General features: G+C 34.0%; 421 protein-coding genes and 11 tRNA genes (1 of these 432 only partly in view). 203 read left to right on the forward strand and 229 right to left on the reverse strand.

All coding sequences use genetic code 11. The annotated features are described in order from the left end of the window. Window positions 1-1,041 precede the first annotated feature (1,041 nt). On the reverse strand, window positions 1,042-2,043 hold the full coding sequence (locus tag ACFFLS_RS09290) for an LLM class flavin-dependent oxidoreductase (protein WP_379685364.1): 1,002 nt from the start codon (window positions 2,041-2,043) through the stop codon (window positions 1,042-1,044). Between the two features lie 272 nt (window positions 2,044-2,315). Here ACFFLS_RS09290 and ACFFLS_RS09295 point away from each other — a divergent pair, with 272 nt between their 5' ends. Continuing rightward, window positions 2,316-3,098, forward strand: coding sequence for an alpha/beta hydrolase (locus tag ACFFLS_RS09295; protein WP_379685362.1), 783 nt, complete (start codon window positions 2,316-2,318; stop codon window positions 3,096-3,098). Here the strand turns inward: ACFFLS_RS09295 and ACFFLS_RS09300 are convergent. Next, window positions 3,095-5,077 (reverse strand): sigma 54-interacting transcriptional regulator, encoded by a 1,983-nt coding sequence (locus ACFFLS_RS09300; RefSeq protein WP_379685360.1) that lies wholly within the window; start codon window positions 5,075-5,077, stop codon window positions 3,095-3,097. The two genes, ACFFLS_RS09295 and ACFFLS_RS09300, sit on opposite strands and share 4 nt — an antisense overlap. 198 nt (window positions 5,078-5,275) lie before the next feature. On the opposite strand from ACFFLS_RS09300, the gene ACFFLS_RS09305 reads away from it, so the two are divergent. The 11 genes from ACFFLS_RS09305 to ACFFLS_RS09355 all read left to right on the forward strand — a co-directional run bounded on the left by ACFFLS_RS09305 (window position 5,276) and on the right by ACFFLS_RS09355 (window position 20,565). Continuing rightward, window positions 5,276-7,714: a tetratricopeptide repeat-containing sensor histidine kinase gene (locus tag ACFFLS_RS09305; protein WP_379685359.1), complete on the forward strand. Its 2,439-nt coding sequence runs from the start codon at window positions 5,276-5,278 to the stop codon at window positions 7,712-7,714. A gap of 49 nt (window positions 7,715-7,763) precedes the next feature. After that, complete coding sequence (locus tag ACFFLS_RS09310; protein WP_379685357.1) at window positions 7,764-9,110, forward strand: sigma-54-dependent transcriptional regulator; 1,347 nt, start codon at window positions 7,764-7,766, stop codon at window positions 9,108-9,110. Window positions 9,111-9,320: 210 nt separating this feature from the next. Further along, entirely contained in the window at window positions 9,321-9,602 is a 282-nt protein-coding gene (locus tag ACFFLS_RS09315; protein ID WP_379685354.1) for a DUF7674 family protein, read from the forward strand. Window positions 9,603-9,719: 117 nt separating this feature from the next. Further along, a complete protein-coding gene (gene kdpF / locus ACFFLS_RS09320; RefSeq protein ID WP_073099479.1) occupies window positions 9,720-9,797 on the forward strand; it encodes a K(+)-transporting ATPase subunit F in 78 nt (25 codons plus the stop codon). Window positions 9,798-9,896: 99 nt separating this feature from the next. Next, complete coding sequence (gene kdpA, locus ACFFLS_RS09325) at window positions 9,897-11,618, forward strand: potassium-transporting ATPase subunit KdpA (protein ID WP_379685352.1); 1,722 nt, start codon at window positions 9,897-9,899, stop codon at window positions 11,616-11,618. 290 nt (window positions 11,619-11,908) lie between these two features. Continuing rightward, window positions 11,909-13,966, forward strand: a complete 2,058-nt coding sequence (gene kdpB, locus ACFFLS_RS09330) for a potassium-transporting ATPase subunit KdpB (RefSeq protein WP_379685350.1) — start codon at window positions 11,909-11,911, stop codon at window positions 13,964-13,966. Window positions 13,967-14,061: 95 nt separating this feature from the next. Next, complete coding sequence (locus tag ACFFLS_RS09335; RefSeq protein ID WP_379685348.1) at window positions 14,062-14,613, forward strand: K(+)-transporting ATPase subunit C; 552 nt, start codon at window positions 14,062-14,064, stop codon at window positions 14,611-14,613. A 366-nt stretch (window positions 14,614-14,979) separates the two neighbouring features. Beyond that, window positions 14,980-16,071, forward strand: a complete 1,092-nt coding sequence (locus ACFFLS_RS09340; protein ID WP_379685346.1) for a porin — start codon at window positions 14,980-14,982, stop codon at window positions 16,069-16,071. Window positions 16,072-16,289: 218 nt separating this feature from the next. Further along, the gene (locus tag ACFFLS_RS09345; protein ID WP_379685344.1) at window positions 16,290-17,414 is read left to right on the forward strand and encodes a sensor protein KdpD; all 1,125 of its coding nucleotides are present in this window, start codon (window positions 16,290-16,292) and stop codon (window positions 17,412-17,414) included. Between the two features lie 221 nt (window positions 17,415-17,635). Then, complete coding sequence (locus ACFFLS_RS09350) at window positions 17,636-19,351, forward strand: sensor histidine kinase (RefSeq protein WP_379685342.1); 1,716 nt, start codon at window positions 17,636-17,638, stop codon at window positions 19,349-19,351. Between the two features lie 452 nt (window positions 19,352-19,803). After that, window positions 19,804-20,565: a phosphatase PAP2 family protein gene (locus ACFFLS_RS09355; protein WP_379685341.1), complete on the forward strand. Its 762-nt coding sequence runs from the start codon at window positions 19,804-19,806 to the stop codon at window positions 20,563-20,565. A 163-nt stretch (window positions 20,566-20,728) separates the two neighbouring features. Here the strand turns inward: ACFFLS_RS09355 and ACFFLS_RS09360 are convergent, their stop codons facing one another. The 3 genes from ACFFLS_RS09360 to ACFFLS_RS09370 form a co-directional block, all read right to left on the reverse strand. Then, window positions 20,729-21,178, reverse strand: a complete 450-nt coding sequence (locus ACFFLS_RS09360; RefSeq protein ID WP_379685339.1) for a GNAT family N-acetyltransferase — start codon at window positions 21,176-21,178, stop codon at window positions 20,729-20,731. Beyond that, the gene (locus ACFFLS_RS09365; RefSeq protein WP_379685338.1) at window positions 21,175-21,669 is read right to left on the reverse strand and encodes a hypothetical protein; all 495 of its coding nucleotides are present in this window, start codon (window positions 21,667-21,669) and stop codon (window positions 21,175-21,177) included. The genes ACFFLS_RS09360 and ACFFLS_RS09365 overlap by 4 nt, the downstream gene beginning before the upstream one ends. A gap of 183 nt (window positions 21,670-21,852) precedes the next feature. Next, window positions 21,853-22,626: an XRE family transcriptional regulator gene (locus ACFFLS_RS09370; protein WP_379685336.1), complete on the reverse strand. Its 774-nt coding sequence runs from the start codon at window positions 22,624-22,626 to the stop codon at window positions 21,853-21,855. A gap of 95 nt (window positions 22,627-22,721) precedes the next feature. Here ACFFLS_RS09370 and ACFFLS_RS09375 point away from each other — a divergent pair, with 95 nt between their 5' ends. The 7 genes from ACFFLS_RS09375 (at window position 22,722) to ACFFLS_RS09405 (ending at window position 28,561) form a co-directional block, all read left to right on the forward strand. Beyond that, window positions 22,722-23,171 (forward strand): LexA family protein, encoded by a 450-nt coding sequence (locus ACFFLS_RS09375; protein WP_379685334.1) that lies wholly within the window; start codon window positions 22,722-22,724, stop codon window positions 23,169-23,171. Window positions 23,172-23,269: 98 nt separating this feature from the next. Then, complete coding sequence (locus ACFFLS_RS09380; RefSeq protein ID WP_379685333.1) at window positions 23,270-24,529, forward strand: Y-family DNA polymerase; 1,260 nt, start codon at window positions 23,270-23,272, stop codon at window positions 24,527-24,529. 162 nt (window positions 24,530-24,691) lie between these two features. Then, window positions 24,692-25,318: an alpha-ketoglutarate-dependent dioxygenase AlkB family protein gene (locus tag ACFFLS_RS09385; RefSeq protein WP_379689332.1), complete on the forward strand. Its 627-nt coding sequence runs from the start codon at window positions 24,692-24,694 to the stop codon at window positions 25,316-25,318. A gap of 157 nt (window positions 25,319-25,475) precedes the next feature. Further along, window positions 25,476-25,937 carry a DUF1810 domain-containing protein gene (locus ACFFLS_RS09390; protein WP_379685326.1) on the forward strand — a complete coding sequence of 154 codons (462 nt, stop codon included), beginning with the start codon at window positions 25,476-25,478 and terminating at the stop codon, window positions 25,935-25,937. 162 nt (window positions 25,938-26,099) lie between these two features. Next, entirely contained in the window at window positions 26,100-26,507 is a 408-nt protein-coding gene (locus ACFFLS_RS09395; protein ID WP_379685324.1) for an MFS transporter, read from the forward strand. 256 nt (window positions 26,508-26,763) lie between these two features. Then, complete coding sequence (locus tag ACFFLS_RS09400; RefSeq protein ID WP_379685320.1) at window positions 26,764-27,507, forward strand: hypothetical protein; 744 nt, start codon at window positions 26,764-26,766, stop codon at window positions 27,505-27,507. Window positions 27,508-27,523: 16 nt separating this feature from the next. Then, a complete protein-coding gene (locus ACFFLS_RS09405; RefSeq protein ID WP_379685318.1) occupies window positions 27,524-28,561 on the forward strand; it encodes an alpha/beta hydrolase in 1,038 nt (345 codons plus the stop codon). Window positions 28,562-28,733: 172 nt separating this feature from the next. Here ACFFLS_RS09405 and ACFFLS_RS09410 read toward each other — a convergent pair whose 3' ends face one another. Beyond that, window positions 28,734-30,140, reverse strand: coding sequence for an APC family permease (locus ACFFLS_RS09410; protein WP_379685316.1), 1,407 nt, complete (start codon window positions 30,138-30,140; stop codon window positions 28,734-28,736). Window positions 30,141-30,323: 183 nt separating this feature from the next. Here ACFFLS_RS09410 and ACFFLS_RS09415 point away from each other — a divergent pair, with 183 nt between their 5' ends. The 3 genes from ACFFLS_RS09415 (at window position 30,324) to ACFFLS_RS09425 (ending at window position 33,008) form a co-directional block, all read left to right on the forward strand. After that, a complete protein-coding gene (locus tag ACFFLS_RS09415; protein WP_379685314.1) occupies window positions 30,324-30,725 on the forward strand; it encodes a hypothetical protein in 402 nt (133 codons plus the stop codon). 479 nt (window positions 30,726-31,204) lie between these two features. Next, window positions 31,205-32,629: a sensor histidine kinase gene (locus tag ACFFLS_RS09420; RefSeq protein WP_379685312.1), complete on the forward strand. Its 1,425-nt coding sequence runs from the start codon at window positions 31,205-31,207 to the stop codon at window positions 32,627-32,629. Further along, a complete protein-coding gene (locus ACFFLS_RS09425) occupies window positions 32,619-33,008 on the forward strand; it encodes a response regulator (protein WP_379685310.1) in 390 nt (129 codons plus the stop codon). The genes ACFFLS_RS09420 and ACFFLS_RS09425 overlap by 11 nt, the downstream gene beginning before the upstream one ends. Here the strand turns inward: ACFFLS_RS09425 and ACFFLS_RS09430 are convergent. Further along, window positions 33,005-34,150: a C40 family peptidase gene (locus tag ACFFLS_RS09430; protein WP_379685308.1), complete on the reverse strand. Its 1,146-nt coding sequence runs from the start codon at window positions 34,148-34,150 to the stop codon at window positions 33,005-33,007. The two genes, ACFFLS_RS09425 and ACFFLS_RS09430, sit on opposite strands and share 4 nt — an antisense overlap. Window positions 34,151-34,401: 251 nt before the next feature. Here ACFFLS_RS09430 and ACFFLS_RS09435 point away from each other — a divergent pair, with 251 nt between their 5' ends. After that, complete coding sequence (locus tag ACFFLS_RS09435; protein WP_379685306.1) at window positions 34,402-35,763, forward strand: Kelch repeat-containing protein; 1,362 nt, start codon at window positions 34,402-34,404, stop codon at window positions 35,761-35,763. Between the two features lie 233 nt (window positions 35,764-35,996). On the opposite strand, the gene ACFFLS_RS09445 is transcribed toward ACFFLS_RS09435, so the two are convergent. Continuing rightward, the gene (locus ACFFLS_RS09445; RefSeq protein ID WP_379685304.1) at window positions 35,997-38,261 is read right to left on the reverse strand and encodes an aconitate hydratase; all 2,265 of its coding nucleotides are present in this window, start codon (window positions 38,259-38,261) and stop codon (window positions 35,997-35,999) included. A 120-nt stretch (window positions 38,262-38,381) separates the two neighbouring features. Continuing rightward, a complete protein-coding gene (locus ACFFLS_RS09450) occupies window positions 38,382-41,153 on the reverse strand; it encodes a bifunctional aconitate hydratase 2/2-methylisocitrate dehydratase (protein ID WP_379685302.1) in 2,772 nt (923 codons plus the stop codon). Between the two features lie 427 nt (window positions 41,154-41,580). On the opposite strand from ACFFLS_RS09450, the gene ACFFLS_RS09455 reads away from it, so the two are divergent. Then, a complete protein-coding gene (locus tag ACFFLS_RS09455) occupies window positions 41,581-44,070 on the forward strand; it encodes an XrtN-dependent VIT domain-containing protein (RefSeq protein WP_379689335.1) in 2,490 nt (829 codons plus the stop codon). Next, window positions 44,070-45,308 (forward strand): exosortase N, encoded by a 1,239-nt coding sequence (xrtN, locus tag ACFFLS_RS09460; protein ID WP_379685298.1) that lies wholly within the window; start codon window positions 44,070-44,072, stop codon window positions 45,306-45,308. The genes ACFFLS_RS09455 and xrtN overlap by 1 nt, the downstream gene beginning before the upstream one ends. Window positions 45,309-45,421: 113 nt before the next feature. On the opposite strand, the gene ACFFLS_RS09465 is transcribed toward xrtN, so the two are convergent. After that, a complete protein-coding gene (locus ACFFLS_RS09465) occupies window positions 45,422-45,685 on the reverse strand; it encodes a hypothetical protein (protein ID WP_379685296.1) in 264 nt (87 codons plus the stop codon). 172 nt (window positions 45,686-45,857) lie between these two features. On the opposite strand from ACFFLS_RS09465, the gene ACFFLS_RS09470 reads away from it, so the two are divergent. The 3 genes from ACFFLS_RS09470 to ACFFLS_RS09480 are packed head-to-tail and all read left to right on the forward strand — an operon-like array spanning window position 45,858 to window position 50,247. After that, the gene (locus tag ACFFLS_RS09470) at window positions 45,858-47,096 is read left to right on the forward strand and encodes a lanthionine synthetase C family protein (protein ID WP_379685294.1); all 1,239 of its coding nucleotides are present in this window, start codon (window positions 45,858-45,860) and stop codon (window positions 47,094-47,096) included. 9 nt (window positions 47,097-47,105) lie between these two features. Further along, complete coding sequence (locus ACFFLS_RS09475) at window positions 47,106-49,358, forward strand: lantibiotic dehydratase family protein (protein ID WP_379685293.1); 2,253 nt, start codon at window positions 47,106-47,108, stop codon at window positions 49,356-49,358. Next, window positions 49,351-50,247, forward strand: a complete 897-nt coding sequence (locus ACFFLS_RS09480) for a thiopeptide-type bacteriocin biosynthesis protein (RefSeq protein ID WP_379685291.1) — start codon at window positions 49,351-49,353, stop codon at window positions 50,245-50,247. Before ACFFLS_RS09475 ends, ACFFLS_RS09480 begins: the two co-directional genes overlap by 8 nt. On the opposite strand, the gene ACFFLS_RS09485 is transcribed toward ACFFLS_RS09480, so the two are convergent. Both ACFFLS_RS09485 and ACFFLS_RS09490 read right to left on the reverse strand, forming a co-directional pair. Further along, the gene (locus ACFFLS_RS09485; RefSeq protein ID WP_379685289.1) at window positions 50,228-51,181 is read right to left on the reverse strand and encodes an AAA family ATPase; all 954 of its coding nucleotides are present in this window, start codon (window positions 51,179-51,181) and stop codon (window positions 50,228-50,230) included. The two genes, ACFFLS_RS09480 and ACFFLS_RS09485, sit on opposite strands and share 20 nt — an antisense overlap. A 78-nt stretch (window positions 51,182-51,259) precedes the next feature. After that, window positions 51,260-52,690, reverse strand: coding sequence for a peptidylprolyl isomerase (locus ACFFLS_RS09490; RefSeq protein WP_379685288.1), 1,431 nt, complete (start codon window positions 52,688-52,690; stop codon window positions 51,260-51,262). 355 nt (window positions 52,691-53,045) lie between these two features. On the opposite strand from ACFFLS_RS09490, the gene ACFFLS_RS09495 reads away from it, so the two are divergent. Then, a complete protein-coding gene (locus ACFFLS_RS09495) occupies window positions 53,046-54,638 on the forward strand; it encodes a peptide chain release factor 3 (RefSeq protein ID WP_379685286.1) in 1,593 nt (530 codons plus the stop codon). Window positions 54,639-54,732: 94 nt separating this feature from the next. Here the strand turns inward: ACFFLS_RS09495 and ACFFLS_RS09500 are convergent, their stop codons facing one another. The 20 genes from ACFFLS_RS09500 to ACFFLS_RS09595 all read right to left on the reverse strand — a co-directional run bounded on the left by ACFFLS_RS09500 (window position 54,733) and on the right by ACFFLS_RS09595 (window position 73,405). Then, window positions 54,733-55,461 (reverse strand): hypothetical protein, encoded by a 729-nt coding sequence (locus ACFFLS_RS09500; protein WP_379685284.1) that lies wholly within the window; start codon window positions 55,459-55,461, stop codon window positions 54,733-54,735. Window positions 55,462-55,776: 315 nt separating this feature from the next. After that, complete coding sequence (locus tag ACFFLS_RS09505; protein ID WP_012024017.1) at window positions 55,777-56,088, reverse strand: DUF3467 domain-containing protein; 312 nt, start codon at window positions 56,086-56,088, stop codon at window positions 55,777-55,779. 11 nt (window positions 56,089-56,099) lie between these two features. Then, window positions 56,100-60,407 carry a DNA-directed RNA polymerase subunit beta' gene (gene rpoC, locus ACFFLS_RS09510; RefSeq protein WP_379685282.1) on the reverse strand — a complete coding sequence of 1,436 codons (4,308 nt, stop codon included), beginning with the start codon at window positions 60,405-60,407 and terminating at the stop codon, window positions 56,100-56,102. A gap of 262 nt (window positions 60,408-60,669) precedes the next feature. Further along, window positions 60,670-64,482, reverse strand: a complete 3,813-nt coding sequence (gene rpoB, locus ACFFLS_RS09515; protein ID WP_341689983.1) for a DNA-directed RNA polymerase subunit beta — start codon at window positions 64,480-64,482, stop codon at window positions 60,670-60,672. A gap of 267 nt (window positions 64,483-64,749) precedes the next feature. Further along, window positions 64,750-65,121 (reverse strand): 50S ribosomal protein L7/L12, encoded by a 372-nt coding sequence (gene rplL / locus ACFFLS_RS09520; RefSeq protein ID WP_007807437.1) that lies wholly within the window; start codon window positions 65,119-65,121, stop codon window positions 64,750-64,752. A 94-nt stretch (window positions 65,122-65,215) separates the two neighbouring features. Continuing rightward, window positions 65,216-65,716 carry a 50S ribosomal protein L10 gene (gene rplJ, locus ACFFLS_RS09525; RefSeq protein ID WP_379685279.1) on the reverse strand — a complete coding sequence of 167 codons (501 nt, stop codon included), beginning with the start codon at window positions 65,714-65,716 and terminating at the stop codon, window positions 65,216-65,218. A 22-nt stretch (window positions 65,717-65,738) separates the two neighbouring features. After that, the gene (rplA, locus tag ACFFLS_RS09530) at window positions 65,739-66,428 is read right to left on the reverse strand and encodes a 50S ribosomal protein L1 (protein WP_012024013.1); all 690 of its coding nucleotides are present in this window, start codon (window positions 66,426-66,428) and stop codon (window positions 65,739-65,741) included. Between the two features lie 13 nt (window positions 66,429-66,441). Continuing rightward, a complete protein-coding gene (gene rplK, locus ACFFLS_RS09535; protein ID WP_008466923.1) occupies window positions 66,442-66,879 on the reverse strand; it encodes a 50S ribosomal protein L11 in 438 nt (145 codons plus the stop codon). A gap of 66 nt (window positions 66,880-66,945) precedes the next feature. Beyond that, entirely contained in the window at window positions 66,946-67,497 is a 552-nt protein-coding gene (gene nusG / locus ACFFLS_RS09540; protein ID WP_135222010.1) for a transcription termination/antitermination protein NusG, read from the reverse strand. Between the two features lie 9 nt (window positions 67,498-67,506). After that, entirely contained in the window at window positions 67,507-67,704 is a 198-nt protein-coding gene (gene secE, locus ACFFLS_RS09545) for a preprotein translocase subunit SecE (protein ID WP_135221835.1), read from the reverse strand. 18 nt (window positions 67,705-67,722) lie between these two features. Continuing rightward, window positions 67,723-67,793 (reverse strand) — tRNA-Trp (locus tag ACFFLS_RS09550). Window positions 67,794-67,854: 61 nt separating this feature from the next. After that, entirely contained in the window at window positions 67,855-69,042 is a 1,188-nt protein-coding gene (tuf, locus tag ACFFLS_RS09555; RefSeq protein ID WP_089059268.1) for an elongation factor Tu, read from the reverse strand. Between the two features lie 55 nt (window positions 69,043-69,097). Continuing rightward, window positions 69,098-69,169 (reverse strand) — tRNA-Thr (locus ACFFLS_RS09560). 85 nt (window positions 69,170-69,254) lie between these two features. Further along, a tRNA-Tyr gene (locus ACFFLS_RS09565) sits at window positions 69,255-69,335 on the reverse strand. 127 nt (window positions 69,336-69,462) lie between these two features. Next, a tRNA-Thr gene (locus tag ACFFLS_RS09570) sits at window positions 69,463-69,536 on the reverse strand. 90 nt (window positions 69,537-69,626) lie between these two features. Continuing rightward, window positions 69,627-69,929 carry a ribosome hibernation-promoting factor, HPF/YfiA family gene (hpf, locus tag ACFFLS_RS09575; RefSeq protein ID WP_379685276.1) on the reverse strand — a complete coding sequence of 101 codons (303 nt, stop codon included), beginning with the start codon at window positions 69,927-69,929 and terminating at the stop codon, window positions 69,627-69,629. A 30-nt stretch (window positions 69,930-69,959) separates the two neighbouring features. Then, complete coding sequence (locus ACFFLS_RS09580; protein ID WP_379685274.1) at window positions 69,960-70,856, reverse strand: tyrosine-type recombinase/integrase; 897 nt, start codon at window positions 70,854-70,856, stop codon at window positions 69,960-69,962. A 99-nt stretch (window positions 70,857-70,955) separates the two neighbouring features. Next, window positions 70,956-71,150 carry a 30S ribosomal protein S21 gene (gene rpsU, locus ACFFLS_RS09585; RefSeq protein WP_115889621.1) on the reverse strand — a complete coding sequence of 65 codons (195 nt, stop codon included), beginning with the start codon at window positions 71,148-71,150 and terminating at the stop codon, window positions 70,956-70,958. Between the two features lie 209 nt (window positions 71,151-71,359). Next, the gene (locus ACFFLS_RS09590; RefSeq protein WP_379685272.1) at window positions 71,360-72,502 is read right to left on the reverse strand and encodes an acyl-CoA dehydrogenase family protein; all 1,143 of its coding nucleotides are present in this window, start codon (window positions 72,500-72,502) and stop codon (window positions 71,360-71,362) included. A gap of 15 nt (window positions 72,503-72,517) precedes the next feature. Further along, window positions 72,518-73,405 carry a ComEA family DNA-binding protein gene (locus tag ACFFLS_RS09595; protein WP_379685270.1) on the reverse strand — a complete coding sequence of 296 codons (888 nt, stop codon included), beginning with the start codon at window positions 73,403-73,405 and terminating at the stop codon, window positions 72,518-72,520. A gap of 272 nt (window positions 73,406-73,677) precedes the next feature. Here ACFFLS_RS09595 and ACFFLS_RS09600 point away from each other — a divergent pair, with 272 nt between their 5' ends. From ACFFLS_RS09600 to ACFFLS_RS09610, 3 genes are all read left to right on the forward strand, one after another. Beyond that, complete coding sequence (locus ACFFLS_RS09600; protein WP_379685268.1) at window positions 73,678-75,192, forward strand: APC family permease; 1,515 nt, start codon at window positions 73,678-73,680, stop codon at window positions 75,190-75,192. A gap of 622 nt (window positions 75,193-75,814) precedes the next feature. Next, window positions 75,815-76,963: a S1 family peptidase gene (locus ACFFLS_RS09605; RefSeq protein ID WP_379685266.1), complete on the forward strand. Its 1,149-nt coding sequence runs from the start codon at window positions 75,815-75,817 to the stop codon at window positions 76,961-76,963. Between the two features lie 81 nt (window positions 76,964-77,044). Further along, on the forward strand, window positions 77,045-79,855 hold the full coding sequence (locus tag ACFFLS_RS09610) for a DUF2135 domain-containing protein (protein ID WP_379685264.1): 2,811 nt from the start codon (window positions 77,045-77,047) through the stop codon (window positions 79,853-79,855). A 71-nt stretch (window positions 79,856-79,926) separates the two neighbouring features. Here the strand turns inward: ACFFLS_RS09610 and ACFFLS_RS09615 are convergent, their stop codons facing one another. Continuing rightward, the gene (locus ACFFLS_RS09615; RefSeq protein ID WP_379685262.1) at window positions 79,927-80,523 is read right to left on the reverse strand and encodes a hypothetical protein; all 597 of its coding nucleotides are present in this window, start codon (window positions 80,521-80,523) and stop codon (window positions 79,927-79,929) included. Window positions 80,524-80,588: 65 nt separating this feature from the next. Continuing rightward, window positions 80,589-81,590: a 2-hydroxyacid dehydrogenase gene (locus ACFFLS_RS09620; protein WP_379685260.1), complete on the reverse strand. Its 1,002-nt coding sequence runs from the start codon at window positions 81,588-81,590 to the stop codon at window positions 80,589-80,591. Between the two features lie 197 nt (window positions 81,591-81,787). On the opposite strand from ACFFLS_RS09620, the gene ACFFLS_RS09625 reads away from it, so the two are divergent. Continuing rightward, entirely contained in the window at window positions 81,788-82,201 is a 414-nt protein-coding gene (locus ACFFLS_RS09625) for a DUF4890 domain-containing protein (protein ID WP_379685258.1), read from the forward strand. Window positions 82,202-82,249: 48 nt separating this feature from the next. On the opposite strand, the gene ACFFLS_RS09630 is transcribed toward ACFFLS_RS09625, so the two are convergent. From ACFFLS_RS09630 to ACFFLS_RS09650, 5 genes are all read right to left on the reverse strand, one after another. Next, a complete protein-coding gene (locus ACFFLS_RS09630) occupies window positions 82,250-84,727 on the reverse strand; it encodes a zinc-dependent metalloprotease (protein WP_379685256.1) in 2,478 nt (825 codons plus the stop codon). A 173-nt stretch (window positions 84,728-84,900) separates the two neighbouring features. Then, window positions 84,901-86,187, reverse strand: coding sequence for a glutamate-1-semialdehyde 2,1-aminomutase (gene hemL / locus ACFFLS_RS09635; protein ID WP_379685254.1), 1,287 nt, complete (start codon window positions 86,185-86,187; stop codon window positions 84,901-84,903). A 75-nt stretch (window positions 86,188-86,262) separates the two neighbouring features. Beyond that, on the reverse strand, window positions 86,263-87,129 hold the full coding sequence (locus ACFFLS_RS09640; RefSeq protein WP_379685252.1) for a glucosaminidase domain-containing protein: 867 nt from the start codon (window positions 87,127-87,129) through the stop codon (window positions 86,263-86,265). Continuing rightward, entirely contained in the window at window positions 87,122-88,030 is a 909-nt protein-coding gene (locus ACFFLS_RS09645; RefSeq protein ID WP_379685250.1) for a 1-aminocyclopropane-1-carboxylate deaminase/D-cysteine desulfhydrase, read from the reverse strand. Before ACFFLS_RS09645 ends, ACFFLS_RS09640 begins: the two co-directional genes overlap by 8 nt. Further along, window positions 88,027-88,362 carry a hypothetical protein gene (locus ACFFLS_RS09650; RefSeq protein WP_379685248.1) on the reverse strand — a complete coding sequence of 112 codons (336 nt, stop codon included), beginning with the start codon at window positions 88,360-88,362 and terminating at the stop codon, window positions 88,027-88,029. Before ACFFLS_RS09650 ends, ACFFLS_RS09645 begins: the two co-directional genes overlap by 4 nt. 115 nt (window positions 88,363-88,477) lie before the next feature. On the opposite strand from ACFFLS_RS09650, the gene ACFFLS_RS09655 reads away from it, so the two are divergent. The 6 genes from ACFFLS_RS09655 to ACFFLS_RS09680 all read left to right on the forward strand — a co-directional run bounded on the left by ACFFLS_RS09655 (window position 88,478) and on the right by ACFFLS_RS09680 (window position 94,479). Then, window positions 88,478-88,660: a C1orf53 family protein gene (locus ACFFLS_RS09655; RefSeq protein ID WP_012023986.1), complete on the forward strand. Its 183-nt coding sequence runs from the start codon at window positions 88,478-88,480 to the stop codon at window positions 88,658-88,660. 15 nt (window positions 88,661-88,675) lie between these two features. Beyond that, complete coding sequence (locus ACFFLS_RS09660; RefSeq protein WP_379685245.1) at window positions 88,676-89,650, forward strand: 2-hydroxyacid dehydrogenase; 975 nt, start codon at window positions 88,676-88,678, stop codon at window positions 89,648-89,650. A gap of 314 nt (window positions 89,651-89,964) precedes the next feature. After that, the gene (hutU, locus tag ACFFLS_RS09665; protein ID WP_379685244.1) at window positions 89,965-91,941 is read left to right on the forward strand and encodes a urocanate hydratase; all 1,977 of its coding nucleotides are present in this window, start codon (window positions 89,965-89,967) and stop codon (window positions 91,939-91,941) included. Window positions 91,942-91,971: 30 nt separating this feature from the next. After that, a complete protein-coding gene (locus ACFFLS_RS09670) occupies window positions 91,972-92,511 on the forward strand; it encodes a DUF4136 domain-containing protein (RefSeq protein WP_379685242.1) in 540 nt (179 codons plus the stop codon). Between the two features lie 259 nt (window positions 92,512-92,770). Beyond that, window positions 92,771-94,015: a threonine ammonia-lyase IlvA gene (gene ilvA, locus ACFFLS_RS09675; protein ID WP_379685240.1), complete on the forward strand. Its 1,245-nt coding sequence runs from the start codon at window positions 92,771-92,773 to the stop codon at window positions 94,013-94,015. Window positions 94,016-94,095: 80 nt separating this feature from the next. Next, entirely contained in the window at window positions 94,096-94,479 is a 384-nt protein-coding gene (locus tag ACFFLS_RS09680; protein WP_379685238.1) for a group III truncated hemoglobin, read from the forward strand. 5 nt (window positions 94,480-94,484) lie between these two features. On the opposite strand, the gene ACFFLS_RS09685 is transcribed toward ACFFLS_RS09680, so the two are convergent. Next, window positions 94,485-95,567 (reverse strand): DKNYY domain-containing protein, encoded by a 1,083-nt coding sequence (locus ACFFLS_RS09685; protein WP_379685235.1) that lies wholly within the window; start codon window positions 95,565-95,567, stop codon window positions 94,485-94,487. Between the two features lie 226 nt (window positions 95,568-95,793). Here ACFFLS_RS09685 and ACFFLS_RS09690 point away from each other — a divergent pair, with 226 nt between their 5' ends. Beyond that, window positions 95,794-97,563 carry an aromatic amino acid hydroxylase gene (locus tag ACFFLS_RS09690; RefSeq protein WP_379685233.1) on the forward strand — a complete coding sequence of 590 codons (1,770 nt, stop codon included), beginning with the start codon at window positions 95,794-95,796 and terminating at the stop codon, window positions 97,561-97,563. A 137-nt stretch (window positions 97,564-97,700) separates the two neighbouring features. Here ACFFLS_RS09690 and ACFFLS_RS09695 read toward each other — a convergent pair whose 3' ends face one another. From ACFFLS_RS09695 to ACFFLS_RS09715, 5 genes are all read right to left on the reverse strand, one after another. Further along, the gene (locus ACFFLS_RS09695) at window positions 97,701-98,336 is read right to left on the reverse strand and encodes a DUF4230 domain-containing protein (RefSeq protein ID WP_379685231.1); all 636 of its coding nucleotides are present in this window, start codon (window positions 98,334-98,336) and stop codon (window positions 97,701-97,703) included. Between the two features lie 204 nt (window positions 98,337-98,540). Further along, window positions 98,541-100,862: a translocation and assembly module lipoprotein TamL gene (tamL, locus tag ACFFLS_RS09700; protein WP_379685229.1), complete on the reverse strand. Its 2,322-nt coding sequence runs from the start codon at window positions 100,860-100,862 to the stop codon at window positions 98,541-98,543. Continuing rightward, on the reverse strand, window positions 100,846-105,945 hold the full coding sequence (locus ACFFLS_RS09705; RefSeq protein ID WP_379685227.1) for a translocation/assembly module TamB domain-containing protein: 5,100 nt from the start codon (window positions 105,943-105,945) through the stop codon (window positions 100,846-100,848). Before ACFFLS_RS09705 ends, tamL begins: the two co-directional genes overlap by 17 nt. Window positions 105,946-106,297: 352 nt before the next feature. Next, window positions 106,298-107,254, reverse strand: coding sequence for a GSCFA domain-containing protein (locus ACFFLS_RS09710; protein WP_379685225.1), 957 nt, complete (start codon window positions 107,252-107,254; stop codon window positions 106,298-106,300). 99 nt (window positions 107,255-107,353) lie between these two features. Continuing rightward, window positions 107,354-108,151: a hypothetical protein gene (locus ACFFLS_RS09715; protein WP_379685224.1), complete on the reverse strand. Its 798-nt coding sequence runs from the start codon at window positions 108,149-108,151 to the stop codon at window positions 107,354-107,356. Between the two features lie 260 nt (window positions 108,152-108,411). Between ACFFLS_RS09715 and ACFFLS_RS09720 the strand changes: the two genes are divergently transcribed. Continuing rightward, a complete protein-coding gene (locus ACFFLS_RS09720) occupies window positions 108,412-110,157 on the forward strand; it encodes an ABC transporter ATP-binding protein (protein ID WP_379685222.1) in 1,746 nt (581 codons plus the stop codon). Window positions 110,158-110,241: 84 nt separating this feature from the next. Here ACFFLS_RS09720 and ACFFLS_RS09725 read toward each other — a convergent pair whose 3' ends face one another. Together ACFFLS_RS09725 and alaS are read right to left on the reverse strand one after the other, a co-directional pair. After that, entirely contained in the window at window positions 110,242-110,619 is a 378-nt protein-coding gene (locus ACFFLS_RS09725) for a GxxExxY protein (RefSeq protein WP_379685219.1), read from the reverse strand. A 103-nt stretch (window positions 110,620-110,722) separates the two neighbouring features. Next, entirely contained in the window at window positions 110,723-113,359 is a 2,637-nt protein-coding gene (gene alaS / locus ACFFLS_RS09730) for an alanine--tRNA ligase (protein WP_379685217.1), read from the reverse strand. Window positions 113,360-113,634: 275 nt separating this feature from the next. Here alaS and ACFFLS_RS09735 point away from each other — a divergent pair, with 275 nt between their 5' ends. The 8 genes from ACFFLS_RS09735 (at window position 113,635) to ACFFLS_RS09770 (ending at window position 121,109) form a co-directional block, all read left to right on the forward strand. After that, window positions 113,635-114,612, forward strand: a complete 978-nt coding sequence (locus tag ACFFLS_RS09735; protein ID WP_379685215.1) for a M23 family metallopeptidase — start codon at window positions 113,635-113,637, stop codon at window positions 114,610-114,612. Window positions 114,613-114,661: 49 nt separating this feature from the next. After that, a complete protein-coding gene (locus tag ACFFLS_RS09740) occupies window positions 114,662-114,994 on the forward strand; it encodes a MerR family transcriptional regulator (protein ID WP_091492704.1) in 333 nt (110 codons plus the stop codon). A 33-nt stretch (window positions 114,995-115,027) separates the two neighbouring features. Then, window positions 115,028-115,627, forward strand: coding sequence for a LemA family protein (locus ACFFLS_RS09745; protein ID WP_379685213.1), 600 nt, complete (start codon window positions 115,028-115,030; stop codon window positions 115,625-115,627). Window positions 115,628-115,635: 8 nt separating this feature from the next. Then, window positions 115,636-116,073: a TPM domain-containing protein gene (locus tag ACFFLS_RS09750; protein ID WP_379685211.1), complete on the forward strand. Its 438-nt coding sequence runs from the start codon at window positions 115,636-115,638 to the stop codon at window positions 116,071-116,073. 4 nt (window positions 116,074-116,077) lie between these two features. Next, window positions 116,078-116,908, forward strand: a complete 831-nt coding sequence (locus tag ACFFLS_RS09755) for a TPM domain-containing protein (RefSeq protein WP_379685209.1) — start codon at window positions 116,078-116,080, stop codon at window positions 116,906-116,908. Between the two features lie 95 nt (window positions 116,909-117,003). Further along, a complete protein-coding gene (locus tag ACFFLS_RS09760; protein WP_135221884.1) occupies window positions 117,004-117,417 on the forward strand; it encodes an RrF2 family transcriptional regulator in 414 nt (137 codons plus the stop codon). A 247-nt stretch (window positions 117,418-117,664) separates the two neighbouring features. Further along, entirely contained in the window at window positions 117,665-120,211 is a 2,547-nt protein-coding gene (locus tag ACFFLS_RS09765; RefSeq protein WP_379685207.1) for a TonB-dependent receptor, read from the forward strand. Window positions 120,212-120,365: 154 nt separating this feature from the next. Then, window positions 120,366-121,109, forward strand: coding sequence for a DUF2490 domain-containing protein (locus ACFFLS_RS09770; RefSeq protein ID WP_379685205.1), 744 nt, complete (start codon window positions 120,366-120,368; stop codon window positions 121,107-121,109). Window positions 121,110-121,225: 116 nt separating this feature from the next. On the opposite strand, the gene ACFFLS_RS09775 is transcribed toward ACFFLS_RS09770, so the two are convergent. The 6 genes from ACFFLS_RS09775 to era form a co-directional block, all read right to left on the reverse strand. Next, window positions 121,226-123,985 carry an outer membrane beta-barrel protein gene (locus ACFFLS_RS09775; protein WP_379685204.1) on the reverse strand — a complete coding sequence of 920 codons (2,760 nt, stop codon included), beginning with the start codon at window positions 123,983-123,985 and terminating at the stop codon, window positions 121,226-121,228. A gap of 448 nt (window positions 123,986-124,433) precedes the next feature. Then, window positions 124,434-126,344: an RNA/DNA-binding domain-containing protein gene (locus tag ACFFLS_RS09780; protein WP_379685202.1), complete on the reverse strand. Its 1,911-nt coding sequence runs from the start codon at window positions 126,342-126,344 to the stop codon at window positions 124,434-124,436. A 310-nt stretch (window positions 126,345-126,654) separates the two neighbouring features. Then, a complete protein-coding gene (gene der / locus ACFFLS_RS09785) occupies window positions 126,655-127,965 on the reverse strand; it encodes a ribosome biogenesis GTPase Der (RefSeq protein WP_379685200.1) in 1,311 nt (436 codons plus the stop codon). Window positions 127,966-128,238: 273 nt separating this feature from the next. Further along, on the reverse strand, window positions 128,239-128,832 hold the full coding sequence (locus tag ACFFLS_RS09790) for a CHAP domain-containing protein (RefSeq protein WP_379685199.1): 594 nt from the start codon (window positions 128,830-128,832) through the stop codon (window positions 128,239-128,241). A 15-nt stretch (window positions 128,833-128,847) separates the two neighbouring features. After that, the gene (locus ACFFLS_RS09795; RefSeq protein ID WP_379685197.1) at window positions 128,848-129,849 is read right to left on the reverse strand and encodes a hypothetical protein; all 1,002 of its coding nucleotides are present in this window, start codon (window positions 129,847-129,849) and stop codon (window positions 128,848-128,850) included. A gap of 24 nt (window positions 129,850-129,873) precedes the next feature. Next, a complete protein-coding gene (era, locus tag ACFFLS_RS09800; RefSeq protein ID WP_379685195.1) occupies window positions 129,874-130,755 on the reverse strand; it encodes a GTPase Era in 882 nt (293 codons plus the stop codon). Between the two features lie 117 nt (window positions 130,756-130,872). Here era and ACFFLS_RS09805 point away from each other — a divergent pair. Next, window positions 130,873-130,945: transfer RNA gene (locus ACFFLS_RS09805), tRNA-Met, on the forward strand. Between the two features lie 275 nt (window positions 130,946-131,220). Here the strand turns inward: ACFFLS_RS09805 and ACFFLS_RS09810 are convergent. The 3 genes from ACFFLS_RS09810 to ACFFLS_RS09820 all read right to left on the reverse strand — a co-directional run bounded on the left by ACFFLS_RS09810 (window position 131,221) and on the right by ACFFLS_RS09820 (window position 133,650). Continuing rightward, on the reverse strand, window positions 131,221-132,003 hold the full coding sequence (locus ACFFLS_RS09810) for a hypothetical protein (protein ID WP_379685193.1): 783 nt from the start codon (window positions 132,001-132,003) through the stop codon (window positions 131,221-131,223). Between the two features lie 195 nt (window positions 132,004-132,198). Continuing rightward, the gene (locus tag ACFFLS_RS09815; protein ID WP_379685191.1) at window positions 132,199-132,735 is read right to left on the reverse strand and encodes a hypothetical protein; all 537 of its coding nucleotides are present in this window, start codon (window positions 132,733-132,735) and stop codon (window positions 132,199-132,201) included. 411 nt (window positions 132,736-133,146) lie between these two features. Then, window positions 133,147-133,650, reverse strand: a complete 504-nt coding sequence (locus ACFFLS_RS09820) for a hypothetical protein (RefSeq protein ID WP_379685189.1) — start codon at window positions 133,648-133,650, stop codon at window positions 133,147-133,149. A 633-nt stretch (window positions 133,651-134,283) separates the two neighbouring features. Here ACFFLS_RS09820 and ACFFLS_RS09825 point away from each other — a divergent pair. After that, window positions 134,284-134,820: a DUF3575 domain-containing protein gene (locus tag ACFFLS_RS09825; RefSeq protein ID WP_379685187.1), complete on the forward strand. Its 537-nt coding sequence runs from the start codon at window positions 134,284-134,286 to the stop codon at window positions 134,818-134,820. A gap of 175 nt (window positions 134,821-134,995) precedes the next feature. Here ACFFLS_RS09825 and ACFFLS_RS09830 read toward each other — a convergent pair whose 3' ends face one another. The 6 genes from ACFFLS_RS09830 to ACFFLS_RS09855 all read right to left on the reverse strand — a co-directional run bounded on the left by ACFFLS_RS09830 (window position 134,996) and on the right by ACFFLS_RS09855 (window position 141,903). Beyond that, window positions 134,996-135,697, reverse strand: coding sequence for a M23 family metallopeptidase (locus tag ACFFLS_RS09830; protein WP_379685186.1), 702 nt, complete (start codon window positions 135,695-135,697; stop codon window positions 134,996-134,998). 2 nt (window positions 135,698-135,699) lie between these two features. Then, window positions 135,700-136,425: a hypothetical protein gene (locus ACFFLS_RS09835; RefSeq protein WP_379685185.1), complete on the reverse strand. Its 726-nt coding sequence runs from the start codon at window positions 136,423-136,425 to the stop codon at window positions 135,700-135,702. 90 nt (window positions 136,426-136,515) lie between these two features. Continuing rightward, window positions 136,516-137,661, reverse strand: a complete 1,146-nt coding sequence (locus ACFFLS_RS09840; RefSeq protein WP_379685183.1) for a helix-turn-helix domain-containing protein — start codon at window positions 137,659-137,661, stop codon at window positions 136,516-136,518. A gap of 280 nt (window positions 137,662-137,941) precedes the next feature. Further along, the gene (locus ACFFLS_RS09845; RefSeq protein WP_379685181.1) at window positions 137,942-139,954 is read right to left on the reverse strand and encodes a M13 family metallopeptidase; all 2,013 of its coding nucleotides are present in this window, start codon (window positions 139,952-139,954) and stop codon (window positions 137,942-137,944) included. 186 nt (window positions 139,955-140,140) lie between these two features. Continuing rightward, on the reverse strand, window positions 140,141-140,938 hold the full coding sequence (locus ACFFLS_RS09850; RefSeq protein ID WP_379685180.1) for a hypothetical protein: 798 nt from the start codon (window positions 140,936-140,938) through the stop codon (window positions 140,141-140,143). 188 nt (window positions 140,939-141,126) lie between these two features. Continuing rightward, on the reverse strand, window positions 141,127-141,903 hold the full coding sequence (locus ACFFLS_RS09855) for a hypothetical protein (RefSeq protein ID WP_379689337.1): 777 nt from the start codon (window positions 141,901-141,903) through the stop codon (window positions 141,127-141,129). Window positions 141,904-142,466: 563 nt separating this feature from the next. On the opposite strand from ACFFLS_RS09855, the gene ACFFLS_RS09860 reads away from it, so the two are divergent. Further along, window positions 142,467-142,538 (forward strand) — tRNA-Glu (locus ACFFLS_RS09860). Between the two features lie 42 nt (window positions 142,539-142,580). Here the strand turns inward: ACFFLS_RS09860 and ACFFLS_RS09865 are convergent. Beyond that, window positions 142,581-142,898 (reverse strand): hypothetical protein, encoded by a 318-nt coding sequence (locus ACFFLS_RS09865; RefSeq protein ID WP_379685176.1) that lies wholly within the window; start codon window positions 142,896-142,898, stop codon window positions 142,581-142,583. Between the two features lie 72 nt (window positions 142,899-142,970). Beyond that, on the reverse strand, window positions 142,971-143,438 hold the full coding sequence (gene yiaA, locus ACFFLS_RS09870; protein WP_379685174.1) for an inner membrane protein YiaA: 468 nt from the start codon (window positions 143,436-143,438) through the stop codon (window positions 142,971-142,973). 130 nt (window positions 143,439-143,568) lie between these two features. On the opposite strand from yiaA, the gene ACFFLS_RS09875 reads away from it, so the two are divergent. Beyond that, on the forward strand, window positions 143,569-145,092 hold the full coding sequence (locus tag ACFFLS_RS09875; protein WP_379685172.1) for a hypothetical protein: 1,524 nt from the start codon (window positions 143,569-143,571) through the stop codon (window positions 145,090-145,092). A 1-nt stretch (window position 145,093) separates the two neighbouring features. Here ACFFLS_RS09875 and ACFFLS_RS09880 read toward each other — a convergent pair whose 3' ends face one another. Then, window positions 145,094-145,705 (reverse strand): hypothetical protein, encoded by a 612-nt coding sequence (locus tag ACFFLS_RS09880; RefSeq protein ID WP_379685170.1) that lies wholly within the window; start codon window positions 145,703-145,705, stop codon window positions 145,094-145,096. A 247-nt stretch (window positions 145,706-145,952) separates the two neighbouring features. Here ACFFLS_RS09880 and ACFFLS_RS09885 point away from each other — a divergent pair, with 247 nt between their 5' ends. Continuing rightward, window positions 145,953-147,044: a Ppx/GppA phosphatase family protein gene (locus tag ACFFLS_RS09885; protein WP_379685168.1), complete on the forward strand. Its 1,092-nt coding sequence runs from the start codon at window positions 145,953-145,955 to the stop codon at window positions 147,042-147,044. A 67-nt stretch (window positions 147,045-147,111) separates the two neighbouring features. On the opposite strand, the gene ACFFLS_RS09890 is transcribed toward ACFFLS_RS09885, so the two are convergent. The 11 genes from ACFFLS_RS09890 to ACFFLS_RS09940 all read right to left on the reverse strand — a co-directional run bounded on the left by ACFFLS_RS09890 (window position 147,112) and on the right by ACFFLS_RS09940 (window position 159,881). Beyond that, a complete protein-coding gene (locus ACFFLS_RS09890) occupies window positions 147,112-147,855 on the reverse strand; it encodes a hypothetical protein (protein ID WP_379685167.1) in 744 nt (247 codons plus the stop codon). Window positions 147,856-148,142: 287 nt separating this feature from the next. Continuing rightward, complete coding sequence (locus ACFFLS_RS09895) at window positions 148,143-148,883, reverse strand: DUF3667 domain-containing protein (RefSeq protein ID WP_379685165.1); 741 nt, start codon at window positions 148,881-148,883, stop codon at window positions 148,143-148,145. Between the two features lie 13 nt (window positions 148,884-148,896). Beyond that, window positions 148,897-149,148: a hypothetical protein gene (locus tag ACFFLS_RS09900; RefSeq protein ID WP_379685163.1), complete on the reverse strand. Its 252-nt coding sequence runs from the start codon at window positions 149,146-149,148 to the stop codon at window positions 148,897-148,899. A 164-nt stretch (window positions 149,149-149,312) separates the two neighbouring features. Further along, a complete protein-coding gene (locus ACFFLS_RS09905; protein ID WP_379685161.1) occupies window positions 149,313-149,936 on the reverse strand; it encodes a hypothetical protein in 624 nt (207 codons plus the stop codon). After that, window positions 149,937-150,632, reverse strand: a complete 696-nt coding sequence (locus tag ACFFLS_RS09910; RefSeq protein ID WP_379685160.1) for a hypothetical protein — start codon at window positions 150,630-150,632, stop codon at window positions 149,937-149,939. Between the two features lie 46 nt (window positions 150,633-150,678). Then, complete coding sequence (locus tag ACFFLS_RS09915; protein ID WP_379685158.1) at window positions 150,679-151,674, reverse strand: hypothetical protein; 996 nt, start codon at window positions 151,672-151,674, stop codon at window positions 150,679-150,681. A gap of 139 nt (window positions 151,675-151,813) precedes the next feature. Further along, entirely contained in the window at window positions 151,814-152,533 is a 720-nt protein-coding gene (locus ACFFLS_RS09920) for a hypothetical protein (protein ID WP_379685156.1), read from the reverse strand. Further along, window positions 152,530-153,576, reverse strand: a complete 1,047-nt coding sequence (locus ACFFLS_RS09925) for an ankyrin repeat domain-containing protein (protein WP_379685154.1) — start codon at window positions 153,574-153,576, stop codon at window positions 152,530-152,532. Before ACFFLS_RS09925 ends, ACFFLS_RS09920 begins: the two co-directional genes overlap by 4 nt. Before the next feature lie 47 nt (window positions 153,577-153,623). Then, window positions 153,624-154,673, reverse strand: coding sequence for a hypothetical protein (locus ACFFLS_RS09930; protein WP_379685152.1), 1,050 nt, complete (start codon window positions 154,671-154,673; stop codon window positions 153,624-153,626). A 115-nt stretch (window positions 154,674-154,788) separates the two neighbouring features. Then, window positions 154,789-155,613 carry a hypothetical protein gene (locus tag ACFFLS_RS09935; RefSeq protein WP_379689338.1) on the reverse strand — a complete coding sequence of 275 codons (825 nt, stop codon included), beginning with the start codon at window positions 155,611-155,613 and terminating at the stop codon, window positions 154,789-154,791. Window positions 155,614-155,873: 260 nt separating this feature from the next. Next, on the reverse strand, window positions 155,874-159,881 hold the full coding sequence (locus ACFFLS_RS09940) for a hypothetical protein (RefSeq protein WP_379685148.1): 4,008 nt from the start codon (window positions 159,879-159,881) through the stop codon (window positions 155,874-155,876). 392 nt (window positions 159,882-160,273) lie between these two features. Here ACFFLS_RS09940 and ACFFLS_RS09945 point away from each other — a divergent pair, with 392 nt between their 5' ends. From ACFFLS_RS09945 to ACFFLS_RS10015, 15 genes are all read left to right on the forward strand, one after another. Further along, a complete protein-coding gene (locus ACFFLS_RS09945) occupies window positions 160,274-162,154 on the forward strand; it encodes an autotransporter outer membrane beta-barrel domain-containing protein (protein ID WP_379685146.1) in 1,881 nt (626 codons plus the stop codon). Window positions 162,155-162,533: 379 nt separating this feature from the next. After that, window positions 162,534-164,321, forward strand: coding sequence for a hypothetical protein (locus tag ACFFLS_RS09950; protein ID WP_379685144.1), 1,788 nt, complete (start codon window positions 162,534-162,536; stop codon window positions 164,319-164,321). 400 nt (window positions 164,322-164,721) lie between these two features. After that, window positions 164,722-166,341, forward strand: coding sequence for a hypothetical protein (locus tag ACFFLS_RS09955; protein WP_379685142.1), 1,620 nt, complete (start codon window positions 164,722-164,724; stop codon window positions 166,339-166,341). Window positions 166,342-166,410: 69 nt separating this feature from the next. Further along, a complete protein-coding gene (locus ACFFLS_RS09960) occupies window positions 166,411-166,602 on the forward strand; it encodes a hypothetical protein (protein ID WP_379685141.1) in 192 nt (63 codons plus the stop codon). A 40-nt stretch (window positions 166,603-166,642) separates the two neighbouring features. Beyond that, window positions 166,643-168,199 (forward strand): hypothetical protein, encoded by a 1,557-nt coding sequence (locus ACFFLS_RS09965; RefSeq protein WP_379685139.1) that lies wholly within the window; start codon window positions 166,643-166,645, stop codon window positions 168,197-168,199. A gap of 290 nt (window positions 168,200-168,489) precedes the next feature. Further along, a complete protein-coding gene (locus tag ACFFLS_RS09970; protein WP_379685137.1) occupies window positions 168,490-168,684 on the forward strand; it encodes a hypothetical protein in 195 nt (64 codons plus the stop codon). Between the two features lie 21 nt (window positions 168,685-168,705). Continuing rightward, window positions 168,706-169,176, forward strand: a complete 471-nt coding sequence (locus ACFFLS_RS09975) for a hypothetical protein (RefSeq protein ID WP_379685135.1) — start codon at window positions 168,706-168,708, stop codon at window positions 169,174-169,176. A 21-nt stretch (window positions 169,177-169,197) separates the two neighbouring features. Next, window positions 169,198-169,755, forward strand: a complete 558-nt coding sequence (locus ACFFLS_RS09980; RefSeq protein ID WP_379685133.1) for a DUF6046 domain-containing protein — start codon at window positions 169,198-169,200, stop codon at window positions 169,753-169,755. Further along, complete coding sequence (locus ACFFLS_RS09985; protein WP_379685132.1) at window positions 169,748-171,049, forward strand: hypothetical protein; 1,302 nt, start codon at window positions 169,748-169,750, stop codon at window positions 171,047-171,049. Before ACFFLS_RS09980 ends, ACFFLS_RS09985 begins: the two co-directional genes overlap by 8 nt. 9 nt (window positions 171,050-171,058) lie before the next feature. Next, on the forward strand, window positions 171,059-172,066 hold the full coding sequence (locus tag ACFFLS_RS09990; protein WP_379685131.1) for a hypothetical protein: 1,008 nt from the start codon (window positions 171,059-171,061) through the stop codon (window positions 172,064-172,066). Window positions 172,067-172,069: 3 nt separating this feature from the next. Then, window positions 172,070-174,259, forward strand: coding sequence for a DUF4280 domain-containing protein (locus ACFFLS_RS09995; RefSeq protein ID WP_379685130.1), 2,190 nt, complete (start codon window positions 172,070-172,072; stop codon window positions 174,257-174,259). A 35-nt stretch (window positions 174,260-174,294) separates the two neighbouring features. Continuing rightward, window positions 174,295-175,011, forward strand: a complete 717-nt coding sequence (locus ACFFLS_RS10000) for a toxin-antitoxin system YwqK family antitoxin (RefSeq protein ID WP_379685128.1) — start codon at window positions 174,295-174,297, stop codon at window positions 175,009-175,011. A 439-nt stretch (window positions 175,012-175,450) separates the two neighbouring features. Further along, window positions 175,451-176,740 carry a hypothetical protein gene (locus tag ACFFLS_RS10005; protein WP_379685126.1) on the forward strand — a complete coding sequence of 430 codons (1,290 nt, stop codon included), beginning with the start codon at window positions 175,451-175,453 and terminating at the stop codon, window positions 176,738-176,740. A 544-nt stretch (window positions 176,741-177,284) separates the two neighbouring features. After that, window positions 177,285-177,992, forward strand: a complete 708-nt coding sequence (locus ACFFLS_RS10010) for a hypothetical protein (RefSeq protein ID WP_379685124.1) — start codon at window positions 177,285-177,287, stop codon at window positions 177,990-177,992. 296 nt (window positions 177,993-178,288) lie between these two features. Beyond that, window positions 178,289-178,846: a hypothetical protein gene (locus ACFFLS_RS10015; protein WP_379689340.1), complete on the forward strand. Its 558-nt coding sequence runs from the start codon at window positions 178,289-178,291 to the stop codon at window positions 178,844-178,846. Window positions 178,847-178,923: 77 nt separating this feature from the next. On the opposite strand, the gene ACFFLS_RS10020 is transcribed toward ACFFLS_RS10015, so the two are convergent. After that, window positions 178,924-179,724 carry an XRE family transcriptional regulator gene (locus ACFFLS_RS10020; RefSeq protein WP_379685121.1) on the reverse strand — a complete coding sequence of 267 codons (801 nt, stop codon included), beginning with the start codon at window positions 179,722-179,724 and terminating at the stop codon, window positions 178,924-178,926. Between the two features lie 284 nt (window positions 179,725-180,008). On the opposite strand from ACFFLS_RS10020, the gene ACFFLS_RS10025 reads away from it, so the two are divergent. The 25 genes from ACFFLS_RS10025 (at window position 180,009) to ACFFLS_RS10145 (ending at window position 198,498) form a co-directional block, all read left to right on the forward strand. Continuing rightward, window positions 180,009-180,584 (forward strand): hypothetical protein, encoded by a 576-nt coding sequence (locus tag ACFFLS_RS10025; RefSeq protein ID WP_379685119.1) that lies wholly within the window; start codon window positions 180,009-180,011, stop codon window positions 180,582-180,584. Between the two features lie 65 nt (window positions 180,585-180,649). Further along, window positions 180,650-180,829, forward strand: coding sequence for a hypothetical protein (locus ACFFLS_RS10030; RefSeq protein WP_379685117.1), 180 nt, complete (start codon window positions 180,650-180,652; stop codon window positions 180,827-180,829). Between the two features lie 307 nt (window positions 180,830-181,136). Then, window positions 181,137-182,318, forward strand: coding sequence for a DUF2586 domain-containing protein (locus ACFFLS_RS10035; RefSeq protein WP_379685116.1), 1,182 nt, complete (start codon window positions 181,137-181,139; stop codon window positions 182,316-182,318). 96 nt (window positions 182,319-182,414) lie between these two features. Then, complete coding sequence (locus tag ACFFLS_RS10040; protein ID WP_008461938.1) at window positions 182,415-182,840, forward strand: hypothetical protein; 426 nt, start codon at window positions 182,415-182,417, stop codon at window positions 182,838-182,840. Window positions 182,841-183,085: 245 nt separating this feature from the next. Beyond that, window positions 183,086-183,430 carry a hypothetical protein gene (locus tag ACFFLS_RS10045; protein WP_379689343.1) on the forward strand — a complete coding sequence of 115 codons (345 nt, stop codon included), beginning with the start codon at window positions 183,086-183,088 and terminating at the stop codon, window positions 183,428-183,430. A 38-nt stretch (window positions 183,431-183,468) separates the two neighbouring features. Further along, window positions 183,469-185,724, forward strand: coding sequence for a hypothetical protein (locus ACFFLS_RS10050; protein WP_379689346.1), 2,256 nt, complete (start codon window positions 183,469-183,471; stop codon window positions 185,722-185,724). Window positions 185,725-185,734: 10 nt separating this feature from the next. Next, window positions 185,735-186,205, forward strand: coding sequence for a hypothetical protein (locus ACFFLS_RS10055; protein ID WP_379685107.1), 471 nt, complete (start codon window positions 185,735-185,737; stop codon window positions 186,203-186,205). 50 nt (window positions 186,206-186,255) lie between these two features. Beyond that, window positions 186,256-186,660 carry a hypothetical protein gene (locus tag ACFFLS_RS10060; protein ID WP_379685105.1) on the forward strand — a complete coding sequence of 135 codons (405 nt, stop codon included), beginning with the start codon at window positions 186,256-186,258 and terminating at the stop codon, window positions 186,658-186,660. Beyond that, complete coding sequence (locus ACFFLS_RS10065; RefSeq protein WP_379685103.1) at window positions 186,623-187,144, forward strand: hypothetical protein; 522 nt, start codon at window positions 186,623-186,625, stop codon at window positions 187,142-187,144. Before ACFFLS_RS10060 ends, ACFFLS_RS10065 begins: the two co-directional genes overlap by 38 nt. Before the next feature lie 118 nt (window positions 187,145-187,262). After that, window positions 187,263-187,712 (forward strand): hypothetical protein, encoded by a 450-nt coding sequence (locus ACFFLS_RS10070; protein WP_379685102.1) that lies wholly within the window; start codon window positions 187,263-187,265, stop codon window positions 187,710-187,712. A 15-nt stretch (window positions 187,713-187,727) separates the two neighbouring features. Next, on the forward strand, window positions 187,728-188,039 hold the full coding sequence (locus ACFFLS_RS10075; protein WP_379685099.1) for a hypothetical protein: 312 nt from the start codon (window positions 187,728-187,730) through the stop codon (window positions 188,037-188,039). A 36-nt stretch (window positions 188,040-188,075) separates the two neighbouring features. Then, window positions 188,076-188,423, forward strand: coding sequence for a hypothetical protein (locus ACFFLS_RS10080; protein WP_379685097.1), 348 nt, complete (start codon window positions 188,076-188,078; stop codon window positions 188,421-188,423). A gap of 148 nt (window positions 188,424-188,571) precedes the next feature. Beyond that, window positions 188,572-189,414 (forward strand): hypothetical protein, encoded by an 843-nt coding sequence (locus ACFFLS_RS10085; RefSeq protein WP_379685096.1) that lies wholly within the window; start codon window positions 188,572-188,574, stop codon window positions 189,412-189,414. A 397-nt stretch (window positions 189,415-189,811) separates the two neighbouring features. Further along, complete coding sequence (locus ACFFLS_RS10090) at window positions 189,812-190,336, forward strand: hypothetical protein (protein ID WP_379685094.1); 525 nt, start codon at window positions 189,812-189,814, stop codon at window positions 190,334-190,336. Window positions 190,337-190,352: 16 nt separating this feature from the next. After that, complete coding sequence (locus tag ACFFLS_RS10095) at window positions 190,353-190,871, forward strand: hypothetical protein (RefSeq protein ID WP_379689348.1); 519 nt, start codon at window positions 190,353-190,355, stop codon at window positions 190,869-190,871. Between the two features lie 462 nt (window positions 190,872-191,333). Beyond that, the gene (locus tag ACFFLS_RS10100; protein WP_379685090.1) at window positions 191,334-191,816 is read left to right on the forward strand and encodes a M15 family metallopeptidase; all 483 of its coding nucleotides are present in this window, start codon (window positions 191,334-191,336) and stop codon (window positions 191,814-191,816) included. Window positions 191,817-191,820: 4 nt separating this feature from the next. Further along, complete coding sequence (locus tag ACFFLS_RS10105; protein ID WP_379685088.1) at window positions 191,821-192,291, forward strand: hypothetical protein; 471 nt, start codon at window positions 191,821-191,823, stop codon at window positions 192,289-192,291. Window positions 192,292-192,294: 3 nt separating this feature from the next. Next, entirely contained in the window at window positions 192,295-192,627 is a 333-nt protein-coding gene (locus ACFFLS_RS10110; protein ID WP_379685087.1) for a hypothetical protein, read from the forward strand. 168 nt (window positions 192,628-192,795) lie between these two features. Further along, complete coding sequence (locus tag ACFFLS_RS10115) at window positions 192,796-193,083, forward strand: hypothetical protein (protein WP_379685085.1); 288 nt, start codon at window positions 192,796-192,798, stop codon at window positions 193,081-193,083. Continuing rightward, window positions 193,070-193,372, forward strand: a complete 303-nt coding sequence (locus ACFFLS_RS10120) for a hypothetical protein (RefSeq protein ID WP_379685083.1) — start codon at window positions 193,070-193,072, stop codon at window positions 193,370-193,372. The genes ACFFLS_RS10115 and ACFFLS_RS10120 overlap by 14 nt, the downstream gene beginning before the upstream one ends. Window positions 193,373-193,509: 137 nt before the next feature. Beyond that, window positions 193,510-194,565 carry a hypothetical protein gene (locus ACFFLS_RS10125; protein WP_379685081.1) on the forward strand — a complete coding sequence of 352 codons (1,056 nt, stop codon included), beginning with the start codon at window positions 193,510-193,512 and terminating at the stop codon, window positions 194,563-194,565. Window positions 194,566-194,580: 15 nt separating this feature from the next. Beyond that, the gene (locus ACFFLS_RS10130; RefSeq protein ID WP_379685079.1) at window positions 194,581-195,237 is read left to right on the forward strand and encodes a hypothetical protein; all 657 of its coding nucleotides are present in this window, start codon (window positions 194,581-194,583) and stop codon (window positions 195,235-195,237) included. A 39-nt stretch (window positions 195,238-195,276) separates the two neighbouring features. After that, window positions 195,277-197,454: a fibronectin type III domain-containing protein gene (locus ACFFLS_RS10135; protein ID WP_379685077.1), complete on the forward strand. Its 2,178-nt coding sequence runs from the start codon at window positions 195,277-195,279 to the stop codon at window positions 197,452-197,454. 116 nt (window positions 197,455-197,570) lie between these two features. Beyond that, the gene (locus tag ACFFLS_RS10140) at window positions 197,571-198,038 is read left to right on the forward strand and encodes a phage holin family protein (RefSeq protein WP_379685075.1); all 468 of its coding nucleotides are present in this window, start codon (window positions 197,571-197,573) and stop codon (window positions 198,036-198,038) included. A 148-nt stretch (window positions 198,039-198,186) separates the two neighbouring features. Next, a complete protein-coding gene (locus tag ACFFLS_RS10145) occupies window positions 198,187-198,498 on the forward strand; it encodes a winged helix-turn-helix transcriptional regulator (RefSeq protein WP_379685073.1) in 312 nt (103 codons plus the stop codon). Between the two features lie 54 nt (window positions 198,499-198,552). On the opposite strand, the gene ACFFLS_RS10150 is transcribed toward ACFFLS_RS10145, so the two are convergent. Together ACFFLS_RS10150 and ACFFLS_RS10155 are read right to left on the reverse strand one after the other, a co-directional pair. Next, on the reverse strand, window positions 198,553-198,858 hold the full coding sequence (locus ACFFLS_RS10150; RefSeq protein ID WP_379685071.1) for a hypothetical protein: 306 nt from the start codon (window positions 198,856-198,858) through the stop codon (window positions 198,553-198,555). A 153-nt stretch (window positions 198,859-199,011) separates the two neighbouring features. Next, window positions 199,012-199,854, reverse strand: coding sequence for a leucine-rich repeat domain-containing protein (locus ACFFLS_RS10155; protein ID WP_379685070.1), 843 nt, complete (start codon window positions 199,852-199,854; stop codon window positions 199,012-199,014). Window positions 199,855-200,023: 169 nt separating this feature from the next. Between ACFFLS_RS10155 and ACFFLS_RS10160 the strand changes: the two genes are divergently transcribed. Next, on the forward strand, window positions 200,024-200,512 hold the full coding sequence (locus tag ACFFLS_RS10160) for a DUF1761 domain-containing protein (protein WP_379685068.1): 489 nt from the start codon (window positions 200,024-200,026) through the stop codon (window positions 200,510-200,512). A 118-nt stretch (window positions 200,513-200,630) separates the two neighbouring features. After that, window positions 200,631-201,776 carry a peptidogalycan biosysnthesis protein gene (locus tag ACFFLS_RS10165; protein WP_379685066.1) on the forward strand — a complete coding sequence of 382 codons (1,146 nt, stop codon included), beginning with the start codon at window positions 200,631-200,633 and terminating at the stop codon, window positions 201,774-201,776. 16 nt (window positions 201,777-201,792) lie between these two features. On the opposite strand, the gene ACFFLS_RS10170 is transcribed toward ACFFLS_RS10165, so the two are convergent. Then, complete coding sequence (locus ACFFLS_RS10170; RefSeq protein WP_379685064.1) at window positions 201,793-202,662, reverse strand: diacylglycerol/lipid kinase family protein; 870 nt, start codon at window positions 202,660-202,662, stop codon at window positions 201,793-201,795. 56 nt (window positions 202,663-202,718) lie between these two features. On the opposite strand from ACFFLS_RS10170, the gene ACFFLS_RS10175 reads away from it, so the two are divergent. Next, on the forward strand, window positions 202,719-203,678 hold the full coding sequence (locus ACFFLS_RS10175) for an App1 family protein phosphatidate phosphatase (RefSeq protein ID WP_379685062.1): 960 nt from the start codon (window positions 202,719-202,721) through the stop codon (window positions 203,676-203,678). Between the two features lie 88 nt (window positions 203,679-203,766). Here ACFFLS_RS10175 and ACFFLS_RS10180 read toward each other — a convergent pair whose 3' ends face one another. From ACFFLS_RS10180 to ACFFLS_RS10270, 19 genes are all read right to left on the reverse strand, one after another. Next, window positions 203,767-205,680, reverse strand: a complete 1,914-nt coding sequence (locus ACFFLS_RS10180; RefSeq protein ID WP_379685061.1) for an ABC-F family ATP-binding cassette domain-containing protein — start codon at window positions 205,678-205,680, stop codon at window positions 203,767-203,769. Between the two features lie 236 nt (window positions 205,681-205,916). Next, a complete protein-coding gene (locus ACFFLS_RS10185; RefSeq protein WP_379685059.1) occupies window positions 205,917-206,915 on the reverse strand; it encodes a TerC/Alx family metal homeostasis membrane protein in 999 nt (332 codons plus the stop codon). A gap of 31 nt (window positions 206,916-206,946) precedes the next feature. Continuing rightward, window positions 206,947-208,458, reverse strand: a complete 1,512-nt coding sequence (locus tag ACFFLS_RS10190) for a helix-hairpin-helix domain-containing protein (protein ID WP_379685058.1) — start codon at window positions 208,456-208,458, stop codon at window positions 206,947-206,949. Between the two features lie 3 nt (window positions 208,459-208,461). After that, window positions 208,462-209,871, reverse strand: a complete 1,410-nt coding sequence (locus tag ACFFLS_RS10195) for a PP2C family serine/threonine-protein phosphatase (RefSeq protein WP_379685056.1) — start codon at window positions 209,869-209,871, stop codon at window positions 208,462-208,464. Window positions 209,872-209,875: 4 nt separating this feature from the next. Beyond that, window positions 209,876-210,928, reverse strand: coding sequence for a TerY-C metal binding domain-containing protein (locus ACFFLS_RS10200; RefSeq protein ID WP_379685055.1), 1,053 nt, complete (start codon window positions 210,926-210,928; stop codon window positions 209,876-209,878). A 1-nt stretch (window position 210,929) separates the two neighbouring features. Continuing rightward, window positions 210,930-211,181: a hypothetical protein gene (locus ACFFLS_RS10205; RefSeq protein WP_379685053.1), complete on the reverse strand. Its 252-nt coding sequence runs from the start codon at window positions 211,179-211,181 to the stop codon at window positions 210,930-210,932. After that, complete coding sequence (locus ACFFLS_RS10210; RefSeq protein WP_379685051.1) at window positions 211,181-211,639, reverse strand: hypothetical protein; 459 nt, start codon at window positions 211,637-211,639, stop codon at window positions 211,181-211,183. The genes ACFFLS_RS10205 and ACFFLS_RS10210 overlap by 1 nt, the downstream gene beginning before the upstream one ends. Window positions 211,640-211,650: 11 nt before the next feature. Continuing rightward, the gene (locus tag ACFFLS_RS10215; RefSeq protein WP_379685050.1) at window positions 211,651-212,286 is read right to left on the reverse strand and encodes a vWA domain-containing protein; all 636 of its coding nucleotides are present in this window, start codon (window positions 212,284-212,286) and stop codon (window positions 211,651-211,653) included. Between the two features lie 144 nt (window positions 212,287-212,430). Continuing rightward, window positions 212,431-213,069, reverse strand: coding sequence for a vWA domain-containing protein (locus ACFFLS_RS10220; RefSeq protein WP_379685048.1), 639 nt, complete (start codon window positions 213,067-213,069; stop codon window positions 212,431-212,433). A gap of 12 nt (window positions 213,070-213,081) precedes the next feature. Continuing rightward, window positions 213,082-213,498 carry a hypothetical protein gene (locus tag ACFFLS_RS10225; protein WP_379685046.1) on the reverse strand — a complete coding sequence of 139 codons (417 nt, stop codon included), beginning with the start codon at window positions 213,496-213,498 and terminating at the stop codon, window positions 213,082-213,084. Then, window positions 213,498-214,157 carry a TerD family protein gene (locus ACFFLS_RS10230; protein ID WP_379685044.1) on the reverse strand — a complete coding sequence of 220 codons (660 nt, stop codon included), beginning with the start codon at window positions 214,155-214,157 and terminating at the stop codon, window positions 213,498-213,500. Before ACFFLS_RS10230 ends, ACFFLS_RS10225 begins: the two co-directional genes overlap by 1 nt. Window positions 214,158-214,179: 22 nt before the next feature. Beyond that, window positions 214,180-214,731 carry a TerD family protein gene (locus ACFFLS_RS10235; protein WP_379685042.1) on the reverse strand — a complete coding sequence of 184 codons (552 nt, stop codon included), beginning with the start codon at window positions 214,729-214,731 and terminating at the stop codon, window positions 214,180-214,182. Window positions 214,732-214,739: 8 nt separating this feature from the next. Then, window positions 214,740-215,705, reverse strand: coding sequence for a hypothetical protein (locus ACFFLS_RS10240; protein WP_379689350.1), 966 nt, complete (start codon window positions 215,703-215,705; stop codon window positions 214,740-214,742). Window positions 215,706-215,726: 21 nt separating this feature from the next. Further along, a complete protein-coding gene (locus ACFFLS_RS10245; RefSeq protein ID WP_379685039.1) occupies window positions 215,727-216,815 on the reverse strand; it encodes a toxic anion resistance protein in 1,089 nt (362 codons plus the stop codon). A gap of 2 nt (window positions 216,816-216,817) precedes the next feature. After that, entirely contained in the window at window positions 216,818-217,426 is a 609-nt protein-coding gene (locus tag ACFFLS_RS10250) for a TerD family protein (RefSeq protein WP_379685038.1), read from the reverse strand. A 6-nt stretch (window positions 217,427-217,432) separates the two neighbouring features. Then, complete coding sequence (locus ACFFLS_RS10255) at window positions 217,433-217,987, reverse strand: TerD family protein (protein WP_379685037.1); 555 nt, start codon at window positions 217,985-217,987, stop codon at window positions 217,433-217,435. A 2-nt stretch (window positions 217,988-217,989) separates the two neighbouring features. Beyond that, entirely contained in the window at window positions 217,990-218,796 is an 807-nt protein-coding gene (locus ACFFLS_RS10260; protein WP_379685036.1) for a phosphoribosyltransferase family protein, read from the reverse strand. A gap of 2 nt (window positions 218,797-218,798) precedes the next feature. Then, the gene (locus ACFFLS_RS10265; protein WP_379685035.1) at window positions 218,799-219,464 is read right to left on the reverse strand and encodes an HAD family hydrolase; all 666 of its coding nucleotides are present in this window, start codon (window positions 219,462-219,464) and stop codon (window positions 218,799-218,801) included. Window positions 219,465-219,499: 35 nt separating this feature from the next. Continuing rightward, window positions 219,500-220,075: a TerD family protein gene (locus ACFFLS_RS10270; RefSeq protein WP_379685034.1), complete on the reverse strand. Its 576-nt coding sequence runs from the start codon at window positions 220,073-220,075 to the stop codon at window positions 219,500-219,502. 287 nt (window positions 220,076-220,362) lie between these two features. Here ACFFLS_RS10270 and ACFFLS_RS10275 point away from each other — a divergent pair, with 287 nt between their 5' ends. Beyond that, window positions 220,363-220,746, forward strand: coding sequence for a DUF983 domain-containing protein (locus tag ACFFLS_RS10275; protein WP_379685033.1), 384 nt, complete (start codon window positions 220,363-220,365; stop codon window positions 220,744-220,746). On the opposite strand, the gene ACFFLS_RS10280 is transcribed toward ACFFLS_RS10275, so the two are convergent. The 8 genes from ACFFLS_RS10280 to topA all read right to left on the reverse strand — a co-directional run bounded on the left by ACFFLS_RS10280 (window position 220,727) and on the right by topA (window position 231,737). Continuing rightward, complete coding sequence (locus ACFFLS_RS10280) at window positions 220,727-221,800, reverse strand: NAD(P)/FAD-dependent oxidoreductase (RefSeq protein ID WP_379685032.1); 1,074 nt, start codon at window positions 221,798-221,800, stop codon at window positions 220,727-220,729. The genes ACFFLS_RS10275 and ACFFLS_RS10280 overlap by 20 nt on opposite strands. Before the next feature lie 74 nt (window positions 221,801-221,874). Next, on the reverse strand, window positions 221,875-222,864 hold the full coding sequence (porN, locus tag ACFFLS_RS10285) for a type IX secretion system ring subunit PorN/GldN (RefSeq protein WP_379689376.1): 990 nt from the start codon (window positions 222,862-222,864) through the stop codon (window positions 221,875-221,877). Between the two features lie 193 nt (window positions 222,865-223,057). After that, entirely contained in the window at window positions 223,058-224,047 is a 990-nt protein-coding gene (porN, locus tag ACFFLS_RS10290) for a type IX secretion system ring subunit PorN/GldN (protein ID WP_379686363.1), read from the reverse strand. A 44-nt stretch (window positions 224,048-224,091) separates the two neighbouring features. Continuing rightward, entirely contained in the window at window positions 224,092-225,636 is a 1,545-nt protein-coding gene (porM, locus tag ACFFLS_RS10295; protein WP_379685031.1) for a type IX secretion system motor protein PorM/GldM, read from the reverse strand. Window positions 225,637-225,688: 52 nt separating this feature from the next. Further along, complete coding sequence (porL, locus tag ACFFLS_RS10300) at window positions 225,689-226,336, reverse strand: type IX secretion system motor protein PorL/GldL (protein WP_379685030.1); 648 nt, start codon at window positions 226,334-226,336, stop codon at window positions 225,689-225,691. Window positions 226,337-226,395: 59 nt separating this feature from the next. After that, on the reverse strand, window positions 226,396-227,799 hold the full coding sequence (porK, locus tag ACFFLS_RS10305; RefSeq protein ID WP_379685029.1) for a T9SS ring complex lipoprotein PorK/GldK: 1,404 nt from the start codon (window positions 227,797-227,799) through the stop codon (window positions 226,396-226,398). 263 nt (window positions 227,800-228,062) lie between these two features. Then, window positions 228,063-229,214, reverse strand: a complete 1,152-nt coding sequence (locus tag ACFFLS_RS10310) for a formimidoylglutamase (protein ID WP_379685028.1) — start codon at window positions 229,212-229,214, stop codon at window positions 228,063-228,065. A 6-nt stretch (window positions 229,215-229,220) separates the two neighbouring features. After that, window positions 229,221-231,737 carry a type I DNA topoisomerase gene (topA, locus tag ACFFLS_RS10315; RefSeq protein ID WP_379685027.1) on the reverse strand — a complete coding sequence of 839 codons (2,517 nt, stop codon included), beginning with the start codon at window positions 231,735-231,737 and terminating at the stop codon, window positions 229,221-229,223. Between the two features lie 559 nt (window positions 231,738-232,296). Between topA and miaB the strand changes: the two genes are divergently transcribed. The 9 genes from miaB to ACFFLS_RS10360 all read left to right on the forward strand — a co-directional run bounded on the left by miaB (window position 232,297) and on the right by ACFFLS_RS10360 (window position 242,345). Then, on the forward strand, window positions 232,297-233,742 hold the full coding sequence (gene miaB / locus ACFFLS_RS10320) for a tRNA (N6-isopentenyl adenosine(37)-C2)-methylthiotransferase MiaB (RefSeq protein ID WP_379685026.1): 1,446 nt from the start codon (window positions 232,297-232,299) through the stop codon (window positions 233,740-233,742). 43 nt (window positions 233,743-233,785) lie between these two features. Further along, complete coding sequence (locus ACFFLS_RS10325; protein WP_379685025.1) at window positions 233,786-234,175, forward strand: GxxExxY protein; 390 nt, start codon at window positions 233,786-233,788, stop codon at window positions 234,173-234,175. A 217-nt stretch (window positions 234,176-234,392) separates the two neighbouring features. Then, complete coding sequence (locus tag ACFFLS_RS10330) at window positions 234,393-235,649, forward strand: sigma-54 interaction domain-containing protein (protein ID WP_379685024.1); 1,257 nt, start codon at window positions 234,393-234,395, stop codon at window positions 235,647-235,649. A gap of 98 nt (window positions 235,650-235,747) precedes the next feature. Continuing rightward, window positions 235,748-236,254 carry an LptE family protein gene (locus tag ACFFLS_RS10335; protein WP_379685023.1) on the forward strand — a complete coding sequence of 169 codons (507 nt, stop codon included), beginning with the start codon at window positions 235,748-235,750 and terminating at the stop codon, window positions 236,252-236,254. A gap of 57 nt (window positions 236,255-236,311) precedes the next feature. Then, a complete protein-coding gene (locus ACFFLS_RS10340; RefSeq protein ID WP_379685022.1) occupies window positions 236,312-237,901 on the forward strand; it encodes a tetratricopeptide repeat protein in 1,590 nt (529 codons plus the stop codon). Between the two features lie 3 nt (window positions 237,902-237,904). After that, a complete protein-coding gene (gene secG / locus ACFFLS_RS10345) occupies window positions 237,905-238,240 on the forward strand; it encodes a preprotein translocase subunit SecG (RefSeq protein WP_379685021.1) in 336 nt (111 codons plus the stop codon). A 141-nt stretch (window positions 238,241-238,381) separates the two neighbouring features. Next, on the forward strand, window positions 238,382-238,657 hold the full coding sequence (locus ACFFLS_RS10350; RefSeq protein ID WP_012023920.1) for a co-chaperone GroES: 276 nt from the start codon (window positions 238,382-238,384) through the stop codon (window positions 238,655-238,657). Window positions 238,658-238,741: 84 nt separating this feature from the next. After that, window positions 238,742-240,373 (forward strand): chaperonin GroEL, encoded by a 1,632-nt coding sequence (gene groL, locus ACFFLS_RS10355; protein ID WP_379685020.1) that lies wholly within the window; start codon window positions 238,742-238,744, stop codon window positions 240,371-240,373. A gap of 775 nt (window positions 240,374-241,148) precedes the next feature. Continuing rightward, window positions 241,149-242,345, forward strand: coding sequence for an alkaline phosphatase family protein (locus ACFFLS_RS10360; RefSeq protein ID WP_379685019.1), 1,197 nt, complete (start codon window positions 241,149-241,151; stop codon window positions 242,343-242,345). A 348-nt stretch (window positions 242,346-242,693) separates the two neighbouring features. Here the strand turns inward: ACFFLS_RS10360 and ACFFLS_RS10365 are convergent, their stop codons facing one another. The 4 genes from ACFFLS_RS10365 to ACFFLS_RS10380 all read right to left on the reverse strand — a co-directional run bounded on the left by ACFFLS_RS10365 (window position 242,694) and on the right by ACFFLS_RS10380 (window position 247,157). Continuing rightward, entirely contained in the window at window positions 242,694-243,533 is an 840-nt protein-coding gene (locus ACFFLS_RS10365) for an oxidoreductase (protein WP_379689353.1), read from the reverse strand. Window positions 243,534-243,624: 91 nt separating this feature from the next. Further along, on the reverse strand, window positions 243,625-244,533 hold the full coding sequence (locus ACFFLS_RS10370; RefSeq protein ID WP_379685018.1) for a helix-turn-helix domain-containing protein: 909 nt from the start codon (window positions 244,531-244,533) through the stop codon (window positions 243,625-243,627). Between the two features lie 187 nt (window positions 244,534-244,720). Then, complete coding sequence (locus tag ACFFLS_RS10375; RefSeq protein ID WP_379685017.1) at window positions 244,721-246,250, reverse strand: SulP family inorganic anion transporter; 1,530 nt, start codon at window positions 246,248-246,250, stop codon at window positions 244,721-244,723. A gap of 187 nt (window positions 246,251-246,437) precedes the next feature. Beyond that, window positions 246,438-247,157 (reverse strand): S24 family peptidase, encoded by a 720-nt coding sequence (locus tag ACFFLS_RS10380; protein WP_379685016.1) that lies wholly within the window; start codon window positions 247,155-247,157, stop codon window positions 246,438-246,440. A 110-nt stretch (window positions 247,158-247,267) separates the two neighbouring features. Here ACFFLS_RS10380 and ACFFLS_RS10385 point away from each other — a divergent pair, with 110 nt between their 5' ends. The 10 genes from ACFFLS_RS10385 to ACFFLS_RS10430 all read left to right on the forward strand — a co-directional run bounded on the left by ACFFLS_RS10385 (window position 247,268) and on the right by ACFFLS_RS10430 (window position 255,805). Continuing rightward, the gene (locus tag ACFFLS_RS10385) at window positions 247,268-247,456 is read left to right on the forward strand and encodes a hypothetical protein (RefSeq protein WP_379685015.1); all 189 of its coding nucleotides are present in this window, start codon (window positions 247,268-247,270) and stop codon (window positions 247,454-247,456) included. A gap of 20 nt (window positions 247,457-247,476) precedes the next feature. Next, entirely contained in the window at window positions 247,477-247,671 is a 195-nt protein-coding gene (locus ACFFLS_RS10390) for a hypothetical protein (RefSeq protein WP_379685013.1), read from the forward strand. Window positions 247,672-247,958: 287 nt separating this feature from the next. Then, the gene (locus ACFFLS_RS10395) at window positions 247,959-248,672 is read left to right on the forward strand and encodes a hypothetical protein (RefSeq protein ID WP_379689354.1); all 714 of its coding nucleotides are present in this window, start codon (window positions 247,959-247,961) and stop codon (window positions 248,670-248,672) included. A gap of 62 nt (window positions 248,673-248,734) precedes the next feature. Then, window positions 248,735-249,547, forward strand: coding sequence for a hypothetical protein (locus tag ACFFLS_RS10400; protein WP_379685009.1), 813 nt, complete (start codon window positions 248,735-248,737; stop codon window positions 249,545-249,547). A 115-nt stretch (window positions 249,548-249,662) separates the two neighbouring features. Continuing rightward, window positions 249,663-250,457 (forward strand): hypothetical protein, encoded by a 795-nt coding sequence (locus ACFFLS_RS10405; RefSeq protein WP_379685007.1) that lies wholly within the window; start codon window positions 249,663-249,665, stop codon window positions 250,455-250,457. Between the two features lie 85 nt (window positions 250,458-250,542). Beyond that, on the forward strand, window positions 250,543-250,776 hold the full coding sequence (locus ACFFLS_RS10410) for a phage tail-like protein (RefSeq protein ID WP_379685005.1): 234 nt from the start codon (window positions 250,543-250,545) through the stop codon (window positions 250,774-250,776). 1,006 nt (window positions 250,777-251,782) lie between these two features. Then, on the forward strand, window positions 251,783-252,553 hold the full coding sequence (locus ACFFLS_RS10415) for a hypothetical protein (protein ID WP_379689356.1): 771 nt from the start codon (window positions 251,783-251,785) through the stop codon (window positions 252,551-252,553). 40 nt (window positions 252,554-252,593) lie between these two features. Further along, window positions 252,594-253,646 (forward strand): phage tail-like protein, encoded by a 1,053-nt coding sequence (locus tag ACFFLS_RS10420; RefSeq protein WP_379689358.1) that lies wholly within the window; start codon window positions 252,594-252,596, stop codon window positions 253,644-253,646. A 55-nt stretch (window positions 253,647-253,701) separates the two neighbouring features. Continuing rightward, on the forward strand, window positions 253,702-254,733 hold the full coding sequence (locus tag ACFFLS_RS10425) for a phage tail-like protein (RefSeq protein ID WP_379685002.1): 1,032 nt from the start codon (window positions 253,702-253,704) through the stop codon (window positions 254,731-254,733). A 28-nt stretch (window positions 254,734-254,761) separates the two neighbouring features. After that, window positions 254,762-255,805 carry a phage tail-like protein gene (locus ACFFLS_RS10430; protein WP_379685001.1) on the forward strand — a complete coding sequence of 348 codons (1,044 nt, stop codon included), beginning with the start codon at window positions 254,762-254,764 and terminating at the stop codon, window positions 255,803-255,805. A 234-nt stretch (window positions 255,806-256,039) separates the two neighbouring features. Here ACFFLS_RS10430 and ACFFLS_RS10435 read toward each other — a convergent pair whose 3' ends face one another. The 4 genes from ACFFLS_RS10435 to ACFFLS_RS10450 all read right to left on the reverse strand — a co-directional run bounded on the left by ACFFLS_RS10435 (window position 256,040) and on the right by ACFFLS_RS10450 (window position 260,261). Continuing rightward, on the reverse strand, window positions 256,040-257,959 hold the full coding sequence (locus ACFFLS_RS10435) for a hypothetical protein (protein ID WP_379685000.1): 1,920 nt from the start codon (window positions 257,957-257,959) through the stop codon (window positions 256,040-256,042). Window positions 257,960-257,970: 11 nt separating this feature from the next. Next, window positions 257,971-258,489 (reverse strand): hypothetical protein, encoded by a 519-nt coding sequence (locus tag ACFFLS_RS10440; RefSeq protein ID WP_379684999.1) that lies wholly within the window; start codon window positions 258,487-258,489, stop codon window positions 257,971-257,973. 535 nt (window positions 258,490-259,024) lie between these two features. After that, on the reverse strand, window positions 259,025-259,237 hold the full coding sequence (locus tag ACFFLS_RS10445; protein WP_379684998.1) for a hypothetical protein: 213 nt from the start codon (window positions 259,235-259,237) through the stop codon (window positions 259,025-259,027). Between the two features lie 34 nt (window positions 259,238-259,271). Then, window positions 259,272-260,261, reverse strand: a complete 990-nt coding sequence (locus ACFFLS_RS10450) for a DUF6268 family outer membrane beta-barrel protein (protein WP_379684997.1) — start codon at window positions 260,259-260,261, stop codon at window positions 259,272-259,274. Window positions 260,262-260,441: 180 nt separating this feature from the next. Here ACFFLS_RS10450 and ACFFLS_RS10455 point away from each other — a divergent pair, with 180 nt between their 5' ends. From ACFFLS_RS10455 to ACFFLS_RS10465, 3 genes are all read left to right on the forward strand, one after another. Further along, window positions 260,442-261,440, forward strand: coding sequence for a sensor histidine kinase (locus ACFFLS_RS10455; RefSeq protein ID WP_379684996.1), 999 nt, complete (start codon window positions 260,442-260,444; stop codon window positions 261,438-261,440). After that, complete coding sequence (locus ACFFLS_RS10460; protein ID WP_379684995.1) at window positions 261,413-262,126, forward strand: LytR/AlgR family response regulator transcription factor; 714 nt, start codon at window positions 261,413-261,415, stop codon at window positions 262,124-262,126. Before ACFFLS_RS10455 ends, ACFFLS_RS10460 begins: the two co-directional genes overlap by 28 nt. A gap of 103 nt (window positions 262,127-262,229) precedes the next feature. After that, the gene (locus ACFFLS_RS10465; protein WP_379684994.1) at window positions 262,230-262,793 is read left to right on the forward strand and encodes a hypothetical protein; all 564 of its coding nucleotides are present in this window, start codon (window positions 262,230-262,232) and stop codon (window positions 262,791-262,793) included. Here the strand turns inward: ACFFLS_RS10465 and ACFFLS_RS10470 are convergent. Both ACFFLS_RS10470 and ACFFLS_RS10475 read right to left on the reverse strand, forming a co-directional pair. Continuing rightward, window positions 262,790-263,206: a DoxX family protein gene (locus ACFFLS_RS10470; RefSeq protein ID WP_379684993.1), complete on the reverse strand. Its 417-nt coding sequence runs from the start codon at window positions 263,204-263,206 to the stop codon at window positions 262,790-262,792. The two genes, ACFFLS_RS10465 and ACFFLS_RS10470, sit on opposite strands and share 4 nt — an antisense overlap. 177 nt (window positions 263,207-263,383) lie before the next feature. Beyond that, the gene (locus ACFFLS_RS10475; RefSeq protein WP_379684992.1) at window positions 263,384-264,373 is read right to left on the reverse strand and encodes a hypothetical protein; all 990 of its coding nucleotides are present in this window, start codon (window positions 264,371-264,373) and stop codon (window positions 263,384-263,386) included. A 162-nt stretch (window positions 264,374-264,535) separates the two neighbouring features. Between ACFFLS_RS10475 and ACFFLS_RS10480 the strand changes: the two genes are divergently transcribed. The 9 genes from ACFFLS_RS10480 to ACFFLS_RS10520 all read left to right on the forward strand — a co-directional run bounded on the left by ACFFLS_RS10480 (window position 264,536) and on the right by ACFFLS_RS10520 (window position 272,273). Further along, a complete protein-coding gene (locus tag ACFFLS_RS10480) occupies window positions 264,536-265,051 on the forward strand; it encodes a hypothetical protein (protein WP_379684991.1) in 516 nt (171 codons plus the stop codon). Window positions 265,052-265,236: 185 nt separating this feature from the next. Beyond that, on the forward strand, window positions 265,237-265,701 hold the full coding sequence (locus tag ACFFLS_RS10485; protein WP_379684990.1) for a hypothetical protein: 465 nt from the start codon (window positions 265,237-265,239) through the stop codon (window positions 265,699-265,701). 395 nt (window positions 265,702-266,096) lie between these two features. Further along, complete coding sequence (locus ACFFLS_RS10490; RefSeq protein WP_379684989.1) at window positions 266,097-267,326, forward strand: TMEM143 family protein; 1,230 nt, start codon at window positions 266,097-266,099, stop codon at window positions 267,324-267,326. Between the two features lie 460 nt (window positions 267,327-267,786). After that, complete coding sequence (locus tag ACFFLS_RS10495) at window positions 267,787-268,251, forward strand: Mpo1 family 2-hydroxy fatty acid dioxygenase (protein ID WP_379684987.1); 465 nt, start codon at window positions 267,787-267,789, stop codon at window positions 268,249-268,251. Window positions 268,252-268,257: 6 nt separating this feature from the next. Continuing rightward, window positions 268,258-269,130, forward strand: a complete 873-nt coding sequence (locus tag ACFFLS_RS10500; protein ID WP_379684986.1) for a class I SAM-dependent methyltransferase — start codon at window positions 268,258-268,260, stop codon at window positions 269,128-269,130. Between the two features lie 40 nt (window positions 269,131-269,170). Further along, window positions 269,171-269,917: a hypothetical protein gene (locus ACFFLS_RS10505; protein WP_379684985.1), complete on the forward strand. Its 747-nt coding sequence runs from the start codon at window positions 269,171-269,173 to the stop codon at window positions 269,915-269,917. 79 nt (window positions 269,918-269,996) lie between these two features. Further along, window positions 269,997-270,677, forward strand: coding sequence for a metal-dependent hydrolase (locus ACFFLS_RS10510; RefSeq protein WP_379684984.1), 681 nt, complete (start codon window positions 269,997-269,999; stop codon window positions 270,675-270,677). Window positions 270,678-270,850: 173 nt separating this feature from the next. After that, window positions 270,851-271,702 carry an alpha/beta fold hydrolase gene (locus ACFFLS_RS10515; RefSeq protein WP_379684983.1) on the forward strand — a complete coding sequence of 284 codons (852 nt, stop codon included), beginning with the start codon at window positions 270,851-270,853 and terminating at the stop codon, window positions 271,700-271,702. A 205-nt stretch (window positions 271,703-271,907) separates the two neighbouring features. Continuing rightward, window positions 271,908-272,273, forward strand: coding sequence for a hypothetical protein (locus ACFFLS_RS10520; RefSeq protein ID WP_379684982.1), 366 nt, complete (start codon window positions 271,908-271,910; stop codon window positions 272,271-272,273). Between the two features lie 35 nt (window positions 272,274-272,308). On the opposite strand, the gene ACFFLS_RS10525 is transcribed toward ACFFLS_RS10520, so the two are convergent. After that, complete coding sequence (locus tag ACFFLS_RS10525) at window positions 272,309-273,313, reverse strand: hypothetical protein (RefSeq protein WP_379684981.1); 1,005 nt, start codon at window positions 273,311-273,313, stop codon at window positions 272,309-272,311. Between the two features lie 328 nt (window positions 273,314-273,641). Between ACFFLS_RS10525 and ACFFLS_RS10530 the strand changes: the two genes are divergently transcribed. The 4 genes from ACFFLS_RS10530 to ACFFLS_RS10545 all read left to right on the forward strand — a co-directional run bounded on the left by ACFFLS_RS10530 (window position 273,642) and on the right by ACFFLS_RS10545 (window position 276,276). Beyond that, entirely contained in the window at window positions 273,642-274,271 is a 630-nt protein-coding gene (locus ACFFLS_RS10530) for a hypothetical protein (RefSeq protein WP_379684980.1), read from the forward strand. A gap of 26 nt (window positions 274,272-274,297) precedes the next feature. Further along, entirely contained in the window at window positions 274,298-274,789 is a 492-nt protein-coding gene (locus tag ACFFLS_RS10535; RefSeq protein WP_379684979.1) for a hypothetical protein, read from the forward strand. Window positions 274,790-274,820: 31 nt separating this feature from the next. Then, complete coding sequence (locus ACFFLS_RS10540) at window positions 274,821-275,012, forward strand: hypothetical protein (protein ID WP_379684978.1); 192 nt, start codon at window positions 274,821-274,823, stop codon at window positions 275,010-275,012. Window positions 275,013-275,076: 64 nt separating this feature from the next. Beyond that, window positions 275,077-276,276 carry an outer membrane protein assembly factor BamB family protein gene (locus ACFFLS_RS10545; protein ID WP_379684977.1) on the forward strand — a complete coding sequence of 400 codons (1,200 nt, stop codon included), beginning with the start codon at window positions 275,077-275,079 and terminating at the stop codon, window positions 276,274-276,276. Between the two features lie 98 nt (window positions 276,277-276,374). Here ACFFLS_RS10545 and imm9 read toward each other — a convergent pair whose 3' ends face one another. The 5 genes from imm9 to ACFFLS_RS10570 all read right to left on the reverse strand — a co-directional run bounded on the left by imm9 (window position 276,375) and on the right by ACFFLS_RS10570 (window position 279,074). Next, window positions 276,375-276,842, reverse strand: coding sequence for an Imm9 family immunity protein (gene imm9, locus ACFFLS_RS10550; RefSeq protein ID WP_379684976.1), 468 nt, complete (start codon window positions 276,840-276,842; stop codon window positions 276,375-276,377). Between the two features lie 66 nt (window positions 276,843-276,908). Continuing rightward, window positions 276,909-277,190: an FtsW/RodA/SpoVE family cell cycle protein gene (locus ACFFLS_RS10555; RefSeq protein WP_379684975.1), complete on the reverse strand. Its 282-nt coding sequence runs from the start codon at window positions 277,188-277,190 to the stop codon at window positions 276,909-276,911. 123 nt (window positions 277,191-277,313) lie between these two features. Then, entirely contained in the window at window positions 277,314-277,871 is a 558-nt protein-coding gene (locus ACFFLS_RS10560) for a suppressor of fused domain protein (protein ID WP_379684974.1), read from the reverse strand. Between the two features lie 194 nt (window positions 277,872-278,065). Continuing rightward, window positions 278,066-278,776, reverse strand: coding sequence for a TauD/TfdA family dioxygenase (locus tag ACFFLS_RS10565; protein ID WP_379684973.1), 711 nt, complete (start codon window positions 278,774-278,776; stop codon window positions 278,066-278,068). Then, window positions 278,751-279,074, reverse strand: a complete 324-nt coding sequence (locus ACFFLS_RS10570) for a hypothetical protein (protein ID WP_379684971.1) — start codon at window positions 279,072-279,074, stop codon at window positions 278,751-278,753. Before ACFFLS_RS10570 ends, ACFFLS_RS10565 begins: the two co-directional genes overlap by 26 nt. Before the next feature lie 517 nt (window positions 279,075-279,591). Between ACFFLS_RS10570 and ACFFLS_RS10575 the strand changes: the two genes are divergently transcribed. The 3 genes from ACFFLS_RS10575 to ACFFLS_RS10585 all read left to right on the forward strand — a co-directional run bounded on the left by ACFFLS_RS10575 (window position 279,592) and on the right by ACFFLS_RS10585 (window position 282,144). Further along, window positions 279,592-280,509, forward strand: coding sequence for a tetratricopeptide repeat protein (locus ACFFLS_RS10575; RefSeq protein ID WP_379684970.1), 918 nt, complete (start codon window positions 279,592-279,594; stop codon window positions 280,507-280,509). A 152-nt stretch (window positions 280,510-280,661) separates the two neighbouring features. After that, a complete protein-coding gene (locus ACFFLS_RS10580) occupies window positions 280,662-281,243 on the forward strand; it encodes a hypothetical protein (protein WP_379684969.1) in 582 nt (193 codons plus the stop codon). Window positions 281,244-281,415: 172 nt separating this feature from the next. Continuing rightward, on the forward strand, window positions 281,416-282,144 hold the full coding sequence (locus tag ACFFLS_RS10585; RefSeq protein ID WP_379684968.1) for a hypothetical protein: 729 nt from the start codon (window positions 281,416-281,418) through the stop codon (window positions 282,142-282,144). Between the two features lie 165 nt (window positions 282,145-282,309). Here ACFFLS_RS10585 and ACFFLS_RS10590 read toward each other — a convergent pair whose 3' ends face one another. Beyond that, complete coding sequence (locus ACFFLS_RS10590) at window positions 282,310-282,813, reverse strand: winged helix-turn-helix transcriptional regulator (protein ID WP_379684967.1); 504 nt, start codon at window positions 282,811-282,813, stop codon at window positions 282,310-282,312. Between ACFFLS_RS10590 and ACFFLS_RS10595 the strand changes: the two genes are divergently transcribed. The 3 genes from ACFFLS_RS10595 (at window position 282,812) to ACFFLS_RS10605 (ending at window position 284,441) form a co-directional block, all read left to right on the forward strand. Further along, window positions 282,812-283,252 (forward strand): nuclear transport factor 2 family protein, encoded by a 441-nt coding sequence (locus ACFFLS_RS10595; RefSeq protein WP_379684966.1) that lies wholly within the window; start codon window positions 282,812-282,814, stop codon window positions 283,250-283,252. The two genes, ACFFLS_RS10590 and ACFFLS_RS10595, sit on opposite strands and share 2 nt — an antisense overlap. 10 nt (window positions 283,253-283,262) lie before the next feature. Then, on the forward strand, window positions 283,263-283,625 hold the full coding sequence (locus tag ACFFLS_RS10600; RefSeq protein ID WP_379684965.1) for a DoxX family protein: 363 nt from the start codon (window positions 283,263-283,265) through the stop codon (window positions 283,623-283,625). A gap of 354 nt (window positions 283,626-283,979) precedes the next feature. After that, a complete protein-coding gene (locus ACFFLS_RS10605; protein ID WP_379684964.1) occupies window positions 283,980-284,441 on the forward strand; it encodes a DUF6438 domain-containing protein in 462 nt (153 codons plus the stop codon). Window positions 284,442-284,562: 121 nt separating this feature from the next. Here the strand turns inward: ACFFLS_RS10605 and ACFFLS_RS10610 are convergent. The 16 genes from ACFFLS_RS10610 to mraZ all read right to left on the reverse strand — a co-directional run bounded on the left by ACFFLS_RS10610 (window position 284,563) and on the right by mraZ (window position 301,901). Continuing rightward, window positions 284,563-284,636, reverse strand: a tRNA-Arg gene (locus tag ACFFLS_RS10610). A 119-nt stretch (window positions 284,637-284,755) separates the two neighbouring features. Beyond that, window positions 284,756-285,205 (reverse strand): GatB/YqeY domain-containing protein, encoded by a 450-nt coding sequence (locus ACFFLS_RS10615; protein WP_379684963.1) that lies wholly within the window; start codon window positions 285,203-285,205, stop codon window positions 284,756-284,758. Between the two features lie 248 nt (window positions 285,206-285,453). Next, a complete protein-coding gene (gene ftsZ / locus ACFFLS_RS10620) occupies window positions 285,454-287,454 on the reverse strand; it encodes a cell division protein FtsZ (RefSeq protein ID WP_379684962.1) in 2,001 nt (666 codons plus the stop codon). Window positions 287,455-287,532: 78 nt separating this feature from the next. Beyond that, window positions 287,533-288,939: a cell division protein FtsA gene (ftsA, locus tag ACFFLS_RS10625; protein WP_379684960.1), complete on the reverse strand. Its 1,407-nt coding sequence runs from the start codon at window positions 288,937-288,939 to the stop codon at window positions 287,533-287,535. A 6-nt stretch (window positions 288,940-288,945) separates the two neighbouring features. Continuing rightward, window positions 288,946-289,668, reverse strand: coding sequence for a cell division protein FtsQ/DivIB (locus ACFFLS_RS10630; RefSeq protein WP_379689361.1), 723 nt, complete (start codon window positions 289,666-289,668; stop codon window positions 288,946-288,948). Further along, window positions 289,655-291,004 (reverse strand): UDP-N-acetylmuramate--L-alanine ligase, encoded by a 1,350-nt coding sequence (murC, locus tag ACFFLS_RS10635; protein WP_379684957.1) that lies wholly within the window; start codon window positions 291,002-291,004, stop codon window positions 289,655-289,657. Before murC ends, ACFFLS_RS10630 begins: the two co-directional genes overlap by 14 nt. Before the next feature lie 155 nt (window positions 291,005-291,159). Continuing rightward, window positions 291,160-292,245 carry an undecaprenyldiphospho-muramoylpentapeptide beta-N-acetylglucosaminyltransferase gene (gene murG, locus ACFFLS_RS10640; protein ID WP_379689363.1) on the reverse strand — a complete coding sequence of 362 codons (1,086 nt, stop codon included), beginning with the start codon at window positions 292,243-292,245 and terminating at the stop codon, window positions 291,160-291,162. 27 nt (window positions 292,246-292,272) lie between these two features. Further along, entirely contained in the window at window positions 292,273-293,586 is a 1,314-nt protein-coding gene (locus ACFFLS_RS10645) for an FtsW/RodA/SpoVE family cell cycle protein (RefSeq protein ID WP_379684955.1), read from the reverse strand. A 57-nt stretch (window positions 293,587-293,643) separates the two neighbouring features. Continuing rightward, window positions 293,644-293,982, reverse strand: coding sequence for a four helix bundle protein (locus ACFFLS_RS10650; protein WP_379684954.1), 339 nt, complete (start codon window positions 293,980-293,982; stop codon window positions 293,644-293,646). Between the two features lie 89 nt (window positions 293,983-294,071). After that, a complete protein-coding gene (murD, locus tag ACFFLS_RS10655; RefSeq protein WP_379684953.1) occupies window positions 294,072-295,403 on the reverse strand; it encodes a UDP-N-acetylmuramoyl-L-alanine--D-glutamate ligase in 1,332 nt (443 codons plus the stop codon). Beyond that, window positions 295,404-296,636 carry a phospho-N-acetylmuramoyl-pentapeptide-transferase gene (mraY, locus tag ACFFLS_RS10660; RefSeq protein WP_379684952.1) on the reverse strand — a complete coding sequence of 411 codons (1,233 nt, stop codon included), beginning with the start codon at window positions 296,634-296,636 and terminating at the stop codon, window positions 295,404-295,406. Window positions 296,637-296,715: 79 nt separating this feature from the next. Further along, window positions 296,716-298,179: a UDP-N-acetylmuramoyl-L-alanyl-D-glutamate--2,6-diaminopimelate ligase gene (locus ACFFLS_RS10665; RefSeq protein ID WP_379684951.1), complete on the reverse strand. Its 1,464-nt coding sequence runs from the start codon at window positions 298,177-298,179 to the stop codon at window positions 296,716-296,718. Continuing rightward, on the reverse strand, window positions 298,176-300,185 hold the full coding sequence (locus ACFFLS_RS10670) for a PASTA domain-containing penicillin-binding protein (RefSeq protein ID WP_379684950.1): 2,010 nt from the start codon (window positions 300,183-300,185) through the stop codon (window positions 298,176-298,178). Before ACFFLS_RS10670 ends, ACFFLS_RS10665 begins: the two co-directional genes overlap by 4 nt. Then, window positions 300,176-300,523: an FtsL-like putative cell division protein gene (locus ACFFLS_RS10675; protein WP_379684949.1), complete on the reverse strand. Its 348-nt coding sequence runs from the start codon at window positions 300,521-300,523 to the stop codon at window positions 300,176-300,178. Before ACFFLS_RS10675 ends, ACFFLS_RS10670 begins: the two co-directional genes overlap by 10 nt. 21 nt (window positions 300,524-300,544) lie before the next feature. After that, on the reverse strand, window positions 300,545-301,453 hold the full coding sequence (rsmH, locus tag ACFFLS_RS10680) for a 16S rRNA (cytosine(1402)-N(4))-methyltransferase RsmH (RefSeq protein ID WP_379684948.1): 909 nt from the start codon (window positions 301,451-301,453) through the stop codon (window positions 300,545-300,547). Beyond that, window positions 301,428-301,901, reverse strand: a complete 474-nt coding sequence (gene mraZ / locus ACFFLS_RS10685) for a division/cell wall cluster transcriptional repressor MraZ (protein ID WP_379684947.1) — start codon at window positions 301,899-301,901, stop codon at window positions 301,428-301,430. The genes rsmH and mraZ overlap by 26 nt, the downstream gene beginning before the upstream one ends. Window positions 301,902-302,278: 377 nt before the next feature. Here mraZ and ACFFLS_RS10690 point away from each other — a divergent pair, with 377 nt between their 5' ends. Beyond that, complete coding sequence (locus ACFFLS_RS10690; protein ID WP_379684946.1) at window positions 302,279-303,043, forward strand: alpha/beta fold hydrolase; 765 nt, start codon at window positions 302,279-302,281, stop codon at window positions 303,041-303,043. A gap of 43 nt (window positions 303,044-303,086) precedes the next feature. Continuing rightward, window positions 303,087-303,707 (forward strand): ribosome biogenesis GTP-binding protein YihA/YsxC, encoded by a 621-nt coding sequence (yihA, locus tag ACFFLS_RS10695; RefSeq protein WP_379684945.1) that lies wholly within the window; start codon window positions 303,087-303,089, stop codon window positions 303,705-303,707. A 118-nt stretch (window positions 303,708-303,825) separates the two neighbouring features. Here the strand turns inward: yihA and gldC are convergent, their stop codons facing one another. After that, entirely contained in the window at window positions 303,826-304,161 is a 336-nt protein-coding gene (gene gldC / locus ACFFLS_RS10700) for a gliding motility protein GldC (protein ID WP_379684944.1), read from the reverse strand. Next, window positions 304,161-305,120 (reverse strand): gliding motility lipoprotein GldB, encoded by a 960-nt coding sequence (gene gldB / locus ACFFLS_RS10705; RefSeq protein ID WP_379684943.1) that lies wholly within the window; start codon window positions 305,118-305,120, stop codon window positions 304,161-304,163. The genes gldC and gldB overlap by 1 nt, the downstream gene beginning before the upstream one ends. A 98-nt stretch (window positions 305,121-305,218) precedes the next feature. Here gldB and nadE point away from each other — a divergent pair, with 98 nt between their 5' ends. Together nadE and ACFFLS_RS10715 are read left to right on the forward strand one after the other, a co-directional pair. Next, window positions 305,219-306,025, forward strand: a complete 807-nt coding sequence (gene nadE, locus ACFFLS_RS10710; protein WP_379684942.1) for an NAD(+) synthase — start codon at window positions 305,219-305,221, stop codon at window positions 306,023-306,025. Window positions 306,026-306,117: 92 nt separating this feature from the next. Continuing rightward, window positions 306,118-306,747, forward strand: a complete 630-nt coding sequence (locus ACFFLS_RS10715) for a LuxR C-terminal-related transcriptional regulator (RefSeq protein WP_379684941.1) — start codon at window positions 306,118-306,120, stop codon at window positions 306,745-306,747. A gap of 91 nt (window positions 306,748-306,838) precedes the next feature. On the opposite strand, the gene dnaG is transcribed toward ACFFLS_RS10715, so the two are convergent. The 5 genes from dnaG to ACFFLS_RS10740 form a co-directional block, all read right to left on the reverse strand. After that, a complete protein-coding gene (gene dnaG, locus ACFFLS_RS10720; protein WP_379684940.1) occupies window positions 306,839-308,908 on the reverse strand; it encodes a DNA primase in 2,070 nt (689 codons plus the stop codon). Window positions 308,909-309,036: 128 nt separating this feature from the next. Next, window positions 309,037-310,083, reverse strand: a complete 1,047-nt coding sequence (locus ACFFLS_RS10725) for a porin family protein (RefSeq protein ID WP_379684939.1) — start codon at window positions 310,081-310,083, stop codon at window positions 309,037-309,039. A gap of 30 nt (window positions 310,084-310,113) precedes the next feature. Next, a complete protein-coding gene (locus ACFFLS_RS10730) occupies window positions 310,114-310,830 on the reverse strand; it encodes a hypothetical protein (RefSeq protein ID WP_379684938.1) in 717 nt (238 codons plus the stop codon). Beyond that, entirely contained in the window at window positions 310,817-311,377 is a 561-nt protein-coding gene (locus tag ACFFLS_RS10735; RefSeq protein ID WP_379684937.1) for an RNA polymerase sigma factor, read from the reverse strand. Before ACFFLS_RS10735 ends, ACFFLS_RS10730 begins: the two co-directional genes overlap by 14 nt. Window positions 311,378-311,572: 195 nt before the next feature. Next, window positions 311,573-312,550 (reverse strand): polyprenyl synthetase family protein, encoded by a 978-nt coding sequence (locus ACFFLS_RS10740; protein ID WP_379684936.1) that lies wholly within the window; start codon window positions 312,548-312,550, stop codon window positions 311,573-311,575. A gap of 159 nt (window positions 312,551-312,709) precedes the next feature. Between ACFFLS_RS10740 and ACFFLS_RS10745 the strand changes: the two genes are divergently transcribed. Beyond that, on the forward strand, window positions 312,710-313,570 hold the full coding sequence (locus tag ACFFLS_RS10745) for a hypothetical protein (protein ID WP_379684935.1): 861 nt from the start codon (window positions 312,710-312,712) through the stop codon (window positions 313,568-313,570). An 80-nt stretch (window positions 313,571-313,650) separates the two neighbouring features. On the opposite strand, the gene rlmN is transcribed toward ACFFLS_RS10745, so the two are convergent. Beyond that, window positions 313,651-314,694 (reverse strand): dual-specificity RNA methyltransferase RlmN, encoded by a 1,044-nt coding sequence (gene rlmN, locus ACFFLS_RS10750; RefSeq protein ID WP_379684934.1) that lies wholly within the window; start codon window positions 314,692-314,694, stop codon window positions 313,651-313,653. A 436-nt stretch (window positions 314,695-315,130) separates the two neighbouring features. Between rlmN and ACFFLS_RS10755 the strand changes: the two genes are divergently transcribed. From ACFFLS_RS10755 to ACFFLS_RS10770, 4 genes are all read left to right on the forward strand, one after another. Beyond that, a complete protein-coding gene (locus ACFFLS_RS10755; protein WP_379684933.1) occupies window positions 315,131-315,724 on the forward strand; it encodes a YceI family protein in 594 nt (197 codons plus the stop codon). Between the two features lie 204 nt (window positions 315,725-315,928). After that, entirely contained in the window at window positions 315,929-316,294 is a 366-nt protein-coding gene (locus ACFFLS_RS10760; RefSeq protein ID WP_379684932.1) for a hypothetical protein, read from the forward strand. Window positions 316,295-316,405: 111 nt separating this feature from the next. Continuing rightward, entirely contained in the window at window positions 316,406-317,047 is a 642-nt protein-coding gene (locus ACFFLS_RS10765; RefSeq protein ID WP_379684931.1) for an O-methyltransferase, read from the forward strand. Between the two features lie 62 nt (window positions 317,048-317,109). After that, the gene (locus ACFFLS_RS10770) at window positions 317,110-317,823 is read left to right on the forward strand and encodes a phytanoyl-CoA dioxygenase family protein (protein WP_379684930.1); all 714 of its coding nucleotides are present in this window, start codon (window positions 317,110-317,112) and stop codon (window positions 317,821-317,823) included. Window positions 317,824-317,999: 176 nt separating this feature from the next. Here ACFFLS_RS10770 and ACFFLS_RS10775 read toward each other — a convergent pair whose 3' ends face one another. The 7 genes from ACFFLS_RS10775 to ACFFLS_RS10805 all read right to left on the reverse strand — a co-directional run bounded on the left by ACFFLS_RS10775 (window position 318,000) and on the right by ACFFLS_RS10805 (window position 324,104). After that, a complete protein-coding gene (locus ACFFLS_RS10775) occupies window positions 318,000-318,563 on the reverse strand; it encodes a phosphatase PAP2 family protein (RefSeq protein ID WP_379689366.1) in 564 nt (187 codons plus the stop codon). Continuing rightward, window positions 318,563-318,910 carry a Sec-independent protein translocase subunit TatA/TatB gene (locus tag ACFFLS_RS10780; protein ID WP_135222003.1) on the reverse strand — a complete coding sequence of 116 codons (348 nt, stop codon included), beginning with the start codon at window positions 318,908-318,910 and terminating at the stop codon, window positions 318,563-318,565. Before ACFFLS_RS10780 ends, ACFFLS_RS10775 begins: the two co-directional genes overlap by 1 nt. Window positions 318,911-319,063: 153 nt before the next feature. Further along, window positions 319,064-321,301, reverse strand: coding sequence for a M1 family metallopeptidase (locus tag ACFFLS_RS10785; protein WP_379684929.1), 2,238 nt, complete (start codon window positions 321,299-321,301; stop codon window positions 319,064-319,066). A 66-nt stretch (window positions 321,302-321,367) separates the two neighbouring features. Next, complete coding sequence (locus tag ACFFLS_RS10790) at window positions 321,368-321,874, reverse strand: DUF6702 family protein (RefSeq protein ID WP_379684928.1); 507 nt, start codon at window positions 321,872-321,874, stop codon at window positions 321,368-321,370. Next, a complete protein-coding gene (gene bamP / locus ACFFLS_RS10795) occupies window positions 321,871-322,623 on the reverse strand; it encodes a BamP family beta-barrel-assembly machinery protein (RefSeq protein WP_379684927.1) in 753 nt (250 codons plus the stop codon). Before bamP ends, ACFFLS_RS10790 begins: the two co-directional genes overlap by 4 nt. Continuing rightward, the gene (locus tag ACFFLS_RS10800; RefSeq protein ID WP_379684926.1) at window positions 322,613-323,341 is read right to left on the reverse strand and encodes a carboxypeptidase-like regulatory domain-containing protein; all 729 of its coding nucleotides are present in this window, start codon (window positions 323,339-323,341) and stop codon (window positions 322,613-322,615) included. The genes bamP and ACFFLS_RS10800 overlap by 11 nt, the downstream gene beginning before the upstream one ends. Further along, a complete protein-coding gene (locus tag ACFFLS_RS10805) occupies window positions 323,328-324,104 on the reverse strand; it encodes a carboxypeptidase-like regulatory domain-containing protein (protein WP_379684925.1) in 777 nt (258 codons plus the stop codon). The genes ACFFLS_RS10800 and ACFFLS_RS10805 overlap by 14 nt, the downstream gene beginning before the upstream one ends. 163 nt (window positions 324,105-324,267) lie before the next feature. Here ACFFLS_RS10805 and pepE point away from each other — a divergent pair, with 163 nt between their 5' ends. Then, window positions 324,268-324,975 (forward strand): dipeptidase PepE, encoded by a 708-nt coding sequence (gene pepE / locus ACFFLS_RS10810; protein ID WP_379684924.1) that lies wholly within the window; start codon window positions 324,268-324,270, stop codon window positions 324,973-324,975. A gap of 131 nt (window positions 324,976-325,106) precedes the next feature. Here pepE and ACFFLS_RS10815 read toward each other — a convergent pair. Both ACFFLS_RS10815 and ACFFLS_RS10820 read right to left on the reverse strand, forming a co-directional pair. Further along, window positions 325,107-325,179: transfer RNA gene (locus tag ACFFLS_RS10815), tRNA-Gly, on the reverse strand. 97 nt (window positions 325,180-325,276) lie between these two features. After that, a tRNA-Gly gene (locus tag ACFFLS_RS10820) sits at window positions 325,277-325,349 on the reverse strand. A gap of 134 nt (window positions 325,350-325,483) precedes the next feature. On the opposite strand from ACFFLS_RS10820, the gene ACFFLS_RS10825 reads away from it, so the two are divergent. Beyond that, on the forward strand, window positions 325,484-325,921 hold the full coding sequence (locus tag ACFFLS_RS10825; protein ID WP_379684923.1) for a GNAT family N-acetyltransferase: 438 nt from the start codon (window positions 325,484-325,486) through the stop codon (window positions 325,919-325,921). Window position 325,922: 1 nt separating this feature from the next. Beyond that, window positions 325,923-327,506: a L,D-transpeptidase family protein gene (locus tag ACFFLS_RS10830; protein WP_379684922.1), complete on the forward strand. Its 1,584-nt coding sequence runs from the start codon at window positions 325,923-325,925 to the stop codon at window positions 327,504-327,506. On the opposite strand, the gene ACFFLS_RS10835 is transcribed toward ACFFLS_RS10830, so the two are convergent. Next, complete coding sequence (locus ACFFLS_RS10835; RefSeq protein ID WP_379684921.1) at window positions 327,495-328,220, reverse strand: murein L,D-transpeptidase catalytic domain family protein; 726 nt, start codon at window positions 328,218-328,220, stop codon at window positions 327,495-327,497. The two genes, ACFFLS_RS10830 and ACFFLS_RS10835, sit on opposite strands and share 12 nt — an antisense overlap. 275 nt (window positions 328,221-328,495) lie before the next feature. Between ACFFLS_RS10835 and ACFFLS_RS10840 the strand changes: the two genes are divergently transcribed. Beyond that, on the forward strand, window positions 328,496-330,925 hold the full coding sequence (locus ACFFLS_RS10840; protein WP_379684920.1) for a DUF5916 domain-containing protein: 2,430 nt from the start codon (window positions 328,496-328,498) through the stop codon (window positions 330,923-330,925). 141 nt (window positions 330,926-331,066) lie between these two features. Beyond that, a complete protein-coding gene (gpmI, locus tag ACFFLS_RS10845; RefSeq protein ID WP_379684919.1) occupies window positions 331,067-332,584 on the forward strand; it encodes a 2,3-bisphosphoglycerate-independent phosphoglycerate mutase in 1,518 nt (505 codons plus the stop codon). Between the two features lie 131 nt (window positions 332,585-332,715). Here gpmI and ACFFLS_RS10850 read toward each other — a convergent pair whose 3' ends face one another. After that, complete coding sequence (locus tag ACFFLS_RS10850) at window positions 332,716-333,969, reverse strand: DUF445 domain-containing protein (RefSeq protein WP_379684918.1); 1,254 nt, start codon at window positions 333,967-333,969, stop codon at window positions 332,716-332,718. A gap of 199 nt (window positions 333,970-334,168) precedes the next feature. Here ACFFLS_RS10850 and map point away from each other — a divergent pair, with 199 nt between their 5' ends. The 5 genes from map (at window position 334,169) to apaG (ending at window position 340,730) form a co-directional block, all read left to right on the forward strand. Next, on the forward strand, window positions 334,169-334,987 hold the full coding sequence (gene map, locus ACFFLS_RS10855) for a type I methionyl aminopeptidase (RefSeq protein WP_379684917.1): 819 nt from the start codon (window positions 334,169-334,171) through the stop codon (window positions 334,985-334,987). 143 nt (window positions 334,988-335,130) lie between these two features. Further along, window positions 335,131-335,904, forward strand: coding sequence for a methyltransferase domain-containing protein (locus tag ACFFLS_RS10860; protein ID WP_379684916.1), 774 nt, complete (start codon window positions 335,131-335,133; stop codon window positions 335,902-335,904). Between the two features lie 119 nt (window positions 335,905-336,023). Continuing rightward, window positions 336,024-338,924, forward strand: a complete 2,901-nt coding sequence (locus ACFFLS_RS10865; RefSeq protein WP_379684915.1) for a DEAD/DEAH box helicase — start codon at window positions 336,024-336,026, stop codon at window positions 338,922-338,924. A gap of 86 nt (window positions 338,925-339,010) precedes the next feature. After that, window positions 339,011-340,264, forward strand: coding sequence for a type IX secretion system plug protein (locus ACFFLS_RS10870; protein ID WP_379684913.1), 1,254 nt, complete (start codon window positions 339,011-339,013; stop codon window positions 340,262-340,264). Window positions 340,265-340,343: 79 nt separating this feature from the next. Next, window positions 340,344-340,730 carry a Co2+/Mg2+ efflux facilitator ApaG/CorD gene (gene apaG, locus ACFFLS_RS10875; RefSeq protein ID WP_008467225.1) on the forward strand — a complete coding sequence of 129 codons (387 nt, stop codon included), beginning with the start codon at window positions 340,344-340,346 and terminating at the stop codon, window positions 340,728-340,730. Here the strand turns inward: apaG and pdeM are convergent. The 4 genes from pdeM to ACFFLS_RS10895 form a co-directional block, all read right to left on the reverse strand. Continuing rightward, the gene (gene pdeM / locus ACFFLS_RS10880; protein ID WP_379684912.1) at window positions 340,722-341,363 is read right to left on the reverse strand and encodes a ligase-associated DNA damage response endonuclease PdeM; all 642 of its coding nucleotides are present in this window, start codon (window positions 341,361-341,363) and stop codon (window positions 340,722-340,724) included. The two genes, apaG and pdeM, sit on opposite strands and share 9 nt — an antisense overlap. Before the next feature lie 7 nt (window positions 341,364-341,370). Continuing rightward, the gene (locus ACFFLS_RS10885; RefSeq protein WP_379684910.1) at window positions 341,371-343,830 is read right to left on the reverse strand and encodes a ligase-associated DNA damage response DEXH box helicase; all 2,460 of its coding nucleotides are present in this window, start codon (window positions 343,828-343,830) and stop codon (window positions 341,371-341,373) included. Between the two features lie 92 nt (window positions 343,831-343,922). Then, entirely contained in the window at window positions 343,923-345,524 is a 1,602-nt protein-coding gene (locus ACFFLS_RS10890; protein WP_379684909.1) for an ATP-dependent DNA ligase, read from the reverse strand. Between the two features lie 9 nt (window positions 345,525-345,533). Beyond that, the gene (locus ACFFLS_RS10895) at window positions 345,534-346,571 is read right to left on the reverse strand and encodes a ligase-associated DNA damage response exonuclease (RefSeq protein WP_379684907.1); all 1,038 of its coding nucleotides are present in this window, start codon (window positions 346,569-346,571) and stop codon (window positions 345,534-345,536) included. Between the two features lie 191 nt (window positions 346,572-346,762). On the opposite strand from ACFFLS_RS10895, the gene pruA reads away from it, so the two are divergent. After that, complete coding sequence (pruA, locus tag ACFFLS_RS10900) at window positions 346,763-348,388, forward strand: L-glutamate gamma-semialdehyde dehydrogenase (RefSeq protein WP_379684906.1); 1,626 nt, start codon at window positions 346,763-346,765, stop codon at window positions 348,386-348,388. Window positions 348,389-348,735: 347 nt separating this feature from the next. Next, window positions 348,736-349,467 (forward strand): hypothetical protein, encoded by a 732-nt coding sequence (locus tag ACFFLS_RS10905; RefSeq protein ID WP_379684905.1) that lies wholly within the window; start codon window positions 348,736-348,738, stop codon window positions 349,465-349,467. 68 nt (window positions 349,468-349,535) lie between these two features. On the opposite strand, the gene rsmG is transcribed toward ACFFLS_RS10905, so the two are convergent. Further along, complete coding sequence (rsmG, locus tag ACFFLS_RS10910; RefSeq protein WP_379684904.1) at window positions 349,536-350,165, reverse strand: 16S rRNA (guanine(527)-N(7))-methyltransferase RsmG; 630 nt, start codon at window positions 350,163-350,165, stop codon at window positions 349,536-349,538. A gap of 107 nt (window positions 350,166-350,272) precedes the next feature. On the opposite strand from rsmG, the gene ACFFLS_RS10915 reads away from it, so the two are divergent. From ACFFLS_RS10915 to ACFFLS_RS10960, 10 genes are all read left to right on the forward strand, one after another. Then, window positions 350,273-351,370, forward strand: a complete 1,098-nt coding sequence (locus ACFFLS_RS10915; protein WP_379684903.1) for a fatty acid desaturase family protein — start codon at window positions 350,273-350,275, stop codon at window positions 351,368-351,370. Window positions 351,371-351,443: 73 nt separating this feature from the next. Next, window positions 351,444-352,634 (forward strand): pyridoxal phosphate-dependent aminotransferase, encoded by a 1,191-nt coding sequence (locus tag ACFFLS_RS10920; protein WP_379684902.1) that lies wholly within the window; start codon window positions 351,444-351,446, stop codon window positions 352,632-352,634. 409 nt (window positions 352,635-353,043) lie between these two features. Beyond that, entirely contained in the window at window positions 353,044-353,499 is a 456-nt protein-coding gene (locus tag ACFFLS_RS10925; protein ID WP_379684901.1) for a ferritin-like domain-containing protein, read from the forward strand. Window positions 353,500-353,795: 296 nt separating this feature from the next. Further along, the gene (locus tag ACFFLS_RS10930) at window positions 353,796-355,664 is read left to right on the forward strand and encodes a peptidase U32 family protein (RefSeq protein ID WP_379684900.1); all 1,869 of its coding nucleotides are present in this window, start codon (window positions 353,796-353,798) and stop codon (window positions 355,662-355,664) included. 427 nt (window positions 355,665-356,091) lie between these two features. After that, window positions 356,092-356,580 (forward strand): hypothetical protein, encoded by a 489-nt coding sequence (locus ACFFLS_RS10935; protein ID WP_379684899.1) that lies wholly within the window; start codon window positions 356,092-356,094, stop codon window positions 356,578-356,580. Continuing rightward, complete coding sequence (purT, locus tag ACFFLS_RS10940; protein ID WP_379684898.1) at window positions 356,577-357,737, forward strand: formate-dependent phosphoribosylglycinamide formyltransferase; 1,161 nt, start codon at window positions 356,577-356,579, stop codon at window positions 357,735-357,737. The genes ACFFLS_RS10935 and purT overlap by 4 nt, the downstream gene beginning before the upstream one ends. Before the next feature lie 3 nt (window positions 357,738-357,740). Beyond that, window positions 357,741-358,061: a DUF6370 family protein gene (locus tag ACFFLS_RS10945; protein WP_379684897.1), complete on the forward strand. Its 321-nt coding sequence runs from the start codon at window positions 357,741-357,743 to the stop codon at window positions 358,059-358,061. Further along, the gene (locus tag ACFFLS_RS10950) at window positions 358,061-358,636 is read left to right on the forward strand and encodes a Crp/Fnr family transcriptional regulator (protein ID WP_379684896.1); all 576 of its coding nucleotides are present in this window, start codon (window positions 358,061-358,063) and stop codon (window positions 358,634-358,636) included. Before ACFFLS_RS10945 ends, ACFFLS_RS10950 begins: the two co-directional genes overlap by 1 nt. A gap of 227 nt (window positions 358,637-358,863) precedes the next feature. Next, window positions 358,864-359,580, forward strand: coding sequence for a pirin family protein (locus tag ACFFLS_RS10955; RefSeq protein WP_379684894.1), 717 nt, complete (start codon window positions 358,864-358,866; stop codon window positions 359,578-359,580). Window positions 359,581-359,915: 335 nt separating this feature from the next. Then, window positions 359,916-360,449 (forward strand): YceI family protein, encoded by a 534-nt coding sequence (locus ACFFLS_RS10960; RefSeq protein WP_379684892.1) that lies wholly within the window; start codon window positions 359,916-359,918, stop codon window positions 360,447-360,449. Window positions 360,450-360,761: 312 nt separating this feature from the next. Here ACFFLS_RS10960 and ACFFLS_RS10965 read toward each other — a convergent pair whose 3' ends face one another. Continuing rightward, window positions 360,762-361,625, reverse strand: a complete 864-nt coding sequence (locus ACFFLS_RS10965) for a helix-turn-helix domain-containing protein (protein WP_379684891.1) — start codon at window positions 361,623-361,625, stop codon at window positions 360,762-360,764. 130 nt (window positions 361,626-361,755) lie between these two features. On the opposite strand from ACFFLS_RS10965, the gene ACFFLS_RS10970 reads away from it, so the two are divergent. Both ACFFLS_RS10970 and fabD read left to right on the forward strand, forming a co-directional pair. Beyond that, on the forward strand, window positions 361,756-362,118 hold the full coding sequence (locus ACFFLS_RS10970; protein ID WP_379684890.1) for a DUF983 domain-containing protein: 363 nt from the start codon (window positions 361,756-361,758) through the stop codon (window positions 362,116-362,118). Window positions 362,119-362,192: 74 nt separating this feature from the next. Then, window positions 362,193-363,068: an ACP S-malonyltransferase gene (gene fabD / locus ACFFLS_RS10975; protein ID WP_155102558.1), complete on the forward strand. Its 876-nt coding sequence runs from the start codon at window positions 362,193-362,195 to the stop codon at window positions 363,066-363,068. 226 nt (window positions 363,069-363,294) lie between these two features. On the opposite strand, the gene ACFFLS_RS10980 is transcribed toward fabD, so the two are convergent. The 5 genes from ACFFLS_RS10980 to ACFFLS_RS11000 form a co-directional block, all read right to left on the reverse strand. Then, complete coding sequence (locus ACFFLS_RS10980; protein WP_379684889.1) at window positions 363,295-363,492, reverse strand: hypothetical protein; 198 nt, start codon at window positions 363,490-363,492, stop codon at window positions 363,295-363,297. Further along, window positions 363,477-363,668 (reverse strand): hypothetical protein, encoded by a 192-nt coding sequence (locus ACFFLS_RS10985; RefSeq protein ID WP_379684888.1) that lies wholly within the window; start codon window positions 363,666-363,668, stop codon window positions 363,477-363,479. The genes ACFFLS_RS10980 and ACFFLS_RS10985 overlap by 16 nt, the downstream gene beginning before the upstream one ends. A 53-nt stretch (window positions 363,669-363,721) precedes the next feature. Further along, complete coding sequence (locus tag ACFFLS_RS10990) at window positions 363,722-364,627, reverse strand: DMT family transporter (RefSeq protein ID WP_379684887.1); 906 nt, start codon at window positions 364,625-364,627, stop codon at window positions 363,722-363,724. A gap of 81 nt (window positions 364,628-364,708) precedes the next feature. After that, entirely contained in the window at window positions 364,709-365,725 is a 1,017-nt protein-coding gene (galE, locus tag ACFFLS_RS10995) for a UDP-glucose 4-epimerase GalE (RefSeq protein ID WP_379684886.1), read from the reverse strand. A gap of 37 nt (window positions 365,726-365,762) precedes the next feature. Next, window positions 365,763-366,893, reverse strand: a complete 1,131-nt coding sequence (locus ACFFLS_RS11000) for a DegT/DnrJ/EryC1/StrS family aminotransferase (protein WP_379684885.1) — start codon at window positions 366,891-366,893, stop codon at window positions 365,763-365,765. A 134-nt stretch (window positions 366,894-367,027) separates the two neighbouring features. Between ACFFLS_RS11000 and ACFFLS_RS11005 the strand changes: the two genes are divergently transcribed. Further along, complete coding sequence (locus ACFFLS_RS11005) at window positions 367,028-368,257, forward strand: 3-deoxy-D-manno-octulosonic acid transferase (RefSeq protein ID WP_379684883.1); 1,230 nt, start codon at window positions 367,028-367,030, stop codon at window positions 368,255-368,257. Window positions 368,258-368,608: 351 nt separating this feature from the next. Next, window positions 368,609-368,824: a PG1828 family lipoprotein gene (locus ACFFLS_RS11010; RefSeq protein WP_379684882.1), complete on the forward strand. Its 216-nt coding sequence runs from the start codon at window positions 368,609-368,611 to the stop codon at window positions 368,822-368,824. 103 nt (window positions 368,825-368,927) lie between these two features. On the opposite strand, the gene ACFFLS_RS11015 is transcribed toward ACFFLS_RS11010, so the two are convergent. The 4 genes from ACFFLS_RS11015 to mutS all read right to left on the reverse strand — a co-directional run bounded on the left by ACFFLS_RS11015 (window position 368,928) and on the right by mutS (window position 372,396). Continuing rightward, complete coding sequence (locus tag ACFFLS_RS11015; RefSeq protein ID WP_379684881.1) at window positions 368,928-369,311, reverse strand: YegP family protein; 384 nt, start codon at window positions 369,309-369,311, stop codon at window positions 368,928-368,930. A 145-nt stretch (window positions 369,312-369,456) separates the two neighbouring features. Beyond that, window positions 369,457-369,542: transfer RNA gene (locus ACFFLS_RS11020), tRNA-Leu, on the reverse strand. Between the two features lie 14 nt (window positions 369,543-369,556). Then, window positions 369,557-369,629, reverse strand: a tRNA-Gly gene (locus ACFFLS_RS11025). A gap of 160 nt (window positions 369,630-369,789) precedes the next feature. Continuing rightward, window positions 369,790-372,396, reverse strand: a complete 2,607-nt coding sequence (gene mutS / locus ACFFLS_RS11030) for a DNA mismatch repair protein MutS (protein WP_379684880.1) — start codon at window positions 372,394-372,396, stop codon at window positions 369,790-369,792. Window positions 372,397-372,555: 159 nt separating this feature from the next. Here mutS and ACFFLS_RS11035 point away from each other — a divergent pair, with 159 nt between their 5' ends. The 3 genes from ACFFLS_RS11035 to ACFFLS_RS11045 all read left to right on the forward strand — a co-directional run bounded on the left by ACFFLS_RS11035 (window position 372,556) and on the right by ACFFLS_RS11045 (window position 375,813). Then, a complete protein-coding gene (locus ACFFLS_RS11035; protein WP_379684879.1) occupies window positions 372,556-372,978 on the forward strand; it encodes a DUF1573 domain-containing protein in 423 nt (140 codons plus the stop codon). A 75-nt stretch (window positions 372,979-373,053) separates the two neighbouring features. Beyond that, window positions 373,054-373,590 (forward strand): RNA methyltransferase, encoded by a 537-nt coding sequence (locus ACFFLS_RS11040; protein WP_379684878.1) that lies wholly within the window; start codon window positions 373,054-373,056, stop codon window positions 373,588-373,590. 42 nt (window positions 373,591-373,632) lie between these two features. Continuing rightward, complete coding sequence (locus ACFFLS_RS11045; RefSeq protein WP_379684877.1) at window positions 373,633-375,813, forward strand: Ig-like domain-containing protein; 2,181 nt, start codon at window positions 373,633-373,635, stop codon at window positions 375,811-375,813. Between the two features lie 90 nt (window positions 375,814-375,903). Here ACFFLS_RS11045 and folK read toward each other — a convergent pair whose 3' ends face one another. Continuing rightward, window positions 375,904-377,037: a 2-amino-4-hydroxy-6-hydroxymethyldihydropteridine diphosphokinase gene (gene folK / locus ACFFLS_RS11050; protein ID WP_379684876.1), complete on the reverse strand. Its 1,134-nt coding sequence runs from the start codon at window positions 377,035-377,037 to the stop codon at window positions 375,904-375,906. A gap of 249 nt (window positions 377,038-377,286) precedes the next feature. On the opposite strand from folK, the gene sppA reads away from it, so the two are divergent. The 3 genes from sppA to ACFFLS_RS11065 all read left to right on the forward strand — a co-directional run bounded on the left by sppA (window position 377,287) and on the right by ACFFLS_RS11065 (window position 382,782). Continuing rightward, window positions 377,287-379,044, forward strand: a complete 1,758-nt coding sequence (sppA, locus tag ACFFLS_RS11055; protein WP_379684875.1) for a signal peptide peptidase SppA — start codon at window positions 377,287-377,289, stop codon at window positions 379,042-379,044. Between the two features lie 12 nt (window positions 379,045-379,056). Further along, entirely contained in the window at window positions 379,057-380,004 is a 948-nt protein-coding gene (locus ACFFLS_RS11060; protein ID WP_379684874.1) for an alpha/beta hydrolase family protein, read from the forward strand. Between the two features lie 174 nt (window positions 380,005-380,178). Beyond that, a complete protein-coding gene (locus ACFFLS_RS11065; protein ID WP_379684873.1) occupies window positions 380,179-382,782 on the forward strand; it encodes an AsmA-like C-terminal region-containing protein in 2,604 nt (867 codons plus the stop codon). A gap of 90 nt (window positions 382,783-382,872) precedes the next feature. Here the strand turns inward: ACFFLS_RS11065 and ACFFLS_RS11070 are convergent, their stop codons facing one another. Further along, the gene (locus ACFFLS_RS11070) at window positions 382,873-383,925 is read right to left on the reverse strand and encodes a glycosyltransferase family 9 protein (protein WP_379684871.1); all 1,053 of its coding nucleotides are present in this window, start codon (window positions 383,923-383,925) and stop codon (window positions 382,873-382,875) included. 240 nt (window positions 383,926-384,165) lie between these two features. After that, the gene (locus tag ACFFLS_RS11075; protein WP_379684870.1) at window positions 384,166-384,960 is read right to left on the reverse strand and encodes a DUF2797 domain-containing protein; all 795 of its coding nucleotides are present in this window, start codon (window positions 384,958-384,960) and stop codon (window positions 384,166-384,168) included. A 251-nt stretch (window positions 384,961-385,211) separates the two neighbouring features. Here ACFFLS_RS11075 and ACFFLS_RS11080 point away from each other — a divergent pair, with 251 nt between their 5' ends. From ACFFLS_RS11080 to ACFFLS_RS11090, 3 genes are all read left to right on the forward strand, one after another. Beyond that, the gene (locus ACFFLS_RS11080; RefSeq protein WP_379684869.1) at window positions 385,212-386,723 is read left to right on the forward strand and encodes a GH3 auxin-responsive promoter family protein; all 1,512 of its coding nucleotides are present in this window, start codon (window positions 385,212-385,214) and stop codon (window positions 386,721-386,723) included. Window positions 386,724-386,808: 85 nt separating this feature from the next. Next, on the forward strand, window positions 386,809-387,153 hold the full coding sequence (locus ACFFLS_RS11085) for a YbbC/YhhH family protein (protein WP_379684867.1): 345 nt from the start codon (window positions 386,809-386,811) through the stop codon (window positions 387,151-387,153). Window positions 387,154-387,182: 29 nt separating this feature from the next. Next, on the forward strand, window positions 387,183-387,431 hold the full coding sequence (locus ACFFLS_RS11090; RefSeq protein WP_379684866.1) for a redox-active disulfide protein 2: 249 nt from the start codon (window positions 387,183-387,185) through the stop codon (window positions 387,429-387,431). Window positions 387,432-387,833: 402 nt separating this feature from the next. Here ACFFLS_RS11090 and serB read toward each other — a convergent pair whose 3' ends face one another. The 7 genes from serB to ACFFLS_RS11125 form a co-directional block, all read right to left on the reverse strand. Further along, the gene (gene serB / locus ACFFLS_RS11095) at window positions 387,834-389,063 is read right to left on the reverse strand and encodes a phosphoserine phosphatase SerB (protein ID WP_379684864.1); all 1,230 of its coding nucleotides are present in this window, start codon (window positions 389,061-389,063) and stop codon (window positions 387,834-387,836) included. A 156-nt stretch (window positions 389,064-389,219) separates the two neighbouring features. Next, entirely contained in the window at window positions 389,220-389,657 is a 438-nt protein-coding gene (locus ACFFLS_RS11100; RefSeq protein WP_379684863.1) for a VOC family protein, read from the reverse strand. Window positions 389,658-389,689: 32 nt separating this feature from the next. Then, complete coding sequence (locus ACFFLS_RS11105; protein WP_379684862.1) at window positions 389,690-390,127, reverse strand: SRPBCC family protein; 438 nt, start codon at window positions 390,125-390,127, stop codon at window positions 389,690-389,692. Between the two features lies 1 nt (window position 390,128). Then, window positions 390,129-390,539: a VOC family protein gene (locus tag ACFFLS_RS11110; protein ID WP_379684861.1), complete on the reverse strand. Its 411-nt coding sequence runs from the start codon at window positions 390,537-390,539 to the stop codon at window positions 390,129-390,131. A 126-nt stretch (window positions 390,540-390,665) separates the two neighbouring features. After that, window positions 390,666-391,070: an SRPBCC family protein gene (locus ACFFLS_RS11115; RefSeq protein ID WP_379684860.1), complete on the reverse strand. Its 405-nt coding sequence runs from the start codon at window positions 391,068-391,070 to the stop codon at window positions 390,666-390,668. 25 nt (window positions 391,071-391,095) lie between these two features. Then, the gene (locus ACFFLS_RS11120; RefSeq protein WP_379684859.1) at window positions 391,096-391,512 is read right to left on the reverse strand and encodes an SRPBCC domain-containing protein; all 417 of its coding nucleotides are present in this window, start codon (window positions 391,510-391,512) and stop codon (window positions 391,096-391,098) included. After that, entirely contained in the window at window positions 391,512-391,919 is a 408-nt protein-coding gene (locus ACFFLS_RS11125) for a VOC family protein (protein ID WP_379684858.1), read from the reverse strand. Before ACFFLS_RS11125 ends, ACFFLS_RS11120 begins: the two co-directional genes overlap by 1 nt. Window positions 391,920-392,060: 141 nt before the next feature. Here ACFFLS_RS11125 and ACFFLS_RS11130 point away from each other — a divergent pair, with 141 nt between their 5' ends. Further along, entirely contained in the window at window positions 392,061-393,023 is a 963-nt protein-coding gene (locus ACFFLS_RS11130) for a GlxA family transcriptional regulator (protein ID WP_379684857.1), read from the forward strand. 142 nt (window positions 393,024-393,165) lie between these two features. Here ACFFLS_RS11130 and ACFFLS_RS11135 read toward each other — a convergent pair whose 3' ends face one another. The 10 genes from ACFFLS_RS11135 to ACFFLS_RS11180 all read right to left on the reverse strand — a co-directional run bounded on the left by ACFFLS_RS11135 (window position 393,166) and on the right by ACFFLS_RS11180 (window position 402,331). Then, a complete protein-coding gene (locus tag ACFFLS_RS11135; protein ID WP_379684856.1) occupies window positions 393,166-393,822 on the reverse strand; it encodes a murein L,D-transpeptidase catalytic domain-containing protein in 657 nt (218 codons plus the stop codon). A 25-nt stretch (window positions 393,823-393,847) separates the two neighbouring features. Next, on the reverse strand, window positions 393,848-394,291 hold the full coding sequence (locus ACFFLS_RS11140) for a hypothetical protein (protein WP_379684855.1): 444 nt from the start codon (window positions 394,289-394,291) through the stop codon (window positions 393,848-393,850). A gap of 421 nt (window positions 394,292-394,712) precedes the next feature. Further along, complete coding sequence (locus ACFFLS_RS11145; protein WP_379684854.1) at window positions 394,713-395,201, reverse strand: hypothetical protein; 489 nt, start codon at window positions 395,199-395,201, stop codon at window positions 394,713-394,715. After that, a complete protein-coding gene (locus ACFFLS_RS11150; protein WP_379689369.1) occupies window positions 395,189-396,673 on the reverse strand; it encodes a hypothetical protein in 1,485 nt (494 codons plus the stop codon). Before ACFFLS_RS11150 ends, ACFFLS_RS11145 begins: the two co-directional genes overlap by 13 nt. A gap of 180 nt (window positions 396,674-396,853) precedes the next feature. After that, entirely contained in the window at window positions 396,854-398,086 is a 1,233-nt protein-coding gene (clpX, locus tag ACFFLS_RS11155) for an ATP-dependent Clp protease ATP-binding subunit ClpX (RefSeq protein WP_379684852.1), read from the reverse strand. Between the two features lie 164 nt (window positions 398,087-398,250). Next, complete coding sequence (clpP, locus tag ACFFLS_RS11160) at window positions 398,251-398,925, reverse strand: ATP-dependent Clp endopeptidase proteolytic subunit ClpP (protein WP_379684851.1); 675 nt, start codon at window positions 398,923-398,925, stop codon at window positions 398,251-398,253. Window positions 398,926-399,150: 225 nt separating this feature from the next. Further along, window positions 399,151-400,473, reverse strand: a complete 1,323-nt coding sequence (locus ACFFLS_RS11165) for a trigger factor (protein WP_379684850.1) — start codon at window positions 400,471-400,473, stop codon at window positions 399,151-399,153. A 115-nt stretch (window positions 400,474-400,588) separates the two neighbouring features. Beyond that, entirely contained in the window at window positions 400,589-400,933 is a 345-nt protein-coding gene (locus ACFFLS_RS11170; protein ID WP_379684849.1) for a phage holin family protein, read from the reverse strand. 63 nt (window positions 400,934-400,996) lie between these two features. Next, on the reverse strand, window positions 400,997-401,539 hold the full coding sequence (locus ACFFLS_RS11175) for a hypothetical protein (protein ID WP_379684848.1): 543 nt from the start codon (window positions 401,537-401,539) through the stop codon (window positions 400,997-400,999). Window positions 401,540-401,566: 27 nt separating this feature from the next. Then, window positions 401,567-402,331, reverse strand: coding sequence for an alpha/beta fold hydrolase (locus tag ACFFLS_RS11180; protein ID WP_379684847.1), 765 nt, complete (start codon window positions 402,329-402,331; stop codon window positions 401,567-401,569). Window positions 402,332-402,541: 210 nt separating this feature from the next. On the opposite strand from ACFFLS_RS11180, the gene ACFFLS_RS11185 reads away from it, so the two are divergent. Beyond that, window positions 402,542-403,888 carry a hypothetical protein gene (locus ACFFLS_RS11185; RefSeq protein ID WP_379684845.1) on the forward strand — a complete coding sequence of 449 codons (1,347 nt, stop codon included), beginning with the start codon at window positions 402,542-402,544 and terminating at the stop codon, window positions 403,886-403,888. A 51-nt stretch (window positions 403,889-403,939) separates the two neighbouring features. Here the strand turns inward: ACFFLS_RS11185 and ACFFLS_RS11190 are convergent, their stop codons facing one another. The 4 genes from ACFFLS_RS11190 to ACFFLS_RS11205 form a co-directional block, all read right to left on the reverse strand. After that, window positions 403,940-404,791: a DUF4249 domain-containing protein gene (locus ACFFLS_RS11190; RefSeq protein ID WP_379684844.1), complete on the reverse strand. Its 852-nt coding sequence runs from the start codon at window positions 404,789-404,791 to the stop codon at window positions 403,940-403,942. A 3-nt stretch (window positions 404,792-404,794) separates the two neighbouring features. Beyond that, window positions 404,795-407,071: a TonB-dependent receptor gene (locus tag ACFFLS_RS11195; protein ID WP_379684843.1), complete on the reverse strand. Its 2,277-nt coding sequence runs from the start codon at window positions 407,069-407,071 to the stop codon at window positions 404,795-404,797. 67 nt (window positions 407,072-407,138) lie between these two features. After that, a complete protein-coding gene (locus ACFFLS_RS11200; RefSeq protein WP_379684842.1) occupies window positions 407,139-408,125 on the reverse strand; it encodes a PDDEXK nuclease domain-containing protein in 987 nt (328 codons plus the stop codon). A 30-nt stretch (window positions 408,126-408,155) separates the two neighbouring features. After that, window positions 408,156-408,869: a pyridoxine 5'-phosphate synthase gene (locus ACFFLS_RS11205; RefSeq protein ID WP_379684841.1), complete on the reverse strand. Its 714-nt coding sequence runs from the start codon at window positions 408,867-408,869 to the stop codon at window positions 408,156-408,158. A 115-nt stretch (window positions 408,870-408,984) separates the two neighbouring features. Between ACFFLS_RS11205 and ACFFLS_RS11210 the strand changes: the two genes are divergently transcribed. The 8 genes from ACFFLS_RS11210 to murI all read left to right on the forward strand — a co-directional run bounded on the left by ACFFLS_RS11210 (window position 408,985) and on the right by murI (window position 417,397). Beyond that, entirely contained in the window at window positions 408,985-409,644 is a 660-nt protein-coding gene (locus ACFFLS_RS11210) for a CBS domain-containing protein (protein ID WP_379684840.1), read from the forward strand. Between the two features lie 96 nt (window positions 409,645-409,740). Next, the gene (locus ACFFLS_RS11215) at window positions 409,741-410,625 is read left to right on the forward strand and encodes an NAD kinase (RefSeq protein ID WP_379684839.1); all 885 of its coding nucleotides are present in this window, start codon (window positions 409,741-409,743) and stop codon (window positions 410,623-410,625) included. Window positions 410,626-410,798: 173 nt separating this feature from the next. Next, window positions 410,799-411,488, forward strand: a complete 690-nt coding sequence (porG, locus tag ACFFLS_RS11220; RefSeq protein WP_379684838.1) for a type IX secretion system protein PorG — start codon at window positions 410,799-410,801, stop codon at window positions 411,486-411,488. Window position 411,489: 1 nt separating this feature from the next. Beyond that, entirely contained in the window at window positions 411,490-412,230 is a 741-nt protein-coding gene (uppS, locus tag ACFFLS_RS11225; protein WP_379684837.1) for an undecaprenyl pyrophosphate synthase, read from the forward strand. Beyond that, window positions 412,163-414,883, forward strand: a complete 2,721-nt coding sequence (locus tag ACFFLS_RS11230; protein WP_379684836.1) for a BamA/OMP85 family outer membrane protein — start codon at window positions 412,163-412,165, stop codon at window positions 414,881-414,883. Before uppS ends, ACFFLS_RS11230 begins: the two co-directional genes overlap by 68 nt. 42 nt (window positions 414,884-414,925) lie before the next feature. Further along, window positions 414,926-415,960, forward strand: a complete 1,035-nt coding sequence (locus ACFFLS_RS11235; protein ID WP_379684835.1) for an OmpH family outer membrane protein — start codon at window positions 414,926-414,928, stop codon at window positions 415,958-415,960. A 14-nt stretch (window positions 415,961-415,974) separates the two neighbouring features. Next, on the forward strand, window positions 415,975-416,478 hold the full coding sequence (locus tag ACFFLS_RS11240) for an OmpH/Skp family outer membrane protein (RefSeq protein ID WP_379684834.1): 504 nt from the start codon (window positions 415,975-415,977) through the stop codon (window positions 416,476-416,478). 142 nt (window positions 416,479-416,620) lie between these two features. Further along, entirely contained in the window at window positions 416,621-417,397 is a 777-nt protein-coding gene (gene murI / locus ACFFLS_RS11245) for a glutamate racemase (protein WP_379684833.1), read from the forward strand. A gap of 2 nt (window positions 417,398-417,399) precedes the next feature. Here murI and bamG read toward each other — a convergent pair whose 3' ends face one another. Next, window positions 417,400-418,632, reverse strand: coding sequence for a BamG family beta-barrel-assembly machinery protein (gene bamG / locus ACFFLS_RS11250; RefSeq protein ID WP_379684832.1), 1,233 nt, complete (start codon window positions 418,630-418,632; stop codon window positions 417,400-417,402). Continuing rightward, window positions 418,633-419,961 carry a DUF4270 family protein gene (locus ACFFLS_RS11255; protein ID WP_379684831.1) on the reverse strand — a complete coding sequence of 443 codons (1,329 nt, stop codon included), beginning with the start codon at window positions 419,959-419,961 and terminating at the stop codon, window positions 418,633-418,635. Between the two features lie 232 nt (window positions 419,962-420,193). Between ACFFLS_RS11255 and ACFFLS_RS11260 the strand changes: the two genes are divergently transcribed. The 6 genes from ACFFLS_RS11260 (at window position 420,194) to ACFFLS_RS11285 (ending at window position 425,035) form a co-directional block, all read left to right on the forward strand. Then, window positions 420,194-421,036 carry a DUF6268 family outer membrane beta-barrel protein gene (locus ACFFLS_RS11260; RefSeq protein WP_379684830.1) on the forward strand — a complete coding sequence of 281 codons (843 nt, stop codon included), beginning with the start codon at window positions 420,194-420,196 and terminating at the stop codon, window positions 421,034-421,036. Between the two features lie 13 nt (window positions 421,037-421,049). Next, window positions 421,050-422,057 carry a Kelch repeat-containing protein gene (locus ACFFLS_RS11265; RefSeq protein ID WP_379684828.1) on the forward strand — a complete coding sequence of 336 codons (1,008 nt, stop codon included), beginning with the start codon at window positions 421,050-421,052 and terminating at the stop codon, window positions 422,055-422,057. Then, entirely contained in the window at window positions 422,041-422,376 is a 336-nt protein-coding gene (locus ACFFLS_RS11270) for a DUF4907 domain-containing protein (RefSeq protein ID WP_379684827.1), read from the forward strand. Before ACFFLS_RS11265 ends, ACFFLS_RS11270 begins: the two co-directional genes overlap by 17 nt. After that, complete coding sequence (locus ACFFLS_RS11275; protein ID WP_379684826.1) at window positions 422,376-423,491, forward strand: sensor histidine kinase; 1,116 nt, start codon at window positions 422,376-422,378, stop codon at window positions 423,489-423,491. The genes ACFFLS_RS11270 and ACFFLS_RS11275 overlap by 1 nt, the downstream gene beginning before the upstream one ends. A 12-nt stretch (window positions 423,492-423,503) precedes the next feature. Beyond that, a complete protein-coding gene (locus ACFFLS_RS11280; RefSeq protein ID WP_379684825.1) occupies window positions 423,504-424,211 on the forward strand; it encodes a dioxygenase family protein in 708 nt (235 codons plus the stop codon). A 104-nt stretch (window positions 424,212-424,315) separates the two neighbouring features. After that, entirely contained in the window at window positions 424,316-425,035 is a 720-nt protein-coding gene (locus tag ACFFLS_RS11285; protein ID WP_379684824.1) for a LytR/AlgR family response regulator transcription factor, read from the forward strand. Between the two features lie 137 nt (window positions 425,036-425,172). Here ACFFLS_RS11285 and ACFFLS_RS11290 read toward each other — a convergent pair whose 3' ends face one another. Together ACFFLS_RS11290 and ACFFLS_RS11295 are read right to left on the reverse strand one after the other, a co-directional pair. After that, the gene (locus ACFFLS_RS11290) at window positions 425,173-425,691 is read right to left on the reverse strand and encodes a gamma carbonic anhydrase family protein (RefSeq protein ID WP_379684823.1); all 519 of its coding nucleotides are present in this window, start codon (window positions 425,689-425,691) and stop codon (window positions 425,173-425,175) included. Window positions 425,692-425,697: 6 nt separating this feature from the next. Beyond that, on the reverse strand, window positions 425,698-426,687 hold the full coding sequence (locus tag ACFFLS_RS11295) for a PorP/SprF family type IX secretion system membrane protein (RefSeq protein WP_379684822.1): 990 nt from the start codon (window positions 426,685-426,687) through the stop codon (window positions 425,698-425,700). A 143-nt stretch (window positions 426,688-426,830) separates the two neighbouring features. On the opposite strand from ACFFLS_RS11295, the gene ACFFLS_RS11300 reads away from it, so the two are divergent. Then, on the forward strand, window positions 426,831-427,730 hold the full coding sequence (locus ACFFLS_RS11300; protein WP_379684821.1) for a NifU family protein: 900 nt from the start codon (window positions 426,831-426,833) through the stop codon (window positions 427,728-427,730). Between the two features lie 582 nt (window positions 427,731-428,312). Here the strand turns inward: ACFFLS_RS11300 and ACFFLS_RS11305 are convergent. The 6 genes from ACFFLS_RS11305 to ACFFLS_RS11330 form a co-directional block, all read right to left on the reverse strand. Next, window positions 428,313-428,978, reverse strand: coding sequence for a toxin-antitoxin system YwqK family antitoxin (locus ACFFLS_RS11305; protein WP_379684820.1), 666 nt, complete (start codon window positions 428,976-428,978; stop codon window positions 428,313-428,315). Continuing rightward, complete coding sequence (locus ACFFLS_RS11310; RefSeq protein ID WP_379684819.1) at window positions 428,975-429,373, reverse strand: hypothetical protein; 399 nt, start codon at window positions 429,371-429,373, stop codon at window positions 428,975-428,977. The genes ACFFLS_RS11305 and ACFFLS_RS11310 overlap by 4 nt, the downstream gene beginning before the upstream one ends. A 410-nt stretch (window positions 429,374-429,783) precedes the next feature. Further along, on the reverse strand, window positions 429,784-430,554 hold the full coding sequence (locus ACFFLS_RS11315) for a toxin-antitoxin system YwqK family antitoxin (protein ID WP_379684818.1): 771 nt from the start codon (window positions 430,552-430,554) through the stop codon (window positions 429,784-429,786). Further along, complete coding sequence (locus ACFFLS_RS11320; protein ID WP_379684817.1) at window positions 430,551-432,656, reverse strand: hypothetical protein; 2,106 nt, start codon at window positions 432,654-432,656, stop codon at window positions 430,551-430,553. Before ACFFLS_RS11320 ends, ACFFLS_RS11315 begins: the two co-directional genes overlap by 4 nt. Continuing rightward, entirely contained in the window at window positions 432,653-433,006 is a 354-nt protein-coding gene (locus tag ACFFLS_RS11325; RefSeq protein ID WP_379684816.1) for a hypothetical protein, read from the reverse strand. The genes ACFFLS_RS11320 and ACFFLS_RS11325 overlap by 4 nt, the downstream gene beginning before the upstream one ends. 4 nt (window positions 433,007-433,010) lie before the next feature. Then, window positions 433,011-434,591: a type VI secretion system Vgr family protein gene (locus ACFFLS_RS11330; protein ID WP_379686360.1), complete on the reverse strand. Its 1,581-nt coding sequence runs from the start codon at window positions 434,589-434,591 to the stop codon at window positions 433,011-433,013. A gap of 459 nt (window positions 434,592-435,050) precedes the next feature. Here ACFFLS_RS11330 and ACFFLS_RS11335 point away from each other — a divergent pair, with 459 nt between their 5' ends. Together ACFFLS_RS11335 and ACFFLS_RS11340 are read left to right on the forward strand one after the other, a co-directional pair. After that, window positions 435,051-435,431 carry a YtxH domain-containing protein gene (locus tag ACFFLS_RS11335; RefSeq protein WP_379684815.1) on the forward strand — a complete coding sequence of 127 codons (381 nt, stop codon included), beginning with the start codon at window positions 435,051-435,053 and terminating at the stop codon, window positions 435,429-435,431. A gap of 103 nt (window positions 435,432-435,534) precedes the next feature. After that, window positions 435,535-436,347: a mechanosensitive ion channel family protein gene (locus ACFFLS_RS11340; RefSeq protein WP_379684814.1), complete on the forward strand. Its 813-nt coding sequence runs from the start codon at window positions 435,535-435,537 to the stop codon at window positions 436,345-436,347. Between the two features lie 6 nt (window positions 436,348-436,353). Here ACFFLS_RS11340 and tsaB read toward each other — a convergent pair whose 3' ends face one another. From tsaB to ACFFLS_RS11380, 8 genes are all read right to left on the reverse strand, one after another. After that, window positions 436,354-437,028 (reverse strand): tRNA (adenosine(37)-N6)-threonylcarbamoyltransferase complex dimerization subunit type 1 TsaB, encoded by a 675-nt coding sequence (tsaB, locus tag ACFFLS_RS11345; protein WP_379684813.1) that lies wholly within the window; start codon window positions 437,026-437,028, stop codon window positions 436,354-436,356. Window positions 437,029-437,055: 27 nt separating this feature from the next. Next, complete coding sequence (locus ACFFLS_RS11350) at window positions 437,056-437,313, reverse strand: hypothetical protein (protein WP_379684812.1); 258 nt, start codon at window positions 437,311-437,313, stop codon at window positions 437,056-437,058. A 10-nt stretch (window positions 437,314-437,323) separates the two neighbouring features. After that, a complete protein-coding gene (locus ACFFLS_RS11355) occupies window positions 437,324-438,610 on the reverse strand; it encodes an efflux RND transporter periplasmic adaptor subunit (RefSeq protein WP_379689372.1) in 1,287 nt (428 codons plus the stop codon). A gap of 6 nt (window positions 438,611-438,616) precedes the next feature. Then, window positions 438,617-440,068, reverse strand: a complete 1,452-nt coding sequence (locus ACFFLS_RS11360; RefSeq protein WP_379684811.1) for a TolC family protein — start codon at window positions 440,066-440,068, stop codon at window positions 438,617-438,619. 78 nt (window positions 440,069-440,146) lie between these two features. Further along, window positions 440,147-441,262, reverse strand: coding sequence for an efflux RND transporter periplasmic adaptor subunit (locus ACFFLS_RS11365; RefSeq protein ID WP_379684810.1), 1,116 nt, complete (start codon window positions 441,260-441,262; stop codon window positions 440,147-440,149). Window positions 441,263-441,301: 39 nt separating this feature from the next. Next, window positions 441,302-442,567, reverse strand: a complete 1,266-nt coding sequence (locus tag ACFFLS_RS11370) for an ABC transporter permease (RefSeq protein ID WP_379684809.1) — start codon at window positions 442,565-442,567, stop codon at window positions 441,302-441,304. Window position 442,568: 1 nt separating this feature from the next. Continuing rightward, on the reverse strand, window positions 442,569-443,813 hold the full coding sequence (locus ACFFLS_RS11375; RefSeq protein ID WP_379684808.1) for an ABC transporter permease: 1,245 nt from the start codon (window positions 443,811-443,813) through the stop codon (window positions 442,569-442,571). Continuing rightward, window positions 443,806-444,507: an ABC transporter ATP-binding protein gene (locus tag ACFFLS_RS11380; RefSeq protein ID WP_135223155.1), complete on the reverse strand. Its 702-nt coding sequence runs from the start codon at window positions 444,505-444,507 to the stop codon at window positions 443,806-443,808. The genes ACFFLS_RS11375 and ACFFLS_RS11380 overlap by 8 nt, the downstream gene beginning before the upstream one ends. A 177-nt stretch (window positions 444,508-444,684) precedes the next feature. Here ACFFLS_RS11380 and ACFFLS_RS11385 point away from each other — a divergent pair, with 177 nt between their 5' ends. Then, on the forward strand, window positions 444,685-446,091 hold the full coding sequence (locus tag ACFFLS_RS11385; protein WP_379684807.1) for a DUF4403 family protein: 1,407 nt from the start codon (window positions 444,685-444,687) through the stop codon (window positions 446,089-446,091). Window positions 446,092-446,111: 20 nt separating this feature from the next. Here the strand turns inward: ACFFLS_RS11385 and ACFFLS_RS11390 are convergent, their stop codons facing one another. From ACFFLS_RS11390 to sov, 13 genes are all read right to left on the reverse strand, one after another. Continuing rightward, entirely contained in the window at window positions 446,112-446,384 is a 273-nt protein-coding gene (locus tag ACFFLS_RS11390) for a CAMCR motif-containing small membrane protein (protein ID WP_379684806.1), read from the reverse strand. A 7-nt stretch (window positions 446,385-446,391) separates the two neighbouring features. Then, window positions 446,392-446,976 carry a DUF420 domain-containing protein gene (locus ACFFLS_RS11395; RefSeq protein ID WP_379684805.1) on the reverse strand — a complete coding sequence of 195 codons (585 nt, stop codon included), beginning with the start codon at window positions 446,974-446,976 and terminating at the stop codon, window positions 446,392-446,394. 1 nt (window position 446,977) lies between these two features. Continuing rightward, on the reverse strand, window positions 446,978-447,664 hold the full coding sequence (locus ACFFLS_RS11400) for an SCO family protein (RefSeq protein WP_379684804.1): 687 nt from the start codon (window positions 447,662-447,664) through the stop codon (window positions 446,978-446,980). A 12-nt stretch (window positions 447,665-447,676) separates the two neighbouring features. Continuing rightward, on the reverse strand, window positions 447,677-448,318 hold the full coding sequence (locus ACFFLS_RS11405) for a hypothetical protein (RefSeq protein ID WP_379684803.1): 642 nt from the start codon (window positions 448,316-448,318) through the stop codon (window positions 447,677-447,679). Between the two features lie 77 nt (window positions 448,319-448,395). Next, window positions 448,396-448,746, reverse strand: a complete 351-nt coding sequence (locus ACFFLS_RS11410; protein WP_135223161.1) for a cytochrome C oxidase subunit IV family protein — start codon at window positions 448,744-448,746, stop codon at window positions 448,396-448,398. 19 nt (window positions 448,747-448,765) lie between these two features. Next, window positions 448,766-449,752, reverse strand: a complete 987-nt coding sequence (locus ACFFLS_RS11415; protein WP_379684802.1) for a cytochrome c oxidase subunit 3 — start codon at window positions 449,750-449,752, stop codon at window positions 448,766-448,768. Between the two features lie 42 nt (window positions 449,753-449,794). Then, entirely contained in the window at window positions 449,795-450,382 is a 588-nt protein-coding gene (locus ACFFLS_RS11420) for a cytochrome c oxidase subunit 3 (protein WP_379684801.1), read from the reverse strand. A gap of 2 nt (window positions 450,383-450,384) precedes the next feature. Beyond that, on the reverse strand, window positions 450,385-451,287 hold the full coding sequence (gene cyoE, locus ACFFLS_RS11425; RefSeq protein ID WP_379684800.1) for a heme o synthase: 903 nt from the start codon (window positions 451,285-451,287) through the stop codon (window positions 450,385-450,387). Window positions 451,288-451,443: 156 nt separating this feature from the next. Next, the gene (remB, locus tag ACFFLS_RS11430; RefSeq protein ID WP_379684799.1) at window positions 451,444-453,567 is read right to left on the reverse strand and encodes a gliding motility outer membrane protein RemB; all 2,124 of its coding nucleotides are present in this window, start codon (window positions 453,565-453,567) and stop codon (window positions 451,444-451,446) included. 18 nt (window positions 453,568-453,585) lie between these two features. Further along, the gene (gene deoC, locus ACFFLS_RS11435) at window positions 453,586-454,329 is read right to left on the reverse strand and encodes a deoxyribose-phosphate aldolase (protein ID WP_379684798.1); all 744 of its coding nucleotides are present in this window, start codon (window positions 454,327-454,329) and stop codon (window positions 453,586-453,588) included. A 112-nt stretch (window positions 454,330-454,441) separates the two neighbouring features. After that, window positions 454,442-454,825 (reverse strand): VanZ family protein, encoded by a 384-nt coding sequence (locus ACFFLS_RS11440; protein WP_379684797.1) that lies wholly within the window; start codon window positions 454,823-454,825, stop codon window positions 454,442-454,444. Continuing rightward, entirely contained in the window at window positions 454,818-455,198 is a 381-nt protein-coding gene (gcvH, locus tag ACFFLS_RS11445) for a glycine cleavage system protein GcvH (RefSeq protein WP_379684796.1), read from the reverse strand. The genes ACFFLS_RS11440 and gcvH overlap by 8 nt, the downstream gene beginning before the upstream one ends. An 88-nt stretch (window positions 455,199-455,286) precedes the next feature. Next, window positions 455,287-461,373, reverse strand: partial view of a T9SS outer membrane translocon Sov/SprA gene (gene sov, locus ACFFLS_RS11450; protein WP_379684795.1) — the 3' portion only. It continues 1,140 nt past the right edge of the window; the window shows 6,087 of its 7,227 coding nt (coding positions 1,141-7,227); the start codon falls outside the window, past its right edge; the stop codon is at window positions 455,287-455,289.

Consider the following 461,373-nt stretch of genomic DNA (forward strand, 5'->3'; position numbering starts at 1 on the left):
CGCTTCCTCTAGTGGTTATTCTCGAATCTTACGACCCTATTACTCTTATTCTTTTTGTTCCGATTTGCATCGGAACGGCTGTCAATTCAATATGTCTACGAACGTGTTTCTTTTTGTTTCGCTTGTCTCTCAAAGCGGGTGCAAAAGTAGAAAACTTATTTCTAACCGGCAAATGTTTTTTGAAGTTTTTTTTCAGAAAATTTCTTTTCGTTTTTTCTTCTCAAACCTGCCAATCTATCAATGAACTTTCCGTGTTTTGCGGGGTGCAAATGTAAAAGCTTCTTTCGAATCCCGCAAGCTTTTCACAATCTTTTTTTGAAAATATTTTCTCAGTTTAAATCGCCTCGCTTGCCAGTATTTCAGTGAACGTCTTTCGTTGTTGCGGGTGCAAAAGTAGCACCTTTATTCAGTTATGCAAGACTTTTGCACCTCTTTTTTTGCCCTTTTTTTCATTTATTCCTTAACTCGCTGATAACGGATTCTTTACAGCTTGTCTTTTTTTTTCATGTCTGTCGCTTTTTTCTGAATTATGATGCAGTTTTCATGATTTCAAGAGGTTTTCATATCCAACTTTTATCGGGTTTTCAGTCTTTCCACCTCTTTTTCGAAGAGAAAGCAAGATTTAAGGCTTCTTTAGAATGCCTTTTTTAATCTCGCAGAGTCGCCAAGGCGCAAAGCTTTTCCTTTTTTTGTTCTGATTTCATTATCGAATCATCTTCTCGCTCAATAGGCTTCTCCCGAAAACGCCCCCCCACTAGCCCCGATAGAAGCGGAAATCCTTTTGTGCCGGGGTTCGGCACAAAAGATTGAAGCGCATAGCGGGATGAAGCTCCTCAAAAAAATAAAGATAATCATGTTCAAGCTACAAAGCGCGCTATACTTATTATATATGCAACAAAAAAACAAACCCGACAGGTTTTAAAAACCTGTCGGGCTTGACAATCTTATATATTTATAGCAACAGTTTACTTTTGTACTATTAGATTTGCATACTTTGACACTCTTACATATTATAGTACACATTTATACTTATATATATGTCTAGTTCAAATCATCTATTGCTTCTTTTGTTATTTGGATACTTTTTAGTTTTGCCTTATGATCGAAGATTGGGCTTGTCACCATTAGTTCATCAATTTTGGCGTAGTCAACAAACTTTTTCAAATCGGTTTTTAATTGTTCTTTATTTCCTGTAAAAGTTCCTGCTGTCATTTGATTTACATGAAAGCGTTCTGCTTCATTCATAATGTCATCTAATGACGAAACCGGCGGTTGTAATCCTTTGCGGTCATTTCTAATTAGATTTAGAAACATTTGATACAAACTTGTAGACAATAATTCTGCTTCTTCGTTTGTGTCGGCCGCGATGATATTCACACATGCCATCGTCTTCGGTTTATCTAAATATCCTGAAGGCTGGAAATTTTCTCTGTAAAATTCAAATGCCTGAATCATCAATTTTGGAGCAAAGTGCCCTGCAAAAGCATAAGGCAATCCATATGCTGCGGCTAGAGCTGCGCTTTCCATGCTCGAACCTAAAATCCAAATAGGTACATTTAAACCTTCTGCGGGAAATGCTCTGACTTTTCCATTTTCGTTTTGTGCCGAAAAATATTCCTGTAATTTTGATACGTTTTGCGGAAATCGCTGTGCTTGCTCAAAAAAATCTTTTCGAATTGCTTCGGCAGTAGGCTGATCGGTTCCAGGAGCACGGCCCAGACCAAGATCAATTCGGTTTGGGTAAAGCGTCTCTAAAGTTCCGAACTGCTCGGCTACTACCAGAGGAGAATGGTTTGGCAGCATGATTCCGCCAGAACCTACTCTTATGTTTTTTGTGTTTTCTGCAACATAACCAATCAAAACCACAGTTGCTGTACTGGCAACATGAGCCATATTGTGATGTTCTGCGAGCCAAATACGTTTGTATTCTAATTGGTCTGCTAATTGAGCGATGTCTTTTGTTTTTTGAAATGTTTCGGCGGCGTTACTATCCTGTGTGATAATTGCCAGCTCTAATATGGAAACTGAAATTGGTTTTTTCATATAAAATTAAGCTAAAGTGCAAAATTAGCTCATTTATATGAATGCCTTTTCTTTTCGAATGTTAATTGAATTATAATATTTGTAGCTACAAATGTTGTATCTGATTTCTTCCTTATGAATATTACTTGAAATGATATTTCACGAAATTTTTTTTTCGTTTAACGAAATATAATAACTCTAGAAAACCGAAACCGTGTAAAGTCCCGTTTTTAGGCATTACCTACTAAAGGCATGTCATTTGTTTATCAAAAAACCTAAACAATTAAAAGACTATGTATTTATCAAATGCCAAAACAATTGTATTTATAACGGGAGCATTTGTGAGTCATTACTGCTGGGAAGAATGGGTTCTCTTTTTTGAAACCAAAGGCTATAAAACCACTGCCCCACCCTGGCCTTACAGAAATGAAACTTCGGCTGTTCTTCAAAATGAAAACCAAACAAAAACGGCAGCACTTCGTTTAAAAGATTTAGTGGATTATTATACCGAAATAATTGAAACGCTTTCTGAAAAACCCATTTTAATAGGCCATTCTTATGGCGGACTTCTAACGCAACTGCTTGTTCAGAAAGATTTGGCAATCTGCGGCGTCTGCATTCATTCTTTTGCACCAAAAAATATCTGGAACGGAAAATTTGATTTTTACCGAAAAATCTGGAATACCTTTAGTTACTTAAAACCTTCTGAGAAAAAATACTTGATCACTTTTAAGAAATGGCAGGAGCTTTTTACCAACTGCCTCTTAATTGAGCATCAAAAAAATGCTTATGAAAAATTTGCAGTTCCTGAATCTAAACTATTAATACGTGATTTATATTCGGCTCAAACCAAAATCAATTTTAAGAAACAACATGTACCGCTTTTGTTTTTGACTGGATCTGATGATAAATTGATTCCTCAAAAACTAGCATATTCTAATTTTAAAAAATACCGAAACCTTTATTCCATCACTTGTTATAAAGAATGCAAAAACACCAATCATTTTATTCTGATCCAGTCTAACTGGAAAGATACTGCAGATTGTATTGCGGCTTGGCTAAGTAAGGTAGTTTAGTTAATTTCTCGTTTTATTTCGAGCTTTTTGATTTTTGAATTTAAAGTCGAAGGATGAATATCTAAAATCTCGGCCGCTCCGCCTGCGCCAGATATTTTTCCGTTGCATTTCTTTAAGATGTACAGAATATAATCGCGTTCGTTTTCGAGAATCGTTTTGATTGAAAATGATTCGCCTGTTTGTTCTGGATGTATTCTGGCAGACATTGAAAGCTCGATGTTTTTTATTGTATTGCCATCAGTCAATAAGAGAGCACGCTGTATCACATGCTCTAATTCTCTAATATTGCCCGGCCAATGATAATCTAAAATAGTCTGAAGTGCGTTTTCTGAAAGTACGGGAGCTTTTCTGCTCATTTTTTCGCTATACAAATTCATAAAATGTTCTGCTAAAAGCGGAATATCCTCTTTTCTCTTTCTTAATGGCGGTACAATAATCGGAAAAACATGGAGACGGTAATACAAATCCATTCTAAATCTGCCTGCCGCAACCTCCTCTTCTAAGTTTTTGTTGGTTGCCGCAATAATCCTCACATCTATTTTTATGGGAGAACGTCCGCCAATTCTCTCAATTTCTCTTTCTTGAAGCACTCTAAGCAGCTTTACCTGAAGCTCCATTGGCATTTCTCCTATTTCATCCAAAAAAATAGTACCACCATCAGCTAATTCAAATTTACCAATACGTTTATCTAATGCTCCTGTAAAAGCGCCTTTTTCGTGACCAAACAATAAAGACTCTGCAAGGTTTTCTGGAATCGCGCCACAATTGATAATGACTAACGGCTGTTCTTTTCGAGGTGATAAGGCATGAATGTTCTGCGCTATTTTTTCTTTTCCTGTTCCGCTTTCGCCTAAAACCAAAACCGAAGTATCTGAAGGAGCTACTTTTCGGATGTAATTAAAAACCGTCATCATATGCGTACTGTTCCCAATAATTCCTTCGCAGTTTAAAACTGCTTTTTCTGGCTTTGCATTTTTAGTAATGGCGGGCATAGTATTTGTTTCGCTTGATTTCAATATTTCTCCCGAGTATAATCTGGTAATAAACTGCACCAGACTATGTTCGAGGCCTGATAAAAGCTTCAGGCTTTCATCAGAATACATATTAAAGTTACGGCTGTAAAACGTAAAATAAAATCTTTGGATTGATGCAATTGCAATCGGAAAAACAAGATAGGACTTGATTCCGAAATTATGAGCAATAATGCTTTTGATTGGTGCGGTTTGGAAATTGTTAATCAGGTTTTCTTCGCTATATATAATAGGTATAAAATCTATTTCTGATTTCTTATAAATTTCATCGAGCTCTCTTTTAGAAACATCTGCAATTTTTGAAAGCTTGTCTGTGCTGATAATTTGATAATCGTCTCGGTTTTTACGCATAATTCCGAGATTATCATAATGCGTTGTATTCGAGAAACCAACTTCTAAGTAATCAAAAGGTATAAAAGTCTGTATTTTTTTGGCGAATAATAAAAGAGCTTCTTCCCATTTTACACCAGCATTTATTATTTCCGTAATCTCATTCTGCAACAGTTGCTGTTGCCTTAACTGAGATTCTAAACTATACTGTTGGCGATAAAATGCAATTTCGAGTGTAGTTAACACATCTTGCTCGCGAAAAGGTTTTACAATAAATCCGTATGGTTCTGTTGTTTTTGCTTGATCCAAGATTCTTTTACTCGAATTGGCCGACACAAAAATAAAGGCTATATGTTTTTCGCGTAAAATGTATGCCAGATCAATTCCGTTTCCTTCTCCACGAAGCATAATATCTAAAAAGACCAAATCAGGTTTTTCTGTTTCGAGTTGCTCTAAAGCTTGATCTACAGAACGTGCAATTCCAGTAACTTCATAATTTGCTTTTTCGAGAATCAGTTGCAAATCATGTGCTTCTATAAATTGATCCTCAACAATCAAAATTCGTTTTTTGGATTTAGATTCGGGTGCATTTTCACCATAAGCAGAAGCCGTTTTCATCTTTGTGGTATTTTTAGTGTTATATCAACTGTAAAATATTGATATAAAATTACTTAATAAAATATACGAAATTAACTTTTTCTCCAAATATAAATCATAAAAAACAGATTTAATGTGAATTTTCTTGATATTTTTTCAAGCAATCAGTTGCGTTTATTTTTATATTTGTTCATCCAAAAAACTAATTTTTAACCTGTTATGAAACAAATAATCCCCTATTTGATTTTGCTTGTAAGTTATGCTTCATTTGGCCAATTATCGCCAACTGTCACCAAATATGACCTTTCTAAAAAAAGATTACTTATTCAAGCTTGTTCTATGTATTTGTTTAATGCTAATCAAGGCGCTATCGACGTTGACAGTTCTGTTGTTGTAGCTTGCAAAGCTTATAAACTTCCCGTTGCTCTTGCCTACGACGAAAGCTTTAATGACGGATCATATCTTGTAGGAAAAGAGTTAATAGATAAAGGAAATGTCAATTCAGCCAAAAAGCTTCTGATAAAAACCAAAGGAGAAGAAAAAATCAAGTTATTGCTTCAATTAGGGAATTTCTATCTCTTTAAGCCTGGCACAAAACCAGAAGACCTTCAAAACGCCAAGACCAATATTGACGATGTTGTGCATACTAGTCATCAGCTTAAAAACAAAAAATGGCAGCAACAGGGTTTATTGCTTTTAGGAAAATATTATTTTCAGGCTAATAATCAGTCGGAAGGCAAAAAAATATTTTTGAAAGTTATAGCCGAATGTCGAAAACAAAATAACAAAAAAGCTCTTGCCGAAGCTTTGGATGCTTACGGAACACTTTTATTCAATTTAGATCCCGAAAAAGAAAAAATTTTACAAGAAGCGGTTTCGCTCTATGCTTCTTTAGGAATGGAAGAGAAAAGGATTGAGAATTACATGAAAATTACAACCATTTATTTTTGGGGCGGAAAAATAAATGAAGCCAAAAAAAGGCTGTATCAAAATCTGATTGATTTACGAAAAATCAATTTTAAGCATCAGCAGTTTGCCGAAACCACAATCACTTTTATTGAATTGGCGCAGCACAATTTAGAAACAGCATTGTACTATGCGCTAAAAAGCGTAAAGCGAATGGAAGCCGAAAAAGACTTTACCTTTGGTGATATTTTTTACATGCGTTTAGGGGATGTTTACAATAATGTTGGTCACCATCAGGAAGCGCTTGAAATGTATCAAAAGAGTATCGAAATAGGGCGAACAACTATTGATTCTGGGACTTGGTATAAAAGCTTTTTTAGTGCTGTTGCTGCATTGTCATTAAAAGGTAAAAATCAGGAAGCTGTTGATTATATTAATTCAGTAACTACAAAATATCCGCCCAAGAGCAATTTCGACAAAATGTCGGTTGCTTACATCAGAGCCAATTGCTATGAAGCTCTCAAAAATTATACTTTGGCAGAAAAGTATTTTAAAGAAATGGATTTTTATGCGCAAAAAATAATCAGTCCTGAAACTTTTAGAGAAATTGTTCACGAATATACTTTGATGGCCTTGTTTTATGCTAATAGAAAACAACCCGAAAAAGCAAAGTTTTACGCAGACAAGGTTACGGCGCTCTGCGATATGTATGGAAAAAAATACAATTCAGAAGCTCTTCAGATTTTACTTTTTAGAATGGATTCTATAAAAGGGAATTATAAAGGTGCGTTGAGACATTTTCAAAACTATAAAATAATAAGCGATTCTACTATTAGAAATACAAAAAGGAAAGAAATTGAAGAACTTAAAATTGATTACGAAACAAAAAACAAAGAACAGAAAATCAAGCTTTTAAATCAGGAATCTAATTTAAAAGAAGTTGCTTTGAAGAAGTCCAAAATGCTGAACAGTGTTTCGATCTGGAGTTTGGTCTTACTTTCGATCACCATTGGATTATTGTACAACCGATACCGCTTAAAACAGCGAAATCATGCTAAACTTGAAATCAAGGAAAAGGAAATCAATCAGAAAAACATCAATCTTAAACATCTTTTAGATGAAAAAGAATGGCTGCTGAAAGAAATTCATCATCGCGTAAAAAACAATCTGCAAACCGTGATTAGTCTGCTGAATTCGCAATCCGCTTATTTGGACAATGATATGGCTCTTTCTGCAATTAAAAACAGCCAACACAGAATTCACTCCATGTCTCTCATTCATCAAAAATTATATAATTCAGAAAATATTTCGACCATTAATATGCCGAATTATATTAGAGAATTGGTTGAATATTTAAGAGAATCTTTTTCGCTTGGACAAAGAATTCGTTTTGAAATAAAAGTCGACCCAATAGAATTGGATGTGGCGCACGCTGTTCCGCTTGGATTGATTTTGAATGAAGCGATCACGAACTCAATCAAATATGCTTTTCCTGAAAATCAAATTGGAATGATTTTTATCACGCTTGAAACAAAAACCGAGCATCAATATATATTGACAATTGCCGATAACGGAATTGGTTTTGATGCTACAATCAATGATAAAAAAGGAAATTCTTTTGGAATGATGCTGATAAAAGGTCTAAGCGATGATCTTGATGCAAAATTAACCATCGAAAACAATAACGGCACAATCCTGAAAATTGAATTTTCGCAAGAATTTCCACTAATTCAAAAAAGAGAACTGATTTAAAACCTAAATTTGTACATCAAATACCAAATTTGTTTTAGCATTTCTGCAAATGACACATAAAATTTTAATTATAGACGACGAAGAGAAACTGAGAAGTCTGCTGGCACGAATTATAAAATCGGAAGGATTTGAAGTTTTTGAAGCGAAAGATTTGAAATCGGGTTTCAAAAAACTGGAACAAACCGAAATTGATGTTGTTTTGTGTGATGTAAAACTTCCTGATGGAAATGGTGTTGATTTTCTTCAAAACATAAAAAACAGTTTTCCTTTAACAGAAGTGATTCTGCTGACGGCTTTCGGAAATATTCCTGATGGCGTTCAGTCCATGAAAAACGGCGCTTTCGATTATATTGTAAAGGGCGATGATAATGATAAAATTATTCCGCTTCTTTATAAAGCTGTAGAAAAAGTACAATTGCAGAAAAAAGTACAACAGTTAGAAAAACGAATTAATGATAAATATTCTTTTTCTACTATTATAGGAAAATCGAAAGGAATCGAACAGGTTATTGATCTCGCACAAAAAGTGGCCAAAACCGATTCGACTGTTTTGCTTACAGGTGAAACTGGGACTGGAAAAGAAGTTTTTGCGCAGGCAATTCATGAAAATAGTAATCGTGCAGGAAAATCTTTTGTAGCTTTAAACTGCAGCACTTTTAGCAAAGAAATTTTGGAAAGCGAACTTTTTGGTCATAAACAAGGAGCTTTTACGGGAGCTTTAAAAGATAAAAAAGGTTTTATTGAAGAGGCAAACGGCGGAACTTTATTCTTAGATGAAATTGGTGAAATGCCAATTGACCTTCAAGCTAAATTATTACGTGTTTTAGAAACCAGCGAATATATTCCTGTTGGTGATACGACTCCAAAAAAATCAAATTTCAGATTAATTGCGGCTACAAACCGTGATTTAAAAGAAGAAAGCGAAGCGCATCGTTTCCGTTCTGATTTATATTTCCGTTTGAATATCTTCGAAATCAAATTACCTTCTTTGCGAGAAAGAGTTAAGGATATTCCGCTTTTGGCGAATTATTACGTTAGACAATTCTCAGAAAAAACAAATAAAAAAGCATTGCAGATTGGTGATGATTTTCTTCAAAAATTAGAAAATTATTCCTGGCCTGGAAATATTCGTGAACTTAAGAATGTCATCGAAAGATCGGTTATTTTGAGCAGTGGTGATATTTTAACTGCTGATGTTCTGCCATACGAAATGCAACATCAGAATGAAAATAATTCGAAACCAATGTCGGCTTTCTCCATGCAGAGTGTTGAGAAACTGCATATTCAAAAGGTTCTAAATTATACGAAAGGAAATAAGGCGGAAACGGCTAGATTGCTGGAAATTGGGATTGCTACATTATATAGAAAACTGGAAGAGTACAATATACAGTCGTAGTCTTGCAAGGTTTTGAAAACCTTGCAGGAAATATCGATTGTCAAGATATACCTTATCATTTCAATAAAAGCTTATCATTTTGATAGGCTTTTTTTATGCCTAATTTTTGGCATAAAAACTCATTCCTTTTATTTACAACACTTTACACACAACTTCATTTTTTCGGAACATCTTTTGGCATAAAAAGGAAAACATTAAAAAATCCTTCTCATGAAAAATCAAGTTACCTCAATCTATAAACAAGCTGAACGGTTTGCTGAGATTACTAAAAAAAATATTATCTGTGGCAATATCGTTCGGGCTAAAAAATGTTTAGCTCTTGCTGAACGATTATTTATCACCGGAAGCATTGAAACTAAAAATGCTATTTCAAATGTATACGTTTTTTCTGTTTCGTCTTTTATGGAAATGCGTCACTGCAATATCTCGCATCTTTTTCCGCAAACGCTTAAAGCAGAATACATCAAACAGGTTAATACATCTGGTGTTTAAACTAAAATCTACATTCTAAAATCTAAAATTATGATTACCATTCTTCTTCTCGCTTTGGCAGTTTTACTGTTTGCGATTTGTTATTTGTCAGTTGAATTCTTTGAAAAAATCTAAATCATGACAGCACTATTTATTATTTCAATCGCCGTTTTCGTGTATTTGATTTATGTACTAATCAAACCCGAAAAATTCTAATGTGAAAAGTTAGGAGTTATAAGTTAAGGGGTAAAAGTTTATTCCTTGCTTGTTCCATTTTACAAATCACATCAAAATCTAAAAAATAATCTAAAAATTATGAATACAGAATTAATAGGCGTCATAGGTATTTTTATTTTCACTGTTATTTTAGCCATTCCTTTCGGAAAATATATTGCTAAAGTTTTCTTGGGAAATAAAACACTTCTTGACCCGATTTTCAATCCAATTGAAAAATTTATTTTTAAAATCAGTAGTATCAATCCTGCTGAAGAAATGAACTGGAAACAACACCTAAAAGCACTTTTGAGCATCAACATGGTTTGGTTCTTTCTCTGTTTTTTTGTGCTACTTTTTCAGGGTTCTTTACCCCTAAATCCAGATAATAATCCATCCATGACACCCGATTTGGCTTTTAATACTGCCATTTCGTTTTTAGTCAATTGTGATTTACAGCATTATTCAGGCGAAAGCGGTGTTTCTTATTTGTCACAAATGGTTTTAATGTTCTTGCAGTTCGTTTCGGCTGGTGTCGGAATCGCTGCGGCGGTAATGGTTTTTACTGCAATGAGAGAAAGAACTACAGACAAACTGGGGAATTTCTATAATTATTTTGTAAAAAGCTGTACCCGTATATTATTACCACTTTCAGCGATTGTAGCAATTGCTTTAGTCTTCAGCGGTACTCCAATGACTTTTGAAGGGAAAGATGCCATTACCACTTTACAAGGCGATAATGTTGAAGTTTCTCGTGGGCCAGCCGCTGCCTTTATTGCGATTAAACATATCGGTACAAACGGAGGCGGGTTTTTCGGAGCGAACTCAGCGCATCCGTTAGAAAATCCAACTTATTTTACTAATGCCGTTGAGCTTTGGGCACAAATGATTGTTCCGTTTGCGATGATATTTGCACTTGGATTTTTCCTCAACAAAAGAAAATTATCAAACATCATTTTTGGTGTAATGACGATTGGATTTTTACTCTTAGTTGTTCCAACAGTTATGAGTGAAATCAACGGAAATCCGGCTATCGAAAAAATGGGAATTGTTCAGACAACCGGAGCGATGGAAGGAAAAGAAGTTCGGTTTGGCCCCGCAATGTCAGGTTTCTGGAGTATAGCCACAACGGTAATTTCTACAGGTTCTGTAAACAGTATGCATGATAGTTCAATGCCAGTTTCTGGTGCTATGCAATTATTGTCTATGATGGTGAATGCTTTTTATGGCGGATGTGGTGTGGGTTACCTCAACTTTTACATTTTCATTATTCTGGCAGTATTTATTTCCGGATTAATGGTCGGTCGAACTCCTGAATTTTTAGGGAAGAAAATCGAAGCGCGGGAAGTTAAAATTGCTGCTTTTATTGCCATTCTTCATCCTTTATTGATTTTAGCGGGAACAGCGTTGGCTTCTTACTTTGCTGCACATGATACTGCAATGGGTTACTGGTTCAGTGGAAACGCAACAGGCTGGTTGAACAATCCTGGAAATCATGGTTTTTCAGAAATGTTATATGAATATACTTCGAGCGCTGCCAACAACGGTTCTGGTTTTGAAGGTCTGGGAGATAATAATCCGTTTTGGAATATCACAACTGGAATTGTTTTGTTATTAAGTCGTTTCATTCCAATCATTGGGCCTCTTGCAATTGCAGGTTTACTAGCCAATAAAAAATACATTCCTGAAAGTGCCGGAACTCTTAAAACAGATACGACTATTTTCGGAATTATGACTTTTGCTGTGATTGCTATTATTGCGGCTTTATCATTCTTTCCTGCGCTGGCGCTTGGACCTTTGGCAGAATTCTTTACTTTAAAATAGCAATTCATTTTTCAATGCTGAAAATATTTTAAACACATAGAAACATAGTTTTTTCTTTCCTTAAAAAGATGAATTAAAAGAAACTGGTTTCTCACACATAGTTGAATAACAAATTGTTCATTCTTATTTTAAATATAGCCCGTGGTTTCAACCACGGGAAACGAATTGCGAGGATATCAAATGTGGTATACGTTGCGTTCCAGTGGTTGAAACCACTGGCTATGTTCTATAATCTGTGTGTTTTTAGCGCATAACATTTAACAAATAACATTTAACTTTTTACAAGAAAAATGACAACTAATAAATCTACATCATTGTTTGAAAGTAAACAAGTAAAAGAAGCCTTAGTGCAGTCTTTTGTCAAGCTGAACCCAAAAATGATGATCAAAAATCCGGTAATGTTTACCGTAGAAATTGGAACAGCCATTATGTTTGCTGTCTGTATTTCAATATTAATGGGTGCAAATGATCAAGGAAGTTTTACTTATAACCTAATTGTATTTTTAATTTTACTGGCAACGCTTTTATTTGCCAATTTCGCCGAAGCAATTGCCGAAGCAAGAGGAAAAGCACAAGCCGACAGTTTACGTAAAACTCGTGAAGAAACTCCTGCCAGACAAATTTTACCAAACGGAGAAATCAAAAACGTAAGTTCTTCAACATTAAAAAAAGATGATATTTTCATTTGCGAATCAGGCGATTTAATTGCTGCCGATGGTGAAATTATCGAAGGTCTGGCAACAATTGACGAAAGTGCCATTACTGGAGAAAGTGCTCCAGTAATTCGGGAAGCTGGCGGAGATAAATCTTCAGTAACCGGAGGAACAAAAGTTTTATCTGATAAAATTAAAGTAAAAGTAACTTCTGAACCAGGCGAAAGCTTTTTGGATAAAATGATTGCTTTGGTTGAAGGTGCGAGCCGTCAGAAAACACCAAACGAAATTGCTTTGACAATTCTGTTAGCCACTTTCACTCTAATTTTCATCATTGTCTGCGTAACCTTAAAACCTTTCGCAGATTATGCTAATGCTCCTATTACTATTGCAGCATTTATTTCTCTTTTTGTGTGTTTAATTCCAACCACAATAGGAGGTTTATTATCTGCTATTGGAATTGCGGGAATGGACAGAGCTTTGCGTGCCAACGTAATCACTAAATCGGGGAAAGCGGTTGAAACTGCAGGAGATATTGACGTATTGCTTTTGGATAAAACCGGAACCATTACCATTGGAAACCGAAAAGCAACCAACTTTTATCCAACAAAAGGAATTTCTTTTGATGATTTTGTGAAATCGGCTGTTTTGAGTTCGCTTGCAGATGATACCCCGGAAGGGAAAAGTATCCTTGAGCTTGGTAAAATGTTAGATGAAAACAGTAAGATGCAATCAGACATTTCACTTCTCACAGAAAACATTTCACATTCTATAAAATTTACTGCCGAAACCAGAACTTCTGGAGTAGTATTAAAAGACGGAACAAACATTCGTAAAGGTGCACAAGATGCTGCAAAAAACATTGCACAACAAGCCGGAAATTCTTTCCCTGAAGATACTGTGCAACAAGTAATCACAATTTCGTCTAACGGAGGAACTCCATTAGTAGTAATAAAAAACAATGAAGTTCAAGGTGTAATTGAATTACAAGATATTATAAAAACCGGAATGAAAGAACGTTTTGAACGCTTACGCAGAATGGGAATCAAAACGGTTATGGTTACGGGAGATAATCCGCTTACAGCTAAGTTTATTGCCGAAAAAGCCGGTGTTGATGATTTTATTGCTGAAGCTAAACCGGAAGATAAAATGAACTATATCCGCAAAGAACAAGCCGAAGGTCGCTTAGTTGCCATGATGGGTGACGGAACAAACGATGCTCCTGCCCTTGCTCAAGCCAATGTTGGAGTTGCCATGAACAGCGGAACTCAAGCGGCAAAAGAAGCAGGAAATATGGTCGATCTTGACAATGATCCAACCAAATTAATCGAGATTGTTGAAATTGGAAAACAGCTTTTAATGACTCGCGGAACTTTGACTACGTTCTCAATTGCGAATGACGTTGCTAAATATTTCGCTATTGTTCCTGCTCTTTTTATTACTGCGATTCCTGCGCTTCAAGGTTTAAATATCATGCATTTGCATAGTCCTGAAAGTGCGATTTTATCGGCTGTAATTTTCAATGCGATTATCATTCCGATTTTGATTCCGCTTGCGCTGAAAGGTGTTGAATACCGTCCGATTGGTGCGAGTGCGATTCTTAAAAGAAACCTTTTAATTTATGGTTTGGGCGGAATTATTATTCCTTTTATAGGAATTAAAGTAATTGATTTACTCGTAACACTTTTTATTTAGTGAAATGTGATTTGTAAAATGTGAAATGATAAAATCAAAAACACAGATAACAATTTACAAATCACTTTTTACATCTAACATTTTACACTAAAAACATGAAAACTATATTTTCACTATTAAAACTTACTGTGGCTACTTTAATCTTGTTCTCAGTTATTTATCCTTTAGCGATTTACGGAATCGCACAAATTGCTCCAAATCAAGGAAAAGGAGAAAAGATTTCGGTTAACGGAAAAGTTGTTGGTTATCAAAAAATTGGACAAAAATTCGATAAATCAAATTATTTCTGGGGAAGACCTTCATCTGTAGATTATAATGCTGCCGGAAGTGCCGGAAGCAACAAAGGCCCAAGCAATCCTGATTATTTGGCTTTGGTTCAAAAAAGAATTGATACGCTTTTATTGGTTCATCCATACTTGAAAAAATCGGATATTCCGTCTGATATGGTTACGGCTTCTGGAAGTGGTCTAGATCCGAATATTTCTCCGCAAGGCGCTTTGATTCAGGTGAAAAGAATTGCTAAAGAAAGAAAATTAGACGAAGCGAAAGTAAAATCTTTAGTGGAATCTAAAATTAATTCGGCTGTTGTTGGTCCTGAAACGGTTAGTGTTTTGGAATTGAATGTGGCTCTGGATGCGCTTCGATAAAAAAGATTCTGAGGTTCTGAGATACTGAGATTCTAAGGTTTTCTATGCGCATTCTTGTCATTTCGACGAAGGAGAAATCACACTCGTAATTCGACAAAGATTGGCGATTAACTGTGCGGAGTTTCTAGTGTGATTTCTCCTTCGTCGAAATGACAAACTAAACGATAAAAACTAATCTTTAAAAATAAATACCTACAAGGTTTTGAAAACCTTGCAGGAAAGAAAACACCTTTTTACCCCAAATGTCCTAGCCCCGATAGTAGTGGAAATCCTTTTGCTTTTTTCTTTAAAAAGCAAAAGATTGAAACGGATAGCGGGAAATAGCTCCTAAAAAATCTACTAAACAAATAATTGAATACCACAAAAATGAAAAAAATAATACTTACTGCTTTAATCGCTTTTGGTTTCAGCAATTTACACGCACAGTCAGCATCTAAAAGTCCGTTGACATTTTCGGGATATGTAGACGTTTATTACAGTTATGATTTCGGGAAACCGGAGAATCATACTCGTCCAAACTTTTTTTACAGTTATAATAAAAGCAACGAGGTAAACTTGAATTTGGGAATGGCAAAAGTGAATTATTCAAAAGAAAATATTCGGGGGAATTTCGCTTTAATGGCAGGAACTTATGCCGAATATAATATGGCTGCCGAACAAGGTTTATTGAAAAATGTTTATGAGGCGAATGTTGGTGTAAAGATTTCGAAAAGCCATAATTTATGGATTGATGCCGGAATTATGCCTTCGCATATTGGTTTTGAAAGTGCCATTGGAAAAGACTGTCAAAACTTAACCAGAAGCATTCTGGCGGAGAATTCTCCTTATTATGAAGCGGGAGTAAAAATTGGCTATACGTCTGAATCTGGAAAATGGTATTTGGCCGGAATGTATTTAAATGGCTGGCAGAGAATTGAAAAGATAGAAGGAAATCAGACGCCTGCTTTTGGAACTCAGGTTACTTTTAAACCATTGGATAATGTTACTTTAAATTGGAGCACTTATATTGGAAATGAACAGCCAGATATTGACAAAAAATGGCGTTATTTCAACAACTTTTACGGACAGTTTAAGGTAACGGAAAAGACAAATATTACTGCTGGTTTTGATACTGGATCTCAGCAATCGGCTAAAGGAAGTGATAAATATGACACTTGGTTTTCACCAGTTTTGATTCTGCAATACAAACCGATTGATAAAATTCAGTTATCGGCAAGAGGTGAATATTATAGCGATGAAAAAGGTGTAATTATCCCGATAGCTATCGGGACTGAAACACCAAACGGTTTTAAAACTTACGGATTTTCGGCTAACTTTGATTACTTAGTTACTGATAATGTTATGTTTAGAATTGAAGCAAGAAATCTTTCAAGTAAAGACGAAATCTTCACCAATAAAGATAATCTTCCAACGGATACGAATACGTTTGTAACGACTTCCTTGGCGATTAGTTTTTAGGGGAATATTTCTTGCCACAGATTACACAGATTAAAAGGATTTTTTTTCGCCACGAATTACACAAATTTTTGCTAATTTTTATTAAATATAATTCGTGAAAATTCGTGTAATTCGTGGCAGATAAATCAACGCAGAGACATTTAAATAATCCTTCTAATCTGTGTAATCTGTGGCTTTTAAAAAAAACTTTGTGACTTAGCGCCTTTGTGGCAAAAATTATGGAAAACGAAAATAATAATGCACAGCACTTTCTCGATTTAATTCAGAAATCACGAAAGGGAAAGTTTAAAATCTACATTGGAATGAGCGCCGGTGTGGGCAAAACTTTTCGTATGCTTCAGGAAGCGCATTCGTTATTGAAAAACGGAATCGATGTGAAAATTGGCTACATCGAGACACACATGCGAAAAGAAACGCATGAACTGCTGGCTGGTCTTCCGATTATTCCAAGACGGACTATTTTTTATAAAGGGAAACAACTCGAAGAACTCGATGTACAAGCTATTATTAATCTAAGACCCGAAGTGGTTATTGTTGATGAACTAGCGCATACGAATGTTGAAGGAAGCAAAAATGAAAAACGCTGGCAGGATGTTTTAGAGATTTTGGAAGCTGGAATTAATGTGATTTCGGCGGTTAATATTCAGCATATTGAGAGTTTAAATTCAGCTGTAAAACGCATCACGAATATTGATGTTCAGGAACGAATTCCGGATAATGTTTTACGATTGGCAGATGAAGTCGTGAATATAGATTTGACTTCGGAAGATTTGATTGCGCGTTTGAAAGAAGGGAAAATTTATACACCGGATAAAATTCAGACTGCTTTAGCGAACTTTTTTAAATCGGAACAGATTCTGCAATTGCGTGAACTGGCTTTGAAAGAAGTGGCGAGTCAGGTGGTTCGGAAAGTAGAAAATGAAGTTCCGAATCTGCATGCTTTACGACATGAAAAATTGCTGGCTTGTATTAGCAGTAATGAAAAAACAGCCAAAATTATAATTCGGAAATCGGCACGATTGGCGAGTTATTACAACGGATTATGGTACGTTTTGTATGTCGAAACGCCAAAAGAAAGCAGTAATAAAATTGCTTTGGACAAACAAAGACATTTAATTAATAACTTTAAACTCGCTGTGCAATTAGGTGCGGAAGTTATTAAACTAGAAAATTCAAATATTACGGATGCTATTTTGAAAACGGTAGAAGAAAAACAAATTACAACGGTGTGTATCGGGAAACCACATTTTAATTTGTTTAAAGTAATTTTGTCTACAACAATTTTTAGACGTTTGCTAAACAAACTGTCTTTATCAAATGTTGATCTTGTTATCCTGTCTTAAAATTTTTTTAAACCATATAAGTTATATAAGTTCATTTTATTAGGGACGTTGATTTTTTTTTAACCGCAAAGACGCAAAGCACGCAAAGATTAAAAAAAAACTTTGCGCCCTGCTCTAGCGAACTTTGCGTAAAACTTTGAGTCTTTGCGGTTAAAAAAAAGAAAACCTAATATTTTCTTATATCACTTATATGGTTCAAAAAAAATTAAATGTTTTATAAAATGAGAATTAAAACCAAATTGAATCTGGGAGTTGGATTATTATTTTTAATGATCATTATACTTTCTCTAGTTAGCGGATATTCTGTTTTTTTGATCAAAGCAGATACAGAGAATATTCTGAAAGCGAATTATAATACGCTTGAATATTCCCGAAATATGATTTTGTCTTTGGATGAAATTAAAGCCAGTCCGGATAGCAATATTCATGTTTTCAAGGAATATCTTGAAAAACAAACACAAAATGTTACCGAACCTGGAGAAAAAGAAGCTACGGCAAATCTAGAAAAAAGCTTCGCTCTTTTAGAGCAAAATGGCGCCAATGAAGCCATAAAAGCACAAATCCGAAAAGATATTTTTGCGATTATGAAATTGAATCTTGATGCTATAAAACAGAAAAGCGATATTGCCAAACAATCGGCTGAAACGGCTAATTTGTCGATTGCTATTGTGGGAACTTTATGTTTTTTGATTGCTTTCAATTTATTAGTTAATCTACCGAATAATATTGCGAATCCAATTAAGGAATTAACGCTGAGTATTAAGGAAATTGCCAATAAAAACTACTCAGAACGTGTTCATTTTACAAGCCACAGCGAATTTGGAGATCTTGCCAAGTCCTTTAACACGATGGCGCAAAAGCTAGAAGAATATCACGACAGCAACGTTTATAAACTTCTTTTTGAGAAAAAACGACTGGAAACCCTGATTAATAATATGAACGACCCTATTATTGGGTTGGATAACGAAAATATGATTCTGTTTGCAAATGACGAAGCTTTGAAAATTATTGGTCTGAAACTGGAAGATGTTATTGGGAAGTCGGCTTCGGAACTGGCTTTGTCAAATGATTTGATTCATTCCTTAATTCTGAAAGAAACCGAAAATCCTAAAAAACAACCTCTCAAAATTTTTGCGCACGGAAAAGAAAGTTATTTCGAAAAGGAAATTCACAATATCACGATAACACCAACGGGAGAAGAAAAAGAAATTAATATTGGCGATGTCATCATTCTGCGAAATATTACGCTTTTTAAAGAACTTGATTTTGCCAAAACCAATTTTATTGCGACAGTTTCGCACGAATTAAAAACACCTATTGCTTCTATAAAATTAAGCCTTCAATTGCTTGAAAATGCAAAAACTGGTGATATGAACGACGATCAGAAACAATTGGTCGAAAGCATTAAAGATGACAGTCAGCGATTGTTGAAAATTACAGGCGAATTGCTTAATTTATCACAATTGGAAACGGGAAATATTCAACTGAATATTGGAAAAAGCAATCCGCACGAAATCGTAAAATATGCCGTAGAAGCCGTAAAAGTACAGGCAGATCAAAAACAGATTCAGTTAATTGTTGAGGCTGATGAAAAGCTGACCGAAGTAAAAGCCGACAGCGAAAAAACAGGTTGGGTTTTGATTAATTATTTATCGAATGCGATTCGATATTCATCTGAAAAAAGCAGCATTCTTATTAAACTGAAAAAAGAAAATAATCAAATAGTTTTTCAGGTTATCGATACCGGAAAAGGAATTGACACCAGATATAAAGACCGAGTTTTCGATAAATATTTTCAAGTTCCGGGAAGTCAGAAATCCGGAACGGGATTAGGTTTGGCAATAAGCAAAGAATTTATTGAAGCTCAGAATGGAAGTGTTGGCGTTGAAAGTAATTTGGGATTAGGAAGTACGTTTTGGTTATCGTTGAAGGTTTAATTTTTTGCTTTTCCACAAAGGCACTAAGACGCTAATTTTTTTAGCCACAGATTAAAAAGATTTTTAACGGCTTTGCGTGGTTTTGTTTGCCGCGAATTACACAAATTTTCACAAATTATTGAAAAAGAGCCATCGGCTCGAACCATTTTGTAGGGCCGGATTTCAATCCGGTTGACAAAGAAATTCCGTAATTATTTTAGATTGGATTGAAATCTAGCCCTACAATATAAATCGTCCCTATGGGACTTTAAGACATGGTCTGATCAAACTTCAACGGATTAAAATCCGTTGCTACAATATCCATCATTCCTACGGAATTTAAAAAATAAGCCAATCTTAATTCAACTACCTCATTTAAAACCAACAGATTAAAGTTCGCTTAAGGTTCAATTAAGACCAAAATACCTACATTGAACATTCGTTACTATTGCAAAATATAAACGACAAAAACAATGTTCTACAAAACAGTTCCCTTCCTATTCCTGTTCGGATTATTTTCTGCAAATGCACAGCAAAATGATTCGATTACAAAAATTGACAGTACTTCTCATTCATTAAAATTCAATTACAAACAACTAATTATTCCATCAGTTTTAATTGGTTATGGCGTAGTTGGGTTAGAAAGTCATCAGATTTTGAATTTTAATCACCAGATTAAAGATGAAGTTACTGAAGATATTGACGAGAAAATCACCATTGATGATTTCTCTCAGTACGCACCCGCCGCATCGGTTTATGCACTAAATGCTTTTGGCGTAAAAGGCAAAAATAATATGCGCGACCGTTCTGTAATATTTGTGACTTCGTATGCAATTATGGCGACAACGGTTTTAGGTTTAAAATCGATTTCACATGTAGAAAGACCTGATGGAAGTTCGAACAATTCCTTTCCTTCTGGACATACGGCAACCGCATTTATGGGTGCTGAGTTTTTATATCAAGAATACAAAGACAAATCGATTTGGTACGGAATTGCCGGTTATGCTGTTGCAACTGGAACTGGACTTTTCAGAATTTACAACAATCGTCATTGGCTGACTGACGTCGCTGCCGGAGCCGGAATCGGAATTTTGAGTACCAAAATAGCCTATTGGATTAATCCGTATATCACAAAAAAACTGTTCAAATCTTCTTCTGAAAACAAATCAACTTCTATGATAATGCCTTTTTATAATGGACAGCAATATGGTTTGGGATTTGCAAAGGTTTTTTAGTTTTTTTCGCCACAAAGGCGCTAAGGCACAAAGTTTATTTTAAAGGTCACAGATTCCACAGATAAAGGATTTTTGAATTCATTTGTGGAAATTTATTAGCCACGGATTTTTATTTGAAATAATTCGTGAATTCGTCGCGGAAAAAATAAATTATTTTTAAGTATTATAGATTCATTTCCATAATCGGCATAAATCTATTTTTGATTGAAGTTTCAAATTCGCCAATTTTTATAAATCCGATTTTTTTATAAAATGGTTCGGCATTGGGTTCTGAATCCAAAATGATTTTTGATGTTTTTTCGTTTCGCATTTTTTTCAAAAAATCATTCATTAAAAAAGAGCCAAACCCTTTTCCTATATATTCAGGTAAAATAAATAAGTTGTCCAATTTTACCTGATTTTTTTCTAATGTGAGATAAGAATAATAACCAATAATCTGATTTTCATCAATTAAATTAAAAACAGGGTTTTGTTTTATATACTCTTCCGTAATCGTTAGACTATTAGTCCATTTTTCGATTTGTTCTTCCGAATATCCCCAATACGCTTTTGACTTTTTGGTGATTTCCGTTAAACAGATATGGTCTTCAATTTTGGCTTTTTGAATGTTCATCTTTGCTTTTTATACTTAAAAAACACAATTTCTTTTTCGGTACAGGTGTCGTTTTTATTTTTTTTCAGAATTAGAGAATCATTTCTTAAATAAAATTTTTTGTCTTTAAAATTTTCAAAACTATCATCGTTTTTAGGTTCACAATCTGCTATAGTTTTTGTAAATCTTATTTTTTCAATTTCTTCTTTAGAATAACAGATTTTTCCAAATTCATGAATCTGAAAGCATTCTTTAGGAAGCACACTATTTAAAATTAATGTGTCGTTTTTTTCTATCCAATTTCCATTAGAATGAAACCTAGCTGTACAAGCTCCTCCAATAAACTCAAAAGTATGGTCTTTATTTATTTCTAATTTTGCCATGTATGGAATATCCATTTCTGTATCGTACCATGTTTTTACAAAAACCGATTCGTATTTCTCATTTTCTTTTTTACAACTTAAAAGAAAAATAGATAGTAAAAGGCAAAATATAAATCGAGTTGCTTCCATAATTATATTTTTATTTCCAATTTTCACCAGCAAACACCAAAATCAATCCTGCAAGCAAAACGTGAAAAATTAAAATTAAGAGCCCATTTTGGTTTTTATTATTTGATTTGTCCATACCAACTACAAATAGAAAAAATAATAGATGTTTTTTCATGATTTTTCTTTAAAGCTAATATAAACTTTTTAAGCATTCGAAGTATTATTCTTAATTTCCCTAACTTCTCTTTTCAATTCTAAAAGCAAATCTTTCATGGCTCCGGTTTCCGTCATTTCTTGTTTTTTATCCGAACGTCCAATATTACATTCGTATTCCCAAATCTCCAAAATATCAGAAGCTTTTACTTCATAATTCGGATAAAAACTATTATCGGATTCTAAAACCAAAGCGTTCTTTTTGTTTTTATTAAGACGCTTATATACCATTCCTTCATTCTTGGTAATCAGAATATAGGTTTTGCCGTCCATCACCTCACCCAGCTTTTCTACATAACGACCAATAATAATAGAACCATCTTCATGTGGAGGCATTGAATCGCCTTCAACTGGAAAACCACGATGTTTTCCTGGGCCTAAAAAAGGAAGTGTAATCTGCTGTAAACTTTCAATATATTCTGGATCAGCATATCCGTTTAGATAACCTGCTTTTGCTTTTTGAGATACGATTTCGATATAATTTTCTCCAAAACTATCTACCTGAATTGGTAAAATAAGTCGGTTGCCTTCTAATTTTATCAAATTTTGCACATCAATTTTGCGTATATCGACAGATAATATCAAGTCGATACTCATATGAAAATATAACGCAATCTTCTTTAAAATGTCATACGGTGCTTCTGAAGTTCCATCTTCGTATTTCACGTATCTTCCTCGGGTAATCATCAGGTTTTCTGCTAATTTTTCCTGTGATATTTTATACTTAACCCTTAATGCTCTGATGTTGTCTGAAAATAAGGACATAATTAATTTGTTATAATTTGGAACAGCAAATATATGGAAAAATGTTATTATCTGTACTAATTTTGTTTTTATAAAAAACGCTTTTGGGAGGGGCTATGAAATTGAGAAATATCAACAACAGTAAATTAATAGAATTGTACGTTCCAGACCTAAGTTCAAACGTACAGGTTCCTTTTTTTGATGTTGGTATAAGTGCTGGTTTTCCTTCTCCCGCTGATGACTTTATAGAATTATCGATTGATCTCAACAAAGAATTCATCAAACATAAATACACTACTTATTTTGCTAGAGTAAAAGGACATTCTATGAAAAATGCTGGTATTAATGACGGAGATTTATTAATTATTGACAAGAGTCTGGAGCCACAAAACAATAAAATTGCTGTCTGTCAGATTGACGGCGAATTTACTGTAAAACGTATTAAAATAGAAAAAGACATTGTCTGGCTTATTGCTGAAAATGAGGATTATCAACCTATAAAAGTAACTCCAGAAAATAATTTCGTGATTTGGGGAATTGTAACTCACTGTATTAAAACTTTTTGAATTTAACGTCACACTGAGCGAAGTCGAAGACCTTTTGTACTATAAAGCGATTCGACTTCGCTCAGACTGAAAAAATAGAAATAAAAACACATTTAGGAATGTTTGCTTTAGTTGATTGCAATAATTTTTATGCTTCTTGCCAAAGAGTATTTGAACCACATTTAAGAGGAAAACCTATTGTTATTCTCTCTAATAATGACGGTTGTGTTATTTCACGTTCTGATGAAGCTAAAGCTTTGGGTATACCAATGGCTATTCCCGCTTTTAAATATGAATCCATTTTTAAAGAAAAGAACATCTTTGTTTATTCTTCTAATTACCCTTTGTATGGCGATATGAGTAATCGAGTAATGAATTTACTTCGAAATTATACCCCAGAAATCGAAATTTATAGTATTGATGAAGCTTTTCTGAAATTTTCGGGTTACGATTTATTTGATTTGAATACGCTTGGACTAAAAATGCGAAAAGAAGTCACACAAGGAACAGGCATACCTGTAAGCATAGGTTTTGCACCTACAAAAGCTTTGGCAAAAATGGCGAATAAAATTGCCCGAAAATTTGCAGAACGTACAGAAAACGTTTATTGTATTGACTCTGAAGAGAAAAGAATTAAAGCTTTAAAATGGGCAAAAATTGAAGACGTTTGGGGAATTGGAAGAAAACATGCCAAACGACTTAAAGCAAAAAAAATTAATACAGCTTATGAATTTACCCAGCTTCCAGATGCCTGGGTAAGAAAAGAAATGTCTGTCGTCGGTCTTCGGCTAAAACATGAATTAGAAGGAAAACCAACTTTAGGATTAGAAGAGGCAACAGAACGTAAGATGATTGCTACGACAAGGTCGTTCGAAAAAAGATATACCACTTATGAAGAAATATCAGAACGAATCAGCACGTTTACCGCTTCTTGTGCCGAAAAACTAAGACGTCAAAATTGTCATTGCAATATGGTAACGGTTTTTATCCAAACTAGTTTCATAAAAAACGAAGAATCTCACTATTCGAGAAGCATTACCATTACAACAGATTTTCCAACCAATTCTACGATAGAACTTAATGCCGCGGCTCAAAAAGGATTTAAAGCTATTTTTAAAAAGGGTTATCGTTATAAAAAAGCTGGCGTAATTGTAATGGGGCTAACACCAAACAGTGAAACACAGCTCAATTTATTCAACACTTCAAACCCTAAACATCAGCCTTTGATGAGTGTGATTGATGAAATGAACCGGAATTATGGCAACAACAAAATCAAATTTGGCGTACAGTCTTTGGGGCGGCAATGGAAAATGAAACAGAATAGATTGTCTCCCAAGTTTTCGACTTTACTTAAAGATGTTATTACAGTCAAAGCTTAAATTAACAACAGAAATAGAACATTTTACGTCATACAAAAATGAAAAACACAGAATATGCTATAGCCGATATTGAAACCACAGGCGGAAGCGCCAATCTTTAAAAAGCATTTCTTAGTCTAAAATCAAATTAGAGAAAAAATAGAGCTGTAAAAAATCAAAATTATGACACTATTTAGCGATACCGAATTATTTACGACCGGACACAGAGGTAAAAAAGTATTCAATCTTCCAGATTGTGAACTGATTTTAATTGATAATTTTTTTAGCAAAGAAGAATCGGATTCTTTTTACGAAAGAATACTTCGTAAGACTAAATGGAGAGAATACGAAATGGAAATTTACGATAAAACCTATACCGTTCCGAGAATGATTGCCTGGTATGAAGATAAAGACAATACAGGAGCAGATCCAAATGGACCTGACTGGACCTATGAATTATTAAAAATAAGAAGCCGCGTGGAGAAAGAAACCCAACACGATTTTAACAGTCTACTGTTAAATTTATACCGAAACGGAAAAGACGGCGTAAGCTGGCATAGTGACCGCGAAGACAATTCTGGCAAGGATCCAATTATAGCCTCTGTCACTTTTGGAGAGACTCGAATGTTTAAACTTCGTCATAAATTTAGAAAAGATATTCCGCCAGTAGAAATTCCGCTTCATCATGGTTCTTTCTTACTAATGGCGGGAACTACGAATAGTTTTTGGCAGCATCATGTTCCGAAAACCGCACGTAAAGTTTTACCTAGAATTAATTTAACTTTCAGACAAACGCAACGTAATGCGTAAGTCATTAGGAACTAAAAACTAGCTGATTTATTAGCTCAATCCCGACGAGGAAAATTCTGTCGAAAAAAGTTAAAATACTGATTGTATGAACGTTTTATTAGGCTGAACCTTCCTTTTTTACTATTTTTGCAAACTTTTAAAAAAATACAATACCGTAATGGCTTATTCAAACAACGATTTAGCGCGCTTCTTAGATGCGCAGAACAAACTCTATCTTACGGCTCTTTCTGAAATTGGAAAAGGGAAGAAAGAAACACATTGGATGTGGTTTATTTTTCCGCAGATAAAAGGATTAGGAAAAAGCGATACAGCAAATCTGTATGCCATTAACGATTTAAGAGAAGCTGCCGATTTTTTAGAACATCCAATCCTAGGAAAACATCTTGTTGAAATCTCAGAGCTTTTATTAACCTTTAGAATGAAATCTGCCGACGGAATTTTTGGTGATTTAGACGCCCGAAAACTTCGTTCAAGCATGACTTTATTTACTATGGTCGAAAATGCAAATCCGGTATTTCAGGAAGTATTAAATGCATTTTTCTCTGGAGAAACCGATCCGCTTACTTTGTCTATTATTAATTCAACAATAAAATCTTCTGTTGAGTCTGAGGTAATTTAAGCTTCATTTTCAATTGAAAACATAAAGGCACTTTTGAGTGCCTTTTTTTGTCTTTATCCTTAATGTAATGACAAATTTTTGCTCTCAATAAATTAATCTTTTGTAAGCATAATAGTTGTTATATTAGTATTCACAAAAAACCTCAAATTAAAACCAAACAAAATGACCGAAAAAATCAAGACTCTTAGAATTATTCATCTTGCCGTCTGTGCCGGTGTATTACTAATTTATTTTATGGTGGGAAATATTTCAATCGAACATTTGAAAAAAATTCCAGCCATTGATTCTTCATCAGTTGTATATGTGTTTATTCCTATTTTAGCCGTAGTTCTTGGTAACTTTTTATTTAAATCACAACTGAAGCAAATTGACAAAAAAAAGAGCATCGAATCACAGCTTCCTATTTATCAAAGCGCATCGATTATGCGATGGGCAGTTCTAGAAGGTGCCGCTTTTCTGATCTTGTTTTTAAAACCGGATTTTGTTTTATTCGGCTTTCTTATCATTATTTACATTATTGTTCTAAGACCTACCGAAGAGCGCATTAAAAATGACCTTCAGGATTTGTAATATTCTTTATTAATCGGTCTTCTTAAAGACGCAAAAACATACAATCTTATTTTAATCTGCCAGATTTACGGGAAAAAATCAACCCGAAAATCTGGCAGTTTGCTTTTCAAAATCTTAGCGAAATTTCACTAAACAAAATTCAATTAGCGATATATAATATTGAAAATCAGAATAAATAAGCCTAAATAATGCATTTTGGGCTGTGGCATGTATATTGGTTTCTAGGGGATGATTAACCCTTAAAAAACCATTTATTATGAAAAAATCTATAATTTTTCTGCTGATTATCTTTCTTAACCACGCTGTTTCAATTGCCTGCGACAAATGCAGCACATACAACAACAGCGATTTCAAAATAAAATCGGCATCAATCACACACAATGACGATTTAGGCATTACAGTCTGGACTATAAAAGTTGAAGGATCTGCAGGAAAAACGATGCCTAAACCTGTGGGACAACTCAATGGCGCTCCAGTTTTAGGCTATGTTTTTCCGACTACTTTAAAAGCTGCTGATATTGGTTTCGGTCAAGCCGAAGGAATTGTCGCACTGGCACTTACTTCGCATCCTGATTTTGAAGACACTCCGCTTTGGGACGAAAATCTCGATGGCAATTATCTTAATGATGGTTTAATTTGGCATGCTCACTGGGTTCTTTTGGTTGAAGATAAACGTGTAGGAGGCGGACTTTCGGTGAGGGAATTTAAAAAAGGCGACCCCAATGTTGTACTGCCTCCAACCAATCCCGGAATGGCGATGTATATGGACAGTCCCGGTTTTAATATCGTAACCAAAGGAAATTCAATAAAGGTGATTGTTCCAGATTTCAGAATCAACAATAAAATCAATTTCAAATTTGATGCTGTGAGCTGCTACATGGAAGTAAGCACCGGAGCAGGCGGATCACATGACAGCGAAGGAACAAAGCCAATGCTGGGAGTTTACAAAGTATATGACGTTGCAAGCGGAAACTTATCTCTCCCTTATTCTGTAAAATAATTTTAAAATAATCCTAATGAAAAAATCACATTACTATAAGAAGACCGCTTTTTTATTAATCCTATTACAAATTGTTGTTATGAAAAGCTACGCACAAATAGATTATGCTTCTGATCCGCACTTGACTCCAGCGGTAAAAGATTTTTTGAAACCCTTAAATTCGGGAGGAGCGCCTCTTGAATCGCTGCCTGTTAACGATGCCCGAAATGTACTGGTCGGTGCACAGAATGCTTTTAAGGTTGATTTATCTGGAATTGAAGAATCTGAAAAAGAGATTACTGTTGATGGTTATAAAATCAAATTGAATATTGTGCGTCCAAAAGGCGCTAAAGGAAATTTGCCTGTGTTTATATTCATTCATGGCGGAGGCTGGGTTTTAGGAGATTATCCTACCCACAAACGCATGGTTCGCGATTTGAGCGTACTGACTGGTTTTGCTGGCGTTTTTGTGAATTATTCGCTTTCTCCTGAACATAAATATCCACAACCAGTAAATGAAGTTTACGCTACCGCGAAATGGATAGCCGCACACGGAAACGAGATTAATGTTGACGGAAGCAAACTCGGAATTGTAGGCAATAGCGCAGGCGGAAATCTCGCTACCGCAAGCGCGCTGATGGCTAAAGAAAAAGGAACTCCATTGTATAAGGTACAAATCTTGTTCTGGCCGGTTACCAATGCCGACTTCGAAACCGAATCTTATAAATTATATGGCAAACAAAGATTTCTAACCTCATCTTTAATGCAATGGATGTGGAATCAATATGTTGAGCCTTCTAAACGAAAAGAAATATATGCATCTCCTTTACAGGCAAGTTTATCACAATTAAAAGGCCTTCCTCCTACTTTGATTCAGGTAGCAGAAAACGATATTTTAAGAGATGAAGGAGAAGCCTACGGCCGAAAATTAAGTGATGCTGGAGTTGTAGTAACTACTGTTCGTTATAACGATGTCATTCATGATTTTGGATTGTTGAACGGACTGGCTGAGATTCCGCAAACAAAAGCATTATTTCTTCAGGCAGCAGCCGAACTGAAAAAATATCTAAAATAGAGAACGTTAATTTTAGCAGGTTATTTTGTTTGTAAAGACGCTAAGACACAAAGTAGCACTCTTTGTGAATCGGCGTCTTTGCTTGTTATTTTTCACTCAAAGTCTTCGGTCAATAAAAAAGCGCTTTGTAAGTTACAAAGCGCTTCTATTTATAATTTGAAACAAAGAAATATTAACTTTCTTTTGGTTTTGTCAGGTAATAAACCGGAATACCACTCACCATTATTAAAACTCCCCAACCGCAAGTTGAGAACTTTGTAATCAGCAACGAAATACAGATCGCCGATGCAATAACGATATAAAGCAAAGGCAGAAACGGATATCCGAAAGCTTTATATGGTCGTTCTACATCTGGCATTTTTTTTCTTAAAATAAAAATTCCGTAAATCGTCAGAATATAAAAAATCAGAACGATAATCATTACAAAGTCAAGCAGAGCATTATATTTTCCGGTAAGACACAAAGCTGAAGCCCAGATACACTGCGCCCACAATGCCCAAGCTGGAACGCTGAACTTATTTAAAGCAGTTGCTTTCTTAAAAAACAAACCGTCATTTGCCATGGTATAATACACTCTTGCACCAGCCATAATCAATCCATTATTGCAAGCAAAAGTCGAAATCATAATCATAACCGCGATAATTATTGCACCATTATCTCCAAAAATGTACTGTGAAGCCACAACAGCCACACGATCCGATTTTGCGGTTGCAATTTCGTTTAACGGAATAACGGCCAAGTACATCAAATTGGTCAATACATAAATAATGGTCACAATAGAAGTTCCAAGAAACAAACTAAAGCCTACATTTCGTTTTGGATTTTTGATTTCACCAGCAATAAAAGTAACTCCGTTCCAAGCATCGCTCGAAAACAAAGACCCGACCATAGCCGCCGCGATTCCAGCAATTAAAGCCGATCCACTTATAGGAGCCCATCCTGTTTCTTTAACATAAGTAGAAGTTTCCCATGTATTGGTCCAGTTGTCATTCCATACTGAAGCTTTTGCCGCCAATGTCAATCCAAAAACAATTAAACCTAATAAAGACAAAATCTTAATAATTGTAAGGACTGTCTGGAGGATTTTTCCGTTTTTCACCCCTCGGCTATTGATGAAAGTCAGAAGGATGATGGTGAAAATAGAAACAATTTGAGCCGCATTTAACTGAAAAAAGCCTATTTCAAATAATATGTTTTCGTCGCTGAAAGGCTCATAAAGATAAGCTGCAAATTTTGAGAAGGCAACCCCGACAGCTGCAATTGTGCCAGTCTGAATAACAGCAAAAAAACTCCAGCCGTACAAAAAGGCAATCAGTTTATTATACGATTCTTTTAAATAAACATATTGACCTCCTGCTTTTGGAAACATTGCACTTAGTTCTCCGTAACTTACTGCGGCAATAATTGTAATTAATCCTGAGATAAGCCAGATTAGTGTAAGCCAGCCGGCAGAACCGACCTGTCTGGCAATATCGGCACTTACAATAAATATTCCGGATCCAATCATGGAACCAACCACAAGCATTGTTCCATCTAATAATCCTAGCTCTCTTTTAAAATTTTCTTGGTTTTCCTCCATTTTTCTGGTTTTTTGGTTTTTAGGGTTGGCTAAAGATATAGTTTTTTCGGAGATTTTAGATTTTAGACTTGTACATTTTAGATTACAATTTATCTTTGTTATCATCTACAGCTAAATCTAATCTGTTAGGACAAAACTAACTTTTAAAATTTTGAATAATAACCCAAAATCTGAATACTATTCATGCCTAAGAAACAGAAATTATTTATACTGCTTATTTTAATTTGCATTTCATTTTTAACGTATTATTTTACTCCAAAAATATTCTATATTGGCGGAGGTTCTTGTTATCAAGGCATAACAGCTGCGATTATACATTTATTCCTTATAATCTGCACTATTCTAAATGTAACTGCAATACTTCTTTTATCCATTTCAACTAAAATCCCAAAGATTATAAATGCGGTTGCAACTGTAATCTGGAGTATTGGCACTCTCGTGCATTCTATGCAGGAAACCCTAAAAGATTTCCTAATTGTTGCATCCTATTTTCTTCCATTTTTGGCTATGAGTCTTTTTATATTTTTTACAATTAAAAAACTAAGAACATCAAATTTCAATAATGCAAATGAATTTGCAGAATAGAAATCAAAACAAAGAAACAAATCCTAAAAACTTTTAAAAAACAGCAGTCTAAATACTGCTGTTTTTTTATTTCTAGTGATTTAAATAGAAATAAAAAAACACTCCAACATTAAACAAAAAACCACAAGTTCTAATTAATAACAAATCGCAATAAATAAGTGCTTCTAGAGTTTTAAAATGTGACAAAAAAAAGTTATTCGCATAAAAACAAACAAACAAACAATTAATAATCAAATACTTAATTACAAAAAACTCAAATCAAAAAATAATTTCAGACAGCATTGTAAGTTGTATTGTATTTTTAATTAATTTTGATACAAATGTCAATTAATCTTAAAATATTTATTTTTTTATTAACAATTGTTCATTGCAAAACTAAAAACAATCTTCCCCAAAGATTACAAAAAAACAAATAAAAATCGTTTCGAGTCAGTAAAGCATAAGACAGAAAACAGACCACTAACCTACAACTTTGAACTATGCGTATATTGCAAGCTTTAAAAAAATTTCGCTTCCCAAATGTTTACGTTCTTATTTTAATTGTATTTATTTCGTGCGCCTTGTTAATCTGTATCAATTTTTTTACAATCAAAATTCTATCTGCTACCCGAGCTTATGTGAATGGCGAATCGCATTATTCAAAAGGGCAAAAAGACGCTTCGCGACATCTTATCACCTATTTATACACCAAAGACCCAAAACAGTGGAAATTATATCTAGAGGAAATAGAGGTTCCACAGGGAGACGGAATTGCAAGAATCACACTTTTGAAAGCGGGCGATAATCAAATTGCACGAAGAGGATTTCTAATCGGCCGAAATCACGAAGAAGACTTAGATGATGTTATCTGGGTATTTGACAATTTCAAAAACGTTTCTTTCTTATCCAAGGCAATCGATGAATGGGGACAAGGAGACGATCTTATTTTTAAGCTATTCATAATCGGACAGCAGATTAATGCCAAAATAAAACACAATCTCCTGACAACTGCCGATCAGCACAAATACCTCAAAGAAATTAGCTCGATTAGCGATTTGCTTACGGTGAAAGAACGAAATTTTTCGAATACACTAGGCGAAGGAACCCGAAAAATAAAAGATTTACTGATTATCACAAATGTTGTTTTTACCTTAATTATCATTTGCAGTGTCTGCCTCTATTATTCAATTATGGTAAAAAGACTTCTAATTTCTAAGAAAGAAACCGAAGTTAAAAATGAAAATCTCGCTTTGGCAAATCGCGAACTAGACCGTTTTGTTTACAGTGCGTCGCATGATTTAAGATCGCCAATTACGTCACTTCAGGGACTTATCGAATTAACTGCTCTTGAAGACGATGTTAACCAAATTCGTGATTATTTAAAATTAATGCATCAAAGCCTTGCCAGACAAGATCAGTTTATAAGCGATATTATTGATTATTCTAAAAACAAAAGAAAACAGATTGTCATAGAGCCTGTAAGCCTAAAAGAGCTTTTCAATGAAGCCATTTCGCAATTGATGCATATTGAGAATGCCAATAAAATCAAATTTACGCAGGAACTTTTAGTAGACGAAATAGAAAGCGACGGATTCCGTCTTCGAATAATCATCTGCAACCTGCTTTCAAATGCAATAAAATATGCCGATAACAGCAAACAAGAGATGATTATTTCTATTAAAAGTTATAAAAACGAAGATGTAAATCAAATTGAAATATCGGATAACGGAATCGGAATTAACGATGAATATAAAGACAGTATTTTTGAAATGTATTTTGGAACCAACAAAAACAAAGGATCCGGATTAGGCCTTTATATCGTAAAAGAGGCCGTTGAAAATATCAAAGGAAATATTTCTGTAATTTCTGAAAACAAAATCGGAAGCCGGTTTATTGTAACAATACCAAATCCAAATGGAATCTAAACCTGATTTTTTATTAGTAGAAGACAACCTTGTCGACCAAATTGTAGCTCAAAGGCTTCTGAAAAAAGCGTTTGACAAAGAACCAGTTTTTGTCGCAAATAACGGAAAAGAAGCACTTGACTGGCTTTTGAATCACCTAACTTTTGACTCCTTGATTGTTCTGCTGGACATTCAGATGCCAATAATGAACGGACTAGATTTTCTGAACGAATTTGACAAAATAACCGAAGAGATAAAAAAGAAAATAAAAATTTATGTTTTGTCCTCAACACTCGATAGCGACGAAATAAAAAAGCTCAAAGAAAATAAAAACGTTACCAAATTTCTTCAAAAACCTTTTCCGTCCGAAATGCTGAAAAATGAGTTTTTACACGATTAATTTAGAACTCTATTTACTTGAGAAAAAGCCCTTGTATAATAAGGCTCTTTTGTAGAAGAAATAATAACCCCTCCGTGTGTCGAAGAATGCACAAATTTAATTTCGCCCTCTGAAACCTCCACAATCATACCAACATGATTTATATGGCGCCTTCCATTGGTTTTAAAGAAAATCAAATCTCCTTTCTGAGCTTCATCTGTAGTAACTTTTGTTCCTATTCTTGACTGCTCAATTGAGCTCCTAGGAAGTTTTATGTCAAAACTACCAAAAGTACAATACATTAGACCCGAACAATCAAAACCTGCTTTTGTCGTACCGCCCGATCGATAACGAGTCCCGATATTTCCTGTAGCGTTTAAAATCAACTGATCTACCAACTCTGTATGATTGCTAATGCGAACCGTAGCAGTATCTACTTGTTCCGATGAATTATCAGCAACTTGTATGCTTTCTTCTGTTTCAGACTTAATTTCAGTTTGAGGTGTGATATTAAGCGCGACAACCGCATCTGCCTTTTCTTTTGTTGTTTTTATTTTGAGAATATGTCCAACTGGAAGTTTTGCTTTAACCGAAGGATTCTGACGCTCCAACTCTGCAACAGTAATACCGTATTTTTTTGCTATAGCGTATTTTGTTTCTTTTGGCTGTACTTGCACATCTACCTCAACCTCATTTTCGGTTGCATTTTTATCTTTTTCAGTATTTCCTGTAGATGCATCAGCAATTTGTATCGGATTATTTGATGGTACAATAAGACTTTGCCCTATTTTCAATCCTTCTGTTTCGAGTATCGGATTGGCCTTTTTTAAATCATCTACAGTGATGCCGTATTTTTTAGAAATCCCCCAAAGTGTTTCTTTTGCAGCAACTTCATGCAAACCTGGAGTTTCATTTAATGGTTTTTCTGCAGTTTGAGGAGCACTGCTTTTTTTATTTTTATTCGGAATTAAAAGAACAGAATTAAGTTTTAAGACTTTTGGAGCATTCGGATTTGCATCTGCAATATCTTTTGCTTTAACTCCATACTTTTTTGCAATAACAGTAAGGTTTTCTCCTTTTGAAATTTTATGTTTAATGAAATTTTCTTGAGAAAAAGCACCAACACTAAAAAAAAACAATACTATTATTACCCTATAAACCATGCTTTACATCTTTATTTTACTTCAAGAGCTTAAAAATTTTTATTTCCAAACTCAAAAAAATTAATTTTATTACCTGCATGGCGAATTTAACTTTTTAAAGTAAAAAAAACACACTTTTTAACAACTATTTTTTACAATTTAAGAATTTACGGCATAAAATTTGTGTCAATATTTTGAAAAGCAGTTTCTTATGCAGAATATCTGTTTTTCAAAAATCAATACCTCCTTAAACAAATTAAACCCGATTCTCTGTGAAAAAACTATTACCTCTCTTCATTCTAATTCCTTTTTTCACAAATGCACAAACCATAAATGGAATTGTGAAATCCCAAACTACTAATTTACCACTCCAAGACGCGAATATATACACACTTCATGCTAAAACAGGAACCATAACCACCGATAATGGAAAATTCTCAGTGAAGGTAAAAACAAATGACACCCTTCAGGTGTCACACATTGGTTATATCACAGCAAAAATCGCAGTTAATGATTTTAAAAAATCGGATTTTACTATTTCGCTTCAGGAGGAAATTGAAACCCTAAAGAATGTAGAAATCAAAATCCAGCAAAAATTAAAATCTAAAATTCATTTTAACAAACTAGCCCCATTAAAAAATGCTGTTTTTTCCTTTGCATCCTTACTATATAACGGAAAAATTTATGTTGCTGGAGGCGAAACATCCTATAGCTCTAATGCCTTTGAAATAGCTAAAACAAAAACAATTTCTCACGACCCACAAGTTTTTATGTCCATTTACTTTCAAGAATTGCGTCGTCAAGAAGGCAGCACGAGTTATAGTGGAGACCTTTCCATCTATGACATCAAAACTAATACTTGGGAAACTTCAAAAACAAAATTCATCAAAAGAGCCTATCACAACTTACATTTTTATGATAACTCATTGTACATATTGGGAGGTAAAAGAATTTCTGCAAATGGAAAATTTGAATATTTAGAAAATCAAATTGAAATTCTTGATATCTTTAAAAATGAAGTTATAACAGACAAAACCAATCCACATCAAGCAATAAATTCCTTATCTTTTATATACAAGGACAACATAATTGTAATGGGAGGAGCCATTAAAACAACTACTAAAGGCAAAAAGACTTTTACAAATAAAACTCATTTTTACAATATAACTTCAGGGCTATGGTATGAACTATCAGAAATGCCGATTGCTCAAGAAGCAAACGGAATCCTAATTGAAGACAAAGTTTATCTTATTGGAGGAAATAACGGAATAGCAATGTCTAAAATTCAAAGTTTTGATTTGATTAATGACAAATGGCTAAACGAAGGCGAATTATTCTCTGAATTAGAGAGACCTGCAGTCGCCTCACAAAACAATCTTATCTACATTTTTGACAACAAAAAATTATACTCATATAATGTGACAACTAAACTCCTAAAAGAGTTTATTGTGGATATAGACATTAGATACGCAGCAATGCACTTATTCCAAAATAAATTATATATAGTTGGAGGAATATCACAAGACGAACTTAGCAGTAAGCCTACTGGTGATGTCTACAGTATTTCTGTTGACGAATTTGAGAGCACAAAACCTAGCAGAATCAAAACTTTAACCCAAAGCTCAACAAAATAACAGATTATTATTATTTTCATATTGTCTTTTTTAAAATACAATTCCACCAATCAATTGAAACAAAAGATTACCGAATAAATAAATTATCATAATAAAAAAAGAATCAAACTTAATATAAAAATAACGAGCCCGATACAATATCGAGCTCATTATTTTCAAACTTAATTATAAAATTTGCCTAAACTTTTGGAAACAGTCCAAAACAGGGCATTTTTTAAATATAAAATTAAAAATTAAACTTTTCCAGCTGCAATTAAGTTTAAGGCAGAACCTGCAATAAACCAGCCAATCTGACCTTCATTATAAGTATGATTTGCCAGAATAATATCTTTTGTTCCATTAGCATGTACAAATTCTAACGTTAATGGCTTTCCTGGGGCAAATTCCGTTAAATCCAAGAAATTAATCGTGTCATCTTCCTGAATTTTATCGTAATCAGTCTCATTAGCAAAAGTCAATCCTAACAGACCTTGTTTTTTAAGGTTTGTTTCGTGAATACGTGCAAAAGATTTCACCAATACCGCTTTAACTCCTAAGAAACGTGGTTCCATTGCTGCGTGTTCACGAGAAGAACCTTCTCCATAGTTATGATCACCAACCACAATAGAAGGAACTCCTGCCGCTTTATAGGCACGAGCAACCGCAGGAACAGCATCGTATTGTCCTGTCAATTGGTTTTTAACCGAGTTTGTTTTTTGATTGTAAGCATTTACAGCTCCAATCAGCATATTGTTTGAAATATTATCTAAATGTCCACGGAAACGCAACCATGGTCCAGCCATAGAAATATGGTCGGTTGTACATTTTCCAAATGCTTTGATTAATAATTTAGCACCTGTAATATCTTTACCGTCCCAAGGATCAAACGGAGCCAACAATTGCAAACGATCAGAAGCTGGATTTACAACAACTTGAACTCCTGAACCGTCTTGTGCCGGAGCTTGGAATCCTGGATCTTCAGCATAAAAGCCTTTAGCCGGAAGTTCGTCTCCTGTAGGTTCGTCAAGCATTACCTCTTCTCCGTCTTCGTTGATTAATTTATCCGTTAACGGATTAAATCCTAAATCACCCGCAATAGCTAATGCTGTCACCAATTCTGGCGAACCTACGAAAGCTAAAGTATTTGGATTACCGTCTGCACGTTTTGAGAAGTTACGATTGAAAGAGTGCACAATAGTGTTTCTTTCTTCTTTTTCTGCCCCTTCCCTATCCCACATACCGATACATGGTCCACAAGCATTAGCAAACACGGTAGCGTTGATTTTATTAAAAGTTTCAATAAACCCGTCTCTCTCAATTGTCGAACGCACAACTTCTGAACCCGGAGTAATCGTAAATTCGGCTTTCGTTTTTAAATTTTTATCCGCAACTTGTCTTGCCAATGAAGCAGCGCGCGAAATGTCTTCATAAGAAGAGTTGGTACATGACCCAATCAATCCTACTTGAATTTGCAACGGCCAGTTATTTTTTATGGCTTCCTCTTTCATTTTAGAAATTGGAGTAGCTAAATCTGGCGTAAAAGGACCATTTAAGTGTGGTTCTAATTCTGATAGATTAATTTCGATTACCTGATCAAAATAAGTGTGCGGATCAGCATAAACTTCAGGATCTCCTGTTAGATAAGAAGCGATTTTATCTGCTGCATCAGCAACTTCAGCACGATTTGTAGAGCGAAGATAACGACTCATAGAATCGTCGTAACCAAAAGTCGAAGTTGTAGCTCCAATTTCAGCACCCATATTACAAATAGTTCCTTTACCAGTACAAGACATCGCGGTTGCACCTTCTCCAAAATATTCAACGATTGCTCCGGTACCTCCTTTTACAGTTAGAATACCAGCCACTTTCAAAATAACATCTTTTGGAGCTGTCCAGCCTGATAATTTACCTGTTAATTTAACTCCAATTAGTTTAGGGAATTTCAACTCCCAAGCCATACCCGACATTACGTCTACAGCATCAGCTCCACCAACACCAATGGCTACCATTCCTAAACCACCAGCATTTACAGTATGAGAATCGGTACCGATCATCATTCCACCCGGAAATGCATAATTTTCAAGCACAACCTGATGAATAATTCCTGCTCCCGGTTTCCAGAAGCCAATTCCATATTTATTAGAAACAGACGACAAGAAGTCGAAAACCTCATTACTTTGTGTTTTTGCTCTTGCCAAATCGGTTGCCGCATCTATTTTTGCCTGAATCAAGTGATCACAGTGAACCGTTGTTGGAACTGCTACTTTCGATTTACCAGCATGCATAAATTGCAATAATGCCATCTGAGCCGTTGCATCCTGACAAGCTACACGATCTGGCGCAAAGTCAACATAATCAATCCCTCTTCCAAACGCCTTTGTCGGATTTCCATCCCAAAGGTGATTGTACAAAATCTTTTCCGTTAAAGTAAGTGGACGGCCAACAATTTCGCGCGCTTTATCGACACGGGCAGGCATGTTTTCGTACACTTTTTTTATCATTTCAATATCAAAAGCCATAAGTTTATAATTGTTTTTTATTATTTTATTTTCTCCACAAGATACAAAAAATAGAGCAGTAATTAAAGAAAAAAGCCCGAGTTTTACGACTCGGGCTTTGAAATATTAATAATTGTAAGATTACATAACTAACGATTTGTTTGAAGGTGCAAACTTAGTTAAGTTAATACCATCTACGGCAGCAGTATATTCTTCAATAGTAGGAGTTCTACCTAAAATTGTAGACAATACTACAACTGGAGTAGACGAAAGTAAAGATTCTCCTTTTTTACCTTCTTTATCCTCTACAACTCTTCCTTGGAAAAGACGTGTTGAAGTTGCCATTACGGTATCTCCTTTTGCAGCTTTTTCTTGGTTACCCATACAAAGGTTACATCCTGGACGCTCTAAATACAACATGTTTTCGTATTCTGTACGAGCCGCTCCTTTTGGTGCATTATCGTCAAATTCGAAACCTGAGTATCTTTGTAAAACTTCCCAGTCTCCTTCTGCTTTAAGTTCGTCTACAATATTATATGTTGGCGGCGCAACTACAAGTGGCGCATTGAATTCTACTTTTCCTTTTTGTGCCTCAACATTTTTCAACATTTGAGCAAGGATTTTCATGTCTCCTTTATGAACCATACAAGATCCGATAAATCCTAGATCTACTTTTTTCTCTCCTCCGTAGAAAGATAAAGGTCTAATAGTATCGTGAGTATATCGCTTAGAAACATCTTTATTATTTACGTCCGGATCTGCAATCATTGGCTCAGCAATCAAATCCAAATCTACTACAACTTCTGCATAATATTTAGCATTTGCATCTGGAGTCAAAGCAGGTTTTTCTGCCGATTTAATTTCAGTGATTCTCTTATCTGCTTTGTTGATTAATCCTTGAAGAACGTGTTTGTCGTTATCCATTCCTTTATCAATCATGATTTGGATTCTGCCTTTAGCAATTTCCAATGATTCGATTAAAGTATCATCTTCAGAAATACAGATAGAAGCTTTTGCTTTCATTTCTGCAGTCCAGTCAGTAAATGTAAAAGCTTGATCAGCTGTAAGTGTTCCGATGTGTACCTCGATGATTCTTCCTTGGAATACGTTTTCACCACCAAATTGGTGAAGCATTTGAGCCTGAGTAGCATGAACCACATCACGGAAATCCATATATCCTTTCATATCTCCTTTGAAAGTCACTTTTACAGACTCTGGAATTGGCATAGAAGCCTCTCCAGTAGCCAATGCAAGAGCAACAGTTCCAGAGTCAGCACCAAAAGCAACTCCTTTTGACATTCTTGTATGAGAGTCACCACCAATAATGATAGCCCACTCATCGATAGTAATATCGTTAAGTACTTTGTGGATTACGTCTGTCATTGAATGATAAACGCCTTTTGGGTCACGAGCTGTGATCAAACCAAAATCGTTCATAAATTTCATCAATTTAGGAATGTTAGCCTGCGCTTTTTTATCCCAAACTGATGCAGTATGACAACCTGATTGGTAAGCACCATCAACGATTGGCGAAATTACCGTTGCCGCCATAGATTCTAATTCCTGAGCAGTCATAAGACCTGTAGTATCTTGAGACCCTACAATGTTTACTTCTACACGAACATCAGAACCAGCGTGTAATACTTTACCTGGAGCAATACCAACAGCATTTTTATTGAAGATTTTTTCTACTGCAGTAAGTCCTTGTCCTTCAATAGAAATTTCTTTTGATGGAGCAAATACAAGCGGTGCTTCAACACATAAAACTTTTGCAGCCAATGTTTGAAGTTTTTTACCAAATACAATAGCGTATGATCCTCCAGCTTTGATAAACTCCATTTTTTGAGGCGTAAATGCCTTAGAAATGTCGATTAATTCTTGATCGCCGTTATATAATTTTTTCTCTTTAATATTGATAGTCAAAACTGTTCCTGTTGCTACAGAATAAGCTTGCTCTAAAATTGGCTCATCGTTTTCATTACGAACAACATTACCATTCTCATCAACTTTTTTAACCCAGTTTTTAAGGTCTAATCCGATACCTCCAGTAACGTCAACTGTTGTTAAGAAAATTGGAGAAATACCATTTGTTCCTCCAACAATTGGAGCAATATTTACGAATGGAATATAAGGGCTTGCTTGTTTTCCTGTCCAAAGCGCCACGTTATTTACACCTGACATTCTAGAAGAACCAACTCCCATTGTTCCTTTTTCAGCAATCAACATCACGCTCTTATCTGGATGCTGCGCCTGTAAGGCTCTAATTTCTTGCTGTGCTTGAGGCGTAATCATGCACTGCCCGTGAAGTTCACGATCTGAACGCGAGTGCGCTTGATTTCCAGGAGAAAGTAAATCTGTAGAAATATCTCCTTCACCAGCAATAAAAGTAACGACTTTAACTTCGTCAGCTACTTCTGGTAATTTTGTAAAAAATTCTGCTTGAGCATAACTCTCAAGGATTTCTTTAGCAATTTCATTATTATTTTTGAATGCCTCTACCAAACGATCTGTATCTGCCTCGTAAAGGAAAACTTGAGTTTTTAAAACTTTTGCTGCTTCTTTTGCAATAGCTGCATCATTTCCTAAAGCCAAATCAAGAAGTACTTTAATAGAAGGTCCACCTTTCATGTGTGACAATAACTCAAAAGCAAAAGCTGGAGTTATTTCTTTTACCACAGATTGACCTAAAATGATCTCTTTTAAGAAGTTTGCCTTTTCACCAGCAGCACTTGTAGTACCAGGTAAGGTGTTGTAAATAAAAAACTTAAGAGAATCTTCTCTGTATTCGTTATCTAAATCTTTAATTTGAGCAATGATTTCGCTTACTAATTCAGCGCCATCAATAGGTTTTGGATGAAGTCCTTGGGCTTTTCTTTCTTCAATTTCTTGAATGTAATCTTTGTAAGTATTCATAATTAAGTAGAAGTATTTTTTTTGTACGCAAATTTAAAAATTAAAGCTGAGAATTAAAAAAAATATAATAGAAGTCGCCTTTTCAAAAATTATTATTGTTAAAAAACGATTTTCAATGCTTGTTTTTGATAAAAAATTAATTTTAAATTAAAAAAATGATTTTTTGATATTTTAAAATCTTTTCTTTAACAAAGTCGAAATTTATTGTTACGACGGAAGTGAGATTTTACCCCTATTTTACAAAAGAACCATTCTAAATAAAGAATTACAACGTTATAGTAGTTCTTTTTTGTGCTACAATTTCACTTTTTCTTCTTCCTAAATTTTCAAAATTTTAATCTCAAAAAATAAAATCCGAAATGTTTGCTATTTCAATAATTCTTATAACTTTGTAACTCAAAGTACTTTTATTTAAAAACAACTTTATATGGAAACAAAACCTCTTTATGTCTTTTGGAATAGCAGTATCGGAGTAAGCTTGATGATTACTCTTCTCACCATACTGATATTAATTTCGTCCCTAATAGGAAGCAATTTCGATTACGATAATTTCGAAAATCTTTCTTTTCTTAACATCATCATCCAAATTCCTTATGCCCTTGTCACCGCTTACTTAGTTTTACGATACAAGGAAAAATACCAGCATTTACTGGCTTTCTTATTTCTTAACTGGTTTATTGGTTGTTTTTCGTTAAACATGGGAATGAATGTTTTCGAAAACCTCCCAATCTGGGTCTACTGCACCACTTTTTTATTTTGCCTATCTAATTTCGTTATCTACAAAGGCGTCGATAACAACTATTTGAATACTATTTCTTATTTTATAAATGGATGTTCTATTTTACTAATTCTTTACTACGCTGTTTTTCTTATTCCGATTAGTATTATATCCTTCTTCGGGATCATTGTTTTAGGTTTGGGATTTTACGGTTTGGTTCCAGCAGTTGTGCTTTTTATCCATTCTGTAATACTTTCCAAAAAACTTTTTGTTCACAAAAACAATCTTTTAGCTTTCTGCTCAGGGATAGTAGTGGTAATTATTGGAATCGCAACTTTTATTACCTTTTTAAATATTGAAAGCAAAAAAATCAATCAGAACAGTATTACCAAAACATTCGAAACCGATGAAGATCTGCCAGCTTACATTCGAATTTCGCAACATTTAAGTCCTAATTTTCTAAACGAAATTCTTCTTAAAAAAGACATTGTTTATATCGCCACTAAAGATTTTTTTAGTTTGGACGGTTTTGGAGCATTTGGAAGAAATGTGCAATACAGCGAACGAAAAACGCATAATCCGATATACAATATTGCGTATAATTTTACCTCAGACATCTATTTAAGCGATGATGATAAAATAAATATTCTAAAATCAAACTTCGACAAAAGACTTGAAGCAGAGGAATATTTGTGGAGTGGCAAAGATTTGATCACCAAAAATATTAAAGAAGATGTAAAAATTTATCCAAACGATCACTTGGCTTATACAGAACTATCTGTTGATGTGGCCTGCGAGGATAAAAGCTGGGGACAAAAAGAAGCCATTTACTCTTTTCAGCTTCCTGAAGGTGCTGTTGCAACTTCGCTATCATTGTGGGTAAACGGCATTGAACGAAAAGGCGTTTTAACTACCAAAGAGAAAGCAAAAAAAGCCTACAACAAAGTCGTTGGTGTTGAAATGCGTGATCCTTCGTTAATGCAGTGGAAAGAAGGAAACAGAGTTACGGTAAGGATTTTTCCGATTACCAACAATCTTCCACGTATTTTCAAATGTGGTTTTACGACTCCATTAAAAACGAAAAACAACAAGCTGGTTTACGAAAGTCTGAGCATAAAAGGCCCTAACATTAACAATGCCGAGACGATTTCGAGAATTCAAATCAGCGATGGGCAAAATTTCACAGCTACAAAAGATTTTGATTTTGCAAACAATTACTACACAAACAAAGCTACCGGGTTAGAAAAATGGGAGGCAGAATTAGATGCAAATCCAAAAAAAGCAAACAGTGTTTTTACTTGGAAAAACAAAAGCTACGAAACAAAACCGCTTATTAAGGAGAAAATCGTTTTTAAACCAAGCGAAATTATCTTAGATCTTACCAGTAATTGGAAATCATCTGAAATAGAAAAAATTCTAAACATCAAAAACAAAAAGTATACAGTTGTTTTAAATGGAAAAAAACAAGAAATCAATCCTGCAAATTACAGCGCTATATTTCAAAGTTTTAAAGACTTAAACTATTCGCTTCTGCCAATGTTTGATTTTAAGGAAAATACATTGATCATTACAAAATGTGGCGCTTTCTCTCCAAATTTCGAAGAATTGGAAGATTCAAATTATCTAAAAAAGATAAAAACTGAAGTCAAGTCTAAAAACATTAGAGCAATTAATATATCTGAAAACACGAATCAGTTCTGGCAGACTGTAAAAGAACAGCGTTATGTGAGCTATTTTCAAACCGATATAGACCAATGCGTAAGTCTAATTGAAACAAGTCGTTTTATAAAATTCAAAACTGACATCAACAGTATTAACTTAGAAACTGCTGGGATTTCTATTCATGAAAGTCCGGAAATAAAAAACATAGAACAAAAAGGTTCTAATCATTTGTATAGAATGTTTTGTTTTGGAAAAGTTCTGAATGACCAAGTTGAAATTCAAAATGACACACTCGCGCAAAATCAATATGTTGAACTTGCAAAAGATGCCAATATTGTTACTCCGATTTCATCTTTGATTGTTTTAGAAACGGATCGTGACTACGAAGAAAACGGAATCGAGAAAAATATCAATACACTCGGAAATGCGTCAATAAACAACGACGGATCTGTTCCTGAACCTCATGAATGGGCTATGATTATTGCCGCAGCACTGCTGCTTTTATTTTATTACAGAAAGCAAAAACTAGCCAGTTAATGAAAAATCTAATTTTGAAAAACAAACCAATCCTATTGGGAATTCTTTCGATACTACCGCTCTTAATCCTTAACAGCGAAATATTGGTTATTGCCTTAAATAATGACTTTATCGGAATTATTGTTTCGCTGTTTTTATTTTTGGTCGGAGGCAGAAAAACAAATTTCAAAATCAATTATCTTTTGTTTGTTTTAATTCTGATTTTAGAATTTGTAAGTTATCGTCTCAATACCAAGTCTGTTCATTTTCTGGCTTTGGTTTTAGTATTGTGTTTGATTTTTCATTATTTCACTCGAAGATTTTCATTTATTGCATTTATCTGTATCATCTTATTTTCAACAATCTTTAATACTTTTTTCATCCATCTGACCTCCGAAATCAAGCAGAATCTATGTTATGCAGTTTATCTGACATTAAAAAACTTTATAACCATTAATAAGATTGAAGGGGTCAGTTTTTACATCAATCACTCAAAAGTCACAATCGATACCGCCTGTATGGGATTATCAATGTTTAAAACGGGATTATTATCCTGCGCCGTTTTGATGACTTTGGAAGAGCGAAAACAAAAACATTATTACAGCATTTTTCAGATTGTATTATTTTGCATCCTCACTGTAGCACTTAACATTTTATCTAATTATTTCAGAATTATTACACTTGTCTTACTGAACTGCACGCAGGAAAACCTCTTGCATCATTCGATTGGCTTAGTTTGTTTTGTAATTTATCAGATAGTGCCTATGCTATTCATTATTAGATATATCAAACCAAAAATTCTAGACAGCGCTGTAATTGGAATCAAGCCTAAAATATATTTAACAGCATTCTCGTTCCTTATTCTCTTGATTGTCAGTTTAAAAATCAACAATCAGAAAACAGCAGAACCTTTAATTAAAATTCCATCAGAATATAAAAAGGAAAAAGGAAGCTGGGTTAATAATGAAGTCTATAAAATTGATACCAAAGAGCATCTCATTTACATTAAGACACCTAGTCACAATCCGCTAATATGTTGGACAGGCAACGGCTACAAAATAATCGAAACCAAAAAAATAAGAGTAAACAACGAAGAAATCTGGTTTAACAAAATGGAAAAAGACAATCAGATTTACTATTCATATTGGTGGTACAAATGCGGTACAAAAAAATACACTTCATTTATCGAAGTTATGTATATGAAATTAATCAGCAACGAGCCAGTATACCTTATTAACAAAACGAAGACATTATATTAATGTTGATTGTTTTTAGTAAAAAAAAACTATGCTACATAATTTTATGTTAAATATGAAATAAAATACAGTAGATGAATATACATCTACTGTATCGCTTTTTAATTGTCTTTTACTTAAAGGCCAAGCTCTGGATCAATACCTAAACAAGGAAAATCAGTTGGACTAGGTGGCGCCTCAATAGCACAAAGATCACGGCTTTCTATGCATCCAGCCGCCACAGCAGTCTTGTGAGGCCCAGGCTGGCACCCCCCATTACATGATGTCATTGGACTACCCGCACAAGTGTAAGTATTGGCTCCCCCAGTAATAACCTTAGCAGAAAATTTAGAAATAACGTTCTTGTCTAAACGCAACTCGTTAATAGATTTTTTTTTCATTTTAATGTTCTTGTAAGTTAATAATAAACCAAATCTAAATATATTTTTTCTATTTATAAATAAAAAACTACATATGTCTTAAAATAAATAATATTTTTACCCTATAAATACCATTACTATGATTTTTAATATGAGATCCTAAACTTTTATACAACCACTAATTTGTCAATGTATGACGCAAAATACAAATATTAATCAAATTTCCATTACAAAAAAGCTGAATTCCAAATTATTAGAAATTAATGAAACTCTCAAAAAACAATATGAATCCGAAGATTTGGGAGTATTAACTGGCTTAACTGGACATGCGCTGTTTCATTTTTATTATTCAAGATTTAGCAATACAGAGGAGCCATCAGAAATAGGAGTAAAAATTATAGCTGAATGCTTTGAAAAAATAAACCAGAATTACGAAATCTCAACATATTGCAGTGGAATTGCCAGTTTTGGATGGGTCCTTGAGCATCTATATTTAGAAAATTTTATTGATTTTGATAACGATAAAATATTATCAGATCTAGATCATTATCTTTTCGAAAGACAATCACTAGATTCCTCAATAGGTCTCTTTGACTTTTTACATGGAAGCATTGGTTATGGTTATTATTTTCTTGCCCGATATAAAAATACAGCTTCACAAGAACTAAAAAAGAGATACAAAATCTATCTTTTAAAACTAATCTCTTCACTTGAAGAATTCGCGATAGAATCTGAAAATAAAATAAAATGGGAATCTATTCTTAGTATGGAAACTCAAAAACGTGGTTACAATTTTAGCCTTTCACATGGAATTCCTAGCATCATAAACTTTCTTTGTAGACTGCATAGTTTTTCTGATTTTAAATCAAGCGTAGATCCGTTGATAAAAAAAAGCATTTCATATATACTTGATCATAAAAATACAGAACCCAATCATTATTCTATATTTCCCAATTTTGAATGCGAATCTACCAATAAAAACAGACACAGCAGATTAGCATGGTGTTATGGGGACTTAGGAGTTGGAATAACACTATTGCAGGCGGCTAAAACACTCCAAGATAAAAATCTAAATAAAATTGCTATAGACATTTTAAAACACTCTGCACAAAGGGTACAACAGCATGACACAATGATTAAAGATGCTGGAATATGTCATGGAGCATTTGGTGTAGCAAAAGTTTTTAATCGAGTTTACAAAGAAACTCATGAACCCATTTTTAAAGCGGCTACAGAACATTGGCTAAACGAAGGTTTAGAAATGTGTTCTCATCAAGATGGTTTTGCAGGTTACAAAAAATGGGTCGGTGGCCAAGAGATTTGGGAGAACGAATTATCCTTATTAGAAGGCATTAGTGGAATCGGATTGGTTATAATCGATTATCTAACGGATAATGAATTCAATTGGGATGAATGTCTAATGATCAGCTAATACTAAAAAATGTTAAATAAAAACCCGTACCAAGCATTTGATAAGTTCATTTTAAGAACTCCTCTTTATTCTTTAGAATTTTATAGAAATTTTACCAAGGAAACAAATATTACTGATGAAGACTTCTTAACCGTTCTTACTGATCCTGTCTTAAAAGAAGCTATATATTTAGCCTCGCCAGTTCTTTACAATGCCGTTTCAAAATGGATTAATAAAGACGAAGCTGGAAAAAATTCAGAAAATCCAGAAAAATTAAAATTATCCATTTTAAAATATATTTCACGATTATCCTCAAGATGCACTCCTTTTGGTCTGTTCGCTGGATGTACAATTGGAAGTATTAATAACGAAACAAATATTATATTAAAAGGTTCGTTGCATAATGAAAGGCATACTCGCTTTGACATGAATTATCTTGTAGCGCTTTCGCAAAATCTAACTAAAATTGATTTTGTGAAAGAACAGTTACTATTTCGTCCTAATAATAGTATTTATGAAATTGGAAATAAAATTCGATATATAGAATATTATTATATAAATGGAAAAAGAAACCATCAGATAGTATCAATCAGTAATTCAAAATACATACAAAAAATCATCAATTTTTCTAAAAGCGGAGCGCGAATTAAAGAAATTGCAGAGGAAATTGTGTCTGAAAAAATTGATTTCAATACTGCTTACAGCTTTATCAATCAATTAGTTGACAATCAAATACTAATAAGCAATCTCGAACCCTCAATAACAGGCCCTGAATTTTATGAACAGATAATCTTAATTATAGAAAAATTAAATCACAATAAAGATTTACACCAAAAATTAGTGCTCTTAAAATCTAAACTCATTGAAATTGATAAAAATATAGGAAATACGATTGAAAAGTATGAAACAATAATTACAATTTTAAGAGATTTAAACACTGAATTTGATTTAAGTCATTTGTTTCAGACAGATATGGTAATCAGTACTTCTCAAAATACATTAAGCCAAAATGTAATCAATTCTGTAAAAAAAGGAATGGCAATTCTTAACAAGTTTTCAGTATATAATGAAAACCCATTGTTGTCAGATTTTAAAAAGAAGTTTTACGAAAGATATGAAAATCAAGAAATTTCTCTATCAAAAGTACTTGATGCTGAAATTGGAATTGGTTACAGTCAAACATTTGAGCAAAATGTAAATAATCCACTTATTGATGATTTAGTTCTACCAGGTCGACAAAAGAAAAATGCTAATCAGAACATCCAGTGGAATGCTTTTAATTCTTTTTTTCACAAAAAGATATTACAAGCTAATCTAAACAATCAACAAGTGATAAGTCTTTCTTTCAATGATTTTAAACATTTAGATGAAAACTGGAACAATTTACCAGATACAATATCTTCTATAATTGAAGTAGTTTGTATTGATAATAAAGAAAAAATACGTTTTAGCGGAATTGGAGGATCAAGCGCTGCAAACTTGCTCGGAAGATTTTGTCATGGAGACGAAAAAATTCATCAATTTGTTGATGAAATAATCCAAATTGAAAATAAGATGAACGAACGCATAATTTTGGCAGAAATTGTTCATTTACCCGAATCCAGAGTAGGAAATATACTAATGCGACCTTCTTTTAGAAATTTTGAAATTCCATATTTAGGTAATTCTACGTTAAATGATGAATTTCAAATTCCGATTGATGATTTATTTTTATCACTAAAAAACGAAAGACTAGTCTTAAGATCCAAACAAAACAACTGTCAGGTAATTCCTCACTTAACAAACGCTCATAATTACTCTCAAAATTCTTTACCAATTTATCATTTTTTATGCGATCTTCAAACGGAAGGCATTAGTCCAGGAATGTCATTCAACTTAGGTAATGCCTCAAATACATTTGATTTTATACCTCGAATTGAATGCGATGATATTATATTACAGGAAGCAACCTGGAATATTAATCGTAAAGATGTAGAAAGTCTATTAAAAAATAAAAACAATGACGTTTTACTACAGCAAGAAATAGCAAAATTTAGAGCAGACAAAAACATACCACAATTTATACTACTTTCAGAAAACGATAATGAATTACTAATAAATTTTCAAAACCTCACTTCGGTAAAAATGCTTCTTGATGCTATAAGCAAAAAGAGCGTTTTTATTATTAAAGAATTCCTTTATGCTGAAAAAAGCACTGTAAAAGATCTTAAAAAAGAATATTACACGAATGAAATAATAGTTTCTTTTTACAATAGCAATAAACTAGAAAAAACACATGAGTAACGCAACACAACGCAATTATATACTTGGAGACGAATGGATTTACTACAAAATTTATACTGGCCAATCTACTTCTGACACAATCTTAACTGACATAATTCTGCCAATATCTCAATCATTACTTAAGGAAAAAATCATTGACAAGTGGTTTTTTATTAGATATTCCGATCCCGAAAATCATTTACGAGTGAGATTTCACCTCCAAAATTCAAATGATTTTCATATTGTAATACTAAAATTCAAAACCGCATTAAAGCAATATATTAAAGCAAACCTAATCTGGAATATACAACTAGACACTTATAAGCAAGAGATTGAACGCTACAATGGAAAAAAAATGCTTGAATTATCTGAAGATTTATTTTTTCATGACAGTAAAATGATAGCAAAATTCATCAGTTTAATAGAAGGAGAAGAAGGAGAGGAACTAAGATGGTTATTTGCAATAAAAGCCATTGATAAATTTCTTGACAGTTTTTATTTTTCAATAACTGAAAAATTGGATCTTCTAAATAGACTAAAAACAGGTTATGCGAATGAGTTTGATATGTCAAGACCTCTAAAAAAACAACTAGATCAAAAATATCGCCATAATCGTGAGAAAATCGAACTTTTTTTAGGAAATGATTTTAGCACCAACTCTAACTACACTGAGATACAGAAGCTGCTTAATGAAAAAGAAAAAAAATCTTTAGAAACAATAAAAAAAATCATTGCAACTAATAAAAAAACAAAAAACGATATAAATAATTTTTTAATGAGCCATATCCACATGACAATGAATAGATTTTTCAAATCTAAAGGAAGAGTTCATGAGTTGGTTATTTATGATTTCTTATATCGTCATTATCTGTCTCTGTATCACAAAAAACTTAAAGTAATTTCTGAATAATAACTTCTTCAGTTATTCCTTCAGCATCAGCTTTATAATTCTTAATAATTCTGTGGCGAAGAATTCCGGTTGCTACTGCTTTGACATCTTCAATATCTGGAGAAAATTTGCCATTAAAAGCTGCATGTGCTTTTGCTGCCAAAATTAAATTCTGAGAAGCTCTCGGTCCTGCGCCCCAATCTAGATAATTTTTCACAAAATCATTTGTCAGTTTATTGTCTGGACGTGTTTTGCTAACTAAAGTTACGGCATATTCAATAACATTATCCGCTACAGGAATTCTGCGAATCAAATGCTGAAAATCTATAATTTCCTGAGCTGTAAATAATGGTGTTATAGATGTTTTAACGTCTGAAGTAGTTCTTTTTACTACCTGAACTTCTTCTTCAAAAGTTGGATATTCTAACTTTACGGCAAACATAAATCGGTCTAATTGTGCTTCCGGAAGCGGATAAGTTCCCTCCTGCTCTATCGGATTTTGCGTTGCCAGAACAAAATACGGCAAATCTAATTTATGATGCTGTCCTGCAATTGTAACCGAACGTTCTTGCATTGCTTCAAGTAAAGCGGCCTGAGTTTTTGGTGGCGTTCTGTTGATTTCGTCGGCTAAAATAATGTTTGAAAAAATTGGTCCTTTAATGAATTTAAAATTTCGGTTTTCATCCAAAATTTCGCTTCCCAAAATATCAGAAGGCATTAAATCGGGAGTAAACTGAATTCTTTTAAAATCTAACCCCAAAGCCTGCGATAGCGTATTTATCATTAAGGTTTTTGCCAAACCCGGAACCCCAATCAACAATGCATGACCTCCGGAAAATATACAAAGTAAAATTTGATCGACAACGGCATCTTGGCCTACAATGATTTTTGCTATTTCGTTTTTTAATTCGTTTCGTTTCTGAACTAAATTGTGAATTGCTGTTACGTCAGACATTTATGAGTGTATTTAAAATTAAAAAGAGTTAGTTTTATGAATTCATAAAACTAACTCTTTTTCTTTATTTAATAAAAATTATTTTTTCAACCAGTTATTAGCAAAACTACAGTCTCTGTATTCTCCAATAATTTTGATGTGAGTATCTTTTATTTTATTATCAAACCATTTTGCAATTGCGTTGATTTGTTTTTCTTTTAATGCTAATTCCTTAATTTTTGTATAATCTTTAGCGTAATCTGCTACGTGCTCATCAATTCTGTTCGTAACCGTGATAATTTTATAGGTCTTTTTTTCTTTTTCATCTGTATTTAAAAGCGGCTGTGAAACTTCAGTATCTTTTAAATTTGAAACTTGACTATACAAAGTCGGGTCCATTTTTGTCAATTCAAAACGAGTATCTTGTGTATTTGGGTTTACCAGCGTTCCACCATTTGCTCTTGTTTCTTTTTCATCAGAATCTGACCTTGCTGCATCGGCAAAAGAAACTTCTTTATTTACAATCTTAGTTCTGATATTTGTAATTCTTTCTTTTGCTTCTTTCAAGGCATCTTCAGAAACAGTAGGCGATATCAAAATATGTCGTAATTCAATCTCTTGTCCTTTTATTTTTTCAACCATAATAATATGAAAACCATAAATAGTTTCAAACGGAGCAGAAATTTCACCTTCTTGCAAGCTAAAAGCAACATCTTTAAATTCTTTTAAAAATGGAGTTTTACGGGTTATTTTATAAAAACCTCCATTAGGCAAAGATGCTTTATCCTGAGAATACAAAACGGCCTTAGTCGCAAAGCTAGATCCAGCAAGAACATCATCTCTCATTGCGTTCAATCTGTCAATTACTTTTTGTTTGTCTTCTTTAGAAACTTTTGGCTCTACAACAATTTGCGCCACTTCCATTTCAGCACCAAAAGTCGGCAATTCGTCTTTTGGGATTTTCTTAAAGAAATTACGAACTTCTTCAGGAGTGATTTCGACATCTTTAACAATCTTATCTCTCATTTCTGAGGCAAGTTTCTGCTCTTTCAAAATATCTGCAAAATAAGTTTTAAACTCTTCTACCGAATTTTTTCTATAATACTGTACTACCTTATTTATGTCACCGACCTGCTGCACCATGTAGTTCAGCCTTTCTTCCATCATGCTTCTTACTTCGGCGTCACTTACAATAATACTATCCTGAATTGCTTGGTGAGCGTAAAGTTTATCTTCTAGTAGTTTTCCAAGCATCTGGCATCTTGTAATATCTTTTACAGAACCTCCTTGACTGGTGATTTCTAAAAATCCTTTATCAATATCAGAATCCAAAACAATATACTCTCCAACTGTTGCAATAATACCATCAATTTTAAGCTTTCCTCCTGTAGGCGCTTCAGCCGGCTTTAAGGCAACCGCATCAGGAATTATTTCCTGTGCAGAAACAATTGAAGTGAAAAAAAATGAAAAACAACATACAAACATCAATTTGTATCCGATTGTTTTTAGCTGTAATTTTTTTAATAACATTATTTTAAATTTAATTTGAATGTAAAGACCTGCTTTAAACTTTTGTCAAAATTACTTCAATTTTATTTTTCAGATAAATCTAAAAACATAAATAATTAAAGTCTAGTTCTTTTCTAACTTATAACGAACAAAAATAACAATTCAATTACATAATACAACTATCAGCTATAGTATTAACAAAAAATTATGGGAGAGCTGATTAAATTCGGCAACAGTTCTCTGCATTTTAAAAAAAATCTTCTCAAAAAAGCAACTTTTGTATGAGTTCTGTAGGCTAAAGGAAAGAAAACCAAAACAAGAAATATTTTTATTCCGCCGTAATTAATAGTACTTTTGCAACCTATTTATACGAAATATGAGTTTTTTAAAAGAAATACAACGCAGAAGAACATTCGGAATCATATCGCATCCCGATGCCGGTAAAACTACTTTAACTGAAAAACTGTTACTTTTTGGAGGGGCTATACAGGAAGCTGGAGCCGTAAAAAACAACAAAATTAAAAAAGGAGCAACGAGTGATTTCATGGAAATCGAACGCCAAAGAGGTATTTCGGTTTCGACTTCTGTACTTGCTTTTAATTATAAAGATAAAAAAATCAATATCCTTGATACTCCAGGACACAAGGATTTTGCTGAAGATACTTTTAGAACTTTAACTGCTGTTGACAGTGTAATCGTCGTGATTGACGTCGCAAAAGGGGTTGAGGAACAAACAGAAAAATTGGTTGCGGTTTGTAGAATGCGTAACATTCCGATGATTGTTTTCATCAACAAATTAGACCGTGAAGGTAAAGATGCCTTTGATTTGATGGATGAAGTTGAGCAAAAACTTGGTTTAAAAGTGACGCCTCTTAGTTTCCCAATCGGAATGGGTTATGATTTTCAGGGAATTTACAATTTATGGGAAGAAAACATTAACCTTTTCAGCGGAGACAGCCGTAAAAACATTGAGGAAACCATTGCTTTTTCTGATGTGCAGAACAATCCTGAATTAGACAAGATTGTCGGCGAAAAAGCAGCAAATAAACTTCGCGAAGAATTAGAATTGATTGATGAAGTGTATCCTAAATTTGAACGTCAGGATTATTTGGATGGAAAAATTCAGCCAGTTTTCTTTGGTTCTGCTTTAAATAATTTTGGAGTTCGTGAATTATTAGATTGTTTCATTACAATTGCTCCGTCTCCAAGAGCAAAAGATTCTGAAACCCGTAACGTTGAGCCTACAGAAGAAAAAATGTCTGGATTTGTTTTCAAAATCCACGCAAACATGGATCCTAAACACCGTGACCGTTTAGCATTTATCAAAATCGTTTCTGGAACTTTTGAAAGAAACAAACCTTATTATCATGTTCGTCAGAAGAAAAATTTAAAATTCTCTAGTCCAAATGCTTTTTTTGCAGAAAAAAAAGAGATTGTTGACATTTCTTATCCAGGCGATATTGTTGGTTTACATGACACTGGGAATTTTAAAATTGGAGATACTTTAACAGAAGGCGAAATCATGAGCTTTAAAGGTATTCCAAGTTTCTCTCCTGAGCATTTTAGATACATTAACAACGCTGATCCAATGAAAGCTAAGCAATTAGAAAAAGGAGTTGATCAGTTGATGGACGAAGGAGTTGCTCAATTATTTACGTTGGAAATGAACAACCGTAAAATAATTGGAACGGTTGGAGCACTTCAATACGAGGTTATTCAATATCGTTTGGAACACGAATACGGTGCAAAATGTACGTATGAAAACTTTCCTGTACATAAAGCGTGCTGGGTAAAACCTGATGATGCTAAAAATGAAGAATTTAAAGAATTCAAGCGTATCAAGCAAAAATTCTTGGCGCATGATAAATACGGACAATTGGTATTTTTAGCTGATTCTGATTTTACAATTCAAATGACACAAAGTAAATATCCAAGTGTAAAATTATTCTTTACATCTGAGTTTGATTAATACTTTCTTTATTGAAAAACATATAAAAGGCTGTCTAAAATAGTATAGACAGCCTTTTTTCTTTACATTCCCCAAAATGTAAATTTCTTTATAATTATCGATAATTAATTCCTAATCCGCCAGCAATATAGACTTTAGTAAATTCTTCTTTTTCTATAATTATATTTTGAGATAAAACTTTATTTCTTACCGCATTTGCAGAAAAAGATATTTCTTTTGAAAGATAATAATCATTTCCGGTGATGGTGATCATGAAGGTTTTACTGCTTTTTGAGATTTTAGTCTTTATTGAAAAATCCCCGGTCTTGGAATTTACTTCTACAGCTTGCGAACCATCAACAGCAATCATTAAATTAGGATATCCTTTTCTATCAAAAGGTTTCTTTGTTTTTGCCTCCAGTAATTTTCCTTGAATGATTATCGAAACTTCCTCTTTTGTACTATGATTGTACGCAACTTTGCCTATTTCATAAGCATTGGGTTTTGTACAATTTATTTCTGTTTTTATCGGCTCTTTTTCTTGTGCAGAAAGATTTGATGCAAGCAAAACTGATGCTGCAACTGCTGCATATTTTAAAGAATTGATTTTAGAAGTTTCATTATATTCAAACTGCTCCTCTAATTGTGTGGTTCTCAATCTCGCACAAATAGATTTATCTTTATTTTCCGCAATGAATTTAGCCACTTCTGAATTGGTCTTTTTACTTAAATCAATTACGTTTTTCATACAAGAGTTACAAAATGAACCATTTGCATTGGGAATCATTTTGTCAAAACTTTCAGAACAAGGATCTGCTATTTCTAAAGTGAATTTCGTTTTCATAATTTCTCTTTTTAATTGAGTCGTATATTTAGTATAGAGAACATTTTTACACGAAAGGTTGGGAAGAAAAAATATTTATTTTTTAGGCATAAAAAAAGTGCCGAAGACAAATCGGCACTTTCTAATATTTGAATTAATTCAACCTTACTATTTCTATTATTTTATCCAACAAAAAACAAACTCGTTTTTTTGTTTCCTAAATTAACTGATTTTAAAGAACAGACTAAATTTACTCGATTAAAGTAAGATTAATCCGTTAAAATGCATTTTTAGTGAAAGAAAAAAAAGCCCCATTCGAAAATGGGGCTTTAAAATTTATGCTTGTCCCGCAGGACCAAAATTAAGCGGAATTGGCGCTTGTTCTGTCTCTTTGATTTCGCCGTGGGCGGCTTCAAATCGATGGATGTTTTCACCTATTGCTCTTAACAATCTTTTAGCATGTTGTGGTGTCAAGACAATTCTTGACTTTACCTTGGCTTTAGGAATACCTGGCATAATGCTCACAAAATCTAAAACAAACTCTGATGATGAGTGATTAATAATTGCAAGATTAGAATAAATTCCTTCTGCAATAGTTTCGTCTAGCTCAATATTAATTTGCTCTTGTTGTTGTTTCGGATTACTCATAGTTTCCTAAATTAATAAATGTATTCTTCTTTATTAGCCATCATTTCGTTGTAATCGTCTTTAGACCCTACGATAGTGTTATCGTATTCTCTCATACCAGTTCCCGCAGGAATTCTGTGTCCAACAATTACATTTTCTTTTAATCCTTCTAAGTCATCTACTTTACCAGCTACAGCAGCTTCGTTAAGTACTTTCGTTGTCTCCTGGAATGAAGCCGCAGAAATGAATGATTTAGTTTGTAACGAAGCTCTTGTAATACCTTGAAGAACTGGCGTTGCAGTTGCAGTGATTACATCTCTTGCTACAACAAGATTTTTATCTGTACGTTTCAATAATGAATTCTCATCACGTAATTCACGAGGCGTAATAATCTGACCTGGTTTCAATACTGAAGAATCTCCAGCATCTTCAACCACTTTCATTCCGTATAATTTATCATTTTGAACGATGAAATCTTTAGTATGAATTAATTGATCTTCTAAGAATAAAGTATCTCCTGGATCCTCTACTCTTACTTTACGCATCATTTGACGAATTACAACCTCAAAGTGCTTGTCATTAATTTTTACCCCTTGTAAACGGTAAACCTCTTGAATTTCATTTACCAAGTACTGTTGAACAGCAGCAGGCCCTTGAATTCTTAAGATATCATCTGGTGTAATTGCACCATCAGACAATGGAACTCCCGCTCTTACGAAGTCATTTTCTTGTACTAAGATTTGGCTAGAAAGTTTAACTAAATACTTTTTAATCTCACCAAATTTAGATTCAATAACAATCTCACGGTTACCTCTTTTGATTTTACCGAAAGATACAACTCCATCAATTTCAGATACAACTGCTGGGTTTGAAGGGTTACGAGCCTCAAGAAGCTCAGTAATTCTTGGTAAACCTCCAGTGATATCGCCCGCTTTAGAAGAACGACGTGGGATTTTTACTAATACTTTACCTGCTTTAATTTTCTCGCCATTTTCAACCATAAGGTGTGCACCTACTGGTAAGTTGTAAGAACGAATCAATTCTCCTTCTTTACCATAAACTAATAAAGTTGGGATTAATTTTTTGTTTCTAGCTTCAGAAATTACTTTTTCTTGGAAACCAGTCTGCTCATCAATCTCCACCATGAACGATTGTCCTTGCTCTAAATCTTCGTAAGCAATCTTACCAGTAAACTCAGAAACAATTACACCGTTATATGGATCCCATTTACAGATTACAGTTCCTTTAGCTACAGTTTCTCCATCTCCAACAAAGATACTAGAACCGTAAGGAATGTTATGTGTATTTAAAACAATTCCAGTTTTCTCGTCAACTAATTTCAACTCAGTTGAACGTGAAACTACGATATCAACAGAGTTTCCTTCTCCGTCTTCTCCTTTAACTGTTTTTAAATCTTCAATTTCAAGTCTACCTGCGAATCTTGTAACAATACTAGACTCTTCAGAGATACCTCCAGCAACCCCTCCAACGTGGAACGTACGAAGTGTTAACTGTGTACCTGGCTCTCCAATAGACTGAGCTGCAATAACTCCGACAGCTTCACCTCTTTGTGTCATTTTTCCAGTAGCTAAGTTTCTACCGTAACATTTCGCACAAATACCTTTTAAAGCTTCACAAGTTAATGGAGATCTAACTTCTACTTTTTCAATTGGAGAAGCTTCGATAGTTCTCATAATTGCTTCCGTAATTTGTTGACCAGATTGAACCATTACTTCATTAGTAAGAGGATTAATAACGTCTTGCAATGCAACACGTCCTAAAATTCTCTCTCCTAAAGATTCAACGATTTCCTCATTTTTCTTCAATGCAGATACCTCAACACCTCTTAAAGTTCCACAATCTTCGATGTTAACAATAACATCTTGAGAAACGTCATGAAGTCTTCTTGTCAAGTAACCAGCATCGGCCGTTTTAAGAGCCGTATCCGCAAGACCTTTACGAGCACCGTGAGTAGAAATGAAGTACTCAAGAATCGAAAGACCTTCCTTAAAGTTAGAAAGAATCGGGTTTTCAATAATCTCACCACCACCAGCAGTAGATTTTTTAGGCTTAGCCATCAAACCACGCATACCAGTTAACTGACGAATCTGTTCCTTAGAACCCCTCGCCCCAGAGTCAAGCATCATATATACAGAGTTGAAACCTTGTTGGTCTTCTCTAATATTTTTCATTGCTAATTCTGTTAACTGAGCATTTGCTGAAGTCCATACGTCAATAACTTGGTTGTAACGCTCGTTATTTGTGATAAGACCCATGTTATAGTTAGTTGAGATACCTTCAACTTGCTCTCTAGCATCTGCAATTAACTTCGTTTTTTGTTCTGGAATTCTAATATCACCTAAAGAGAATGATAAACCTCCTCTAAATGCGAATTTATACCCCATATCTTTCATATTATCCAAGAAAGCTGCCGTTGTAGGTACATCAGTCACACTTAAAATGTGTCCAATAATATCTCTAAGGTTTTTCTTAGTCAATACGTCATTGATATATCCAGCTGCTTCAGGTACTACTTCGTTAAATAATACACGTCCTGCAGTTGTTTGAATGATTTTGTACACTAATTCTCCAGCGTCATTAAAATCTTTTGCTCTAATTTTTACACGAGCATTTAATTCTAATCTTCCTTCGTTTAATGCAATGTTTACTTCTTCAGCAGAATAGAAAGTCAAATCCTGACCTAAAATAATGTGATCTTCTGTAGAAATACGTTCTTTGGTCATATAATATAGACCCAAGACCATGTCCTGAGAAGGTACAGTAATTGGAGCACCATTTGCAGGGTTCAAGATATTGTGAGAAGCCAACATTAATAATTGTGCCTCTAAAATAGCCTCTGGTCCTAATGGTAAGTGAACCGCCATCTGGTCACCATCGAAATCGGCGTTGAAAGCCGTACATACTAATGGGTGTAACTGGATCGCTTTTCCTTCAATTAATTTTGGCTGGAAAGCCTGAATACCAAGTCTGTGCAAAGTAGGAGCACGGTTCAGTAATACTGGGTGTCCTTTAATTACGTTTTCTAAGATATCCCAAACTACCGGCTCTTTTTTGTCAATGATTTTCTTAGCAGATTTTACTGTTTTTACAATCCCTCTTTCAATCAATTTACGGATAACGAAAGGTTTGTATAATTCAGAAGCCATATCTTTTGGCAATCCGCACTCATATAATTTTAACTCTGGACCAACGACAATTACCGAACGAGCAGAATAATCCACACGTTTTCCAAGCAAGTTTTGACGGAAACGTCCTTGCTTACCTTTTAATGAGTCAGATAATGATTTTAACGGTCTGTTAGATTCTGTTTTAACAGCAGAAGCTTTACGAGTGTTATCAAATAATGAATCTACAGATTCTTGTAACATACGTTTTTCGTTTCTTAAGATAACTTCAGGAGCTTTAATCTCCATTAATCTTTTCAAACGGTTGTTACGGATGATTACACGACGGTATAAGTCGTTCAAATCTGAAGTTGCAAAACGACCTCCATCAAGCGGCACAAGCGGACGTAATTCTGGTGGAATAACTGGAACCACTTTCATGATCATCCATTCTGGACGGTTTTCGCGGTTTTCATTAGACTCACGGAAAGATTCAACAACTTGTAATCTTTTTAAAGCTTCAGTTTTTCTTTGTTTAGAAGTTTCGTTGTTAGCGCTATGTCTTAATTGGTAAGACAACTCATCTAAGTCGATACGTGCTAATAAATCCATAATACACTCTGCTCCCATTTTGGCAACAAATTTATTAGGATCTAAATCATCTAAATATTGATTTTCTTGCGGAAGAGTATCTAAAATATTTAGGTATTCTTCTTCAGTTAAGAAATCAAGTCTTTGTAAAGATTCTCCATCAGCATTTTTAGCAATACCAGCTTGGATTACTACGTATCTTTCGTAGTAAATAATCATATCTAATTTCTTAGATGGAAGACCAAGGATATAACCAATTTTGTTTGGAAGAGAACGGAAGTACCAGATATGAGCGATTGGCACAACAAGGTTGATGTGTCCTACTCTATCACGACGTACTTTTTTCTCAGTAACTTCAACACCACAACGGTCACAGATGATACCTTTGTAACGAATTCTTTTATACTTACCACAAGCACATTCGAAATCTTTTACTGGTCCGAAGATTCTTTCGCAGAAAAGTCCGTCACGCTCTGGTTTGTGCGTTCTATAGTTAATAGTTTCTGGCTTTAAAACCTCTCCTCTTGATTCTTTCAAGATAGATTCTGGTGAAGCCAATCCAATAGAAATTTTGTTAAATCTTTTTACTGGATTTTTATCTTTATTGTTTCTGTTATTCATCATAGTTTTTACTATTGATTTATTTTGCAATTAAAAAATTGAATTTAGATTTATAATCTACTCTTTAAAAAATAAAGAGTTAATCATTCAGCTACTACCTCGGGTTACTTCTCTAAACCTCAAAACTGAATTTTGAAGTGCTAGTTATAAAATGCCTCGCATTGTTATAAAAAATCGGAACGGGTTACGGGTATAAATCTTTAAAAACTTATTATAAATGAGTAATCAGTCCCGATTTTAATCGGGACTGATTCCAAAACTTTTATTATTCTTCCAAACGAAGATCTAATCCTAGACCTTTCAATTCGTGCATTAATACATTGAATGATTCTGGTAAACCTGGTTCTGGCATAGTTTCACCCTTAACGATAGCTTCGTAAGTTTTAGCTCTACCAATAACGTCATCAGACTTAACAGTTAAGATTTCACGTAGTGTACTAGAAGCTCCATAAGCCTCAAGTGCCCAAACCTCCATCTCTCCAAAACGCTGACCTCCAAATTGAGCCTTACCTCCAAGTGGTTGTTGCGTAATCAATGAGTATGGTCCGATAGAACGTGCGTGCATCTTATCATCAACCATGTGTCCTAATTTAAGCATGTAAATTACACCCACAGTTGCTTTTTGTGCAAAACGTTCTCCAGTTCCACCATCATAAAGATAAGTATGTCCGAAACGTGGTACGTTAGCTTCATCAGTCAAAGCATTGATTTCGTCTAGAGAAGCACCGTCGAAAATTGGAGTAGCAAATTTTCTACCCAAGTTCATACCAGCCCATCCAAGAACAGTCTCATAAATCTGACCAATGTTCATACGTGAAGGTACCCCAAGTGGATTCAATACGATATCTACCGGTGTTCCATCTTCTAAGAAAGGCATATCTTCATGACGAACGATTCTAGCAACAATACCTTTGTTACCGTGACGTCCCGCCATTTTATCACCCACTTTTAACTTACGTTTTTTAGCGATATAGATTTTAGCCAATTTCAAGATTCCAGATGGTAATTCATCTCCAACTGTAATAGTAAATTTCTCTCTTCTTAAAGCTCCTTGTAAGTCGTTCAGCTTAATTTTATAGTTATGAATTAAATCATTAACCATCTTATTTGTAGCATCATCAGCAACCCATTGACCTTTACTTAAGTGAGCAAAATCTTCTACTGCGTAAAGCATTTTTTGAGTATATTTTTTACCTTTTGGTAAAACTTCTTCACCCAAATCATTCATTACACCTTGAGATGTTTTTCCGTTAACGATTAAGAATAATTTCTCAACCAATCTGTCTTTTAATTCAACAAATTTAGTTTCGAATTCCATTTCTAAAGCGCCTAAAGCATCTTTATCCTGAGTACGTTTACGTTTATCTTTTACGGCTCTTGCAAATAATTTTTTGTCAAGAACTACACCATGTAAAGATGGAGAAGCTTTTAATGAAGCATCTTTTACATCACCTGCTTTATCTCCGAAGATTGCACGAAGCAATTTCTCCTCTGGAGTAGGATCTGATTCTCCTTTTGGTGTAATTTTTCCGATTAGAATGTCGCCAGGTTTAACCTCTGCTCCAATTCTAATCATACCGTTTTCATCTAAATCTTTAGTAGCTTCTTCAGAAACGTTAGGAATATCGTTTGTTAACTCTTCGTTACCTAACTTAGTATCTCTAACCTCTAATGAATAATCATCAACGTGGATAGAAGTAAAAATATCATCACGAACTACTTTCTCAGAAATTACAATCGCATCCTCGAAGTTGTACCCTTTCCATGGCATGAACGCAACTTTTAAGTTTCTACCTAAAGCTAATTCACCATTTTGAGTAGCATATCCTTCTGATAATACTTGTCCAGGAATAACCCTATCACCTTTTCTTACGATTGGTTTCAAGTTAATACTTGTACCTTGATTGGTTTTTCTAAATTTAATAAGGTTGTATGTTTTCTCATCAGCATCAAAACTAACCATTCTCTCGTCTTCTGTACGATCGTATTTAATAGTAATGATATTTGCATCTACGTATTCAACAGTACCATGCCCTTCAGCATTGATTAATACTCTTGAATCTGAAGCTACCTGACGCTCTAAACCTGTACCAACAATCGGAGCTTCAGGACGGATCAAAGGAACCGCCTGACGCATCATGTTCGATCCCATCAACGCACGGTTCGCATCATCATGCTCCAAGAAAGGAATCAATGATGCAGAAATCGAAGCGATCTGGTTAGGAGCAACGTCTGTATAATGAACTACTGATGGCTCAACAACCGGGAAGTCACCTTCCTCACGAGCAATAACATTGCTAGCTGTAATTTTACCAGAAGCATCCATTTCAATGTTTGCCTGAGCAATCATTTTACCTTCTTCTTCTTCAGCACTTAAGTAAACTGGAGTACTTTCTAAATCAACTACACCATTAGTTACTTTACGGTATGGAGTTTCTATGAATCCCATTCCGTTAACTTTTGCATAAACACCAAGAGATGAAATCAAACCAATGTTTGGTCCCTCTGGAGTTTCAATCGGACATAAACGACCATAGTGTGTATAGTGAACGTCACGAACCTCGAAACCAGCTCTCTCTCTCGAAAGTCCACCTGGTCCAAGTGCAGAAAGTCTTCTTTTGTGTGTAATCTCAGCTAATGGATTCGTTTGATCCATAAATTGAGATAACTGGTTAGTACCAAAGAAAGAGTTGATAACTGATGATAATGTTTTAGCATTAATCAAATCAATTGGTGTAAACACCTCGTTATCTCTAACGTTCATTCTCTCACGAATAGTTCTAGCCATACGTGCTAAACCAACACCGAATTGTTGAGACAATTGTTCACCAACTGTTCTAACACGACGGTTTGATAAGTGATCAATATCATCAATCTCTGCTTTAGAGTTGATCAATTCGATCAAATATTTTACAATTGTAATAATATCTTCTTTGGTAAGCACTTGCTTATCCATAGGGATATCTAAATTTAATTTTTTGTTCATTCTGTAACGACCAACTTCACCTAAGTTATAACGTTGATCAGAGAAGAACAATTTATCTATAATACCACGAGCAGTTTCCTCATCAGGCGGTTCAGCGTTACGCAACTGACGGTAAATGTGCTCTACAGCTTCTTTTTCAGAGTTTGTTGGATCTTTTTGTAACGTGTTGTGGATAATAGCATAATCTGCTTGATTGTTATCCTCTTTGTGCAACAAAATAGATTTTACGTTAGAATCGATGATCTCTTCAACATTATCTTTGTCGATAATAGTATCACGATCAAGGATGATTTCGTTACGCTCGATAGAAACTACCTCTCCAGTATCCTCATCTACGAAATCCTCGTGCCATGTGTTCAATACACGCGCAGCAAGTCTTCTTCCAATATATTTCTTAATACCTGTTTTAGATACTTTAATTTCTTCAGCTAAGTCGAAAATTTCAAGGATATCCTTATCTCTTTCAAAACCGATAGCACGGAATAAAGTTGTTACAGGTAATTTTTTCTTTCTATCAATATAAGCATACATTACGCTGTTAATATCAGTAGAGAATTCTATCCAAGATCCTTTAAAAGGAATTACTCTCGCAGAATAAAGTTTAGTTCCATTTGCGTGGAATGACTGTCCAAAGAAAACCCCTGGAGAACGGTGTAATTGAGATACTACAACACGCTCGGCACCATTAATAACAAAAGTACCACTAGGAGTCATGTAAGGAATTGTTCCAAGATAAACATCTTGTACAATTGTTTCAAAATCTTCGTGTTCTGGATCTGTACAGTATAGTTTTAACCTAGCTTTTAAAGGCACACTATAAGTAAGACCTCTCTCTATACATTCTTGAATTGTATAACGTGGTGGATCAACAAAATAATCTAGGAATTCCAATACAAAGTTGTTTCTTGTATCTGTAATTGGAAAGTTTTCCATGAAGGTGTTGTATAACCCTTCGTTGCCTCTTTCGTCAGATTTCGTTTCTAATTGGAAGAAATCTTTAAAAGATTTAACCTGAACATCCAAGAAATCTGGATAGTCAGGAATGTTTTTTGTAGAGGCAAAATTCAATCTTTCAGTCTGATTTGTTATCATCAATGGACAAAATTTTGATTAAAAAAAAGTAATTTTTTTTGTGTAAAACACATTGCGTAGTTTATACTTTCTTTTTAAAATCAATACATCTTTAAAAATAAACAGATAAATTTCGGTTCAATTTTTTTTCTTCGTATTGATCAAAAACTTTTTCGTATTTTAAACTAATTTGATAATAAAATTTAATGTATTTTATTATACGAAAAATGGTTTAGGCCTTTGAGTGTTAACTCAGGACCTAAACCTAGTTCTTAAAACCGAGTTGAATTATTTTAATTCAACTACAGCTCCAGCTTCTTCTAATGATTTTTTAAGACCTTCAGCCTCTTCTTTAGAAACACCTTCTTTAACGTTGCTTGGAGCTCCGTCAACTACATCTTTAGCTTCTTTCAAACCTAAACCTGTAAGTTCTTTTACTAATTTCACAACTGCTAATTTAGAAGCACCAGCTTCTTTTAATACAACTGTAAATTCAGTTTGTGCTTCTTCAGCAGCACCTTCTCCACCACCAGCAGCAACTACTACAGCTGCAGCAGCAGGCTCGATACCATACTCATCTTTTAATATTGTTGCTAATTCGTTAACTTCTTTAACTGTTAAGTTAACTAATTGTTCTGCGAATTGTTTCAAATCTGCCATTTCTTCTATCGTTTAAAATGATTTGTAAAAAATATAATTTATTTATTGTGCGCTTAATTAAGCAGTAAGGAAGAATACATCCTTACATTCAAAATTACTCTGCTGCTTCTTCGCTTCCTGCGAATTTGTTTTGTAAAGCAGAAATAATTCTTTGAGCTGGAGATTGTAATAATCCAATGATTTCTCCAATAAGCTCTTCTTTAGATTTAATTGTAGCTAACGCATCTAATTGGTTATCTCCAATGTATACTTCAGAATTGATATAAGCTCCTTTTAAAACTGGTTTATCAGATTTCTTACGGAAATCTTTGATAATTTTTCCAGGTGCATTAGCAACATCAGAAATAAAGATAGCGCTGTTACCAGATAAAACTGTAGGTAAATCACCATAATCATTAGAAGAAGCTTCCATTGCCTTTGCAAGCAAAGTGTTCTTTACAACTTCTAATTTGATACCTGCTTTAAAACAAGCTCTACGTAAGTTTGAAGTTGTCTCTGCGTTTAAACCAGAAATATCAGATATGTAAACGATATTTGTACCAGCTAACTGCGCAGTTAAATTTTCAATCGCGATTGATTTTTCTTCTCTAGTCATACTAAAAATTTTTAACTACCAATTATACTGCTTTCGGGTCTAATGCAATAGCAGGACTCATTGTGCTTGTAAGGTGAATACCTTTGATGTATGTACCTTTAGCAGCAGTTGGTTTAAGTTTTATTAATGTTTGAATAATTTCGTGTGCGTTGTCAACAATCTGCTCAGCTCCAAAAGAAACTTTACCGATTCCTGCATGTACGATACCAGTTTTATCAACTTTAAAGTCAATTTTACCAGCTTTAACTTCTTGAACAGCTTTAGCAACATCCATAGTTACTGTACCTGTTTTAGGGTTTGGCATTAAACCTCTAGGTCCTAAAATACGACCTAATGGACCTAATTTACCCATAACAGCTGGCATAGTGATGATAACATCAACATCAGTCCAACCGTCTTTAATTTTTTGTAAGTAATCGTCAAGACCAACGTGATCTGCTCCAGCTTCTCTTGCTTCAGCCTCTTTATCTGGAGTAACCAATGCTAATACTTTAACGTCTTTTCCTGTTCCATGAGGTAAAGTTACTACACCTCTCACCATTTGATTCGCTTTTCTAGGGTCTACACCTAAACGAACTGCGATATCAACAGACTCATCAAATTTTGCAGAAGCAACAACTTTCAATAATGCAGCAGCATCTTTTAGAGAGTATAATTTGTTCTTTTCAATTTTTGAAGCAGCCTCTTTTTGCTTTTTTGTTAATTTTGCCATGTCTTTTTCTTAATTAAAAAGGAGCATCTCCTGATACAGTTATACCCATAGATCTAGCTGTTCCAGCAACCATACTCATAGCTTTCTCAATTGTAAAAGCATTTAAGTCTGGCATTTTGTCTTCAGCAATAGTTCTAATTTGTTCCCAAGTAACGCTAGCTACTTTTTTACGATTAGGCTCACCAGAACCAGATTTTAGCTTTGCAGCTTCCATTAACTGAACTGCTGCTGGAGGAGTCTTAACAACAAAATCGAATGATTTGTCTTTGTACACAGTGATTTGCACTGGACAAATTTTGCCAGGTTTATCCTGAGTTCTAGCATTAAATTGCTTGCAAAACTCCATGATATTAACCCCAGCAGCTCCTAAAGCAGGTCCAACCGGTGGCGACGGGTTCGCAGCACCTCCCTTAACTTGTAGTTTAACTACCTTACTAATTTCTTTAGCCATTTTTAAAAAATTTAACACCGCAATCAATGGAAGCGACTACGATGGTTTATTATAGTGTAACAAAAATTATACTTTTTCTACTTGCATAAAACTCAATTCTAATGGCGTTTTTCTTCCGAAAATCTTAACCATAACCTCAAGTTTACGCTTCTCTTCATTGATTTTCTCAACAGATCCATTGAATCCGTTAAAAGGCCCATCAATTACTTTTACAGTTTCACCAACACTAAATGGTATAGAGCGAGTATCCGTATTAACAGTAAGCTCATCTACTTTACCTAGCATTCGATTAACCTCAGAAAGTCTCAAAGGAACAGGTTCACCTCCCTTTGTTTCTCCTAAAAATCCAATAACGCTTGTAATCGACTTAATAATATGAGGTATCTCACCAACTAAGTTAGCCTCGATCATAACATATCCAGGAAAATAAACTTTATCCTTAGATGATTTTTTCCCATCTTTTACAGTAACCACTTTTTCAGTAGGAACCAAAACCTGAGAAACATAATCCTCCATACCTAATCTCGCAATTTCAGTCTCGATATAAGCTTTCACTTTATTCTCTTGACCACTAACTGCTCTAACTACGTACCATTTTTTCACATTATTATCTGCCATCACAAAAAATTACCCTTTTAACCATTTAAAAAATCCAGCTAAAGCTTTTGCAAAAAATTCGTCTACTCCCCAAGTTGCCAAAGCAAATAGAACCGAAAATACAGCTACAACAATTGTCAATTTCTGAACTTCAGCCCATGCAGGCCAAGTAACATTTGACTTTAACTCTTCGAAAGCCTCTGATAAATAATTAGTAACTTTTGTCATTTGATCTGTTTTTTATTGCACGGGCGGAGGGATTCGAACCCCCATCAACGGTTTTGGAGACCGCTATTCTACCCTTGAACTACGCCCGTAATTAAAAGCCAGTGATTTCAGTTATGAAAATCAGCTGGCTTTTTATAATTGTTTATAGGATTATCCTACGATTTCAGTCACCTGACCTGCTCCTACTGTTCTACCACCTTCACGGATAGCGAAACGTAAACCAACGCTCATTGCGATTGGGCTTAATAAAGCAACATTGATAGTCAAGTTATCTCCTGGCATTACCATCTCTACTCCTTCTGGTAAAGTAATAACCCCTGTTACGTCAGTTGTACGTACGTAGAACTGTGGACGGTAGTTATTGTGGAATGGAGTATGACGTCCACCTTCTTCTTTTTTCAAGATATAAACCTCAGCTTTGAAAGTAGCGTGTGGTTTTACTGATCCTGGCTTAATGATAACCATTCCTCTTTTGATAGATTCTTTATCAATACCTCTTAACAATAAACCTACGTTATCTCCAGCTTCTCCTCTATCAAGGATTTTACGGAACATCTCAACTCCTGTAATAGTAGAAGTTAATTTATCAGCTCCCATACCAATGATTTCAACAGCATCACCTGTATTAGCAATACCAGTTTCGATACGACCTGTAGCAACAGTTCCACGACCTGTAATTGTAAATACATCCTCAACTGGCATCAAGAATGGTTTAGCAACGTCACGCACTGGCTCTTCGATCCAAGCATCAACTGCATCCATTAATTCAATGATTTTTGGCACCCAAGCAGGATCATTATTCAATCCTCCTAAAGCAGAACCTTGAACTACAGGACCATTATCTCCATCATATTCGTAGAAAGATAATAAATCTCTAATTTCCATTTCAACAAGCTCTAATAACTCAGCATCATCAACCATATCCACTTTGTTCATGAAAACAACGATTCTTGGAATACCAACCTGACGACCTAAAAGGATGTGCTCACGAGTTTGTGGCATTGGACCATCTGTAGCAGCAACTACCAAGATAGCTCCGTCCATTTGAGCAGCACCAGTAACCATGTTCTTAACGTAATCCGCGTGACCTGGACAGTCAACGTGAGCGTAGTGACGGTTAGCTGTTTCATACTCTACGTGTGATGTATTAATAGTAATACCTCTTTCTTTCTCCTCTGGAGCGTTATCGATTTGATCAAACGATTTTGCTTGACAGTAACCAGCATCTGACAATACTTTAGTGATTGCAGCAGTTAATGTAGTTTTTCCGTGATCTACGTGTCCAATTGTACCTATGTTTAAGTGCGGTTTGGAACGATTAAAATTCTCCTTTGCCATTTTACTTAATTTTTAATCTTAGTTATATATTAATTTTCAATTTCCTACTTACTTGAGCCAATGTCGGGATTTGAACCCGAGACCTCTTCCTTACCAAGGAAGCACTCTACCCCTGAGCTACACCGGCAGAGAGTTCTGATTTTAGACTTTTGAATTTAGACCCAGACCTTAATCCGAAATCTACAATCCAAAATCTTAACTTCTTTTTTTTGTGGGGAGAGCAGGATTCGAACCTGCGAAGTTCACACAGCAGATTTACAGTCTGCCCTCGTTGGCCGCTTGAGTATCTCCCCTTTTTAATAATTTTATAATTTTAGTTTTCAACCTTTAGATTTCTCTAAAACAAAACCCAATATCCTAAAACATTATTTTTCAATACTTTAAAAGAACAAATTTCAAATCGCATTTGAAATATTTTTGAGCCGATAGAGGGACTCGAACCCACGACCTGCTGATTACAAATCAGCTGCTCTAGCCAGCTGAGCTACATCGGCGAATACATTAAAAAAGTCCGCTATTTCTAACGGACTGCAAATGTAGCTATTTTATCTTTTAATCAAAACATTTTTCGAAAAAAATTTCAATTAAATATGCGCTCTTATTTTTTCTTTCCTTTTTACAAGTAAACGCTCTAAAGATTCTGCCGAAAGCTCAACTGCTTCTTCAAAAGTTTTGCACTGCTTTTTAACCAAAAACTCATCCCCAGGTACATTAATCTTTATCTCCACCACCTTATTCTCTTTATCACTGGTTCTTTCAACTTTTAAAAAAACGTCAGACGAGACTACGCGATCGTAGTATTTTTCCAATTTACCCATTCTTTCTTGGATAAAATCGACCAACTTTCTGTCAACAGTAAAGTTAACTGCATGAACATCTACCTTCATAATACTTATTTTAGGGTTAAACATTAAGAATCATCGTTTATTCCTAGGATGCGCATCACCATATACCTTTTTTAATTCTGCCAAACTATTATGAGTATAAACCTGTGTCGAAGCAAGACTAGAATGCCCCAATAATTCTTTAACTGAATTCAAATCCGCCCCATTATTCAGCAAGTGAGTCGCAAAGGTATGCCTAAGCACATGCGGACTCTTTTTCACCTTTTCCGAGACCCTACTAAAGTAAGAATTTATTAATCGATACACAAAAGATTCACTCAATTTTAACCCTTTTTTCGAAATAAAAAAATAATCAGAATCTACTATACTTTCCACCTCCCGCCTTTCGCTCAAATACAGATTCACATTTTCTGCCACAACAGGCAAAACCGGAATAAGACGCTCTTTATTGCGCTTTCCCAAAACCTTTATGACATTCGAAGACAAATCGACATTATAAATCATCAAATGTATCAACTCAGCCCTCCGCATTCCCGTACTGTAAAACAAATCCACAATCAGCCTATCCCTCACCTCTTCAAAACCAGACGCCTCACCTACCACCTTCATCAAATCGCCTAATTCTTTTTCAGAAAAAGGAACCTGAACAATCTTTGGCGTTTTCAAAGCTTTATGCTTTAGCATCGGATTAACATCAATCTGCTTCGTTTTTAAAAGAAACTTAAAAAAGGCTTTCAAAGAAGCCATTTTCCTGTTTACAGAAACATTCGAAACGCCATCATCAACCAGCGAAACAATCCAGCTTCTTATCTGACCATAATTCACCCTATCAATACAATCTTGCTCAAAACGATCTTTATTAAAAGATTCAAAAAACGAAATATCATTCAGATATGCACTTACAGTATGAGGAGAATATTTTTTCTCCAGCTCCAGATAATCCCGAAAAGCTTCTTTATTTGTTTTCACCTCTAAATTCATTTAACAAAAAGACACAAAAAAACCGTCAGCATCAAAATTAGTTCATTTTGACCACTAACGGTAATTTATTTTAAGCTAAGCTGTATATTAACTCTCTAGGCTATCTCTCAAACCTTGAATGTAAGCAGCTTTTTGAATTTGAGCTCTTTTGATAACAGAAGGCTTAATAAAAGCAGTACGTGCTCTTAATTGACGAACAGTTCCTGTTTTATCAAATTTTCTTTTATAGCGCTTTAATGCTCTATCGATATTTTCTCCGTCTTTAATTGGTATAATTAACATAATATAGACACCTCCTCTCGTTAAGGCTGCAAATGTAAAAATTAATTATGAATTACAATTATCTTTTTGCTGTTTTTTTTTCAAGAGCATAGAATACAGAAAAAAGAAAATAGACTTTATTGCTCAACTTCTTTATTCTTTATTCTTTATTCTTTATTCTTTATTCTTTATTCTTTATTCTTTATTCTTTATTCTTTATTCTTTATTCTTTATTCTTTCAGCAGATTTCTTGAAATAACAAGTTTTTGAATTTCTGTTGTTCCTTCTCCTATTGTACATAGCTTGGCATCTCTGTAAAATTTCTCTACTGGGTAATCTTTGGTAAATCCGTAACCGCCATGAATCTGCACAGCGTCATTTGCTATTTTCACACAAACCTCAGATGCATACATTTTTGCCATTGCACCGTTAACCGTTACTGGTTTGTGTTTTTCTTTCAAAAACGCCGCCTTATGCAGTAATAGCTCAGACGCTTCGATTTCTGTCGCCATATCTGCCAACTTAAAAGAAATGGCCTGAAAATTCCCAATCGCCTGACCAAACTGATGTCTTTCCTTTGAATATTTAAGTGCCGCTTTATAAGCTCCTTTTGAAATCCCTAGTGACAAAGCACCTATCGATATTCTGCCTCCATCTAAAATTTTCATAGCTTGAACAAAGCCTTCTCCAACCTCTCCTAATCGGTTCTCGTCGGGAACACGACAGTTATCAAAAACTAATTCTGCTGTTTCACTGGCACGCATTCCGAGTTTGTTTTCTTTCTTACCTGACGAAAAGCCTTTCATTCCTTTTTCAAAAACAAAAGCGGTCATTCCCTTAGAATCTCCCTTTTCTCCCGTACGCACCACTACCACAGCAACATCACCAGAAACGGCATGCGTAATGAAATTTTTCGCTCCATTTACCACCCAGTAATCTCCATCTTTAACGGCAGTAGTATTCATTCCGCCGGCATCAGAACCTGTATTGTGTTCTGTCAGACCCCAAGCGCCAATAAATTCTCCCGAAGCCAGTTTAGGGAGCCATTTCTTTTTTTGAGTCTCATTTCCAAAAGTCAAAATATGATTGGTGCATAAGGAATTGTGCGCAGCAATAGAAAGCCCGATTGAAGGATCTACTTTTGAGATTTCTTCGATAACCGTAATATATTCATGATACCCCAAACCTGCACCTCCATATTCTTCCGGCACCAAAACACCCATAAATCCCATTTCGCCAAGTTGCTTAAACAAAGGAACTGGAAAAATTTGCGCTTCATCCCACTCCATTATATTAGGCCTGATATTTTTTTCTGCAAAATCTTTTATTGACTGCTTAATCAACAGTTGCGTTTCATTATATTCAAAATTCATAATAAACTTTCTTTTTTAGAACTTCAAATATAAACTAATTATTTTTGCTTTTTCAACAGGAAAACCTTTAATTTTTGCCAAATCTTCAATATTATTAAAATTTCCGTTCATGCTGCGATATGTCACAATTTGTTTTGCCAACCCATAATTAAAATAAGGAAACTGACTTATTTCTTTAAGCGATGCTTCATTAATTTCTATTTTCTTAATATTATCTGAGGTTGTAATTTTAAAACGAGCGTTTAATTCCGTAATAACTTCCGGAGAAAGTCCCCAAACATCGTTAAGCTGTTCCATTGAGACGAAACTTCCAAAGATTTCTTTTTGTTTTAAAATTCTTTTCGAAAGCGCCTCGCCAATTCCATAAATCTTCATTAAATCATCCTGGCCTGCTTCGTTGAGATTCATCACTACAATCTTCTCTTTTTTGACACTATTATTATAGGTATAAGTTTCTTTATTCTTCTCTGAATTTTTATGCTGTGTCCATTCTGGGAATTTAAACAGAGGTGAAATCACTCGCAATAAAGAATCTGAGATTTTGGTAACCTGTTGAAACTCCTCTGCCGAATTCACAAATTTATTTTGTTTTCTAAATGCCAACAGACGATCTATTTCTGCAACCGACATTCCTAGTTTGTAAGCCTTATAATCTGAAATAAAATTGGGATTAAATAAATACACTTTGTTTTCTGTCTTATATTTTTCAGATTTCAAACTATCTATTTCAGATTGCAGCCCAAGCCATTTTTCCTGTTCTGGAAATTTTTCCTGCAGATTATCAAAATCTACATAGAAATAAGCAAATTGCAGTGCACATATAATCACAAACAAAAACAGCAAGCCTGTTTTCTGCTGATTCGTGTAATCAAAATAAGGCTTTAAAAAACGTAAATTCATCATTAATACAATTTAGCAATTAAATAAAAGTCAAAGCTTTTAAATATACACCTCAAAATTATTAAGAAAAATAGTAAATTTTATAAACTTTACGGAATTATTTATTCTGCTGTTAAATCACAATTAAATTGATGAAATTCAACTGCCAAACAAGATTAACTGCGTCTTCTGTAAAAAAAATAAACATTTTATAACTTAAAACATGATAATTGTTTTTATTTTTTATAAAAAACGATACATTTGGAGCTTAATAACAAATAAACCAATAAAATAGTATGTCAATCTGGAGAGTTAAACCAATATCTGCCTTTGAGGCTGATATGAAAAAAAGTGATTTAAAACGAGTACTTACAAGATGGGGACTAACCTCATTAGGAATTGGAGCAATAATCGGTGGAGGTATTTTCACTTTAACAGGTATTGCCGCTCATGATTATGCAGGCCCAGCCTTGGCGTTATCCTTTGTTATTGCAGGTATAGGTTGTTTATTTGCTTCTCTTTGTTATGCTGAATTTGCCTCTGTATTGCCGGTAGAAGGTTCTGCGTATGCGTATGCCTACGGAACAATCGGCGAAATTTTTGCTTGGTTCATAGGCTGGAATTTAATTCTGGAATACATGATGGGAGCTACGACCGTCGCCGTCGCCTGGAGTGGTTATTTTGTAAAACTGTTGCACTTGTTTGGAATTAATATACCCATATGGCTTTGTAATGACTTACACACAGCCACAGAAAAAATACTAGAACACAATAAAGCTTTCCCAAATGATTTAATTGACGTTCCTACATTTGCCTTTAATTTACCTGCTTTTATAATCACATGGATTGTAACTGCAATTCTTGTAAAAGGAATTAAAGAAGCCGCTAGCACAAATAATATGATTGTAATTATTAAAATTGCGGTAGTGCTTTTTGTAATTGTTTGTGGTGCTTTTTATATCAATTCAGACAACTGGTATCCATTTATTCCCACCGAAGTACCAGCTCTTGACTCTCTTGGAAATGCAACCGGAAAAATGAATTTCGGTTTTGGAGGTGTATTGACCGCCGCTACAATTGTATTCTTTGCTTATATCGGATTTGATGCTGTGTCTACTCAGGCAGGAGAAGCTATTAACCCTAAGAAAGACGTTCCTTTTGCTATTATTGCTTCTTTAGTAATTTGTACCATTCTTTATATTCTTGTTTCATTAGTATTAACAGGTATGGTTCATTACGATCAACTAGACAAAGCTGCTCCTGTGGCTTCTGCTTTTAGTGAAAACGGATTAACATGGGCTGTATTTATCATTACTATAGCCGCAACTGCAGGACTAACTTCTGTAATGCTTGTAATGATGCTTGGTCAGACACGTATTTTCTTAGGAATGTCTAAAGATGGTTTATTGCCTCCATTTTTCAGTAAACTTCATACTAATTTTAAGACTCCTTATAAAAGCACTTTTTTAGTTGGTACAATTATTTCTATTGTTGCTGCCCTTACACCAATTGAGAAAGTCAGCGAAATGTGTAGCATGGGAACATTATTAGCATTTGGAATGGTGTGTGTTGCCGTGATGATTCTTAGATACAAAAAACCAGAATTAGAAAGACACTACAAAACTCCTGCGGTATATCTTGTTGGAACACTTGGTGTTTGTTTTAATTTATTCTTAATGACTCAAGTAAGACATGAAACTTGGATTGCATTTTTATGCTGGGGAACTTTAGGTATTATTGTATATTTTGCTTACAGCAAAAAAAGAGCAAGACTTAATAATCCAGAAAACAATACTGAAGAAATAAACTAATATTTCGCCATCAAAACTAAAAAAAACCTGTTAATCGTATTAACAGGTTTTTTTATGGCTTCTCTCGTCCTAAAAACAGTTGACTATATAATTAAGTTAATTATGTAACCAACAAGCGAAGAATTTAAAAGACCGAGGGATTCAAAAAAACTTGAATTGGGCTTATTTTGTAAAGCAGATCTTCGCCCTCGTTACTAAATCAGAGTGCATTTTTCAGGACAAAACAAAACCTGATTCTTTGATAGATTTTATATTAAAAACCTCTTTTTATACTTACTTTTTTTTCAAAAAAAAATCTTTCTACTCTTAGATTAACTGGAATTATTATCGAAGACAAGCGGAAAGTTTATAGATTAAAAAATTAAGGTCGGAATCGCCTATCATTTTTAAACCACTAATAAACAATAATTTAACACCCTAAAAACTTCCTTGCAATAAAATACAAGGACTAACGTAAAAAACAAATCAAAATCGAGCCAATACTGAACATTGAATTGATTTTATTTTTACATTCTTTTGCAAACAAATTACTACATTTGAAAAAAAAAATTAGACTTGATATCAGGTCTAATTTTTTTTTAACCAAACCCATTCAATTAACATTTTTCAACCAATACTCTAAATGAAAATTAGAAAAATCGCCCCAAACGAAGACTTAGCGGCAGCAACAAACAAGAAAAAAGGAAATCGTTACAAATTTGTTGTAATCGGTATTATCTTGCTCTCAGCCGCAGGATTTTTAGGATTTAAATATTTCAAACCTAAAACCGAAACTATTTGTTTAGGCACAGACACCAAAATCTATGACACTTACAAAGATGCAGTTGTACTTATAAAACATAGATATGGCTATTTTGCCAAAATTAATGGAAAAGAAATTCAACTTAGCGCTGAGGACGCTAAACAAGAAACAATTTACGGAACTGGCTTTTTTATTGATAAAAACGGAAACATGCTAACCAATAGACATGTTTTACAGCCATGGAATTCATCAGATGAAGAAAGCGACAAAGTAAATACCACTATCCGAAATCTAAGAATGAAGGTTGCCTCTATTCTTACTACCGATGTTTCTGAAGATGAGTATGAAAGTTTTATCAGCAGAAACTGGTCGCATGCTTCAATATCATACAATGAAAGTGAAGAAGAGGGAGATTATGAGGAATCAAGCGAAGAAACTAGTGAATCAGCGGGTGAAGAATTTGTTAGTTCAGATGAAACAGAAACAACAACAGATACAGCATCAACTGATATTGCAGCATCTATTCCTGTAAAAGAATATGTTTCTATAGACAATATTGAAGTATATGTAAAAACCTTAGAACTTCAAGTAGCTCTTCACGACTCTAATGATGAGTGGATTGATTGCGAAATTAAAAAAGTGTCGGAAGACAACAATATAGATTTAGGCATTTTGAAATTGGTTGATCAAAGTACTCCAGGAACTGTTAACAATGTAATCGATCTTGATAATGCAGTTGAAAACGATTCTTCATTAGTACCAGGACAAAAGGCAATTATGGTAGGATATCCATTAGGAATGGATTTGGCACAAACAAATTCAGGTATAAAAGTGCAACTTTACAACGGTCAAATAAGTAAAGAATCAGACGGCAATAAAATTCAATACAGCATAACTTCTACACATGGTGCTAGCGGTGCGCCAGTTTTTAATGAATGTGGTCAGCTGATTGCGATTAATTTCAGTGGAGTAGATCAGGTTCAAGGCATAAATTTTGGAATTGTAGCTAAGCATATCAACTCTCTGTAATTTGAAAAATTACAAAAAAACTTTCAAAATAAAAGATTTTTCCTACATTTATAATCGAATAAAAAATCACGCTTATTAATTATGAATAAAATTCTTACTATCTGTGCACTACTATTCTTTAGTGCCGCTTTTTCACAGATTCCAACTCTGGATGTCGAAAATCAGAAAAAAAACTCAGTAACCCTACAGGATGTAGAAATTGAAACCAAAATTTTAGGAAATCTTGCAACAACAACTGCAACATATATATTCTATAACTCTAGTGACCGAATTCTAGAAGGGAATTTTACGCTTCCGCTGCCTGAAGGAGTGAGCATAAGCGGCTATGCTTTAGACATAAATGGAAGTTTAAGGGAAGCCGTTCCTGTTCCAAAAGAACGAGCTAAAGAAGTATTCGAAAGCATCGAAAAAAGAAATGTAGATCCTGGTATTATTGAAAAAGTAACTGGAAATAATTTCAGAACCAGAATTTATCCAATTACAGCGAAAGGCAGCAGAATGATTCAGATTACTTATAATCAGGAATTAAAAAACTCTGCTACCGATTATCTGTATTTTTTAAGTTTTGGCAATGCAGTCAATATTCCAAAATTTAATCTGAAAGTATTGATTAATGAAAGTCTGACAACTCCTAAAATTACGGAAAATCCAGATGGGAGTTTTGCTTTTCAAAAAAAAGGAAATCAATGGGTAGCTGAAATCAACAAAAGAAATTTTACGCCAAGCGAAAGCCTTAAAATTACGATTCCAAAGGTAAACGAATCTTCTAATGTGCTGCTTCAGAAAACTTCTGACGATAAGTTTTATTTTGCAACAAATGTTTCGATGAATATTCCAATAAAGGAAAAAACAAAATCTCAAAAAATTGCAATTATCTGGGATAATTCATTCAGCGGATCGAAGAGAAACATTCAAAAAGAATTGGACTTCCTTAATGCTTATTTTGCAGAGAATAAGGATATCGCAGTATCTTTTGTTCTTTTGAATAATATTCTCGAAAAAACAGAAGAATTTACCGTTTCTGGAGGAAATTGGAACGTATTAAAAGACAGAATTCTTAATCTGAAATATGATGGTGGAACCGACTTTAGTGCCTTAAAAGAAATTTCACAAATAGACGAATACCTTTTATTTTCTGACGGGATTTCGAATTTTGGTGATTTGACTTTAAAATTCAAAAAACCTGTCAACAGCATAACAAGCACGCCGACTTCCGATTTTAATCTGCTTAGACTTTTAGCTTTACAATCAGGAGGAAATTTTATAAATCTTAACGAATTAGATACGCAATCTGCTCTAAAAACGTATAAAAGATTGCCTATTATCTTTTTAGGATTTAAAGAAAACAATACCATTCAGGAATTGTTTCCAAACGTTGGAACGGCAGTAAACGAACCAGTCAATTTATTTGGAATTTCAGCACCAAATTTGGGCAAACTTACCGCTGTTTTTTCAGTAGGAAATAAGAAATTCGAAGTTCCTGTAGATTTTAATAACGCTACACAAGTAGATAATTGGCCTATTGCACAATTTTGGGCACAACGAAAAATTAATGATCTTGAACTTAATTCGACTCAAAACCGTGATGAAATAAAAAATCTAAGCGAACAGTTTGGGGTCGTAAGCAAGAATACAAGCCTTATAGTATTGGAAGACGTTAATGATTATGTACGTTTTGGAATCACACCTCCAGAAGAATTATTATCAGAATACAACAAAATCGTTTCGCAAAACAAAAGGCAAATTTTAGAAAAAAGAAAAAATCTTCTATCCAAAGCTTTTGATGTAACTCGTGAACTGACAACTTGGTGGAATTCTGAATTTAAGGCTACAGAAAAAAAACAGTATCCTAAAATTTCTAAACAGTCACAAAAATTGTCTTCAGAAGAAAGTGTTGTTAGCGATAACGCTGTATATTCTGCAGAAAGAGAGAGCAGATCAGGCGATAAAAAAACATCTACAGGTAAAATAACTTTAGTAGATGTAGAAAGTACTCAAGAGTATATGAAAGATTTTCAGTCTTTACAATCGCCTGAATTGATTTACCAGAAATATCTTGAAAATCGCCCTAAATATGAAAAACAGGTAACTTATTATTTTGATGTTTCAAAACTGTTATTCAGAAAAGGTGATAAAGTTCTTTCTTTAAAGGTTTTAAGTACATTAGCTGAACTGGATTTAGAAAATGAAGAATTATACAAAACAATATCTTATCTATTAAAACAGAGAGGTAATTATGATAAAGAATTGTGGATTACCCAAAAGATTCTAGAATGGAGACCATTTGACACTCAAAGTCACAGAGATTATGCATTGGCTTTGGTTGACAATAAAAAACCTCAAGAGGCTCTTAACGTATACAAATCAATGCTTTATCAGGAATATACAGATGAAATTTCTGTTAGAGATAATGGTATCGAAGAGATTTTGATTATGGAAATCAATAATATTTTGAGCCAGAACAAAAATGTCGATGCAAGCAAAGTTGATGACCGTCTAAAAGCAAATCTTCCTGTTGACATCCGTGTGGTAATCAACTGGAATAAAGACAATACCGATATCGATCTTTGGGTTACCGATCCAAGAGGAGAAGATTGTTCTTACTCGCATAAATCGACAGAAATCGGAGGGAGATTAAGCAACGATTTCACCCAAGGTTTTGGTCCTGAACAGTTTTTACTAAAAAAAGCTATCAAAGGGAAATATAAAATTAAAACCAACTTTTTTGGCGAAAGACAAAACATTTTGTCTGGTCCAACGACTATTATGGCCGAAGTGTACCTTTACTATTCTGATGGAAGACAAGAACGAAAAATTGCTGTTTTTCAGAGTCAAAAAGAAAACAAGCGTGAAAACGACAGTAAGATTCTAATTGGAGAATTTGAATTTTAGAAGTTACAAAGCTTATTAATATTCAAACCCGATAGGTTTTATAAACCTATCGGGTTTCGTTTTTTACTCTTTTAGAAAGAATATTTCGCCAATTTCTTATCATAAATATCCAGTACTTTTGTGCTTTCTCTTGGAATTTCTCCCTGCCATTTATCTTCTACAGAAGGATTTGATGGATATTTCCCATTTTTCATTTTTACGAGATGAAATAAACCGCCGCTTTTCATCAAAAGATCATAAAACTTTTCTGTTGCTGATGTTTTAACCAAAATTGGAAAATCGGTTACTGAAAACTTATTGATTTCACTTCCATCATTATTCAAAATTAAACCTGAACAGCCTCCAGTTCCACAAAAATAGGAATTTGAAAAACCTACAAAATATTCATCCTTTCCGTCATTATTCAGATCAAAAGCTTCGTAGTAAAAATAGCGATCTTCTTTTGTCATTGCAGCTAAATCTTTTTTCAGCAAAACATTCAATTGTTTTCGAATCAGTGCAACGGCTTTATCATCTTCTGGTGGCGCATCGCTTAAATCTGCTGTTCCTCCAATCGTTTTAGACAAAGTATCCCGAACAATTATTTTGACAATATTTTTCGATTCGTTTTTATTTTGACAGGAATTCAATGTCAAAATTCCGACTAGAATTATAATCTTATTTTTCATAATCGTTTTTTTAGGTTAAGCATTTAACAACCTCAACTGGTTTTAGAAACCTGTAAATTGCTATTTTAGACTAATAAAGCGGCTTTATTTTCAATATCATTTTGCGCCACTAATGATTTTATATTATTAAAAGTTACTAACGCAATCTGCGTTAAAGCTTCGTTGGTGAAAAACGCTTGATGCGCTGTTACTAAAACATTCGGAAAACTCATCAAACGCTGAATGGCATCATCCTGAATAATATCTGCAGAAAGATCTCTAAAGAATAATTTTTCTTCCTGTTCGTAAACATCAATTCCGAGATAACCGATTTTACCTTCCTTTAATCCTTCAATTACACAGGCCGTTTCTATTAATCCGCCACGGCTGGTATTGATGATCATAACATTTTCTTTCATTACAGCAATCGAGGTTTTATTGATTATGTGTTTCGTTTGATCATTTAGCGGGCAATGCAATGAAATAATATCACTTGATTTGAAAATCTCTTCCAATCCCACAAAAGAAACACCATCTTTTATCATTTCTTCACTCTCAAAAATGTCATAAGCCAAAACTTTACAGCCAAAACCTAGAGCAATTTTAGCGAATGCTTTACCAATATTTCCTGTTCCAATAATTCCGATAGTTTTTCCAAACAAATCAAAACCCAATAAACCATTTAGAGAAAAATTCTGTTCACGAACTCTATTATAAGCTTTGTGTGTTTTTCGATTTAATGTCAAAATCATTGCCATGGCGTGCTCTGCGACTGCCTGAGGAGAATAAGCTGGAACGCGGCATACTTTTAAATTGTATTTTTTTGCTGCTTCCAAATCGACATTGTTAAAACCAGCACAGCGTAAAGCAATGATTTTTACTTTCTTTTCTGCCAATTGCTTAATAACTGACTCGTTTACAATATCATTCACAAAAACACATACAATTTCGCATTCTTCGATTAAAGCAACGGTCTGCGGATTAAGCTGTGTTTCAAAAAAATCTAATTGAAAACCAAAATCAGAATTGTATTGATTAAAAAAAGTTTTATCGTAAGGCTGGGTAGAAAAAAAGGCTATTCTATTCATGGAAAGTAGGATTTAGTTCTAGTTCTAAATTTGTTAATACCTTAAAAATACGCAAATTTTTCGTGCTTTTAAACAGCAAATCCGATTTTAAGATATTCGCTATCAATTTGTTAAAAAAATTATAATTCTAAAACTTCAATTAAACCAATTATAACGATTAAAGTCTAATTCCTATAAACAATTAAAAAACTTACATCATGAAAAAACTATTAATTGCGGCTTTGTTATTTGTTGGAATAGCAGGTTTTGCACAAGACAGAAGAGAAAAATTGACTCCTGAACAGCGTAATGAAAAACAGCTTCAAAAATTGACTTCAGAATTAAATCTGGATGCTAGCCAACAATCTCAGGTAAAACAACTTTTGGCTGAAAGAAGTGCTAAAGCTGAAAAATTCAAAGAAGCGAGAAAAGACAGAAAAGACAGCAACGTAAAACCTACTGCTGAAGAAAAAGCGGCCTTCAAAAAACAAATGGAAGACGAAGCAACTGCAAATGATGCTAAAATGAAATCAATCTTAAAAGCAGACCAATATACCAAATGGAAAACGCTTCAAGAAGAGAAAAAAGACAAGATGAGGGATAAAATGAAAGAACGAAAAGAAAAAATCTAAACAAAAAAAAGAGGCTTAAAAGCCTCTTTTTTTGTTTTTGCAATTCTATTACTTAGGATCTAAAATCAAATCTATTCGTTTGATGCAGTCTTCGTAATGATATTTTGTTTCTGTGTTTACAGCTCCTGCTTTTGCTGCTGAAAGCGATCTTTTTAATGCTGTTAATTCGCCTCGAACCAAGGCTCTCAAATCAGATTGCGAAACATTGTAATAAACTGTAAATCTATCATTTGGCTTTATTTCTTCTGTCATTAAAAATGCCATTCTATCAATATATCCACGCTGGAGATTTCTTCTGTAAATGCTTACATTTGATGCAGCTGCAGTTTCTTTCCAAATTCCTCTTCGTAAATCTTTAAAGAAATCCAAAGCTTTATACGTATCAGCGCCCAGAATTTCGTTATCCATTAACCTTCCGATACGCGCTAAGCTCATTAGATTATTCAGATGTCTTACTTGTATATTTCTAAACTTCTCGGTATAACCAGCATAATCTGTATTTTTCAGATTGTTTAGATTTACAATCCAAGTCGGAGAAGCAAAGGCTTTTTCTTGAAGCCAGTTCATTGCTTCAATCTGTTTCGCTTTTGGCACCACTTCGTATACATTTCCAGTTTGGTTTGGTCGTTTTGTATTTTCGTAAACTCCGCCTACATTGGTTACTACATGGCCGACATAACGTCCCCAAACATCTAGCAATTCCTTGTATAATTCATCTAAATCTTCATATTTATTGGTTACACTGCTGGTCCATTCGCTTAAATGCGCAGCTACATATTCTAGGTTTTTAAGTCCGTATGAACTTGCTTTCATCGAATTGTTTCCAATATCTTCTGTTTGTGATGAAGGATCGAAAGTGCTGCTTTGTTTTCCGAATTTATAAACTGGATTTCCTGCTTTTTCTAAAATCCATTTGTCCAAAACAGCTGTTTCTGCTTCAGGCGATTTTGCATCAGGAATCACTCTATATCCCCAATTTAAGGCATAATAATCGTATTCGCCCATCTTTCTGATAAAACGAATGTTTTTATCGCCTGGCTGTGCAATATAATTGTAACGAGCATAATCCATAATACTCGCTGCGATTCCGTTTTCTTGCGTAAATTCTCCATTTCTGTAACTTTCGGTGTCATATGCGCAACTTGCTCCCATATTATGCGGAAATCCTAATGCATGACCTACTTCATGCGCAATTACCATTCGCATCATTTCTCCCATTTCTTCATCACTGGTCTGCAAAGTTCTCGCTTTGGGATTTGCTGCACCTGTTTCAAGCAAATATCTGTTTCTGTACGAGCGTAAATGATTGTGATACCAAATAACATCACTCTCTATAATCTCGCCTGTTCTAGGGTCAGAAACGCTTGGTCCGACCGCATTTCTTGTTGTACTGGCTACATATCGAATAACAGAATAACGTACATCTTCTGGACTAAAATCAGGATCTTCTTCTTTTGTCGGCGCATCTTTTGCTATAATCGCATTTTTAAATCCAGCCGCTTCAAAAGGTTTCTGCCATTCTTCGACACCTTGTTTGATGTATTTTTTTAGTTTTTCTGGTGTCGCAGGATCTAAATAGTAAACAATTGGTTTTACTGGTTCTACCAATTCTCCTCTTGCATACGCTTCTGGATCTTTAGGTTCCAATCTCCAACGGCGGATGTAGGTTTTAAGATCTGATTTTAATTCATTACTTCCATAATCATACTGGCTTACGGTGAACCAGCCTACGCGCGAATCAAAAATTCTTGGTTTCATCGGAACTTCAGGCAATAAAATCATAGATTGATTCATCTGAATACTTATTGTTTCTGTATCTTCCAACATTGACGGTTTTGAAGCGTTATAAGTCATATCCTGAATCACTTCAATATTCATCGGAAAACTTTTCATTGCCGTAATAAAAGTTCTCGAGTCGTCAAGCCCTTTTACTTTGTATGTTTCACGCATTTCTGCAGAAATACCGCTTATTGCTTTTACATCTGTACTGTAAAATTTGGTTACATCGATAACAGTATTTGCCGAATCTTTGCTGAAAGCCACGATATCAAAAGCATATAAAGTCGGCTCATAATTGTTGGCTTTGACCGAAATACTAATTGGCAAGCTATCATTTGCTACAGCATTAAATGATTTCGACTTGATTAAAATCTTATCCTGAAAACGCTGCCATACAATCAATTGTTCGTTGGTTTCAGAACCTGCGTTCACATAGCCTCCACCCAAATTAGAAGGAAGTTTTGCCAATCGGCTCACTAAAAGCATGTCTTTGTCCAGATATTTATTTGGAATCTCGAAGTAGTATTTTTTATCTACTTTATGAACCGTAAAAAGACCTTCGTCTGACACAGCCGATTTGGTAATTACTTTGCTGTATTCCTTAATTCCCGATTCTGGTCTCTTATCTGGAGTTGGAGCAACAGCTTCTTCATTTTTTTTAGATTTTTCTTTTTTGGATTGAGCGGTCTGAACAGCAGGTAGCAATAACAAAAATGCCGAAGCTGCACAAATGAAAAATTTATTCATTTATTGAACTTTTAATGATTATCTGCTAACAAAAATAATTTTTTATTCCAATTATATAGAAACTCTAATGATGTTTAACACTTCATCCTTTTCCGAAAAACGATAAAATCCAATCATAAAAAAAGGTCTAACAGCATCCTGTTAAACCTTTTGATTTTGTTTTTATTTCGAAATTAAAATGTTTTAGAAACCTTGTCAATTGCATTAATGGTAAAATCTAAATCTTCATAAGTCAATGCATCTGTAATAAACCAAGTTTCATACGCCGATGGTGCGATATAAATACCTTCCTGCAATAATCCGTGGAAGAATTTTTTAAATGTTTCGTTATCTCCTTTTGCTGCAGTTTGAAAATCAGTCACAGGGTTTTCATCAAAGTGAACAGAAATCATAGAACCTACTCTATTGATGGTAAACACAACATTATTTGCTTTTAAAACCTTGTCGATTCCTGCTTCTAAATAAGCTGTTTTTTCTTCTAAACGAGTAAAGATTGCTCTGTCATTATCTAAAGCTTTCAACATTGCCAATCCCGCCGCCATTGCTAACGGATTTCCAGATAATGTTCCTGCCTGATAAACTGGTCCAAGAGGCGCTAAATAGTTCATGATTTCTTCGCGTGCCGCAAAAGCTCCAACCGGAAGTCCACCACCGATAACTTTACCGAAAGTGACGATATCAGCATCAATACCATATAATTCCTGAACACCACCGCGAGCCAAACGGAAACCTGTCATTACCTCATCAAAAATCAATAAGATTCCGTTTGCTGTACACAATTCTCTCAATCCTTCAAGGAAACCTTTTGCAGGCGGAATACAACCCATATTTCCTGCAACTGCTTCGATAATAATGGCTGCGATTTCTCCTTTATTTGCTTCAACTAATGTTTTTACATTTTCTAAATCATTGTATTTTGCTAATAAAGTATCTTTTGCTGTTCCCTCCGTAACTCCAGGACTATTTGGAGAACCAAAAGTTACAGCCCCGCTTCCAGCCTGAATCAAAAATGAGTCAGAATGTCCGTGGTAACAACCAGCAAATTTTACAATTTTATCTCTTTTTGTAAATCCTCTTGCCAAACGAATGGCACTCATACAAGCTTCTGTTCCTGAATTTACAAAACGAATTTTATCTATATTCGGAACCATAGAAACGGCTAGAGCAGCAATTTCTGTTTCCAATTCTGTAGGCATTCCAAATGAAGTTCCCAGTTTTGCTTTTTCGATTACGGCGTCAACAACCGGCTGATACGCATGACCTAAAACCATTGGTCCCCAAGAGTTGATGTAATCTATTAATTTGTTTCCATCTTCATCATATAAATAAGCGCCTTTAGCACTTTTTACGAAAATTGGAGTTCCGCCAACGGCTTTAAACGCTCTAACTGGTGAATTTACTCCTCCCGGAATTACTTTTTCTGCTGCAGCAAAAAGCTGACTACTTCTTTTATATAACATTATAATATTAGATTTCTGATATTAGATTTTAGATTGTTTGAAAACTGAGACTGAACACTAAAAACTGAACACTGATTACTTAACTCTAAGCCTCTGTCCAATCGAAATAGCGTTATCAGTTAGGTTGTTCTTTTTCTTCAAATCATCGACTAACAAATTGAATTTCTTTGAAATCGAATATAAAGTATCGCCTTTCTGTACTTCATATAAATTAGGGTCGTTTGAATTTGAGTTCGATGGAGTGCTTTTTGCAGGAGCTGATGTGTTTATTGGTGTATAATTTTTTCCGGTAACCTGACAATCGTACTGATGAAGATTATAACGCTCTATATAACTGATTAATTTCTCTGGATAATTTGGATCTGTAGCATAACCACAAGCTCGTAAACCTTTTGCCCAAGCTTTGTAATCGTCTTTTTCATAAGCAAATAACGATTCATATCTTTTTTTTCCGACCAAAAACAAAGCATGATCTCTGTAAGATTCTGATGCCTGTGGGTATTTTCTAAAACATTCTTGAGCGGCATCATCATCATGGCGAACGCTCTCTCCCAGCCAGTCTTTGTGGCATTTTATTCCGAAATGATTATTGGCCTCAATTGCTAAATCTCCTTTACCTGCGCCCGATTCTAAAATTCCCTGCGCTAAAATGATACTTGCTGGAATTCCGTAAGTTTTCATATTTCCCATTGCAATTTCTTTGTATTGCAATACATAATCGGTGATTACGTTGTTGGTGACAACTGTTTTTGATGTAGATTGAATAACCTCAGTTGTATTATTGGTAGAAGGATAGTTTTTAACGGTTTTTACAGGCTTCTTGGTTGCCGTGACTCTCGCTTTCTGAGCTGCCGCTTTTTGAGTCGTCGCGATAGCTGGCTTGCTCGAAGAACAACTCGCCAAAACTAGTACTGTAAAGAGCAATACAATTTTTTTAATCATTGGTTTTGAGTATTGGTAATTTTTTCTGCTTCAACTTTATATTCATTCCTTTAATTCCTTGTAATCCACCTGTATGAATGAGTAAAATTTTTGAATGTGCGGGAAAATAATTCTTGCTGATTAAATCTATAACGCCAAAAACCATTTTTCCTGTATAAATTGGATCTAAGGGCACTTTTGTTTTTTCAAAAAAAGCATTGATAAATTCAATTAATTCTAAATTTATCTTGCCATAACCTCCAAAATGATAGTCAGAAATTAAATTCCAGTTATCTTTTTTTGCAAAAATACGAATTTCATCGTTTAAAAAGTCACCTTTTAACGCCGGAAAGCCCAAAATCTTCTGATTTGGCAATGCACTATTGATTAATCCCGAAATCGTGCCGCCTGTTCCAACCGCACAACATACGTAATTAAAAACCGAATCTTCTTCTGTCAAAATCTCTTCACAGCCTTTTACTGCAAGTTCGTTTGTACCGCCTTCGGGAACTAAATAAAAATCGCCAAACTTGTCTTTTAATTTTTCTATAAAAGAGATTTCACTCTTTAAACGATAGTCTTCTCTGGAAACAAATTCGAACTTCATTCCGTTTTCCTGAGCAAATTTCAAAGTTGGGTTTTCTTCAATTTTATCAGACAATTCGTCTCCGCGAATGATTCCAATTGTTTGAAATCCCTGCTCTTTTCCTGCATAAGCTACTGCAGCAATATGATTGGAAAAAGCGCCACCAAAAGTTAGTAAAGCGCCTTTGTTTTCGGCTTTCGCCTGAAGTAAATTGTATTTTAATTTTCTGAATTTATTTCCCGAAACAAATGGATGAATTAAATCTTCACGTTTTATCGTCAAAGAAATGTCATTCGGAAAACTGATATTTATAGGTTGATTGAAAACTGGATTCATTTTGATTTGATGTAATGTAGAAACTGAAAAAATGATCGGTTTTTCAGATAGTTTAAGTCTCTTTCTTTTTCGTAAGCTTCTCTTTCAAAACTAATATTTCGATACGCCAAAGCGCCGTTTTTATATTGAATTAAACGAATTAAATACTCCAAAAAATACCATATATAAAACGGAATTACTAAAAGTTCTAATTGCTGTCTTAAATGAATTTTTTCATGATTAACGAAAACTTCATTCGTCTTATCAAAATCATATTTTACAATTACGAACGGAAATACAGCCATTCCACGATATCCTTTCGGAATTAAATATTTGGCAACAATCAGAAACATTGGCTGTAAAATTTATAAATTTGTAGCTATAGAATTGTTCGATTTCGATAAAATCACAATCAACTATTTATATTTTTGATTTTAATTATTCGAATAAAGAACACGAAGCAGATTTATGAAAGAGCAAAGTAATGAAAATAAATTAATCGAAGGAGAAGATTTTTACTATACGCCCGAGGGTTATAAATGCTTTACTGAGAAACATCATTTAAAACGCGGTTACTGCTGTAAAAGCGGTTGTCGCCATTGTCCGTACGGATATGATAAAAAAACAGGAAGAATAAATAAACCTTCATAAAAATTACAACAACAAATGAACGTTTTTATCAATAAAAATATACCGGAAGCGGGCATTAAACTGCTCCAAGAAAAAGGCATTAATCTAACTGTAAATCCAACGGAGAGTGTATTATCCAGAGAGGAATTCATCAAAATCTGTCAGAAAAATGATGCCCTTTTGAATGTTGGAACCAATAATTTGGATGAAGATTTTTTTCAGCAATGTCGTAATTTAAAAGGAATTGCTTTGTTCTCTGTAGGATTTGATTCTGTCAATATTCCGTCAGCAAACAGTAGAAAAATTCCGGTTGGAAATACGCCTGATGTTTTAAGCAGAGCTACTTCTGATGTTGCTTTTTTATTGATGCAGAGCGTTGCCAGAAAGTCATTTTTCAATCATAAAAGAATTTTAAATGACCAATGGGGAAGTTTTGATCCGCTAGCCAATTTAGGACAGGAACTGTATGGCAAAACTTTAGGAATATTTGGTTTGGGGCGAATTGGTTTTGAAATGGCTCAAAAATGCAAAGTTGCATTTGGAATGAACATTATTTACCATAATCGCTCTCGTAAAGAAGATGCCGAAAAAGAATTGGATGCTAAATTCGTAGATTTTGAAACCTTGCTGGCTGAAAGTGATGTTTTAAGCGTTCATGCTAATTATACAGCAGAAAACAACAAACTCTTCAATAAAAATACTTTTGCCAAAATGAAACCGAATTCGATTTTCATCAATACCGCAAGAGGAAAATTTCAGAATGAAGAGGATTTATTTGAGGCGCTAACGAATAATATAATCTGGGGCGCTGGACTGGATGTTACAAATCCTGAACCAATGAAGTATGATAATCCGTTATTGTGTCTGCCAAATTGTTGCATTTTGCCACACATTGGTTCAGCAACTTATGAAGCAAGAAACGGAATGGCGGTTTGCGCTGCACAAAATATAATAGCGCTTTTTGAAAATAAAAAAATGCCGTATTGTGTTAATGAGGAAGTGTATTTTTAATTAGAAAATGAGATAATTTTTGAAAATCTAAAATCAACAATCTTAAATCTAAAATAATTAATATGGATATTCGTTCAAGAAAGTTTAAGATTACGATTTATAAATCGTATCACAGGTCGGATATCCGGTATCCTTAGTTTTTTTTATTAGAAAATGTGACAATTTGAGAATTAGATAATTTGAATAAATTCCGAATCGTGACATTTAAGCTCCAAAGGAGCGACATTATAAAAACAAAAAATTAATCTGCTGTTAATCTAACCGCAATATCTTAGCGTTTTAGAACCTTAGCAACTTAGCATCTCTAAAAGAAAATGACTTTTCAAGAACAAATACAACAAGGAATTCCAAATATATTACCTCCAAAGGCGACATACGACCCAGCAATTAATCATGCTCCGAAACGAAAAGAAATTCTTTCGGCAGAAGAGAAAAAGCTGGCGCTAAAAAATGCCCTACGTTATTTTGAACCAAAACATCACGCCGAATTAATACCTGAGTTTTCAGAAGAATTAGAGAAATATGGGCGTATTTACATGTATCGTCTTCGTCCAGAATATAAAATGTATGCTCGCCCGATTGACGAATATCCAGGGAAATCATTGCAGGCAAAAGCGATTATGCACATGATTCAGAACAACTTGGATTATGCTGTAGCGCAGCATCCGCATGAATTGATTACTTATGGTGGAAACGGAGCAGTTTTTCAGAACTGGGCGCAATATTTATTGACAATGCAATATTTGTCTGAAATGACAGATGAGCAGACTTTAACGATGTATTCGGGACATCCAATGGGATTATTTCCTTCTCATAAAGAAGCTCCAAGAGTTGTAGTAACAAACGGAATGGTAATCCCGAATTACTCTAAACCTGACGATTGGGAAAAAATGAACGCGCTTGGAGTTTCACAATACGGACAAATGACAGCGGGAAGTTATATGTATATTGGCCCACAGGGAATTGTACACGGAACAACGATTACAGTTTTAAACGGTTTTAGAAAAATCAAACAAAATCCTGAAGGAAGCTTATTTGTCACTTCTGGTCTCGGCGGAATGTCAGGCGCTCAGCCAAAAGCCGGAAATATTGCAGGTTGTATTACGGTCTGCGCCGAAGTAAATCCGAAAATCACAAAAATCCGCCATGAACAAGGATGGATTAATGAAATTGTAACTTCAACGGAAGAATTGGTTCAGAGAGTTGCTCTGGCGAAAGCCAACAAAGAAACGGTTTCTATCGCTTATTTAGGAAATGTGGTTGACGTTTGGGAATGTTTCGATAAAGAAAATATCAAAATTGATTTAGGTTCAGATCAGACTTCACTTCATAATCCGTGGGCTGGAGGTTATTATCCAGTTGGAATTTCATTTGAAGATGCCAATAAAATGATGGCTGAAAATCCAGAATTATTCAAAGAAAAAGTTCAGGAGAGTTTACGTCGTCATGCAGATGCCATAAACAAACACACTGCAAAAGGAACTTACTTTTTTGATTACGGAAATGCCTTTTTGTTAGAAGCTTCTCGCGCTGGTGCAAATGTAATGGCTAAAAACAATATCGATTTTAAATATCCAAGCTACGTTCAGGATATTATGGGACCAATGTGTTTTGACTACGGATTTGGGCCTTTCCGCTGGGTTTGTACTTCGGGAAAACCTGAAGATTTATTAAAAACGGACGCCATTGCCTGCGAAGTTTTAGAAAAAATGGCAGAAACTGCTCCAAATGAAATTCAGCAGCAAATGCAGGATAACATTAAATGGATTAAAGGAGCTCAGGAAAATAAACTGGTCGTTGGTTCTCAAGCCCGCATTCTTTATGCGGATGCCGAAGGTCGAATCAAAATTGCGGAAGCTTTTAACCAAGCAATTGCAAAAGGCGAAATTGGTGCCGTGGTTTTAGGCCGTGATCATCATGATGTTTCAGGAACTGATTCTCCATACAGAGAAACTTCAAATATCTACGACGGTTCTCGTTTTACAGCCGATATGGCGATTCATAACGTGATTGGAGACAGCTTTAGAGGAGCAACCTGGGTATCAATTCATAACGGCGGCGGTGTTGGCTGGGGAGAGGTTATAAACGGAGGATTTGGTATGGTTCTTGATGGTTCTACTGAGGCTTCAAAACGTTTAGCATCAATGCTTTTCTGGGATGTGAATAACGGAATTTCAAGACGAAGCTGGGCTCGAAATGAAGGTGCAGTTTTTGCCATAAAAAGAGCCATGGAAGTTGAGCCTTTACTAAAAGTGACTTTGCCTAATTTGGTAGATGAAAGTTTGCTTTAACTAAATTTGAGAACACTTAATTATAAAAATATGAGAGCTATAAAATTAATTCCTGTCTTTTTGCTTTTAATACTGGCTTCCTGCAGCAGTATTACTGTTTATTCTGATTACGATAAAAATGTAGATTTCGCGCCTTATAAGACTTATGCTTATTTTAAGCCAGGAATTGATAAGGTCGAAATTTCTGATCTTGACAAAAGAAGAATTCTTCATGCTATTGATAACGAAATGCAGGCTAAAGGATTTACGAAAAGTGATAATCCTGATTTATTGATTAATATTTTTACCAAATCGAGAGAACAGGTAAATGTAAACCAATTCAGCGCAGGCTGGGGTTACGGTTGGGGATGGGGATGGAATCCGTGGATGATGTACGGAGGAAACCAGACTACTGTTTCTACTTCTACTGAAGGAACGCTGTATATTGATTTGATTGATGCTAAAAAGAAAGAAATGATCTGGCAAGGCGAAGGTCAGGGAACTTTGACCAGAAACATTGATAAAAAAGATCAAAAAATTGCTGAGTTTGTAAACAAAATTTTAGCTCAATATCCGCCAGTAAAAAAATAATTTTTTACTTTTGTCATTCAATCAGCTAAAAAAATGAAGAACTTTAACAACATTATTATCGCTATTATCAGCATTATTGCAATTCAGCAGTAATGGCGAGGTGTTATATAAGTTTGTAAAATAATAATTTATAGAAACCTCCCAATTGGGAGGTTTTTTATTTTAAAATAAAATTATTTTGCCACAGATTAAAGGATTTTCACAGATTAAAAATCATTATAATCTTTTTAATCTGTGGCAAAAAACTAAAACAACTATCATGAGTTTATTTAACGAAGTACTTAATGCAAAAAAGCAACTTGAAAGTGTAGTTGCCGCTACTCCTCTTACACAAAATCTGAATCTTTCAGACGAATTCAAATCGACTATTTTATTAAAAAGAGAAGATTTGCAAATTGTGCGGTCGTATAAAATTAGAGGGGCTTACAATAAGATTTCTTCGTTAAACGAAAAAGAAAGAGCAAATGGAATTGTTTGTGCAAGTGCAGGTAATCATGCGCAAGGAGTTGCTTATTCTTGCAATCTTTTAAATATTCAAGGTAAAATCTACATGCCGAAAACAACTCCAAAACAAAAAGTAAAACAAGTACAATTGTTTGGAAAAAAGTTTGTTGAAATTGTTTTAACCGGAGATACTTTTGATGATGCTTATGCTTCTGCAACCGCAGATGCCATCAAAAACCATAAAACTTTTATTCATCCTTTTGATGATGAAAAAGTGATTGCTGGACAAGGAACTGTTGGGTTGGAAATTCTAGAAAACTGTAAAGAACCAATCGATTATGTTTTTGTTCCAATTGGTGGCGGCGGACTGGCTTCTGGATTGTCTGAAGTTTTCAGGCATTTAAGTCCGAACACTAAAATCATTGGCGTTGAACCGAAAGGCGCTCCTTCGATGAAAACTTCAATTGAAGAAAATAAAAATACGCCGCTAAAAACAATCGACAAATTTGTGGACGGCGCTGCTGTAAAACAAGTCGGCGATAAGACTTTTGAAATCTGCCGTTACAATTTGGAAGATATTATTCTGGTTCCCGAAGGAAAAGTCTGCACGACCATTTTAAGATTATATAATGAAGAAGCAATGGTTGTAGAACCTGCGGGAGCTTTGACTATTGCTGCTTTGGATTTTTATAAGGATAAAATTAAAGGCAAAAATGTAGTCTGCATTGTGAGCGGAAGCAATAATGATATTGAAAGAACTGCCGAAATAAAAGAACGTTCTTTATTGTATGAAGGATTGATGCATTATTTTATGATTCAGTTTCCGCAACGTCCGGGAGCACTAAAAGAATTCGTAAATAATATTTTAGGCCCAGATGATGACATTACTTATTTTCAGTTTGCTAAGAAAAACAGCCGCGAAAAAGGCTCTGTAGTTGTTGGTTTAGAACTGAAAAACAAAAATGATATTATGGCGATAAAAATCAACATGACCCAAAACGGATTTGAATTTCAGTATCTAAATGACAATCAGGATTTGTTTACGCAATTGATTGGATAATCATTTTCAAAATGATAATTGTCAGGAAATAAAAAAGAACTTATAGCGTATTTTTGCAGCTTAACTTTAGAATAAACAAAATGGCAGATTTAAAAGACATTTCGACAATAGAAGACATACAGCAAATGGTAAACAGCTTTTATGCGAATGTTAGAAAAGACGAGTTAATTGGTCCTATTTTCAACGATAAATTACAAGATCGCTGGGAACCGCATTTGCAAAAAATGTATAATTTCTGGCAGACCATTCTTTTTGATGTTCGTGCCTATTCTGGAACACCTTTTCCGCCACACAAACAGTTGCCTGTTGATAAAACTCATTTTGATCGCTGGATTGCCATTTTTAATACTACAATCGATGCACAGTTTGCAGGTCCAATTACAGAAGAAGCTAAAATGCGCGCTACTAACATGGCTTTTATGTTCAGCCATAAAATTGAGTATTTTAGGAATCAGGGACTTTAAAAATTTTATTTTTTCGATGTTATAATTTTCCCATTTTTATATTGGTTTTCTCCGTCTTCCCAGATTGCGTGCTGAGAAGAGAATTCAAATTTTTTAGAATTTGCTCCTTTTAAGATAACATCTTCAAAATAAACATGTTGATTATCTTTAGAATATTGATCTGAAAGAATTTCGAAACTTGAATAATCTGCGCCTTTGATTTTTTTGAAATCGTAGTAAACGCCGTTTTTGTCTTTTGAAAAATCGTATCGTAATGCTTCAAAAGATTTTGCATCAATTTCAGGATAAATCGTTCCCTTGTTTATCAGAACATCATTAACCATAATGTTCCAATAATCAATCTCCTGAGTTGTTGCAATAGAATCAAAAGTGTTGATTTCAAATTCAGATTTAGTAAAAGCAGAAACCACCGAATTACCAATTCTGGCGTACGTTTCGTTGATAGCATGAATCTCGCCTTCAATCATTTTGTGTTTTTGGATAACCTCATCAACCTCAACCATTTCATTGCCTTCTCCTCTATAGCTGAGAATTGCGTAAATAAAATCGGCATCAACAGCAATTGCGTTATTTAAAGGCCTAAAAGTTTTCGGGTCAGCATTGATTTTTTTATTTTTATAATAAACAGAATAACCATCTTTTGTCCAGTAATGACGTCGGTAATCTGTAATCGACGCATCTAATAATTGATAGGTTTTGGGGTCTGCACCGTTTATTATTTCTAATTCGTAAAACTTTCTGCCATTAAGATGATAAACATGATTTTTGTCTTTGATGATGTAAAAATCCTCAACTTTAAAAGTATCATGATCAACCAATTGCTTTCTTCCTTTCCAAAAAACATTGTTTTTATCTTTTCCGAAATCTTCGTTTATAGGCTGAAAAGTTGCAACATCTGCCTCAGATTCGAAATAACCTAATTCGAACCAATTTCCCATTGGCGAATAAACAATTAGATTTTTTCTGTAATGATGAAAGTAAGAATTGGATACTTCTAAATTTACAGGTTTTCCGATTCTAAACACAAAATATCTTATGCCTAAGACAATCAAAACGATTATGGCTAAAACTATATAAAAAACTTTCATAATTAAATATTGAATTCTAATAACAGCTGTAAAACTAACCATTTTCTCTTGAGGAACATTAAGATAAATGGATAAAGAAAAATTCTTAAAATTATTTTTTACAACTAAGCCAACAATTTAAAGATTGCGCAATAAAACAATCTTATTTTTAAAAATCTATGCCAGAAAAAATTATTTTAGCACTTGAAATTCGTAATTTTACATTTTAATCTACAACGTTTTCGAAATGAATCCAAATATTGAAACCAATCCGTTATTAGAAAGATTGCCTAAACATTTACAGCAATTTATTAAGCCACAAGATTATAGCGATTATACTCCTATCAATCAAGCGGTTTGGCGATATGTGATGCGTAAAAATGTTGATTATTTGTCTAAAGTAGCACATCATTCTTATTTGGACGGTTTGAAAAAAACCGGAATCGAAGTTGACTCCATTCCTTCTATGTACGGCATGAACCGAATTTTAAGTGAAATTGGCTGGGCTGCCGTTGCCGTTGACGGATTTATTCCGCCGAATGCTTTTATGGAATTTCAAGCTTATAATGTTCTGGTTATCGCTTCAGATATCAGGCAATTAGAACATATTGAATATACGCCTGCTCCGGATATCATTCACGAAGGTGCCGGCCACGCTCCTATTATTGCTAATCCTGAATATGCGGAATATTTAAGACGTTTTGGTGAAATTGGCTGTAAAGCGATTTCATCTCATAAAGATTATCAAATGTATGAGGCGATTCGTTTGCTTTCGATTTTAAAAGAAGCAGAAGATACACCTAAGGAAAAAATTGATGAAGCCGAAAAAGCAGTTGCCGATTTGCAAAATGATATGGGCGAATTGTCTGAAATGGCACAAATTCGAAACCTGCATTGGTGGACAGTTGAATATGGTTTGATTGGGACAGTTGAAAACCCAAAAATATATGGTGCTGGATTGCTTTCTTCTATTGGTGAAAGTGCGCACTGTATGACCGATAATGTGAAGAAAATCCCTTATGATATTTCGGCAGCGAATCAGAATTTTGATATTACGCAGTTGCAACCTCAGCTTTATGTAACACCGACTTTTTCTCATTTAAGTTTAATTCTGGAAGAATTTGCTAATAAAATGGCTTTACGAACTGGCGGTTTATCTGGAATTAAAAAACTGATTCAATCGAATGCTTTAGGAACAATTGAATTGAGCACAGGTTTACAAATTTCAGGAATTTTCACGAATGTAATTGAAGAAGAAGGAAAACCTATTTATATTCAAACTACTGGAAAAACAGCTTTAGCTTACCGCGAAAAAGAATTAGTCGGACACGGAACTTTAACACATCCGCACGGTTTTGGAAGTCCGATTGGGAAACTGAAAGGGTTCAATCTGGCGATTGAAGATATGAGTCCTAAAGATTTACAAGCTTACAGTATTGTAGAGGGCGAAACGATTAAACTGGAGTTTGAGGGCAATATTATTGTTGAAGGTGAAATTATTACCGGTTCTCGAAATCTTCACGGAGAAATCATTTTAATTAGCTTTAAAAACTGCACCGTAACTCACGATGAAACTGTTTTATTTCAACCGGATTGGGGTAATTACGATATGGCAATTGGTAAAAAAGTGATTTCTGCTTTTTCTGGTCCAGCCGATGTGAATAGTTTTGATTTAATCAACATTGTTCCTTCAAGTAAAACTATCAAAGCGAAACATACAGAAGAACGCGACGAATTGGAGCATTTATATGCAAGTGTTCGTGATGTTCGAAATAATAATGGTGATAAAAAAGAACTTCAGTTAGTATTTAATAAATTAAAAAATAATCATCCGAACGATTGGCTTTTAGCTGTAGAAATTGCCGAACTTTTAACGGAAAATTTAAGTCCGCTTTTACATGAAATAGTCGTTTACCTATCGGAAATGAAAGAAAGACGTCCTGAAATTGCACATTTAATTTCTGGAGGCTTGGCTTTGATTTTTGACAATTCTTCTCAATTGCCACAAAGACACTAAGACGCAAAGATTTTTCACGCAGATTTTGCAGATTTAAGCTGATTCTGCAGATTTTTTTAATCTCGCAAAGACGCAGAGTCGGAAAGTATTTTACTTAAAAAGTTTGCTTTGCGACTCTGCCTCTTTGCGAGATTCTTTTATAATTTTAATCCCAAATCCTGAGTCAACTCCGTTTCTGACTCAATCGTTTTTCCGTTGTATTGCAGTTTCCAGCCCATTGAATTGGTTAAAATTAAAATCTTAGACAATTCACTGATTAATCTGTTTTGAGCATTTGTTTTAAGGCTTGATTTTTCGATTTTCTTGGCTAAGTTCGCCTTTACCGATTTATTGATTTTATTATAATCTTCTCCCGTAAACGGATTCAGTTTGCTTTGTTCAACATCATAAAACTGAATATCTGGATTGATCGTAATTTCTTCTTTCGGAATGTTTAAAATCGTAATGGTTTTATTTTTCTCGTCTATATCGTATTTCATTTGATGCAGATCGTAAGCAACAGTTACGTTTGCATTGACTACAATGAGCGCTTTCTTTTCAAAAGAAATCATGTCCATCAAATACTTCTGCTGATTTTTATAGGTAACCACTTCCGAAAAATGACCTTCGGTTACGACCAGTTTTCCAACATTAAGAATCTGCTGTTGAATTAAATTGGTATTGTATTGAATATCCGAATCGTCTTCTTTTTTAAACTGGCAATATTTAAAAGCCAGAATAATGACTAAAACAATCACACTAATACCAATAATTCTTTTGATTAAGTTTTGCATTCCTCTAAAATATTTTAGACCAATTTACTTCTTTTTTTAGTTTTTTTGCCACGAATTTCACTAATTACACTAATTTTTGGAGTGTTTAAATTTTAATTTTTTCGAATTTTTAATTTGTGATATTAAAAAACATAGAAAAGAAATTTGTGCTAATTCGTTAATTACTTCGCCAGTTCGCTATCGCTCGGGTCGTGGCTAAAAAAATTAAAACGGATAGCCAATAGCGATATTCAGAATGAGGTTGTCTTTTCTCCAGGAACTGTTTCCAAAATTAATATCATCGATAATCCATCTTTGTCCATCTGGAAGAGCCGGATTTCTTAATGGAATCGCTAAATCTGTTCGGAGAATCAAGAACGATAAATCGAAACGCAACCCGACACCTGCTCCAACAGCTATTTCTTTCATAAAATCTTTTGAAATTTCTGCTCCAGGTTTGTTGGGATCGGCATGCAAAAGCCAGATATTACCGGCATCTAAAAATACTGCACCTCTCACAATGCTAAAAAGTTTCGCTCTGTATTCGGTATTAAACTCCAATTTTAAATCGGCTGATTGATCCGGTGTATAGTTAATATTGGTTGTGGTTTCGGGAATCACATAACTTCCGGGACCCAGCGTTCTGGCTCTAAAAGCTCGAATACTATTTGTTCCTCCTACTACAAATTGTTTTGAAGCCGGCATTGTATTCGAATTTCCATATGCAAATCCAGCTCCAACTATTAATCGGCTGGCGAGTTCGCTTTCTTTCCCTAGTTTTAAATAATGTCTGAAATCGGTTTTAATTTTTACATATTGGCTAAACGGAACATCAAATATCTTTATCGTATCATTCTTTTTGATATTTGCACCCGTTACCAAACCGGTTAGGTTTCCAGCCAAATCTAATTCGCCATTAAAATAGATAGTATTTTTTCGGCGTTTTTGCATCGTATTGGTGTACGTATAATTGTAAGTCGGACCAAAAATTAATTGCTTTTCGATTACTCTTCTTAGCGCTTCATCTTCTTCAATATCTGCTAAATATTCTGGCGTAACATGATTTGGACTTACATAGGTTACATCAATCACATTCAATTGATGCTCTTTTCGAATATTTTCTTTCCATAAATAACCAAAAGAGGTATTAAAAGAATTCAGCGCATATAATTGCGTTCGTTTTTGATATTCGTAACGAATTGTTGCTTTGGTTCTTGGTACATATTCACTGTTTCCTTCAATATTAAAAGGCGTAATAAATCTGGGCCAAGTCAAACTGACTTCTCCTCCAAGTCTATAAATATTCTTTCCTTTATTGGCTCCACCCAACTGAAAATCGGCTCCACCAAAAATGGATGCCGTAAACAATTCTGCGCCACCTAAAAAGTTTCTGTTGTTCCAATTCAAATTTACTTCGGTACCTGTATAACTCGCCGAATTGGTTTTCCCCAAAACCTCGACACGAATAAACTTTTTAGGCAAAAGCGTTAAGTAATAATACGAATCCAAAGCATTGTCGATACTGTCTGAAGGCTTAAATTCATTTTTAACAAAACTGAAAGTCCCCAGATTTACGAAACGATTCAAAGTCAAATTATGATCGGTTCGATTGTACAAATCTCCTTTTTTGAAATAAATTGTTCTGTCGTAAACTCTTGGTTTAAAAGTTTCTGCGGTATCAATAATCGTAAAATCTTTATACTTCGTAATATTCTTTTTTCGATAAACCATACTGTCATTTGCTAAAGAATAATTTGGATACACAAAAATGTTATTTATTGTGTAAGCTCTCAATGCTTTTGCAGGAGTTTCGTCTTTAATAACTAATCTGATTTTCACTTCGTGATCTCCTTTACTGCTGTCTACTTTTGCCAAAAGATAATCAGGATTAAAATAATAATATCCTTTTTCTTTCAGTCTGGCATCGATACGTTCTCTTTCTGCTTTTATAACATCTAAATCGTACGGATTTCCAACTTTCAATAAACTTCGTCGGCTTGATCTTGCGATTATTTTTGACATTTTTAAAGAATCATCTGGAAAAGTCACGCTTTTAATAATGTATTGCTTTTTTGGAACAACAGTATATTCTGCCGTAACTCTTTTATTTCTAACCGTAGAATCTGCGCTGACACGAGTTTTAAAATAACCTCTATTCTCTGTAAAATTTCTTAAAACTGATGAATTATAATCTAAATCGACTTTACTAAAAAGCACTGGTTCTTCTCCCACTTTGGTTCGAAGCCAATATCTAAAACCTTTTTGCTTTTTGGGTTCGCCAGCAATATTATAAAACCATAATTTTGGTCGTAATCCTAAAAACGTTTTATTTGGTTTTGGGCGAAGAAGTGCTTCTAGCTCAGTTTCAAGTGCTTTTCTGTCTTTCTTTTTCATGATAGAATCTTTCACTTGTACCGAACCTCCAGTGTAAAGCAAATCGCCTTCTGGAAGATATTTTGTATTACTGCATCCAAAAACAAAAAACAGGGATAGCAACACAAAATACTTTACTAGCTGATTTTTTATATGATTATGTTTTTTGTTCATTTCCTTCAATTTGATTTTCCTGCAATTGCTCCTTCTCTTTATCTTCCTTTTTTTTCTGCTTTTCTTTTTCTTTTCGAAGCTTTTCTTCTCTAATTAATTCTTTTTCTTTTTCACTGCGATGGAAAAGTTCTCTAAATTTATTGTAACTCATCGTGATAATAAAAGCAACACCAGTTTCTACCACCTGTCCTTCTACCGCCACCTGATATTGATTTTTTCTATAGGCACGAACAATATATCTACCATCTTTTGTCAATTGATAATCTAAAGCTACATCCCCGGCAATATTGGTACTTTCTTCGTTGGCGCGCTCTGCACCTTCTACTCCAAAACTACTTCCAACAGTTACTTTTAATCGGTCATCCAGCAGTTTTTTAGAAACTTCAACATTCAAATCTGTCCTATTCTGCATAGTTCCAGAAGTGTAATCTTCTGATGATTCTAAATCAAAATTGACTTCAAATCCTGTAATCAATTCTCCTGCAAGATTATTCAATTGCTGCGAAAGTATTTTACTCACACTTTGTCTTGCCATCGTTTCTGCACTTATTCCTCCGCTTTGACTTGCAAACGGATTTTCGCCCACGAAACGGTTTAATAATAAAAGTGCAAAAACCTGTTTGTTCAATTCGGCTGGATCTTGTTCTAATTGTTTTAATTTTGCTTGCGTTGTGGTAACAACATCTGTTGAAACATTATAATTTCCTTCCGGTAATACAATTCCAAAAGAGATTTCAGGTTTCATCAATTCTCCATTCATTTTCAATAAAGTCTGAAACGGAAGTTTTTGTTTATAGGTATTCTGAATAGACTGTTCCATTCCTGCTAACTGATTTCCGAGTAAATCAATCGGAGCTGCATCAACTTTATAAATAGCTGTAATATTTATGTTTGCCAAAGTCGGTTCGCCATTCCACGTAATATAACTTCCTTTCTGGATATCGAATTTTCTTTTGATTCCGTTAAAATTCATTTGATAAGAACCATCCGAGAATTCATATTTTCCAGTCAAAGTTGTTTTTCCAGATTGATCAATTCCTCCAACTAATTCAGCTTCTCCTTTCAAGTTCAAATAATCTCCATTTGATTTATCAATCAGCAAAGTCAATTCGGCTTCTTTGTCGATTGCAATGGCAACGTTAACATTCATTCCCTTCAGTTCCGATTGATCGAGTTTATTTTGCATTTCAACCGTTTGTTTGAGATACATATTATCTTCATCCACAAACTCTACGATCCCTTCTCGATCCGCAATCGAAGGATCTGACTGAGGCATAACGACCGTAAATTTGGTCTCTTTATTTATTTTGATTGTTCCATCTATAACGGGACTTTCTAAACTTCCTTTGATATTTAATTTTGTATCTAAAAATAAATCGCCATAAAACAAATCATTGTCGGCGGCTTTAGAATTTATGGCTCTAAAATCATTTGCCTCAACCAAAAGATTAAAATTATACTTTGTAAAATCAGGAGATTCAATGGTTCCGTTAACGAACAATTCATTATCGTTTTCGTCTAAAAGAGAAAACTTATCAAACGAAATTACTCCTTCGTTAAAAGTGATTTTTTCTTTTCCAGTTTTAAAATAAGAATTCAGTTGCGTCACTCTAAAACCAGCGTCATTAAAGTTCAATTCGCCATTCACTTTTGGGGCCGAAGTATTTCCTGTAACCTTGAAATTTCCAGACAGAAAACCTTTCCCTTCGGTAATATTTCCCATACTGAAACCTTGAATACTTTTGATGTACAACTTATTAATTGCCATATCTAAATCAAAAGTGCCTTCTTCAATTTTATATTCACCAGTCAGTTTTACATCATTTCCTTCGTCGCTTAAAACAATATTTGCAGCAAGCGTATCTTCGGTTTTATTGTCTACTTTTATTTCTAAATCGCCGACTTTTTCTCCTTTAAAAGTAAAATCATCTATTTTTAAATCGGATGTAAAAGTGGGTTTGGTCATTACATTTTCGACCAAAGCATTTCCGTTAATTAACCCCTGCATCAACAGTTCGTCTTTTTTGACCATAGTCATAATGGTTTCGATTTTGAAATTCACAAAATCAACCTGAAGCGGCGCATTATTTTCAGTTCCCTGCGATTGGATTTTTAATTCGTTTCCTGAATTACTCAAGAAAAATTTATTGATATAAAGTCGATTATCTCCAAATTCAATTGCATTTTCCGAATCAACTGTCCATTTATCATAATTTAAAACAAAACTGTCCGCATCGATTTTAAAGATGTTTTTCGAGTCTTCATGATTCAAGTTTCCAGCAATAAAATACTGCTGTTTTTCTTTGGCATCTTTTACTTCCAAAGCATACGTAAGCTCATTGTTTTCTACTTTTCCTGATAAACTCGTAAGCGGAATTTTAAGCGAACCACTTTCAATAGTGGCCACAGAAATCAAATATTCTAAAGCATTTTCTTTTGTTTGAATATTTATTTTTCCGTCCGAGATTGTATTTCCGCCATAAACAATTCTCGGAATTATTCCTTTTACTTCTAATGAATCGGTTTGACTGTTGTATTTTCCATTTATCGTAAAAGGTTCTAAAGCGGTCAATTTCGGCAATAATTTCAAAAGCACAGGATCATTATCCACTTTCAAAGTAAAGGCTACTCTTTGTTCGTCTGATTCGGCGTTAACTTTCGGATTTTGAAGATTAATATATTTCGATAATGATTTCTGAACCGAATTGGCCAAAGTCGTCAGTTTATATTTTCCAGTTACTTCCGCTTGTAGAAATTGAGACGAAATTTTAATTGAATTACTGTCTTTATCTGCAAACGCAAAAACGCGGATAGAATCTAAAACTATTGGTTCTTTGTCCTGCAAAATCTGAATGTTCGACAAGAACACTTTTCCGTTCAAGAAATCCGGATTACTGTTGGCAATATCAGCATCAACATTTCCGCGCAGTTTCATCGGGCCGGCATGAAGATTTAGTTTTTCTAAATCGGCTATATCAAGATTTAATTTCAGTTTTACCGTTGGATATTTGTCTTTTGTATCTCCGCTTGCTGTTAAATTAAAATTCAGATTTGGATCTTCCATTCCTGATTTTACAGCAAAAGTTCCGTTTTCGATGTTTCCTTTCAGCGTTAGATCTTTATAGGTATATCGGTTAAAAACGGCTTTCTGAACAATTCCGTCAATGACAGCATTTGCCGTTTTCGGATCTAAACCATATCCTTTTACTTTCGCGTTAAGCGTAATTTTCCCGATTGAATCGTTTTTTATTAATCTCCCTAAATCAAACTCATTTAAGGAAACTGTTGCATCGTATTTTTCTCTTTTTTTAATACGCTGATCAAATAAAGCATCCACTTTTGCATTTCCGAAACTGCTGTTTAAAGCTAGATTGGTTTTAAAATTCTGAACCGAACCTTTAAATTTTCCTTGTAAATTTAATTGAGAAGGCAATTGAATGTTTTTCGGGATTGTTCCAGCTGGCACAAACATATTGATGTCTTTTGCGGTGCTGGACATTTTTTTAATATTCAAATCGTAATACGCTTTTTCAGCATCCGGCAATCCGGCGATTTTCCCCGAAAGGGAAACTTTTGTCGTTCCAATTCCGCTCATTTCGAATTTAGAAATATTCAGATCTTTTACTTTTCCGCTTACACGGCTGTCCACATACAAAATAGCATTTGGATTGCTCTTAAACGGATTCGTGTTTTGAAGCGTAGGCACAAACAATAAAATGTCTTTGAAACCGATTTTGGATTGTTTCAAATTGGCATCAATCGCAAGATTTGCTAAATCTTTTTGAAGTGATTCTAATGATTTGTATTCGGCTTTAATTTTATCCTGAACAAGCGTTTGAGGCGTTTTTAAATACAAGCTTTCTAGAGAAGCATTTTTAGGGCCATAAAAGAAATTGGTTTTTAAGGACTGAATCTGCAAACCGCTTTTTTCATTAACCGTAAGCTTGTTTATATTTCCTGAAAAGGTATCATTCCCATAATACAATTTCTCTGCTTCAAAGTTGAATTTATTCAAATCCAAATGGCTGTAATCTAACCCTTTTGCAACAGGTTTTGACTGCATATCATCAAATTTGAAAGCTACATTCTGAATATCAACTTTATTCAATTTTGCTTTCCAGCCGGCTTGTTTTATGGCTGTGGTGTCGAGGTTTGGTGTCTGAATCTGCTTATCTTTTGCACCCAGACGTAAATTTCCTTTAAGATTTTTAACTTCAAAAGTATCAAAATCCAAAAGCTGTTTAGTAAGATCGATTTCATTTACTGTTAAATTTAAGTTTCCAAGACGGATTCCAGAATCTAATCTAGAATCTTTATTATCATATGCAATATCAATTTTTGACAAAGCAATTTTTCTTAGTTTTAATTTAAAATCTTTTCTTTTCGAAATGGTATCAACCGTTTCTACAGATACTGTCGCAATTTTTTCGACCACATCTTGATCCAAAACCAGTTTCAAACCATCAAGAGTGATATTCGGAATGTCAAAATCCATTTTATCCAAATCAAAGGTGTTGAATTTGGTATCAAAATGCGTAAGGTTTACGCGAATATCGTTTTTCGCATAATCATCTTTAAAATTGAAATTGATTTTATCCAGATTGACTTTTACAACCGAAATTTTAAACGGTTTCGCATCCGGGTCTTCTACTTTAGGTTCTTTCGATTCGAATGCTTTGATGATGTAATCGAAGTTGAAAACGCCGTCTTTATTTCTGGAAATATTTGCTGTGGTATTTTCTAATGAAACCGAATTGATTTCGAGTTCGCTGCTAACCAATTTAAAAAGATCCACATCAACTTCTAATCGCCTACCTGCCAGCAAAGTATCTTTCTTTTGATCTTCAAAATAGAAACCTTCCAGAACTACATCTTTCGGAAATTTTATCGAAATATAATCTAAGGAAACTTTGGTTTTTATTTTATCCTCAAGATATGTAACCGCTTTATTTTTAACAAAATTCTGAACCGACGGAACCTGAATCAGAATAATAAGAAGTAATAAAAGTGCAATTACAGAAACCACGCACCACGCAAGTACACGAAGTGTTTTCTTTAAATAATGAATGGATTTCTTATTCATACCTCAATAAAATCGATTAGATTAAAATCGCTTCTGAAAAAAGCAGGGTTACACATTTTACAAAAATGTAAAATTTAACTAGTAACAATTTACATAATTCTCAGCAATTATTCTAAAATTTTATTGTTGTTTTTTGCCACGAAGGCGCTAAGACGCGAAGTTTTTTTCTCATTTTATGTCATTTCGACGAAGGAGAAATCTTCGCGAGTAACTCCGCAACGAAAAATCCAATCATTTTAGAGTTTCTTGATTCGACTTATTTGGCCTGTCACTATTGCTCGAATCTACTTCGTCAAAATTGACAAGATTACAAAGAAAACCTTTGAACCTTTGTTTCTTTGAATCTCTGAACCTAAAATTTAATATGCGGTAATTTTTCTCCTAACCGATTTATTTTCTGCTGAAGTTTTGCTAAGAATTTTTGATGTTGGTCTGATTCGGGATTAAAACTTCTGTGACGAAGACTTTTCTGGATTTCGTCTACTTCCTGCATTGTAGAAATACTGCTTTCTGAAATATAATTTTCGCTGAAAAGCTTCCAGATATAGTCGATAGCGATTTGATTCGGATGAAGCATATCTTCATTATAAAAACGATAATCGCGAAGCTCGTCCATCATGATTTCGTAGGAAGGAAAGTATTCTGATTTTAGATTATAGATTTCAGATTTTAGAATGTTATGTAAAGCGCTAAACAAATGCGATTTACTCAATTGATTTTCTACAAATCCATCTTTGATATGACGAACGGGAGAAATGGTGAAAATGAAATTGATATTCGGATTTAAAGTCTGTATTAAACTCATTGTATTTTGCACACTTTCGCGGATTATTTCAACCGATAATAATTCTTTCGAAAATTGTTTCTGCGGCACTTTATGACAATTGGCAACTATTTCATCTTTCTCCAGAATTCTGTAAATCCACGAAGTACCAAAAGTGATGATGAGATGAGTCGCTTCTTTGAGTTGTTTGTGTGTTTCTGAAATGGCTTTGTTTAGCGTTTCCAGTAATTCTTGTCGGTCAGAATTGCTTAAATCAGAATGCACTTCAAAAGAATGCCAGCGTTCATTATGAAAAAAGACATCCTTTTCTTCAAACCATTCTTCTTTACAAACTCTGTTGAATAATTTCTCTATCGAAACCGGATTAAAGATAATTCCAAACGGGTTGGTTTCGTTCTGAAACTTAAAATAATCAAATTTTGAAGCCATATTTTCTGCAAAACAAGAACCAATAGAAAGCACTTTCGAATTATAATCGATTGGAGTATTACTTTTTGATATTGGGATTTGTGTTCTGAATTGCATAATTTTTATTTGAGTACGAATTTCATCAATTTTCACCAATAAAAAAAGTCCTCATAATCAAACAGATTATGAGGACTCTTAAAAAACGATTATTAATTATTAATAAGTAATTTGAATTTTGAAAGAATCATTTGCGTCTCCAGCAAATACTTCGCTTGCAAAATTATTAGAATTATATTTCGTTTTATAGTCTACAGATAAAGTTTGAACAGCTTTTCCGTCAGCATCATAATTTACTGTTACGCTAGTCAATGCATTATTTGCAGAATGAAAATCAAATTGATAATCATCACTGTCAACTTGAGCTAAATCTAGTAAAAGTTTTAAACCAGTAATATTAACAAAAGGGCTTTTTTTATCGTCAAATGTATTGGTGGTTTTTTCTTTTAAACCATCATTATATTCAGCAGAAACGATATTTCCATTTGCAAATGTGTAAAGAGTGGTAGTATCGTATTTAACTTCCTGTCTGTCTCTTATTTGCGATTGGTTTGCATTTACTGTTCCGTTCGCATTGTAAACAAATGTCAATTTATCTTGGTATGTAGAATTAAACGCTTGTGTAGTTATTTTTGAAACAAGTTTGTTATTCTCGTATGCGTAAACGTCGGTAGAAATTAAAACACTTGATCTAAAATATTCTACTTTAGTGATAACATCTCCAGTGTAAGTGTAAACGTATTTTGAAGCATCAGAAAGTGAAATTTGCTTCAATTTGTTTCCGTCATAAGAAAAAGTGTAATCAAGAGATCCTGACTTTCCGTCTTCAACAGTTGTCAGCGTAATTTTTGTTGGTAAAGCATTTGTTGATGACTCTCCGTCAGAGTTGCTATCATCACTTGAACAAGAGTTAAGAGACAAGGCTAACGCTCCTAAAAGACATAAAAATTTTTTCATTTTGTTTTGTTGTTAAATTTATTACTGCTGCAAACGTAACATAAGCAAAAACAAAAACCTTACGGCATTCCACATTAACAAATACTTTTCTTTTTTTTTATGCCTAAATCTTAAAAAATAAACTTTGTGGAGAAACCAAAAATTATCAACTTTTACTAGAACTTAACAGCGTTAAAAAATTACATTTTTAATAACAAAAAACACAATCACAAACTAAAACAATTCCTTACTTTTGCATCTTCCATTTTTTTTAATCACTTATGAAATTATTATATACCTACATCATCAAACATAAAATGTTATTGTTTTTTGCTTTGATAATGGCCACCATAAACATTTGTTTCAGTTTATCAGACTCAGTAATCACCGGAAAATTAATGCAGGATTGCGGTGTTGGCATCACAAAATACAAAGGCAATGAAATCGGATTTATAAAATCATTGGCCTTCTGGCTTGGACTTTCGCTGGGTGCGGCCATGATTTCCAGAATTACCAAAAACTTTCAGGATTATTTCACAAACGTTGTTATTCAACGTACAGGCGCGCAAATGTACACGGACGGAATTAAAAAGTCTCTTGATTTGCCTTATGCCGAATTTGAAGACCAGCGAAGCGGTGAAACTTTAAGTAAATTAACTAAAGTTAGAATTGATTCTGAAAAACTGATTACCCTTTCGATTTCTCTAATTTTCCAAACCATTATCGGATTTATCTTCGTTATAGTTTATGTTGCACGTATTGATTTACGTATTTCGATTATCTTTTTAATTACAGCTCCAATTATCGCTTTGGTAAGTTTGTATTTAGGAAAGAAAATCAAAATCGTTTCTCGTAAAATTGTAAATCAGACCAATGCATTGGCGGGTTCTACAACCGAAAGTTTACGAAACATCGAGCTTGTAAAAAGTCTTGGACTAACCTATCAGGAAGAAAAACGTTTAAATCTGAATACGTTTAAAATTCTTCAATTGGAATTGGAGAAAATCCGTTTTATCAGAAGTTTGAGTTTTATTCAGGGAACGACCGTACATTTTTTAAGAACTTGTGTTGTTTTCGCTTTGTATTACTTCTTATTTGGAGGAAAAATTATCGTTGGAGACTTATTGACAATGGTATTTTTTACGTTCTTTATTTTTGGACCTTTACAGGAATTAGGAAACTTTATTATTGCATTGAATGAAACAAAAGTTTCTATGGAAAACTTCAAAAACTTATTGAGCGCTCCAAAAGAGTTCCGTCCAAAAAATCCAAAACATATTGGCGCAATTCAGAAACTGCTTTTCTCAAATGTGAGTTTTCAGCATAAAACAGCTAAGTTTAAAGCGGTAGAAAACATTAATTTTGAAATCAAACAAGGACAAACCGTTGCTTTTGTCGGGCCGTCAGGTTCAGGAAAAACGACCTTAGTAAAATTATTGGTCGGTTTATATACGCCAGCCGAAGGTCATGTTACTTATAATGATATCGATTCTACAGATGTTGATTTACTCGATTTAAGAAAACAACTTGGTTTTGTAACGCAAGATGCGCAACTGTTTTCGGGAACGATTCGTGAAAATTTACTTTTCGTAAAACCAAACGCAACCGATGAAGATTTATACGATGCCTTAAAACGTGCGAGCTGTGACAAACTTTTAAGACGTGCAGAAGACGGCTTAAATACCACAATCGGAGAAGGCGGAATCAAAGTTTCTGGTGGCGAAAAACAGCGTTTGTCAATCGCAAGAGCCATTTTAAGAAATCCGAACTTATTGATTTTTGATGAAGCAACTTCTGCTTTGGATTCCATTACAGAAGAGGAAATTAATGATACTATTCGAAATATTTCAGATAAAAACAGAATCACGGTTTTAATTGCGCACCGTTTATCAACCGTAATGCACGCCGACAGAATTTTTGTTTTGGAACAAGGAAAAATCATCGAACAAGGCAAACACGAAGATTTGATTGTCGAAAAAGGATTGTATTACGCGATGTGGCGCCAGCAAATTGGGGAGCGTAAATAATCTTTTTTCACTAAGAAATAATCTCGCAAAGACGCAGAGTCGCAAAGTTTTTTTAAGCTTTGTGACTCTGCTTTTTTCTAAGATTTAAAGATTTGAAACTACTCTTTTTATTCCGTACTTAATCATTGGCACATTAAAGTTAATCAGCAAACCTAATTTCATTTTTGTGATTTTTAGGTACGTTAAGACTTGTTTGGCATGTATATCTGTAAGTTGCTCAATTGATTTGATTTCCAATATCACTTTATTTTCGACTATTAAATCAGCTCTAAAACCAATATCTAAATTTATCTGATTCCAAATTACAGGCAATACTTTCTGCCTTTCTACACTTAAACCTCTTTTAGTTAATTCATGAAATAAAATTGCTTCACAAACAGATTCCAATAATCCAGGTCCAAGTTTTACATGTATTTTATAACAAATATCAACTACAACTGTTGAAATTTCATTCTCTGTCATCTTTAAAAAATTTAAGTTTAAACTTACAAAATAAAAACTTAAAATAAAAAAGTCGCAAAGCATTAATACTTTGCGACTTTGCGTCTTTGCGAGATTAAAAAAATTACTTTACGAAATCTTCAGCTTTAGAAAGTGCCTCAGCAATCCCTGCAGCATTTTTTCCTTTTCCAGATGCGAAGAAAGGTTGTCCTCCTCCATTTCCTTCAATATATTTACCTAATTCTTTGATTACTGCATTTGCATTTAAACCTTTACTTGCAACCAATTCTTTCGAAATATAACAGTGAATATTTGGCAAACCGTCTTCAATAGAAGCCAAAAACACAAAAGCATCTTGTTTTGAACTTCCTAAAGCAGAAGCCAAATCTTTTGTTGAAGCCATGCTTAAATCTACTTGTTTTGCAAGGAAACTTACACCATTTACTTCTTGGAAATCATTTTCTAAAACAGTTTTCAAAGCATTTACTTTTTCTTTTAACAACTGCTCAACTTGTTTTTTCAATTTTGCGTTATCATCCTGAAGCGAAGCAACTGATTTTAAAACGTCCTGCGGATTTTTAAGCGTTTCTTTTATTTCTGTAAGCGTATTTTCCTGATTTAAGTAGAAATCTTTAACTGCATCTCCCGTAATCGCTTCAATACGACGAACTCCTGCAGCTACAGCACCTTCAGAAATAATTTTAAAATGCCAGATATCAGCTGTGTTTTTTACGTGAATACCTCCACACAATTCTTTACTGTCTCCAAATTCAATCATACGAACAGTATCGCCGTATTTTTCGCCAAATAAAGCCATTGCTCCTTTATCCAATGCTTCCTGAATTGGGATATTTCTGTGTTCAACCAATTGCAATTGTGCTTCGATTTGAGCATTTACAGAAGCCTCAACCTTCTTGATTTCTTCATCAGAAACTTTGCTGAAATGCGAAAAGTCAAAACGCAGGTAATTTGGATTTACCAAAGATCCTTTTTGCTCTACGTGTGTTCCTAAAATGTTTCTCAAAGCCAAGTGCATCAAGTGCGTAGCCGAGTGGTTTTTAGAAGTTGATGTTCTTAAATCTGTATTTACTTTTGCAACAAAACCTGCTTCTAGATTTTCTGGAAGCTGTTTCGCAAAATGCAGAATCAAATTGTTTTCTTTCTTCGTATCGATAATTTCGATTGTTTCGTTAGCAGAAACCAATGTTCCTTTATCGCCAACCTGACCTCCTCCTTCTGGATAAAAAGGCGTATTGTCTAAAACGATTTGGTACAAAATACCGTCTTTTTTAGAATCGACTTTTCTGATACGAGTAATTTTTACCTCATTTTCAGTTTTGTCATAACCAACAAATGTTTCAACATTACCTGGAATCAAAACTGACCAGTCTTCCGTAGAAACTTCAGAAGCGGCACGAGAACGCGCTTTTTGTTTTTGTAATTCGACTTCGAACTCTTCTTCATTATAAGAGAAACCTTTTTCTTTCAGAATCAAAGCTGTTAAATCTTTTGGAAATCCGAAAGTATCGTATAATTCGAAAACTTTAGCACCAGAAACCTCTTTTTCTGACGTTTCAGCAACCACATTTTCTAACAATTGCAATCCTTGATCAAGAGTTCTTAAAAAAGAAGCTTCTTCTTCACGAATTACATTGGTAACCAATTGTTGCTGCGATTTGATTTCAGGGAAAAATTCTCCCATTTGGTCTGCTAGAACTTCAACCAATTTATTGATGAAAGGCTCTTTTGTCCCCAAAAATGTAAACCCGTAACGAATTGCACGACGCAAGATTCTACGAATTACGTAACCTGCTCCAGTATTAGATGGTAGCTGTCCGTCTGCGATTGCAAACGCAACTGCACGTACGTGATCTACCACAACACGAATTGCAATATTGGTTTTATCCTGCTCTTCGCTAATATTTTTAATTTCGTTTGAAGTATATTTTAAACCTGTAATCTGCTCTAATTTTTCAATAAGAGGCGTAAAAACATCTGTATCGTAATTTGATGTTTTTCCTTGCAAAGCCATACACAAACGCTCAAATCCCATTCCGGTATCTACATGCTGTGCAGGAAGTTTTTCAAGGGATCCGTCCGCTTTACGGTTAAACTCCATAAATACGTTGTTCCAGATTTCGATTACCTGCGGATGATCGTTGTTTACTAAACTTTTTCCAGAAACTTGTTTTTTCTCCTCTTCAGATCGCAAATCAACATGAATTTCAGAACATGGCCCGCATGGTCCTTGATCTCCCATTTCCCAGAAATTATCTTTTTTATTTCCAAGAATAATACGATCTTCATCTACTAATTCTTTCCAGATATCCCAAGCTTCTTGATCAAAAGGAACGTTCTCTTCAGCATTTCCCTCAAAAACAGAAACATAAATATTCTCTTTCGGAATTTTAAAAACTTCTGTCAATAACTGCCAAGAAAAATTAATCGCTTCTTTTTTAAAATAATCACCAAAAGACCAGTTCCCTAGCATTTCAAACATGGTATGGTGGTAGGTATCAATACCTACTTCTTCAAGATCATTTTGTTTACCAGCAACACGAAGACATTTTTGCGTATCGGCTATTCTTTTACTTTTTGGTGTCGAATTTCCTAAAAAATATTCTTTAAACTGGGCCATACCAGAATTATTGAACATAAGGGTTGGATCGTCTTTAAGAACGATAGGAGCCGATGGAACGATTAAATGTCCATTGCTTTTAAAAAAGTCTAAAAATTGCTTACGTACGTCTTGTGATTTCATATTTAAATTAGAAAATGTGTCAATTTAATGTGTCAATTTGAAAATTAGACAATTAGATAATTGTTTCATTTGATAATAGGTTAAGTTTTAAAAATGAACTCAAAAAACTTAAATTATAAACAATAAATTGTCTATTTTGCGCATTATCTTAATGATAAAATAGCCCCAATATCTAATCATTACTTCTTGTAAAAAAAATACGGACAACTGAAACATTTATCAATTTTGTTCGTCTAATTTATTTTACAAGCTGCAAAAATAGCGTATTTTAAAATATGGCGAAAGTAAAATATTATTACGACTCAGAAAATCTGGCTTATACGAAAATAAAAACCAGAAAACGAATAAAAGCAGGCTACGCATTACTGTTTTTGCTGGCCTCTGCGTTGTTCGGATTTTTAGTTTTTATTCTTTTAATCAACACTCCTTATTTTGAAACTCCAAAAGATCGTCTGCAAGCTCGTGAAATTGAAAATTTGAAATTGCATTACGCCATTCTAAATAAAAAACTGGATGAAATTGATGAAGCTGCTGAAGCTTTAGAAGAACGCGACAATAATATTTACCGAGTATATTTTAACAAAACTGAAATTCCAGATTCGATTAGAAAAGCTGGATTTAGAAATTCAGAAAAATACAAAACCCTTGAAGGATATAATAATTCGCAATTGGTTTTAAACACTACAAAACGAGTTGACAAGCTATCTAAACAATTGGCTATTCAGTCAAAATCATTAGATGAAATTTTGAAATTGGCTGGAGCCAAAGAAAATTTACTGCTTGCCATTCCTGCCATTCAGCCAGTGCAGAATGAGAATCTAAAACGTGTTGCTTCAGGATTTGGATACAGAATTGATCCTTTCACGAAAGTGCGAAAAATGCATAACGGAATGGATTTTACCGCTAACACCGGAGCTCCAATTTACGCAACGGGAGATGGAGTTGTAGAAAGAGCAGATAATACAGCATCGGGCTACGGAAATCATGTGGTAATCAGGCATGGTTTTGGATACGAAAGCTTGTATGCGCATTTGAGTAAATACAACTGTAGGCCTGGACAGCGCGTAAAACGAGGTGATGTAATTGGTTATGTAGGAAGTACAGGTAGATCCGAAGGTCCGCACTGTCACTACGAAGTACATAAAGATGGAAAAGTGGTGAACCCATTGAATTTTTATTACGGAAATATTTCGGCTGTAGAATATGTGGCAATTTCGCAGATGGCAAACCAAGAAAATCAATCATTAGATTAGTATTGTTAAAAAAGTAGTATTTTTGAAATAAAATAGAAAAAAACAAATCATGCATATTGAACTTTCCAAAGACAAAAGATATTACAGCATTGGCGAAGTGGCCAAAGCTTTTAATGTCAATGCATCATTGATACGTTTTTGGGACAGCGAATTTGACATCCTTAAACCTAAAAAAAATGCAAAAGGAAACAGGATGTTTACACCCGAAGACATTACCAACTTGCAGCTGATTTATCATTTAGTTAAAGAAAGAGGTTTTACGCTCGAAGGTGCCAAAATACATTTAAAAGAAGGCCAGAAAAAAACGTTAGATAAATTCGAAATAATACGTAAATTAGAATCCATCAAAACGCAATTAAACGACATCAAAAACGAATTGTAATTAAAAATTGAAATAAACTTAAATTAAACTAATATGAAAAAATGGTTAATCCCTGTAGGAATTATTGTGGTACTGATTGCAATAATTGCTTTTTGGTCAATTGGAATTAAAAATAACGGATTAAAATACAATCAGGCTGTTAATAAAGAATGGGGAAATGTTCAAACGGCTTACCAAAGACGTAATGACCTTATCGGAAACTTAGTAAAAACAGTACAAGGTGCCGCAGATTTTGAAAAAGGAACGTTGACTGCTGTTATAGAAGCTCGTGCAAAAGCTACTTCGGTTACTATTGATCCAAGCAATGTGACTCCAGAACAATTGGCGCAATTTAATCAGGCTCAAAGCGGAGTAACTTCTTCTTTATCAAGATTATTAGTTTCTGTAGAGCAATATCCAACTTTGAGAACTAATGAAAACTTCTTGAAATTACAAGATGAGCTTTCTAGTACAGAAAATCAAATTTTGACTGCAAGAACTCGTTTTAACGAATCAGTTCAAGCATACAATGGTTATGTTTTGGCAATTCCTAATAATTGGTTTTTAGGACAATATAAAGAAAAACCGTACTTTGAAGCTGTAGCTGGTGCTGATAAAGTTAAAGATGTAGAATTTAATTTTGATAAAAAATAATCTAAACAATGTCAAAAGTAGAAGATTTTTTAAGCAAGGAAGAAGAACAAGAAATTGTAAATGCCATTGTTGAGGCTGAAAAAAATACTTCTGGCGAAATTAGAGTACACATAGAAAAAACGACTTCTAAAGCTCATTATGACCGAGCTTTAGAAGTTTTTCATGATTTAAAAATGGACGAAACCAGACTGCAAAATGGTGTCTTGCTTTATTTTGCCGTAGAAGACCAAAAATTTGTAATCTGTGGTGACAAAGGAATTAACGATGTCGTGGCAGACGACTTCTGGAATTGTACCAAAGACATCATGGTAAACCATTTTAAAGCAGGAAATTTTAAGCAAGGAATAGTAGACGGAATTTTGAATGCAGGAGAACAATTAAAAAAATATTTTCCTTCTACAGAAGACGATACAAACGAACTATCTAACGAAATCTCAAAAGGATAAAAGAATGAAAAATTCCAAAAATAAAATCTTAAATTCCAATAGAGTTTTTCAGTTTACTTTTTTGCTTATTACATTTTTTAGCTGCAATATTATTTTTGCACAATTTACAATTCCAGAAAAACCAAAATTTCAGACTTCTGTTTATGACTATGCGAATGTCTTAAGTGCTTCTGAAAAAGATCAGTTAGAAAAAAAACTAATTCGTTATTCTGATTCTACGTCAACTCAGATTGTTGTGATTACCATCGAAAGCCTAAAAGGCGAAGATGTTAGTCAGTTGGCTACAAAATGGGCCCACACTTGGGGATTAGGCCAAGCAAAAGAAGATAATGGTGTTATTATTTTATTAGCCAAAAACGAAAGGAAAATCGCTATTAATCCGGGTTATGGTTTAGAAGATCGATTGACTGCTGGTATTGGCGGAACCATTATTCGTAATATTATAATTCCTGAATTCAAGGCAGGAAGTTACTACAGAGGACTTGACAAAGGAGCCGATGCACTTTTTGATGTATTTAAAGGAAAATACAAAGGCGAACGCAAAAAAGAACAAGGAGGGCAAGGTTTTCCGATTTTCCCCTTTATTATAATTGTTGTAATTATAATAGTTTTGCTGGTGCGAAATAAAAAAGGTGGCGGAAATTCAGGCAACAGCGGCGGAGGCGGTCCAAGCCTTCTAGACGTAATTATTTTGAGTAATCTTGGAAGAAACAGTGGCGGATTTGGAGGTTTCGGAGGCGGATCATCTGGCGGTGGCTTTGGCGGTGGCGGAGGCTTCGGCGGTGGTTTTGGCGGAGGAGGTTTCTCAGGCGGTGGATCAAGCGGAAGCTGGTAGATTCATTTTGTTTTGAAGTTTTTCTTGTTTCGGGTTTCAAGTTTAGGTTTCAAGTTTAAAAAATCATACATTTACACTTTACAATTTATTAACAGATGTTATCGCATAAAGCAAAATACGCCCTTAAGGCCTTACTTTATTTAGCAGAACAAGACGAAAATCACATTTCCAGAACAGTGGAAATTGCTGATGGCGCCAATATACCTAAGAAGTTTTTAGAACAGATTTTATTGGATTTAAAACGTGGCCGTTTTGTAAGCAGCAAGCAGGGAAAATTTGGCGGTTATTATCTGATAAAATCAAAAAATGACATCACTTTGGCAGAAATTCACCGATTATTTGACGGTGCAATTGCGCTTTTGCCATGCGCTTCCTTAAATTTTTACGAGCCTTGTTCTGACTGTAAAACCGAGTCTGAATGCAATCTGCGTCACGGTTTAATGCTGATTAGAGACAAAACTTTAAAGGCCATGGAAGGCATTACAATAGCCTCACTTGTAAAAAAATAAAATTTTTTTCCTAATTCCTAGTAAATCGATAGAATTTATATATATATTTGCCAAAAATATTTAACTAACCATTTACAAAATTTTAACCCCATGAAACTAAAATCAAATTCATCAGGTGTCACAAATCTTTTGCAAAAACAAAATAAACAATTCACAACTGTGAAAACTGCATCATCTATGATGTGTATGTGCTGGTAAAAAAATTTAATTCTAAATTCTACTAATCACATATACTTAATATAAAAAAATGAAAACATCTATAAAAAACATCTTTACTATACTTGCAGTCTTAACATTCTCAATTTCATTTGCACAAAACATTCAAGGAGTTGTAATCAATAACGAAAGCGTTCCCTTAGAAGCAGCGAATGTTGTGATAAAAGGAACCACATTTAGTACAATCACAGATTCGGAAGGGCGTTTTACTATCGATTCTCGAGGAAAACTACCTGTAACACTATTAGTTCAATACGTAGGTTATAAAACCACTGAACTCGAAATCAGTTCTATTCCTGTTTCTCCTATCAACATTACTTTACACGAAGAAAACAAATTGGTCGAAGTAGTTGTATCTTCAAGACGAAGAATCGAAAAAGTTCAGGATGTGCCCATCGCTGTTTCAGTTGTAACGGGTAAACAGGCAGAACAACAAGGAGCTTTTAACGTAAATCGCATTAAAGAATTAGTTCCTTCAGTACAACTATATTCTTCCAATCCAAGAAATACCGGAATCAACATCAGAAGTTTGGGATCTCCTTTCGGATTAACAAATGACGGTATCGATCCTGGAGTAGGATTTTATGTAGACGGAGTTTATTATGCACGTCCAGCTGCCACGACTTTAGATTTTATCGATGTAGAACAAATTGAGGTTTTAAGAGGTCCGCAAGGTTCTTTATTTGGAAAAAACACCACTTCAGGAGCATTTAATATTACTTCTCGCAAACCAAGCTTTACATCAGGAGCCGATTTTGAGTTAAGCTATGGTAATTATGCTTTTCTTCAGGCAAAAGCTTCTGTAACGGGAGCTTTAGGAAAAAAAGTAGCGGGACGTTTGTCTTTTTCGGGAACACAACGTGACGGTTTAATTGACAATGTTTCAACTGGAAGAGCGACTAATACTTTAAACAATCAAGGTTTTAGAGGACAGTTATTATGGACACCAACTCAAAATACGAATGTTACCTTTTCTGGAGATTTAACAACACAGCGCCCTGACGGATATGCTCAGGTAATCGCAGGAGTTGCTCCAACACAAAGAGCAGCTTACAGACAATTTAACGCGATTATTGCCGATTTAAATTACCAGCTTCCAAGCCAAAATGCTTTTGATCGTAAAATAGATCAGGATACACCTTGGCGTTCTGGACAAGATTTAGGAGGTGTCTCTCTTAATATTGACACCAAAATTGGAGGTGGTACTCTTACCTCAACAACTGCATGGCGTTTTTGGAACTGGGATCCATCAAATGACCGAGACTTTACAGGATTACAGGTTTTGGCTAAATCTCAAAACCCGACAAGACAAACACAAGTTACTCAGGAGGTTCGCTATGCCGGACAATTAACTTCTAAATTAAGCGGTGTTGCAGGAGTATTTTTTATCGATCAAACTTCACAAACAGATGGTACAGAAGAATCAGGAAACGCACAATGGAGATTCTCTCAAAGCACAACAAGTAACTTATGGAAAACACCAGGATTATTTGAAGGATACGGAATCAAAACGGATGCGAGAATCCGAGCGTCAAGTGCTGCAGTATTTGGGCAATTGGACTGGGCAATTACAGAACGCTTACACGTTTTACCTGGGTTGAGATATAATTTTGACAAAAAGGACGCGCACTATGCTCGTACAACATACGGTGGTCTACAAACAACTGATCCGCAATTGTTGGCTTTGAAAAGATTGGTTTATTCTGATCAGGCATTTGATTCAAGCACAGACAACACCGATTTTTCAGGAAACATTACAGTTAACTTTAAAGCGACTAATAAAATCAATATTTATGGAACTTTTGCGAAAAGCTACAAACCAGTGGGTGTAAACGTGGCCGGTCTTCCAAATAACTCTGCAGGTCAGCCATTACTTGAACTTGCGGTTATTAAACCAGAAAAAGTGTATCATTACGAATTGGGAGTAAAAACTTCTCCATTCAAAAACTCAATCTTCAACCTGACGTTCTTTAACACAGAAATTAAAGATTTCCAGACCAACGTTCAGGCTGCAGAATTAGGTGTAAACCGCGGTTATCTTGCAAATGCTGATAAAGTTAGTGTAAAAGGAGTTGAATTGGATGCTAGCTTTTTTGTCAACGAACATTTAACCATAAATGGAGCTGCAACTTATACAGATGGAAAGTATGACAAATTTACCAATGCGCCACTTCCTTTAGAAGAAACTGGAGCTCCGGTATCTTTCAAAGATGTTTCAGGTTCTGCATTGCCAGGAGCTTCGAAATGGGCAGGATCTTTGGGAGGTGAACTTTCTGATAGAGCGAAATTTTTTGGAAATTCAGGAAAAATCTTCTTCGCTGCCGACGGATATGCACGTTCTGAGTTTTCTTCAAGCCCTTCGGCTTCAAAATATTTAGTAGTTCAAGGATATGCAATCTTTAATGCCCGTTTAGGTTTCCGTGCTTCGCAAGGTTTATCTATTCACATTTGGGGACGCAACCTTTTTGATAAAGATTACTATGAGCAGTTACTTCCTGCAGGTGGAAATGCTGGACAGTACGCTGGTGTTCTTGGTGATCAAAGAACTTACGGAATTACATTTAAGTATTCACTGTAAGCGGTTGGTTAGTTTTAGTTAGAAAACGAGATTCATTAAAAAATGAGTCTCGTTTTTCTTTTGACGCAAATCACAAAAAATATTCTAAAACAGTTTTTTACACTATCTAGAAATAATTTTGTTTGTATAAATTCGCAACCTGAATTTTACAACATTGGATAAATCTTCTAAATTATTTCTTATTGTACTTCTCTGTATCAGCGAGTTTTTAGCAGGTCAGAATCAAAAGAAAATCGACCATCAGACTCTGACTTGGATTCGATATTACAATATTTTTCCTCTGACCGAAAAGTGGTCGCTACATTCAGAATTTGACAATAGAAGCTTCGTAAATCCTATTCATGAAAACCTTTTTGTCATACGAGTTCAAGGACGATATCGCACCAGCAAAACCATTGAATTGGGAGGCGGATTTGCATACTTTAATGTAAATACTCAGAATCCAGATGTCGATCCGGATTATTCTGTTCCCGAATATCGTGCGCAACAAGACATCACTTTTATTAATGATATTGCTAAAATTACTTTTCACAACCGTTTTCAGATTGAAGAACGTTTTATTCAAAAAGCAGATAAAAACGGACTTTTAAATGACTTTTCCTTTGCATACCGTTTTAGATACCGTTTGCAGTCTACTTTTACAATTTGGGAAAAAGAACAACAGAGTTTAAAAGGCACTATTTCTGATGAAATTCTATTCAACTACGGAAAAGACAACAAACGAAACAGCTTTGACCAAAACAGATTTTATGCTGCCTTGCGTTATCATTTTACCCCAAATCTTGGTTTAGAATTAGGTTATCTCAAAAACTTCCAAAGACGTTCCAGCGGCATCGATTTTTACAACCGTGATATTATTCGCTTCACAGTTTATCATAGAATTAATAGAAAATTTTAGATTTTAGAAAAAAAGTCCGAATCAAATTAAAAATTTGATTCGGACTTTTTTTCAACTATCACTTGAAACTTTGTGCCTTTGCCTCTTTGTACCTTTGCACCTTTTTCTAAAAAAATTTAATCTCTCGGCCTTCCTTTTCCACCTTTTTTGCCTTCAGCAAAGTTTCCGATTTTGTAAGCCAAAGAAAACATTACGTAACGTCTTAAAACTGTATTTTCCTCATCACGAATCGAGGTTGCAGAAATTGTTCTTGTAGCACTTAGATTTTGGTTTAACAAATCATAAACTTTAACCTTAGCATATAATTTTTTATTCAAAAACCCATAAGACAAACTTGTATTCCAAAGGAAGAAGTCTTTTTTGAATCCATCCGAAATATTTGAATTATATGTGTATCCGAAATCATTACCAAAAATTAAATTCTCTGGCCAATATGATGTTGTCTGCAAGTTAACTCTGTGTACAACATTTGAAGTTTTTCCCAGTAAATAATTTTCATATTTAGACTGATTGTATGATAAATTATACGATGGCGCAATTGTTAATACTTCTCCATAATCATAAGACATATATACTTTTGGAGTAATTCCGACAGATTTAGAATTGTATAAAATGTCATTGGTATATCCCTTATCAAACGAATAGTTTCCGCTTAAACCTACACCATATCGAATTGTGTGTGCATCTTTTTTAATCTGCTGATTCCAGTTTGCCCCTAGGGAAAGATTATAAACACCCGAAATATTGGTATAAGTAGTTTCCTTTTGACCACTTGCATTAAAGCTGGAAATAGAAACAATATCGTTATTATAATAGTCTCCTTTTGCATTAAAGCTATATCCTGAACGTGTTCTAAAATCGTAATTTCTAAACTGGAAATTGACACTGTTTTTTTCAATCGGACTTAAATCTGGATTTCCAACAATCGTATTCAAAGGATTATTTAGATTTACAATCGGCATTAACTGATTAGCCGAAGGTAATGCATTTGAATAATCATATTTGAATGATAAATTTTTAGAACGATTAAATTTGTATCGCAATAAAGCAGTCGCAAAAGGCAATGCATATCTTTTACTTAAATCTGTTGCAACATTTTGATAAAGCGAGTAATTTTCAAAATTTACGATTGAAGTTCGGCTGTCCAGATTTACAGTAAACTTATTTTTCTGCAAAGTAACTCCAACTTTTGGCGTAACCGAATTTTGAATTGAACTTGTATAATTACTAAATCTCGAATCATAATCAGTATATTCCTGAGTATCATCATTAAAATTATACGTTTTTTGATCATTACTGGTACTTTTCCAATCTAAATCGGCACCAATTCTAATTCTCAACGAATCGGTTATTGGTTCTGTATATTCAATATCTGCAGAGTAAGCGTCACTAATCGCTCTCTTTTTTACATTCTGATTCCTTAAATCATTTGGAGTATTACCTACGTAATAAATTGTCTCAGAAACATTCAAAGCATCAGAATCACTGTCTGTATTGTTGTTTGTGAAAACAAAACTTAAATTACGGGCTTTTCTATCAAAAGCTTTATTAAAGTTAATCGTGTTTGCAAAATTTGTGTTTGTACCGTCAGAAATTGAGCTTCCTTCACTTTTATTTAATTCATTTCCATTTTCATCTTCTGTAGAACTCGAAGATGATGAAATTCCATTTGTTCTGGATTGGCTTACTTTTGGCGCTACGACAATTCGAGTTTTAGGATCTAATTTGTACTCCAATTCAAAATTGGCATTATTACCTGTATTTTCATTTCTGGTTTTAGACTCGCTTTGTGTAATATTATTTCCTGTTGGCTGAAAAACAACTTCATTTGATTTACTATCGTTTTTATTGACTGTGTTCGAAAAATTATAACTTCCCATAGCCAACAATTTTTCAGTCCAGTCATCAGAATAATTAATCCCGACTAAATTAGATTGTGTAATTCCTCTTCCGCCTCCGCCAGAACTTGTACTTCCTCCTCTTCCGCCGCTATTTCGTCCACCGCCCATATTATCAAAAACATCATCCATAGAAAAACCGGTTGAATTGATATTATTAGAAGAAGCCAGCAAACTTATTTTCTGCTTATTATTAAAATAGTTCAAGTTTATATTTGCTTCATAACGATCATCGGTACCATAACCGCCCATGATTTTACCAAAATATCCTTTATTTTTCTTTTCGTCAATTGTAATATTGATACTTGAGAAATCTGAAGTTGATTCTTGTTTTGAAAGCTCCTCTTTTTTAGTTTTAAAATCAGAAACCTGAACTTTTTTAATAATATCAGCAGGAAGATTTTTGATTGCGATGGCTCCATCTTTATCAAAAAATGTTTTTCCGTTTACCAAAACCTGATTGACTTCTCTTCCGTTTACGGTAATTTTTCCGTCATTATCGACATCAAACCCCGGAAGCTGTTTAAGCAATGTTTCGACATTAGAATCTGGACGAACTTTATAAGAAGCCGCATTAAATTCTAAAGTATCTTTTTTGATTGTAATTGGTGCTGCTTCAGTCTTAATAACAACATCATTAAGAGCATTTACATTTTCTATTAAGTAGATTTTTCCAAAATCCTTACTTTCGGTAAGTCCTTTGTATTCTTCATAATAGGTCTGATATCCCATGTAATTCACTTTTAAAAATACAGGTTTATCAAATTTTTTGATGTTCATTCTAAAAGCACCATTTTTGTCTGTAGTAGCATATTCAATTACGGTAGAATCTTTTACAGTAGTAAAATAAACGGTTGCAAGTTCCAGTGGTAATTGCGTATTGACATCGAGGATTGTTCCTTTAACAGTAATATCGTTTTGGGCATTTGCCGAATAAACAAAAACTAAAAACAATAAAAATGAATAAAATCTGGTCATAAATTTAGGTTAGTTAGATTGGTAAGACTTAGAAAAATGCAAAAGGTTTAATTGTGCTTTTTACATTTATCCAAATATGATGCCAATAAAAAAATCAATACTGCACTTATGTAGCCGCAAGGCATAAAAAAATCCCCTATTTCCTGGGGACTTTTTATTCTTATTTTTTCTCTAATATAAACAATTTACATTGATTGATTATTAGTTAGTAATAATTGCAAGGCACAAATAAGGTACATTTTGCACAGAATCTTAATTGTTCTTTAAAATCTTACATTTGAAAAGTGGTCGAATAACTAAATAGTTATGGTATTTCTCGTTCTTAAATAGTTTTTTTTAGATTAAATTAACCCATTCTTTACATTTACCAAATCATACCAAATACAAAAAACAACTTTCTATTAACCCAATCGTCTAAAACTGTTTTTGATAGCTGTTTGCTGGGGTTCTATTTTCTTGCAATGTATTTCTGATTAGGATGATTGTCTGAATACATTTTAGTTAATTTTTCGTTGGCAATCATCTTTGGTAGAATATCATTTTTTAGATACTTTTCAGTTTTATTAATTTCAGAAGCTATTTGAGCCACTGATTTATATTCCAAACTACATACTCCAATTATTTCTTTTTCAAGTTCATCATATTTAACTCTTTTTTGTTTTCTATTACTATCCATACTATTTGTTGTACTGTCCATATTATTTGTTGAACTGTCCAGATTACGTATAGAAGTATCCAGCTTACCTGTAGATGTAGGTATCTGGGGGCTTGAACTATCCAGATTACGCCACGAACTATCCAGATTAACTTCATAACTATCCATATTATTCTCATAGTTTAACCGATAGGTTGTCCATCTACTCTTGTTTTCTGAAACCAAATAATTGTTTTTACATAGTTCTTGAAGCATTTTAGTAATGTCTGTCTTGTGCTTATCAACTAAGTACTGAAGTCTAATATTTGTAATATCTCCTTCGATATGACAAACAGCAAGAGCTGTCAACTCATCTTTACCTAAAGTTTCCACATTATCACCAAACATATGTTTTAGATCACTTAAAGTTTCTTCGGGGATGATACTAAACATTGGCATCTCTAGAATAATTCTATCGGGTTCATTTTCTGTAACAACGTAAGGTCTTCTCCAATGTGAAGAACTCCATCCAGAAAGAATTTTATTAACACCGCTTCCCGCCTTTTCTGCACTTCCCATCATTAAAAACATCTTTTGCAAATTAGTGTTTCTACATTGACTAATACCACCTTTATAAAACTGAGTTAAAGTAACTAACAAAGTACCTGGATTAGTGAATGTAAAAGAATTTGGATAACTTTTTATAATAATACTTCCTGGAGCGCTATAGTCTGAATGTATTAATGCATTAACAAATGCTTCTCTGAGTGCTGTATGAGCCGGCGTATCTTCTAATCTTTGTCCTTTATTAAGTTGAAAAGGCTTTGGCAATCTTGATGAAAGCTTAGGATAAACTAACTTGTAAAATTGAAATAAATTACTTTCCCATGTTCCATCGGGATAAACCCTGTCAGTCCATCTAGTGTCTTCATTTTCAGATAAAATCTCTCTATATTCTGGGAAGAATTTTGGGCAACATTCTTCATCCACAATACTAACAGATTTTCCGAACATTAGCATTCCTGCTAATGTAAATCCTTCCTTTTGGGATTTTCTATCTTTTCTATAGCCTCCAATATATTCAAGAAATTCCATATCATTTAATGAAATCCATGGATGAGAAGGTCTAAGTGTTGCGAAAATCTGTCTATATTGCTTTAGAGAATTTGAATCTATATCATCCATTAGATAACCTTCTAGAATTCTACTATCAGGACTAAATGAGAGATCAGCATCGGCCAACATTCTACGAACCTCTTCATCTTTACATTGATAATCTCCTTCATAATTTCTTTTGTATGTATTACTAAAAGGATTGGGAGTAAGATGTATAGGTTTTTGTTTTCTTTCAGCTGGTGGAATATTAAAACAAAGAACTATATTTCCTCCGAGGTTATATTCTCGAACATCACTATTTTTTAAGATATTAGCAGATACGCTTTGTGGGTTATTAACACTATTCCAAAACTCTTTTTGATATTTGATCAGTTGATCTTTGCTTAAACCATCAAAATAGAATTTCCCATTTTTTTCCTTAACTCCGAGTACAATTATCCCTCCATTTGTGTTTGCGAAAGACGAATATGTTTTCCAAAAGTCTTTAGGAAAACCACCTGCAGCTGATTTAAATTCTACTTCGTCGGATTCTGTGTCTGGGAAAACATCAGCTTGAATCAAATATAAGGATTCATTTAAGATATCAAAAAGTTCTAACTGCTTTGCCATAATAAAATTTTAGTCTTAAAAAAGTCAAATTTACAACTTTAATTTTGGGTTAATGTTTCGAATCTGCGAAAGAATTACAGCCAACTTATTTAGAGTTTGCCAAAATCTTACAAACCATAACGATAGAATTAGATAAAATGAAACATTATTGAGATGTAATGGAGAGTCATTTGAGGCACAATTAAGGCGCATTATACAAACCAAAGGTGCATTAAACTTAAACACCCTAAAAACAAGGACATAAAAAAACCCTCTAAATTCAAATGATTTAAAGGGCTTTGTGTGTATTTAATGTACCTATTTTAACAAACTATTTTTCTCTTATATAAATGTCAATCGGAACTCCTGAAAAATCCCAATTTTCTCTGATTTTATTCTCTAAATAACGCTTATAAGGCTCTTTTACATACTGTGGCATATTGGCAAAAAATACAAACTGTGGCACCGCTGTAGGCAATTGCATACAGTATTTAATTTTTACATATTTCCCTTTTGTAGCCGGCGGCGGATAAGCCTCGATTACTTTCAGCATATATTCATTAAACTTAGAAGTCGGAATTCTTTGTTTTCTGTTTTCAAAAACCTGAACCGTCGCTTCCAATGCTTTCAACAAACGTTGTTTTGTTAGAGCCGAAACGAACAAAATTGGCACATCTGTAAAAGGCATTAATTCTTTTTTGATTTTCTCTTCGTAATCACGAGTAGACATGGTGTCTTTTTCTACCAAATCCCATTTGTTTACCAAGATCACAACCCCTTTTCTATTCTTTTCAGCCAACCAGAAAATACTCTGATCCTGACCTTCAAATCCTCGGGTTGCGTCGATAACCAAAATACAGATGTCGGCATGCTCAATCGCACGTACAGAACGCATTACTGAGTAAAATTCTAAATCTTCTTTTACTTTTGCTTTACGGCGAATACCAGCAGTATCAACCAAATTAAATTCGAAACCAAAACGGTCAAATTTAGTATCAATAGCATCACGAGTTGTTCCCGCAATATCAGTTACAATATAACGATCTTTACCAATCAAGGCGTTGATAAAACTAGATTTTCCCGCATTCGGACGACCTACAACAGCAAAACGAGGCAAATCTTCTTTTACCTCAACTTCTGGTTTCTCCGGAAACGCATCAATTAAAGCATCTAACAAATCTCCAGTACCGCTTCCAGAAATACTTGCGAAAGTAAAATAATCTCCTAATCCAAGGTTATAAAACTCAATCGCATCTTTTTCACGCATTGCATTATCTACCTTATTTACAGCCAATAAAACTGGTTTTGTTACTTTACGAAGCAATTTTGCAACGGTTTCATCCATTGGCGTGATTCCTTCTTCAACATCAACCACAAAAATAATAACATCGGCTTCGTCGATAGCAAGTTCTACTTGTTTACGGATTTCACCTTCAAATACGTCATCACTTCCGCGTACGTATCCACCGGTATCAATTACAGAAAACTCTTTTCCGTTCCACTCGCTTTTACCATAGTTTCTATCACGGGTAACCCCAGATACTGAATCTACAATAGCTTCTCTTCTTTGTATCAGCCTATTAAAAAGGGTTGATTTCCCCACATTAGGTCTTCCTACTATCGCAACAATGTTATTACTCATTTTTTTGGATTTTAGATTTCAGATTTCAGATTTTAGATTTTTAGTTTCCTAAAAAGCTAATCACTTGTAATCCAAAATGCTTTATTTAAATTTTTTGCAAAGGTATGTAAAAAAGTCGCTAAGTTGCTAAGATTCTAAGTACCTAAGTTTTTTATTGTTATTTTCAGGAGCAATTTCCAGCTATCCGCTCTATCTTTTCCTGGCTAAAGGAGCCAGAAAAAGGATGCCGCTCCTATCTGGGCTAGGGTTTTAAGGTTTAAAGAATGTTTACTTTTATTCTTTTCTCAACCATCCCAACAATCTTTCATTACCTATTTTATAATTCCCGTCTTGTTCTTTCAAATCAAAAATTTCTCTCGAACTGCCGAAAGGCCCAGGATTCTGCTGTATAATTTCGATTTCATTTTCAGAAACGTTAGAAATTATAGCCACATGCCCGAATCTATTGAGTAATGAGCCTGAAAAAATAACTAAATCTCCAACTTTTGGTTTTGATTTACTTGGATTTTTATATTGAATTAATCCTCTGCTTTTGTTCAAATTGCCATCTTCTATTTTAGAATCAAAAAAATCTTTTGCATGACCATAAGCATCTGGCATTTTATGATTATAATGTTCGTAATAATATCGTTTTACAAATTCAACACATTGATATTTCAGTCCTAAATTGTAATTGTCTTTTGTAACGTTTCTTCCTTCAATATTATCGACACCGCCATTGTAATAAACCTTTACACCGTTTAAACTGTCTAGTGCCTGACCAATTTTATAGTCTGAATTTAAGTTTATTTTTTTTACGATTTTTATTCCGGCGTAGCCCAAAACTAAAACTGAAATGATTAGCAACGTAATCTTTTTAACCTTCATTAATTCCCTAGTAGTTTAATTGCACTTTTCATAAATATATTGCGCTCTTGCCCCTATTCTGTAGGAACTAAAAGCACCTTTGTTTGATAATTTTAAGGCAAACCCATCGTTTTCATTGGAGTTGTAAAAAATGATTTCCCGAATTTTTATTTTATCTGAAATAACATTTATTGGACCAATTTTATAATTACTAAATGGAAACGGCTCATCGCCAAAATCGCAGTAAGTCAATTCTTTTTTATCAAAATCGATGTAAGCTTTGTTCTCCAAATCACAAAATCTTCTGTTATTTAGGATAAATTCGTTTACCAGTTCTTCGGTATCAAATGGTATAAATTCCTTTTCCTTATCTATATACAAAACATCATCGACAGTATCCTGTGTAATCCCAACTAAGTGTTTACTGTTTTTATAAATACTAAAATACAATGTAAGTACTGTTGTTTTGTCTAACGACATTACATCTGCCCTGTAATTGCATTTCTGCTCCAGTTGACGAAATGGCTTTTTATCTTCATTAGTACGATTACTATAAGTATCTTCAAAATCATCGAGATTAAATTTATTTTTATAATCGACATAAAAGAAGCCTGTTTTCTCAAATTCACCATCTCCAAGATATTTCGGAAATTTTTCAAAAACTATATTATCATAAATTTTAAAATCAAACCATTCAATCCAATCATCAATTCCGTCAGGAAAACTTAAAATAGGATAATATCCATCTCTAAGAAATACGGCTAATCCATCTTCTTTATTAATAAACCTATTAATATTAGCTGCTTTATTGGTCTGAAACTGTTTGATAAATTCCTTCAAAAATAATTTCACTTCTGCATCTGAACAGGCTGTGACATCAAAGGATGAGACTGAATCTACTTTTGTAGCTATTTCTTGCTTTTTCTTAACAGGAACAGATTTTACAACATCTTCCTTTGGTTTAAAGAAAAATGCTAAACCCACAATAAGTATTAGTCCACAACAAATTGGTATGGAATACTTAGATGAAATCTGCATAATTATAATGTGAGTTTTGAAAATCTATTGATTATAACCGAATCGTTTTAGCATATTGGCGTTACTTCTCCAGTTTTTATTCACTTTTACATACAGTTCGATGTGAATTTGTTTCCCGAAGAATTTTTCCAAATCGGCACGGGCATCAGTTCCTACTTTCTTTAAAGCGGCACCTTTGTGTCCAATGATAATCCCTTTCTGCGTATCGCGTTCTACCATAATCACAGAACGGATTCTGATGATTTTTTCATCTTCGTGAAATTCTTCTGTAACGATTTCTACAGCATATGGAATTTCTTTGCTGTAATTCAACAAGATTTTTTCTCGAATCGTTTCGTTTACAAAAAAACGTTCTGGTTTGTCTGTTAATTGGTCTTTGGGATAATAAGCTGGAGATTCTGGCAATAAATCGATAATTCTTCCAAAAACTTCTGGTACGTTAAAATTCTGCAAAGCCGAAATTGGAAAAATTTCTGCATTTGGCACTTTTTCTTTCCAAAAAGAAACTTGTTGTTCTAATTGTTCCTGATTTGAATTATCGATTTTGTTTAAAAGCAACAAAACAGGTATTTTAGCATGAATGATTTTATTAAAGAAAGCTTCGTCTTTAAGGTCCTGCTCACCTATTTCGACCATATAAATTAAAATATCAGCATCTTCAAAAGCCGATTTTACGAAGTTCATCATCGATTCCTGCATTTCGTAGGCCGGCTTGATGATTCCTGGAGTATCGGATAAAACTAGCTGAAAGTCTTCTCCGTTTACGATTCCAAGAATTCTATGACGAGTGGTCTGTGCTTTTGATGTAATGATTGACAATCTTTCTCCGACGAAAGCGTTCATCAGCGTTGATTTTCCAACATTTGGATTTCCGATAATATTTACGAACCCTGCTTTATGTGACATTTTGAGTATAATTTATTCTGCAAAGGTAGTCATATCAAGTTAATAGAGAAAATAAAACATTTTTTAAAATTTTCGTTGTTTTTCTCAAAAATGGGCGTATCTTTGCACCCGAAACATCGCGGGATAGAGCAGTAGGCAGCTCGTCGGGCTCATAACCCGAAGGTCACAGGTTCGAGTCCTGTTCCCGCTACACAGACAAAAAGCTTCAGATTTCTCTGAAGCTTTTTCATTTTTACCCTTTTTGTGATTCTCCTTGCTTGGGGCACAGATTACAAATCATAAGTGTTCGAAACCTAATTTTTTGATTTTAAAACAGAATTAAAGAGACAGAATTTGATTTGTTTTTTTATGCAAAAGAATCAATTCTTGTGAAAATACGTTTCAAATTTTCCGCTAATTTCATGTTTCGAACACTTATGATTACAAATCTGCGCGTTGTCTACATATCGGAGCAATCGGATTTTTTTATCTATTTCTCCCTTTAACCCATTTAAAACTATCAAATGTCTGTTGTACATAATATTCCGCTCTTTTAAAAGTATCTAAATTAATTGTTATATGATGTTGTGTTCCATCAGAAATTGTATATGTTAGATTATCATTGTATAAAGTTGATAAAACTAACATTAGACTTTCAATATTTTTTTCATTTTGCCCTTTCCCTCTCATTCTATCTTCTATATGTTGCCAAGAATGCCTTATATCTATTATGTGAGGGAATTCATTGTCAAATTCATCTTTAAGAATAATTAATTTTTCTCTAACATCATCAGGAATAAAAGGTGTTTTATTCTGTTTAGTCATTACAAAAATAGTATTGGCAATTTTGACTATTGCATCTAGAAAAGAATGAGCATATATAAATAGAAGCCTTTGAAATTGATCTAAAGGTATTTCGTCAATTGGTTTTCTATTTTTAATATCTTCTAGAGTTATTTTAGAATTAAACTCTTTTGTATTTTCGTACATACTTAAAGCAAGTGAAGCGTCTTCTAAGAATTTTTTGATTGGTTCTAAAAGTTGATCATAAACATCTCTTCCAATACTAAAATACTCATCAAGCTTTTCTTTACTAGTTTCTAGTATAATTTCATTAAAAAACTTACTTTCATCAATAATTTGAGGATTTACAGTTCCATAATATTTGTCTAGTATCTTATCAATTTCTTCGGTTTTTAGAATAATTGTTTGGGCTATTAATGTTAATTGAATATTTAGTTTTGGTGAATGATAAATATTAAAATTCATATACTTTATATTTTAATTTAATGATTTTTAGTTGATTCTGAGGTAAACTACCAAATAACGTCCTCGCGCTACACGCAAGCTGGAATTAAGAAAGTCTAAACTTTCGGTTAAAAACTATTTTTCAAATACAAGACCATCTTCAAATTAAGCCAATTGCCCAGCTTGCTTGTAGCGTGTGTTGTATACTGTTTTTTTTTAAGCTTCTGCATTAAATTGAATGTCGTAATATTCGTTGGTGTCAAAGTTTAACTTGAACGAAAACAAACAAGATCCTCCACCATGACCTTGTTTTAGTGTTTTTCTGAAATCGGAATACTTAGCAATTTCATCACAAACTAAAGCTACATAAATTTCTTTTTCACCTTTAATATTTTTGATAACAAGATAGCGTCTAATATATTCTGTCTTTTTAAGTATGAAATCTTCTTTTTTATAATTTTCTTCTGGATGTCTTTTTGAAATTTCTTTGAACTTTTCAATTTGGATGGGATTTTGTTTTTCGATAATCTTATCAATTGCAAACTCTATCTTATCTAAATCTTCTTTGTTTAGATATGAATTTGTCCCAGTTTTGAATACCATTTTGCAATCAAGATTAGCAGAATCGTATTTAATTATTGAAACTCTTGAAGTGTCTATTTTTAAATTAGATTTTAACTCTGAAGGTTTTTTGTTTTTTGAACAAGAATTCAGAATAATCAAAATAAAAAATATTACAACTTTTAACTTCATATTCTTTAGCGTTAATGTGATTTAAAATAGCATACAACTAGTTTATATGTGTGACAAAATCACACAAAGCAATTTAAATTTGGAAGATATGTGTGCTAAATTCACACATTACTTTCAAATCTATATCTTTTTTTACTACAAATTATCAAAAAGACTTTTAATTTGATTGATGATCTTTACCAATTACGTGAGGGGTTATGCAAACAAAACCAGAAGAAAAAATCAATATGCACATTTTAAAATATTATATAATCTTCAATAATCTGGTTAGGTAATTGAATGCTTCCACCAACTAAGACGAAGCTCCATAGAGATTGAAGCTTTTTTTACTTACTTACCTTTTGAACATCTCGTCTTATTCACGAACGTCACGAACGTGACAATTGCGCTAAAGGAACGGGTTCTTAAATGCTACTTTCGAATTCTTATTCCTTGTTCTTGTAAATTTAATAATGCTAGAGTTTCTGACATATCTTTTCCTTTAGAAGAACAAAACTCTATCAAATCATATTCTATTGCATGTAGAATACTTTCAGCTTTGTCTGAAATATCTTTAATTTTATTAAGCAATTCCTCTTTTATGTTTCCAGCATTGAAATCTTCTTCGTTTCCAATGATAGTTTTGTGAACCAACCAATTCCTTTGTTGTAAAAAAGCTTTTAGTTCATCTTGCAATAACAAACTATATAGTTCCTCTTTAATTCCAATTTTAATAGCCTTGCCTAGAGTATAACTTTGGTTTTGTTGTAAAAATTCATCCGCTCGCTCTTTTGTTTCTGTGGGATTCATTTTAAGAGTAATTGAATAACTCAACGCTTGTTCAACCATTTGGACTTTGAATACAGCTTCTCCAACAAAACAATATAAATTAATTTCATTGTTGTTGGCTGGTATTTTTGTAGCATTTTTTTTCATAACTGGAGCTTTGTTTTGATTAGAATCAGCAATTATCTATTTTGCTATTTATTTAATCAAAGATACCTCTTTAGTACGCAGTATTTTTGTGCACTAAAAAATTTAATTTCTCATGGATATACGTAACCAATCATGTAGATTTGTAATCCGTGCTTCTAAAACAGATCTTAATAGATTAAATTTAGTCCTATTATTCCTTTGCTAACAAAGACAAGAATTGAAAATTATCTTCAAAAGAGTTTTCAATATATTTAGGATGCAAGTGCAATAATCATAATATAATCCTCAATAAACTGGTTAGATATTTGAATGCTTCCCGCTACTAAGTAAAAGCTTCAGATTTCTCTGAAGCTTTTGTTATATAAGATTTTCAAAAACAATGTTTGATTTGGATTGCTGGTGCGAAGTCTGAGACATTAGCACAGCTATTCGCAAAATTCTTCAAGGAGCAGATTCTGCTTGTACTTCTAAAACGACTTTCTTATAAAGCCTTTAAAAAAGTCACTAGTTTTATACCAAACGAATTTAAAAACTCGCATAAATAAGTCCTATTTTATCCATTATTAAGCTTTTGGAACCTTTTCTAATTTTTCTTGACTGAATTTTGGACTAAATAATTCAAATCATTTTTTTATGAAAAAAAACCATGTACTGCTTATCATTTTACTTGCCTTTTATTCTGTCAATGCTCAAAATGAAAGCGAACCAAATCAGAAGAAAAACGAATTAAAATTAAATTTAGTAATGCCCTTAATTGGAACTTTCGAGGCTACTTATGAAAGAATTCTAACCAATAAATCATCTATAGGCGTTACAGGTTTATATGTATATGATGAAAAATCAAATGAAGATATGAATTATTCCATTTCTCCCTATTACAGAAGATATTTTGGCAAAAAAAAGGCATCAGGTTGGTTTGTGGAAGGATTTGGAATGCTAACTTCTATTGATGGCAAAAAAATATATGCTTCTGAAGATCATTCAATTTACACTGAAAACCCAGATGTTATTCTTTTTGCTCTAGGCGGAGGCGGAGGCTGGAAATGGGTCAGTAAAAGCGGATTTCTTTTTGAAGCACATCTTGCTTATGGAGGGCTATTATTCGATGTAAAGAAAACAGATCATACGAATGTGCAAACATTTGGATTGATTGCGGGATATAGGTTTTAACAAACTGGAGAGAAAGAAATATAAATATTAATAAAGTTTATCATTAAATTCAAAAGAGAATTCAAATATTGAGGCAACTTCATAAAAATCCGATATAATCTGGTTAAATATTTGAATGCTTACCACTACAGAGAAAAGCAGAAAACCTGATAAATTTAATTTATCAGGTTTTTTTTTAATTTTTCCTAATTATTTGAGACGTAATTGGCTCTCCTCTCTCTGTAAAAACATCATCGGCATAGTAGTTTATGAATTGCATAGGAAGCCCAACACCAGTTGAACGAGATGCCGTTGTCTGCAAATGATAATGCAAATGCGGTCCCGTAGAGTTACCGCTGTTTCCCGCCTGACCTACCATTTGGCCGCGTACTACATTGTCGCCAACTGCCACTATTATAGAATTCTTCTTAAAATGCACCATACAGGAATACTCTCCATTTAAATGGTCAATAACTATATAGTTTCCCCAGGCCTGTTTTTCATTGAGTATTCCAGGAACATTGTCTTCTATATTGTTTACAACGGTTACTATTTTTCCGTCTCCTGGCGCATTTAAGCGTTTACCAAAACAATAATAATCTTCATTTTTGGTTCCGTCTCCTGTATTCCCTCTTCTGTTTATTACTTGAACGATATCGAGCGCATATCTTTGATGACGATGAGGCGCAAAATGGTGATTTTCTTCTAATGATTTTCCTCCCGCGGTTATGTACCATTCGTCATCAAAAGGCAGTTCCAGTACTGTTTTTGTTTTGTAATTCAGATAAATATCTTCGTCGTACTTACCTTCATCACCAATCAACATATCTGCACATGATGTTAATGAAAAAACCGCCACAACAATAAAAGTGTAAATTGTAAATTTGATAATTTTCATAATTAAAATTTGTAGTTAATTCCTAGATTAAGTTGATGTTGTAATTCTCGATAAGCAGCTGGCGCCTGAAGTCTGGAGTAATTAAAATTATACTTTGCCTTTACGTCCATATATTTTGAAAGTTTGTAACCATATTCCAAATCCCATAACACACTTTGATAGTTATCTAAGGCATAAAATTTAGCTGCAGCACTGGTAACTCTAAACAGCGCAATAGGAATGAAAACTTTTGATGCTAAATATTGTTTTTCACTTAATTGATAACTCAGCTTACTTGCAATTCCAAACTCTTGATGAACAGTAAAATAATCTCCATCATTATAAGTTAAATTTTTATTAGTGTAAATCGATACATTGGTCTGCGATTGCAATCCTAAATTTAGAGCAAGTCTATCGTCGCGATAAATCTTTTTGAGATAGGAAAATCCCATTCCTGCTTTCGTATATTCATTATTCAATCTGGGTGATACGTCCGTTTTTAATTCTGCATTAAGATAATCTAGTTCAACTTCAAATAGATTTTTATTTTTACTCGTTCGTGTATAGTCTAGTTTATACACTGGCCCATTATACTCATACATTGCCACGGGAGCAAATTCGAGATTTTTTAAAAATCCAAAATTATGTCCGACCGAGAACTCTAATTGATTCTTTTTTTCAGTAGTTTGTGATTGAACCGATACCGCAGATAAAACTGCAGTAGTAAACAGGAGCCGATTTAATTTCATATAAAATGATTAAGTTGATTTATAACAGCAAACCTATATCAAATAAAAAACGGCAAAGTCCGAAAACCTCAAAAATGAAGAAATCCGAACTTATTTAGCGCTATTACGAAAGCTGTTCGGTGTCATTCCAGTCGATTTTTTGAAAGCGGCATGAAAGGTTGTCTTTGAGGTAAAGCCCGATTCTAAACCTATGGCGAGCAAACTGTAATTTTCATAGTCCGAATCGAGAATCATTTTTTTTACGGCTTCTACCCGATAGTTATTTATGTAATTGGCAAAGTTGTCTCCTGTAATCGCATTAATGAGTTGCGAAACATATCCAGGACTTATCCCTAACTGTTCTGCTACTTTTTCTCTGTTTAGATTACTGTCTGTATAAATCTGATGTTCTTTACAAAGAAGTTCCAACCTCTTAAAATAAGGATTGTCTTTCGTAAAGAGTTCCAAAGCATTTGTATCATTTTCTTTATTAAGAATCACTTCTTCGATAGATGCTTCATCAACTAACAAAATCTTTTTATTCAATAATTCTTCAATTCCCGCTTTATTATCAGCTAGTCTATATCTGAACACACCATAATAAGCTGTACAATGAATTAAAAAAGTAGCAAACAAAGCAAGAATCTGCATAACATAGGAAACATCATATTCAAAAAACAGCGCTATCAAAATAGCCATTATCCAGGAAAGCATCAGCAAATAAACCAAAAACCATAAAAAAGTAATCCATTTCTTTTCCTGCTTATCTTTTGAAAATTTAATGAACCTGAAAGTGTAGACAGCCATAAAGGGCATAAATATCAGAATAATGTAAAAATCAAAATTTCTTAAAGTTTCTAAAATGATTTTAAGGAAAGTCGGAATTGTAAAAATGTGCGCAACAGCATCACAATCATAAAAGACATTTGAAATGGCCGAATAGAGAAACGGAATATACAACCATAGATTTTTTTTGGAATTCCTAATGGGGTGGTTTACCTGATGTATAACAAACATAAAAACAAAAACCGGAAAAATAAATGCCCATTCTACATCATCAAGAAAATGCAGAAAAGGCATACTGCTGTAAAGATCAACTATTTCAAAAACAAGATTTGCAATAAGAAGAGACAGAGTAAATATTGCATAAGCCAAATATTTGTTTGCATTGCTTTTAAATAATGGTGATTTTAAAATAATTGCTCCAAGAACTATTCCTTGAAAAATTGCTGTGTTAAAAAATATTGTAAAGATCAATCTATATAGTAATTATTTAGTTACGTCTTTTCTTTTGTTTTCTTTAGGTTATTACCTATATTTTATTTGACGAAACTATACTTAATTCATTTTATTTACTGTTAAAGTAATTACAATTAAAACTAAATGAAAAGACAATTAATACGATCTGAATTACAAATTATCATGCTTTAATTCTGTAGAAATCTCAAGCTTTTTTTTAAAATTCTAAAAAACAAAAAAATGCGCAAAGTTCAATAAGAAATTTGCGCAGCTTTTTATAAAAACACTTTGGAGAACACTACCAAATCGTTATCCTGTCTTTCTTCGGCAAGAACATTTTATCTCCAGTTTTCACATTAAATGCATCGTAAAAAGGTGTTGTATTCATTAGAGGGCCATTCACACGCCAATTTGGTGGAGAATGCGGATTATTGTTAATCCATAAACGCAGAAACTCGTCTTTCATTTTTACTCTCCATATTTTGGCTATCGAAATAAAGAAGCGTTGGTCTGGAGTAAAACCGTCGATTTTTTCGTTTCCTTGCCCTTGTTGGGTCATTTTAAAAGCATCATAAGCAACTGCTATTCCGGCAATATCTGCCGTATTTTCGCCAACTGTCATCGCACCGTTAATATGCAGGTCGCCTAAAACGGTATAAGTGCTGTACAAATCGATAACCTGCTGTATTCTTGACTTAAATTGTGCATAATCCTCTTTTGTCCACCAGTTTTTCAAGTTTCCATTCTTATCATATTGAGCGCCCTGATCATCAAAAGTATGCGTTATTTCGTGGCCTATCACCATTCCAATACCGCCATAATTAAGGGCATCATCTGCATTATTGTCAAAATAGGGAGCTTGCAAAATACCTGCAGGAAAAACAATTTCATTTGCTGTAGGATTATTGTATGCCGTAACAGTTGGAACCGTAGTATACCAATGTGATTTATCGACTGGCTTATTCAATTTTGCTAATTCAAATTGATAGGAAGCTGCAGAGGCCGAAACTATATTCTCAAAATAGGTATTCCTAGCTATGTTTACACTGCTATAATCTCTCCATTTATCTGGATATCCAATTTTCTTAGTCATTGCAGCCAATTTTTCTTTCGCTTTTTGCTTGGTAATATTGCTCATCCATTCCAACTTATCAATTCTTTTGGCATATGCTATTTGCAGATTATTCACCAGCGTCAGCATGCGTTTTTTGGCATCTTCTGGAAAATATTTCTTTACGTACAATTCGCCCAACGCTTCGCCTAAATAAGTATCTACTACATTCGCCATTTTTTCGCCACGCGATTTTTGAACCGCTTGACCAGAAAGCACTTTCGTATAAGCAAATAAGGCATCTACAAAAGGTTTGCTTAAATCATCTGCATATCTTTCTAAAGAATTTGCTTTCAGGTAAACTTTCCAATCGTTAACAGGAATGGTCTTTAAAAGCTTATTCAGCGCATCATAATAGGCTGGCTGGCTGACATTAATAGAATCTGTTTTTGCGCCTAAATTATTCAATAAAGTATTCCATCCAATATTGGGATGTCTTTTTACAAGATTTGTCACAGCCATTTTATTATAATTTGCCTGTACATCTCTAAGGTCAACTTTTGTTTTATGCGAAGCCGCTAGTTGTTTATCTATATCGTAAACCAAATCAGCATTCTTTTTAGCTTCATTGGCATTACTTCCTGTTAGTTGAAACAATGTGGCAAGATATTTTTTGTACGATTGCTGTATACCCACAGTAGATGGATCTGATTTAAAATAATAATCTCTGTCTGGCAAACCTATACCTGTTTGAGAAATGTGAGCAATGTTCATACTGCTGTTTTTATCATCAGGCCACACTCCAAAACCTATAATAGAAGAATTCTCTACCTTCATTTCATTGCCAACGAAATTCATTAAAGAAGGTAAGTCATTAATTGCATCAATTTTAGCCAATAAAGGCTTGATAGGCTCATAACCGCGTTTGTCAATGGTTACAGTATCCATACCTGAAGCGTAAAAATCACCTACTTTTTGCGCTATGCTTCCTGCTGTATTTTTGCTTTTAGAAATACTGTCTAATATTCCTTGCAGGCGTATTCTTTGTGGGAAATTCATAAACATATAAGCACCCACTCCACTTTGAGATGCAGGTATTGATACAGAATCGTACCATTTACCATTTACATATTTAAAAAAATCATTTCCAGGCCGCAATGTGGAATCGATTCCTGTGATGACAACACTTTTTTTTTCTTGATGCTTTGAGCATGCTGTAAAAGTTAAAAATGCAATAAAGAGCATTAATGAATTTTTCATAAGCTAGACTTTTTCTATTAAAATGAACCTAAAACGTTTGAAAACAAAAGACTTAAAATTTATGTTGTGCCATAATTTTCAGCATAACAATATACGAATTCAATTTTTAATTCTAATTTCCTTGTAGGAATAATAATGGTTTCAGAGAAATCTGAAGTAATTTATGGGAACAGAAATACAGTTGCCTTACTCTCTCTTCTTTGTCCAGTATGTTCTTAGTACTAAATCAAACGGTTTCCATTCTCCAAAATAATCTTTGTCTCTATAATATAAATAAAAGTTGTCAGAAAGTGATTTATTACACGTAATTTCAAGTTCAATTGTAGTCCAGGAGCCGCCTACATTTCTCAAAATGAACTTTTCGTTTGGATATTTTTTCTTAATCTCCTTTTCAATTGATTTGAAAATTTTCCCGTCTTCGTCTAAGCAATCTTTTGTTCCTTCTTTGCATTTGTAGGTAAACCTAAAACTGCCCTCATATGCTGCCCAAATTGGTCTAGGCGCCATTATTAGTGTCGTGTCATTGAGTATACTTTCTCTGAATTGTCTTGCCTCCTGAATTGTCGTGAAAGAATGATTTTCGCCATATGGCTTTTTTAGTTTTCCATAAAATTGCCTTAATAAATTAGAGTCAAAATAAAAGTAATCTTTGTCTGTTACAATTTCTTTACATTTCAAGTTAATTAAAAATGATTCCAGAATTTCCCCCTGCCTGCAAACTAAAATATCGTAATGATATCCACAAGCATACTTTTTTCCTGGTTTTTTAAATACCCAATCCTTTTTAAACCTGTTTAATACAGCAATGTCATCTGTATAAAATTCGCCTATACTGTCTCTTAGCGAATTTTCATCGCTTTCAGAAAAAGTCCCGAGAATATAATATCCTTTCTTATTAAAATCATAGTCCTTTAAAAGTTGAGTCTGTGCAAAAGACGAAACCGTTAAGAGTAGAAATGCAATCTGTAGTAATATTGTCTTCATAAAATTGGATGTTAACGTCTAGCGACTATAGCTGACTTGTATTTTTAATAAACTTAATTTTTGCTTTTATCTTTTTGCAAAATAACAATTAAATAGTAATTCTTTTTTCTTTACAAGAGCCTTTTCAATGTCAACATCATTAAGTTCAATTTTCTGATTTGCAACACACTTCAAATACAAAGTCATTTTTATTCAAACCAATATCTCATTACCATATCAGAGTTTACGTTTTGGTTTCTTATTTTGGCTGGTTTCCATCCTGTTGTCTTGATAATTTTATTCAATTCTCTTTCAAAATACTTTTCAAATTTATGATTTGATTTATTATCAAAAACAAACCCAAAGTAAGTGATTTTGGCACTTCCATGTTTATCTACATAGAATGAAACATTAACAAAAGCAGATACATCAGAATTTAATTTTTTTACATACCCTTTAGGGTAAATAATTGCATTATCAATTTCCTTTTGCATTACTTCACTATATTCATCAGCGCTATCTTCTTTGTCATTTGGATAATTTGGTCTTGTATCACATTGAGCATAATACATGGTATCATTAATATGTTTGCTTACGTATTTTTGATCTGCAATATTCAACAATGAATCTATAAACTTCTCTCCATATTTGTGATTGATTTTTTCTTCCATTAACTCACAATAACAATGTTCTGTCTGATTTTCATAGACAATACAAGAAGAACCTTCATTTCTAAAATCAATATTATTTTCTTTAAGAATTTCAATTAATTCTTTTTCATAGCGTAAATACCTATTAATAATATTTCCCGAATAATTACAGTAAGTCAACTTTCCTTTTTCTAAATCTTTTTTTGCTTTAGCTATGTCGTTCAAACAAGTTGTATCAGATTGCGAAACAAACTCGAAAAACGACCCTTTCGGTTTACTTTCAAACCTGCATGAAGTTAAAGTTATACATAAAAATATAAAAAAAAATATCTTCATAATTTGTTGTTGTTGTTGTTGTTGTTGTTGTTGTTGTGCCTACGCCACTACGCTTAATCTTTCTATTTATTTTGAAATTGTAGTGGGAATTTACAAAATTCCCGATTACTATGCTTCTTTAATCAGTATTCTTAGGCTTATTCAGCTTTAGTTGGTTGTTATCATTATCGTGTTTCTACCTTTTTACTCTTATTTTATGATGAGACAAAAAATAAACTTCAGAGAAATTTGGAGCTTTTTTCGTTTATTAAAAAGAGTTTTTAGAAAAAACATTCCGAATGAAACTTTAAAAAACGCAATCACTTTAAAAGAATATTCTTTCAAAATAAAAAAATCTTTACTTTTTCTAAAAAATTATCACGCAATAAAAAATCACTTCAACCATTCTTTAAAGACAAAACAATCATTTATTAATCAAACAAATACAACATCAACAACTCATTTTACACTCCAACAATCATTGCCTAAAATGCTTTTTCTTAAGAAATTCTAAAAAAGTTTTTTCTAAATTCCTTTGTGTATTCCAAAAATAATTGCACTTTTGCACCCGCAATAACAAAGCAGGTCCGTTCGTCTATCGGTTAGGACGCCAGGTTTTCATCCTGGTAAGGGGGGTTCGATTCCCCCACGGACTACAAACACAAAGCTTCAGAGTAATCTGAAGCTTTTTTTTGATTCTACATTAAAGAAAAAATATTCCATCCGCAGAAAATCGACGAAATCACCATCAAAATTTGGGACGCCTTTTTTAAATAGCCAGCTTCTTTAGATTTAAAAAAGATAAATGTGGCTATTGCAAACTGAAATATTGTAATTACAGTTAACAGAAAAGCATTTTGCAGAAATTCGGGAAACAGGTTAAGATAAGCCGTCTTGGTCTCTTCAAAATTGGTGTACTTCGTACATACATAAATCCACCAACTCATATTCAAAACACCAGTTGCAAAAAACAACAAGCCAATACTATAAATAAACGATTTGTATTTAGATTTCATAATCATTCGAATTAGATGTTAGAAAACCTCAAAACTGCACAATTTTGTGACAGTAATGAGGCCCGCTAAAAATTATACTGCAGATTCAAATTGCTTAAGGTCTCGGGTGTTTTTTTGCACAGCCAAAGCAGAAAACAATCCTAAGACAAATGACATTCCGAAGAAGCCTTTTTCGCTTAAGAGCAAATCGGCATTCCATAGACCAATTATCAGCAATACTATAGAAGCAATTGTACTAAACCAACTTATGCTGTAATATAAATCGGTTACGGGTATTCCTTCTAACTTATCTCTAACGCTTTTTTGTACTGATATGACAGAGAATAAACCAAAAAGAAGAATTGTAAAATAATATCCTTTTTCGTTATAAGCCATTCCTGAATTATAAAGACCGATACAATAGGAAGTCATCCCGATGATCAACGTCATCCAAGAAGCACCAACGAAAGCGGCACTTGGCTTTAAAGGATATGCAGTATTAAATCTTGCATTTTTTGATTCTGAATTGTTGTTTGATTCATTTGATTTTAGCGGTTCCATAATTTTTTATGTTTTTAGAATTATGAGACAAATGTCAGAATGAAACAGGAGCTGTCAAAATCAATTTATTCAAAAAACTGACGATATAAATATCAATTTTACTATTTTTACTTTACTAAAAAGATCCTTTATGAATGCACTTCACGAATTATCCAACATAATGAACGAAAATGATAAAAAAGCATTTATACAGTATTTGTCTAAAAAAAACAAGCGTAAAGACGTTGGCAATATAGCATTATTCAATTCTTTAGAAACTGACGATATAAAACAGAAAAATAATAACAAAAAAGACAAAAAAAGTGCAGATGCGTATCATGCGCTTAGAAAAAGACTTTACGATAACCTGATTGGCTTCATGGCTAATCGAAGTTTTGAAAACGATACTTCTCAAGAAAATGCAATACTTCGACTTATCGTCGTGAGCCGTTTATTTTTTGAACATAAACTTGAAAAGACCGCTTTTAAATGCCTGGCAAAAGCCGAAGAGATTGCGATTGGAATCGAGCATTTTAGCCTTCTCAACGAAATATACAGGACTCAGATACAATTTGCTCATTTTAATCTGTCTCAACCCATTGAAAAAATAATTCAAAAGTTCAAGACCAATAAAAAACAGCTCGAATACGAAGAACAGCTGAATCTGGGTTATGCAGTTCTGCGCCGTGAACTTACGGCAATTTATCATGAAGGCCGAATAGTCGATTTTCAAGCGCTTATCAAAAATACTATTGAAACGCACGGAATATCATTAAAACAGGGCCTAACCTTTAAATCGCTCTATCAAATATTATTTATTGCCAATGAATATGCTTCTATAAACAACAATTATTCGGCGATACAGCCTTTTGTGGTCAAAAGCTATCGGTTTATAAGCAAGAAAGCCGATCTGACCGACAAACATTTATATTACCACATCTACATACTTTATTTTATAGCCAATTTTTACTTTCGAAATGGGGCGTTTACGGAGTCGTTAGTTTATCTAAACTCGATGGCTTCAGAAATGCAGAAACAGTCCGGAAAATACTATCAGCGTTTCTGTTTGAGGTATCTTTTACTGTTGGCTTTCAATGAAAATTATCTTGGAAATCCTCAAAAAGCAATAGAAATCACCGAAAAAACTTTAAACTCAAATAAAAAATCAGATGCAGGAGACAGCAATGACATTCGTCTTATGCTTATTGTTTTTTACATACAGCAAGATGCCGCACGCAATGCCACAAAAGAAATGGCAAAACTAAACCACACAGACAGCTGGTACGAAAAAAAAATGAGCATGGACTGGACTATAAAAAAATGTCTTGTCGAAATTTTACTAAATGTACAGCAGGAAAATACAGAACTGGCTTTGTCTCGAATAAAAAGTTTTAAAAGACGTTACAAAAAATACCTTCTAACGGTAAATGAGGAACGTGTTGTACAATACCTCTCATTTGTAGAGCAATACGCAATGAAACCTGAAATTGTACAAACGCTAAAATTCCAAATAGCAATAGAAGATTTTATAATTACAGCACAAAACGGTCCGAAGGATATTTTAATCATGAGCTTTTTGGCTTGGCTGCTTGCAGAATCAAGACAAAAGCCTCTCTACGAAACAACCTTAAATCTTTTACAGACTTATTTTCCTTTCTCAGATTCAATACAATAGATTATTCTTCAGCAAAAACTGTTTCATCATTTAAAACGGCTCCATCATTCCCATCGACTTTTATGGTTCTTATGCCTTCTACAGTGGCTATTTCTATTAAATAATGACAATTCTTTAGAACATAGAAAGTCGTGTCGGAGAATCTGTTTACAACTAATGATTTGTAATTGTCATCGTTAATTAAATCTATCTGAAGCTCTTTTTTAAACATTCCGATCAAATCTTTTACAGCAAAATCAAATCCTTCATCATTATTTTTCTCATTTACTAAATTGCCGTTTTCATCATAGGTTTTCCAAATTCCAATTGGCATTCCATAGAAATAAAAAAAATCGCTGACCAGCATATTGGTGGTTTTGCTGTAAACAAGAACACTTTTGAAAGCGTAATTGTCAAAACTTAGTTCTTTTTTGTAAAAATTGTCTTCCGCATACAGCCTAACAATGGTATCTCCAAGCAAATATTCGTACAAATTGCCTTTTTTATTGCTGTTGAAAAGTGCCAAATCGAACTTTTCTGAAGTTTTTTTACTGATTTCCTCAGGATTAATTGTTTTTTGATTATCACAACCTATGAAACAAAACATTAGAAGTATCACAACAGTTTTATTCATTTCGTTTAATATTATTTATGCGTGCTGTTAAATTTCATAATTTCTTACAAACCACAAAGAAAGCAAATATTTTTTTTAGGACGATTTAATGATTTAATAACCCGATTTTCAGGGCATCCGATTTCATATTCCTATTATGTTTTGCTAAATTTGCACACTCAAATTTAATTTTTCACTTCACATACTTTAAATTGATAATGACCGTTTTAAGGCTTATCAAATTTTATTAATACCACAATTAAAAATAATGCTTAAAAAAAACAAACCCCAAGTTCTAATTTTTATTCTTTTAAATTTAATTTTTTCCATTAATTCGTTTTCTCAAAAAAGTGTTTATGCTGGAATCGAAATCGGGCGAAGAGCCATTAAAATTTCTGTTATAGACGTAAATAATATCAAAAAAGCAGACTACAAAATTCTTTCTTTTGCTACAGACAGGATTAACTTTGCTGAGCATATAGCCGCTAAAGGTGAACTGCCTCAGGAAGACATCAACAAAATCAGCGCTGTAGTTGTAGACCAGCTAAAGAGAATTAGAGAAGAATTCAAGATTCTTGAAGAAAATATCATTATCGTTGCTGCTCCTGTTTTTGCATCTGCACGAAATATTGACGCTTTGAGAAACAGAATTACAACACTTACCAACAAAAGCTTTGAAGTTATGAATGTTGACGAAGAAGCTAAAATATTGGTAAAAGGCGCTATTCCGCCAGTTGATTACGCTAGTGCTCTTTTGCTTGATATTGGCGCACAAACTACCAAAGGGGGCTATATAGATGAGCCAGACAATAAGCTTGAATTTATTCCGCTTGAACTTGATTTTGGAACAATGACCCTTACCGATGCTGTACAGAAAACGGTTGTAAATCAGAGTCAGGTTAATGATATGTCAACTTTTCAAGAAAAGTCTTTTAATTACAATGAAATCTTGCGTAAGAAGATCAAAGAAATGCTAGACTCTAATCCGCTTTTAGCGAAAAAAGACAAAATCTATTTATCAGGAGGAGCTGTATGGGCATTTTCGACTTTGTATTACAACGAAAATGTTAAAGAGCATTATGTGACTTTAACTCTGGAAGATGTTATCAACTACGATGCGATTCTTAAAAACAATTTCAGCAAGTACAATTCGCTTGCAAAAAACAACAAAGAAGCTGCAAGAGTTTTAAGCACTTACGACCAGAAATACCTTATTTCGGCAAACAGCATCTTGCTTTCTCTTTTAGAAGGCATTCCGAACTTAGCATCAAAGAAAGTTTACTTTGTAAAAGAAGGACAGGTTACTTGGTTGATTTCGCACATTGCAGATCGTTCTAAAAAAGTAAATACTAATTTCTAATTATCGATAGAAAACAAACAAAAAAGCTTCAGAGAACATCTGAAGCTTTTTTGTTTAGAATAAATTCTTAACAACTTGTCGGAGTATAAAAAACAAGGTATTTTTCAATTACTTTATTGGTTTTGATGTTTTTTGTCTTTATTTTATAAATGTATCGATATTCAAAAAAATCAACTGGAACTTTATCAATAGTTTGAACATTCTTAATTTCATCATACCAATCAGCTCCACAATGTTTGTTTACGGCAGCTTTTAATTCGTCAAGAGTATAAGGTATCGGATTCTTGGGCATTTTTGAATGATTTTCTAATATATCTGTAATCGGAAATCTTAAATCATCCTGATCAACGTCAATTTTCACCCATTCTGAAGTGTATTTCTTCCAATCTTCCAAAACACAAAAAGGGACTTCTATTTCTCTTTCTGTATTTATTCCAATTCTCATTTCATACTTTCCATAAAATTCTATTTCTCCAACTTGAGGTTGTTCAATTTTAAACGATTTGTCATTCATCCAATCACCAGCAAAAAGGTCAAAGAAAATAGTGTCCTGTGTGGCTTCGTAGCTCTTGGCTATTTCATTGTATTCCTCACGGCAACTCATGTCAATATCTTTCAGAAAAAGAGTTAAATCGGGAAATTTTATTCTGAAATCTCTATCAGAATCTTGACTTTCGGGGTTATTATCTGCTAAATCTTGTTTCTGTTGAATCTCAGCTTTTTTTGTTGTTTTTTGATTCCGTTTTTCTGGCGTTTCTTTACAAGAGAAAAACAAAAAAGACAGTAGTACAATTTTAAAAGTAATTTTCATAAAGGCTGTTAGATTTGAGTATGGCTAATTAGGATGCTAAAATTAATCAAAAATCTATTGAATCCATTTCTGTAAGAATAAATAACCAACTCGTTAGGTATTTTTTTTTAGCTCTACTCGCAGTTGAGATTTAAATCTGTGTACATCTGCTTTCATCTGTATAAATCTGCGTGAAAAAAAAAATCGATGTACAAAAAGTATTTCACGCAGATTTTACAAGATTTTAGCAGATTAAATTAGATTTTTTTGCTAAAAACCAATCTGCTTTTATTGTTTTAGATAAGTACTTAATGCAAATACCTGATTCCGATTTCGTTAATCAAATTATTCATTCCTTGTTTTATAATGATAAACAACACCGAAATCAGCAAAACCCTCAATATCAAAACCACACGATTGGAGCTGTAAACTGAAAAATATTGGTAAAAGAAAATCGCTGTGTAAGCAAAAATCAAAAAGACGACTATCAAATTTATCGTTCTTATGACCTCAACATCATTTGTTGCAATCATCGTAAGATAGAGAAACGCACGAAAGCTTATAATTCCGGATAGCAAATAGATATTAAGCACCAAATTTTCTGTGTAATTCTGCTGGCTTTTTCTAAAAATGAAAAAACTAAGCAAAGCGTTAATAGGAATCACAAGAAAAGTCGCAAACTTAGAATATCCTTTTATCACTTTAGAAAGTCCCGAAACGCTTTCTTTATTAAACACTTCCGTCAATTCTGTTTTAGTCCATTTGGACAAAAAATAGTTTATGGTCAACAAGATAATTACGGTTGCGAAAAAATTAAAATGCTTTACTCTTTTTCCTTGAATAAACTCTCTTATGCTATGTCCTGGCCTAGTAAAAAGCTCTTTTATGGTGTAGAAAAAGCCACTATCAAAATGAAAAATTCCGTGGATAAAATCGTGAACGAAAAAATGTTGTAAAGAATAACGATGTGTATGGGTACTTTGTCCGCAGTTTGAACAGAAATTTTCAGCGATTTTTTGTTCGCAGTTTAAGCAGTATTCATTAGTCATGATGCTACTCTTTTTAATTGTTTGTTCTAGATTTGATTTCAGCGCTCAACTGACTCATATAAATAAAAAGCGGCATAAATACGACGGGAAAAGCCAAAATTGGAACAAATCCAGCAGTAATATTTTTCGATTTACTTATTAAAAGAAAAAATACTGCTCCAATCAAAAACAGCCATAAAACAATGCCGCCAATTAAAATTCCGGTAAGTAGTTTTTTTCTTCTATCTAATTCTGCTATAGCTAATTCGGGTAATGTTTTTTTCATGAGAAAAGATTTAAGTTATAAACTGGTTTGATTTACAGCAAACAAAAATCAATTAATTAATCGTGTCTCACAAGCAGTCATTTTTTTATGACTACTATATTTTTTGCAAAAAAAAGACCATTTATAAAAATGGTCTTTTCTAATTGTTTTAAAAAAGGATAAAACTATTTTATCTTTCTAAATAGTTTATCATCCTGACCCGAATCAGATTTTAACAGCAGTTCATTAGGACTCTTTATTTCTAAAATTAAATCGGTAAAGATTTTTAAATCTGTTACTTGCCAAGCTTTATTTCCTTTTTTCAACGCTTCCTGAGTTGTTTTTAAAGGAGGCCTAACTGGTTTTTCTAAAACATCTGAAGGCTCTAAACGAATACTTATTTTTAATGCGTAATCTTCAAAAGGCTCAGCTTGAACAGCTATAACAAAAAATCCCGGATAATATCCTTCTCTCGCTTCGTCAAACAAATCTGAATTGCCATACAGAAGTCCAGTTAAAGTTACCTCAACATTTTCTCCTTTTTCATTTTTCTCTTCCCACGAAAATCCTTCAAAACCTGGAATATCATTCGGATTTGTCTTTTTCAAAACCAATAGAAGATTTTCATCCGGATTATCAATGTGTTTGTACTCATATTGTCCAACGAAATCATTTAAATCGTCATGTTGGGCTGTCGGAATTTCTTTTTCTTCTTTTGAAGGTTTTGCTTTTTCAATTGGCTTTTTTTGTTCCTGACAAGCAATCAATGTTAAAGAAAGGAGCCAAATTAGAATCTTGATTTTTTTCATTTATCTTAAATTTGATTTGTCTGAAATAAGCTTCTCTTTTTTTGATTTATGAAACAGAAGCAAATCATTATAAAGTGAAAGTCCTGGATCGGTAATCGTATTAGTCAAGAGTTTTTTGATAAAAACCCACTTGTTATTTTCATAAATATAAAAGTATGTGCAGGCATTGTCTTTTAAATCAAATTCTCCCGATTCGTCGTTATAATATTTTGCAATTGCTTCTTTAGGCAAAAAATCGGCAATAATGTAATAATCATTTGGTTTATTCTTTAAAACCTGACTTACTTTATTACTTATATCTTTTAAATCATACATCGCTTGATCTATATTCTCAAATTGCCCAAAAAAACCTTCCGAATTTGAGACGCTCCAATAATCCTGAATCAACTTTGATTTTCCTATGTAACAAATAGAAAATCCTCCTAAATTTTTATCAAAAAAAGTATAACCTGGAATTGTCGGAGACGGCCCCAAACCATCGGGAAGAACAAAACCGTTCTTTTTATATTTTTCTTCTAAAAAATCAACGGGCGCTGTCGGATAATCATTAACTATTGTGTCTTCGGCAACTACCATTTTATCTTTAATTACAGCTTTAGGAGTTTCTTTAGTTGCTTTGGGCTGGTCATTATTTTTACAACTGCTAATTGAAAACACAAATAAAAAGACCAAACCTATAGTTTTTAACAACTTCATATTTATCATTTTTGAGATTTAAAAGTATCACGAAAGAAACAAATTACTAATCTTGCACAGAAGCAAATACGGCTATCTCTTTTAAATCAATATAATATTCTCCAGCTATACCCCAGTGATCGTCTCTTGAAACATTAATTTTAGCAAAATATCTTTTCTTTCCGTCTTTTTGAACAATCTTAATTTCTCTAAGATAATTGAAACTTAATGCATCTTGATGGTATGCAATCGGTTTAAAACTTTCAGGATTATATATTTTAACAAAGGTGGCTTTTTCTAAATACAAATCGCTTTGTTCGATATAAATTCTCTCGTTTTTATAATTGAAGTTTTCTAATGGTTTCACAAAATTACTGCTGTCGATTTTTGCATACAGAAGATCGGTGTTAAACAAATGTATCGCGTAATTAAATCCTTCTGGAACATAATATTTTAACAATTTGCTTGAGTTCGTTGTAACCTCATAAGTTGTTTTTTTATTATAGCATTCCAAGTAAGGTTTATTATTTTCGATAAAAGAATTACCCGTAAAAAAGTTGTTTTTATTTATTACCGAATAATAATACAAATTAGGAACCGAAACTTTAGAATCTTCTCTACTGATTTCGACATCATGCATTTTGTAGACTTCATAACTTGGATGAAATCCCGCTATTTGCTTAATCAGTCTTATTTTATTGTTTTTTGTATAAAAATGAACGGTGTCAAATTTTGTGGGAAAATTTATGGTTCTGACTTCTTCAATTCCGAGAAGGCAGTAACAATCTTTTGTAAAATAGCTTTTATCATTTTCTTCTTTCGAAAGCATTTCTATATCTTCCGCTGATGCATATAATTCTTGGTTTTTAAACCGTATTTTAGAAATGTCTGCAAGAGTGTCGATTGAAATGATTTCGATTTTTGATGCATAATTTAAATGTGCTGTTTTTCCTGAAGATAAATCTTCTGTAGAAAACAAATCCAATCCCTTAAGATTTGCTGCAACTCCTGGCATAGTAGCAATTTCCGTTGCTGAATCCTTGTTTCTACAAGAAATTATCATCACAGAAATTAAAATACATTTTAGAAAACTCTTCAACATGACTTTTTTGTACGAAAATAACATAATTCTTTGCATTTCCTACTAATAAAAAAACTGCGTAAATCTCTTTACGCAGTTTTAGTATATGCCTTTTTTGCTATTAATCTGCTGGAATGACATCTACAGCAATGTCCTTTAAATTAATGTAATATGTTACCTCATCACCTCTATCTTTGATTTTGGCAAGAATACGATTTTCTTTTCCTTCCTTAATCACTTTAATATCTCTTAGATATACGAATGGAAATTTATTGTAAATCTTGTTTTTTATGATTTTCAAGCTATTGACATCATAAAGTACAATTTCTTTATTTTGATTGATTACCAAATCTAATGAATTTCCGTTAGAAGTATTCAATACCGATTTCGGAAAATCATAATTATTGATTTTTGTCAGAGCAATGTCCAGATTTAGCAATTCGCTGTCGTAAAAATAATCTTCGAGAGTGCCTCTGTTTTGCCATACGTCGCCATGGAACTCAAATTCAGCATTTTGTTTGAAATCCCTAATAAGTTTAACATTGTTTAATTCGATTAAGACAGCGTTAAATTCATTGTTTTCATTTATAAAATAAATCGTTTTAAAATAAAACGGATCATCTTTAACGGTATCATATTCAGGTTCAACAAAATCATTGATTGTAACAGATCTTAATTTATTTTTCAAATAATAAAATTTCAATGTATCCTTATTTACTACCTGAATGTTGACGCTGTCTGTTTTCGTTATGTAGTCAATGTTGTTTATTTTGTAGCTTTCTTTTTCTTTTTTACAAGAAACCAGAGTAAAAATTACAATAATTGCTAATACTTTTTTCATAATTCTTTTTCCAGTTTCACCCATTCATGGATTATTCCTTCTCCCCCAACACCTTTTATGAAATAATTATTCTGTTCTTTTTTTATCAAATATTTTCTGCAACGATCATCTTGTCCGTCATAATACACTTCTAAAATATCATTTTTCTCAATACCGATATGAGCTCCTTCGCATACAAAATCTCCTCTGAAAGCTACATATTCTAGATTGATTTTGTCTTGAGAAATGGTAAAATTATAAGTCGTATGTCCTTGTCCATTATTGGTATACTCCCCATCAGTATCTACTGTAAACTTACCTTGAAATTTGTCTGAAATAGGTTTTATTGTTGATAGCAGCAGCTTGTGTAGTTCCTGATTATGGGTTTTGGCATATCCTAATGCCGAAACACCTTCTAAATCAATTTGATTAATATTAGCCCCTTTTTCTACTAAAAGCTTAACTGCTTCTTTGTTTTTGCTCATAACAGCCTCTAATATTGGGATTGAAGCCATGTCAGTTTCACGATTATAAGTACCATCAACATTTGCCTTATGATTAATCAATGTCTCAATTATATGAAAATTTGAATATTGACAAGCCAAAGACAGTGGTGTAATACCACTTTCTGTATAAGTACGATTTACATCAACTTTCTTTTCTAGAAGAAGATCAACTATTTTCTCATTTTGATTTTCGATTGCAATATATAAAGCGTCATACTGATAGTATTCATCTTCTTTTGCCATCGATAAATCGGCTTTTCTTTGAATTATTTTTTCTACAAAATCATACCTTCCAAACTTACAGCAATATCCTAAAATAGTGTAAGTATCAACATCTTCGAATTGATAGTATTTATTAATGTTTTTTGTGGTATCGATAAACGTAACGAAAGATTCATCATTTGATTCTATTGCTTTTTTAATGTCGTTCTCAATGCTATTTTTTGCGTTATTGGATTGTACTTGACTTTTAGTTGCAGGCTTTTTTTCATCTGCTTTTTTATTACAAGAAATAAATACAGCAAAAGAAACTAATAGTAGGGTTTTAATTTTATTCATGGTTAAGTTGGGTTGCATTTTAATGGATGTTTTAATTTCTTTAAGTATTAAATAGGCTTATTTATAGACAAATAACCGCTAAATACCATTCCTTCGAAACTTTCACCTTCTTGATCGTCATATCTAACATTTACCAAACTGCCTTTTTTACCCTTTATATAAAAATAATTGGGAGAATCTGATATCAATTGAACCCTGCCTCCTTTTGGAATCACAGATATCAAAAAGTCTTTGTTCCCAAAATTATCTTCGTTATTACTATCATACAACTCTAGTCCTTTTGGTGCTACTACAAACCGATCTTCGTCCTTATTAGGATCAGTAACCTGAATGCCTTCAATTTCTTTAAGATCGATGTATTTTATCCCTTCTGCTAGAGAAACTTTCGCAAAATATTTTAAACCGACACCTTGCTTAACCACTTTTATATCTCTCAAATATTTAAATGGAGTACCCGATGAAATTATTTTATAATTATTCGTATTACTTGGCTCGTATATTTTTAAAGAATCTTGCCCGGCATATAATTCGTAATCATTGTTTTGTATGTTATACAATGATTTAGGTATTCTTTCGATAGGAAAACTGACCTTGCTCAATAAAATATCTAAATTCAAAAGATCATAAGTATATCCTTTTGATGGATTTTCAGAACTTTTAAAGTAGTTGCTTATTTTTTTGCCATCATAAGACATATAATTGAATGTGTAATTCTTTCTATAAAAATTATAGCGTTCTTCATACCTTATTGGATAATCAGAAACGACCTTCACTTTTAAAGTGTCAGTAATATAAACATTCGCATCCAAAAAGTTTTCTTTATTAATATGATAACCAACTCTTTCATATCTTGAAGTTCCATCTCCTCCAAAACTTTCACTAAAAAAAACTTTCTCTACTCTATTTAGCTGATTTCCGTCGTAGTATAAATTCAGCGTATCTGTTTTGTATTTTAAAACAGCACTTTCTTTTTTGTTGTAAGGGCTAAAATATTCTCCTTTTTCTTCTTGTGTTTTTAGTGCCGTTTTGGGCTCTTTTGTTTCTTTGTTTTGGCAGGAAAAGAAGCAGATTATTACTATCAGGATTATTTTTTTCAACAGTTATTTATTTTTTACTAAAATACATTTATAAATCAGATTCCAACATTTTTAACTACTACAAAAAAGCGCAAAAATATTTTAATTTTTGCGCTTTTGATTATTGTTTTTTTAATCAATAAGTAATCGAAGCAAACATTGCAACTTCTTTCAAATCAATATAAAATTCTCCTTTTAGAGCGGAATCTTCATTTTCAGGAATATTGATTTTTGCAAAATATCTTTTCTTTCCGTTTTTTTCGATGATTTTAATATCTCTTAGATAATTAAAAAAAAGAAAACATTGGTTATAAGCAACAGGTTCGCTTGTATTTATATCATATAACCGTACTGGTATATTTTTATTGATTTGAGAAATTTCTTGTTCTATTATTAAATTTTGGTTTTTAAAATCAAAACTTTGTAATGGATCAATAAATTCTGGATAATCAATTTTCGCATAGCAAACATCCAAATTAAATAGGTTTTTTGCGAAATATAATTCAAAAATCACATCATCATAACTATTAGTAAATGTAGTTTTATTTTCCCTAATCTTATAATTAGTTCTTGTATTGTAACAATCTAAAAAACGCTCGTTTTTATCGGGATCAATTACTTGGCAAGTAAAATTATTGTTTTTGTCAATATATCTATAAACTGTTGAATATCCTAAATTCGTAGTGTCGATAGGTGTTATTTTTTCGTCGGAACCTTTTCTATAATATAAAATTTGCTGCACCATATTTATTTTATCATCATTAAACAAAAAATGGATAGTATCGAATTTAGTTGGAAAGTTAATTGTCTTGATTTTATTTGATTTGAGCAGGCAATAACAGTCTTTTGTAAAATAGCTTTTTTTGTTAACTTCAGGTGAAATTATTTCTATTGCCGCTTTTTCTACATAGCCATATTTGCCATTCAAATTAATACCCAGTAATTTTTTATCGTTATTCAAATTAACAATAGTGACTTTTTCAGCATAATTAAGTTTTCCAATTTTTTCTGACTCTACAGAATTTTCACTATAAATAATAGTCCCAGAAATAGCACTAACTATTCCAGTATTACCAAATTCTGAAACTTTTGCAGTTTTAGTAGATGATGAGCTATTGTTTTCCTTGCACGAAATGAATAAACAAGAAATTAAAACGAGATTAACCAAGTTCTTCAGCATAATGTTTTTTTTTACGAAAATAATATTTTTATATTTTGATTCTATTTTACTTCAACATGAAAATGATTATGATGTTGTTTTTTAACATCGTCAGTGTCGGTAATTCGATTCCAAACCAACAATGCACCATAACTTAATGCTTTTGCCCTAAACTCATTTATTAATTGATCCGTAACTTTTGGATTTGCTACAGCTTCTTCACCACTTCCTTGACCTATATCTAATCCATTTATTTCAGAAACATCAAATGCTTTTCCAAAATAATGACTACTATTTCTTGAGTGATCTGCTCCACTAATTTCGGACACTTTGAAAGTGTAATCTTTACTTAATTGATACATTATATAAAGTAGTTCCGACAACACTTCTACTTCACCTCCTAGTGCTGTCCCGTAATTACTTTGTTTTGCATTTTTACCAATACTAGTATCTGTTATATTGTCTATTGCCATAGCTTGGTCAATTACACCTGAACTATGTGCATTTGCAAAAGTCACTCTTCCACCCTTAAGAATTTTTTCGGCTAAAACCTGATTTAATTTTCTAGCTTCATTAATATCTATTGTATATCTTAATCCTTTTGCTTTCATTTCACGATATCTAGACAACAGCTCTCTGTATTGAATTATACTATCATTATTTCCTCTGTTAAACCCATTGTTTATAATATCCATTGAGGCATTCTTGGTATATTTTATATTTTCTCTATTATATATTTTATCCTCCTCTGTTAAATACTTTTTATAAATTTCTTCATCATCCTCTTTACCCGCAGCTCTTGGAGCAAAAATTATCATATAAACATCTTCTGGTCTTTTTACTTTTTTATGATTATTGAAAAGCATTAAATATGTTTTAACATAACTTAATTGTTCTTCAGGAGATAATAATGCTAATTTTTGTTTATAGTCATCAACTTCTCTGATAGTTATGGCATCGGCTGTTTGTTTATTTTCAGAAATTCCTTTTTCATTCAAGATAAGAGATTTAACGGCATCTGGTGTAAACTGAGCTAATCCAATAGGTTGATTATGCACTAAATTTGGATTATTTTTATGTTCTTCTTTAGAAACTCCATAATATTTTCCTTCTTTGGTTGATCTAATTAATGAGCTACTGAATGATTCTCCTGTTTCTACAGACATAGCAATCATTAAAGCATTTGCCATTTCATATTTTTTTTCTTCTCCCCACATATCCTTACAAATTGAAACAACTTTTTGCCTAAACGCAACACTAACTTTTGCTCCCCAAATTAATCCAAGAGTGTTTTCATCCATTGTTTCTTTCTTTTCACCCTCACCCACAATTAAAACCATTCCTTTATTCTTCAAATGTCTTGTAGGATACTCCAAAACAACTACATTATAACTAATTTTTGTTCCTATTTTGAGTTTTTCATCAAAGTTTCTCAAAAGAAAAGTTGTGGCTGCTATTCCTTCTGAATTTACTTTTACTTTACTAATAAACAGTGGCTTGTCATTTACTTTATGGGCTTTCAATGTAATTTCATCTCCAATCATATTTTGGGTTTTAGCAACTATAGTTACAACCGATCCTTTTTTGTTAAACGGAACTTCGTCTTCAGAACTTACTCTTTTTCCATCATATCTAAAGAAAACATCGATTACTTCTTTTTTAGTTGTGACAGATAAAACAGTATTAGCATCATAATCAGCTGGCGACTTAAATTTGTACGGTGTTCCATTTTGAATTCCTAACAATTTAAATCCAATTTTGGCATTATTTTGACCTTGGAATCCAATACGTTTTTGAAAATCAGAATCGAATCTTATTTCTTTAGAAATCTCACCATTTTTATTGGTATATACATCAATATAATGACTTGTCTTTTTGTTGTTTAAATAAAAATAAATCCTAACTTTTTGATTATTATAATGTGGAATGCTGGTCTTAATCCAATTGCCTTCTCCTAAAAGGCCCGAAGTTGTTTTTTGGTTTCCAGTACTCCATGCCCAATGAGCCTCTGTAATTTGCGGATGTTTTACTTCAAACCTATAAACAGATTTTGATTTAACTCCTTTTTGACGCTCACTAAAAGCTTCTACCGTGTAATTGCCCTCGTCTTGGGGAATTACAATGGTAAAAGAATTTCCTTTATGAACAAATGATTTTTTCGAATCTCTTGTGTTAGTAAATAGTGCAGTTCCCGGAGTCAAATAAGGCTTGTTTTTAGCATCATAAACAATCCACTTTACAGCTCTTTTTTCGACATCTGTCGGATCCATTTCAAAAGTTTTGGCTTGTAAGGTTAAAGTACTGTTTAAACTGCCCAACAAAAACACATTACCTGATTTTTGTCCCGTAGGAGCAATACTCGTAACTTCATTTTTAATCACAGAAGTCTTAAATTCTTTACTCAATCTGTATTGGTCCTTGCTTGACACTTTAATTTTATAAGTTCCTAAGTCAGGCATCGCCAATTTGATAATTCCGATTGAATCTAATTCTTTTTCTTCTGAAATTGATTTTTTCCCATTTAGTGTAGTTTCAATCTGATAATAAAGTTTGATCGGATTTAAAGGTTTTAGTGTAGTATTTTTTAGAGATACTAAAAATAATTTTTCTTCAGCAAAAGGTCTTATAAATTCTCCTTCACTGCTTGCAGGTGGCATAATGACAATCTCCTGAGCAATTACTTTAAATTTTACAAATGCTGACTTAATTACTCTTGTTTTTGTAATTGCGCCAGAACTTGATCCATATGCTTCTACAATATAAGTTCCAGGGCTGGTGAAATTATAAGCAAATGAAGTTCCTTTGTCTACAAAATCGACTCCCAGTTTTTTGGAGTCTTTATAAATAACCCAGTTAATGTTTTCCTTTTCAGAAAGGCTTTCGGTTATTAAAGTTTCATCAAGGAAAAATTCCAAACTTTCTCCTGTCATAAATGAAACGGCATTGGTATTTTTAATTTTTACAGCTCCACTATTTACAGCCCTTCCTTTCTCATCAATTTTATCGATTTTTCTAAGAGATGCATAAACATCTTTTTTCCCGATACGTGCATAAAGCCTTCCAGGACTTAAATTAGGATATATTTTTGTTTTTGTTGTTATGGTTATCGTATTTGGCAAATCTTCAAGACCTAGAACTTCTCTAAGCAATGCAAACAATTCATCATTTGCAAAAAGATTGGCAATATCGGCATTTTCATTAGACAATTGCATCTTAATCGTTGTCCAACGTTTTTTACTATCGCCTGAAATTTTCTCTTTAAGAATATTAGCATCAATTGCTTTAATCATTTCTTTACGAACGTTCTCCCAATTAAAGTTTCTAATTTCTACTAATGACTTTGATTGCTTTAAAGCAGTGTACATTTGTGTGAAAAGCATTTCATTTGGCTTGCCATTAAAATCTGAGGCGACCATCCCTTCCTCAAAAGCTTTACTAATACGTGTCCAATATTCGGTAGCTTCAGGATTATTTTCTTTTTTTGCCTCATTCAATTTCTTTTGAATTTCAGCCTTAACAACTTCTACAGAAGGCTCATTGTTCTGAAGTGTTGTGGGTATTGTCAGACTTTGTTTTCCATCCATACCGTTATAAATACTAATTGAATCATTCAGAATATCATCTGCTTTCGAAACCGGAAGAGTATTGCTAATCGACGTAAAAGAACTCATTGTTGTTCCTTGAGTAGTATCTGCAGCGCCTCCTCCGATTGAAGCGTTATAATTTGATTCTGACAACGATAAAGAAATACCCGAAACCGAAGAAGTAGTGTTAAACGATGTATCTGCTTTTGTTGCAGAATGGGTATCGATAGCGCCTTCTTCGGCTGGAGTTTGATGTTTTTTTAGAACAGTATTATTCTGGTTCTGTTCTTGCCAAAGTTGTACGATATCTTTTTGCTGATTGATTTCTCTTGAAACTTTGGCAAGCTCTTTTATCATGTTTTGGGTTAATTGTTCTGAGCTTTGTATGTCGGCACTATTTTCTACCGAAATATTAAAATTGTGGATTGTATTTTTATTCATCGCGTTGTTTTTTTCAGGCTGTAAAAATACTGCTCCAATTTTCATTTTTTAAATTTCAAACCGCTTGAATTCAGTAGTTTCAGCAAGTATTCTTTTTGATGAAGCTACTGAATTCCATTCTCTTTTTTTACCTCAAAAAATAATCCTATTCCTACTTTTGTTTATCCAAAAAACGAGATTCCGAATACTGCTTTTTACAAAATAAATTGTAACAAGTATCCTTCCATTCATATAAAAAATACCACTCGACTTTAATTATTAATCATTTAAAAATAGCCGTTATGGATTTTTTATTCTCAAGGGGCATTCGTAAAATGCCCAAAATTCCCGACAAGAGTACTTTTTATTTCTCTCACAATTCAATCTTTCATTTAAAGATTTACCTCAACATTTATACAATAAATAAGCTCTTAAACAACTATTAAAAAACAAAAAACATGGCAATTCAACCCTTAAATACAATAAAAAGCTGGTTCAAGACTGGATTAAAACCTTCTCAAAATCAATTTTGGGAAACTTGGGATTCTTTTCGACATAAGTTTGAAAAAGTTCCGATAAAAGATATTGAAAATCTAGAAACGACATTAAATACAAAGGCTGAAAAATCGCAGTTTGAAAATCATACAAGCGATCAACTCGCACACGGATTGTTATTTGCAAATAAAGAAGATAAATCTCAAAAAGGCATTGCTGGTGGATACGCTCCTTTAAATAATTTCACAAAATTAACTAGTCAATACTTAGACATTGTAAATGATTTGGTTTCTGGTGGTACAACTTCACTTCTTAGTGCCGAACAAGGTAAAATTTTACAGAATCAGATTAATGGAATTCAAACTTTATTGGAGTCTGATAATGTAGATCTTGATACACTTCAGGAAATCGTTGATGCGGTTGAAGAAGTTAAAATATCTTTGAGTACTATTTTGGTAAATGATTTGAACACTGGCGGAGTTACAAAAGCTCTAACTGCCGAAATGGGAAAAAAGCTTAATGAAATTAAGTTGACCGCAACAATTGCAAATGATGCAGAAACACAAATTACATCGGCAGTTTCAGAAGACAATAAAATTGTCAGCCGTTCTAAGTTATTTAATTGGTGGACTTGGATTGAAAGCACTGTATTACATAAATCTGGCAATGAATCTTTCAATGGTATCAAAAGTTCAACTAATATAGGCACTTCACAATTAAACGGTATAGATTTGACTAATAATGGTACTGCTTCAACACAAGTCTTAAATATAAAAAATACTAATAAAGGCCTAGGAATTCGTGTCACTAATTCTTCAGATGGTTTTGGTATTCACGCGTCAAATAATGGTATAGGGATTGGTATTAATTCTGTTAATGATTCAACAGGCAGTGGGATTGTCTGTTTTAATAATTCAACAGGAACAGGCAACTTTATAATTAACAACCTCAATGGAAAAGGTCAACAAATTTCTAATATCACAAATGGTATAGGTGCTATTTTTAACTCAGCTACAGCTTCAACTGGTGATTTGCTACAATTTAGAAAAAATGATGTTTTAACGACTAAGTTTGATCAAAATGGTATTGCGACTTTACCTTATCTTATTATTGCAAATAAACCTTTAACGACTGCTCCTCCAGATGGAGCAATCGAACGTGATGAGAATGGAAATCTTTTCGAAACCCATTCAGGTGCTAGATCAAGATTAATTACAACCACTGACGGACTTATCTTTTTAGCATATAAATCTTTAAATAGTATTCAAACAAATATTGATGGTGTTATTTCAACAACAATTGAAAAAGCTTCAACTAATACAGTAATTGGAAAAATTGGAAATAGTTCTGTCCTAAGATTAAATATGATAAATCAGTTATTGCAATCAAGACAAGGTGGAGGAACAGTATTGCCTACGATATCAAAAGTGGAAATTTATTTAAAAGTAAACAATGGATTATTTGCTACAAATTATACAGGCTCAAATGCCGTAGATAGAGTTAAGATTTTAGAGTATTCCGGTACAATATCAGGTGGCAATAAGTGCTATCAAAATTCTTTAATTACATCACTTCAAAATTCTGACCCTCTTAAAGCGCAGTGGTCAAAAGTTGATTTAGTTGAGGAGATTTTTTTAAATGAAATAAAAACTGAAACAAATAAATCATATTATTTACGCAATGCAGAAAATAATAGAACATTTGGAGCATCCGAGGCGCAATTCTCATTTGTTTTTGTGAATACTGTTGCCTACGCTGACAACAACAATGCAAATGGCCAAAATGCAAGCCTAGTTTTGCGAAATACAAATTATGGACTTTATTTAGAGACAATAAGATCATAGCTTTTATATAATTAAGAACAACAGGATTGCAAGATTTTTTCTCGCAATCCTGTTTGTTTTAAATCTGATTAAAAGATTTTTTTCTACTGCAACTACCGAAAAACCACATTCAAAATTTCTTTTTTTTCCATTCCTCCAAACTACTTTTACCCTCTCAAATTTTCAGAATGGTATTCTTCATTTCAAGGGAAATCACTTCTTCTATTCTATAATCATATACAAAACAACACATTATTAATCCTATCTAAATAAATACCAAGATGAATTACGTAGTAAGAGGTATTAGAAAAATACCTAAAATCCCCGACAAAAGCTGTATAAAAAAATCTTTAACTCTATTTTACAAAGAACATTTCTATTAACAATTATAAAAAATAAAATGCCAATTCAAACATTAGAAATCATAAAAAGCTGGTTTAAGACTGGTTTAAAACCAACCGAACAGCAATTCTCAGATACTTGGGATTCTTTTAGACATAAAGATGAAAAAATACCGAACCAGGATATAGAAGATATTGATGTTTTCTTAGATAATAAAGTTGATAAATCAGAGTTCCAAAATCATCTTGCAAGTTCCGATTCACATCCTAAAAAAGAAGACAAAGCCAATAAAAATCAAGCTGGTGGTTATGCTGGCTTAGATAATCTGTCTAAAATTCCCACAAGCAGTTTGCATATGGTAGACGACCTTACAACAGGAGGCAACAATCCTTTAACAGCCGAACAGGGAAAGATTTTAGGTGAACAATCGCAGATTTTCAAAGAACAAATCGATGCAATGAATACGCTTTTAAGTTCTGACAATGTTGACCTAGATTCTGTTCAGGAAATTGTTGATGCTGTTGAAAATATTAAAATGTCTCTGAATACAATTCTAGTAAACAATCTTACAACTGGGGGCGTAGCGAAAGCACTGACAGCAGAACAAGGAAAAACCTTGAAAGGTCTGCTTGATTTGTTGACAGCGAATAAAGTTGACAAGGTTTCTGGTGACCGACTAATAAATGCATCTGAAATAACCAAACTTGCTACTTTAACTCCCGTGACAACAACTACAAAAACAATAGCTTCTACAGTTTTGAATACTCAAAACGCTGCAGGTTTTGTTTCTTATATAAATGCCTTAAGCCCTGTACTTCTTGTAGGCCCTAACGAAATTGTTAAATACATTACATCAGATACAGGCAGAACTTTTGAACTTAACCTAAGAGGTCGAAGTTTTGGTGTTGGACAAACACCTATCACAATTGCAGATGTAACTGAAATTACAAGCTTTTTAAATAAGGATATTGCATTAAGTAATTATCCACAAAATCGGAATGATGGTGTAATACCCATAAATAAAGTTTTGTCTGTTAATTCGGCTGGAAAATTAGGTTTGTACACAGTCGGACTTATGCCTGCTCCTTTTTTAGAATATATTGTACCGGATAATCAGTTGCCAAATACAACTTTTAATGTTTATCTCCATGGCTCTTTTTTTACACCAACAATGACTGTGAGTATAGCTGGTCAAACAGTGAACTCGGTAATATTTAAAAGTTCTTCACTGGTATTGATAAATGTTACAACTGGGATTGAAGAAGGGCTCTTTAGCATTACTTTAAACAATGGTACATCAGCAACATTTCCAAATGCAATGTTTGTGATTCTTGGAACAGTTTATACTCCAACATCAGAAAATTTTAAAATACTAACAGGTTCTGCAACTTTAGATGCAGATGGAATTATAAGAACTACTGGACGTGGAATTAAGACAACTGCAGATTTGGATTATATTATTCCTGCTGGTCAGAATTTTAGAATAACTGGAAAAGCTACTAAATCGCCAATTTATATTAACGATATAACCAATCAAAATTTAGATTATATCAGTTTGGTGTCGGTCAATAATGCTATGAAATTTAAAACAATGATTAGTGTGTATGCAACTACGAATAATAATTTGAATTTTTATCAAGCCTCGACTGGAGATTCACGTCAAGGATTTTATAACAATATTTTGAATGGTCAATGGTATATTGAACGTATTGGGACAACAGTTACAGTGTATTGTAATAATGTTCTACGTCTTACATTTACTGACACTTCAAATGAAGATCTAAAAATAAATCTGGGTATTAATTTTTGTGATTTAGCAGTAAAATACATCGCACTTCATCAATAAGCGAAGATTTTTAAAAAACATTACGATTTAATTAAATTATTATCAAAAACCAAAAGTCAATATATCCCTGTATTGGCTTTTTTACTTCACATTAATCAGTTTTTGAACCTTATTTATTTCTACTGAAATCACAGAAAAACCTCATCTGAATTTTCTACTTTTTCTATTCTTTCAACCTACTTTTACATCCCAAAATTTTAATAGCGTACTCTTTTTAAATAAAAAAAATACTTTCTGCGCTATTCTATTCCAGAACAAATTATTAATCCAATTAAACAAATACCACAATGAACGACGCATTAAGAGGTATTAGAAAAATACCTAAAATCCCAGACAAAAGCTGTTTAAATTAAGAAACGTAAAACTACTTGTTTTCAAATCATATAATTAAAACAGAAATATGCCAATTCAAACATTAGAAATCATAAAAAGTTGGTTTAAAACAGGTTTAAAACCAACCGAACAGCAATTCTCAGATACTTGGGATTCTTTTAGACATAAAGATGAAAAAGTTTCTGTACAAGAAATCGAAGGAGTCGATGCGTTGACACCAAACATAAGCGAAGTACTCACTAAAGGAAACAATTACTACACCAACGGACAGAATGATTATATGGTATTTTCAAACCAATATGCTCCGGGCTGGCAATTTAATAGAATGCAATTTATGCCGGGTGGCGTCAGAGTAGAAAAATCGCATGGAGGGAAAACTGATGGAATCGTGTATGGAGGAGATCATCTTGGTTCGATATATTCGAGAAGTGATTACGCAAACGAGGTCGGCTTTAATTTAAGCACGGAAGGTTTATTGTTAAAAACCAACACTTCTGAAAGCGGTACAGGAATTATCAAAACTGACAATTTAACAAAAGTAACTGATTATCAACTTCCAGCAGAAACCACTGAACCTTCGGTTACGCTGGTCTCAAAAGTAAATGGTATTCCTGCTGATGTCAACGGAAATGTGATTATTGAAGCAGGAGGATCACAATCTCCTGTTTCGGCAACAGAATCTGGAATCGTTACTAATGATTCCTTGCAAGAATTGGGAGGTACAGATAAAAAAATCAACGGAATTAGAATTGGGAAAGGAAATGCCAATTTCGAGAATAATCTGGTAATAGGCCGAAATGGATTAGCATCTGTAACCACAGGACAATATAATGTAGCCATTGGAAATGGAGATGGAGAAATCGAAGGCCCTTTACAATATTTAACAACAGGTCAGAATAATACCATGGTAGGTTCTGATGCCGGAATAAGTACTACCACTGGTAATCATAATACTGGAATTGGAGCCGCTGCATTATTCACTAATACTACTGGTTCCAGCAACACTGCACTTGGAGTTTCAGCTTTAAGAGAAAATACTACGGGAACTTTTAATGATGCTTTCGGACGCCGTGCTTTAAGCAAAAATACTACTGCAACAGCAAACACTGCTGTAGGAAGCCTTGCATTAGCAGAGAACGCAACTTCACCATTTAATGTCGCTATTGGATGCAGTGCCTTATCAAAAATGGTTTCTGCTTTAGGACAATCAACCGCTATTGGCGCGTATTGTATGTCTGACGCAACTGGTACAGATAAAAACGCGGCCATCGGAACATATGCTTTGCGTTACAATACATCGGGATTTTCTAACACCGCTATCGGACATACGGCTCTTGGTCTAAATACTTCGGGACATTCTAATAATGCTGTTGGGAATTATTCTTTAGGCGCTGTTACTACTGGTATTGCAAATACTGGTATTGGAAAATTTGCTGGAAGATATATAACCACTGGAAGTTTTAATATTTATATAGGCTCTGAAGGGCTTCCAGAAGATGCCGCTGTAGACGGCATTATTAACATTGGTAACCGATTTGTTTCAAGAGGTTCTAAATTATCACTGAATGGCGCAGTAAACATAGGAACAGCTCCGGTTTATGAAAACAATGCAGCAGCATTGGCTGCTGGTTTAAAATCTGGAGATGTTTACAGAACTTCTGTAGGAGTACTAATGATTGCATTTTAATTGTTTCAAATTCAAAAAACTAACAAGCACTTTATCAATACTTTAGAACAACAACTTAAAAATATAACCATGAACAAACAAAAAATTGCCGTTATCGCAAGTCTTTTAATTGTACTGACAGGTTTTATCGACACTAAATTCGATCTTTTACAAGATGCTGGATTATCGTTGGTAACAATCAACAGAATTAAATTAATTGGTTTGGTCTTGTCTGCAGTACTGCCAGGCATTACACCGATATTTGAAGATAAAACAGAATAATAAAATTACTTTAAAGAACATTCAACTTAAAAAATTAAATATGGCCATACAACCTATAAACATCATTAAAAGCTGGTTCAAAACTGGCTCAAAGCCAACAGAACAGCAATTCTCAGACACTTGGGATTCTTTTAGACATAAGTTCGAAAAAGTTTCTTTAGACGAAATTGAAGGAGCTGAGACACTAGCACCAAACATAAGCGATGTACTTACGAAAGGTAATAATTACTATACTAACGGGCAAAATGATTACATGAGTTTTACCAATCAATATGCGCCTGGATGGGAATTAAACAGTATGCAATTCAGACCTGGCGGTTTAAGAATAGAAAAGTCGCATAATGGGAATTTTTCTGGAATTTTATATGGTGCTGATTATATTACTTCATTATACACTAGAAGTGATTACGCTAATGAATTGGGTTTCAAGCTAAACACCAATGGTTTATTACTAAAAACCAATTTGTCTCAAAATGGAACTGGTGTAATTAAATCTGATAATTTACAAAAACTTACGAATTATCAGCTTCCAGCAGAAACAACCGAACCATCAGTGACACTTGTTTCGAGAGTAAACGGAATTCCCGCGGATATAAATGGAAACGTAAATATTAGCGGTCAAGGTGGTGGCGCACCAACTTGGCAACAAACTCTGAATGCAGGTAGTACTTCTGTAGAAGTTCAGAATATGCGTGTATCTTTAGGTGAAAAAGCATTTCTAGAATTAAATGGTAGTGGCGATAAAGCATTCTTTTTCAATACAGAAAATGGAATTAATTTGCAAACAAGAGGAAAAGGAGAAATCGCTATAGGCAATAACGACGGTATTAAAATTGACGGACAATCAACGGGCAAAATAACATTAAGATCAAACTCAAATGAAGGAATTAAAATGGACGCTTCTTCGTGGGGCGAATTGGCCATGTCACAAAATCAGGGATTTTATATCGATTCGAGAGCAGGAATTCTAACGTTAGCAGGGGGAGGTTCTGAAGGAGTAAAAATTTTGGGGCGACCAGGAGTGACTATCACTGGAGAATATTTTAACATAGAATCAGGCAATACTAACTTTAGAAGTAATGTAAATTTTTTAGGTAGTGGAGGACTCGTATTCAAAGATCCTACAAATAATGCTACAAGTCCAGAAATAAGACTTAATTATTGGAGCATTGATGATTTAGGAACTCAAAAAAAGGTTGTACAGTTACTTGGAAATATGATTGTTAGAGAGTCCTTCTATTTGCAGAATGGATTAAAATTTAGAACAAATCTTTTACCAACTGGTTCTGCAACAACTGACATTGACAGTTCTAGAGTAACTGTCAACTCTAAAGCTTTTTTACCAACGGGGGTTAAAGGCAACTTTACACTACCCGTATCCGTAAACGATACAAAGGCTGATGTCAATGGAAATATTAGCCTGCCTTCGGTTATTGACAAAATAATTTATAGTTCTGTCTTAACTAAACAATGGCTTAATATGGCCTATCCTGATGCACCAATAGGAAAATCATACTTTCAGCTTGAAACCATGCAGTTAGCTATAAAAACGGGAACTGATACTTGGGCAGTATCGCCTTTGACTAACTTGGAATAATTCATAACTTACTAAATAAAAATACGTTAAAGTCAAAAATGATTTTGACGTATTTTTTATTTAAAAAGCAAAAGACACAATCCTTTTTTCTACTGAAACTACTGAAAACCAACGCTTAAATATTCTTTTTTCACCCTCTTAAGCACTACTTTTACATACTCTAATTCATCTATTAGAATCCCAAAACAAGCATAAATTTTACAATTCGTTTTCAGATTATACCTGAAAGCCAGCACTTCGATTGTGCAAATCACTTAATAAATATATCAACCGTTAACATTATATCAATCATGGATTTTAAATCAAAAGATTTAGGAGAAGCTCCTCCGACGCCCGATATGAGCAATTTTAAAAATCCCTTGACGCAATCGTCAGAAGGAAGCATTTTTATAGAAAATTTCACTATTTCGACCTTAAACAAATCTGAAAAAAGTGAAAGCCTTGCCGAAGCCATCAAAAAAGAAAGCAGAGACAGCAGTATCTAATTTTAATTCAAACCAAACAAAATGTTAGACGAAACAGCAATTCAAAACTTAAAAGAAAAATACGGAGCAGTCTTAAAATTCACATCAGATGATTTGTCGATTACAGCTTACTGCAAAAAACCGTCTTTTAGTTCATTTTTAAAGTATCAGAACAAATACAAAGACAATCCGCACGAAGCGATTTTGTTTTTATTTAAAGAATGTTTGCTTGACAAAGAAAATTACGACGAAGAATTTATGCTTTCGGCAGGAAATTCAATTGTCGCCATGATAAAAAATGACAGCGAATTTTCTATAGATGCAACTCCTAAGAAAGACGAATTCAAAAAATCGGCAGCACTTATCAGAAATGCTTTTTCGGTAGATCCGTACAAACTCCCTATGGATGAATTTTATAAACTGCTCGAAGAAGCGCTTTGGCTGCAGAAACATACCGAAATAAGAATGGAAAACACACTGATAAATGCCTTTGCCAAAACATTTTCAAACTAAAAATCAAAAAAATAAATCATTATGAAATTCAATTTTAATGTTAACGAAATTTTAGAAACCAAAGATATTGAATACAGCGGTATTAATTATAACGAATCGGAATCTAAAGATTTTATTATTGATAAAACCGGAGGCGAATTTAACTTGAGAGTCTTTGCTCCTTTGGTTTTTGAACCGCTTTCTAAAAATGACCTCAACTTGCCAAGTTTAAGAGTAGACGCTGTTACCGTAAACCTGAGCCGTTCTAAAATGATACGAAAAGAAGGCGTTGAAGGAAGAGATTCTACCATTAAAGAGCACATCACAAATGGTGATTTCAGCATTTCTATCGAAGGACTTATTGCTAATGAAACCGGAGATGAATATCCAAAAGAAAAACTTTTCCTGTTGAAGCAATTCTTAAATGCTCCATATTCTCTAAGAGTAACACACGCTATTTTGAACCGATTTGGAATCTACGAAATTGTAATAGACTCCTACTCGATTCCTTCAATTTCGGGAACAAAAAATATTCAAAAATTTACGGCCAGTGCCACATCAGATGAAACTGTCGAACTAATAATCAGAGACAATGCTTAAACTCAATGCCAAAATTAAAGTTTACGAAACGGTAAAACTGATTCCGACTCCTAAGTTTTATGAATTCAATTATGTCAAAAATGTAGACATAAACAATTCATACAAATCACTTACGGACACGGCCACTATTGTGATGCCGCAAAAAGTGTACACCAACACGAAAGGATTTGATCAGAATCTGTTTAAAAATGCGAACGGAGAAGAAAAAACAATTCACGATTTTTTTAAACTCGAAAATTACATCGAAATCTTTTTAGGATACGACGGCGATTACAAACCTGCTTTTAGAGGCTATATTACTAGTGTTCAGTCTGATATTAATGCAGTAATAACCTGTGAAGATGCTATGTATGCTTTTAAAAAAGTAAAAGCAGTAAAAGATAATGACGTTCAGGATAAAAAAGACAATTTGAATGTTGTGGCCGCTAATCCGGCTACAAATGTCGACAATTTTAATCCGAAAACTTTTTTTGAAAAGAGGATGAAAGAACTGCAGCTTCCTTTTAAAATAAATGCTCTTGATGAAAACATAGGAAACATAGTGGTGAGTCGAAACCATAGCTTGGCACAGGTTTTCGAAATGCTGAAAGACAAAGGAATCTACACTTATTTTAAAACCGAAATTACAGGTCCGGTTCTTACGATTACCAATAATCCGCAGCAACACAATGCCAAAGAATTATCTGGTTTTATCGATCGCAATTTTATCAAAAGTCCGCTGGCAGGAACATTGGTAAAAAAACTGATTAATGAAGGGCTCAATCTTTTGGCTTCTCAGTTAAACAAAGCAGTTCAATCTGTTGCTGGAGGCTTTACTGGAACCGTAAACTTCAGATTCCGTTATAATATTATCGAAGATAAATTGGTTGTGGTTAAAGAATCGACAAAAAATATCCGAATCCGTGTAGAAAAATATTTCAAGAACTCCAACTCGCCAATTTATGTAGAATTAGGCGATCCAAACGGACAATTGATAAAAACACATGTATTGCATAGCGACAGCGATGAATTGCCCAACGAAGAAACTTCTTTCGCAAAAACGACAACAGAAATCGCTTCAGAATTATACCAATATGCGGCTTTAAGAGCAATGCAATCAAAACCAAACGGATTTGAAGGTTATATCCTGACTTTTGGAGAGCCGTTTGTGCGTCCGACAGATAAGGTGGTTCTTGAAAATGCAAAAGACAAAGAAAAAAACGGAACCTTTCAGGTCGAAAAAGTGGAACGAAGTTATGGCGAAAACGGCTATAGACAAAAAATTTATTTAGGAAGAAGAGTCGAATCAATATAGAAAAAGAAAATGGAAACTATAAAAGATTTAATAAAAAATGTAGCCGCAAACAATCAGAACATTGAAACTTTTGCGGCAAAAGTCATCAAAATAAACAAAGAAGTAGAGTCGCTTCATAATCCAGAAGATGTTTATACGGTAAACATCATGAGGGCTGACGGTGCAATTATCAAAAATGTGCGTTTAAAAGCTTCTATTCAAGACGTGGAACAAGGAATTATTAGCATTCCGAAAAAAGACAGCTGGGTTTTGGCTTCAATTATTGATGGAGTTGAAACGAGAGCATTTATTTCGCAATATGCCGAAGTAGACCGAATAATGGGAAGAATCCAGGCTGTAAACGATCCGAAATTATTTTTTGATTACAGTGCAGATGGCAATAAACTTCATATTCGCTACATCAAAGCAGATAATGAAACCGAAACCAATGAAGTTAAAATTACTGATGTAGCTAAAATAGAGTTTGACAAAGATCAAAACTTTAAAATCAGTTATTTCAACGAAGATGAAAAGCCTCTGGCTGTTACGCATTTTGCGTCTGATAGCCTTAGAACGACTTTTAATTCGATTAAAAACAACGTGGTAACAGAAGGGTCTGTTTTGGCAATGACAAAAAATATAATCGATTTTAAAATAAATGATGACAATGGTAAAAAACGAACTAGTTTATTAATAAAGCCAAGCAATATTGAAGCTCATTTATTTAATGATGAAGAAAAAGAAAAGCTAACATTTGAAATTAGTGGCAGCGAAAAAGCAGAAATTAAACTTACAGAATCAAACGACACTATTCTTTTAGAGAGAGACAGAATTCAATTAAAAAAAGATGCTGACAATTTAATTGAAATTTTAGGGCAACACGGTGTTAATATTCTGACCACTGGTAATATAAACTTAAAAGGCGAAAATATTAATATCGATGCCAATGCAAATATCAACATGAAAGCCAAAATGGAAATACAAGTCGAAGCTGCTAAAAACACGACCATAAGAGGAGAAAACGTATTAATCAATTAAATCATGGCAAAATATATCTGTAACGGCGCTAAGTGTAAATGCACTTTGAGCGATTCTGAGGGGACACTTATGGTTAATTCTCAAAACAAAATTTTCATTCAGAATAAGTTAATGGCGACCGAAAATGAAAAAACATTCTTACCCCATTTTGTTAGCTGTAAAAAAACTGACCCGCCTACTCCATGCGTACCTGTTATTGATGCACCATGGAGTAGCGCAAAAAGCGACGTGTTTCAGACTCAAAATAAAGGATTGCTGGAAGATTCTGAATGTCAATGTACACAAGGCGGAACAATTTCTATTGTAGATTCAAAACAATCTGCAACAAATAACGTTATATTAGGAGATTACTCCTCTAAACCAACAGAAATTTCAAATGTTTATGTCAAAATACGAACTTTGGAAGACTATAAAGGAGAATTTGGTTTTGATTGGTTAGATTTGGATCCAGAAACAATGGAAATCCAGAAAATACAAGGTGTTCCTTTTGAAAATATCGAATATTTTTATAGAAAAGGAAATACCCCTGCGGATTTAGGTGACATAGTAGCTGTAAGAAGTGACACAGACAAACAAGATGCAAAACAAGCAATTAAGGAAAATTACGGATTTACTAATTTTTATAATCATGTTGATATTCCCTTCGTTTTATTACAACCAAATCCAGACCCAGAAGTATTCATCAAACTAAGTCTTGAAGTTTTTTTTAAAGGAACCCCTCAAGATGATTACATATCAATTACGGGGGATGACTACTACGAATTTGAAATTGTAGGAGGAGAAAAAGACAAAAAAACTACAAGAAAAAAAATAACAAGCAATGAGAAATTACTACTTAAAGTAAAATGTCTAAAAGAATCTTTAGACATAAAGTATGCTTTTGTACATACTGGAGCACTTGGCCCACGTGAAGTAGGCGGACTTAATATGATGGAAAATAAGGTTTTGGAACTAAAATTCAGGGTTATCGCCTTGGTATCAAATGAAGGAAACCCAAGTGAAAAAGCAAAGGCATTATTTAAAAAGTTTAAAGATGGTGAGATCACAAAATACCTTAATGAAAACTCATTAAATCAGGCAGGCTATAAAGTTGTAATTGAAAATCAGGAAATGTTTACTAATTTAGATAATCCTAGCGTTAATCTTGATAATTATTTATACGCTTTTGATAAAAAAGATTGGGAAAGCAAATCGTATTACAGATTAGAAAATAATATAGGAATGCTTTTTTATAAAATTGATGTGGATAGTGGCAAAAAAAATGATGAAGGAGAACCAATAATGATCACTAAATCTATTGATTACGTTACAATTGAGGAATATACTAAAAAGCTTAAAGTAAAATATTCAGGTGGTTTAATCATTTTGGGAGATGGAAAAGCTATGAACAATGAGGCAGTAGCTTTCAGCAGAACTGAACCACTAAATCATGACACAATATTTGTTTATAATAATACAAATAAGAAAGACACTTATGCACATGAAATAAGTCACATGCTTGGATTACCTCATCTATTTTATCATTTAGAAGAAATGAATGATTATAACATTATTAGAAATAATATTTTAGGAAATGGAGAACCTGAGCTAATAGATGGTAGAAAAAATCCACTATATATCGCTGGCATCTTAAAAACTATAAAGAAAACTGAAACATCAAGTCATGATAAATATAGCCAAGTTAATTTATTCGGAAAAAAGAATGATTTAATTAATTCTCTTGATTCTATTATCACTAAATATGAAAGTATAAAAGACAAAAATATAGAAGATAAAAAAGAGGTAAAAGCTAAATATAAAAACTATCCTGATTCTTATAAAATTAATTCTTCTCAAACGAAAAAGCAATATATAGATGTATGTGATACTTGGATTGATTTTGCAAATACGTTGATTGGAGAAAATACTTTAGCAAAAGAAAATCTTTCAGATAAAAAGGATTCAGGATATATACAATTAAATGTAGTTGGTAATTTTTTAAAAAAAGATTTCTTGAAATTACTCAATCAAAGTTTAAAGTATTATAACTTGGTTATTAATCAAATAAATTCTAATTATATAATGTTTAAACAATCTTCAACAGATAAGTTGATAACAAAAAACTTTATGGATTACCATAATAATGATAAAAGACTCTTTCTTATGCGCAATCAAATTATAATCATGCGAAATGACATTAATAATTATGTCTAATTTTTTATAAACCAACAATTAATAAATTAGTAAAAATGAAAATCAGTTTATATTTAATAATTACAATAATTTTTACATCTTGTATTTTTAAACGAACAACTCCTTTTAAAGCATCTCCTAAAGGCATGGCTGTTATTAATGGTGGTAGTTATCAGTACACAGACTTTCCTGGCGAGGATATTCCGGGTTACGGAGAAATTTCTTATATAGAAAACTTTGAAGAAGGTGGGACACGTTATGGTAAAATTATTAATGGTTTTAAAGAAGGTAAATGGTTAATTGGAAATGCGGATTTTGACAAAGATGAAAATGTTGTTGCAAAAGGAAAAATATACAAAGAAGAATATTTTAAACACGGCCTACGAGATAGTATTTTCAGACAATTTGATAATGATGGCAAAGTCGTCTATGAAACTACTTTTAAAATGGGCACAGGACTATGGAAAGAATTTCATAGCAATGGAACATTATATTTTGAAATGTATACCAAAGACGGCTATTTTACAGATACGCTAAGGTTGCACAACAATGAAGGCAGAGTTTTTGCAAAACGATTTTATCAGAAAGACACACTGGTTTATTACATAGGAAATAATTCGTGTGTAAAATATCGATACACCCCTAATGACAGCACTTTTGTGGAAGTAGATTCTTATGAAGCAAAAGATTTAAAGCGAGGATCTCTTAGAAATACCCTTCGATATAAAACAAAAAAAGAATTTAAGGATGTTTTCTTGGTAAAAGTGCCGTAATTCAAAAAAGGGATTTAAAAATACTCATAAATGAAATCACAAAATAAGGAAAACTAATATTTAGCTCCTTTTTATTCCAGAATCACAAGAACAGAATAAACAGCTTTAATTGGAGAAAATACTTTAGCAAAAGAAAATCTTTCAGATAAAAAAGATTCAGGATATGTAAAATTAAATGTAGTTGGCAATTTTTTAAAAAAGGTTTACTTGAAATTACTCAATCAAAGTTTAGAATATCACAACTTAGTTATTAATCAAGTAAATTCTAATTATATCATGTTCAAACAATCTTCAACAGATAACTTGACAACAAAAAACTTTATGGATTATAATAATGATAAGTTGTTTTATAGTTATAACCAAATTAAAACAATGAGAAATGATTTCAAAAATTACAGTGAAGGAAAAGCATAAAAAAATGTACCTAAAAACCAAATAAATGAAAAACAAATATTATTTTTTTCTTTTTTTTATAATTCTATCCTGTGGTATATTAAAAAAACAGGAAGCAAAAATTGGCTTTGTAGAAGTAGACTGCCTAACAATGGACAACTACAATAGCAATTACCTATTTAAGGACTTTCCAAATAGAGAGAAAGATTTTTCCGGATGCGAGATAAGAACTGAATTTGTAGATGGTTGTAGTAGAGAGGGGAAAATATCAAACGGTTATAAAGAAGGAAAATTCATAACTAAAGCCTGTTGCTGTGATAATTTAGGCAATCTTAAACGGTTCTCTAAAGAAGAATATTTCAAATGCGGTCTTAGAGACAGTATTTTTAAAATAATAGATGTAGATAACAAAGTTATCTACGAAACCACTTTCAAAATGGGAACAGGATTATGGAAAGAATTTCATGGAAACAGAAAGATTTACTTTGAAGCTTACACTAAAGATGGCTATTTTACTGACACATTGAAACTCTACAACAACAAAGGAAGACTTACAGAAAAGCTTTTGTATAAAAAAGACTCTTTGGTTTTTAATCAAAAATACGACCCTAATATTGTTGATACTCTAGAAAACGGAATCAAAGTTAGAAATACTTATAAGCAAAAATGGCTTTCTTCTTACAATCAACCCGATTGGCTTTATAAAAAAGAATACGAAAACGAATCGTTTACCTACAATGACAAAGGAGAAATGATTTTAAAAACAAAAAGAACTTTTGAAAACGGTGTCGAAAAAAATTACAGAGAAGCCATAAACGGAAATCAGGTTACTAAAACAATTCGAACAGTAAAAGCAAAAGACACTCTTTTTGAGTCTGAGAAAGAATACAAAAACGGGCAATTAATAAAAAATAAATTCATTCTGGAGCGCAGCAAAAAAAATCCTTACTTTATGTGTACAGAGGGCTATGACGAACAGGGCAATAAAACCTATATAAGTTTAAGAATGGTCAAAGACAAAATTAAAGATGGTATCTATTTTTTAACCCAGACAGATTATTTTGAAAACAAAAAAAAGGTATCTCATTCAGATGAAGTTGTTCTAAATGTAAAATTCACAGAAAACCCGTTTACACAAACAGAAACTATAGAAAAAACGTATTACAATTTGAATAATACACTTTTCAAAAAAGAGTACATAATACACAAATCAGGAACTTATAATTATGGCTGCTCACAAGGAAGTTACAGTGAAAAATTTGATGAAACCACAATTACAAAAACAGAATATTATGAAAATGGTCATCTTGTAAAAACTGAGGAAAACAAAAATTAGCTGTATTAGCAAAAAACAATACACTCGATATAGATAATACACAAGGTGGATATGTAGGTAAAGCTGAAATCTATTTAAATAATCATTATTTTGAATGTAGTTCTTGCAGTAATTATATCCCAGTAATTCAATCATTATTTCTTTACAAAACATATAATCATGGTGATTATATAAGCGGATTTTATGAACATATTGGAGACAGAAAAAGCCAATTGATAGATGGAAAACAGTCAGGTCAATGGATAAGTAGCAGAAGTTTTGATTACGATTCTTTAGATTCTCTTAAAAAAAAGAATTATATATAGAGAAGAATATTTTAAAAATGGTACAGGACTAGAAAAAGACTTTCACGAAAATGGAAAACTCTATTATGAAATTGAAACTAAAAATGGTTATTTTACAGACACTTTAAAACTATATAGTGACAAAGGAAATCTAGTCGAAGAGTTACTGTAGAAAAAAGACTCACTTATCTATCATAACGTTTATAAATAGTAACCAACTCTAAGATTCTAATAAAAGAAAGTCATTAAAGTAATCTAAAATGAAATCACAAAAAACATTTAACATACTAATCTTATTTCTTGTATTTATAAGCAATGCCCAAACAAAAAAACTTATCGAGCTTCGAAATATGTATTGTGAGGAACAATGTGATTTTTACCACAATCATTTAGACTATCTTTCCAAACTTCCGAGTTGGCCTCCATCTCCTTTAGAAATAAGCCATGAAAAAGACACTCTGATGCCGTTTTTCAAAATTCCGTTAGAAGAAAGAAAAAAACTGTTTCCCTTTTCAAAATATGATTCTGTATATATTGTGACACCCAAATATTATGATGATAAAGAACCGCGAAACTACATAAAATCAAAATTTCATGATTCTAAGACTTTAGTTACCGAGGAACAAATGAATAAAATTTCAGATATTCTTTTTAACTATTACGAAGTAATACATAATAAATTCATCACCCGTACATACACAATAACAGGTCGTGGCATAGAAGAAACTTACCCTAAAATCATTCTTCTTTTTGTAAAAAATGGAAAACCCAAAGACTATATAGTATTTCCAAGCCAGATATTTCGAAGAACAAGTTTTAGCGATAAAGAATTAGAAGGCTTAGATCTTGGTGCCGAAAAAGAAAAACTAATCATTGAAATGTTTGGCGTAAATCTAGAAGAACCATATGGAGAAGTGATTGAAAGAGACGAAGATGGCATCTTAAATGAGGAGTATAAAGAAAACTGATTCCTAATTCCCTTTCATTTTAGAACAACTGAATAAGATAAAGCGGTTATTTACAACATAATATTATGAAAAATTCATTCCTTTTAATTTCTTTAATTCTAATTCTCTTTTCATGCAATAAAAAAGAACAAGATTTAAAAATCGAATTGCTGACCAATGAGATAATTTGCGTTGACAGTTTAAAAAGTTTTAATTTTATCGAAACTCGCTATCAGCCAAATAAAGAGTACGACAGTTTATCAAAAAATATACTTCATTACCGAATAACTAATAATTCTAATAAAAAATATTTCATAATGTTTAATGAGAATTCTATTGGAACATTGGAGAGGGATCTTTATCGTGAAGCTTTAGGTAAAAAGAACTTTTCGCCACTAAATTCATTAGATTTTAGTTTATACAAAAATGATTCGATATTAGATGGCCGTTCAACAAGAATACAAGGCTTTTGCATTACTCCAATTCTCGAAACCAAAGAAAGAAGTCTACTTATTGACAGCTTTCTGAAAAAAAACAAACTTGAAAGAATTTATGCCTTAAAAGAAATTGATTCTCCAGATGAATCTTTACACTGTTTTGTACTACATCCTGGAGAAACAAAATATCTTACATCGATAATTAATTTACCTTATCGAGATAACCAAAAATGGATTTCAAACACAGAAAAACTAAAACCAAACCAAGGTTCAGTTTCTTTAAAGAACGATTCCTTATTCACTAAATCTAAAATAACTGAAGATCAAAAAAGAGAAATCAAAGAAAATGGATATGTTTTATTTGATGGTAAAATATATTCAAATAGAGTTCCGGTTAAACTTATATCTTTAAGAAACAAAATAAAAAGAATTGAATAAGAAACCAGATTTAGATATAAAACAAAAAAGAGAAAGTCTTCGGTTAGACTTTCTCTTTTTTTTTATATAGACCGTAATTAATACAATTTCTTTTTCAACGATTCCTCCAATTCATAATACTTACTTTCTAAAGCGTGGAGCTTTTCGTAAATATTAACCGGATCGGGCATTTGTCTGGAGGCGTACATGCTCGCGTACCAAACCTCTAGAATATCTTCGGCATAAATAGAATACATCGGGTAATTTCCGTCGCGGTTATCGGACTTTAGAATTAACTTTCCGCTTTCCCTAATCCTGTTTAAAACCCTTTTTACTACTACACCATCATTTTTGCTGACAATGACATAAATTCTTCCATCGAGAATGTCATCAAAATTATCGACATATTTTCCGAAAAGATAATCTCCGTCGTGAATTGTTGTGGACATCGAATTTCCTTTGATCTCAAAACATCTGTAAGTGCCGTTTTTCAGCATCGGCATACTAAAAGACGGGAGGCTTTCCATATATTCAGGATCTGCATAACCGTCTAAGTAACCCGCACGAGCTTTTACTCCTACGAAATTGATGTTTTCATCTCCTTCTTCATTTACCGTTATAATTTTTGGCACATTCAGATTAACAGCATTATTGGTCTTATTGGTAAAAACATCTGCACTATCTCCAAAAAAATATTCCGGATTAACATTACAATGTGTAATGATACTCTGCAGCAGATCAAAACCTGGTTTGGTCCTTTTTCGTTCTCCATCAGATTGTAATCTTCCGCTAGTGATACTATCTATCGTAGTGCTGGTAACTCCTATTAATTTAGCGAATGAGTTATTGTTTAACTTCATTTCGTCTATAATACGTTTTATTTTATCGTGTATTTCCATGTTGCAACTCGGTTTGGTTTTTTTATGTAATATGTTTACTTAAAGCAAAACTTCAAGTATATGTTGCAAAGCTACGTAATATATGGGAAATAACAATAACTGATTTAAATTTATTTAAAAAACACCTGATTATCAGTACTTAAATAAATTGTTTTCTATGAAATATCATACAGATTCACGTTCAGACAGTTAAATCATATTACTGAAATCACTGCGTTTTTATACGTAATATGTTTGCAATAATCAAACATATGTTTTATATTTGCTTAAAAATAATCCAACATATGATTTTAAAAGAATTTTATAACCAGAAAAAAAATGCAATAGAAACTGAGCTTGTTTCTATTGCTCCAACTGTGCAGCTTTACAGTGATTCCGTTTTTAAAACTGCTGTAGAAACTCCTATAGTAATGTTTAAATACGATGCTGTAAACTGGGAAACATCCTCAGAAAAAAATTATAAGGCAGATGTATCGTTCTCGCTTTCTATTGTACTTCCTGTGGGAAATGTTTCGACACCGAACTACGAAGAAGCATTCGACATTGCTTCTCGCATAGACAAAGCCGTTTTGTCTGGAGATAACAGCAATGCTTTTATAGACACCAATTCGACTTTCAAAGTAAAAGAAAAACAATATTGTAACCAAGAAGTGTATTGGGCAAAAAACGATTATTTCATTTGGGAAATCAACTATAAAACGACCTTAATCGAAAACGCTTTAAAAAAGAAATACATTCTTTTCAATAATGGTTTAAGCAATGAAGAATTAGAAAATCTTGGATATAACCTAACTTCTGGAATAATCGGCATAAACCCAAATCAAGTTGAAGGAAATGTAGATCTAAATACCGCTCCTTAATCTAAACCAAACAGCCAAAAACAAAACCTAAACAAAAATTTACCATCTCATACAAACCTCAAATTATGAAAAGAAGCAGAACATTATTAGACAAAAGGAGAGATTATGTTTTAAATTACATTAATACAAATCAAGCCAAACAAATGAAAGTCGTAGTTGCCGAACTTTCAGACAGTTTGTTCCTTACAGAACGCACTATTTACACGATTATCAGCGAAGGTCTTTCTTTGGAAGCCAAAGCTTAAAACACTGAAATAACAGCTTTTGACAATCTAAAAAATTGGAAAAAACAGCTTTGAGAACTAACTTTGTTCTTGTAAAAAAAATAAAATTTTACCATAAGGCCTGCGGTAAAATTACGCTGGAAATCGCCAGCAAAAGAATTTCAAAAAAAAACATAAAAACCTGCATTTTGTACTAAGAACTACAAGGAGGATTTCGAAATCAAACTATTGATCCTGATAAATTTAACCGTTTGTCACAGCCATACTTTTGCCCTTTTTTGAGCAAAAATCCAAAATCAAATTTTAAACATTTAAAACAATTTATATTATGAGTACATTAAACGATGTAGTAATCACCAAACTATCAGGCGGATTAGGAAGAAGAAACCCGGAACAAGACATGGTTTCAGGATTGCTTTTTGAGGGAATTGCCACGAGTAAACTTGCGTTAGACAAATTAGAGCGTATTGCATCATTGGAAGATGCTATTGCACTTGGCATTACAGAAGATTACGATTTTAAAGGACAGTCTGCTTACTATCAAATTCAGCAGTTTTTTAGAATGAATCCTTCCGGAGATTTATACATTATGGCTGTAGCTGCAGAATCGTATTCCGAAGTTGTAGAAAAAGCAATGGAAATGCAAGAAAAAGCAAACGGAAACATCCGTCAAATGGCCATTATTTATTCCGCTTCAACGCCATTTAGCCAGACACTAGCCGCTATTGCAAAAGCTCAGGTTCAAGCTGATCTTGCTTACGCAGACTATATGCCGTTTGAAATTATCTTGGAAGGAAAAGGTTTTGATTTCGAGTCAGAAGCCGACTCATCTTCTTTAGCTGATCTTAACTCAGAAAACGTTTCTGTGGTAATAGCTATGGATCTCGATAAATTAAAAGAAAAAAACTTCAACTACACAAACTCTGCTGCTGTAGGATTAGCATTGGGAACTTTGTCTAAAGCAAAAGTCTCTGAAAACATCGCATGGATTGAAAAATTCAATCTTACTGGTGATGGTTTTTCTAAACCTGGTTTTGTGGGCGGAAAAGAAATCAAATCGCTTGGTGATTTAAGAACCTTAAACGATAAAAGATACATTTTTACACAGACTCACACAGGGCTAGCAGGTGTTTATTTTAACGATAGCCACACTTGTACAGCGGGTACAGAAGATTTTGCTTATATCGAGAACAACCGTACAATCAACAAAGCTACACGTTTGCTTCGTACTGCTTTGCTTCCAAAATTGGCTTCTCCGGTTTTGGTAGACATTGATGGTAAATTGCCACAATCTGTTTCAAAAAGCTTCGAAGGTTTATGCAGAAATGCCCTTGAAGGAATGGTTGCAAACCAGGAAGTATCTGCTTTTGATGTTTATGTAGATCCTAAACAAAACATTTTGGCAACTTCTGAATTAAAAGTAAAAGCAGAAATCACTCCAGTTGGAACTGCCCGTAAGATTAAAGTCGATTTAGGATTTAAAAATCCATTTGGAATCGATCAAGCGTAATCTTTACAAATTTCAATTTCTAAACTTTTAAAACATTAGACAGCATCGTGATGTGATAGTCACGAAACGTCATCAAAAACATTTAAACAAACAAATATGAATAAATTGCCATTAATTAACGGACAACAACACAGCTGGTCATCAATCGAAGTTAGCATTGCGGGTAATATCGTTACCGGAATTACTGCCGTAAACTACAGCGACTCAGTTTCTAAAGAAAACCATTACGGAGCCGGAGACATGCCTGTTCATAGAGGAAGAGGCAAATACGAAGCAAAAGCATCAATCACTTTATACAATTATGAAGTTGAAGCCATTTTAGCTGCTTTGCCAAAAGGCCAAAGATTACAGGACATCAACCCTTTCAGCATCATCGTAAGTTATTTGGATGACAGCAATGAAGTTATTACACACACGGTAAGAAACTGCGAATTCAATTCAAACAGTAGAGGAATCAGCCAAGGAGACACTAAAATTGCTGTTTCTTTCGACTTGATCTGCTCTCACATTGAGTGGAACTAATCCATAAAAAAATCTCTCCCAACCATAAAACTGTTTAAAAAACCGACTCAAAAGAGAAAACCAATTGATCCTGCGTTACGCAAGAAAGAAGTTCTGAGCAACATGATTTTTGCAAGCAAACCATTTTATCTGCTCTTTAGGATTCCGTTTTAAACATTTTACTTACTTCAGAAGGCTGTTCTGAGCATTTTCGTCCTGAAATAACGCTCAGACAGCCTCTTTTTTCACAATAAAACAATCTTCACATGAAAACAAAAACACCGGAAAACGCCGAAGTTCTTGACGGAAATATTACGCAAGCACAACTAAACCAATGGAAGCACAAACATAAAAAAGTGGTCAAACTTACCATTAAAGACGATGACGACACTACCCTTTTTGCCTATTTCAAAAAACCAGATATGAGTATTCGTGCTGCTGTTCTGCAAGCTTCTAAAATGGACGAGTTCAAAGCTTTAGAAGTATTATTTAAAAACTGTTATCTCGGTGGCGACGGTAAAATCGAACAAGAAGATGATTTACGCCTTAACATTACAACCGCATTCTCAGACCATATTCAGCCTAAACCGGTAAAAGTAGAAATTCTTTAAAAGCATCTTTTTTACCCTCTTCTGTAAAAACCAAAATCATGATTAAAAACCACAACATCGTACTTAAAGACACCAGCGCTTCTGAAATGGCCCGGTTTAGACAAATTATGCTCAACATTTGGCGACAACAGATTGAGGATGATAAGAATGCTGGGAAAATGGTTAATGCTTTTAAGAATTCAAGAATTAGCACCAACCATTATTCAGTTTTTATAACAGAAGTTATAGATTGTATCAAAAGATACATTGGACAGGTTCACCCAAAAATGCTTTTTATTGATTTGATAGGCCTTCCAAATAGTAGCCCAGAAAAAACTGGAATCATGTTCTACAATGATAGTCAAGGAACACAGAAAACAGGTGCCATAGATTTAGAATACAATCACTTTACAGGACTGAACCTAATTCCAAAAACCTTCAAAGCAAATATTGAAATTGGCACCTTTCATACTGAATTTACTTTAAAGATTTTTGACCATAATCTCGAAGAAATTGCCTTCAAATTTACCGTTTACGATTTTGACCACTTTCTTGCCTTAATCAATTCATTAGGAATTGTAATTAGCCAAGAAAAAATCATGGATTTTTATCGTAAAAAGATAAAAGAAGCTAATAATTACCCATACAAATTAGATGTAATTTATGAATCTTTGCCAAAGACTCTTTTTGGAAAGATGGATGATGTCGAACTGTATGAGCATCTTAATATTATTTTACATAGCATTTTTCCTTATGAAAAAGCCACACCAACGAATTTTGATACAAATGAGGACAAAGCTGTTCTACAAATTCTGTATGCAATAAGAAACAGACGAGGCTTATATACAATGCTTCGAGACACTAATTTACTGTATAAAATATATTCTAAACTTCATGGTGAAGAAATACAAGATTTACTGCGCTTTTTAACTCGATTAGTTGCCGAATTTGACGACACAACACCTACAGATACAGTATATTTTGACAATAGTTATTATTTGTTTCGGGACACTCATCTGAAAACGGAATGGCTTGGAAGAGATATTTCAATAGACAACTATATCGATAAAACCATAGTAATTGGAAGACCAAGAATGGCGGTAAACCCCAAGGAACTCGACAAAATGTACCCGCCAGGAGTTGAGAAAGTATATACTACTCAGGAATATTTTATCAAAAATAAATCATTTAACCCATTAGCAAAACTAAATTTTGGAACAAAACTAGGAGAATTAGGAGAACAAAAAGGAGATGAAAACACTTTTGTTATTGCATTGAAACTCCATAATATGGCCACTAAACAATATAATTGGGACTTGTTTAATGTTGTTACCGATTTTTTAAGTTTATTATCTTCTTATGGTGCATTGCGTATTGTAATAGCAGAGACAGCACCAGCAGCCGCTAGAGCTCTTGCAGGTCTTGTTTTAGCCAAAGATGCCACTCATTATACCCTGTTAAGCAACAAAACTTTAGAAAAATGGCATGAAAACGGTTATGGTTGGCTGGCCAATCTTTGGATTGCTTTTAGTGTAACGGTTGATCTAGCATCTTTTGGATTACCTAATTTATCTAAAATTGCCAAAGAAGGAAATGCCGCTGCTGAGCTTGCAGAAACTGCAGAAGAGGCGAAAGAAATAAAAAGAGTTGCCGATGAAGCAAATAAAATTGTAAAAGCAGAAACAGGGAAAGATGTTTCTAAGATGACTGAGAAGGAGTTCGAAAAATTTATAAGAAAAACAAAGAAAAAAGAAGAAAACAATCCAGAGCAATATGGAGAATTTATAGATACCCCTGAAAATCTTCCTGGAAAAAAAGCTCCAAAAGAGAATATTAATGCAAAAAGAGAATCTAGAAAAAAGGAAATTTCTAAAGAGACTGAAAAAGGGAATTGGAGAGATAAAGATCATAACAAAAAGAAAATATTTTCAAATGATCAATTAGAAACTTTCATTGAAATCGAATTAATTCATGATACAAAAGTTAGACCATCAGAAGCTGGAGAAGCAGGCGATGTAGTAGGATTAACAGGAAGATGGGCAGGGAAAACTTTTGACGCTGCGGGATTACCAAATGATTTGGGAGCTATTAAAGGCTGGGAGTACAAATTTATTAGAAATTTAAAAAGATTCAAAGAATCTATTGATGAGCATTTTGGCAAATTGACGAAAAGTCCTCCTTTAGATAAATTTGTATTAGATTTACGATATATTGATAAATATCCATCTCAAACAAAAAAAGAAATACTAGATTATTTAGAGGACAATTATAGTTTGTATATGAATAATAAAGATAAATTTGAAATTATTTTTTAAATATAAAATTATGCCAAGCACAACATATATTAGATACGAAAAAAACAAAGGTTTTTGGATTACAGAAGGCGATTTTGAAATCATTAGTGCATTTGTAGTAAATGCATTTGAAAAAATTGGATTAAAAAATAAACCAGAATGGTATTTAGAGATTTTTGAAGATTTTGACGAAGTAATGAAAGGCCATCAACAAAGAGTTATGCATATTCTATTTGCAGATTCGCTAGATTTTATTCCAGAAAGAGAATCTAAAATTATTGAAGTTTTTGAATTAACAAAAAAGTTAATTCATGAAGAAGGAGAAAAATTATCTCCTGAAAAACTCAATAAAATGCAGAAATTAAAAGACCGACCACATACAATAGTAGAATGGACAGGTCCTTTGTATACAGATGATATGATTCATGTTGTTGATATCATGATTAAAATGCTAAAAAGAGAGTGGAATGATGGAGATTATAAAGTAGAATTTAAATACTGATTTTTTCACTTAGTTATTAAAAGCATAGAAAGATTAATATTAATTTGTGTATGAAACAAATTGAATTTAAAAAAACTGAGTATCATTTAGAAAATGGAGAAGTATTTTATGAAATTGGAGTTGACAGAGAATCACTAGATAAAGATATTTTCTCTCTTTCTTATATAAATTGGCATGGATGGACAGTCGAAGAAGCTCAAATGATAATTGATGAGTCACTAAAGCTAATAGATAAGGAGATATATGATTATGTGGTTCCAGGGACCGAATTAACAATTTCAGTTGACAAAGATTATGTCTATTTTTTTGACTGGAGAACGCCACAGGAAGAAGAGAACTTCAGCTGGACTTTTGACGAATTTATTGATTTTATGGAAAAATTCAAAGATTTTATTTCTCAAAATAACTCAACAAACAATGAACCTATTAGAAATACAAGAATATTTTTCAAATAATTTGGTAAAATTTGAAGATAACGTTTTAATCAATAACCTATCAAAAGAAACGACAGATATTTTATACCAAATTGGACTACCTAATCATCATACTTTTGGTGGAGATTACGAATTTTTTGGAAATGTAGAACTATTGGATGGGAAATATTTAAAACTAGGAACTAAAAATACTTTTATAAATGAACCATTTGGATTATGCATTGATATTGAAACTCAGGCAATAATAGGGAGAACCAATTATCGTACTGAAGGAATAAGAACCTATACTATAAACAAAAATCTAAAAACTTATCTCGAGTATATTTACACAGACATACGTTTTAGAGATGAAGTGATACTCCCTCAAATATTAGGACAGTATTATCAAAATACTGAAAAATATGCGAAGGAGCTAAAAAATAGATTAATGCTAATAGATAAAGACGATATTAATACCAATTTCTGGCATAGTTCAATTGGAGAAATGGAATTGGGTGTTATATAAGCCCGATTGCACAGATTTATCTTCGCAATGGGGCTAAAGAAAATGGATGTCATTCGGTAGATATTCAAACTCTTGAAAAAAATGAAGTTATTGTTAATTTTTTTTAAGAATAAAATATATGAAAAATCACTTTTTTGAAAATGGTTCCTGGTTAACAATTAGCAATTCAAATATAAAAGATAAAACTTTTCATAATTTCTTTGGTTCAAATGCTGAATATAAAGCTTTAGTAATTAATGAAGACGCAGACTTAAAATATCCTATTGTTTTAAATTTGTTAAAAGAAGTTATTCTAGAGAAAGCGAGTAAGAGAGCGATAATGGATATAGAATTATCAACTGAAGAAACTTTAGGAATAAAAAACATTTTTGAACGTGAGATAAATCATTTATTAAGTATTAGAAAAACAGCTAAAACAGGATATAATATAAAAGTTTTTGGCAAAGAAATTCTAATAGATACCCGAAATGAAATTCATGACATGAATTTAAGCACTTTCAATGATATTTATTTAATCGCAAAAGAATGTCTCGATGAAAACAAACCAATGTATTTGAGTATTGATTAAATACTGTAAATCATTATGACCACAAAAGAACAAATAATAGAAAAGCTAAAAACATGGTTGACAACAAAAAAAGTCATATCATATGAGGAAGGCATTCCTTTAAATTGCTGGAATAAAGAGTTAAAAGAATTAAGAGATGGATCCGAAAAAGAAGTTTATGTAGTTTCTTTCAAAACTAAAAGCACAAATATAGAATATAATGAAAAAGGCGAGGTTATTTCTTTTTTCGAAGGAATGTATTGTTTTGCCTATTTTGATGCCGATACTTTAGAATTGCTTTACATACACAAAAAAGCAGGATACATAGAAGTGGATGGTTCTTATTAAATTACTTATCGTATTTGAATAAATATTGTTTCTCTCATGAAGAAAATTGAGTTTACTAATACAGCATTCGATATTGAAAAAATGATTGGTGTTAAACCTGAATCATTAGACAATAATATAATTGCGTTAGCACAAATCTGTAGTAGGCATTGGACAGTCGAAGAAGCTCAAATGATAATTAATGAGTCCAAAAAATTAAAGGATAAAGAAATCTATGATTATGTCGTTCCAGGTACAGAATTAACAATTTCAGTTGACAAAGATTACGTGTATTTTTTTGATTGGAGAACTCCACAGGAAGAAGAGGACTTCAGCTGGACTTTTGACGAATTTATTGATTTTATGGAAAGATTCAAAGATTTTATTTCTAAAAATCAGGAATAAAACAATTAAAATCTTGTCTCCCTAAAACCTCAAGAAAGGATTTGTCTGCTAGCAAGATTAAGCAAACACTTTTTTTAATCTATGCAAAAAGACCGACTTAACCTATGATGAATATTTAGCCAAAGAGATAAAAAAATAGAGAAATTATATGAAGAAAATGTTTTTAATAAGCCTTGTATGCCTGTGTGTTTGCTGTGGGGAATCTCCCAAAAAAAATGTTGCATCTGCGAAAAAAAATATTGCACCTTCAGAAGATACTATCGCATCACAAAAAAATTATATCAATTTCGAATCTTCGGAAGAGTTATTAAAGAAGATAAATAAATCAAAAAACTTATTTAGTAAAGAGAGGGATATTGGGGTTAATTATAAAGGATGGACATCATCATACACAGACTCTGTTCAATTAATAAAAAAAAGAATTGGTACAAAATATAATATTTATTTATATACATACCAATACACTCCTCCCGAATATGCTGCTTTTCACACAGAATATTTAGAAATTAATAACTTGAAAATTAGTATAGACTCGTTATTGAGAAAAGGGCATAATGACGTTATTGAGAAGAATCCTTATTTTTATTTTCATACCGTAAGTTATTTGCACTTTGGTAAAAATGATTATGTTTTGATAGAATTAGGAAATAGAAATTTTAATATGAATGGAGATATCTTTAGCTATCTTCTAATCAAAATGCATAAAAGTCAACTAATAAGTACTTGGCTTTTTTATAATGGTTATCAAGACGAAAAAGTTTTTGCAGATTTTGACAATGATGGAGAATTAGATTATTTGGATTGGGGTACCAGAAAAAACGAAATAAGTCTCTATAGCCTAAAAAAAGATTCATTAATAAAGAATAAAGAGAAATTTATATTTGTTGTACCAAGCAAAGAGTTTATTAAATTTGAAGAGACTTACCATGAAAGTAACGATTGGTATTACATAGTTGATAAAAGTAAATCAAACTGGTTTTTTAAATTTTGACAACTATAAGGGCTCGTCTGGTAGCAAATCATGCAGATACAATTATCAATATTACAATCAAAAACTGATAAAATGGAATCAAGAGTGAATCGATTAGTTTTTTTCGAAATAGCTTTTTTTGTAATTTATTTTATAATAAGCTCTATTCCAGAATATGCCCTAGGACGACATTTAAAACATTTATTAGTATTTTCTTCATTTTCTTTTAGTCTAATATTTTCTGCAATTGCAATAATTTACATGCTCATGAAAAGAGAAATATTTTATGCAAAAATCATAATAGCTTGTATTCCAATAATGTATTTATTCGCAATATTTATATGGATAAAAATCAAATAAAAGTATCTCAGCTATATCAATCACAAAAAAGTTTAAAAAATAGTTCAACAGACAAGCTATGAAAATATTAGTTCTTTTTTTCTGCATATGCAGCATCGCAAACGCTCAAAACAAAAATCAAAAATCTCAATTTGTTGAAAAAGAAATACAATCATGTCGCATACCGATAGATGATTCTGTAAGCCTATTTAAAATTCATGAGAATTTGCATGGAAATGATATTGCTATTATTATAAAAACTGAAAATACAACTACGAATGAATGCAGCAATACAACAATCAGTAAAAACCTGTTGGCGAAAGTAAAGACTGCTCAAAATCCATTAATAGATATAAATAAACATCCTATTGGTGGCATTGATCTAAAAGATTTTCCTAGTCTAATTCCAAACAAAATAGCTTCTACAAAAAAAGCAACATACACAGTGTTAGCAATTGAACTTTATAATTTTTCATACACAACTGTAGGAAGTGGTTATATATACCTTTGTTTTAAAATCGACACTAAAGGAGAGATTATAAAACAGAAAACTTTAGAATCAAAGTCACCAATAAAAACAGCAAAACTTTTATCAACACTATAAACTCGATCAGCAATTGATGAAAGAAATAGGAACTAAAAAAGAAATTTTTATAGCAATAGACAAAGAAATCTCCGGCAAATGGTTTTCAAAAATTTCATTTGTTATAAATGAACATAATTTTGGATATGAAGAGCAGGAAAATCTTAGTTTTTTATGTGTTGATTTTGAAGTTTTTAAAATAGCGATTGACAATGAAATCCAAATGTATAAAGATGATTACTTCTGGTCTTTTACTGATGATGAACTGATTAACAAATGGAACAATTACTTTAACAGTAAAACAATTGAGGAGCTGGAACATCCGGAAATTGAATTATTTGACGAAAAATTCAATACTGCCAAGATTCCATTTACGAACAGATTTTTTAATTTGTGGACTTTCATCGGATATGTAAAAGAAGACAAATGGCAATGGAAAGTTTGGAAAACAATAAATCCGGAAGAGATATTACATTTTGAAATTTCTACACAAAGCTTAAATGAAATTTTAATTCAGACGCCAGATTATTTGAGAAAAGAAGTCTTTTTAGATTAAAAATGAAAATTACAACACAATATCGATCTCATTTTTAAAGAAATTTATCTGATTTTTTCTTTGAATTCTTCTCTTCATAAATCTAGTTTTTCTTTGAAAAATGTTTTTATATTTTGATAAATTCCTAGAATAAGAAACCCGTTTTTCAAACTAGAAAAACGGGTCTTTTTTTTGCATTTTCGTCCATATCAAACTGCAAAACAATCTTCCAAAAAAGAATCCATTATTTATTGAAACTACTGACTTACAAAGCTGTAATATTTCCCAAACCAGTCATTTCGCCGTATTTTTACAGTCTGATTGAACCCGTAATTTTAGTCTCAAATTGAGATTATATTAAAGAGTTTTTAATTGCAAAAAACTCCAAAACACACAAATAATTTTATTGTTCCACTAGTACTCTGATTGTTTTTAAAACAATTGCGAAAGGCTTTCTATTCTTAAATCATTAATACACACAATATGGATCAAACAACAAAAAAACACATTGATTTGCTTCATCCTTCAGTTCGGGAAGAAGTCACCAAAATCATCGAAGAATGCGATTTGGCGCTTACGGGAAGAGCAAAAGTACGCATTACTCAAGGGCTCAGGACATTTCAGGAACAGGAAGATCTTTACGCTTTTGGAAGAACCAAACCAGGAAAAAAAGTCACCAATGCCAAAGGCGGACAATCTATTCACAATTATGGTTTTGCAGTAGACATTTGCTTAATCATTGACGGAAAAACGGCTTCTTGGGATACTGCAAAAGATTGGGACAACGACCAGATTTCGGATTGGCAGGAATGTGTCGACATCTTCAAAAAACATGGATGGAACTGGGGCGGAGATTGGAAAACCTTTAAAGACCTTCCTCATTTTGACAAAAAAGGATATGCCGATTGGAAGGTGCTCAGCAAGCTAAAACGAGACCGAAAAAACTATGTAATCTTATACAAATAATCAGATGAAATATTCAAAACTCAAACTATCGCTATTCTTAATTGCTGTTTCTTTTTTAATAACTTCTTGTGAATCAACCAAAACAGCTTTATTCGATCAATATTCGTATCAAAAAACAACAGAAATAAAAGTGCAAACGGCTAAAATTATGGATAAAGCCGTTACGCCTTATCAAGACCACAAACTGGAAGTGGAAGAGCTACTTTTCGAAATTGAAAAATTAGCAGAATACGAAAAGAACAAACCCAACAATCAAATCACTTTTGCTATGTGGCAGGTTCTTAATGATAAAGAAAAAAACCTTTTGGCAGGATTCTTTAAACGCTGGCAAACCAAAGGAATTTTATCTCCTTATTTTATTGACGAATCTAAAAAACAGATTTTAAGTGCGTTGGATTTACTGATTCAATATGAAATAAAAAAAGATAAGGAATCAAAAGAACAACTTTTAGAATTACTAAACCTAAATAGCTAAAATATGGAAAACAATAATTTGACAAAAGAATTGGAAAACAAGCTCAAAGAACTTATTTCGAAAAGCTACAAAAATCTAAAACCTGAACTGGAAAAAGATGTAAAAGCATTTTTGCAGGCATCTGCCGAAAAACTAGAACGCTGGGCCACGCTTTACACTACCGAATCTATAAATGAAGAAGAACTGGAATGGCTCTTAAAAAGTCAGCTGGATTTGGTTTCGCTTCAGGCATTGCAAACAGCGGGAATATCAAAAATCAAACTGAATACACTCAAAAACAATATCATAAAATTGATTTTCAACTTCATTATTGGGTTAATCAAATCTCAATCTTAAGCACTTAATAATCAAGCAAAACTACTTACTGAAACTACAGATTCACAAGCCTAAAAATCTTGGTTAAGGCAAAAACAGAGCGTATTTTTACAGTATCAAAATCCGATGAATAGAGCGCGCAAATTCAAAGGAAAATCACAAATAATTTTAAGTAAACAGTAACGATATATGAAAGATTTTATCATAGACGAAGATCTATTAATAGAAAATGGCGATTTAGCCATTAAAGACTCCGATCAGCAAAACATAGAACATTTACTGCTAAGCCAAAAGGGAAGTTATAAAGAATTCCCAATTCTGGGTGTAGGAATCAAAAAATACATCAACAGCCCCGATGCGACTTCGAGGTTGCAACTAGAAAACGAAATAGACAAACAATTAGCGTATGACAACTTTCATGTAAAAACATTAGATGTCAACGATTTACAAAACATTAAAATCGATGGAAACTATTAAACCACAAGAAAATCAAAACATTTTTGATATGTCTCTGCAGGAATACGGAAGCATAGAAAAAGTATTCGACATTTTAGAAGACAATGACAAATTTGACCTTACAGAAGATCTTTCTGTATACAAAGAATTAAAAACAGGAAGAGAAGCTTTTAAAAAAGATATTGTAGAATATTACAATTCAAGAAACCTAAAACCTGCTACTGCCCTAAGCGAAGAAGAGGAATTTTTAATGGAAAACTTCTCAGGAATCGACTACATGATTATTGAAGACGATTTCATCATTTACTAAATATGTAATCTGCATTACATTCCAACAGAATCTTCAAAAAACTACCTCATCGTAGTATTTACAAAAAAAAACATAAACAATTAACTATAAGCATACTACACATGTCTTACAGGCTAAACTATATCAAAAAATAAAATATGGCACGTACAATTGCTGAAATTCAGAACGAAATTCTGACTGAAAAAGGGAAGCTTAATTCCCTCAAAGGCTTAAATAGCGACTCAAAAACAAGTATTTGGGGGCTATGGACTAATATCGTGGCTACCGCTATTTGGGTCCATGAAAAAATAGTCGAAAAAAACGCCTTAATCTCAAGACCGCATACTTTAAATTGGTATCGCGAACAGGCTTTAAATTTTCTATACGGTGTATCCTTAAATAACAGCGTTCCCATTATCTGGAAAGACGGTTCCTACCAATTTGACACTACTGATCTTGGAGATGATCTTGAAAGTTATAAAATCATAAAACATTGTGCGGTAAGTGAAATCGATTTGGCGACAGTTCTTGATTTTAAGAAAGCGCCAGAAGAAGTTTTCTCCGATTTTTTCCACAACAAAGTTGGCGTTGTTTTTATAAAAGTGGCCACAGTAAAAGGCGATAAAATTGCAAGGATTGATGTTCCTAACGAACTTTTTGCCTTTAAGGAATATATCGCTAAAATTAAAGATGCAGGAAATCAAGTTTATATTACTTCTGATGATGGAGATGTTCTGAAACTGAAACTAAACGTTTACATCGATCCGCTAATCATTAAAATCAACCCGCAGGACGTTGAATATTACCAATTAAAAAGTTTAAGTCGAGACTTAAATGCTGATGAAATCGCCAAACTGGAATCCTACGGAAAAGATTACGAAACAGATCCTTTGAATGGTTCATTAATTCTAAGCGCAAATTCGTTTCCCGTTCTCGATGCTATAAAAAATCATTTGAAAAACATTGAGTTTAATGGCGCTTTTGTAAAAACCTATCTCGTTGATGACATTCAGAAAGCAGAAGGAATCAAAATTCCAGTTTTGAAAAATGTAAAAACCTCAATTGCTAAAAATCCTAATGATCTGGCAGATCCTGTATTAACTGATGTAAGCAACATCGAATATTTTATTCCAAGAGCAGGTTATTTTGATTTGGATGCCCTTGATATTGAAGTCAACTACATTCCGTACACATTTTACAGAGATAAACAATAGTCTAATACAGATACAATGAATAAATACACCATTTTAAAATGGGAAAAGCTCTTGTTGTGGCTCATCCCTCCTATTCTCAGGAAAAAAACACATTATGACTGGCTCAATGCTCTACTGAAACCGCTTCATACCATTTACGAAGAGACACTTTACAAGATGCAGCATACTGGACAAGTAATCTATCTGGAAAAAGTATTGAACGAAGCTTTTAACGTGTCCAAAAATTACAATCCAAACTTCAGTATCGAACAAAAAAGGCAGGAAAGATTAATTTATATCGATGAATCTGTCAAGCCTACATTACAATATCTATATCTCCACAAAGAATATTATGAGCCAGACAAAACCTTGGAGAATGGAAATAAAGTTCAAGGAGATTTGAGAATTCCGTTGTTTGAGATTTTTAGAAATTTTGAATATACAGACAAGGACAAAAAACCTGTTTATCTCGCGCATCGTAAAGATTACACCAAAGTAAATTATGCCAATTTCAGGGTGTTTATACCTAAAGATTTAATAACAAACGGAACTCTTCTTATAGAATCTAAAGAAGGTAATTACAATCCTTCAGAAGCTATTAACATTGGTACGAGAGAATATCATAATCTTCTTAATTTCTACAAATTGGCCGGCAAAAGCTATGAAAGCTATGCCTATACAGTAGAAAACTAAAAGCAAATACAAAACGAAAAGACATTTAAATTAATCAAAATGAAACAAGTAAATTTTAGGCATGCGGGAGGATTTCCGCTCGAGCAGGAAACTTTAGAAAGACTTCAGACAGCTTACCGATCTGAGTTGTATGAAGCCATAAAAAGACATTTAAGTATCGAGCCTGGTACCAATTACATAATAGCTCCGGCCACTGAAAATTCAAAGGGCTGGGCAGTCATCCATCAATATGAAGTAGATGCCACGGGCGAAACAACCCTTCAAGGAATTTTATATCCGATTACTAATCATCCAGTAACAGAATTTTTAAGAACAACCAGAACCGAAACCAATTTAATTTACGGAACAGGCACCTCTCAAACTGCTTATTTGGATTATGAGGCAACGTATATTAGTGAAGAAGATTTTAACAACAAAACGCCTGGAGATGAAGAAGATGAAAAAGTAAGGGTTTATGATTTTTATGACACCAAAAATGTTGGATTTTCAAAAGTAAAAGATATCAAGGCAATTGAAGAAATTCTGGATTCAATAGATTCACAGATTACAACCATCAAAACCGATATCAATACAATTAACCAAACTTATCTTCCGCTTAACGGCTCAAAAGCAATGGAGGGAGATTTAAGTTTGGGTACCCATCAATTATTTCTAAATAATTTAAATACAGCAACTTCAAATGATTATTTATTAGCGATAAACAATCAAAATCAGGTTGTTAAAAACAGTACTTTGCTGCAATCGTTAGTTGACCGTATTGTCACATTAGAAGGAAAACAATCAACAGCTGTACCGATAGGAATGATTGCAATCTGGGGCAAACCAAAACCGTTTCCAGAGGGTTGGGAAGAATACGTACCTTTACAGGGAAGAATGCCAATTGGCTTAGACGCAAATGATGTATTATTTAATACACTACTAAATTACGGTGGTAATAAAAATAAAATATTAGGAATTAATGAAATTCCGCCACATACACATGGTTTTAAAGCATACATCCAAAGCGGATCCAATGATGGCTCTGGTGGCGAAGCCGCTGGATATTTTCAAGACACCACTACGGGAAGTACAGGAGGCGGTCAATCTTTTTCACTTTTAAATCCTTACAGAGTAGTCTATTTTATTGAATATACAGGACGTCCAAGTGATAAAACACCACCAACAAGTCCTTCCAATTTGACCGCTTCAAATGTTTTTAATAAAAGTTTAATCTTGAACTGGACAACATCTACAGACAATGTTGGTGTTACTAATTATATTGTTTACCAAAATGGTTCGCTACTTGCTACTTTATCAAGAAATACGTTTTCTTATCCAGTAACCGGATTAACTGCCGATACTGAGTATTCTTTTTCTGTTATTGCGAAAGATGCAGCTGAAAATGAATCTGCTCCTGCAATTTTATCTGTGAAGACGGCCGTTACACCTACTCCACTTGCAAGACCTTTATCTATAAGCTGCGACATGCAAGGTTTAGAAAAGATAATCATCACATGGGTTCCAGCCTATAATGACAGACCTGTCACTTTTCTTTTAAATAGAAGAATAGATGATGTTGATTATGGATCTTGGCCTGTTTCAGATCCTGATTCATTCACAGCTATCGATTATGGCGAAGGAAGTTCTTATCCAGCAACCCATTACTACAAAATGAAAGTTGTTGATGAAGCCGGAAACGAATCTCCATATACTGACGAAGTTTCCGTACGAGTAGAACCATTTGGAAATGCTTGCTTTGACATTGAATCTCCTGTAACAATGGCGTCGGGACATTCTAAGAAACTGAAGAATATTGTAGTGGGAGACAAACTACAAGGATTTAGTTTCCCAAATGAAATTGATGAATCGGAGGGAGATTACATGCTTTGGGAAGGAAAATTAGCCGAAGCTTCAAAAGTCGAAGTTGTTGTAGTCGCTAAACGTACCAGCACACAACCTAATTATTATGAAATTAGAACTGCTGACAGTATCCTAAAAGTTACGGCAGAACACCCTCTGTTAATTACTGAAGACGGTGAAAATGTAAAATGGGCAAGTGTTAAGAATGTTTCGGAAAACATGTTGATGGTTGATAAAACAGGAAAAACAAAAGCCATCGAATCAATCATCTTTAAAGAAGAACCTCTTGAAGTAGCATTATTAGATGTCGAAGATGTAGATAACTATATTATTTCGGGAATTGTTGCACACAATAGTAAACCAGCAAATCCTCTATAATTTATGTTCTTCATTAATCTTTTGGGGCAAAAAGCCCCAAAAGATTAATCAAAAAACACAACGGTTTAAAAGCCATGCCCTTAAAATCTACAATAAAAAATTAACAAAAAGGAAAAATGATGATGAATAAAATTTCAGAATATTTAAATGAAATAAAACTACTGCTGTATGTGATTTTTATTTATTTAGAAATGGATACGGGAATTGTTAAAGTGTTGTTTTACCTAATGGTTATGGATACTTTTTTAGGCGTTACCAAAACCATCGTATTAAATAATCCTTTTAGCTTTAAAAAATTGGCATTAGGATTTGTTTCCAAATTAGCCGTGCTGCTTATTCCGACAGCTCTCGCACTCATGAGCATCGGACTCAATTACAACTTTAAATGGTTTGTAACTATCGTAATGGATTTATTGATTGTTAGTGATGGCATTTCGATCATCAGCAATATTATCGCTATAAAAACGAAAAAAGAAGTCGAAAATTTCGATGCCATGACATTAATTCTAAAATCCATCAGAAATCGGCTGATTCTGATTTTCAAAAGATTATTGATTACGATAGACCCAAAAAATATCCTTTAGAGAAATAAACTAAAAAACTAAGCTTCAGAGAAATCCGAAGCTTTTTTATTTGTCTTTTATAAAATTTACTATCCATTCTACAATTCGCTTTTTACTTTATTCCTATATTTGACAAAATCTTCCATTAAATTTAAACTTAAGTCTAACTATGGCTGCTAATCAATCACAGGAGAAAACAGAAACTTGTCCGGCTCAAGCTCTTTTAAAATTATTATCGGGTAAATGGAAAGCCGAAATTTTTAAGCTTGCAGTCGAATCTCCACTTCGCTTTAACAGCCTTTTGCGTCAGATTCCAGGTTCAAATAAACAATCTCTGGCCGTTGCTTTGCGCGAAATGGAAGAAGAAGGTTTGTTAGAAAAAATCGTCATCAAAGAAAAACCGCTTCATATAGAATATTATATTACCGAAAAAGGAAAACTTTTTATTCCTGTTTTTCAGCAATTGGAGAGCTTATCCTAACAAAAAAAATCATTCAGCTGAATGATCTTTTTTTATATTTTATTTTAAAAATAATTAAGCTCTAAACAAAGCATATTTGTTGTAGTTGAACAAAACCAAATCGTAAGGCACTAAAAGCGGTGCAATTTTTTCTGATGAAGCTTCAAATGTAATTCCGTTATGTTTTCTAAACAAATAAATCTCTTTCAGGCAGTTTGACAAACTTTGGTGAATTTCTGAAGTAAAAATAGGAAGCTGTTTATCGCCTACTAAAAGATCAATTTGATAGTTTGAACTGCTTTTAGACAAATTATTTCCAATAATTCTTAACGTAAAAACAGTTGATTTTCCGTATTGCTGTCCTTGATATTTTATAGTCATAATCGTGATTATTAAAGGTTATTATTACAGCTGAAAAAACAGCTTTATTTCTTTCTAAAAATAAAAATATAAAAAATTGGGTAAATCCAAAAATACTGCAACAATTAATTACTGCCTTTTAGATTATTTTGTAAAAAAAGGTTGCTGCTATAACTATTGTAGTTTCTCCTGATCTGCTATTTCAAGTAAAAATAGTTTTTCGTTTTCGTCCCGCATGGTCAAATTAAGAGCATCCAGCAAAGCAATATTTTTTGAAGCCGTACCTGTAAATTTATTGTAAGACAGATTAAGTTCAGTAAGCTTTTGCAGTTTTTCAATTGCTGTCGGAATTACGCCTTCGAAGTTATTATCAAATAAACTAAAATTTTCAAGAAAACTAAAATTTGCAATTTCACTATTCAAATCTCCAGACAACTTATTATTGTTCAAAAGCAACACTCTTAAATTGATAAGTTTGTAGAATGACAATGGTAGGTTTCCTTGAATTTCATTATTAAAAATGGCCAAAATTTGTAATTGACTTAGTTTTCCAATTTCTAAAGGCAGTTCTCCTGAAAGTTTATTTTTATAAAGTTCCAGATCTTTGAGTTTTTCTAATGCAGCAATTCCTGACGGAAGAGAACCCGAAATTTGATTATTTGAAAAATTCAAAATTTCTAGTTCTTTAAAATTCTGAATTGAATTCGAAATCTTGCCGTTGATTTTATTGTTCTGAAGTTTTAATTTTTCTAGATTTGTCAAATCAAAAAAAGCTTCTGGAAGCTCGCCTTGCAAATTATTAGACGACAAATCTATTTCGACAACCTTGCCATTTTTTACCACAACTCCGTACCATTCTGAAACAGAAAGCGATAAATTCCATTTTATATTCCAAGCAGATCCTTTTGTGGAGTGGTAAAGTTTTATAAGCGCTTCTTTTTCTTTTACGGAAACAGTAGCGGCAAACGCATTTAGAGAAAAAACAAAACTTAAGATAAAGGCAGATAAAATTCGCATTATGGTTTCTACAATTAGAATTCGGCGGCAAAAGTATCGTTTTTCAACACTATAAACTATTAAATTCCTATAAAGTATTTATAAAGAAACAATTAACAAGATTTAAAAAAAATCGAGCATCTTCTTTTTTTATTTACATTTGACTAACTAATTCTAAAAACCTCATAATATGGAAATTAACTATTCTATTTTCTTCATTGCCGCAATTGTAACTTTGTTTGTCGGATTTGTTTGGTACCATCCAAAAGTTTTTGGAACCATCTGGATGAAAGAAAACAATTTTACCCAAGAAGAACTTCGAAAAGGCAATATGCTTAAAATATTCGGACTTACGTACCTTTTTTCAGTGATGCTTGCTTCGGCTTTGCTTTCCTTTACAATTCACCAATCTGGTGCCATCGGAATGGTTGGTGGTCCACCTGAAATTGCTGCTGCTAAACCTTCTTTTCATGCTTTTATGGCCGATTACGGTACACGCTTTCGTACGTTTAAACATGGAGCACTTCATGGTTTTATTTCCGGTTTATTTTTTGCTTTGCCAATTATTGGAATCAATGGTTTATTCGAAAGAAAATCCTGGAAATACATTTTGATACATGCTGGCTATTGGATTGTTTCATTAACTATCATGGGCGGTCTTATTTGTCAATTTGCATAAATAAAAAAAATCAAAAACCCGTTTGAAATATAAAGTCAGACGGGTTTTCTTAATATTAACTTAAAGAAAGTCAGTTATTCTAAATATTAGCTAATTTTGAAGAAATTAGTCGACTCTCTTGAATACAAATTACTCTTTCAAAATTTACAACAGCGCAGCATTAGTACCTCAAGAATGGAATGTGCTTGCTGCTTCCAATATTTTTTTGACACGAGAATATCTCGAAATACTCGAAAATTCTTGCCCAGTAAATATGATTTGCCATTTTATCGGTTTTTTTGAAGAAGAAAAACTTATCGGAATCGCGTTGACTCAGTTTTTATTTGCTGAAAGATTGGAGTCATTCGGAGAACGTGACCAATGCCTTAAAACTTCTGTTCGCAATTTTGCTTTTAAGAATTTTGCTTCACATGTATTATTTGTCGGCAACAATATGCTTACTGGCCAAAACGCATTTGCATTTGCCGCAGATGTGAAAGAATCAAAATTTATAAAAACACTTCATAAAGCCATAACACGGCTTAAAAAAGAACTGAAAGCCAGTGGCAAAAAAGTACACATTACCAGCATAAAAGATTTTACAGCTTCGGAAATTAAACCGCTTCAAGCCGAATTTAAAAACAATTATACGTTTTCGACTCAGCCAAATATGATTTTTTCCATTAATGAAAACTGGAAAACCGAACAGGATTATATCGACGCACTCTCAAAAAAATATCGAGATCAATACAAACGCGCTCGTAAAAAATCTGAGGGAATCCTAAAACAAAAAATGACATTGGAGGACATTAGAAAATATGAAGATGTTATTTACGATTTGTATTTTCATGTGGCCAAAAATGCTCCTTTCAACACTTTTTTTCTGGCTCGAAATCATTTCAGTTTTTTTAAGGAAATCATGCAGGAAAACTTTTTATTGTATGGTTATTTTCTGAATGAAAAGCTTATCGGTTTCAATACCTTAATCAAAAACGGTGATGTGATGGATACTTATTTTTTAGGATACGACGAAAGCATACAACGCGAAAAAATGCTGTATCTTAATATGCTGTACGACATGATTGCTTATTCTATAAAAAAAGGGTTTAAAGAAATTGTTTTTGCCAGAACTGCTCTAGAAATTAAAAGTTCTGTGGGCGCCAAACCGATAAAAATGTACGGATTAATCACCCACAGTAATGCTTTAATCAACCACAACATAGGCCGTTTTTTTAATTATCTCGAGCCAAAAACAGAATGGCAGGAACGAAATCCGTTTAAGTAATTAAATATTTTTTGAGCTACGGAGTTGCAATTTTGAGCTGCTTATGCAAAATATGAATTTCTAAAGACGTCTGCGCACCGCAATATTCTCCATCAATCTGAAAATTCACTGGCTGATTTGTTTTTATATCTGCTTTATCCGTTGAAATAATTACGATGTCATCTGAATCAATTGGCATATTTCCGGTGATAATTTTTCCGATTAAAAGCAAATCGAGACTTTTTAGGATTACTAATTCAAATTTACCATCGTTCATGGCGCCATTGGGATTTATAGTCACACCTGTTCCGTATTTCTGAGAATTAGCTACCACAATCATCCTCGCAGTATGTTCTACCGTTTCGTTGTTGGCTGTAATCGAAGCCGTAAAAGGTTCTCCTGAATCTTTTAATGTTGTAAAAGCTTGCATTGCATAGCCCCAAAACCCTCTTAAATCGCTTTGTTCGTAATTTTTTACCAAATCGGCATTAAGCCCTAAATCACTTAAATGAATGCTTTTTTTGCCGTTTATACAAATCATATCCATTTCGATATAATGATGCAGAAAAGCAATTTTCAAATTTTCTTCTACTGTTGCAGGAAGATTCAAATCGACTGACAAACCGTTTGCTGAACCGGCAGGAATGATTCCGATTATTACATCGTGGTCTTCCATCGCTTCGGCAGTCATTTTTATGGTTCCGTCGCCGCCAGCAACGACAATTCGTTCTGGCTGGAATTCGTTATAAAGTGTCTGAATGTTTTTTATATCATTTTTTCCAGTAGTTTCATAAACGTTGAGGTTCATATTATGGACAGCTGCAAACTCCTGCGCTGCTTCAACTAAATCAGATTTATCAAGGTCCCCAGAAATCGGATTTACAATAAATAAGGCGTTCTTTTTCAAAATTATATTTTTAAAACCAATTAAATTAAGTAATTTACATATATAAAAGTACGCAAATGAGACCAATTCTACAATTATATCGAGGTTATGCAAACGAGCAGGAATTAATTGTAATGGGGCATGTTTTTAAAAGAGAATTTAATTATGATTTTCAGAAAAAAAACCTAAAAAATGCCAAATCAATCATCAATTTATTCCGCATAAAAACCTTAGAAAATTTCGATGTTTATTTAAAATATGACGGACAGGAAATTCATACCAAAACATTAGATGACGGCTATTTTAAATTCTGTATACCGTTGGAAAAAGCAGAACATTTTGGCTGGATGAATTATGAAGCCTACATTCTTCACAATAACCAAAAAATCAATTGTACAGGAAATTTTATAAGACCGCATAAAGGAAATCTCGGAATTATTTCAGACATCGATGATACTTTCCTGATTTCGCATACGCGGAATTTTCTAATGAAACTGTATATTTTGTTGTTTAAAAACGTAAACGACCGCAAAGTTTTTAAGAATGTCGTTCCGCATTATCAAGCATTAAGCGCCGCAGGAAGAAACGATGAAGAAGAACAAAATGCTTTTTTTTATATTTCGAGCAGCGAATGGAACCTTTATCGTTTTATTGTAAAATTCACCAAAATACACAAACTTCCCAAAGCGGTTCTTTTGCTAAAAGATATTAAAAGAGGAATGACCGATTTTTTTATGAGCGGACGCGGGAGCCATAATCATAAATTTGAAAAAATAAAACATGTCGTAGAATTTTATCCAACCTTAAAATATGTATTGCTTGGAGACGATTCGCAACACGATCCGGTTTTATACGAACGGATTTGCAAAATATTTCCTGTTACGGTAACGGCAGTTTATATTAGACAAACTGGGAAAAACAAAAAAGAATCGACTTTAAAAATTCTGAAAAATCTCGAAAGTTTAGAAGTTGAGGTTTGCTATTTTAAAGACAGTGAAGAAGCAATAGCGCACTCTAAATCTATTGGAATTATTTGATGATTTGTTTCAAGTTTCAGGTTTCAAGTTTCAAGTTTCAAGTTTCTGTATAACCTGAAACTTGAAACTTGAAACAAAAACAAAAAATCTAAGCATTAAGACTATCAATCTCTTCCTGCACGGTTTCCCAGTCGGTAAGCAATTGATCTAATTCTTGTTTCTTTTTGTTGTATGCGGTAAAAAATGAAGCGTCTTCTGCGTGTTTATCATAATTAGAAGCCAGCATTTTATCATCGTGCTGAATATCTTTTTCTAATTGCTGAATCTGGCTTTCGATTTTGCTCAATCGATTCTGAAGCGCTTTTCCTTTTTTCTGATCTTCGTATGATACTTTAGGAACTTCTTTTACTGGAGAGGCTTTAACAACGTCTTTTTTCTCCACTTCACGCATATTCTCAAGATTGCGCTGCTCTAAGAAAAAGTTGATATCTCCCAGATATTCTTTTATTTTCTGATCTTTAAATTCGTAAACAATATTTGACATTCCTTGAAGAAAATCCCTGTCGTGCGACACCAAAAGCAAGGTTCCTCCAAATTTTTGAAGCGCCGCTTTTAGTACATTTTTAGATTTGATATCTAAGTGGTTTGTCGGCTCATCCATCAACAACACGTTAATCGGCTGCAATAATAATTTACAAAGCGCCAAGCGGTTACGCTCACCTCCTGAAAGTACTTTTACTTTTTTCTCTACATCATCTCCACGGAAAAGAAAAGAACCTAACATATCACGTACTTTCATACGGTTTGTGTCGGTTGCTGCATCTTCCATCGTTTGCAGTAAAGTTATTTCTCCATCCAAATATTCTGCCTGATTTTGAGCAAAATATCCCAACTGTACGTTGTGTCCTAATTTGATATTTCCTTGGTATTCAAACTCGTTTACCAATGCTTTAATGAAAGTCGATTTTCCTTGTCCGTTTTGTCCAACGAAAGCGATTTTACTGCCTCTTTCAACCAATAAACTGATATCTTTAAGAATCGTTTTGTCTCCGTAAGCTTTTGTTACATTTTCAGCTTCAATAACCACTTTTCCTGGTTCTTTCGAAACTGGAAATGAAATATTCATAACCGAATTGTCGTCTTCATCAACTTCAATTCGCTCTACTTTATCTAATTTTTTAATCAGCGACTGCGCCATTGAAGCTTTTGAAGCCTTGGCACGGAATTTCTCGATTAATTTTTCGGTTTCCTCTATCTTTTTCTGCTGATTTTTTTGCGTTGCTAATTGCTTTTCGCGGATTTCATGACGCAATTCCAAATACTGTGAATAAGGTTTATTGAAATCGTATGCTTTTCCTAACGAAATTTCGATAGTACGATTTGTTACATTATCTAAAAACATTTTATCGTGCGATACAATTACCACAACTCCCGGATAATTTCGAAGGAAATTTTCCAACCAGATAATACTTTCGATATCCAAGTGGTTCGTAGGCTCATCCAGCAATAAAACATCATTGGACTGCAATAACAATTTAGCCAATTCGATACGCATTCTCCATCCTCCAGAAAAAGTTTCCGTCTGATTGTTAAACACTTCTCTTTTAAAACCTAAACCTAAAAGAATTTTCTCTGTATCTCCTACATAATTGTAACCACCTAAAAGTTCAAAACGATGTGTGTAATCAGACAAATCTTCGATAATCTGTCCATATTCCTCGCTTTCATAATCGGTTCTGGTTACCAATAGATGATTGATTTGTTCTAATTTTTTTTCTACAATCTTAATTTCTGTAAAAGCTTCATATGCTTCTTCTAAAACAGTTCTTCCTTGTTCAAAATCAATGTCCTGACGCAAAAAGCCCATTCGGATGTCTTTTTCCTGTGAAATGACTCCTGAATCGGGTTTAAAATCTCCGGCTAGCATTTTAAGCATTGTCGATTTACCGGCTCCGTTTTTACCCACAAGACCAACACGGTCGCCTGCACCTAAACGAAAAGTAACTTCTTCAAATAAATAAGTCCCACCAAAAGAAACTGAAAGATTGTGTATGTTAAGCATAATTTGTAACTATTGTTAAGCAGTTCTGATGAAAAATCACTGCTTTTTTTGAAAGTGCAAAAGTATGATAATTAATTTAAGTTTCTGCTGTTGACAGCAAAACAAATAAAACTGCAGTTATTTTTATTTCTTTTTGAATTTTAGCCGTTTATGTTTTGAAACCTTGATTTGACGCCAATAAAAAAGCGGATGAAAATTGATTTCTTTTCATCCGCTTAAAATTATATTTTATTTCCTTATTCTTCTTTTGGCTCAGGAAGCAAAATAGACGCAACTACAGAAATGATAAGAACTCCTCCAATTACTAATAAAGAGTAAATAGAATCGATATGGTAAAATGGCGAAATGATCATTTTAATTCCGATAAAAGAAAGGATAATGGCAAGTCCATATTGTAATTTACTGAATAAGTGAATGAAGTTATCCAATAAAAAGAACAATGCTCTTAATCCTAAAATTGCAAAAATATTTGAAGTATACAGGATAAATGGATCGTTTGAAATTGCAAAAATTGCCGGAATAGAATCTACTGCAAACAATAAATCTGTAAATTCAATTACTGCCACAACTACTAAAAGCGGTGTTGCTAGCTTTTTACCGTTTTCAAAAGTAAAGAATTTATCGCCGTCGTATTTATCGCTTACTTTAAAAAACTTTCTGATCAATCTTGCACCACGTGTATTGTTGTAATCTTCATCGTCGTCGTCGTCTCCTGAAGACCATGATTTGATACCTGCATAAACCAAGAACAGACCAAAAGCAGTCATAATCAAGTTAATGTCGTACTTAAATCCTTCTATTCCCGCAAGGCCTAAAAGCTTGTTCAAATACGTCAATTCGATTAAGAAAGCACCTGAGAATATAAATATAGCTCTTAAAACCAAGGCTCCAATGATACCCCAAAATAAAACTTTATGTTTATTCTGATTAGCGACATCAAAAAACTTAAAAACTAAAATAAAAACAAAAAGGTTGTCTACAGAAAGTGCTTTTTCGATCCAATAAGCAGATTGAAATTCGTAAAATTTCGCCGCTCCCGCAAAATGGTACACTAGACCACTGAAAATCATCGCTAAGCTAATCCAGACTAATGACCAAGTGATAGCCTCTTTATTGCTTACAACGTGGCTTTTTTTATTAAAGATTCCTAAATCCAGCAGCAGCATTATGACTACGGCAACCGCAAAAACGATAATTAAACCGGGGTGTTCTGAAAAGATTGGGTGTTGATTCATTTTTTAAATAATTGATTAAGTTAAAATTTTATTATGTATTGGCCATTGTTACTACTATCACTCTACCTCCTTCTTCATTTGAAAGAAGTATTTTTTTACCGTCTGTAAGTTCGATCATCGTTCCAATTGGAATTTCCTTGTCTTCTGTTAAATCTTTTAATGAAGTCAGTTTCTGATTGACAAAAACCCACTTATCATTAAAAAAAGTAAAATAACCTACTGGCAGTTTCTGCTGAGGTGTTATTTTCTCATTTCTCACAATATTACGATTAACATGCCATTGAAACAAATATTGATCATTATAAACCATCAGCCTATGATTTTCGGGCTTCCAAACGGTATCCTGAAATTGATAATACAAATCTAAAACGGGAAGTGTTCCTTTGTGAGGCGTACCGCAAAACGGGCATTTCGGACTGTTGGTATTATCAAAAACATACCATTTCTGGTCGCACGAAACATTGTGGCAACGCTGCATCAAATCGGTGGTTTTCAATAAAGCAATTTCCCATTCTTCAGCATTTGGACGTTGCATCGGGTTGTGAAGCCCGTCTACAAAAACTTTATCGAATAATGCCTTTAAATAAGGCCCTGTAAGTGTATAAGGAAGTTTATCTATGTCCGCCCAAGGAAGATCCCACTTTGATACCTGGTTAAGCTTTGGACGATTTGTCGGGTCTGTTGGATGCTCTATAAACATCGCTTTTTCTCCCATCGAAAGCAAATCGTCTTTTTCAGTATCCAAATCGTGTACTTTTCCTCCTTTTAATGGATGCCTGTGAAGCAGAAACATGTAAATTAAAACTGGCAACGCATGCAAATCGGTTAATCGACTTGGCAGTTTTCGGTTGGGATCTGCTTTGTCCAAATGTTTGGTCGAAAGTACTTCTGGCGCAATAAACTCAGCCGTTCCGATTACTTCTGCGGGAAATAACCCTGGCACTACCAATCCGTCCAAATCAATCATACAAGCCGATTTCTGAATCGGATCTATCAAAACATTATTATATGACAAATCAGAATGCGCCAATCCCATGGCGTGCATTTTTTTTACACCTCGTGCCAAATTAACACAGACCTGAAAATAACTCAGCCAATCTCCTAATTCAGATTTTGCAACACGAAGCGGAAATGCGGGATTTCTAAATTTAGAACCTGCAAACCACTTTCCGTTTTTTTCTTTTCCTTGAATTAAATCACTGGTTTCATAACCTTTCTTAAAGAAAAACTTCATGTCGTAAATTGGCACGATAATTCCAGTTAATCCTTTATGTTCGATTACATCTGTCGGCCATCGGTAGACTTCTTTCAGATAATAATCGCCAGCTTCGCCATTCTGAATCTGCGAAAGGTATTTGTTCGTAATGCGCTGTAGCCTTTCTTTTTGGTTAAAATCCAGTTTTTCTCTAAAAATGGCTACGACATATTTTTTATCAGGACTAAAATAAACATCCTTTACACCACCGCGCATCGGTTCGCCATTATCGACAAACTGATAGGATTTTGCAGGATCGTTAATTGATTTTACAGTTATTATACTCATGATTTAGTAAATTATAGCGAGCGTTCTGTCATCATGGTTTCCTGGACTCCAAAAATCCATCCATTCAGAAAGCTGTGCTGCAATTTCAGTATTATCTTTATTAAATTCGACTTTAATTCCGTCTTCATTATTTCCTTGTAGATCATTTAGGAATTCATTCCATTTTTCAATTTTCTCCAAACTCGCTTCCACTACAAATTTAGGATCGTAAATTCCGTCCGTCATCAGCATCAAATACGAAAAATCGTCAATCAGTTTAAAACCAAATCTTGAAGAAAATTTATCATTTTGAAAAATTTCCGGCATTGTTATAAATCGCGTACCACCTCCAAAATCGCCTACATCAAGCCAGTTCATTAATTTGATTTCAGTAAGTTCCTTATTCAATAATCCGATTGGGCAATCACCGATTCCAAAAGTCAGTACGGCATATCCAAAATCGTATTTTTTAACCAAAGCAAAAATTAGAGTAGCGTGGAAATTTTTTAATTCCGCTTCACTTTTCAAAGCTGCCTCTTCAATCTTCTGATGGGCAAAATAAGCTGCTTTTGAAAGATTATGATACACAAAATGGCTTATTTTTTTTGAAGTTTCATCGGTAACTTTTTTATGGTGTTCTGCCAAAACAGCATCAAATTCTTTAAAAGCTTCCGCATTTAAATTCTCTTCAAAATATTCGATAACCGAATTGCACGCAAGTTTAGAACCTTGTCTTGACAAACTTGCTGAACCAGCGCCGTCTGAAACCGCAGCCACACTCCAACCGATTTCTTTAAAATTTTTAAATGCAAAATCATCTTCACGAAAAGAACCTGCATTGGCATGACTTCTTCCTCTTTTAGAAGCGATTACAATATTTTTATCTAAAAATTTATCTGAAACTGTGGCAATGTCTGATTTCCAGAATGGGTCGTTTTTATCGCTTTCTAGATTTTTCCATAATGATTTTGGATCTGGATTTACGATAAGTGTAATTATCTTTTCATTCAAAACAGAATCTTCTGGTTCGCCTTCAATCCTAAACAATGCTTTTAATTTTAAATCACCGCTTATTTCTGGTACTCCGTAAAGTATTTCATCATTCAAATCAAATATTAAACCTGAATTTTCTAAACCTTTGATTTCAAAAAAAACAATATCATTCCAGCCCAAAGCTGCAAAATCAATTTTGGCCTGATATTTTTTGTTGACAGTCCCGTTCGGAATTAAAACGGCTTGTGTCAAAATATCGTCAATTCTATTTTTCAAAATCCAATTCTGCATGATTATTTTTTGGTGTTCCTGAATTATTTTTACTGCATTGATATTGATTTCATTCGAAGCAAATTCCTCAAAAAGAGCTGCTTTTCTTGATGAAATATCGATTTTCTTTTGGGATAAAAAAGACTGTATATATCTTTTGGTGTCATCCATAAAATTATCCCTGAGTTCTGTTTACATCAAAACCGCCTTCTCCGCAGCCATAACTCCCCTGATTGCCACACCACGGACAAGTGCTGATCTGCTCATCTCCAATACAATGTATTTTTTGACAAACGCAAACTGCAAACGCCACTTGATTACCGCAGCAAGGACAAGTTGGCCCTCCAATCAGTTCGTCTGTATTGACTTTGTTGTTAAAATTGCCAGAATCTGCCAATTCAAAATAAGAATTATCAACTTGATAAGCACCAACCAATCGGTAATTTTTAGACGATAATTCAATTCCCGCATAAATAGATTCTGCAATCGTTTTGCGGTATTTCATCAAATACGGTCTTTTTGTGTTTTGACATTTTCCGTTCAAAACCACAAAATTATCATCAACATATTGGCGGTTAGGAGCTTCTTTGGTCAAATCTATTTTAGAAAGTGTTTCACCATCTAATTTTGCCAATTCAAAACCAGTCGAATTATTTTCAACACTTATACTGCTTGTTTTAATAGAATCGGTTACCCATTTAAAAAACTCTTTGTACGATTGTACATTTGTGTTTTTAAAATGAAGTACATTTTCTGTCAACTCGCCTAATAATTTTGTATCTGTTTCGCTTCCGAAAGAAATCGCAATTAAGTTGGCTGTACGTTGCCAGTTTTGTTTCCATTCATTAATCGCAGCCTGAGTATCGTCTGTAGGAACTCCATCAGTAAATAAGAAAACTATAGGTTTCCAGTCACCTTTTACTTCATAAGTCGTTTTTACGATATTGCTTCTCAATTCGTACATTAAATGTCCGAGACCTTTGCTTAAAGATGTACCGCTTCCTATTGGAAATTTTGGAGGATAAAAACTCACTATTTCCTGTAACGGAACCAGTGTTTTAGGCTGTCCAGCAAATACGATTATCGAAACAAAAACAGTTTCCAACGCATGTGGATCTGTTTTTAAGGCCTGAATAATAGTAGCTAAACCTTCTTCAACCTGCTGAATCGGTTCTCCAACCATTGATTCAGAAATATCAATTAGAAAATATATCGGTAATCTTCTCATTTTAAAGGAAATTTAATATCATTAAAAAAACAACTAAAAGTACAATCTGTGTCATATCCACCGCAAGACCAGTTCCGACCTGAAAAGGTTTGATCATTGGTTTGAGGAAATTGAATATGGGTGAAAATATACTGTTGAAAAAATCAAAAATAGATTTGTATTGTGAATTCAGCCTGTCTTTGTAAGGCAGTAATTTTGAATACAAGAACAGTCCGACAATCAGAATCTGGACAATAATTTTTAGAGCATTCATTATGAAAATACTTTTATCAATTCGTTTGCAATTTCTTTAAAAGCCTGTCTCTCGTCACTATTTTTTGTATAGTATCCGTAAATTGAAACGCCATTATTGGGTTCGATATAATTAACTGAGAAAGCAGTTCCGTAACATCTGTTTCCTCCATTTAACGGAATATCATGCATTATTTTTATATAGGCGCAGTTTTTACGAATGATAACATCTTTTATAGCAAAATCATTTTTTTGATAATGTTGTCTTAAAGTCTGTTCTACATTTTTTATCTCAAAATTAGCAACAGTTGAGGTTTCATAGCAAATATTGATATCATCGATGTTCATAGAACCCAAAATTTGCTCTGGACTTAAAACCATCGCTTCAAATTCCTCGTCTTTTCCCTCGTAATACATTTCATCTGCAGCCTTACCGACTTTTATGAGTACCTCTGTAAATGTTACTAATGAATCAAGCATTTTTTTTCAAATTAAATCACAACGGTTATTTCGCTTGGCGGAGGAGGCAATGTAACGCTTTCTCCTGTTCCTTGGCTCTTGTTACCCTGCTCGATGGTTTCTGACACCCATTTAAAAAATTGCTTCAACGTAGAACTATCAGCAGAAGCCAGATGTACTACATTATCCGTCAATTCTTTTAAAATTTCGTCGTTTGCCATATGTCCGGCAGCGCATCCTACAATAGCACCAAAGCTTAAGTTTCTTATTTCCTGCGTTTTTTCTCTGTACAATTGAATATCAGAAGGTTTTCCATCTGTAAAAACAAAAAGCAATGGTTTCCAATCGCCTTTTTGCGTTGCAGAACCTTTTATAACATCTCTTTTTACTTTTTGAATGACAAAATCCAAACCTGCTCCAGTATTCGTCGGACCACTTTGCGGGCAAGTGATTTCGGGAAGCTGAAAATGAACCAGTTCTGTAAGTGGCACAATTTCTTTTACCTCACGATCGTAAGTAATAATGCTGATCCAAAGCGAATCTAAAGCCTGAGCATCTGAACGTAACGTATTGACCATTCCGCTTAAAGCATTGTTTAAGGCCTGAATTGGTTCTCCGTACATAGAACCTGAGGTATCTAATAAAAAATATACTGGTAGTCTTCTCATATCACTTTCAAAAAAAATGTTATAACAATGAAAATTACTGACTTTAGAATTTCATATCAGAAATTGAAAAGTGCTGCTCATAACATCAATTGCTGTTATTTTTTAATTTTCAGTCAAAAAATATATAACTCCGCCTTTCAGTTCTTAAACGATAATGTTTAATTCTGATGGAGGCGGAGGTAATTCTTTTAGATTTGTAAATTCTTTTCCTGAATCTTCGACTTTTGTCGAGGTTACTCCAATCGAAGCGGTTACCCATTGAAAAAACTTGCCAATACTGGCACTGTCTGCCGTATCCAGACTGACTACATTATCTGTAATCTTTTTTAGAATAGCGGCATCTGCCCCGCCTCCTGCTGCACAGGCCACGGTAAAAGCAATTCTAGCTTTTTTAAATTCATTCAGCCCGTTTTCCCAGTTATCTGTCGGAATTCCGTCTGTCATGATAAATACCAATGGTTTCCAATCGCCTTTTTGTTCTGTTGTTGTTTTGGCAACTTCAGACTCAATCTTTTGAGCGGTTAATCTTAATGCTTCACCCAAAGCCGTAACTCCAGATGCCTTAAGATCGACCATCTGAAAAGAAGCCAAATCAGTTAAAGGAATCAGCTGCTGCGCTGTAGTATCAAAAGTAATGACGCTTAAAAAAGCAGTTTCAATTGCCTGAGGATTCTGGCGTAATGAACTAATCATCATTTGAACTCCATTTTTTACAGCTTCAATTGGCTCTCCGGTCATTGAACCAGATGTATCTAATAATAAATATACAGGCAGTCTTCTCATGGTTGTAACGATTTATACAGGAATATTATAGGTTGGTGTTTCGGCAGCTGAGCTGTTTCCTTGATTTGAACTCTGAACGCCGTCAATGTTGTAAGTGCTTGTATCGGCCTCTGGATCGTGCTGTGTCAAGTGACTCATTACTTCTTGAGTTAAATCTTTACCTCCTACAACATGGTGGTAAGCAGAACCTATGGTGTAAATTGGCCCCCATGGAAATCCCCACCATCCTACTACTAAATTCAATACAGCGTAACCCCAAGAATATTTAAATGAACTTTCATCTGGTCTGATGAAATAGATATCTGAACTTCTTTTTAAAGTCATCAATACGAATGAAATAGTATATGGGAAAATTACAAATTTACCACCTTGGTGTACTAGGTCGCGTACCTGCGCAACTCTTAGTCCTTCTATGTTTTTGATTTGCATTATAGGTACGATTTTACAATTTTGTGAATAGTCTGACCTAAGAAAGTATCGTCTGTCGGGTCTCCGATTGCACTAAATTTCCATTCGCCGTTTCTTTTGTATAATTTACCCATAATGATTGAGCGTTTGTTTACATACTGTGCTTCTGCAGATACATTGTAAGATGCAAACTCTGAAACTACTCTTGTCGGAGTTCCTTCGTACATTCTGATTTTTGCATATGGAATTTGAGAGAAATCTTCTTTTCCGGCATTATTCAAAAAGAAAAATATTTGTGATACTTTAGAATCAACTTTAGAAAGATCTACAGTAATAATTTCGTTATCTAAACCGTCATCTCCTCCTGTATCACCAGCAAGATCATCACCTGTATGTTTAAGAGCGCCGTCAGCACTTAATAATTTACCTTTTGGTAAACCAAACTGCTGTAATACTTCTACTCTGTACAATGGAGAATACAAATGATCGCAAAGTTGGTTCTGGTCGTTAATCAAAATACAGCTAAGATCTAAATCTACTTCTGTAATGTTCTTTGATAATCCTAAGAATCCTTTTGTTTCAATTGCTCCCCAGTTTACACCGACACAAAAATTTGTTAATGTCTCTCCACTTGATTTACGCAAATCAATTTTTTGCCCTTTAGTTAAGTTAATTGCCATGTTTTTAAAATTGGGTTTTTAATTAATTATATTTATTTAAATAATCTTGTAAGCCGCCTTTCATACCAATTCCGACTGCTTCAAATTTCCATTCGTTATTTCTTTTGTAAAGTCTTCCAAATTCTACAGCAGTTTCAATAGAGAAATCTTCGTCAAGTTCGTATTTAACCAATTCAGTATTTGCTTGATCCAGAATTCTGATAAAAGAATTTCTGATTTGTCCAAAATTCTGTCTTTTTGTTTCTGCCTGATGAATAGTTACCACAAAAGAGATTTCGTGTACATCTGCAGAAATTTTAGACAAATCGATTTGGATTTTTTCATCATCTCCGTCACCGTCTCCAGTTAAATTGTCTCCTGCATGAATTACCGCTTCATCTGGAGATTTTAAATTATTATAATAAACAAAATGGTTGTCATTTGGAATTTTTCCATTTGCACCAACTAAAAATACCGAAGCATCTACATCAAAACTTGACCCAGTGTTGCTCGAATTACTATCCCATCCAAGACCTACTGTAAACTTCGGAGCATCAATACTCTGCCTTTGACCTTTTTCTAAATTAATTGCCATTTTATCTTTTAATTAATATTAATATTTAACATTGATTTTAAAATATTCGTCTGTTCGTCTACATTTTGCAAATCTTCCAAAAAGTCAACCGACGAAATTTTGTTTAAATAATCTTTCAGTACTTCCTGCACATTTTCGGGCAACGAAGTTTTAATGATGCTTAATTCTTGTTCCAGCGCGATATTTTTATCCTCCAGCTGTTGAATAATTTCACCTTTGGCAGAATTGTTTTTTGATAGATCAATTCCTTTTGCCATTTCATTTTCAATTAGATAAAAAGCTTTTTCGTTTCCAACAAAAACAAACAAATCATTTGAATCTCTGAATTCGTAAACTTCTACAATTTCATTATTACAAACCAAACCGCACAAAAACTTGATTTTAAATTTCAATATGTTCAGTCTTCCTAAAAGTTTTTTTTCAAACTTCGCATGTTTGTTTTCGTACAAACTCTTCTTAACCAACGCCAGCTGTTCATACTGTTCGATAGTAATTTCTCTGTAATATTCTGTTTTTGTACTATCAGAAAAAGAGATTATATCTTTCCAATCAAAAGACAGATTTAAATCTGAAGCAAAGATGTTATACAGCTGTTCAATTTTTTGAGACATTTTTTCTGCATGTTCTTTTGCGAGGCTTGCAAATTCTTCTTTTCCGATTTCTGATTTCAGTTTTGCAATAATATCGTTATTGATATATATTTCGTCTGAAACAAGACTGTACTGTCTTTCTTTTGATTTTTTAATTTTCTGAAACAAATCAATCAAACTGTTTGTGTATTGTATATGAAACAGTTCGAGCTTGTTAATATCTAATGTCTGATTCTTTTGAAAAAGGGAATGAATGACTTTTGTTCTTACCAAAACGCCAACAAAGTCCTTGTGGTTAAAAAAATTGGACAACAATTTTAAAACCACCAGCTTTCTGCTGCTATCGTTTATTATTTGAACGTACCTTTCCTCTTCCTCTTGCATTCAATAAATTCCTTATTCAATTTAGCTTATAACCCCTTTTTTTAATTCGGCTTCAAGACTTTGTAATCCAGCATCAAGCTGTCTTCGGGTTTCTGTGCCTTGCTCGTGAATTTGTTTTACTTCTGTTAAAGTATCAATTAATGATTTGGTGGTCATTTTTAAAGTTTCCAGAGACACAACCGTATTTTCATTTTCTCTTGCAACTTCGATACTGTTTTGTTTCAGCATTTCAGCATTTTTCTGCAAAATGGTGTTCGTTGTTTCTGATACTCTTCTTTGAACTTCAATGTTTTGTTTTTGTCTTTGAAGTGCAACAGCAAGTGTCAATTGGTTTTTCCAAACCGGCATTGTTGTTGTCAAGATAGACTGCGCTTTTTCGGCGATAGAAGTGTTGTTGTTCTGCACCACACGAATCTGTGCCAAAGACTGAAGCATAATAAAACGAACAATTTTCATATCAGCCAGACGTTTGTCAAGGCGGTTTACGAAAGTTCTTTTATCTGAAATCTGATAATCCTGATACTGAGTCGGATTTGCTTCCATTACAGCCAATTCTTCGTTCAATTCCTTAAAACGAATCTGTCCTGCTATAATGTGTTTTTCCATTTCTTTAATCAGATTCACATTGCCGTCAAACATTGTCTGAAGTGCACTGTTATCCTTTACAGAATTGATCATTCCGGCTTTGACCTTATTACTGATTTTATCAATATTTACAGTAATTTTATCGTACTGCTGAAATAATTTTTTGACATCTATAACCAATTTATTCAACAACGGAATTTTTGAAATAAATCTCTTAAAAGGTCCTTGATTCAGCTCATCTACGTCTACGTAATTAAGTTCTGTCAATAAATCATTAATCAAAGATCCGACTTCGCCAGAATTATAAGTTCTTACATTGGTCAAAAAAGTATCACTTTGTCTTGCAATAGAATTTTGAATGTCGGCTCCATAGTTTAAAATCGAATTGGCATCATTCTCATTTATCTGATTCGAAATAGATTTATAACTATTTACTTCAGCTTCAGTAATTGAAGTCAAATTCACATTTCCGTCTTTGTCAATCAAAGAAGTATTTTCTTGTGTAATCAATTGATTTCCTTCCATTTTTATAAATGATTTTGTTGAATAGTCACGATAGTCTGCTCTAACTTCTTGTCATTTGTAGGAACTCCTACAGCGCTGAATTTCCACTCGTCGTTTCTTTTATAAAAAACTCCTAAAACCATCGAAACATTTCCTGCAAAAGTAGCGTCGTTTGCTACATCAAAACGTGCAAATTCCTGAGTTACTCTTGTTGGTGTTCCTTCATAAATTCTGATAGAAGCAAACGGAATATCTTTGAAATCCTGGCCTCTAAAGCTGTTTATAAAAAATGCCACATAATTTGCTGCTGGTGATAATTGTGCAAAATCTAACGTGATAACCTCATTATCCAATCCGTCGTCTCCGTTTAAATCTCCAGTCAAATCATCTCCGCTATGTTTGATAGCACGGTCATTTGATACTAATTTTCTAAAATTTACAGAATCAATATGATTTTTTTTATCATCATATACCGCACAGCTTGCATCTAAATCAACGGCTTCTTTCTTGCTTCCGAAAAAACCTTTTTTCTCGATTGCCCCCCAGTTTACGCCAACACAAATGTTTTGTAATTTTGAACCGTTGCTTTTTTCAAGATTAATACGCTGTCCTTTTTCTAAATTAATTGCCATAATATCTTAGTTGTATTTATTTAAATAATCCTCTAATCCGCCTTTCATTCCAACCCCCATTGCTTCAAATTTCCATTGACCGTCCTTGTTGTAAATTCTTCCGAATTCGACAGCAGTTTCTATAGAAAAATCTTCTTCAAGTTCGTATTTAACCATTTCTTGGTTGTTGCTGTCATCTACAATTCTGATAAAAGAATTTCTAACCTGTCCGAAATTTTGTTTTCTATCTACCGCGTCATGAATTGTTACTACAATACAGATTTCTTTTACCGATGGATTAATTTTTGTCAAATCAATTTTTACTTGTTCATCGTCTCCGTCACCATCTCCTGTCAAGTTATCTCCGGTATGTATAACCGAATCATCAGGTGATTTTAGGTTGTTGTAAAAAACAAAATGAGAATCTGAAAGAATCTTTCCGTTGTCTCCTAAAATAAAAACCGAAGCATCAAGATCAAAACTTGAACCTGTGCTGCTGTTGTTTGTATCCCATCCTAAACCTATTGTAAATTTTGGTGCGTTGATATTTTCGCGTTGTCCTTTTTGTAAATTGATAGCCATAATTAATCTATTTTGATAACATTAATGTTTGTTTTATATTCTAAAATCTGATGATAATTGTTGCTTATTGCCAGATGAAATAATTCGTTGCTTTTTTCTGCCGAAATATTATTTATTAAAAAATCGAATTGCTCTTCATTAAAACTTAAAATGAATTTTACAATTCTGGTATTATACTGAAAACAGGGACTATTGATTATCTGCACAATGTCTTCGACATTTTTTACTGCAAAATAATTATAATGGTTTTCTATTTTTGGATGAATTTCTTTATTTGCCAATTCTGCGTAATAAACAAAAACAAAATCACCATTTACATTGTACTGATTCAATATTTTATTGACTGTATGTTCATGGCTTCCAGTAATTTTGATGTCATCAACAAAAATACATAATTTGCCCTCTATAAAATTTCGGTCAATATAATAGGTATCATTAGAAATTAATTTTACCCTTTCTTCAAAATCCAGATTTCCGTAATCGGTAACATAGGTCTGATTTCTGTAGATTTTTGATTCAATACTTGCTTTTTTGCCGTTTTTAAACAAAAAGCTGTTTAATTCTTTTTTAAAATAATAACATAAAAAGTTTGATGCTGTTGGAATAGACAAATACGGACTTGGCAAAATCACAATTTCTCCTCCAGATAAAACACACTCGCCAAACTCATTAACAAATCCTGCAAATAATTCTTTTGCAAACTTCTCTGCATAAGACTTAGATCCAAATTTAAATTTACTGTATTCTGCTTCTTTAAATGGGCAGTTTTCTTCATCAGTAATTTTATGTAAACTATAACTTTTATTCACTTCTAAATTTTTAATAAATGCGCTCCAAAACCAAAACTAACTGCTCCATTATAATCTGCAATACTGTTGTCGCCAATATGCAGTATTTCATTCTTTTCAACTTTTTTAGATTCATTTACCTTATCAAAAACCAGTTGAAAAATCTCTTTGTTTGGTTTCGAAAATCCAACTTCATCAGAATAAATCTGAAACGAAATCAAATCTGTCAATCCATAATGATCGATAAGTTTCCTGAGCGTCTTCCCTTTTATAAATCCGGTATTACTCAATATATTAATTGATTTTTCCTCTGACCTTATCTCATTAAACAATGATTTTGTTTCAGTAAAAATTAACTCGGGCTTATATGCAAAGAACAAATGCTCCGTTTCATTATAAAAATCACCTAACTTCTCCAGTCCATTTGCTTCCAAATTGACTTCGAGAGCGCCTAAAATTAGGTAATAAATTTCATACGTACTTAAATTTAATCCTGTTTTTTCGTTAATGTTATTACACAGAACATCATAATAACGAACAACTTCGCTGATTTTTTCAATTGAAGAATCTATCTCAAAAAAGTCTTTGAACAATAAATTTCTCTTTTTTTTGAATTCAGGATTAGACCTGATTAAGGTAAGCCATAAATCAAATGAAAGATGACTGTAATTTTTGTAATCTATGTTCAAAATAATGTGTGATTATAACTGAATCTTAAAAGCTGTTATTTTATAATTTCTCCTGAATAGTACTTTTCTAGAAAAAAGCCCAAATCAGCTCTATATCCAACTCCAGAAGCTTCAAATCTCCATTGATCATTTCGTTTGTACAATCTTCCGAATTCAACACCTGTTTCAACAGAAAAATCCTCATCAAGTTCGTATTTTGCAATTTCCTGGCCATTAGAATCGTCTACGATTCTGATATAAGAATTACGTACCTGTCCAAAATTCTGTTTTCTTCTTTCATAGTCTTCGATAGTAACCACAAAAAGAACTTCCTGCACATTCGGGTCAATTTTACCCAAATCAACTTTAATTGCCTCATCGTCATCTCCATCGCTGTTTCCTCCGGTAGGATCGTCTCCCGTATGCTCTAATGCTCCATCAGGAGATTTTAGATTATTATAAAAAACAAAATAACTTTCTCCTAAAAGTTTACGATCAGAATTTATCATAATAGCCGAAGCATCTAAGTCAAAATCGTGTCCGGTACCTTCATTTGGATCCCAGCCTAATCCTACAGAAATTTTTGACAATCCAATATCAATTTTTTGTCCTTTTTGTAAATTTATTGCCATTCTAATACTTTTTAAAAAAATTTAAACATACAATGATACAAAAAAGCAGATGAAGTAAAATGTGGGTTTCCGTAAAAGGCGTAATTTTTATTAACAATATTTACTTTATGTTTAAACAACGCCGATTTACACCGTTAAACGAATTATTGACAGATTATAATCCATGCAAAAACATTATATTTGCAACACAAATCTGTAAGAGAAGGATTAAAAAAGATTGTGAACTACTTTTTTGAAAAAGCAGGAGCTACATTCCCCAGTCCAACAACAATCAAATTAGAATAATAATGCTCAAAAAGGGATCAAAATTAAACAGTATTCTAACTGGAAGCTGTCCTAAATGTCAAAGCGAAAGCATGTATGAAGATACAAATCCGCTTAATTTAACCAAAGTTTTAAAAATGAATGACCACTGCAGCCACTGTGGTTTTAAATACCTAATTGAGCCTTCTTTCTTCTATGGCGCAATGTATGTAAGCTATGCTTTGAATGTAGCGGTCGGAGTTGCGGCTTTTATCGTTTCTTTTGTTTTTTTCGGAAGCACTATAGAGCAGTCGTTTTTGTCAATCATTATTACATTGATTGTTCTCTTTCCTTTTGTTCTGCGTCTGTCGAGGAATCTATATATTAATATGTTTGTTTCTTATGACCCTAAAGCCGGTAAGCATTAAGTGATTTTAAATATCTTTTGTGAAATCTTTTAATATCGGCTTCTTTGTCAATTGGAGTTCCATGTTCGATATGATTAAATAACATTTTTGCCAAAGCTGGCCCCAACATTACTCCACGTGTTCCTAATCCGTTAAGGAGGTGGATAGATTTATAGGCCTCATGAGTTCCAATAATCGGCCTTCTATCAGCAACTGTTGGACGCACGCCGGCAAAATGTTTTACAATCTCAAAATCGCATGTAATAATTTCCTTAATTCGATCCAAAAGTTCTTTTTTACCTTCTTCTGTGGGAAGATCTGTTTTGTCATGCCAGTTGTAAGTTGCTCCGACTTTAAACAAATTACCTCCTATTGGAAGAATAAAAACACTTGTGTTAACAATAACATCTAATTTTAAATCAGGTGCTTTTATTAAAAACAATTCACCTTTTGTTCCGTCCAAAGGCAGATAATTAAAATATGGATTTTTATGCAGTCCGAAACCCTCGGCAAATATTATATGGCGAGCTTTAATATTTTTATACTGAATACCGGAATCAAGAAAATCCAAAAAAGAACTGTGGAAAGATTCTTCCAGAAGCAAATTATTCTCTTTCAAATATTCTCTGTAACTTTCTAATAATTGTCCGGTCTTTATATATCCTGTATGCAAGACTTCTCCGTAATCGTGAGGAGAATCAATACTTTGATATTTTTTAGTAATCAGTTTTGTAGACAAAAAAGGAGCTAAGTTAATTTTATCAGAAGCAGCAAACCAATTGTTCTGTTCTTCAATCGAAAAGAACTTTCTAAGAATCGGCATTCTAAAATTGAATTTTTCTTGGAGCTTATCTTCAACCTGATCATAAAATTCATTCATCAAAACCAAGTGCTCTTTTGCATTCCACACTTCACTAAAACGTTTCAAAATTACTGGATTGTACAAACCACCAGCTATTCTGGAAGAATTCTGCGATTTATCATCAACAACTAAAATAGATTTATTGTTTTTAAGTGCTATTTCAGCAAATGAAATTCCGGCAAGCCCAGATCCGACGATTAAATAATCAAGCATTATAATGTAGATAAAATAAAAAAACTCTTGGTACAAAGGTAGCAAGAGTTTTTCTTATAATTTGGCACAAAAGCTTAGTAATTCCACATGTCTTCTTCAAAATTGCGAATCTTCTCTTTTACTCGTTCAGATTCTAGCAATTGACTTTGAGCATTATCCTTAACATAATCTTTAATCTCTCTATCGCCATAAACATTTTCTTCTTTATAAATAATAGAATTAAAATATCTTGAGTTTAAAATCTGATCAAATGAAATCGGCATGGCAGAGTTCTTATCGTTAAATGCTTTTGCTTCGTGGAGAACATTTCTTGCATTGGGAAAAAACACCCAAAATAATTCGATGTAATCCTTCTCATCACTGTTCATTGTAAAAACATCAGGCGTAACAGGACAAATACCCAGCAAGCGGTACTTTAGCTCACTCTGACGCTTATCAAAGTACCAAAACCCTTTTATTTTATACTGACTAACATCAGCAGCGGTTAAATCCTGTTTCAAAATGTATTCTGCTGGAACCGTTCGTTTTGGTCCAACAGTTTCTTCAACATAATTAACCTTTTTATTTTTCCCTGTCCCAGTAACCACTTTTTTCTTCACCACACGTGACTTGTAGTCATCAGGATATTGGTTAATTAATTCCCTCCCTGCATCGGTGGTATCTACTCTTGACAAAGCATCTTGTATATCCTTAAGTGTTTTTTTCGTATTAAAATAACTATCTGTATAAACCTCTGTTATCCTTCCGCTTTTGATACCTTTAGTTAAAACATCATAAAGCGAACGCCTATTTGACCCAATATTTGCCGTATCAACGGGAAAGTATAACGGAAAATTAATCTTTTCATTCAAATCAATAATTTCCCAAACCGTTTTTCCCATCAAAACATCTTTATCATCAACATAACCATAAGACAATGGCTTATCATTATCTGAAATCTGTTGAGCTGCTGTCTTAAGTCCAATCTGATCCGGAGTTTTGGCATTAAGCAGATTCGACTGTGCCTTAGAAGTAAGACCGACACAAAGCCATACAATTACTAGTAAAAAATTCCCTATTTTCATCATTATAAATATTATAAGAAATTAAACGTATCATTGTAAGAAATATTGTAATTTTTCTTACAATATTTAAATTTACGAAAAAAAAGCTTATGAACTGGCCTTCTACTCAAATATATAAGAAACCAAGTTGCTAGAAAACAAAAAACTCCTACTGAAACAGTAGGAGTTTTTAGATATATTCGTATGCAGTATTTTAGTAATTCCACATATCTTGTTCGAAATTGCGAATTTTCTCTTTCACTCTTTCAGACTCTAATAATTGGTTTTGAGCGTTATCTTTCATATAATCGCTAATTGCTCTATCTCCGTAAAGATTCTCTTCTTTATAGATTACTGCATTAAAACGTCTTGAATTCATAATCTGATCAAATGAAATCGGAAGAGCCGAATTGTTGTCGTTAAAAGCTTTTGCTTCATGCAGGGCTTCTCTAGCATTTGGGAAGAAAACCCAAAACAATTCAATATAATCCTTCTCATCACTATTCATTGTATAAACGTCTGGAGTTACTGGACAAATTCCTAGTAAACGATATTTCAATTCACTCTGACGTTTGTCAAAATACCAGTACCCTTTAATTTTATACTGCGTAACATCTGCTGCAGTAAGGTCTTGTTTCAGAATATACTCTGCAGGAACCGTTCTTGATGGTCCAACAGTTTCTTCAACATAATTAACCTTTTTGTTTTTACCAGTTCCAGTAACCACTTTTTTCTTCACAACACGTGATTTGTAGTCATCTGGGTATTGGTTGATTAACTCTCTACCAGCATCAGTTGTATCAATACGAGATAATGATCCTTCGATGTCTTTCATAGATTTTTTAGTATTAAAGTAACTATCAGTGTATACTTCGGTTACTTTACCACTTTTAATAGCTTTTGTCAGCACGTCATAAAGAGAACGTCTGTTAGGACCAATATTAGCTGTATCTACAGGGAAATACATAGGAAAATTAATTTTCTCATTCAAATCAATGATTTCCCAAGTAGTTTTTCCCATCAAAACATCTCTATCATCAACATAACCATAAGCCAATGGTTTATCATTATCTGAGATAAGCTGTGCAGGAGTTTTAAGTCCTATCTGGGCAGGTGTTTTAGCGTTTAGCAGGTTTGACTGCGCATTAGAAGCAAAACCTCCAGCGATAGAAACAACAGCTATTAAAAAATTTCTTACTTTCATCATGATATCATTATAAGATATTGAACGTAGCTTACACTACTTTATTATTGTATTTCGTAAATTACTGGAGCAGTTCTTGGCAATAAATAACTACCTGCACCAACCAGTTTAGTTTTAATTTCAGAAATAGTAACTTGGTCTCCTTTACCAGCTCTTGAAAGTACTTGTTTACACTGAGCATTCATTCTGTTTCCTGTAACAACTACCGTTGGCTGTCCAGCAATTTTCATATTGAATCCTACAACATCTAAACCAACTTCAAAATCGAAGTCAAGTAATTTAGCTCCAATGGTAGCAATCTCTAAGTTAGATCTAGGACCTTTAACAACTCCCATCTCACCTCTAATTGTTCCTGTTGGACCAGGAATACCTTTAATTCTGAAAACTTTTTTATCAGATACAGCTTTACCGTCAGGTAATTTAGCAGTAACATTGATTGATACTTCAGTTCCTTGACCTGGACTCATTTGATATTTTCCATTACCAACTTTTGTTAAACCAGGTGCAGAAGCAACAACATCTTTATCTGAAACTCCAGCAAATGAAATTGTCATAGGGTTTACAACACCTCTATAAACAACATTCATTTTATCTGCAGAAATAGTTGCAGAGTTTGGTCTTGGTACTACAACATATTTACCTTCAAATTTAAGTGGAATAGTTTTTCCATCTTCTAAGAATGTAAATTGTCCATTAATATTTTGTTCACCAATTCCACCAGCAGTCATAGAGATGATAGCTTGTCCGTTAGCATCAATTTTACCAGGACCTGTAAATGATGTTGGTTTAGTGTTTTCATCATAACGACCTAAAACAACTTTACCTGTTACAGGATCTCCTTGGAAGTATGCATTTTTGTCTAAAACTACAATTGCTTTATAATTGCTGTAAGAAGCAGCAGCAACCGCCGCTTTTCCTAAAGCACTGTTGTAAACATCAGTTTCTGCTTTTTTAACGTCATTCTGCCAAGCTGAAAGTTTAGCAGCAGTAGCAATTGCAGGGAAACCTTTAAAATGGTAAGCTAAGTATTTTTCTTTTATACCGTCTTTGTTTTTTACATCAGAAACATCAAATTTCTTTTCAATTTCAGCGATGATATTACCGTATTTATTTTTAGGATCTGTCAAAGCAGCTTTCATATCTGCTTTATACTTTTGAATTTTAGCAATAATAGCATTTCCTTTGCTTGTATAACCGTCACCAGTAAACCAGTCATCGATATTATCACCTCTGTCCATTGCCTCGTAAGGTAATTTCCCAGTTTCTTTATCAATTTCAAAACCATGAATCGACTGAGTTTTTAAACTTCCGATATACTCATAAAATTCTTTTGATATAGCTTGAACTTTATGTGATGTTTCAGCAGCTTTGATAAATTCTCCTTTTGCTTCAGAAGCTTTTAAATCTATAGAAGACAATAAATCTTCATTTGTTTTTACTGAAGCAGTGTTTGCAGCTTCAAACTTTTCATTCATCAAACCAAAAGCAGATATTACTTCTTTTGATACGTTCATTGCCAACATTGCGATGAAAACCAGATACATCAGGTTAATCATCTTCTGTCTAGGGGTTAATTTTCCTCCTGCCATTTTTTTCTAATTAGTTCTTAATTAATAAAATTTATATCTAGTTAAAAACTAATTATCCTTTGTTACTCATTGCAGAAAGCATACCACCGTAAACGCTGTTTAAAGAAGAGATGTTAGCTGTCATAGAAGCCATTTGCTCTTTTAATTTAGAAGCATTTTCAGCAATTTCACTGTTTGCTTGAGCGTTTCTTGAAGCACTTTCTAATTGTACTTTATATAAACTGTTTAAAGATTCCATTTGTGCAGCAGCTAAAGACATTTCCTCAGCGTATTTCTTTTGACCAGCAATAGAATCTACTGTAGGAGAAATTGCTTTTGCAGCTCCTTCGAAATTTTTGATAGAATTTCCTAAACTTGCCATTAATTCGCTGTCAATTTTAGCATCTTTCAATAATGAATCAAGTTTTTGAGACAATAAACCTTGAGCATCAGTTGCAGTCTCAGCTTTTACTTCTTTTTTTCTAGCTTGACCGTTTGCTAATTCTGGGTAAACAAGAGTCCAATCCAACTCATCTTCAACAGGTTCAAAAGCAGATAATGCGAAAATCAAAGCCTCAGTTAAAAGACCGATTGAAAGCATAACCGTTCCCGTTAATGGTCCAATTTCAAAGTGAGTAATTTTGAATAAAGCTCCAACGATTACTACTGCCGCTCCCATACCATAAGCGAAATTCATTGTCTTTTTACTTAATAATGCCATAATAATTTTTTTTTTAGGTTTTTAAAATAGATTTGTTGGATATTGATTAAATTATAAATTTACTTTCTTCTAGTACTGTTTCCTGTAGATTGTGTTCCCATGTAATCTTGTACAGTTCTGAATCCGATATAACTTCTTGCAGAATCAGCATATTCGTGGTCACGAGTACCTACTTGCAGGAAGTAAGCTACATCTTTCCAAGAACCTCCACGAACTACTTTTCTTTGGTTTTTACCATCAATTACGTTTGGATTCATTGTAGAAACATATTCGTAAGCATTTGGATTGTAAGCAGAGTCAGTCCATTCTGAAACGTTTCCTGCCATGTTGTATAATCCATAGCCATTTGGCTCATATGATCTTGCTTCAACAGTATATAAAGCTTCGTCAGCAGCGTAATCTCCTCTGTTTGGTTTGAAGTTAGCCATGAAGCATCCTCTGTCACTCTTAGTGTAAGGACCTCCCCAAGGATAAGTTGCAGATTCCAGACCTCCTCTTGCAGCATACTCCCATTCTGCTTCTGTTGGCAATCTGAATGAGTTAACTAAATCACGACCTTTTTTCTTAGATTTGATATAACTGTTTTTGTTTAATGTTCTCCAAGCACAGAAAGCTTTGGCTTGTTTCCAAGTCACACCAACTACAGGATAGTCTCCGTAAGCTTTGTGCCAGAAATAATCATTATGCATTGGTTCATTATAAGAATAAGAGAAATCTTTAATCCAAACTGCAGTGTCAGGGTAGATTTTTACCTGCTCAGTCTTAACGAAATCACTTCTTTTTCCAACTTTTGCTTTTGCAGCAGCTTGAATATCCATCCAAGAATAGCGGAATTTCAATTTATTTACATCAATAGTTCTTAGACCATTGTATGATTCTTCTATTGGAAGATACATAGAATCCATTACTTCAGCGTAATATTCATCTGGATATGCTTTTGTATCTTTAATAAGTTTTACTTTTCTGTTTAATTTTCTTCCTGCATACGGATCATCTTTTGTACCAACACTATAGTAGTTGTCGTACATATATTTATCATAAGCAGTCATTTTTTCAGGATCTGAGTCGTTAAATGCATAATCAGCAATACTTCCACCTTTTTTTCCTTTAGAATCTGGAGTTCCTTTCTGTCCAGTTTCATCAGCTAAGATAGCAAGACGAACTCTTAAAGTAGAGTCTTTTACCCACTCTACAAACTGACGGTACTCACTGTTTGTAATTTCAGTTTCATCCATATAAAATGAACGTACTGTTACTGTCTTAGTTGGAGCATCTTCCACATTAGCCAAATCAGAATCTGATTTACCCATGATAAAAGATCCACCTGGAACCAAAGTCATTCCATAAGGTTTTTCAGGATGCCATTTCCCTCCTGTAACACCAACCAATTCACCTTTGTCACCTGACTTACCACAGCCGATTACTAGTGTTAACATTGCTGCAAATGCAATAAACTTCTTCATATAAATTTGGGATTTTCTATTCATTATTAAAAGTCCGTAAACGTATTTATTATTTAGTTAAAAAACAATACTACTTGCGAAATTTATTTTATCGGTCAAAAATAATGTTAAATAAAATAAAAAAAAAATATTTCATCGACAAACTGCCTTAAAAAGCCGATGTAAAACGTTAAATTTTATACTTTATATATTTTTTCCTACTAATTATTTTTAACTTTTTTTATTAATTTTTAAAAAATTATGATTTCAATCTGTTTTTTGCTCTATAAAGCGTTTTTTCGCTGTGCTTTCCACCATCTTTCTGGCAATTCTTGGCCGCAAGCTGCCAAATATTCGTCATAAGAACATGGTAATAACGTATTTCTTTTCAATTTATTGTTACCATTTATTTCGAACGGAATTTCAATCCACCAACGTTCGGTTTTGTCACTTTTATAAAAAATAAGTTCTTCTTCTTCTAGCGGAACTATGTATTTTAAATAATTGGTTCTGCTGCCAAAAGGATATTCTTTTGATCGATAATGAAACCCTTCAATAAAATACCATACAATCTGAGAAATTATAACAGATTCGGCTGCAGTGCTGTTGTGATTAAAAACCCCAAAAGAGCTTACTTTATCACTTATTCCAGCATATCGAGCCAAAGCACAAATCTCTTTTCCTGTAAAACCGTTCGGCTCAAACGAAACCATATTTCCTGAAACTGAAGATTTTACCGAATTCAAATCGATACTTACCAAATCGGCATCTCTAAAAACAGGTTCTGCAAGAGCGATTTTATTTGAGATTTCCCCCAAACGATAAGCATCAAAGAACAGTTTTTCTATCAAATCTATTTCTTCCTGAGAATTGTAATAAGTCTGATATCCTATATTACAATAATTAAAAAGATTGTTTGGCTCGTCGATTATAATTTTAGTCAGATAAGAATTGGCCGAAACCGACTCGTCCTCTTTCCCGAAATCAAATGTGTTATCTACTGACACAAGGTTTACCATCTGCTCAAGATCGTCATATCCACGATACAAAGCATAAGTCAAATCCTGCGAACCTCCAAGGACTATCGGAATAACTTTTTTCTTTATTAAAGAAGAAGCTACTTTTTTTAATGCAAAATAAGTATCCTCTACTGCATCTCCTGCCAAAATATCTCCAAGGTCTGCAATTGAAGCGTCCCAATTACCAGGAAACATACTGTACAATTTTTTACGAACAGCATTCAGGTTAACCTCATTGACCATATTGATATTACGACGGTCTTCCAAAACGCCGATAATAGCAATGTCTATTTTATCGATATCAGGAAACTGATCTTGCGTATGGAAAACAATCTTGCTTCCAAGTTCTTGTGAAGACAGCGTGTTGACAAATTTTAAAATTCCGTCGTTAACTGGTTCTAGAAAATCAAATTCCATTTACTCTTATTTCTTTTTTACAGCTGTTTTTTTAGCTGGTGCCTTTTTAGCTGTTGTTGTTTTCTTAGCTGCAGTCTTTTTAGCCGGAGCTTTAGCTGCAATCATTTCTTGAACTTGCGCCAATGTCAGTTTTGAAGCATCAACATCTTTGCTTAGTTCAATTTTCACTTTACCTTTCAGAATTACAGAACGTCCCCAACGAGCTTTTTCTACAACAATTCCTTCTTCTTCCCAGTTATGAATTACTTTGTCAATGTTTTTCTGAAGCTTATCTTCAATCAATTCTTCAACATCTGCCTGAGACAAATTATCAAAATTGTATTTTTTGCTCACATTTATAAAAAGTCCATTCCATTTAATGAATGGCCCAAAACGTCCTACTCCTTTTTGAACAGCTTCTCCTTTGTAAGTTGCAATTGGCGCATCAGCAAGTGCTTTTTCGTCAATTAATTCTTGAGCTCTTTCTTTTGAAACATTCAAAGGATCTTCGCCTCTTGGTAATGAAATAAAAACACTTCCGTGACGAACATATGGACCGTAACGACCGTTGTTTACTTCAACTTCTTCTCCTTTATATTCACCTAAACTTTTTGGAAGCAAGAATAAATTCAAAGCTTCTTCCAAAGTAATGTTTCCTATATTTTGATCTGCCATTAAGCTGGCAAACTTTTTATCTTCATCGTCTGCTTCTCCAATTTGCGCCATTGGCCCAAATTTTCCTAAACGAACAGAAACTTGTCTTCCGTCAGCATCTTTTCCTAGAATTCTTTCCCCACTTTCGCGTTCTGCATTTGCCTCAACTTCTTTTACATTTGGATGAAAGTGATTGTAGAAATCCTGCATCATCTTCGCCCAGTCAATATTTCCTTCGGCTATTTCGTCAAAATCCTGCTCTACTTTTGCAGTAAAATTATAATCCAGGATATTTTCAAAATTCTTCACTAAGAAATCCGTAACAATAGTTCCGATATCTGTTGGAACTAATTTTCCTTTATCAGAACCTGTATTTTCTTTTAACGTTTTCTCTCCTACTTTACTATTTTGCAAAGTAAGCTGAGTATAATTACGTTCTACACCTTCAAGAGTTCCTTTTTCAACATAATTTCTATTGATAATAGTCGAAATCGTTGGTGCATAAGTAGAAGGACGTCCAATTCCAAGCTCTTCTAACTTCTTAACTAAAGAAGCTTCTGTATAACGTGCCGGTGGTCTTGAATATCTTTCTGTAGCCGTAATATAATTGTTAACCAATTTCTCGTTTACTTTTAAAGCAGGAAGCATTCCTTCTTGCTCTTCTTCATCGTCATCATGACCTTCCAAATACACTTTTAAGAAACCTTCAAAAAGTAAAACTTCTCCAGAAGCTGTAAAAATTTCGCTGTGATTATCGGCTTCAATTTTCACGTTTGTTCTTTCCAGCTGTGCATCGCTCATTTGCGAAGCCAAAGTTCTCTTCCAAATCAAATCGTATAAACGAGCCTGATCACGATCAATATTTACTGAATGACGAGACATATCAGTCGGACGAATTGCTTCGTGCGCTTCTTGCGCTCCTTTATTTTTATTAGCAAAAACTCTCGGTTTTGAGAATTCTTTTCCGTAAGATTTGATGATTTCAGCTTCAGCCGCGTTCATTGCTTCTGTAGAAAGATTCACAGAGTCGGTTCTCATATATGTAATAAGTCCCGCTTCGTACAAACGCTGTGCTAACTGCATGGTGATTCCAACTGGCAGATATAATTTTCTTGCGGCTTCTTGCTGAAGCGTTGAAGTTGTAAAAGGTGCTGTTGGTGATTTTTTGGTAGGTTTAGTTTCTAAATCTGCTACCTTATATTTAGAACCGATATTCTGATTTAAGAAATCTTCGGCTTCTTTTTTAGTATTGAAGTTTTTTGGCAGTTTTGCTTTGAAAGCTTTCCCTGCTTCATTTACAAATTCTGCAACAATCGAATAAGTTGCAACTGCATTAAAACCTTGAATTTCGCGTTCTCTCTCTACAATCAGACGTACAGAAACCGACTGTACACGTCCGGCAGAAAGTCCCCCTTTGATTTTTCTCCATAAAACTGGAGATAATTCGTAACCTACTAAACGATCCAGAACACGTCGTGCCTGTTGCGCATTTACTAAATTATAATCTATTTCTCTTGGATTGTCAATTGCTTTAAGAATCGCAGATTTTGTAATCTCATGAAAAACAATACGTTTGGTCTTTTTTCTATCAAGTTTTAATTCTTCCGCCAAGTGCCATGAAATAGCCTCTCCCTCGCGGTCCTCATCGGATGCCAACCAAACCGTTTCGGCATTCTTAGATAGTGTTTTTAGCTTACTTACCAAGGCTTTTTTATCTGGAGAGACTTCGTATTTAGGCTTAAAACCATTTTCTACATCTACTCCTATTTCCTTTGATGGTAAGTCGGCTATGTGACCATAACTAGACTCAACCTGAAAGTCATTTCCAAGAAATTTCTCTATCGTTTTCGCCTTAGCTGGTGACTCAACTATTACTAAATTCTTTGCCATTGCTCTATTTTTCTGCAACAAAAGTATTTATTTTTTTTAAATATCTGCCCTGTGAATGCATTTTTGAAGTATTTTGATATTATGAAACTTAAAATTGCAGATTTATCTGTAATATTCTGTATTATATATATAGGTATAACTTTTAATGATTTCTGACCGAGAAATCTCCTTTTTAATTGTAGGTTTTAGATTTCAGATTTTAGATTGCAAAAAACATTCACTTAAATTAAATTCTAATTCTTTCTTTTAAAACGGATTGACCTAGCCCAGATTGCAACGGATTGCCCGGAGTAAAAAAAGCAAAAGTTTCTTGTTCTAAAAAAGCGACCAACGGAAGCTCTTTTTAGAACTAGAAACTTTGCTTTTTTTATGAGGACAAGAAGTGGAAAGCTGGAAATAGCTCCTTATTATTTTCAGACTTTAGATTTTAAATCCTCATGCAGATTTTAAAAAAGCTCATTATTCACTAAATTTCAACAATCTAAAATCTAAAATCTTTTTCCTGACATCTTGTCATATTCGTTTCAATTACCCTATCTTTGCACTTTGAATTTTTATAATGGAAAAGATTATTGAAGAAAACAAACAGGGCGAAAGTCTTGTTTTGGAAAATAAACCTGAGAATACTAAAAAACTATTTATAGAAAGTTACGGCTGTGCGATGAATTTTTCGGATAGTGAAGTCGTAGCTTCCATTTTGTCTGACGGAGGATATAACACGACTTCGGTTCTTGAAGAAGCCGATTTGGTTTTGGTGAATACTTGTTCTATTCGTGACAAAGCAGAACAAACAATACGCAAACGTTTAGAGAAATATAATGCTGTAAAACGCACGAATCCGAAAATGAAAGTGGGCGTTTTGGGCTGTATGGCAGAACGTTTGAAAAGCCAATTTTTGGAAGAAGAAAAAATAGTCGATCTTGTTGTTGGCCCTGATGCTTATAAAGATCTTCCTAATTTATTGGCAGAAGTTGAAGAAGGACGCGACGCCATTAATGTAATTTTATCGAAAGAGGAAACATACGGAGATATTTCGCCAGTTCGTTTGATGAGCAACGGAATTACCGCTTTGGTTTCGATTACGCGCGGATGCGATAATATGTGTACGTTTTGCGTTGTGCCTTTTACACGCGGACGTGAGCGTAGTCGTGAACCGCAAAGTATTATGGTTGAAATTCAGGATTTATGGAGTAAAGGTTTTAAAGAAATTACACTTTTAGGACAAAACGTTGACAGTTACCTGTGGTATGGAGGCGGTTTGAAAAAAGATTTCGTAAACGCTTCTGAAATGCAGAAAGCAACTGCTGTCGATTTTGATCAGTTATTAGAAATGGTTGCAGTTGGTTTTCCTAAAATGCGTATCCGATTTTCGACTTCTAATCCGCAGGATATGCACGAAAGCATTTTGCATGTTATGGCGAAATATCCAAATATCTGCAAACACATTCACCTGCCAGTTCAGTCTGGTAGCAATAGAATTCTAAAAGAAATGAATCGTTTGCATTCTCGTGAAGAATATATGGCCTTGATTGACAAAATCAGAGCGATTGTTCCTGATGCTTCGATTTCACAAGATATGATTGCTGGTTTCCCAACTGAAACAGAGGAAGATCATCAAGATACGATGAGTTTAATGGAATATGTAAAATATAATTTCGGTTATATGTATTCGTATTCTGAACGCCCGGGAACTTTGGCTGGAAGAAAAATGAAAGATGATGTCGAAGAAGAAACTAAAGCCCGAAGATTACAAGAAATTGTCGATTTACAGCAAAAACACGCCTGGTTTAGAAGTGAAGAATTTGTTGGAAAAATCGTTGAGGTTTTAGTTGAAAAAGTTTCTAAAAAATCAAAAGAAGAATTTTCTGGAAGAAACTCTCAAAGCATAACGGTAGTTTTTCCAAAAGAGAATTACAAAATTGGAGATTTCGTAAACGTAAAAATCACTAGCTGTACAAGTGGTACTTTAAAAGGTGAAGCGGTTGGATATTCTGAAATGAATTAGTTTTTTAACCGCAAATTACACAAATTCCCACAAATTATTATTTATGATTGATACAAACGAATATTACTACAAGAAAGATCAAAACTATCAGATTGTAGGTATTTGTATGGAAGTACATAGATTATTGGGGCCTGGATTACTTGAAATTGTGTATAAAGATGCGTTAGAAATTGAATTTAAAAACAACAACATCCCTTATAATCGAGAAAAAGAGTTCTCAATAGAATATAAAGGGATTATTTTGCCCCATAAATTTTATGCCGATTTTATAGTTTATGAGGACATAATATTAGAAGTAAAATCAGTGAAAGAAATTAGCAACGACCATCTTGCTCAAACATTAAATTATATGAAGCTTGCAGATACTCCTGTTGGAATAATTGCAAATTTTCAAAACAAATCATTAGTACACAAAAGATTAATTAATTCATAAATAGAATTTGCGCTAATTTGTGTAATTTGTGGTTATTTTTAATAAAAGTCATTACAACATAAAAAGAGTTATTCATTAGCCCGATTTCGAAAAAAATTAGTGGAAATTCGTGAAATTCGTGGCAAAAGAAAAAAAATACAAGCCAAAAGTTTAAAAGTTAAGGCCAAGTTGAAAAACTTGAAACCTGAAACAAATAAAAACTTGAAACAAAAAACAAATGGAAACAGTTCAAGCAATAAAACAGCGATTTGAGATTATTGGTAATGACCCGAAATTAAATCGTGCCATCGAAAAAGCCATTCAGGTTGCTCCTACTGATATTTCGGTTATGGTAACTGGGGAAAGTGGTGTTGGTAAAGAAAATATTCCTAGAATTATACATTCGCTTTCGCACAGAAAGCATGGCAAATATATTGCTGTAAACTGCGGAGCGATTCCGGAGGGAACAATTGACAGCGAACTCTTTGGACACGAAAAAGGAGCTTTTACCGGCGCTACAAGCACACGTGAAGGTTATTTTGAAGTAGCCGACGGCGGTACAATCTTTTTAGATGAAGTTGGTGAATTGCCATTGACTACTCAAGTAAGGTTGCTGCGTGTTTTAGAAAACGGTGAATTTATAAAAGTAGGTTCATCACAGGTTCAGAAAACCAATGTGAGAATTGTTGCCGCAACAAACGTAAACTTATTCAAGGCGATTGAAAAAGGGAAATTCCGTGAAGACTTGTATTATCGTCTAAGTACAGTCGAAATTACGCTTCCACCGCTTCGAGAAAGAAACGAAGACATTCATTTACTGTTCAGGAAATTTGTGGCCGATTTTGCACACAAATACAAAATGCCTCCTTTACGATTAGATGATGATGCAGTGCAACTTTTGCAGAAATTTAGATGGAGCGGTAATATTCGCCAACTTCGAAATGTGGCTGAGCAGATTTCTGTTTTAGAAACCAACCGCGATATCAGTCTCACAACGTTACAATCTTATCTTCCTGCCGAAGGTCCCAACTTGCCTTCTGTCATCAGCGATCAGAAAAAAGAAAGCGATTTTAGCACAGAAAGAGACATATTATACAAGGTGCTTTTTGATATGAAAAGCGATTTGAACGATCTTAAAAAACTAACTTTAGAGTTAATGAAAAACGGATCCTCAAAAATGCAGGACATTAACCCTAATTTGATTCAGAAAATATACGGAAATCAACAAAATGACAGCGAAATAGATTTTGAAGAAGAGCCAAGAACCGCTGTAATGACGCCTACTGTACGCGAAGAGAACTATCAGATTCCGGATGATAATTACTTATTTGCAGAAACAATCGAAGAAGAAGAAATTCTGCGTCTAGAACAGAAAGAAATCGAAATGATCAAAAAATCATTAGAAAAAAACAAAGGAAAACGAAAAGCCGCTGCTGATGAATTAGGAATTTCTGAGAGAACGCTTTACCGAAAAATCAAACAATTTGATTTATAAAAATAATTAAATTACAATCTTTAAAATTCCAAACTCCAATTACTATATTTGGGCACAATTGGAATTTTAATGCCATTGAAATTTTCCCGATAACAATTATGAAAAAAATATATACGCTCCTTGCCTTGATTAGCCTTTTTACATTTGGCGCCTGTACTATCAAATATAATTTTACAGGAGCAAAACCAATAGAAGGAAAAACTTTTCAGGTAAACTTTTTCCAGAACAATGCCGATTTGGTAGAACCTGGAATTGACAGACAATTTACATTAGCGCTACAGGATCTAATTCAGAACCAAACCAATCTCAACCTTATTCCAAACGGTGGTGATTTGGTTTATGAAGGAGAGATTGTAGATTACAGAATTACACCGATGCAAGCAACTGCAAATCAGGAAGCTGCGCAAAACCGTCTTACGATTCGTATCAATGTACGATTCACCAATAAAAAGAATGAAAATGATGACTTTGAAAGAGTCTTCGAATTTTACTATGATTTTGAAGGTACTTCGCTTCCTGTAGGAGGTATCTTAAACGATGCCATTAGAACTATTTTTGAAAGAATTACTCAGGATATCTTTAATGAATCATTAGCGAAATGGTAGATTATTCTACCAGCAATAATTAGCAACAAATAAATTTAGAAGATTAAACAAACAAAAATGAACGTCACCGATTATACCTACTTAATGAACAAACCCGATGCTATTACAGAAAAGCAGACGGATGCATTAGGAAGTGTTCTGAATGAATTTCCGTATTTTCAAAGTGCACGCGCGCTTAGGCTAAAAGGACTTTACGACCAGAATAGTTTTAAGTATAATTATGCTTTAAAAGTTACGGCTGCACATACCGCAGATCGTTCGGTTTTATTTGATTTTATTACTGCTGAAAATTTTACAGCCGTTCAGAATGATTTTTACGAACAAAAACTAAGAGACCTTCTTGAAATAAAAGTATTTGACAGCGAAATTATTTCTGCTGACGAAATTCAGAAAGCGATTGAAGCAAAAATTGACCCTGTCGAACAGTCTATTTTAGATTCTATTAAAGAAGCATCTACTGCAACTTTTGAAAAACCAAGAGAAATTGAGGAACCGACAGTAAATGTCGAAAAAACTGCTGTTCTGACATCGGAAGAACCAGTGACCGAAAAAGAACCTGCTCCGAATTTCCCAGAAATAGACCTTTCTATTTTCAATGCAATAAAAGAAGCACAAACGGTAACTTTTGAAAGACCCGAAAAAATCGAAGAACCAAAAGCTACTGAAGAGCCAAAAGCTATTCCGGTTATCGACGACGCTATCTTTAAAACTCTTAAGGAAGCTGAAAACGTAACTTATGAAAGACCTCAAAAAGAGGAAGAATCAAAAGTTGATGCAATCGAACGCTCAATCTTAAGTTCAATCAAAGAATCAGAAGCTGTTTCTGTTGTGGAACCTTCAAAAGTCGAAGAACCTAAAATTGATTCGGAAATTGAACGTTCTACTTTAAGTTCTATCAAAGAAGCCGAAACCGAAACTGCAGAAAAACCAGCAGTAAATGCAATTGAAGAAGATGAAGATGATTCTGTAATTGAAGAAATGATCATTCCGGAATCTCGCTTTGGCAGAATTGAAGAATCAATATTGTCTTCAATAAAAGAATCTACAATCGTAGTTCCTGAAACTGTAGAAAATCCGAAAGAAGAAATTCAAAAAGAAGAAATTCTAGAAGAACCTGCAAAAGAAGACATAACACCAGTTGAAGAAAAACAGCTTACAGAACAAGAACAGCCTGAAGCTGAAACTCAAATTTCTGAAGATTCTGAAGTTGAAAATCCTGTTGATTTTGTACTTAACGAAAAACACTCTTTTCAAGAATGGTTGCAATTATCCAGAACAGAACCAATTGACCGTACGAAAGATGGAATTGAGACGACTGAAGACAAGGGTCAAGAGAAAATCGTTATTGAAGAAAGACAAAAGAAAGCTGAAATAATAGATAAATTTATAGAAAATAATCCTAAAATTTCGCCTATAAAATCTTCTGGAATTAATATTCCTGTTGTCGCTCTTGACAGCAATAGCGAGGATAATTCCTATTTGATGACCGAAACTTTGGCCAGAGTATATCTCGATCAAAAGAAATATACAAAAGCAATTCAGGCATATGAAATTTTAATTTTGAAATATCCAGAAAAAATTAGTTTCTTTGCAGACCGCATAGCGGATATAAAGATTTTACAACAAAATAACAATAACAATAATTAACTAATGAGCACATTTTCAATTTTTTTAGTTTTAATCACAATAGTTTGTTTTCTATTGATCGTAGTTATCATGGTACAAAATCCTAAAGGAGGCGGTTTGTCTTCTACTATCAGCGGAACGCAAATGTTGGGAGGTGTACAAAAAACTACCGATTTCCTTGACAAAAGTACTTGGACATTGGCAACTGTTTTGATTGTATTGATTTTACTTTCAAGCTTAAGCTTCTCAGGAACTTTAAGTGATACCAATTCTAAAATCATTGACAGAACCGAAGCTCCTGCAAATACACCTGCAGCTCCGGCACAAGGAACTCCTGCAGCTCCTGCTCCAGCTAAATAATCATAACTTGATATAAATCTAATGCCAGCCTGTCAAAGCTGGCATTTTTTTTAAGAAATAATGTCAGTTTTACTAGCATGGCACAATTTCTGAAAGTTTTTAGAACATTAAAAAATGTATAACTTAATATAATATAAAATCATGGCTTTAAACATAAAACCGCTTTCAGACCGCGTACTTATTGAGCCTGTTGCAGCTGAAACTAAAACTGCTTCAGGAATCTTTATTCCAGATACTGCCAAAGAAAAACCACAAAAAGGAACTGTAGTTGCAGTAGGAAACGGATCAAAAGATCATACTATGACTGTAAAAGTTGGCGATACTGTTCTTTACGGAAAATATGCAGGTACTGAATTAAAATTAGAAGGTACTGATTATTTGATTATGCGTGAAGACGACATTCTAGCAATTATCTAAAAAAAATATTGTATTAAGTACGAAGTATTAAGAATTAAGAACTTCATTAACTTGAAACAAATAAAACTTTAAACAAAATTTAAAATGGCAAAAGATATAAAATTTGATATTGAAGCACGTGACGGTTTAAAACGTGGTGTTGATGCATTGGCAAATGCTGTAAAAGTAACTCTTGGACCAAAAGGACGTAACGTAATTATCGGAAAATCTTTCGGCGGACCAACTGTTACTAAAGATGGTGTTTCTGTTGCAAAAGAAATCGAATTAAAAGACCCATTAGAAAATATGGGCGCGCAAATGGTAAAAGAAGTGGCTTCTAAAACCAATGATTTAGCGGGTGACGGAACTACAACTGCTACAGTTTTAGCTCAAGCTATTGTTAAAGAAGGTCTTAAAAACGTTGCTGCAGGTGCAAATCCAATGGATTTAAAACGCGGTATTGACAAAGCGGTTGAAACTATCGTTGCTGACTTAGCAAAACAAGCTAAAGTGGTTGGAAGTGATTCTGACAAAATCAAACAAATTGCTTCTATCTCTGCAAATAACGACGAAGTTATTGGTGAATTAATTGCTACAGCTTTCGCTAAAGTTGGAAAAGAAGGTGTTATCACTGTTGAAGAAGCTAAAGGAACTGACACTTTCGTGGATGTTGTTGAAGGAATGCAGTTTGACAGAGGATATCTTTCTCCTTACTTCGTAACCAATCCAGAGAAAATGGAAGTGGAACTAGACTCTCCATACATCTTATTATACGACAAAAAAGTTTCTTCTTTAAAAGAATTACTTCCAGTTTTAGAGCCAGTTGCTCAATCAGGAAAACCATTATTGATTATTGCTGAAGATGTTGACGGAGAAGCGCTTTCTACATTAGTAGTAAACAAATTAAGAGGTGCTCTTAAAATTGCTGCTGTAAAAGCACCAGGTTTTGGTGACAGAAGAAAAGCAATGTTAGAAGATATCGCAATCTTGACTGGTGGAACTGTAATTTCTGAAGAAAGAGGCTATACTTTAGAAAATACAACTATCGAAATGTTAGGAAACGCAAAAAGAGTTTCTATCGATAAAGACAACACAACTATCGTAAGTGGTGCTGGTGAAGCTGACATTATCAAAAACAGAGTAAACCAAATTAAAGGTCAGATGGAAACGACTACATCTGATTATGATAAAGAAAAATTACAAGAGCGTTTGGCTAAATTAGCCGGCGGTGTTGCTGTTCTTTATGTTGGTGCGGCTTCTGAAGTTGAAATGAAAGAGAAAAAAGACAGAGTTGACGATGCTTTACACGCAACTCGTGCTGCTGTTGAAGAAGGAATTGTTGCTGGTGGTGGTGTGGCGCTATTAAGAGCTAAATTGGCTTTAGCCGACTTAAAAGCTGACAATGCTGACGAAGCAACCGGAATCCAAATCGTTTCTCGTGCTGTTGAATCTCCATTAAGAACTATCGTTGAAAACGCTGGTCTTGAAGGTTCTGTTGTTGTTTCTAAAGTTTCTGAAGGTTCAGGTGATTTTGGATACAATGCAAAAACTGACGAATATGTAGACATGCTTACTGCCGGAATTATCGATCCTAAAAAAGTAACTCGTGTAGCTCTTGAAAACGCTGCATCTGTTTCTGGAATGATCCTTACTACAGAATGTGCATTAATTGATATTAAAGAAGAAAATGCCGGAGGCGGAATGCCAATGGGTGGCGGAATGCCAGGAATGATGTAATTCATTCTCTTCTTAAAACTTAAAAGCGCTAGATTTCTTATCTGGCGCTTTTTTTTTGTTTGCTACTAATTGCACTAATTTCCACGAATTATTTTTTTCAATCTTTTACGCATATTTTAATTAGCCACAGATTACACAGATTAAAAGGATTTTTATTTTATGCAGATCATAGATTATAAAAATTAAAGTAATCTGCTTAAATCTGTAAAATCTGCGTGAAAAATTTTAAATGCATCCAATAGAGAAATCCTTTCAATCTGTGTAATCTGTGGCTAAAAAGAAAAACAATTCGAGGAAATTAGTACAATTCGTGGCAACCCTTTGTATTTAAAAATTCTATTGCGGAATGCCAGGAATGATGTAATTCATTCTCTTCTTAAAACTTAAAAGCGTCGGATTCCTTATCTGGCGCTTTTTTTTAGCCACAGATTACACAGATTAAGAGGATTCTTTTGCTTGGATACTGCAAAGTTTTTTCACGCAGATTTTACAGATTTAAGCAGATTAATTTAAATTTCATATCTGTATTAATCTGTATGTAATAGAAATCATTTTAATCCTTTTAATCTGTGGCAAAGATTTAAAAAAAAATTTGTGGAAATTTGTGCAATTTGTAGCTAAAAACCCTTCTATCTATGTAATCTGTAAATAATAAAATATTCACAAAGATTAGAAAAAAATAATTCGTGAATTCGTGGCTAACTTTTTATTTAACATTCTCTTTTTATTTAAAAATTCTATTATGGATAACTTTGCAAGACAATAATTTTTTAAAATGAAAAAGCAGTTTACTTCTCTCCTATTCTTAATTTTTCTTTCAATTTCTTTTGCTTTACAAGCCCAAAACAAAGACAATTATGTTGTTCTAGTTTCTATGGATGGATTTCGTTGGGATTATGGTAAAATGTATGATCTTCCGAATTTAAAACAGATTGAAAAAGAAGGCGTCCATGCCAAATCAATGAAGCCTTCCTATCCGACTAAGACTTTTCCGAATCATTACTCGATTGTAACAGGACTTTATCCAGATCATCACGGAATTATCAATAATGTTTTTTACGACGCTTCTTTAGATCAAGCTTTTTCATTATCAAGTAATGCCAAAAATGATTCTCGATTTTACGGAGGAAATCCGATTTGGAATCTGGCGGAGCAACAAGGTGTAAAAACTGCTTCTTTCTTTTGGCCGGGTTCTGATATTGATAAAAGAAATCCGAGTTATTTCAAAAATTATGATGGCAAAGTTCCCTACGGAGCCAGAATCGACACGGTTATGAAATGGCTGGAACTTCCAGAAAAACAAAGACCTCATCTGGTAACCCTATATTTTGACGAACCTGATCATTCTGGGCATAATTTCGGTCCGCATTCGCCACAAACAGAAAAAGCGGTAATTAAAATGGATTCGATTATTGGTGAATTATCAAGAAGATTAAACGAACTTTCAATTGGAAAAAAAATCAATCTAATCATTGTTTCTGATCACGGAATGGCCGATATTAACAATAATAAAAAAGTAGCTGTTCTCGATTATCTAAAACCCGAATGGCTGGGTTACAAAGATGTCGTAAACCCAATTATGAGCTTACAAGCAAAACCAGAATTTCAGGATTCTATCGCCAATGCTTTAAAGAAAGTGCCGCATATTAAATTCTGGAAAGCTGCAGAAGTTCCCGAAAGATTGCATTACGGGACAAATCCGCGTGTACATGATTTTGTTATCGAAGCAGAAAAAGGATGGAGTCTAGTAAGCAAAGAAAGCACGCATATAAAAGGCGGAACGCATGGCTATGATAATAACGAAAAAGACATGCACGCTATTTTTTATGCGAAAGGTCCAGCTTTCAAAGTAGATAAAACTGTCCCTACTTTTCAAAATGTTTCTATTTATCCTTTAATTGCGCATATTCTTGGACTGCAGATTGGCGAGATTGACGGAAAATTGAGTGATGTTGATGCGATGCTTCACTAATTAGATAATGAGTTAATTAGATAATTTGTCAATTAGAAAATTTGATAATTAGAAAATTTGATAATTAGAAAATGAGATAATTAGACAAATCTTTAAATTAATCCAATTGAATTGCCTCCAGATTTATCTGGAGGTATGCTTTTGAAATATAAAAAAGGGCTTTAGCCAAACTTCGTAGTTTGGCTAAAGCCCTTTCTGATTAAACTATTCTTTTCCTCCAGCTAAAGCAGGAGGCAATTCAATAAAATAGTAAAGCCGACAGGTTTTAAAAAAAACCTGTCGGCTTTACATATATAATTTCAATTACATTTTCTAATTATCGAATTGACAAATTATCTAATTAGATAATTAAAAATTAGTCGAAACAGAAACCTCTTTCCATTTTCCTAATTCATTTTGAACACTAGCAATTTTCTGATTCGCCATATTGAAGGCGTCTTCACCTAAAAACAAGTGTAACGGCGGATTTTGGTCCTGACTAACTTTGATTAAAGCTTCGGCTAATTTTACTGGATCTCCCGGCTGATTTTCGTTGATATCGTCTTTATGCGCACTTTGAGATTGTCTCACTTCCTTATAGTCCGCAATTGGATTTTCTGGCAATAAAAGTGAACTGTCTTTTAAGAAATCGGTTCTAAAATAACCTGGATATACAATTGTCGCATGAACTCCAAAAGGTTTAATTTCTGCCGCTAAAGATTCTGTCATACCTGCAACTGCAAATTTTGTAGAACAGTAGATTCCCCAACCCGGAAATTCTCCATAATATCCTCCAACTGAAGAAATATTAAAAATATGCCCAGATTGATTTGCACGAAGAATCGGCATTGTATTTCTGATCACATTCAATAATCCGAAAACATTTACCTCGTAGTTTTTTCTGGCTTCTGCATCGGTCAGTTCTTCTAAAGCTCCTAGCAATCCATAACCGGCATTATTTACTAAAACATCAATTGTTTTAAAATGACTTATCGTTTTATCAATAGCCGCTTTTACGCTTTTTTCATTGACTAAATCCATTTCAAGAGGAAGAAAATTTTCAGACGAACTTCCTAATGCCGCAACTAAAGAAGCTTCACTTCTTGAAGTTGCCGCAACTTTAAAACCTTCTGCTAAAAGTTTTTTAGCCAATTCTAATCCAAGTCCTTTTGAAGCACCTGTGATAAACCAAACTTTGTTATTTCCCATGATTTTATTTTTTTACGTTATAATTACAGGACAAAGGTATTGGCGAAGTGCTTCTCAACAATTAAAGCATTCAAGCAAGAAGTTACAAAAATCAATCAATTTCTGCTAATCGGTAGTTTTTAGGCGAAACTTGAACATTTTTCTTGAAGAAATTTATAAAATGAGACAATTCATCGAAACCTAGACACCACGCAATTTCATTAATATTCCAATTCGTTTGTTTCAAAAGAATCATGGCTTCTTGAACAATTCTTTCCGAAATAATCTGCGAAGTAGTTTTTCCTGTGGTTTCTTTCAATGCTTTATTCAAATGATTGACATGTACATTTAGCTGACTTGAGAATTCTGAAGGCGAACGGAAATTAATCTGCTGGGAAATCGATTCAACAGGAAATTGTCGTTCCAGCAATTCCAAAAACAAAGAAGAAATTCGAATGGTAGCATTTGATTTGCTGTATAATGAAGCAGTTACAGTCTGGGTTTTAAGAGCAAGATGAATAATTTCGAAAACCAAATTTCGAAGCACATCATATTTAAAAGCATAGTCTGAATTGATTTCTTCCAACATTTTTAAATAAACCGACTTTAAAGATTCAGCCAATTCTGAAGAAACAGGGACAACAGGATTTCCGCCGGGCTGAAATAAAGGATATTCCTTTAAATTTCCGAACTGGCTAAAAAAAGCATCGGTGAAAATGCAGAAAAATCCCGTCTGGTTTTCATCAATATGTTCCCAGCTGTACGGAATCTGCGGATTGGCAAAGAACAAAGCTTGGTCGTCAATCGAAACGATTTTATCAGCATAATGCACTTTGTTTTTACCAATGATCAAACTTATTTTATAAAAGTCTTTTCGCGTATAAGGCAAAGGATTACAAGTGCTTCCGATATAATCATCAAGTTTAAAAACATTAAAATGTCCGATTTCTTTTTTAAGGTTCTCGGGCATTCCGTTAATTTTAACGGTGTAAAAATCTTCTAAGGTTTCTGTTAGTTTCATTTTGCAAAGTTACAAAAATCAAACATTGATTAATTAGAGAATGTGTCAATTTGATAATTAGACAATGATTTGCACAAACAACAAACGCGACAGATTCTTAAAAACTGTCGCGTTTATAGCAACGCAAACAACAACTTTTTCAGTCCAATTTGAATTATCCAATTATCAAATTGCCACATTCTCTAATTCAAGAAACCACTTTATAAGTCGGATCTTCAATAACATTTACATTAATCACTGCGTCGGCATTTTTGAGCAATTGTCGGCAATCGGGGCTTAAATATTGCAACTCTACGGTTTTGCTTTCTTGTTTGTATTTTTTGGTAATATTATTTAGAGCTTCAATAGCAGACATATCAGAAACGCGGCTTTCCTTAAAATCGATTATAATATGATTCGGATCGTTTTTTACATCAAATTTTTCTAAAAAAGCAGTTGCCGACCCAAAAAATAACGGACCGAATATTTCGTAATGCTTGATTCCGTTTTCATCAATGTATTGACGCGCTCGGATTCGTTTCGCGCTTTCCCAAGCAAAAACCAAGGCAGAAATAATAACGCCAATCAGAACTGCTAGAGCCAGATTATGCAATACAATCGTAATTAAAGCGACCAAAATCCCAACAAAAATATCATGTCTCGGCATTTTATTAATAACTCTGAAACTTGCCCATTCAAAAGTCGTAATGGCCACCATCATCATCACGCCGACCAAAGCTGCCATTGGCAATTTTCCGATTACAGGCGCTCCAAAAAGAATGATAATCAGAATAGTTAACGCCGCAATAATTCCCGAAAGTCTCGCGCGAGAACCCGCACCAAGATTTACCAAAGTCTGTGCAATCATCGGACAACCGCCCATTCCGTAAAAAAAGCCGTTTAAGATGTTCGAGCTTCCCTGTGCAATACATTCGCGATTGCTGTTGCCTCGAGTTCCCGTAATTTCATCGACTAAATTCAGGGTAAGCAAACCTTCTGTTAAACCAACAGCCGCAACAATTACGGAATAGGGAAAAATCACTTTTAAAGTATCAAATGAAAGCGGAATATTCGGAATATGAAATGGCGGAAAACCACCCTGAACAGAAGCAATATCTTCGACCGTTTTGGTTTGGATATTAAAGACAATCACCAAAGCAAAAACCACTATAATGGCAACCAAAGAAGCCGGAACCGTTTTTGTAACCTTCGGAAAAATTAAAACAATTGCGACAGTCAAGGCTACCAAACCCAACATAATATACAAAGGTGTTCCTTGAAGCCACGAAACCTGTCCGTTTATAATGGTTTTAAACTGTTCGAGCTGCGACATAAAAATCACCACCGCCAAACCGTTTACGAAACCATACATTACGGGCTGAGGTACTAAACGTATAAATTTTCCGAGTTTAAAAAGTCCGATGCAGATTTGTACGACACCACCCAACGCAACGGCTGCAAAAACATATTCGATTCCGTGCGATTTCATCAAAGCAATCAATACGATTACGGTTGCCCCTGCTCCGCCGGAAATCATTCCTGGGCGTCCTCCAAAAACAGCTGTGACCAATCCAGCAATAAAAGCGGCGTATAATCCGACCAAAGGCGGAAATCCAGCCAAAATAGCAAATGACAACGATTCCGGAATCATGGTCATAGCAACAGTTAAACCGGCTAAAATTTCATTTTTATAATTGACTTTTTGAGTAAAATCGAAGAGTTGGAAAGCTTTTTTCATGGCACAAATTTAGAAAATAAGATAATTAGATAATGTGTCAATTAGATAATTAGATAATGCGTCAATTAGATAATTAGATAATGTGTCAATTAGATAATTAGAAAATGTGTCAATTAGATAATTAGATAATGTCTATGCGGCATCTATAGAATTATCTAATTGACACATTATCCAATTGACACATTATTTACGACATAGAATTAACACGAAGAGAAGCCTTAATGATGGCAAGTCCGTTTATAGATTGTATGGGCAGATCTTTGGGTTCGTGTTTTTCGTTTTCGCTTACCAGTTTAACAAACTGATCTCCTTTTTCTGATTTCTGAATCCAGCGAATCATGTTGAATTCATTGCCGTCTTCATCTAAAATCGAAATCAGATACATTTCTCCCCAAAAAATAGTATCGATATTATTTTTGACTTTTTTATACAAAATGATATCCCCAGCTTTTATTAAAGGATACATGCTGTCGCCACTTACCGTAATTGCTCCATCGCATTTGGGTAAATTCGGGATAGTCATATAATCTGTAGGCTGTTCTTGTTCTTGATTGCGAAACAAAGCGGCGACAGAAGTTGTTTCTTGTATATCAAATAAGGGTATGGATTGTCTTGACTTTGTTTTGTCTGTTTTTAATGAAAAATTCTCAGCAATCTGTTTTTCTCCAGCAATTGTATTTTCTAAATACGAATCTTTCAACATAGATCCGCTTCCTAACAATAACCAAATCGGATTCAAATCCTGACAATTTTCTATAATCCTAAGCAATATACCTTCTCCTAAATCAGCGTTTCTTTTAAGCTGTTTGCCTAAATACCCATTTGAAAGGCCAATTCTGACCTCAAAAGGAGTAGCCTTTATTCCTTTAAAATTAATATATTCATACAGACGTTCTATAGCTTTCATAAACCAAACTGAAAATTTTCTAGTATTTTTCTTGCAAACTAGAAAATAGGTTATATATTTGCCTTTGCAATAAGAAACAAATAGTGAAAATGAGCAAAGAAACGAAAAAAATGAGGAAGTACACTTACGATCAGCGAATAATAAAGGCGTTGGTTGACAAATACGGGCTGACTACTGTCTATATTCGGCAATGTTTGAGCGGCAACAATTTAAGTCTTACGGCAGATAAAATAAAAAACGATTACAAAGAGATTGACAAAGCTTTTGAAAACACGCTTTTAAGCCTTCTTAAAAAATAAACTTTAATAGTGTTATTGAAATGAAAGCCAAACAAAAATACAATCAAGATGTATTGACGATTCTAAAAGAAAAATACGGATTTTCTTTTGATTATATCCGAAAAGCCATACGTGGCGACCGTACCGGTATTATTCCCGACAAGATGAAGGACGAATACGAAAAACTTACCGATCAAGCCAAAAAAACAATCTTAATAGAATCTCAAAAGTTATAAGCCTGATCCCTACTATTTACGCCTAAAAAAAGCCTGTTCCGGAAAAAGCGCAAACAAACTAACAAAAAATTTTACCCCATTAGTCTCTATTCTGATACTTATTTAAAAGCCAGATTACATTTTTAAGCACAGCAATTACAAGCCTGATGCCCACAATAACAAATTTCCTCAAAAAAATACCACACTAGTACAAATTATTAATTTTTAAAAATTCATGTAAAATGAAGAAAATTACACTTATGCTATTGGTAATTCAAAGTGGGATTATCATGGCACAAACCAAAACCGTGCTGGCTCCCACCGGGCAAAAAATAACGATTCATCCTAATGTAAACAACGGACTGACTGTTAGTGATGGCAATGTAAAGTTAGGCGGCTCCTTAATTAAGCCTACTGCTATAACCACAGATGCTACAAATACGCTGGCAATTACTGGCCTTACCACCAGTAATGATGCAAACGATGCTCCTATAGTACTAGCGGCAGACGGTACTTTAAAAAAAGGAGCTTTCCCGCCTATCAATATAGTGCCCACTGATGCAGGTACAGTGATTGCCATAGGCGGTAAGCTTGAAGTAGCGCAGGAAATTGCAGCCATACTCACAGATGATGTTGTTGTTGGTTCAGCTGCGGGAACTAATCAGCCTATTGGCAAAATCATTGCTTTACTCGATAATCAAGGCACTTTTACAACGAGCGATAGTAGCAATTCGTTTGCTGTAACGACTACGGGTCTTTACATGATTTCTATAAATGCCCAGTTTTTTAACAGTAGTGATGTTGCCGGAGGTGCTCCTTCAATAGGGGTTTGGTGCGACACCGATAACAAATGGGTGGCGCGTACAAACTATACGGTAATTGCTGATAAAGGGATGAATTTAACATTGATTACTACGCCTACCATGACCGCCGGCAAAACCTATTCGTTTAGAGGGTCTTCTACCAATTTAACAGGATCAGTTAGAAAGAATCAAGCTTTTTTTTCAGTGAAAAGATTATAAGTAAAAAAAAAACAGGACCTATTTTTCTGTACCTGCAACCAACACGATTAAAACGTAATAAAATGAAAAAAATATACTGCCTAATTTTGATGTTCCAGATTGGAAATACAATAGCGCAAACCAAAATTGTGGTTTCGCCTTATGGTGAAAAAGTTGCTGTTAATAGTACAGCAAACAACGGGTTGACTGTCAACGGCGGTTCTCTGGAGCTGAATGGTGAATTAACAGAACCTGCCACAACAATAGCCACTAGCGCAACCAATACGCTGAAACTTAATGGTCTTAGTGCCAGTACTGGCCCAAACGACAAAGTTGTTGTGGTAACAGGAGACGGGACCTTAAAAAGATCTGCTTTTCCTGCCATTAACATACTCCCAACTGATATAGGCACTGTAATAGCCATAAATGGAAAACTTGAAGTAGCACAGGAAATCAGTGTTTTACAGGCTGAAGATTTTACTGTGAGTGCCAGTTCCGGCGGAAAAGTAATTGGCGGAGCGACCAATGAACTGATAGATAATAGAAACACTTTTTCAGGAACTTCTACAAGCAATTCTTTTACCGTAACTGCAGATGGTCTATATTCCGTAATTATCAACAGCTCATTCGTACTTTCATCTCCAAGTATAAGCGTAACAATAGGTGTATGGTGTGATACAGACGGCAGCTGGCTCTGCAAAGCAGACAACACTACAACGCCGTCCACAACAATAGTGAAAAATATTACATTGCTTACCTCTGTTATGATGGCTGCGTCTAAAACGTATTCTTTTAGAGTTTCTGGTACTAGCGGAACCACAAAAGTAAAGTACCTTAATGGGGGCACTACGGGTGATGGTCCTGTTACGTATTATTCCGTAAAAAGACTGAAATAAAATAGTTGAAAAAGTTATAGACTAGTAAAAAGTCATCATGGATTCATCTATAAGTCTATACTTTTTACGTCACAAAAACAAAAGTAAAATACAATTCAAAAAATATTCTGAACTCATGAAAACAAAAAAAATAGCAGGCTTCCTCATTTTTATATATAGCGTAGTTCTTTCTGCACAAACCCCAACAGGAATAAGTCCTTATGGCGAGAAAATCCCTTTAATTGCTGAGGGTAATAACGGCATTACTGCCAGTGCTGGTACTATACAGCTGGGTGGCAGTCTGACAAAACCCACCACTATAGTTACGAGCCCAGACAATACTTTGGCTATAAGCAATCTTACTGTAAGTGGTTCCGCCAGCGATAAGCCAATTGTAGCAGGAACCGATGGGATTTTAAAAACAGGAAGTTTTCCTCCTATTAACATTACACCCTCCGATAGAGGAACTGTATTGGCTATTAACGGCAAATTGGAGGTGGCTCAGGAAATTACAGCATTGATGAATGGAAATTTTACTGTATCGGCAGGCGGTGCTATAGCAATTGGAAAATTAACGACTGTTTTGATAGATAACAATAATTTGTTTAGTAGTAGTGCGACCGATAATTCATTTAAAGTTGTTGTAGATGGTGTTTATTTGATTCATATGAACATGCCTATTTTAACTGCGGATGGTTGCGTTATTGGTGTTTGGTGTAATACAGATGGTAACTGGGTGGCTCGTATAAATTATCCAGGTTATTTAGCCAAATCAATCTTAACCCTGATTACGGCTATTTCGCTGTCTGCTTCTAAAACCTATTCTTTTAGGGTAGGATTATTGCCTACCGGTACCATAGAAGCAATCAATACAACTACTTCTGAGGGTAGCGGGCCTACAGGTTTTGTTTCTCTAAAAAGGTTGAAATAGAATAACGATAGTGCAAGCATATTCCCACGGCTGGCGCGAGCGTCCCGCTCGTGAACGCAATCTAAATCAATTTTAAAAACTGTACATGCACGAGCGGGACGCTCGCGTTAGCGGGGCAAAAGGAACGGTAATAGGAGCGCAAAGCAGCGATGTAGACGGCGTATTGGTCTTGGAATCTTCCAACAAAGCGTTGATCCTGCCTAAAGTGGTCTCACCACACTTAAACATTATAAAACCAATGGCAGGAACTATTTGTTACGACACGGTAAAAAAACTGCTCTGCGTTTACAATGGCACAGAATGGACGTTTTGGAAGTAAAATAAGATTATGAGGGTTTGTAATCTGTGCCGACAACGATAAGATATAAAACAAAAAGCTGTAAAACTTAGAGTTTACAGCTTTTTTGTGTTTGAAACTTACTTTTTATTAGTTGTATACAATAATATCAATACAGATTACTTTGTCAGTTCCCTCGCGCTCATGTGCAAGTTTGCGCTAGCGGTTAGTTTGTGTCATTTCGATGTAACGAGAAATCGCACTAGTGAGTCGGCAAAGATTGGAAATATAATTTGCGAAATTTCTAATGTGATTTGCTTCGCAAGTTTGCGAACACTCAAGTCTCCTTTCAGAAATGGTAAACAGTGAGTGAATAAGAAAACAATAGTTATTATAGCAAATTTTTCTTAGGAGAACTTATAATGTTTTTGAAAAGGCATAAAATTGAGGTTTTGTGCTTTTTTTTATGGCTTCAAGTTTAGTATTGGTTTGTTATGTTCTTTTAATTTGTTGCTAGTCCACGTTATTGGCGTCTGCTAATTTTTAACACTCTTTAATGGCTATAGTTTAATAATCTAAACTGTAGCCTATTTTACTACAAACAAAACTTTTGGTGGCTACAAAGCTTATGGATCCCACGGCTGGCGCGAGCGTCTCGCTCGTGAACGCAATCTTGTCTCGTCCTGAAAAAAGTTTACATATTTATACTTAATCCTAAAATAGATTTACAGCCATATTTTAGTCCTATTATAGCTTTACAATAATAGGACAAGACAGGGATTTTGGTAGAAGATTGGGGTTGAATTAGCTTTCACTTCAACAAACACAAATTACTTGTTTAACCCTAATTTGTTATTAAAATGTCTTTTATGGGCAAAACCTAGTCAGGCGCTCTAATACTTTTGCTCTTTATTTTTCGATACTATTTAAATTTTGTCTCCAACATAAGACAGGTTGAGTTTAGATTTTTCTAAAAAAGAAACCAATTAATCGACTCATTTTAAAGGTGGTGAAAGAAGTGTAAACTATAAAAAATCAAAAAAGGAAAATGAGAAAAGTTATCTGCTTACTCTTCATAATTCAGAGCGGAATCATGATGGCACAAACTAAAACTGTTGTAACACAATTTGGAGAAAAAGTAATCATTCACCCCAATGCAAATAACGGATTAACTGCAAACTCCGGTTATATTCAGTTTGGTGGAGAATTAATTCAACCCTCTTTGTTAACTACAAACGCTACTAATACTTTAGCGATAGAAGGCCTAATGACCGGGACTGCAAATGACAATATCCTGGTCACTGATACTGATGGAATTCTAAAAACCATTTCGCGTTCAAGTTTAACAGGCGCTACAACAAAAGGTTCTTTATTAAGTACCAATGCAACTATTACCATAAATTCTGGAAACAACAAACTGTGGGACACTGATGCTTCTCTGGATATTACTCCGGGAACGGCTAATCAAATTTTGACTACTAATACAAGTACTGCTATTGAATGGAAAAACACTGCGCAAATTACAGGCACGATGAACTTAGTTCGAAAAACAGCTGACTATACTATTAGCGAAACAACAGACAATGTTGTGCTAGTTGATGCTGCAGGTGGCAATATCATTATAACTATTCCCGATGGAATTACAGCAGGTCGTTTCTTTACAATTAAACGTGTGGACTCTTCAAACAATACCGTAACGCTATTGTTTTCAGGAGGTACGATTGACGAATCTGATACCTTCATAGCAGTCGGTATTAAGAGTACCTACCAAGTTATAACCGAAGGAAGCAATAGGTGGCAGACTATCACGAGGTTCTAGCATCTTACTGAAAGCAACAATTAAAAAATAGTTAGAATCTATGAAAAAGTATTTTAAAACAATATTGATTTTATGGTGCGCAGGAATAATTAATCTATACCCTCAGGCAGGGATGATGACCAATAATCCTAATAAAAATGCGGTGCTTGACCTCAACAATGCTAACGGTACCAATACGAAAGGTTTGTTATTGCCAAAAGCTTCACTTATAGCCTCAGACAATCCAAGTCCAATGACCGCGCATATTGCAGGAATGTGCATTTACAACACTTCAGCATCAGGCTCTGGCGGTACAGCTGTTAGTCCGGGAATGTACTACAATGACGGAACACAATGGCTTCGTATGCCAACTTCTTCTTGGCAGATTAATGGAAACACAGGGACTAATGCATCAGTAAATTTTTTAGGAACAACTGATGCAAAAGATTTTATAACAAAGACTACTGATACCGAACGCATGCGAGTGTCAGCCAATGGCAATTTACAAATAGGAACCAGTAGTATTCCTACTGGAGGAACAAGTGCCAAACTAATTGTAAACAATACAAATGGTACAGGTGCTTTGCAAATAATAGACGGTTCGCAAATGGAGGGCAAAATACTTACGTCAGACGCCAATGGATTAGCATCTTGGGAATCACCGACAATTGAAAAACCCAAAAGCGTAACATTTGGATCCGGCGTATATATTCCTGTTGCAACACCTACAACTGCCTATTACTATAGTGGAACATCTGTTACGCTTCCTCCTGGAAAGTGGCTCATTTCTGTTGATGTGCTTCTGGCTAAAGATGGAGGCCCAACATCTGCAATTGAAACCTGGTTTGTTCGCTCAACATTTAGCAACAGCAGTACAGTTATTGCAAAATCTGGAGATATTGTTTCTGTAGCCTTTAATATAAGTGGATTACTCCCTGGAAGTAGTCAATATGCGATGTTAAAAGGGAATGTGGTAATAAACAACACAGGCACTGTTGATAAAACTTATTATTACATAATTGGCAACTATGTAGGTCGAAATGTTTCAGGGAGATTATTCACCGCTTCAGGTGCTGATCCTGAAAACAGAATAACGTATCAGCGTATTTATTAATAAAATAATACTACTCATTTAAATTCATGAATTCTTTTAATACTTAAAATCAATTATGAATAAAAAAACAAAAATAATATTCCTTTTTCTGTTCTTCAGCATCATCAATTTACATGCTCAGGTTGGAATTGTAACCAATAATCCTAATAAAGATGCAGTATTAGATTTAAGCAATGAAAATCAAAAAGGATTATTACTCCCAAATGTAAAGTTGCTCGGTACTAATGATCCAACGCCACTAACCTCTCATGTAAAAGGAATGCATGTTTACAACACAACATCCAACGGAACTGGAGACACAAAAGTAGTTTCTGGCATCTATTACAATGATGGCACACAATGGATTAACATATCAGCCGGTTGGAGTACGACAGGAAATGGCAACACCGATACAGCTGCTAATTTTATAGGCACAATTAACGGTGTTGATTTTGCATTGCGCACCAGTAATATAGAGCGTCTACGTGTAACCACTCAAGGGAATTTGCTTGTAGGAACCAGCACTTTACCTTCTGTAGGCAATAATGCAAAAATGATAATAGACAATGGAACCACAAAAGGAGCCATTCAGATTAAAGATGGCACTCAAGGCGTTGCAAAAGTTTTTACCTCTGATGCCAACGGTGTTGGAAGCTGGAAAGCGCCATCTGCAGATGTTGCTTTTGTTAATACTGGTTCGGGAGTAAATGTTCCATTTTCAACAAGTGGTTATCTCTACACCCAATCTTCTATTACATTGTCTCCAGGCAAATGGCAAATCTACGCCACAATAATTATGAGTAAAACTGCTGGATGGACAGGAAATACGGAAAGCTGGTGGTTAAAATCTACTTTTAGCGACAGTAATATTGTTCTGGCTGTATCACCAGATATCATTTCGAAATCTACTTTTATTTCAGGTCTTTTACCTTCAAATACTTATTACGCCATGATGAATGGTTCTGTAGTAATTAACAATACCTCTGGAGCAAATAAAACCTATTACTACATAGCAGGAAATGTAACTGGATTAAATACTACTGGAACTATTTCAAATTTTGGCGGCGCATGGGCTGAAAATATTTTTATGGTACAAAGAGTCAAATAAAATACAGCGTCTTAATAAAAATAAGAAAATGAAAAAACATATAACGATATTTTTTGTGGTAGTGATAAGTCTAAATACATTTGCTCAGGTAGGAATGACAACAAACAATCCGAACAAAAATGCGATATTAGACTTAAATAATTCAGATGGCACTACTACTAAAGGATTATTGTTGCCATTAGTATCATTAAGCAGTACAACCAATTCGGCTCCTTTGAGTGCTCCCGTAGAGGGAATGCATGTTTACAACACCAGAACATACGGCAGTGGCACAACGCAAGTCATACCCGGTGAGTACTACAATAATGGAACTGGCTGGATAAGAATACAGTCTGAAAGCTGGAAACTTCAAGGTAACACAGATACTAATACAGCAAACAATTTTGCAGGAACTAAAGATGCTATTCCTTTAGTGTTTAGAACAAATAATGTGGAAAGACTAAGAATAACTTCTACAGGTAAATTACTGATTGGAACCACAGCGGTACCAACAGGCGGAACCAATGCCAAGGTCGTAATAGATAATGGAGCCGTAAAGGGAGCCGTACAACTAAAAGACGGAACCGAAGGAAATAACTTTATTCTAACTTCAAATGCTGATGGGGTAGCAACATGGAAAGCCCCGGCGACGGAAATCGATTTTGTAAGCAGTTATGGATCAGGAATAAATTTGCCGGTAAGCCCTTTAAACAAGTGGTATTTCACAGGGTCTTCTGTTACGTTAGCACCCGGTAAATGGTTAATAAGCGCTAACATGTTGCTAAGTAAATCAACTGGGTACACAAATGCTACTGAAAGCTGGTGGGTAAATTCATCCTTTAGCGACAGTGATACTGTTTTAAGCATTTCCGCAGATATCATTAATGGTTCTCTTATAAGTGGCTCAGCAGTTCCAAACAGTCTTTATGGTATATTATCTGGCTCTACGCTTATTAACAATACTTCGGGCAGCAACAAAACTTATTATTACATTGCAAGAGTTGCTCAAGCCTCTAGCACTGCTACTGGTGAATTACAGAATTTTGGTGGAGGATGGCCAGATGATAATATAAGCATTCAGGCTGCAGATTAAACCAGATAAAGCGAATATTTGTAAGACACAAAATAAAAGAGCTGTAAACCCGCTAGCGCGAGCGTCCCGCTCGTGAACACAATATAAATCAATTTTAAAAACTATACGTGCACGAGCGGGACGCTCGCGCTAGCGGGGGAAAAGCAATCTGTACCCGTAACGATAAATCACAAAATAAAAGAGCTGTAAAACCTAGATTTTACAGCTCTTTTGTTTTTAAGCTTTGTAAAGCAATTAGTTTGCTTTTTTTTCTACTTTAAGCCCTGTAATACTATACTTCGCTATAATACCAAATACAATTCTTTTTCCTAAAGAGCTATCGTCTCCGGCGTGATTTCCAAACAAATCGGTAGTCTGTACAAAAAGACCTCCCATTAGTTTATTATCGGCGCTATTATAGGCATGCAAGCCGAGTCCGAGAATGGTATTGTTTTTTAGTTTGTCGCTTTTATCATAGATTCGGTGCCTTAAATAAGGGTTTACAGATAAGTATATGGCACTGTTTTTTTCGCTTTCAGCACTTTCTTTCATTGGCATCAAATAAACATAATCGAAATTAAGGTCATAGCGCATATAAGAATCAAACGTACCAGACAAAGCCTTTATTTCTTCAGAAGTTGTAAACTCTCCATCTGTAATTGAAGTGTCTTGTTTCTCTAGTTTATAAGTTGTGGTAGTCAATGCGCTTATATTGTTGGTGTAATTTATACTGGTGCTTAAACCAATATAATTATATGTCCTAAAATTATAAGTACTTCCAAGCTCAATGGTATAACCATTAAATTTACGGTCTACAAATCTGTCTGCCACTAAAGTGCTGTCATTTGCTAAATCATATTTATAGGCGTCTCCTTTTACGCTGGGTCTTAGATATAAAAGGAAAGAGTTTATTGAAACATTTTTATCTTTCGTAGTATTTAAATCATCTAATTTTTCATTTATAGTTTTTTGGTACTCATACTCCTCAATTAATTTCTTATATTTTTCTTTCAGGAGTTTAATTTCCTTTGTATCGCTTTCTGCATTAGTTGCTTTTTTAATATATGCTACCTCAATTTCATTTTTTTCCACATCTTTTTTTAATTTTTGAGAAGCGCTATCCCAAGCTGATTTTTCAAATGGCTCGACAAATTTATCATCTGGATAAACGATTTTAATTTTTTGTTTTACAGAAAGAAAATCTATATAAATTTCATTTTTTAAATTTTCTACAGTAAGATTGTTTTGACTACAATCAGCTAAGAATTTTGTGATTTCCAAAATTTGTCTCTGAATTTCTTTTCTGTTCGCAGGATTCTTCTCAATCAATAGCTTTTTATTAAGGTCAGCGAGCTTACCTGGAGAATCTTTGAGTTGAGACAAAATAGTAAGCTTTTTTAGGTTTAAATCTACTCTACTATCTAGATCTTTAATTGTTTTGAGATATAGCTCTTTTTCTTCCAAATTTGTTAGTTCTCCAATCCCCATTTTTTTAAAATTATTGATATTCTGAAGGTTACGCTCATAAGATATTATATATGCATCACTACCTGCTGTATTTGGCTCTTGGACACACTGATAACAACCAGTCTGATTCTTTACAGCCTCTTGTAATTCCTTCATTCCTTTATTAATACTATCTATTCTATTTCTATGTAAATTTTCGACATTCTTAGCGGCAATAATACTACTTGCACCACCTTTTCTTAATGAAACCCATGATCTTTTCCAGCCAATCAATCCTCCTACAGATACTGCAGAAGCAACTTTTTCTCCTGAAAAGATTGTACCTAAACCATCTTTTATACCTCCTTTTACATCAGCTCCCCATATCCATGCTCTTTTGTCAAGTTTTGATTTGAAGCATTTTTCCATACAATCCTCGTTTTTGAACACAGTACAGTTATTTTTTAAAACGTTTTCCAAAGCATTTTCTAAATCACTTTCACAAATGTTTTTCATCCCTGTTGTAAATTCTTTTTTAGCAAACTCTTTGTTAATAGAAAAAACAGCCACTGTACTATTACTTATATCTAAGTTAAATGTTGCTGCTGGAACAACAATACTGCTATTGCCTTCTGCATCTTGCCCTAATGTTTGAGCATTCGCACGCAAAGCTCCAATTAACAGAAAACAACCAATCATACCCCTGATAACATATTCTTTATACTTCATCTTTTAATTTTTTAGGCTTCGACTGTATTAATAATAACATTAGGGCGACCACCTTGACCGCTTACAGAAGAGGGAGACATTTTTCTAGTCTTAGTAGGTGAAATTTGTATTTTGGTTGCCTTAAATACCCATCTTGTATGCGGATTAGAAGTTTCAACGTCTATTACAAAACTATAGCCAGGTACTTCTAAATAAACATTCCGCATTGTACCTCCGTTAATATCTCCTTCCATACCATCAATTTTAATCTTGGAAGCGCCTTCAATTGTATATTCTACAGTTGCTGTAACAATTGAATTCCAAGCAATATTTCCGGCCTCATAATTAAATAAAGGAGATTTTGAAGTTACATCTGCAATTGTTTTGAGACTGGCCGTTTTAGGAAAAAATTCTTTAAGAGTTTTTTCGTTGATCGTGTACAATTTTGATTCAGGATCAAAATATTTTTCCGTTGCAAGAATTTCAATGATTTTTGTTATAATCTTTTCTTCTCTCACTGTAAAATCCTGTTTTGTAGTTGTTTTTCCCATAATAGATTTAATTTAAGTTTTTGGTTACTGTAAAATGAATACTTTTTACTAATCCAAATTAAACAAAAGTTTTCTTGCCAAAACAAGGGTAAACCCCTAATTTATAATAAAATAAAACCCTATTCTCAATACAAAAAAACGACCTATTAATCTAATTTATTAGAGGTTTTGTACTCATGACACCAATTTGTAATCTGACCTATGAAAACAAAAAAAGCTGCGAAAAAAATTAATTTTTCACAGCTTTTTTTTGACGATATTTTTCTGGCTGCTAAATGGCAGTTAGTACAAAACTCATTTAGAAAGCTTCAAATAAAACTTTATGGCAAAAGAATACAGAACTAAGTAAAAAGTTCTGAAAGCCAAGCAAACAGCAAAAGGATAAAATTCATCATTTTTAATAATCTATTTAAATAAAAAACCAATACAAAATACTTACAAAAAAACGAGATACAGCCGCGTATTTATACGTGATTTTTTGTTTCAGGTTTCAGGTTTCAAGTTTAACTCTGTAACTTGAAACCTGAAACTTTTTTTATTCCAATCGAACACACGAAAATCCAAGGTTGTTTACATAATCAACGATGGCATTCCATTGCGGTTCCAAGGCTTCGACACGAAGAATCTTGTCGCGGTCTTCTAAATCGAAATTAATCTTATAAGAAGGAAACTGCCTTTTAATCACGGCAATAATATAATTGGTTTCGGTTTCCTTTTCTACGTTTGTCTTAAAAATTTCAACAATCATAACTAAACATTTTTAAATCTTAAACTCTGATTTTCTAATTTTTTCCAAAAAGATTATAAGATATTCCAAATCTCACATATCCCTGAGGATCTTCTTTGTGGCTGTACACATATTTGCTCGTTCGCTCACCTCTTTCGGTAAGGCGCACACTAAAAACATTATTGACACCGCCTTTTACAAAAGCAATGATTTTGGGCGTAAAGCAATATTCGTAGGTAATTCCGGATTTTAATTCGAGCTGGTTCAACTCATAAACTCCTTTTAGATTTTCGGTATTTAAATTCAAGTAGAAATTCTCGGTATTCAATTCTGTTCCTAGCGAAATTCGTCCGTTTTCGAGCAGTTCTCTTCTAAACAAAAATCGTTGCGGAAGAATAAAATCCATATCCCATTTAGAATTTTCGAATTTGTGATTGATAGAAAACAATGGCGTAACCGGAACAATTGAAGACGGATCAAGCAAAACCAAAGCGCCTAAGGTAATAGTCGTGTTGGGTGTTCTTTTGAGCACCAAAACTGCCGATGCAAAACCTTTTATTCGCTGTACATCATCTTTATTTCCGTCAACGTTAATTGTGGCGTTGTAGATAGCGGGTTTCCCAAAAAGCGATGCCATATAAGTTCCTGTTAAAGCGCCTGCCCAATAGTGAAATTCCCGACGTTCTTTACTGTAAGTCTGCATCGTATTGTAATTGTAAATATCTCCAAAATCATAACTTTCGTATTTATATCGCAAAGAAGTTGTCAAAACCAGTCTTTTGGATTTTGAAGCATAAAAAGGCATATTAAAAGCGGCTTTAAAACGGTTATGATTTTCGATTCTTCCTCTTTCATACTTATTCCCCAAAAATTCTGAATCGTAATTAGAAGGTCCTAATTCTTCGTATTGCACATCAAAAGTTCTTGTATTCGGAAACTTATCTACAACCGCTTTCGCGAAAGTTTTTACGCCTGGTTCTTTTTCCTGCGATACGGCTTTCAACGAAATAAACACCACTAAAACCGAAATGATTTTGGACTTCATAAACTAGGGAGATATAAATTTTATTTGGATGATATTTGAAATTCGATTCAAAAGTAAATGAGGCATTCCTATTATAATAGTATTTTTATACCAACGGCGTATGATTTATACGAATGGCGTTGGTATAAATTATCCTTTACAAAAGGCTAAAAACTATACGATTATACTATTTTTGCCGTTATGACGATTGCTAAAATTTACCAGAACTTTATTCTGCGAAACATTCTCGTAAACACTCTTGTTTATTTTGTTATTCTGGCTTGTGTTTATGATGAGGTAAAACAGGAAGGACACGACATTAATTTTCTATTTACCAAAGTAGCGCTTGGCTATTTTCCTTGTATAATCTGGGTTACCTGTTTTAATGTTTTTATTATTAGGCCTTTTTTATTTCGAAAAAAGCTCAAATTTTTCTTTGCGCTTCTTTTTGTCTACTGGACAGGATTTTTCTATTTTATGGATTGGTTTTTTCCGTTTGTAGGATTAGGAAGCCTTAAAACGCTTCAAATGTTGTCGCTGATTATCAACGGTACTTTTTTCTATTTTGTTCATATCGTCATTACCAAAAAAATGACACAGGCCGACAAAGACATTATGAATTTTAAATCGGAACTTTCGTTTTTAAAACAGCAATTGAATCCGCATTTTTTATTGAATGCCATGAACAATCTTTATGGCGAATCACTTTCAGAACCAGACAAAGTTCCAGATAGAATACTGAATCTTTCGGATATGCTGCGTTATCAGATTGAGGCTTCTAAAAAAGATTTTGTCTCTGTTGAAGAAGAAATAGGTTTCGTTAAAAAATACATTGAATATTATACATTTAGAAATGAAAGATTGAACGTAAACCAAAATATTGAAGGCGTTACGAATGAAATCGAGATTCCGCCTCTATTCTTTTTGCCTTTGGTAGAAAATGCAGTGAAGTTTTCTGCCGAAACTGCCGAACCTTTTATTAATCTGGATCTAAAAGTAAAATGCCGAAATTTGACTTTTACCATCAAAAACTCGTATCTAGATTCGGGTTCGCGTCTTTCGGGCACCGGAATCGGAATTGAAAACCTGAAAAGACGTCTGGAAGTTTACGGCCTAAAACACCATTTAAGCTGTCAGAAGGAGAAAAATATGTTTGTTGTAAAATTAAGTATATGGCACTTACCTACCGCTGTCTCATAATCGATGACGAATCGCCGGCGCATAAAGCCTTGATTTCGCACATTTCTAAATTTGACGAACTGGAACATTCCGGAAGTGCTTTTAATGGCATGGAAGCCATAAAACTGCTCAACGAAAACCAATACGATATTATTTTTCTTGACATTAATATGCCTGTCATTTCGGGTGTCGAATTGATGGAACTACAGCCCAATCGTCCGCTTACAATCGTAACCACCGCTTATTCTGATTTTGCACTTTCGGCTTACCAAAACGATGCGATTGATTATCTTTTAAAACCTATTTCTCCTGATAAATTTGCCAAAGCTGTCGAAAAAGCCAAAACGTATTTTTTTGGAAATAGTCTGAAAAAAGAAAGCAACAGCAACTCAAAAACACTTTCGTATCGCATTAACGGACAAAATGTAGACATGCCTCTTCAGGATATTATCTTTATCGAAAGCTTGGGCAATTATATGAAACTCTACAGCTCTAAACTGAATTTACCGCATATCATTTACGGTTCACTCTCGAGCATTGCCACAGAAATTGATTGTAAAAACTTCGTTCAGGTGCATCGCTCTTTTATTGTAAATACTGCTAGAATTACATCGGTCACGTTTAAAAATCTAACGATGTGCAACGGAGAAATTATTCCTGTGGGTAGGAAATATCAGATTTTGTTGGATAATCTTTTGATTAGATAATTTGTCAATTTGATAATCTGTCAATTTGATAATTAGATATTTTTTTGAGAAGCTTAAAACTTCAACTTGTAATTCTTATTTTCGTCTAAAAATCCAGAACCAAATGAGAAAACTTCTATTCGTAATACTTTTACTGGCTCAAAATTCATTTTCGCAATCTACTTATGAAAACGGAAAATGTATTAAATCTAAAAATTTTTCAGAAAAAGAAAGACTTCTCAATTTTCCTTTTTCTGAATCTCAACAAATTAAAGTTATATCTTTAAAAAATAAGACCGATGACTTTTCTCCTGGGCATGATTTAATAAATCACCTCAATTCAGTCGCATTAGGAAAAGACACTTTTACACCTGAGTTTTATGACGAGACTGCTACTTTAAGTACTGAACAGATAAACAAATTAACCGATATCATTTTTAACTTTACTTACACAAGACTCCCTTACGAATGGGCAGAAGTAATGTGCTATATGCCTAGAAATGCTATTTTATTTCTGGATGCAAATAATAAAATAATTGCTTATCTAGAAATCTGTTTCGGTTGCGACAATTATAGATCGAGCGACAAACGACTGAATATTGGAGAATACTGCAATACAAAATATAAAATGCTAAAATCTATATTCGAAAGCAGCAATATTAAATACGGTATTTCTGTTGTTGATTAATTTCTATTCCTAAAATACGTAATCGCTCCTGTAGACCACAACGTGAGAAAAATCAGAACGGGCTGAAAAAACAATCGAATCAAGCGCGCTTGATCGGTATCGAGTCCAAAGGCGGGTGTTTTGTTTAGGTACTGCGCAATATTTCCTGGGAAAATCAACACATAAAAAACAGCGAGCGCAATACCGACTATAACTTTGTATCGGGTTAAAAACAACATTGCCAATCCGAGAGTTATTTCGACAATTCCTGAAAGTATTACCACCAAATCTTTATTCATCGGAACCCAATCTGGGACTTGCGCCTGAAATTCGGCTCTCTGAAAAGTAAAATGTCCGAAAGCGGCCGTAATCATAAATAATCCTAAAAGAATGCGGACAAAATTCTGCAGTTTACTAGTTTGAATATTTTCCATAAAAAAGTTGTCTTAAAAGAATCGATTAACAAATTTAGGGCATTAAGGCCAGACTTCATTTCATAGTGTTAACCCTTGCGTTGTATAATATCAATGTTTTATTTTTTCAGCTTTACATGCTATTGTAAAACAATCTTTTACGCTTTAATTTAGGTCGATTTAGTCGTTACTTTCATCTTAATAATAAACAAACTTATTTTTTAATGATGATACCAATTCCCCATTTTCTTCTAATTTCATTTCTAATTGATTTCCCAATGCGTCACTTTTTATAGTGTAGACTTCAACATTTTTTGTTCCTTCAGAAACGTTTTTCACAGATTTCATTATAATATCTCTATACTTATTATATGCATATTCCACAATTACATCAACCTTATCTCGTCGATATTCTTCATATTTAATTAGTAAATCTCCTTCATAGTAATCCTTAGATACCAATACTCCTCTTAAAAACTTCTCAATTATACGATTACGTTCGTCTCTTTTATAGCTAATCCTACTATTATTCTGTTCATTAGTATTTCCTAAAAGCTCTTTCTCTATTAAAAATTTACCATTATACTTTGATTGGCTAAACCATGCTGGCTTATCAGATTCAGAATATCTTTCATTTTTAATAATGCTTTGGTTTTCATCATATTCCAACAAATTATATCCTTTAAATGAAATCTTGTCAGAGAAAACAGGAATATCAAATTCTTCTATCTTAAAAGGATAAATGCTTTCATTCTTATACTCAAATTTTCTCATCCGAATCATATTTCCATCTGAATCAGTTTCTGTCATTTTTTCGAGAGCTTTTTTAGAATTATAGAGATACTCCGTTTTTTTAAATTTAGTACTACCCTCTTCTTCTTCGTATTTTATTACATTTACCAGAAGTCTATCCTTATAAGTATACATTGTTTTGAACCTACTATCACCAAAATGAGCTGTATATTCTGTAAGCTGTTTATCCTTATTATATTTCCATGTAGAAATTCCCTCATATTTTTCTTTATTATCTCCATAAGAAAAACTTTCAGATACAACTTCTTTCACATTCGCTTTAAAAAGCACATCCGAAGTAATAATTTCAGGATATATTTCAATTTCACGAATTTCATTTATTTGTGCTGACGATAAATTAGACAGCATTAAGGCAAGTAGTAGTAATTTATTCATTAACATTTAGATTATCGGATTGATATAAAAACAAATATACCAAAGTTTACAGAGAATATTTCTCTAATACCCACATCAACATCTGTTAAGTGTTAAAAGAATTTATCTAATTTTTATTTACTTTTAGCTCCTAAACCAACCCAAAAACTACACTACTTTATTATGAACAATTTTAAGGGAATTTTATTCTTTGCCGCCATATTTACATTTCTAGTATCTATTGCAATGACGGGAAGTCAATTGACATTTTACTTTAAAAATAAAGAAATGTTCCATAATCCGAAACAATACAGCAAGCACTATGTCGTAATCGATTCGACTTTTACCGAGACTCAAGGTTCCAAAAACAAAAAAGTCTTTTATTATGGCTTGTCGAAGAAATTTGATAATTATAAAACTGTTTTTAATCTCAATGTTCCAGACGGCAGTGCACTTCTTGAAGATGAGATTATCGTTGAACCTGTCAAAGATCCTATAAACGATACGATTCTTCATTATTATGCATGGGTAAACAAGCAAAAACAAATTGGATATATTGCCAATTCTTATGAGCAGTCTATACAAGAAAATTGGATTTTTTCTGATCGTCTTTACAACATAAAACTCAACATCGGTTTACTTGCTTTTTCGCTTATTATTTTTTTCTGGCTCAAAGTTTACAGGATTTTTATGAAGTAATCTTTACCAGCAACCATAAGACAAAAAGCGAAAAATCGTGTCTTAGCATCTTAATCTTAAAAGCCATAAAGAACAAATCAACACTCTTTGTTAATTCTTTTCTTCAAAAAAATAATTTACATGAATAACTTTTCTTACTTAATTATTTAAATTCGCAAAATTCAAAACCCCAAGATCTTATAACCATGAGCATTTTTAATTTTTTTAAGCGATTAGATATAGAATGTCCGAGATGCCTTGGAAAAGGATTTGTTGAGCTGGAAGATATCATTCGTTTAAAAAGACAATTAAAATGGGTTCCAGCACCTTGCGCCTACTGTAATGCCACGGGAAGAGTCGAAAAAGAAATGCTTTCAAAAGTAGCTGTAGACTGCATGTATCTCACTATAGATTTACCAGAATCGGTAATCGAAAAAATAAAAAACGGCGATCAGGAAACTATCGAAAAAGGCAAACAACGCGAACGTTTTGTAGAACATCTTATCGCGTTTGTAGAAAAACAGTACCTCAATCAAAACAAGGATGCCGAAAGCATCGCAAACCTTTATTTAAGCACAGAGGAAGAAAATGCTGCTTTTTCTGTAAACAAAGAAGAACTTGTCAAATACATTCAGGGCGTAATCGAATTAAAAAATGCTGAAAGGAATTAATTAAAACAAAAAAACTTAGCTCCTAGCATCTCAGAATCGCATCATCTTTAGAAAAACACGTATAAATACGCATAGTCACTCTAATTTATAGTGGTATTATTGCGTCGAATAATTTTTATCCGAAAGGATTTTATTTAAATGTTGTCATTTTTTTTTGGAGAAATAATTGAGATTTTAGTCCCTGCGATTAAAATCTCATTTTTTTTGTTTTTTTGCCACTAAGACACAAAGGCGCTAAGTTTTTTTAACAGTTAAGACACTAAGATTTAAAACCTAAGCTTTAAAATCACTTGACTGATTCCGATGCTATTTTTCCTTAAAAAACTTTCTAAAAATTAAAATCCGAATAGTATTTTTGTTGCAGATAAATGCCTCAAAACAAAGTCCAAAACAATATGACACGAGAAAACTATATTCCTTTCAACAAGGAATTCTTACTCGAGCAGCAATTAAATGCCTTTAGCGGAGACCTTGAGAAAATTGATAATTTTAAGAAATTATTCGATATAATCGAACATTATTATCATTACGAATCTTTTAATCTCAATAGGAACCTAAAGCAGCATTATGCCCTTTATGATCCAGATTTAAGCGAAAAAGAACGTGAAGGTTTTATCAAAAAAAGCGATTTCAGTGTATTTAAAAAAACACTGCTTACTGTTTTGGAACGTGGCAATTATTACCGAATCAGCGAAGAGACTTTACAAGCGGCATTTGAAGAATCTGATTTAGTAGGCTTAGATCTTTCTATTGATTTTAATGCTTTTAAAGATTACGAGATATATGCCCGCGGTCATCACAAAGCAAAAGAAAAAGTCAAAAAATATTTTTTCTGGAAAAAAGAAGTCGAAATCGAATATTACGATCGTGTTTTAGTTTATCTAAATTACAGCGATGCCGATTATCTGGCGGCGAAGAAAGTCAAATTAGGAAAAATGCCGATTGATCCGGGTTCTATTGCTTTAAAAATATTTAAGCGTGTTCCTAAAAATGACCTCGAAACGGTTTTCCCAAATGCGGTTCCTAAAATGTCTATAAAAGACAAAATGCTGCTTTGGGTTCCGGGACTTTTTGGTGGTGTTTCGCTTTTAAGCGCAAAAGTAATTCCGGCTTTGATCAATATGTACGAAGCTTACCAAACCGGAGAAACAATCGATTTGTTAAACAGCAAAACGTCTTTAAATCAGGGATTAATTGCGTTAGGGATTTTGGCGGCGTACTGCTTTCGTCAGTATAATAATTTTATAAATAAAAAAATTCGCTACTCCAAAACGCTTTCAGATAGTTTGTATTTTAAGAATGTTGGAAACAATAGTGGTGCATTTTATTCTCTTCTAAATTCTTCTGAAGAAGAAGCCTTAAAAGAAACCATTCTGGCTTACACTTTTTTGCACGAAAGCGAAAAACCGTTAACTGCCGAAGAACTTGACGACCGAATCGAATCTTGGTTTGAAAACAACCTAAACACTATTTTGGATTTTGATGTTCACGATGCTTTGCTAAAACTAAAAAGCACTGGTCTTGGTATCGAAACCAACGGAAAATGGGAAGTCATTTCGCTAGAGCAGGCTTTAGTGAAAATTGATGAGTTATGGGACAATGTTTTTCAATACAATCAAGGATAATATTTTTTTTAATTTCTAATCTTTCAAAAACTAAAAGTGAAAAATCTTAGACCACATTCCATTATCATTTTCTCTTTGTTTTTATCGGGAATAATAATTTGGTGGTCTGCCGAAGGTTTCAGATTCGACCCCAATCATAGATGGATTTATGATATCGGAGTATTTTTTAAACTGTCGATGATTCCTTCCTCTCTGTTGTACTCTTTCATTGTTTTGATTTTTTATATAAAGAAGGACATTAACCTAAAAATAAGATACAAATGGGGCTGGCTTGCTTTGGCACTCTCTCCTATTTTGTATTTTCTAGCCGTGATCACTTGGGTGTTTATTAAAAATTACGTCTTTTTTTAATTTTTATAAATAAAAAACTTTCAATTTCTATGTAATTAGGAAAATGTATCTGAGCAAAAATTAAAGAAAATTCAGTAGATTTACTGCAAACTAACTAAAAACCAAAAAGATGAAGACACTACAACAATGGTTTGCAGAGTATGCAGTAAGCCACCAAAATCCAAAAAACAAAGCGATACATTATATCTGTGTACCAGCAATTTATTTTTCGATTGTTGGTTTGTTAATGAGCATTCCGAGCGGAATTATTTCCAATACACTAAAATTAAATGCTCCGATTATCGAGAACTGGGCTTTTCTTATCTTGATTTTCGTTTTGGTTTTCTACATCCGTTTGTCTATTGCAATGGCTTTTAAAATTGCTCTTTTTTCATTTCTCTGTCTTGTTGTGAATTATTATATCAGTCATTTTTTTCCTTTATGGATATTCTCCATCGGCGTTTTTGTTATCGCCTGGATCGGACAGTTTTACGGCCATAATATTGAAGGCAAGAAACCTTCTTTCTTAAAAGATCTTCAGTTTTTATTGATTGGTCCAGCTTGGGTTGCCGAGAATTTGTTTTCAAAAAAATAGATTGTCATGAAAGCAGCAAAAACTAGCAGAACAGCGCAATACATGGCCTTCTTTAGAGCATTAGAAACCAGACGCCGTACAAATAAGCCGTTATTTTCAGACCCTTACGCAATACATTTTTTAGATTCAAAATTACGACTTGCGGTTCGTTTGTCTAAATATTCTATTGCCTCAAAATACATTAGTAATACTATACAAAAAAAGATTCCTGGCGCTTTTTCTTCGGGAGTTGCCAGAACAAAATACATCGACGAACAGCTTGATGCCGCCATTTCAAACGGAGTACAGCAAGTTATCATTTTAGGTGCAGGTTTTGATACCAGAGCTATACGACTTGATTTTTTAAAATCGGTTCCGGTGATTGAAATCGATCATCCGAATACTTCAGATTATAAAATGGAAACCTACAACAACCGAATTGGCTGGATGCCCGAAAATGTACGTTTTCTTCAAATCGACTTTAACAAACAAAATCTAGACCAGCTGGCGGTCAAGCATAATCTTGATTTTTCTAAACCGACTGCCATATTGTGGGAAGGCGTAACGAATTATCTAACAGACGAAGCGGTAAAAAACACCTTTTCGTTTATTTCTCGTTTTGCTTCAAACAGCTATGTGATTTTTACGTATGTGCATCGAGAAATTCTTCATAATCCCGAAGCTTTTTTAGGTGGCAAAAAATTATTGAATGATTTGACAAAACTAGAAGAAAAATGGACTTTTGGTTTTACGCCCGAAGAACTTCCAGACTATCTAAATCAATTTGACATTCAGCTGAAAGAAGATTTGGGAGCAGATGAATACCGTGATAAATTCCTTCCCGAAAGAGCTGAAAAAGGTTATGAATTTTATAGAACTGCCGTTGGAATAAAAAAATAACCTCTCTCCTATTTATTGCCTAATTTAATAAGATGCAGTTATGAAATTAGATCTTAACGGAATAAAAATTGAGAATTTCGATATTTTTACATACCGCAGGATTCGCCGTGCGATTGGTTATCTGGGCATAAGCTTGCCTTTGTTTTTGGTTGTTTTTTCTCTAATTCCCTTTTTTGAGACTCAGATGCAACCCTCTATAAGCGATTATTATTATACGAATCTGAGAGACATTTTTACGGGAACTTTGTGTGCTGTCGGTTTGTTTTTAATACGCTACAAAGGCCATGGAAATGCCTCTTTCTGGAAAAATGACAATCTGCTTACCAACATTGCCGGAATTATGGCTATCGGAGTTGCGCTAGTACCAACCAATCCCGATGATTTTTCGCAGAAAATCTATACTATCATTCCGCTTACTGTAAAATGGTTGGGCTGGCTTCATTACGGTTTTGCGGCGCTGCTTTTTTTATTATTGGCGTTGCTTGCAATTAATGTTTTTACCATCGGTCAGGAAAACGAAACCCGCGAACCTAAAAGCATTTTAAACGAAAACAACATTTACAGAACTTGTGGTTATACTATTTTGGTTGCCGTAATTATGGTTCCGCTTTCAGCAGGTTTAAAGCTTTTTTCCTATTCAACCTTAGTTTTTGAAGCGCTCGCACTTTTTGCGTTCGGAACGGCTTGGCTCATAAAAGGACGCGCGTTAGGAGATCAGGGCAAAATAGGTCAAAAACTGTATCAGGAAAATAATCCTGTCGCTACCGAAAAGGTTTTTGAGGAATAATATCCTGCATCTGAATGGCATATCATTTGAATACGATGCTGTAGATTTTCATTTTTACTAACTCAAAAAACTAAATATCATGAAAGTAACCTATTACGGCCATTCGTGTTTTTCTGTTTCTGCCAATGGAAAACATCTTTTGTTTGATCCTTTTATCTCACCGAACGAATTAGCAAAACACATTAATATTGATGAAATAAAAGCCGATTACATTTTTATTTCACATGCGCATTACGATCATATTCTCGATGTTGAAAGAATCGCAAAAAACACTGGAGCTAAGGTTTTGGGCAATTTTGAAATTTACAATTGGTTGCTAAAAAACGGTATCGAAAATGCGCATCCTATAAATCCTGGAGGGAAATTCAGTTTTGATTTTGGAACGGTAAAGTGCGTCATCGCACAGCATCCGAGCAGTTTTATGGACGGCAGTTATGGCGGAATCGCCTGCGGATTTGTCCTTACAACCTCTGAAGGCAATTTTTATTACAGCGGAGATACTGCTTTGACGCTGGATATGAAACTTATTCCGAAATACGCCAAACTTGATTTTGCAGTTTTCCCGATTGGCGATGGCTTAACAATGGGAATAGAAGAAGCCGTTGAAGCCTCTAAACTCGTTGAGGTTGATAAAATACTGGGTGTTCATTATGATACTTTTGGTTTTATCGTAATGGATCAACAAAAGGCATTTGATGGTTTTAAAAATGCAAATCTAGATTTATTTCTCCCAAAAATTGGAGAAACTATCGAAATATAATCTTCTAAATATCGCTAAATATTTTCGCTTTAGCGAAATAAAACAGAGTAAAAACCTGCATTTTATTGATTTATAGTACAATTCAACAAAGGCATTAAAATTGTTTTTCATTTTTCAGTAATAACCAAAAGCATCAAAACAAGAAGTCGAGATGCTGAAAAAAATTATTAATTATGAGCACGCAAAAAACCAATGCTTCAAATTCGGAAACAGAATTTGCCGATCTTCCCGGAAGAAAAATTGCCTACAGAAGTATCGGATCCGGTGATCCCGTTATTTTAGTAAACCGTTTTAGAGGAACAATAGATACTTGGGATCCTCTATTTTTAGACCAACTGGCCGAAAAACATAGAGTTATTACTTTTGATTATTCGGGTATCGGGTATTCGACTGGAAAACTGCCGACAGATGTAACAGAAGTCGCAAAAGACATTAAAGATCTGGCTGGTTTTCTAAAAATACAAAAAACAGCGCTAATCGGTTGGTCTTATGGCGGTTTGATCACTCAAGCTGCTACGTTATTGTTTCCGGAACTGGTTACTCAGACGGTTTTGCTTGGAACAGGGCCTCCTGGAAAAAGAATTGTACCGTTGGAACAGGCTTTTCTAGATGTTGCCCTTAAGCCCATAAACGATTTTGAGGATGAAATTGTGTTATTCTTTGAACCTTTATCAGAAGAAAGCAAAAAACAGGCAAAAGCTTCTCACGACCGTATTCATAAAAGGCTGGATGTTTCGAAAATTCCTTCAACGATGGATGTTTTTCAGCTTTATTTTCAGGGCGGTGACGGAATGGGCGAAGACAAAAACAACCTTAAGGAACAGCTGAAAACTACAAAAACACCAATTTTGGTTATTTCGGGAGATCATGATATTAGTTTTGCAATAGAAAATTGGTATCCGTTAACGAGACAGCTGCCAACGACTCAGTTTATCGTCTTTCCGCAAACGGGACATGCGCCTCATCATCAGCATGTGGATCTGGTTGCTGATTACATTACAAGTTTTCTAGAAAAGACCAAATAAACCTTATTATGAAAACGGATCTCTAGCCCAGACAGAAGCGGCATCCTTTTGTGGCGGGGTTCGCCGCAAAAGATATAGCGGATGGCTGGAACATGCTTCTAAAAAAAGACAAATTAGACCTTGCTCTTCTTTGTCTTTTTTTGTTTTTCTAAAGAAAATTGTATGTATTTTTATCGATGTAAAAGCCATTATAATTTTTTAGAAAATGAAAAACATTCAGCAGATTGAGCTTGAAAAATATGATAATCCGAATTATGAATTAATAGAAAACGGAATTTATTTTAATAAAGAAGACGGCGATTTGTATGTTTTTGCCATAAAGTACGAATTGGAAGAAAATGAGGATTCTCAGTATCCGCTTGAAGATATTCTGGATGAATTTTACTTACATGTTTCTGATTTTGTTGATGAAGATGCTTTTGAAAATTCAAAAATCGTAACGCTGGAATTGGGCGGCGATTTAGAAGATGTTCAGAATGCTGCTAAAAATCTTATCGGAAAAAGGGCTTACAATATTGAAGAAATAGACCCAGAAGATGGCAAAACGTATGTAAAACTGGTTATTGAATAATCTTATTTTCTTTCTATCGAACTGCTGAGTTGTGTTTAGCTCATTGTTTTATTCCTGTTTTTATAGAAAATACCGCTGATAACTAAAAACAAGATTCCCATAAAACCAAAAAATGCTGTTTTAGAAGTATTATGGTCCTTTATTGTACTGTTATAGCTTTCTAAAGAAACGTAGGTATTGTTTTTGTCTTCTAGCTGAACAATCTTGGATTCGTAACGGTTCCAGTATTTTTCTATTAAATTAAGATTGGGATTGGGTTGCAGTTTTTTTTCAAAATCCTCACGACTGATTTTAAATGAAATCGAGCTTCCTCTTTTATAATTCTGAATCAAACTCTCGTAGTTGCCTAAAAACATGTCATCTCTTATTTCGAAATCTATTTCAGGATAATTTTCTAAATAAATGTAAAACGTTGTTGTTTTCTTATATTTTTCAACAAAAATATCTTCTGAAAGCACTCCACTAATTTGTTTAGTCTCATTAAGAGTCAGCGTATCTTTTCTTACGAAGGCTATGGAAAGAAATACGATTCCGACGAGTAGCGTTACTTTAGCGTATTTTAGGATTAGTTTGCGTTCGAGCTCCTTTTCGAGTTCTTTATTTTTTCTTCTGCCTCTTGTCAGCAGGTTTTTTACAGCTTCATAATCATCAAAATAATAACTGTGAAGTTTGTGTTGACGCTGGTCTTTTGTAATGAATGTAAAATCTTCCCAATTACTGTATTTGCTGCTTTTTTGCTGTGTGGCCCAACCTTCAATATCGGTAAGCATAATTGATTTTTTGACCTTTCCAAAAGCGTTTCTAAATTCGATTTTAACAGAATTATAAAATAAATTTGGAACTTGCAGTAAAGAATACAAGCAAAAAAAAGAACCGCAAAATAACAAAATTGACGGCAGAAGCTCTTTGATTCCTATGTTTGTTTCTTCTAAAAAATTGGTCCAGAATAAAATTGTCAAAAACAAAAAAAACAATATTCCTATACTGCAGATTACAATGTATGACGTTTTCTTTCGGGCTTTTACAAGATTTTCTTTCATTGCTAGGTTTTGTTTTTTGGGACTAATTTTCTGATGCTAATGTAAAAATAAAAAACAAAAAATAGTTTTTTATATACTCTCTTCTGCATACAAAAGAAACCAATTTTATAAGTAGTTCAATTTATGTTTCGAAATTTTAAAAAACACATAAAAAACTGTAAATCAATCAAAACAAACACTAAACATGAATTAAGAGAATATGAAGGCAATTGCAAATTGTTTCAATAAATTAAAGTTATCCTAATAGAAGTTTTCTTAAATTAGCCCGGCAGAAATTAGAATCTGCGTCCCAAAACACCAAATCATTTTAACCTAATAAAGCTAATGTATGAATGAAAAAAAATCTACTATTGATCCGTTGTTAAATGTCGTTTCTTTGCTTAAGAGTATAGGCTTTTTATTAGTAGTTGGTTTTGTATTTGTATGGTGCTGTGAAAATACTTATGACCGGATTTACGGAGACAACCATCACAAAAATAAAATAGAAAATTTACTGAAAAATGGCAAAACCATACTGGCAAATCTTGATCAAAACTATGTGATTTCACGGGTAAACAAAGGAAATTATTATCAAACCTCTTACGAATTCAAATACAGTTTTAGGGTAAATGATAAAGTGTACAATGGCGATTTTACAACTGAAGAATTTATTCCGACCGATGCTAATCGATTAAAAAAATATCTTACGGTTCATTATTTGCCAGAAGATCCAGAAGTTAACCAAATTGATGCTGAAACAGAATATGAATACGCAAAACAAGATATTGAGGAACATGGAATCGGAATGTTGCTTTTGAATATTTTTGGTCTTTTTGTAACCTTTTTTATGGTTTTGTACGGAATTTTTTCTGTCAAAGAAAAAGCACAAAACTTAGACAAGCCAATTGAAAATACGTATAGAAAAACGCAGTATCAGAATGAAGTAAATCAAAAAACCGATTATTCTAATTTTAGGTAATTATAAAATTAACAACCAAATAAATTATGAACAGTATTAAATTAATTGGTTTTGCCGCACTTCTATTTCAGTTGTTCTATTCTGATGGTTTAGAGAAAAAAATTATGGGCGATTGGGAATATCAATATTCTATAATCGACAATAGACCTCAAAAACTAGAAATTCACTATATTTTTCCAGTAGAGAAGATGATTTTTGAAAAATGCAACGATCAAAAAGATATTCAAAAAATGCCTATAACTGTTAAGGAACTTAGGAAAACTAACGCATTTAAAAACATTTCCTGCAAAACGTACAACAACGGCAAACTTATTGACACCTATTTTCCCGTTCTTTTAACGGGGGCAACATCAAAAGACACGACTTATAGTGTGACAAATTATGGCAATCGTTTAAAATCGGATTATTTTATTAGGCGAATAGCTAAAGATACTTTGATTGTTTCTGATGGGACAATTTATACTATAACAGGAAAAAGATACACTTATGTAAAACATATTTATGTGAAAAAACGATAATCAAAATTTGTATTAATAAAAAATTAAAAACATGGAAAACAATAAAGTACCCGTATTTACCTTTAGTATTATAGCCATTATTTTAGGAGTGATATTGTACAAACAGTTTGATTTTGAAACTCTAAAATTTGAAAATCCTATATTAGCGGTCATTTATCTGATTGTTTTTGTTTTTTCAGTATATGTTCTAGTCAAAAATTCCAAAAAACGCTCTGGAAAATAATCACCAGCCGTTTAAAACATAATTCCGTTATACGGAATCAAATTATTGAACCAAATTTTAAAAAATGAAAAAAAAGCCAATAATTCTATTATTTGTATTTGCCGTCATAAATATGTTCGGTCAGGCACCGGCTGTATCCAAAACCACTTCTTCAAATAGCAAATTGCCTCCTAGTGAAATGGTTACGAACAAAGCCTTAAAACCGCTTAAAAAAGTTAAGCTATACGACCAAACAATCTTAATATATGATTACGATGGTTCTCTTTTTTCGTACGACCTAGAATCAGAATCAATTGCCTGGACGGTAAAAGCGGCAGATGCCCCTAGTGAAATGTGTGCTAATAAAATAACACTACAGGATGGAGTTGTATATGTTCCGTTTATCAATGGTGAAATTTTTGCAGTAGATAATGAGACTGGTAGTATTTTCTGGAAATCAAGATTGGGTAATATCAAAGATCAAATTGTTCTAAAAGATCAGACTCCGATTATAAAAGATGGAAAACTGTATATCACAGCTCAAAATCAAAATCAAAGCAGCAACCTTTATGCGCTTGATATAAAAGATGGCAGTTTATCGTGGAGCTTCAAATTGGATGTTGCACAAAATGATATTCAGCCTCTGTTCTTCAACAACAAAATCTTCATTCCAAGCGCAGTTAATTTCTACAGTTTAGATGCAAAAACAGGGCAAATTCTGAATCAAAAAACTTTTGAGGAATCTATTACTGGAAAAATCATTACAGATGGCGAAAACCTATTTGTCGCAAGCGAAAAAAACAGCCTTTACGCTTTAAATCCTGACAAACTAGATGTTTTATGGCAGTTTAAATTTGATGAAAATCAAAACAATGTTAAGGAACGCATTGTATGCAAAGACAAAAAAATCTATTTTGGAACTCAGGGTTCGCAAGGCAGTTCTGTATATGCTGTTGATGCAAAAACAGGAACTCAGCAATGGAAAGTAGATTTTAAAGACGATAATATCGAATACATTACCGAAGAAGTTAATAATATTTGGGGCTACACCCGCAAGAAAAAACTTTTTCAGTTAGACTTTAATGGCGAAATAGTATTTGACGCAAAATTAACAACTCTTCCGGTCTCCAACTTTGAGTTCCCAGCCGATGATAATCTGCTTTATTATTATTGCGACGCTGGTTTAATTCAGTTTGATTTGACCGAAAAAGACGAAAACGTATATTATATGCGAACTTCTCTTAAAGATGATGTTTACAGCGCTTATTTGAAGATTGTTCGATAAGACTGTTTTTCAATAATTTTAATGACAAAAAAAGCCTGAGAAAGTAGATTTCTCAGGCTTTTTTTGTGGAAAGGATAAACATAAAAACACTTTAGATTTTACTGTATTGGTATTTCCCCAACAGTTTTTTTTATCCCTAAAATTATACTCTGAATAAAATAATCTTCAATATTACTGCAGTTTTCATACTCTGGATAATCTAGTATCTCAAAATCATCTAATAAAATTTTACTCATTATGTTATTAGACAAGAAATTTTCGTCTGGAATTCCCCAAGTAACATCACTATTTTTAGGAACCGGAATATGAAATGTAAAAGATAATTGTTTTAGGGTACTTTTAGCCCGCTTCTTTTTATAAAGTAGAATTTTTTCAACATTATTGTAAATCAAATTAAACTCTAAGGCTTCAATATTGTTTCCTTTTTCACTTATAAATAAATCTTTAAAAGTTTTTGGATAATAGTAATTAGTAAGCTTGTCAATTATTTGGCTTTCTAAGAAATCGTAATTGAAATTCTCATCTATATTTAGTACATAAAAATTATGATTAAATGTAATTTCCATATTTATTGTTTTTAAAATTCATCTTCCGTTACTATTACTTTTCAAATTAGAAAACATCTATAACAGCTAGGATTTAGACGCTCTTTTGATTATTTTCTTCCAAACAATAACAACAATCAATAACATTACAGCCACAATAAAACATATACCGCTAAAGCTGAACTCAGATTCAACAGTTGTAAAAATATAATCGGTATGTTGTTCTGGAATAAATTTTCCTTTTGTTTCTGAAAAACCTTGTTGAGACGTATCATAACCTTTTTGGTTAGAGTATTGAAAACAAAAATAACAAAGTAGTAAGATTGAAATTAGCGTTATTACTAAATAAAGAAATGCTTTTTTTCTCATAATTTATAACAATATAAGTTAGCGTACTAGATATGTTTTTATCACTTTGAAGCTGTATAATTATCAATAAAAGCAGGAAGTTCTAACAAATCGTTTTTGCTTAAGATTTCTAATTGCAATTGGTTAAACTAAAGAAGTTCTCAAAGGATTTAAATAATCCAGTTGTTTTTCTTCAAAAAGCTCTTCTAAAGCCTCACAGCCATGTTCTATTTTATAATCTCTTTCCGCTAGTGTAATCGGAATAAGCCAATAGCAATGGATTATTTTATCTTCAAATTGAAAAATCTCCAAATTCTCTCCATCAAGATAAGGCAATGAAATAAAAGCATGGTCGCATTCTGATTTTTCAAGCCATGGTCTTCCAATATTTGAGGTATGATGAATATTAAAAGGCGTTAATCTGTGATGAGAAGCATGAACAGTCAATAACTCAACCAAAGAATTATCTTGTCTCTGAGAATAAATAACCAATTCAATTAAGTTATCATCGATTAAATCTGCTGACATTCCAACAGTGCAATACGCCCACATATTGTGAACATTATTTGGAGCAAATTCTAAAACAAAGAACTCGGGATGGGTTTTCCACGTTGGACCTATTTCCCATTTTATCTTTTTTCCAGAAACTCCAAAATAGGAATTGTAATGTTCTGTCAATTCGGTAGAATAATTCTGTTCCATTCGTTTTTTATTGTAGACTATTAAGGACAATTTAGTCGTCAAAAGAATCTTGCTTATTATTTGACAAAGTGAACTTAATAACTTTGCAATCAATATGCAAATAAAAGCAATCCTAAGATTTTAGATTCCTTACGGAGTTCTAAACCTCTATTGAAAGCTATAAATTAAAAAATAAAAGCTCTAGAACTTATTTTTTAATTCACATTAAACCTTATTCTTTTGATTAATCTATTTGAGTTTACATCTATTGCGTCTCGCCCGTGCAATAATAAATCATTTCTAAACAATACTAAATCTTGTTTTTCCAATTTAATTTTAAACGAATTAGCTGCAAATATTTTATCCAAATTATTGAGCACTTCAATTTCTTTCTCACTAATTTTAGAAAATGATTCCATAGTTATTCGGTCATAACAAATCTGATAACGTTCATTATTGCCGCTTAAAATGCTTCTGTACTGATTTCGGAATTTCCATTTTTTATTTAACAAGTCATCAATAGCATCTTCAGACAATTGACTTATTATTTTGTTTAAAAAGATAAAGTTATTTGCACCTTGTTCCTTGATGGCAGGTTCAACACACAAAAGCCCTACACAGTTCGGAATTATATCAAAATCGGCACAATCAGTATGTAAAGGAAAAGCCAAAGACGAAGTGGCAATAGAGGTGAAAAAATTATTTTGTTTCGATATTTTGACATCGAAAACATCTTGCCTACAATTATTTCTATTTTCTTTAATAGAATCACCAATACTATTGATGAATGATTGAAATTCGTAATCTGATAAAGGAAAGTTTTTTATGAGAACTATTGTTTGTCCTTTTCGTAATGTTTCTATAATCTTTTGAAGATTAAAATCTTTTTCAAAATCACAACTAGTTAACAAGTCCGACGTTTCCATCAATAAATAAGCTTAATTCATTATTGAATCCGTTTTTTGGGAAACTGTTAATTTTTTGTTCTAAATCCTCAATAAGTCTATATACCCCAAATTCAGTTCCTGATTTATAATAATAGCTACAGGATATTTTCTCTACATTCCCATCCCATGTAAGTTCTGTGTGAACTGGAATTTCGGTGATTTCATGAATTTTTGAAAAGAGTTCCCCAATTGTAGCGCTTTCATCAATATCCAGAACATTTAAAACTAAAGGAGTTTGGTTGTCATCATCCAACTCTGAAAAAAATTCAATTTCCATCTTGTATATACTTAGTTGTTTAAATTCTATTAAATCGCTTGGCTAATATAAAAAAATTGCAAGGCTAAATTTCTAAAAACTTGTTGGAAAATATTTTTATCTATAAAAAGATAATCTAAAATAGCTTAACATATAAGAGATTTTCATTTTGAAAACCTCTGACAGGTTTCAAGCCATAAAGCCCTGAGAATTTACATTCTCTGGCATTCAAAATTTATAGCGACCTTGACAGTACAGAATTTGAATCAATGGTTGGAAGATTTAAAGATTTTGAGTGATGTGTAATTTTACTATTGGCTAGAGTCTCTTTAAAGCAGCAAGACCAATGAAATTTACTCTCAAATAAGACGAAAAGCATTCGACAAATAAAAAGTTCGTTTGATGATTTATACAATAAAAATCCTATTTTTGAAAACAAAAAGGTTGCCATTTTTTAGGCATAGCGCCTGTATTTAAAGTAGATAAATCTAACATTACCAATTACATATACGAGTTATTAGCCATTTACCAAACACATATGAAAGCAATTCTAATATTCTTGATTTCTATCGCTATCGTATCCTGTAAAGATAGTCACGATGTATTACATGAAGAGATGGATAAAATTTCTGAAGAATTTAGAAAATTTGACATAATGCTAGTTGAACTTTACAAGAAATCAGAAAAAGATCCCAAAAAAGTTATCACAATCGTTGATAGTTTATTAATTGAAAATACTAACGAAACTGACAAATATAAATCCCAAATAAAAACCAATATTGAAAGGGATTTACATTATTTCAAAGCCGAATTGCTATATAAAACGGGTAAATACAATGAATCCATAAATGAACTAAATTTAAAAAGTAATGAAATAAATATTAATAAAACTGGAACCTCTGCCATTGCTTATGTGGCAAACTATATCAAATTGAAGGATTTTAAAGCTGCAAAATCTTTTCTCGATAGTGTTGGTAATTCGAACGGAAATTACTACGCACTTGGGAATTATTATGAAAGTATCGGAGACAAAACCTCTGCTCTTAAAACGTATAAATATAATCTTGAAGAAGACAAATCGAGAAAACATTTTATTTATTATGTATGGACTCAAAAAAGAGTTGATGAGCTTGAAAAGAATAAACCTTTACTGAATGAAGTTTTTTTTCCAACTGGTAATCCAAGCTTTGAAATTTGTGAGGTTTGTAATATCGACAATGAAAAACGAGAAAAGATTACGCAATTATTGATAAAAATGCCTGAAAATCAACATTGGTCTTCAACTGCTATTTTAGAATCTCCATACGACACTGGAAAAAGTTATTATTGGATCAGAGTAGAAGTCGACAATAAAGAATTAAATTATTATGTAGACCAAAAAACTTTTGAAATAAAATACTTCAATCCAAAAACTAAAACTGTAATGCCATTAGAGGACTGGCGAAAGAGAAAATAAAAACGGCTTATAAAAGCTACTACAACGAATTTGAATAATTCGTTTAATGGAAGAATGGGCTTAATTTAGTCTCAAACCCGCTGTAGTACAAAGACGTTGGCCGTCAGCGTGAAAAAACCTAACAGAAATAAAAAATCTTTTAAATTACTAAAATGCAAAAAACATTCAAATCTCAAATTACATTTTTATTATTAAGCTTTTGCACATTAACAATTGGACAAAACTATAAAGGAGAAATAGTTAATATAAAAAATGAAACCTTACCTGTTGAAATCATACTTGATGCTTCTTCATTTAATGTTAATAGATTAATCAAATTACAAGACAAAATCACTGTAATTCAAAATGGGACTAAATTAGAATATTTACCAAAAGATTTGAAAACTTTCAAAATCGAATTAGAAAAAGAAACGATAACATTTGAAAGTGTTGATGAGGCAATATTTGCGCAAGGATTATATTCCAACAAAGTAAAACTTTATAAAATATTGAAACAAATATCTCATGGCCATATTGTTAGATATTACGTGATTAAAAAACCTAACATCAATAATTTGGCACAAATGCCAGCAATGGGATTAAGCAGATTAATAAAAAAAGACGCAATGTTACCGGCAATAGAAGATTGTAAAATTTCATACGACAAAGTTAAAAATGATGAAATTAAAATTAAAGATGAAAAAATATTGATTGACTTTATAAAAGACTATGAAAGCAATTGTTTTCAAAACTAAATAAAAAGCCGAACCTTCAACAGCCATTACAACGGATTTGAGCAATAGGCTTAATGGAAAAATGGTTTTGTATTTGGAAAAAAAGTTTTTAACCGAAAGTTAGGCTTTCTTAATCCAAGCCTGCTTGTAACGCGAGAACGTTAGCTGTTATTTTAAACAAAAATAAATCTTAATGGAACATAAATTTAATGATTGGGCAATGTACCTTAATGTTTGCGCTTCATATAGTGAAACATTTCGACAAGAGATGTCTATGCAACTTCTGGAAGAGTTTTATAGATTATTGGAATTTGAATCTAAACCTACAAAAAACAAATTTCGGCTTAGTGTAGGCCTGCATCCATTAAAAACGGAATATGAGAATGGGTATGCATTTTCAGTTGTACATATTGTAGCTCCAGATTCACTATCTAGACCTGTAACTGCTTATTGGAAACCTAAAAATGGTGAAAGTGTTGAAAACGCATTTTCCTTAGATATATGGAATAAAGAAAACATCGAATTTGGTTGGTGTACTGATTTCGACAAAAATGTTTTTTTAGTATATTTTGAACCCAAAAATTTAATCCCTAAGAAACAGCTTGAATCGAATTTTGACTATGAATATGATTATACATTATTTCCAGACTTAAGTTGTACAATTTGTTTTTCTAGAAAAGTTTATCTGAATGAATTAATTCAAATAGCAACAATTCTTACCGAAACAATAAAAGACTCTTATATTTCAGATTTGAGAAACGAAGATGGAGAAATGGAGTCAAACAAAAACAATGAAACAATTGTAATATTTGATTTCCAAGATAATGATTTTGAAAAATCAAAAAAACAACTTGAAAATGCAATAAAGAAAATAGGACAAAATAGTGTTGGTAAATTAATCGAAAAAATTATTGTTGAATAAAAACAACAGCTAACAGCATTTTTGCGAGATTTGGGCAAGAAGCTTAACCATAAAAATAAGCCTGAGAATGTAGATTCTCAGGCTTTTAAAATTTACAGTGACCTTGACGGTACAGGATTTGAACCTTTTTATTGGTTAATTTTAAAGTTTTAGCTAAAATCTCTATTATTCTCTTTTCTTTGAGTTTACAGATGACCTTTCTGTTTTTATTTTTTGACGGTGCTGCATTCCCCATTTTGTCATTGCTTCTACAACTTCTTGCAATGTTTGGCTATACGGCAATAATTCATACTCAATGCTGACGGGATAACCTACAGCAACTTTTTTTACAATGAAGCCATTAATTTCCAATTCTTTTAATTCACTTGAAAGAACTCTTGCTGAAATTCCATTAACCTGCCTCTGAATCTCAGTAAATCTTTTGTTTCCTCTAGCCATTGAAATTATAATCATTAATTTCCATTTGCCTCCAATTGCATAAAGTGCATCTGATACCGCCATTAAAACTACGTTACATTCTTCGCTAAATGCCTTATTGTCAATTTGTTTTTCAGACGATTCTTTCATAATACGATATTGTAAGTTACTAACCTTTAGGTAACGACTAATAAATTGTAAGCGAATATAAGATAATTTTGTTTCTAATAATTTAAAAAATATAGAAATCATGACATTAGAAACTTTAAGAATCAAAGAAGAATTAAGAACGCTTATTGATGATTATGCCACTTTAGGAGACGAGAAAAAAATTTCTCAGGTAATGGATTTATTTACTCCAGATGTAAAATATGACGTTTACATGAACAACTCATTAATCTCAACCGTTTCTGGAAGAGAAAACATGGAAAGGGATTTTAATAAACATGCAGCAGATGTAAAAACTTATTTTACAATAAATGGACAACATAAAGTTATCATTGACGGGAATGTTGCCACTGGAATTTCATTTTCTCAACTCAAAATGATTAGAGAAAATGATGGGAAAGATATTTTATCTGATTACAGTGTTAGGTATGAAGATAACTATGTTTTCCAAGATGGTAAATGGTTAATAAAAGAGCGAACAGGCTATTTCTTAATTATTGAAACAAAAATATTAAGCAATTAAATTAACTTTAATGAAAACAATAAAGATAATTACCACTTTACTTACATCATTAACCATCTCAATGGTAGCAATAAGTGGATTTATGAAAATCATTCATCTGCCATGGTCTGTCGATGGCTTGATAAAATTTAATTTACCAAATTCTGCGACAGTTCTGGGACTAATGGAGGTAGCTTTTGCAATCTTGTTTATCTTTCCAAATACAATGCGTATCGGATTTATTTTGCTCTGCTGCTATTTTTCAGGCGCAATGGCAACAGAACTGTCACATGATGGCTCAATGATAAATCCTGCAATACCTCTGACTTTAATTTGGATTACAGCATATATTCGAGACAAAAGTTTGTTTTTAACTTCAGCAAAACAAAAATAATTATTAAAACAGCATATGTTTATACAAACTAACTCAGATTACTTTGAATACAAAAAAACGCCTTGATATATAAGGCGTTTGTTGTTTTTAGCAGAGAAATTATACGTTAAAATTAAAAACTCCCTTTTGATGATTAATAAGCTTATTATTATATATTTGATAATAAATGCTAGCAATATATACTAGTTGCAGAAATTTCAAAAACATCATGTCGATAAATATTACAGGAATTTTAATAGATTACATTCCAAATTCAAAAGTGAATTAGGAATCAAAAGATTTTGAAGTATCATTGATTAATCAACTTTCTCAAAAAAACCTTTCGATATCATTTATTACAAAACAAAAACACCCATGACCAAAAATTATTGTTTTTTATTGATTCTTAGCTTATGCATTAGTTGTCAAAAATATTCTCAAAAAGAAATACGCGACAATAATTCTGATTCCGTAATCAAAGTTGAAATGCATTTAGATGGCTTTGGAGTCGAGGGAGATAATTTTCCTTCTTCAATTGTTGGAGAAATAGATTTTGAAAACAAAAAGAGTAATTTCGAAAAAGACTATTATGATCCATCAATTAAAGCATCGACTTATGTTTTAAGCGATAAGGAAATTAAAACATTATTTGAATTAATTCAAAAAGCTGATTTAACTAAACTTAAAAAGGAATATTCAATTGGCGATAATAGACCAGACCAACCAAGATCTAAAATGACAATCTATACAGAATACAACCAATATGAAATTGATGATTACGGACTTAGAGGCGATACTTTATTGATTAAAATATATGATATCGCATATAAAATATAGCAATCACTAATAGCATGAATTTAATGCAAATTAAATCGAACTATTGTCGGATTAATTTTTGTTCTCAAAAAAAAAACGCCTTGATATACAAGGCGTTTATTGTTTACTAATACAGTTTTTGTGACCCCGGAGGGGTTCGAACCCCCAACCCTCAGAGCCGAAATCTGATATTCTATCCAGTTGAACTACGAGGTCAAAAACATTTAAATTTCAATTTTTTAAATTCCAAATTCCAATGCTAAACTTGGAATTTGGAATTTATATGTTGAGTTTTCCAATTTGGAATTTGGATTTTCTTTATTGGAATTTAAAAATTACGATAATAATTTCTTTACAATTGTAGAAATGGTTTTTCCTTCAGCAGTTCCGCCTAATTGTGCAGATGCCAATCCCATAACTTTTCCCATTGAAGCAATTCCAGAAGCTCCTGTTTCTGTAATGATTTTAGCAATTACAGCTTCTACTTCTTCTTCGCTTAATTGAGCTGGTAAAAACTTCTCGATCACAGCAACCTGAGCCAATTCTGGTTCTGCCAAGTCCGAACGATTTTGTTCTGTAAAGATTCTTGCGCTTTCTTTACGTGTTTTTACCAATTTCTGAAGCAATTTTATTTCTTCTTCCTTCGATAAATCTTCTTTAGTGCCAGAAGCAGTTGCTGCCAGTAATAATTCAGATTTAATAGCTCTTAAAGCTTCTAATGCAACAGTATCTTTAGCTTTCATGGCGTTTTTAATTTCGTCCATGATTTGTGTTTGTAAACTCATGTATCTTTTATTTTAATAAGCTGTGCTTATAAATTAATATGAAGTTCTTGTCTTTTTCTAACAAATGTAGAAAACTTGATTTATCAGGTTCAGATAAAAAAGTTTTTTTGACTCTATTCAGAAAGACAATATTGAATTCAAATCGTATTTTAAAAAGTCAAATTTTTAAATTCTGTGCGAAGATAAAAAAAATAACCCGAAAATTAAATGCAATTTTCGGGTTGTCTTAATTTTATATTTTTTTAAGACTAATCTACATTATCATGCAAAAACGAATTGTTTGAACGTAATTGTAAATCGTTGTTACTGTCTGTTCCCACAGAAATTCTTGAATTCGTATTATTTGAATGCGAATTAGATAAATCGATTCCTAATCTTTTATAAGCTGGCTCTTTTTCCAACTCATCAATTCTAGAAACATTGTTGTGGAATTTATAATTAAACTCTTTTAGTTTTCTTCTTCTTTCCTCAGCTCTCAAACGAAGTGTTTCCTCGATTGTCAATTCCATTGGAGAAACTTCTGAAGTGGTTGTAAAATCTTGCTGGCTTGCAAAATCTACTCTTGGCTTCAACGTAATGTTCAATTCCTCAGGAATTACTTCTTCTACAGGTTTTTCTGCAGGTTTAGACGAAATCAATTCGTTTTCAACCTCCATATATTCTTCAAGAGAATAACGAACAACTCCGTTTTCTGCCACTTCTGTAACAGGCACAAACTGTACTGGATCATTCACTTTGATGTCGCGAGTTTCGTTTGTTAATTCAAACAAGATTCTGTTATTGTTATCTTCAGCAACTGGCTCTTTTTTTACAGGCTCTTGTCTAAACAAAGGTAAATCAAAAGAAAAAGCTGTTTGCTCTTCTTTTTCAAACACTCTTTGTTGTTGCTGTACGGGCGGCTGTATCTCTTGAACCGTTGGCTTCTCTGGAGAAGTAATCGTAAAATCGATATCTGTAATCGGTGAAACGATTTCAAAAGTTACATCCAGATTTTTGATGAACTCAGACATAACCACCAATTCTTCCTGATTGATTGCTGGAGCAACAGCAGTTTGTTGAGGCTGAGGTTGAGCTGTAGCAGTAAACGGCTCTGTATCATCTGTCAATTCAAAAACAATTTTCTCTTCGGCTTTAGTCGTTGGCGTATCAACTGTTAAATCAAAAGAAGTTATTGGTCTGTTGGTTAGATTATGAACACTTCTTTGCTCATCTTCCAACGTATGAATTATTTTTTTAGGTTCTGTATTAACGATTTCATTTTGCTGTTCTACATCAAAACCAGTAGCAATAATAGTTACAGCAATAGCCTCACCAAGAGTTTCGTCTTCACCAACCCCCATGATGATGTTTGCATTGTAACCAGCTTCAGCCTGAATGTGGTCGTTAATTTCTCCGATTTCATCAAGAGTTATCTCATTAGTTCCAGAAACGATAAGCAACAATACGTTTTTGGCACCTGTAATTTTGTTATCATTTAACAACGGAGAATCCAAAGCAGAAACAATTGCATCTTTTGCTCTGTTTTCACCAGTTGCCACAGATGACCCCATGATGGCGGTTCCGCTGTTAGCTAAAACAGTTTTGGCATCACGTAAATCGATATTTTGAGTATAGTGGTGCGTGATTACTTCAGCAATACCTCTTGAGGCTGTTGCTAAAACTTCATCTGCTTTAGAAAATCCAGCTTTAAAGCCAAGATTTCCGTACACTTCTCTTAATTTATTATTGTTGATTACAATTAACGAATCTACTTGCTTGCGCAGTTTCTCGATTCCAAGAATTGCCTGTTCCTGACGCACTTTCCCTTCAAACTGAAACGGAATGGTCACGATACCAACTGTCAATATTTCTCTTTCTTTTGCCAATTGAGCAATTACTGGTGCAGCACCCGTACCTGTTCCTCCACCCATTCCGGCTGTAATAAATACCATTTTAGTATTTCTATCCAGCATTTTTTCGATATCAGAAATACTTTCTATAGCCGACTGCTGTCCAACATCAGGATTTGCTCCAGCTCCAAGTCCTTCAGTTAAATTTAATCCTAACTGAATCTTATTTGGAACTGAACTATTTTGAAGTGCTTGCGAATCGGTATTACAAACGATAAAATCAACGCCTTTAATACCTTGCTTAAACATGTGGTTGATTGCGTTGCTTCCGCCGCCTCCTACACCTATTACTTTGATTACATTTGACTGATTTTTTGGTAAATCAAATGAAATACTTCCAAATTCTGAGTTGCTCATCATCTTTTTGGTTTTTTGAAATTCTTATTTATACATTTTTTACTTTTTGACTTGGGGCAAAAAGTAATTTCCTTTTCTTACTTACTCTGCGTTGTCTAAAAATTCTTTGATTTTGTCGACATAACGATCAAAAAATGATCTTCTTATTTTTGTTTCAGTAGACTCTGCTTTTACTGCCTTTGTAACGGTTTCTCTCGGCTGTTCTACAGTTTCTTCTTTCTCAACGTAATTTTCTTCAACTTCGTATCGTTGTACTGGAGTTGGAACATTTTTATAAACAACTTTTGTCTGTTCGTTTACCAATTCCATTCTCACGGCGCTTTGAGAACTGTTTTGAATACTGTTCATCACCAATCCTACTGCCGTAGCAAACAACGGACTTGAAATTTCTTCTCCAGAATTTCCAGCCAGATGTTCATTTGGATAACCAATTCTGGTATCCATACCCGTAATATATTCTACCAGTTGTTTGATGTGCTTCAACTGCGCACCTCCACCTGTCAGAACGATTCCTGCAATCAGTTTTTTGCGTGGATCCTCATGCCCGTACGCTTTGATCTCAGCAAAAACCTGTTCTACAATTTCCACAACTCTTGCGTGGATGATTTTAGACAAGTTCTTAAGCGAAATTTCTTTTGGCTCTCTTCCTCTTAAACCAGGAATAGAGACAATTTCGTTGTCTTTATTCTCTCCAGGCCAAGCCGATCCGAATTTAATCTTTAAAAGTTCCGCTTGTTTTTCAATAATCGAGCAGCCTTCTTTGATATCATCTGTGATCACATTTCCTCCAAAAGGAATTACCGCTGTATGACGAATGATGCCATCTTTAAAAATAGCCAAATCTGTTGTTCCTCCACCGATATCGATAAGCGCAACACCAGCTTCTTTTTCTTCCTGACTCAAAACGGCATCTGCAGAAGCCAATGGTTCTAATGTCAGTCCAGACAATTCAATTCCTGAACTCTGAATACATCTTCCAACATTTCTGATAGATGATGCCTGCCCAACTACAACGTGAAAACTAGATTCTAATCTTCCGCCGTACATTCCGATTGGCTCTTTAATTTCAGACTGTCCGTCAATTTTAAATTCTTGAGGCAGTACGTGAATAATTTCTTCGCCCGGAAGCATTGCCAATTTATTCACCTGATCGATTAAGAGCTGAATGTCATTCTCGCCGATAACTTCCTCCGGATTGTTTCGGCTGATGTAATCTGTATGTTGAATACTTCTGATGTGTTGTCCGGCAATACCCACAACAACATCTTTAATTTTATAACCCGAATTATTCTCTGCTTCGATTATTGCCTGCTGGATTGACTGAATCGTCTGCGTAATGTTGTTTACAACTCCTCTAGCAACACCTAAACTTTTAGATTTGCCGATTCCCAAAATCTCCAGCTTACCATACTCATTTTTCTTGCCAATCATGGCAACGATTTTGGTTGTTCCAATATCTAGACCTACTGCAATATTATCTTTTTCCATTTTCTATTATTTAGTGCAAACTACTTGTTCCGTAAACCTAAGATCAATTTTTTTATATCTGTATAACGTACTATCTAAAACTGCTTTTTGAAAAAACGCTTTATAGTTTCTAAATTTCTTATCAACATTCATCGTTCTGCCGAAATCTATGTAATAATCATAGTTTCGATTAAACATTTTTAGGCTGCCATTAGGCATAATTTGTATCGCAATGATGTTTTTTTTCAAAAACTCATCGTCATAAATTGTGCGGAATAATGCAGCTAAATCTTCGTTATTTTTTTTATTAATTGCCCCCGAAACAAGAGGAACTCTCGCAGTGAAATTGTCCGACAAAGGCATTTTATTTCCTTCATAGTCAATATAAAACGAAGAACCGCCATCATAAACTCTTGCTATGGGCGTCTTTTGTTTTACTTCTGCTTTTAGAACGCCGTCGATACTTACAAAAACATTTGACTTTTCAATCATGTCTTGCTTATCGAGGGTTTTCTCTATCTTATTCAAATCTACTTCATCTTTTCTAATACTGGAAGCTTCTGCTTTATTTTCTATCAACAATTTATTAACCGTTTCCGGCTTCACAAAAAGCGCATTTTCCCCTACAAAAACAACTATAGACTTTTTCAGTTTTCTATCGCCATTTCGATGCTGCGCGAACGAATACAGGAACAAAACCAGTCCAAAAATAAGTACTAAACGAATATTTGTCCAATTAAATATTTTCATTTAAAATCTTTTTAATTGAAGGAACCATTTCTCCTAAATCACCAGCTCCAATTGTTACAATTATCGATGCATCATTGGCTTTGATTTCTGCTAATAAATCTTCTTTCGCAACAATTTTCTTGTTCGAATTAGTCATTTTCCCCAACAGCCATTCTGAGGTCACTCCTTCCATCGGAAGTTCTCTTGCAGGATAAATATCCATTAGAAAAACTTCGTCAAATTGCGACAAACTTGCCGCAAATCCATCTACAAAATCTCTTGTCCTGCTGAATAAGTGAGGCTGAAAAATAGCCAGAACCTTACGTCCTGGATACAATTCTCTTACCGCCTGATGAACAGCATTTATTTCTGTTGGATGATGTGCATAATCATCAATATATACTAAATTTTCAGTTTTAATCTGATACGAAAAACGTCTTCTGATTCCGTTAAACGAAGTAAGAGCCTTTGCGATAGAATCGGTCTCGATTCCATAGGTTTTTGCCATTGCAAGAGCCATCAATCCATTCATCAAATTATGTTTTCCTGGCAATCCAAAGCGCAAATCTTTCATAATTTCAGAAGGCGTCTGAACATCAAAAACATAAGCACCGTCTTCTATTCGAACATTAAAAGCCTTATAAACTGCCTCTTCGTTTACAGCACATTGAACACCATCTAATGGCAATTCGTTTGTAATGAAAAGTTTATTCTTATCTTCTACTTTTGAAGCAAATTCTCTAAAAGAAGCTTCGATTGCATCGCTCGTACCATAGATATCCAAATGATCAGCATCCATGGAAGTCACACAGGCAATATCTGGATGCAGATGAAGAAACGAACGATCAAATTCATCTGCTTCTACTACAGTAACTGTTTTACCGCTTCCAATCAAGTTTGAATTGTAATTTTCTACAATTCCACCAATAAAAGCTGTCACATCTGCACCACTTTGAAACAAAATATGCCCCAAAATACTCGATGTAGTCGTTTTTCCATGTGTTCCCGCAACTGCGAAACAGAAAGTATCTTTTGTAATAATCCCTAAAACTTCGGCACGTTTTTTAACTTCATAATGCCTTTCGATGAAAAAATTCCATTCTGAATGCGTTTTAGGAACAGCTGGTGTAAAAATCACAAGCGTATTTTCTACGTAATAATCTTTCGGAATTAAATTTATATCGTCTTCAAAATGAATATCAATACCACTCTCTATCAATTCATTTGTCAGCATAGAAGGTGTTTTGTCGTAACCTGAAACCTGTTTTCCAATAAATTTGAAATAACGAGCCAGGGCACTCATTCCGATGCCTCCAATACCAATGAAATAGACGTTTTGTATTTGATTTAAATTCATTTTAATGCTAATTTTTCAGACTTGTTACCAGTCTTATTTTTTATAAGAAACTAGTTATTAAATCTTTATATTTATATAGTTTTCATCAGCCTAAATTGCCTAAAATAGGCTTCTAATTTATTTCTGATGTTGTATAATTTCTGTAATAAGTTATATTATAACAACTTTTTTATTTGTTCTACAATTTCTTTTGTGGCATTTGGCCGTGCGATTTTTTTTATATTTTCGCTCAATTGCTTTTGCTTTCCTTGATCTTTCAGCAGCGCTTCAAAAACAATGCTAAACTGACTGTCAAGTTCAGATTCTTTCAACAAAATTGCACCTTTGGCTTCTACGATTGCTTGCGCATTTTTAGTTTGGTGATCCTCAGCAACATTCGGAGACGGAATAAAAATCACCGGTTTTCCGACAATGCACAATTCTGACACTGACGAAGCTCCTGCACGTGAAATTATGACATCAGCAACTGCATACACAAAATCCATTCTTTCTATAAAATCAACCACTTTTACATTTGGCTGATTGTATTTTTTGTAATCTTCAAAATAGAGTTTCCCGCATTGCCAGATTAACTGAACATCTTGGGAAAGGAAATTTTGAAGCTCTTTTTCTATCAACTGATTAATCCTTCTCGCTCCTAAACTTCCGCCTAAAACCAATAATGTTTTTTTATTCGGATCTAGACCGTAAAAAGCGATTGCTTCATCACGTTTTGCCTCTATAGCAATCAAATCCTGACGAACTGGATTTCCCGTTAAAACAATTTTCTCTTTTGGAAAAAAACGTTCTAAGTTTTCGTAAGCGACGCAAATAGCATTTGCTCTTTTGCTCAGTAATTTATTCGTAATTCCAGGAAAAGAATTCTGTTCTTGAATTACTGTTGGAATTCCTGCCAAACCAGCCGCCTGCAATAAGGGGCCGCTGGCAAAACCTCCTGTCCCAATAACCACATTTGGTTTAAACTGTTTCACTATTTTACGTGATTTACTCAAACTGCTTAAATATTTTAAAGGCAGCATCATATTATCCAACGTAATCTTTCTCTGCAATCCGGCAATCCAAAGACCTTTTATTTCGTAACCTGCCTGAGGCACTTTTTGCATTTCCATTTTGTCTTTGGCACCCACAAAAAGAAATTCTGCATCAGGAAATTGTAATTTTAATTCATTTGCAATCGCAATCGCAGGATAGATGTGCCCTCCTGTTCCTCCTCCGCTAAGTATGAATTTATACTTTGTCATCTTTCTAAAAATTACAATATTTTATTTCTATTTATTTAAAACTGCATTCATCGGATTTCTCGAATTATCTTCTATCGAATAAAGAGCTTCTTCTCTCTCATAAATTTCATCAGAAACCAAATCTTCCTCTGCCAGTTCTTTATCAATCAATCGCTGTAAAGCTTCTTTTCGTTTTTCTTTTTCCTCTTTTTCTTCAGCTATCTCTTCTTCTTTTTTAGTTACGCTGATGATAATTCCTAGTGCAAAACAGGTCATCCAGATTGAACTTCCTCCAGAACTTATCAGCGGAAGCGTCTGTCCTGTTACCGGCAATAATTCTACTGCAACCGCCATATTGATCATCGCCTGAAATATCATCGGAAAACCAACGCCGACGACGACTAATTTCCCAAATAAGGTCGGTGCTTTATGAGAGGCAATTACAAATCTGAATAAGAGCAATAAATAAAGAATTACTATAGAAATCCCTCCTACCAAACCATATTCTTCTACAATAATGGCATAAATGAAATCGGAAGACGATTGTGGCAAAAAGTTCTTCTGAACGCTTTTACCTGGCCCCAATCCTCCTAATTTTCCTGAAGCAATTGCGATTTTTGCTTTTTCAATTTGATAATCATCTTCATCTGGATTATCAGTTGTAAAATTCATTATACGTTTTTCCCAGGTTGAAACCCTGCTGAAAAATGATGAATCTGGAAAAGCTTTTGCTACTAAAAGGAAAAACGCCAGCATGGCAACTCCTGAACCAATAATAAAAGCGATATACTTTAAGGGATATTTTCCAATAAATGTCAGCATTAAAACCATTGAAAAAATCAGCGCTGTGGTTGAAAAGTTCGCTGGCAAAATAAGTGCTAACGTAATGAATACCGGAATCCAAAGCTCAATTAACGAGGCTTGAAACGGTTCATTTTCGTCTTTTGTTTTTGACAGATAACGTGCTACATAAATAAAGAGCACAATAGAAGCCAAAGTCGAAGTCTGAAATGTAATTCCGATAAAAGGGACCTGAATCCAACGGCTGGCATTTGCCCCTGCAATCACGGTTCCTTTTAGCAAAGTGTACAACAACAAAATCCAAACCACCGGCAGTGCAATTTTAGAAATCGCCCTGAAATAATGATACGGCACTTTATGCACCAAGTAAATAATCAAGAAACCGATACAAATGTGAGCCAAATGTTTAATAAGGTATCCTAATGTATTCCCGGTTCCATGCCCGATATAGGCAAGATTACTACTCGCACTAAAAACAGGCATAAACGAAAACAAAGCCAATAAAGCCACAAATGACCATATTACTCTATCTCCTTTTAGTTTGTTTACTAGTTGCTTCATTGTAGATTTCTGATTTCAGACTTTAGATTTTAGATTGATTTCTAAAACCTTCGGTTTTTATTGATTTATTCTTTTATTTACTGTTTTTAAACTGCTTACAAAAATTGCTGTTAATTCATTTGCTTCTGTCAGCGCTATTTCTAGTTCTTGTTTAGCAATCCACATCTTTTCTTTTATAATTTCCAGCCAGAACAAAGTTTCATCTGCTTCTTCTAAAACGATATTCATTTTAGATACAAATTCCTTATCACTTCTGGCTCTACATACCGCTCTATAATTTGCTCCAACAGATGTTCCACTCCTTACTATTTGATTAGTAATTACTCTAATCACATTCGTATTTGGCATTTTCTCGGCCAATTCAATTATCATTAAAGAGAACTTTTTTGTTCTCATTTTCATCTCATCCGTCGTCATAATCAAAAAGAACTTATATTATTTTTTAAGTCAAAGCTTAGAAAAAATCTAAACTCTAAAATCTAAAATTATAAATTGTGTACTGCTTGCTTAAACTGTTTTCCTCTGTCTTCGTAGTTTTCGAATAAATCGAAACTTGCACAAGCTGGAGACAATAAAACAGCATCGCCTTTTTCTGTTAATCGTTGTGCCGTTTTTACAGCATCGTTCATATTATTAACTTCAACCATAATATCTACAACAGCACCAAAAGCATCAATAATTTTTCGGTTATCGACTCCAAGACAGATAATTGCTTTTACTTTTTCGCGTACTAACGACATCAATTCATTGTAATCATTTCCTTTATCAACACCTCCTACGATCCAAACAGTCGGAACATTCATACTGTCTAAAGCAAAAAAAGTAGCATTTACATTTGTTGCTTTAGAGTCGTTGATATACTGTACATTCTGAATTTTCAGAACTTTTTCTAAACGGTGTTCAACACCTTGAAAATTAGATAAACTTTCGCGTATTGTTGCATTTCTAATTTGCATCAATTTTGCTACAGAGCTTGCTGCCATGGCGTTTTTCATATTATGTTTTCCTTCTAACGCAATGTGTTCTGTGTCCATTGTAAACTCTTCTTGGTTAATCTTTATTTCCATTTTGTTGTTATTTATAGAAGCCCCTTCGTCAAATGTTTTAGACAGTGAAAAAGGAATTAATTTTGCTTTTGTTTTGTTGTTCTTTAACCATTCTGCACTTGCTTCATCATCTGCATCGTATATGAGAAAATCATTTTCAGTCTGGTTCATCGTTATTCGAAATTTCGAATTGATGTAATTTTCATACTTGTACTCATACCTATCCAAATGATCTGGGCTGATATTGGTAATAATTGCAATATCCGGCTTATAGTTTATGATTCCGTCAAGCTGAAAACTGCTTAATTCAAGAACGTATGCATCGAATTTATTTTCGGCAACCTGCCAGGCAAAACTCTTTCCTATATTTCCGCCTAATCCTACATTAAGTCCGGCCGATTTCAGTAAATGATATGTCAACATAGTTGTTGTCGTTTTACCATTACTTCCTGTAATTCCAATTGTCAAGGCCTCTGTAAAAGGTTTTGCAAATTCTATTTCCGAAATTACTTTTACTCCAGCCGCAATGAGCTTTTTAACTATTGGAGACTTTTCTGGAATTCCTGGGCTTTTCATTACTACATCAGCATTTAGAATCAAATCTTCAGTATGCTGTTCCTCTTCCCACGGAATTTTATTAATGATAAGAACTTCTTTATAGCTTTCTTTTATTTTTCCGAAATCGGATAAAAAAACATCGTATCCTTGTTTTTTACCGAGGATTGCGGTTCCAACACCGCTTTCTCCTCCTCCTAATATCACCAGCCTCATCTATCTCAATTTTAATGTAACAATCGATAATATGGCTAGCATTACAGCAACAATCCAGAAACGGGTCACGATTTTACTTTCATGATATCCCTTTTTCTGATAGTGATGATGCAGAGGCGACATCAGAAAAATTCTTCGGCCTTCGCCAAAACGTTTTTTAGTATATTTAAAATAACTTACCTGAATAATTACTGAAGCGCTTTCGGCTAAGAAAATACCGCAGAACAATACAATCAATATTTCTTTACGAACCGCAATTGCCAAAACAGCGATAATTCCTCCAATGGTCAAACTTCCTGTATCTCCCATAAATACAGATGCCGGAAAAGAGTTGTACCAAAGAAATCCGATCAACGCACCTACAAAAGCAGAAATAAAGACCGTCATTTCTCCCGAATTTGGGATATACATAATGTTGAGATAGTTAGAAAAAATGATATTTCCGGAAACAAACGTAAAAATTCCGAGTGCGAGGACAGAAATTGCTGAGGTTCCCGCCGCGAGACCATCAATCCCGTCTGTTAGATTGGCTCCGTTTGACACAGCTGTAATGATAAAAATCACAACTGGAATGAATACCAACCAAGCCCATTTTTCGTAACCGTCTCCCATAAAAGACAACACTTCGGCATAATCAAATTCGTTGTTTTTTACAAAAGGAATAGTTGTAGCCGTAGATTTTTCTTCAACACCAGCTGGCACGATTACTGTCGAATTTGCAGCTGCTCTAAAAACATCTGTACGACCAGTATCTGTTCTTACTGTAACTGCTGGGTTAAAATAAAGAACTGCACCAACGATGATTCCAAGACCAACTTGACCAATAACTTTAAAAATACCTTTTAAGCCTTGCTTATCTTTTTTGAATATTTTGATGTAATCGTCAACAAAACCGATTGTACCCATCCATAACGTTGTCACAATCAAAAGAACGATATAAATATTATGCAATCTTGCAAACAATAAAACCGGAAGCAATGTTGCAAAAATGATGATCAGTCCACCCATTGTTGGCGTACCTGCTTTTTCATTCTGACCTGCCAAACCAAGTTCACGCACCGTTTCTCCTACTTGTTGACGACGCAAAAAGTTGATGATTCTTTTTCCATAAATTGTTGACAAAAGCAACGAAAGCATGAATGCCAAAGCTGACCTGAATGTAATGTACTGGAAAACCCCTGTTCCCGGAACATCCAATGTTTTGTCAAAATATTCAAATAAATAGTACAGCATATTTTCTATTTTTTAAATTCCAATTTTGAAATTCCAAATTCCAATCATTTTGGTGGTATTTGAACTTAATAATTGATTCTTATTTGTTTAATTTTTCTAAAATTTCTTTTACGGTTTCCATATCATCAAAATGATGGCGAACTCCGTTTATTTCTTGATAGGTTTCGTGTCCTTTTCCGGCAATCAGTATAATATCTTTAGCTTCGGCTAACTGGCAAGCTGTTTTTATTGCCTGTTTTCGATCTGTTATTCGAAGCATTTTTTTATAATTCTGAGGCTCTACTCCCTGTTCCATTTCGTCTAGAATCGCTTCTGGATCTTCGTTTCTCGGATTATCAGAAGTCAAAATGGCTTTGTCACTCAAATCTGAAGCAATCTTTGCCATAATTGGACGTTTTGTTTTGTCACGATTTCCGCCACAACCAACAACCGTAATCAATTGTTCATTTTTGGTGCGAATGTCGTTTATCGTTTTCAAAACATTCTCAAGCGCATCTGGAGTATGTGCATAGTCGACAACAGCCGTAATTCCTCCTTCTGATACTATATATTGGAAACGCCCCGAAACACTTTCTAAATCAGACAATAGGCGCAAGGTTTCAAGGCCGTCAAGTCCAAGTTCTACCGCGGTTCCGTAAATTGCCAAAACATTGTAAGCATTAAAAGTTCCGATTAATTTCACCCAAACTTCGTTATCATTCACTTTCAATAATAATCCAGACAATTGGCTTTCTAAAATCTGCGCTCTATAATCGGCATAAGATTTTAAAGCATAAGTCAGTTTTTTTGCAGTTGTATTCTGCAACATTACTGTTCCGTTTTTATCATCAATATTCGACAAGGCAAAAGCCGTTTTTGGAAGCGAATCAAAAAATGATTTTTTAACGTCTCTATATTCTGCAAAAGTTGCGTGATAGTCTAAATGATCGTGTGAAAGATTCGTAAAAACTCCACCCGTAAAATGCAATGCTTCTGTTCGTTTCTGATGAATTCCGTGAGAACTCACTTCCATAAAACAGTGTGTAACGCCAGCTTCAACCATTTCATTCAAATAATGATTAATGGAAAGAGAATCTGGTGTTGTATGTGTTGCGGGATATTCAGTTTCATCTACGACGATTTTTACGGTTGACAACAACCCAACCTTAAAATCTGCTTTTTGAAACAACTGAAACAATAACGAAGCAATTGTCGTTTTTCCGTTTGTTCCTGTTACTCCTACTAATTTTAGCTTTGCAGAAGGATCACCAAAATAATTAGCGGCCATAAAAGCCAAAGCAGTATTGGTGTCTTTTACTTGAATATAAGTTACCCCATTTACTATATTTACTGGAAGAGTATCGCAAACAATTGCTTTTGCTCCAAGCTGAATAGCTTTTTCGATGTAATCATGTCCGTTTGAAAGCGAACCTCTAATTGCCACAAAAACATCATTTGCTTCTACTTTACGTGAATCAAATTCAATTTTATGAATAGCAATATCTGTAGAACCTTTTACAGATTCTATTGCTGTTTTATATAATATGTCTTTTAATACTTTCACGATAATTCTAATACAATTGTTGCGTTTTTGCTTATTGTTTCTCCAGCCTGAATTGATTGCTTTTTCACTTTCCCCATTCCGTTTACTCTTACTTTCAAACCTAAGTTTTCCAGTAGCGCAACTGCATCCATTCCTGGCATTCCTTTTAAATTTGGAATCTGATTTAATTTTTTGTTTGATTCTTTATCAAACTTTTCATAACTGATTTCTTGTTTTGGAATCTTAGAATCCAACTTTTTTATTTTATTTGTCGATGGCGCATCGGTAAAAATCTTTTGAGCAATTCTCTTGAAAACTGGCCCTGCAACATCTGCTCCGTAATAATTATTCTTGGCAGTATTTGGTTTATGAACCACTACAATACAAGAATATTTTGGATGCTCTGCTGGAAAATATCCCACAAAAGAAGACGCATAATACAATGCTGATTTTCCTTCTTTCCCTCCATAATTCATCTGAGCAGTTCCCGTTTTTCCTGCCATCGAAAAATCTTTCGAATACAATTTAGAGCCCGTTCCCTTTTTTACCACATTAAGCAATACTGCTTTCACTTTTTTTAATGTTTCTGGCGAACAAACTTTTGGGTTTATAACTTCAACATCAAATTTTTTGATGGTTTTGTTCCATTCTTTAATCTCAGATACAAACTGCGGTTTTATCATTACACCATCATTTGCAACTGAATTGTAAAATGCTAAAGTCTGCATTGGCGTTACCGAAACTCCGTATCCAAAAGCCATCCACGGAAGTGAAACTCCTGACCAATGTTTATCTCCTGGTTGCGGAATATAAGGTCTTCCTTCTCCTTTAAAATGCAATCCTAGCGTCTTATTTAATCCGTAACTATTAATGTGATTTACAAATTTGGACGGATTGTTTTTGTATGCCTCATAAACCGCCTGAACCATTACAGTATTTGACGAAAGTTCGAATCCGCGGGCCAATGAAACTTTTCCATATCCTCCATTATGCGAATCACGTACCGATCTTCCGTAATATTTAACTACTCCGTTGTGACTGTCATAAACTGTACTTGTATCAGCTACTTTGTCTTCTAAAATCGCCATCAAATCAACCAATTTAAAAGTCGATCCAGGTTCGTGAGACTCTGCTATCGCGTAATTTGTTGTCTCATAATAAGATCCGTCTTCTGCTCTTCCTAAATTCGAAATTGCTTTTACGTAACCCGTTTCTGTTTCCATTACTACCACACAACCGTGATCTGCTTCATAATCTTCCAATTGCTTTAGAAGCGCATGATGGGCAATATCCTGAATAAAAACATCTATGGTCGAAATCACATCATAACCGTCAATAGGATCCACTTCGTTTACATCGCGAATCGGTTTCCATTGTCCTTTTGCTATTTTCTGTTTTAAGATTTTGCCGTCTTTTCCGTTGAGGTAACTTTTAAAAGCCCATTCAATTCCTTTTCCAACTTCTACTCCAGTTGCTGGATCAATACGGTCATAACCAATGGTTCTCTCTGCGATTTTACCAATTGGATGTTTTCTAACCGTTTCCTGTTCTATGATAATACCGCCTTTAAAAGCTCCAAGGTTGAATAATGGAAAACCTTTAATCTTAACATAGTCCGTATAACTTAAATTACGGGCAATCAAATAATAGCGGTTTTTATTTTCGCGTGCTTTTCTTAATTCTTTTTCAAAATAAGCGCCAGGTCTGTCAAAAAATACTCCCAAAGAATCTGACAATAATTTTACATACTTTTCGAAAGTTTCCTGTTTTGGAGCTTTGGCATCAAAACGAATTTCATAATTCGGAATTGAAGTCGCCAAAAGGCTTCCGTCTGCAGAATAAATATTTCCCTTATTGGCCGGAATCACAAAATTCCTAACAGTTCGTTGTTTTGCGAGCTTTCGGTAATGATCTCCCTCAACCCATTGAATATTGGTCAATTTAACAACAATAGCAATTGCCATCAAAAAGATGAAAACTGCTACGAGGTAAATTCTGTAGGATATATGTTTATCGTCTACTGCCATATTCTTTTAAAGAAACTTTTTTCTTCTTCTTTTTTAACTTCTATTTTAACCGGAGGCACCGTTGACGGAAAAATCTGTTTTTCTAACATTTTATCCGAAATGGTTGACTCCATTTTTAACTTCATCAATTCTGAACGTCGATCTACAAACTCAGATCTTAATTCTTTTACTTCATTATTTAATTTTGCAATCTCAAAAACCTTCTGCTCGTATCGCTGTGTATTTGCAATCATCAAAATGGCCAGCAAAATTATAAAGACAATAAACCGCCAGTTTTTAACCGCATCTTCATGAATGAGGAATCTTGCTTTTAATATGCTGAATATGCCGCTTTTCATCTTTTTATACCTTAATATATATTATAACTTTTCAGCTATCCTTAATTTAGCACTTCTAGCTCTGTTGTTAATCTTGATTTCCTCATCATCTGGAACAATCAGCTTTCCTATTGTTTTAAACGGAACTGAATAATTTCCGAAGAAATCTCTTTCTGGCTCTCCTTCAAACATTCCGTTTTTGATAAATCTTTTTACCAAACGATCTTCTAATGAATGGTAAGAGATTACCGAAAATCTCCCACCTGGTTTTAAAATTTCTAACGACTGCTCAATAAATTCTTTTAGAACATCCATTTCCTGATTTACCTCAATTCGAATTGCCTGATAAATCTGAGCTAAAACTTTGTTTCGAACTTTCTCTGGTAAAAACTTCTTCAGAACATCTTTCAATTCTTCAGTCGTTTTAATAGGATAATCTCTTCTTGCCTCAACAATTGTTCTTGCCAAAACCGGTGCGTTTTTCAACTCCCCATAATCAAAAAAAACACGACGTAAATCCTGTTCTTCATATTCGTTCACCACTCGGTAAGCATTTAAATCATTCTTCTGACTCATCCGCATATCCAGCTCGGCATCAAATCGGGTTGAAAAACCTCTTTCTGGAACATCAAACTGATGTGATGAAACTCCTAAATCTGCTAAGATTCCATCTACTGCTTTTACTCCGTGAAAACGCAAAAATCTTTTTATGAACCTAAAATTCTCATTTATTAACGTAAACCTCTCGTCTGGCAGTGCATTGGCAAGCGCGTCCTCGTCTTGATCAAATGCAAACAGCCTTCCGTTCGACCCTAATCTTCTTAAAATTTCTTTTGAATGACCACCGCCTCCAAACGTAACATCTACATACACGCCATCTGGTTTAATATCTAAACCATCAACTGTTGGATGAAGCAAAACCGGATTATGATATTCCATCGTCGTCGTCATTAATATTTCCCATTACTTCTTCGGCTAAATCTGCAAAATCCATATCTTCGCCGCTTATTGATTTTTCGTATAAATCTTTATCCCAAATCTCAACAATATTAACCGCAGATGAAAAAACCACATCTTTAGAAATACTGGCAAACGTTACCAAATCTTTTGGCACCAGTAACCTTCCTAATGCATCAACCTCAACCACTTTAACACCAGCCGTAAACCTTCTAATGAAATCGTTGTTCTTTTTCACAAAGCGATTAAGCTTGTTGATTTTTTTCATCATCAAATCCCATTCTTCCATAGGATATAATTCTAAACACTGTTGAAAAACAGAACGCTTCAAAACAAATCCGCTTTGAAGAGAAGCAGTCAATTGCTTTTTCAAAGCAGCTGGCATCATCAGCCTGCCTTTTGCATCGACTTTACATTCATATGTTCCAATAATTGTGTTCAAAAAAACGCGTTAACATGTTATACAGCAAAAATATAAAAAATTTTACCACATTCTACCACATTCTACCACTTTGTTAATAAGTTTAACCACTTTACTACCACTTGGCTTAATTGCTGAATAATCAATACTTTGCGTAATAATCAGCGTACAAATAAAATCCTTTAACAATTATAAAAATTACATAGTATTTCTCTTAAAAAAATAATTATAACACAACGATTTTAACATTTACAAAACAAGGCAATACTAGTTTTAACTATTGATTTTTAAGTACTTATAAATTCTACTGAAATTATGTAGTTAAAAAATGACAGCAAAAATTCATTTTTATTTAATTAACCCTATATTTGTCGAAATTGAAATTGGCATTAGATTAGATGGACAAACACTACAAAAAAGAAGGCAAATACAGCTATTTTGAAGCTGGAGAAGGAACTCCTATCGTAATTCTTCACGGGTTAATGGGTGGTCTTAGTAACTTTGATGGTGTAGCGCAATATTTCCCAACAAAAGGGTATAAAGTGGTAATCCCAGATTTGCCAATATACACGCAGAGTATTCTAAAAACAAACGTAAAAAGCTTTGCTAAATACGTTAAGGATTTCATTACTTTCAAAGGTTTTGACAAAGTAATCCTGCTTGGAAATTCACTTGGAGGCCATATCGCTCTTTATCATACAAAATTGTATCCAGAAAAAGTCGCTGGTCTTGTAATAACAGGAAGTTCAGGACTTTACGAAAGCGCAATGGGAGACAGTTATCCTCGAAGAGGAGATTACGAGTACATCAAAAGGAAAGCTGAAGATGTATTTTATGACCCGAAAATCGCAACTCCAGAGCTAATTGATGAAGTGTATGCAACTGCAAACGACCGCATCAAACTAATCAAAACATTAACGATTGCCAAGAGCGCAATTCGTCATAATATGGCAAAAGACTTGCCAAAAATGGAAGTGGAAACTTGCATTATTTGGGGTAAAAACGACAATGTAACACCACCGAATGTAGCTGAAGAATTTCATAAATTATTACCTAATTCTACTCTATACTGGATCGACAAATGCGGTCACGCCGCAATGATGGAACATCCTGATGAATTTAATCAAGTTCTCGAAAAATGGCTCACTGAAAAGAATTTATAGCCATTGAATTTATTTTTTTTAGGAGGTTTTAAAACAAAGAAAAATGAAAATTAACACCGCCGAATTTATTATTAGCAATTCTGATGTAGCAAAATGCCCGAAGGATTTTTTGCCAGAATATGCATTTATAGGAAGATCAAACGTAGGTAAGTCATCGTTAATCAACATGATTACCAATAATAAAAATTTAGCAAAAACATCTGCAAGACCAGGAAAGACGCAATTGATTAATCATTTCAAGATTAACAACAATTGGTTTTTGGTCGATTTGCCTGGTTATGGCTATGCTAAAGTTTCAAAAAAGACAAAATCGATTTTTCAAAAATTCATTACTGACTATTTTGAAACAAGAGAACAGCTAGTTTGTGCTTTTGTTTTGATTGATATTCGCCACGAAGCGCAGAATATTGACATCGAATTTATGTCGTATATGGGAGAAAGCGAAATCCCGTTTTGTATCATTTTTACAAAAGCGGATAAAATCGGAAAAATGAAAATTCAATCCAATATCGCTGCTTACAAAAAACAGATGTTTGCCAACAACTGGGCCGAAATGCCTCAGTATTTTATAACCTCTTCTCTAGAATCGTCTGGAAAAGAAGAACTTTTAGCTTACATCGACGAAGTAAATCAAGAAGTTTTTAAAAACAATAGCGGGTTTTAAATTAAAAAAAAATCCCAATACTGAAATTCCAAATTTCAAACTTTGGAAATAGTCAAATAAAAAAATCCAAATCCCAATTGTAAAACTTGGAATTTGGATTTTTTTTATTGGAATTTATTTACTTAGTCAATTCCAGCTTTTCAGCAAAATAATCGCAGAAATCTTTCATTGTATCTGCCATTTTCTCGTCGTCTGTTGCACGTTTAAAAGTGTCTGACATTGCTACTAAAGTTTGGTGAAAGAAAATCTTCATTTCGTCAACCGGCATGTCTTTTGTCCAAAGATCGATTCGCATGGTTTCTTTTGCTTTACTGTCCCAGATCGAAAGCATAATCGCTTTTGCTTCTTCTTGTTCTACACCACCGTCTTGAGCTGTCCATGATAATTTTTCTGGAACACGGTTTTCGTCTAATTCTATATTGAATTTAATTTCTGAGTTTATTGTATCTGCCATTATTTCTTAGGTTTATATTTAGATTTTTCGAAAATTTCTTTTGGTTCAATTTTAAACAATTCAGCCAAAGAAACATTATTATTATTTTTCATGTACGATCTTACAATCTGCCATCCTATCCAAGCACCGGTACGCCCTGGTGAATCGTTATCAATTTCAAGATAAAATTTTGAAAAAGGCGCTGGAGTTATAAATCGGGTATTTAGTTTTGGATCTGCACTGTACAGCATCTGACTTTCTATAAAATAGCGCCACATATAACTTTCGTTTTCTTCGCACCATTTTATCTGTTCAGGTGTGTATCCCATTTTTTCTGCATCGGTAAACTCTGGAAGCAACAAATCTTTTGCAAACAATTGTTTTCCTTCAAATATCATCTGCGAAAGCAGCGTTTTATCACTTGAAGCTGGAATATTTCGATACGAAAAACTCGAAACTACATCTGGCATAATTTGTCTTTCTTCAAAATTTTGTTTTAGATAAGTCGGAAACTGATAAAATTTATGCTCTTTTCCTAAATACAATTCTAAGGCAACAATCACTAAACTGTCTGCATAAATTGCCTTTGCGTTATAATCCATTTCTCCGATAATGGTAATTACTTTTGGAGTTTTGGTTTTTGGAAAATAATATTTTAAGTGCTGAAAAAGATTGTTGAACTCTTTCTGAACCGGCTCAAAATTACCGTATTTTTTTTGCACTTCCTGATATACTTCACGCCAGATAGGTTCTTGCATTTTTGCAAGCCAAATTTTATCGTCGTTGCCTGTCGGGAAAAAGAATGGATATTGTTTCTTTACTTTTGGAAGATTTTCGGGTTTTGATTCAAAAAACACCTTATCAAAACGCTCTACCTTCACATCTACTGGGATTTCTTCCACTTCTTTTTCAACTTTAGTTTTTTGCTCGCAAGACAAAAAAAACAAGGACAGAACCACGGCTAGGCGATATATTTTCATTTTATTTTAATTAGATTTGTGTTACCAGAATTTAAAGTAATGAATACTAAAAATAATTCTGCAAATATACATCCCTGTATCTTAAAACTTGAACTATTATGGCTAAAAAAAGCACAATTCAGACAGAAAAAGTAAATAAGCATATTGTAGAGTGGCTGAAAAATTATGCCGAAACTGCAAAAGTAAATGGATTTGTAATTGGTATTTCAGGAGGAGTAGATTCGGCAGTAACTTCAACCTTATGCGCTCAGACAGGATTGCAAGTTTTATGTGTAGAAATGCCGATTCATCAAGCAGAAAGCCAAGTCAACAGAGCCAAAGAACATATTGAACAGCTGAAAAAACGTTTTCCGAATGTTTCTGATGTACAAACCGATTTGACAGCTGTATTTGAATCTTTCAAAAGTGCAGTTCCAACAACAGATGATACCGCAAAAGTAAATTTAGCTCTTGCCAATACACGTGCACGAATCAGAATGACATCACTATATTATTTAGCCGGACTTCATGGTTTGCTTGTTGCAGGAACAGGTAATAAAGTTGAAGATTTTGGCGTAGGTTTTTACACAAAATACGGCGATGGCGGCGTCGATTTGAGTCCGATTGCCGACTTAATGAAGTCAGACGTCTATGCTTTGGGAGCATTTTTAGCCATTCCTGAGTCAATTTTGACCGCTGCACCGACTGATGGATTATTTGGTGACAATCGTACAGATGAAGACCAATTAGGCGCAAGTTACGACGAACTTGAGTGGGCGATGTTGGCCGCGGAGTCAGGAAATACGGTAGCTGACTTCGATGGGAGAGAAAAATCTGTCTTCGAAATTTATAAAAGATTAAACACCAGTAACAAGCATAAAATGGACCCAATTCCGGTTTGTTTGATCCCAAAAACGTTAAAATAATTTTTTTAACATTTGTCTGCAATTAATTACAGAATTTATTTATTAATTTTACAGTTCCAAAAACATGAACAATTCTAAAAAAGGTAAAAATTATGATTAAAGTATGTCTAGCAGACAATCATCCTGTGACGCACTTTGGCGTTAAGTCTTATTTCAAAGACCACGATCAAATTTCAATTGTTGCCAATGTAGGCAATTTTTCAATGGTTAGAGATATCCTTCAGACGAAGGAAGTCGACATTCTGATTCTAGATTTAGAATTAGAAGGCCTCTCAAGTATCTTTGAGATCAAATCTATCCTAAAAAATTTCCCAAAAACAAAAATTGTTATTTTCAGTGATCTAGCTGAGCAGATGTATGCTCCAAACGCTATCAAAGCGGGAGTTTCCGGGTATGTACACAAAACAGAAAAACTTGAAACGTTAGGTCACTCTATCATCAAGGTACACGAAGGTAAAATTATCATCAACGAAACAGTTCGCAAAAACATGGCCCTTATTGCTAAACAAAGCAAAAGCGAACGTTTGTACAGAAAACTTTCTAATCGCGAGATTGAAGTTCTACGTTACTTAAGTGATGGTAAGAAAAACAACGAGATTTCTAAAATCTTAAATCTGAACGAAAAAACGATCAGTACTTACAAATTAAGATTATTAACTAAATTAAACGTTACTAATTTAGTTGACTTAGTAAACAAAGCTAAGACTTTAGAAATTATCTAATTACATCGGCTTGCTTAAACCTTTTTAAGTAAACGAAAATTTCACAAAAACTCTATATAGCCTGATAAATCAGGTTTTATAGAGTTTTTTTTTATGAATGATACGGAACAACTACTCTTCCTAGTTTTTTAGAAAAATTATTGAGCAGTTTAGAATAGTCTACTACCATGCCCAATATTTCAGAATTGTCTTCTTGAGGTTCTGTCAAAAGTGAATTTTTTAATTCTGATATAATTTTAGACACCAAAAACCATCTCAGTGAAAAAATAGTATCTGATACATTTTGCTCAATAGTGACATTTTTATGCTTCGGAAAAATATTCTGTCCTTCCCAATTATGAATGACAACTTTTTCATCTTCCATCAAAATATTCGTTACCTCCTGAGCAAACTCGGGTTGTAAATGCATCAAATATTTATCTAAACTGAAAGTTTCATTCTGATTATAAAATTCAATTATATTATTGTAAATATCCTGAAACAAGCTATTTGACAACTCCACCTCGTCTTCTTGAAGGCTGAGATATATTTTCTGAAATACTTTATATTCTCTTTTTTCAGACACTTCCTTTACATTTCCTTCTTCATCTGCTCTTAAGAAAACATCTTCAAAACTTTCTACCACACTTCCGTACAACAAAAGCAGCTCTATAACCTTTCTTTCAAAACCATATAGAATATCTACTTTTTCGGCTTGTGGTTCTGTCGGATACCCAGAGTCGCCAGGATAATAATCATCTGGTGGTCCTGTTCTTGGATCTTCTGGATCTCCGCCCGAATATCCTGTATTTTGAGGGGTATTTCTAACAACTTCAAAAGGTTTTTGCTCCTGCTTTTGCTTTTTATTAGCTTCTGCAATATCTTTCTGAATCAGCTGGGCTAAGGTACTTACCAAAACCTGCTCCGAAATATCCATAATTCTGGCACATTCCTGAATGTAAACTTCTCGCTGAATACGATCTGGAATTTTAGAAATACTGACTACCATGTCTCGTATCAAATCGGCTTTTCTGATAGGGTCGTTTTTAGCTTCGCCCATTAAAATCGAAGCTTTAAACTGAATAAAGTCCTTACTGTTGTTTTCTAAATAAGCAACCAATTCATCATGAGAATTTTTTCGTGCAAAACTATCAGGATCTTCTCCATCAGGAAAAGAACAAACCCTCACATTCATACCTTCTTCCAGAATCAAATCGATTCCTCGTATAGAAGCACGAAGTCCTGCAGCGTCTCCGTCAAATAGCACTGTAATGTTTCGCGTAAGCCTATTAATCAATCGAATTTGGTCCGGCGTCAAAGCTGTTCCAGAAGAGGCTACAACATTTTCTATTCCGGCCTGATGAAACTGAATCACATCTGTATACCCTTCTACCAAATAACAATTATTATTTTTGGCTATCGATTGTTTGGCCTGGTAAATTCCATAAAGCACTTTACTTTTATGGTAAATATCACTTTCGGGTGAATTCAGGTATTTTGCTGCTTTTTTGTCATTGGTTAAAATACGTCCTCCAAAACCTAAAACACGCCCTGACATACTTTGGATCGGGAACATTACACGACCTTTAAATCGGTCAAACGGACGATCTTCTCTTGCAATGGTCAAACCAGTACCTTCAAGAAATTCCATTTTATAACCTTTCCCTAATGCTTCTTTGGTCAAAGCGTCCCAAGTTTCTGGCGAATATCCTAAACTAAATTTTTTGATGGTCTCATTGGTAAATCCTCTTTCCTTAAAATAAGACAATCCGATTGCTTTTCCTTCTTCGGAATTAACCAAAACATCCTGAAAATATTTAGCCGCAAACTCTGAAACCAAATACATACTTTCTCGAACATCAGTCATTGCTTTTTCTGCATCTGTCTGCTCAGTTTCTTCAATTTCGATATTGTATTTTTTGGCTAAATATCGAATGGCTTCCGGATAAGTAAACTGAGAATGCTCCATCAGGAATTTAACCGAATTCCCTCCTTTTCCTGTACTAAAATCTTTCCAGATTCCTTTTGCAGGGGAAACCATGAATGATGGCGAACGTTCGTCTGAGAATGGACTAAGACCTTTAAAATTACTTCCTGCGCGTTTTAAATTCACAAAATCGCCAATAACCTCCTCAACGCGAGCAGTTTCAAAAACAGAATCTATGGTGCTTTGTGAAATCAAAATGAAAATTGTTTTTTAAAATTTGAGCCTGTAAAATTACACAAATCCAAGCTGAATTCTGGCTATTAAAATAAAAAAAGTGCCTCTTTCGAAACACTTTTTCCACTAACTAAACTCAAACTTTATTCTTAATTTAAATCGAGACGCAATCCCAAAGAAATATTATTTTCTTTAACCGAATTATCCTGAAACAACGGATTCAAATCGTATTTAAAATACAAACTCAAATCTCTGTAACCGATATACGAACTTAGTCCGTAAATAAAATTGTTTACGTTATAATCGCCTTTTATTGTGGTTTTGTATTTTAAGTCTTCTTCTTCAAATTTCAGAATCTGTTTCGATTTTACATTGATTCCTGCATATCCTCCAATTCCGAAACGGAAACTTTTATGAGTTCTGAAATATGTTTTTCCGTTGCTTTCTTTTGGTCGAGTAAAATCAAATTCTAAATGCGCCGGAAGCACCAAATAAACATTTCTAAAACGCGACTCTGTCATATGAACATCATTATCTTCTAAATTGGTCTGATTTCCATTTACAACAAAACTGCGGTTATTGGTTGGACGAATATTATTATACATCAGCGACAAACCATATTTTGCATGAAGCAGATTGTCATTTTTCATCAGACGCGAATTGTAGGTAAATCCCCACTCATAAAAATGCGAACCCATAAAGCGGTAATTTGAATCCTGAAGCTTTCCGTCGGCCAACATATTATTAAGTCCCATTGCAAAGACAAACTGCGAAGTCGTTCTTTTTTCGCCACGAATAGAATCTTTTCTTTTATTCTTATCCTGATCTTTATTCCAACGAATAACTATAGAATGCTTTCTTTTTAAAGAATCGTCCTTAATCTTGCCATCGACTTTTTTCTGTACCAGCTCGTTAAGTTCATTTTGAGCCAAAGTCACTTTTTCTTCAATAATTACGGCTCTTGCTTCTGCCAATTCTTTTTTGCGCTTATCGGCTTGTTCTTGTGTTATTTTGCCTTCAGACAACTGTACGTTTACAGCTTCAACTTCTTGTTTTAAAGTCTCTTTTTCTTCTTTTGTAATTTTTTCAATTTTATTCGCTATGCGTTTTGCTTCAGACTCAAAGGTTTCCTGTCCCACTACTTTGCTTACTAATAACAAGAAGAAAAGCAGTAGATGAATGGTAAAATTTCTCATGATTGATTGTTTAAAATGATTGATTATTGATTATTGGTCTTTCTGGTTTCTGTTAGTCAAAGCGACTTTTACTTCCTGAAAGTTTTTGTTGACTTTTGTAATTACTTTTTCCCTAAAAGAAAGTTCCAGTTCGCCGTCTACCTGATTAAGCAAATCGGCTGCATTGATTTTAACTTTTGCTTTTTTAGTCTGATTTTCGGCCAATACTTTACTTTCAGCCGTTTCTAATAACTGATCGATGTTTTCTTTTTTAGGATTTTCAGCAACTACAGATTGATTATTGATTGATTCTTTTGATTGATTGTTTTTGATGACGATTGAAGACTCCGCTATTTTATTTGATTCATTTTTAATGCTATTATTTAAGATTTGATTTCGTTCTTTTTCTTTTTTATTTGAATTTTCTTCTGAAGTTTTTTCAACAACAGCATTTTCTGTTTTTATTACGCCTACATTATTTAGAACAGGCTTGGCAACCGTATCTTTTTCAATTTCCTTTTCAACTACAACTGTTCTTACTGTTTCGGTGGTGTTTTTATTTTGATTGAAAAATACAGTTCCAACCAATAAGAATCCGATGAAACTGGCGGCTACATACAACCATTTTCTTTTCGACTTTTTCTCTGGCTTCTTTTCTTCTGCTACACTCAACATCGCATCCAATCGGTCCCAAGCTTTGCTGCTTGGCTCAATCTCACGTTGATTTAGTTTTTCACGGAAATCCTTTTCAAAATTATTCGGTTCCATTGTCTTGTCTTTTTAAAATATTAATTTGTGTCTGCAGCATTTTTCTAGCGTGCGATAACTGTGATTTTGATGTGCCTTCGTTAATCCCCAACATCTTTGCTATTTCATTGTGTTTATAACCTTCAATAGCATATAAATTAAAAACCATTTTATAACCATCCGGTAAAGCATCAATTAAATACTGAATCTGTTCTACGGTAAACTGACTGTCGATTTCATTAAAACTTTCCTCAACAAAAAATTCATCTTCGGCAAATTTTACTTTTTTCTGAACTCTTAAATACGAGATGCATTCGTTAACCATAATCCGGCGGATCCAGCCTTCAAAACTTCCTTTATGCTCAAAGTTTTTTAGATTCGTAAACACTTTCATAAAAGCCGTTATCATTACATCTTCTGCCAATTGAATGTCCTTTATATATTGTCGGCAAACGCTTAACATTTTCGAAGAAAACTTACCATAAATCTGCTGCTGTGCCTGTCGATTGTTTTCGACGGCAAGCTTTATGATTTTGGTTTCTTCTTGATATAACTGGATAATTTTCATTAACAGCTTTTGGTTTGTTTTTGGTTTTAGAAATAGACTTCTATTAGCATAGACGATTGTCGATTTAAAATGGTTGCATGGGAGGAAAAAATTTTCAAAAAAAATAAATCCCAAATTCCAACACACAGAAGTACACAACTGACTTACAACAAAGTAAGTCAATTATCTAATTGACAAATTTTCTAATTAAAAAAATTATTTCTTTCTTTCAATAACGTAGTTAACCATCAAAGTCAGCGCCTCTTTATACTCAGAATCTTCGAAGTTTTGAAGAAGAGAAAGCGCTTCCTGTTGAAACTGCACCATTTTGTTTTCGGCGTAAACCAGGCCGTTATTATTTTTTACAAAGGCAATAACCTCTTTTACGCGTTTTTTGTCTTTGTTGTGGTTTTTGATGGAGTTTATCAGCCACTTTTTTTCTTGTGCCGTACAAGTATTTAAAACATGAATTAAAGGCAATGTCATTTTCTGCTCCTTAATATCTATTCCAGTTGGTTTTCCTATTGCTTCTTCACTGTAATCAAATAAATCGTCTTTGATTTGAAAAGCCATTCCGATAAGCTCACCGAACTTGCGCATATTTTCGACCTGAACAGTGTCTTCTATTACCGCTTTTGCGCCCAGCGCACAGCAAGCCGCAATAAGTGTAGCCGTCTTTTTTCGGATGATTTCGTAATAAACATCTTCAGTAATGTCAAGTCTTCTTGCTTTTTCGATTTGAAGCAATTCGCCTTCACTCATTTCGCGAACGGCAACAGAAATAATCTGAAGCAAATCAAAGTCACCATTGTCAATTGAAAGCAACAAACCTTTTGAAAGCAAATAATCTCCAACCAAAACAGCGATTTTGTTCTTCCAAAGCGCATTGATTGAGAAAAATCCACGTCGGCGATTACTGTCGTCTACCACATCATCATGTACAAGAGTTGCGGTATGAATGAGTTCAATTACCGAAGCACCTCGATAAGTTCTTTCGTTTACCGTACCTCCGGAAACCATTTTGGCTGTTAAAAAAACAAACATCGGACGCATTTGTTTCCCTTTTCGGTTAACGATATAATAAGTAATACGATTAAGCAATGCAACCTTTGAAGTCATCGATTCATGGAACTTTTTTTCAAAAAGTTCCATTTCGTTAAAAATAGGCTGTTTTATTTGTGAGGTGATATTCATTTCGAATTCAAATATACTATTTTAAATAAAAATACGTTGTCTATTTTAGGTTAGGATTATAATATTTTTAACTTCTCAGCCTAAAAAACAATCCAAAAACATTTCAATCTAGTACTAATTTAAGTTCATTAATTAAAGGTAATCACTAAACTATTTATTATGAAAACTAAATTTTTATTACTTGGAACATTAATCGCAATGTCTTTTTTCATTGGCTGTAATTCTGATGAAAAAACAAATGACGGCTCAGTTGCAGCAATTACTAACGAAGAAGTTATCACCAATTCTAAAATCGATGCCTCAATCGAAGACGTTACCAATATCGCTGAAGATCAATTTAATTCACAACTGAATATAACTGCAAAAGCCACCGGACCAATAAAGAACTTTTTACCAAGCTGCGCAGTTATTACAACTGTTTTAACGAATAACACTTGGACAAAAACGGTCGATTTTGGCGTTGAAGGCTGTACATTGAATAACGGAAATGCAGTAAAAGGTAAAATGATCATTTCGTTTTCTAATGATTTTTCATCGTCTACTCATACCATCAGTTATACTTTTGAAGGATTTTACCATAACGGACGAAAATTGCAGGGAAGCAAAAGTATTGTAAGAACCATAAAAGAAACCAATTTGCTGGTTACGCCACACCCAGTTTCTACAGCGTCTATAGATTTGACTATTACTTTTGATGACGGAAACGTTTATAGCCGAAAAGGAAGCCTGGTAAAAGAAATGACCTCTGGCTATGACACTTGGTTTGATTGGGATGATAATGTTTTTGTAGTTACAGGAAGCGGTACTACAACTTTTCCAAACGGAGATACGTTCTCTGCCGAAATTACCACTCCGTTAGAATTTAAAGCATCCTGCAGAAAATCTTTCGCCTTAAAAGGAATTGTTTCCATAACTAAAAACGGAGCTTCTGCCGTTATTGATTATGGAAATGGCGACTGCGATACTATGGCTTCTGTCACTAAAGATGGTGTGACAGAGCAAGTCGACTTAAAAAAATAAGCATCCTTTTTGCCCAAAAAAAGCATTAAAGACAAGAGAAATCTCGTTTTTAATGCTTTTTTGCTTTTTCTTAAAAAAAATTATGCTTCTTTATTTGCCAACTGCCCGCAAGCAGCGTCGATGTCTTTTCCTCGGCTTCTTCTTACTTTTACTACTACACCTATATTTTCTAATGCTTTTATATAAGCCATAATCGATTCTTCTGATGCCTGCTGAAATTCCCCGTCATCAATTGGATTGTATTCTATTAAATTAACCTTGCAAGGAACATATTTACAGAATTTAACCAACGCATCCACAGAAGCTTTGTCGTCGTTGATTCCTCTCCAAACCACATATTCGTACGAGATTTTACTTTTTGTCTTTCTGTACCAATATTCTAATGCTTCTCTTAAATCTTTTAAAGGAAAGTTTTTGCTGAAAGGCATAATACGCGCACGCGTATCATCTATTGCAGAGTGTAGCGAAACAGCCAATTTGAATTTCACTTCATCATCGGCCATTTTTCTAATCATTTTCGGAATTCCCGAAGTAGAAACCGTGATTCGTTTTGGTGACATTCCTAAACCTTCATCAGAAGTAACCATATCGATTGCTTTGATGACATTATTATAATTCATCAAAGGCTCTCCCATTCCCATAAAAACAATATTCGAAAGCGGATGATTGTAATACAAACGGCTTTCTTTGTCTATTGCTACAATTTGGTCGTAAATTTCGCCAGGCTCTAGATTACGCATTCTTTTTAATCGAGCAGTAGCGCAGAAATTACAATCCAGACTGCATCCAACTTGACTCGAAACGCAAGCTGTTGTTCTGGTTTCAGTCGGAATCAAAACAGATTCCACCACCAAACCGTCGTGCAGACGTACAGCATTCTTAACTGTTCCGTCGCTGCTGCGTTGCATGGTATCTACCTTAATATGATTGATTACAAAATTATTTTCGAGCATCGACCTTGTAGTTTTGGCTACGTTGGTCATATCTTCAAAACTATGCGCTCCTTTGCTCCACAGCCATTCATAAACCTGATTGCCCCGAAAAGCTTTGTCTCCGTTAGATACAAAAAAATCTCGAAGTTGTTCTTTTGATAAGGCTCTTATGTCTTTTTTCTCAATTTGCATGCTGCAAAGTTAAGCACTTTTATTATTTTTTTTGTTTTTCGATGTCATTCTTAATCAAAATTCAAAAAACTAGATTCCTTTTTTGAATTTTAATCTTGCCATTTGAAAATAAAACTTATTCAATTATTCATTCCTAATTAAATATTAATATCATAAATACCGGAAATAAGTTGAAACTATTTCATGTAAAAAAATTAAAATACTACAAATCAAAACATTAAACACAAACCGTCTTTTTTAAAATTATTAATCTCCTTCAAACAGCAAAACTCCCCTATTATTAATAAACAATAAATAAAGATTTAATCATGATTTTTATCATCTCTTATGCTGTTCATTCGCAATACATTTGGTACAAGAAAAAGATAGTAGTCTAAGTCTCAAAAACAAGATCAAAACAAACTATCTCAAGGTTTTAACTAAATACCACATAAAGATGAAAACGATCAAATTAATCCTAGCCTTAGTAATTACTACAATGACTTTACAAGTAAATGCACAAAGAAATTACAGTCTAAATACAAGATCAACTTTTGAAGTTGCTGGAACTTCTAACGTACATGATTGGGTAATGAAATCTACAGACGGAGTTGGTACTGCAAACTTAACCGTTAAAGACTCTAAACTAACAGATATAAACAGCTTTACAATTACTATTCCTGCAGAAAGCATTAAAAGTAGTAAAACAAGTATGGATGACGTAGCTTATGAAGCATTAGACACCAAAACACACAAAAATGTAAAATATGTTTTGAAATCTGCTGAAAAAATAAACGAAACAACTTGGACTTTAACTGGAGTTTACACAATTGCCGGAGTAAGCAAAGAATATAAAACACAGGTGAGAATAACTGTTAATAACGGAAATTTCATCCTACAAGGTTCTAATCAAATTACTTTCGCAGATTTCGGAATGGCCGCTCCTACCGCTGCTTTGGGAGTTGTGAGAGCTGGTAAAGATTTAACGATAATTTTTAATATCACTTTGACCGACTACAGTAAAGGAGACAATGTTTTAGTCATTAAATAACTGATTTACAAACCATAAAATAAACAATCTAATTTCGTTAAAAAAAATTTTCATCGCAGTTTAAAAAAGCAAAATTCTGGCACAAGAATTGTCTAGCTCTAGAAGAAAAATAATCTTACTATGAGCTCAGTAAATTTTAAAATTTGTAACTTTATTTTTCAGCCATATAACCTTTAGATTTTATCAACCTAAAAAAAAGCAATTATGAAAAAACAAATTTTAAGTTTAGCGGTTATCGCTTTATTAGCATTCGGAGTTCAGTCATGTGAAAAAAAAGAACCGAAACCAGCTGAAGATGAATTAACACTTGGAAACAAAGTAGATTCATTAACAACAGATATTGAAGAAGTAAAAGACAGCGCTGTTGTTAAAGCCGAAAATGCTGCCGCTAAAGCAAAAGAAGCAACTCAAAAGGCTGCCGATGATGTTGAAGCTGCCGCAAAGAAAACTGCGACAGATGTAAAAGATGCCACCAAAAAAGGTGCTGAAAAAGTTGAAAATGCCGCTAAAGCTGCAAAAGACGGAACTGTAAAAACAGCCAAAGACGTTAAAGAAGCTTTGAAAAAATAAGCTAATCTTATAGATGAACTAAAACCATTCGCCAGAAACGAATGGTTTTTTTATGCAAAATTAAAACAGTATATTTTTGTATTTTTGTATTTTAAATTTGAAAGACGGACCATGCATTTTATATCACAGGAATTAGAAGATTATATCGAACAGCACTCTGAAAATGAGCCAGAATTATTGGCAAAACTAAACAAGGAAACCTATCAGAAGATTTTGCTACCGCGAATGCTGAGCGGGCATTTTCAGGGCCGTGTATTGAGCATGTTGTCTAAATTGATTCGTCCGGTAAACATTCTTGAAATCGGCACTTATACTGGGTACGCTGCTTTATGTCTTTGTGAAGGAATGCAAGAAAACGGTCAGTTGCACACTATTGATATTAAGGAAGAATTGGTCGATTTTCAACGTAAATATTTTGATGCCTCTCCTTGGGGAAAACAGATTTTTCAGCATTTAGGAGAAGCCGTTACTATTATCCCTGATTTAGACGTGAAATTTGATTTGGTTTTTATTGATGCCGATAAAGAAAATTATCTGAATTATTGGGAAATGATTGTTCCGAAAATAAACAAAGGCGGTATCATTTTGTCTGATAACGTATTATGGAGCGGAAAAATCCTAGATCCTGTTCATCCAAATGATGTAAGTACAAAAGTGCTTTTAGAGTATAATTTGCTTTTGAAAAACGACCCAAGAGTCGAGACTGTCTTGCTCCCTATTCGCGACGGATTAACCGTTTCGAGAGTACTTTAATCTATTCGACATTCTAAAAGTTGAGGTTCGGAGTTTCTCTGCATTTCCTTAAATAAATACATATGAATTACGGCACTGAAATAAACTCAGAAGGATTTACCATCATTAATGCTGTTTATACCGAAAATGAAATTGAAAAACTAATTTCATTAATCGAAAATAAAACAGAAACCGACAATGAAAATCCTACTTTTAGAAAATCGCAGGATTTATTTGCTATTAGACAATTTCATAAAGAATTTCCGGAAACTTTAGATTTTATTTTTAATGAAAACCTAAAAAGCATTATTGAAAACACTTTTGGAAAAGGATATTTTATTACCAAATCTATTTATTTTGATAAACCACAAAAATCAAATTGGTTTGTAGCTTATCATCAAGACCTAACGATTTCTGTAGATAAAAAATTAGAGATTGAAAATTTTGACAACTGGACCGTAAAACAAAACCAGTTTGCTGTGCAACCTCCAAAAGAAATCCTAGAAGATAATTTTACGGTTCGAATTCATATTGATAAAACCACAAAAGAAAACGGCGCTTTAAAAGTGATTAATAATTCTCATTCTAAAGGAATCTTTCGAGTAGAGAATCTAAAACTTGAAAACGAAACCATCTGCGAGGTCGAAAAAGGCGGTATTATGATTATGAAACCTTTACTTTTTCACGCTTCAAACAAAACCACCAATAATGAAAGACGAAGAGTCATTCATATAGAATTCAGCAAAACAGAACTTCCACAAGGTTTGGAATGGAGTGAAAAAACGATTCTAAATTAATCTTTTAAAGGAGCTAAGGTCCTAAGACGCTAAGATTTAAAATTGAAATACATTGACCCAACTTTAGCTACAGTTTTTAACACAAGCTTATATTGAAAAGGCTTTAGCCAAATATTTACCGTATTTTTGGCTAAAGCCTTTTTATAAAAAACTTAGATTCTTAGTAACTTAAAAATTTATTCCGGAAAATACTGTGGCTTTAGTTTTCGGTAAACCAAATAAAGCATTGATCCAAAAAGAGCTCCAAAGAAATAACCTGTAAGAATATCACCAGGATAATGCAATCCTAAATAAATTCGGCTGTAAGCGAAAATCAAAGGCCATAAAAAGATAAAGCCGAAATACCTAAACTTACGTTTTAGAATCCAGAACAGAAAAGATGCAACTGCCATAGTATTGGCCGCATGCCCCGAAAAGAAACTATATGAATTACGAATCTGAACGATACGAATAATCGATTTTAGGTCTGGGTTATTGCAAGGACGCAGACGCTGAAAAGTGTGCTTAAACAAATTAGTCGTCTGATCTGTAAAAGCAATTAAAATTGCAATAAAAAGAAGTATGTACAAGGTTTGTTTTCCGCCTACCTTTTTATAAATCAAATAAAACAGAAGCAGAAAAAAAGGTGTCCAATACAATTGATTGGTAATGATAAGCCAGAATTTATCATAAGTTTCTGAACCTAATCCGTTCAGGTACACAAGGAAATTTATATCTAATTCTTCTATTTTTTCAAGCATTATCTTTGGCGTTTAATAGGTCCTGAAAGAGCATCAATATCTTCTTTTACTTTTTCTATTTCTGTGGCAGTTTCTCCCAATAGACTTTGAGAATCCCCCATCAGATTCGCTTTTGCGCTATTGATCTCGGCATTGATATTTCCGGTAATGTCATTCAAAGATTTGGCATCAAGACCATTTGCCTCTGCACCTTTTTGAATTTCACTTTTAATATCGTTGGTTGCATTTTTTAACTGAGCCATAGCTTTTCCCATTGTTCGCGCTATTTCTGGCACTTTATCAGAACCAAAAAGCATTAGCACTACAAATAGTATGAAAACTAGTTCTCCTCCTCCTATACCAAACATAATTTTAATTTTTGTTGTCGCAAAGATATTAAATTTTGAAGCTTTGAGTTTTAAAATTAACTTAAAAAGTCCTTTAAAATGCATTTAATACAAAAGAAAAAAGTTCACCAAGCTTTTTAAACCTGGTGAACTTTCTTCTGTAATTTTATTTGTTTAGTCAAATTTTGACTTTGTATCTGCCTTTGGCCAAGAATTGTTCGTTACATCTATATCTGCGGTAAGCAGTTTTGGATCGATCTGAATACTCTTAATGGCTTTTGTTGTAGCATATACTTTTCTGGCAGTATCATTATTTTTTCTCCAGATTTGCGCTGGATATTTAAAATTCTCTTTTGTACCGTCTTCATAAGTAATCTCAACTAAAATTGGCATGATCATTCCGCCTGGTTTAGAAAATTCTACTTCATAGAAATATTTAGGCGATTTGATATTTGCTTTTTCTTCTGCTGTAAAAGTTTGATCCACATATTCTGCCAATGGCTTAATGTCCTCTACTTTTAAGGCTTTTTTACTCGATGAATTTACTTCTGAATTATCTCCTGAAACTAAGTAAACAAACGGACCTTTTTCAAAACCGAAACGTCCTTTTCTCACTTTTACATCCTTTAAGTCAGCTGTTGGTTTTTCAGAAACGTAATATTGTTTTACATTGTTAATGGCGATATCAACAAAATCTGTCGAATAAAACCACCCTCTTATAAACCAGTCTAAATCTACCGCAGAAGCATCTTCCATAGTTCTAAAGAAATCTTCAGGAGTTGGATGTTTAAATTTCCATCTGTTTGCGTAGGTTTTAAAAGCATGATCAAAAAGCTCATGTCCCATTACCACTTCTCTCATGATATTTAATCCTGTAGCCGGTTTTCCGTAAGCATTATTTCCAAATTGGTGAATCGTCTCAGAATTTGACATAATCGGCTCCAAGAATTTCTGATCTCCACTCATATAAGGAACAATATTTTTAGCAGGGCCTCTTCTCGATGGAAAGTTTGGATCCAATTCCTGCTCTGCCAAATATTCTAAAAATGAATTTAAACCTTCGTCCATCCAAGTCCATTGACGTTCGTCTGAATTTACAATCATTGGAAAAAAGTTGTGCCCAACCTCGTGAATCACCACACCTATCATTCCGTTTTTAACTTCTCTGCTTGTAACCCCGTTTTCGTCAGGACGACCGTAATTCCAGCAAATCATAGGATATTCCATTCCCTGATCTTCTGCAGAAACAGAAACAGCTTTTGGATAAGGATAATCAAATGTATGAGAAGAATAGCTTTTTAAAGTATGTGCAACAGTCATCGTAGAGGTTTCTCCCCAAAGCGGATTTGCCTCTTTAGGGTAAACAGATTCTGCCATAACAATTTTATTATTAAGCTTTACTGCCATTGCATCATAAATGAATTTTCTTGAAGATGCAATACCGAAGTCGCGCACATTTTTTGCGCTGAATTTCCATGTTTTTTTCTTTTCAGAAAATCCTTTTTCAGCAACTTCAGCTTCTGCCTGAGTTACAATTACAACTGGTTTGTCAAATGATTTTTGAGCTTGCTCGTAACGTTTTACCTGTTCTGGAGTAAAAACTTCGCTTCTGTTCATCAATTCTCCTGTTGCATCAATCACGTGATCAGCAGGAACGGTAATGTTTACGTCAAAATTTCCGAAAGGAAGAGCAAACTCTCCGCTTCCCCAAAACTGCATGTTCTGCCAACCTTCTACATCATTGTAAACCGCCATTCTTGGGTAGAACTGGGCAATTACATATAATTTGTTTCCGTCTTTTTCGAATAACTCATATCCCGAACGACCACCTTCTTTTCTGTAGTTATTGATGTTGTACCACCATTTTACAGAAAAAGAGATTTTTTCTCCTGGTTTTAAAGGCGAAGTCAGATTAATACGCATCATTGTTTCGTTGATGGTATAAGAAAGCGGATTTCCTTTCGCATCTTTTACTTGCTCGATATTGAAACCACGCTCAAGATCCTTCTTTAAATATTTGCTTGAAAAACCTTCCAAGGGCAAAACCTGATTGATTTTATCGCTTTCTGCCAGCGAAGTCTGCGTGTTGGCTTTTGCCTGATTTTGATCTAACTGAACCCATAAATATTCCAAACTATCCGGAGAATTATTCGAATAAGTTATGGTTTCAAAACCGCTTAATCTTGAATTTTTATCATCTAGCTCAACATCAATTTTATAATCTGCCTGTTGTTGATAATAAGCTGGCCCTGGTGCTCCTGAAGCGGTACGGAACATATTTGGAGTTGCCAGAAGATCATACATCTGGCTGAACTTGTTTGTATCATATTTACCCTGTTGCTTTGCCGCAGGCGCTTTATCCTGTGCCGCTAACATTGCAGGAAAAAGCAATAATAATGAAAGTTTTTTCATAAAATTTTAATGGTCTTTTTGTCAGGCTGTGAAAATAGTAATTAAAACAATACTTCTACTTATCCATTAATACTTTAACACTTCTTTCCTTGAAGATTCTGTAAAAAGAACACTCTTTTTGGTGCCAAATGCTGAAATATGTGTAATATTCTGCTGTTCAGAATTCCAGTCCACCAGCAAAGTATTTGAAATTTCTAATGTTTTAATTTTATCAATATCTTTTATTCTTGAATAGCACACTAAGACATCGCCTGCCTCTACTTCTTTAGACAAAAAGGAAATTACTTTTGACTGGCCGTTTACTTTAATTATAAAATGTTCGGAAAGATATTTTTTTAACAAATCGAGATCCGCCAGAGTTTCTTTGTCTGTACCTACAAATGTTTTCTTGTGGTATTTTTTCTCCATTGCATTGTTTAGGTCGTCAATAAAAATCCGAGAAGTAATTTGAAGCATTTTCTTTTCTTGAGCATAATTTACCTGAAAAACGCCTACATAAAATTTATGAAAGCCAAAACCAGAAGACAAAACAGAAACAACTACCAGAAAAAAGCAACCTAATCTATTTTTCATTTTTGGGATGCAATTTTCTTAAATTCTTTATTCTTATTGACCATGAAATCCATTAACTGAAATTTTTCATCGGGTTTTAAAAATTGCTTAGAAGAAACATCATTAGAACAATACATTAGAAACAGCTCTATTTCGTCTTCTTTAAGATCGAGTGTTTTGGTGTAAAAATCTTTTGTAAAATTATCTTTAGCATATTCCACAAAAGCGATATCAGTAACTTCTTCTTCTTTTACATCTTCTTTTTTACTCAACAGCTTTTTGACATCTTTAAAGATTCGTACAAAGTCTGTCCCATATTTAATGGTCTGATCCGAGTACATAACGTTATTTTTGGCCGTCGACTGTCTGTCGTCTTCAAACTGCGTATCTACAATTCGCTGTGAATTGCCCTGCACCCCTTTCACTTTTAATTCTTTATGAACCACGACTTCCTTTAACTGATTGTTGACCAAATCTAATTTGGCAATAAACAAAACCTGAGCGCAATCTGCTTCAGTTAAGACGATTTTTTTAGACTGAAAAGCTATACCAGAAAAAAGCAGTGTATCTTTTGGTCTTGCCATAATATCAAAGAAACCGTTTGAACCAATAAAAGTCCGCACATTTGCATTAACATTCATAACATAACCACTTTCAATGGTTAAAAAATCATTTTTAACTTGACCGTGAAGAGGTTTTCTTGAACCGTTTTGCCCTAATACAATTTGACAAAAGAAGCATACAACGAGTATTCCTAATTTATTTTTCATTTCCGAGAATTGTTAGATATTTTCTTGCTAAATCTGTGATCAAAAACATACTCATTGTTTTGTTTTTACTATTCAAAGATACGGCAAATTCAGCATCATCTATACAAAATAACTGAAATCCTTTTACATCATTCACAGGTATCTTCAATCTTTCCGTGTAATAATTCTCATCAAAAAGATACTCCATTTTTCTGAAAAGCATTTCTTTTTTCTCAACATCCACCTCTTTTTTAAGCATTGCGGTGCGGCCCGAAATTTTATTGAGCAACTTGTCAATAGAAGTCGAAGTTGCCGTATAAACTTTTCTTTCTGCGGGAGTATATTTTTTTTGACCGCGAGGTACAATTCCGAGATTTTCTGCTGTAATTCCTGCGTTTTCATTTACAACAACTTCTTTAAGCTGTACTTCTTTTGCAGTCATCCTCACAATAAGTTCTTTTAAAGAAAGCTGTTCTGTTGTAATTCTAAGCTTAACCGGCTCCAAATTGACAGCTGAAAAAACCAAAACATCGCCTTCTCTGACTGGTATCGAAAAATTACCATCAGAATCCGTGACCGTTGCCGCCTGAGTATTATTGTTAATAATATTTACATTTTCAACAGGGGTAGTCCCTTCTGTAACTTTTCCTGACAATTCCTTAAAGACAATATTCTGCGCAAAAGAAATCTGCACAAACAAAAACAAAAGAACAATCTTTATGAATTTACTTATTCTCACCAGCAATCAATTCTTTATATTTCACAGCCAATTCCCCGAGAAGAAATTCGGTAGAAGTTTTATTTTTTGAATTCAGAATAACCGTAAACTTATCATTTTCAACAGCATAATATTCAAAGCCTTTTACATATTCTGCCGGAATTTTAAGTCGCTCTACAAAGTGCTCCCAGCTAAACATTTTTTCCAAAAGTTTCATAAAAAACTCTTTCTTTTCAACCTCTTTTTCTTTTTTAAGCATTGCCGTTCTTCCAGAGAAAAAATTCAACAGAGGATCTGCCGAGATAGAACCGCCAACCATTCCGCCAGCAGTCGCAGTTGGATCCAACGCCGTTGCGGTTTTCAGCTTGCGCTCAGCCTGAGTGTAGCTTTTCTGATCCGCCGAAACAATCCCTAAAGCTACAGCATTTATGTTATCGTATCTTTTAACAATTACCTCTTCAAGTTGATGCATTACCATATTAAGTTTTATGGTAAAATTTAAATCAGTAAAATTTTCAGAAGTCAGAACAACACGTTTTTCTTTGAAGCCAACTGAAGAAAAAACCAAAACATCATCTGCTTTTGCTAGAATTGAAAAAGAGCCCGAAGCATCTGTAATCGCAGAAGCTTCTGTCTGCGCATTAATCACATAAACACCTTCCAAATCTGAAGTATTGGCTGTATTTGAAGTGATTTTTCCGTTTATAACAGAACGCTCCGAATTTTGCGACCAGCCATTCTGACCCAAAACAACAATTAAAAAGCAGATAAATTTATGAATCAAAATGCAAAATGTTTAGTAATTCTTAAAAATGTAAAAATATCCTAATGTATTCCAAATTAAGTATTAACAGGTTGGTAAAAATATGTTAATTAAAACAATTATGTCCGAGTTTCAAAGGGAGTTTTTTAATACCTTTAACGGCAGAATTTTGAGTTAAAAAATTATGAAAAGCATTATTATTGCAAGCACCTCAACACTTCACGGAGGAAATTATCTGGAATACCTACTTCCTGTCTTAAAATCACATTTTAAAAATTGCAAAAGCATTTTATTTATTCCATATGCACGTCCTGGAGGCATCTCACACGACGAATACACACAAAAGGCAGCTCAAGCTTTTAACAGCATAAATATTACTGTTAAAGGAATTCATGAATATGAAAACCCACAAGAAGCTGTAAAAAATGCTGAAGGAATATTTACAGGCGGCGGCAACACTTTTCTGCTAGTGACACAGCTTTACAAAAACAACATCATGCAGTTGCTTTCTGAAACCGTTAAAAACGGAACGCCCTATTTAGGATCTAGCGCCGGAAGCAACATCTGCGGCTTATCTATGCAGACCACAAACGACATGCCTATCATTTACCCTCCAAGTTTTCAAACTTTGGGCTTGATTCCTTTCAATTTAAATCCGCATTATTTAGATGCCGATTTGCAATCTAAACATATGGGCGAAACTCGCGAAACGAGAATCAAGGAATTTCATGCCTTTAATTCAATTCCGGTTTTAGGCTTAAGAGAAGGAAGCTGGCTAGAAGTTAAAGGAGACAAAATAACTTTGAAAGGAGATTTGAAAGCAAGACTTTTTAAACAAAACCAAACTCCAGAAGAACTAGAAGCCGAAAGCGACTTGAGCGATTTAAAATAAAAATTTTAAATATGTCAGATTCCAAATTCCAGAACTTAACACAAGATTGGAATTTGGGATTTAAAATGAATTAAAATTCACATATTACTTGAAAATAAAAAAGCCTCAAACAATGTTTGAGGCTTTTAAAGAGCGAAAGACGAGGCTCGAACTCGCGACAACCAGCTTGGAAGGCTGGAGCTCTACCAACTGAGCTACTTTCGCATTAACAGGGTGCAAATATAAACAAATTTTTAATATTAAAAAATAAAAATCAAAAATTATTTACTTTTGACAAAAAACCATTTTCTTGGTTCTTTAGAGCGAAAGACGAGGCTCGAACTCGCGACAACCAGCTTGGAAGGCTGGAGCTCTACCAACTGAGCTACTTTCGCATTGCTGGTGCAAATATAGAAAGAAAGTTAAGTTCAAAACAAGCTTTTTCTCAAAAAAAATCAATAAAAAACAACAATTATTTATAACCTATTTAAAATTAAAAAGTTATAATTTTACTTTTTAATTTAATTTTATGAATACGCTTAAAGAAATCACTTCAAAAGAAACTTATATTGTCCGTCAACCTGTACTTAGAAAAGGAAAAACCATCGAAAGCTGCATCTTCGAAGGAGACGATTTACCCACTACTCATCATTTCGGATTATTTGAAGACAAAAGTTTAACAGGAATTATTTCGTTATTCCAACAAATCAATTCTATATTTGCCGACGAAAATCAAGCACAGATTCGCGGCATGGCTGTACTCGAAAATCATCAGAAAAAAGGATATGGAGAAGCTTTGGTAAAACACTGCGAAGAATTCTGCAAGTCCCAAAATGTTGATTTAATTTGGTTTAATGCCAGAACCGCCGCTGTCGGATTTTATAAAAAAATGAATTACCAAATAATTGGCGAGGCTTTTGATATTAAAGATGTGGGAGAACATTATTTGATGTTTAAAAAAATATAATATGAAGAAACTTTACTTTTTGTTAGTATTATCGATTGTTATAAGCTGTAAAAAAGAAGAAGAGAAAAAACCTTCTTTGTCTAAAAAACCAATACCCGCCATCATACTTACTGACGAAAGAAAAGTAACAATTGACACTGCTGCGATTAATAAATTCAAAAGCGAAACATTACAGCAGTTTTATACAGCTTCTGAAAATACAACTGTCTGGGGAAATCTTAAAAAAAGGACATTCGTATTAACACAGTTAGAAAATTCTGAAGCATTGGGTTTAAATCCTGAAGATTACAATATAGTGCAGCTTAAAAAGTTTGAATCCAAAATTGGCTCTTTGAGCGATACCGATCTCGCTGCGTATGATTTGCAACTTACCTATAATTTCGAAAAATACTTAAATCATATCTACAAAGGAAAATTAGATCCTAAAAAAATCTACGGAAACTGGGATATAGAACAGAAAACTTTCGATATCAACAATGTACTCATTAAGGGTTTCAACAACAACAAGCTAGACAGCGTTGTAGAGAATATTCAGCCAAAGACTCAAATCTACAAGGAACTTTTGAAAGCGCTGGAAATCATAAATAATTTCCCAGAAGATGACATAAAACTTATTGAAGGGGTTACAAAACTTACTTTGAATGATACAAATTCTGCATTAGTAACAATCAAAAAACGATTGATTTACTGGAATGATATGCCTAAAAAAGACACTTTGAACAAAATTTACGACCAGAAGACTTTTGAAGCCGTGAAAAAATTCCAAGAACGTCACGGCTTAGCAGCTGACGGTGTTATTGGTGTCGGCACTATTAGCGCATTAAACTATTCTAAAGAAAAAAGAAAAGAGCAAATTATTGCCAACTTAGAACGCTGGCGCTGGTATCCTTCAGAATTGGAAGAAAACTATTTTATCATCAATATTCCAGATTACAGCCTGAATGTAGTTGAAAATCAAGATACAACTTTGGTTAGAAATGTAGCAGTTGGAACTAATAAAAGAAGAACTCCTGTTATTACTTCAAAACTAAGAACCGTTGTATTTAATCCTACGTGGACCGTTCCGCCTACAATTTTAAAAGAAGATGTTGTTCCAGCCATGAAACGCAATCGTAATTATCTGGCCAAAAAGAATATTACCATTTATGATTCTGCTGGCAAGGTGGTAGAGCCTGCTGCTTGGAACGAAAACAAACCTAACCGATATCGTTATGTTCAAAGCCCAGGGTATAATAATTCTTTGGGAGTTATGAAGATTATGTTTCCAAACCATTACAGCGTTTACCTTCACGATACGAATCACCGTAATATATTTGGAAGAAACAATAGATCGCTGAGTTCTGGTTGCGTGCGTGTTGAAAATCCTCTAGAACTGGCGCAGCATATTCTTGACGAGGAAGGAACATGGCCGAAAGACAGAATTGATACTATTATTGCTTCTAAAAAAACAACAAGCGTAAAGATTAACAAAAAATATGCTTTGTACCAATGGTACTGGACAGCGTGGAGCAAAAAAAATCAGCTCCTGTTCAGAGCTGATGTATATGATTTAGATTCGGGTTTGTATGCTTTATTAAGAAATTAACCGTTCTTCCATCGTAAAATTTCTCGACGGGTGATAAATGTACAAACAAGATTTATCTTTGATTAATTGAATTATTTCGTTTGTCAATTCAACAGGAACTGCTGGACAACCTTGGCTTCTGCCTAATCTTTTATGGTCTCTTATGAAAGATTCAGACACATAATCTGCTCCGTGCATTACCACGCCTCTCTCGCGGGCATTATCGTTTACACCATTTTCTAAGCCGTCAAGACGTAAAGAAGCGCCATGTTTTCCTTGGTAAATCTCGCCAGTTGCATAAAAACCTAAACTACTTTTAAATGAAGAATTTAAGTTTGAAAATGCCGTCGCAAATTCTTCGCCAGTATTTCGGCCGTGAGCCACTAATGAATTAAATAAAACGGTATTTGTACTAAGATCAATAACCCACAAACGTTTTGTGTTTGAAGACATGCTGAAATCAATCAGAGTTAAAATGTTCTTTTTGATTACGCCTTTCTCTTTTAGCAGATAAAATCCTTTGAGCGCTTCTGTAAAAGTTCTAAGCTCAGGAAGTTTAAAATTGTTAGGGTCTAAAGCATTATAAACGCTTTCGATTTTAGCATCAACAGTTGCTTTCTCAACTTTTGCAATCGTTCTTACTGCAGTTGCTTTTTTAAGGTCGGGAGTGTTTTTCGAATCTTTTCCAAAAGACAATAACAAAAACACCAATAGCGGATAAATTTTGTAAATCATTGAATTTCTTTAGGTTAAACAAAAATTTGGGTAGGGCAAAAGTATAAAAAAATTATCGGTGACCAAATAAAACTCTGTAAATGAGGCTGTTTTTGTTGAAACTTTAACAATTTCTAAATAAAAAATTAGGACAATCTCGAAAATCAATTACTTTTGCGCCGTAATTACCTACAAAAAATTAAAATTTTGTGGAAATTATATAAATCCGTAAAATTCAACTGTAACAAATTCGATAATCTATTGTCTATTTTATTGAATAACGCTTCTGATTAAACATGAAAAAATTAGTTTTCTTTTTTATTCTTTTATCTTCTATTGGAATTTTTGCCCAAAAGAAAACTATGCAAGCTCAGGTCACTTCGCAAAATATTGTTATTGACGGAAAACTAAATGAACCTATTTGGGAAACTGCCACAACGGCCTCTAATTTTGTTACCTACGAACCAGATAACGGAAAACCGGAACCCGAAAATCAAAAAACCACTATCAAAATTTTATACGATAATGATGCCATCTACATTGGCGCCATGATGTATGATGATGAACCTCATAAAATCTTAAAAGAAATTTCGCAACGAGATAATTTTGGAACAGCCGATTTATTTGGTGTATTCATAAATGGTTTTAATGACGGCCAGCAAGATTTTATGTTTTACGTTTCTGCAGCAGATGTACAAGGCGATTGTATTATGACCGATGCCAACGGAGAAGATTATTCCTGGGATGCTGTTTGGATCAGTAAAGCCGCAATTACAGAAAAAGGATGGATTGTAGAAATCAAAATTCCTTATTCTGCGTTGCGTTTTTCTGCAGAAAACAAGCAGACTTGGGGAATTAACTTTTTTAGGGAAGTAAAAAGGACCCGTTATAAATACACTTGGAACTTTGTCGACAATAAACTCGGAACTTTTACACAACAAACCGGAGCATTAGAAGGAATCGAAAACATAAAACCTCCTACTCGACTGTTTTTTATGCCATATGCTTCTTATTACCTAAATGCCGGTGATGGACAAAAAACCTATGGTACAATGAAAGGTGGAATGGATATCAAATACGGGATAAATGATGCTTTTACTGTTGATGCGATTCTAATTCCAGACTTTGGGCAAACCAAATACGACGACCAGATTTTGAATTTGGGTCCGTTTGAACAGCAATTCAATGAAAACAGGGCTTTTTTTACAGAAGGAACCGATTTATTCAATAAAGGAAAAATGTTTTATTCTAGAAGAATTGGCGGCACTCCTTCGGTTGAACCGGATTTAAATGATAATGAAGAGATTATTGAAACGGTGCAAAACGTCAATCTCATCAATGCACTAAAACTTTCTGGAAGAACTAAAGGCGGATTAGGAATCGGAATTCTGAATGCCGTTACCGAAAAAACCTTTGCTACTATAAAAGATACTGTTTCTGGAGAAACGAGACGCACCGTTGTAGAACCATTGACCAATTACAATGTCTTGGTTTTGGATCAGCGTTTTAGAAAAAATTCGTCCATAACTTTCATCAATACCAATGTAACACGAAATGGTCATTACAAAGATGCTAATGTCACAGGACTTGCTTGGGATTTAAATACAAAAGCAAACACATACAGCTTATTTGGAAATGCCAAATACAGCCTTATTAATGATCTAGTAGATAAAAAAGGATTTTACTCAACTGTAAGCTTTGCAGAAACCAGCGGAAAATACCGTTACAGTGTTGGAACTGATTTTGTAACCAAAGATTTTGACCCGAATGATTTGGGCATTAATTTTTATACCAATTATTACAACTTTTACGGAAATGCCAATTACAGAATCCTAAATCCGACAAAACTTTTTAATACTTTCAGAATCAATTATAATATGTATTCTGAATTTAATAGAGAATCTGGAAAACTTCAGGACAACAATCTCAACGCAAATATAAATTTAACGACAGTAAAAAATAATTATTACGGCGGTGGTGTAACATTTTATCCTCTTCTTACTTACGATTATTACGAACCCCGAGCCGAAAACAGATATATTGCCATACCGCGAAGAATAGAAAGCTGGGCAAGCATTTCTACCAATTATAATTATCCTTTTGCACTTGATCTTAACGGAACTTTTAATGTTTTTGATGAAACCGAAAGAATCTCGTATGGTTTTGATATCGGCCCGAGATACCGTTTCAGCGATAAACTCTTACTGACTTATTTTTTTAGTTATTTCAGAAGAAACAACAATAAAGGATATATTGACAATTTTGACGAAGATGATAACGAAAATACTCCAAATAAAATAATTTTTGCCAACCGAAACGTAATTACGTATTCCAACACACTCAGTGGAAAATATGCCGTAAACAGCGCCATGACAATTAATCTTGCAGTTCGTCAATACTGGTCGTATGCCGATAATAAAGATATTTTGGACTTACAGACAGACGGAAGCCTTACGCCTTATACGCAATATACCGACAATAAAAACTCAAGTTTTTATTCCTGGAATGCCGATTTATCTTATTCTTGGTGGTTTGCGCCAGGCAGTCAGGTTTCGGTATTGTATCGAAATAATGCTTCTAATTTTGAACGCATTATTGACAAAGATTTTAAAGATAATGTTTCGAGACTCTTAACAAATGATGCTTTAAAACATATTTTTTCAATCAGCGTAAAATATTTTATAGACTATAATGCTGTCAAAAATAAGATTCAAAAAAGAGCTTAGCCTGAATTAATTTTAAAAAATAAAGATTTCTATAATTAAATTGCTATTTTTTGTTACACTTCATTTTATTAAACATAAATGTAACATTGCTTTTGAGCCGTATTTTAGAAATGGCTTATCTTTGTGGAAAACAAAAAAATAATGAACAAAAAAGTTATCCTTATGATTTTAGATGGTTGGGGAAAATCTCCCGACCCTAAAGTATCCGCAATAGACAATGCAAATGTTCCTTTTATAAACAGTCTTTACAAAAATTACCCAAGCGCGCAACTTCGTACCGATGGACTAAACGTTGGTCTTCCTGAAGGCCAAATGGGAAACAGCGAGGTTGGTCACATGAACCTTGGAGCCGGAAGAATTGTATATCAGGATTTAGCCAAAATTAATTTAGCCGTAGAGCATAAAACATTAGCAAAAGAGCAAGTTCTTATTGATGCTTTTACTTATGCCAAAGACAACAATAAAAAAGTACACTTTTTAGGATTAGTTTCAGATGGTGGTGTTCACTCACATACTTCACACCTTCGCGGATTAATCGATGCTTCTCAAGAATATGGTTTAGAAAATGTTTTCGTTCATGCTTTTACAGACGGACGCGATGTTGATCCTAAATCGGGTGCAAAATACATTCACGACCTAGAAGATTACATCAAAGATACTCCAGTAAAAATTGCTTCGATAATAGGTCGTTATTATGCAATGGATCGTGATAAAAGATGGGAACGTGTAAAACTGGCTTACGATTTAGTTGTAAACGGAGCAGGAACTCATTCTACAAATCCTGTTAAGAGTGTTCTTGAAAGCTATGAAAAAGATGTTACTGATGAATTTATAGAACCAGTTGTTATGGTTGACGAAAATGCAAAACCGCTTGCTACTATTATTGAAGGCGATGTTGTTATTTTCTTCAATTTTAGAACAGATAGAGGGCGTGAACTTACAGAGGCACTTTCGCAACAAGATTTCCACGAGCAGAACATGCACAAATTAAACTTGTATTATGTAACGCTTACTAATTACGACGAAACGTACCAAAACGTAAAAGTAGTTTACAATAAAGACAATATTACAGAAACCCTTGGTGAGGTTTTAGAAAAAGCAGGCAAAAAACAAATCAGAATTGCGGAGACTGAAAAATATCCGCACGTAACTTTCTTTTTCTCAGGAGGAAGAGAAGTCCCTTTTGAAGGTGAAGAAAGAATCTTAAGAAACTCTCCAAAAGTAGCGACTTACGATTTAAAACCAGAAATGAGCGCTTACGAACTTACTGATGCTCTTGTCCCTGAATTGAACAAAGGTGAAGTTGATTTCGTTTGTTTGAATTTCGCTAACGGAGACATGGTTGGTCACACCGGAATTATGGAAGCAGCCATAAAAGCCTGTGAAGCGGTTGATGCTTGTGCAAAACAAGTTATCGAAGCGGCTCTTGCAAACAATTACACAACAATTGTAATTGCTGACCACGGAAACTGCGAAACCATGATTAATCCTGATGGTTCTCCAAATACAGCGCACACTACAAACCCAGTGCCGATTATTTTAGTTGACAAAGATTTGAAAAACATAAACGACGGTGTTCTAGGTGACATTGCTCCTACTATTTTAGAATTGATGGGCGTGCAACAGCCTAATGCAATGACTTGTCATTCGCTTTTGTAAAATTTTGCAAACCATATAAGTGATATAAGTTCATTTTAGCAGACTTAAAAAATCTCGCAAAGACGCTAAGTCGCAAAGAATTATAAACTTTGCGCCTCTGCGCCTCTGCGAGATTTTTCACTAATACTCTTCTAGAATAGAAAAAAATGATACAACTGCTCAACACCATAAATAACAAGACCAATAACGCCCCCAACCAAGGTTCCGTTAATTCTAATGTATTGCAGGTCTTTGCCGATTTCTAATTCTAATTTTTCCGAAACTTCTTTTCCATCCCAGCTTTTTACAGTTGACGAAATCAAATCTCCGATGACTCTCTTGTTATTTAAAAGTACAGACAGCAAATCATTTTTAATAAAACTATTGATTTTGTCAATCATTATTGGATCTTCCTGAATTCCAGTTCCGAAACCTTTAATTAAATTCGAAACACTTTTTTTGATAGAAGAATCATTACCTTTTTCTAAATCAGTATGTATGGATAATTTTATTTCGTCCCAAATGCCGTTAATGTAATCCTGAACTTCTTTTTTGCCGACAAACCCTAGAATCATATCATTGATTTTAATTCTCATTTCTTCAGAATTTTTAATTCTATCGAGAAAATCAGCGACATATTCATCTATTTTGACCCGTACGGCACTTTCGGGATTTTTTGCTTCGTTAAGAAAATCCTGTAAACCATTAAAAACACCTTCGGTAATACTTTTATCGGCAAGTCCAAAACTCAAAAAAGGCGTTGATGCTTTTACTTTTTTCCTGATCAAATCTTTATTGCTTGTAAGTTCGGCACTCATAACCTCCAAAAGATTAGTAAGCAGTTCGTCTTTTACATTTCCTTTTTGCAACGGTTCGAGCGCCATCGCAACCCAATCTCCAAAATTAATTCCTTCGATTTTTTCCTTAAACTGAACCTGAATAAATCTCCTTACATCTTCATCTTTTATAGTTCTTAAAATTCCTGGTATTATATTTACTGCAACGACACTGGCAATTTTATCGGCGTTTTCTTCTTTCGAAAGCCAATCTGAAGCTTTGTTGGCAAAATTAAATTCGTCGAGTTTAATTTCGAGTTTTTCACGATTTAAAAATTCTTCAGAAACAAAATTCCCTAGATTTTCTCCAATCTCATTCTTTTTGGTTGGAATAATTGCCGTATGCCAAATCGGAATTCCCATAGGATGCCGAAACAATGCCACAACCGCAAACCAATCGGCGATACCGCCCACCATTGCTGCTTCGCTAAAGGCTTGCAGTATCGGAATTTTAAAGTAAATCGCAATTATAAAAAGAAGCACCGCAATACCCAAAAGAGCCGAAGCGTTTCGCTTCATTCTTCGCAGAGCCTTTATTTTGAATGTATCTTGATGTATAGAAGTTTCCATGATTAAAAAAATTTACTTACTAATTTAAGGCTTTTTTATGAGATACTAAATCAAAAGTCGGCCACGAATTTCATGAATCAACACGAATTACAATTTAAGACAATTACTAAAAACGATACAATTAGTGTAAATTAGTGAAACTCGTGGCAAAAAAATTACATTAAAAATTGTACTTTTGCCAACTGAAAATCTGAAAAATATGATTATCCCGAAAACCAGAGAGGAAATCGAATTAATGCGCGAAAGTGCCTTAATCGTATCAAAAACATTAGGAATGATTGCTTCTGAAATTAAAGAAGGAGTCACTACATTATATCTTGACAAATTAGCCGAGGAATTCATTCGTGATCACGGTGCAGTTCCTAGTTTTCTAGGATTATACGATTTTCCGAATTCTTTATGTATGAGCCCGAACGCTCAAGTTGTACACGGAATTCCGAATAATATCCCTCTAAAAAATGGTGATGTGATTTCTGTTGACTGCGGCGCATTCAAAAACGGATATCACGGCGACCACGCTTATAGTTTTGAAATTGGTGAAGTTGCTCCAGAAGTAAAAAAACTTTTAAGAGTAACCAAAGAATCACTTTATGTTGGTATCCGCGAATTTAAAGCCGGAAACCGTGTTGAAGATGTTGGAAATGCAATTCAGAAATATACCGAATCTCATGGTTACGGAGTAGTTCGTGAACTTGTCGGTCATGGTTTAGGACAAAAAATGCACGAAGCTCCTGAAATGCCAAATTACGGTAAAAAAGGAAGAGGAAAACTTTTTGTAGAAGGTATGGTGGTTGCGATTGAACCTATGATCAATATGGGGACAAAAAACATCAAACAATTAAAAGACGGCTGGACAATTTTGACTGCAGACGGAAAACCAAGTGCACATTTCGAACATGATGTTGCTTTAATCGACGGTAAACCAGAATTGTTATCTACTTTCAAATACATCTACAAAGCTTTAGGAATTGAAAGCAATGAAGAAGACGAATTTAGAAAAGTTCCTTTGGTATTGTAGTTATAGCCGAGATTCAAAAACTTAAAAAACATTCGAACTCCTGCAAAGTTTTCAAAACCTTGTAGGTGTTTTTTTTCAAACTTAAATACCAACAAGGTTTTGAAAACCTTGCAGGAAAACAAAAAATATTTTGAAATAGCCCCATGAAAAAACTGTTCAAATTAGTTTTAAATACAATCCCACGTCCCTTATTAATTCGTTTGAGTTATGTGGCACGTCCGATTTTGGCTTTATCTTTAAGAGGAAATAAATTTACTGATCCGATTGACGGAAAGAGTTTTAGGTCATTTCTTCCTTACGGATATGGAAAACAACGTAATAATGTGCTTTCGCCAAGTACGCTTTCGCTAGAAAGACACCGCTTATTGTGGCTGTATTTAAACGATCAGACCGATTTTTTTACAGCGCCTAAAAAAGTGCTTCATTTTGCTCCTGAACAAGCTTTTTACAAACTTTTTCGCAAGCAGAAAAATCTTGATTATACTACAACCGATTTATTTTCGCCTTTGGCAGATGTAAAAGCAGACATTTGTAATCTGCCTTTTAAAGACAACGAATACGATGTGATTTTGTGTAATCACGTTTTAGAACATATTCCGGATGATACTAAAGCAATGCAGGAATTATTTCGTGTTTTGAAACCAGGCGGAATGGCTGTTCTTCAGATACCGCAGGATTTGAACAGAGAAGTTACTTTTGCTGACGATTCTATTACAGACCAAAAAGAACGCGCTAGAATATTTGGTCAATACGATCACGTACGCATTTACGGACGCGACTATTTTGACAAATTGAGAAGCATTGGATTTATCGTGATTGAAGAAGATTATACCAATAAAATTGCACCAGAATTGGTCGAAAAATACTGTTTAGCAAAAGGAGAGATTATTCCGCTTTGTTTTAAACCAGAAAACTAATTTTTTCACATATAAGTGACATCAGTTCATTTAAAAAGTTTTCAGAATTGCCCTATTTTGAAAACTTTTTATTTTTTAGCCTAATTCCAAAAATACAAGCCTAACCAAATTCTTAAATCTTGGAACCTACAAAATCATTTCAATTTTGCTTTGACATCAGTTTTGAAAAAAATCTCAACACTTATATTCCAACCGCTTATATTGTTGAGAAAACTGATGAAATTAAATATCTAGACAAAAAAGCAAGTCCTGGCGTAATGCAAAGCTTCGGAATTGTTTTGGATGATTTAGATTCTAATTCGAAAAAAATACTAAACGCTTGCGAATCTTTAAAACCTGAATTCGTTTTTAAAAAGTTCAGTGCCAAAATCAAATCGGCAAAAACAATTGCAGATCTGCAGAAAGATTCTAAAATTGAATTTGCAATTCGCCAGCATTTAAAATTTCATTTAAGCTCTTTTTACAGCTTGATTGTACAAGAACAATTTCCGTTATCTTTTAATCTTGGCCCTGAAAAAGATTTTTATCGTTCAAAAGTCGGTATAGTACCTCTCGAATTTGAGCCGCAGATTCACTTTGACAAACATGAAGAAGGAATTACTTATACCCTTTCTTTAAAAGAAAACGAAACGGTATTTCTTCCAATGAACAAAAACGTCGAAATTCTTCTAGACGAACCCGGCTGGCTGATTATTGATAAAAAATTAGGGCAGTTAAAAGAGCTTAACGCTAAAAAACTTTCTCCGTTTTTAAAGAAAAAATCAATCGAGATTCCTTCAAAATTGGTCGATAATTATTTCAAAAGCTTTATTCCAGAAATAGCCAAAAAAATTGATATTGAGGCAGATGGTTTCGAGGTAGAACTTCGTGACAAAATCATTTCCTGTACCATGCAGCCAGTTTATGACTTCTTTAAAAACTGCTATTATCTGAATCTTTATTTTGATTACAGCGGTTATCAGTTTGATGCTTCTAAAATAAAAAAAACACATTCGTTTGTAGATTTCAGCATTGCCAACGAACCCAAAATAATTCAGTTTAAACGAAGTGCTGACGAAACTTTGTACACAGACAAATTGAACGAAATTGGTTTATCAAAAGTAAAAAATGAATTGTTTGGACTAAGTTCGGAGACGGAAAATGATGATTCCTATGCCACAGTTCAATTTGTTATAGAGAACAGAAAAGAGCTTGAAAATTCAGGATTTACAATTCAGAACCTGAAACTCGAAAGCAAGGAAATCATTACCGAAGATTATAGTATTTCGGCTTCAAAAGACACCAATGGTGACTGGTTTGATATTAAAATCATCATTACAGTTGGCAGTTATAAAATCAATTTCAGCGAAATTATTCCAAACATAAAAAGCAAAGAAAGACTTTTTGCGTTACCTGACGGAAATTATTTTCTGATTCCTTTAGAGTGGTTCAGTAAATACGGTTCGCTGGCAAAACTGGCGAAAACAGAAAATGGAGCTCTTTTGTTGCGTAAAAGCAATTTTACTGCGTTGGACGGAATTTCGGAAATCGACAATGAAGTGATTTCTCATGTCGAATACAATGCATCAGATTTACTTAAAGCCACTTTAAGACCGTATCAAATTGACGGTGTCAAATGGCTTTTAGGACATTTTAATTCCAATCTTGGCGCTTGTCTTGCCGACGACATGGGACTTGGAAAAACGTTACAGACTCTCGCCGTTCTTGTCGCTGTACAAGAACAATTGGGTTTTACCACCAAAACCACTAATTTTGATTTGTTTGCTAACGAAACCACAGTCGAAAGAGAACCACTAAAAACCCTAATCGTTTTACCATCTTCTCTGGTTTTTAACTGGTTTAATGAAGCAACGAAATTTACGCCTCATTTTTCTAAAATACAGTACGTAGGCAACGACAGAAAACAGCTCGCCAGCCGATTAGATTCGACAGATTTGATATTTACAAGTTACAGCATCATTCATCGCGATATTTCAATTTTAGAAAAATACAATTTTCGCTATTTAATTTTAGACGAAAGTCAATACATTAAAAACAAAAATTCGAAGATTTTTAAAGCGATAAATAAAATCAGCACAGGACATAAAATTGCGTTGAGTGGTACACCAATAGAAAATTCACTAGATGATTTATGGTCGCAGATGCAGTTCATCAATCCGGATATTTTAGGCAGTTACGCCTTCTTTATGGAGAATTTTAAAAATCCGATTGAGAAAAAGCAGAATGAAGAAGTTTTAACCGAATTAAAAAACCTCATCCAGCCTTATATTCTAAGAAGAACCAAAGAACAGGTTTTAAAAGATTTACCAGAATTAACCGAGCAGATTTATTACTGCGACATGGATCCGGAACAGGAAAAATTATACGAGAAAGAAAAATCAAAAGCTCGTAATTCTCTTCTTAAAACCGATGGTTCAAGCCCAGACAAAATCAGCATTATTAATACGCTGATGAAATTAAGACAGCTGAGCAATCACCCAAAAATGGTCGATCAGGAGTCTGAAATTGATTCGGGAAAATATATTGCCGTTACGAATTATCTAGAAAGCTTGGTAAAAGGAAAACAGAAAATCATTATTTTCAGTTCGTTTGTTACCAACCTGAATTTCTATACAGACTGGTGCAAAGAAAATAAAATAGAATTCTGCGAAATTACTGGTGAAACGCCTTCAGATAAAAGAGAGCAACAGGTCAAAATGTTTCAGGAGAAAGAGAATCCGTTGTTGTTTTTTATTTCGCTAAAAGCTGGTGGAGTCGGTTTGAACATTACAAAAGCTTCGTATGTACTGTTTCTGGATCCGTGGTGGAATCCTTTTGCTGAAAAACAGGGAGTAGCGAGAGCGCACCGAATCGGACAGCTGAATAAAGTGAATGTAATTCGTTTTATTTCTAAAAATACGGTCGAAGAAAAAATCATCAAACTTCAAGAAAACAAAAAACTGTTATCCGATTCGCTTCTTGAAGAAAGTTATATTAATGATGAAATTGAAGCGAATTTAGATTACATTTTGAATTCTTAATAGCATTGTTTTCAAAAACCAAATAATACGGCATCGCAATAGGTTTAATAAAATTCTTATATTTACAATTTTACAACCTATTTGCGATGCCGAAATTTTTATATACAAGTTTTGTTTTTCTATTTATTTTCACATTAGCGAAAGCTCAGGAAAAAGAAATCGAACCTCCTTATAACATCAAAACTGTTTCATTTGTTCAGAACGGGAGCAATGTTGTCCCAATATTTGAATTAGGTGCTTCTTTTGAAATTCAGTTTGATGATCTTTTTGGAAATGAAGCCAATTATTATTTTGAAATCACGCATTGCGATTACAACTGGAAACCAAGCGACATCCCGAAAACAGATTATCTTCGTGGTTTTGACGGTCAGCGTATTACCGAATATATTAATTCTTTTAACACGCTTCAGGTTTATTCGCATTATAAGCTTTCCTTTCCGAATCAGTTTGCGACACAGTTGCGCTTGTCGGGAAATTATATGCTGAAAATTTTAAATGAAGACAAAGAAGTTGTTTTTTCTAGAAAATTCATTTTATACGAAGACCAATGCACAGTTGCAGCTCAGGTAAAAAGAAGCCGAAACCTCAGCAATATCGACTACAAACAAAATCTTGATTTCTCGATTGTTTCAAACAGCATCACCTTTCAAGTTCCGACACAAAATGTAAAAGTGCTTCTGTTTCAAAACGGAAATTTTAATACTGGCATTAAAAATATTGCACCGCAATATACCATTGGAAATCAGTTGGTTTATAAATACGATGCCGAAACCCAATTTTGGGGTGGAAATGAATTTTTATATTTTGAAAATAAAGATATCCGTGCAGCCAATAATAATGTTGGAAGAATCGGTTCTAATAATGATATCTACAATGCTTATCTCTACACCAATCAGGCACGAGGAAATCAGATTTATACTTTGTATCAGGATGTAAACGGAAATTTTGTAGTTAAAAACATAAACGGCTCCAACAACGAAATCGAAGCCGATTATGCTTGGGTTTATTTTACGCTTTCGGCGCCAGCTTTTAGAATGAACAAAGACATCTATATCACGGGAATGTTCAACAATTACAGCCTTTCACCAGAATATAAAATGGATTATAATACGGATAAAGCTGTTTTCGAAAAAGCGATAATGATCAAACAGGGATTTACTAATTTTCAGTACACTGTAGCCGATAGAAAAGGTGTAATTGACTATGAAAATGCCATTGATGGAAACTTTTATCAGACAGAAAATGAGTACACTATTTTGGTGTATTACAAAGAAAATACAGACCGATATCAAAGAGTAATCGGTAAAGGAAATGCAAATTCAATAAACATCGTCAATTAAAACATTGTTAAGGTTTTAGGTCGAATGGTTTTTTTTTGTAGATTTGCAACTATAACGCACACATATTTACTACGTTAGTATGGTTTCTCAAATTACAAGAGGCATAAAAATTTCAGTTTTAACTAGTTTTGAAGGTACTTACTTCAAGAACTACAAGATTCACTTTGCTTTTAGTTACGTAGTTACAATCGAAAATCATAGTAAAGATTCTGTTCAGCTGACTTCTCGTCACTGGGAAATTTTTGATTCTTTAAACGATTTAGAAGTAGTTGACGGCGAAGGCGTAATTGGTAAAAAACCAGTTTTAAAACCAGGTGAAAATCATACTTACAGCTCCGGCTGTCTGCTTTCTTCTCCTTATGGAGCTATGAAAGGTCATTTTAATATGATTAATTTCACCACAACCAAAACATTCAAAGTAATCGTTCCTACTTTTAGAATGTGCGCTCCTTTTGCTTTAAATTAATCCTAGTTTTATTTCGATTATTTCATTTTTCGCAATCGCGTAAACTTTGTCGTTTTCTTCTGGAATCAAATTGAAGTTGCCTGTAAATTCTCCGAATGCAGGGAAAATCATTTGATTTGGTTTTCTGAAAAAACAAGACAGACTTAAAAATTGCCTTCCCAATCCTTTCAATTTAATTCCGGGATGTATGTGTCCACAAAAATTGAAGAAGTTTTCTCTTTTAGATGGATGATGCGTCAGCAAAAAATCATCTATGATAAGTTCTGAATAAATTTCAATATTTAGATCCTCATAATATTTTTTTGAAATGACATCATGATTCCCTTCTACCAAAATAAGCTGTTGTGTAACGGTTTTAGTCCATTCTTCAAAAAAATCCCATTCGGCATTAATGGTGCTGTGAAATAAATCTCCTAGAAAAATTATGGTTTCTGAATCAAATAATTCTAAAACATTTTTCAGACGATTAAAATTTTCCTGAACAGCTTTTTCAGGAATTGCCATTCCGTGTTTTCTGAAATGGGCAATCTTACCCAAATGCAGATCCGAGATTAAAAGCATTTTCTTTTCTTCCCAAAAAGCTGCACCACACGGATGTAAAATAAAATTTTGGTTATTTATTGTAATTGTCATGATTGTATTATTTCATATAACTAGCCGTCATTTTTTTGATTCTTTCCTGTAATGTTTCGCTTGATAATTTTTCCCGAAGACGATCCGTAATTATCGGAAAACTGAAAGGCGTTGGTTTTTTGCACTGTTTCCAAACCATTTTCTGGCCGTTAATTCTTTCTAATGCCTGAATCAAACGTCCTTCTTCCAACTGATGCTCGAATGTTTCAGTAAAAGCCTGTTGTAATAATAAATTGTCAGGCTCATAATCACGAAAAACTTCAAAAATCAATTGCGAACCGCTTTGCAGATGTTTGGTTTTAACTGGTTTTCCAGGCATTCCTGTAAATACTAACCCCGCAATAACAGCAATATCACGAAACTTTCTTCGGGCCATTTCGGTTGAATTTAGACTTTTCTGCAAATCATAATGCACATAAGATGTAGTAAACAAATCATTATCAAAAACAGCTTGCATATCAATTTCCTGATCCGAAAGCAATTCAAAACCATAATCATTATACGCCAGCGAAAAGGTTATTGGTGAAAGCAAACTGATTCTGTACGAAATTAAACTTGCCAAGGCTTCGTGTACATAACGACCTTCAAAAGGATAAAAAATAGCATGAAAACCTTCTCTGGTCTTAAAAGTCTCAATCAGGAACTCATCATTATTGGGAACGATACTTTCTTTGCGTTGCCTTTCGAAAATAGGTTTTAAAGCTTTTAATTCTGGTGACAAGTTTTCGGTGTTGGCTGTGTACAATTCTTCTCGCAGCAATTCGCTCATCTGAGCAGATAACGTCATGCGTCCGCCCATCCAGCTTACCACTTTAGCTGTTTTTTTAGGATTGGCTTTACGCACCAAAACCTGCATGTTTTTTATCTGAAAAAGCTCAAGCTGCCTTCCGGCGAAAGTAAAAACATCACCCCGCTGTAATTTTGAAGCAAACCACTCTTCGATTGTACCGATAAAGCCGCCTCCCAAAAATTTAACATTCAAAACAGCATCTCCCACAATAGTTCCTATTTGCATTCGATGATGCATGGCAATAAAACGACTGTTGATTTTAAAACGGCCGTCTTCTTCAATTTCTACTTTTTTGAATTCATCATAAGCTTGTAGACTCTGGCTTCCATTTGTGATGAAATTCAGAACCCAGTTCCAGTTTTCTTTGGTTATATTTTGAAAGCAAAAAGTTGTTTTTATTTCTTCCAAAATTTCGTTTGGAAAAAATCCATCAGAAACAGCGAGTGTGTTTAAGTATTGAACCAAAACGTCCCAACTGTTTAAATAGGGCATTCTATCTTCGACAACCGTTTTTGCAACAGCTTTTTTTAATGCCGAAGCTTCAATCAATTCCATTGCGTGCGTGGCGAGAAAATAAATCACGCTTTCTTTTCCGGGCTGGTGTCCACTTCGTCCGGCTCTTTGAAGAAAGCGAGCAACACCTTTTGGTCCGCCAATTTGAATAATGGTTTCAACAGGCGCAAAATCGACACCCAAATCAAGACTCGAAGTGCAGACTACGACTTTTAATTCTTCATTCCGAATAGCGCTTTCGACCCATAAACGAATTTCACGGCTTATGCTTCCATGATGCATTGCCATTTCTCCAGCAAATTCAGGATATTTTTCTAAAATCGCCTGATACCAGATTTCACAGGCAGAACGGACATTCGTAAAAATCAAAGTCGTCTTGCTCTTTCTGATAATTTTCGCAACTTCATCGATTAAATGCAACCCCATGTGACCGCGCCATGGGTAAGTTTCCATTTTATCCGGAAGAATCGATTCTATTTTTATTTTTTTATTGATGTGTGCCTTTATAAGAACCGAATTTTGATAAGCCTCAGAATCGGGTCCTAACAAAACCTGACGTGCTAATTCGAGATTGCCGATGGTTGCCGAAATTCCCCAAATACGCATTTCAGGAGCAATGCTTTTTAAACGCGAAAGCGCCAGTTCCATTTGGACGCCACGTTTAGTACCGAGCAATTCATGCCATTCGTCCACCACAATTGCACCGCAGTTGGCAAAAGTTTTAGGATATTCTTTGGTTGCGAGAAGCAGTTGTAAACTTTCGGGAGTTGTAATTAGCAAATCCGGCATTTTATTTTTCTGTTTTGCCCTTTCGCTTTGCGAAGTATCACCAGACCTGATTCCGACAGTTAACTGCAAATCTAAATCTTCAATAATTCGTTCAGCTGCCTGTTTGATTTCTACCGAAAGTGCTCGCAGTGGCGTAATCCATATTGCCTTTAATCCAGGCTTATGTTTAGTATTATAATCGGGATTTTTTTTTATGTAATCGAGAACTATCGGAAACCACAAGGCATAGGTTTTGCCGCTTCCTGTCGGTGCGTTCAGCAAACCATTTTTGCCTTGCAGAAAAGCGGTCCAAGTCTGATTTTGGAACGGAAAAGATTTCCAGCCCTGACTTTTGAACCAGTTTTCGGCAATTGTATATAGCTCTTCTCTATTCATTTTTTTTTAGGTTCAAAGTTGCAAAGGTTCAGAGATTCAAAGGTTTTTCTTTTTTGCTTTGTCTCTTTGTCGCTTTGTTTCTTTGTCACTTTTTACGAAATCATATTTTTTAAATCTTCAATCGAATTGGCATCTTCGATTTTCTTGTCGTGACGCCATCTTAAAATTCTCGGAAATCGTGTTGCCACGCCACTTTTATGCCTTTTAGAAAGTGAAATTCCTTCAAAACCAATTTCAAAAACCAATTGAGGCGTGACGCTTCTAACAGGACCAAAACGTTCTAACGTATTCTTTTTTATAAAATCGTCTACACGTCTAAATTCGGCATCAGTTAAACCAGAATAGGCTTTTGCGAATGTTACCAGTTCTTTTTCACCATTTTCATTGGTCTGCCAAAGCGCAAAAGTATAATCGGTAAACAAGTTCGATCTTCGCCCATGACCGCGCATGGCATAGGTCAAAACAGCATCGATGGTTAGCGGTTCTATTTTCCATTTCCACCAATCGCCTTTTTTTCTTCCCACTTGATACGGCGATGTATTTCGTTTTAGCATCAAACCTTCGCTTCGCATTTCGCGGGCACGCATTCGCTCATTGGCAACATCTTCCCAAGTTTTTAGCGAAACTCTTTCTGAAAGGCGGAATGGCGTATTTAATTCTTTTATATTTTCATACAAACTTTCGAGTAAAGCTCTTCTTTCGCAGTAAGCTAAACTTCGAACATCTTGGCCTTCCCATTCTAAAATATCGTATGCTTTTAAAATAACGGGGACTTTTTCGAGCAGATTTGCCGAGATGGTTTTTCGTCCTATTCTTGTCTGCAAATCATTAAATGTTCCAATTTGATTGGATGGAAAAGCCAAAATTTCGGCATCTATTACGGTTCCGTTTGGAATTAATCCAACGAAAGCCTGAAACTCCGGATACTTGTCTGTCACCAGCTCCTCGCCTCTTGACCAGACATAAATTTCATTATCACGAATGATTGTCTGCGAACGAATGCCGTCCCATTTGTGTTCAATAGACCAATCTTCGGGATTTCCTAAAGCTTCAATTTCTCCTTCAATTGGATAGGCAAGATAAAAAGGATAAGGCTTTGACAAATAATCTGAGCTTTTTTCATCCAAAATCAATTCTTGAAATGTGATTGTATTCGGATTCCAATTTCCCATTAATTTATAAGCCAAAGCATCTTCATCAACATTTTCTGCTTTTGATAAAGCTCTTGTCATTAATTTTTGGCTTACGCCGATTCTAAAACTTCCGGTAATTAGTTTCGTAAAAACAAACCTTTCATAGTAATTAAGCGTTTTCCAGTTTTCGTGCAAATATTCTTTTTTCTCCGAATCTGTTTTTCTTTTCAAAGCAATTATTTCTTGCAAGAATTCCGTTAAACTTTTATCAGAATGTTCTTTTGTGGTTGGGATAATCAATGCGATGGTTTCCGCTAAATCGCCTACAATATGATAGCTTTCTTCAAACAACCACAATGGAATATTCGCTAATTCATTGGCCCAAAGACGCAACAAAGTAGTATTGACAGGCCTTGGCGGACGACGATGCGACAGAATCGCGATTGTCCAGACTTTATCCTCAGGCGATGCATTCTTAAAATAAGTCGTCAGCGCATCTACTTTTACGTTTGTCTTATTGGAGCTGTCCAGTGTTTTTATAAGTTGGGCGAAATTTTTCATCTACATTTATTATTCAGAAACGATTGGGGTTTCCTGATCGAACTCAGCTTTTTCCATTTCTGCAGATTCACCTTCATATTGCGTTTTTTCGGTTCTTGCATCGTAACCTAATTCTCTTAAATATTTAGCAAAAATATCGGTATAACCGTGTGTACAAATTACACGCTCTGCTCCCGTCGCTTTTATGCTTTCGAGTAAAGCATGCCAGTCACAATGGTCGCTTAATACAAATCCTTTGTCTATTGCTCGTCTGCGGCGTGCACCTCTAAAAGCCATCCATCCGCTGGCAGAGCCAGTTACAAAAGGAGTCATTTTTCTGATCCAGATGCTTCCGTGGGCACTTGGAGGTGCCAAAACTATATTTCCTAAAAGAGCCTCTCTTTTGGTTTCTTTAGTGATCAGTTCGGTTGGAGGAAAATAGACCATCGGACGCAGAACGTTTGTCATATTTTCTATTGCGCCATGTGTGTAAATTTTACCAATGTCTGTATCCAAGTATTTTAAAAGTCTTTGCGCTTTTCCTAAAGAATAGCCAAACAAAATAGAAGCTCTTCCTTCCGCTTTATTCTCTGCCCACCAATTATTGATTTCTGAAATTACCTCGGCTTGCGGTGCCCAGTTGAAAGCGGGTAGGCCAAAAGTACATTCGGTTATAAAAGTATGGCATTTAACCGTTTCGTATGGAGTTGCAATCCCGTCGTCTTCGGTTTTATAATCGCCTGTAAAAACCCAAACTTCTCCTTTATGTTCTACTCTGACCTGAGAACTTCCGATAATGTGTCCTGCGGGATGCAATGAAAACTTCACATTATTGATTACAAAAGTCTCTCCCCATTCTTTTCCGGTAACATTTATTTCACCCAGTCGATGACGTATAATAGGAATATTGGTATGATGTGTAATATAATTTTGATGTCCCCAACGAGCATGATCAGAATGCCCGTGTGTAATGATGGCATTTTTTATTGGTTTCCACGGATCGAGATACACGTCGGCCTGCTGGCAGTAAATGCCTTTATCATTAAAAACCAGAAGAGGGATTTTCATAGTAGTAGCGTTAAAACATTCTTTTCAGAACTAACTCAAATTTAAACTTTTAAACATTGAGCTGTTTTACAACTTCATTCAATTAGTTTATTAAATTACAACTTTTTAATATTGCATTGTGATAAAATCGGATTATCATTTGTACTTTTGTGAAAAATCAAACAATTCGTAATTATAAAATAATTTATCCCATGTTAAAAGGATTCTTTAATGTACCTAAAGCGGTAAATGAGCCCGTAAAAGGCTATGCTCCAAACTCCCCAGAAAAAGCTGCTGTTCTGGCTGCTTATACCACCATGTGGAATTCTCAAATTGACGTTCCTTTATATATTGGAAGCGAAGAAATCAGAACTGGAAATACAAAAAATATTACAGCTCCTCATGATCACCAGCATGTTGTTGGAAAATATCATTTAGCTGAAAAACAACATATCGAAAGCGCGATTGCCAACGCTCTTGAAGCAAGAACCAAATGGGCAAACTTGGCATGGGAACAGCGTGCTGCTATTTTCTTAAAAGCTGCTGAACTTATCGCAGGACCATACAGAGCTCGTATCAACGCAGCAACTATGATTGGTCAATCTAAAAATATTCATCAAGCAGAAATCGATGCTTCTTGCGAATTAATCGACTTCTTAAGATACAATGTTGAGTTTATGACTCAAATCTACAACGATCAGCCAAAATCAGATTCTTCTGTTTGGAACCGTGTAGAATACAGACCTCTTGAAGGTTTTGTTTACGCTATCACTCCATTTAACTTTACTGCTATTGCCGCAAATCTTCCTGCAAGTGCTGCAATGATGGGTAACGTTGTAGTTTGGAAACCAAGTGATAGTCAAGTATTTTCAACTAAAATCATTTTGGATGTTTTCAAAGAAGCTGGAGTTCCAGACGGTGTTATCAACGTAGTTTTTGGTGATGCTTTAATGATTACAGATACTGTTTTAGCAAGCCGTGATTTTGCTGGTGTTCACTTTACAGGTTCAACTCACGTATTTAAAGATATTTGGGCTAAAATTGGAGCAAACATTCACAATTACAAAACTTACCCAAGAATCGTTGGTGAAACTGGAGGTAAAGATTTTATCATCGCTCACCCAAGCGCAAACGTAAAACAAGTAGTTACAGGAATTACTCGTGGAGCATTTGAATTCCAAGGACAAAAATGTTCTGCAGCTTCTAGAGCTTATATTCCGCAAAGTTTATGGCCAGCTGTAAAAGAGCAATTGATTGCTGATGTAAAGTCGATGAAAATGGGTTCTCCAGAAGATTTCGGAAACTTCATTACAGCAGTAATTCACGAAGGTTCTTTTGACAAATTAGCTAGTTATATCGACCAAGCGAAAAAAGATGCTGATGCTGAAATTATCGTTGGAGGTAACTACGATAAATCTGTTGGATACTTTATTGAGCCAACGGTTATTGTAACGACAAACCCAAAATATACTACAATGGAAACTGAGTTGTTTGGACCAGTTATCACGATTTATGTTTACGAAGATGCTAAATGGGAGGAGACTTTAGAATTAGTTGATACTACTTCTGAGTATGCTTTGACTGGAGCAGTTTTCAGCCAGGATCGTTATGCGATTGAAGTGGCGACTATCAAATTACAGAATTCTGCTGGTAACTTTTACATCAACGACAAACCAACTGGAGCCGTTGTTGGAATGCAGCCATTTGGTGGAGCAAGAGCATCTGGAACTAACGACAAAGCTGGTTCTGCATTAAACTTATTGCGTTGGGCTTCTCCAAGAACTATCAAAGAAACATTTGTAACTCCAGAAGATTACAGATATCCTTTCTTAGGTTAATTTTTTGTTCAAAGTTCAGGTTTCAAGTTTTGAAATCTGTCTACATAAAAAGCCGAATCTTTTTAGAAAGATTCGGCTTTTCTTTTTGCTTCTTTTTGAAATTCGTTTTGGACAGTTTTTTAATTAGGTAACTAAAACGAAGCTTAAAAAAACAAATTATTCGCTTTAAAAAACAACCTTTAGAATATTTTGTAGTAATTTTCTTATTTTATTGATTACCAGCAAGATAGGCATTCAAAAAAGCTTATTTTAATATTTTAAAAACTTCTTGTTCCGTTTCAAAAAAAAACATCACAATACCTTTGTCTCATGAAAATAAATTAATAAAATCTAAATAATTAAAGTCTATGAGAAATCTGAACAATGTTCCTAAAATAATTTTAGAATCAAAAGGTATTGGCCACGCAATTGATTTTAAATGGAATAAAAAGAAAATAAACGAATTACTGGATCCTTTCGAAAAAAATGAGGATCTAGAAAACCTATTAATACAAATTAACCATAAAGCCTCTATTGGACTAACAGCTGCTTTGTTAGAATGGGTTTATTGGCGTTTTACCGGATATACAAAAGTCACAAACGACACCCAAAAACGTATTGAAGCGCTTTGGTGCTCTGTAGAAAGTCCAGAACAAACTAAGCCATTATTATTTGATACTGATTTTGAGATTCCAGCTTCAGGAAGTGTAAATGGACCACTATGGATTGCGCATATGAATGTTAGAATGATTGATAGTTTGTATAGAAAAGGCTCCTATTACCTACAGAACGAACTTATCGGATTAGTACTTCTAGCCCGTCACATCACTCCTAAAAAGAAAGTTTTTGACCAATGGTTTAACCATATTATTGTAGACCTAATCTGTTTATATCCTTGTGAATATCAGAACGCAGATTCTGAGGAAATGGACGAAGCCATTTACGATTCTTCAAACGAACCATTAATATGCCGTGACTTTTTCTTTGATTCTGAATTTAAGGCCAGCAATGAAGCTTCAGAAAATGCAATACATGGTTTTATTGACAATTTAAATTATCAAGCAAACCCCTTTCTAAATCTTTCAAGAATACATTCTTAGTTTTTAATAGTTTTTATTTGTTCAAAAAATAACCCGGAAGATCATTACTCTATCCGGGTTATTTGTTTTTAGGGTTTAAACTTTAAAGGAAGATGCACTACTTTTTTAGTTTCAAAGAATTCATCTTCAAAATAATCTGCCAAATCATATAAGGTTGCATTCGGAAAATCTTTTAGTTCCTCTGCCAAATCTCCACCTTTCAAATAAAGAATTCCGTTTTTTAATTTATGCTTATGCTGTTTTTTAATCTTATCATGTATCCAAGAAACAAAATCTGGCATATTGGTTACGGCGCGGCTCACGATAAAATCGAAATCACCTTTTACGAGTTCTGCTCGTTTTTGTTCTGCTTTTACATTTTTTAATTCTAATGCATCAACAACTCCTTGAACCACTTTTATTTTTTTGGCGATAACATCAATTAAGTAAAAACGTGTTTCAGGAAAAAGAATCGCTAACGGAATTCCAGGAAAACCTCCACCTGTTCCAACATCTAAAACTGTTGTTCCTGGTTCGAATTTCATTACTTTGGCAATTCCTAAAGAGTGCAAAATGTGTTTTGTATATAATGAATCAATATCTTTTCTAGAAATCACATTGATTTTTTCATTCCAATCGTGGTATAAAAAGTCTAATTTTTGAAATTGTTCAATTTGAAGATCGGTCAAATTGGGAAAATATTTCAATATCTCATCCATTGCTGTAAATTTTTAACAAAAGTACTACTTTACGATTGAAATATTTAACTCAATTTTGCAAATTGAAAATTTATAATAATTACCTTTGAAAACTATTTAAAATAATTATGAATAAGACAGCGCCTACATTTGCAAGACAAGATAATCTGAAGTTTTTCAGAACACTTAACTCTCGGGTAAACAATTATTTCAAAGAAAATAATATTCAGAAAACCGGAAACTGGAAACTACATTTAAAAGCAGTTATTCTTTTTGCTGTATTCTTAACTCCATACTTTTTAATCCTTACACTTAATATGCCTTTTTGGGTAATGTTGCTTTTATCGATAGTAATGGGAATCGGAATGGCTGGCGTTGGAATGAATGTAATGCACGATGGTAACCATGGTTCTTATTCTAACAAAAATTGGATTAATAAATTCATGGGCGGTACTATCTATGTTTTAGCAGGAAACGTTTACAACTGGCAGGTACAGCACAACGTTTTACACCATACTTACACCAATATTCCTGGGCATGACGAAGATTTAGATGCAGGACGAATCATACGTTTTACAGAACATGCAGAATGGCATCGTTTTCATCGTTTTCAACATTATTATTCTGTTTTCTTATACGGTTTGCTGACTTTCAATTGGGCTTTAACAACCGATTTTAAGCAAATGAGAAACTACTTAAAAAGAAAATTATCGTACGGAGAACCGAAAAATCCTAAAATCCTCTGGACAACATTAATCATTACTAAAATGATTTATGTGTCAATTTGGATTGTTTTACCAATGGTAATTGGAATTACATGGTGGAAAGTTCTTATTGGATTCTTTGCAATGCATTACACAGCTGGATTAATCTTAAGTATTGTGTTTCAGCTAGCACACGTTGTTGACCACACTACAAACCCAACTCCAAACGATTTAGGAGAAATGGACAATACGTGGGCTATTCACCAACTATACACTACTACCAATTTTGCTCCGAAAAACGCGATTGTAAACTGGTATACAGGTGGATTAAACCATCAAATCGAACATCATATTTTTCCAAATATCAGTCATATTCATTATGGTAAAATTGCAAAAATTGTAAAAGAAACTGCAAAAGAATGCAACTTGCCTTATTATGAATACAAAACCATGCGAAGTGCTGTTATTGCTCACTTTAAGCACTTGCGTGATTTGGGAATGAAACCAGAATTAGCAGTTTAAAAACTAAAAAAATCTATTAATAATAACCTTCCTTAATCAACACAACACGTTAAGGACATTCAAAATTTTTATAATGAATCATATTCTTTCGGACAGAATCAACAATCTTGCGACTTCGCAGACATTAGCAATGGCCGCTTTGGCAAGAGAATTAAAAGCACAAGGAAAAGACATTATCAGCTTAAGTTTAGGTGAGCCAGATTTCAATACACCAGACTTCATCAAAGAAGCTGCAAAAAAAGCAATCGACGACAACTACAGCACTTATTCTCCAGTTGACGGATACCAAGATTTGAAAGAGGCTATCTGCAGAAAATTCAAAAGAGACAATGATTTAGAGTACAAACCATCTCAAATCGTAGTTTCTACAGGAGCAAAACAATCTTTATACAACATTGCACAAGTAATGTTAAACGATGGTGACGAGGTTATTTTACCAGCACCATACTGGGTTTCTTACTTCGAAATCGTAAAACTATCTGGCGGAGTTCCTGTTGAGGTTCCGACTTCTGTTGAAACAGATTTCAAAATCACTCCAGAGCAATTAGAAGCGGCAATCACACCAAAAACAAAAATGATGTGGTTTTCTTCTCCATGTAATCCATCTGGATCTGTTTACAGCAGAGAAGAATTAACAGCATTGGCTAAAGTGTTAGAAAAACATCCAAATATTTACGTAGTTGCTGACGAAATTTATGAGCACATCAATTTCTCAGGAACTTTCTGCAGCATCGGTTCTATCCCAGGAATGTTAGAAAAAACCATCACTGTAAACGGAGTTGCAAAAGCATTTGCCATGACAGGATACAGAATTGGTTACATCGGAGCTCCGGAATTCATCGCAAAAGCATGTACAAAAATTCAAGGACAAGTAACATCTGGAGCAAATTCTGTGGCACAAAGAGCTACAATCACAGCTGTAGATGCTGACCCAAGCGTATTAAACGAAATGGTTCAAGCTTTCCACGGTCGTAGAGATTTAGTAGTTGAATTATTAAAAGAAATTCCAGGCGTAAAGATCAACGTTCCAGAAGGAGCATTTTACGTATTCCCAGACGTTTCTTCTTTCTTCGGAAAAACGTTAAAAGGACACGAAATTAAAGATGCAAACGACGTTTCGATGTATCTTCTAGCAGAGGCAAACGTAGCAACCGTAACCGGAGATGCTTTCGGAAATCCAAACTGTATTCGTTTCTCTTATGCAACAAGCAACGATATTTTAAAAGAAGCATTACGCAGAATCAAAGAAGCTTTGACTGCATAACAATATTCTAAGTTTTATTAAAACGGCTTAAGGTTCAAAAGTTTCATCACTTTTATACTTTAAGCTGTTTTTTTTATGGGCATATTTTGGGCGTGTCCCTCCGGGTCGGGCTTTCGGCTATATCTTTTATTCCGCTCCGCTTCATAAAAGGATACCGCCTCAAATATATTCACTGAACTCCTATAACAAATAAATATATGTGAAGTAATCCCTCACGCAAACGGTAAGTGAGATATATCATTTTCAAAAGAAAAAATCTGTTTAAATCTGCTAGATCTGCGTGAAACTTAAATCAAAACTTTCAAAATCCCCATTCCACAATATTATAAAATGCCAATTGTAATCCTGTAAAACAAAGCACCTTATAAATTGCAAACTTTGTAATGTATTAATTTAAAAACTATTAGTCATGATACATACAGATGAAACCACAAAAGAAGCAGTTAAAACTTTAGAAGGATTAATTTCAATTCTTGAAGATGGAAAATTGGGATATACAAATGCAGCAGAACATGTAGAAAACCCTGCAATGAAAACTGATTTTCTGGAATATGCCCGAGAAAGAGCCTTATTTATCGTAGAGCTACAAGACGAAATCAACAAACTTGGAAAATCAACAGACACTTCTGGAGGCGGACCATTAGGAGCTTTACACCGCACTTGGATTGACATTAAATCGGCTTTTACTGGCGGAGATACCGAAGCAATCATCAATGCCTGTATTACTGGAGAAGAAGCAGCAATTGAAAAATACAAAACAGCACTAGAAGAAAACCATTTAGAATACAATCAGGTTTCTGTTGTTTCAAAACAATTGAACAGTATTCAAAATACATTATCACAAATTAAAATGAGAGCAAATTAGTCGATCGATCGATTCATGCTTTTTTTTGAAAACTGCTCAATCTTCGGATTGGGCGGTTTTTTTATTTTGAACTTAAATAAACCATTTCCTTGACATTAGGAAAATGGTAGATACAGAATCAAGTTTCAAAGGAACGATTCATTTTATAGCAGCGGATTTTAATACGTTGTACGATATCATTCCATATTAAGTTAACAAATTCAAAAAAATCGCTTCATCTCTAGCAAACTCAAATAATTTATTAGACCTTTGCACACTTTTTTTCGTGAATACCACAAAAGGCTAAAGTTTTAGAAATGAAGAAGAAAATAGAAATATTAGCTCCAGCAAGAGATTTAATCGGCGGAATGGCAGCTATTAACAGCGGTGCAGATGCCGTATATATTGGTGCGCCACAATTTGGAGCACGTTCTAATGCCAACAATTCAATTGAAGATGTTGCGGCATTAGTAAAATATGCGCACTTATTTAACGCTCAGGTTTTTGTGGTAATGAATACCATTTTATACGACAACGAATTAGAAACGTGTCGTGCCATGATTTGGGAGTTATACGATATTGGTGTCGATGCCCTGATTATTCAAGATATGGCGATTATGGAAATGGACTTGCCTCCTATCGTGCTTCACGCCAGCACACAAGCTAATAATCGTGACGCAGATAAAATTAAATTCTTAAAAGATGCCGGAATCAAACGTGTTGTTTTAGCGCGTGAATTAAACTTGCATCAAATTAAAACAATTTACGACGAAGCTGATGTCGAATTAGAGTTTTTCGTAACCGGAGCTTTATGTGTATCCTTTAGTGGAAACTGTTATATGAGTGTGGCAAACGGAGAACGAAGCGCTAACCGTGGTTCTTGCGCTCAAAATTGTCGTTTACCTTATAATTTAATCGACGGAAACGGAGAAACTTTAATCAAAAACAGTCACTTGCTTTCGATAAAAGATTTAGATGTTTCTGATCAGATTCCGAATTTAATTGAAGCGGGAATCGTTTCTTTCAAAATCGAAGGAAGATTAAAAGATGTGGCTTACGTTAAAAACAACGTATCTTATTTGCGTCAGAAATTAGACAGTTATTTAGAAGGAAGCGATAAATACATTAAAGCTTCTTCTGGAAAATGTACTTACACTTTCGACTCTACATTAAGCAGAACTTTCAATCGTGGTTATACCGATTATTTCGTAAACGAAAGACACGCTAGTATTGGTTCTTGGGAAAGCCCAAAATCAAAAGGTCAATATATTGGTAAATTAATTAGAACTGTTGGAAACGCTTACGAAATAGAAAATGGCGAATTATTAAACAACGGCGACGGACTTTGCTTCATCAACGAAAATAATGAAGCTGACGGAATCTACGTAAACAAAGCCGAAAACGGAAAAGTATATCCAAACGTTTTAAAAGAAATCAAAGACGGAACTTTCATTTACCGTAATAACGATATCGCTTTCATCAAAATTGTAGAAAGAGAAGACAGCGCCATCCGTAAAATCGGAACTACTTTATTACTTACCGAAAACGAAAACGGTTTTGAATTAATCGCAACCGACGAAGACGGAAACGTAAGTACAGTTATTTTGGAACACTCAAAAGAGCAGACAAAAACTGGCGAATCAATCGAAGAAAACATTAAAATTCAATTGGCAAAAACAGGTTTCACACCTTACAGCGCAGATGAAATTAATGTTATGTTCTCTCAAAACTGGTTTCTTCCTATTTCAAAAATTAACGAAATGAGAAGAACCGTTTACGAACAATTATCAGAAATTCGTCTGGCAAATTACAAACGTGAAGAACACCAATTAGTTAAAACGTCACATCCGTATCCTGAAACCAAATTGGATTTCATGTACAATGTTTCGAACAAAACCGCTCGTAAATTCTACGAACGCCATGGTGTTACCGAAATCGAAAAAGCATTCGAATTACAATGGGATCCAGGAAAATCTCGTGTAATGACAACAAAATATTGCATCAAATACGAATTAAAAAAATGTCCGATTCACCAAAAAGATATTGTGGGAGTTAAGGTAAAAGAACCTTTGGTATTGAAACAGGGAGAACTTGAATATAAATTAAAATTCAACTGCAAACCCTGTGAAATGGAAATCTGGGAAAAAGATGCCGAATTCGAGATTGAAGAAGATCATTTTCATTAATATACAAACCGATACTTTTTAAAATAAGTATCGGTTTTTTATTTTGGGCGTGTCCCTCCGGGTCGGGCTATCCGTTACAAGTCCTCGCCTGTTCGTTCCTCACGGCTGTGGGCTTTCCACTTCTATCCCTCACGCAAACGGTTTTATAAGAGCGTTTATAATTACAATTTCCTCAATCTTGTCATTTCTGACAAAGGAGACTCGAGCGATAGCGAACAGGCGAAGCAAATCTTCGCGAGTAACTCTACAAAGATTGGCTTATTGGAACGGAGTTACTTGTGGAGATTTCTCCTTCGTCGAAATGACAAACTGCATGGTTACTTTATCTAAAACGTAAGTTGATTATTAAATTAAATCTGCCGAATCTGCAAAATCTGCGTGAGAATAAATCTCATTTTATTTATCTTTACTCTCTAAATAATTTTAAATGGAATCAAAAAACAACATACAAAAACATGCAATTATTGCTGGGATTTTTGTGACCTCTTTTTTTCCTTTTTTAATTTTTTCCGAAAGCTATTTTATTTTTCAATGCATTCAAATATGTGATTTTGGCATTTTTTGGAATCCAATTTTCTGGGGGATTTTGTTTCCATTGTTTATAGTTTTTCTATTTTGGCATACCGCAAAAAAAATAAATCCATCATTAAATCAAATTCGTTATCTCAAAGCTTGCACCCAATTTTCTTTTGGAGTAAGTTCAAAAATTATAATCGCACTTTTTATAATATATGTAATTGGATTATTCGTAAACGGAATTTCATCAGTATTTAAGTCACAAATTCCTTATCAAATTTTATTCTCAATACTAATGATTTTATTTCTGTCATTCGTATTGATGATTCTAACTTTCATAAGCAGTTTAATCATTGTAAAAGCAAGCCAAAACACCCAAACTTTAAATCAAACAAAATGAAAATACTACTTCTTGGTTCAGGCGAATTAGGCAAAGAATTTGTCATCGCCGCACAACGAATCGGACAAACCATAATTGCAGTTGACAGTTACGAAAATGCACCAGCGATGCAAGTTGCACACGGTTTTGAAGTTATCAATATGCTCGACGGCGAAGCCCTTGACCGAATCGTAGCTAAACATAAACCAGATTTCATTGTTCCAGAAATAGAAGCCATTCGCACCGAACGTTTTTACGATTACGAGAAACAAGGAATCACGGTTGTTCCTTCAGCGAAAGCGGCAAACTTTACTATGAATCGTAAAGCAATTCGTGATTTAGCTTCAAAAGAATTAGGTTTAAGAACAGCCAAATATCAATACGCAACTTCAGTTGAAGAATTACAAAAAGCTGTTCAGGAAGTCGGAATTCCATGCGTGGTAAAACCTTTAATGTCTTCGTCTGGAAAAGGACAATCGACAATCAAAACAGAAAGCGATATTGAAAAAGCATGGCAATATGCTGTTGCGGGTTCGCGTGGTGATGTTATCGAAGTTATTGTAGAAGCTTTTGTCAATTTTGATTCAGAAATTACACTTTTAACGATTACTCAAAATGGTAATCCAACATTATTCTGCTCGCCAATTGGCCACAGACAAGAAAGAGGCGATTATCAGGAAAGCTGGCAGCCGGCTTTAGTCTCAGAGAAAGACTTATACGAAGCGCAGGATATGTCCGAAAAAATTACCGAAGCACTTGGCGGTGCCGGACTTTTTGGCGTTGAATTTTTCTTGACGAATGAAGGGGTTTATTTCTCTGAACTTTCTCCACGTCCTCATGATACTGGAATGGTAACTTTAGCTGGAACGCAGAATTTCAACGAATTTGAATTGCATTTAAGAGCAATCTTAAGTCTTCCAATTTTCGAAATTACTTTAGAAAAAGCTGGAGCAAGTGCCGTAATTTTAGCATCAGAAGATTCTACAAATCCAACTTTTAGCGGAATTGAAAAAGTGGCATCTCTTCCAAAAACCGATTTCAGAATTTTTGGTAAACCGACTTCACGACCTTACCGAAGAATGGGAGTTATTTTGAGCCACGATACACTTTCTACTCCGATTAACGAAGTAACAGAACGTGCCAAAGAAACCGCAAAATTAATAACTGTAAATTCTTAAAAAATGAAAAAACTTATATTTATGATTTTCCTATTTATTGGAATTTCAGCGCAAGCACAAAGCAAAAAGAAATTTGAAAAGCCTACAATTGTTGAAGCTTCTTGCGGAGAATGTCAATTCGGAATGAAAGGTGAAAGCTGTGATTTAGCTGTTCGTATTGACGGAAAATCGTATTTTGTTGACGGAACAAAAATTGACGAACACGGTGACGCACACGCTAAAGACGGGTTTTGTAACGCCATAAGAAAAGCTTCTGTAACGGGAGAAATCAAAGGAAACCGGTTTATCGCTACTTCATTCACTTTAATAGAAGATAAAAAATAATGGCATTAATACTAGAAAACATTGCCAAACACGTTTCTCTGACACTAGAAGAACAGGCACTTTTTTTATCTAAACTAGAAACCAACACTTACAAAGCCAAAACACTTTTATTGAATGCCGGCGAAGTCTGCAAACACTCGTATTTTGTAAATTCTGGTATTTTAAGAAGTTTCAACATCAATGATAATATTGTCGAACATGTGCTTTCATTTGCCTGCGAAGGCTGGTGGATGAGCGATATGTACAGTTTTTTTTCGCAGAAACCAGGACAGCTTTTTATTGAAGTTTTGGAAGAAGCCGAAGTTGTTTCTTTATCCAAAGAAAATCAAGAACAATTGTATCTTGAAATTCCAAAACTGGAACGTTTCTTCAGGATTTTGATTGAGAATTCTTTAGTAGCAAATCAACAACGTCTAATGGACAATTTGAGTTTGCCTGCTGAAGAACGTTTCGAGAAATTTACCAAAAAATATGGGACATTGGTCCACAAAATTCCTCAAAAACAAATCGCTTCTTTCATTGGCGTAACACCCGAATTTTTCAGCAAAATGAAAGCAAGGCTTTTGAAGAAATAAGATTTTCCGCCACGACCCGAGCGATAGCGAACGGGCGAAGCAATTCACGAATTATTTTTTTATAATCTTTGAGAATAAAAATTCGTGAATTCGTGGCTTTCTTTTTAATAACTTCTACAATTTCTCTTAAACAAAAAATCTTAGATTCTTTTCTTAATCTACATTAAGTGCTTTTCTTTGACCTTGACCGTATCTTTGTACTATCAAAATCGATAAAAGACAAAATCATGGAAAATATAGTATTGCACAAAGCAGAGTCAAGAGGAAATGCAAATCACGGATGGTTGAATGCTTATCATAGTTTTAGCTTTGCAAGCTGGTACAATCCAGATAGAATTCAGTTTGGCGCGCTTCGTGTTTTAAATGACGACACAATTGCTGCCGGAATGGGATTTGGAACACATCCTCACGATAACATGGAAATCATTACGATTCCGTTAGAAGGTGATTTGGCTCACAAAGACAGTATGGGAAATACCGAAGTAATTAAAAACGGTGACATTCAGGTAATGAGTGCCGGAACTGGAATTCAGCATAGTGAGTTTAACCCAAATGCAGATCAACAGACTAAGCTGTTACAGATTTGGTTGTTTCCAAACAAAAGAAATGTTACGCCACGTTACCAGCAAATTACTTTGGATGTTGCCGACAGACACAATAAATTGTCTCAGGTTTTATCTCCAAATGCAGATGACGAAGGTGTTTGGATTCATCAAGACGCTTGGTTCAACATGGGAAATTTCGATTCTGGAGTTTCTACCGAATATAAAATTAAAAAAGAAGGAAACGGAGTTTATGCTTTCGTTTTAAAAGGAAATGTAACCATCAACGGTCAGGAATTAAATACTCGTGATGCGGTTGGAATTTCTGGAACTGATGTTTTGAATATTAAAGCAAATACAGATGCTGAATTTTTATTAATGGATGTTCCAATGAATTATTAATTCGTAAAAAATATTTTTTACCTGTACTTTAAAACGATAATAAATCTGTAAATCAGATTATTATCGTTTCTTTTTTTTGTAACTTGAATAATTGGATAGCTTTTAACTTGAAAAAGGCAAAAGCCTCTCGCAGATTTGCTTCGTCTGTTCGCTGTCGCTCGGGTTGCAGATTCAGGAGATTATAAAAATATAAATCTGCTTTATCTGCGGGAAAACAAATAGCAAAAACCTAATTCACATTTCATTTCTTAATCTAGGTTAAGTGCTTCGAGATAACTGTCACCGTAACTTTGTCCTATCAAAATGAAACAAATTAATTATTTAAAAATAAAATTATGGCAACTACAAAATGGTCAATTGACCCAACTCACTCAGAAATTGGTTTTAAAGTTAAACACATGATGTTTACAAATGTTTCAGGAAAATTTGGAACATACGATGCTACAATCACTACAAATGGAGATAACTTCGAAAATGCTGACATCGAATTTTCAGGAGATATCGCTTCTATCGATACTGCAAATGCAGACAGAGACGGGCATTTAAGAAGCGGAGATTTCTTTGATGCTGAAAATCATCCAAAATTAGCTTTCAAAGCTTCATCTTTCAAAAAAATCAACGATGGGGAATATGAATTAACTGGAGATTTAAACATTAAAGGTGTTTCTAAAACTGTAAAATTCCCAGTAGAATTTAGCGGAACTATGACTGATCCTTGGGGAAATACAAAAGTTGGTCTAAGCATAGAAGGGAAAATTAATCGTAAAGATTGGGGTTTAAACTGGAACTCAGCTCTTGAAACTGGAGGCGTTTTAGTTGGAGAAGAAGTTCGTTTGAACATTGAATTACAATTTGTAAAACAAGCTTAATCTTTTGGTTTAGATTAGATTTAATTAATTAATTAATTGATTGGTTATTGAAGCCTTGCATTTTATGCAGGGCTTTTTTTTAGCCACAAATTACACAAATTTTCACAAATTTATTTCACGCAGATTTTTAAATGATTTTAGCAGATCTTACAGATTTATTTTAATCTGCATAAATCTGCAAGATCTGCGTGAAACCAAATTAACATCCACAGATTAAAATGATTTTCACAGATTTTAAAATCCACAACAATACTTTTAATCTGAGGCAAAAAATAATTTGTGAAAATTTGTGTAATTTGTGGCCAAAAAAACTCACCGCATAGTATTTCGAAATTCTGTTGGCGACAATCCGGTTTGTTTTTTGAAGAAACGGGAGAAATAAGAATAATCTTCGTAACCGACTTTGAAAGCCACTTCGTTTATGGCAAGTTGTTTGTCAATCAGCATTCTTTTTATTTCGAGAATTACTCGGTCTGTAATTACCTCGGTGGCTGTTTTTTGAAGGATTTCATTGCAGATTCTGTTCAGATGTTTCAAGGTTATATTTAATTTTTCTGCGTAGAATGAAGGCAGTTTTTCGGTTCTGAAATATTCTTCTAAAAACGATTCAAACTTATTGATTTTAATATTGTACGAATGTGTTTGATGCGAATAAGTTTCGCCATATTTCCTAGCTACTTCGATATGAATGCAATCAAGCAAATTCAATAATTTATCTAATTGATATTTATTGTCTTGAGTATTTTCCTGAATCAACAAGTCAAAATAAGGGCAAATTTTTGAGATTTCGTTTTCTTCAAACACCATTTCAGGTCGGTTTTGAATAGAATGATAAAAATTATAGTCGTTGATTTTTTTTTGTCCGAAATATAAATTATACAATTCCTGCGAAAAAATAATCACAAAACCTTCAATGTCTTTTGATAAATTCCAATGGTGCATTTGTCCAGGCTGTAGCACAAACAGACTTCCTCTTTTGATTTCGAACTGGTCAAAATCGACTTCGTGCTGTCCTGAACCTTTCGTAAAAAATACCATTAGATAGGAATCATGTCGATGCGGTTCTTCTACAAAACTGTGATTTTTGAGATGTTCTGTAAAAGTATTGACATAAAAATCGCGATGAATATCATTACAACTAAAATTCTGAACACTATAAACGGGATATTTTTTCATTTTGGAATTTGGAATTTATTTTTTATAATTTAATCAAAAATGTCCTTATTGTGCTATAATAAGCGAAGATACTAAAAAGACTATTATACCGCTCTTAATTACCTTTGTATAAACAAAAAACAACAAAGTCATGTCAAACGCATTAACTCATATTTTAAGCAACGAATGTCCGATTTGTCATAAAGGAAAAGTCTTTACAGACAAAAACATTTTTCTGAATTTCAGCTTTCCAAAAATGAATGAATATTGTAGTCATTGCAACTATAAATTCCAAAAAGAACCTGGTTACTTCTTTGGTGCCATGTACGTAAACTACGGATTAACCGTGGCTCAGGGAATTGCAACCTATTGCATTGCACAGTTTTTCTTTGAGAAGAATTTTGATTTGAGAATCTTTCCAATTATTGCAACTGCAATTGTTTTATTCACCCCTTTCAATCTTCGATTTTCAAGATTAGCGTGGATTTATATGTTTAAGGATTATACGAAATAAAAAAATAGTACTTTTGCGCACCAATTGAAACTAATTTTCAATTTTAAAAAAAAAGTAAAAATTAAATTAGACAAATGAAAGCATACGTATTTCCAGGTCAAGGTGCGCAATTCACAGGAATGGGTAAAGACCTTTATGAAAATTCGGCTTTAGCCAAAGAATTATTCGAAAAAGCCAATGAAATTTTAGGCTTCAGAATTACTGATATTATGTTTGAAGGCACTGCCGAAGAACTAAAAGAAACTAAAGTTACACAACCAGCAGTATTTTTACACTCTGTTATTTTAGCTAAAACTTTAGGTGAAGATTTTAAACCAGAAATGGTAGCAGGACATTCTTTAGGAGAATTTTCAGCTTTGGTTGCTAACGGAACTTTATCTTTTGAAGATGGTTTGAAATTAGTTTCTCAGCGTGCTTTGGCAATGCAAAAAGCTTGCGAAATCACTCCATCAACAATGGCTGCGGTTTTAGGTTTAGCTGATAATATCGTTGAAGAAGTTTGTGCTTCAATTGACGGAATTGTCGTTGCTGCCAACTATAACTGCCCAGGACAATTAGTAATTTCTGGAGAAACTTCAGCAGTTGAAAAAGCTTGCGAAGCGATGAAAGCTGCAGGAGCAAAACGTGCTTTAATTTTACCTGTTGGAGGAGCTTTCCACTCGCCAATGATGGAACCTGCAAGAGAAGAATTGGCTGCTGCAATTGAAGCTACAACTTTCTCGACTCCAATTTGTCCAGTGTATCAAAACGTAACTGCAAATGCGGTTTCTGATGCAAACGAAATTAAAAAGAACTTAATCATTCAATTGACTGCTCCTGTAAAATGGACACAATCTGTACAACAAATGATTGCTGACGGAGCTACTTTATTTACTGAAGTTGGCCCTGGAAAAGTATTGGCTGGTTTGATTAATAAAATTGATAAAGAAGCGGTTACTGCGAATGCTTAATTTTTAAGTCTTCAGTGTTCAGCTTTTAGTGATCAGTTAAAAACTATACGCATAAAAAAATCCTCATGAACTTTAATCAGTTTATGAGGATTTTGTTTTTATAGCTCTTTTGCTTCTGCGTTGTAATTATTTAAAATTCCAGTAATCAGATAATTTTGATTTCTTTTTTCAAAAAACACATACCAAGTTGTTCTAGAGTTGGGTTTATAAAAAATATATTCTGAACCTAAGTAAATAATGGATTTTGGAGTTTTTTATGCGGAGATTCTTTTATTCTTTCTAGAATTGCATTATGTATATCAGAAACATAATCTTCCGCAGATTCAATAAAACCAAAATATTCCTTTTTATATAATGTTACAACTAAATCATCTAGATATCGAATTACTTCTGGTGTAAAGATAACTTCTATTTTCCCCACCATTCTCTAATTCTTCTAATAGATTCAGCTTTTGCTTGCTCTGGTGTTAATCCTTTTGCAAACTCGGCATCAAAATCAAAAGTTTCAGGATCTATACCTTTAAATTTCGGTTTTTGAGTTTCGTATTCTACTCTTGGCTCTTGAATCTTGTTCTTTTTATTTTCTTTATCCGAATCCATTATTCCTACATTTTATATTCTTACAAATTTACAAAATAAAATGAATCAAAATTTTATGCAACTTTCTTTTCTTTCTTCTTATAATTGACAATAAAAACGCCAAGAATAATAAGCGCTGTCGCAATAATAAAATCGATTGTAATAACTTCATCCAAAAGAAGCCAGCCTAAAAATACAGCAATTATTGTATTTACATAAGATAAAATAGAAACCTGAACTGCTGTAACATGTTTTAAAGCATAATTATAACAGAAAAAAGCAATCACCGAACCGAAAATTGATAGATACAACGCTGCTGAAATACTTCTTAAAGTCCAAGAACTCAAATCTGGATTTGGTGAAAAAATAGAAGCCAAAACTAGCTGAATTAAGGACGCCATTGTAAATTGATAAAACAAATTGAGTGTTATATTGTTCGATTTATTAACGTGTGTTTTTGTATAAATCGTTCCAGCCGCCCATGCTAAAATTGCAAATCCCATAAACACCATTCCTGCCCTGTAATCAGCATCTAAAAACGACCCTAGTCCATCTTTGAATATAAAAACCACTCCAGAGAATCCAATAATTACGCCTATAAATCCTTTTAGGCTCATTTTCTGTAATCCGAACAAAATACTTCCTAAAAAAATAAGTATCGGAGACAAGGCACTGATTACTGAAGCCAATCCGCTCGGCAAAGTCTTTTCTGCAATCGTAGTAAAACCATTCGCAATGACAATCATTAAAACCGAAGGAACAAGCTGATGCTTTAAATTTTCCCAGCCAATCCATTTTAATTCGCTTTTAAACAATAAAATCGTCATCATGATTAACCCTGCCAATCCCTGACGAATCGAAGTTACAAACCAAGGCGGAATCGTTTCTACCGCAACCCTGATTCCTAAAAATGTAGTTCCCCAGATTATTCCAACTGCGGAAAGTGCAAAAATCAATTTATAATCTAAATTTTGTTTCATGATAATCAACTCATTAAAAAAGTCCCAAACTATACTATGATAATTTGGGACCTTAAAATTTTTATAATTTTAATATAAGAATTATTTACTCCTTACTTTTTGTTCCCATTTCCAGGCGCTTGCCATGGCTTCGTCTAAACTTAATTCAGCCTTCCATCCTAAAACATTATTTGCCTTATCTGTATTTGCATACGCTTCAATAACATCACCTTCACGGCGTGGCATCATTTTGTATGGCAGTTTTTTATTGCTGACTTTCTCAAAGCTGTTAATGACTTCAAGCACAGAACTTCCTTTTCCTGTTCCCAGATTAAAGGTTTCAACTTTAGCTAAATTCTTCTTATTCAGCAAACGCTGTAAGGCAATTACGTGTGCTTTTGCTAAGTCGACTACGTGAATATAGTCACGAACAGCAGTTCCGTCTGGCGTTGGATAGTCATTTCCGAAAACAGACAATTCTTGACGCAAACCAACTCCAGTCTGCGTAATAAACGGAACTAAATTTTGAGGAACTCCTAAAGGCAATTCACCAATCTCTGCTGACGAATGTGCTCCAACTGGATTAAAATAACGCAACAAAATAGCGCTGATATTAGTCACTTTCGCTGTATCTGTAATGATTTCTTCTCCGATTTGCTTGGTATTTCCATAAGGAGACATGGCTACTTGCACTGGTGCGTCTTCTGTAATCGGCATTTTTTCGGCTTGACCGTAAACCGTACAAGAAGAACTGAAAATAAAACTCGCCTCAGGTTTTTGCTGTAATCCCTGCAAAAGATAAACTAAGCTGCCAATATTGTTTTCATAATACAATAACGGATTTTCAACACTTTCACCAACCGCTTTTGAAGCTGCAAAATGAATAATACCAGTAATATCGCTGTGTTTTTTAAAGAAATCCTGAACATCTCTCTTTTCTCTTAAATCGATTTTTTCAAAAACAGGCTGTTTTCCCGTAATTTTTTCAATTCCTTTTAAAACATCTTCGGACGAATTAGAAAGATCATCTATCACTACAACTTCAAAGCCTTCATTTTGCAATTCGACTACAGTGTGCGACCCTATAAATCCTAATCCTCCTGTTACTAATACTTTCATTATTTGGTTTGTTTTGTGGTTATTTTTTAACTGTTAATTAGTTTAAAAATTCAATTACACTGTCTGTAATAAATTTTATCTGTTCGTCATCAAGTTCTGTATGCATTGGCAAAGCAATAACTTCCTGAACTAATTGATTTGTTACCGGAAATTGCTCTTCTTTATAACGAGGATCCAAATATGCTTTTTGAGAGTGCAACGGAATCGGGTAATAAATTGCGCATGGAATCCCTTTGTCCAATAAATGTTGCATCAAAGCGTTTCTGTCTGCATCAATGATTCTTAACACATATTGGTGAAAAACGTGATCATTTTCGTTTGCATCAAATTCTGGTGTAATGATGTGTTTGTTTCCATTAAAAGCTGCATTATATTTTGTTGCCGCTAAACGACGTGCTTGATTATATTCATCGAGTAATGGCAATTTTGCATTTAAAACTCCAGCCTGAATGCTATCTAGACGTGAATTTACACCTACAACATCGTGGTGGTAACGTTCGTACATTCCGTGATTTACGATTCCGCGGATGATGTGCGCTAATTTATCATCATTTGTAAAAATTGCACCACCGTCACCGTAACATCCTAAATTTTTAGAAGGAAAAAATGAGGTTGCTGCAACGTGACCGATTGTCCCTACTTTTGTTTTTGCCCCTGATTTAGAAATATAATCAGCACCAATTGCCTGCGCATTATCTTCAATTACATATAAATTGTATTGAGCCGCAATTTCCATGATCGCATCCATGTTGGCAGCGCGTCCAAATAAGTGAACTGGAACAATTGCTTTTGTTTTTGGTGTAATTGCATTTTTTACAGCCTCAATATCAATGTTCATATTCACCATATCAACATCAACCAATACTGGAGTCAACTGCAGTAAAGCAATTACTTCTACAGTTGCTGCAAAAGTAAAATCGGCAGTAATAACTTCGTCTCCAGGTTTCAAATCTAATGCCATCATTGCTATCTGCAACGCATCTGTTCCATTTGCGCACGGAATCACGTGTTTTGCTCCGAGATAATCTTCAAGATTTTTTTGAAACTGATGAACCAAAGGTCCGTTGATGTAAGTATTGGTGTCTAAAACTTCCTGAATTGAAGCATCTACGGTAGATTTTATTTTTTCGTATTGACTTTTCAAGTCAACCATTTGTATTTTTTTCATTTTTGAATTTATTTAAATTAAAGACACCGTTTTCAGACAGAAATCTCTAAAAGGAGGAACAAAAATAGTTATTAATAGCTTCAAACCAATGAAAATAGTCTAAAGAAATGTAATTTAGCCACAAAAATTATTACATGCTTTTTTTATATAATATAACCATTTACATCGCAGGATTTTTCTTGAAAATCATAGCGTTATTTAGTCCGAAAATTAAGCTTTTTGTTGAAGGCAGAAAAAATGTATTTTCAATTTTAGAAGAAAAAATCAAAACAGACGATAAGACTATATGGTTTCATGCTGCATCACTTGGAGAATACGAACAAGGCCTTCCAGTTATTGAAAAAGTAAAGCAAAAATTCCCTTTGCACAAAATTATAGTGACCTTTTTTTCCCCATCAGGTTACGAAGTTCGAAAAAACAACACTATTGCAGACATTACAGTATATCTGCCTTTGGACACCAAAAGCAATGCAAAAAAGTTTTTAAAAATCGTGCATCCTGAATTTGCTTTTTTTATTAAATACGAATTCTGGCTCAATTATTTAAAAGAACTTGAGAATTATAAAACCCCGACTTACCTAATTTCTGGGATTTTCAGGGATAATCAGATGTTTTTTAAATGGTACGGCGGGTTTTATCGAAACGCCTTAAAAGCTTTTACCTATTTTTTTGTGCAGAATGAAAGTTCTAAAGCAAAAATTGAAGGTATTGGTTTTAAAAACGCAATAGCATCAGGCGATACACGTTTTGATCGTGTTGCCACAATTTTAGAACGCGACAATTCTTTACATTTTATTGAAACCTTCAAAAATAATCAGCCAGTAATTGTTATTGGAAGTTCTTGGCCAAAAGACGAAGTTCTTTTAGCCGAATATATCAATCAGGCTTCAGAAAATATAAAATTCATAATCGCACCTCACAATATCAAAAAGGAGCAGATTGAAAATCTTAAATCACAGATTACAAAATCGACAGTGCTCTTTTCCGAAAAAGAGGCGTCAGACTTATCGCAATACCAAGTTTTAATTGTGGACACGGTCGGCATATTGACCAAAATTTACAGTTATGGCACGATTGCCTATGTAGGAGGCGGTTTCGGAAATCCTGGTATCCACAACATCCTTGAGCCAGCGGTTTTTGGAATGCCAATCGTAATCGGACCTAATTACTCCAATTTTGCGGAGGCTGTTGCTCTTGTTAATCTAGAAGGCTGTTCTGTAATCTCAAACAGCGGAGAATTAAAAACTATTTTTGACCAACTTCTTGCAAACCAAGAGTTTTACCGCAAAAAAAGTCAAATCTGCTCTACATTTATTCAAAGCAACAAAGGCGCTACAGAAACGATTGTAAAAAGTGTTTTTTAACAATTACAAAAGCACAAATCGGTCACAAACTCGCTTTTTTAACTGAAATGATTGACAGAACCAAGCCTATTTACGAATTTAATGATTCTGCAATTATCCTTAAAAAAACAAAAATAACTCAATAAAGAGAATTAAAAAAGCCAAAAACTCAACAGAATTTTCAGCAAAAAATAATTATCACACAAAATACAATAATATATTATTATTTTGTCATTTTGGCATATTTATTGATAACTAAGATAATCGTGAGTAAGGAAAATATTTTAAAAAAAAAGTGAAAAAATATTTTACATATTAAAAAATTTATATCTTTGCCACGAATTAATAATTAACCTTTTATAATAAAGTAAGATGAAAAAAGTATTTTTAAGTTTAGCTGTTGTTGCTGTTTTAACTGTTGTATCTTGTAAAAAAGCTGACGCTGCTGCTGACGCTACTGCTGTAGATTCTACTGCTGTTGTTGTTGACTCTGCTGCTGCTGTAGTTGATTCTGCTGCTGCAACTGTTGATTCTGCTGCTGCTAAAGTTGACTCTGCTGCTGCTAAAGTAGAAGAAGTAAAAAAATAATTAGAACCTAAGTTCTAACGATTTTAAAACCATCTCTAGAAGATGGTTTTTTTTATGCTTAATTCCTAAAAAAAAGCGCCCGATACAAATCGAGCGCTTTTTTTTATTCCGCAGCCTCATCATCATCCTCAAGATTTTCATCATCTCCAAAAATAGATTCGTTTGAAGAGAAATCCAAAATCTCTGCCTTGCAGGCATAAGTCATAATCTCCTTAACCCCCTTTTGAAGAAGCAATTCTGTGCTGTATTTTCGACTTGTAGCAAAATGAACATCATCCAGCATTAGCTTAAAGAAATATTTCCCGCCAGAACCCTTAAACTTCAAAAACCTAGCAAGATCCATTGTCTTTTTAAACCTCTCAATATCTTCTTCACATTCAAACCTCAACTCATAGCTCAAACTCGTAAATATCACTTTCCCTTTTCGAGAAGTAAAAACAAACTTATACTCATCATTAAACCTTCTGCTGATTACAAAAGCACCCATTTATAAATTTTAGATTTTTAGATTGTTGATTTTTTTTTCTAGACACTAAGCCACTAAGTTTCTAAGACACTGAGATTTCCCTTAAAAAACACTAAAACTTAATTTTTCCCCATAAAAAAAGCCTCTTCAAAAGAAGAGGCTTTAGTACTCAGAGCGGGACTTGAACCCGCACGAACATTGCTGTTCACTGGATTTTAAGTCCAGCGTGTCTACCAATTTCACCATCCGAGCATTATGTGCTTTTGAGCGAAAAACGGGGCTCGAACCCGCGACCTCGACCTTGGCAAGGTCGCGCTCTACCAACTGAGCTATTTTCGCATTTCAAATTCTCTAAAGAACCACAACACTTGATTTGTTCTGTATTGCGAGTGCAAATTTAGGACATTTATTCAATTAAACAAGCCTTTTTAGAAAAAAAAATCGACTTATTTTATAACTTTCTGATAACCTAAACTTTAAATTTGAAAAAACTTGATTTTTATTTCTTAGCAAGCATTCTTTTGATTTCATTAAGTTTCATCAAGGCTTCGACAGGCGTAATCGCATTAATATCTAGACCTAAAATCTCTTCTTTTATCTCCTCCAGCAAAGGATCATCAAGATTAAAGAAACTCATCTGCATTTCGTCATTCGCCGATTTAATTCCGTTTAAAGCATCTCCTGAGTGATTTTTTTCAAGCTTCTTTAAAAGCTTTTGTGCTTTCGAAATAACCAATTGAGGCATTCCTGCCATTTTTGCCACATGAATTCCAAAACTATGAGCACTTCCTCCTTTCACCAGCTTTCTCACAAAAAGAACGTTGTCTTTTAATTCTTTTACCGCCACATTAAAGTTTTGAATTCTAGGCAATGATTCGGTCATTTCATTCAGCTCGTGATAATGCGTCGCAAATAATGTTTTCGCCTTAGACGGATGTTCATGCAAGAATTCAGCAATTGCCCAAGCAATCGAAATTCCGTCATAAGTACTTGTTCCTCTTCCGATTTCATCGAGTAATACCAAGCTTCGGTCAGAAATATTATTCAAAATAGAAGCTGTTTCATTCATTTCCACCATAAAAGTAGATTCTCCCATCGAAATGTTGTCCGAAGCCCCTACTCTTGTGAAAATTTTATCAACAATCCCCATCCTAACGCTGTCTGCCGGCACAAAACTTCCCATTTGAGCCAAAAGTACTATAAGAGCCGTTTGCCTCAAAATAGCCGACTTACCCGACATATTCGGCCCCGTAATCATGATGATTTGCTGCGTTTCTCTATCCAGATAAACATCATTGGCAATATACGGAGTTCCAACAGGAAGTTGTTTTTCGATTACAGGATGCCTTCCGTTTTTGATTTCCAATTCAAACGTATCATCAATTTCCGGACATACATACTGATTTTCTACTGCCATCTGCGTAAAAGAACACAAACAATCCAGTTGCGCAATCAGATACGCATTCATCTGAACTGGTTTTATATAAGTAGCAATCCAAGCCACTAACTGCTCAAAAAGCTCTGTTTCTATTTTATAAATCTTTTCTTCTGCACCAAGAATCTTCGTTTCGTATTCTTTTAATTCTTCGGTTATGTATCGCTCAGCATTTACCAAAGTCTGCTTACGAATCCATTCTTCCGGAACTTTATCTTTATGCGTATTTCGCACTTCGATATAATACCCAAAAACATTATTGAAAGAAATTTTCAACGAAGAAATACCCGTACGCTCCGATTCTCTTTTTTCGATTCCCTCCAAGAATTCTTTTCCTGAAGTAGAAATGGCACGGAGTTCATCAAGTTCTTCATTGATACCTTTTGCTATAGCATTTCCTTTCGCAATAGCTACCGGCGCATCTTGATTTAAAGTTGTTTTTATTTTTTCACGCAGAAGATCACAAGCATGCAAACTATCTCCGATTACCTTTACCGCTTCCTGCGGACTTTGAAGCGCCAGAGTTTTGATTGGAATAATTGCATCTAGAGACTCTCTCAGATAAACGATTTCACGAGGAGATATTTTTCCGGCCGCAATTTTAGAAATCAGACGTTCCAAATCTGAAATCTGTTTGATTTGATATTGAATATCGTGTAAAATTTCAGGACTAGATTTCAAATAAGAAACAACCTCATGCCTGTTTTTTACTTTATTACTATCTTTTAATGGCAATGCCAACCAACGTTTTAACAACCTTCCTCCCATTGGCGAAAGCGTCTTATCGATAACATCCAAAAGCGTAACTGCATTTGGATTATAGCTATGATACAATTCTAAATTTCGAATCGTAAAACGATCCATCCAAACATAAGCATCTTCGGCAATACGCTGAATTGTTGTGATATGCTGTACCCGATTATGCTGCGTTTCGGACAAATAATACAGAATTGCACCAGAAGCAATAATGCCCTCTTTTAATTCTTCAACACCAAAACCTTTTAAAGAATTGGTCTGAAAATGTTTCGTCAAGGTTTCTAAAGCGTAATCTTCTTTATAGATCCAATCTTCGAGATAAAAACTATGAAAATCTTCTCCAAAAGCATCCTTAAAATCATTTTTATTATATTTCGGAACCAGAACCTCACTTGGATTAAAATTCTGAAGCAGCTTATCTATATATTCCGCATTTCCCTGTGCGGCCAAAAATTCTCCCGTCGAAACATCCAAAAATGAAATCCCGATACTTTTACCAGCAAAATAAACCGATGCTAAAAAGTTATTTGATTTGGATTGAAGCACCTCATCATTTAAGGAAACACCAGGAGTTACCAATTCTGTAACGCCTCGCTTCACAATAGTTTTGGTCATTTTGGGATCTTCGAGCTGATCACAGATTGCTACGCGAAGACCAGCTTTAACCAATTTTGGCAGATACGTATTAATCGAATGGTGAGGAAATCCCGCCAGTGCAGTTTCGGTTTCAGAACCAGCACCTCTTTTGGTCAGGGTAATTCCTAAAATCTTAGAAGCCCTGATAGCATCTTCTCCAAAAGTTTCATAAAAATCCCCTACTCTGAAAAGCAGACAAGCATCAGGGTATTTTCTTTTGATTTCGTTATACTGTTTCATTAAGGGTGTTTCTTTCACCACTTTCTCTTTCGCTGCCAAATTAAGTGTGTTTTTAAATGAAAAATTAAGACAGCGAATTTAGTTTTTTTTTGAAAGAATATGGAACAAGTCAAAAATTAAAATATTTTATGAATATTTTTACGTTCACATTTAAGATTTTTACATAGCTTTGTTCATCAATAAAAAAGACTCTTAAAGATGAAAAAAATAATTTTATTCGTTATGCTTGCAGTAGCTGGAATTACAGCTTCTAACGCACAAACAACAAAAAAAACCAAAGTTGCTAAAGTTGAAGGAGCTGGAATGGTTTTTGAAACTGAGACTATTGACTACGGTACTATTGCACACAATGCTGACGGTAAACGTGAGTTTGTTTTCGTAAACAACGGTACAAAACCATTAATCATTACAAGTGCTCAAGGATCTTGCGGATGTACAGTTCCTACTTCTCCAAAAGAACCAATCGCTCCAGGTAGTAAAGGGGTTATCGGTGTAAAATATGCTACTGACAGAGTTGGTGCTTTTACAAAAACGGTAACTATTAGTTCTAATGCAGAAGGACAGCCTACAAAAGTCCTAACTATTAAAGGTACTGTTTTACCAGATCCAGTAAAAAGCTAATCTGAAAAACATAGAAATAATCGAAAAAGCTTCCTTATCTTTGGAAGCTTTTTTTATGACCTGAATTCAACACCAATGAGAAAACTCGAAAATAGCGAACTGGAACGCAAATCAATTGAAGATTTTAAGAAATCTAAAAAAACTTCTTTAATTCTGATTTTAGACGATATCCGAAGCCTTCATAATATTGGTTCCGTTTTTAGAACCGCTGACGCGTTCCTGATTGAAAAAATAATTCTTTGCGGGATTACTGCTACTCCTCCTAACAAAGAAATTCATAAAACGGCACTTGGCGCTACCGAGACTGTCGCATGGGAACATCATGAAAACGTACTCGAAGTTATAGAAAACTTAAAAAAAGAAAATGTTTTAACCCTTGCAATCGAACAGGTTGAAAGTGCGATTTTTCTTCAGGATTTTAAAGTTGAAAAAAATCAAAAATATGCTTTGGTTTTCGGAAATGAAGTCTACGGTGTTTCGCAGGAAGCCGTTGCAATATGTGACGGGTGTATTGAAATTCCTCAACTCGGAACCAAACATTCACTTAACATCTCAGTAAGTGCAGGAATTGTAGTCTGGGATTTATTCCAAAAAATAAACTGGCTCGAGTAGAAAATTATTTTTTTATAATTATATAATTGATATTTTTATAAAATGAAAAATATCAATTTAGCAATTATAACAGCTTTATATTTTATTTTAAGCTCCAATCACTCTCTCGCAAGTGAAACAAATAAAGGTTTTAACAAATTACCCGCATTAACTGCAAAATCATATTTAAAGAAAAACAACAGGAAATCTTTTGCAATAGACCCTCCGAAGCTTACAGCACAGGGAGACCAGTTGTATTGCCCACAGACTTCAATTAAAATAGTTACCGATATTACAATCAACCATGATCCTGCAGAAAACGGCACTCAAGCGGTTTATATACAGATTTCGTCTGGTTATTCTGCGGGATTTGAACGATTAGAATTATCCAATCCCTTATTACATCCTAGTATAACCGCGAACTGGGATGCATCAACAGGAAAACTAAGCCTTTTAAGTTCAACTATCGGAGTAAATGAAGTTTCTTACGATGATTTTACGGCCGCTATAAAAGATGTTACATTCACAAACTCTTCTGCTACTGCATCGGGAACCAGAACATTCTCAATTACTATCGGACAGGCGAATTATTTACCTTCTACAGGTCATTACTATCTATACATCCCGAATATTGGCGTTACTTGGACAAATGCCAAAGATCTTGCAGCATCGAGTACTTATTACGGCCTTAAAGGATATCTAGCGACAATACTATCTGCTGACGAAGCCAAACTTGTCGGGGAGCAGGCCTCTGGAACGGGCTGGATTGGTGGCAGCGATGCCGAAACAGAAGGTGTTTGGAAATGGGTTACAGGCCCTGAAGCCGGAACTATTTTCTGGAATGGAACCCAAAATGGTTCTACTCCAAATTTTGCTTTTTGGAATTCAGGTGAACCTAATCAGCAGGGCAACGAAGATTATGCACATATCACACAGCCAGGAGTCGGAATAAAGGGCTCATGGAATGATTTATCCAATACAGGTTCACTAATTCCCGGAGACAGTTACCAACCAAAAGGCTACATTGTAGAATATGGCGGCATGCCAGGCGAACCTGCTCTAGAAATAGCGACAAGCACCAAAATCACAATTCCCTCGGCAAGCCCGAATACTCCTAGACCAGTCTGCAATTCTGGAAGTTTTACCTTAACCGCTTCAGGAACTGCAGGGGCTTTAATACGCTGGTATGATGTTCAAATCGGTGGCAGCTTATTAGCTACTGGAGAAACCTTCAATACGGCGATTATTAATTCAACTACAACTTATTATGTCGATGCTGGATGCGAAATCAATAGAAAACCTGTAACTGCCACCGTAAATGCAACTCCAGACATTCCTGTTGTTACAACTCCAGTCTCCAGATGCGGTACAGGAAGTGTTACCCTTGAGGCATCAACAAATATTGGCTCAACAAGCTGGTTTACAAGTCCTGCGGGAGGAACTGCGCTTTATACTGGAACCAATTTTGTCACACCTCCACTTTCCTCTAATACAACTTATTATGCAGAAGCCTCAAATAGTGGTTGTGTCAACAATACACGAATAGCAGTAAATGTTTTGATTTACACCCCTCCTGCTGTGATGGATGAAAGTGAAATTTTATGCGAATCGCAATCTATTACTATCGACGCAGGTATTTCGGGAATGACTTATTTGTGGTCAAATGGAGACACTACTCAAAGCACAACAGTCGCAGCAGCAGGAGTCTATTCTGTTGAAGTCACAAGTCCTGAACCAGAAAGCTGCACTAGCATTAAAAAAGTAACTGTTTTTGAACATAGTGTGCCAAAAATAGACCGAATTGAAGTTGATGGCACTAGTGCTGTTATTTATCCCGTAAAAGCACAAGATTATTTTGAATATTCGGTAGACGGCATCTATTTCCAAGATTCGAATTCTTTTCATGATATACCCGGCGGATTGCAAACTGCTTACATCAGAGAGAAAAATGGTTGCGGATTAGCGGTTAAACAATTCGTAGTTTTGGTTTTCCCTTCTTTCTTTACGCCAAATAATGACTCTCATAACGATGTTTGGGAAGTTACCGGAATGGAGAATTATCCGCAGGCACAAGTCACTATATTTGACCGATATGGAAAATTGATTGCCGAATTAAGCCACTACAAAATGACATGGGACGGCACTTTTAATCAAATTCCTCTTCCGGCTTCAGACTATTGGTATGCACTAAAAATAGACAATTCAATGCCTGTTTTTCGCGGTCATTTTACTTTAAAAAGATGATTTTCTTAATTAGACAATGTGGCAATGAGAGAATGTGCCAATTTGATAATTAGAAAATGAAAGCAATTGAAAAATTATCAAATTGACTAATTATCTAATTTTATTCTTTATTTCATTTAAGATATAAATATAATCTTCGTGATTTTTTACGAAATCGCGATTAGAAACATCGATTATGAGAACATTCAAATCGGTTTGAGATTTTATATATTCTAAGTAACCAATGTTGATTTTATCTAGATATTCTGATTCTATATTCTGTTCGTAATTCCTTCCTCTTTTTTTGATGTTTTGGAGCAGACGATCGGTATTTTGATACAAATAAATATACAAATCCGGTTTTGGCATTTCTTTATAAATGATATCGAATAAATTACGATACAAACGATATTCATCTTCTGCTAAGGTAATTTTGGCAAAAATTAAAGATTTAAAAATATGGTAATCGGCAACGATAAAATCTTTGAACAAGTCAAACTGCGCCAAATCATCAGACAACTGCTGATAGCGATCAGCAAGAAAAGACATTTCGAGCGGAAAAGCGTATCTGCTTTGGTCTTTATAAAATTTAGGTAAAAACGGATTATCAGCAAATCGTTCTAAAACCGTTTTCGCATTAAAATCTTCTGCGATTTTATTGACTAAAGTTGTTTTTCCAGCACCAATATTTCCTTCAAAAGCAATATAATTGAATTGATCTAACGGAATTCCTTTCAAAGGATTTTTCAAATCCTCGACTGCCGTACAAACACTTTCATCTGGTGAAACCACTATTAATTCTGAAACTGACTTGTGTAAAACCGGATGACGCCAGTCTAATTTCAAATCTTGCATCGGTAACAATACAAAATTACGATCCTGCATCAGCGGATGCGGAATTTGAAGTTTTTCAGTTTCGATAATTTCATCATCAAAAACTATCAAATCGACATCGATAATTCGCGATTGATACCCTTCTTGATTAGAACGAATTCTGCCAAGCTGTTTCTCAACTTTCAAAACAAGATTAAGCACTTTATGAGCCGCTAAACTGGTATGCATCAAAAGGGCGCAATTGTAAAAAGCATCACTCTCAAAACCCCATGCTGGAGTTTCATAAAGTTTGGAAACCTTAACAACTGTCCCTACCTCTTCATGAATTAAATCAATACATTTTTGGATGTTTTCCTGTCTGTTTCCCTGATTACTGCCTATTGATAAAACGACTTGATGCTGTGACTTCATAATTAATGCAAATTAACTAAAACTATTTAGAAATCTTTTGATTAGTTTTAATAAAAGTTATCCTCTTCAAACAACACAACTTATATCCTTCATCAGCCATTAAAGCTATAAATGCCTCTATTTTGTTTTAGATTCAAAATCAAAAATTACCCTAATATTTCATAATCGTCATGTAAAAATTCAATCTTATTTCAATTATATTTGTAACAAACCAGCCATTTTAGCTACTTATTTAAAAAAAAGATACTTATGAAATTTTTAGGAAATGTACTTGCCACTGTAATCGGTATTTTTGTCTTTATGATGCTCTCCTTTTTTGGAGTGATTCTTATTGGCGCCATTTTCGGCGGAGATGACAAAGTCTCTGTTAAATCTGATTCGGTTATCGAATTAAATCTCAAACAAATCAACAATGATTACGCAGGAAAATATAAAGATCCTTGGGTTACTGTTTTCTCCGATAAAAAAGGAGTCGGTCTAACAGACGTAATCAATGCGATTGAAGCAGCGAAAACAGATGAAAAAATCAAGGGGATTTCCATTTTAAATGATGAATCGTCTCTTGGACTTGCGCAATACAAAGATTTGAGAAACGCTTTGGAAAGCTTCAAAAAATCAGGAAAATTTGTTTGGGCATATTCTAACACCTATTCTCAAAAAGAATACTATTTGACTTCTGTAGCCAATAAAATTTACATTAATCCGGCAGGAGATTTAGATTTTAAGGGGCTTTCGTCTGAAATCATGTTTTTCAAAGACTTTCAGGAAAAATCAGGCATTCATATGGAAGTAATTCGCCATGGGAAATACAAAAGTGCCGTTGAGCCTTTTCTGGAAAATAAAATGAGCGATGCCAACAGAGAACAAATTACAGCGCTTTTGAACTCAATCTGGTCGACAGTTTCAAGCGATATTTCAAAAAGCAGAAATATTCCTCTTGATAAACTAAACCAAATTGCGGACGGTTTATTGGCTAGAACTCCTGAAATGGCAAAAGCGCAGAATCTAGTTGATATCGTGGCTTATGAAGATGTTTACCACAACGCAATCCGAAAAGCTCTAAAAGTTGATGCCGACGAAGATTATAACAAAATCTCGATTTTAGATTATACTCAAAACAATGCAACAACAGCATTGGCTAACACAACAAGCGACCAGATTGCCATTATTTACGCTCAAGGCGAAATTGCCAGCGGAGAAGGCGATGTAAACGTTATTGGAGAAGGATCAATGCGTCGTTCGCTGCAGGAAGCCAGAAAAAATGATGATGTAAAAGCAATCGTTTTAAGAATTGACAGCCCGGGGGGAAGCGCCTTAACTTCTGATTTAATCTGGAGAGAAATTGAAATTACCAAAAAGGTAAAACCTGTTGTAGTTTCTATGGGTAATTACGCAGCTTCGGGTGGTTATTATATTGCCTGCAATGCCGACAAGATATTTGCAGAAAGCAATACGATTACGGGTTCGATAGGTGTTTTCGGAATGTTACCAAACTTTACAACTTTGGCAAACAAATTAGGAATTAATTCTGAACAAGTTAAAACACACGAAAACGCAGCAAATTATAGTCCGTTTGTGCCAGTTGACGAGAAATTTAAAGCTTTTACTTTAGAAGGAGTAGAAAAAATCTACAACACCTTTGTAACTCATGTAGCTGAAGGGCGAAAAATGACTTTTGAACAAGTAGATGCTATTGCGCAAGGAAGAGTTTGGTCTGGAACAGAAGCTTTGAAATTAGGATTGGTTGATAAAATTGGCGGTCTTAATGATGCAATTGCGGAAGCGGCGCGAATTGCAAAAATCAAAAAATACAGCACTCAAAATTATCCTGAATACGAGAAAAAATTCAACGAGCTTTTTGCTAATATGCCTTTCGCAAAATCAAAAGAAGCTTTTATTAAAGAAGAAATCGGTGAAGAGAATTACCAGCTAATCGAGCAGGTTAAGAAATTCCAAAAACAAAAAGGTGTTCAGGCAGTGCTTCCTTTTCAAATTACAATTTATTAATCAGGATTAGATATGAACAAAATAATTCTTTTTCTTACCGCGCTTTTTTTGAGTGTATTAAATGCACAAGAAAAAAAAGAGATTACTTTTAAGGAATCGCCGGTAACTTTGAAAATCAATGTTGATCAACTGTACGGAACTCTGACCACTCCTGATTTGACTAAAAAATATCCTGTTGCATTGATTATTGCCGGATCTGGTCCAACAGACCGCAATGGCAATAATCCGATGATGAAAAACAATTCTCTAAAAATGCTGGCTGAAGCTTTGGCAAAAAACGGAATTGCATCATTGCGTTTTGACAAGAGAGGAATTGGAGAAAGTAAAGCTTCTGCGATTTCTGAAGATGTTTTGGTTTTTGAAAATTATACCGAAGACGTAAAAAGCTGGATTAATTTTTTGAAACAAGACAAACGTTTTTCAAAATTAATTATAATTGGTCACAGCGAAGGTTCACTGATCGGAATGATTTCGGGTGCAAAAGCGGACAAATTTATTTCGATTGCGGGAGCAGGAGAATCTGCTGACAAAACCATTAAAACGCAGATTGCATCGAAATCGATGAAACCGCTTGAAGATATGACTTTTCCGATTATTGATAGTTTAAAAAACGGATTCAAAGTAAAAAAAGTAGATCCGATGCTCAATTCACTTTTCAGGCCAAGCATTCAGCCTTACCTGATTTCTTGGTTCAAATATGATCCACAGACAGAAATAAAAAAACTGACCGTACCGATATTGATTTTACAGGGAAATAAAGATTTACAGGTAACCGTAAAAGATGCCGAAAATCTTTCTCATGCCAATAAAAACTCAGAACTGCTTGTTATTGACAAGATGAATCATATCATGAAAATTATTGAAGGCGACCAGCAAGCCAATATGGAAAGTTACAATAATGAAACACTTCCTATATCTGAAACATTAGTAAATAAGATTGTTTCTTTTATTCAGAAATAAACTTTTAAAATAAAACCATTATTAAATCCGTTTAAAATATTTTGAACGGATTTTTTTTATTTTACAAAATAAGTAAAATTCTTACATATTTAAGAAAAATTTATCTTCAACCTGAAGTAAAAAAAACTACTTTTGCAGGAGTCGATTTTAAGTTAAACCCACAAATCTATTTATATGTCAAAGAAAATTTTAAAAATAACCGCCATTGTCCTTGTGGTGTTTATTGCTGCATTATTTGCCATTCCGTATTTCTTTAAGGATCAGATTAAAGCGAAAATTACCGAAGCCATCAACGAAAGCGTCGATGCAAAAGTTAGTTTTAATGACGCTGATTTAAGTTTGTTTAAAAATTTTCCAAATGCAACCGTTGGAATTGACAAACTTGTAATCATCAACAAAGCACCTTTTGAAGGAGACACTTTGGTTTCTCTTGGGGAATTGAATTTAAAAATGAGCATAAAAGAACTTTTTAAAGGTAAAGACGAGCCTTTAAACATTCAAGGAATAAGTTCTACAAACGGATTAATCAATATTATTTTCAACAAAGACGGTGTTGGAAACTTTGATATTGCTTTAAAAGATAAAAAAGAAGAAGACAAGAGTAATGAAGAAAGTAAACCTCTTGCTTTGAAAATTCAAAATTATAAAATTGAGAATTTTACCTTTAGATATATTGACCAGGGCTCTAAAATCAAAATGGTTATTGACAGCTTAAACCATGAAGGAACAGGAGATTTTACCAATTCTAAACTAGATTTGACTACAAAATCTACTGCAAAAATTTCGCTGGACATGGATAAAATCAATTATATGAAAAACATCAAACTTACTCTTGATGCCGTTTTAGGGATTGATTTAGAAAAAAGCAAATATACGTTTAAAGAAAATAAAGCTTTAATAAACCAGCTTCCATTAGAGTTTGACGGTTTTATACAAATGGTTGAAGCTGGCCAAATCTATGATTTGAAATTTAAAACGCCCACTTCATCGTTTACCAACTTCCTTGGCCTGATTCCATCAGCTTATGCTTCAAGTTTAGAAGGCGTAAAAACCACAGGAGATTTTACTGTAAATGGTTTTGCTAAAGGACAACTGACAGACACGACGGTTCCGACGTTTAAAATCGAAATTGCCTCAAACAATTCTTCTTTCCAATATCCTAACCTTCCAAAATCGGTTCAGAATATTGTGATTGATACTAAAATCATCAATGAAACCGGAATTCTGAATGACACTTACGTGAATTTAGATAAACTTTCATTTAGAATCGATCAGGATGTTTTTAGCGCTAAAGCGAATATCAAAAACATTACTGTTAACCCAATTGTTGACGCAGCATTGAAAGGAACAATCAATCTGGCTAATCTTTCAAAAGCTTATCCAGTTAAATTAGACAAACCTTTGGCTGGTATTTTAAAAGCAGATGTTACAACCAACTTTGATATGGCTTCTGTGGAAAACAGCCAATATCAAAACATCAAAAATGCAGGAACAATAAGTTTATCAGGCTTTAAATATACCGATGAAAACAACAAATCGATGAACATCAGTACTGCTTTGGTTGAATTCAATCCTAGTAAAATCAATTTAAAACAATTTGATGCTACAACAGGAAAAAGTGATATCAGCATAAACGGAGTTTTGGAGAATTTCTATGGCTTTATGTTTAAAAAACAAGAATTGAAAGGAAACTTCAACATGAGCTCGAATCAATTGGCTATTGATGATTTTATGACTTCGGGAGAACCTGCTAAAACAGAAACAAATACGCCAGCAAAACCAGCTGAAGCCATGAAAATTCCAGCATTTTTAAATTGTACTTTAAATGCAAAAGCTACAACTGTTTTGTATGACAATTTAAAACTTAAAGATGTTTCTGGAAAATTATTAATAAAGGACGAAAAAGCAACATTAGAAAACTTTAAAACTTCAATTTTCGGAGGAACTATTGGCTTGACAGGTACCGTTTCTACTAAAGAAAAAGTACCGACTTTTGATATGAACCTAGGTTTTAATCAAGTAGATATTTCACAAACGTTTACACAGTTGGATATGATGAAAAAAATGGCTCCGATTGCAGGAATCATCAACGGAAAACTAAATTCAACCATTAAATTAAACGGTAATCTGGATGCAAAAGAATTAACCCCTGACTTAAAATCGATTTCTGGAGATTTGTTAGGACAATTGTTATCTACAACCGTAAATGCTCAAAACTCTACACTTTTGAGTTCCCTAAGTTCAAATGTTAAATTCTTAGATTTAAGCAAACTGAACTTAAATGATTTAAAAATGGCATTAAGCTTTGATAACGGAAAAGTAAATGTAAAACCATTCGACATCAAATATCAGGACATTAAAGCAACTGTAGGCGGAACGCATGGTTTTGACCAAACAATGAATTACACTATCAAATTTGATGTTCCTGCAAAATATTTAGGAACTGAGGCTAATAACTTAATTGCTAAATTATCACCAGCAGATGCAGCAAAACTGGAAAATATTCCGATTAACGCTTTGCTTACGGGTAATTTCTCTAATCCTAAAATTAGTACAGACATGAAAACTGCTGTTTCAAGTTTAACAACACAATTGGTAAACCAGCAAAAAGAAAAACTAACGCAAAAAGGTGCTGCGGCTCTAACTGATTTAATTAATAAAAACACGAAAGCAAAAGATACTACTCAAGCAGCAAAAACAGAAAAGGAGCAAAAAACCCAAGAAGCGACTAAAAAAGCAAGCGACTTGATAAATGGTCTTTTTAAGAAAAAGAATTAATTTTCTGAAGGTCATAAGCTTTGACATAAAAAAAACCTGTTCTCTAAACAAGAACAGGTTTTTTTATTTTTCAGAAACCTTACATTGAAACTAATTCTTTTTATCTAAAATTGATTTTATCGCTTTTATAAAATCTGGAACGCCCAGAACATTGGTGTCTAAACCAATACTTCCATTTCCGTAAGGCTGGTATTTTTTCAGACTTGAAACCGAAAATAATCCCGCTGTTGGAGCCTTTGAAGCGCTAGCCAAATGCATTATACCGCTGTCTGCTCCGACGAAAACATCAACATTTGACAAGACAGAGCCTATTTCGCGAACATCTTTACTATAAAAACTTGGCGCTTCAAAATTGATTTGTGAAACATTTTCAACAGGAAGCACTTCAAAGATATTATAATCGGAAAATTCGTTTTTTAATGCCGTGTAAAAATCAGCCCACCAGGAAACACAATAGCATTTTTCGCCTGTAGCAAAAGTAAAAATCGCAATTGTCTTTTTATTTGGGTCAATAATATCGTTTAAGATTTTCTTGCCATTTATTTTTTCAGCCTCAGACAATTTTAAATCTAAAAGTGCAATAGGCCCCTTTTTATCTTCAAGACCAAACTGACTTAAAAAATACCTGAAATTGTAAACAGGATATTTTGCAATATGATCGTAATCGTTAAAATCTAGTTGAACATTTTCGGGCAGGTCGCCAAAAAATTTGTATTTAGCAGTCGAAAACTTCACGGCAAGTCTTCCAGAAGAAGAATTCTGATCGACATTAAGAACCAAATCGTAGTTTTGTCTTCTAATTAATGTCCAGACTTTTATATATTTTATTAATTCTTTAAAAGGCTTTTTAGGAAGATCGATAATCTTATCGATGTTGTCATACTTTTCAAAAACAATCGGAGCTAGAGTTCCTTTTACAAACAGGTCAATAGTACAGTTCGGAAATGTTTGGCTCACTTCCTGAATAAGCGGCGTAATAAGCAGTAAGTTTCCTAATCTTCCGTTGGGTCTACAGATTAGTACTTTTTTAACTTTGCTTGTATCTATTAATCCGCTTTTTCGAGTGTTTGCATTTCCAATATTCTTGGTCAGGCTTCGCATTAAACTGCGCCTGACCTCGTTAACTCTTTTTAAGTTAGCCATTCATTAAACTGTTTTTAGAAATTAAATTTTATCAACATTATTTGATTCAATTCGATCAAATATAAGTTAAATTTTTCCTAAAATTAAAATCTTTGAATAAGCTAACATTACAAAATTGTAAAATAATTTATCAAAATTCACATCATTCACTTTTAGAGGACGTTAAAATACAATGAATCTGACACAAATTTTGTAACAATAGACGTACTGCTTCTAAAAATAGACGAACAGGTGGTTTGACTAGATATTTATAGTAACAACATATCCTTCGGATCCGCGTACATTAAAAACGGTCCCGTTTTCAAAAATTAGATATTGCCCTTTAATTCCTACTAGTTTTCCTTGAAAAGAAGGCGTTTTTTCGAGATTCAGACTGGCAACTTTAGCTGGATAATTTAGAACCGGATATTTCATTTCATAAACATCATTTTTTTCACTGAAAAAGTATTCCTTAACCTCAGCAGGAAGCAGGTCTTCTATTTTTGATTTCTCCACAATCAAATCACAAGATTCGCCATTATACGAAAGCATTTTACGCCAATTGGTTTTATCTGTATAGTGATTTTTCAATGCAACCTCAGTAATTCCTGCTAAATAACGGTTTGGAACTTCTACCAATGCTATTGCTTGCGTTGCTCCCTGATCTATCCAACGTGTCGGAATCTGGGTTTTTCGTGTAACTCCTACTTTAACTTCTGTCGCGACTGCCAGATAAACGACATGAGGTTGTAATTGCACCTTGCTTTCATAATCGAGATCACGATCGGCAATTCCTAAATGCGCTGTACTTAATTCGGGCCTCATAATCCAATCGCCTACTGCAGGACTTGAGTAAAAACAATCGTAACAAAATCCTTGTCTGAATATTTTTTTCTTCTTACCGCAGTTTAGGCATTGGTAACCTGTAAAATTGATTTCAATTTCTTTATTCAATAGCTGGTTTACATTTAGAAAACTATCTTCAAAAACCAGATAATATTGAATCGGATCTCCAAATTCGGTCTGCATTTTGGCAAGAACACCTTGATATGTCATTTTAAAATTAAGGTTTTAGGTTTATGAATTAAGGTTTAAACAGCACTTTTCAGTTTCAAATTTTCGAAATTTAAAATTGAAATTACGTAAAATCTTTTCGCTTAAACAGGGTGTTTTTTTTTACAAAAAACATTATTTTTGATACAACGGCAAAGTTACTATTTGTCTATTTATATTCAAATTTAAAATATCCAGTTTTTATGTTAAGGCATAAAAATCTCAAAATAATAATTTAAAATTCAACTATATTCATGCCTTTATCCATAATCAATTCGTTTGCTTCATGGGTCCTTAAACAAAGGATACACCAGATAGAACTTTTTCTAAAATATCCGAATGAAGTTCAGGAAGAATTACTGCACAACTTATTGACAGCATCAGAGAATACGGTTATAGGCAGGCAATATGAATTTTCAACCATAAATTCGTACCAGACTTTTGCCGAAAGAGTTCCGATTGCCACTTACGAAGAATTGCAGCCTTTGATTGAACGAACACGTCAAGGCGAACAAGGTGTGTTTTGGGAAGCGCCAATAAAATGGTTTGCAAAATCGAGCGGTACTACAAACGCGAAAAGCAAATTTATCCCAGTAAGCAACGAGGCGCTTGAAGATTGCCATTATAAAGGCAGTAAAGACTTGCTTTGTTTGTATTTGAATAATAACGAAGATTCTGAATTGTTCTTGGGAAAAAGTCTTCGCTTAGGCGGAAGTTCTCAGATATATGAAAACAACAATACTTTCTTTGGTGATTTGTCGGCAATTCTGATTGAAAACATGCCAATCTGGGCTGAATTCAGCAGTACTCCAAGCAGCAAAACCTCATTAATGAGCGAATGGGAGACCAAAATTGCGGCGATTATCAATGAAACAAAAAACGAAAATGTAACCAGTTTTGCAGGAGTTCCTTCGTGGATGCTGGTTTTAATGAATAAAGTTTTAGAAAATACAGGAAAACAAAGCCTACTCGAACTTTGGCCAAATCTCGAAGTTTACTTTCACGGCGGTGTAAGTTTTTCGCCTTATCGAGATCAGTACAAAAAGATACTTCCGAGTAACGATTTCAAATATTACGAAATTTATAATGCATCCGAAGGCTTTTTTGCCATTCAGGACCTTAACAATTCGAGCGATTTATTATTAATGTTGGATTATGGAATTTTCTATGAATTTATTGCAATGGAAACTTTCGGCACTCCAAATCAAAAAGTTATTCGTCTTGCCGATGTTGAATTGCATAAAAATTATGCCATTGTAATCACGACCAATTCAGGATTATGGCGTTATTTGATTGGTGATACGGTGCGTTTTACTTCGCTAAATCCTTATCGAATAAGAGTTACCGGACGAACCAAACATCACATTAATGTTTTTGGCGAAGAATTAATGGTCGAAAATACCGATCAGGCAATTGCAAAAGCCTGCCAGATTACACAAACAGAAGTGATTGATTATACGGTTGCGCCAATTTTTATGCAGGACAAAGAGAAAGGTGCCCATGAATGGATGATAGAATTCAAGAAAAAACCGGCTGATGTTGGCCTTTTCCAAAAAGTTTTAGACGAAACGCTACAGACCCTAAATTCTGATTACGAGGCCAAACGTTACAACAATATGACGCTGAATCCTTTGGTAATTAATGTCGCGAGAGAAAACCTTTTTTATGATTGGCTAAAGGAACGTAACAAATTGGGTGGACAACATAAGATTCCGAGACTTTCTAATCAAAGAGATTATTTGGAACAATTGAAGGAAATGCGTTAATTATATTCCTGTTATTTTGATTTATAAAATTGTGTCTAAAAAAAGACATTATCGCAAAGTTTTAATCCTAATTCTTTTGATCATAATGTTTAACAACTGTTCTGAAATCACGCATTTAAAATTAGGAAGAGAAGTTGCAGAAAGGGAATTAAAAGATGCCCTTAATGAAAGCTCTATTAAACAGAATATCGTTGACGGAAAAGAGTTAACAATAAAAAATAAGAATACTGCAATCGAAGTTGCAGAGCCTATTCTTTTCGAAATTTATGGAGAATCTCATATTAAAGACCAAAAACCTTACGAAGCTTATTTAATTGACAATTATTGGGTAATTAACGGAACGCTGCCTATAGGAATGGTTGGAGGTGGTTTTTTAATCATAATTGATGCTCGGGATTCAAAAGTTCTAAAAGTCACTCATTACAAATAAGCATTTAATTTTTTTAATAAATTATACAAATGAAAAAGAAGTTTAACGAAATGACTAACGAAGAACTAGTCAAAACGCAGAAATCATTAAAAATGGTGACCTATTTATTTGGTGTTATTTTACTTCTTTTATTCGGCCTCAACATCTTTCTTATTGCCAACAAAGGCTTTAGCGCTTCTAATGTTATTCCGATTGCATTGCTTCCTGTTTTTATTTTGAATATGAATACTCTAAAGGAAATTAAAAAGGAATTGGAATCGAGAGAACAGCAATCCTAAATTATTAAAACATAAAACTCCTTATTGAATTGCCACTAACTTTAGTTAGTGGTTAAAAGAATGTCACCTATTTATGGGCTTTAGCCAAATTTTACAGTGTGGCAACTTTGGCTAAAGCCATTTCCAGCATCATCTCTTTATTCCTCCAGCTAAAGCAGGAGGCAATTTCCTTAAATCTTTTTTACTTTAAAAACGATAATTCCACTAAACCCGCATGAGGGATAGGAGTGGAAATCCTTTTGTGGTGGGGTTCACCACAAAAGATTGCAACGGATAGTCCGGCCCGGAGGGACATGCCCATATAAAAAACCTCAGCTCTTTATTTAAAAGGACTGAGGTTTTCGTTTTTTATTACTTTCGTTTGTCATTTCTCCCTTCGGTAGAAATAACAAAAATCGAATTTTACATCATATCAATATACCTATCGTGGTATCCTAAAAGATATAAAACACCGTCAAGACCTAAACTTGAAATGGATGTCGAAGCGCTTTCTTTTACTTTTGGTTTGGCGTGGAAAGCGATTCCTAAACCAGCTAAATTTAGCATTGGCAAATCGTTTGCTCCGTCGCCAACTGCTATGGTTTGATTGATATGAATTCCTTCTTTTTCGGCAATTGCTTTTAGATGTTCGGCTTTTTTCTGGCCGTCTACAATATCGCCAATATATTTTCCGGTTAGTTTTCCGTCTTTAATTTCTAATTGATTCGCATGAACATAATCGATTCCCAATTCTTTTTGAAGATATTCTCCGAAATAAGTAAATCCTCCTGAAAGAATTGCAGTTTTATAACCGTAATACTTTAGCGCTTTCATTAAACGATGCGCTCCTTTAGTAATTGGAAGCCTCTTGGCTACATCTTGCAATACTTCTTCGCTCAAACCTTCGAGCAATGCCATACGCTTTTTAAAACTTTCGTTAAAATCAATTTCACCGTTCATAGCCGATTCTGTAATTGCTCTTACTTGATCTCCTACTCCGTTTAGTTCTGCAAGTTCATCAATAACTTCAGTTTGTATTAATGTAGAATCCATATCGAAACAAACTAAACGGCGGTTTCTTCTGTAAATATTGTCTTCTTGGAAAGAAATATCGACATTGAGTGTTCTGGAAATTTCCATAAAACTGGCGGTCATGATAATCTTATTTACAATTTCTCCAGTTACAGACAACTGAATACAAGAACGCGGATATTCTTCTTTTTCTACAATAGAAGTACGGCCAGTCAACCTTACGATAGAATCAATATTTAGGTTTTGGTCTGACATTATTTTTGTTACTGCCGCTAATTGTGAAGCAGCCAGTTTTTCTCCCAAAATATTGATGATATAACGTTGTTTGGATTGTGATTTGACCCATTTTTCGTAATCATCTATAGAAATCGGAATAAATTTTACTTTGATCTCAAGTTCATAAGCCTTAAACAATAAATCTTTTAGAACTGGTGCTGAACTTGAGCCAGCAGCAATTTCGAATAAGATTCCTAAAGAAAGCGTGTCGTGAATATCGGCCTGGCCTATATCTAAAATATTTGCATCGTAAGCCGCCAATACTGCTGTTAAGCCTGCTGTAACCCCTATTTTATCGTGTCCTGAAACTTTTAATAAAATAATTTCTTTATCTTCTGCTGCCATTTTATAGTCTTGGTTTTGAAGCGACAAAAATCGGCAATCTTCGGTTGATAAAAAAGAATAATCTTTGTTTTTTTGAAAAGAAAAAGCACATTTTCATGTGCTTTTTCAAGTAATTTAACAATTCTGTTCTACTATTAAAATAACGTAACTTTTTGCTTATTTATTTGGCTCTTTTTCATCAAAATTCACCATCCAGTTTACACCAAATTTATCTTGGAACATTCCAAAATAAGCGCCCCAAAAAGTTTTATTCATTGGCATTTCTACTCTTCCTCCCGCAGAAAGTCCGTTAAAAATACGGTCTGCTTCTTCGGTGCTTTCCGTATTGATGGATATTGAAAAGTTGCTTCCAAAAGTTACATCGCCATATTTCGGGTGACTGTCGCTTCCCATTAAGGTAGTTTCTCCAATTGGCAAACACACATGCATCACTCTGTTTGCATCTTCTTCAGAAAGAGGCGAATCTCCCTCTTCTGCTGGAGCGTCTTTAAATTTTCCTATGTATGGAAATTCTCCTCCAAAAACGGATTTATAAAATAAAAATGCTTCTTCACAAGTTCCGTTAAATAATAAATATGGATTTATTGCTGCCATGGTTGTTTCTGTTTTTTGTTTGTTGTCAAAATTTATTTTTCTGAAAGTTCTTTTACTACTTCTAATCCTTTTGGAAAAGCTTCCTTAAAATAATCGATGTGTTTTTCGATTACGTCAACCGCTACTTCAAGCTCCACTTCATCTCCTTTCTGAGTCAATCGATACGTTTCCATTGCACCGCTCCATTTTTCCGTTTCTTCGTTGGGAGGCACTTCTTTAAAATCTTTAACTTCGCCAAGATGTTTAAAAGCCATATAATCATTTAGAATTTTGGTCTCAATCATACTATTCATTCCTGCTCCGCTTGGTCCTAAAAAATAAATCTTATCGCCTTCGTTCCAATTCGATTCAGCATAACTTCCTTCGCAGAAAGCGCTAGTCCATTTTCGGTACGATTCATCGTTCCATAAGACATCCCAGATTTTTTCTCTCGATGCCTTAATGCTGCTATTAAATTTAAGTGTTTCCATATCAATTTGGTAATTTGCTAAAATCCATATACAAAACATTCCATCGATGACCATCTAAATCTGCAAAACCACATCCGTACATCCAGTCTTGGCTCTCGGCTGGAGGCGAAAAAACGGTTCCACCTGCTTCTATTACTTTTTCAGCTAATTCGTCTACTTCTTCTCTGCTCTCTGCATCAATCGAAATCAGAATTTCTGATCCGGCCTTGGTATCTGTAAGTCCGTTCTGAGAAAAACTGGAAAATAACATTTCTTCAAAAAGCATTACTACAAAATTGCTTTCGCCTACAACCATACAAGTAGAACTTGGAGTATCATGCTGTTCGTTAAACGAAAATCCAATTTTCCAAAAAAAATCTTTCGCTTTTGCTACATCCTTTACAGGAAGATTTAACCATATTTGCTTTGTCATCGTTTTTGTTTTTTTTTGTGGGTTAGATAATTATTTTTCTTCTTTTTTTAAACCATATAAGTAATATAAGTTAATTCCTTTGTCACTTTGTCTCTCTGTAGCTTTGCAACTTTGTACCTTCGAAACCTAGTTAGCTTCAGCGTAAGCTTTAAAATTATCCAAAATAGCCTGCCAGCCACCACGCTGCATATCTTCTGGATTTTCTGATTCTGGATCAAAATTTTCAGTTATTTCAACACCTTTTGGAGTTTCTTTAAAACTGATTTCGACTTTTCTTCCGTCTCCCATCGTATAATTTATGGCTTGATTTTCTTTAACCAAAGTATATTCGCCTACAAAATCAAAACTCATGCTGCCGTCTTTTGCTGCCATAGTCGTTGAGAATTTACCTCCTTCTCTTAAATCATTTTCTGCGCGAGGCGAATGCCATTCTGGAGAGGCAAATGCCCATTTTGTAATATGTTCTGGTTTATTCCAAAATTCCCAAACCTTTTCAATTGATGCGTTAACTGTCGTTTTTATTGTGATCATTTCTAGTGCTTTTAAAATTATTTAGTTAATTGTTCTCATCTGCTTCGACATAACTTTTAAAATTATCAATTACCGCCTGACACCACTGTCTCTGTATGTTTTCTGGAATTGCTCCCTCAGGTTCAAACATTTCGATGAGCATTACAGAATCATTATTTTCATTAAAATGAATGCTTCCTGTCCTATTATCAGAGAGCTTATATTCAATTAACGAAAAAATCTTGACATCGGTATAAACACCTTCAAAATCAAAACCTTGGCTTTCGTCTTTTGTTTTCATGACATATTTAAACTTGCCTCCTATTCTTAAATCATTTTCAACCGCAACAGTATGCCAGTCTTCAGAAGGATGATTCCATTTAACAATGTGTTCCGGTAAAGTCCAGAATTCCCATGCTTTTTCTTTTGGAACATCAATGAACGTTTTTACTGTAATCATCATTACATTGTCGGAATTTGGCTTTCATCCATAAAAAACACCTCCCAGTGATGCCCGTCAACATCTAAAAAAGTTCTTTGGTACATCCAACCATAATCTTTTGCTTCGATATAATCTATTCCTCCAGCTTTAATTGCTTTTTCTATCATTGCATCTACTTGTTCACGCGAATCTAGAGAAATCGAAATAAGAACTTCACTGGTTGTAGCTGCATCACAAATTTTCTTCTTGGTAAAAGTTTGATAAAACTCTTCTACCAAAAGCATTACAAATATATTATCGTCAATAACTAGACAAGCTCCCTTTTCATTTGTGAATTTTGGATTGGTCGAAAAACCAAGTTCATTATAAAAATTTACTGCCTTGTTTAAATCTTTTACAGCAAGATTTAAGAAGATTTTTGTTTTCATCTTTATAAAATTACGAATTAATTAAAACAAATTTAATTTTTTAAGATTAGTTTAAAATACCAATAAAAGTCATTTTTAGGGTCATTTAAGACAAAATATTTATTTTTGTAAAGAAGTTGATTTCCAAAAAACCAAAATATCATGAGCAGAAAAGTAGGATTGATAGTGCCGTACGATTATAAATTGCTGAGTATCGCGGCAATTTTAGAAGTTTTTGAAACTGCAAATAAATTGAGTAAAGAATCTCAAAAGCCATTTGAAATAATGCTTTTTCAGTCGGCAGAACAAATAGCTGAAAAAGATTTTTTTGGACATAAAATTAATCCTATAGAGAATTCAACGGATTTAGACCTCATCTTGATTCCGGCTTTTACAACCGATAATATGAGCGAAATGATTGCAAGAAATCGCCACTTTATTCCATGGCTTCAAAAACAGCACAAAGCTGGAGCAGAATTGGCGAGTTTTTGTACGGGAGCATTTTTGTTTGCCGCTTCGGGATTATTAAACGAAAAACTGGCTACAACCCATGTCGATGCCTGCAGCGCATTTACAAAAGCTTTTCCGATGGTAAAGCTAAAGCCCGAAGAAACCCTTACGGCAGACGGGAGCTTATATACCAGTGGCGGTTCGACTTCTACGTTTCATTTATTAATTCTTTTGGTTCAGAAATTCTGCGGAAACGAAATTGCTGTTCAGATTGCCAAAATTTTTTCAATCGACCTGAATCGTTACAAACAGAGTTATTTCAGTACTTTCAGACCAAATCATCTTCATAATGACGCTTTGGTGGCCCAATTACAACAAAAAATAGAAAACCAGTATCACAGTATCGAAAAGCTCGAAGAAATCACAAAAGACATTCCCACCAGTGCCCGAAACATGACACGCCGTTTTAAACAAGTTACGGGAATTCCGCCAATTGAATACCTGCAAAATGTAAGAGTTGAAAGTTCAAAGAGATATTTGGAACAAACCCAGCTTTCAATTTCAGAAATCATCGAAAAAACAGGATATACTGACCCCAAAGCTTTCCGAAAAGTGTTTTATAAAATGGTTGGTATGAAACCTATTGAATATAGAGAAAAATTTAGGGTACAGTAATTTTTAGGAGCAAATCGATTCGTTTTCAAAAGAACCTTTGGTCCTGCTCTCCACTATATCTTTTGCTCTGAACCCCAAAGCAAAAGGATGCCGTTTCGACCAGGACTAATTAGAAAGTTCTATTTTCATAAGTTCGAAAAAATCAGGACTTAATAATCCACATTAAAACTTTTTTATTCGTTTTCAAAAGTTCATCGATTTCTTTCATACTTTCATTAGAAACAGCTGGACAACCCCAGCCTTCTGGAGTTCCTTCTGGAAAAACCTCGTCATTCTGAATCGCATCCCAAGAATGCAGCACAATGGCACGATTTAGAGCATTTGAATTTGTTTTGTCTTTACCTAAAAGCAGATAATTAACTTTTATTCCCCATTGACTGACACCTCGAGTCGAAATCAGATATTTTCCAAGAGAAGAACAATGCGAATCAGGCTCATTGCTTATTTTCGCATTTTCTTTGGTTGCGGTACCGCTCCAATCAGAATCACCACAACCGTGACTCACTGTATACGCTTTTACAATTTTACTTTTCTTGAAATCGTAAACAAAAAATCTTTTGAGTCCTGAATGTTTTCCTAAATCAATCAGAAAAAACAAATTCTGATTGTAATTCCTTTTTTTAGTGTATTCCAAAGCTTCTTTAAAATACAAATTGTAGTTTATCTCTTTGTTTTCTTCTTCATCTGCAATTGCAATACTATTCGAAGTATTTTCATTTTTTAAGAGTGATAATTTCTTCTCTGTCTTTGTGCAAGACCAAAAACTGATTAGAGCAAATAAAACTGTAATGACTTTCATGTTGTGACTCGGGAAAAACTTTTGTTTAATACGTTAGAAAAAATGCCCATTCTCCTTTTAAAATATAGGTGAATGAAAATATTTTGTTTTCTTTTAAGCAAACATAAAAAATAGGATTGCTGTTATGAGTAATGACATACGCATCTGCAGGTTCGTGCAAAAATCTAATCTTCTCCTCTTTAAAATCAGGATAACTTACAATTTGGAAATCAAATTTTGTTAATGATTTACTATTTTCTTTTTTAAAATCTGCTAAAAGCGCTTCAAAGAATTTCATCCGTTCCTTATTAGAAACTTTAGCATCTTTAACCTGCTCAAAATAAATATACTGATCTGCGATGAACTTTGCTGGTTTGTTTTCAGTAAAAACTGCTTTCAGAAAATCTTTTATTACAATCGTTTTTTCCTGACTGAAAATCGTCGTCGCAGAAAACAGCAACATAAACAACAGCAATTTCGTTTTTCTCATAATCCATTTTTTAAAAACGAATATAAAGAAAATATCTACAGATTATTGTTTTTAGAAGTTTAATACAGTCATTTCAAAAAAACCTATTCAAACTAATGAACAGGTTTTTAAAAGTAAACTTTGTCAAAGTTTTGAACTTTGACAAAAATCAATCAACAATATCCAGAATGTTTGTTTTCCATTTTAAATAACTCCCATCTTTTAATTTATGAATGATATAAATAGGATTTCGTACAAAATAAATACTATCTTGAAATTGCTTTGTTCTTTAAATCTAAAAGAACTACCATATCATTTTGTTTTTTTACTGCCTGAGAAAATGATAAACTGAAACAATTTAGAGATAAAAAACAAAAATTGTTTTTATGAGTATCTTGATGTGTATTTACATTTTAAATAACAAGAATTTGAAAATACATCCCTACAATTTTTCAGGCACAATTGTTTCCCATCTCAGATATGTTCCGTCTTTTTGTTTATGAATTATATATACCATTGGTGTTGAAACATAATTATGATCTTGAAATTCGGCAATTGTTAAATAGTCCAAATCTTTTATTGATTTTAATTTTTCGGGTTTAGTTACAGGATTAGACAAAAATGCGATAAATGAAACTGAAAAATCTGGCAAAAAAACACTTGATGGGTCATCAGTACTTGTTTTTCTATTTTCTATCTTCTTATTGTATTCCTTAATAGCTTTATCTCTTTCTTTTTTAGACATGTATTTTTTGTAATAAATACTAAAACTTGCTGAAGTTGTATCTTTACTAATAGAATACTTTTCTATTGCTTTATCATTCAGACTAATAAATATTGTAGTGAAGTTGTTTAATTTTTTATTCTTTTCTTGCGAAAAAGATAAATTAAAAACAAAAATGAATGCAATAACTTTTATTAATTTTGACATCGTGAGTTATTTTTAATAAAATTCGTGTAAATATTTACTAATCGCAAACGTTCCGCTTGGGAAATGTTTGCCCATGCAACAGTAGGGCGCGGAGGTAATCCTGTAATACCATTTGGCTCTCCTACTCCCATTAACCCCCACCAAGCGATAGCAGTATAAACATCTTCAGATTGTGTATTATCATACTGCTTAAGAATATCCTTAATTGTATTTATCGAAAGTTGTGCCATATATTCATGTTGAGGGTCAGAAATTGAGCCTCCAACAGGAATGTCATACCAATATCTTGTGTAATATTCTGCTATTTTAGGTTCGTCATTACGAATACTTTCAATAAATTCTTCAGACCATGGAACCTCCTTCGTTCCAGAAAGTTTCAAAAGCTTTTCGAACATTGCTGCATGTAAAATTTCATGAGCTAAATTTTTAGCTATGTTTAATGGAGGAGTATTTAATTTTTCAGGACTAAACCTAATCTCAATTAAACCATTTACAGGTTGATAAGTCACTGCACTTGCATTTGGCGCTTCGGGGATTTTTGCTACAGTCAATGTTAAATTAGCTATTGAAAAATCACCATCAAATCTTTTAAGATACTCTTGAAAAACAAGAGAGCCTCCAAGTTTTGTATACACTCCTGATACGCAAGCATTTTTCAAAAAAGAAGGATCCAAAAATATTGTAGTAAGTTTTCCAATTCCTGAGCTATTTTTAAAATTATATAATTCTAGTCTTTGATTCAACATATCATTTTTATCATACTGACCATCACAAGGGTATGGCAAAACAGTAGATGTCCTAGTTGTCGTGGTACCAATATAATTAATTGCTATTATTTTATCTCCAACTGTCCAAACATCATAACGACTAATAGTTTGATCAACAATTACAGTATAATTTCCGCCGCATTGAGGCATTTTGCCTGTTCTATCAGATTTAGAACTAAAAGCATTAATGCTCTGTATCAAAACATCTAGGTTGTCATTTTCAGAAACATTTCTTGCTTTTCCGTTATATACAGCAATTGTTCCTAGATTCTCGCCATTTAAAAGATATACATTTAAAACTCCCGAAAAATCACGCAACTTTGTTATCGTTTCAGGATAAACATTACTTCCTTTATGTGTATATACTTCGATAAAATAGGAATAAGACATCGTATCTGATTCAATCGCAACAATCTGATAGTTTAAATATTTTTCAAGAAAATTGGATTCCAGTGTACTGGCACTTTTTTCAGCTGCTGGAACTTCAAAAATTTTAAAATTATCTTTCTGTGTCTCGGTTGCTTTTTTCCAATCTATTTCTACATTTTCGGCAATATTGATATTGGTAAATTCATCAAGCTGCAATTCTTGCTTTAATTTATCTGAGCTTTTACTTTGTAGATTTTCATTGTATGTATCATTTGTACAAGATAGCGAAAAAAGCGACAGAAAAGCCCCCATTAGATAATTTGTAATTCGGTTCATTTAATGGTTATTTAGTTTATCAAAACCAAATATATAAGCTTTTTAATACAAATTACCATTTAATACAAAGAAATTGTAAGTTAAATTTTATCACAATAAAAAACCTGTTCAATCTAATGAACAGGTTTTTAAAAGTAAACTTGTCAAAGTTTTGAACTTTGACAAAGTGAAATATAGATTTTAAGAAGCGATTTCCATACGCTTCAATAAATTTTTGCTCAAAGTATGCTCTGCATATTCTTTATCGATTACAAGTGTTGTATCGCTTGAGCTTGGAAGTTCATACATGGCATCTGTTAAGATTGCTTCGCATAACGAACGTAATCCACGTGCGCCAAGTTTATATTCCAAAGCTTTGTCTACAATAAAATCTAAAGCTTCGTCGGTAATATTGAATTCAACATCATCCATTAAAAATAATTTTTGGTATTGTTTTACCAAAGCATTTTTAGGCTGTGTTAAAATGGCACGAAGTGTTTCCTTATCTAAAGGATCCATATGCGTTAAAACTGGCAAACGACCAATAATTTCTGGAATCAATCCAAAATCTTTAATGTCCTTCGGAATGATATATTGCAATAAATTGTCTTTGTCGATATTGTCTGCATTTTTAGAAGTTGAATAACCAACTGCCTGACGGTTTAAACGTTTAGAAATAATACGTTCTACACCATCAAAAGCACCTCCTGCAATAAATAGGATATTTTGGGTATTTACCTCAACAAATTTCTGGTCTGGATGTTTACGTCCTCCTTTTGGTGGTACGTTTACAACAGTTCCTTCCAGCAATTTTAATAATGCCTGTTGTACACCTTCACCAGAAACGTCACGCGTTATTGACGGATTATCGCTTTTACGTGCGATTTTATCAATCTCATCAATAAATACGATTCCTCTTTCTGCTTTGGTTACATCATAATCTGCAGCTTGCAAAAGACGAGTCAAGATACTTTCAACATCTTCTCCAACATAACCGGCTTCTGTTAATACTGTCGCATCAACAATAGCCAAAGGAACGTCTAGCATTTTTGCGATTGTTTTTGCAACCAATGTTTTTCCTGTTCCTGTTTGTCCAACCATAATGATGTTGCTCTTTTCAATCTCAACTTCATCGTCCAATTGCTGTTGCATTAAACGTTTGTAGTGATTGTAAACCGCAACCGACATTACTTTTTTTGTCTGATCCTGACCAATAACATATTGATCTAAGAAAGCTCTGATTTCTTTTGGTTTCTTTAAAATTAAGTCCCCAACAAGTTTTGCGCTTCCGCTTGATTTTAACTCTTCTAGTACAATTCCGTGTGCCTGTTCAATACACTTATCACAAATATGTGCATTGATTCCGGCAATCAATAAATTAGTTTCTGGCTTCTTTCTTCCACAAAACGAACATTCTAATACTACTTTTGCCATTCTTTATTTAAGTTTCTAAGCTGCAAAGATACTAAGTTTCTAAGCTTTTTAATTAAAACTTTAAAACTTAACTCCTTACAGCTTGATATTTTTTGTTTAAAGTTTAAAGTTTCAGGTTTCAAGTTAGCCAAAGCAACTTAAAACTTGAAACCTGAAACTAATGTTTAGCTTCTTCTCAAAACTTCATCAATCATTCCGTACTCTTTGGCTTCGTCAGCTTTCATCCAGTAGTCACGCTCACTGTCTTTATGAACTCTTTCAAATGATTGTCCTGAATGCTGTGAAATAATGTTGTACAATTCATCTTTCAATTTCAGCATTTCACGTAAGTTGATTTCCATATCTGTTGCAACTCCCTGAGCTCCTCCAGACGGCTGGTGGATCATAACTCTTGAGTGAGGTAATGCAGAACGTTTTCCTGCTGCACCTGCACATAATAGGACTGCTCCCATAGAAGCCGCCATTCCGGTACAGATTGTAGCTACGTCTGGCTTGATGTACTGCATGGTATCATAAATTCCCAAACCGGCATAAACACTTCCTCCTGGAGAGTTTAAGTAGATCTGAATATCTTTTGATGCATCAGCACTTTCTAAGAATAATAACTGTGCCTGAACAACATTGGCAATCTGGTCGTCAATTCCTGTTCCTAGGAAAATGATTCTGTCCATCATTAATCTTGAGAATACGTCCAGAATAGAAACATTCAGCTGACGCTCTTCGATAATGTTTGGAGTTAAGTTGGTTGGGGTCATTGCTGCAATGATTTTATCATAATACATTGCGTTTACTCCCTGGTGCTTTGTAGCAAATTTTTTGAATTCTTTACCGTAGTTCATATTTAAGTGTTCTAAGTTTTACGTTTATATTATTTTCTTTCATCAAAGGTTGTACCTCTTTCTAAAGGATGTCAATTTGTCCTATTTTTTTGTTTCAGGTTTCAGGTTGTTTTTGTTTCAAGTTTTACAGACAACGTGAAACCTGAAACTTGAAACAAAAACAACCTGAAAACAAAAAGCGTCGACAGAAACTGCCGACGCTCAAATATAATTATTTTTCAGAAATTATTCTCCGTAAGAAGCGGCAATAAATTCTTCGTAAGTAACTTCTTTAGTTGTTGGATTTGCTTTCTCTTTGAAGATATCTAACAATTTCGCAGCTACAACTTGCTCAGAAAGTCTTTTTACCTCATCTTGGTTAGAAAGAACTCTCGCTACAATTCCTTGAACTTCTTCGTCAGTTGGATTTGTTTGTCCGAATTGAGCCATTTGCTGTCTGATTGCGTTTGACGTAAACTCTTTCAAGTCATCAAAAGTAATTTGGATATTACTTTGCGCCATTGCTTTTCCTTCAATCAATTGGAAACGTAAACCTTTTTCAGATCTTGCGTATTCAACTTCAGCTTCTTCAGCAGTTAATTTTTTCTCTCCAACAGTTTGCAACCATTTTTTCAAGAACTCAGCTGGTAAATCAAATTTTGTGTTTTCGATTAAGAAATCCTGAACATCTAACAATAATTTTTGGTCTGCTTGCTGTGCAAATTGCGCTTCAGCATCTTCTTTAATTTTAGCTTTCAAATCTTCAAGAGAAGCTACTTTTCCTTCACCAAAAAGTCTATCAAATAATTCTTGGTTCAATTCAGCTGGCTCAGAACCGTTGATAGCTTCGATTGTAAAGTTTACTTCAACATCTAAACCATGAACACCTTCGTGACCAACTTTTAAGTAATCCATTAACTGGTGGTCGTCTTCAAATAAACCTTTTGTGCTTACAGTAACAACATCTCCAACTTTTTTACCTGTGAATTGTTTTTGAGCTTTTTTGCTGAATGCATCAACAGAAATTGTAGTTGTATTGTTGATTCCGTTTGCTTCGCTTGAGAAAGTTCCAGTTAGGTCAGATTTTGCATCTGATACTTCTTGTGGAATTGCTTTTCCAAATTGTTTTTGGATACGCTCTACTTGTCCGTCGATTAATTTATCGTCTGCAGTAACGATATATTTTACGATATTATTTTTAGCCTCAAGATCAATTTCGAAGTTTGGCACTAAACCAATTTCGTATTCAAAAGTTAATTCTTCAGCATCCCAGTTAAAATCTTCGTTTACTTTAGCAAGAGGAGTTCCTAAAAGATTTAATCTTTCAGATTGAATATAACGCTCTAAAGCCAAATCAACTACTTTTTTGATTTCTTCTTGCTTAATAGCTTTTCCGTATTGTTTTTCAACAAGATCTTTAGGCACAGCGCCTTTTCTAAATCCTTTTACTTGCGCTAAAGGCATTTTTTCGTTAATTCTTTTTGCTACTTGACCTTTATAATCCATATGAACAACGTTCATCACAATTGTCTCGTTAACAGCGTCTATTGCTACTCTTTTAATATCCATCTTCTTCTTTAATTTACATAATAAAATTGGGTTGCAAAATTATAAAATTTTTGCAACCCAACCAAGTTTTTAATCTATTGTATTTGAAGCGTTTTTAGAACACTTATCATTTTATTTATTTGTCGTCTCCTAATATTTTATAAGTAATGGACTGCGATAAAGAGAGGATAATACTAAAAATTAAAGCCGTAAGGAACGAATCGACCGCAAAACCTCCAACGATTTTAGTACATAAAACAATCATTATAGCATTTATTACTAATAAAAACAAGCCCAGCGTGATTACGGTAACAGGCAATGTCAACACAACTAAAATAGGTTTTATAAAAAGATTTAGCAAACCTAAAACTACTGCCACAATTACAGCCGTCCCGAAACTTGCGACATGAACACCTTTTAAGAAATTGGCAATTAAAAGCACTAAAGCTGCTGTTACCAAAAGTCTAAGTATTATTTTCATATTTTTCTAATTTAAATTTTTAATAAAAGTACTAAAATTTTAGTGAGTGAAATACTGTTTATTTTAAATATGCTGGTTTACAACCACTACTTCGCAATCTAATGCAATCTTAAACTCATCAATAAAATCAGGTTTAAAATCGGGCCAATTCCAAAACTTAAAACCTAAATTGCTAAATCCCCAAGCTGGCTGAATTTCCATTTCATGAATAGCGACAGTAGCATCGCAAAACAGACAAGGCGACAAATCGGTTTCGTGACAAAACCAATACTCAATAAACATCCATTCTTCTTGCGCTAAATCGTTACCGCAACTTGGACAAATACAAGTCTGCATTCCTGTTTCGCCTGTATGAAACACTTCTCTATTGGTAATGATTTCGAGTCCGTTTACCGTTAGATAAAAAGGAAGCGATTCCGGAAAATCGGTTACGTCTTTTGCACCTTCAGAAACAGCATAACCATTATTTTCAGACATTATACAATCTGAAAGTACTGGTTTTACAATATCTTTTGAAATCAACCAATCTAAAATTTCCTGAGCCTTGGCTACATTATTTTCGTAAGATGATTTCCTTGGTACGATTGCTATACTATGATCGCTCATTAATCAGTTTTTCGGATTGAACACGATTTATGCTTTCAAAAAGTTGCTGGTTATTTCAAAAAACAGTTTCGGATTTTCGGCATGAAGCCAATGCCCTGCATTTGGAATCGTTTCGAGTTTTAAATCTGGAAAATGTTCCAAAATCTGATCAATATCTGAATCTAAAATGTAACCTGAATTCCCACCGCGAATAAACAAAGTCGGTTTATCAAAAACCAATCCATCTGCCAAAGGTTTTCCGATTGCATCGAGATTATTATTAAAAGCGTCGAGATAAAATCTAAAAGCCAACTGCCCTGGTTCTTGCCAATATAAATTTTTCAAAAGAAACTGACGCGTTCCAAAATCAGAAACATATTGAGATACGATTTCTTCTACATCATTACGGCTCGGCTTTACCGAAAAATCTACTGCATTTAGTCCTGCCAAAATATCCTGATGGTGCTGTTTATAGAATTTCGGTCCAATATCTGCCACAATCAATTTATCTACAATTTGAGGATGTGTTACCGCAAAAAGCATTGCTACTTTTCCGCCCATCGAATGTCCTAAAATATCAATCTTAGAAAGTTGATTTGTTTGACAATATTCAAAAACATCCTGAACCATCGCTTCGTAGCTCCATTCATCTGAATGAAAACTGCGTCCGTGGTTTCTTAAATCGAGAATATGAACCTGAAATCCGGCTTCGACATATTGTCCGGCCAAGGTTTTCCAGTTATCAGACATTCCAAGAAACCCGTGCATGATGATAAATGGTTTTCCTTCGCCTTCTATTTTTGAGTATAACATTTATTTCTTTTTTTTTAATTCTTTCACAAATGTAAAAAACTTAATCTATTAATCTGTCACAGAATGCATTCTAGGAATCGTTTTTCAGCATCAAGATTAACAGAAAAAAAACTACGGTTTTACGGTTTCCCGTAAGGTTTGAAAAGATAAATAAACTACCTTGCGCCCCGAACAAAAATACCCAACCCATTTAATTTTTAACACCAAATCATGATTAGAAAATTCCTATTATTATCATTAGTTGCATCTCAGCTTATGATTTCATGTTCAAGTGATGACAATGAAAGCACTAAACCAGAAACCGAATTAACTCTGGAAGAACAGATTGCAGAACTTACAAAAAAATCATATTCTGAATTGACTCCAGACCAGCAAAAACTAAAGTTGGAAAACGAAGCAAATGAAATGCTTGTTCAACTGGATAAGACTAAAAAACTAGGCGCCATTGAGGCAATTGAAAATTTAAGCCGTTTAATAAGCATCAGCCCTGTTGATATTTTCAGCGGAAAAAGCAACAACAAAGTAGAAGACATTTTAAATGTTTCTGGTGTTTACGGAATTTATACTTGGAACAACACTCAAAAATCGTGGACAAAAACAGCATCTACTACAGAATTAAAGTTTGTTTTTCCTGCTAAAGCAACACAAACTACAAATAATGCATCGTTTTCAAGCAAAAGTACTTCTTCAGACATTAAAGTTCCTGTTGAAGACAGCTACAACTGGCAGACTGGAGTAGAAGTAAATGATTATATTTTCCTACCTCTTTCGGTAGATGCAACTTTATCAATCGATGGTACTTCTGTAGCTTCTTTTACACAAACAGCAAAATATTCTAACGGCAAAATTGCTCCAGATGAATTTGGATACAAAATGAGTGTAGCAGAAGGCTATGCTTGGGAAGTGAGCGGAACAAAAGCAGCCGCAAGCACTAGTAAAGGAGCTCTTACTTTTAATGGAAAAAATTTACTTTCATTTAATGCAGGAAGCACAGCACAAATCGATGCTTTAATAACTGATGACCACTTAGGTCAATACAGAGGAAAAGCAAATGCATTAGTAGAAATCTTAGACAACTTTGTTATTGTTGGTGAGATGGATTTAGCTGCAGATAAAACAGATAGAGAGGCGATAAATAAATTAACTTATCCTAAAGAGCCTGCTTATGATAATGCAAACAGTGATTTTAAAGCATACCACACTGCCGTGAATGAATTTGAGAAAAAAAGATCAGAAAGCAAAGCAGCTAGCTTCAACAAAAACATTAAGCTTATCTTAGTTTCTAAAAAAGATGGAACAAAAATCGCTGACCTTGTTCAACGTTCAGTACAAGTTGGTGATCCATATGTTTTTGAATTACCAGCTTGGGATGCTCAATACGGTTGGACGATTTGGGAAGATCACAATAGCGGAACATTCTCTAGACCTTATCTTCAACAACCTGTTTACTTGAAATTCAACGATAAAACAGAAGTTGAAATGGGAGCTTATTTCTCAACTGGATTCAACACTTTCCAGTCTAAATTCCAAGATTTTATTGCAGGTTTCCAAAAGTAAAAAGCTTTTAAAATTATAAAAAACGCCGATTTGACTAGTCAAATCGGCGTTTTATTTTTTAGGAGGCGTTTTTACCAAAATCATACTTTGTCCGTAGCCTGCCCAAATGCCAATACCGCCTTTTATATTCGATTTTAAACTCGAATTTGATGGATAAATCGGATTTTTACTATTTACGATTTCATTCTGCCAGCTGTTCCAGAAATCTAATGCTTCTTTGGTTTGAGTCCTTAGTTTTACCAAAATCTGCTGTCCGTCTTCAAAGTAAGGATTAAATTTTCCTTCGGGAAACAACAATACTCCTCGGTTTACTTTTATTCCAACAGATGCTGTTTCAAAATTCTTATCATCCAAATTTCCATAAAACGCTGGAACAAAGACCGGCTCCACTTTATCGATTTTGGTCGCAATCTGATAATAGTTCTTTTCACCTGCAGGATCATTAAATTTCACAAAAATATAGCCTGTAGTATCAGCTGTTTTCTCTTTTATATATTCTGCACTAATAAGAGGCACTGTTTTCGGAATTGTTGTAACAGCTTCTACTACCTTATTTAGATATTCAATTTTTATAGAATATTCTTTTCCTGCCTCACCTTTTAATATATCTCCAAAATAAACAAATGGCGGAATTCTGTTTTTATCATTTTTCACTTTTAAAACCTCCGTATGGTCACCATCCGAAATAGTGATTTTTGCAGACCTGATAACATGATTTAGAACATTCGTAGAATCGACCGCATCTGTAACCGGAATGCTGGTTGACAATAGTACGTTTGCATAATCACCTTCTTCAATCCAGCCTTCCACTACTATTTTAGATTCTGTACTTTTTATGCCTAAATCGTCTTTTGCACAGCTAGCCATTATTACAATAAAAAACACTAATAGATATTTTTTCATCTTTTAAAATTTAAATCTCCAACTTATTGAAGGCAAAATTCGATACAAAACTTTTTTGTCCTGCGTAACTACTATTTCATTTTTGCTTCCGTTTTCACGAACATTCAAAACCACATAAATTGGATTTTCTATATTGAAAGTATTATAAATTGAAAAATTCAGGGCACTTTCCTTTTTAGCTGTTTTTACAAAAAAGTAGTTTGCCGAAATATCCGTTCGAATGTAATTGGGCATCTGGGCATTGTTATAACCTGAATATTCTTTGACTGGGTTATTGTTTACAAAATACCAAGAAGTAGGCATCGTAAATCGATTTCCGGAACTAAATACCTGCGTAAGTCCGAAATTCCATCTCGAATTTAAATTATACATCCCAACTAACGAAAAATTATGACGTCTGTCGTATTTCGCGAAATAGGTTTTGCCGTTATTCAGCTCATCAAAATTACGGTCAGACCAACTTAAGGTATAACTCAGCCAGCCGTTAAATTTACCGATGCTTTTACGAATCATCATTTCTAGTCCATACGCTTTTCCTTTTCCAACCAACAAATCATTTTTAAAAGTAGTCGTTTCATTAAACTGCGTTACATTATAAGGATATTCGAGTAAATCTTTCATAGAACGATAAAACCCACCAAAGGATGACGAAAAACTTTTAGAAATCTGCTGATTCGAACCAATTGAAAATTCATTAGAAGACTGCGGTTTTATTCCATCAGAACTGGCAATCCAAAAATCGGTCGGAATTCCAACGCTAGAAGTTGTAATCAAACTCAGATATTGATACTGCTTATTATAAGAAGCATAAAATGAATACTTTTCATTCAAATTATAATTAAATAAAATACGGGGCTGAAAATGAAGATACGAATCCCCAGAACCCGAACTATAATAGTTAATGCGCAATCCCAGTTCTGCTTTTAATTTTTCTGATAAATTTGGCTTCATGGTAGTAAAAACAGCCGTTTCGGAAGCATTGACGATTTGACTTTCACCTTGGCTTTCTGCTGTTAGGTTTTCAACCATTACTTTTTGAGGTTGCAGTTTATGATAAACATATTGCACGCCAGATTCAAATGGTATGTTTTTAATATTGTATTGCAATAAATTTGCGAACCCAAAATCTTTGACATAAGACGAAACCTTAAATTGAACAGCCGCCTGCTTCATATCCAAATCATTAGAATATTGGCTAAAATAAACTGCATTTGACATTTTTACATTCGCAGCTATTTTTGAAGTCAGACTTGGAGACACTGTAAAATTACTCCATTTCAGATTTGTTTTTAAAGACAAATCATTTTCGTCAATTTTCAACTGATCTCCGCTCAAAAAGGCATCCAGAGCAAAATGATTGTTTTCTGAAATCTGAGAAATAAAGCTAAGGTTCCCATCCGAAAATCCGTATTTCATACTCTCGGCATCTTCGTTGTTGGAATCCGATTTTAATAATGGCCCAACAATTTCGTCGATATAGGTTTTTCTTCCCGAAATATAAAGTCCGGTCTTTTCGGTTATCGGAATTCCAAAGCTTAATTGTGAAGCCAAAATCCCTACATTTCCTTGAATTGAAAAATCTGAAGGTATTTTTTTATTCGGAATCAAAAGTGTCGTTGAACTCAAACGACCGCCGTATTTTGCATTTGAACTTGATTTGTCAAATTCAACGCTTTTAATATGATCGGCATTATAAAAAGGGAAAATCCCCAGTAAATGAGCCATTCCATAAACAGGAGTTCCATTGTAAAGAATAGCATTATGACCAGGATCACCACCACGGACATACAAATAGCCATTTGCATCTCCCGAATTTTGGACGCCAGGCGTCAACTGCAGCAGTTTAATGATATCTGTAGTTCCTAAAACTGCGGGAACGCCAGATAATTCATTTAAGTTAAAAGACAACTTATCTCCGCCTAACGTTTTTATTCCGCTTTTTTTATCATTGGTAACGATTACTTCATTAAGAATTGAGGTTTCTTTTTCTAAAATTACCGAAATCATCGTATCGGTTACGGCGTTAAAACGAATTGTTTTTGTAACAAAATCCAAATGTTCGATTCTGACAATCAAATCTCCAGACGAAATTATTTTAGAAAAATTGCCTAAACTATCCGTATGTGTTTCGAAGTGTTGTTTGTTGATGTCAAAAGAGACAAGGCCACCAGTGAGATTGTTATTTTCTGAAGATTTTATATTGCCACTTATCCGTACGCTTGACTGTGCCGCGATTTTGAAAAAACAAAATAAAGAAAAGATAAAAAGATATTTCGACACCCTGAGTTTTAATAAGAAAAAGTGCGAAAATAATGAATATAAAGTGTTAATCAGTGTTTTTTTCAAATCAGATTTCATTATCTAATTTAAATCTTTGAATATCGTTCTCGATAATAGCTTTCAAATCTTCTTCTGTTGGCATATAGAGTAAATATTGACTAGCAAAAACGCTTTTCTTATCAGCCAATACAGAATATTTCACAATTGTTTCATCTTTCTCCGAACAGAGCAAAATTCCTATCGTAGGCTGATCAGATTCTCCTTTTTTCAAATCATCATACATCCGCACATACATATCAATTTGCCCAATATCCTGATGAGATAGCGAACCTGTTTTTAAGTCAATAATAACAAAGCATTTTAAGATATAATTGTAGAAAACTAAATCAATATAGAAATCTGAAGTATCGGTTACAATATGCTGTTGTCTTGCCACAAAAGCAAATCCTTTTCCAAATTCTAATAAAAATTGCTGCAAATGATCTATAATAGAAGTTTCAATGCTGCGTTCAGAATTTTTTGTTTCAGCCGATAGTCCCAAAAACTCAAAAATATAAGGATCTTTTATTAGATTGTGTATAGTGTCTGCTTTTGTTTCAAGACTTTTATGCTCCAAAATGCGCTCAAATGCCAGTGAATTTATTTGTCTTTGAAGCGTTCTGCTATTCCAGTTATTTTGAATACTTTCGTTTAAGTAATAATTTATTTTTTCGTTCGAATTTAATCTTGACAATAATCGATAATGCGTCCAACTTAATTCGGTACGCAATGCGTTCCAAATTGGAAAAGCTTTATAAAAAGCACGCATATTGTTCAGGTTTCTTTCATCAAACCCTTTCCCAAATTCAAGCGTAAGCAGATTTGCAAGATTTTTCAAAATCGATTTTCCATAATCAGCTCGATCTTTCCCTTTCTGTTCATCTTCAATAATTACTCTTCCAATTTCCCAATATGTTTCTAATAGAACAGAATTTGCTGTTCTAAAAACACGCTGACGCGATTGAAGAATAATCTCTTTAATCTCTGAAAACAATGGATTTTGATTTGCAATCATAGAGAACAATTAAATTATGAAATAGAAATATTACTTCAATTTATTCAAATACATATTTACAGTATTGTCCAAACCAAGATAAAGCGCTTCTGAAATCAAGGCATGTCCAATTGAAACTTCTAATAACCCAGGAATATTTTGCTTGAAAAACTGAATATTATCCAAACTTAAATCGTGACCAGCATTAATTCCTAATCCTAATTCGTTTGCCAATTCTGCCGCTTTTACGTAAGGATCAATTCCGTTTTTATTTCCCAAATCATATTGATGTGCGAAAGCTTCTGTGTACAATTCAATTCGGTCTGTTCCTGTTTTTTTGGCTCCTTCAATCATTTCTAAAACTGGATCCACAAAAATCGATGTTCTGATTCCGTTTCTTTGAAATTCCTGAATTACTTCAATCAGATAATCCTGATTTTTTACCGTATCCCAGCCCGCAGACGAAGTTATCGCTCCAATAGCATCAGGCACCAATGTTACCTGATCCGGTTTGCATTCTAAAACCAAATCAATAAAATTATGCTGTGGGTTTCCTTCAATATTATATTCTGTAGTGACAATAGATTTCAAATCTCTCGCATCCTGATAACGGATATGACGCTCATCTGGGCGTGGGTGAATCGTGATTCCCTGACCTCCAAATTTCTGTATGTCTGTGGCAACTTTTAATAAATCAGGAACATTTCCGCCACGAGCATTACGAAGCGTGGCGATTTTATTGATATTTACACTTAACTTTGTCATATAAATAGATAATTAATTCTAGTAACATTATATTTGTCAGCACAAAAATACAAAGTAAAACACAGCGTTTTTGGTATTTTTTGATTATTTTGCAGGACATATCTTCAATTGACTTATGACAGAAATTACCAACTACATCAACAACGATTTCAGAGCGATAGATAGTCAGGAAACGATAGCTTCGGTTCAGGACTTTTTTGCCGATCTGAATTTCTCGCACTTTCCCGTTTTAGAGGATGGGATTTTCATCGGAAGCATTGCATCTGATGATGTTGAAACGTTTGATACAGACAAAAAAGCAATTGATTACAAATACGCTCTAGAACGTTTTTTTGCTAGAAAATCGATGATTTGGCTTGATGTGCTCGAAATTTTCGCGAAAAACCACACTAATACCCTTCCTATTCTTGACGAAAACAATAACTATATTGGTTATTACGAAATGGAAGATATCATGAGATTTTTTCAGGAAACCCCTTTTCTAAAAGAACAGGGCGGTATTATTATTGTTCAAAAAGGGCTTTTGGACTATTCTATGAGCGAAGTGACTCAAATAGTAGAAAGCAATAATGGTAAAGTTTTAGGTTGTTTCATTTCTGAAGCCGACACAGAAAATGTTCAGATTACCATAAAAATAGGCTTGGGAGCAATGAACGAAATTATTCAGACCTATAGAAGATATGGGTACGAAATTATCTCAGAACATCAAGAAGACACCTATATCAACAGTTTAAAAGAACGATCCGATTACTTAGACAAATATCTTAATATATAAATTATGAATGCGACAATGAGAAAATGAGTTAATTAGATAATTTTCACATTTCCCAATTAACCAATACGCATTGACAAATTCTCTAATTTAAAAAGAATGAAAATAGCCATCTACGGACAATATTATCAAAACAGCACGGAACCTATTATTAAAGATATTTTCTCGTTTTTCAATTCCAACCAAGTCGAAATGGTAATTGAGGAGAATTTCCTCAATATGCTTTACGAGAAACAGCTTATAAAAAAAGAATACAAAACTTTTTCGCCAGGCACCACTTTAGATAATACTTTCGAAATGCTGATCAGTATTGGCGGAGACGGAACTATTCTACGCGCCGCTGCATTGGTTCGGAATTCTGGCATACCGCTTTTAGGCATAAATGCTGGCCGCTTGGGTTTTTTGGCTAAAGTTCAAAAAGAAAACATTGACAGCCTATTGCAGTACGTTATTGACCGTAATTATACGACTTCTGAAAGAACTTTGCTCGGATTGACTTGTGAGCCTTATAATGATGCTTTTGAAGAACTTAACTTTGCAATGAATGAAGTTACAGTAAGCCGAAAAGATACTACCTCGATGATTACTGTAGAAACTTACCTTAATAATGAATACCTGAACTCGTATTGGGCAGACGGATTAATCATTTCTACGCCAACAGGTTCAACAGGATACTCTTTAAGTTGTGGTGGCCCAATACTGACACCAGACGTAAAAAGTCTTGTAATTACGCCTATTGCACCTCATAATTTAACCGCAAGACCGCTTGTAATTCCAGACGACACAGAAATTATGCTTAAAGTTTCAGGCAGAGAAGACCAGTATTTGGTTTCTCTTGATTCAAGAATTTCTTCTGTTAAAAATGAATCTGTTTTAAAAATCAAAAAAACAGATTATAAAATAAAAATGATAGAGATTCCGGGCGAAACTTTCCTTAATACACTAAGAAACAAATTGCTATGGGGTGAAGACAAGAGAAATTAACTTCTTTTCTTGTTTTGCACTATACGATAATACTATATTTTCTCGTTTTGCACATAACGAATCGCCATTAAATTGCTCAAAATCATTTATTAAATTGAAAAAAAAGCACATTTATATAAAGGAACGTTGATTCGTATCGATAATTATTATATTTGCACGCAATTTTGAATTAAATGAAGAAAATTTTTAATTTATTGTTATGTTTTTTCCCCTTTATTACACTAAACGCTCAAATCAATGAGCTTGGTGTGTTTCTTGGCGGAAGCAACTTTGTAGGCGACGTAGGAAGAACAACCTATATAGCTCCAGAAAAGATTACCTTTGGGATATTGTACAAATGGAATAGAAGTCCCAGACATTCTTACAGGTTCTCTTATATACAGTCTTCAATCTCTGGAAACGATTTTAAATCTGAAGAAACAGGACGAAACCAAAGAGGATATCGATTTGATAATGATGTAAAAGAATTTTCTGCTGGTTTAGAATTCAATTTTTTAGATTTCAACCTTCACGATTATCACACAAAAGTGACTCCTTATATGTACTCGGGACTCAGCTTTTTTCTATATGATGGTTTATATCGTTATGCAGCAAGCCCAAATCAGCTGTATTCTGTAAATTCGAGCTCGCTTGCCATACCTATTATATTAGGAGTAAAATCAAATGTAACGCCTAATTTTGTTTTAGGACTTGAAGCTGGTGTACGCTATACATTTACAGACAATCTAGACGGAAGCAATCCAAATACAGGCAGTGCCAATATTATAAAATTTGGAAATCTCAACAACAATGACTGGTATGTTTTTTCGGGCATTACCTTAACTTATACTTTTGGACAAAAACCTTGCTATTGCGCAGAATAAAATGAATTTACTAGAATCTATAGATCAATCAAACTTACCTAGACACCTGGCCATTATCATGGACGGAAACGGACGCTGGGCCAAACAACAAGGTTTTTTACGTGCATTCGGGCACGAAAACGGAACAAAATCTGTAAAAGAAACCATTAAGAACTGCGCCAGATTAGGTATTGAATATCTGACACTCTATGCATTTTCTACAGAAAACTGGAATCGCCCAAAATTGGAGGTTGAAGCTTTGATGAAGATTCTTATCAATTCATTAAAAAAAGAGCTTGTTACGTTGCAAGAAAACAATATTCGTCTTAACGCAATAGGCAATCTTGAGAAACTGCCAAAATCGGCCCAAAAAGAGCTTCAAGACGTAATAGAAAAAACCAAAAACAATACCCGTCTAACCCTCACACTCGCGCTGAGCTACGGTTCTAGGGAAGAATTGGTAAGCGTTGTAAAGTCAATAAGTAATAAAGTTAAAAATAATATAATTTCATTAGACACTATTGACGATTCAATTATAAATGAGCATCTTTACACGCAAAATTTACCTGACGTAGATTTATTAATACGAACAAGCGGAGAACATAGAATAAGTAATTTTTTGCTTTGGCAGATCGCTTATGCAGAATTGTATTTTACTAATGTCTTGTGGCCAGACTTTAAAGACCAAGATTTATATGAGGCTATTATTAGTTATCAAAAAAGAGAACGTAGATTTGGAAAAACCAGTGAACAAATTAAATAATTTTTTAGTGTTGCAAAAAAAAATACAAATAGTCTTTACCCTTCTTTTATTGGGTAGTTTTTCACAAATAAAAGCACAAGAAAGAGTTCCTTTTGATCAGGGGAAAACATATATTTTGGCCAAAGTCTCTGTTGTTGGTAAAATCAGCTTTAATGAGCAGACCGTTGTTACGTTTTCAGGTCTTCAAAAAGGTCAGGAAATCACTGTACCAGGTGAAGAGATAAGTAGTGCAATCAAAAAATTAGGAAAGCTTGGTCTTTTTGACGAAATCGCTTTTTATGTTAACAAGGTAGAGAACGACAGTATTTTTCTTGATCTGAATATCGTCGAGCTTCCTAAATTAAACGAAGTTAAAATTGTTGGAGTTAAGAAAAGCAAAGTTGAAGGATTAATTAAGGACAACAGCTTGACTAAAAACAAAATAGTCAACGAAAACTTAATTACGACCACCAAAAATTATATCGAAAACAAATATAAAAAAGACGGTTTTTACAACACTAAAGTTGTCATCACCACTACTCCAGACACAACTGCCGGCAATCAGGTAAATATGCTCGTGAGGGTAGATAAAGGCGACAAAGTAAAAATCAGCAGAATTGATTTCATAGGAAACAAACAACTGACAGGCACCCAGTTGAGATCTGCAATGAAAGATACTAAGCAAAAAAACTTATTGCGCGTATTTAAAGCTTCTAAATTTATTCCTGAAAAATATAAGGACGATTTAGAAAAAGTAATTGCCGCGTATAAAGAAAAAGGATATCGAGATGCTCGTATTATTTACGATTCTGTTAAATACAACAAGCAAAAAAATATGCTTGCCATAAAAATCAATGTAGAAGAAGGAAACAAATACTACTTCGGAAACATAAAATTTTTAGGAAATACGGTCTATTCTGACCAGCAATTAAATCGTTACCTTGGTATTAAAAAAGGAGAAGTCTACAATGGAGTTTTACTTGAAAAAAGAATTGCAGACAACTCAAAACCAGATGGAGAGGACATAACAAACTTATATCAGAATAATGGTTATTTGTTCTCTAAAATCAATGCCGTTGAGGTAAAAACTGTAAACGACACAATTGATTTCGAAATTAGAGTTACGGAAGGTCCAATTGCTTATTTCAACAAAATTTATGTTACAGGAAATGACAAAACAAACGATCATGTTATCTATCGTGAGTTAAGAACAAAACCTGGAAACAAATACAGTAAAGAAGAGCTCGTAAGAACAATCCGTGAAATCGGACAATTAGGATTCTTCGACCCTGAAGCTATCAAACCTGAGTTCAGAAATGTTGATCCTGCAGCTGGAACGGTTGACATCGAATACCAGCTTGTAGAAAAAGGATCAAGTCAAGTTGAGTTGCAAGGTGGATACGGTGGAGGTGGTTTCATCGGAACCTTAGGACTTTCCTTCAATAACTTTTCAGCTCGTAACATATTCAAAAAAGACTCATACAAACCTCTTCCAATGGGAGACGGTCAAAAAGTAGCACTTCGTTTACAAGGAAGTACCTATTTCCAAACTTATAGTGTCTCTTTTTCAGAACCATGGTTTGGCGGTAAAAAGCCAGTACAATTCAGCTCATCTATTTCATATAGTAAGCAGTTTCTGAATAATTTCTATACTAGAAGTGTAGATAAGAGCAAAAGTTTTAATATTTTTACAGTACAAGTTGGTTTAGCAAAAAGACTTACTGTACCAGATGATTACTTTGTATTATCACAATCGTTGAGTTACCAGCACTACGACTTGAACAATTATAATACAGGATTGTTTACCTTTGGTAATGGTGCCTCAAGAAACTTAGCCTATACAATTGGAATTTCAAGAAGCAATAAAGGGGTTAACCCGATATTCCCGACTTATGGTTCTGAGTTTAGCATTTCTGCTAAGATTACACCTCCTTATTCATTGTTCAACGGAATAGATTATGCAAAATTAGGAGAGAAAGAAGAATACAAAGCAAAAGCAACTTCTTCTTATGAAGACAATAACCACGTTATAGTAAATGTTGGTGATTATATTGATGCAAATTCGAATAAGGTAAGTACCTATCAAGAGGCTGCTGCAGATCCTGCAAAAGTAGACCAGCAAAAATACAACTGGCTTGAGTATTACAAAGTAAAATTTAAAGGTGACTGGTACACCAAAGTATATGGAAAATTGGTATTAAGAACCTTAACAGAGTTCGGATTCTTAGGAGCATATAATCAAGATCGTGGAGTTATACCTTTTGAGCGTTTTTACCTAGGAGGAGACGGAATGGCACAATACTCAATGGATGGTAGAGAGACAATTCAGTTGAGAGGTTATCCAAACAACTCGCTGACTCCTGCTAATACTGTAGGAGATGCAATTGGAGCAACAGTTTATAACAAATTCTCTATGGAATTACGTTATCCGATTACATTAAAAGCATCTGCTTCAATCTTTGCATTGACATTCTTGGAAGCTGGTTCATCATACCCAACTTTCAAAGATTACAACCCGTTTGATTTAAATCGTTCTGCTGGTGCTGGTCTACGTGTATTCATGCCTGCTTTCGGATTGTTAGGAATTGATTTTGGTTATGGATTTGATGCGCTTCCTGGACAGACAAAAGCAAATGGTTGGGAAACACACTTTATCATTGGACAACAATTTTAGGCAAATTGCGTTTGGTTAAAAATCATCAAATAAAGTTATGTTATGAAGAAACAGTTTTTATTTATATTTTTAGCCTTGATTGTAGCAAATACAAGTCAGGCACAAGGAAGAACGACTAGGATTGGCTACATCGACATGGAATACATCTTGGAGAATGTTTCTGATTATAAAGAAGCTCTATCTCAATTGGAGTTAAAAGCCCAAAAATGGAAACAGGAAATTGAGACCAAAAAGTTAAATATAAATACGCTGAAAGAAAGTTTAAAAGCCGAAAAAGCTTTACTTACAAAAGAACTAATTGAGGAAAGAGAAACCGAAATAAAATTTCTTGAAACCGAAATGATTGATTATCAGCAAAAACAATTCGGTTCTGACGGAAATCTAATCAGACAAAAAGCAGCGCTGGCAAAACCAATCCAAGATCAGGTTTTTACTGCTGTACAAGATATAGCTGAGGCAAAAAACTATGATTTTATTTTTGATAAATCATCCGATTTGACCATGCTTTTCAGCAACACGAGATTCGACATAAGCGATCAGGTTATACGTGTTTTAAATCGTACCGAAAAACGTGAACAGCTTACGAAAAAACAGCTAAAAGAACAGGAAGCTAAAGAAAATCTTGAGAATGCCATAGATGAAAATCCGGCAATGGCAGACAGGCAAAAGGCATTAGACGAGAAAAGAGCAGCCCGTGAAAAACTAATTCAGGATAGAAAATTAGAACAGGAAGCCAAAAAGAAAGAATACGAAGACAGAAGAAATGCAATTGCGGCCGAACGTGCAGCTAAAAAAAATGGCACGGTTTCTGAAACAGCTAAAACAACTGAAACGGCAAAAACAACAAATGCCGCTCCAACAACAACGGAAACAGTAAAAACAAGCACTTCAGAAAAACCTGCTACAACTCAGACAACTACTGAGCCAACAATGACAAAAGCTGAAGAAAGACAATTGTTGTACGAACAGCGTAAAAAAGAATTAGAAGAAAGAAGAAAGAAAATTTTAGAGGAACGTGAAGCGGCTAAAAAAGCGAAAGAAGCCGAACAACAAAAATCAAATACGACCAATAATTAATTAATATTTTAAAAATGATGAAACAAATCAAAACTTTACTAATTGCTGCGATATTAGTTTTAGGAGCAAGCAACACAATGAACGCGCAAGCGAAGGTAGCCCATGTAGATGTCAGCGAGATCATGTCAAAAATGCCTGCAATGCTTGACGCTCAAAATCAATTGCAGAAATTAAGTGGTACATATGATGCAGAATACAAAAAAATGATTGAAGAATATCAAACTAAAATCAAAAAGTACGAAGCTGAAGCTGCAACTGTAAAGGAAGAAGTTAATGCTGAGCGTTCTAAAGAAGTTCAGGATATGCAAAACAGAATCACTTCTTACAGAGATAATGCTCAAAAAGAATTGCAACAGAAAGAAACTGATATCGTTAAACCATTAATGGAAAAAGTAAGAGCTTCTATTCAAAAAGTTGGAAAAGCTAAAGGTTTCCAATACATCTTAGACGGTTCTACTCTATTATTAGCTGATGGTCCAAACATTACTGCTGACGTAAAAAAAGATTTAGGTTTCTAAGAACCGAAAAAACATTGATTAAAAACTGCTCATCTTTTTGAGCAGTTTTTTTTTACAATAAATTAAAAACAAATTGCAATAATATTTCTTGAATTGACTTAACTTAGAATAAAAATTATTGTAAAAATTGTAATTTTGCTTTATGACAAACAACAATCCTATAGGCATTTTTGATTCTGGAATTGGCGGTACTTCTATCTGGAAGGCCATACATGAATTACTTCCAAACGAAAAAACCATTTATTTAGCAGATAGTAAAAATGCTCCCTACGGACAAAAAACTAAAGATGAAATTGTTGCATTGAGCAGAAAAAATGTTGATTATTTATTGGCACAAAACTGTAAATTAATTGTAGTAGCCTGCAATACGGCAACAACAAATGCAATTCGCGAACTGCGCGAAGAATACGATATTCCGTTTATAGGAATAGAGCCTGCCATTAAACCTGCAGCAAACAATTCGAAAACACAGGTTATCGGTATTCTTGCCACTCAGGGAACGTTGAACAGCGAATTATTTAATAAAACCGCAGAAATGTTTCAGCACACCACTATTATTGAGCAAGTAGGCCACGGACTGGTACAGCTGATTGAAGACGGCAACCTGAATTCTCCTGAAATGACAAAATTACTAGAATCTTATTTACAGCCTATGATTGAAGCTAATATCGATTATCTCGTTTTGGGCTGTTCTCACTATCCCTACCTAGTTCCTCAGATAAAAAAAATTCTTCCTGATCATATTCAGATTATAGATTCTGGCGAAGCAGTTGCAAGACAAACGCAAAATGTTCTTCGTGAGAAAACAGGCTTTACTGAAAACAAAAAAGAAGAGCCTGAATTTTATGTAAATTCAGACCCCAAAGTTTTAGAATCAATATTAGATTATAAGTATCCTGTGGTTTATAAGGATTTCTAATCCTATTCTATTTTTCGCTTAAGAAACCAGATTCCGTCAAGTGATAAATTGAAGGATATTTTATGATAATTTTCTTTAATCAAATTATTTGCAATTCTTCCTTTCTGTCCATACGAATAAGAAATATTAAGAGCTGTGAAAGTGTTTTCAATTGGCAATGAAAGCCCAATAGACAAAGAAGCGTTGTTGACTCTTTTTCCGTCAACTTCGAGATAACCTGTATCAAAATTGGCACCAGCAGAATACTGTACTCTGTCCCAATATTTTCGAATATTCTTTTTAGCACTGTACGTAAAACCTAGTGCGTATCTATCCTGATTTACAAAATCTCCATACCATTCTGACTGATTGGTATTATTCCAGAAACTCCTTTCATAATCTAATGTCAAATTAAGATTATTTTTAAAACGTTTACTCACCCCAAAACCAATTTCCAAAGGCATATAATAATCATCAACATCAGATGCAACGTCAGATTCTACAGAAGTTTGAACCTCATCTGCAATAACTGAAACAGACTGGACTTTTGAAGCTCTAATTTGCGAAGGCAATTTAAAAGTAGTTCCGACTGTAAGTGTCGAATCAATTTTAAACTGTCCTCCCAAAGTTCCTCGAAAACCATTGTAATCTGTTTTTTTGTGAATTGTAGTAATCGCATTCTGAATTAGAAATGCCCTGTCGTCTACCGTATTTCCGAACAATAGTGCTGCCGAAGCTCCAACAGTAACATTTTTCCCAAATCTATATCCATAAGAGAAATTCAAGTTATTCAAACCTCCTGAACCTGCAGCAGTCAAATAGTAATATTCCTGGCTATCAGTTATCGGAATCTTAAGATTTGAAATTTTAAAAGAAGCACTAGAATAGGGTTGCAAAGTCACACTGAAACCAGAATTTTTGGTAACCGGAAAAGCAAAAGCAAGATGCGAAAACTGAAAATTATTTCGTTTCTCTGATTTCGAACTGCTCTGATAGGTTGTTGCTATTGCCTTACCTCCAATATCAAACATGAAATGGTTCTGTGGCATGAAACCCAATGAAGCTGGATTTAAATTATTGATGAATGTACTCGACGGAAGTGCAATTCCAGAGGACCCTATCGAAGGAAGATAACCAAAATCAGATTCATATAAACTCCCAACGCCATAAAGAGAATAGGGCGAACTTGAAATACTTTGGGCCGATGCTGCTATTGAGAAAATAAGACAGCAGAAGAAAAAGAATTTATTTTTCATTTAATAAGAGATGTAATAAATTTTCAATTGAATTTTATTGTTCAAATGCTTTTGATCACCCAAAACAATTCTGTTGACAGATTTAGAGATTCCAGGTAATGTTAAAATCAATGATGATCTGGAATCTGAAGTTTTCAGCATTTCTTTTTGAAGAAAATTGCCGACCGGAACATAGTATCCAATGTTTTCGTTGAACTCATCGCTTTTTTTGTTCAAAATTCCGTACACTGCCGTTCCCGCAGAATTAACCATTGAACCACTTATTCTGTTTAGATTGTCGCCTACATAAACCTTTAAGGAATCCGCCAGCGGATATTTTGAAGAATACGAATTGTTAACTGGTTTTAAGATCAATTGAGCGTCTACAATCGCTCCGTTATCCGAAATGTATTTGAGCTGTTTTATATTCGGAAAATCAATCCTGCAGGCCACCCCGGTTCCAGACTGAATATAACCCTGATTGCCAGTGAGAAGACTCGATAACCGGCTGCTGGAAATGGGGAGATTCTGCAGTAATGTTCCTGTTTTATCTAAAGAAACAGCATTAAATTGTTTAGCAACATCCAAAATCGTAAAATCGATCACATACGAAACCTCATCTGTATTTGCTTGATATTTTGAATAATACATCCGAAGTTTACTGGTCGATACATTAAAGCCAATAATGCTTGATGAATTGGAAGTATCTGGAACCAAAACAAGTCCTTTAAAATATTCTGTAAAGCTGGTAAAATCATTGATTTCTCTTTTTTTGATTTTCTGAAAAAGATCCGATCCGAACTCATCGTTCATCCTAATGTTAATAGAATCTTTTTGAGTCGGTCTTGGTTTAAACGAAATAGTTCCCAAACTTTCGGTGTCGTAACTCAAAGCGGAGTTATTGTAAAAATTACTGTCGTCTGTGTTTGGTTTCACTTTTTGAGTAATCCTGTGAATATTAAAAGCGTGAACTTGTGTGGTATCGCCATAATAATAGTTATCGTACTTCAGAATCATCGAAATCGAATCGAATACAAAATTTACAGACTCTGTATCTGATCCTGTATTGCTCAATGCATAAGTACTGGTTGAAAGCTGGAAATAACTGTTTGATTTAACTTTTCCAAAAACCGGATCGTCATAATTACCGATTAAAATTCTGCTTTGGCTAGAAGTAACCAAAGAATCAAAATTTATCGTCGACATATCTACCGAAACAGTATCAATCATAATTACCTTATTACTCAGCGCTAGATAATCTGACCCCACAACAAACTCTCCCGTATCGGTATCTGTTCCGCATGAAATCATTGTTACCGCAAAAAACAATGTCAATATAAACTTGTGCATAATCAATATTTTTGAGCAAATATAAAAGGCACACTTCGGCAGCACACTATAACATATACAAGCCCGCTTTTTTAGCCTACAAACCGCATAAAAACATCTACAAACACTTAGACTGCCTTCTCATCTTATTCGGCCTTAAAAAGAGCTGATTTGTCTATCAAAATCTACCATACATATATATTCTTTTTTTTAAAAGAGCCGTCAGCCTACTTTTGGACCAATAAAATTAATAATGAAAGAAAGGTTTTTAATCAGTGCTGTTTTTTTGATTTCGTTCTTTAGTCTGCGGGCACAGGAAAATTTCTCAGCTGATGTATCTGTCAAAACAGAACCGACTGAGAAAATTAATTTCAACCAGACGAACATCAATCTGATTTATTCTAAAAAAATAGGAAGCAAAAACCAGATTATCAATCAACTGGGATATTCGAATTTGAATGTGAATTATGAAATCACTCAATATAAAGGTTTTACTAATTTGAATACGATGAATCAGATTTTGAACCGATTTGAGTTTTCGCACGAAATCACAGAAAAATCCAAGTGGAATGCAGTGCTTATTCCAACGGCAAATTTCCAACAGCAATTGGATTTCTCTGATTTTACAATTTTAGGAAGCATTGGTTTTAAATATAAATTAAGCTCAAAAACAGAAGTAAATATCGGAGCCGGAAGAACAGCTGTTTTTGGTTATCCGCAATTTATGCCATTTCTGTCTTTTGATTATCAGTATAATGAAAGTGCATTATTTAGTATTGGTTTTCCTGATTCGAAATTTTCGTTTTCAAACAACAGTCGTAATGCATTCAGTCTGACCAATAGTTTTAATGGGAATTTTTATCAATTAGATAACAAAGTTCAATCAAATCTCAATGCTTCAAAAGCTTCTATGTCACAAATGACCACTGCATTTGAATACGAGAGAAATGTTGATAAAAACTGGTTTTTAAACTTTAAAGCCGGATATGATTTTAATAAAAAATACAATCTTCTCGACAGCAACAATCATAAGGTTTATGATTTTGCAACAGGAAATGGTTATGTTTTAGGAATAGGCATCAAATACAAACAATAAAATTTAATACACTATGATTAATCTAAAAAAAGGAATATTATTCGCGGTACTTTTTTCGAGTCTCTTTATTGTAAGCTGCAGCAACGACAATGATGATGATGAGCTGATTGGAAACTGGATCAAAAAATCGGCATTTGACGGTCCCGCTAGATCTAGTGCCACAAGTTTTGTTATAGGCGATTATGCCTATGTTGCAGCAGGTTATACAGGCGATGAATACCTAAAAGATTTATGGGCTTATAACTCAAACGGAGATTATTGGGAACAAAAAGCCAATTTTACAGGAGTAGGAAGAAGTTCTGCTTCTAGTTTTGCTCTAAATGATAAAGGCTATGTGGGTCTTGGCTATGACGGAACCAATAAGCTTAAAGATTTTTACCAATACGATCCTGTCAGCAATAGTTGGACGCAAAAAACAGATTTTGCAGGAACGGCTCGTTACGCAGCTGTAGGATTTCAGGCAGGTGGAAAAGCGTATTTTGGAACTGGTTATGACGGAAATTATTTAAAAGATTTTTATCAGTACGATGACCAAGCAAACACTTGGACATTGGTAAATGGTTTCAGTGGCAACAAAAGACGTAATGCAACTGTATTTGTAATTGCAGACAAAGCTTATTTAGTTACTGGTATTAATAATGGCGTTTACCAGGAAGATTTCTGGGAATTTGATCCTGCAACAGATGTATGGACCAGAAAACGTGACGTAGACAAAGACACTAATGACGATTACAGCTACAACGACGAATATGCAATTGTACGTTCAAATGCTTCAAGTTTTTCTATGAATGGCTTGGGTTATATCGTAGGTGGCGAAAGCATAAAAACAGTTTGGGAGTATAATCCATCTACAGATCTATGGGTAGAAAGAACTGCAATGGAAGGTGCAACTCGTACAGATGCTGTAGGTTTTACCATCAACAATCGTGGTTTTTATATGCTTGGAAGAATCGGTTCTACTTATTTTGATGATGCATGGGAATTTAAACCATTAGACGAACAAAATGATGACGATAATTAATAAAAAACAATTCTTCCAGATTTCAGTCTGGAAGAATTTAGTTTTTCTAATCCTGATTTTACAACTTGCTGCCTGTGTAAAAAAAGATCCTCTACAGACAGCCACTTTTAAAACAAATTCTGGCTGGGGTTATACGATTGCCTACAAAGACAAAATTCTAATAAAGCAATCAATTATTCCAGTCATTAATGATACCAAAAGTTTTGCAACAGAAGATGATGCCCTAAAGGTTGCAACACTTGTAAAAGACAAACTCAAACAGAAGATATCGCCTACGGTAACCGAAAAAGATTTAATTTTATTAAAAATAAAATTCTAATGCAGATAGATACCATTAAAAATACCGGCTACACAAAAGTATTATTCCATTGTGCAATATGGGTATTCTTTATACTGACTTCTCTAATTCAGTTTTACGAAAGTCCGTTTAAGATCAACAATGATTTTTATGTACAATGGTTTACCGGAATTGTGTTGTTTTATCTCAACTATTTTTATTTGGTACCTGCCTTTTTACTGCAAAAAAAGTACTGGCTTTATTTCGTTTTTGTCTTTATTCTTATTGCTGTTTTCATGATTATCCGAGTAAATTATTTTATTCCTGAATTCAGGCATTTAAGACCCGAAAATATAGTTCCGCCGAGAATGGTTCCGCCAGATTCGCATTTTTTCCCAGAGCACAGAATGCCAAAGGGAATTGAAATAAGACGACAGCCTTTATTTTTTAAAATCGGTCCGTCGTTCTTCTATATTCTGATTATTACAATAAGTGCAATTATTCGAACGCTGACTGAATTTTACAACAATCAGCAAAACAAACTAATTGCCGAAACGCATCGAACAAATACAGAATTGATTTATCTGCGCAAACAAACTAATCCGCATTTTCTATTCAATTCGTTAAACAGTATTTATTCGCTAGCCCATAAAAAATCTGATTTGGTTCCTGATGCCATCGTCACACTGTCTGAACTCATGCGCTATATGCTCTATGAAACAGATAATAAAACGGTGGCTTTAGAGAAAGAAATCAATTATATTCAAAACTATATTGAATTACAAAAGCTCAGATTAAACAATATTGAAGACATCATAATCAATGTTCACGGTGATACAAGAAACAAATTCATCGAGCCGTTGTTGCTGATTTCTTTTGTGGAAAATGCATTCAAATACGGAACAGATTACAAGGGCGCGGCGCATGTTAAAATAAAAATTTTTATTTCAGAATTCAGTCTTGATTTCTGGATAGAAAATACAATTGAAAATTATGTGAAAGATCCAGAAAATTCAGGAATCGGACTGGCAAATATCCAAAACCGTCTTATTCTTCTGTATCCAAACGCACACGAACTCACCATTAACCAGGATAATAATTATTACAAAGTTCATTTGAATTTAAAACTAGATGAAATTAAAACCGCAATTCATTAAACAGAACGTATTATGGACAGAAAAAAATTCATCCGAAATGGTATTTTAGGCATTGCTACAATGGCAGGCGCCGCAAAGTTTTTAGAATCGTGTTCTAAAAGTGACAATGATGAGGATTCTTCAAATTCTGGAGACGGAAGTTGTACCGTTTCTCCGTCAGAAACCAAAGGGCCTTTTCCGATTAAAACACCAAGTCAGCTTGTTTTAGAAAACATTAAATCTGACCGTGTCGGCATCGCCCTATTGATTAATCTCAAAATTGAAAATAAAAACAACAACTGCGAACCGCTTCAGAGTGTTTTAGTAGATGTATGGCATTGCGACAAAGACGGAAATTATTCTGAATACGGAGGAACTCAAATGCAGCAGACAGATTATACTTCGGTGCATTTTTTAAGAGGAAGACAGACTTCTGATGCTAATGGCAATGTTTCTTTTATTTCAATTTATCCTGGCTGGTATCAAGGAAGAGCGCCACATGTACATGTAGAAGTGTTAACTAATAGCGGTACTTCGTTATTGGTTACACAGATTGCTTTTCCTGAAAACATTTCCAGCGCTGTTTACTCCAGCAGCAATTATGTTGCACATGGTCAGGCGGATACTTCAAACACAAGTGATAATGTCTTTTCAGACAGCCTATCTCAAGAACTTGCTACAATAACTGGCAATATAACAGACGGTTACACTTTGACCAAAACGATTACGGTTAATGCATAAACTAAAAACAACCAGTATTTTATGAAAATTTTAAAACATAATTTACTGGTTTAAAAGTACTTTTGACAACCAAAATAAATTGTAAAAATCTTAATTTCCAGCAGATGAAATGTGTAATCATTGATGACGAACCTTTAGCAGTAGAATTATTAGAAGATTTTGTCAAAAAAGTAGATTCGTTAGAACTGGTAAACACGTTTAACAATGCTATCGATGCGGTTTCTTTTATCAATCAGAACAATGTTGATTTGATTTTTCTTGATATACAGATGCCTCATTTCTCTGGAATTGATTTCTTAAATACCATAGAAAAAAAACCGCTGGTGATTTTCACAACCGCCTATTCTGATTATGCCGTAGAAGGATTTAATCTCGGAGCGGTAGATTATTTGGTAAAACCAATTCCGTTTCATCGCTTTTTAAAATCAGTTGTACGAGCGCAGCAACTTGTAAATCCGGCTATCACTGCTACCCAAACTTCAAGCGAAACTACTCCTACTCCAGAAATTGAACAGGATTTTATGTTTGTTCGTGCCGAATATGAAAATATAAAGCTAAATTTTGCTGACATTCTTTTTATTGAAGGCTTAAAAGACTATGTAAAAATTTACACTACAGACAACAAATTTACTTTGACTTTAATAAGTCTTATAAAATTAGAAAACTTGCTTTCTAACAAAGGTTTTGCACGAATCCATAGATCTTACATTATCAACATCAAACATGTAAAATCGATTCAGAAAAATAAGGTTCTGATAAGCGACAAAAGAATTCCAATCAGCGAAAGCTATAAAAATGCTTTTTTTGAAAAAATCAACTTATAGGTTAAATTAAAAAGAAATTCCAAGCTTCAAATATTATAGAACAAACCTTTGATTGTAAAATTTCAAATAAAAAAATTCCAAATTCCAAAAGAGTCAAATCTTGGAATTTGGAATTTTTATTATTGCTCCTTTTATTGTTATTCTTCGTTTTTAAACCATCCCGAATACATAACATAATTATTAGAAATGCGTTCAATTTCGCCAGCGAAATCAGACTGGTCAATATCTTTTACTTTTTTAGCAGGAACTCCAGCATAAATAGAACCTGCCGTTACAATTGTGTTTTGAGTAACAACTGCTCCAGCCGCAATAATAGCATTGCTTTCTACTACGCAATTATCCATAACAATAGCACCCATTCCTATTAAAACATTGTCATGAATAGTACAGCCATGCACAATTGCATTATGTCCAATTGAAACATTATTTCCTATAATAGTTGGGTGTTTCTGATAGGTACAGTGAATGACTGCTCCGTCCTGAATATTCACTTTATTTCCGATTTTAATAAAATTAACGTCACCACGAACAACTGCATTAAACCATACGCTGCAGGATTCTCCAAAAGAAACTTCTCCAACAATAGTAGCGTTTTCGGCAACATAACAATCCTCTGGAATTTGAGGAGATTTTCCGTTTACAGCTTTAATCAACATAATATTTTAATTAATAGCGGGACAATCACAATCGTAACGTTCTCTTTTACAAAACAAATTAATCCCAAGAGTAATTTGATGATAAGCACCATTATCAAATTTCACATCTCCTGTTACTTGCGTATAAGTGTACGCAAACATAAAATTCTTGAAATTTACTCCAACGATAGGCGTAAAATATTGCAGTTTCTGTGTCGAAACAGTATTTCCAGAAACGTACTGACCGCCATCAAAACTTCTTCTGTAGGATAAAGCAGCCCACAAACTTCCGAAATCCATATTCTTATACGCTTTCATATTCAAATCAATTGATTTCTCTTTGGTTTGATCAAACATTTGAAACAAAATAGAAGGCTCCCAGGTAATTTTTTCTCTTTTTCCGAATACATATCCCGCGCTCAAAAGGTATTTTCGAAGATTGTCGCTTTCGTAATCAGAATACAACTGTCTTCTAGTTTCAATTAAACCCTGCACCGTAGCATGAGCGTAAAAATTCAGAAAATTATAAGAAGCTCCAACGTCGAGATTAAAGTAAGAATCGTTAAGCACAGAACCTGTAATAAGCGGATCTATGGTTGGACCAAATTTTGTTTCGTCCAACTGGTTTTGGATTACCCCTCCGCTGATACCAAAAGACAGCTGATTTAAATCTACTTCGTCTCTTGAAAATAATATATGATGTGCATAAGTCAGCTTTACTCCTTTTTGAGAATGATAGCCGTTTTTGTCATTAAAAAGGATGATTCCGGCTCCCGAACGTTCGCCTATCCTTCCGTTAAAACTCAAAGTCTGCAGTGATGGTGCATCTTCTTGCCCAAACCATTGTTTTCTGGCTGTCAGTCTTATTTTGGCACAATTCGCCGCACCCGCCATAGAAGGGTGTATCAAGTAATAATTATCCGATAAATAATCAGAATAAACCGGTATTCCCTCTTGAGAATAGGAATATAAAGAGCAAATGAAAAAAATTAATAAAACCTTGATTTTTAATTTCATAAAGGCAATTTTGTTTCTATATAATTTTTACTCCTGCAATTTAATACGAATTATTTGAAAAGAGTCTTAATTATTTTATTAAAAAATCAAATATAGCTATTAGTAGAAAATAACTTTACTAAATTTGCAAAAAATATACTACCATGACAAAAATCACTATAAAAGAGACTCAAAACCCAACTATTTTAAAGTTTGAGTTTGAGGATTTCATCACTCAAAATCAAAGTTTTGAATTCAAAAATATAGACGAAGCACAAGCTTCTCCACTTGCACAGCAACTGTTTTATTTACCATTCGTAAAAACTGTTTATATCTCTGGAAATTTCATTGCTATCGAAAGATACAGCATTGTTGACTGGGATGATGTAAAAGATGCTGTTGCAGAGCAAATTTCTGCTTTCGTTGAAAAAGGAGGCATTATTATAAAAGCCGACGAAAACAAAGCCAAAAAACAACCTATTACAGTTTATGGAGAAACAACTCCAAACCCGTCTGCTTTAAAATTTGTCGTTAGCAGAATGTTGACTAGAAATGCTGTTGAGTACAAAAATATCGACCAGACAGCTTCTTCTCCATTGGCTCAGGAATTATTCAAATTTCCGTATGTAAAAGAAATTTTTATTGACGAAAACTATATTTCTGTTACTAAATACGAGATTAATGACTGGTCTGAAATTACTTTAGAATTAAGAACTTTCATTAAACAATTTATCGAAAACGGCGGAACTGTTTTAGACGAAAGTTTAATTCAAACTGCAACCAAAAATGAAGTTACAAAAGATGAAGCTTTTGACAAATTAGATGTTACTTCTCAGCAAATCATTAATATTTTAGAAGAATATGTAAAACCAGCGGTTGCTGCCGACGGAGGAAATATTGCTTTTGAATCTTACAATGAAGAGGATAAAACAGTAAAAGTATTATTGCAAGGAGCTTGCAGCGGTTGTCCTTCTTCAACATTTACCTTAAAAAGCGGTATCGAAAATATGCTAAAAAGTATGCTAAATGATGAAGCGATTAAAGTAGAAGCTTCAAATGCTTAAGCTAAAATTAAGTATATTTAAAAGCGTCTCTTAGGAGGCGCTTTTTTTTTACAATTACTAAATAGTATTCAATCAATTATAATTAAAAAAATGTCGCTTCTGCACGAAATCGAAGATTCAGCGTAGCTGATTCCTTCGTTTGGTAAGTTTCTACTTTATCTAATTTTATATTAAATTATTGTAATAAAACTAGATTTATATCTACAAACCGCCATACGAAAGGATTAGCTACGCTGAATCTTCGATTTCGTTCGGGAGCAGAGGGACAAAATTAGAATTGACCCAAATTATACCTTTGAATAATTTCTTTAGGATTACATATTATTCCATTTTCAAATTCTTCTATAAAGGATTTATTAATTTTCCCCGATAGCGCGAATTTGTAATCATAAGTGTTCGAAACATGAAATTAGTGGAAAATTTGAAACGTATTTTGACAAGAATTGATCCTTTTGCATGAAAAAGCAAACCAAATTCTGTCTCTTTAATTCTGTTTTAAAATCAAAAAATTAGGTTTCGAACACTTATGATTACAAATCTGTGCTATAATTATGGAAATAAATCTGCACGAATGGTTAAGTCTTAGTCACTCTTAACACTTTGTAGCCGATAAGGAAAACAGGGTAGTCCTTCATCGTACACTAACGAATCTTTTATATAAAGTCTTTTCCCTATAATTTTTCCTTTGTCGTCATTCAGTCTCAATGTGTCTGTAAAATAGCCGCCTTTGGTGTATATTTCAAAATATAACTCTCCATTATTATGATATTCTTTCCATAATCCTGTACCCATCTTAAAGGTCGTTTCATAAATAATTTTTCCATTTCGGTCAAAACATCTGTAAACACTATCCCTTAAACCATTTTTAAAATATTCTTCTCGCCAAATTTGCCCTTTTGTATAAACATTTCCATCTTCATCAAAATCAGCATCACCACTTAACCATTTTCCCTGCTTATAGTGATATATAATTTTACCTATTCTAAGTCCTCCTTCAGCAAATTGTTCTTCATACAATACTTGTCCCATACGAATATCTTCTTCAGGAAAATCTAAATACATAAAATTTGAGGGAGAATTATTGTAAGTCCTTCCAAATTCAAGTTTCATAGGCTCTTCTAAAGTCACATGTCTTTTGCAAGCAACCTTTTTACTACAGAGCCATTTAGGATGTTTCGGGAAATTAGCAGTTGTACAAGAAGTAATACTAATTACACAATAAGTAAGAAATATTAAATTTTGTTTCATTTTTTCTTTGATTTTGGTTTCTGTTTTGGTTTTACCTCAATTACATCTATATAATTTTGCATATCACTACGCATTATCCTTATTTGGTTACTTAAGTATGTTACTTTATTATTATCATAATCCATCATGTTTTTGGTTTTTCCTTGCTTAAACATAACATCGTTGGAATGAATTTGTGCTATTATTTTATTATAGTAATCATATTCTTCATTTAATAATTTTACTATATCTTTTTTATAAAACCATTTTTGTAATTCTGATTCAACATAATTATTTACATTTTTATTTTTTAAATCAATTATAGCACCCTTATTATCCTCAATACAATCCTCAATTTGTTTAATATTATCATTCCAAATCCTAAAATATTCTTTCTTTGTTTGAGAAGAGCCCACTATATCATTATCCTTATAGTTTATGAAATAAGCTTTTTTTACATCTCTTTCCTTAACTTCTTTCTCTACCTCAATCTGTCTTGCTTTATTATATTTTTCTAATGCTGAAATAATATTATTTCTTAAAGCAATTAAATGCCCCCAACCATAATAAACTTGATTTATATTACTTACTTTATTAATATGTTTTTTTATCCCTGGTTTATATTTATCATTCTTCTTCCCATCAGATTCGTAATAAACTTTTTAGAAATACTTAAAAAATCCCCGCTTCCGCACGAATCCTTTCGCGTGATACATCCTAATTAAATCTTTAGAATTATGAGCTTTTTATTTTTACTCAGTAAGAAAAGATTAAACTTTTATCCACATATCTCCCCACGAAAGAATTCGTGCAATAGTGGGAGATTCTATCTTTTCAATATTTTTTCAGCAAAGTAATCGTCCTTAAATTCTTCTTTTGTCATATACCGGAAAGTATTCCTAAAAGCTCCTTGTTTAAGTTCTTTTAATTGATAAGAATCTACTTCCAGATATGTGGTATCATTAGGATTGTATCGATATTTTAAACACCAGCTATTGCCTATATAATAAACCAATGTATCATTTTGATAAAGACGTTTTTCAAAAATTTTACCTTCTTTGTTGTAAAGTCTCAATGTATCAGTAAAAAAGCCTTCTTCACTATAGATTTCAAAATATAATTTTCCATTACTGTGAAATTCCTTCCAAAGACCTGTTCCATTTTTAAAAGTGGTTTCATAGATAATTTTACCATTTCTATCAAATTGTTTAAAAATGCTATCACGTAAACCATGTTTAAAATATTCTTCCTTCCCAATTTGTCCTTTTTCACAAACATTATCACTTAACCATTTACCTTCTTTGAAGCCATCTATAATTTTACCAATCCTAGGTTCTCCATCAAAAAAACTTTCTTGTAAAAGATAGGTGTCATCATTTTTGGCTGAATCTTCATTTGGAAAATCCAGATACACATAATTGCCCGATGAGATTGTTATACTTAAAAGTGCTCTGTTGTTTTCTTTAATATCTGGAGGAGGATGTTTCAAACAAGCATATTTTTTGTTACAAAGCCATTTAGGATGGTTTGGATAATTCATAGTAGTGCAAGCTACAAATACCATAGATAAAATTATAAGTATTAATCTGTTTTTCATTTCTTTTTTTGACTTGATTTTTTATCAGAATTAGAATTACAAAATTCACAAGAAATTACAAGATAATTTTCTATGTCGCTCCTCATGGTTTTTATTTGATTATGTAAATAGAAAGCTTTATGATTATTGTAGTCCATAATGTTTTTTGTTGCTGACAACTTAAACATTACATAATTAGAATGAATTTGATTAATAACTTCTAAATAATAGTTTTTGGTTTCATTTAAAAGAATCAAATAATCAGATCTTATAAAATGCATACTCCCTTCTATAGTTTCAAATTTGTTTCCTTTATAGTTACACACTTTAGATAATGCTTTTGTATTTTCCTCAATATAATTACTCCATCTATTAATTTTACTATCACAAATGTCCAGATATTGTCCTTTAGTTTGAGATTTATTTATTTTGTCTTTCCTACTATAATTGATATAGTATGTTTCTACATGACTTTTGTCTGCTTTTTCTCTTCTCAATAAAACTTTATACTTTTTATTGAAATTTTCAAGAGAATTTATTACCGTATTTCTTTGTGCGGTCACTAATTCTATGTTGTATATTTCTGACAAATCAATATTTTTAGCGTCATTTTCAACCTTTTGAATTATAGCATCAATACCTGGTTTTAAAGATATTTCACTTCCTAAAATATTTTCTCTTGCTGTTTTATATGACTCTTTCTCCTTTGCCCCATAAAATAAATGTGGTAACCCAAGCATATGTCCTATTTCATGTGAATAATTATCGCTCTTTTCAACCCCATTAGAATATACAAATAAAGCATAATGATTTAAAGGATCACTTCGACTAAATGCTAGTACAGGACTAGGAGACTCATATTCTGCCAAAATTATTAAACCTCCTAAATAAGTCTTAAGTTTTGTTTTCAATTTATTATCATACTCCTTGATTACAATATAGTCAGGAGAAACATCATTGTATATTGTATTCCCTTCTTTATCTTTTTTTCCAGAATCTTCTTTTCCATCATAAAAGATGACATCAGTAGGGTCAGTATATTCTTTTAACTCCTTTTCATAAGTAACACCATCAGGTTTCATTTTTGGGCTTCCATCAGCATTAAATACTCTTTCCCATCTTTTTTTAGTTTTTCTATATTTCTCTGTAAAGAACCCCTTTGTTTTCCACAACTCCTTATCAAAAGCATACAAATAATCATCTAAATTTGCTGTTTCCAAGTTATCAAACATTTCCTGATTTTCGATTTCAACCTTATAACCTACCTGATTAAGTGAGTTTTCATTTAGGTATTTTGTAATTTCATTTTCTTTAAACTTTGTAAAAAGCGCCTTAGCTTTTGTACTTGGGCTTCCTTCGTTTGAAACCAAAGCGATAACCCTGAATTTCAGGCTGAGTATTTTATTTTCCATCATAACCAGTCCGCCAATAATCCATTCTGGGAGTACTGTGTTATTATGTTTAAAATCGTATGTGTTTTCAGGAGCTTCTTTAAGGCATTTTATTTTAAAATCGAGTTTTGTTTCGCCAGTAACTTTAATCTTGGCTGTTTTACCTTCTTTTGTTCCTCCCACGATTTCAAAATCATAAAATTCGTCTCCGGTTATAGAGAGATAATCTTCCTTAAGTTCACCTCTGTAGGGTATAGTTTGAATTTCTAATATAATTTCTTCTTGCTCCTCTAGACCTGGCTTCATTAGAACATAAGGATAATCAACATATTTGCTGTACAAATTGTATTTGTAATGTTTTTCGATTGCTGTTCGAGCTCCGCTTTCATCTGTCGATTTTGCCACAATGTTTCCTAATTCTCCATTTTGTCCCTCTTTATAAAAATATTCAACGTTCTCGAATGGTACATCTTGTATTTTTTCGACTCGGCCTGTGTCCGGATTAAGGTCAAGCCAGTCAAAACCAAACTCGCCATTGTATGACTCTTTTAATCTCACTTTAATATAAAAATCTGGAATTTCAAAAGGTTTGGCGTCCTCAGGATCTCCATAAGTATGCTGTGGAGCATTGTAACTTATTCGTTCTGCATGGGTTGCAATACTGTTGGCAAAAACTTTATTGTTTCCTCCTGTTATCTCGGTATAATTTCCACCTATATATCTGGTTTTCATAATTCTTTGTTTTCTTCAGTTATACTAAAAGTCAGGAAATCGACAACATGAAACTGTCCTTCATTATAAAAGGTACTGTTTGCGATTTCCTGTATTTGTTCTTTGGGCATAATGATCATACGTGTGCCATCTGATTTTCTAATCTCATCACCATATTTTTCTAGTTCAAAAGATTGAAAATTAATGCTGATAAATCTGGGTGTACTGCTCATATAATTACCAACGGAATCTGTATAGGACACTCCTTTATTATTTCGACTGAAATGCGCTCCATTTCTTGAATTATGATATGAGCAGTTTTCCCCATCATTTCCCATGATGGTTATGCCGTTAATTGTTCTTATAGCCATATCTTTAGTTTTGTGTGGTGTTTTCAGAACTATTATTTTTTATATCGGTTTTTGAATGGAATTCACTGCTTTTTTCGGTCTGCGAACTATTGATTCCCTTGGTTTGTGTAGTTCTATCTTCCTTAACCTCCGATTTAAATTCACCATCAATCTGTTCATGTGCTTTTCCTTTTATATGCAGCATGCTATCTCCTCCAACTTGAGTACTGTGTATCATTCCTATAGTTGTTGCTTTGTTTGCTCCAGCTGTTTCAGAAATATTTGTCCCCGCTTTTAGCGTAATGCTTTCGCTAGCCTCAAAAACAATGTTTTTAGCCCGTATCGTTACAGTTTCTGGCGATGTGGCATTTATGTTTTTGTTTTCTTCATCCAGATGAATCTCATTACCGCTCGAGTCAGAAAGCCAGATGCCCACTTTTTCTATGAATTTGAACAGCATTCCAAATCGAAGCTTCCAGCCCTTTATCATGTTTTTCGGGTCAAAGAACTCTGGTTTTTCTTTTCCGTTGTAATAGGTTCCAGATACATATGGACATTCGGCATTGCCGCCCTCGAAGCTTACATGCACTTCTTCGCCTATTTCAGGCCTGAAATAATTTCCCTTTCCTGCACCTGCATAAGACTGCACCACACGCATCCAGCCGCTCTCTGCTCCCCAGCCTGCCCAATAAAATTTCACCTTTACACGGCCGAGCTGTTCCGGATCGTTGTTGTCAATTACTGCTGCAGACTGGCTGTCTGCAAAACAAAATGCTTTTACATTGGTGTAATGGGGCGCCGCAACATCTGCCGGAATAGCTTTGAACTCGCAGCTGTAATTGCCGTTCACTTCAGAATGATGCACAACCTCTACGGCTATCAGTTCGTGCTCCACCGTTTTGTTCTTGATGGTGAAGACCTGCCCCAGTCCGATCGGCAGATAAGAGATGCCGCTGTAGAAAACGCTGTTGGCATCTTTTCCCGCAGTCTGCAGCCTGACCATTTCGTCAATCTCTTCCTTGTTCTGCGCATTGCCGGTATAAGCTCCCAGACCTGAATCTTTTCTGGCTACAGAATGCTGGTTCCAGGCCATAGAAACAGCAAAACGGTCCTTGCTTCCCGGTTCTGCCTTTTCAGAAGCATTTCTGATGTTTCCGGCATTGTTGTAATCATAACCCGAAAATGATGCCTTGTGCGAGACCAAATTGGCCTGAATCGTAAATTTATGCAGAGACGAACCGTTGATGAGCTGTACCTTGCTGTGCTTTGTCTGCCCGAACTGCATCCGCATTCCGTCAAAATAGAACCATTGCCCGTAGCGCTCCGCAAGCCTCTTCAGAAACGCAAAGTTGGTCTCGTTGTATTGCGGCTTATATGCAAAGCTCTGGGTATGGGTGGGCACGATGGCTTCTCTCTGATAGAACTCGCCAGAGTTTTCTTCAGAAAAAACTTCCAAGGCAATCTCTTTGAGGCTTTTCCCAAGAAAAACTCGCGACTTCTCCATATCGTCAATCGCTATGGTGTGGCTTATGCCAAAAACATGAAGCCCAGCGGCGCTTCCATTCAGATAGACCGATTTAAGCCCATTGATGATCCCCTTGGACATCACTCGAATCCCGTTGACCTTGAAAGTGAAGATCACTTCGCTTCCTGAGTATTTTGCGATGGCTTTAGCCTCATCTTCGGGGTCGATTACAGCTTTTCCGCTATATTGCCATGCGAAGGAAAAATAATGGTGGTCTGCCATTTTTTGCGAAAGCTGCAGGTCGTAATAAATTACATTTTTTTCAAATGAACTTATCGAAATATGAACTTGCTCAGAGAACTTTGACATATAATATAGGATTTAGTTACTTACAATTGCTTTAAATTTAGACGCAATAAAACATTCATAAAGGCACTAAAAGCCATAATTATAACAGAATAAGTTTTTTTTAGAAGTTAGAAAACTGAGAACAACAGAAGACATTATCTAACTATATTTCAAGTAATTATCATGCTAAAAAACAATTAATAATCTAAAAATTAATTAATATTGCACTCAATAACCAATTAATGTAAAACCATGGGATTAACTTCATTTTTTAAAAATATATTCGGCACAGCCAAGGATTCTGCATCTGATTTAGCTGTTCAAGCCGAAAATACTATTGAAAAGGCAATTGAAACTGCCACACCTTATATCGAAAAAGCCGAAGCATTTGCTGAAGAAGCTATCGAAAACGCAAAAGATGTCGCTGAGCCGATTCTTGAAAGTGCTGCTGATTTTGCCCAGCAAGCAAGAGAAACGTTTAGCGAATATGCCGAAAAAGCTGTAGATTCTATTACTGAAGCAGTCGATATTATAAAAGAAAAGACTGCCGAATTAAATAGTGACCCCGAAGAAAAAATTGTTGGTGATAATGTTGTAGATACTAGCGAAAAAGCCATTATCGATGCTGATTAAAATGGAAGGAAACTAAAAACTGTATTTTCAAATAAGCGAAATATCTTTATATTTGCCGCGTTAATATGCCTTCTCTTTTGAGAAGGTTTTTTATTTAAATATCATGAACATGGATCCGGAACAATTAAGCAAATATGTCACAAGATTTATTGAGATTTTAGTTGATTATTCTCCAAAATTAATTTCAGCATTCTTAATTTTATTTATTGGTCTTTATGCGGTCAGGCTGATTAATAGAATTATCAGAAAAATTATGATTCAGCGTAATTTAGACCCTACGCTGACTAAATTCCTTGCTGATATTTTGTTATGGGCTTTACGAATTTTATTGTTTGTAACCTTCATTTCGAAACTCGGAATCGAGACTTCCTCTTTTGTTGCTATTTTAGGTGCAATGGGGCTTGCTGTTGGTTTATCGTTGCAAGGATCACTTTCAAACTTTGCCGGCGGAATGCTGATTATTGTCTTTAAACCCTTTAAAGTTGGCGATACAATAGAAGCGCAGGGTGTTATTGCAACTGTGCTTGAAATTCAGATTTTTGTAACTAAAATGATTACCGGAAACAACCAAACGGTTTTTGTTCCGAATGGCGCTTTATCTAACGGAAATATTATCAATTATTCGATGCAGGGAGAAAGAAGAGCCGATTTTACTTTTGCGGTTTCGTATGATTCAGATATCAAAAAAGCGAAAGACATTCTTTTGAAAGTTCTAACCGATAATCCAAAAGTATTAAAACAGCCAGCTCCAGAGGTTTTTGTAAAAAACTTATCGCCGGCTTCAGTAGATTTTGCAGTGCGTCCTTGGGCTAAAAATGCCGATTACGGAAGCGTGTTTTCTGAAACTTTAGAGAAATGCAAAGAAGCACTAGACGAAGCAGGAATTGCTGTTCAGCCTTACACTTTACAGAAATAAAAAGGTTTATTTTTTTGAAGCAGGAGCAGTAATCATAAAATCTTTTAAATAATAAGGTTCAAAATAAGCGACATCTACAGTGTCGCTTTTTTGATACTTATCAAAACTGATTTTGCTCATCGCCGCCGCCGATGGATATTTTATATCTTCCAGAAATACAAAATTTTCTTTCGTTAAAACGGTCTTGCATTTTTCTGCACAGTCACCTGTAAAGTAAACTTTTTCGGTGTACTCACTAAACGAATTTTCATCGATAATCTCTGCTTTTATCGCTCTGTCTACAGACAAATCCGGATTAAAAACTTCGCTGTAAACCTCCATGCGTCGGGCATCCAGCATTGGTATAATTTTTCCGTCTAAAACACCTGCCTGAGAGGCAAGTGTCTGCAATGTATTTACTGCTATTAGCGGAATATTTAAGGCATAACAAAGTCCTTTTGCAGCCGAAACCCCAATTCTAAGCCCAGTATAAGAACCAGGCCCCTGACTTACTGCAATTGCAGTCAAATCCTGTACTGTAATTCCAGACTGCTCAATTACTTCTTCAATAAAAACATGCAGCTTTTCGGCATGTGAATAACCTTCCTCAGCAATTTCTCGACATAAAACAGTTTCACCGTTTTTTGCGATTGATACTGAACAATTTTTGGTTGCTGTTTCGATATTGAGAATGAAAGACAAAGTATTTATTTTTATATTAGTAACAAATTAAATCTGGGTAAGCCCCATTATAATAAAAGCAGAAATCAAAAAAACCACATAGCCTATTATTGAATTTACAAAAAGAAAAACCAAATAAAGACCTAATTTTTTTATTGAGGGAAAATAAACAAACTCTTCATTGTAATATTCCGTTCTTCCCATTTTATAATGTGCAAATATAAAATATATGACTGCAACAAAAAAACCTCCGCCCAATCCATACAACATTTCTACTGGTAAACCTCCATGTAATGCAATAATCATAAGCTTAAAATTATTTCTTAGCAGTTTCGGTTTTTTTAAGTTTTACTTTGTCTCCAGAATTAAGATCTTTAGAAACTGTAGTGTAAGGACCTGTAATTACAACATCTCCAGATTTTAGACCGCTTGTAACTTCAATATTGGTGTCATCCTGGATTCCAGTTTTGATTATTCTAATTTTTGCTTTATCTCCAGATTTAACAAACACACATTCAAATTTTGCATCATTTTTTGGTGCTGTTTTTTTCTCGTTCGGATCTTCAACAGTAAAATCTTTCACTGCCGCTGTATCCGACTTTACCACAACCGAACTAATTGGCACAGCCAAGACATTTGTTTTGGTTTTGGTAATAATATCAACCGTAGCAGTCATTCCAGGTCTGAAAGGAGAAAAAGTGTTTGGTTTTCCTTCCAGTAAATCCTGATAAGATTCTTTTAAAATACGAACCTTAACTTTAAAATTGGTTACCTGATCTGATGTTAACGTTGTGCTTGCAGAATTTGAGATGCTGGTTACAACCCCTTTAAATTTCTTTTTCAGGTATGCATCAACTTCAACATTTGCCTCATCGCCTATTTTTATTTTTACAATATCATTTTCATTTACATCAACTTCAACCTCCATATTGTTTAGATTTGCTACACGTAGAAGCTCGGTTCCAGCCATTTGCTGTGTTCCTAAAACACGTTCTCCCAACTCAACATTCAATACAGAAATTGTTCCGTCCGCAGGAGAATAAATAGTAGTTCTTCCTAAGTTATCTTTTGCTTCATTTACAGAAGCCGATGCACTTTGAACATTATAATAAGAAGTCTGTCTTGTTGCTTTTGCCACTTCAAACGAAGCAATAGCCTTGTCCCAGTCAGATTTTGAAATAACGCCTTTATCGTATAAGGTTTTATTACGCTCGTAATTTGCTTGCGCTTCTTTAAAACTAGCTTCAGACTGGGTCAAACCAGCCTTTGTTCCAGATAAGTTAGAAACCGAACGATTGTAGCTTGAAGTGTATAAATCAGGATTGATTTTTACTAATAAATCTCCCTTTTTTACTACCTGACCTTCTTTTACATTTAATAGAATAATTTCCCCAGAAACCTCAGGCGATATTTTCACCTCAATTTCAGGTTGTATTTTTCCGGTTGCTGATACAGTTTCTACAATCGTCGAAGCGACTACTTTTGCAATTTCTACTTCTTTTCCTTCATCCTTATTTCCTATAGCACCCGATTTTGAAAGAGCAACAATAATAACTATCAATAAAATTGCACCGCCTAAGAAATAAATTGTTTTTTTTGACATAATAAATTATTTTGTAATAATTGGAACAATAGGAATTCCAAAGTAGAATTCGAGTATTTTAATTTTGAACATGTAATCGTATTTTGTTCTAATGACCTCTGACTGTGCATTGGTCAATAATGTCTGCGCCTGTGTAAAATCAAAAGAATTCATCAGACCTACATCATATTTTTCTTTAGCATAATTATATGCCTGCTGTCTTGCTTCTAATGTAACAGTAGCCGCCTCATAAGTATTTAAGGCTGCTCTGGCATCTGTAAAAGCAGTATAGACGTTACGTTGCAAATCTAAACTTTTTTGTTCTAAATCAATTTTAGATTTCTCTAAACTTACCTTGCTTCTTTCTACATTATTTCTTGTTGCAAATCCGTTAAAAATCGGAACAGAAAGCTGCAATCCGAAAGATTGTCCTTTATTATCATTGAATTGATCAAAAATAGGCGCAGGACCTCCTAAAACACGAGAATAATTATTCTGAAGAACAGCCTGATTGGTGCCTTCAACAAATCCAATCTGAGTAGTCGGATTAGCTGTGTTTAACGTTGACCCTGTTATGATATCTGAATAACTGGCTCTGGTATTAAAGTTATAAAAAGCACTTAACGTAGGCTGATAAGCCCCTTTGGCAATCGTAACGCTTTTCTCAGCAATTTCAAGATTAGTTTGTGCAAGTTTTAATTCTGTTCTGGTTTCTTTTGCCTTATTGTAAATTTCAATCGGCGTTTGTGCCAGAATATTGTTTTCGTCTGTAATTTTAGTATCGTCGATAACATCAAAATCAGCAAATTCTTTTAACTGTAAAAGTTGTGCTAAACTTAATTTAGAAATCAGCAAGTTGTTTTCAGAAACTGCAATATTCTGCTTATCCGTTGCAACAGTAGCTTTTAAGTCGAATAAATCTCCACGTGGGATTGTTCCTGCATTGACCATTTCTTCAGAACGCGCTAAGCGTTTTTCGTCAATCAACAATTGTTCTTTCTTAACTTTTAAATCTTCTTTGTTCGATAAAATCTGCAAAAATGCACTGGCAACATTCAGAGAAATATCTTCCTGCATTTTTACTAATTGATACTGCGATGCAATGATAGAAAGTTTTGCTCTACGAAACGTGTTCTGATTCTGCAAACCTTTGTAAAGATCAACACCTACCGTTGCTCCAACAGAAGAATATTGGGTCGTTTGGTTTTCTAACAAACCTGTTGTAATATTCTGATTCAGACCCACGTTCCAAGAATGCGAAGCAGACGCATTTACTGCTGGAAGAAAATTCCCCAAAGCGCTTTTTTTATCTATAGCAGCGCTCTTTAAATCTAATTCGGTCAGTTTTATAGTAATATTGTTTTCTAATGCATATCTCACGCATTCTTCCAAAGTCCATTGTTTTGTCTGCGCATGGCCTGATAAACCAAATCCGAATAACAATGCAACAGCAACACTAGTATATTTATTTAATTTCATATATTTTGAATGAAAGCACAGTAGACGTACTGTACAAATTTAACATTTTTTAAAAACCAAAAACTTCTTACTGTTCAATTATTTTTTTTCTTTTTCATCAATCAAACCCTGATTCCAGATTTTGATTTTATCGGTACTTTTTATACCGCTTTTAACCTGAACATAAATTCCGTCGCTTACCCCAAGAACCAAATCTCTTCTTTGAAATTTCTGCGGAGCAGTTTCGACTTCAACATAAGGTTTTTGTGTTTTTTTGTCAAATTGAACTAAAGATTCTTTTATTGCCAGAACCTTATCAGCTTTCTCCAAAATAATCGAAGCATTGGCACTCAATCCCGCTCTGATAAAAGTATCATCTCTATTTTCGAGTTTTGCTTTTATTTCGAATTGAATGGCACCATTTTCTGTTACGCCCTTTGGCGCAATGTAGGTAAGAACTGCACTAAACTTTTTATTTTCTATTGCACCTACAGTAATTTCGATTGGCATATTTTCTTTGATTTTACCAACTTCCGATTCATCGATTTTTCCAACGAAAATCATTTTTCCAATATCGGCAACACTTGCAATAGTAGTTCCTTCGTTAAAATTATTACTCTCGATAACCTGATTTCCAACCTTAACCGGAACATCAAGCACCATTCCGTTTACCGTTGAACGGATTAAGGTATTGGCATAATTTCCAAATGAAGAAGTTGTTCCTGTTTTTACAATATCTAAACTCTGTTTTGCAGCAAGATAAGTTTGTTTTGCTTGTTTGTAAGCCACCTCGGCTGCATCAAAATCATTGGCAGAAATAACATCTTTCTCAAACAATGTTTTTTGTCTCAGGTATAATCTTTCCTGATTATCCAAAGCAATTTTTGCGGCTTGAACCTGATTCTGGGTACTGCTTACGTTTGACACATTGGCAACTACCCTGATTTTTGCAATCATATCACCCGCTTTGATTTTTTCGCCTGCTTTAATATATACTTCTTCGATAATTCCTGAAATATTTGGTTTGATTAGGACCTCTTGATCAGGCTGTATATTACCAGTTGCAATAGTATTTTTTACGATTGTTTTCGTTTCAGCTTTTTCTGTTTTATAGACAATCGGCGATTGCTTATTTTTAGCGTACAAATAATAAAGTGCGCCAAAAAACACAATCGCAATAAAAATTAAAATGGTTATAGTTACTCCTTTTTTCATTTGTTTTTGGTTTAATCGATTATATTTTGATTGATAATTTTATTCTGTTCTTAAAGCATCTACTGGTTTTACATTGATTGCGGTCTGAGCCGGAATAAATCCTGCCAGCAACCCTGATCCTACCAATATTAATAAAGCGACAAAGACAACGCCTAAATCTACTGTCGGATTTGCAAACATCGTATCATTTCCTGGTGGCATCGAATCTAAAACCATATTTAAAATAGCTATGATTCCTGTGGCGACTGCAATACCAAACATTCCCGAAATAATGGTCAGGAAAATAGATTCTGTTAATATCTGTCCTCTAATAGCTGCTGGCGTTGCGCCTAGCGCTCTTCTAATTCCAATTTCTTTTGTACGTTCTTTAACTACAATAAGCATGATATTTGAAATTCCGATAACTCCAGAAATCAAAACTAGAGTTCCTACGAAATAGGCGATAACTTTGAGAATATTAAACAAACTCTGCACTTTATTATATTGTTCATAAAGGTCAAAATTTCCAACGGCACGACTGTCATCAGGATGAACCGAGTGAAGTGCTTTTATAATTTCGAGAATCTTAGGTTTTAGGTCGGTAATAGAAGTTTCATCTTTTGCCGTAATAGCCATCCACCCTACTTTGTCTCCATAATTAAAAGCCTGTTGAAAAGTAGTAAACGGAATAAAAATATTTTTCTGTTCCTGTTCTGCATTTCCGCCTTGTTGTTTCGATTTATAAACACCAACAACCATAAAATTGATTCCGTTGATTTTAATATATGTCCCTATCGCTTCTTCTTCTTTTCCGTAAAGTTCGCTGATAACTCCCTTACCAATTACAGCAATTTTTCGTCTTGAATTGATATCCTGCTGATTAATAAAGCGTCCATTTATGATGTCCATCGGTTGCTGTTTAATCAACTCTGGATAATCGCCATAAATCGTAAATGCAGAAGTTTTTGTACCACGTACCACATTGTTGGTGCCATTAAAATCTCCAAGCTGGTTTCTTGGCGAAACATACAACAGGTCTGGCAAAGCAGCTTTTAAAGCCGCTACATCGCTATTCCTAAAGTCGTAACGACGTGTTTTTGGCAGTCCTTTATATGCTTTAGAGGTCGTCTGACTCCACATAAACATAGTATTTGTGGCAATTCCGTCAAAACCTTTTTTTATACCGTTTTCCAAACCATTTCCTGCAGCCAGTAAAATTACAAGGATAAAAATCCCCCAAAATACTCCAAAAGCAGTTAGGATAGTCCTAAAAGGATTAGCAGTTAAAGCTTGTAAAATTTCGTCCCAATTATCTTTCTTAAACATATTATTCGTCTCTAAGTGCTACAATAGGCTTTATACTTGCTGCTCTGTAAGCCGGAAAAAATCCAGCCAATGCGCCAGCAAAAACTAGCAACACCAAGGTCGTAAGAGCAACACTAAAATCTACTTCCGGATTCCTAAAGTATTCACTCTGTACCATCGGCCCTACAAGTTCTAGTAATAACAAGCTTGCCAAAAGCCCGACAAAACCTGCGATTGTTGTAATAAAAATAGATTCGTGCAGAATCATTGTTATAATAGAAAATGGTGAAGCTCCTAACGCTTTTCTAATACCGATTTCCTTAGTTCTCTCTTTTACGATGATAAGCATAATATTACTTACACCAACAACTCCTGCAATGATTGTACAGATTCCGACCCACCAGAAAAACAATCTGATATATAAATTGAGGTCATAAAACTGTTTTGCATCTTTAACGGAATTATAAGCACCTATACCGCTGTCATCTTCGGGTGCCACCATGTTTTTACTTTTGAGCAACTCTTTTAAATCCTTAGTAAATTTCTCAGACTGCGCCAAAGCTTCATCATAATCATTTGTCTTTTTTAGAGTAAAAAACATATTGCTTATTTTGTCTCCGCCTCCAAAAGTTTTCTGTACCGTTGTTTTAGGCAAATAAGCTCTAGCCTCTTCGCGTTCTCCTCCCGGATCAGTAAAAATCCCAATTACTTTAAAACTAATTTTATTGATCTGAATTTCTTTTCCAAGAGCATCTTTGTCTTTAAATAAATCGGTTTTAATTTTCATTCCGATTACAGCAACTTTCTCATTATTATCCAAATCTCTGCTGTTCACATACCGTCCTTGAACAATTGTTAGATTTTCTATACCCCCGTAATCTGGATCAACACCTCTATATTGATAACTTCCAGATTCTTTTCCATATGAAAATGATGCACCCCAAAAATTATAAGTCGATGCTCTTAAATCTAATTTATCATCAAATTTCTGAACGGACTGGCTGTAATCACTATTACGAAATTGAACCTGTCTTCCCGGATTAAGTCCTTTGTATTCTTTGGTTGTCGTACCAGTCCAAACCTCGATAATTCCGGCGGCATCACGTTCAAACTGTTTTTCAATTCCGTTCTGCAGTCCTTTACCAGCGCCCAGTAAAATCACCAAAATAAAAATTCCTGAAGCCACAGAAATTCCGGTAAGAAAAGTTCTTAAACGGTTTTTAGAAATGGCTTCAAATATTTCCTGCCAGCGTTCTATATTAAACATAAGACGAAGCTCTAACTTGTTCTACTTTTTTGTCATCTATTATCAATCCGTCTTTCAGGACAACGTTTCTTTTGCACATTGCGGCAATGTCTGGTTCGTGCGTTACAATCAGGATTGTTTTCCCTTCATCATTAATTCCCTGAATAAGTTCCATTACTTCGTAAGAAGTTTTCGTATCAAGTGCTCCTGTAGGCTCATCTGCCAATAAAACTTTAGGATTTGAAGCCAATGCACGCGCTATGGCTACACGCTGCTTTTGCCCTCCAGAAAGTTCATTCGGCAAATGATGAGAATGCGACCCTAAGCCTACTTTTTCCAAATATTTCATTGCAATATCATAACGCTCTTTTCTCTTAACACCTTGATAATAGAGAGGCATTGCAACATTGTCTAATGCCGTTTTGTAATTGATTAGATTGAATGACTGAAAAACAAATCCTAAAAATTTATTCCTGTATTTAGAAGCAATTGTTTCGTTTAATTTTTTTATTGGAGTCTTATCCAAAATATAACTTCCAGAATCTGCCTCGTCTAAAATCCCTAAAATATTCAGCAAAGTCGATTTTCCAGATCCAGATGACCCCATAATCGCAACTAATTCTCCTTCTTCGATATTAAAATTAATTCCTTTTAAAACATGCAACTCGGAACTTCCCATTTTATAGGACTTGTGTAAATCTTTGATTTCGATCATGATAGGGCTTAATTTTAAAACAATAATAACATTTTTATTAAGTAATTTATTATAACAAAACGTTAATAATTTCACTTAGTTAATTGAATAAGACTACATTCTTTATCAAATGTTACAGTTTTTTATGAAAATATAATTGTTTTTGTAATTTTGCTCCACCTAAAAATTTTCTTACTAATGAAGCTTAATTACTTTATTTCATTTTTTACAGCGCTAACAATACTTTCAGGCTGTTCTTCAACTAAAAAAATAGAAACTTTAAAACCCGAGCCAGACGACGCAAGTCCGTTGATTTATGACAGCACTCCTTCCTTCATAAATCTTCCGATTACAGTAAAACTAAGTGACATCGAAAATCAGACTAATACCTTCTTAAATGGCCTTATTTATGAAGACAATAATATTGAGGATGATGATATCGAAATCAAAATCTGGAAACAGGCTCCCATCAAAATCCAAAATGACCCTGCAAATCCGAACAAAAAAATAAAAACGATCCTGCCTTTAAGAGCCACTATTAAATATCGCATCGGAACCAAAAAACTGGGAGTTGAATTTTACGATACACGTGAATTTAACTTAAATGGAGTTATCACACTTTCAAGCGAAACTACGCTATCAAACTGGAAACTGAGCACCAAAACCCAATTCAAATCATTGGACTGGAAAGAAAGCCCAACAATGATGGTTTTCGGAAAAAATATGCCGATAACGTACTTGATCAATCCTGCGATTTCTATTTTCAAAAATGAACTGGAAAAAACAATCGACGAAGCAATCGAACAATCAATGGATTTTAAACCTAATGTCTTACAGGCAGTAGAAAAAATCTCTACTCCATTTAAGATGGATGACACTTACGAAACTTGGCTGCGAATTGTTCCGATTGAAATTTATTCGACTAATGCTAAATTAAAAAAAGATTCTTTCCTTATGGAAATGGGAATGAAATGTAATATGGAAACGATTATAGGCAAACAACCAGAAGCCAAATTTAATTCTTCTAAAATAGCTTTAAAACCTGTTACCAAAATTCCAAATCAAATTTCGGCTAACATTGCTGCTATTTCGAGTTATGTTGAAGCTTCAAAAATTATGACCAAAAACTTTGCAGGTCAGGAATTTGGCGAAGGAAGCAAAAAAATAACTGTAAAAAACGTAGCTATCTGGCATAAAAACGGAAAAATGATCATCGCCCTTGATGTTTTAGGCTATATAAACGGAACATTGTATCTGAACGGAATTCCGCAATACAATTCGCAAACCAAAGAAATCTATTTTGATCAACTAGATTATGTTCTTGATACCAAAAGTAAATTAATGCGAACTGCCAACTGGCTGGCACAAGGCTATATTTTAAGAAAAATGGAAGAAAATTGCCGTTATTCCATCCAAACAAATTTAGAAGATGGCAAAAAGAGCATGGCTGCTTATCTTAAAAATTATTCTCCAATGCCTGGCGTATTTGTAAACGGAAAAATGGAAGATATTCAATTTGATAAAATCCAGCTGACCAATCAGGCAATTATAGCCTTTATCAAAATAAACGGAACAGTTAATGTTTCGGTTAACGGATTGAAATAAAAAAAAGGAAGGCAGAATATTTATTCTGCCTTTTTCTTTTTAGATCGGTACATCCTGTAAATTATATATCCTATAACTGCTACAAGCAAATACGGAATCACCATTAAATAAACAATTCCGTCGTTTACAGCTTCTGCTTTTTTTATATTAGAATCACCCGATAATGATGCACGGCACATCGCGCATTGTGCATTGGTAGAAATCCCAATAAAGAAAAAACAAATTCCAAAAACTAAAGTTTGCACACGAGCACTATCGAACTGGCAAAGCAATTTAGGTTTTCTCTTCTGCATTTTATTTTTAGTTTGCATAATAAGGAGAAATCATTAAAAACACCACAACTCCCGTTACTGCAACATACAGCCAGATTGGAAAAGTGATTTTTGCAATTTTTTTGTGTTTGTCAAATCGTTCTGCAAGCGCTCTTACATAAGTGATTAAAACAAGAGGAATAATTGCTATTGAAAGTAAAATATGAGTTATCAAAATAACAAAGTACACCAAGCGTAACGAACCTATTTTTGCGCTTTCTATTGCATCAAGAATACCGTCATGATTGCTGTCTCCAAATTTAGTAGAATCAGAAGTCATGTGATAAGCTACGTACATCACTAAAAAAGCCAAAGACAAAGCAATGGCAAAAGTCATAAGACGCTCATGCAGTTTTAATTTTCCGTTTTTTACAGCAATTACCGCCCAAACTAAAACTATTGCTGTAATACCGTTTGTTGTAGCGTAAATTGGAGGCAGAAACGATAACGGTTCTACATCAAAACCAAAATCTTTTAGTTTAACACCAAATAAAATTGCAACCACAACCGGAATTACAATTGAAACCGCAATTATATACTTATTGTATTTTGTTTCTAAAGAGTTATCTTTCATTTTATTCTTCTAATAATATTTTAATATCCTGCTGAATATCTCTAACACCTTTTTTTTCCAGTCCGTCGTAATAGATGCTAGGATTTCCGAATTCATCTTTTCTGCATCTGATATTCCCATCTTTATCAATTAAAGCAAATAATCCAGAATGCTCAAAACCACCGCTTACTTTATCATTTTCTCCCGCATAAAGATTAAATCCTTTATTTGACAAATCCATAATGACAGCTTTGTCTCCTGTTAAAAAATTCCAATTCGAAGACTTAACGCCTAATAATTTCGCATGATCTTTAAGCACCTGTGGAGTGTCATGCTTTGGGTCGATTGTAATAGAAACAATTCCGAAATTAGGATTCCCGAAAAAAGTCTTTTCAATCTCCAACATGCTCATATTCATTTTCGGGCATATCGAAGGACAGGTTGTAAAAAAGAATTCCAAAACGTAAACTTTGCCTTTGTATGTTTCATTAGAAATCTTAACATTGTCCTGATTGGTCAATTCGAATTTTGGAGCCGGACCAATCGTAAGTAGTTTAGCATCTTTTGATGTTTTCTCACCTACATTATCTAAACGGTTTCCTTTAACTATCTGATCGTTTTTTATCCGATTTACAATTTTAGGCACAGCATAAATTCCAAAAATCAAGATGATAAATGAAATTCCGATATATGATTTGTTTTTAAACATTATTAAAAAAATTTAGAGTTGTTTTGTGGCATTATGGTTCTTTTTAAGAGCAGCACGATATTCATACAAAATAATTTTGAAATCGTCCAGCATCTCATTGCTCAATTCTGACGGGTGAAAAGTATCATAACCTTCTTTATAATCTTCTTTATTGTTTCTTCCTCGTAAATTCCTTTCTTTATCAATTATGTAAACATTTGAAGTTCCCATATATTGATTAAGCTTTCCTTTAAGATGCAATTGATTATAAAAGTTTTGGATTTCTTCTTTTGGAGCAAAAACAAAGCTCCAGTTTTTCACATCAGTAAACGGAGCCAAGGCATCTACAATTTTCTGTGCTTCTTCTTCTGTTCCGGTTGGACATAGCACTACAAACTGAAGATCTTCAAATCCGTTATATCGTTTGTAGATTTTTTCGTTAAGATTAAAATAATTTCCTCGATTGTCTAAAATATTAGAACCTGCAAAACCGAGAATGGTAATTTTTCCGTTAAGAGAAACTTTTTTTCCGTTAAGCGATTTCCAATCCCCAAAATCAGTTACTTTATGAGTTATTACAGGAAGTGTGGTAAAGCTGTTGACACCAGAAGCAAAAAATAAATAGGCAACAATTGGCAGCACAAAAAGAACAAAAAGAACTATATTTTTTTTCATTGTTTTAACGGAATATTTGAGGTACAAAAATAAAAAAATCCCGATGTTATCGGGACTCTTTTCGAATTAATATCATGTTAAAAATTCCATTTAATAGTAGAATCTTTAAAAACCCCATAAATATAGTGTCCTTCTGTTAACAGAATAAACAATAAATATAATACTAGGAAAATAACAGGAGAAACTACAGACCATCTAAGGCTGCTTTTTTCACCTTCCATGTGCATAAATGCCCATACAATATAATATGCTTTGAAAATTGTCAAGATATAGAAAATCCAGTTCAATAAGTTCAAACCAATAAAATGATTAAATTCTAATGCTCCAGGTTTGTAAATCCCTAAGATAACCTCTACAATAGTTACTAGTGAAAGTAATCCGAAAACAAACCAGATTCTTTTTGTATTTGATACGTGCTCGTGTGACATAATAATTAAATTCTAAAGATTAAACTAGGTAGAATACTGTAAATACAAATACCCAAACTAAATCTACGAAGTGCCAGTATAAACCAACTTTCTCAACCATTTCGTAGCTTTTTCTTTTCTCGTAAGTACCTAATAATACATTAAAGAAAATGATGATATTGATGATAACTCCAGAGAATACGTGGAAACCGTGGAAACCAGTAATAAAGAAGAAGAAATCAGCAAATAATTTATTTCCGTATTCGTTTCTGATCAAGTTAGCTCCTTCTACTACATATTTAGCGTTTGCTAAATGAGCTTCAGACTCTTCTCTTGTAAAAACGATTTTTTTCTTGTGTTCGTCTAATTTCTCAGATCTGATCAATATACCAGGATGCGCCTTAAATCCAGCTTGGATTTCAGCAACTGTAAAAGATGGCTGCGATTGAGCATCTTCCATAAACCAAGTTGAGTGGCTTCTTGTTAAAGCTTCTCTTTGTTCTGGCAATTTAACCGCAAAATCGGCTAAAGCTACTCTTTTACCGTGTTCGTCAACAAACTGAAGCAAACTTCCTCCAGTAGTTTCAACTGCACCATATTCTCCTTTAATGAAGTTTTTCCATTCCCAAGCTTGAGAACCAACGAAAATTAAACCTCCAATAATAGTTAAGAACATATATATTGCAACTTTTGTTTTTTTCAATTGGTGTCCAGCATCAACAGCCAAAACCATTGTTACAGATGAAAAAATCAAAATAAAAGTCATTAATGCTACATAATACATTGGAGCCGGAACACCATGCATAAATGGGAAGTGAGTGAACACTTCATCAGCCAAAGGCCAAGTTTCAATAAATTTGAATCTAGAAAAACCATAAGCTCCTAGAAATCCAGAGAATGTTAAGGCATCTGATACGATAAAAAACCACATCATCATTTTACCATAACTTGATCCTAGTGGCTGGATCTCATGACCACCTCCCCAAGTTTTTTCGTCGTTGTTTGCAGTAGTAACTGTCGCTCCCATAAAAGATATTCGTTAAAAAGTTCCCAAATTTACGTTTTTTTCTTATTTAAAGAAATATAAAAATAAAAATAAATACACCCATAATAAATCCAAAAAGTGCCAATACATCGCACCAAGCTCTATCCCAAGAGTTTGAGTCGAATTGTATTTTTGTTTAAAATGATTATAAATTATAATTAAAAGCGAAATTATTCCGCCTGCTAAGTGCAATAAGTGTGTAACGGTTACTACATATAAGAAAGTTGTAGTAATTGAGCTATATTGTCCTGTAAAATAATACCCTTGTTTAATAATCTGCTCAAACCCCTGAAATTGTAAAAAAACAAACAAAATCCCTAAAGCCAAAGTTCCTAAAAGCAACCCTGTAACTACGCTTCTGCTGTCTTTCTTAATCGCTTTTTTTGCCAAATGAAAAGTCACACTACAGGCAATAATAACCGCTGTACTCCAATAAAATGCCGATGGCAGTTGAAAATCCTTCAACCAGTCTGCTCGTGATTTACTTACTACAAATGCACTTGTAAGTCCGGCAAACATCATGGTCATACTTACCATTGCGAAAAGCAGAATCAGTTTTGCTGATTTTGATTTTCTTACTTGCTCTTCATTTGCTTTTAATGTCATTTCCATAACTATCTTAAAAATTTATCTACAATATATACAATCTGCAACAGCGAAATATAAGACACGCTAACGAGCATCAAAGTTCGCGCAGCTTTTGCAGTTCTTAATTTATACAAACGAACTGCATAAAAAAGCATCCAAATACCTAGCAGAAACACCAGAACCGCAGCAATTGGCGAAATATACAATTGCCCAGTAAATCCTAACATTGGCAGCAATGATGCTATAAGAAGCCAAATGGTGTACAAAATAACCTGTAATGCTGTTTTTCTGTCTTTTCTACCTGTTGGTAACATAAAGATCCCTGCTTTTTCATAGTCTTCATACAAAAACCATCCAATAGACCAAAAGTGAGGAAACTGCCAGAAAAACTGAATCAAAAACAGAGTTCCTGCTTCGATACCAAATTCTCCTGTAGCGGCAACCCATCCTAACATAAACGGAATTGCACCAGGAAAAGCCCCCACAAATACAGACAATGATGTTACTGTTTTTAGCGGCGTATAAACACTTGTATAAAGAAAAATCGAAATCGCGGCAAACATAGCCGACTTAGCATTTATGGTATAAAGAAGTGCAATACCAATAATAGTAAGCAGACTCGCTACAAACAAAGCCATTTTTGGAGACATTCTTCCAGAAGGAACCGGACGATTTTTGGTACGATCCATCAAAGCATCGATATCTTTTTCGATAACCTGATTAAAGGCATTTGAAGCTCCTACCATACAATAGCCCCCTATTGACAAAACAAGCAACACGCTCCATTTAAAAGGCTGCTCAGCATTCACTCCCAATAAATATCCGGCAATAGAAGAAAAGAGAACACTAATGGCCAAACCAGCCTTAGTAATCTCTTTGAAATCCAGAAATATTGATTTTATTGAAAATGTATTTTTTGCAGCGTTCAATACCGTTGTATTTTGTATGATTTTTTTGAGTGCTGCAAATGTACAAATTAGATTGTAGAATTTAGAGCTTTAAAAATGGTTTTTTTCAATAAAACCCGCATAAAATAAGAACTTTGAAATCTTTAACACTATTATTTCGAAAAATCTTATTAAATATTAATAGTCAAAATACCAATTGAAAATATCAGAACGCAGTCCGATGCTGAACCAAGAAGTGTTTTGTTTAAAAGTTGCCGCAGTTTCCTGAGTAGGATCAAAATTTCGATAAATAAAACTTCCAAATAATTTTAAGTTGGTCATTGGATTTATTAGATAACCTCCCTGAACATCTGCAATGAAAACGCTTGTCTTATTTCCTTGTCCTATTTTTACACCTGTATTATATGGTCGGTTTTCTTCGTAACTTTTATAAATATTCCCTCCATAATTATACGAATCTTGTGCTGTATCAAAATCCAAACCTCTAGTTCCCACAGTAAGCTTCGCGTCTGCAAACAAACGCCCTTTGTGGTAGCGAGCAATTGCAATAAGTTCTTTAAAGTTACCGCCCCACTGGTGCCCAACACTTTGGTTGTTGTGTCCGTAATTTGTAATAACGGCGCTATGCGAATACACATAAGGACGCACGCTATTTAATTCGACCTGCAATAACAAATCTTTTACATTAAAGGCATTGAAGTATTTTGCTCCCAGCTGAAAACCGAATTTATTCTTCCAGCTTTTATTTCCGGCACCCACATCAGAAACAGAGAACTCGTCAATCAAAAATTGGGTATAAAGATTAATACTGTTATTCCATTTATATTTTCCTGTTAGGCCCAAAAGCGCATTTCCGCTTTTAGACGAAGAACCAAATTCAACAGCACGATAAAATATAATTGGGTTTACAAAATTAACATCAAACCCTCTATTATTTGAATTGCTCCAAACTACAGACTCAAAAAAACCTAAATTCAGTCTGTTTGATACGTTCCAACTTAAATAGTGGTTTGCCATAAATTTGGTGGCATATGTTCTTTCTTCTGTAACATCGGCACGCACATCTTTTAGCCACATATAAGTATTGGTATATTTTATTTTCCAAAACTTCGTATTAAGCTTAAAATATGGATATGGACTTGCACCGTCTCCTTCTAAAAGAGAACGATAACCATCACCAATAAAATTTCGTCCATAACCCAACTGCAAATCAAAAATTTTGCTTGGCGTAAAAGTGATATTTGCATCTGCTAAAGGAAAATCGTATGCATCGGTTTTAAATCTTTTTGCAATTCCGATTCCTGGAACAATCGCAGGATTTCCTCCAGAAGGCCTTATCGATTCTGCATAGTCATTAAAATACCCCGCAAATCTTCCCTGGCTTTCAAAAAAAGTAGTCGCAAAATTAATCTGTTTTCCTAATCCTCCTCTAAAGTTCAAAGCTCGTGTATTCACGTAAGTGTAAGAAGCGTCAAGATCCGAAGCTTTACCCATCTGCAAGTCCACAATCGGATTTAGAGAAAGCCAATAATCTTCTCCCTGAATCTGCACCATGTTCTCGTTCCACCATTTTCTGCCAAGCCAGCTCGAAACATTTTTCTGCAAAGACTGATTTACAGCTTTCAGATTATAATATTTAGAAACTTCGGCATAAGTATAAGGTTTTGAAGCCGTATGATTGTTGCTTCCAACTTGATTCATTGCACCGTCAAACTGCGCATAATAACTGTGCGAAAAAGGAATATTTAAATGACTTTCAAATTCCGGATTATTGTATTTCTTATAGACAAGACTATCCAATTCTGTCATTGGCTTCTCAAGTGGTTTTAATATTTGAGAAGCTGCCAACGCTTCTTCTGCAAGCTGTTGAGAGCTTTTTAAAGGAATATCGATAGAAATAGTATATTTTGAATACGTTGGTCTCCCATTATAAGTAGAAGGTTTTATTTTTGGAAAACCATCAAAAACGCGTTTCGCTTCATTAGACAATTCATCATTTACCGCCGAAACATAAATTACCTTAAACTCTCCTTCTGCATTTACCTCAAAAAGAACTTGAACAACTCCTTTATAATTGTTTTGTTTTAGGTTTTCGGGAACCTGAAAATTAGCAAACACAAAATCCTGCACTTCTGTATAGAAACATTTCTGAAGATCTTTTGCCTGAAGGTTTTCGCATTTTGGAAAAACAGGGAACATTTCTGAAGTAAAACCAGGTTGAATTGACGAATTACTGTTTTCCTGCGAAAATGCAATTAAGAACGAAAAAGTAAAAACAAACGATAAAAAAAACTTATTCACTTAAAATGGGGTATTTATTTAATATTGATTTGAGGAAATTTCTCCATCTGCAATTGCTTTTGCTGCCGAAGTTCCGATGCGTTTAACACCTAAACGAATCATTTCTGTCGCATCTTCATAAGAACGAACACCTCCCGCCGCTTTTATTGGCAAAGGAGAGGCATTTTCTAGCATCATGATTATGACCGGAAAAGTGGCTCCGTTTGGAAGATTATTTTCTGTATTATAAAAACCTGTTGATGATTTAACAAAAACCGACTCGTAAGCGTCTTCATCAAAATGCGAAACAACTACATTTTTTATTAATGCCGAGAGTTGTATGATTTCTTTATTGGTCAAAGCTGCAGTTTCAATAATCCATTTAACGGTTTTATTACTGGCCAGACCAATCTGCGTTCCGATTAAAATCTCTTGCTTAATCAACTCGGAGTCACCATTTTTAAAGGCTTCGTAATTGCATACAAAATCCAAATCGTCGGCACCGTTTTCTATAGCTTCACTGGCTTCCTTAATTTTGATTTCTAAAGCAGCATCTCCTTTCGGAAAATCAATAACAGTTCCAACCAATAATGGAGAACCGGCTTTTAAAATCATTTCTTTGGCCATCGAAACATATTCTGAGCGAATCATAACAAGCTTAAAACCTTCCTGAATCGCCTCGGCAATCGAATTTTCTACCACAATACGATTTTCTGCTTCCGAAAGACCAGCTTGAGAGGCAGTTTTTAAATATGTAGAATCCAGATATTGCTTTACATTCATGGTTTTAATCTGCTTGCAAAATTTTGACAAAAATACATTTAAAATTCAGAAAAACACACACTTACTAGAACTTGATTTTCTTGTAATAAAAAACCCACCGAAGTGGGATTTATTATATTCTATCGATCTGCTTTTTGAATGCAATAGCAGAAAAAACTGCCATTATCGCACCCAGTGCATTTGCCAGTATATCTCCGACATCTGATGCCCGCGTTAAGGTGAAAATACCTTGCAGGATTTCGATTGTTATTCCGAAGAAAACAGAAAAAATAAACGAAATAAAATAGGCTTTATAATCGTCTGCTTCTTTTCCTTTAAGTTCTTTTTTGAAAAATAAAATCCACGAAATAGTAAATCCGAAATGAAAACAGAAATGTACAATTTTGTCAATGCTGGGAAAGTTTACCGCAGGAATATTACTCGAATCTGTAAGACAAAAATAAGTAATGATTCCTGAGCAGATAATTGCCCAGATTAATAACAATTGTTTAGGCACCGATTAGTTCTTTATAAGCTTGGTCAGACAATAATGTTTCTATTTCTGAAGCATCTGAAATCTTAACTTTGATCATCCATCCTGCTCCGTAAGGATCAGAATTTACAGTTTCAGGTGCACTTTCCAGCCCTTCATTGAATTCGATAATTTCACCAGATAATGGTAAGAACAAATCAGAAACTGTTTTTACAGCCTCTACCGTACCAAAAACCTCATCTTTTGCAAGTGTTTGATCTAAAGTTTCTACTTCAACATACACGATATCACCTAACTCTTTTTGTGCAAAATGAGTAATTCCTACAGTTGCAATGTCTCCATCGATGCTAACCCATTCGTGATCTTTTGTGTACTTTAAATTTGCTGGTATACTCATAATAATAGTATGTTTGAAAATTGATTATTTAAATTTTATGTCACAAATGTAACAATCTTATAATAAATTTCGGTTTAGAAACTAAAATTTAATTTCCGAAATTATAACGTAGCGTGAAGCCAGATCTGATATTCGTCAACGGAAAAGAAGTCGAAATAACTGCTTTTGAAAACGAATGATCGTAATAAAATATTGCGGTAAGATTTTTACTGAAAGAATAATCTGCAGTCACTTTTAAGGCCCAGATATTCTGTCCCGCTGCTAGTTGATTATTATCATAATCTAAATAACGAACCAGAGTTTCATTATTTCTAAATGAAAAATCTGCTTTGATATTAATGTCGCTCTTTATTATTCCCGTTGGATTATCTGCCAGTCTCGATGAGAAAATAACATCTTTAAATCGATATCCTAAACCTATCACATATTCCATTCCTTTTACCTCTGTAAGCAGATTATTGTCAAAACTCATAGATAAAGCACGATCTTTTTTAATTTCTGTCAACAATCGAAGCGAACTTTTCAGCTCAAAATCAACACGAATAAGCGGACTAAACTGTTCTACCAAATTGACATTTGACATAACCGTTTTATTGTAGAAATTAGTATTTACATCCTGTCCGTTTGGTTTTTCAAAATAATCAAAATTAGATCTAAACTGATTAATAGTATATGAAGCTCTGTAATTATGCTGCAAAGAAAAACGTTTAAACTTATCTTTAAAGTATTTGTAACGCATCAAACCATTATACTTAACTGTCCAGTTTGGAATCGGAAAACTTCTAAAAATATCTGTTGACGAACTCGAAGCATTTGAACCTGTATAAGCCGCCAAAAACGAAGGCAATAAAACAGCTTGATTGCTTTTTGTAAATCCTATTGGATAGCCAACATTAGAAGCATATATCTTATAGTTCGGATCTGTATCTGCCGGAATAGGATTATCTGCATCTCCATATCTCGGGATTGGCCCTCCTCCATAATGTGCTTCAGCCAGACGGTTTGCAATAACTAGACGATTACTTCTAAAATCATCAAAAGCTGCAGATTCTGTCTCAGTACTGGTTGAAAAAGCTGTTTTAATCATTACAGTTGAAATAGAAAACATTCCATAAGTATAAGGAGATAAGGGTGTATAATCTAACACTCCTTGTGCATTTTCAATAACACTATACTGCTCAGAGGTATTGTCTGAATAAGCGCGGTCCATTGCCAAATCTATTTTCAAATCTGGGAACAAATCTACATTGGCAGTAATCTTTAAAAGCTTGTTACTTACTTGTGTAAAGTTTTGATTGAAATCCTGATAATCTGTAAGCCATCCATTTTTTGCTGCTTCATAACGAACATCATCTTGGCTTCCGAAAATAAATCCTAAACTTGGCTTAGAAGTCCCGAAGAAACCTACACCTGGAGTATAACCTGGCAATACCGTTCCGCTGTTTTTGGTATAATTCACCTGAACGTTTTTAAGACTGGTCAATACACCGATTAAGCCGTCATAAAACGGACTATTACTTACCGTTGGTTTAGCGTTGTTAACCACTTTTTCTCCCGGTTTAGGCGCTGCAACAGGTTTAGTTTTTGCTGTTTTTTTTGCTCCAGGCACCAACCCTAAATATTTATACAGCGTATTCATATTCAAAGTCGTGGTAAACGTATTTGAATTAGCGTTCTGAATCGTATTTCCTAAATTCCAAACTTGTCCGTTTTCTTCAAACTCAGAAAAAGCTGTCGAAGCTCTCTGCCAGTTGTAATCTGCCGTATAAGAATAACTAGCTTTTACGAAACCGAAAATCGGAATTTTATTTATCGGAATATCATAATTCAAAACCAATTGCTGTGTATGCTGATTTGGAGTACCAATATCAAAATAGTCATCCCAGATATTAAAATTCTCTTTTGGAGTATTGTCATCATTCAGGAAATTTCTAACAATATTGTTCGATGCAGCCGTATAATTCAGTTTTAAAGATTTTGTCAAATTAAATCCAAAGCCATATTGATAATTGAAAGCAAAATTTCTTCTGTAGAGCGGGTCAATTTCAAGCCCTGGTACATCTTCCACCTGTCTATATTGCTGGCGGTTGCTTTGTCTTAAAATATTTGAATTGAACGAAATATTAGAAGGCAGATAGTTGAAATTAAAGTCGCTCAAAATTTTCCAATATTCGCTTGCCTTCATGAATTTCGTCTTTTTAAAAGGCGCTACTTCTTTCGGCTGGAAAGTATAAGCATAGTTTACAGCAGTATTAGACTGTTCGTCTTCATAATCTTCAACTTCATAATCGTGTCTTTCAACTTGATTGTATGATTGCGAAAAAGTAAAGTTCTCTACATCATAAATATGAGGTTTCTGCTCAGGTGCACGGTCTTTTCTAACACCGATAAAATTAATGCTTTTACGCTTTGTATAATCTATCGCACGAGTTCTGATGTTTTCTTTCTCTCTTTCGTTTGTAGTTTCTCTTAACAACTGATCCAGTTTTATATCTTGATTAAAAGGATCGTATTCTGGAGTAATCACTTCTTCGCCGATTGCGTAGTTAAAAGGCAGATTGATACCCCATTTTACAGGCATCAATTTTCCAAGATTAAGGTTGGTTACAATATTGTATTGCTGAATATCTTCACGATCTCTTTCATTGGCTCCCTGCTCCAACGAACCAAATCCGATTGTACTCTTTTTACCTGAAGCCGAAAGTGTTGCAAAATCAGCCATATTGGTGTCAATATTCAATAAAGCGGCCATACCTCCTTTATTTTCCATATCAGAAAGACGGAGCTCGTTAAACCAAACTTCACCTTTAATATCTTTATGATCTGCTGCACTTTTTACGCCGACCATTAAATTTCGAACCAAACCAAAATTCGGATTTCCTTTAATACCCAGCCTTAGTTTACTATTACCGTCACGCATTGAAATATCGCCATCGATAGTTGTGTCATCATCTGGATAATATACTCCATTTACATCACGCAGATTCGAATTGATATCGATACTCATAGCCTTGATTTTCATTCTTGTCAATAAATCCAAAGCCAAATCAATATTGTTATCGTCCATCCAGACCTGATTTGCATTAATGGTACACGACCCTCCAGTTCTGGTTACTTTTAAAGGAATTTCGACTTGATAGAAGTTTTGTGTAAAATCATTACCAAAACGAATAAATCCGATCATTTCATCATCTGCCAATGTATTTTCATTTGGAAGTGATTCTGCGTGAAGGAACATTTTCAGTTTTTTGTACTGACGCATATCAACACTTACATTTTTAAATACAGCTCTTGAATCCTGATACTGCAAACCTGCGCCACCAACACGAAGCGCCAAAGATTGCTCGTTCTGGTTGATAATAGTATTGTTGTTATAAAGTTGTTCTCGCTGTACTCCCGGAGGCATAACATAATTTACAGGACATTTTGTACCGTTTTCCTGAATGTTTACTGCCGCCACATCAAATTCTACTCCATCATCATCAGGATTGGTGTCGTTTGCATCTAATGTTCCTGTATATCTTCTCCATTCTCCACGAACCAAATCTAAAGCTCCAAAACGAACTGTTACCTGATCATTGAAACCAGTCATGAACATACGCATGAAACGAATCGATCTGAAATCGGTTATATTACCAATCGTATTTTGTGGCTGTGAAACCGGAATCTTAAATTGAATCCATCTTGCATTTGTAGTCGATCCGTTTGGAAGATCTACGTTGCTGACTTCTCTAATATCCGTAATATAGTTTTCCCCAACCTGCATTCCTGGTTTTACATCAATGCTGTATTCGTAATAAGCATTAATTGTACTCATTGTATTGTCACGATTGATATCCTCTACATCAGGAAGCGTAGTCGAACCACGATTAGGATCATCAACACTTACAGCTGAATTGCCTTCAACTCCATTGTATTTTTTATAACGGTTTAAAACATTTCCGTCTGTATTCAAATAATAAGTATAATCGTCTGCTGCTGGATCGGCCTCACTTGCATAATTGGTATAAACGGTTCCTTCTTTTGAATTTGGAAGTCCATCTAAACCGACATCTTGATTTTTACGGTTTTCTGCATTCGTATCAAAAGCATAAATAAGCGATTGAGAAGCTGGAACATCTCCCCAAATCGGCTGTGGATTTACCATTATCTGATCTGGCCCTAAACCATTTTCGTACTGCTTTCTTCCGTCTTTTAAAACGTCTTCTGATACCTCTCCTAAATTGAAATAAATTTTACCAGTATTGTTTGTGGGTGCCTGACCATTTCCAACATACGGGTCAAGTACCCAAAATTGGATGTATTCAACATTTCCTTGTTCAAAATTGGTCGAATTTAAAGCACGCATGATTCCCCCGAAATTAGTCGCAGGATTGCTTGTCCCGAAGGTCGGATTGTTGTTATAAGGACCTCTGTCTGAAGGATAATAAGTAAGATCTAAGGTATTAATGACCTGAATTTGCCCTTGAGCAATATCTGTATTTGGATAAAGTTCACGACTGTAAACTCTTCGGGTACTGTTTAACGATAAATCATCGTTTGAAATTCCAGAAGGTTTAGATGAATAAAAAACAGGATCGATAGTGTACCAAGCTAGTTTTGCACGTTTATAACCGTACTCTAAAGTATTGGAATTAGCATTAAACGTATTATCGTTTATTGAATTTATAAATGGCGTAGATGCCAGACTCCAAGCATAAGCTGACCTCATGTCAATTGTAGTCTGAGAACCTTCAAAGTCGTCTACATAAATAGTAGCTTCTCCTTCAAAATCACTTGCTTTTGGAGCATCGGGTTTCAAGAAAGCGACTTCACCTCTAATAGAAAGGTTTGAAGGAACATCTGTATCAATATTTGGTAATTTATTCGCTAATCTGGTTAAAAATGGAACTTCTGTAGAATAGTTTCCGTTAAATCCAAAAATGGTATTATTTACAGATTCCTGTCCATAACTTGATTTTTGAGTAAAAGGACGTTCTGTCATTTTTAGATACGTTCCTCCTATTACAAATTTATCCGAAATTTTATGCTCAACATTTACCCCCATAAATCTTCTGGTCTGCTGGCCGAAAATAGAATTATTTTCTAACGAAACCTCAATCGGAGTATTTGAAGCTTGAAGCGAAGGATCTAAAATCTGAACCCTTCCCAATTGATAATCTACGCTATAATCGATTCCTTCAACCAGTCTTCGCCCTGCAGCCATAACTACAACAGATCCCTGGGGAACGTTGAAGGCTCCAATCGGAATACCATTGCTTCCCGAAGATTTGTATTTTCCTCTTAATAAAAACTTATTTTTATCACTGTCCTGCAAAGCTCCTGCCTGTGTGTTTCGGTACATATTCCTGAACACATATTTTCGCTGATTTGGGTTATAAGTAGTCGGGTCATTATAACTTTCTCCGTTGCCATTATTTAGTTTTCTAAATAAAAGTTCTCCAAAAGGTTCTTTTGTTGTAAAAATAATTCGGGCATTCTGAACGTCTACCGTAACTCCGGGAACGTAATCAAAAAAACCATCTCCGCCTGTCTGCGGATCATTATTATAATTTAAACGATCTAGATTGAATACATTCAATAATGGCGTCTCATCTACCTTGTTTTGTGGAGCTGGATTTGCTGGAAACGGACTTCCAGTTACTGGCGAAATGTAATTTATTGGAGAAGGATCTGTATAAAGGATATTCAACCTGAAATCTTCCTGTTTGATTTGATAAGCCTGCGGAATCTGATAAACGTTTTTCATCATCAAATTCCAAACCGGATTCTGAACGTTTGTCAAATTACTCTTAAGCATTTTCAAAACCAAACTTTGTGTAATAATTGCTTGGTTGGCATTGTTGTTTCCTGTTACAACTGTTGCATCAACACCGTCACTTCCAAATTCTCCTACCTGATAAACTTTGTCTCCTACCGTATATTCAAAAGCAACAGCCAAAATTTCATCATTTGCTAGACGCTGCTGTAACGAAATATACCCCAATTGCGAATTGAATGTGTATTCAGTCGTTGTTAGTTTTCTTGCATTTTCAAGTACAGAATAATCTCTTGCCTCGCTGACATTTGTATTGTTGAATCCAGACTTTGCAGTAACAATTTCTCTAATATTAGAATTTAAGAAAGATCCCGCTTGACCTATTGTTTCTGGATTGTATTTATTATTCCCGTTGTC

The organism is Flavobacterium procerum (genome assembly GCF_042431625.1).
Taxonomy (GTDB): domain Bacteria; phylum Bacteroidota; class Bacteroidia; order Flavobacteriales; family Flavobacteriaceae; genus Flavobacterium; species Flavobacterium procerum.

Coding starts and splice junctions, on each gene's coding strand:
- ACFFLS_RS11385 (WP_379684807.1), top strand. CDS start 444,685: ATGAAGCTTAATTACTTTATTTCATTTTTTACAGCGCTAACAATACTT.
- ACFFLS_RS11190 (WP_379684844.1), bottom strand. CDS start 404,791: ATGAAAAAATATCTATTAGTGTTTTTTATTGTAATAATGGCTAGCTGT.
- rpoC (WP_379685282.1), bottom strand. CDS start 60,407: ATGATGAATAACAGAAACAATAAAGATAAAAATCCAGTAAAAAGATTT.
- ACFFLS_RS09590 (WP_379685272.1), bottom strand. CDS start 72,502: ATGAATTTTGAATATAATGAAACGCAACTGTTGATTAAGCAGTCAATA.
- ACFFLS_RS10915 (WP_379684903.1), top strand. CDS start 350,273: ATGAATAAGACAGCGCCTACATTTGCAAGACAAGATAATCTGAAGTTT.
- ACFFLS_RS11395 (WP_379684805.1), bottom strand. CDS start 446,976: ATGAAAGATAACTCTTTAGAAACAAAATACAATAAGTATATAATTGCG.
- ACFFLS_RS10005 (WP_379685126.1), top strand. CDS start 175,451: ATGAAAAACAAATATTATTTTTTTCTTTTTTTTATAATTCTATCCTGT.
- ACFFLS_RS10840 (WP_379684920.1), top strand. CDS start 328,496: ATGAAAAAATTAGTTTTCTTTTTTATTCTTTTATCTTCTATTGGAATT.
- ACFFLS_RS10505 (WP_379684985.1), top strand. CDS start 269,171: ATGAAATTAGATCTTAACGGAATAAAAATTGAGAATTTCGATATTTTT.
- mraY (WP_379684952.1), bottom strand. CDS start 296,636: ATGCTGTACTATTTATTTGAATATTTTGACAAAACATTGGATGTTCCG.
- ACFFLS_RS09315 (WP_379685354.1), top strand. CDS start 9,321: ATGAAAAATCAAGTTACCTCAATCTATAAACAAGCTGAACGGTTTGCT.
- ACFFLS_RS10245 (WP_379685039.1), bottom strand. CDS start 216,815: ATGGAAGGAAATCAATTGATTACACAAGAAAATACTTCTTTGATTGAC.
- rplA (WP_012024013.1), bottom strand. CDS start 66,428: ATGGCAAAATTAACAAAAAAGCAAAAAGAGGCTGCTTCAAAAATTGAA.
- ACFFLS_RS10370 (WP_379685018.1), bottom strand. CDS start 244,533: ATGAAACTAACAGAAACCTTAGAAGATTTTTACACCGTTAAAATTAAC.
- ACFFLS_RS09855 (WP_379689337.1), bottom strand. CDS start 141,903: ATGAAGATATTTTTTTTTATATTTTTATGTATAACTTTAACTTCATGC.
- ACFFLS_RS11120 (WP_379684859.1), bottom strand. CDS start 391,512: ATGATGATTACAGTAAAAACGTTCATTGATGTTCCAAAAGAAAAAGCA.
- ACFFLS_RS10475 (WP_379684992.1), bottom strand. CDS start 264,373: ATGAATAAATTACTACTACTTGCCTTAATGCTGTCTAATTTATCGTCA.
- ACFFLS_RS10530 (WP_379684980.1), top strand. CDS start 273,642: ATGAATGAAAAAAAATCTACTATTGATCCGTTGTTAAATGTCGTTTCT.
- ACFFLS_RS09725 (WP_379685219.1), bottom strand. CDS start 110,619: ATGACAGAGAATGAAATTTCAACAGTTGTAGTTGATATTTGTTATAAA.
- ACFFLS_RS10930 (WP_379684900.1), top strand. CDS start 353,796: ATGAAGAAGAAAATAGAAATATTAGCTCCAGCAAGAGATTTAATCGGC.
- porG (WP_379684838.1), top strand. CDS start 410,799: ATGAAGAAAATTTTTAATTTATTGTTATGTTTTTTCCCCTTTATTACA.
- ACFFLS_RS11185 (WP_379684845.1), top strand. CDS start 402,542: ATGATTAGAAAATTCCTATTATTATCATTAGTTGCATCTCAGCTTATG.
- ACFFLS_RS10870 (WP_379684913.1), top strand. CDS start 339,011: ATGCCGAAATTTTTATATACAAGTTTTGTTTTTCTATTTATTTTCACA.
- ACFFLS_RS11180 (WP_379684847.1), bottom strand. CDS start 402,331: ATGTTATACTCAAAAATAGAAGGCGAAGGAAAACCATTTATCATCATG.
- ACFFLS_RS10645 (WP_379684955.1), bottom strand. CDS start 293,586: ATGAAGCAACTAGTAAACAAACTAAAAGGAGATAGAGTAATATGGTCA.
- ACFFLS_RS10970 (WP_379684890.1), top strand. CDS start 361,756: ATGTCAAACGCATTAACTCATATTTTAAGCAACGAATGTCCGATTTGT.
- ACFFLS_RS11315 (WP_379684818.1), bottom strand. CDS start 430,554: ATGAAAAACAGATTAATACTTATAATTTTATCTATGGTATTTGTAGCT.
- ACFFLS_RS09775 (WP_379685204.1), bottom strand. CDS start 123,985: ATGACCAGATTTTATTCATTTTTATTGTTTTTAGTTTTTGTTTATTCG.
- ACFFLS_RS11175 (WP_379684848.1), bottom strand. CDS start 401,539: ATGAGCGATCATAGTATAGCAATCGTACCAAGGAAATCATCTTACGAA.
- ACFFLS_RS10335 (WP_379685023.1), top strand. CDS start 235,748: ATGAAAAAAATATATACGCTCCTTGCCTTGATTAGCCTTTTTACATTT.
- tuf (WP_089059268.1), bottom strand. CDS start 69,042: ATGGCAAAGGAGAATTTTAATCGTTCCAAACCGCACTTAAACATAGGT.
- ACFFLS_RS10560 (WP_379684974.1), bottom strand. CDS start 277,871: ATGGAACAGAATTATTCTACCGAATTGACAGAACATTACAATTCCTAT.
- ACFFLS_RS10310 (WP_379685028.1), bottom strand. CDS start 229,214: ATGGAATTTGATTTTCTAGAACCAGTTAACGACGGAATTTTAAAATTT.
- ACFFLS_RS10780 (WP_135222003.1), bottom strand. CDS start 318,910: ATGTTTGGTATAGGAGGAGGAGAACTAGTTTTCATACTATTTGTAGTG.
- ACFFLS_RS11320 (WP_379684817.1), bottom strand. CDS start 432,656: ATGAAAACCAGATATATAGGTGGAAATTATACCGAGATAACAGGAGGA.
- ACFFLS_RS09405 (WP_379685318.1), top strand. CDS start 27,524: ATGAAAAAATCACATTACTATAAGAAGACCGCTTTTTTATTAATCCTA.
- ACFFLS_RS09995 (WP_379685130.1), top strand. CDS start 172,070: ATGGCAAAATATATCTGTAACGGCGCTAAGTGTAAATGCACTTTGAGC.
- ACFFLS_RS10360 (WP_379685019.1), top strand. CDS start 241,149: ATGAAAAAGCAGTTTACTTCTCTCCTATTCTTAATTTTTCTTTCAATT.
- ACFFLS_RS10390 (WP_379685013.1), top strand. CDS start 247,477: ATGAAAGCCAAACAAAAATACAATCAAGATGTATTGACGATTCTAAAA.
- ACFFLS_RS10230 (WP_379685044.1), bottom strand. CDS start 214,157: ATGGCAATTAACTTAACTAAAGGGCAAAAAATTGATTTGCGTAAATCA.
- ACFFLS_RS11130 (WP_379684857.1), top strand. CDS start 392,061: ATGAGCAGAAAAGTAGGATTGATAGTGCCGTACGATTATAAATTGCTG.
- ACFFLS_RS10225 (WP_379685046.1), bottom strand. CDS start 213,498: ATGCAAATCAAAAACATAGAAGGACTAAGAGTTGCGCAGGTACGCGAC.
- ftsA (WP_379684960.1), bottom strand. CDS start 288,939: ATGGAAAAAGATAATATTGCAGTAGGTCTAGATATTGGAACAACCAAA.
- serB (WP_379684864.1), bottom strand. CDS start 389,063: ATGGCAGCAGAAGATAAAGAAATTATTTTATTAAAAGTTTCAGGACAC.
- ACFFLS_RS10075 (WP_379685099.1), top strand. CDS start 187,728: ATGACCACAAAAGAACAAATAATAGAAAAGCTAAAAACATGGTTGACA.
- clpP (WP_379684851.1), bottom strand. CDS start 398,925: ATGAACTACGGTAAAGAATTCAAAAAATTTGCTACAAAGCACCAGGGA.
- ACFFLS_RS09835 (WP_379685185.1), bottom strand. CDS start 136,425: ATGAAATTAAATCGGCTCCTGTTTACTACTGCAGTTTTATCTGCGGTA.
- hpf (WP_379685276.1), bottom strand. CDS start 69,929: ATGAAGGTAGATGTTCATGCAGTTAACTTTACTGTTGACAGAAAGTTG.
- ACFFLS_RS09865 (WP_379685176.1), bottom strand. CDS start 142,898: ATGAAATCTAAATACAAATCGTTTATTTATAGTATTGGCTTGTTGTTT.
- apaG (WP_008467225.1), top strand. CDS start 340,344: ATGGTTTCTCAAATTACAAGAGGCATAAAAATTTCAGTTTTAACTAGT.
- ACFFLS_RS09980 (WP_379685133.1), top strand. CDS start 169,198: ATGAAATTCAATTTTAATGTTAACGAAATTTTAGAAACCAAAGATATT.
- ACFFLS_RS11355 (WP_379689372.1), bottom strand. CDS start 438,610: ATGTCAAAAAAAACAATTTATTTCTTAGGCGGTGCAATTTTATTGATA.
- ACFFLS_RS09385 (WP_379689332.1), top strand. CDS start 24,692: ATGACACTATTTAGCGATACCGAATTATTTACGACCGGACACAGAGGT.
- ilvA (WP_379685240.1), top strand. CDS start 92,771: ATGAGTTTATTTAACGAAGTACTTAATGCAAAAAAGCAACTTGAAAGT.
- ACFFLS_RS09720 (WP_379685222.1), top strand. CDS start 108,412: ATGAAATTATTATATACCTACATCATCAAACATAAAATGTTATTGTTT.
- rsmH (WP_379684948.1), bottom strand. CDS start 301,453: ATGACGACGACGATGGAATATCATAATCCGGTTTTGCTTCATCCAACA.
- ACFFLS_RS11300 (WP_379684821.1), top strand. CDS start 426,831: ATGACAAAAATCACTATAAAAGAGACTCAAAACCCAACTATTTTAAAG.
- ACFFLS_RS09945 (WP_379685146.1), top strand. CDS start 160,274: ATGGCAATTCAACCCTTAAATACAATAAAAAGCTGGTTCAAGACTGGA.
- der (WP_379685200.1), bottom strand. CDS start 127,965: ATGAGTAATAACATTGTTGCGATAGTAGGAAGACCTAATGTGGGGAAA.
- ACFFLS_RS09755 (WP_379685209.1), top strand. CDS start 116,078: ATGAAAAATTCCAAAAATAAAATCTTAAATTCCAATAGAGTTTTTCAG.
- ACFFLS_RS09430 (WP_379685308.1), bottom strand. CDS start 34,150: ATGGTTTATAGGGTAATAATAGTATTGTTTTTTTTTAGTGTTGGTGCT.
- ACFFLS_RS10470 (WP_379684993.1), bottom strand. CDS start 263,206: ATGGAAAATATTCAAACTAGTAAACTGCAGAATTTTGTCCGCATTCTT.
- ACFFLS_RS10525 (WP_379684981.1), bottom strand. CDS start 273,313: ATGAAAGAAAATCTTGTAAAAGCCCGAAAGAAAACGTCATACATTGTA.
- ACFFLS_RS11110 (WP_379684861.1), bottom strand. CDS start 390,539: ATGACAAAGCAAATATGGTTAAATCTTCCTGTAAAGGATGTAGCAAAA.
- ACFFLS_RS11255 (WP_379684831.1), bottom strand. CDS start 419,961: ATGCACAAGTTTATATTGACATTGTTTTTTGCGGTAACAATGATTTCA.
- ACFFLS_RS11230 (WP_379684836.1), top strand. CDS start 412,163: ATGAGGCTATTATTAGTTATCAAAAAAGAGAACGTAGATTTGGAAAAA.
- ACFFLS_RS10740 (WP_379684936.1), bottom strand. CDS start 312,550: ATGAATATCACCTCACAAATAAAACAGCCTATTTTTAACGAAATGGAA.
- ACFFLS_RS09375 (WP_379685334.1), top strand. CDS start 22,722: ATGAAATTGAGAAATATCAACAACAGTAAATTAATAGAATTGTACGTT.
- ACFFLS_RS10350 (WP_012023920.1), top strand. CDS start 238,382: ATGGCTTTAAACATAAAACCGCTTTCAGACCGCGTACTTATTGAGCCT.
- ACFFLS_RS10365 (WP_379689353.1), bottom strand. CDS start 243,533: ATGGGAAATAACAAAGTTTGGTTTATCACAGGTGCTTCAAAAGGACTT.
- ACFFLS_RS09625 (WP_379685258.1), top strand. CDS start 81,788: ATGAAAAAACTATTAATTGCGGCTTTGTTATTTGTTGGAATAGCAGGT.
- ACFFLS_RS10085 (WP_379685096.1), top strand. CDS start 188,572: ATGAAGAAAATGTTTTTAATAAGCCTTGTATGCCTGTGTGTTTGCTGT.
- kdpF (WP_073099479.1), top strand. CDS start 9,720: ATGACAGCACTATTTATTATTTCAATCGCCGTTTTCGTGTATTTGATT.
- rpoB (WP_341689983.1), bottom strand. CDS start 64,482: ATGATAACAAATCAGACTGAAAGATTGAATTTTGCCTCTACAAAAAAC.
- ACFFLS_RS09965 (WP_379685139.1), top strand. CDS start 166,643: ATGGCCATACAACCTATAAACATCATTAAAAGCTGGTTCAAAACTGGC.
- ACFFLS_RS09490 (WP_379685288.1), bottom strand. CDS start 52,690: ATGTTATTAAAAAAATTACAGCTAAAAACAATCGGATACAAATTGATG.
- gldC (WP_379684944.1), bottom strand. CDS start 304,161: ATGGCAGATACAATAAACTCAGAAATTAAATTCAATATAGAATTAGAC.
- kdpA (WP_379685352.1), top strand. CDS start 9,897: ATGAATACAGAATTAATAGGCGTCATAGGTATTTTTATTTTCACTGTT.
- ACFFLS_RS10090 (WP_379685094.1), top strand. CDS start 189,812: ATGAAAATATTAGTTCTTTTTTTCTGCATATGCAGCATCGCAAACGCT.
- ACFFLS_RS10905 (WP_379684905.1), top strand. CDS start 348,736: ATGAGAAATCTGAACAATGTTCCTAAAATAATTTTAGAATCAAAAGGT.
- ACFFLS_RS10760 (WP_379684932.1), top strand. CDS start 315,929: ATGAAAAAACAAATTTTAAGTTTAGCGGTTATCGCTTTATTAGCATTC.
- ACFFLS_RS09380 (WP_379685333.1), top strand. CDS start 23,270: ATGTTTGCTTTAGTTGATTGCAATAATTTTTATGCTTCTTGCCAAAGA.
- ACFFLS_RS10175 (WP_379685062.1), top strand. CDS start 202,719: ATGAGACCAATTCTACAATTATATCGAGGTTATGCAAACGAGCAGGAA.
- ACFFLS_RS10595 (WP_379684966.1), top strand. CDS start 282,812: ATGACATTAGAAACTTTAAGAATCAAAGAAGAATTAAGAACGCTTATT.
- porM (WP_379685031.1), bottom strand. CDS start 225,636: ATGGCAGGAGGAAAATTAACCCCTAGACAGAAGATGATTAACCTGATG.
- era (WP_379685195.1), bottom strand. CDS start 130,755: ATGTCACATAAAGCAGGGTTCGTAAATATTATCGGAAATCCAAATGTT.
- ACFFLS_RS09620 (WP_379685260.1), bottom strand. CDS start 81,590: ATGAATAGAATAGCCTTTTTTTCTACCCAGCCTTACGATAAAACTTTT.
- ACFFLS_RS11105 (WP_379684862.1), bottom strand. CDS start 390,127: ATGGAAACACTTAAATTTAATAGCAGCATTAAGGCATCGAGAGAAAAA.
- ACFFLS_RS11065 (WP_379684873.1), top strand. CDS start 380,179: ATGTCAAAGAAAATTTTAAAAATAACCGCCATTGTCCTTGTGGTGTTT.
- ACFFLS_RS11205 (WP_379684841.1), bottom strand. CDS start 408,869: ATGACAAAGTTAAGTGTAAATATCAATAAAATCGCCACGCTTCGTAAT.
- ACFFLS_RS10570 (WP_379684971.1), bottom strand. CDS start 279,074: ATGGAAATTGAATTTTTTTCAGAGTTGGATGATGACAACCAAACTCCT.
- nusG (WP_135222010.1), bottom strand. CDS start 67,497: ATGGCAGATAATAATGTGAAAAAATGGTACGTAGTTAGAGCAGTTAGT.
- ACFFLS_RS09925 (WP_379685154.1), bottom strand. CDS start 153,576: ATGAATAAAATTAAAACCCTACTATTAGTTTCTTTTGCTGTATTTATT.
- ACFFLS_RS10135 (WP_379685077.1), top strand. CDS start 195,277: ATGAAACAAGTAAATTTTAGGCATGCGGGAGGATTTCCGCTCGAGCAG.
- ACFFLS_RS10580 (WP_379684969.1), top strand. CDS start 280,662: ATGCAAAAAACATTCAAATCTCAAATTACATTTTTATTATTAAGCTTT.
- ACFFLS_RS10150 (WP_379685071.1), bottom strand. CDS start 198,858: ATGACTATAAAATATCAAGGACAGCAATACGGAAAATCAACTGTTTTT.
- ACFFLS_RS10480 (WP_379684991.1), top strand. CDS start 264,536: ATGAACAATTTTAAGGGAATTTTATTCTTTGCCGCCATATTTACATTT.
- ACFFLS_RS10110 (WP_379685087.1), top strand. CDS start 192,295: ATGGAAAACAATAATTTGACAAAAGAATTGGAAAACAAGCTCAAAGAA.
- ACFFLS_RS10540 (WP_379684978.1), top strand. CDS start 274,821: ATGGAAAACAATAAAGTACCCGTATTTACCTTTAGTATTATAGCCATT.
- ACFFLS_RS10280 (WP_379685032.1), bottom strand. CDS start 221,800: ATGCTTGATTATTTAATCGTCGGATCTGGGCTTGCCGGAATTTCATTT.
- porK (WP_379685029.1), bottom strand. CDS start 227,799: ATGAAGAAGTTTATTGCATTTGCAGCAATGTTAACACTAGTAATCGGC.
- ACFFLS_RS10615 (WP_379684963.1), bottom strand. CDS start 285,205: ATGAGTTTACAAACACAAATCATGGACGAAATTAAAAACGCCATGAAA.
- ACFFLS_RS11215 (WP_379684839.1), top strand. CDS start 409,741: ATGAAAATAGCCATCTACGGACAATATTATCAAAACAGCACGGAACCT.
- ACFFLS_RS09830 (WP_379685186.1), bottom strand. CDS start 135,697: ATGAAAATTATCAAATTTACAATTTACACTTTTATTGTTGTGGCGGTT.
- ACFFLS_RS11135 (WP_379684856.1), bottom strand. CDS start 393,822: ATGAAAGTCATTACAGTTTTATTTGCTCTAATCAGTTTTTGGTCTTGC.
- ACFFLS_RS10935 (WP_379684899.1), top strand. CDS start 356,092: ATGGAATCAAAAAACAACATACAAAAACATGCAATTATTGCTGGGATT.
- ACFFLS_RS11265 (WP_379684828.1), top strand. CDS start 421,050: ATGATTAATCTAAAAAAAGGAATATTATTCGCGGTACTTTTTTCGAGT.
- ACFFLS_RS10715 (WP_379684941.1), top strand. CDS start 306,118: ATGATTAAAGTATGTCTAGCAGACAATCATCCTGTGACGCACTTTGGC.
- ACFFLS_RS10270 (WP_379685034.1), bottom strand. CDS start 220,075: ATGGCAATAAATTTACAAAAAGGACAAAAAATTGATATTGGATTGTCA.
- ACFFLS_RS09395 (WP_379685324.1), top strand. CDS start 26,100: ATGACCGAAAAAATCAAGACTCTTAGAATTATTCATCTTGCCGTCTGT.
- ACFFLS_RS09950 (WP_379685144.1), top strand. CDS start 162,534: ATGCCAATTCAAACATTAGAAATCATAAAAAGCTGGTTTAAGACTGGT.
- ACFFLS_RS09640 (WP_379685252.1), bottom strand. CDS start 87,129: ATGATTAAAAAAATTGTATTGCTCTTTACAGTACTAGTTTTGGCGAGT.
- rplL (WP_007807437.1), bottom strand. CDS start 65,121: ATGGCAGATTTGAAACAATTCGCAGAACAATTAGTTAACTTAACAGTT.
- ACFFLS_RS11080 (WP_379684869.1), top strand. CDS start 385,212: ATGCCTTTATCCATAATCAATTCGTTTGCTTCATGGGTCCTTAAACAA.
- rpsU (WP_115889621.1), bottom strand. CDS start 71,150: ATGTTAATTATACCAATTAAAGACGGAGAAAATATCGATAGAGCATTA.
- ACFFLS_RS09345 (WP_379685344.1), top strand. CDS start 16,290: ATGGAAAACGAAAATAATAATGCACAGCACTTTCTCGATTTAATTCAG.
- ACFFLS_RS10040 (WP_008461938.1), top strand. CDS start 182,415: ATGAATAAATTGCCATTAATTAACGGACAACAACACAGCTGGTCATCA.
- ACFFLS_RS10885 (WP_379684910.1), bottom strand. CDS start 343,830: ATGAATAGAGAAGAGCTATATACAATTGCCGAAAACTGGTTCAAAAGT.
- ACFFLS_RS10440 (WP_379684999.1), bottom strand. CDS start 258,489: ATGGGAAAAACAACTACAAAACAGGATTTTACAGTGAGAGAAGAAAAG.
- ACFFLS_RS10895 (WP_379684907.1), bottom strand. CDS start 346,571: ATGAAAATCCCTCTTCTGGTTTTTAATGATAAAGGCATTTACTGCCAG.
- ACFFLS_RS10925 (WP_379684901.1), top strand. CDS start 353,044: ATGATACATACAGATGAAACCACAAAAGAAGCAGTTAAAACTTTAGAA.
- secE (WP_135221835.1), bottom strand. CDS start 67,704: ATGACAAAAGTTACTAATTATTTATCAGAGGCTTTCGAAGAGTTAAAG.
- ACFFLS_RS10775 (WP_379689366.1), bottom strand. CDS start 318,563: ATGCTTGAAAAAATAGAAGAATTAGATATAAATTTCCTTGTGTACCTG.
- ACFFLS_RS10725 (WP_379684939.1), bottom strand. CDS start 310,083: ATGAGAAATTTTACCATTCATCTACTGCTTTTCTTCTTGTTATTAGTA.
- ACFFLS_RS10065 (WP_379685103.1), top strand. CDS start 186,623: ATGAACCTATTAGAAATACAAGAATATTTTTCAAATAATTTGGTAAAA.
- ACFFLS_RS09615 (WP_379685262.1), bottom strand. CDS start 80,523: ATGAAAAATAAGATTATAATTCTAGTCGGAATTTTGACATTGAATTCC.
- ACFFLS_RS09660 (WP_379685245.1), top strand. CDS start 88,676: ATGAACGTTTTTATCAATAAAAATATACCGGAAGCGGGCATTAAACTG.
- ACFFLS_RS11280 (WP_379684825.1), top strand. CDS start 423,504: ATGGACAGAAAAAAATTCATCCGAAATGGTATTTTAGGCATTGCTACA.
- ACFFLS_RS10095 (WP_379689348.1), top strand. CDS start 190,353: ATGAAAGAAATAGGAACTAAAAAAGAAATTTTTATAGCAATAGACAAA.
- ACFFLS_RS10140 (WP_379685075.1), top strand. CDS start 197,571: ATGATGATGAATAAAATTTCAGAATATTTAAATGAAATAAAACTACTG.
- clpX (WP_379684852.1), bottom strand. CDS start 398,086: ATGGCAAAAGTAGTATTAGAATGTTCGTTTTGTGGAAGAAAGAAGCCA.
- ACFFLS_RS09465 (WP_379685296.1), bottom strand. CDS start 45,685: ATGAAAAAAAAATCTATTAACGAGTTGCGTTTAGACAAGAACGTTATT.
- ACFFLS_RS10690 (WP_379684946.1), top strand. CDS start 302,279: ATGGACAAACACTACAAAAAAGAAGGCAAATACAGCTATTTTGAAGCT.
- ACFFLS_RS10765 (WP_379684931.1), top strand. CDS start 316,406: ATGCATTTTATATCACAGGAATTAGAAGATTATATCGAACAGCACTCT.
- ACFFLS_RS10790 (WP_379684928.1), bottom strand. CDS start 321,874: ATGAAAAATAGATTAGGTTGCTTTTTTCTGGTAGTTGTTTCTGTTTTG.
- ACFFLS_RS11200 (WP_379684842.1), bottom strand. CDS start 408,125: ATGATTGCAAATCAAAATCCATTGTTTTCAGAGATTAAAGAGATTATT.
- ACFFLS_RS10105 (WP_379685088.1), top strand. CDS start 191,821: ATGAAATATTCAAAACTCAAACTATCGCTATTCTTAATTGCTGTTTCT.
- purT (WP_379684898.1), top strand. CDS start 356,577: ATGAAAATACTACTTCTTGGTTCAGGCGAATTAGGCAAAGAATTTGTC.
- ACFFLS_RS11085 (WP_379684867.1), top strand. CDS start 386,809: ATGTTTAACAACTGTTCTGAAATCACGCATTTAAAATTAGGAAGAGAA.
- ACFFLS_RS10920 (WP_379684902.1), top strand. CDS start 351,444: ATGAATCATATTCTTTCGGACAGAATCAACAATCTTGCGACTTCGCAG.
- folK (WP_379684876.1), bottom strand. CDS start 377,037: ATGAAGTCACAGCATCAAGTCGTTTTATCAATAGGCAGTAATCAGGGA.
- ACFFLS_RS10115 (WP_379685085.1), top strand. CDS start 192,796: ATGAAAGATTTTATCATAGACGAAGATCTATTAATAGAAAATGGCGAT.
- ACFFLS_RS11150 (WP_379689369.1), bottom strand. CDS start 396,673: ATGAACCGAATTACAAATTATCTAATGGGGGCTTTTCTGTCGCTTTTT.
- hutU (WP_379685244.1), top strand. CDS start 89,965: ATGACTTTTCAAGAACAAATACAACAAGGAATTCCAAATATATTACCT.
- ACFFLS_RS11390 (WP_379684806.1), bottom strand. CDS start 446,384: ATGCAGAAGAGAAAACCTAAATTGCTTTGCCAGTTCGATAGTGCTCGT.
- ACFFLS_RS10155 (WP_379685070.1), bottom strand. CDS start 199,854: ATGCGAATTTTATCTGCCTTTATCTTAAGTTTTGTTTTTTCTCTAAAT.
- ACFFLS_RS09400 (WP_379685320.1), top strand. CDS start 26,764: ATGAAAAAATCTATAATTTTTCTGCTGATTATCTTTCTTAACCACGCT.
- ACFFLS_RS09740 (WP_091492704.1), top strand. CDS start 114,662: ATGCATATTGAACTTTCCAAAGACAAAAGATATTACAGCATTGGCGAA.
- ACFFLS_RS10670 (WP_379684950.1), bottom strand. CDS start 300,185: ATGGCAGTAGACGATAAACATATATCCTACAGAATTTACCTCGTAGCA.
- ACFFLS_RS09370 (WP_379685336.1), bottom strand. CDS start 22,626: ATGTCCTTATTTTCAGACAACATCAGAGCATTAAGGGTTAAGTATAAA.
- ACFFLS_RS09990 (WP_379685131.1), top strand. CDS start 171,059: ATGGAAACTATAAAAGATTTAATAAAAAATGTAGCCGCAAACAATCAG.
- ACFFLS_RS09790 (WP_379685199.1), bottom strand. CDS start 128,832: ATGAAGGTTAAAAAGATTACGTTGCTAATCATTTCAGTTTTAGTTTTG.
- ACFFLS_RS09425 (WP_379685310.1), top strand. CDS start 32,619: ATGGAATCTAAACCTGATTTTTTATTAGTAGAAGACAACCTTGTCGAC.
- ACFFLS_RS11415 (WP_379684802.1), bottom strand. CDS start 449,752: ATGGGAGCGACAGTTACTACTGCAAACAACGACGAAAAAACTTGGGGA.
- ACFFLS_RS10385 (WP_379685015.1), top strand. CDS start 247,268: ATGAGGAAGTACACTTACGATCAGCGAATAATAAAGGCGTTGGTTGAC.
- ACFFLS_RS10965 (WP_379684891.1), bottom strand. CDS start 361,625: ATGAAAAAATATCCCGTTTATAGTGTTCAGAATTTTAGTTGTAATGAT.
- ACFFLS_RS10630 (WP_379689361.1), bottom strand. CDS start 289,668: ATGAAAATATTTAATTGGACAAATATTCGTTTAGTACTTATTTTTGGA.
- ACFFLS_RS10120 (WP_379685083.1), top strand. CDS start 193,070: ATGGAAACTATTAAACCACAAGAAAATCAAAACATTTTTGATATGTCT.
- tamL (WP_379685229.1), bottom strand. CDS start 100,862: ATGAACAAAAAACATAATCATATAAAAAATCAGCTAGTAAAGTATTTT.
- ACFFLS_RS09295 (WP_379685362.1), top strand. CDS start 2,316: ATGTATTTATCAAATGCCAAAACAATTGTATTTATAACGGGAGCATTT.
- ACFFLS_RS09895 (WP_379685165.1), bottom strand. CDS start 148,883: ATGACTAATGAATACTGCTTAAACTGCGAACAAAAAATCGCTGAAAAT.
- ACFFLS_RS10060 (WP_379685105.1), top strand. CDS start 186,256: ATGAAACAAATTGAATTTAAAAAAACTGAGTATCATTTAGAAAATGGA.
- ACFFLS_RS09360 (WP_379685339.1), bottom strand. CDS start 21,178: ATGAACATTCAAAAAGCCAAAATTGAAGACCATATCTGTTTAACGGAA.
- ACFFLS_RS10830 (WP_379684922.1), top strand. CDS start 325,923: ATGAAGAAACTTTACTTTTTGTTAGTATTATCGATTGTTATAAGCTGT.
- ACFFLS_RS11045 (WP_379684877.1), top strand. CDS start 373,633: ATGAAAAATATCAATTTAGCAATTATAACAGCTTTATATTTTATTTTA.
- ACFFLS_RS11040 (WP_379684878.1), top strand. CDS start 373,054: ATGAGAAAACTCGAAAATAGCGAACTGGAACGCAAATCAATTGAAGAT.
- ACFFLS_RS11010 (WP_379684882.1), top strand. CDS start 368,609: ATGAAAAAAGTATTTTTAAGTTTAGCTGTTGTTGCTGTTTTAACTGTT.
- ACFFLS_RS10555 (WP_379684975.1), bottom strand. CDS start 277,190: ATGAGAAAAAAAGCATTTCTTTATTTAGTAATAACGCTAATTTCAATC.
- ACFFLS_RS09760 (WP_135221884.1), top strand. CDS start 117,004: ATGTTATCGCATAAAGCAAAATACGCCCTTAAGGCCTTACTTTATTTA.
- ACFFLS_RS09505 (WP_012024017.1), bottom strand. CDS start 56,088: ATGAGTAATCCGAAACAACAACAAGAGCAAATTAATATTGAGCTAGAC.
- gcvH (WP_379684796.1), bottom strand. CDS start 455,198: ATGAGTATACCAGCAAATTTAAAGTACACAAAAGATCACGAATGGGTT.
- ACFFLS_RS09955 (WP_379685142.1), top strand. CDS start 164,722: ATGCCAATTCAAACATTAGAAATCATAAAAAGTTGGTTTAAAACAGGT.
- ACFFLS_RS09910 (WP_379685160.1), bottom strand. CDS start 150,632: ATGAAGTTGTTAAAAACTATAGGTTTGGTCTTTTTATTTGTGTTTTCA.
- ACFFLS_RS09695 (WP_379685231.1), bottom strand. CDS start 98,336: ATGCAAAACTTAATCAAAAGAATTATTGGTATTAGTGTGATTGTTTTA.
- ACFFLS_RS10500 (WP_379684986.1), top strand. CDS start 268,258: ATGAAAGCAGCAAAAACTAGCAGAACAGCGCAATACATGGCCTTCTTT.
- bamP (WP_379684927.1), bottom strand. CDS start 322,623: ATGAAAAATAAATTAGGAATACTCGTTGTATGCTTCTTTTGTCAAATT.
- murG (WP_379689363.1), bottom strand. CDS start 292,245: ATGACAAAGTATAAATTCATACTTAGCGGAGGAGGAACAGGAGGGCAC.
- ACFFLS_RS09890 (WP_379685167.1), bottom strand. CDS start 147,855: ATGAAAATTACTTTTAAAATTGTACTACTGTCTTTTTTGTTTTTCTCT.
- ACFFLS_RS09970 (WP_379685137.1), top strand. CDS start 168,490: ATGGATTTTAAATCAAAAGATTTAGGAGAAGCTCCTCCGACGCCCGAT.
- ACFFLS_RS11170 (WP_379684849.1), bottom strand. CDS start 400,933: ATGAAAATAATACTTAGACTTTTGGTAACAGCAGCTTTAGTGCTTTTA.
- ACFFLS_RS10160 (WP_379685068.1), top strand. CDS start 200,024: ATGGAAATTAACTATTCTATTTTCTTCATTGCCGCAATTGTAACTTTG.
- ACFFLS_RS10990 (WP_379684887.1), bottom strand. CDS start 364,627: ATGAAACAAAATTTAGATTATAAATTGATTTTTGCACTTTCCGCAGTT.
- yiaA (WP_379685174.1), bottom strand. CDS start 143,438: ATGGAACCGCTAAAATCAAATGAATCAAACAACAATTCAGAATCAAAA.
- ACFFLS_RS11070 (WP_379684871.1), bottom strand. CDS start 383,925: ATGGCTAACTTAAAAAGAGTTAACGAGGTCAGGCGCAGTTTAATGCGA.
- ACFFLS_RS10380 (WP_379685016.1), bottom strand. CDS start 247,157: ATGAAAGCTATAGAACGTCTGTATGAATATATTAATTTTAAAGGAATA.
- ACFFLS_RS10835 (WP_379684921.1), bottom strand. CDS start 328,220: ATGATTTACAAAATTTATCCGCTATTGGTGTTTTTGTTATTGTCTTTT.
- ACFFLS_RS10400 (WP_379685009.1), top strand. CDS start 248,735: ATGAAAAAAATATACTGCCTAATTTTGATGTTCCAGATTGGAAATACA.
- ACFFLS_RS09595 (WP_379685270.1), bottom strand. CDS start 73,405: ATGATGAATTTACGTTTTTTAAAGCCTTATTTTGATTACACGAATCAG.
- ACFFLS_RS09655 (WP_012023986.1), top strand. CDS start 88,478: ATGAAAGAGCAAAGTAATGAAAATAAATTAATCGAAGGAGAAGATTTT.
- ACFFLS_RS09815 (WP_379685191.1), bottom strand. CDS start 132,735: ATGAAGTTAAAAGTTGTAATATTTTTTATTTTGATTATTCTGAATTCT.
- gldB (WP_379684943.1), bottom strand. CDS start 305,120: ATGAAAATATATCGCCTAGCCGTGGTTCTGTCCTTGTTTTTTTTGTCT.
- ACFFLS_RS11145 (WP_379684854.1), bottom strand. CDS start 395,201: ATGTCAAAATTAATAAAAGTTATTGCATTCATTTTTGTTTTTAATTTA.
- ACFFLS_RS09765 (WP_379685207.1), top strand. CDS start 117,665: ATGAAAACATCTATAAAAAACATCTTTACTATACTTGCAGTCTTAACA.
- ACFFLS_RS09305 (WP_379685359.1), top strand. CDS start 5,276: ATGAAACAAATAATCCCCTATTTGATTTTGCTTGTAAGTTATGCTTCA.
- ACFFLS_RS09420 (WP_379685312.1), top strand. CDS start 31,205: ATGCGTATATTGCAAGCTTTAAAAAAATTTCGCTTCCCAAATGTTTAC.
- ACFFLS_RS11375 (WP_379684808.1), bottom strand. CDS start 443,813: ATGTTTAATATAGAACGCTGGCAGGAAATATTTGAAGCCATTTCTAAA.
- ACFFLS_RS10405 (WP_379685007.1), top strand. CDS start 249,663: ATGAAAACAAAAAAAATAGCAGGCTTCCTCATTTTTATATATAGCGTA.
- ACFFLS_RS11015 (WP_379684881.1), bottom strand. CDS start 369,311: ATGGGTGCTTTTGTAATCAGCAGAAGGTTTAATGATGAGTATAAGTTT.
- ACFFLS_RS09960 (WP_379685141.1), top strand. CDS start 166,411: ATGAACAAACAAAAAATTGCCGTTATCGCAAGTCTTTTAATTGTACTG.
- porL (WP_379685030.1), bottom strand. CDS start 226,336: ATGGCATTATTAAGTAAAAAGACAATGAATTTCGCTTATGGTATGGGA.
- yihA (WP_379684945.1), top strand. CDS start 303,087: ATGAAAATTAACACCGCCGAATTTATTATTAGCAATTCTGATGTAGCA.
- ACFFLS_RS09630 (WP_379685256.1), bottom strand. CDS start 84,727: ATGAATAAATTTTTCATTTGTGCAGCTTCGGCATTTTTGTTATTGCTA.
- ACFFLS_RS09340 (WP_379685346.1), top strand. CDS start 14,980: ATGAAAAAAATAATACTTACTGCTTTAATCGCTTTTGGTTTCAGCAAT.
- porN (WP_379689376.1), bottom strand. CDS start 222,864: ATGAAAATAGGGAATTTTTTACTAGTAATTGTATGGCTTTGTGTCGGT.
- ACFFLS_RS09470 (WP_379685294.1), top strand. CDS start 45,858: ATGACGCAAAATACAAATATTAATCAAATTTCCATTACAAAAAAGCTG.
- ACFFLS_RS10495 (WP_379684987.1), top strand. CDS start 267,787: ATGAAGACACTACAACAATGGTTTGCAGAGTATGCAGTAAGCCACCAA.
- ACFFLS_RS10100 (WP_379685090.1), top strand. CDS start 191,334: ATGGATCAAACAACAAAAAAACACATTGATTTGCTTCATCCTTCAGTT.
- ACFFLS_RS10375 (WP_379685017.1), bottom strand. CDS start 246,250: ATGAAAAAAGCTTTCCAACTCTTCGATTTTACTCAAAAAGTCAATTAT.
- ACFFLS_RS10030 (WP_379685117.1), top strand. CDS start 180,650: ATGAAAAGAAGCAGAACATTATTAGACAAAAGGAGAGATTATGTTTTA.
- ACFFLS_RS10650 (WP_379684954.1), bottom strand. CDS start 293,982: ATGAGAACAAAAAAGTTCTCTTTAATGATAATTGAATTGGCCGAGAAA.
- ACFFLS_RS10510 (WP_379684984.1), top strand. CDS start 269,997: ATGAAAGTAACCTATTACGGCCATTCGTGTTTTTCTGTTTCTGCCAAT.
- pruA (WP_379684906.1), top strand. CDS start 346,763: ATGTTAAAAGGATTCTTTAATGTACCTAAAGCGGTAAATGAGCCCGTA.
- ACFFLS_RS10010 (WP_379685124.1), top strand. CDS start 177,285: ATGAAATCACAAAAAACATTTAACATACTAATCTTATTTCTTGTATTT.
- galE (WP_379684886.1), bottom strand. CDS start 365,725: ATGAAAGTATTAGTAACAGGAGGATTAGGATTTATAGGGTCGCACACT.
- ACFFLS_RS09745 (WP_379685213.1), top strand. CDS start 115,028: ATGAAAAAATGGTTAATCCCTGTAGGAATTATTGTGGTACTGATTGCA.
- ACFFLS_RS09290 (WP_379685364.1), bottom strand. CDS start 2,043: ATGAAAAAACCAATTTCAGTTTCCATATTAGAGCTGGCAATTATCACA.
- ACFFLS_RS10520 (WP_379684982.1), top strand. CDS start 271,908: ATGAAAAACATTCAGCAGATTGAGCTTGAAAAATATGATAATCCGAAT.
- ACFFLS_RS09335 (WP_379685348.1), top strand. CDS start 14,062: ATGAAAACTATATTTTCACTATTAAAACTTACTGTGGCTACTTTAATC.
- ACFFLS_RS09455 (WP_379689335.1), top strand. CDS start 41,581: ATGGAAACAAAACCTCTTTATGTCTTTTGGAATAGCAGTATCGGAGTA.
- ACFFLS_RS11380 (WP_135223155.1), bottom strand. CDS start 444,507: ATGATCGAAATCAAAGATTTACACAAGTCCTATAAAATGGGAAGTTCC.
- groL (WP_379685020.1), top strand. CDS start 238,742: ATGGCAAAAGATATAAAATTTGATATTGAAGCACGTGACGGTTTAAAA.
- ACFFLS_RS10200 (WP_379685055.1), bottom strand. CDS start 210,928: ATGAGAAGATTACCGATATATTTTCTAATTGATATTTCTGAATCAATG.
- miaB (WP_379685026.1), top strand. CDS start 232,297: ATGGAAAAGATTATTGAAGAAAACAAACAGGGCGAAAGTCTTGTTTTG.
- ACFFLS_RS10410 (WP_379685005.1), top strand. CDS start 250,543: ATGCACGAGCGGGACGCTCGCGTTAGCGGGGCAAAAGGAACGGTAATA.
- ACFFLS_RS10485 (WP_379684990.1), top strand. CDS start 265,237: ATGAGCATTTTTAATTTTTTTAAGCGATTAGATATAGAATGTCCGAGA.
- ACFFLS_RS09825 (WP_379685187.1), top strand. CDS start 134,284: ATGAAAAAAAACCATGTACTGCTTATCATTTTACTTGCCTTTTATTCT.
- ACFFLS_RS11035 (WP_379684879.1), top strand. CDS start 372,556: ATGAAAAAAATAATTTTATTCGTTATGCTTGCAGTAGCTGGAATTACA.
- ACFFLS_RS09415 (WP_379685314.1), top strand. CDS start 30,324: ATGCCTAAGAAACAGAAATTATTTATACTGCTTATTTTAATTTGCATT.
- ACFFLS_RS11235 (WP_379684835.1), top strand. CDS start 414,926: ATGAAGAAACAGTTTTTATTTATATTTTTAGCCTTGATTGTAGCAAAT.
- ACFFLS_RS10070 (WP_379685102.1), top strand. CDS start 187,263: ATGAAAAATCACTTTTTTGAAAATGGTTCCTGGTTAACAATTAGCAAT.
- ACFFLS_RS09715 (WP_379685224.1), bottom strand. CDS start 108,151: ATGAAAAAATTTTTATGTCTTTTAGGAGCGTTAGCCTTGTCTCTTAAC.
- ACFFLS_RS10465 (WP_379684994.1), top strand. CDS start 262,230: ATGAGAAAACTTCTATTCGTAATACTTTTACTGGCTCAAAATTCATTT.
- ACFFLS_RS10435 (WP_379685000.1), bottom strand. CDS start 257,959: ATGAAGTATAAAGAATATGTTATCAGGGGTATGATTGGTTGTTTTCTG.
- xrtN (WP_379685298.1), top strand. CDS start 44,070: ATGAAAAATCTAATTTTGAAAAACAAACCAATCCTATTGGGAATTCTT.
- ACFFLS_RS11260 (WP_379684830.1), top strand. CDS start 420,194: ATGAAAGAAAGGTTTTTAATCAGTGCTGTTTTTTTGATTTCGTTCTTT.
- ACFFLS_RS09750 (WP_379685211.1), top strand. CDS start 115,636: ATGTCAAAAGTAGAAGATTTTTTAAGCAAGGAAGAAGAACAAGAAATT.
- ACFFLS_RS09845 (WP_379685181.1), bottom strand. CDS start 139,954: ATGAAAAATTCATTAATGCTCTTTATTGCATTTTTAACTTTTACAGCA.
- ACFFLS_RS09685 (WP_379685235.1), bottom strand. CDS start 95,567: ATGAAAGTTTTTTATATAGTTTTAGCCATAATCGTTTTGATTGTCTTA.
- ACFFLS_RS09780 (WP_379685202.1), bottom strand. CDS start 126,344: ATGGCAAAGCAGTTAGAACTTTTTGATATCTTAAATGAATCCTTATAT.
- ACFFLS_RS10490 (WP_379684989.1), top strand. CDS start 266,097: ATGACACGAGAAAACTATATTCCTTTCAACAAGGAATTCTTACTCGAG.
- ACFFLS_RS10220 (WP_379685048.1), bottom strand. CDS start 213,069: ATGAGAAGACTGCCTGTATATTTATTATTAGATACATCTGGTTCAATG.
- ACFFLS_RS09915 (WP_379685158.1), bottom strand. CDS start 151,674: ATGATAATTTCTTGTAGAAACAAGGATTCAGCAACGGAAATTGCTACT.
- rplJ (WP_379685279.1), bottom strand. CDS start 65,716: ATGACTAGAGAAGAAAAATCAATCGCGATTGAAAATTTAACTGCGCAG.
- ACFFLS_RS09905 (WP_379685161.1), bottom strand. CDS start 149,936: ATGAAAAAAATCAAGATTCTAATTTGGCTCCTTTCTTTAACATTGATT.
- fabD (WP_155102558.1), top strand. CDS start 362,193: ATGAAAGCATACGTATTTCCAGGTCAAGGTGCGCAATTCACAGGAATG.
- ACFFLS_RS10890 (WP_379684909.1), bottom strand. CDS start 345,524: ATGAAAAATTTCGCCCAACTTATAAAAACACTGGACAGCTCCAATAAG.
- ACFFLS_RS09450 (WP_379685302.1), bottom strand. CDS start 41,153: ATGAATACTTACAAAGATTACATTCAAGAAATTGAAGAAAGAAAAGCC.
- ACFFLS_RS10130 (WP_379685079.1), top strand. CDS start 194,581: ATGAATAAATACACCATTTTAAAATGGGAAAAGCTCTTGTTGTGGCTC.
- ACFFLS_RS11290 (WP_379684823.1), bottom strand. CDS start 425,691: ATGTTGATTAAAGCTGTAAACGGAAAATCTCCTCAAATTCCAGAGGAT.
- ACFFLS_RS10275 (WP_379685033.1), top strand. CDS start 220,363: ATGCTCAAAAAGGGATCAAAATTAAACAGTATTCTAACTGGAAGCTGT.
- ACFFLS_RS09940 (WP_379685148.1), bottom strand. CDS start 159,881: ATGAAAATTGGAGCAGTATTTTTACAGCCTGAAAAAAACAACGCGATG.
- ACFFLS_RS10330 (WP_379685024.1), top strand. CDS start 234,393: ATGGAAACAGTTCAAGCAATAAAACAGCGATTTGAGATTATTGGTAAT.
- ACFFLS_RS10735 (WP_379684937.1), bottom strand. CDS start 311,377: ATGAAAATTATCCAGTTATATCAAGAAGAAACCAAAATCATAAAGCTT.
- ACFFLS_RS09670 (WP_379685242.1), top strand. CDS start 91,972: ATGAGAGCTATAAAATTAATTCCTGTCTTTTTGCTTTTAATACTGGCT.
- ACFFLS_RS11335 (WP_379684815.1), top strand. CDS start 435,051: ATGGGATTAACTTCATTTTTTAAAAATATATTCGGCACAGCCAAGGAT.
- ACFFLS_RS10180 (WP_379685061.1), bottom strand. CDS start 205,680: ATGCTTAACATACACAATCTTTCAGTTTCTTTTGGTGGGACTTATTTA.
- ACFFLS_RS10235 (WP_379685042.1), bottom strand. CDS start 214,731: ATGGCAATTAATTTAGAAAAAGGTCAAAGGCAGAGTATTGATGCTCCG.
- ACFFLS_RS10515 (WP_379684983.1), top strand. CDS start 270,851: ATGAGCACGCAAAAAACCAATGCTTCAAATTCGGAAACAGAATTTGCC.
- ACFFLS_RS11275 (WP_379684826.1), top strand. CDS start 422,376: ATGCAGATAGATACCATTAAAAATACCGGCTACACAAAAGTATTATTC.
- ACFFLS_RS09880 (WP_379685170.1), bottom strand. CDS start 145,705: ATGAATAAAACTGTTGTGATACTTCTAATGTTTTGTTTCATAGGTTGT.
- ACFFLS_RS11420 (WP_379684801.1), bottom strand. CDS start 450,382: ATGGAAATGACATTAAAAGCAAATGAAGAGCAAGTAAGAAAATCAAAA.
- ACFFLS_RS10125 (WP_379685081.1), top strand. CDS start 193,510: ATGGCACGTACAATTGCTGAAATTCAGAACGAAATTCTGACTGAAAAA.
- ACFFLS_RS09310 (WP_379685357.1), top strand. CDS start 7,764: ATGACACATAAAATTTTAATTATAGACGACGAAGAGAAACTGAGAAGT.
- ACFFLS_RS09365 (WP_379685338.1), bottom strand. CDS start 21,669: ATGGAAGCAACTCGATTTATATTTTGCCTTTTACTATCTATTTTTCTT.
- ACFFLS_RS09445 (WP_379685304.1), bottom strand. CDS start 38,261: ATGGCTTTTGATATTGAAATGATAAAAAAAGTGTACGAAAACATGCCT.
- ACFFLS_RS11405 (WP_379684803.1), bottom strand. CDS start 448,318: ATGAAAAAAAATATAGTTCTTTTTGTTCTTTTTGTGCTGCCAATTGTT.
- ACFFLS_RS09920 (WP_379685156.1), bottom strand. CDS start 152,533: ATGAAAAAAGTATTAGCAATTATTGTAATTTTTACTCTGGTTTCTTGT.
- ACFFLS_RS10985 (WP_379684888.1), bottom strand. CDS start 363,668: ATGGATTCGGATAAAGAAAATAAAAAGAACAAGATTCAAGAGCCAAGA.
- murC (WP_379684957.1), bottom strand. CDS start 291,004: ATGAATTTAAATCAAATACAAAACGTCTATTTCATTGGTATTGGAGGC.
- pepE (WP_379684924.1), top strand. CDS start 324,268: ATGAAAAGCATTATTATTGCAAGCACCTCAACACTTCACGGAGGAAAT.
- ACFFLS_RS10250 (WP_379685038.1), bottom strand. CDS start 217,426: ATGGCAATTAATTTAGAAAAAGGACAGCGTATTAATCTTGAAAAAAGC.
- ACFFLS_RS10535 (WP_379684979.1), top strand. CDS start 274,298: ATGAACAGTATTAAATTAATTGGTTTTGCCGCACTTCTATTTCAGTTG.
- ACFFLS_RS10055 (WP_379685107.1), top strand. CDS start 185,735: ATGCCAAGCACAACATATATTAGATACGAAAAAAACAAAGGTTTTTGG.
- ACFFLS_RS11410 (WP_135223161.1), bottom strand. CDS start 448,746: ATGTCACACGAGCACGTATCAAATACAAAAAGAATCTGGTTTGTTTTC.
- ACFFLS_RS09705 (WP_379685227.1), bottom strand. CDS start 105,945: ATGAATAAGAAATCCATTCATTATTTAAAGAAAACACTTCGTGTACTT.
- ACFFLS_RS10190 (WP_379685058.1), bottom strand. CDS start 208,458: ATGAGTATAATAACTGTAAAATCAATTAACGATCCTGCAAAATCCTAT.
- ACFFLS_RS09300 (WP_379685360.1), bottom strand. CDS start 5,077: ATGAAAACGGCTTCTGCTTATGGTGAAAATGCACCCGAATCTAAATCC.
- ACFFLS_RS11075 (WP_379684870.1), bottom strand. CDS start 384,960: ATGACATATCAAGGTGTTCTTGCCAAAATGCAGACCGAATTTGGAGAT.
- ACFFLS_RS10730 (WP_379684938.1), bottom strand. CDS start 310,830: ATGGAACCGAATAATTTTGAAAAGGATTTCCGTGAAAAACTAAATCAA.
- ACFFLS_RS09350 (WP_379685342.1), top strand. CDS start 17,636: ATGAGAATTAAAACCAAATTGAATCTGGGAGTTGGATTATTATTTTTA.
- alaS (WP_379685217.1), bottom strand. CDS start 113,359: ATGAAATCACAAGACGTACGTAAGCAATTTTTAGACTTTTTTAAAAGC.
- nadE (WP_379684942.1), top strand. CDS start 305,219: ATGGCTAAAAAAAGCACAATTCAGACAGAAAAAGTAAATAAGCATATT.
- ACFFLS_RS10600 (WP_379684965.1), top strand. CDS start 283,263: ATGAAAACAATAAAGATAATTACCACTTTACTTACATCATTAACCATC.
- ACFFLS_RS10565 (WP_379684973.1), bottom strand. CDS start 278,776: ATGGAAACGTCGGACTTGTTAACTAGTTGTGATTTTGAAAAAGATTTT.
- ACFFLS_RS09690 (WP_379685233.1), top strand. CDS start 95,794: ATGAATCCAAATATTGAAACCAATCCGTTATTAGAAAGATTGCCTAAA.
- ACFFLS_RS10205 (WP_379685053.1), bottom strand. CDS start 211,181: ATGAATGCTCTAAAAATTATTGTCCAGATTCTGATTGTCGGACTGTTC.
- ACFFLS_RS09605 (WP_379685266.1), top strand. CDS start 75,815: ATGAAAATTAGAAAAATCGCCCCAAACGAAGACTTAGCGGCAGCAACA.
- rsmG (WP_379684904.1), bottom strand. CDS start 350,165: ATGGATGAGATATTGAAATATTTTCCCAATTTGACCGATCTTCAAATT.
- ACFFLS_RS11340 (WP_379684814.1), top strand. CDS start 435,535: ATGAACATGGATCCGGAACAATTAAGCAAATATGTCACAAGATTTATT.
- ACFFLS_RS10035 (WP_379685116.1), top strand. CDS start 181,137: ATGAGTACATTAAACGATGTAGTAATCACCAAACTATCAGGCGGATTA.
- ACFFLS_RS10945 (WP_379684897.1), top strand. CDS start 357,741: ATGAAAAAACTTATATTTATGATTTTCCTATTTATTGGAATTTCAGCG.
- ACFFLS_RS09900 (WP_379685163.1), bottom strand. CDS start 149,148: ATGAAAAAAACATTACCCGAATTAGCTATAGCAGAATTAGATAGAAGA.
- ACFFLS_RS11100 (WP_379684863.1), bottom strand. CDS start 389,657: ATGGCAGCAATAAATCCATATTTATTATTTAACGGAACTTGTGAAGAA.
- ACFFLS_RS10325 (WP_379685025.1), top strand. CDS start 233,786: ATGATTGATACAAACGAATATTACTACAAGAAAGATCAAAACTATCAG.
- ACFFLS_RS09645 (WP_379685250.1), bottom strand. CDS start 88,030: ATGAATCCAGTTTTCAATCAACCTATAAATATCAGTTTTCCGAATGAC.
- ACFFLS_RS10575 (WP_379684970.1), top strand. CDS start 279,592: ATGAAAGCAATTCTAATATTCTTGATTTCTATCGCTATCGTATCCTGT.
- ACFFLS_RS11295 (WP_379684822.1), bottom strand. CDS start 426,687: ATGAAATTAAAAATCAAGGTTTTATTAATTTTTTTCATTTGCTCTTTA.
- ACFFLS_RS10545 (WP_379684977.1), top strand. CDS start 275,077: ATGAAAAAAAAGCCAATAATTCTATTATTTGTATTTGCCGTCATAAAT.
- ACFFLS_RS09975 (WP_379685135.1), top strand. CDS start 168,706: ATGTTAGACGAAACAGCAATTCAAAACTTAAAAGAAAAATACGGAGCA.
- ACFFLS_RS10430 (WP_379685001.1), top strand. CDS start 254,762: ATGAAAAAACATATAACGATATTTTTTGTGGTAGTGATAAGTCTAAAT.
- ACFFLS_RS11360 (WP_379684811.1), bottom strand. CDS start 440,068: ATGAAATTAAATAAATATACTAGTGTTGCTGTTGCATTGTTATTCGGA.
- rplK (WP_008466923.1), bottom strand. CDS start 66,879: ATGGCTAAAGAAATTAGTAAGGTAGTTAAACTACAAGTTAAGGGAGGT.
- ACFFLS_RS09500 (WP_379685284.1), bottom strand. CDS start 55,461: ATGAAAACGAAATTCACTTTAGAAATAGCAGATCCTTGTTCTGAAAGT.
- ACFFLS_RS09985 (WP_379685132.1), top strand. CDS start 169,748: ATGCTTAAACTCAATGCCAAAATTAAAGTTTACGAAACGGTAAAACTG.
- ACFFLS_RS10950 (WP_379684896.1), top strand. CDS start 358,061: ATGGCATTAATACTAGAAAACATTGCCAAACACGTTTCTCTGACACTA.
- pdeM (WP_379684912.1), bottom strand. CDS start 341,363: ATGACAATTACAATAAATAACCAAAATTTTATTTTACATCCGTGTGGT.
- ACFFLS_RS09610 (WP_379685264.1), top strand. CDS start 77,045: ATGAATAAAATTCTTACTATCTGTGCACTACTATTCTTTAGTGCCGCT.
- ACFFLS_RS10460 (WP_379684995.1), top strand. CDS start 261,413: ATGGCACTTACCTACCGCTGTCTCATAATCGATGACGAATCGCCGGCG.
- ACFFLS_RS09735 (WP_379685215.1), top strand. CDS start 113,635: ATGGCGAAAGTAAAATATTATTACGACTCAGAAAATCTGGCTTATACG.
- imm9 (WP_379684976.1), bottom strand. CDS start 276,842: ATGGAAATTACATTTAATCATAATTTTTATGTACTAAATATAGATGAG.
- sppA (WP_379684875.1), top strand. CDS start 377,287: ATGAAATTTTTAGGAAATGTACTTGCCACTGTAATCGGTATTTTTGTC.
- ACFFLS_RS10020 (WP_379685121.1), bottom strand. CDS start 179,724: ATGGAAATACACGATAAAATAAAACGTATTATAGACGAAATGAAGTTA.
- ACFFLS_RS10420 (WP_379689358.1), top strand. CDS start 252,594: ATGAAAAAGTATTTTAAAACAATATTGATTTTATGGTGCGCAGGAATA.
- ACFFLS_RS11165 (WP_379684850.1), bottom strand. CDS start 400,473: ATGGATATTAAAAGAGTAGCAATAGACGCTGTTAACGAGACAATTGTG.
- ACFFLS_RS09680 (WP_379685238.1), top strand. CDS start 94,096: ATGGCAGATTTAAAAGACATTTCGACAATAGAAGACATACAGCAAATG.
- uppS (WP_379684837.1), top strand. CDS start 411,490: ATGAATTTACTAGAATCTATAGATCAATCAAACTTACCTAGACACCTG.
- map (WP_379684917.1), top strand. CDS start 334,169: ATGATTATCCCGAAAACCAGAGAGGAAATCGAATTAATGCGCGAAAGT.
- ACFFLS_RS10785 (WP_379684929.1), bottom strand. CDS start 321,301: ATGAAAAAACTTTCATTATTATTGCTTTTTCCTGCAATGTTAGCGGCA.
- ACFFLS_RS10340 (WP_379685022.1), top strand. CDS start 236,312: ATGAACGTCACCGATTATACCTACTTAATGAACAAACCCGATGCTATT.
- gpmI (WP_379684919.1), top strand. CDS start 331,067: ATGAACAAAAAAGTTATCCTTATGATTTTAGATGGTTGGGGAAAATCT.
- ACFFLS_RS10195 (WP_379685056.1), bottom strand. CDS start 209,871: ATGGATGACACCAAAAGATATATACAGTCTTTTTTATCCCAAAAGAAA.
- ACFFLS_RS09820 (WP_379685189.1), bottom strand. CDS start 133,650: ATGAAAAAAAATGCTACAAAAATACCAGCCAACAACAATGAAATTAAT.
- ACFFLS_RS09600 (WP_379685268.1), top strand. CDS start 73,678: ATGTCAATCTGGAGAGTTAAACCAATATCTGCCTTTGAGGCTGATATG.
- ftsZ (WP_379684962.1), bottom strand. CDS start 287,454: ATGATGAGCAACTCAGAATTTGGAAGTATTTCATTTGATTTACCAAAA.
- ACFFLS_RS10450 (WP_379684997.1), bottom strand. CDS start 260,261: ATGAAGTCCAAAATCATTTCGGTTTTAGTGGTGTTTATTTCGTTGAAA.
- ACFFLS_RS10455 (WP_379684996.1), top strand. CDS start 260,442: ATGACGATTGCTAAAATTTACCAGAACTTTATTCTGCGAAACATTCTC.
- topA (WP_379685027.1), bottom strand. CDS start 231,737: ATGGCAAAGAATTTAGTAATAGTTGAGTCACCAGCTAAGGCGAAAACG.
- ACFFLS_RS10000 (WP_379685128.1), top strand. CDS start 174,295: ATGAAAATCAGTTTATATTTAATAATTACAATAATTTTTACATCTTGT.
- ACFFLS_RS11330 (WP_379686360.1), bottom strand. CDS start 434,591: ATGTCCAAGGGGATCATCAATGGGCTTAAATCGGTCTATCTGAATGGA.
- ACFFLS_RS11060 (WP_379684874.1), top strand. CDS start 379,057: ATGAACAAAATAATTCTTTTTCTTACCGCGCTTTTTTTGAGTGTATTA.
- ACFFLS_RS10770 (WP_379684930.1), top strand. CDS start 317,110: ATGAATTACGGCACTGAAATAAACTCAGAAGGATTTACCATCATTAAT.
- murD (WP_379684953.1), bottom strand. CDS start 295,403: ATGAGGCTGGTGATATTAGGAGGAGGAGAAAGCGGTGTTGGAACCGCA.
- ACFFLS_RS10185 (WP_379685059.1), bottom strand. CDS start 206,915: ATGAATCAACACCCAATCTTTTCAGAACACCCCGGTTTAATTATCGTT.
- ACFFLS_RS10415 (WP_379689356.1), top strand. CDS start 251,783: ATGAGAAAAGTTATCTGCTTACTCTTCATAATTCAGAGCGGAATCATG.
- ACFFLS_RS11115 (WP_379684860.1), bottom strand. CDS start 391,070: ATGATCACAATAAAAACGACAGTTAACGCATCAATTGAAAAGGTTTGG.
- bamG (WP_379684832.1), bottom strand. CDS start 418,632: ATGAAAAATAAATTCTTTTTCTTCTGCTGTCTTATTTTCTCAATAGCA.
- ACFFLS_RS10605 (WP_379684964.1), top strand. CDS start 283,980: ATGACCAAAAATTATTGTTTTTTATTGATTCTTAGCTTATGCATTAGT.
- ACFFLS_RS10745 (WP_379684935.1), top strand. CDS start 312,710: ATGAAAACTAAATTTTTATTACTTGGAACATTAATCGCAATGTCTTTT.
- ACFFLS_RS10445 (WP_379684998.1), bottom strand. CDS start 259,237: ATGATTGTTGAAATTTTTAAGACAAACGTAGAAAAGGAAACCGAAACC.
- ACFFLS_RS10045 (WP_379689343.1), top strand. CDS start 183,086: ATGAAAACAAAAACACCGGAAAACGCCGAAGTTCTTGACGGAAATATT.
- ACFFLS_RS10825 (WP_379684923.1), top strand. CDS start 325,484: ATGAATACGCTTAAAGAAATCACTTCAAAAGAAACTTATATTGTCCGT.
- ACFFLS_RS09495 (WP_379685286.1), top strand. CDS start 53,046: ATGAGTTTTTTAAAAGAAATACAACGCAGAAGAACATTCGGAATCATA.
- ACFFLS_RS11090 (WP_379684866.1), top strand. CDS start 387,183: ATGAAAAAGAAGTTTAACGAAATGACTAACGAAGAACTAGTCAAAACG.
- ACFFLS_RS11140 (WP_379684855.1), bottom strand. CDS start 394,291: ATGAGAAAAACGAAATTGCTGTTGTTTATGTTGCTGTTTTCTGCGACG.
- ACFFLS_RS10980 (WP_379684889.1), bottom strand. CDS start 363,492: ATGGTGGGGAAAATAGAAGTTATCTTTACACCAGAAGTAATTCGATAT.
- ACFFLS_RS10080 (WP_379685097.1), top strand. CDS start 188,076: ATGAAGAAAATTGAGTTTACTAATACAGCATTCGATATTGAAAAAATG.
- ACFFLS_RS09810 (WP_379685193.1), bottom strand. CDS start 132,003: ATGAATTTTAATATTTATCATTCACCAAAACTAAATATTCAATTAACA.
- ACFFLS_RS10215 (WP_379685050.1), bottom strand. CDS start 212,286: ATGAGAAGACTACCAGTATATTTTTTATTAGATACCTCAGGTTCTATG.
- ACFFLS_RS11125 (WP_379684858.1), bottom strand. CDS start 391,919: ATGAAAACAAAAATCTTCTTAAATCTTGCTGTAAAAGATTTAAACAAG.
- ACFFLS_RS11210 (WP_379684840.1), top strand. CDS start 408,985: ATGACAGAAATTACCAACTACATCAACAACGATTTCAGAGCGATAGAT.
- ACFFLS_RS09475 (WP_379685293.1), top strand. CDS start 47,106: ATGTTAAATAAAAACCCGTACCAAGCATTTGATAAGTTCATTTTAAGA.
- ACFFLS_RS09485 (WP_379685289.1), bottom strand. CDS start 51,181: ATGTCTGACGTAACAGCAATTCACAATTTAGTTCAGAAACGAAACGAA.
- ACFFLS_RS10210 (WP_379685051.1), bottom strand. CDS start 211,639: ATGCTTGATTCATTAGTAACATTTACAGAGGTACTCATAAAAGTCGGT.
- ACFFLS_RS11400 (WP_379684804.1), bottom strand. CDS start 447,664: ATGTTTAAAAACAAATCATATATCGGAATTTCATTTATCATCTTGATT.
- ACFFLS_RS10675 (WP_379684949.1), bottom strand. CDS start 300,523: ATGAAAAGCGGCATATTCAGCATATTAAAAGCAAGATTCCTCATTCAT.
- ACFFLS_RS10240 (WP_379689350.1), bottom strand. CDS start 215,705: ATGCAAGAGGAAGAGGAAAGGTACGTTCAAATAATAAACGATAGCAGC.
- ACFFLS_RS11285 (WP_379684824.1), top strand. CDS start 424,316: ATGAAATGTGTAATCATTGATGACGAACCTTTAGCAGTAGAATTATTA.
- ACFFLS_RS10955 (WP_379684894.1), top strand. CDS start 358,864: ATGGAAAATATAGTATTGCACAAAGCAGAGTCAAGAGGAAATGCAAAT.
- ACFFLS_RS09885 (WP_379685168.1), top strand. CDS start 145,953: ATGCTTAAAAAAAACAAACCCCAAGTTCTAATTTTTATTCTTTTAAAT.
- ACFFLS_RS10425 (WP_379685002.1), top strand. CDS start 253,702: ATGAATAAAAAAACAAAAATAATATTCCTTTTTCTGTTCTTCAGCATC.
- ACFFLS_RS11240 (WP_379684834.1), top strand. CDS start 415,975: ATGATGAAACAAATCAAAACTTTACTAATTGCTGCGATATTAGTTTTA.
- ACFFLS_RS11005 (WP_379684883.1), top strand. CDS start 367,028: ATGCTTTTTTTATATAATATAACCATTTACATCGCAGGATTTTTCTTG.
- ACFFLS_RS10755 (WP_379684933.1), top strand. CDS start 315,131: ATGAAAACGATCAAATTAATCCTAGCCTTAGTAATTACTACAATGACT.
- ACFFLS_RS09390 (WP_379685326.1), top strand. CDS start 25,476: ATGGCTTATTCAAACAACGATTTAGCGCGCTTCTTAGATGCGCAGAAC.
- ACFFLS_RS10590 (WP_379684967.1), bottom strand. CDS start 282,813: ATGATTTCTATATTTTTTAAATTATTAGAAACAAAATTATCTTATATT.
- ACFFLS_RS10960 (WP_379684892.1), top strand. CDS start 359,916: ATGGCAACTACAAAATGGTCAATTGACCCAACTCACTCAGAAATTGGT.
- ACFFLS_RS09410 (WP_379685316.1), bottom strand. CDS start 30,140: ATGGAGGAAAACCAAGAAAATTTTAAAAGAGAGCTAGGATTATTAGAT.
- porN (WP_379686363.1), bottom strand. CDS start 224,047: ATGAAAGTAAGAAATTTTTTAATAGCTGTTGTTTCTATCGCTGGAGGT.
- ACFFLS_RS09710 (WP_379685225.1), bottom strand. CDS start 107,254: ATGCAATTCAGAACACAAATCCCAATATCAAAAAGTAATACTCCAATC.
- ACFFLS_RS11270 (WP_379684827.1), top strand. CDS start 422,041: ATGATGACGATAATTAATAAAAAACAATTCTTCCAGATTTCAGTCTGG.
- ACFFLS_RS09850 (WP_379685180.1), bottom strand. CDS start 140,938: ATGAAGACAATATTACTACAGATTGCATTTCTACTCTTAACGGTTTCG.
- kdpB (WP_379685350.1), top strand. CDS start 11,909: ATGACAACTAATAAATCTACATCATTGTTTGAAAGTAAACAAGTAAAA.
- ACFFLS_RS11350 (WP_379684812.1), bottom strand. CDS start 437,313: ATGATTATTGCATTACATGGAGGTTTACCAGTAGAAATGTTGTATGGA.
- murI (WP_379684833.1), top strand. CDS start 416,621: ATGACAAACAACAATCCTATAGGCATTTTTGATTCTGGAATTGGCGGT.
- ACFFLS_RS09480 (WP_379685291.1), top strand. CDS start 49,351: ATGAGTAACGCAACACAACGCAATTATATACTTGGAGACGAATGGATT.
- ACFFLS_RS11325 (WP_379684816.1), bottom strand. CDS start 433,006: ATGGCTATAAGAACAATTAACGGCATAACCATCATGGGAAATGATGGG.
- ACFFLS_RS10015 (WP_379689340.1), top strand. CDS start 178,289: ATGTTTAATGAGAATTCTATTGGAACATTGGAGAGGGATCTTTATCGT.
- hemL (WP_379685254.1), bottom strand. CDS start 86,187: ATGTTATATAAAAGAAGTAGTCAGCTTTTTGCTGCAGCAGAAAAAGTA.
- ACFFLS_RS11370 (WP_379684809.1), bottom strand. CDS start 442,567: ATGTTTAAGAAAGATAATTGGGACGAAATTTTACAAGCTTTAACTGCT.
- ACFFLS_RS09650 (WP_379685248.1), bottom strand. CDS start 88,362: ATGTTTCTGATTGTTGCCAAATATTTAATTCCGAAAGGATATCGTGGA.
- ACFFLS_RS10850 (WP_379684918.1), bottom strand. CDS start 333,969: ATGGAAACTTCTATACATCAAGATACATTCAAAATAAAGGCTCTGCGA.
- ACFFLS_RS10145 (WP_379685073.1), top strand. CDS start 198,187: ATGGCTGCTAATCAATCACAGGAGAAAACAGAAACTTGTCCGGCTCAA.
- secG (WP_379685021.1), top strand. CDS start 237,905: ATGAGCACATTTTCAATTTTTTTAGTTTTAATCACAATAGTTTGTTTT.
- ACFFLS_RS11000 (WP_379684885.1), bottom strand. CDS start 366,893: ATGAAAAAAATACAAATGGTTGACTTGAAAAGTCAATACGAAAAAATA.
- ACFFLS_RS11365 (WP_379684810.1), bottom strand. CDS start 441,262: ATGAAAAAAGGAGTAACTATAACCATTTTAATTTTTATTGCGATTGTG.
- ACFFLS_RS10025 (WP_379685119.1), top strand. CDS start 180,009: ATGATTTTAAAAGAATTTTATAACCAGAAAAAAAATGCAATAGAAACT.
- ACFFLS_RS10860 (WP_379684916.1), top strand. CDS start 335,131: ATGAAAAAACTGTTCAAATTAGTTTTAAATACAATCCCACGTCCCTTA.
- ACFFLS_RS09875 (WP_379685172.1), top strand. CDS start 143,569: ATGAATGCACTTCACGAATTATCCAACATAATGAACGAAAATGATAAA.
- ACFFLS_RS10255 (WP_379685037.1), bottom strand. CDS start 217,987: ATGGCTATCAATTTACAAAAAGGACAACGCGAAAATATCAACGCACCA.
- ACFFLS_RS11305 (WP_379684820.1), bottom strand. CDS start 428,978: ATGAAACAAAATTTAATATTTCTTACTTATTGTGTAATTAGTATTACT.
- ACFFLS_RS09795 (WP_379685197.1), bottom strand. CDS start 129,849: ATGCAGATTTCATCTAAGTATTCCATACCAATTTGTTGTGGACTAATA.
- ACFFLS_RS10050 (WP_379689346.1), top strand. CDS start 183,469: ATGATTAAAAACCACAACATCGTACTTAAAGACACCAGCGCTTCTGAA.
- rlmN (WP_379684934.1), bottom strand. CDS start 314,694: ATGCAAATTGAGAAAAAAGACATAAGAGCCTTATCAAAAGAACAACTT.
- ACFFLS_RS09355 (WP_379685341.1), top strand. CDS start 19,804: ATGTTCTACAAAACAGTTCCCTTCCTATTCCTGTTCGGATTATTTTCT.
- ACFFLS_RS10585 (WP_379684968.1), top strand. CDS start 281,416: ATGGAACATAAATTTAATGATTGGGCAATGTACCTTAATGTTTGCGCT.
- deoC (WP_379684798.1), bottom strand. CDS start 454,329: ATGAATGTAAAGCAATATCTGGATTCTACATATTTAAAAACTGCCTCT.